Origin of the sequence: Hymenobacter crusticola, from assembly GCF_002154225.1 — a bacterium.
GTDB classification, from domain to species: domain Bacteria; phylum Bacteroidota; class Bacteroidia; order Cytophagales; family Hymenobacteraceae; genus Hymenobacter; species Hymenobacter crusticola.
This window is the reverse complement of record NZ_MTSE01000001.1, coordinates 57,672-519,044: the sequence shown is the minus strand read 5'-3', so window position 1 is coordinate 519,044 and position 461,373 is coordinate 57,672. Positions and strand designations below refer to the sequence as shown.

Here is a 461,373-nt window from a genome sequence, read left to right as displayed (position 1 = left end):
CCAGGTCTTTCAGCAGGTGCTTGTTCACCACCATGAACTCGCCGCTCAGCACGCGCCGCACGTAGATGTTGGAGGTGTAAGGCTCAAACGACTCGTTGTTGCCGAGGATCTGGGCGGTGCTAGCCGTAGGCATAGGTGCCACCAGCAGCGAGTTGCGCACGCCGTGTTCCATCACCTCTTGGCGCAGGCTGTCCCAATCCCAGCGGCCCGAGTCCGGTGTCACGTCCCACAGGTCGAACTGGAATTTGCCTTTGCTCAGCGGTGAGCCTTGGAAGGTTTCGTAGGCGCCGTCCTTCTTAGCTAGGTCCTTCGACGCCGTCATGGCCGCGAAGTAGATCGTCTCGAAGATGTCCTTGTTCAAGCCGCTGGCCTCGTCGCTCTCGAACGGCATGCGCAGCGCGATGAACGTATCGGCCAACCCTTGGATACCTAGCCCAATCGGGCGGTGACGACGGTTCGACTTCTCGGCTTCCGGTACCGGATAGTAGTTGATGTCGATAACCTTGTTCAGGTTCTTCGTCACGTGGTAGGTTACCTCGTAGAGCTTCTGGTGGTCGAACACCAAGCCTTTCGGGCCTTCCGTTACGAAGCGGGGCAGCGCCAACGAAGCTAGGTTACACACCGCAATTTCGTCGCGGTCGGTGTACTCCATAATCTCGGTGCAGAGGTTGGAGCTCTTGATGGTACCTAGGTTCTGCTGGTTTGATTTGCGGTTGGCGGCGTCCTTGAACAGCATGTAGGGCGTGCCGGTCTCGGTCTGGCTTTCCAGGATGGCAAACCACAACTCTTGGGCTTTGATGGTCTTGCGGCCACGGCCTTCGCGCTCGTACTTCAGGTACAGGCGCTCGAACTCCTCACCCCAGGTGTCGCCGAGGCCGGGGCACTCGTTGGGGCACATCAGCGTCCAGCTGCCATTCTCTTCCACGCGCTTCATGAACAAGTCGGGCGTCCAGAGGGCGTAGAACAGGTCGCGGGCACGGTTTTCTTCCTTGCCGTGGTTCTTCTTCAGATCCAGGAAGTCGAAGATGTCGGCGTGCCAGGGCTCGATGTAGATGGCGAAGGCACCTTTGCGCTTGCCGCCGCCTTGGTCCACGTAACGGGCCGTGTCGTTGAACACCTTCAGCATCGGGATGATGCCGTTGGAAGTGCCGTTAGTACCCTTGATGTACGAACCGGTAGCGCGCACATTGTGGATGCTCAGGCCAATGCCACCAGCCGACTGCGAAATCTGGGCGCAGTTCTTCAGCGTGTCATAGATGCCCATGATGCTGTCGTCCTTCATCGTGAGCAGGAAGCACGAGGAAAGCTGTGGCTTCGGTGAACCCGCGTTGAAGAGGGTAGGCGTGGCGTGCGTAAACCACCGCTCCGACATCAGGTTGTAGGTCTCTAGTACTGACTCGATGTCGTTCTTGTGGATGCCCACCGCCACGCGCATGATCATGTGCTGGGGGCGCTCCACCACTTTGCCATCCATGCGCAGCAAGTACGAGCGCTCCAGCGTCTTGAAGCCGAAGTAGTCGTAGCTATAGTCGCGGTCATAGATGATGGCCGAGTCGAGGGTATGAGCGTGGTTATGAATAACTTCCCATACATCTTTAGCGATGAGCGAAGCGTTTTCACCCGTCTTGGGATCTTCGTAGGTGTAGAGGCGCTTCATCGTCGAGCTGAACGACTTAGAAGTCACCTTGTGCAGATTGCTCACCGCGATGCGGGCCGCCAGAATGGCGTAATCGGGGTGGCGGGTAGTGAGGGACGCAGCGGTTTCGGCTGCTAGGTTGTCGAGTTCTACGGTCGTAACGCCGTCGTAAATCCCATCAATCACCTTCTTGGCGACTTCAATGGGAGAGACGAACAGCATGTTCAGCCCGTAGCAGAGCTTTTCAATACGGGCAGTTACTTTGTCGAACTTGACCGATTCGCGGCGGCCGTCGCGTTTGATTACCAACATAGGCGTAGCGGGTGAAGGTGTTTGGCGGATACAAAAAAAGGCCGGGGGCTGACGTGGGAAGCACTGGTGAAAGTGGTTGCCATGTCGGCCCCCGGCCGCATTGCTAGCCGGAAAATACCAGGAAGTAGGCTATACTGTTTGGTTCCGCTGACTAAAAATTTTGTTTTCGGCCTCTACGCTATCGTACGCGGCGTTTTAACTCGGCCATGTTTTGGGCGAAAAGCTAGTAAAATTGGGTTGCTAAATTCTGTAGAAATACTATGTTGTATGCAGGGCGGAAACACCGCCGTTTTTGGCCGGGCAACCTAGGTACTCCTGACCCAGAAAGAGCCCTGCATTAATGCAACCGATTTTCCAACGAGTACCGGTCAGCGCATACAATGGCTTTCCGCGTCAGAGACCTTCGTAAGCTTAAGGGGGGAGCCAGCTTGCCTTTTGCAGCTAGCTCAAGCATAAAAAAGCCACCCCCGTACGGAGGTGGCTTTTTCCCTATCTGTCGGATAGCTATAATAATGATAAGCAGATATTACTTCAGCATCTCAGCCGTTTCGCGCAGTACTTCGCGAGCGATGGCTAGGTTGGTGTCGCGGGAGCTTACTACGAGATAGATGAACTTCTTCGCGTCAGCCGACAGCTTGATCAGGTGCAGCTGGTGGGTGAGCGAAATCAGGATATCTTCGATTTTTTCGTCGGTGAGCTTCAGCGCGGCCATGGCCTTGTGCTTCTGCTTTACCACTTCCGTGTTGTAAGCAGCGGCGGTTTCGGGGTTGATGTTAGGCGAGTTAGAGTGCGAAGCCAGGGCCATGCCCGATTGCGCGTCAACGACGGCTACAGCCATAAGGCCAGGTAGTGCGTTGATGATTTCTTGTACTGTTTGACCAGCCGTGGTAGAGGTAGAGTAAGCCATGAGGATTGATGAAAAGGAGATAAGGGAATTATTAGAAAAAGCGGTTATTACTGTCAATGGACCGGAAAAACACAGCGGAGATAATTTGCTCCGCGGAACCTGCCTTGCTGCCCCGTTGATGATACAATGTTATGGCGCCGAAGCAGGCGCTTCCGGGGTTTCTGCTGAATTGCATCTTTTTTGATGTGAGTAGCTGGCTTTTTACAGCGAGTGAAAAACAGCTGGCGCGATTTTCCCTCGAACGTATTTGGCGCCAACTACCTAGCGCCCCAGTCCGCCTAGCGCAGGTGGGAACCCAGCGCTAGGCGGTGTTAGTTGGGGCTGCATTATTCGTTTTCTTGTCCGGCATGCTTTCCACTTCTCTCCCTCTTCAGACTTCCGCCAGTACCGAGATGCGTATCGCGGAATTGGAACAAGCGTTGCGCGAAGCCAACGAGCGTGCCGCCGCCGCTGAGCGTCGGCTGGCGGGGCTAAGGGAGCAGGATGGGCCAGGCATGTTAGTCGTGGGGCCGGAGGGCACTATCCAACGGATCAACGAAGCACTAGGCCAGCTTCTAGGTAGTACCGAGCCATTAGCACACTGGGTGGGGCAGCCTGCGGAGATGCTCTTTGCTCGTGTGCAGCACCTTGTTGTGCAGCCTGCTGCACACGAGCAGCGCTTGCGGGCCCAGCGAGCAGCTCAGGAGGCAGTACAAGGCGAGATAGTAGTGCTGCGCGACGGACGAGTGCTGCTGCAAGATTACGTCCTGCTGCCCGCCGCTAGTGGGGTAGCCCGCTCCGAGCTGTTCACGTTTCGCCTCGTCTCTGGCGGGCGCGATGCTACGGAGCAGGAGTTGCTGCTTCAGCGCTTGCCGGTTGCCGTGGCCACCCATGATCTGCACGGCGTACTACTTTCCTGCAATCTAGCTTTTACCCACCTCATAAATAGGTCCGTTGATCAAGTTGTTGGGCGTCAGCTTGGTGCTTTTTTAGCTGAGGCAGACCAAGCGCAGGTTTTGCCCGCCTATAGCGCGCAGTTTGAGCATGCGCAGCACACCGTGGCTGGGCACCTAGCTTTGCTGCCATCAAATGGACCATTACGGCAGGTGTTTTATCAGGCGCAGCGCCTCGACCCGCCTGGGCAGGAGCCTTATGTGCTGCTCTGTGCCTTCGATATGACGGAGCAGGCGCAAGCTGAGGCCGAACTCAAACGCGGCAAGGAAAAAGCCGAGGCTTCGGCGCGAGCAAAGGAGGCCTTTTTGGCTAACCTAAGCCACGAGATTCGGACGCCGATGAACGGGGTGCTCGGCATGGCGCGCCAACTGACCAAAACCCAGCTCGACCAAGCGCAGCGGGAACTGCTGCGCATTATTCAAACCTCGGGCGAACATCTGTTGTCCGTGCTCAACGAAGTGCTGGACATGACCAAGATCAGCTCGGCCCGGCTGGAACTGGAGCAAATGTCCTTCGACTTGCGTGAGTCGATGGAAGGAGCCCTGCGCCCACTGGCCGTGCAGGCGGTTGAAAAAGGCCTAGCCTTCCACGTGGCGTTGCTGCTTCAAAGCGAGCCGCTTCCCCGGGTGATGGGCGACCCATACCGCCTCAATCAGATTTTGATCAACTTGGTATCCAACGCTATCAAGTTCACGCCCCCGCAAGGCACGGTTTCTATTGGTGGCTATTTGATAAGTCAAAGTGAAACGCACCTCACGGTTGGCTTCCGTATCACGGACACGGGTATCGGCATTCCGGCAGACAAGCTCGATCATATTTTTGAGGACTTTGTACAAGCCGACGTCGATACGGCTCGGTTGTACGGGGGCACGGGCCTTGGGCTAGGTATTGCGCGGGCGCTAGTGGAGCAAATGGGCGGGATCATGCTAGTCGATAGCCAGCTCGGCAACGGTAGCACGTTTCAGTTTACCGTGACGCTGTTGTTAGCGGAGAGCATTGAGATAGCGCCTTGCCCGGTGCTGACGGATACGGAGACGCTACGCAACCGCCGGGTGTTGGTAGTGGAGGACAATGGCATCAACCGCGACGTGGTGCGCCGCGTGCTAGAGGGTTGGGGCGTGCTAGTAGATGAGGCCGAAGATGGCTCTATGGCCCTCGTCCTGCACGCTCAGCACTACTACGACGCCGTGCTGATGGATATTCAGATGCCCGGCATGAGTGGGGTAGAGGCTACTACCCAAATTCGGCTGCACCCCGAGCCGCAACGAGCCCAGGTACCCGTGTTAGCGCTAACTGCCAACGCCTTCCGCGCCGACCTCGACCGTTACCTCAAAGCCGGTATCAACGATTGCTTGACTAAGCCTTTCAAGGAGGAGGAGTTTTTTACCAAGCTGGTCGCGCTAGTAGAAGCTCCCGAGCCCCCACCGTATGACCTAGCTCAGGTGTACGAGTTGGCGGATGGCGAACAAGCCTTCGTCGAGCGGATGATTCGCTCCTTCTTGCTGCACATTCCGCCCACCCTGCAACAGATTCAAAGCGCCGCTGCCGCTGGGCAGTGGGGGCAAGTAGCCAAGCTGGTACACCACATCAAGCCCAACCTTGTGCAGTTTGGGGTAGTGGGCATCGCGCCGCCCTTGCAGTTGCTGATGGAGCCTGCCCGTTCCGAAAACCAAGCTAGCCCCCGTCGGGAAGCGGCCGTACAGCTGCTGGTGCGACAGCTTGAGCGGGCACTAGAGGTATTGCCAAGGCAGTTGCCGGCTGCTCCTTCATAACGGGCTTACAAGGCCTGCAAGCGTTGAACAAGGTCATCCTGATAAGGCCGGCTTACGGGCACCTCATACTGACCTAGCTTTAACATATTGTCTTCCAGGGCTTCTACCCGGTGTAGGTTCACAATATAGGAGCGATGCACGCGCACAAAGTGGCGAAAAGGCAACCGTTCCTCAATGCTTTTGAGCGTGCCGCCTACCACGTGCTTGTGCTTGTTTGTCACTAGCACTACGTAAGTAGATAGCGCCTCGATGAAGAGTACATCTTCGAAATTGATGCGTAGCAGCTTGCCGTTGGTTTTCACAAACAAATCGGTGCCCGTGGCTGAAATATCCACCGGCGCCGCTGGGCTAGACGGTGCAGCCGCTGGCGCTGGCATAGCTGGTTGCTGCTCCGTTACGCGGGCAATGGCCTGGCAAAACCGGGCGTAGCTTACAGGCTTCACCAAGTAATCAAGCACACGAAGCTCAAAGGCATCTACGGCAAAGCTAGCGTGCGTTGTTACTAGAATTACGGCTGGCTTAGGCTCAGGTAACAGCTTTACTAGCTCTAAGCCAGTGATATGAGGCATCTCAATATCGAGCAGCAATACATCGACTTTGCCGCCCGCATGGAGATAAGTTAGCGCCTCCACCGCATCCGGAAAAGAAGCGGCTAGCGTGAGCTGGTCGTGGCGCTGCACGGCGCGCTCTAGGGTGAAGCGGTTAATTTCGTTGTCGTCGATAATGACGCAGGCAAGGGGGGCAGCTGCGGAGGTCATAACGATAGCTTAAAATTGCACCTACGCGGAATGGGTATAGTATCGACACATTTATAAGCTTAGGAACGCTAAACCTTTATAAGACAGAAGAAAATCTTCTTATAAATCCCAATCTCTGTGGAGATAAACCCTGATAAGCGCGATTTAGCATTAGGCATTTATACAAAAGCCCACAACCAGGGTTGTGGGCTTTGGCATTGTGCAGGCTAGCTTCAGCCAAGGGTAAAAGAAAGATGCTCTCACTTGAGGCAGCGCTTGACTTGGCCAATCAATAACGTACTTATTAAAAATCTTCGTCCAACGAGAAGACGTTTTGGTCGCGGTCGGCCATCACACCAGCTTTCTGGTACTCTGCTACGCGCTTTTCAAAGAAGTTGGTTTTGCCTTGCAGCGAAATCATTTCCATGAAGTCGAAGGGGTTTGTGGAGTTGTAGATCTTCGAGTAACCTAGGGCTACTAAGAGGCGGTCAGCCACAAACTCGATGTACTGCGACATAGAAGCCGCATTCATGCCGATGAGGTTCACGGGCAACGCATCGGTCACGAACTCTTGTTCAATCATTACCGCGTCGCGGATAATTTCCTGGACCCTGGCTTCCGGCAACTTGTTGATCAGGTGGTCTTTGTACAGCAGGCAAGCAAAGTCGCAATGTAGTCCTTCGTCGCGCGAAATCAGCTCGTTGGAGAAGGTTAGACCCGGCATCAAGCCGCGCTTCTTCAACCAGAAAATGGAGCAGAACGAACCCGAGAAGAAAATACCTTCCACGGCGGCAAACGCAATCAGGCGCTCAGTGAAGTTGTCGGAGTTGATCCACTTAATGGCCCACTCACCTTTCTTCTTGACGCACGGCACAGTTTCTAACGCGTTGAACAAACGGTCTTTCTCCTGAGGGTTTTTGACGTACGTATCAATCAGGAGCGAATAGGTCTCGCTGTGAATGTTTTCCATCATCACCTGAAAGCCGTAGAAGCAGCGTGCCTCAGCCGATTGAACTTCCTGCATGAAATTCACGGCTAGGTTTTCGTTCACGATGCCATCGGAAGCGGCGAAGAAAGCTAGTACGTGGGAGATAAAGTGCCGCTCGCCGTCGTTGAGCGAATCCCAGTCTTTTTGATCCTGGCCTAGGTCAATTTCTTCGGCCGTCCAGAACGAGGCCTCAGCCTGCTTGTACATCTGCCACATATCGTTGTGCTGGATCGGGAATAGCACAAAACGGTTGGGATTCTCAGTCAGTAGGGGTTCCATACCAGGGAAGTTGAGAGTAAATAACCTGAACAACGGCAGAGCCGGAGGCTTGCAAACCCAAGAAAAAGAGAGATTGTTCGGCGGTTTGCAAAAATAAACTGTCGGGCAGTTTAGTCATCAAAGATAGCCAAGCCTATAGCTAGCACACCCGTAATCGGTCAAAATTTCCGATTAACTTTTCCACAGTCATAATGACTGAAGGTAGCCAAAATGCAGAAAAGCAGCACGCTAAATACACCGTTATGCTCCTTTAAGAGGAAGTTATCCACATTTTGGGTGTGGACAATCGTATTTATCCACAAATTTTGTATTCGCGTACCCGTTGCTGGTTCCCTAGCAATAGGCTGAGCGCCGCCCAATTATTTCTAGAAATAAATATGGTAGGTTCGCTATTCTTTGGGGGAGTTAATGAAGATTAGTGAGTTAGAGTTGGAAATGTAAATTCAAAACCATACTTTTGCCTTCCATTTTTCAGAAACCGCGAAGACGCTGATGTACGCAATCGTCAATATAGCTGGCAAGCAGACGAAAGTCGAAGCCGATAAATTCGTTTATACTCACAAACTGGCAGGTAATGTCGGTGACTCGGTTGAGCTAGGCAACGCACTGCTAACCGATGACAATGGCACTGTCAACATTGGCGTTCCGACGCTGGATGTGAAAGTGACCGGTACCATCTTGGCCCATGTAAAGGCCGACAAAGTTCTGGTGTTCAAGAAGAAGCGTCGTAAGGGCCATCGTAAGCTCAACGGCCACCGTCAGGACTACACCAAAGTAATGATCAACAGTATCGGCTAGTCAAAGGCTGTTAGCTGATGGCCAGTGGCCGTTAGCTTCTGCTTTTTTCGAACCTATTTTCCTCGAACATAAGCTAACAGCCAACAGCTAGTAGCTAAAAGCTCCAAATACAATGGCACACAAGAAAGGCGTCGGCTCTTCTAACAACGGCCGCGAATCGCATTCCAAGCGTCTCGGCGTAAAAATCTTCGGTGGTCAAGGCATCATCGCTGGTAACATTATCGTGCGTCAGCGCGGCACTAAGCACCACCCAGGTCAGAACGTAGGTATTGGCAAAGACCACACCCTGTTCGCTATGGTAGACGGTGTTGTGCAGTTTCGCAAAGGCCGCAACGAGCGTTCGTTCGTATCGGTAGTACCAGTAGGTCAGGCAGAAGCTGCCGCCTAGGTTTTGCTAATTAAGCCTTGAAGGGACCAGTTATAAAACTGGTCCCTTTTCGCGTTTGTACTATTGTGCTAGGTAACTCGCTCAAGCGATAGAGAATAGGCTTGCTCGGGCTGGCATCGAGCACCAAGCTCGTTACCTGCAAGTTGAGCAGGTAAAGGCCGTCAACTACCTCATCCGGAACAAAGATGAGTTCTGTAATGGTAGCCTCTCGCCGTGTAGCGTGTGGGTACTGCCAAAAAGCGTGGTGGGCAAGCAAAGCACCCCCATCTTCCTCACGGTCGACGCTAGGAAGATCAAGCAGGAGGTGCTGAATCTGGTGATCAGCTAGGTAATGCGCTACAGCTGGCTCAAGGTAAGTAGGGTTAGTGCCGGAATACTGACGACTACGCTTAGCTATATCGTTTGGCAGCGTGCGTAGGATAAGCGCTTCCGGAGCTAGGGTAACTTCGTTGGTGAAGGCGCTAAGTGCCTGCTGTATATCCGTCAGCATGACTACCCAGTCGCCATTTGCCTGCTGCCGTGGTAAAACAGAAACTACTTGGCCGACAAAAAGAAAACGGCGCAAACAATGATCTAAGGTAGCGGTGGGCTCGGCGGATATATGCCCGTAGCACTCGGTATGGGTTCCGTTGCCGTGAGGCGTTACATGCACACGTTTGTAGTTGGTGCTACCACCTTCCGCTACGCTGCCCACAAAGCTTCCTACCCGAATAACGTCAAACTGCACCGGCTCAGCCCAGAAGCAGTTGACCTGCTGGTCCCCAGGAGCTAGGGGAAGCGAAATATCGATGGGCGCTGCTGGGGCGAAAGAAAAAGTGCGGCCAGCATAAGGATAGGTTGCGAGCATCCGACTACGGTATAAAATAGAAGTCTTTTAGCTGTTAATCCCACGCCACGACAGAAGCGGCCTGGGGAGTAGCTGTTAGGTCATTAAGGATTTGAGCAATCATAGGTGCGTGGCTCAACACCATAAAGTGACTGCCTCCAGGAATAAGGTAGTCAACCGGAGCAGGACCCGGCGGAAAGACCCGGTCGGCTGTCCCTAGGATTTGCAAGCAGCGGCCCACGCCGGTACTGTCCCAATGGAGCAGCCGGTGAATGGCCCATCGCGTGTAAGTAGGCTCCATATCACGAAGAATTTCTCGGAAGAGTTGATACTCCTCACCATTCTTAATACCAAAATACCATTGCCCAGCGCGGGGGAATAGCTTCAAAAGCTGCGGTGGTACGAGCTTATAAATCCCTGTAGCACGAACCAACCGCAACAAAGGCGGCAAGGACTCGGCATCTGGAATACTCGAAATGAGGACGGCTCGTGCCTGCGCTCGTATCCGGCAGATTTCCAGCGCTATCGTTCCTCCGAACGAGACCCCTACTACCCAGCAAACTTGATCAGTAGGAACCGCCTGGGCCATGCGCTGCGCATAATGGTCGATCTGTTCGTTAGGGTAAGGCGTAAGCCACTGCAACACCACGGCGGTACCCTGCAACAGGGGTTGCAAGTTTCGGAAGATGCGCTCATCGGCACCTAGGCCAGGAATGAGGTAGAAGCTAGGAGCTGGCACAAGAACACGGCACGTTAAGGTTCAAGGCGCATAAACACGCCCTCCAGGTAGAAGATGTTATGGGGCATTGCCTCTTCGTCGGCTTCTTCGCCTTCTTCAGTGGCCGGATACGTGCAAGCTAGCTTCAGGGCAACTCCTGGCAATGGAACGGGAGGATCTTCTTCACTGGCATATTCGAGCAAGCAAGGCCATTCCGTGACGGTAGCCAGCGCATCAGCTACGTCTTCTTGCAGAGCTTCGGCCCGCTCAGCGACAAGGCGCAACAGCAAGTCGAGGGTAGAAAACTGGAGACCTAGGTGGAAGAAGTACAGCTCCCCGTCGAAAATGGTGGTGGCCCACACCGTGACATCGTCGGTGTTGTCGAATACAATGGCGGTAATTTGAACCTGCTCGACAAAGAAATCAGTGTCATCAGCAAGAGCGTCAATCAGGCGTTTCATAGATACAGATTTACGCTGATTTTCTCGATTTTGCTGTGGCTAACAACCAGTAATCTCTAAGCCTCAGAAAGCTAGGGACGTAGAACGAACAGCGCTTCTCGGATCGGAGCGCCGGCGTATCTACTCGGCGTCGGCAGCTTGAAACAACTCCAACGTAATCTGATCTGCCAGCAGCTTGCCGGTATCGGTGAGCACTAGCACTTCCTGGCGTAGCGTGGCCCAGCCATTCTGAGTAAGTTGCTGCAAGTAGTGGGGCTGCTGGGAAGCTAGGTCTAAGCCTAGCGCGTCCCGCAAGTAAGCTAAGTCGCAGCCGCGTGCGGTTCGTAAACTAGTCATGAGGTACTCGTTGGCCCGGTCAGTGGGTGAGAGGACTTCGTAAGTAGCGGGAACCTCTTGGTGCTCCAGCACCGCCGTAACGTATTGCGTGTTGTTGGCTACGGTGTACTGGCGGCTTACCCCATCAAATGAATGCGCACTTGGGCCAAGACCTAGGTAAGGTATCCCTCGCCAATAGTTCGAGTTGTGACGCGACTCACGACCGGACTGGCAGAAGTTTGAAATCTCATATTGCTCGTAGCCATGGACCCGCATTTGCGTTAATAGCAACTCAAACTGCTGGGCTACAAAGTCATCGGGGGGCGCAATGAAAGTTCCCTTGCGCTGGCGCCGCCCAAATACTGTGTCGGGCTCAATCGTCAATGCGTAACAAGATAAGTGCGGTACCTTTAGATCAAAGACCTGCTGCATATCTTGCTCCCAGATACGATGATCGGGCGCAGGTACCCCATAAATTAAGTCTACGGAGATATTCTCGAAGCCGGCGTCCTGGGCGGCACGCACGCCACTGAGCGACTCTGACGCGGAATGAGCTCGATTCATCAAGCGCAGATGCGGCTCGTGAAAACTTTGCAGCCCAATGCTAAGCCGGTTGACGGGCGACGCGGCTAGCTCGCGCAGCTTCGCGGCTGTAAGGTCATCGGGGTTGGCTTCCAGCGTAATCTCGGCCTGCGGTGCTACCTGGAAGTGCTGGTGTATCGCCTCAAAAATCGTGTTGAGCTCCGCTGCAGTGAGCAAAGAAGGAGTACCGCCACCAAAATAAATTGTGTCGAGCGTAGGAGCTGCACCTAAGTAGGCGTGCCGCAAAGCTAGCTCTTGCACAAGTGCTTCTACCAAACGACTCTTAAGCGCCATGGAGGTGCTAAAGTGGAAGTCGCAGTAGTGACAAGCTTGTTTGCAGAAGGGAATATGGAGGTAAAGACCGGGCACGGGAAAGTTGAATAGAAAAGTAGCTAGGTCCGTAACAAGCCGCGACCAGCAATAAGTTTACGCAGACGGGCTAACCCGAACATAGTAGATGATGGAAGCGGCACGCCTTATGTTCCGTAGCTTAGCTGTTGATTTAAAATGAAGTGCGTCGTGCCGACGTTCTTACTGCAAATGTACGTCCGCGTCCCCTTTGTATGTCTGCTGGTGTGGTGCCTAGGTAGCTGGGCGTCGCGGGCGTGGGCACAGATCACCCCACCGGCCGCCTCGCCCTCGCCTAGTCAAGTAACCACGGCTGGCATGCCTGCACCTGCGCCCGCGAAGCGCGATACAATCCGCCGAGTCGTGCGCCGGCTGGTCCATCCGAAAGCACTGCGGCTTCAAACCGAAGCTGCCGACCGGGCTGTACTTCGCCGGTACCGCTACCGCACTACCCTGCCCGATTCGGTGGCGGCCCTGCATGAGGTGCGCGACCTAGTTCTTGCCTTACAAGCCGATGCGTACCTGACGGCCTCCGCCGATACCATGCGCTGGGGCCGCGACACACTGGTGGTGCAGCTGTATGTCGGGGAGAAGTTTCGATGGGCCCGCCTGCGCAACGGCAACCTAGGTGATGGCTTAATGACACGGGCTGGCTACCGCGAAAAATTCTACCGCAACCAGCCATTCCTGCCCACAGAATGGACGCGCTTGCAACAACGTATTGTGGGCGAAGCAGAAACCCAAGGCTATCCGTTCGCGGCAGTGCGGCTCGATTCGGTATCGTTGCGTGGGGCTGAGATTGAAGCGAGGGTTGTGCTCGACCGCGGCCCGGTTATCTTGTTCGACTCCATTCAAATTGTGGGAAGCTCTAAGACAAAAAAACGTTTTCTAACGAAGTACCTCCAGATTTTTCCCAACCAGCCCTACAACCAGCAGCGCGTGGATGCCGCGGCGCAGCTGCTGCGCCAACTACCGTATGTGCAGGTGAAGGGCGACCCAGAGGTGCGATTCTCGCAAGGCAAGGCGCGCGTGTACTTGTTGATTGACGACCGCAACGCCAACCAGTTTGACGCTATCGTGGGGGTTGTGCCAAATTCTAATACGTCGGTGGGGCAGCGCAAACTCCAACTGACAGGCGACGTGACCATTAATCTGCGGAACCTGCGCGGCGGGGGTAAGCAGGTGGGCTTGCAATGGCGGAAAGTAGATATTGCTACGCAGTCGTTGGATGCGCATTATCTGCATCCCAATTTTTTCGGTACACCCCTGGAGCTAGGGGCTAGCTTTAATCTGTATAAGCAAGCCAATGCTTTTTTGACCGTCAGACCTAGGTTGCAAGTAACCTACCCAACGGCGCGGGCCGGGCGACTGACCTTTTTTACGGAACGCCGTAGCTCTCGTTTGCTCGACACGCTGCTAGAAGCGCGCACCACCTTGCCCGATACCATCGACTCACAGTACAACTCCTACGGCGTTGCCTACGAGTGGAACCGATTAGATGACTTGTACTTTCCACGGCAAGGAGTTTTAATTTATTTGCAAGGCGCCGTCGGGACCAAAAGCATCACGAAGAACCCAGAACTGAACGATACACTCTATAGCCGAATCGCCCTGCGTTCGAACCAAATTACCTTGAGTGGACGCATTGAGCAGTATGTGCGTATTGGCAGCAATGGGGTACTCATGGGCCGAGTGCGTGGGGAAGCGCTGTTGAATCAACGGCTATTCTTGAACGACATGTTTCGCATTGGCGGCCTTGCAACTCTACGTGGCTTCAGCGAGAATTACTTTTACACTAATAGCTATGCCGTAGGCACGGCTGAGTTTAGGCAGTTCACGGGCAGCGATGCTTACGTGTTCCTTTTCCTAGATCAAGCCTATCTGCGCCGCGATTTGGTGAACAGTAAGTTTTGGGATGCGCCCACTGGGGTGGGCGCTGGGTTAAGTTTCAGGACTGGCGCCGGCGTCTTTCAGTTTGTGTATTCTATGGGGCAAGCGAAAGGGCAGCGACTAGCGCCTAATGCTTCCAAGATACATTTTGGTATTACGAGCCGTTTTTGAGTAACAAGTGGATGTGTTCGCTAGGTATCTAAAAAATATTCTCTTTGATAATCAAGGTGTAAGCGTGAATTAATGGGTTTTTTGATCTCAAGGTGTTCTTTATTAAATAATGATCGTACATTTGCAGAACCAAACAGTGCGGGGTGGAGCAGTTGGTAGCTCGTTGGGCTCATAACCCAAAGGTCACTGGTTCGAGTCCAGTCCCCGCTACCTAAGAAAGACCGGTTGCCTAGCTAGGCAACCGGTCTTTTGCTTTTAGCCCTAGCTAGTAAGTAGCTTTGCAGGTGCAGATAGGAGAAATCTCCCCGGTAAAATAAGCACAGCTACGCGCTCCTTATAAAGCTTGAGTAGCTGTAAGGATCATAATTCTTCAACCACAAGCTTGCCACGCTACTAAACTTATCAAGAGGGAAGTAGATGAAGGGTTACAACTTTCGCAGAAAATACCCCGCCTTATTGATAAAAACGTCAGTGCTTGTGTACTGCAAACGTTTTCGGGATCCTTTTTTAGTTAAAAAATGAAAATCACTATACTAATTCTTAAGTTTTATCAAAAAAAATAGTGTGTAAAATATTTATATTATTGTAAATCAGATAGTTATTCTTAATATCAAAAACTATTATTCCATTATTGCAACATAATCGACTCAAGTATTCGTATAACTTAGCTGAGTTATGATTTAACTTTACAAAAAAATAATCATAATTCGTATTGATTAAAACATAAACTCGCCTAATTTTAGGACAGTGATTGCCACCGCTCTACTCTCTACTTCCATACCCACCTGGACTGTTGCTAGCTGATTACACACTCTCTGGCTCTATGGAACGCTACACACACTACACTAATTCTTACCGGGTCATTCTACCCGTTCTCGACGTACTAATCATCTTTGGAGCTTTCCGTTTAGCTGGTTACGCGTACCTAGGTAACTGGCAATTTGCGGGTTATTATCCTCTCTTCTACGCAGTCTTTGCGTTATTATGGTGGATACTATCGGTGCAGTATGCCAACGTCTATCGAGCGGGGGAGCTCATTTCCTATCCGGAGCGCTTCCGCAACTTAGCGCGTACTTTCCTCGTGCATGCGGGTCTGCTGCTATCGGGGGCTATGCTGCTGAACGTCTACTGGATGCCCGCACGCTACATTGTCATCGTCTATAGCTTAGTGCTAGTGGGCGTAGTAGCGGGGCGCTTCTTGTTGGCTTTCTTCCGCCGCGCTTACCAGCGTCACCTAGCTCGACCCTACAGCCGCTTTGTTATCGTGGGTACTAGCCCCAGCGGGCAGGAGCTTTATCGGACCCTTACCTCTTACGACCCAGTTGGGAACCAGTTCCACGGCTTCTTCACCGACGAGCCAGTGCCAAGCAATTTGCAGCATTTAGTGAAGGGAGGCATAGCGGAGTTGAAAGAGTTCTGTAAGAATGAGCAAGTAGATGAGATCTACTTCGCAATGCCCCTCGATCATCGCAGCCTAATTCAAGACCTAGCTAAGTTCGCAGACGATCATTTTGTGTCGTTCCGCATTATCCCGGACTTCAAGGGTACTGTTCAGACGGATGTGAACGTGTACTATTACGATCATATGCCCATCCTGACTGTGCGCCAAAATCCGTTGGCTTTCCGCACGAATCAACTGGCCAAGCGTATGTTCGACATTGCCTTCTCTGGCTTTGTGATCTTCGGAATCTTCCCCATCATCATGCCGATTCTGGCGCTGCTAATCAAGTTAGACTCTCCCGGACCTATCTTCTTCAAGCAATTACGCCCAGGTAAGCGCAACCAATTATTCCCTTGCTACAAGCTGCGCACAATGCGCACCGATATGTCGGGACTAGAGTTGCAGGCTACTAAAGGCGATGCTCGCGTAACCCGTATTGGCCGCATTTTGCGCAAAACGAGCCTAGACGAATTACCACAGTTCTTCAATGTGCTGCTAGGCCATATGTCGGTTGTCGGACCACGTCCAAACATGATTTCGCAGCTAGAAGAGTACTCTAAGCATATTCACACATATCCGCTGCGCCATGCTGTTACTCCTGGCATCACGGGATATGCCCAAGTGAATGGCTATCGTGGTGAAACTCGGGCACCGCAAGCCATGGAAAAGCGCGTAGAGTATGACCTGAAATATGTAGAAAACTGGTCGTTCAAGCTAGATATGAAAATCATTGGCCAGACGGTTTGGAACATGGTGAAAGGCGAAAAGAACGCTTACTAGCCTTGGTTTTCCTTAATATATAAAATATTGAATCTTTTGGCGTGATTTTCCGTATAGGCAGCTATCAGCCAAGCGGAATCACCCGGATCTTACTACTACCTAGCAGAAGCTCCATTGTGATTCCGTGACGTACGGGAATGCAATGGAGCTTCTCTAAATCTAATCATTCATGTTGCCTAAAAGACGCGTTCTGGATGCGGGTATTTCAACGGGCTCCCCTTCCGAATTCGTAGATACAATTTTGCAGCTCGGAGCCGCCCGCTCCTCAGCATATGTGTGCTTCGCTAATGTGCACATGCTGGTAGAAGCGCACAAAGATCCGTCGTTCCGCAAGGTACTCGACGAAGCTAACCTCGTGACGCCTGATGGTAGTCCGGTAGCAGCCGCAGTGGGCTGGTTTCACAAAGAAAAGCAGCCCCGGGTCGCTGGCATGGATCTTCTGCCAGTGTTGCTGGTAGAAGCAGCTCGCCGCAACCAGTCGGTGTACTTTTATGGTACCACCAACGAGGTGCTGCAAGCTATTACGAAACGGGCCCAGCAAGAACTACCTAGCTTGCGCATTGTGGGTGCCTATTCGCCGCCCTTCCGTCCGCTTACGCCTGAAGAAGATGCTGCCGATGTAGCTGCCATCAACGCCGCTGACCCCGACTTGCTGTTCGTGGCCCTTGGCTGCCCCCGACAAGAACGTTGGATGGCCAACCACCAGCACCAAATAAAAGCGTGTATGCTAGGCGTCGGACAGGCGTTCTTAGTATATGCCGGCCTGGAGCAGCGCTTGCCTGTATGGGCCCGCAAACTGTGGTTGGAGTGGGCGTATCGATTGTGGCTGGAGCCGCGCCGGTTGTGGCGCCGCTATCTGGTGACCAACTCCCACTTCGTATACCTGATGGCTCGCAAGAAGCTAACCGGCGGAATCGGTAGCTAGGTCCTTGTTCATCGGGGCAACAGAGAACAAAAAGGCTCCCGCTCAAGTTGAGCGGGAGCCTTCTTCGTAGAAGAGAGAAAGCTAGCTATTAGTGCTCAATCATGAGACGCTGGGTGCGTAACTGAAAGCCATCCTGCAACTGCACAATATAGGTGCCCACCGGCAGGTCATTGGTCGCAATTCGCAGGGTTTGGGTGCCTGCTTGTACTTGCTGCTGTTGACGGCTCATTTGGGTGCCTTGTAGCGTCGTAATGGCAATGTCCACAGTGCCGGCCTGCTCGAACGAAGTCGTAAGCGTAAGCTGCTCATTGGCTGGATTAGGATACAAGCTTAGCTCGATGGCATTGGCCATACGGCTCTGTGCGCTGGCACCATCCTGCTGCACTAACTCCACATCGTCGAAGTAAAGCCATTCGCCCGCATTAGCGTCGGAGTAAAAGCCAACCTCGCATGTGCCGTTAGTAACCTGAATGTTGTCGACGATAACTTGCTTCCACTCGCCGTTTACACCGCCGGAGGTTGCTGGAATAGAGGTCGTGATTTGACTGCCACCGTAGTTGCGAATGTACAGCTTGCTTTGATTGCCGCCACTTTTCGTCCAGGCCCGCACGCTGTAGCGCCCATTGGGTAGGTTGGGCATAATCTGGAAGGTATACACCTTATAGCTATTGGGGCGGTAGTGGGTGCCGTGGTACGTGCCGGTGTGGGCACTAGGGTAGGTCTCGGTGTAGTCGGCGTTGGCATCTGCGCCGCGTTCTGCCCACGTCTGCCACCCTTGGGGCTCTTGCACCGGCCCTCGATCAGCCTCAAAGCCGGAGTTACGCACCGAGTTGCTTGACGAAGAAGTAGGAGATGGGGTACTTACCGTGAGCGTTATTGCCGTCGAAGTAGCAGTGGCGCCGCCGTTGTCGGTAGCCCGCGCTGTGAGCGAATAACTACCCGCAGCGGTTGGCGTCCAGCTTAGCTGATAAGGCGCAGAAGAAGCCTCACCTAGCTTGGTGTCGCCGTTGAAAAACTCCACTTTAGTGATACTACCATCGCTGTCAGTCGCGTTGGCTGAAAGCGTGACCGCAACATTAGCGGCAGTAGCAGTAGGAGCGGTGAGGCTTACGCTAGGAGCCGCGTTGGTCGCTGTTGAGGTTTGCTTAACCAGCTCTACATCATCGAAGTAGAGCCACTGACCTGCGGCGGCATTGGTGTAGAAACCTAGCTCGCACTGCCCATTGCTCACGGCAATGTTGCTGATAATAACCTGCTTCCACTCGCCGTTTTCCGCCCCACTAGTGGCCGGGATGGTGAGACTTAGCGGAGTACCACCGTAGTTTTTGACTTGCAACTGGCTCTGCGTACTAGCACTTTTCACCCAAGCTTTAGCTTGGTAAGTACCAACAGCTAAGTTTTTTACGGTTTGGTAAGTGTATATCTCGTAGCTATTAGGGCGGTAGTGGGTGCCGTGGTAGGTACCGGTGTGGGCATTAGGGTAAGTCTCGGTGTAGTCGGCATTGGCAGCTGTACCTTGACCCGTGGTCGTAAGCCAGCCTTGTGGCTCCTGCACTGGTCCTTGGTCGGCCTCAAAGCCTGGATTGATCACTGAACTCTCGGCGGTAGGTGCGGGGCTTGGCGTTGGCGTCGAGCCTTCAACACCAACTGTGATGCCGTTTTGCTGGAGCTTCTGCTGCCATAGTGCCCACTCATTTTGCTCAGTGGCGAGTGTAATAGGGTTGGGTAGGTGGTTGTTACCGGTTCTCGGCATCTGGTTCGACCCGGTGTAGATATCTTGGTCTTGCCGGTTGTCGTAAGGAAAATTAGCGCCTTTCTTTACGTAGCCGATCAAGTTATTCTCGATGCGGTTGTTGAAGAATACCGAAGCTAATACATTGTAACCATTGAAGATAGCTGCTGCGGCGTAGTTGGAGTTGAGGCTAGTACCGTCAGTAAGCACGCCACTAGTAACCATACGGTTGTCGTGGTAGTAGATGTCGTGGCCGGCGGCAATGTTCATGGCCGCGTTGCAGGTGCTCACAAACTGGTTGTTGTACGCTTCTAGGTAGCCTGCGGTGAGGTTGGCAGTTGGGCCGTCTCCGTCGGTGGTCATGCCAGTGCCCGAGTAGTAAGAGGCCGTGGCAGGGTAGGGGTAAGCACCGTACACAATATTGTCATGCACTTTGATCGGGCTGTACGTCGTGCCCGATGAGTTGTAGAAGTTCATGTTGTCTTCCACGGCGCTCTGGTTGGGCAAATTGCGAAACTCATTGTAGCTAACTTCAATGTTGGCTAGGTTCTGCACCGTGTTGAGCTGCACGAAACTGCGGTTCTCCTTGCCTCCGTTGCGGAAACGACCATCACAGTTCAAGCCTTGGTTGTAGCGTACTTTAATGGTCTGTTGGTCTGAGCCATTGCCACTCCAGCGGTTCGCCAAAATACCCGTGGTTTGCTCTAGGTAGTTATGCTCTACGACCAACTGCTTGGCCTGCCAGGCATCCACAAAGCGGCCCCGTGGCCGATTATCTTGGCTAGGAGTGAGACCATAGCCCTTGCTGTTTCGAACGGTTAGGTCGGCCCCGCTCCCAGTCACGATTAGGTCGCCAGCACCTGCGAAGGTGCAGTTCTGAAGGATAACAGGTTCGGTTGTCGCTACGCGTACGCAAGGCGTATTAGAATCGAGGCTGCGATAATTGCCTGTGTATGTACCGCCTCTGGTAATCGTGACTGGGGCTGCGTATGCTAACTCAGGAGCTTGGGCCACCGCCGAGGTTCTCCCAAACGTCAGCAGATTTGCTAACAGGAATCCAAAAACGGCTAGTTGATTAGTGAAAAAACGTACGTAAGGTTTTGGTGTGAAAGCAGGTCTCCCTCTTTGCATTTTTAGGTGTTTTAGGTGTAGAGGTTTAGGCTGTGGTAGAGGTAGGATGGAGATGGGGGAGCAAAGCAGACGACATAAACTATGTTCTATTTCTGCCAGGTAGAGTAAGCGAAGCAGAACTGACAAGAAATGAGCAAGATCCAAAGTGGTCTGCCTTCTTTCTGCGGCAAGAGCTTACTCGTGAGTAAAGCTCATTTAGGCTAAAATTAGGATGTGTTGCCTTTCAATAGCTACAAATGCCTTCGCCTTTGGACAAACCGGATAACGGTTACTTTCCTGGAGAGTAGCGCAGGTTGTTCTTGAGAGCTATCTGTAAGAGCAAACGCGTACTAAATACCTCTATCCAAACTTCTCAGAGCAGTAAGATGGTTGGCCATCTGCTTGAAAAAGTGCTAGTCTAGAAGCTGCTGACTAGTACAAAGGTAAAGAAGAATTCTTTGTTTGGAACAAGTTGAGCGGTACTGCTCTGTAAGGTCTTAATAGTCAAAAATTGTAATATTATTTTATTTACTGCGGAGCTCGTGCTACTGTGCTGTAATGAATTTGTTATAAAATTCAGTTGTGAGTACATGTAGTAAGCAGTAGCTGCGTACCATAGGCCAATAAGTATTTTCAGCCTAGAAAGCAGCAAAAACGCAAAATAAAGGCAGGATTGGGACGCGCTGAATCGGTAGCGTTCCACTATTGCAGTTGAGCGTCAGCGTTGTAATAAAGCTTGTTTGGCAAGGTCATTTCGTCGCCGGAAAGTATCTTCTTGCACTTGGTGCAAGGTGAAAAAATGACCAAATTTTATTACAACTTATTTTGTAAAGTATAGTAGCAGTACGCCTTATTCTACCCATTTAGGGAAGGCATAATCTCCGCTTAATCTAGTTAGGTAGGGCACACTAAGTAGCTACATGACCCCTCAATAAGTATAACTTGAGACTGTATCGGTGAGGTAGTTTGCAGCTGTGTTACGAGCGGGTAGGCTGAGTAGCAGGTGCTATTTTGGAGTGCTTAGCAGGGCCAACAGACCTAGGTCCCACGTAGAGATGCTGGCGGCGCAGTTTCTGCTTCCAAAGTGTAAATTCTTGCTTCTCAGATTGCAAGGTGATAGGGTTGGGCAAATGAGCCGTGTTGGTACACGTGGTACAGTTTCCGGTGCTGAGGTCGTGGCGGTCAGAGTAGGGACTGGCTGAACCCCAGCGCACGTAACCGATGGTGTTGTTGCTCGTGCGGTTGTTAAAAAAGACCGAGCTAGGTTGCTTATAGTAGTTAAATACTGCAGTAGCAGCGTACGTAGCCTTTAGTTTGATGCCAGTAGGTAGTAGCCCACTAGTAATCATGCGATTGTCGTGGTAGTAGATGTCGTGGCCAGCAGCGATGTTCATAGCTGCGTTGCAGGTGCTTACAAACTGGTTGTTGTAGGCTTCTACATATGCAGTGGTAGTAGCGGCGGTGGTAGCGTCCCCGTCGGTGGTCATGCCGGTGCCGGTGAAGTGCTCTGCCGTGGCGGGATAGGGGTAGGCGCCCTGTACGTAATTGTCGTGCACCTTCGCCGGGCTTTCGGCAGTACCCGACGAGTTATAAAAGTTGATATTGTCTTCCACGCCACTTTCATCCGGCAGGTTCTGCACTTCATTGAAGCTAACCTCGATTCCAGCTAGGTTCTGCACGGTGTTCAGGAGCAGAAAGCTGCTATGAGTGCTACCGCTGTTGTCGCGAAAACGACCGTCGATGTTGCGAACCTCGTTGTAACGTACGGTTAAGGTTTGCCGAGGAGAGCCGTCGCCGCTCCAACGGTACACTACAATGCCGGTGGTCTGGGCTAGGTAATTGTGCTCTACCGTCAGGTGTTTGGCCTTGGCAATATCAATAAAGCGGCCACGGGCCTGTTCGTCAACGGAAGGCAAGAGGCCGTAGCCGCGGCAGTTGCGCACAGTTAAATCAGCCCCATCCGTGTGCGCCTGAATCAGGTCGCCAGCACCAGCTAGGATGCAATTCTCTAAGATAACCGGCTCGGTAGTGATGATGCGGATGCACGGCACCGAAGAATCGGAACTGCGATAAGTGCCTGAGTAAGTGCCACCTTTATCGATAACGATGGTGTGGTCGTCCTTCGCCACGCTCGACGTGCAGGCACTGAGCGTCCAGGCCACAAGGCCCGAGAGCAGCCCTCCGGTAAGAGTATCCATGAAGTAAAGAGGTGTGCCTAATGGGTATGGCTTGCTGCGAGTAGGCGCCCGCAAGTTGGGTGCCTAGGTTGTTGGGCTAGCAAGCATCAGTCGGCTACTGACTGCAATGATACCGGTCCGACAGCAATTGGCTATCGGACCGGTAGGCGTTACTTAGTGCAGAAAATACCCTACCACCCGACGTGCATAGCCATTGAGCAGGAAGTAAGGCAAATAAGGCTTCGGGCAGTTTTTCAGCGCGAAGTGTGTAAAGTTGACCATGTTGCCACCGCCGCGAATACCAAACAAATGCTGGTAGTAACCTTTGACGCTGCGTTGTTTGCGGGTCAGGGTTTGGCCGCTCTCGTCGGGGTAGGTGCTGAGGCGCGCGTCGTAGTTGCAGTACACCGGGAAGCCGGCGCGGCGGGCTACGCTGGTGTAGTCGAAGTCGGCTAGGTAGTGTGGCAGGCGCTTCTCGTCGAACAAGCCGATTTTGTCAATCACCTTTTTGGGAATGAGCAAACCACGACCGGGCAGGTAGGTAACTGGATGCAGACCTTTGAACTGTTCGGGCTTCAGTTCCTCCAGCAAGTCGCGGCGCGTGTTGGTGCGGAAGTCGAGCAGCTCGCCACCATAGATAGGCTTACTGGTAGCTACGTCAAGTTCCAAGGCTCCTAGTACGGCCGTCGGGTTGCGGTCGGCGGCAGCTAGCATTTGAGCTACAAAATCGGGGTCAGTCACCACGTCGTTGTTGAGCGTCATGATGCGAGTGGCACCTAGCTCTAGCGCCCGCCGGATGCCGGCATTCACCCCAGCCGTCCAGAACAGGTTCCCATCGCCAGTCACGACTTCAACTTCCGGAAATTCATCGGCCAGCATCTGGTCGGTGCCGTCGGTGGATCCGTCGTCGACTACCACAGTGCGGAAGCGCTGGTCGGTTTGTTTGCGCAAGGAGAGTAAGCACTCGCGGGTGAAGTGCTTCCGGTTGAAAACGGGGATAATAACGTACAACATAGGCGTAAAGCAGGGGCAGCGAAAAGCCCGTGGTTTAGAGTCAGATTTTACCGCAGAACGGAGTAGGAGGTAGATTGAGAGCGGGGAGTAAGAACGGTGGCTTGTGCCGGAACAATTTCGTCGGCGAACTGAAGCAGTCGACTTACGCGTTTGGGCCACGTTTGGGTTATGGCAAATGCGTAACCAGCACGGCCCATGTTTTCGCGCGCTGCCGGGTGGTCATAGAAGTGCTCTACGGCACGGGCTAGAGCCGCAATGGTTTCTTCCGGCGTCGTGACGGGCACTTTCAATCCAGCCGCCGCCGGGATGAAGTCGCGGGCCCCTTGGTGGTTGAGGGTGATAATGGGTAAGCCCGTGGCCATGGCTTCCAGGAACTGCGCGGCAAACGAGTCGCGCAGGCTTGTGAACATGAAGGCGTCGTGTGTGAGGTAAGCGTGGCGTACTTCACTCCATGGCAGCGTACCAAGGCAAGTCACGCGGCCTTCTAAGCCATATTGTTGAATTAAGCCTGGCAGCAGAGACATCATTGGCCCATCGCCCACTATGGTAAGGCGGAACCGCACACGGGGGGCTACTTGCGCCAAAGCAGCCAGTACCACTGGCAATGCCTTGCGACTAATCAGGCGACCTAGCCAAAGCAAGCGCAACTCTGGAGCGGGCTGCCGCTCTGGGAATTGTGCTGGAATAAATGACTCCGGCAAGCCCGAATCGAGGAACAACTCTACGCGCTGCGCACCTAGGTTGCGCGCGAGGGCAGCCGTTTCCTGATTGGTGGCCAGCACCACGGAGGCATGCTGCAAATTTTTGCGCACATTCGAGTCGAACGTGACAAGCAGCCGGCTCATGAGCGTGCGCGGAATTTCAGTCTTGTACCAGTTCGGTAGGTAGTCACGGAAGGCCTTGGGGGCCTGTTGCCCACCCCCCACCGGCCCGAAGATCATGGGCTTACCGAGCCGCCATAGCCAAGAGCCCATTTGCAGGCTGCCATACGTAGCGTGGTGCACTAGGTCGAAAGGTGCGCGCTCATCCAAGCGTTTCGCGGTGCGCCAAGCGAGGTACTGCCATACCAGGTAATGCAGATAAATGCCAAATTGCCAGCGCGCTAGAAAATCAACCCACCTTGGCACGGCTATATACTCGAATTTGAGCCGGCTAGCGGCGCTATCATGCACTTGGTCAGCTAGGTAAGCTTCGATATTGGGGCGGCCAACGGGCCGCGTCAGGCACCAGACGGTGTGGCCTTGCTGAGCAGTTTGCCAAGCCCAGCTGAAGCCAAAGCCTTCCTCACCACCCCGGGTCGGGTCGCAAGCATACGCTGATGTAAGAATTTTCATAATGATAGGGTGTTATCTTCGCTAAGTGCAGGGTTCTTAGGTAGTAAGATAAAGATATAGTTCTTATTGCTAATCAGGTAGCTAGCTTTCGTTAGGTGTAGGTTATCTATTTGTTCTTAAATAACTGCCTAGCTGTCTGATGTGCAAAGAGGTGTAGGGCGTAAGAAGGGGGCGGACTGACCTAGGTTAGCGGCCATATTTCTGATACAATTCGAGGTATTCGTCGGCGATTTTCTGGATGGGAAAGCGGTGCTGTACCACCTCTAGGGCACGCTTCGATATCCTTTGATAGAGTGCCTGATCGGAGAGAAGTTGATGGGTAGCCTCCACAATCTCATGAAGATTGCGCACGTCGACCAGCACACCACCATCTTCTACTACCCACGGAACGGCACCGCTGTACTTACCCGCCACCACCGGCACGCCGTAGCTCATGGCTTCTACTAACACCATCCCAAACGATTCTTCCAGGGAGGTGTGTAGCACCATCGTGCTCTGGGCAATCTTTCGCAGCACCTCATCGTATTGAGTAGGGCCGAAGAAGACGATGTTGGTGATATCATGCTCGCGGCAGAAGTCTACGGCGTGGCCTTCGGGTTCGAAGGCTGTGCCCATGGCCCACAGTACCGCTTGCGGGTGGCGCTTTTGAATTTCTTTGAACGCGAGCAAGGCCATTTTGGAATTCTTGCGGTCGTCCCAGCCATTCACGACGATGCTGATGATGGGCTTGTCCTGTGGGGGCCTAGGTTCTAGGTTTGGGCCGGGTAACACCACGGGGTTAGCTACCACAAACACCTTTTCCCGCGTCCAAGGCTGCACTGACTCGGCCATATAGGGCGAGACGGCCGTGAACCAGCGTCCTTTGCGGAACACGTAGCGCGCCATTAGCAGTAGGAAAAAGCGGTTCAGCGTCCGGACATAGTTGAAAATTACCTGCGCGTTGTCGTGGACGGTAGTGATGGTGTTGGGGGTATACGCTAATGAAGCTAGGGCAAATTCGTAGGTCCAGTGGGCGTGCACTACTTCCGGCTTGTACTGCCGCAGCAAAGCTAGCATCTGCTTGCGCTCGAAGCGGTAGAAGTCGATGTTGCGGCCGATCCGCTTGCCGTTTTGGCGAAAGGTGCGCTTGCGGCAAGGCGCCACCACATACGTCAGCTGCCCTTCCTGGTACACGAAAGGTGGTCTATCGTCGTCCATCTGCTCGTCGATGGTAATAGCCACTACCCGATGCCCGCGCCTAATGTATTCCTTGATGAGATTGCTGATAAGAGGAGCCCCCGCACGCCCTTGCGGGTACGATTTGCCCTGCCAAGCCGCTTCCGGCAGCAGGTCACTCGTTGCGATAGGAGCTACTATGCCAATGAACATAGTTATGTTTTAATATTTATGAATACTACGTTCGTAGCTCTTGCAGGTTGTGTAGAGAGGCCTGCTTGTGTCTTTTAACTTCACTGGTGTCGTTTGCAGCGAGCCGTTCCAGACCAGTTAACGAGGGTACACAAGTAGGTACTGCTACCGCAGTACTGGGCTAGGTTGCTCCGCTGTGGTCTTGGGCTTCGTGGTAGGGCTTTGCAGGTTAGAAGCCACGGGCTTTTGGCCAGCGAAGATGCGGCGCATGATCGCCGATACCCGGCTGCGCAAAAACTCGTTGAAGCGCTTCCGGTCACGCTGCCGATCCTGCCGCACGTAGGCCGGGTGTACCAGCGGGAAAGCTAGGTCGCGGGCAGGCACAGCGCCTAGCATGTCGCCATCGTCGTGGGTGTGGGTGGAATTGTTACCAAAACCGATATTGCCTACTAGGTTCACCGCCGGCACAATGTACAGACCCGAGTTCATGCCAATGGTGTATTCCCACTGATAATCCCACACGTCGGCGGGCTGGGGCAAGCGCAGCACAGCCGCCATCTTTGAGAGACGGTAGCGTTTCTCCAGCGAGCTCGTGAACATGCTGTCGAGCGCACCTGTTTTCACCGCTTCCTGGAAACCTGTGAGGTTATAGTCATAGAGTACCCAAGCGCGGCGCCACGTGGCCCAGCCCCAGCTGTTGCGCTGGGTAGAGAAATAGTAAGAAGGCGCACCTGGCGTAAGGGGCTCTTGGGCTTCCGAGCCGAAGTTGTTGCCGCCGATGTGCATCACGCGGGTATCGTCGCGGTAGCGGGCCAGCAGCTCTTGGCAGTAAGGAAAAAAGCTAGGTGCTGGCACGCAGTCGTCTTCCAGAATGATGCCCTCCGTTTCGTGGCTGAAAAACCAGTTGATGGCCGTGATGGGAGCAATGCCGCAGTTCAAGTTGCGCTCCTGAAAAAGCGTAAACACTTGGCACGGCCAGTCTACTTCCTGCACCACGGCCCGGGTGGCGGCGCACTGCGCTTCGTCAGTTGGACGGTTGGCGCGCGGACCATCGGCCGCTACGTAGAGCCGCGTAGGACGTGCCTGACGGATCGTTTCAAACACCCGGCGTGTAGTATCGGGCCGGTTGAAAACCAAGAGAAGAACCGGAGTCTGGAGGGCCGCCTCGGGTTGCGGTGTGTAGGACTGAGGCATGGGACGACGGAGTTAGCGAAGGAGATATTAAGCGGGCACCAAGGCGGAAGGCTGCGCTTCTAGTTCTGGTAATGGATTCGTGGGGGTATCGAGCGCCATCGGAGCGGGCACAGGTTCAGCCACGGCTGCCATTATCAGGCCGAGCAAGCCAAAGTGATAAGTAGACCAATCGTAGGAAGTGCCGAAAACAATAAGGCTGCCAAAGTAGGCGACAAGTGCCGCCGTATCGGAATCCATGCGCCGCGACTTCAATAGACGCCGCCCCACGCTGATGAACGGTACCAGCAGCACCAGCAGGATACCTAGGATGCCGAAGTAAAAGGCGCGGTCGAGATAGAAGTTGTGGAAGTGGTGACCGGTGTGGTCGGGCCACATGGGTGCGTCGCTGCTAGGGTCATAAAACTGCATCGGCACATCGAAGCCCTCCAGGCGCCAGCCAGCGATGGGGCGCTTCTGGACCAGCGGAATGTACGACTCAATTTGCTTGAGGCGCCAGCTGCCGGTGCCTTGTTTGTCGGCGTTGGCAATGTCGTCGATGCTTTGCTCGAAGCGCGATACCACCTCTGGGTTATCCAGCACAATCATCGTCAGGCCCAGTGAGCCTAGAATGGCGGGCAAGCCGATCAATAAAATCATCTTCGCTGGCGAGAAGCGCGTCGTCTTGGCTAGGCGCAGCAATAGCAGATCGACCGGAACGGCAATGATGGTAGCAATCCAGACAGAGCGGTGCTGCAAGAACACAATCAGTGGCATGCAGACGAAAAAAACCAACAGTGCCGTGAAAGAATTGCGCAGCAAGAAGCGGTTCAGGAAGAACAAAGCCACAATCACCAGCAGATACGCTGAGGAGGAATTGAAGCCTCGCTCATTCTCCACGAAGGCGTTCAAGCTCAGCGAGTCGCGGTGTAAAATCAGAAGGTTGGCCATCAGCACCAGTACCAACACGTTGATCAGCTGCGAGAAGGGCGGCATGCCGTAGCGCCGATGAAAGGCATAGAGGCCGAAGGTGATGAGCAGCACGAAAAACTTGTTGAACACGTGCGGATACACGAGCCACGAGTTCCAACCCGCGTACGATTCCAGCACCAGCCACATAATCACGCAGACCCAGGCAAAAAACCACTTCTTCACGATCGGCTGCATGTAGCGCCAGAAGAGGATAACGCAAGCGAGGCCGCCCCCGAGCAGGGCGTAGTTAAGATACTTTAGCTGCTCCGGCTCTTGGTCGACCATGGAGCCATAAAGGAATTCCCAGAACACTGAGCAGGTGCAAAAGACCGCCAGCATGGGCAAGATTCGGAGAAAGTTTAAGCGAATTTTCATGACACCAGACGCTGTGGAAAGGGCAGCCGTTACTCAAACGCGCTCTTTCGTGGAAAGGGTACCTGGGTAGGTGGGTTGGAGAGAAGGAGCAGTAGTAGCCTGCGACTTGGCCGAAGCGCCACGCCGGGCTAGGTCGAAAAAGGCTAGGGTATCGCGCAGCATTACGGAGGCATCGAAGTGCTTCTCGCCCCGGTTGTGTTGCCGCTGTTGCAACTCTTGCCGCTTTGTGGCCGAGCTCAACAAAATTTGTAGCCGCTCGGCCATCACGCTGGGCGCTGCCGTAGGCAGAACTAAGGCATCGGGCGTATCGGCTAGCAACTCCGGAATGCCACCCACGGCCAGCGCCACAGCTGGGCATTGGGCCGCCATTGCTTCGATCAGGACTAAAGGGCAGTTCTCGCGCAGGGCGGCGTGCACGTACAAGTCAGCAGAACGGAGCAGGGTCATGATGTCGCGGTGATAGCCCAGCAGGAAAACGTGCTTACCTAGGTCGGCATCGGCAATCATCTGGCGGAGTAGCGTTTCGTCTTCGCCCTGACCAACTAACACCAAAGCAAAGTCTGTTTGCTGGCGCTTAAGCTCGGCCGCGGCTTGCACCAGGTAGCGCTGATTCTTGCGCGCCTCCAGTTGTCCCACGTTCAAGATAACCGGACGACCAGCAAACTGCTGGCGAAGGCCGGGTGTGGTGGGAGCCGGCGCCTGAGGCGACTGATTCATGGCTAGGCCATTGTACACTACGGTGTGGCGCGCATCGGGCGCTAGCCACGGCTCGCTGCGCCGCCGCACATAGTCGGATACGCCGATAAAAAACCGGGTACGACCCAGCAAGAAGTTGTACCAGTGATGCAGAAAACGAGCCGTCAGCCCCGTGAAGCCTTGCTGATGAATAAGCTCCTCAGCCGGATGGTCGTTGAAGTGCCCCGTCACGACTACTGGTGCTTGGTCGCGCAGCGCTAAGCGAGCGGCCCAACCACTGCATGGATCTTGGGCATTCACCACATCGTACTGCGCCGAGCGGTCGATGGCAAAGAAGATTTCGGCCGCCTGGGTTAGCTCAATACCGATCTGCTTACCAAACAGCACACCTAGGCTCCGACGGAAAACACCAATCACCCGGCGCACTACCGGGCGCAGGCTGTCCTGCGTCACCAGCGTAACGGTGTGCCCTTGGGTCCGCAGTTGAGAGGCGAGGCGCTCATAATGAACGCGCACCCCCGATGGAGCACTTGGAACAATCAGGGAAGTGAGCAGGATATTCATGAAGGAACAGAGCTAGAAAGCGGATCGAAGGAGAAGAGCAGGCTCTTCCGGCGTTCCAAGAACATTTCGTAGCGAATAAGAAGCGCCTGCCCCGCCGCTGGCATTGCGGAAAGCTGCTGCAGACGTGACAGAAGTTGTTGTAGGGGTGCGCGGAGTTCGGGCGAAGGCCAGCGCAAAACCACCGCTCCTAGTACAACCGCGCCCGTGAACATCTGCACGAGCAGCGTGAGTACCGCGGGAAGGTGCAGCGGGTGAATTAGCAAGGTGACAGCCAAGATGCTGGTGCCTACGGCGGCAGCGTTGATCAAGCCCGGTATATAGATGGCAAACAGGCGGCGATATGGGATACCAATATCGTTGTGGGTGATGCGCATGTAGAGGAAGGTGCGAACCACCTCGCCGGTACCGATAGCCGCTGCAATGCCTGCCAAGCCAAAGCCACGTAGCAGCCCAAATAAGCTAGCTAGCAGCAGCATAAACTCGACGTTGAGGATAATCTTCTGCCGTAGGTTGGCGCGAGCGTCGGCCACTACCCCAGCAAAGAGCGTAGTCATGCTCAGCGGGATAGAAATGCAGAGTACACGCAGTACTGGTACCGAAGCCGCCCAGCGCGGACCTAGTAGCATCTCCACCAGCTCGGGTGCCGCCACGGCTACGCCAGCGCACAGTGGAAGCACTAGTGTGGCTACTAGGGTGCTGCTGGTAAGGTACAGCGAACGTACGCGAACTACATCGTCCTTCACCTTGCTAAAAGCCGGAAAAGCCACCCGGGCTAAGCTGTTGGTCAGAAAGTACATGGGCAGGTACAACAGCATGTACGCACGGTTGTAAATACCCAGCAACACCGGACCTAGCAACCGCCCAATCAGCATCGTATCGAGGTTGCCGTTTATAAATTCTAGAAAGCTGATGATAGAAACTCGGCTGCCGTAGCCAAGCAACTGTTTGTAGGCGTTCCACTGGAAGATGAACTTCATGGAGTGACGCACCACCAAGTAGCTCATCAACGCTACCAAGAGCTGCTGAGCGAGCGTACCAGCAATAAGGCTCCATACGCCGCTGACGGGTATCATGCCTTTGCTGGTTAACCAGGCAAGCGTAACCCCTACGCCACCATATCCTAGGATGTAAGCCGCTACTTCTATTTTGGCGAGTACTTCAAAACGCATCTCGCGGCGCAGAAGGCTCGTAGCCGTCATGCCCAGTCCCACGAAGATGAAGCCCAACGACTGAAAGCGCACCAACGACACCACAGCCTCATTATTCAGAAAGAAGGTGGCCAGGGGCGCCAGCAAACAGGCCAACGCCGTAACGACGGCACCTAGCCCCAGCGAAGCGGTAAAGGAGGCGCGCACGTCATCTTTGCTGATGGTAGACCGCTGCACGATGGCGTGGCCAATGCCCATCTCAGCGAAGTATGTGCCGAAGCGCAACACGACACCTGCCATAGCTACCAAGCCAAACGAGGCCGGGTCGAGCAAACGTGCCATGATGGCCGTATAGCCGATCTGCATGAGCGCAGTGGCTACGGAAGCCGCCGTAGTCCATTGTACGCCGCGGATTGCCGCCGACGCGAGGCTTTTGGGGGTAGTAATAGTACTCATAGAATAGGCAAATAAAACGGCGCAAAAAAGGTGTGTAAGAGCAGCAGAAGCTCCAAACCTGCGCGTGGAAATAAGAGGGTGGCAGGTCCGAAGTAAAACCTAGGTAATCTAAAATTCGCCTGTCATTCCGAGCATCTTCCTTGACGCAGAAAACGCCCGGAATGACAGGTACCCTTTCTTATAAAGTTAATAGATCGAGGATTTGCCCTTGTAACGGTACTCGTAAGTTTGGGCAAAATGCACGTCGTTGATAATCATATAAATCTGCTTCACCTTCTGGTCGCGGTGAAGCTCACTGATCTGGTTCACTAGGCCACGGTCGGTGTAGTTCTGGCGCACCACGTAAATGTTGGCGTCGAGGTAGCGAAGCAGCACAAAGAACTCGGCCACGTAACCCATCGGCGGAATATCGACCAGCACGTAGTCGTAGTCTTCTCGCAGCTGCTGCATCAGGTCGGCCAAGCGGCGGCTTTCCAGCAGTTGCGTAGGGTTCTCCGGAATCGGTCCGCAGCACACAGCATCTAGGTTGGGGACGTCGGTCGCGATGCGGGCTTCCTCCAAGGTGCTGGTGCCCGCCAAGTAGGTGCTCAAGCCATGTGCCCGGCGCGTATCAATGCCGAAGTAGCCAGCCATCGTAGGACGGCGCATGTCGCACTCCAGCAAAATCACGCGACGGCCACCCTGGGCTAGCTCCGCCGCTAGGTTTACGGTGCAGAAGGTCTTGCCTTCACCCGGTACCGACGACGTTACGCCGATAAATCGTTTATCAGGACCTGAAGACAAATACTGCAAGCTCACCCGAATCGAGCGGAATGCTTCCGAAATAGGGCTGCGCGTGTCGTGCAGCATAGCTTGCTTATCGGCACTGGAACCGTGGGGTACTACGCCCAGCAGCGGAATGTTCGTCACTTTCGACAAGTCATCCTTGCTCTGGATGCGGCGGTTGGTTTTGTCGCTCAGTAATACAATGCCCGTCGGAATGGCCAAGGCTGCCAACAGTGCGATCAAGCTCACCAACGCCGGCTTGGGTGCCGACGGGCCTAGGCCACTTTGCTTGGCCGGGTCAACTACTTTCTTGTCGGTGTTGTTGGTAGCTAGGGCAATAGCCGCCTCATTACGCTTTTCTACCAGCAGGTTATAGTTCTTGTCGGTGAAGTCGCTACGGGTTCTGAGAGCCGCTAGACGACGCTCGTTTTCCGGCATCTGGCTGATCTGGGTGCGTACCTGCGCTAGCTGCTGGTTCACATCGCCCAGGCTGATGTTAGCGGTGCGAATCAAGTTAGCCAGGGTTTGAATCAACGATTCCTTTGTGTCGCTGATCTGTTCGTCGAGGCTCACCAGCTGCGGGTTGATAGCTGTGGCATTAAGCGCCACAGACGTACGTTCCGTGTTGAGTTTAGCAAGTTGCTGTACCAGCGCCAAGATAGCAGGGTCTTCGATGCCTGCAGTGCTAGGTGAAGCGGTTTGACCAACCGCCCGGCGGCTGCGCATGTAGCCTAGCATGTTTTGGTAGTATTTCAGATTCGTAGCCAAGCGAGCTTGCGACGATTGTAACTCGCTCTGGCGTTGAATGCCAGCCCCCGATTGAGCGGTAGCATCTACTACGCCTGTCGAAGCGCGGAATGAGCTGACCGCTTCTGCCGCGTTGAGACGAGCCTGCGCAATCTTGTTGATTTCGTTGTCGAGGAAGGCAATTGTTTTTTGGCCGATCTGATTCTTCTGAGTCAGATCTTCCTCCACGTACACCGCCATGAGGGTATTCAGAAACTGCGTTTCCTTGCTAGGTACTGAGCCCTGCGTGGTGAGCTCCAAGATGCGTGATTCGTGCTCAATGGGCTTTACCTTCAGACGGTTCTGATAATCGCCAACCAAGCTAGGCATGTCTTGCAGCTTGAAGAAGAAACGCTCTTTAGTTGGGAGAGCTGGGTAGCTAGGCTCAGGCGCAATGACGGCCGTCAGTAGTGGGCTACGAAGTGTGTCACCTGCGCGCACTGTCTGGTCGAGTTGGGTACCAAGTACTTCGCGTACTAACTCGCCGGAAGCCAACTGGTGAAGCTCGCCTTTCTTGATATCAGCGTGCACCCGGTAGCGCCCATCTTGCTGCGGCTCCACATAAATTGGCACCCCCACGAGCTGGGGCTTATTGGGCACCGGCAGCACCCGAAACGGCACGCCGCCGATGGCTTGCTCGCGCACTTGCAGGTTCTTCACCGAGTTCAGCCACGAGCTAGGCACGGTATAGTAAGACACCGAGAACGGCAAGCGTGAGAGCGTACGGCGCAGCATGTCGGTAGAAGTCAGTAGGCCGATTTCGTCCTCCAGCTTCATGCCTTTGTCTTTAGGATCAAGCAGTTGTAATAGCTCTTGGGCCTGCTTGGAGCCGGTGCTTTGATTACCGATCAGGAGCGTAGAGCGAAAATCGTAGGTAGGGGCTTTGACTTGCAAATACATCCAGGCCGAAAGTCCGGCAATCAGGACTGAAGCAAGGAAAAGAGGCCAGCGTTTGCTGAGCTTGAAGAACAGCTCATGCAAGTCAATTTCATCGGAAGCAGTATGACGCGATTCCATACTAGCGAATTAGAGAGTGAAGAAAGGGTAGCGGAATAGCGGTGGGGTTATTTCTTATCGAGGGCAAAGGTCAGAAGCAGCACTACTGCCGAGATACCCGAAAAGACAAGGGCGAGGTTGGTAACGTTGCCTCGGGCGGCACGCGCCCTGAGAGGTTCTACGTACACCGCATCGTTGGGGCGGAGATAGTAGTAAGGTGATTGGAGCAGCTTAGGATCAGTCAGGTTTAAAAGCACCACTTCCGAGCCTTTGGAGGTTTGGCGGATAAGCTTGATATTCTTGCGGTTACCAAACTCAGTTAAGTCGCCTGCCATACCTAGCCCTTCCAGGATTGTAGCCTGCGGGTTGTAAATAAAGTACCGGCCTGGGGTGCGTACTTCACCTAGCACTGTCACCTTGAAGCTGAGCAGCTTTACTAGCACATTGGCGTCACGTATGTAGCGCGTTACTTGTTGCTGAAGAACACGTTGCGCTTGTTCCAGCGTTAAGTTGCGCACCGAAACCTTACCAACTGTGGGCAGTGTCACGCTACCTGCTTCATCCACGGGGTAGCCAGACAAGTACAAAGTGCCAGGGTCGCCGGAGTAAATAGATTGGGTGCCGTTTAGGTTAAATTGCTCACTAAGTGTAGGTTGGGCGCTCTGCACTCGGATGCTGAGCACATCATTTGGTTGGATGTGGTAAGCTGGCGGGGCATTGTTGATGGTAGTTGGGGTTTCTGTAGAATACTGGCCTCCTTGCAAATACGGTAGTTTGCTTTGGCTTACGCATCCTTCTAGGCTCATCAGCGGCAGTAGCGCGAGCAACAGCTTTAGCCAGGATCTTTGCTCCTTATGAGGAAGACAAGATGCCAGAAAACCAGCTGATTGTGAGCCTGCTAGTGGTGCACGCCGATGCTGCTTCCTAAAGGCCGACAGTAAATTTAGGACTTTCAAATGTAAGTTGTATAGCTTTCTTCTAATTAAAATATTCTGCAATTTACTTGTACTTATTTATAGTATTGTCTAATAGCCTTGTTGATTAATGAAATTTTAACAATGTGCCGAGCTGCAAGGTGTGTGAACATGACGGAGCAAAAAGGAGGATAGAACAAGGAGAAAAGAAGCAGGATGAACCAATAACTGTTGGTGTCAACGACAACCCGTACGAGTAACAACAAAATTAAGTTGAAAAAATTATAAATTAGTATGTATTAATATTTATAACTGATCTGACTACCAGAAAAATAAATTGCCTGGGGCATATGCAGCGTGTAACGATGGTCAACCGGCTACCATCTTATACTGCCACTTAATGCTACACGTAAATACTCCTCCGGGTGGGGTAGCCAACAGAACTAGCGCGCAGAAGTAGCCTTAGAAGCAGTGGGGGCGCCACTAATGAACGTGTGCTTTTAGTGGTAACTACATGCGATAGACGCACATACGCACTAAGCCGGTGGACTGGTTTGTAGGCGGGCCTATTCATTGTGAGCAGGAACAAGGCAACTACACCAGTAATTCTGGAGTGGCTGCGCTCTGAAAAAGCAACCTAGGGTAGTAACTTACCGACATTTAGTAGTACTCATTTTACTCTTGCAACCTAGGTATTGACTTCCACCGTGCCGTCTGTGTTGCCGACTTCATGAAGAACTTTCACTATTCCATATTAGCCGCTATAACTGGAGCTGGCTTCGCGCTTACTGGTTGCGCGAGCACACCTAAAGTTTCTACAAGCACAGCCGTGAGTGCTGTTTCGCCGCCAGCCGCTGTTAACGCCGGACCTGTGCTGAAGGGAGTGGGGCTTGACATGGCCGACCTTGATCGATCCGTATCGCCCTGCGACGATTTCTTTCAATACTCAGGCGGCAATTGGCTGAAAAGCAATCCGGTACCGGCGTATGCCTCGAGCTGGGGACCCCGTAACTTACTCAACGACCGTACGCAAGCGCTGTTGCGGCAAATTCTAGAAGATGCGGCGGCGAATACGAATGCGCCAGCTGGCAGCAACGCGCAGAAAGTAGGCGACTACTACGCCTCCGGCATGGATTCGGTGGCAATTGAACAAGCTGGTCTGAAGCCGCTCACGCCGGAGCTGGACCGCATCAATGCTATTAAAGACCTGAAAACGCTCCAGAAGACGCTCGCGCATGAGCAGACCCTTGGGACGGGCGCTTTCTTTCGGGCGGGCGTAGGGCAAGACCGTAAAAACAGCACCGTGTATGCGGTGAACCTAGGGCAAGACGGCCTCAGCATGCCCGACCGCGACTACTACCTCAAAGACGACGCACGGTCCAAGACGGTACGCACAGCGTACGTGGCCTACATGATGAACATGTTCAAGCTCATGGGCGATGCCGAGGCTACTGCTGCCAAGAAAGCGGCGACCGTGTTGCGACTGGAAACTAGGCTAGCTCAAGCCAGTAAAAACCGGGTAGAATTACGCGACCCGTACGCCAACTACAACAAAATGGCGCTGAAGGATTTCAACGCTCAGTTTCCCGCTGTTGGGTTGCCTGTTATACTCGCCCAAAACGGGCTAGGGGCAGCGCAGGAGGTAATCGTTGGGCAACCAGGCTTCTTCAAAGAACTGAATACGTTGCTAAAGACGGAACCGCTGTCGGACCTCAAAACCTATCTGACGTGGCAATTGGTTAGCTCGGTGGCCCCGGCGTTGCCCAAGGCTTACAGCGACGAAGCCTTTCGGTTTGCGCAAGTGCAGAGCGGTGCAAAGCAGCAGCCCACCCGCTGGAAGCGTATGCTCGCAGCCACTGATAATACCCTTGGGGAGGCCTTTGGGCAGCTTTACGTAGACAAGGCTTTCTCGCCGGAGGCCAAGCAGAAAGCGCTGGATATGCTGAGCAACATTAAGGCGTCGATGGCCGAGCATATCCAAAGCAACACGTGGATGAGCGACGCTACCAAGGCGGAAGCGCTGAAGAAGCTCAACGCGCTACGGGTGAAGATTGGCTACCCCGATAAGTGGAAAGACTATTCGGCCCTCAACATCAGCCGCGAATCGTACCTGAAGAATGTGCTGAGCGCCCGGCAGTGGAGCTATAAGGAGAATGTGCAGAAGTACGGCGGGCCTATCGACCGCAATCAGTGGGGCATGACGCCGCCCACCATCAACGCGTACTACAGCCCGCCTCTCAACGAGATTGTGTTTCCAGCGGGCTACTTGCAGCCGCCGTTCTTCGATCCGAATGCCGACGACGCAGTGAATTACGGCGCCATTGGAGGTGTGATGGGGCATGAAATGACGCACGGCTTCGACGATCAGGGTCGCCAGTATGACGCCGAAGGTAACCTGCGCGATTGGTGGACACCCGCCGATGCCACCGAGTTTACGAAGCGCGCCGATGTAGTTGGGCGCCAGTACGATGCCTTTTCGCCTCTAGATTCGGTGCACGTGAATGGCAAGCTCACGATGGGGGAGAACCTGGCCGATTTCGCCGGGCTCACCATCGTGTATAGTGCGTTGCAGAAGCAGTTGCAGAAGAAATATGGTAATAATCCGCGCCCACTCTACGACGGGTTTACGCCTGAGCAGCGCTTCTTTCTAAGTTGGGCTCAACTCCGCCGGACCAACATCCGGCCGGAGGCGCTGCGCCAACAAATCCTAACCGATCCGCATTCACCGGGGCAGTACCGCACCATCGGACCGCTAATGAACATGCCTGAGTTCTACGAGGCTTTCAACTGCAAAGAAGGGCAGAAAATGGTGCGTACTACTGCCGAGCGGGCCAAGATTTGGTAACCTAGCTTCAAGCTAAGCTAGCACACGACCGTGGCAAACCTAGGTGGTGACTGAAAAATATGCGTATAAAATCGCAGTAAAAACGGCGGCTCGCATGGATAAGGCGGGCCGCCGTTTTATGTTTACAGTTACGACTACGTAGCCGCTGCTTGCGGTAAGCCTGTAGTAGCTCTTTTTTACGTGCTGTGGGCAAGCCGAAAAGCTAGCAAAACGTAGCCCTTAGTCCTGTATCCATTGACTTTGCCGCAGTGTACTTCCACCGCGCAGCGGCAATTAGCTTCCGGCATGAACGTTTACCTGCAAGATATTCTGGCGCATCCGTTGCCTTCGCTCGCTATCGTGGGCAACCTGATCATCATTGAAAGCCTGCTTTCCGTGGATAATGCCGCCGTGCTAGCGACGATGGTGAGCGATTTGCCCCGCGACCAGCGCTATAAAGCGTTGCGCTATGGCATCATCGGAGCGTATTTCTTCCGGGCTGTCTGCATCTTATTTGCCTCGTACCTGATTACGTTCTGGTTTTTGAAACCGCTGGGCGGCTTGTACCTGCTGTATTTGGTATACGATTACTTTAAAGCAGAAAAGAGCGACGACGATGCGCCTGATAAAGGCAAAAGTTGGGTGTACAAATACACCCTAGGTCTGTTCGGGAAGTTCTGGGCCACCGTGGCGCTCATCGAGCTGATGGACCTAGCTTTTTCCATCGACAATGTGTTTGCCGTGGTGGCCTTCACTGATAACCTGATCTTGGTCTGCGTAGGCGTATTCATCGGCATCTTGGCCATGCGTTTGGTGGCCCAGGCCTTCGTGACCCTAATGGGAAAGTATCCTTTTCTGGAAATTGCTGCCTTTCTGGTGATTGGCTTGCTCGGTCTGAAGCTGCTACTCTCGTTGTTCGAACACTTCCAGCCACGGCACCCCCTCAGCCAGTTTCTGGGTAGCCATGCCGCGGATGTAGGGCTGACCATCCTAACGGTGGCCATGTTTTTGGTACCTCTGGCGTGGGCTTATCTATTTCCTCGGCAAGATAATCTGCGCTCCTAGCTATTGCTGGGATGTAGCTTGCCCGCTGCTTGTGGGACTACGGCCTCATTTGGTGCAGCCAGAAAAGTGGGTTGCACAAATAAGTGTTTCACCTCGGGGTGTTGGGCTTGAATGGTCGTACTGAGCTCCTCAACCGCCTTCGTAACCTGAACAGCCGATAACTCTGGGTGAAACTCGGCCCGTAGCACGACGAGGATTTCCTCGGGGCTCAGGTAAGTCGTCATAGGGGGCGCCACGCGGCGAACAGCCGGCGTCGCCTGGGCTAAGAGCGTCAGTTGTTGCAGAAGCGCGGGCTCAGCCGTTTCGCCTAGGAGTAGGCTTTGGCTCTCGCGAATCAGCAGGCCCGCTACAGTCACCAGTATCGCTCCGATGACGAGGGAGGCTACGCCATCGAGGTAAGGGTTCTGCAACTGATGGCTTAGGAAAACGCCCAAAAAGGCCACAATAAGCCCGAGCAAATCCGCAGTATCCTCAAATAGCACCACGAAGGTTGCTGGGTCTTTGCTCCGGCGGAAGGCCGACCAGAATGTTTGCCGTCCGCGCTGGGCATTGAACGTGCGGCGAGCTAATAAAAACGAGGCACCATCGAAGCAAAAAGCTAGGCCTAGCACCACATAATTCCAAGTGGGGTCAGTGATGGGGCTCGGGTTTTTTAGGTGCTCTATCCCTTCGTAGATCGACATGCCGCCACCAATGGCAAAAATGCAGATAGACACCACAAAGGACCAGAAATACAAGTCGCGCCCGTAGCCAAACGGGCGTCGCTCGTCGGCTGGGCGCTGACTGCGCTTCAGACCCAGCAGGAGAAGCCACTCGTTGCCAGTATCCACTACCGAGTGAATGCCCTCTGACAGCATCGCCGAGCTGCCGGTAAAGATGGCCGCCGCAAACTTGATAACGGCAATAGCTAGGTTAGCAGCTAGGGCTCCGAAAATCGCCGTTTTGGACGACGGCTGCGGCGGCGCTGATTGGGTCGGCGAATCGTTCAAGGCGCAAGTAGGCTAAAGGCAGGGAAAGACATTTCTTGCCTACTACGGGGCGCTGCTACTTTCGATAAATATTCCTTCGTTTAAACCGTGGACCTAGGTATATGCTCCGCTGTCCAAGTACTAGAGGTAGGGCCCCCTAGGAATAGATTAACTTCTAGCTAACCAGTTTTTTAAAGCCGTCCTTCAGCACAGCCGCATGCCGGGACCTAGCTAGTTAGATTGCTACCATAAAAGCAATAAGCTGTGATTTCAACCAAATAAGCAGAGAGAAGCTAATCCTACTATGAGTTTGGTTGATACGCGTTCGGCGATGCTTTCATCGCGTGCTTATCGAGTGGTATCGTGCCATTTTTGGGTCCTTCGACAATCGTTTTGTAGGTAGCTTCGATCGTATTAATCGTCACAACTGGGTCGAATCGTTGTGCACTTCGGATGCCAGCTGCTACGGCATCTTTGCGTTCTTCGGCGGTTAAGCCAACTACTTGCTCAAGGGTGCGAGCCCCCTGCTGGGCCCAGGCTTCGACCTTGGCGGCCTCATGCGGCCGGCGCGGAATCAGAAAGCCAGCTCCCCCAGCCACTTCCGTCATGGGCACTTCATCGGTGGTAATGACGGGGCAGCCCGAAGCCATTGCCTCGGCAATAGGCCAGCCAAAGCCTTCTGCCAGCGACGGAAACAGGAAGACAGTAGCTCCAGCGTAAGCTAGCTGCACATAAGTGTCTTCTACGCCCGAAAAGAAATGGATATCATCGCGAAACGCGGAGGCAAGGCGCTTTTCTTGTAGGGCCTGGGAAGGCGTTTCACCGATAAGCAGCAGCGGCAAGCGGCTAGTAGTGGTAGCACGCCAAGCATCGTACAGCTCAACAACACCAAGCCGGTTTTTGTACCAGGCATTACCACCCACGTGCAGCAGATAGCCGCCAGCTAGGTCGAGCTGTAACCTAGCCCCAAGCTGCATTCGGGCCTCTACAGGCTCTTTGGGTTTAAATTTCTGGTTAAGCCCATTATACACCACTTTGGATGTAAGCGGAGCCGGCACAAAAGTCTGCAAGTCTTCCCGGGTCCGGTAAGAAACCGAGATGAAGTGCTTGCCCTGAGCGTAGCCGCGGTGTATGTAGCGCTGATAAACCCGTCCCGACCAGCTAGTGGCATTGTCGGGTATCTCACCTAGCGCGGAGCGTTGCGCCAAAAAGTCGTGGCAATGGACGACATGCGCTTTGTCGGCGACCAACGGCACCCAGGGCCCGAGCGCATGATCCGTAAACACATACAGCGTGTCAGCAGGAGTTTGCTTTAGGCGCTGCCGAACCTTGAAGGGAAACAGAACATACTGATCGACATACCCTAGCCATTTCTTTAGCGAACCGGGGACTGGGAGGCGGGAGCAAATAGGTTGCGGCGCCCAAACCTGCACAGCATGCCCGCGCTCTTGCATTCCATCGGCTAGCATCCGGGTAAACCTAGGCATGCTTTGATGCTCTAGAAAGTCTGGATGAGCAAAGAAAACAATATTCATAAGCGGGGAAATGAGAAGGAAGCTGCCGATGCGTTAGGCTTTGCAAATATATTGATCAAACTCGCTTGTTTTATCTAGCGTGTTTGTTATGCGTTTATTATCAACAGCTTGCACAAGTTTAGCTTTGCCGACGTAGAAATTCGAAGTTGCTTGTGTTTCGGTCGGAGGCCTTCTGTCAAGCTGTACGGGCAAGGACTTTAAGCGAGGTAAAGATCCGTAACCTAGCTTTTCAGCCACGATTGGTCCGAGGAAACCTAAAGAGTGTTGTGTACAAAATTAAATTAGAAGATTTATATTTCCTAATTGTGAATCTACGGGGTTCTGTTTCTTGCTAGCCAAAATGCTGAACGATTCAAAAGCATGTGCTAGCCCGTCGTCTTTTCATATTCGTTGCCCACTCGATCCAGCTTACACGCGCTCTAGTCGCAACATAACCTGAAATTGGTTAGGCTATGACCAGAGTGCACATGACCAGAAAGAGCCAAGGCCGGCCAGCAACTAAATTGCTGGCCGGCCTTGGCTCTTTCTGGTCTGCTGTTTCGCTCGTCTTAGATAATCGTGCTCATTCCCGCTTTGATGTTGTCGCGGTGGAGCTGCGAGGTGGGGAAACCGAGCACGCACTGCGCGATGTGCGTTCCAACCTGCTCCGTCGTCGACGACGAAGTTGGGTTTAGCTCCGGTGTCAACACGTTCTGGGCTAAAGCATCTTGCACGGCGTCCTTCACTACATTGGCCGCTTCTTGCAAACCAAAGTGCTCCAACATCATCGCAATGGATAGGATGGTGGCAATGGGGTTGGCAATGCTCCGGCCTTTCGCCTGCGGGTACGAACCGTGAATGGGCTCAAATAGCGCGGCTTTATCGCCCACCGAAGCGGAGGGCAGCAGACCTAGGGAGCCGGCAATAACTGAAGCCTCGTCCGAGAGAATGTCGCCGAACATGTTTTCCGTGAGCATCACGTCGAACTGCTTGGGGTTCAGGATGAGCTGCATGGCGGCGTTGTCCACGAACAAGTAATCTACGGCCACGTCTGGGTAGGCAGGAGCTAGCTCCTGCACCACTTCGCGCCACAAGCGCGAGGTTTCCAGCACGTTGGCTTTGTCGACCAAGGTCAGCTTCTTGCGGCGGTTCTGGGCCGACTGGAAAGCTAGGTGCGCGATGCGCGTAATCTCGGGGCGTGTGTAGGTGCAGTGGTCGAAGGCGCCATTTTCGGTGCGGCCTTTCTCCCCGAAATAGATACCGCCGGTCAGCTCCCGGTAGATCAGCATGTCGGCGCCGGCAATGCGGTCAGCCTTCAGTGGCGAGTGAGGTAGTAGTATATCATAGGCCGTTACGGGGCGAATGTTAGCGTAGAGACCTAGCTCTTTGCGCAGGCGCAGCAAGCCCTGCTCGGGACGAACCTTAGCGGCGGGGTTGTTATCGTACTTGGGGTCGCCGATGGCGCCGAGCAGGATAGCGTCGGCGGCGCGGCAAGCCGCTAGCGTCGACTCCGGCAACGGGTCGCCGGTGGCATCGATGGCGCAAGCGCCCATCAACTGATAGTCGTAGGTGAAGCGGTGGCCGAAGCGTTCGGCTACGGCGTCGAGTACCTTAATGGCCTCGTGACAGACTTCTGGTCCGATACCATCACCGGCCAGTACGGCAATTTTCTTTCTTAATATGCCCATGCGCGTGTGGTTTCGTAGGCGGCAATAGCCTCCTTTTGGTTGACTAAAAAATCGATGTCGTCGTAGCCGTTAATCAGGCACTCCTTCTTGTAAGGATCGAGGTCGAAATGGATGCTTTCGCCCCAGGCCGGTACCGTCAGGGTTTGCTCTGGCAGGTTCACGACCAGCTCCGTTTGCGGGTTCTGCTCCACTTGGTCGAGCAAGCGTTGGAGCACTTCGTCGGAAACTTGCAGAGGCAACAAGCCCGTATTCAGGGCATTACCACGGAAGATATCAGCAAAGTAGCTCGAAATAACGGCTTTGAAACCGGCATCATATAAGGCCCAAGCGGCGTGCTCGCGGCTAGAGCCACAACCGAAGTTCTTGCCCGCTAGCAAAATCTGGCCGCCGTAGCGCGCGTTGTTCAACGCGAAATCCGCCTTGGGTGTGCCTTCGGAAGTATAGCGCCAGTCGCGGAACAGGTTTTCGCCGAAGCCTTCCCGCGACGTCGCCTTCAGGAAACGCGCCGGGATAATCTGATCCGTATCAATATTCTCGATCGGCAACGGGATGGCCGTGGTGCGAAGGATCTGGAATTTTTCCATATGCTAGAAAGCCGCAGCCCCTAGGTCCTGCTCGCCGGGAGCAACACCTAGGGGCTGTGCGTTAATTAGTTCAGGTACTGCGTAATATCGACAATGCGACCTTCCACGGCCGTAATAGCGGCCACGAGGGGCGAGGCCAATAAGGTGCGGGCGCCGGGGCCCTGTCGGCCTTCGAAGTTGCGGTTGGAGGTAGAAACGCAATACGCGCCCGCCGGAATCTTGTCCTCGTTCATGGCTAAGCACGCGCTACAACCGGGTTCGCGCAACTCAAAGCCAGCTTCCGCCAACACCTTGTCTAACCCCTCGGCAATGGCTTGCTGCTCCACCTGTTTCGAGCCGGGCACGATGATGGCCTCCACGTTTTGGGCTTTGTGCTTGCCTTTCACGTAGCTCGCCACCGTGCGCAAGTCCTCAATGCGGGAGTTGGTGCAGCTGCCGATAAACACGTAGTTGATTTCCTTGCCCAAGAGCGACTCACCCGGCGCAAAGCCCATGTATTTGAGCGAATTCTGAAAGCTCACGGCTTCGCTGCTCGATACTTCCGTCGGAATCAACCCGTTGAGCGCGATGCCCATGCCGGGGTTGGTGCCGTAGGTAATCATCGGGTAGATGTCCTGGGCATCGAAGTGGTACTCCGAGTCGAACGTAGCGTCGGGCTCGGAGTAGAGGGTGCGCCAGTAAGCGAGGGCCTGCTCCCAACGCTCGCCTTGCGGGGCGTAGGGGCGGCCTTCCACGTAGGCAAACGTGGTTTCGTCGGGGGCAATCATGCCGCCGCGGGCGCCCATCTCGATGCTCATGTTGCAGAGCGTCATGCGGCCTTCCATGCTCAGGCCCCGGATGGCGCTGCCAGCGTATTCCACGAAGTAACCCGTAGCACCGCCAGTACCTAGCTTCGAGATGATATAAAGCGGTAAATCTTTGGCCGTTACGCCGCGGTGCAGCTCACCATCTACGATGATGCGCATGCGCTTGGGCTTGCTGATGAGCAAGCACTGCGAGGCCATCACCTGGGCCACTTGGCTCGTGCCAATACCGAAGGCAATAGCCCCAAACGCACCGTGCGTGGACGTGTGGCTGTCGCCGCACACGATGGTCATGCCGGGCTGGGTGAGGCCTAGCTCTGGTCCGATAACGTGCACAATGCCCTGACGCTCATGGCCTAGGCCATACAGCTCCACGTCGAACTTCTCGCAGTTCTCCGTTAGCTTGTTTACCTGCGAGCGGGAGAGGGGCTCCTCGATGGGCAGGTGCTGGTTGCGCGTGGGTACGTTGTGGTCGGCGGTGGCGAGCATCTGGTCTTTGCGAAACAGGGGCAGGCCGCGCGCAGTCAGTTCGTCAAAAGCCTGGGGACTCGTGACTTCGTGAATGAGGTGTTTATCAATATAGACGACGGATAAGTCGCCGAAGGACTTCACAACGTGAGCGTCCCAAATCTTATCAAATAGGGTTTGTGCCATGGGGTGGTGGGGTGTAGCGCGAAGCTCCCGCTTCGCGTACCGCTGAACGACTCAGGCTAAGTCGTCACAACGATGATTATTCAACGAAACGCGAAGTGAGAGCTTCGCGCTACAACTGCTTACAAGCTAGCTTGCTGCAACTAAGTTTTCTTGTTCGACCAGAATGTGCAAATCTTCGTCCACAACTTCCTTTTTGCGGTCGGCTAGCACCAAAAACGATGCGTAGGCCTGATCTAACACGCTCTTGTTGAACGCGTAGCCGATTTTCTGCAACCGGTAGCCTAGGGCAGCGCGGCCTGAGCGGGCCGTCAGCACGATAGACGAATCGGGGGCGCCTACTTCGCGCGGGTCGATGATTTCGTAGGTCTCGCGGTGCTTGATCACGCCATCTTGGTGGATGCCGCTGGAATGCGAGAAAGCATTAGCGCCCACAATGGCTTTGTTGGCTTGCACCGGCATGCCCATCATGTGCGACACCATCGTCGACGTTTCGGTGAGCAGCTTGGTGTTGATGTTCGTGTCGAGGTTCAGGTAGGGGTGCTGGCGCAGAATCATCACGACTTCTTCCAAAGCCGTGTTGCCAGCTCGTTCGCCGACCCCGTTGATGGTGCACTCGATCTGGCGGGCGCCGTGCACTACGCCGGCAATGGAGTTGGCCGTAGCCAGACCTAGGTCGTTGTGGCAGTGAGTGGAAAGCGTCACGTTCTCAATGCCTTTCACGTTCTCCCGCAGGAATCTGATCTTGGCGCCGTACTCCTCGGGAAGGCAGTAGCCAGTGGTGTCGGGGATGTTAAGCACGGTGGCGCCGGCCTTAATGACGGCTTCGCACACGCGAGCTAGGTACACGTTGTCGGTGCGGCCAGCGTCTTCGGCGTAAAACTCCACGTCTTCCACGAAGGATTTAGCTAGCTTCACGGCGGCAATGGCGCGCTCCAATACCAACTCTTGCGTCGAGCAGAGCTTGTGCTTCACGTGCAGCTCGGAGGTGCCGATGCCGGTGTGTATGCGCGGATAACGCGCTAGCTTCAGGGCCTCAGCGGCTACCCGAATATCGTTTTCGACGGCCCTGGTTAGGCCACATACGGTAGCTTCTTTAGTCTGAGCAGCAATGGCATGCACTGCTGCAAAATCGCCGGGACTCGATACGGGGAAACCGGCTTCGATAACATCTACGCCTAGCAGTTCAAGCTGCCGGGCAATAACAAGTTTCTCTTCCCTGTTTAGCTTGCATCCTGGCACTTGTTCCCCATCGCGCAGGGTCGTGTCGAAGATTTGGATTCGTTGAGCCGTCATCGTGTCGTTGCTGTTTGCTTACAGAATTCAGCATGCAACATCTCGGTTAAAACACAGCTATGAAAATGAATTTTAAAAGGCTTTACTATTTCTAATACTTTAATCAATAGCTAAAAACAACTGTTAATCAGAAAGTTGCCCTTTTTTTAAGTACAATGCCTAACGGAAACACAGATCCAGTTTTTAGCTTAGTCAACTCGCTGACGCGCTCCGAAAAGCGCCACTTTCGCCTGTTTTGCAACCGCCAAGGCTCGACGGAGGGCCTGAAGTTCTTGCAGCTCTTCGACGCCCTCGACAACCTAGAGCAGTACGACGAGGAGCGAATTCTCACGCAGGTGCCGTCTATCAAAAAGATTCAGCTGGCGAACCTAAAGGCCAATCTTTACCGGCAGCTCCTGTCGAGTTTGCGGGTATACCAAGCACATCAAAACCCTGATATTCAGCTACACGAGCAGCTCGACTACGCTCGCGTGCTCTACAACAAAGGCTTCTACCAGCAAAGCTTGAAGATGCTGGAGAAAGTGAAAGCCGCCGCCCAGCAAGCCGAAATGCCCCACGTGGCGCTCATTGCCATCGACTTCGAGAAGATGATTGAGTCGCAGTACATCACGCGCAGCTTGCAAGGGCACGCCGAGGTGCTGGCGGCCGAAGCGCAGGATACCGTGGAGCACCTAGGTCAGCAACACGAGCTGTCGAATCTGTCGCTGCGCATGTACGGCTTGTACCTGAAAGTAGGGCACGCCCGGAATGAGGAGGAATATGAGCACGTAACCAACTTTTTCCGGAGCAATCTGAAACCGCTCGACCTGCACCGGGCGGGCTTTTTCGAGAAGCTTTACTACTACCAGGCCTACGTGTGGTACTACACCATTGTGCAGGACTTCAAGGCGTGCTACCGCTATGCTCAAAAGTGGGTGGACCTCTTTGAGGCTATGCCCGATATGAAGCATGCCCAAACCATGCTCTACATCAAGGGCCTGCATAATTTGTTGGCGGTGCTTTATAATATGCTGTATTACAGCAAGTTTATGGAGGTGCTGAAAACCTTGGAAGAGTTTGCCGCCGACCAGGACCGGCGCACCACGCCGAACACGGAGATTCTGCTGTTTCTGCACATCTACCAGCACCGCATCAACGCCTACTTCATGGAAGGGCGCTTCACCGAAGGCCTAGCTATCGTGCCGGAGCTGCTGGAAGACATGCATGAGTATCAGCGCCAGCTCGACCCGCACCGCGTGTTGGTGCTCTACTATAAAATAGCAAGTCTCTACTTCGGTAGTGGCGACAACCGCCGCGCCATTGAGTACCTCGACAAGGTAATTCACCACCGCGAAGGCAGCTTGCGCGAAGACTTGCAGTGCTTTGCGCGCATCTTGCGCCTCATTGCCTACTACGAAGCCGGGGAGGACGACGGCCTCGACTACCAAATCCGGTCGGTGTACCACTTCCTAGGTAAGATGAACAACCAGCAGCAGATGCAGGTGGAAATCTTCCGCTTCCTGCGTAATCTAGGTAACGTGGAGCCGACGCGGGTAAAAGAAGCCTTTATCAACTTGAAGGAGAAGCTAATCAGCATTGCGGACAACCCCTTCGAGCGCCGGCCCTTTCTGTACCTAGATATTATCTCGTGGCTGGAAAGCAAGATTGAAGGAGTGTCCGTGCAGGATGTTATGAAGCGCAAAGTGCTGCAAATGAAGTAGCGCGTCGACTGGGGCGGAAGTGCGTGCTGGTGCCTTCGGACGCAGGTTCTGGTAGCGTGCCAGCGGGTGCAAATCGGGTAAGAATGGGGTACGGATTATTCAAAGTCCATGATCAGGCGGCGGAAGCGCGGATCGGCACCTAGCAGAATGTCCTTCTCTCCCTACCTTGCTAGTCCCTCCGCAAAAGCAAGCTAGCTTTCGTGACCCACTGCACTCACCCACTCACGAACTGAATGAACCTGAAACGTACGCTTCTGCTCAGCAGCGCCTTGCTTGGTCTCGGACACGCTGTCTCAGCCCAAAAAGCTAGCCCCAAACCGACCGACTTCCACCAATGGGCCGCCACGCCGCCGATGGGCTGGAACAGCTGGGACTGCTACGGCCCGACGGTAGTGGAGAAGGAAGTAAAGGCCAATGCCGACTACATGGCCAGCAAGCTCAAAGCCTACGGCTGGGACTACGTGGTGGTGGACATCCGCTGGTACGTGGGCAACGACACAGCCCACGGCTACAACGAGAAGAACCCAGAGTACAACATCGACCAGTATGGCCGCTTCACGCCGGCGCCGAATCGGTTTCCGTCGGCGGCAGGTGGCAAGGGCTTCAAGCCGCTGGCCGATTACATGCACAGCAAAGGGCTGAAATTTGGCATCCATATCATGCGTGGCGTGCCGGTGGAGGCCGTGAAGCGTAAGCTGCCCATCCTAGGTACTAAGGTGACGGCGGCCGACATCCACACCACGGAAGGGCAGTGCAACTGGCTCCACGATATGTACACCATCGTGGCCGGTAAGCCCGGCGCGCAGGAGTACTACAATTCCATTTTCGAGCTGTACGCCAGCTGGGGCGTTGATTTCGTGAAGGTTGACGACTTATCGGAACCCTATCACACGGCCGAAATCGAGATGATTCGCAAGGCCATCGACCGCACGGGGCGCAAGATCGTGCTGAGTATGTCGCCGGGCGAAACGCCCATTGCCGACGCCAAGCACGCCCAGCAGCACGCCAACATGTGGCGCACGGTGGGCGACTTCTGGGACAGCTGGGAGCAGCTGAAAGAGCACTTTGAGGTGTGCGAGCGGTGGGCACCCTTCATCATGCCCGGTTCCTGGCCCGATGCTGATATGCTACCGCTAGGCCGCTTAGGTATCCGGGCGGAGCGCGGCGACGACCGCATGACGCGCTTCACCAAAGACGAGCAATATACGCTCATGACGCTGTGGAGCATCTTCCGCTCCCCGCTCATGTTCGGCGGCGACTTACCTAGCAACGATGCCTTCACCCTGTCGTTGCTGACGAATAAGAACGTGCTGGCCGTCCATCATAACAGCAAGAACAACAAGCAGCTATTTCGCAACAGTGACGCCGTTGGCTGGGTAGCCGACGACCCGCAAACCGGCGACAAATACCTAGCCTTGTTCAACGCCGCCGACCAGAAGCCCGCCGCTGAGCAAGATGCCAAGTGGGTGAGCAGCCAAATCACGCGGCAGAATACCTCTCAAACCGTAGACATCGATATTACCGGGGCCAAGAAGCTGTATCTGTGCGTGCGCGGCGGTACGGACGGCACCGCCTGGGACCACGCCAACTGGCTCAATCCGACCCTCACCAACGGCGACAAGACCTTGCCGCTCACCAGCGTAACCTGGAAAGACGCCTCGGCCGGCTGGGGCAAAACGACGGTGAACAAATCCGTATCCGGGGGGGCGCTGACCGTCGATGGCAAGGTGTACGAAAATGGTATCGGCACCCACGCTAACTCGGTAATAGAATATGACCTGCCGGCTGGCTACACGCGCTTCAAAGCCACGGTAGGGCTCGATAAGGCGGCTGCCGGGCAAAATACCGGCGGCACACTCAAGTTCCTGGTGTTCACCACGAGCCCCATGCAAGCCATGCCCCCCGACTCCGCGCGCGTATCGGTGGCGCTCAAAGACCTAGGTTTGCCGGCCGGCGCTACCGTGCAAGACCTGTGGACGGGCAAAAAAGTGGGCACGTTCACGCAGAATTTCTCGCCGTTCATTCGGCGGCACGGCGCGGGTTTCTACCGAGTTTCGGCTGGTGGCAAAGGCAAGAAAGTGTAGCGTCTCAAGTCCGTCATGCTGAGCTTATCGAAGCATGGCGTGCTTACTTCCATACGCCAGAGAAACAAAGAGGGCTTATCACATGCTTATGTGATAAGCCCTCTTTGTTTCGGTGCCTACTTTTGTAACGCCTTAATCAACAGATTAATGCAGTATAAAAGTTAAGGCTAGCTATGCCGCCCGAGGAAAACGCTGACATACTGGAAAGCCGGCTGGCAACGCTGCAACAAGCTGATGAAGAGGCATTCATGGAGCTGTTGTTTCGCTCGTTCTACCAGCCGCTGGGCAACGTTATCTACCGGGTAGTGCAAGACCGCACCGTTGCCGAAGACTTGGTGCAGGACCTCTTCCTGAAGGTCTGGAACAACCGCGGCACGCTCGTCATCACGACTACGTACAAAGCGTACCTCTACCGCGCCGCCATGAACACGGCCTTGCACCACCTGCAAAAGCACAAGCGGCAGGTGGCCTGGGATGATGCGCGCGTACCCGAACCTAGCCGCAACGCCACCGCCGAATACCTCGATGGCGAGGAAGCCGAACTGGCCGTGGCGGGGGCACTGGAAGCTTTGCCGCCGCAGTGCCGGGCCGTGTTTGTGATGAGCCGGGAAGAAGGGATGAGCTACCGTCAGATTGCCGAAGCCCTGAACGTGGCGCCCAAGACCGTCGAGAACCAGATGGGCAAGGCACTACGGCTGCTACGGGAGCAGCTAAGTGGCTTCCTGTCAGGCATGAGCATGTGTGTGGCGATGGTGTTTGAAAATATTTTTTGAAGGGACGTGGGGGTAGGAGCTAGGTTTTGGGTCCTAGGATCAAATCAGCTTTTCTAACCTAATCACCTTTCCAAGCAATGAAAAAAGTACTGCTCTCTATGCTGCTCCCCATGTTGTTCCTCTCGGCCTGCGACAACGATCTTGTATCACCTAGCGTGCGCGGCGTCGGGCCAACGGAATCGGAAACCCGCACCCTGAATAGCTTCAGCAAGGTTGAGTTGAAGATTAATGCGGAGGTCGTGCTGACCCAAGGCCCCACGCAGGAGGTACGCATCGAAGCCCAGCGCAACATCCTCGACGTGCTGGAAACAGAGCTTTCCGGCGACAAACTCGAAATCGAATATGGGCACTATAATGTGAGAAGCCACGACCCGGTGAAGGTGTACATCACAGTGCCCTCGCTCTCCGAAGTAGAAGTAGCCGGCTCCGGCAAAATCCGAAGTGCCGGGCCTTGGACGGCGAGCAGCTTCCGCACCCATGTGTCCGGCTCAGGCGAGATTATCATGAGCTTCGCGAAGGTGGATGGCCTGCGGACGAACGTATCGGGTTCGGGTGAGGTGCGCTTGAGCGGGGTGGCACAGAGCCACAACACGACTATCAGCGGCTCGGGCAAAATTTACGCCTATGAGCTTGCTAGCCAAGATACTTACGCCTCTATCAGTGGCTCGGGCAAAACCTATGTAGCTGCCGCCCGCACCCTGGAAGTGGACCTGAGCGGCAGCGGTTCGGTGTACTACCGCGGCAATCCGAAAGTCAGTTCCCGCATTTCCGGCTCGGGCAAAGTGCTGGCCGAAGACTAAACTCGTAGCGCGGACTTTGTAGTTCGCGCCATGAACGACCTAGGCGCGGAATACAGAGTCCGCGCTACTACCTCTGCTTCTCTCTACTATGGCCGATTTCTTACCCGAATCCGATGTTCCGTGGGAGCTGCTAGCCAAGCACTTGGCTGGCGAAGCTTCTGCGTCGGAACAGCAGCAGTTGCACCAATGGCTGGCCGCCGAGCCCAGCCGGTTGCAGCTGCTCACCGACGCCACACGGACCTGGGAACGGGGTGGGAGTGCCGCCAAGGTATTTACGGAAGCCGATGTAGAGCCAGCTTGGCAACGCTTCCGCGCTACGGCCGGCCTAGCGCCGGCGTCGCAACCAATCGAAGCTAGCCCGGCGCGGGTTGTACCGATGTGGTCGACGCCAGCCGGAATCATGCGCATGGCGGCGGCACTTGCCTTGCTCGTTGGCGCGTGGGGACTGGTGCGGACGTGGCTGCCCAAGAAGCTAGGTAATCAAGAAATTACCGTGGCTGCCGGACCCAAGATTCAGCTCACCACCTTGCCTGACGGCAGCCGCGTGTGGGTCAACCGCAACTCCACGCTCACCTACGGCGCCGACTTCAACGGCGAGGCCCGCGAGGTGCGTTTGCGAGGCGAGGCATTTTTTGAGGTGAGGAAAGACCACGGCCGGCCCTTCACGGTACTTGCCAACGATACCCGCACCCGCGTGCTCGGCACCTCCTTCAACGTGCGCGCTTACCCCAGCGAAGATTCGGTGGAGGTGGCCGTCGTAACGGGCCGCGTCTCTTTTCAACCTAGCTCCCGCGCAAAACCAACCGCCAACGATTCGTTGCTGCTGCCGGGGCGGCGCGGCGTTATTTACAAGAAAGCGCCGCTTGTAGCCGTGCAACACTCCATCACCGATGCCAACTTTCGAGCATGGCAGCGTCAGGAGTTAGTATTTGATAATCAATCCCTCAGCGAGGTAGCGCACGATTTGACGCGCTACTACGGCGCACCCGTCAAGCTGGCCCGGCCAGCGCTGGGCGAGTGCCGCTTCACAGGCTCTTTCCGGGAAATGACCTTGCCACAGGCGCTGCACATCGTCAGCCTTTCGGCAGGCCTTACCGTGGCGCAGTCTGCCGACGGCTACGTGCTCGATGGCGCGGGCTGCCGCTAGCCTTTCTCCCTTCTATTCAGTCTTTCGTTATGATAAACACTGCGCAAAACCGCGTATGCCTGGTTCTGGCTGCGCTGTTGTTAAGCATACAACAACCCCTCGTCGCGCAAACAAAACCTAGCCCTGTGCTTGAGCGCAACGTGTCGGTAGATTTTCAGAAAGTACCGCTCGAATCGGCGTTGCGCACCTTGCGCCAGCGCTACGGGGTCAATCTTTCCTACAGCAACACTGCCCTAAACTTGCGCCAACCCGTGACGTTGCGCTTGCAAAATCAGCCGCTCCGCACCGTACTCGATAACCTGCTGCGCGATACCAACGTCGGCTACCAACTGGTGGGCAACCAAGTAGTGCTGCACCCGGCACCTACGAAGCCAACCACCATAACCGCTTCGGCTGCTGGTACAACAGCTAGCACGGCCCCGCCCACACGCACCACAGAACCTAGGTTAGGGACAGAAGAGCCGACGGCAGCAAGCAAGCCTGCGTCGCAAACGCCGTCGGCTAAATCGGCAACCGTGCCCGGTAAGGAGGCGAGCAAGCCCGCGCCGCGTAAGCCAACTAGCGCTACAACCGCGCCGAGTGCCAGCAAGAGCACGGCGAGCAACAACTTACCAAGCCGTACAAGCACGCCAAAAAGCGGTGCTACAGAGCCTAGCTCGTCAGACGGCAACGGTGTAACGGCCTCCACGGCGCCAGCTACCGCCGTCCTGAATCAGCCGGCGGCTCCCGACTCAAGTGCTCAGCTCGTCAGCACGCCCGAGGAAAAAACCGATTCCGAGGAAGCAAACCGCGCAACTATCACCAAGCCCGTGCAGGTATCCTTTTTCTGGCCTTTAGGCTCGAACGGGTTCAGTAGCGGCCGTGCCGTTAACAAACTTTCCCTCAATGTATTAGCAGGGTATCAGGCGGGGGTAGACGGCTTTGAGGCAGCTAGCCTACTCAACGTAGACCGCTACGACGTAAAAGGAGCGCAGGTAGCGGGTGTTGGCAACGTTGTCGGGAAGCAACTTACAGGCTTTCAAGGGGCCGGGGTAATGAACGTGCTAGGGGGCGAAGCAAATGGCTGGCAGGCCGCTGGCGTGCTCAACCTCGCTAAGCGCGCCGTGCACGGTGGGCAAGCAGCCGGCGTGTTCAATGCCACGTTAGGGGAAGTACGCGGGGTGCAGGCTGCCGGCGTATTCAACGTAGCGCGCTCGGTGCATGGGGTGCAGCTAGCTGGTGTAGTGAATATTGCTGACTCAGTGGACGGTATTAGCATTGCGCCTTTCAACCTCGTGCGGCACGGCTACCACCGGCTGGAAATTACCAACTCCGAAACCTGGCCGGTGAGTGCTAGCCTGAAGCTAGGTGGCTCGTCGGCGTTCTACACGTTCGTCACCGGCGCTTACGATGACTTCGGCAACGGCCCGCGGCGATGGGCGCTCGGCTACGGGATAGGTACCGAAGCCTGGTCACGCAAGCGGCTGAGCCTTGCCTTAGACGCCGTAGCGATGCACGTAAACGAGGAACAGCGCGGCTGGACCGACGAGCTGAACCTGCACAATCAGGTGCGGTTGCTGCTAGGGTTTGCGCCCTTCAAAGCAGGCGGTCGACTGCGCATTGTGGCCGGGCCCACGGCGAGCGTGCTGGTTACACAGCGCTACGACAGCGGCGAGCAGAAGATTTATTCCAACCTCACCAAAGGCCACAAGCTCTGGCTAAACGAAGGCTCCGCCAGAACGCGGGTATTCGGCTGGTTTGGCTACAGCGCTGGCATCCGGTTCTAACTAGGTTTTGCATGGTGTAGAGACGCGACACTTCGCGTCTCCTCGCGTTGCTGAGGTTGTTTGTCTAGGTTGTGCTAGGTCAGTCGTTCAACGAGGAGACGCGAAGTGTCGCGTCTCTACACCTAGGGCAACACGATTGAAGGGTGCAACCTAGCCGCCAATCGTCGACATCGATTCGAAGCTGAGCTGGTGCAGAGGGCGCTGTTGCTCGGCTTCGAAGCCGTTGGCAGCGCGGAAACGGAAGGCATTGGCAAGCGCCTCTTGCACTTCTAGGTCGGAAGCGCCGCCGCGGAGCAGGGCGCGCACGTCGAGGACGCCTTGGTCGTAGAGGCAGGTCTTGAGGCCGCCTTCAGCGGTGAGGCGGATGCGGTTGCAAGTACCGCAGAAGGTACGGGAATAAGCCGCAATGATGCCCACCCGACCTAGGTGGCCGGGGATGGTATAGTCGGTGGCGGTGGCGCCGGGCTTGGAAGCCACAGGCGTCAGGCCAGGGAAATTTTCGGCAAGGTGCTCTCGAATACGGCGGTGGTCCCAAGGTATGCCGATGGCGGCATGGCTGCCACCGTTGAAGGGCATTTCCTCGATAAAGCGCACATCGACGGGCAACTCGCGGGTGAGTTCGGCCAGCGGCACTAGGTCCTGGGTGTTCTGCCCGTCCATTACCACGGCGTTGATTTTTACCTGAATACCGGCGGCTAGGAGGGCATAAAACGTGTCTAGCACCCGCGGCAGTTCGTCGCGGCGGGTGATGCGGTGGAAGCGGGTGCGGTCAAGCGTATCGAGGCTCAGGTTCACGGCTTTCACCCCGATACGGGCTAGCTCGGGTACGTGCGGCGCCGTGAGAACCCCGTTGGTAGTCAAGCTAATATCTTCGATGCCGGGGATTTCACTCAAGCGGCCGATAAAGGGCACCAAGTCGCGGCGCACGAACGGTTCGCCGCCGGTCAGGCGTGCTTTGCGCACGCCTAGGCCAGCTAGAACGCGCACGGTGCGCTCCATTTCCTCGTAGCTTAATAGCTCGTTCTTAGGTAGATACTCGATGCCCTCAGCCGGCATACAGTAAAAGCAGCGCAAGTTGCAGCGGTCCGTGACGGCCAGGCGCACGTATTCGAGCGGACGACCATGGTTGTCAAATAAAACGGACGGTGTAGCGAAAGCCATAGAGAGCAACAAAAAGCGACCAGTGTGGCGTTGGAAGCGCTACACAAACGAGGGGAATACCCGTAAGGACGAATTCTAAACAAAAAACGTTTAGCTACGCTTTGCAGTTTCTTGCTGCACCGCGTATACGCAACGTTACTGGCTATAAACAAATGAAATTAAAAATTGCCCTTTTCGGCATCACAAAAGAAATCGTCGGCCAGCCGGAGCTAGAGCTAGATGCGCCTACCGAGCAGTCGGTAGCTGGCCTAATGGATCAACTCCGCGAAAAGTATCCGGCTCTGCGTGAGTTGACTAGCTTTGCCGTGGCCGTAAACAGCGACTACGCTGCCGACGACTATCAACTGCACGAGCGCGACGAAATTGCGCTCATCCCACCCGTAAGCGGAGGCTAGGTTGTAGCGCGAAGGAAGACTTCGTGCAGCGTTGCATAACGGTGCCTAGGTCTTCCGTTCAGCGATAAATGTTCAACGACACGTGAAGCTAGCGTTTCACGTTACACATTGCAGCTAATCAAATGCACATAGAACTTACCGGCGAACCTATTGACGTAGCCGCCGTGCTGGCCATGGTAGAAGATGATGGCGCCGGCGCCGTGAATGCCTTCGTGGGCACCGTCCGCAACCAATCGACGGGCAAACGGGTGGTGCGCCTGCACTACGAAGCCTACGATGCCATGGCCGTCGGGCAGATGCGCCGCGTGGCTGAAGAAGCCCAGGAGAAGTGGCCCATGCTGCAAAAAGTAGCCGTGGTGCACCGCAAAGGCACCCTCGAAATTGGCGACGTAGCCGTGGCTATTGCCGTATCCACGCCCCACCGCGCCGAGTCGTTCGCCGCCTGCCAGTACATCATCGACACCATCAAGAAGGTGGTACCCATCTGGAAGAAAGAGGAATACGAAGACGGCGCCGTGTGGGTAGCCGCCCACCCGTAGCGTGGACTTTGTAGCCCGCGCTACGGGTGCCTGGATGCTGAAACCTAGCTAGCTTCTATTAGCTGCACGGCCTTTTCCAGCACTTCATCCCGACCTTCTTTAATACCTCGAATAGTAGGCTTTACTTCCACATCGGGCACAATGCCCACACGCTGGGTTTCGCGCCCATCGGGGTAGTACACACCTAGGCCCGTAATCATGGTGGGGATGTTGCCTGGCAAGATAATCTGTGACACGTTGCCGTCGGCGCCGGCTGTGGTGCTGCCTACCACGGTGGCGTTAGGCGCTGTGCGGAGCGCCATCGTGGTGTATTCAGCCTGGCTTTGGGTCAACTCATTCACCAAGATGACCACCTTGCCTTGGTAGAGCTTGTCCTTACCCGGCCGGACGTACAGCGGACCCAAATTCGTGAACACGCCCGGATACATTGTTGCGGGCTGGCTGAACTTGACGAAAGGAGCCGGCCTTTTTAGCAAGTATTGCGACAGGGCAAACACCACAAATTCAGCGGGGTAGTTGCGAATATCAATTACCAAGCCTTTGGTGTTTTTGGCGGCTTCCATGATGGTTGGCAACTTTTCGAGCTTGATGGTACCCAAGGACAGGTAGCCAACATTGTTGGGCAATAAGCGCCAAGGGTCAAGTAAGGGGCTAGGGGTACCGGTGTTTAGCGCCAAGTTCAGCTTATTGGCCGGGTAACGCGTGACTTGCAAGGGGAGGGTTTGCCCGTTGCGGTTTACTTGGAGCTGTACTTGCTCGGTGTTGCCGCGCAGCAGCAGGTTAGCAATTTTGCGCAGTTGAGTGGGTTCGTTTGAGGCCGGAGAAATAGGCTGGAGTTGCTTCACCAACGCGGGTACCGCTACCCCCTCAACCTTTTCAATGATGTCACCCTTTTGTAAGCCCGATGCTTGCCCTAGGTTATCGTCATAAAAATCAGTCACGACGGCTTTATTCTCGACGAAACGAACCCGAGCAGGGGCGTAGAACCGGCCTTTGTAGTCGGCTAGCACTTTATCCTGGTAGATGTCGGCGTGCGTATCGTTGAGGCGCGCAATCAGGGTGAGCAGCGCTAGGTGGTACTGCTCATTTGTGTTGGCCGCCGCCAGTTTTGGGACGAATTCGGGTAAGACGCGCTGCCAATCTTCCCCAATGGCGTAGCGGTAGGGGAAGAAGTATTGAATCATATTCCAATATCGATAGAGGGCCAGCAAACGCAAACCAGCATCAGGCGTATCGGTAATATCGTAGGGTGCCTCGTGCTCGAAGATAGGGTTGCCTATCTGCGGCGCGGCACTCACGTAGTAATGCGTCCCTTGGTTGCGGTTTTGGCGCAAGTACGTTAGCTGCGTACGGAGCGCTTCGCCGAGTTGCTTTTGGTCGTTGAGCCAAGCTAGGTCCGCCTGCAAGCGCACGGTGCTGGCTGGTAACTCTTTACAAGTCTTACAAGCCGGCACCGCCCCAAATTTGGTAACCCAAGTGCTCAGGAGCTGACTGCGGGTTTTCTCATTAGGAGCGGCCAACACCGAAGGCAGCACCCGAAACAGCTCCGCATCCATGTTGTAGTTGCCAGCCGCCACGGCTGGATGGTAGTATTTCACGAAGCCCCACACCCGACCCAGCACCGCTAGATTCTCAATCTGCTGCTTGTTGAGTTTTTCTGGTATCATTATTCCCGAGTGCCGTTGGAAGGCTGTATCCTGGGCAGCCGCATAGTGCGCCGTCATTTCGGGTGCTTGGTTGGGCGCGGCAGGTTGGGCCAAGGCGGCACTAATGGCGAGTTGCAGCGGCAGCCACAGCGTAATTTTTAACATGGAAGAATAGAATAGGGCGTGTAAAGGATAGAGGCAGAAAGATAAACGAAAGTGGCATTCAGCTAGTGATTTATAACGAAAAAGCGTCAACCTCCACCGCCTGTTGTGCGGTAGCGGTTGACGCTTTTTCGTTGGGGTAAAGCTTCGACGTAAGGAGCGAACCAGCGACGCTAGGCCTTTAACTCCCGTTCTGCCGCTTCGCGCTCCTGCGGCGTGTTCACATTGCGCAGCTCTTCCGGCTTCTGTGGGGTTAGTAGCTCAATATCGGAGTTGATGAGCGCCTTGCGGGGGCAGGAGTACCCTAGGCTCAGGAAACGCAGGAGCACGCCGTAGCTACGCGGTTCCCAGATGCTGGTGAGTGGCTCCGGAAACTCGTTCTCCGGGCTCTGAAACGCCGTGGCAACTTTGCCTGGGTTCCGGTGCTCGGCCAAATACTGTAAAGTCGCCGCGGATAAAAAGGGCAGGTCGCACGGCACCACGAGCCACGCCGAGTTCGGATCGAGCTGAAAGGCCGAGAGAATACCGCCCACGGGCCCTAGGCCCAGGAACCGATCAGGAAGTGGCGTCAGGCCCTCGGGTAGTTCTGTAGCTTGATCGGGGCGACACGACACCAGCACATCGGTGCACACTTCCGCCAACAGCTGCGCAGCATATTGGCGCTGCTCCAGGCCGTGGTAGTTCAGGCGACCTTTATCGGTCTGCATGCGTTGGCTCATGCCGCCGGCTAGCACCAATCCTCGCAGCGGCGGGCGGCTTTCCCTCCACCATTGTTGCACGAAGGCGGCAATAGCAGCTGTATCGGCTAGAGCTAGCACCGGTAGCTGATCTATCTGCGGCAAGTGCGTGCGCAGGTACTCTGGTATTTCCGTGATGCCCTCGGGTAGTAGAACAGCGCGTACGTCCGTCAGGCGGTCGAGCTTGCGGTCGAGGGGCTTGGCCGGGTCGAGAATGATGATTTGCTGTTTCGCGCGAAAGTGATTGCCGTTCACCAACACGATGCTTTGGTTGGCGAGCAACTCCTTCTGCGTGAAAGGATCAAGCGTAAGGTGCTGATCTACGCGGCGAAAGGTGATTTTATCGGTTAGCTCGGCCGCAGCGCCGGCTAGCATAATCGGGCTAGCGCCGCCTGCGGCCGCGTCGTCGCCGGCGGCATGGTCGGCATCCACGTAGGCCACGCTAAGCGCGGGAGCTAGGTGCGGCAGCAAGCGCGCCACCAGCTCTTTGATCTTGCCGCAGGGCGCCCCCAGAATAGCTAGCTCGTGACGGCCAAACTCCCCAAGGTGAGGACGCGCAATTTGGGCGTGCTTGGTGTGCTTCGTGACACCGGCGGTGATGTTAGTCGACATGGTGAAAATCTTGTTTGCCGCCCGTTTTGTCGAGCAAGCGAGTTTCAGCAATAACAATGTCGTGCGAAAGCGCCTTGCACATATCATACACGGTAAGCGCCGCGACAGAAGCACCGGTAAGCGCTTCCATCTCCACGCCGGTCTTGCTGGTCACGGTGGCCGTGCACTCGATGATAACCGAATCGGGCGCGGCTACCTCGATGCGCACTTGGCAGTCGTCGAGGCCGATGGGGTGGCAGAGGGGAATGAGGTCAGCGGTTTTTTTGGCGGCCATCACCCCGGCAATGATGGCTGTTTGAAACACCGGGCCTTTACGCGTGGGCAAATCGCCGGCTTGCACCAGTTGAATAATCTCAGCACCTAGGATAACCCGGCTGCGGGCCCGGGCCACGCGCCGCGTCACGGCTTTGGCGCCCACATCAACCATTGAAGGCTGGCCGGCGTCGTTCAGGTGCGTTAGTTTGGGAGAATCAGACATGAAAAATGGAGTAGAATGTAGCGCAACGTTGGTACTTCGCGTATCGTTGCGGGAGGTGAAGGTGCTGCCTGAAGCTAGGTCGATGAGTAAACAGCGTAGACCCCAGATCGTCTAGCCCGCTTCAGCAGTAAAATCATTGATTATACAACGATACGCGAAGCACCGGCTTTGCGCTACACATTTTCGCTTTATGCTCTCTGTCGAAGAAGCCACGCGCCGCGTGCTGGCCACGGTTCGCCCCCTGCCGCCCGAAACCGTACCGTTCACCGCCGCCCTAGGTCGTGTGCTGCGCCAAGATATTACCGCCGACCGCGACTTTCCTCCCTTCAACCGCGTGGCTATGGATGGTATTGCGCTAGCCTACAGCGCCGTAGCAAGTGGGCAAGTGCGCTTCGTGATAGAGAAAACACAGTTTGCCGGCCAGCCCCCCGCGCCGCTCACCGACCCTAGCGCCGCCATCGAAATCATGACCGGGGCTGCCCTGCCGCCCGGCACCGACGCCGTGGTGCGCTACGAGGATATTCTGATCGAAGAAGATGAAGCGGGCCGTCGCACCGCCACCTTGCAAGTGCCGCCGTTGGCTGTCGGCCACAATGTACACCGCCAAGCTTCCGACCGCCAGCAGGGCGACCTGCTGCTGCCCGCGGGCACCTTGCTAGGCTCGGCCGAAATAGCCGTGGCAGCCACCGTCGGCGCCACCAATTTGCTGGTAGCTAGGCACCCCAAAGTAGCCGTGGTAAGCACCGGCGACGAACTAATAGATATCGGCGAGCAGCCCTTGGCCCACCAGATACGGCGCTCCAACTCCTATATGCTGGCGGCTGCCGTGCAGCAGGCAGGCGGCACCGCCGAAGTCTTCCACTTCAACGACGACCCCGAGGCCCTGCGCAATGGCCTACCTAGCTTGTTGCGCGACTACGACGCGGTGTTGCTCAGCGGAGGCGTATCGAAAGGGAAGGCCGACTTTCTGCCCACGTCGTTGCAAGAAGTTGGCGTTGAGCAATTATTCCATGAGGTGCAGCAGCGGCCGGGCAAGCCCTTCTGGTTTGGGCAGCACCCAAACGGTGCCGTCGTGTTTGCACTGCCTGGCAACCCGGTTTCTACGTTCGTCAATTACTACCGCTATGCTCAGCCGTGGCTTCGAGCTATCCAACTACCCGCCCCTGCTACCGAGCCCACAGCATACGCCGTGCTAGCTACTGATTTTACGTTCCGGCCCCGTATCACGCATTTTTTGCTTGTCAGCCTCGAATCAACTTCAGACGGCCGGGTACTGGCGCACCCGGAACGAGCCCACGGCTCCGGCGACTTAGCTAGCCTACTGCCGAGTGATGGATTTTTGGAGCTGCCCCCCGAGCTAGACTTTTTTCCGGCCGGCACGGTGTTGCCTGCTTGGCGTTTTCGATAGCCATCCGGTCGGACGCCCTAGGCGTCCGACCGGGTGCCAACAGCGCAAGCGTCGTGCGGTTGTTGCAACCCTTACAGGGGGCTTCAAGCCCTGTCAGGGTTTTGGAAGAACGTGCACCTAGCTTTTGTATATTTTGGCAGCCGATAACCGATCGGATGCCTAGGGCGTTGGACCGGCAGGCATTCGTAGCCTAGCCTTTGAACTCGAATCCGCAGTGAAAGCAATGGTAATGCTCCCCACGCAAAGACCAGCTAATCAAGGCAAACACGCGCATCGGAACGTTGGCTGAAGGGTCGAGCACTGGCTCAGTTGAGATGTCGTGAGAACCGCACCGGGGGCAAATGCGCGTCGTGGCTTCGTCTTCAATGGGATTCACACGCATCGGCACCACCTGGTCGAGCAGTACTTTTTGAGCGGCGGCTAGGTCTTGCAGCCGCACGTGCAAGCGCACCCCGCCGGCAATCGGGCCATACGGGCGGTTTTCGTTACTCAAAAAGCACGGAATATTCTCGGCGTCGAGGCGGCTCTTGGCTACGTGCGCTGCAATGTAATTCGGAAAAGATTCGAGCAGCACAATGCGCTCGGCGGCAGAGTCAGCAGACATGGAGGCGTTTTCAACGAAAACAAAAGAGCACCCGGCTCAGTGCCAAGTGCTCTTCGAAGGTACAACCCAAATAGGGTGATTTGTTCTGAATCAATTACTTAAACAGCGCCAGGGCTTTTATAAAAGTTTGTGATACCCCCCAAGCCAGCGGGATGCCGACGAAAAGCCAAGCAAGAACAACCGAGCCGCCCGTAGCGGGCTCGTTGGGGGCGGGGGTAGAAGAAGTGGGTTGAGGACTCATGATTGCCAGAAGATTAAAGAAAACAAAAGCCGCGACCTAGTGGCCGCCAGCTTCAATCGTAACGGGGCCTTTTTCGTAGTAGCGGTCGGCTACGGGCCGCACCAACAAGTCGGCTAGGAGCCCAACGGCAAGTAGTCCGGCCATGGTGTAAAACACGTTTTGGTACGCGGCCGCACCCGTTAGGCCTTTCTGTACGGCGCTTTCGTGCAGGTTATGCACGATCAGCGGACCTAGTACACCAGCCGTGCTCCAAGCCGTGAGCAGACGGCCGTGAATAGCGCCCACTTGGTATTTGCCGAATAAGTCGGAGAGGTAAGCTGGTGCCGTTGCAAAGCCACCGCCATACATACTGATAATTACGCAGGCAACTACCACATACAGCGTAAGTTGTAGGTTATGGCCTAGCGTCGGGATGAGCGCATACAGCAGGATGCCGAGTCCAAAGTAAATAGCATACGCCACCTTGCGCCCTAGCTTATCCGAAGCCGACGACCAGAAGAAGCGCCCTAGCAGGTTGAACAAACTCAACAAGCCCACAAAACCAGCTGCTGCCGCTGCCGTCACGCCCCGGCCACTGCCCATAAATTTATCGGAGAAGGTTTCTTGGATAAGAGGGGAAGCGGTTTCTAGTACACCAATGCCGGCCGTAACGTTGGTAAGCAGCACCACCCACAAAAGCCAAAACTGCGGCGTCTTGATGGCGTTGTCGGCCGACACGTTACCGGTAGTAATGAGGGCGTTGTGCTCCGTGCTAGGTACATAGCCTTTGGGCGCCCAGTTGTCGGCTGGCACCCGAATCGTCCAGACGCCAAACTGCATGAACAGCAAGTAGATGATGCCCATCACGATAAACGTGGGCGTCACTCCTTGCGGAGCGGAGTCTTTAAAGTGGTTCATGAGCGCTACGGCTAGCGGCGAGCCAATCATGGCGCCACCCCCAAAACCCATGATGGCCATGCCCGTCGCTACCCCCTTGCGGTCCGGGAACCACTTGATCAGGGTGCTCACCGGCGAGATGTAGCCAATACCTAGCCCTATCCCACCCACGAAACCGTAGCCAAAGTAGAGGAGTGCTAGGCTGTGCAGATGCACTCCCAGTGAGCCAATTAAAAAGCCGCCTCCAAAGCACAAGGAAGCCGCCATCATAGCCTTGCGCGGCCCAACGCGTTCCAGCCATTTGCCAAAAACAGCGGCCGATAAGCCTAGCAGCACAATGGCAATAGAGAACGTCCAGCCAATTTGTCCCGGCGTCCAGTCCGTCGGTGCGGGGGCATTCGGGTCACCACTGATGAGCGAGCCTAAGGGCTTGTTGAATACACTAAAGGCATACGCTTGGCCGATAGCTAGGTGAATAGCGAGGGCCGCTGGTGGAACGAGCCAACGGTTATAGCCTGGTCCGGCAATGGTGCGGCTGCGGTCCAGGAAAGACGTACTGGCAGGGCTCGTGTCCAGTAGAGAGGTGGTTGCCATGAGGGAAAATGAGGGTGGAGGTGGAAATACGTGTGCCGCCCGTCAATGAAGGATCAGAGACAAGAAATTAGACAAAAACGGTATACGTGTATTTTGGCTAAACAGCTGTCCTCGTCGGAGCTAAGCGAACGTTACTGTTCCGCTGCTTTTTTGGATAGCCAACCTCTTATTCCTCTTTGGCGAGTACGTCGCAAAAACTCTTCTACGCCCTTAGTAAGCTGCTCCGCTACCTGTTGCTGAAACTGCGGATCGATCAGCCGTTTTTCGTCTTCTGCGTTGGAGATGAAAGCCGTTTCGACTAGTGCATTTGGATATTCCGTAGGCCCGTTCAGACCGAAGTTAAAGCTGCCGACGTTACCGAAGCCTTTCAAACCCGTTCGGCGCATGGCCTCATACAGTGCCACGGACAGCGGCCGAAAAGCTAGGTAGCGGTAGTAGGTACTGGTGCCTTGCACGCTCGGGCTGCCCGTCGAGTTGACGTGAATACTGACCAGCAAATCTGGATTAAGCTGGCGCAAACGCAACACCCGGTCGCCATTGTCGACGGTAGTTTCGGTTTCGCGCGTCATCACCACGTGGGCACCACGCTGGGTTAGCTCCTGGCGCAGGCGTTGGGCAATAGCTAGGGTAATATCTTTCTCGTGGGCCCCCGTGGCGCCGGTTGCCCCCACGTTGGTGCCGCCGTGTCCGGCATCAACGGCCACCGTGAGGCCGCGCAGGCGCAGCTTTTCGGGTGGGCGCTTTATCTTAATGGCCAGGGTATTACCTTTGTAGCCTATACGGTAACCCCATGCTTGCTCGTGCCGCAGCTGGAGCACCAGTCGGAATACATCAGGCGCTGTTTGTTCGTAGTGCACGTCACCGAGGGCTTGCAGGCCGTCGCGCTGGGTTATCCAATTGGTGTTGGAAGTTGCCCCGAACACGTCCACTACGAGGCGAGTGGGCTCGGTCAGGAGTTGAGAGCGGTACGGCAAACGCGCATCCAGCGGCACCTGCACATAGTCATACAAGGAGTCGCCGTACACGCTCCAGGAGCCAGTGAGCGAGCTAGGTATAAAGCCACCCGGCGGCAGCAGGCGGACAACCTCCTGGGGTACCCAAGCTGTTTGAGTTGCAGCTAGTTGCACCCGATAAAGATTGCCTACGCGCCCCGTGAGGTGCAAGACTACCAGCGAATCCAAATACCCTAGCTTAGCCCCGCCGAGTCGGTCTTCCCCCAAACCGTAATTCAGATACGCCAAGGTGCCTTTGGTAACGGCAAGTTGGGGCACATCAGGAGTCAGGAAACGAACTGTGTTGCGCGTTGTGGCTGTGTCGCGGGTACTGTCTGGCGCCATAACCTCCACCGTGATGGGGCGGCTGAGCAAGGTGTCGCCGGGCTGCACCACATAAGTGCCTTGGTATACGCCACGTTGTCCTTTGGCTTGCCGAGGGTCTAGTTCTAACAAAGGCTTGCCGCCGAAGAAAGTAGCTTGACAGCCCGGCTGGGCTTGCACGCGCACTTGCAGCCGGTCGCCGGGCTGAAGCCACTGGTCAGCGGCCGGCACCGTTTCTGCTCGTTGGATAAGCCTCTGGCTATAAGCGGTTGCCCCACAAAAGAGAAAGCCAATCAGCAGCCCTAGCTGACGCCAACGGCACGGATACATAGCTCCCATTATGTGGTGAGCTAGCGGCTGGCAGCTGGCTTGTCGCGAATGGCTTCGCGGATGTCTTTCACATCCCGGCCGTTCTCCAACGCCATGTACTCCGCTTGCAAGGCTTTCACGCGTAGGTCGTCGGAAGTCCGAACATCCAAGCGAATAGCCCGCCGCCGTTCGTTCAAGCGCTTAAAGATAACATCGGCGTAGTCCCAGTCGCGTTGCGTCCAAGCGCGGCGCTTAGCTCGCACCTGGCGCATAAACTGCGTGTACGCCGCTGAAACGTTGTCGGGCGTGACGGTACTCAGATCTGCGTAGGTACCTAGGAGTTCCTTGGTGAAGGTAGCTTCTGCCGCCGCGTTTAGGGGTTGCGCCTTGCGGATTCGCGCCGCCGAATCGTATTGCATCGTCCGGCGGCCAGCTACGCGCAGCTTGGTGGCCGCTTTGTCAGCTAGGGTATCGAGTTTGCGAGCTTCCTGCCGCACAATTTCTTGCCGCTCACGCGGCGTGCTGTCGCAGGCAGCAACGAAGCAGGCCACTCCGGTGAGAAGTATCCCTGTCCGGAAGCGCGAAGAATATAATAACCATGATTTCATGGCTACTATATACGCGAAACTATTGGCTCAGGCTAACCTAGGCTATTGCTGTAGCTTAAACGTAAAAGGCATCATGTAGCGCACCGACACTGCTCGGCTACCTATGCGTGGCGCAATCCACTGATTTGGAATGGATTGGCAGGTACGCAGTGCTTCTTGGTCGCAGCCGCCCCCAACCGTCCGGATAACCTTATGGCCTGATGCGTGCCCTAGGGTGTCAATCACAAATGATACGAGCACCTTGCCTTGAATACCCGCTTGCTGCGCGGTTTCTGGGTATCTCATTTGGGCAATGTAGGTGCCGAGTACGCCGATACCGCCAATAAACAATGGGGGCTGGTCTACTTCGCTCATGCTCCATTCGCCCGGGCGCTTTTCTACTTCGTAAGGCACTGTTTCCACAGGCAGATAATACAGCAGCTTATTAGTGGTGTGGTCGTACTTCTGCACCACCATAGGCTCTTCCGTGTTACGGCTATAATTGTAGTACTCCCAAATTCCTACTTTTTTCCCTTTCTCCATCGTGCCCTTTTCAAATTCTGTTTTGTAGAGATGTTGTGCCTGGCTAGCCGCCGGGAGTAGCACGAAGCAAGAGAGAAACGCGAGTAAAGTTGATTTCATAGAACAGGCAACGGGTGGGGTCAGACGTAAGTAGGAATCAAAACAATAGCAAAATGCCGTGTATAATTATTAAGCTAATTTATATAATTATGTAACGTTTATGATTGGCAATAATTTATATAATTATATGATTTTAAAGTAGTTATGTAATTGAAGTAGATATACTTTTTTAAATCAATTTGAGAAATGTGCAAATAGCAAACCACTTTCTCAAACGATTGCACAGGGCTGCAATTTTCCTTGCCAAGCAGCTTGAAAATCTAGTTTGGGCAGCAGCGCCAAACTGCGGCAAGAAACCTATGTAATCAAAGCGGTTCCCGTTGCCAGATGAAGTCTGAAGAAGTAGCCTGCGCAGAAATAAAAAAGGCGAACGAATAGCAACCTAGCTATTCGTTCGCCTTGACAGGTAGCGTAGTGAGCAGCAAAAAAGCTAGCTCTCTAGCTCATCCTCTAAGTCGCGCAGTTGGTTGGCTAAGCCAGGCAAATGCGGGCATATCCGTGCTAACCGTTTGAGTACGTGCAGCGTGCCGCGATGGTCACCTAGCATCCGCAGCATGGTAGCCCAACCGGATAGGGCCCCAAAATGGCGCGGCTCTAAGCGCAGGGTTTCTGCTACGTCGAGCAGAGAAGCTCGATATTCGCCGCGTAGGTAGTAGGCAGTAGCGCGTTTGTTCCAGCCTTCGGAAAAGCTAGGTTGCGCTTCTATCAGGTAGCTAAACTCGTTGATGGCGTGGGTGTAATCGCCGGCGGACATGGCCCGGATGCCAGATTCCAGGTACTTATCTAGGAGTTGGTCGCCGGTGGTAAGCCACCGTTGCCAGATACCGTCCTGCAAAGCTTCTATTTCGGCTGGTGTCGTTGCGACGCGTAGTCGCGCAAACAACTCATCGAGTTCATTCGTCATTGATCAATTAACAATTACCAGTTAGTGGGTTAACGACTAACAGTTGGCTCCCTGGGTAAAACCTAGCGAGAAGTAGCAAAGCCCTATACTCCGGAAGCCGCCTGTATGTTAACGGATAGTTGTTAACTGATCAATGCTTTAGAACAAGGCGGCCGCAATTCGACGGATCGACTCCGATTTGCTCATGGTGTAGTAGTGCAAGCTAGGTACCCCATGCGCCATCAGTTCCTTCGACTGATTGATGCACCACTCAATACCGATTTGCCGGGCTGCTTCATTGTTAGATGCGTGGTGTACGGCCTCCGCCAGCGCCTCCGGAATGTTTAGGTAAAACGAGCGGGGCAGCATGGTAAGCTGGCTCTTGGTGGTGAGCGGCTTCAAGCCCGGAATAATAGGCACCATAATGCCCGCATCGCGGCAGCGCTTTTCGAAGTTGAAAAACTGCTCGTTATCGAAGAACATCTGGGTCACAATATAGTCGGCGCCGCGGTCTACTTTGTGCTTTAGGTAACGGATATCGGCTCCCGAGTTGGGCGACTCAAAGTGCTTCTCGGGGTAGCCGGCCGTGCCAATGCAGAAGTTGGTGGCGGCAGTTTCGTCCTGCTCCTGGTTCAGATACTCGCCTTTGTTCAGGTCATTAACCTGCCCAATCAGATCGCAGGCGTAGGCGTGGCCGTCGGGATGAGGAATAAAGTGCCCCTCCGACTTGATGGGGTCGCCGCGCAAAGCCAGTACCGTATCAATGCCCAGGAAGTGCAGGTCGATGAGCGCGTTTTCGGTTTCTTCCTTTGTGAATCCCCCGCAGATCAGGTGCGGCACGGTGTCTACATCGAAGCGGTTTTTGATGGCAGCGCAAATGCCAACGGTGCCCGGCCTTTTGCGCACCGTTTTCTTCTCCAGCAAGCCGTTCGGATGACGTTGATACATGTACTCCTCGCGGTGGTACGTCACGTCAATAAACGGCGGCTTGAACTCCATCAACGGCTCTATGTTGTTGAAGAGGTTCTGGATGTTTTCGCCCTTACGTGGCGGCAGTACTTCGAAGGAAAAAAGCGTTTTGCCTTGAGCTTGAGCGAGGTGGTCGGTTACTTTCATAAGGAGCGCAGACGTTGTCGTCTGCGTATCGGAGAATCGATAGTTGATATAAGTACCCTTGTAGCGTGGGCGCACGCGAATGGTAACGTCCGCGCTATAGTGCCGTAACCGGTACGGCCGTTGGGCTATAGTTGAGGTTTGGAGAAAGCCACCGCTCGAGGTCTGCCAAGGGCATATTTTTGCGCTGGGCGATATCCTCTACTTGATCCTTGCCAATCTTGCCTAGGCCGAAGTAGCGCGAGTCAGGGTGCGCGTAGTAGAGCCCGCTCACTGAGGAAGCCGGGTACATAGCTAGGTTCTCGGTGAGGTGAATACCCGTTTTATTTTCGGCATCAAGCAGCTCAAACAGCGTGATTTTCTCGGTGTGGTCGGGGCAGCCGGGGTAGCCGGGCGCCGGGCGTACGCCGCGGTACTTCTCCTGAATCAGCTCGTCGCCGCTGAGATTTTCGTTGGGCGAGTACCCCCAGAATTCCTCCCGCACGCGCTGGTGTAGGCGCTCGGCAAAGGCTTCCGCTAAGCGGTCAGCCAAGGCTTTGATCATGATGCTGGAGTAGTCGTCGTGGTCCGCTTCAAACTTCTCCAGCAGCTTCTCAATGCCTAGGCCCGCCGTCACGGCAAAGCCGCCGATGTAGTCTTCGCGGCCGGTTTCTTTCGGCGCCACGAAGTCGGAGAAAGCTAGGTTCGGGATCTTGGGACCTTTCTCGCCTTGCTGACGCAGGGTGAAGAACTCGGTGGCTAGCTGCTCGCGGCTGTCGTCGGCGTAGATTTCGATGGTGTCGTAGCCCACGGTGTTGGCAGGCCAGAAACCCACTACCGCCCGTGCCGTCAGCAGCTTCTCGTCGATGACTTTGCGCAGCATGGCTTGCGCGTCCTCAAACAGCTTAGTTGCCGCCTCGCCCAATGTCTCGTCTTGCAAGATGCGGGGGTAGCGCCCGCGCAGCTCCCACGTGTGGAAGAAGGGCGTCCAGTCGATGTACCGGGCCAGCTCGTCCAGCGGATAATCTTCCAACACCTTCGTACCTAGGAAGCTAGGTTTGGTAATAGGCGTGGTTTCCCAGTCCGATTTGAACTGATTTTCGCGGGCGGCTTCGATGGTGAGGTACTGCTTGTCGCGCTGACGGCCAGCGTGGTCGTCGCGGAGCTGGCGGTATTCTTCCAGCACGGTGCTAGCATACGTATCCTTGCCCGAACCGAGCAGGCCCGCCGCCACGCCCACACTACGGGAAGCATCGTGCACGTGCACCACGGGGCCCGTGTAAGAAGGAGCAATCTTCACAGCGGTGTGCAGACGGGAAGTGGTAGCGCCCCCAATGAGCAGCGGAGTTTTCAGGCCGCGCTTTTCCATTTCGGCTGCCACGTACACCATCTCATCCAGTGAAGGCGTAATTAGGCCGCTCAAGCCGATGATGTCGGCACCTTGCTTCTGGGCTTCGTCTAGGATTTTCTCTAAGGGCACCATTACCCCTAGGTCCACAATATCGAAGTTGTTGCAGGCCAGCACCACGCCCACAATGTTTTTGCCGATGTCGTGCACGTCGCCTTTCACGGTAGCTAGCAGGATCTTACCGGCCGTTTGGCGTTCCGAGCCTTCTTTCTCGGCTTGCAAGAAAGGTTCTAGGTACGCCACCGCTTTCTTCATCACGCGGGCCGATTTCACGACCTGGGGCAGGAACATTTTGCCCGCGCCGAATAGGTCGCCGACCACGTTCATACCAGCCATCAGCGGGCCTTCGATCACGTCGAGCGGCCGGCTTACTTGCTGGCGTACTTCTTCGGTGTCTTCATCAATAAACTCCGTAATGCCTTTCACCAGTGCGTGTTTCAGGCGCTCGGCTACCGGCAGGCTCCGCCATTCGTCGGCAACTACTACGGCCTTGTCTTTCTGCTTTACCGTGTCGGCAAAGGTCACGAGGCGCTCGGTAGCGTCGTCGCGGCGATTGAGCAGTACGTCTTCGCACAGTTCCAGCAAATCCTTCGGCACGTCGTCGTATACCGCTAGCTGGCTGGGGTTTACAATGCCCATATCAAGACCGGCCTGGATGGCGTGGTAGAGGAAAGCGGAGTGCATGGCCTCGCGCACTACATCGTTGCCCCGGTACGAGAAGCTAACGTTGCTCACGCCGCCGCTGGTGCGGGCGCCTGGCAAGTTCTCCTTGATCCAGCGCACGGCGTTGATGAAGTCGACTGCGTAATTGCGGTGCTCGTCGATGCCGGTGCCAACGGTCAGGATATTTGGGTCGAAGATGATGTCGGTAGGCGGGAAGCCAACCTCGTTCACCAGGATATCATAGCTGCGCTTGCAAATTTCGATGCGGCGCTCGTAGCTGTCGGCCTGGCCATCTTCGTCGAAAGCCATAACTACCACGGCGGCACCGTACTGCCGCACCGTGCGGGCGCGTTCTTTGAATGCCTCTTCGCCTTCTTTGAGTGAAATGGAGTTCACAATGCTTTTGCCCTGCACGCACTTCAGGCCTGCTTCCAGCACGCTCCACTTCGAGGAGTCGATCATGATGGGCACGCGGGCGATGTCAGGCTCGGAAGCAATCAGGTTGAGGAAAGTCGTCATGGCCTGCTCCGAGTCAAGCATGCCTTCGTCCATATTCACGTCGATAACCTGTGCACCACCTTCCACTTGGGCACGGGCCACAGCCAAAGCTTCCTCGTAAGCACCGGTGCGAATGAGGCGCGCAAAAGCACGCGAGCCGGTCACGTTGCACCGCTCACCCACGTTCACAAACAGACTGCTATCGTCGAAGCCGAACGGCTCCAAGCCACTCAGGCGCGTAACCGCGGGTATTTCAGGCAGCGGCCTAGGTCTGTACTGATCCACCAGCCTAGCTAGCTCACCGATGTGCTGGGGCGTGGTGCCGCAACAGCCCCCGATGACAGTGATGATGCCGTCTTTCAGGTAATCTTCCACCACGTCGGCAAATTCCTGGGCCGATTCGTCATAGCCCCCGAAGGCATTGGGCAAGCCAGCATTGGGGTAAGCCGAAATGTGCACGTCCGAAATACGGCTGAGCTCCTGCACGTACTGCTTGAGCTGGGCAGCACCAAGGGCGCAGTTCAAGCCTACACTCAGCAGTGGTAAGTGGCTGATAGAGTTCCAGAAAGCTTCTACAGTTTGTCCCGAAAGCGTACGGCCTGAAGCGTCGGTAATAGTACCCGAAATCATGATAGGCACCACACGGCCACCTTCGTCGAAGAACCGCTGCACCGCAAACAGCGCTGCTTTGGCATTCAGGGTGTCGAAGATGGTTTCGATCAAAAGCGCATCGACGCCGCCGTCGATCAGGCCCCGCACTTGCTCGTGGTACGCAGTAGCTAGCTCATCAAAGGTAATGGCGCGGAAACCGGGCCGGTTCACGTCGGGCGAGAGGGAAGCGGTACGGTTGGTTGGGCCGATGGCGCCGGCCACAAACCTAGGTTTGCTCGGGTTCTGGGCCGTGTACTCATCGGCCGCATCACGGGCTAGGCGCGCCGACTCATAGTTCAGCTCATACACGACGTGCTCCAGGCCATAGTCTGCCTGGGCGATGGTAGTACCGCTGAACGTGTTGGTTTCCACCATATCGGCGCCGGCCGCGAAGTACTCGGCGTGAATGCTGCGGATGATATCGGGCCGCGTAAGGCTCAGTAGGTCGTTATTACCACGCAGGGGCTTGGGATGATCCGCGAAGCGTGTGCCCCGAAAATCTTCTTCCGTCAGCGGGTAGCGCTGAATCATAGTGCCCATCGCACCGTCGAGCACGAGGATGCGCTGCTGGAGGATGTTGTAAAGCGGCGAAGCGGGGCTAGCTGTTTTCATGGTTCTCCTTCGGAAAGTCGGCGTACTAGTTGAGCCTATCCAGAAAGAGAAAACTGCGGGTGCAGGTTCCGTACTTATCTTCTTCGGTCGTTTTTTTCGGCCGAATGGGAGTTGGCACCTTGTTTCGCTTAGGTTGCCAAGACGTCGTAGGGCCCAGTCCCTCAGTCTTTCTGGATAAGTATCAGCACAAAGATACGAGGGAAGTGCGGAAAAGTAAGCGCCTGAAATAGCGCGAAGCCTGCGCTTCGTGTATCGTAAAACGACTGGCACCTAGGTCGCCATATCTGTCGTTCAATGTACGCGAAGCGCAGACTGTGGTTGAGCTTTCGTTTTCTAGTCCTTCTTTACGCAGTTCGGGACGGTCTTGCCGTCCTTTTTCTTGGTGCCTTCTTGTTCGTAACCTTTCCAGCACGGATCCTTTTCTTTTTTCGAGGCGGATGCTTTTTTCTCGGCCATGATAAGTGCGATTTAGTAAGTGGGTGGGTAACACAAACTTATTACTGTAAAAAGCTTACGAACTACCTAGCCTACAGTTCAACTTTCAAGCAAAAAGCCAATTTTTTGTAAGCTCACGCCTTCTACAAACGCCGTTTGGTGCCGACTGTAGCACCACTTGGCGGCTAAATCAATAGTTGTTTAAAAACATTAGTGTAGCTACACGGTTTATTGGCAGCCAGATGACAACTAGCTAAATGCATCTGCTTGCCTCAACTCTTATGACCCAGACAACCAAGCTTTTCACGCCCTTTACTATGGGCGCTCTTACGCTGCCCAACCGCTTTGCCATGGCCCCAATGACCCGGAGCCGCGCCAACAACGAGGGAAACGTACCAACCGACTCAACGGTAAAATATTACGAGCAGCGTGCTTCTGCCGGCCTGATCATTACGGAAGGTTCGCAGGTTTCGCAGCAAGCAGTGGGCTACATCTTCACGCCGGGTATCTACTCGGAGGAGCAAGTGGCCGGCTGGAAAAAAGTGACCGACGCCGTACACGCCGCCGGTGGTCGTATCTTCATTCAGTTGTGGCACGTGGGCCGCATTTCGCACCCGTTCTTCCACCAAGGTGAGCTACCTGTAGCCCCCTCGGCTGTGCAGCCAACGGGCGTAAAAGCCTTCACGCTGAATGGACAAGAAGAAATCCCAACTCCCCGCGCCCTAGAGACGCACGAGGTGAAAGCCGTAGTGGAAGACTTCCGCAAAGCCGCTGAAAACGCCAAGAAAGCAGGCTTCGACGGAGCCGAAATTCACGGAGCCAACGGCTACTTAATCGACCAATTTATTCAAGACGGTTCCAACCAGCGCACCGACGAGTACGGTGGTAGCGTGGAAAACCGCGCCCGCTTTGCCTTGGAAGTAGTAAAGGCCGTATCAGACGTGCTCGGTGCCGACCGCACCGGCATTCGCTTGTCGCCCACGGGGGTGATGGGTGGTATCAACGATACCGACCGCCTCGGTACCTTCAGCTACGTGGTGGAGCAACTCAACCAGTTCAACCTAGCGTACTTGCACGTGATTGAGGCACTGCCCGGTCACCCAATGGCGGCTCAGCCTGGTCAGGAGAAAGTAGCGCCGACTCTGCGCAAGATCTTCAATGGTCCTTTTATCCTGAATGGCGGCTACACCCAAGAAACCGCTGAGGCTGCGCTGGAAAACAACGAAGCAGATCTGATTGCCTTCGGCGTGCCGTTCATCTCGAACCCCGATCTAGTGGAGCGCTTTCAGCAAGGCGCGGCCCTCAATGCCCCCGACCAAGCCACCTTCTACGGCGGCGACGACAAAGGCTACATCGATTATCCTTCGCTGGCAGAAGTCGAGCAGGCGACGCAAGACATCGTGGAGAAATAACCAACCCGGCAACAGCTACCTAGGTAGCTGAACTCTTGCTAAGTACTACCAAGGAGAGCCTACTGTTCGCAACGGTAGGCTCTCCTGCTTTTGGTTACGTCGGTGAGGGGCTAGGGCAGTGTGGCTTGCGTCAACGAAGGACGCAGAAGAAGCAAAAGCCACAACTTTTTGGCCTTTGGCCGACCTTATGAAGGGTTCTGCGTACGCCTGCTCAACCAACCACCGCATTGACAATGAACACCGAACAGAACGAACCACGCCCAACCAATAGCGAACTGAACACGGGCTCGATGCCTTACCCCACGAGTCAGGAGGACATGAAGAGCAAGCCGGATTCGGACTTGTCGAATTATAAAGCCGCTGGCAAACTCACTGGTAAAGTGGCGCTCATCACGGGCGGCGATTCCGGTATTGGCCGCGCTGTGGCTATTGCTTTTGCCAAAGAAGGCGCCGACATAGCCGTAATCTACCACGAAAACGCCAGCGACGCCGACGTGACTGGCCAAGCCGTACAGGCCGCCGGCCGGAAGTTCTTGTCCATTCAAGCCGATGTGCGCTCGGCCGACGCGTGCCGCAATGCCGTGCGCCAGACCTACGAGGAGCTAGGTGGCTTCAATATTTTGGTAAATAACGCGGCCTACCAGATGGGGTACGAGAACTTTGAAACCATCCCGGAGGAGAACATTCACCGCACCTTCGATACCAACATCAAGGGCTACATCTTCATGGCTCAGGCGGCTATTCCGTTCCTGAAGGAGGGCGACTCTATCATCAACACGGGTAGCATCGCGGGCATCGTCGGTAACCCGCACCAAGTAGATTACGCTTCGACCAAAGGCGCCATTCACACCTTTACCAAGAGTTTAGCCGCCTACCTAGGCGAGAAAAAGATTCGGGTGAATGCGGTACTGCCCGGCCCCATCTGGACGCCACTCATCCCCGGTACTATGCTGGAAGAAGACCTGAAGAAATTCGGTTCGCAAACCATGCTAGGTCGCCCTGGTCAGCCCGAAGAGCTAGCGCCTTCCTACGTGTACTTTGCCTCGCAAGATGGAAGCTATAGCACGGGCAGCTTGCTCGAAGTAACGGGCGGTATGCCCAAAGAAGGCTAGGCTGCGAAAGCCCCCGTGTTGTCTGTACAACCTAAGCAAAATGCCTCGCTCTTTCTTCGGAAAGGCGAGGCATTTTTATGAAAGCACGTGTACGGTTTTTGGTAGGTAGCACGTTGATAGTGAGTAAGGAAGCAATGGTAGTCCGTAAGGTATAGACTATATGGTTCGTGCGCTACTTCTCGGCTTGATTGGAGGGCTTTTGCTGATAACCACAGCCGCTGCCCAAACGCCCCGCCGCCTGCAACACGGCTTGCAAGCAGCCTATTACCGCGGCACAGATTTCGACGAGCTGATCAGCCGGCGAACCGACGCACAAATCGACTTTACGTGGCGCCAGCAGGAGCCAGTGCCAGGGCTGGCTCCGGAGTATTTCTCGGTGCGCTGGACGGGCTACTTGTTTGCCCCAGTCACCGGCGACTATAGGTTTTACCTCACCCTGGATGATGGGATGCGCCTATGGGTTGGCAACAAGCTGCTTTTCAACGAGTGGGGCGACCACCGCGAGTACACCACCTGGATGCCGATGCACCTGAAGGCGGGTACCTTTTACCCGTTGCGGCTAGAATACAGGCAAGGGCCACTCTGGAACCGGGCGTTACTTGCCTGGGTGCGGCCCGATATGAAGCCAGCGCCGCCATCTACTTCCAACTACCTAGGGTTACAGAAAGTGTATACCCCTGTGACCATTCCGGCGCAGTACTTCTACTCCGATGCGCCACCGCCCAAACAAGCAACACCTGCCTTGCCCGCTGTGCAGCCCGTGGTGCTACTGACTGCGCCCAACGCTGCACCAGCCCGCAAACGAATCTACGTCAATAAGCTGCGTATGGAGAAGCCTGCTTCATTGCGTCGCGAGCCACCTAAAGAGCCAGCCGACCTAGGTTCTGTATCACGTGGCACCGTGGTGGAGTTGCAACACCTGTACTTCGAGCAGAGCAAAGCCCGTTTGCTGCCGTCGTCGCTGCCCGAGATGGAGCGGCTAGCGCTCATGCTACATCAGCAGCCCGCGCTGCGTCTTCAAATTGCGGGGCACACCGATAACGTGGGCGACCCGCGGCTCAACCAGCTGCTGTCGCAACAACGGGCCGAAGCAGTACGCGACTACCTGCTTCGGCAGGGTATCGCGGCCGACCGCCTGGAGGCCATCGGCTACGGCGGCACCCGGCCCGCCAGCGACAACGCCATCGAGCTGGAACGGGCGCGCAACCGGCGAGTAGAAGTAACCATTTTGTAGGGAAGGGGCACGAAGCTTCGACTGCGGAGCTAGGTTCTGCGTAAGCTGAACCATCCAACGTTCTGCTCTTTACACATGACCAACTCCGAAGAATCTACCCCCGAGTTCCGGCCAATGGCCAGCGACATGAAGGCCGAAAAGCTGCCTTACCCCGCCCGGCAGGCCGACATGAAGCAACAACCCGACTCCGACCTAGCTAACTACAAAGCCGCTGGCAAGCTGGCCGGCAAAGTTGCCCTCATCACCGGCGCCGATTCCGGCATTGGGCGCGCCGTAGCCATTGCCTTTGCCAAAGAAGGCGCTGATGTGGCCGTGCTCTACAACGAAAACGACGAAGACGCCGAAAAAACGAAGGCGCTAGTCGAGAAAGAAAACCGCAAGTGTCTGCTGCTCAAGTATGATGTGCGCGAGCCAGAACATTGCCTCAGCGCCGTGCGCCGCACCCGCGACGAGCTAGGTGGCCTGAATGTGCTGGTAAACAACGCCGCGTTCCAAATGGCCCAGGAGAAGTTCGAGGATATTTCGGTCGAGCAAATTCGCCGCACCTTCGATACCAACATCCTAGGGTATATCTGGATGGCGCAGGCGGCCATTCCGCACCTGCAAAAAGGCGACTCCATTATCAACACGGGCAGCATTGTGGGCCTCACCGGCAACCCGATGCTGATTGACTATACCTGCACCAAGTCGGCCATTCACGCCCTTACCAAGTCGTTGGCTACCTACCTAGGGGAGAAGGATATCCGCGTGAACTGCGTGGTGCCGGGCCCCGTCTGGACGCCTAACATTCCCGGCACCATGCCCGCTTCCGAAATTGACAACTACGGCCACGAAGTAGCCCTGAAGCGCCCCGGCCAGCCCGAGGAGCTAGCTCCGGCCTACGTGCTGCTGGCCTCGCAAGACGGCTCCTTCATGACCGGCAGCCTCGTGCACGTGACGGGCGGCAAAATGTCGAGCGACCAGTAAGCTAGCTTTTGGTGCAACAGGATAACAGAACGTCCTGCTGCGCTTGCTAAAATCTCTTTACCACTTCATTCAACGATATGAAAACGCAAGATTTGCGTCTCTTTCGTTGAGCAATTCGCCTAGAGCGCGACCTAGGCACACAACAGCAGCAACGGGTAAGACGTAGCGTATTGCATCTCTACATCGTTCTGGCATTCGCAACGAAACGTGCAGAAATGAAAAGCGGGATTTATTCTGTGCTTTTCCGTTTCTGCACGTTTCGGGCGTACTTAAGCCCATGAACAAACGCTACTTGCTAGGTGGCCTGCTGGGTGTAGTAGCCGCTGGGCTGCTTTCCGCGGCGGTCCCATCTGATGCTGTGCTGAAGAAAGTACGGCAATACCGCCAGCACCACGAACACGATTTACTAACGGAATATCAGCAACTTCTGTCGGTGCCAAGCGTGGCTGCCGACAGCGCTGGTTTGCGCCGCACTGCCACTACCATCGCCGATATGATGCGCAAGCGCGGCATTGCAAATGTGCAGCTGCTGCGCGCCAACACGGCCGGCGTGCCGCCTGCCGTGTACGGCGAAGTAAAGGTGCCCGGTGCCACCCGCACCCTCGTGTTCTACGCTCACTACGACGGCCAACCCGTTAACCCCGCACAGTGGGCGCCGGGCCTGAGCCCTTTCAAGCCGAGCCTAGCCAGCGGCTCCTTGGCCAATGGTGGGCAGTTGCTCCCTATGCCACCGGCCGGCACGCCATTCAACCCCGAGTGGCGCCTGTACGCCCGCGGCAGCTCCGATGATAAGGCCGGCGTGATGACCATCATTACGGGCTACCAAGCCCTGGCGCAGAGCGGAGTGAAGCCTACCGTCAACCTGAAGTTTTTCTTCGAGGGCGAGGAAGAACGCGGCTCTCCGCACCTCGCCGAGCTGCTGCGCCAGCACCGCGACGTGCTCAAATCGGACCTGTGGATAATCTGCGACGGACCAGTGCACCAGTCGGGGCGCAAGCAGGTGGTGTTTGGAGCCCGCGGCGATGTGAACCTAGGTATCACGGTCTATGGGCCAAAGCGCCCGCTGCACAGCGGCCACTACGGCAACTGGGCGCCCAGCCCCGCGCTGGCGCTGGCACAGTTGCTAGGTTCTATGAAGGATAGCACGGGTCGCGTTACGGTTGCGGGCTTCTACGATGATGTCGTGCCGCTGACGGCCACTGAGCAGGAGGCCTTGCGCCGGATTCCTGCCGTCGACGAGGACCTTCGCCGGGAGCTAGGTTTTGCCCGCCCCGATGGGCAGGGCAAGTCGCTGGTAGAGCTGATCAATCAGCCTTCCTTGAATATCAATGGAATGCGTAGCGCTAATGTGGGTGCCCAAGCCGCCAACGTCATCCCCACGATGGCCGAAGCCGTGCTGGACTTGCGCCTGGTGCTCGGCAACGATTACCAGCGGCAGGTAGAAAAAGTGGTGCGCCACATCCAGCGTCAAGGCTTCTTTGTGACGCGGGCCGAGCCCACCGACGCCGAACGGGCGCAGCACCCGCGCATTGCCAAGGTCACGCTCGAAACCGGCTACAATGCCCAGCGCACGCCCATGGATTTGCCGGTGGCCCGTAGCGTCATCAACGCCGTGCAATCGACGGTGACGCAGCCCGTGGTGCTGCTACCCACCTCCGGCGGTAGCCTGCCGCTGTACGTGTTCAAGCAGGAGCTAGGTACCACCACGCTCACGGTGCCCGTAGCCAACTACGACAACAACCAACACGCCGAAAACGAGAACATCCGGCTAGGCAACCTCTGGGAAGGCATCGAGACCATGGCCGCCGTGATGACCATGAAATAAACGGTCAAAATTCTTCCTCTACGCACGGGGCCTGCGACTACGCATAGTCGCAGGCCCGCTGTGTTTTACGGTTGAGCTAGCCCGCGCGCAATGGCCGTAGAAAGGCGCCGCCAACGTTTCTTGAGAAAATAGTTAAATCCAGGGAAGATTTTGTCCGTAAGGAGTTTATACCTCAACAGTAAAGTGCTGTTTCGCTGGTGTGCTCCTGACCTTCCTTTATGTCTGCTCCTTTTTATCCTGAGGGTACGGTGCGTGCCCTCCTGGCAACGGACCTCGTGACCGAAGCCACCCGCACGGCCCTCGCTGCCCGCCTCGACGCGCCGCTGTACGAGCCGCAATTTTTCGATGGGGTTACCTATGAGCTGTTGCGCGCCGTGGCGGCCCGGCTGTTTCCGCAGCCCGATAGAGAGACGCCTATTGAGCTAGCTCATGCCATAGACGAACGACTGCTTAAGGGCGAATCGGATGGATGGCGCTACGAGGCCTTGCCACCCGACCGCGAAGCATACCGGCTAGGGCTTGGCGGCATCAACGAAAGCGCGCAGCTCCTATTCCAGCATCCTTTCTTGTCGCTCAGCCCCGAGCAGCAAGACGCGGTATTGGCAGCCGTGCAGCGTGCCGAGGCGCCCGGTACCACCTGGGAGACCTTGCCGGCCCAACTGTTTTTTGAAGAATTGCTGGCGGAGCTAACCGAGAACTACTATTCCCACCCGATAGCCCAAGAGGAAATCGGCTACGTGGGCATGGCCGACGTGCCCGGCTGGCACCACCTAGGTCTCAACAACTTAGACCCCCGCGAACCAGAGAGTAATTGAGCAGCAAAGTAGCTGAGTCGCTGAGTCGCGGTATGTGTGTGATACTGCTACTCGGTTATCTGCTCATTTTCTACTCAGTTGCTCATTTTACTCAGTTACTCGACTTATGCCGGACGAAGAAGTATTAGAAGAGGGCGTGCTGAACCCGGTGAAACCGGAAATCCAGGACCCCTTGCTGCGTGAGATTATCGACGAAAATCAAAGCAAGCCAGCCGCCTCGCGCGACCCGTTGGAGCAAGCTGCTTTGCTGCCCGAGGTTGAGGAAACCGTTGACTGCGTGGTAATTGGTACCGGGGCGGGCGGCGCGCCCCTGCTAGCTAGGCTCGCTATGGCCGGCTTGAAAGTAGTAGCGCTGGAAGCCGGCGGCTGGCACGACCCAACCAAGGATTTTGCGACCGATGAGAAAGCGCAGGCGTTTCTGTTTTGGAACGACGAGCGCCTATCGGCTGGCAAAGACCCGGTAGCGTTTGGGCGCAACAACTCCGGTACCGGTGTGGGCGGCTCCACGCTGCACTACACCGCCTACACCCCCCGCGCCCAAGACGACGACTTCCACCTGCACCGCGACTTCGGCGCGGGCGTCGACTGGCCGTTTGGCTACAACGAGCTGGAGCCGTACTACGAGGAGCTAGAGCACTTCCTGGGCATTTCAGGCCCCGAAAATTACCCGTGGGGAAAGGCCCGCAAGCGGAGCTACCCACTGGCGCCGCTGCCGCTCAACGGAGCTGCGCAGCTCATGCAGCGCGGGTGCGCGGAGCTAGGTATTCGCACCTCGCCGGCGGCCAACGCGGCCTTATCAGCGCGTTATTACCAGGAAGGCGTGGGCTGGCGCGAGGCATGCACCAACCGCGGCTTCTGCCAGGCCGGCTGCAACAACGGCGCGAAGGCGAGCATGGACGTTACATTTCTGCCCTTGGCCGCGGCCCACGGCGCCGACATTCGGCCCAATAGCTACGTCACCGAAATCGAGCGCAACAGTAGCGGCCACGTCACGGGCGTGGTGTATACCCAAAACGGCATTCAGCAGCGAATCAAATGTCGCAACTTATTTCTGTGTGCGGGCGCTATCGAAACACCTAGGTTGTTGTTGCTCAACGAGCTAGCTCTTACCAGCGGGCAGGTAGGTCGTAACTTCATGGCGCACACGGGCATTCAGGTGTGGGGCACCTTTGCGGAAGACATTCGCCCCTACAAAGGCATTCCAGGGTCATTGATTTCTGAGGATACGCACCGGCCTAAAGATGCCGACTTCGCAGGAGGATATCTGCTGCAAAGTATTGGTGTCATGCCTGTTACGTTTGCAAGCCAAGCGGCGCGGGCCCGCGGGCTGTGGGGCCAAGCCGGGCGCGACTACATGCGCGACTACAACCACATTGCCGGCATCAACATCCTGGGCGACTGTCTGCCGCACGCCGATAACTTCCTGGAGCTAGCCGAAGAAAAAGATGCCCGTGGGGTAGCTAAGCCCCGGGTGCACTTCACGGCGCAGCCCAACGAACAGCGCATCACGGCGCACGCCGAGAAGGTGATGCGGCAAATTTGGGAGGCGGCCGGCGCCACCGATATCTGGGCTTTCCCGCGGTACGCCCACACCATTGGCACGGCCCGCATGGGACTAAGCGGCGACGATGCCGTGGTGGATGCCAACGGCCGCGCCTTCGATGTGCCTAACCTGTATATCTGCGACAACTCAGTGTTTCCGAGTGCTTTGGCGGTCAACCCGGCCCTGACCATCATGGCCGTGAGCTTGCGTACGGCTGACAAGTTTCTAGAAAAGGAACGGCGGCGCGACCAGTAGTGCGAAGCTCCAGCTCCGCACATCGTTGAACAACCTAGGCCGGTTGGTGCTAACGATAGATGTTTAACGATGCCCAAAGCTGGAGCTTCGGGCTTTCCTCTGCAAATGGCTAAGAATTTTTTAAGTCACATCAAAAAGAAGTTCGGCGACAGTGGCTACGAAGGCGACGAGTTCGGCGGGGCTGCGGGCCACAACGGCAACGGGTTGCCCACCGGAAACCCCGGCAACTTTATGTTCGCCACGGGCATCGAATGCTCGTACCCAACCATCGACCACGGCAAAACTCGCCGCGACCTGCTCGCCGAAACCGACCACTACAACCGCTACAAGGAAGACCTAGGTTTGGTGAAGGAAATGGGGTTGAAGGTGTTACGCTACAATCTGCCTTATTACCAGATTCAGAAAGCCCCCGGCAAGTATGATTGGGACTTTGCTGATGCGGCCATGAAGGAAATCAAGCGCCTCGGCATCACGCCCATCTTGGATCTGATGCACTTCGGCGTGCCCGATTGGATCGGCAACTTCCAGAACCCGGAACTGCCCGTGCACTTCGCCGAATACGCCGGAGCTGTGGCCAAACGCTACCCGTGGGTGCGATTTTATACGCCTGTCAATGAGGTGTATGTAACAGCCCGGGCCAGTGCCCGCGACGGTATCTGGAACGAGCAGTTGAAGTCGGACCGGGCCTTTATCACGGCCATGAAGCATTGCGCGGCGGCCAGCATCATGGGCAACCACCAGATTGCCAAGCACCGCCCCGACTGCGTGATTGTGCAGAGCGAATCGGCCGAGTACATCCACGAGATGCGCACCGTGGAGAGCGACGAAACGCGCATCTCCAACAAGCTCCGCTTCCTCTCGCTCGACTTGCTCTACGCTCACCCGCTGGATGCCGAAGTGCTGCTGTTTTGCCTCGATAATGGCATGACGCGCGAGGAGCTGAAGTGGTTTATGGCCGGCGAGCCGCCCGGTTACCAAATCATGGGCAACGACTACTACGGTCGGAATGAGCGTATTATCAAGCCCAACGGCGACTGGTGCTCGGCCGAGGACGTGCTAGGTTGGTACACCATGACACGCCAGTACTACGAGCGCTACCGCAAGCCGGTGATGCACACCGAAACCAACACCTTCAAAGCCGAAGATGCCGAGTGCTGGCTCTGGAAGCAGTGGGTGAACGTGACGCGTATTCGCAAAGATGGCGTGCCCGTGCTAGGCTTCACGTGGTATTCCCTGCTCGATCAAATCGATTGGGATATTTCGCTGGCCGAAAAGCGCGGCACTATCAACCCCTGTGGCCTCTTCGACCTCGACCGCAAAATCCGGCCCGTAGGAGAGTCGTATAAGATGATGCTTCAGGAGTTTGGCCAGATTACCATGGTCCCCCACGGCGAGCTATTCGAAATTACTTCGCGTCCTGCGGAGCTGAAGGTAGAGGTATAGGGCATTTGGCGTAGTCCGATTGATCAGGAGTGCCTTTGATCTTGGACCGGTGCTTCAAGCCAAAGTCCACCAAAGCATTAATCACGGGTTGGATTTCGATAGCATGGGGCGTGAGGGCGTACGAAACCGTGACGGGTTTGGTATTATTGACCGTGCGAGTAATGAGCTGGTTTTCCTCTAGGTCCTGCAATTCCTTCGACAGCACCTTAGGCGTAATACCCACCGAGGATTCTTGTAAGTCTTTGAAGCGCAAGGTGCCATAGTTGTATAGGTTGAGCAGGATGCAGAATTTCCACTTTCCACTCAATAGCTCGATGGCGTCTTTTAGCGCCAATATTTTCTCTTTATGGAGCGCCGGTGTTTGTTCGCAGGTTACGGTCATAAATAGTCGCTTTCCTAAAGGTAACGGATAGCAAAAGTATAGTAACTACCCCAGACTTTTGGCTTGTTCTTAAACACAACGAAATGAACAAGACCATTTTTATTACCGGTGCCTCGTCTGGCATCGGTAAAGCGGCCGCTAAGCTATTCGCGGCCAAAGGCTGGAATGTGATTGCCACCATGCGCAAGCCCGAAAATGAAACCGAGCTCAACCTGCTAGACAATGTGAAACTGTTGCCCTTGGATGTAACCAATGTGCAGCAGATTCAAGATATCACGCAAGAAACGCTGGCCCTAGGCCCCGTGGATGTAGTGTTCAACAATGCTGGTTACAGCTTATTAGGGCCTCTGGAGGCTACTGCCGATGAGCAGCTGGTGCGCCAGATGGAAACTAATTTCTTGGGCGTGGTGCGTGTTACGCAAGCCTTTATTCCGGCTTTCAGGGCCAGAAAGGCTGGCCTATTCATTACTACCAGTTCCTCGGCTGGGTTGATGGCTTTTCCGGTGAGCTCGATGTACGATGCCAGCAAATGGGCGCTGGAAGGTTGGAGCGAAAGCTTGTCGTTTGAGTTACGCCAGTTCGGGATTGGCATCAAAAACATTGAGCCAGGTTTGGTGGCGACGGAGATAGGGGATAAAGGGGTCATCGTTTCGCACCCAGAGTACGAGGAGTTGGCAAATAAATTCTTCGCGGCCATCAGCGACCCTAATAGCGTAGTCTCTACCTCGGAGCAAATTGCGGAGGTGGTGTACGAAGCTGCTACCGATGGCACCGATACCTTGCGGTATGTGTGCGGAGAAGATGCGAAAGCCTGGTATGCCCAACGCCTTGCTGTAGGGGATGAAGCATTCAGAAAGGGAATTGATCAACTAATTGCGGGGTAGCTCAGTACCTAACCTAGGTGCTTTTCAACTAAGACCTGTTCGGTGATCTTGCGTTAGGCACCCTAGGTGCTTCGACTAAAAGTGAAAAGCCAGCCCCGATGGGCTGGCTTTTCTTGCAAAATAGGTCGTGCAAAAGAGCAAAGAACTTAAGCAGTTACAGCCGCTGCGGCGTGTTGGGCAGGCATTTCTACATCCACCCCTAGGCCTTTGGCAATGGCCATACCCAGGCGGATATCGGCGCGGAACCAGTGGCACAGCTGACGCTGAACGATAAGATCTTTCTTGGGGCCATCAATGCCGCTCATCGAACCTACGACGTTGTTCACCAGGTTGGATTGCGCTTCTGGCGACAAAAGTCGGAATAAGTTACCGGGCTGGGTGTAGTGGTCATCCTCGCCGGGAGCGTTGCGGTCGTAGCGGTCGGCGATGTTCGAGTCGAGGGGCAGCGGGGGCTCACCTTGGCTCTTGTCTTCCACAGGGCCGTCGAAACTGTTGGGGAAGTAGTTCGGACCAGGGCCGCCGTTGTCGCCAAGGGCCATTTGGCCGTCGCGCTGGTAGTTCGAGAAGCCGAAGGGGCATGCGTTGACGGGCAAGTGCTCGTAGTTGGCACCTAGGCGGTAGCGCTGGGCATCGGGGTAGCTCAGGATACGGCCTTGCAGCATCTTGTCGGGTGAGTAGCTGATGCCGTCGACTACGTGAGCTGGCGCAAAAGCCGCTTGCTCGACGTGAGCATGGTAATTGACGGGTACTTCGTTCAGCTCCAATACGCCTACTTCGATCAGCGGGAACTCACCCTGGGGCCACACCTTCGTGATATCGAAGGGGTTCCAGCGGAACGTACGTGCTTGGGCCTCAGTCATCACCTGAATGAACATCTTCCAGCGGGGGAAGTTGCCGTTGTCGATGGCGTCTACGAGGTCGTGCTGGGCGAAGTCAGCGTCTTCGGCCTTCATCAGGCGGGCTTCCTCGTCGGAGAAGTTCTTCACGCCCTGCTCGGTGCGGAAGTGAAATTTCACCCAGGTGCGCTCGTTCTGCGCGTTGATCAGGGAGAAGGTGTGCGAGCCGTAGCCGTGCATGTGGCGGTAGCCGTAGGGCGTGCCGCGGTCCGACATCAGGATGGTGACCTGGTGCAGGCTCTCGGGGTTTAGGCTCCAGAAGTCCCACATCATCGTGGGCGACTTGCGGTTGGAGCGGGCTTCGCGCTTCTGGGTGTGGATGAAGTCAGGAAACTTCACGGCGTCTTTCACGAAGAACACCGGCGTGTTGTTGCCCACGATGTCCCAGTTGCCGTCTTCAGTATAGAAGCGCAGGGCAAAGCCGCGGGGGTCGCGCTCCGTGTCGGCCGAGCCTTTCTCACCGCCTACCGTGCTGAAGCGCAGGAAGGTACGCACTTGGTTGCCTACTTGGCTGAACAGCTTGGCACGGGTGTACTTCGTAATGTCGTGGGTCACGGTGAACGTGCCGTAAGCCCCTGAGCCTTTGGCGTGCACTACGCGCTCCGGAATCCGCTCGCGGTTGAAGTGGGCTAGCTTCTCTTGCAGGAAGTAGTCTTGCAACAACAGCGGCCCGCGCGGACCAGCCGAAATCGAGTTTTGATTGTCGAAAATAGGACGACCCGAAGCGGTAGTCAGCTTCTTCGGTTGAGTTGATTCTTCCATGCGAGGTATAAGGACGAAAGTGTAAAGCGGAGGGCGCGGCAGCCGTAGCCGCTCGTCGACAGTACAAAGGTTGAGCTTGCGGATGTATAATGAAAATTGATATTTTTTATCTTGGTATAGCTAGTAGTTATATTTGTGCATGAATTTGCAGCAACTCGAATACATTGTGGCCCTCGACACGCACCGGCAGTTTGTGCTGGCCGCCGAGAAGTGCTTCGTGACCCAGCCCACGCTCAGCATGCAGGTGCAAAAGCTGGAAGAAGAGCTAGGTGTGCTGCTTTTTGACCGCAAGAAAAAAGGCGTAGAGCCGACCGTAGTAGGCGCGAAAGTGGTGCAGCAAGCCCGGCAGGTATTGCGCGAAACTCAACAGCTCCGCGAGCTGGTACAGGTGGAAAAAGGCGAGCTGGTCGGCGACCTGCGGCTAGGTATCATCCCGACCCTCGCGCCGTACCTAGTGCCATTGTTTCTGCTGGACTTGGTAGAGCGGCACCCACAGTTGCGGGTGCGGGTGGAAGAGCTGCAAAGTGATGTTATCACGCAGCGGCTCAAGGACAACCAGCTGGATGTAGGCCTGCTCGTGACGCCGCTGGAGGACCGCGCTTTGCGCGAAGTGCCGGTGCTAGAAGAGCCGTTTCTGGCGTACGTGGCCGAAGGGCATCCGCTCTACGACCAAGCTACCGTGCAGCCCGCCGACCTAGCTGCCCACGAGATGTGGCTGTTGCAGCAAGGCCACTGCTTTCGCCATCAGGTGCTGAATATCTGCACGCCCGCTGCCCATGCGCTGCCGCGCACGTTTAGCTACGAAAGCGGCTCCATTGAAACGCTGAAAGAGTTGGTGCGCCACAACCATGGCTACACGCTGGTGCCCGAGTTGTCGGTGTTGCAGGAACTCGGCAACCCTATGCTCAAACGCTTCACGGCCCCCGAACCAGTGCGCGAAGTAAGCCTAGTGGTGCACCACAGCTTCGTGCGCACGCCGCTGCTGACCACGTTGCGCGAAATTATTCTGAGCAAGGTGCCTGAGCGGCTACGCGCCAGCCAAGCCGGCCAGAAAATCCGGTGGCGGTAAGAAGCCACTGGAGCCGTTTCGCGCACTACCTAGGTCAAGCCTAATGATTGAGCACGACGCGAAGATTTCTCTCGCTGGTTGTGAGGATCTTTAGTGAGGTAATTGCCTAGCGCAACGCACGATGCACGTCACGTCTCCAACGATTGCGCCGTAAAGCAATGAGCTGCTACACCGCCCGTGCAGAGTCAAGTAGACTCGCCGCTTAAATCTGCGTAGGGGAGCGTATACCCCACGTCTCCACTCATGCCCAGCCCCGACCGCTTTTTGACCAACCCCGTTTTCGTTTGCCTGCACTATTGGGCTGGTGCCGGCCGTGAGTGGGACCAGGTAGCAGCGGAGTTAGCGCCCGCCTTCACGTGCCTTACTCCCGACCTAGGTGGTTTTGGGGGCGCACTGGCGCCAAAAGGGGGCCACAGTGTGGCAGCTTACACCGATTCGGTTGCCGCCCTGATTGCGGAAAAGCAGCTAACCGACTTCATCTTGGTGGGCCACAGCATGGGCGGCAAAATTGCCCTCGACTTGGCGGCTCGGCAACTAGCAGGCATGCGGGGCTTGGTGTTGCTGTCGCCTTCGCCACCCACCCCCGAACCTATGACCGATGAGGACCGCACCAACTCGCTCCGGGCCCACGGCAGCAAGCTGGCAGCCCTAGGTACTTTCAACCGCATCACGGCTCGGCCGGTTAGTGACCAACTAAAGGCGCAAATTATTGAAGACAACCTGCGTAGCACGCGCGAGGCCTGGGACGCATGGCTCCTACGCGGCAGCCGGGAAAACATTACCAGCCGCCTCTGCGACATTACAGTGCCCTGTACCATTCTCGTCGGGGATGCGGATGCCGTCATGTCGCCTTCGGTGCACGGGCTCGAAACGCTGCCATACTTGCCCGAGGGCACCCACCTCGAAATTATTGGCGGGGCGGGACACTTGCTGCCCTACGAAGCTCCACAGGAAGTAGCTGCGCTGCTGCGAAAGTTCGCCGCTGGTTTGCATCACTGAACCTCGGTCGCGTATTGACCAACGCGCCATTACTACGTGAGTGTATGCAAATTAACTTTGGGCAACGGTTGCGCGCGGGGTGGCGCCAAAACTGGCCGCACTACCTCACGGAAGCCGCAGGAGCAGCTCTGTTCCTGATCGTGGCTAGCCTAACAACGATAGTAGTGAAGCACCCGGCCTCGCCCTTGCACGCTTGGGTGGGCGACAGCCCATACCTAGGTCGCACGATAGTCGGCCTCGTGATAGGCGTTTTGATCGTGCTCATGGTGTACAGTCCGTGGGGGCGCCGCTCGGGCGCGCACTTCAACCCGGCCGTTACGCTGGCTTTTTGGCAGCTCGGTAAAGTACACCGCATCGATGCCGTATGGTACGTGCTGTTTCAGCTGCTAGGTGCCGTGACCGGAGCCCAACTGGTTAAGTTACTGCTAGGTACTTGGTATGCCCATCCGCAGGTAAACTACGTGGTGACGAAGCCCGGCGAAGACGGCCTGCTAGTAGCGCTAGGGGCAGAATTTGTTATTTCGCTGGTACTCATGCTAGTGCTGCTGCTCACGTTACACTCCAAGCCGTTGCACAACAAAGCGGGTTGGCTGTTGGGCACTTTGCTGGCCGTGTACATCATCTTCGAAGAGCCCTACTCCGGCATGAGTACCAACCCGGCTCGCTCACTGGCTTCGGCGGTGGCGGCGGGCCACTACGCGAGTCTGTGGCTTTACTTGGTGGCGCCGGTGCTCGGAATGTGGCTGGCTACCTTGATGTTTAAGCTACTGTACCATGGACAGAAGTTGCCCCTCGCTATTCTGGCGGGCTCCGATGCCACCACTGGCACCACAGAGCAGCAACCACCGCAGTATCCCGATCCGGATGCTGCTGACAACTAAGCTAGGTTGGCTCTTACTCCAACGATCGGCTATGAAATAGCAAAAAACCGATGTGCCCAAATACGCCCCAGCGCTTAGCCGAGTCGTCGTAGTGAATGAGGTGGAGGGCCAGCGGACCTAGGCGGGTGAAATACACAAAACCCGAGCTGGCCGTCAGGCGGGGACGGTCGAAGCCTTTGCGCGTAATGGCTTGTTGGTTAAGACCTTCTGCCAACGGTTGATAAGCAAGATGCACGAAGGCCTCTGAGCGCCATTCCAGGCTGCCGAGCACCGTGTGCGAAAAGCGCAACCCTGCGGCAGCGTAGCGCGGCGCCCGGTAGCTGTTCAGAAATAGCGTGCGAGAATCAACGAGCGGGGCAAAGACGGGCGCGGTCGTGAGCGAAGAACGGTAATTGACGAAGCGCCCCTGCCCACTCACCACCACCTCCCCAAAGTAGCCCCACACCTGCTTGTGGTTAGCAGCCGGAAAGTACTGCTCCGTAGTGGCCGAGAATTGCAGCCAGTGGTGAGCGTCGGCATAAGTTTGAGTGCGCACCGACGTGGAGCCTGGTGTGTAGCGCTCCGTACCCTGCACCCCCCGAATGCTAATGGCTGCGCGCCGCCCTCCGGTTGGGTACTGCTTGCGGTTCAGTGAGTTGCGGGTGAAGCGCAGCGCCGCCGTGAGCCCCCGAAACCGAGTGCGGTCGAGCGTGTCGCCCGATGAGACGGTGCGCACGTTGGCGTAATCATCCTGGTTGCTGAAATAGCCCATTTCCAGGGTCACGCGGCTCCGGTAGTTCGGGCTGATGCCGCCCTGTACGGTAGCGCTCAGGTCGCTTTGCTCAATGAGCGTGTTCTGAATGTCACGCCCGAGTAAGCCGCCCGTTTTTTGGTAGCTCCAGCTGTTATACGTAAGGGTCGGCTCGATGTAGAAAGGCAGCTTCTCGGGAATGGTGATGCGGAAGCGCCCCTGCCCGGCGTTGTAAAATCGACCGAGGCTCACGTTGGCCGCCGTGGTATACAAGAATTTTTTCAGGTACCGGAATTCAAGCCCTAGGTAGATGTTGTCAACGGGCCGGGTAGCCAGCACGAAACCTAGCTCCGCCGATAGGTTGTTGTTCTTGCTGGCATCCACACTGAACGTGTAGCCTCCCTGCGCTTGATCGTAGCGGATGCGCGGGTACACGCCCCGGAAGAAGTCGTCGGACGCTAGGCGGTAGTAGCCTTCCTCAATGTCGTCGATGGTGTAGGTGCGGCCTTGACGCTGAAAAAAGCGGCGTACGTAGGCGTTCTGGTTGTCTTTCAGGCCCTGCACCGTGATGCGGGAAAAGACCGGCGCTGGTGCCTGGTTCTGAAAGTCTGTGCGGCGTGCCGCCAACGCCAGTGTATCGGCGCGGCGCTCAATGCGCCGCAGCATCAGCGGCAGCTTGGCTTGGGCAGCTTTGGTACCTAGGTCGATCAGCTCGCGCACCTTATCAAAATCTGTGGAGCCATAGCCCTCTAGGTCAGGCTGAATGAACACACCGTTGGGTCCCACAGCCAGCGTATCGGCTACGCTGGCTCCCAAAAACACCAGGGTGCCCGCCAGCAGTTCATCGTCTTTCTGAAACGGGTACTTTTTGTACGCTACGTCGCCCACATTCACCCCAATGATGATGTCGGGCTTAAATTCGGCCTTCATCACGTCGGTGGGAAAGTTGTTGTAGATGCCGCCGTCGAACAGGTAGCGCCCATCGGGGTTGCGGATGGGGCGGAACACCAGCGGCACGGCCATGGAATTGCGCACCGCATCCGACAGCGAACCGTCGCGCTGAATAACCTGGTTGCGGGTAAACACTTCGGCAGCCAAGCAGCGGAACGGCACAAACAGGCTATCGAAGTCGTAGTTGGCTTGCGCGCCTGCCGGCGCGAGCAGCTTGGCCAGCACAAAGTTCAGGTTGACGTCGTTGATCAAGTTGGGGGTGATGCGCGTCCGCAACGACGAATCGACGGCTACTCCCACCCGCAGGGCGGCCGGCGAGGCGTCGGAGTTTAGGTAGTTGAAGGTCTTGCTTTCGAGCTGCCGGCCCGACACCCAATTCTGGAACTCCGGGTTCGTGACGATCTTCTCAATTGCAGCGGGTGAGTAGCCGGCCGCGTACATAGCTCCCACCACCGAGCCCATGCTCGTGCCGATGATGTAATCGATAGGAATGCCATTCTTTTCCAGCACTTTCAGCACACCTACGTGCGCTAGCCCTTTGGCGCCGCCACCACTTAGCACGAGCCCTACTTTCTGGGCTTGCACTGCCCGACACCATCCGAAAAACAGAAGCAACCCAGTCAGAAAAACGGAACGTTTCAGCATAAAGGAGGCAAGTAGGAAAGCCGTCGGTGGCAGGCAGCTAGGCCACAAATTATGCTAAGATAACCTAGCCTTCTGCAAACCCACGAACCCTAATCAGGCGCCCAGCATGAACGCTGCAAGCTACAACCTAGCTGCCAACGGCCGCGCTACATTGCTGGCGGCATCCTTGGGTGCTTTTTGCGTACAAGGCTTCCATGATTGTAAATTACACTTCCGAAGGCTGGCAAATAATCTATCAGCAAGCGCACGCCCTGCTTGCCACGCAACTTGCCTGGCACTGGCCACCCTTTGGCCCCACCGACCGCTGGGTAGGCCTGCTCGCCGCCACCGCCCAGCACGACGATGAGCAGCAGCACTGGGATGGCCACTACGGCCTAACGTCCGCCGGTGCGCCGGCCAATTTTACTATGAAGGATTTCTCGCTGGAGCAGGCCACGGGCGTGCTGCACGCGGCTAGGTTCCAGGGCCAGTGGCGCAGCTTGCTCACCAGCATGCACCTGAGCTTTCTGTATGAAGCGCTACGTGGGCAGCACAAGGAGCTAGCTGCTTTCCTGGATGAGCAGCTGGCTAGCCAAGAGCGCTGGCGCAAAGCTTTAGAAATAAATAAGAAAGAGGCGCAGCAAGCCTACGACCTCATGCAGTGGTGCGACCGGCTCTCGCTTATTCTCTGCCGCCACGAGCTACCTGAAATGGGCCGCATACTCGAAATCAGCAGCGGCCCCGACGGCCGCCGCTACGACGTAGCGCAGCCTACTGCCAAGGGGCCGCTGGTTGTGGTTCCTTGGCCCTTCACAGCAGAGCAGTTCACGGTGAGCGTGGAAGCTAGCACCCTGAGCCAACTTCAGTTCAAAGACGACGCGGAACTGGCAGCCGCCCTGCGCATTGCTCCCGTGCAGACGCTCACTTGGACGTTGCAGAAAGGGTAGCGCGTACCGACCTAGGGTAGGCTACTACCAATAACATTCGAACGCAAGCGGCTTGATGCCGTACTAACTACCACACGATCTGTATTATCGCTTTCCATACCTGCACGCTTATGGCGCATTACCGCTTCTCTGATATTGTCACTATCCTGAAAGCTTCGGCCTCTGAATTCAGCAACAATAATTCGTTCCGACATTCGGCGGCCTTGTCGTACTACACCATCTTCTCGCTGCCGCCGCTGCTGCTTATTGTTATTACAATTGCAAGTGCCTTTTATGGCAGCGAAGCTGTAACGGGACAAGTGTATGGGCAGCTAAAAGGCTTTGTTGGCGCTGAGTCAGCGAAATTTATGCAAGACAGCATTGCCAAGTTCACCTTACAAGAGCGTGGTGGCTTAGCCACCGCCATTGGAGTAGGTACGTTGATCTTTACAGCCACCACCTTTTTTGTGACGCTGCAGGAAAGTATCAATGACATCTGGAATTTGAAAGCCAAGCCTCGCAACGGCATTGTGCAATTCCTGCGCGACCGGGTGCTCTCTTTTGGACTTATCCTAAGTGTCGCACTTTTGTTGCTTATCTCATTTGTAATCAGCGCAATGCTGAATTTCTTCACGGGTTATTTAGAGCAAGTTTGGCCAGACGCTGGCGTGTTGGCGGTAAAGCTGGTTGACTTCTCTATCTCCCTAGCCGTCACTACCACCTTGTTTGCCATGATCTACCGCTTCCTGCCTGACGCCATTATCCGGTGGCGCGATGTGTGGATTGGGGCGCTGATTACGGCTGCATTGTTTGTGATAGGTAAATACTTAATTGCTTTCTATATCTCTTACGCCAATCCGGGCTCCGCATTCGGCGCAGCAGGATCGGCCATTGTGCTGCTCGTATGGGTTAACTATTCTTCGCTCATCATCTTTTTTGGAGCAGAATTTACCCAAGAATTTGCCGATGCTTTTGGGCAGAAAGTGCAGCCCAAGGCTCACGCTGTACGCATTGAAACGCGCGAGGTGCCCGAAGGTGAATCGAAGGAGGAAATTACCACTGGTCGGCCGCGCGCTACCGGGCGGTGGCGCGGATAGTAAGTGGATTGTATGGCAGCTGCATTAGCAAGGCCTAATATTTGGATAGAGTTTTCTTTATGAAGAAAACTCTATCCATTTTTTTGTTAGCAGCCGGCCTAAGTATCTCGTGTGTAAAGCAAGCCGCTGCTCAAACCACAGCCGCTGATACTACGGGCGAGCATCGCATGATTCAGGATATCAGCGCCGACCTGTGTCGCCAGATAGAAGAGGAAAGCAAAAAGGCACCTCTGACTAATCTTTCGCAAGAAGAAGCGACACAGCTATTTGCGCGGCTGATGCTTGTTAGCGCCGGCAACAACGCCACGTTTACGAAACTGATACTAACCCATAAGAGCGACGCGAATGCGTACGGAGGGCAGCTAGGGAAAAGAATTGCTTTCCGAATGGTGAAAGAATGCCCTGCGAGCGTACCCTTATTTATGAAAGTAGGTTATCAGGAGCTTCGTAAGCAGCATCCGATGAGCGAGCAGGAAGTGAAGGTGCTTACGCCTGTAGCCGCTGGTGTTTGCCAGGGTATAGAGGCCCGCCAAAAAAAGCAGGACCTAGCTGCAATGTCGGCACAAGAACGCATGCAAGTGGTAGAAGAAGTGATGCAAGCCGCCATGAAGCCGCACGCCAAAGCCCTAAGCCAGTTATATGGAGCTGATCTTTTCCTAGATCAGAAAAAAATGGAGCAAGTAGGGGTAAAAATCGCCGTTTTGATGGGCGACCAGTGCCCGGCTATCCTGACGTTTTTCGCCACTGCCGGTCAGAGTGCTCAACCTGCGAAATAGTGAACAGACTACCTAAGTAGATGGACCGTGTCGGGTACGTATGTGCGCCTCTATTACGCTTTATTTCAGTCGATTACAATAGTGCTTTTGGTGTAATATATGTGATGTAATAGTCGGGGAGAAAAGCTAGGTTTAGGCCTCTCTATTCTCGCCTACTATCATGATAAAAAAGCTACCTGTTGCCTGGGCGTGCCTCGTGCTTCTCTCAAGTATAAAAGCGCAGGCACAGTCTACAAACTCAACTACCCGCCCACTGGTTGTTAGCCCGATCGTTGGGGAAGTTATTGATCTGGAGGAGAAGAAAATCTACGGCCTCTTTCAGTACTACAGCGCCGATGATTTTCGGGAAGCACGCTTTGTGCAGTTTACTAACGCTGACAGCACTAGTAGTACTGTTCTGCAAACCACGCTGCGCAATGGAGAAGTAAAAACTCGGCCTTTCTCGGAGGCCGAGTTTGAAGGCGTGCGGCGCATGATTGAGACCCGCGACCTAGAACTGAAGCGCTACAGCCGGACTATGCAAAACGCCACGGCCGGTGACTCCATCGGTTCAACGTACTCCGTAGAGCTGTTGTCGGGCAATAGCTTCATTGGCGTGTTGGTAGCTCGGCGCGATAAGGAACTGGAATTTTCGACCAAAGACCTAGGTCGTGTTACTATTCAAAAGGACAACATTAAGCGGCTGCAGCAGCTCTCGGCGGTCCAGGCTAGCCGCGGCTGGGAAGTGCTGGGCAACGGAACCCGTATCTTCTTCGCGCCTACGGCTCGTCCGCTGCGTAAGGGAGAGGGCTACGTGCAAGACATTGATATCTTCTTTCTAGGAGCGAACTATGGCATCACCGACAATATTTCAGCCGGAGTACTTATTCCTGTATTGCCGGGGGTAGGCCTCAATGTGTTTGCCTTCACGCCCAAAGTTGGTTTTCAGGTCAGGGAGAAGCTACACGTGGGTGGCGGCCTACTCTACTTGCGTGCCTTCGGCGAAGGAGGCGGCATCGGCTACGGGGTAGCCACCTACGGTTCCGCCGACAACAACATCACGATCGGTGCGGGCTATGGCTTTGCCTCCGGAGATATAAGCCAGTCGCCGGTAGTAGTGCTCGGAGGAGCTACACGTATCTCACGGCGCATTTCACTGCTCGACGAAACGTATATTTTCAACGGTGGCGTAGCAGGGCTTTTGGGCTTACGAGTGGCCGCTGCTCGCTTAAGTGGTAGCCTAGGTATTCTGTATGCGACAGGCGCTGGGGGCATTTACCCGGCTTATGTCGAGGTGGCTTATCGGTTCGGTAAAACGCGGTAATATGTCTTGTTAAAAATTTGACTGCAAATACTTTATATAGCGTATGTTTTTTACTAAATAGCTATAATACTTCAGAGAATTATAACTTTTTATGCGCTACCAACTGATTAGCTTTCTAAGACTAGGGCTAGTATTCCTCATTTGTTTGCTGAGTGAGGCAGTCTATGCGCAGCAGAACCTGAGTAGGATAGTCATCGTGCATCCGGTGGTTGGCAAGATCATCAACCAGCAGGAAAAATTTGCATTTGGTTTGTTCCCCAAATACCGACTGGAAGACTTTCAGGAGGCTAGTTTCTGGCGTTTCGCGAGTCTTGACAGTACACGCGGGTCTATCCTGCTGCAGGTCACGCTCCGTGACGGCAACGTGCGCACCCAGTCTTACTCCGAGCGCGATTTTCAGCGGGTGAGAAACTCTATTGAACGGCAGTGCCGCGCTACGTTAGCAGATCAGAAATACAAAGAAGATCTAGCAGAACATGAACGAAAGAGACTGGAAAGGCGGCGGCTATACAATAATAGATTACGGTAGCAACTCCTAGGTATTGGTGCGGAGGCACGGGAGCTACTCATCACCATCACAACTCGGTTAATCGTCCTTATATCTAAGATAGAGCCACTCTACTTAGCGGTAGGCTATACAATCAAACCAAAACTAGCGCATCAGGAAGAGGTTCGGTACAGTCGTCAGGCTGGTAATTCGAGTAATATATAGGCGGAATCAACGTACGTTATCTACTTACACTGCATTTAGCGCTCGGAACGCAACTACTACTAAATAAGAACCTCGTCCCTCTGTTCTTCAAATGGGGTAAGCCTCACGGGGGCGTAGATGTCGGACTGAGCTACATATTCGGCAATAAGAGAGTTGCGCCCACAGTTAAGGAATAACTACCCCAACAAAAAGCCCGGCCGTTGATCAACGGCCGGGCTTTTTGTTGAGGGAAAGGGGCTAGGCCACTACGGCTGGCTTTTCCTTCACGGCAAGCTGTCCGCAAGCCGCATCGATGTCTTTGCCGCGGGAGCGGCGCACGTTGGTTTGCACGCCGCGGTCGGCCAGGTACTTATGGAAGGCTACTAGCTTGTCGTCGCCGGTGTTGCGGTAGTCGGCGTTTTCGATAGGGTTGTATTCGATCAAGTTGACTTTGCAAGGCAGCCACTTCGTAATCTGGAACAGCTCCTCGGCGTCTTGCAGTGTGTCGTTGAAGTTCTCGAACACGATGTATTCGTACGTTACTTTGCGGCCCGTTACCTGGTGGTAATACTGCAAAGCGTCTTTCAGTGCTGCCAGCGAGTTAGCCTCGTTGATGGGCATGATTTCGTTGCGCTTGGCGTCGTTCGGCGCGTGCAGGCTGAGGGCTAGGTTGGCCTTTACATCGTCGTCGGCTAACTTCTTGATCATCTTGGCAATGCCGGCCGTGCTGATCGTGATGCGGCGCGGCGCCATGTTCAAGCCATCGGGAGCGGTGATGCGCTCCACGCTCTTTACCACGTTGGCATAGTTCAAGAGCGGCTCACCCATGCCCATGTACACGATGTTGGTGAGCGGCGTGCCGTACTGAGACTCGCACTGCTCCCGGATCCGCACGACTTGGTCGTAAATTTCAGCCGCGTCGAGGTTGCGCTTGCGCTCCATGTAACCGGTAGCGCAGAACTTACAGGTGAGTGAGCAACCTACCTGCGAGCTAATGCAAGCCGTCATGCGTGTATCGTGTGGGATGAGCACGCCTTCCACAATGTTACCATCGTACAGCCGGAAGGCCGACTTGATGGTGCCATCGTTGGAGAGCTGCTGATTCTGCACTTTCACGCCATTAATGGCAAAGTGTTGATCCAGCAACTGCCGCGTGCTCAGCGAGATATTGTTCATCTCCTCAAACGACGAAGCCGTGTTTTTCCACAGCCACTCCAGCACCTGCTTGGCGCGGAACGGTTTTTCGCCGTGCTCCACCATAAAGGCTTTGAGCTCGTCGGGGGTGAGTTTGCGGATGTCGCGCTTCGTGAGTACGGGTAAGGATATCATAGCTGCAAAGATACAACCTAGCAAGCAGTTGGGTTCCCTCGGGGGCAGGATTAATAGGAGAAGTGCAATGGTTAGGTTTTGCCGTTGAGCAACCTAGGTGCATGCTACTTAGCTTGTGCAGGTGGCAATGAGAAGCGCTTTGGCCGAATACCCTAGGCATCCAACCAAAGCGCTTACTAAAATCTAGGTTGCGGAGGTGAGCAAGCTACTAGCAGCAACTCTGCACCACAATTGCCTTCCGCTGGCTAGGAGAGTACACCAATCGGCGGCCATTTTCTTCGCCGATGTTGTAGAAGAAGCCGGGCAAGCCGGTTTGTTTGGCTTCTTCCCAGGCCTGTTTATTCGCGGTATAGTTCGTGTCAAACTTGTCGGTTGCTTTTACCGCTTGGGTCAGGAAACTGTCTTCCACGAAGAACTCCTTCATGCGCTTCTGAATGTAGGCGGTGCGTTGCGCATCCGTCGGGTTGTCGCCGGCGTACGTGTCGAAGCCATAATCCAGAAGATAGGTAGCAGGAAACTGGTCGCTCCACAGCGTCTCGCCGTCGGCCGATACAATGCTCAGGTTCACCGTACCCGTCAGGGCGTCCTTCCCCGTTAGCTGAAGCCGGAACTGATCTGGCTTGCTCCGATTAGAAAAAAAGTGCTTCCCCGTTACTTCTTGTAGCACCATAGGTTGAGCAGCCGGCGCGGCAACCGCCGCAGTAGCCGTAGCCGCTGTTTCCTCGGACGATGTAGCATTGGAAGCAGAGCAGCTGAATAGCAAAAATACTAGGCAATAAGAGCTGATTTTCATAGTAGTTAAGATTGAAAGGAACAGTCTAGGAGCAGAAGGATTGACTGACGGTTGGGCCGTCTTGTGTGGTATAGAGTAGGAGGGGCTAGGCAGTGCGCGATTGTCTTCGGTAAGGTAGAAGACCTTCGGATACTACACAATTTTATTTGCTTAGGTAAAATAAATCCACTTACCTTGGCCGCATAAACTTTAGGGGTGTTCCGCCGCGCGGGACTGAGAAATACCCTTGGAACCTGATCCAGGTAATGCTGGCGAAGGGAAAAGTGAGAAGCGAGAGCCTGCGGGCAGGGGCGTGCACCTACTGAAGTTTATTGTATTGACAATCAACCAGCTAAACCTAGCTCAATGGTTTTCTACGTCAACAATAAACCGCACGAAGCCACCGTGGAACCCACGCTGGCCGCTGCTCTTACGGAGCTACAGCTCGCCGACCAACGAGGCGTAGCCGTGGCCGTGAACGACCGGGTCGTACCCCGCACGGATTGGGCTAGCTATGCCCTTCAAGCCCAAGACCGCATTACCGTCATCCGCGCAACGCAGGGCGGCTAGGCCGCGCATTTCCCTCTCCTTCTTTCCTACGATGAAAAAAGACCAAGCTCCCCAGCAGACGCTGGTGGAACGCGCGCCCCTGACTGGCTCGCGCAAAATCTACGTGCCCGGCCAGCTCTACGACATCTGGGTGGCCATGCGCGAAATCGTCCTGGCGGACACCCAGCGCAAGTTCGATTTCACCAACCCCACGGAGCAGAACCCGCCGGTGACGGTGTACGACACCAGCGGACCCTACACCGACCCCGACGTGGAAATCGACCTGAAAAAAGGGCTGCCGCGCTTGCGTGAAGAGTGGATCGTGGGCCGTGGCGACGTGGAAGAACTACCCGGCGTTTCGTCGGAGTACGGGCAGCTGCGCGCTGACGACGAGAAGCTAGACCACCTGCGCTTCGAGCACATCCGGCGGCCATACCGGGCCAAGTCGGGCCACAACGTGACGCAGCTGCACTACGCCAAGCAAGGCATCATCACGCCCGAAATGGAGTACATCGCCATCCGGGAAAACCAGCGCATCGACCAGATAGCCAACGATGACGCGCTGAAAACGCAGCACGAGGGCTACAGCTTTGGGGCGAACACGCCGCAGGGCCGCATCACGCCCGAGTTTGTGCGCGACGAAGTAGCGGCCGGCCGGGCCATTATTCCTTCCAACATCAACCACCCTGAGAGCGAGCCGATGATTATCGGGCGCAACTTCTTGGTGAAGATTAACACCAACATCGGCAACTCGGCCGTGACCTCAAGCATTGAGGAAGAGGTAGATAAGGCTGTGTGGAGCTGCCGTTGGGGCGGTGATACGCTCATGGACTTGAGCACGGGCAAGAACATCCACGAAACGCGCGAGTGGATTATCCGCAACTGCCCCGTGCCGGTGGGCACCGTCCCGATTTACCAAGCGCTGGAAAAAGTGAACGGCAAAGCCGAGGATCTGACCTGGGAGCTGTTTCGCGATACGCTCATCGAGCAGGCCGAGCAAGGCGTTGACTACTTTACCATCCACGCCGGCGTGCGCCTAGCCTATATTCCCTTGACGGCCAAGCGGGTAACAGGTATTGTGTCACGCGGCGGCTCCATTATGGCGAAGTGGTGCCTAGCGCACCATAAGGAAAGCTTCCTTTACACGCACTTTGAGGAGATTTGCGAAATCATGAAGGCCTACGACGTGGCGTTTTCGCTCGGCGACGGTCTGCGCCCCGGCTCCATTGCCGATGCCAACGACGCGGCGCAATTTGCGGAGCTGGAAACCCTTGGTGAGCTGACCAAAATTGCCTGGAAGCACGACATCCAGGTGATGATTGAAGGCCCCGGCCACGTGCCCATGCACCTGATTAAGCAGAACATGGACAAGCAGTTGAAGGAGTGCCACGAGGCGCCGTTCTACACCCTAGGTCCGCTCACCACCGACATTGCGCCCGGCTACGACCATATCACGTCGGCCATCGGCGCCGCCATGATTGGCTGGTTCGGCACGGCCATGCTGTGCTACGTGACGCCGAAGGAGCACCTAGGTCTGCCGAACAAAAAGGACGTGAAGGACGGCGTAATTACCTACAAAATCGCCGCCCACGCCGCCGACCTCGCCAAAGGCCACCCCGGCGCGCAGTACCGTGATAATGCTCTGAGCAAAGCTAGGTTCGAGTTCCGGTGGGAAGATCAGTTCAACCTCTCGCTCGACCCCGACACCGCCCGCGAGTACCACGACGAAACCCTGCCGGCCGAAGGCGCGAAAGTGGCGCACTTCTGCTCAATGTGCGGCCCGCATTTCTGCTCGATGAAAATCACGCAGGAAGTGCGCGACTTCGCCGCTCAGCAAGACGTGGCGACGGATGATGCCTTAGCGAAAGGCCTAGCTGAAAAGGCGCGGGAGTTCGTGGAGAAAGGCAGCGAGATTTATCTGTGACCCATATAGACCAGACCGTCATGCTGAGCTTGCCGAAGCATCTCTCCCGCAATGGTAATTATCTACTTTGGCGGTAGAGATGCTTCGGCAAGCTCAGCATGACGGACGGTCTAATTAAAAGCTGCTAAATGCTCGCTTCTCGCCCGTATGCCCTCAGCATTGCCGGCTTCGACCCTAGCGGCGGGGCCGGCTTGCTGGCCGACTGCAAGACCATGGAGGCCAACGGCGTCTACGGCCTAGGTGTGTGTACGGCCCTGACGGTGCAGAACGACGTACAGTTTGAGCAGGTGAGCTGGGTGCCGGCGGCTACCATCCTAGATCAAGCCCGGCTGCTTTTCGCCCGCTTCCCGATTAGGTGGGTCAAGATCGGTTTGTTCGAAAGCTTCGCGCAACTCCCTGAACTGCTAACGTGGTTGCGGGCGCAACAGCCTCAGATACAAGTCATTTGGGACCCGGTGCTGAAAGCCAGCGCCGGCTACGAGTTTCACGGTCAACCTAGCCTCAACCTCGTGCAGCAGGTGTGCGAGCAACTCGCCTTGCTCACGCCCAATCGCCCTGAGATGCTGCGCTTGTGGCCCGCTGCCAGTGCCGAGGAAGCGGCCGTGGCGGTTAGTGCTTTTTGCCCGGTGCTGCTGAAGGGCGGCCACGCGGATGGCACTGTTGCTACCGACGTGCTTTTCGTGGAGGGTGAGCAACATGCTTTCACTACACCGCGCCTGCCGCACGGCGAGAAACACGGCAGCGGTTGCGTGTTGTCGGCGGCTATCCTGGCGAGCTTGGCGAAAGGCAATTTGTTGGTAGAAGCTTGTAGCGAAGGCAAGAGTTACACCACCACTTTCTTGGCCAGCAACGACACGCTGCTGGGCTACCACGCTGCAGCGCGGACTCTGTAGTCCGCGCCTGGAAGAATAGATGCGAACGGAAGCAAGCGTGGACTACAGAGTCCGCGCTACAAAGTAAAACCACATGCAAATCAGTCCACTTCATTATATCACCGACTCGCCCGCACTGGCCGACCTAGCTTGCCAAGGCGGAGTCGATTGGGTGCAGCTGCGGGTGAAGAACCTAGCTTACGACGCTTGGGAACAGCTAGCCCGCGAGATGCAGCAGGTGTGTCGCCAGCACGGTGCCAAGCTCATTATCAACGACAACCCGCAAATAGCGCAAGCCATCGGGGCCGATGGGGTGCACCTAGGCAAGCAAGATATGCCGCCGCAGGAAGCCCGTGCCATTCTCGGCCCCGGCTACATCGTAGGCGGCACGGCCAACACCTTCGCCGATATTGAAGGCTTGGTAGCGGCCGGTGTGGACTACATCGGGCTAGGTCCCTTCCGCTTCACCACTACCAAGCAGAACCTGAGCCCGATCCTTGGGTTGGAAGGCTACCAAACGCTGCTGGCGCAATGCCGCGCCGCCGGTTTCACGGTGCCGATTATTGGCATTGGCGGCATTATTCTGTCTGACGTAGAGGCGCTACGCGCCACGGGCTTGCACGGCATTGCGGTATCCGGGGCAGTGTCGGGCACGGCAGATCCGGCGACGGCAGCGGCCCAATTTTTAACTGCTCTCACGAGTTTACCCGCCGCCGTATGACGCCTCAGCCACTTTGTATTGCCGGCCGCACGTTTTCCTCGCGCCTGTTTACCGGCACCGGTAAGTTTAGCTCGGCGGAGTTGATGGAGGAAGCGCTGCTTGCCTCTGGCTCGGAGCTCGTGACGGTCGCCCTGAAGCGCGTAGATGTAGCCGATACCCAAGACGACATCTTGCGTCACCTAGCTCATCCCCAGTTCAACTTGCTGCCCAATACCTCGGGCGTACGCACGGCTCGTGAAGCTGTTTTTGCCGCCCAGCTCGCCCGCGAAGCGCTGGAAACGAACTGGATCAAGCTCGAAATTCATCCCGACCCCAAGTACTTGCTCCCTGACCCAGTGGAGACGCTGAGGGCCGCCGAGGAACTGGCGAAGCTAGGTTTTGTGGTGCTGCCCTACATCCACGCTGATCCAGTGCTGTGCAAGCGTTTGGAGGAAGTAGGTGTAGCCGCCGTGATGCCCCTAGGTTCACCTATTGGTTCTAATAAAGGCTTGCTGACCAAAGAGTTCTTGGAAATCATTATCGGTCAAAGTCGGGTGCCAGTGGTTGTTGATGCGGGTATTGGGGCGCCTTCGCACGCGGCCGCTGCACTCGAAATGGGTGCCGATGCGGTGCTAGTGAATACGGCTATTGCGGTGGCAGGTCAGCCGGTGCAAATGGCGCAGGCCTTCCGGCTAGCCGTGGAGGCCGGGCGAATGGCGTATGAGGCGCGCCTAGCGGCACCCGTGGCGCATGCAGAAGCTAGCTCCCCGCTCACGGCGTTTTTAGACTAGAAATACCTAAAAAGACCGTCATGCTGAGCTTGTGGAAGCATCTCTCCTGCTTCGTTGAACGATTGGGGTTAGCACTGCAGGAGAGATGCTTCGACAAGCTCAGCATGACGGACTACCTTACATTCTGTTTACCATGAGTTTCCGCCCGATCTTCGACGCTCACCTCTGGGACGATGTCAAAGCCAGCATCTACGCCAAAACGGCCGCGGATGTGGAGTTCGCCTTACGCGCTCCGAAGCGCACGTTGGAAGACTTCAAAGCGCTGATTTCGCCCGCCGCCGCGCCCTATTTGGAACAGATGGCTCAACTCAGCCACCAGCTCACGCGCAAGCGCTTCGGCAACACGGTGCAGCTGTATGTGCCTCTTTATCTGTCGAATGAATGCCAGAACATCTGCACGTACTGCGGCTTTAGCCTTGATAACAAGATTCGGCGGCGCACACTCAGCGGGGTGGAAATGCTGCAAGAGGCGGCAGTGCTCAAGGATTGGGGCTATGAGCACGTGCTCTTGGTAACGGGCGAGGCGAACCAAACAGTGGGCGTGGACTACTTGCGCAAAGCCATTCAGGTGCTGCGCGTGCACTTTGCCCAGATTTCCATGGAGGTGCAGCCGCTCGATGAGCCTGATTATGAGCTGTTAATAGCAGAAGGCTTGCACGCGGTATTGGTCTACCAAGAGACCTACCATCAGCAGGATTACAAAAAGCATCACCCGAAAGGTAAGAAGTCGAACTTCTACTACCGCCTCGAAACGCCGGACCGGCTCGGCCAAGCGGGCGTGCACAAGATGGGGCTAGGGGTGCTGTTTGGATTGGAGGATTGGCGCACCGATAGCTTCTTTACCGCCCTGCACCTCGACTACCTAGAGCGCACCTACTGGCAAACCAAGTACAGCCTGTCGTTTCCGCGCTTGCGCCCAGCCGAGGGCCTGCTCCAGCCCAAAGTCGAAATGACCGACCGCGAGTTGGTGCAATTAATTTGCGCCTATCGCTTGCTCAACGAAGAAGTTGAGCTGTCCATCTCGACTCGCGAGACGCCCACTTTCCGCGACCATATTGTGCGGCTGGGCATCACCTCCGTCAGCGCAGGCTCCAAGACCAACCCCGGCGGCTACATCGTGGAGCCGGAGTCGTTGGAGCAATTCGAGATTTCCGACGAGCGCAGCCCCCAGGAAATTGCCGCCATGCTGCGCCGCCAAGGGTATGAGCCCGTGTGGAAAGATTGGGACGCGGCCCTTACGGCTTTGTCGCGCTAATTTTCAATGGCATAGGTAGTTGCGCTACGAATGGCTGAGCGGGGTAGAGACGCGACACTTCGCGTCTCCTCATTGAACAATTGGAGCTGTCCAACCTAGCTAAACAATATCCGCAACGATGAGACGCGAAGTGTCGCGTCTCTACCCCCGTTCTAAATGAAACGTTTTTTGCTATGACTACCGCCGAACTGCGTCGCTACGACCGCCACATTCGCCTGCCAGAAATCGGCTTGGAGGGGCAGCAGAAGCTGAAAGCCGCCAGCGTGCTGGTGGTAGGGTGCGGCGGCCTAGGCTGCCCGGTACTCCAATACTTAGCCGCCGCCGGCGTGGGTACCCTAGGTCTGCTCGACTTCGACACGGTAGACGAAACCAACTTGCAGCGTCAGGTCCTTTATGCCACAGCCGATGTAGGACGGCCGAAAGTGGAAGTCGCGGCGGAAAAGCTGCGGGCGCAAAATCCATTCATCAGCGTGCAGCCCCACCTAGCTCGGGTAACCGCTTCCAACGCCCGTACGTTGCTGACTGACTACGACATCGTAGTCGATTGCTCCGACAACTTTGCCACACGCTACTTGCTCAATGATGCCTGCGTGCTGCTTGGTAAGCCGCTGGTGTTCGGCGCCATTTTCAAGTTTGAAGGGCAAGTAACCGTCTTCAATTACCAAGGTGGCCCCACGTACCGCTGCCTGTTTCCCGAGCCACCGGACGAATCGCCCAACTGCTCCGAAATTGGGGTGCTAGGTGTGTTGCCAGGCATAGTGGGCACGCTCCAAGCCAACGAGGTGATTAAGCTAATCACCGGCGTGGGAGAGGTGCTCAGCGGCCGGTTGCTCATCTTAGATGCCCTGAACCTAGCTTTCTCTACCATCTCCTTTGAGGTAGTGCCCATCAATCAAGTACCTAAGGAGCTAGTTGATTATGAGAGCGTTTGCGAACCAGACGCAGTGCCTGAAGTCACGGCCGATGAGCTGAAGCAGCGGCTTATAGGGCAAGCAAACCTAGTGCTGCTCGACGTGCGTGAGGAGCATGAATATGCCGCGCGCAACATCGGTGGGCGCTTGATTCCGCTAGGGCAACTCGCGGCGGCGCTGCCGTCATTGACGCGCGACCACCCTATTGTGGTACACTGTGCCAGCGGCCGCCGTAGTCAGCAAGCCGTGCGGCTACTCCAGGCAAACGGCTTCGAGCAAGTCGCCTCCTTGCGCAACGGCCTAGCTGATTTTTGATTTGATGGCTTGGAAAGCAGTTACCGGATCAGGCGCTTGCCAAACCGCGCCGAGCACCGCCGCACCCGCAAAGCCTACCTTCTGAGCGGCACCTATCGTATCGACTGTAATGCCACCTAGGGCAATAACCTGCGGTGCGCAGTCCGCCCGGCGCTGTAACTTGCCCAATGCTTTTTGCAAAGCACCTAGGTTGAAAGCGCTGCTGTAGCCCGCCTTGCTGACGCTGTCGAAAATGGGGCTGAGCGTTACGTAATCGTAGCGGCGACGGTGCTGCTGCACTTCGGCTAGCGTATGAAAGGACGTTGATAAGGATTGACCCGCCGGCAGCAAGCTAGGTCGCCAAGTGAGGCGGCTCCGCGCGGGTAGGTGCAGGCCATGCAGCGCATACTGTTGAGCCAGTGCATAATGTGAGTGCAACACGATGCGCGAGTGCAACTCTGCCGGTACTGCCCGTAGGTAGTCGGCTAGCTGCGCCTCGGTCCACTCAGGTTTGCGCAGGTGAAACAACCCTAGCCCCGCTTCAAAGAGCTGAACCAGCGTCGGGATTTCAGTCGGATTTTCTTCGGGTGGCGAAATCAGTAGAAGCGTAAAACGCATAGCAGCAAGTGTTTACTTGTGCTCCGGCAAGCCAGTTATTACCCCCGTTGGTAAGGAGCGAAGCTTGCGGGTATTGTAGTCGAAGCACAGCATGCCGGTTTTGGCCCGCGCAATTTCGCGGTCATCTTGCGCCTTCACCCAATACACTACGTCGAAGCCGTACTTGTTTAAGTCGGTGGCGGCTAGCTGAATGTGAAGCACGTCGCCGTGGAACCCTTCGCCCTTGTATTCAATGGCCACATCGGCCATGATGAGGCCTAGCTGGGTTTCGGGCTCGAACTCCGGGATGCCGATGTGCTGCAGAAACTGCACCCGCGCTTCGTGCAAAATGCTGAGCAGCGCGTCGTTGCCGAGGTGGGCGCCATAGTTAAGATCCGTAATCCGCACGGGAATCTTGACCGTGAGTAGAAAAGCATCGGGAAGGTCTACTTTTACGCGAGCCATAGATGTGGTTGTTTTTAGTGTTTTGTCATGCTGAGCCTGCCGAAGCATCTCTACTGCAATAGTATATCATTTACTATTGCAGTAGAGATGCTTGGCTGACGCCTTCCTCCGGTTCGGCAGGCTCAGCATGACGTTCTAATTGAAAAACCAGATGCACCTCGAAGTTCGAACCACCGAAGATGGCTCCAGTACGCTCTACGTGCCGGCCTTGAATGAGCATTACCATTCCACGCACGGCGCCGTGCAGGAAGCCATGCACGTGTACCTAGGTGCCGCCTTAGAACCCGCTTTGGCGTCTGGTAAAAGTCCCGTGCGGGTGCTGGAAATAGGTTTCGGTACGGGCCTAAACGCATTGCTGACGTTGCAGCGCGGCCTCACTACGTCGGTAGCGGTTGCCTACGACACGATAGAGAAGTACCCGCTGTCGGGGGAGGTAATTGCCAGCCTGCAAGCCGAGCGCTACCTGCTCAACCCGGAGCTGCTGGAGTTATACGAACAGCTCCATGCCGCCGCCTGGGATGAAGCCGTGCCGTTGCTGCCCCGTTTTCTGCTGCGCAAAATCACGGGTGCTTTGCAGGAGACGCACCTAGCAGCCAACCACTACGACGTCATTTATTTCGACGCCTTCGCGCCGGAGAAGCAGCCGGATATGTGGACCGATGAAGTGTTTGCCCAACTTTACGAAGCTGCCGCGCCAGGTTGTCTGCTCACCAGCTACTGCGCTAAAGGCAGCTTCCGCCGCAGTTTGAAAGCAGCCGGTTGGCTCATTGAAAAGCTGCCCGGCCCGGCCGGAAAGCGGGAGATGACGCGGGCGAGCAAATAAGGGTTGGCTTGAGAAAAGAAGAAGTTTAGCAACGCACTCACAAATAGCCAGGATACCACAAATGACCAACGTAGCCGATAACCAGCCAGAGCAACCCTCGCCCATCATCAAGCCCGAAGAACTGCTCGGCCTCAAAGGCACGCCGGAGCTAGTCCTCATCGATGTGCGGACGGGACCGAATGTGCAAGCTAGGTATGCTGCCGCTCATCTAGATGGCGCTCTGTGGGTAGATCTGGAAGATGAGCTAGCCCGCAAAGCCGCCACACCCGCCGAGGGTGGGAGGCACCCGCTCCCAAGTGCCCACACCTTCGCGGAACTGCTCGGCTACCTAGGTATCAGCCCGACCTCACACGTGGTGGTGTACGACGACAAGAACGGCGCGAATGCCGCCGCTCGGTTTTGGTGGATGCTGAAGGCGCTGGGGCATCCGGTCGTGCAAGTGTTGGATGGGGGCCTAGACGCGGCACTTGCGGCCGGCTTTCCTGTTAGCTCCAACGCACCGCAGCCCGTAGCGGCGCCGGCTTATCCGCGCAACAGTTGGCAGCTGCCGCTCGCCTCGGTGGAGGAGGTAGAGCAAGCCGCGCAGTCGCCCGACCAGCTGGTAATCGATGTGCGCGATGCGATTCGCTACCGGGGTGAGCAGGAGCCGATTGATTTGATTGCCGGCCATATTCCGGGCGCGGCCAATATTCCGTTTACCAGTAACCTAGACGCCAACGGCTTTTTCCTGGCGCCTGAAGTACTCCGGGAGAAGTACAGGGAAGCACTTCGTAACTATCAGCCGGAAAAGGTGGTTGTACATTGCGGCTCTGGCGTTACGGCGTGTCATACGCTCCTAGCTATGGCCTACGCCAGCCTACCAATTCCGAAGCTATATGTAGGCTCGTGGAGTGAGTGGTCCAACAGCGGCCGCGCCGTTGCAACGGAAGTATAAAATGTAAGTAGAACTACTAACGATCAATAAAGCATGTCGATAGCCTCGGAAAGTGATTTGCTTGGAATGCAAAAAATCAGCGAAGCAGTAGGCTTGACGCTGAAGCACATGCGGGAGTATGCCCAACCAGGCATGACGGCCCAGCAGCTGGATGAGTACGGCGGCAAGCTCCTGCAAGAGCTAGGTGCCAAGTCGGCGCCCCGCCTCACGTATGGCTTTCCGGGCTGGACGTGTATCAGCGTGAACCAGGAAGTGGCACACGGCATTCCGTCCGAGCATAAAGTCTTGAAGGAAGGTGACTTAATCAACATCGACGTGTCGGCGGAGCTAGATGGCTTTTGGTCCGACAATGGCGGCTCCTTTGTGCTAGGTCAGGACCATCATGCGCATCAGCCGCTCGTTGATGCTTCGAAGCGCATTCTTCAGAAGGCTATTTCCCAAATCAGAGGAGGCGTGAAGATTGCCGAAATCGGTCGGCTGATCGAAAATGAGGCGCGCAAATCAGGCTACAAGGTGATTCGCAACCTAGCAGGCCATGGCATCGGACGGGGTTTGCACGAAGCACCCCACGAAATCTTGAACTGCTACGATGGAAGCAACCGCACCCGCTTCAAGAAGAACTCCGTGGTGGCTGTCGAAACGTTCATTTCCACCGCTTCCAGCTATGCCGAAGAGCAGCAAGATGGCTGGACGCTGGTGGGCAACCGCGGCGGCTTCGTGGCGCAACACGAACATACGCTGGTCGTTACCGATGGCAAACCCATCATCCTGACGACCGCAAATGGTATCTGGGAGTAGCAGTACGTAGCAGCGATACGTAGTTGCCAGCCACAATGCGCTGGCGAGTCACTTCACCCTAGCTTCACCTTGCTGCATTCTGCGTATGTTGCAGGAGCTATGAGTCGTAAATTTCTCGAAACAGAAAGCCCAAAATGGGTAGAGCAGGGCATTATCAATGCCGAGCAGCAGCAAAAGTTGCTAGGACTCTATCCACCCGATGAAAAAGCTATCGGCTTGCTGCCGTTGCTCGGTAGCTTGCTGGTAGGGCTAAGTGTGCTCAGCCTGGTTGCGGCCAATTGGCAAGGATTGCCCGAAACGCTACGGCTAGGTATTCTGCTGAGTTCCTTGGCTGGCAGCTACGCCGCGGGTGAGCATTTTTTGCGGCGCGGCAACCACTCCCTAGGTATTGGCTTGGTAGGCCTAGGTCTGATTTTGTTCGGGGCGGCCATCATCCTGGTAAGCCAGATGTACCAGCTCATTGGCTACGACGTAACGGGGCTTGTAGCCTGGGCCGTGGCCGCTACCGCCCTGACGTACTTGTACCAGAGCCGGGCACTGTTCATCATGACGGTGGTTATCAGCTGCATTGTGCAGGGCTACAACACCGGTCAGCTCGGTGCGTTTAGCTACGCCACAGCGGCCTTTACGGCATTTACCCTAGGCTATTACTGGTGGCGCCACCCCGATGCCCTGCTCGGCACGGTACTATCGGTGGGGCTGCTCTGGCAAGCAGGCTTGCTGGTGAGCTTTCTGCACATCAAAATCACGTGGTTCTTTGTGGGCGCCATGCTGATTTATACCCTCGGCGACTGGCAAACCGATCGGCCCGCGGGCCGCGCGATGCAGGGCCCGCCCATCGCGGCAGCCTTCCTGTTTATGCTAGGCCTAGCTATTTTCGGCGAAGCCGGCAGCTACACGGATATGCTGCGCCCGCCGCTGCTGGCGTATCTGGCTGCCCTCGGAGGCGTATTTGCGCTGTCGTTGGTAGCAAAGCGCAAGCGCGGCCGCCTCGGTGGCGCCACCGATTGGCTGCTTTTGCTCCCCGGTTTTTACCTGCCGGGCGGGCTGCCATTAGCTATTGCCGCGCTGGTAGTGCTCTATGCCTATACGGGCACGCTGCTCTGGCGCGCCCACCAAGAGCAAAACCCCGACCGTGTTACCCTCGGAACGGTGCTGTTCATCCTGACCACGGCCGTAGCCTACTTCAAGCTAACGTGGGGCTTCATGGATAAATCGTTGTTCTTCCTGCTGGGTGGCGTGTTGCTGCTCGGACTCAGCTGGTATTTGCAACGCCGCGCCGCTCAGACCCTAGCTTCTGAGGCAACCGACAAACCTAGGTCCTGATTGCGCATGGCTACTCCGCTTCCCTCAAACCATAGGCGTTGGGTGCTGCTGCTGGTTGCAGCCCAAATGCTGTTTATCCTGGCCGTAGCTGCGGCCGGGTACGCCACCACCGTGTACGGCCGAGTCGTCACGCTACGCACGCTGCCCGTCGACCCGCGCGACTTGCTCTACGGCGACTACGTGCGGCTGAATTATACCATTAGTCAAGTGCCAATTGCGCTGTGGCAGGAAATATCGTTGCCCCGTCGGAGGCAGGCCGTGTACGTGGTGCTGCGCCCCGCGGGGGAAATGTATGAGGCCGTACGCGTCTTTGCGCAGGAGCCCATGGAAGTCCCCGCCGACCAGATTGTATTGCGTGGTTGGATTGCGGATCGGTACCGTCGCAGCCTGCACATCCGCTACAACCTAGAGCGCTACTATGTGCCCGAAGGCAAAGGCAAGGAACTGGAGCGGAAAGGCCGCCGGCACACGATGCTGGTGCGCGTGAGCATCGCGCCGTGGGGCCAAGCAAGGATTACGGAAGCGCAGGTGCAGCCGTAAGGGCTGATATATAAAAGAGCGCCCCGCCAGCATTATGTGCTGGCGGGGCGCTCTTTTAAGCTCTTTGTACGCTATAAGCCATTATGCTTCAGTAACTCCCGATCCATCCGGTTTAAGTCGACAAGCGCATATTTCTTCTGATTGGTAATGCTCATTTCATCCAAGGCGTCCACCAGGTTCTGGTAGCTCGCCTCAGCGCTCGACTTGATGAGCACAACCGAGCCTGGCTGCTGCCGTTGCCGCTCCAGCAAGATCTGCCGCAGCCCTTCGGACGCAAACGTGGTGGTGTGCAGCGTTGGCTGTGCCGTAGCATCGTTCACACCGTAGAAGTAATGCACTTGGTTGTGCTTACCTAGGATGAGCGTGAGGGCTTTACTGGCTTTCACTGGGGTATCTGCTTCGCCTATGGGCATGTTCAATTCCATCACGGTCGGTTTGCTGAACGTGGTGGTGAGCATGAAGAAGGTGAGCAGCAAAAAAGCTAGGTCCACCATCGGCGTCATGTCGAGGCGGAAGCCCGTTTTGCGGGCGCGGGATTTGCCGTCTTTCGCGGCGGAAGCGGAAGGCTGAATTTCGGCCATACAAGTGAGTTGGTTGAGGTGATTGGTAATCAACCAACGCCACAGGTCGCAGCCATATTGTTATTGTTCGATATTTGTGCTTGGTAGCTGCAATGGCTTAGCTTCTACATAGCTATATGCAGTAGCTAATACCATTTATGCACGCATGAAGCCGAAACAGCATCGATACACACTCACGTTACTTGCCGTTCTGCTCGTCACACTCTACTTGTTTCATGTGCTATTTGGTATAGAAAAGCTAGCTTCTGAGTCGCTTGAGGTTCAGACGCACAACACCTATTTCGTTTTCACACCGTGGCAGTTGTGTGCTGTATTGTATGTGATGATTACCCTCCCTGTAAGTCTGTTGTTTCTTGGGCTAAACAGCTGCAATCTGATAGCAAACGTTGCTACCGTAATTGCCACAGCGGGGCTTGTGGGTGGCTGCACCGCCGCTCTTGATAACCTGCATTCTTTTAGTCGCTTCCAGCCCCAAGTGACGCCCTGCGGTACGTTAACGGGTACAGCGGCAACTCAACAAGCACAAATACACTTCCTGCAGAGCTTGGTGCAGGTTGTTTACGTGTTGCAAGTCTTTTGTATTCTTCTGCTGGTCGTCAGTGGTATATCAGTAGGAAGACGTATGAGAACAAGCAGCGGAAGAACTCACTGAAACCGCCATACCCGCTCTGGCGTGATGCACGCGTGTAGCGGCACATCACCTATCCACGCATCTGCAATACGCTCGATGGGTGGCTCCAAGCTCAAGCCAATGCGTAGCACATCGGGCCGGCATTCCAGCAGAAATCGGTCGTAAAACCCTTTACCGTAGCCTACTCGGTGACCTAGCTCATCGAAAGCTAGTAGTGGAAGCAACACGGCATCAAAGGCGTCCAAGGCCACTTCTGAAGCACCTATTGGCTCCGGAATGTGCCATCGATTCTCAACGAGCAGTGTATCAGGCGTAAGGTGATAGTGGCGTAAGTGCACGCCATCTAGTTGCACCACCGGCACAGCAACCTGCACATTCGGGTGTTCGCGCCAGAGCTGGTGAATAATCGGCCACGTGTCAGGCTCCCGCTGGCGCGCAACCGGCAAATACACATGCAGCCAACGCCACCTAGCTACTTCAAAGGCCTGAAATAGCTGCTTACCTAGCAACAAGCTGCGCCGAGCTAGCTCGCCGGCGGGGAGGGCACGACGCCGAGCTAGCATCTGCCGACGCAGGTCAGCTTTCAGCACCTATTCTTCCTCTAAGATTGCAAACTGCAACGCCAGTGGCTCAAACGCCTCCTGCAACTGCGCCACGAACTGTGGATTGTTAATCAGGATGGACAACACATTGTCTTCGCGCTCCTGCAAACTGCCGTTGGGGAAGAGCTTGTCTTTCAACGCGGTGAGTTGCGAGTACGCCGTTTCGTGCTTGGCTTCGGCCGCTTTACTCAAGCGCTTTTCCAGCCCTGCTACTCCACCGGCCACTTTCTGAGCCTCGGCGGCGACGGTCTTCACCAGCGTCGGGTCGAGGCGTTGGGCTAGGTCGGATATCTCCTTAAAGGCCGCAGCAAGCGCCTGTTGCTGGGCTGCCAGGCTCACTTCCTCTTGGCCTAGGGTGGCGCCCACTTGCTTCTTTAGCTCCGGCAGCGGCTTAAACAAGTCTGCGGGCGTTAGGCCAAGCTTACGAAGTTTGCCCGCGTTAGCACGGCCTAGGTACAAGGCCGAGTTGCGCGGCAGCAAAATCGGGAAAGGAACAGCATTGTCGGCAAATACCTGCTTGAGCTGGAACCAGTACGCTACTTCCGCGCCGCCACCCACATAGCAAAGGTTTGGCAGTAGTATCTCCTGGTACAAAGGCCGCAGCACCACGTTCGGGCTGAACTGCTCTGGGTGCTGCTGAGCTAGGGTCAAGAGTTCGTCTTGGTTGTAACACAGGCTGGTATTGCGCACAGCAATACAGTCACCTTCAGGCTCTAATCGCTCGCGCTTGCCTTCCTCCGTAATAAAGAACAAGTTGAAGGGTCGTGAGTATACCTGCGGCTTATAGCCCGCCGCTTCTAGCTGAGCATTTGTGGCCTGCACTGCTTGGTTGGAGGCTTGCTCCCGTATCTCGCGTTCCAGCACCGGTACGAAGGCTTGCTTTAGCGTTGGGCTGTCGCCATCGAGGCTTACCAGCCCAAGTTCGCCAAATAGCGCATGCGTGAGCTGACGCGTTGCCTCAGTCAGCGTTGCTGCTTCACGGTAGGCTTGGTGGAACAAAGCGGGCACATCAGCGGGCAACTGATCCAAGATAGCCTCAGCCAAGCCGTCTAGCTGCAAGCGACCTACTGGTCCGCCCACCTCGGCCGCCGTCCACTCGTAGCGCTTGCCAAATAGGTTGAAATGGTTGATTTCGGCGAAGTCGTGGTCTTCCGTAGCCATCCAGTACACCGGCACGAAGTCATACTGTGGGTGCTGCTCCTTCAACTGCTGGCACAGTTTAATAGCCGTCACGATCTTATAAACGAAATACAGTGGCCCAGTAAGCAAGTTCAATTGATGCCCAGTTACCACAGTGAAAGTGGTGTCCTTTTCGAGCAAACCTAGGTTCGCGGCCACACTCGGGTGAATGTCAGCTAGGTCGGCATACTGCTCCCGCAGGGCTTGCACCAGGCGTTGACGAGCCTCGGGTGTGTACGCTTGTTTTTTCTCTTCTATCTGAGCTGCAAAGCTCTCCATCGCTGGGAAGCGGTGATAATAAGGTTGTAGCTCCGGGCGCTGGGCTAGGTAATCGGTAAGTAGCGAGGAAAAAGCGCCGGTTGTTTTATAGTCGAGGTGATGAAGAGGCATGACGAACGTCAGAGGGTGCAGGTGCAAAGGTCCACAAAAAAAAAGCAGACCCACGATGAGTCTGCATTTGCAGCGGGTTCCAAGCAGAACCCGCCAAGCTCGTAAATGTTGTTGCGCCGTGTAGCACGGAACTTCGTCGTCTGTGCTACACGCTAGCTATACCAGCGTGCCGTACAAGTCAAAATCCGACGCGTCGTTGATCTGCACCGTTGCGAAGTCGCCAATACGCACGTACGTATCAGGCGTAGCAGGTACAAGTACTTCGTTGTCGACTTCGGGCGAGTCGTACTGCGTGCGGCCTACAAAGTAGCCGCTTTCTTTGCGGTCAAACAGGACTTTGTAGGTCTGGCCTACTTTTTCTTCGTTCATTTCCAGCGAGATACCTTGCTGAAGCTCCATGATCTGGTCGGCGCGCTCCTGCTTCACTTCGGTGGGCACGTTGTCTTCCAACGTATAGGAATGCGTGCTTTCCTCGTGCGAGTAGGTGAAGATGCCGAGGCGGTCGAAGCGCGTCCGCTCCACGAAATCATACAGCTCTTCGAAGTCCTGCTGCGTTTCGCCGGGGTGGCCGGCAATCAGCGTAGTGCGCAGGGCAATATCGGGTACGCGCTGCCGAATAGTATCTACTAGCTCAATCGTGCGGCGCTTGCTAATGCCCCGGCGCATGGTTTTCAGCATGTTATCCGAAACGTGCTGCAAGGGCATATCCAAGTACTTGCAGATGTTTTCGCGCTCAGCCATTACATCCAAGGCATCCAGCGGGAATTGCGACGGATACGCGTACTGCAACCGGATCCAGTCGATGCCAGGCACGTCGGAGAGGTGGCGCATCAGGTCAGCTAGCTTCCGCTCGCCGTAGTGTTGCAAACCGTAATAGGTCAAGTCTTGGGCAATGAGAATCAACTCCTTCGTGCCCATGCTGGCGAGGCGTTTGGCTTCCTTCACTAAGTCTTCGATTGGCCGATCGACGTGCTTGCCGCGCATCAGCGGAATAGCACAGAACGAGCAGGGCCGGTTGCAGCCCTCCGCAATCTTGAAGTAAGCGTAGTGCTTGGGGGTCGTAATGAGTCGTTCACCTACCAGCTCGTGCTTGTAGTCAGCATTCAGTACCTTCAGCATCTGCGGCAATTCCAGCGTGCCGAAGTACGCATCCACCTGCGGAATCTCTATCTCAAGATCGTCTTTGTAGCGCTGCGACAGGCAACCCGTCACATAGAGCTTTTCTAGGCGGCCGGCTTCCTTCTCATCCGCGTAGCGCAGGATAGTATCAATGCTTTCCTGCTTGGCATTGTCGATGAAGCCGCAGGTGTTGATAATAACAATGTTAGCGTCGGACTGCTCGGCTTCGTGGGTTACGTCAAACTGATTAGCCTTGAGCTGCCCCATGAGCACCTCCGAGTCGACTACGTTCTTCGAGCAGCCTAGGGTAATGACGTTTACTTTATTCGCCTGCTGGCTTCTGACTTTCACAGTACTACTTGTTTATATGATTTGAGCTAAGGCTAAGAATAGAAAACTAGTTCCCTCCTTGCGTAAGGCGAGAACTAGTTTTAGGGTATAGCAGTAGCCTTCTACTTCTTGGAAAACAATGAGTTGACGAACGTGCGGCGATCGAAGAGCTGCAAGTCTGTCATTTTCTCGCCCACCCCAATGTAGCGCACCGGAATGTTGAACTGGTCGGAGATGCCAATAACCACGCCGCCCTTGGCAGTGCCATCAAGCTTGGTAATCGCTAGGGCCGAAACTTCGGTTGCGCGGGTAAATTCCTTGGCCTGTAAAAAGGCGTTCTGGCCGGTGCTGCCATCAAGTACGAGCAGAACTTCGTGCGGCGCATCCGGAATTACCTTCTGCATTACACGCTTGATCTTGGACAGCTCATTCATGAGGTTCACTTTGTTGTGCAAGCGGCCTGCGGTGTCAATGATTACCACATCTGCTTGCATATCAACACCTTTCTGAACGGCATCGTAGGCTACGGAGGCCGGGTCGGTGTTCATCCCGTGTGAGATTACGGGTACTCCTACGCGCTGCCCCCAGATAATGAGCTGGTCGACAGCGGCGGCACGGAACGTATCGGCAGCCCCTAGCACTACCTTTTTACCCGCTGAGTGGAAGCGGTGAGCTAGCTTACCAATCGTCGTGGTTTTGCCCACGCCGTTTACGCCTACCACCATAATTACAAAGGGAGAGCCTGCATTATCGGGGCGCTCCAGCACGGCGGTAGAGCCAGAGTTGTTATCGGATAGGAGGTCAGCAATTTCCTCACGCAAGATGCGGTCTAGCTCGCCGGTGCTCACGTACTTGTCGCGGGCTACCCGGTCTTCAATGCGCTTGATCACCTTCACAGTGGTATCAATACCCACGTCGGCATGCACCAGCAGACCTTCCAAGTCGTCGAGTACTTCCTCGTCGACCTTCGATTTGCCGACGACGGCTTTACTGAGCTGGTTGAAAAAGTTGGTCTTAGTCTTTTCCAGACCTTTATCCAGCGACTCCTGCTGCTCCTTGCTCTCCTTGTCCTTCTTAAAAAAGTCGAAAAGTCCCATGTAGTTCGGGGTAGCGCGAAGCTCCAGCTTCGCGTGTCGTTGCTGAGGGTGAACGACCAGTATAACAGCTAGGTCAAGCTGTTCGACGAGGCGCGAAGCTGGAGCTTCGCGCTACAACGCAAAAAAGTCCCACGCTGGCGGGACTTCTTCACTTCAGATAAAACGCCATCAGGCGAAGCTTACTTGGTCCCGGAGGCCAAGAACTCCTGCACTTTATCAACGGGCACCATTTCCTCGCGGAACGTATAGGCACCAGTCTTTTCGGATTTCACGGCGCGAATGACTTTTGCCCAGTCTTTGCCCGTAGCTGTTTTCAGGGTTGCTACTACTTTCTTAGCCATTGCTCAGCTTACTTGATTTCCTTGTGAACGGTCATCTTCTTGAGCACGGGGTTGAATTTCTTCAATTCAATGCGCTCAGGCGTATTCTTACGATTCTTCGTGGTAATGTAGCGCGAGGTACCCGGCTGTCCCGAGTTCTTGTGCTCGGTGCACTCGAGGATTACCTGCACCCGGTTTCCTTTCTTAGCCATCTCGACTGGGTTTTTTGGATTAAGGACTGCAAAGGTACGGCGATTTTTGAAATTATCAAATGGCCATTCGACTATGTACTTTATTTACAAGTCGCTGGTGCCAAAAAACGCCTAGGATAGGCACCAACCAGGTGAGGCAAGTGCCATAAAAAGCGGCAACGAAACGAGCAGCTCCATCAGAAGGATGCGGGCTTGTTTCGTTGCCGGTATAAGGAGCAGGAGAACACAGCGGCGACGGAGAGAAATCTCTCTGCGCTGCCAACTCCCGGCAAAAGCTAGTAGACGATGAAGCCTTGCTCTTTAGCCTTCTTCAGGACCGACATGATGCCGTTCTTGTTGATGGTACGGATGGTAGAGGCAGCAACTTTCAGCGTTACCCAAGCATCCTCTTCGGGGATGTAAAACCGCTTCTTTTGCAGGTTCGGGTAAAATTTACGCTTGGTTTTGTTGTTGGCGTGCGAAACGTTGTTGCCTACGCGGGTACGCTTGCCGGTCAGATCACAAACTCGGGCCATGATATTTAGAGACTTAGAGGTTTCAATGCTGGAAAAAGGGACGCAAATATCGGTAAAAGTATGATAAGACCAAATAGGAGAGCTGAAAAATAGCAGGTTAGCTAAATTAAGCTCCTGGTGAAATGGTCCTTTTCTCTTTTCGAAAGCCCCACGGGCAATGTCGACAGCCGCTTTGGCAACAGTAGCCACGTCGCAGATGATATTGTTCAGTAAATACCATATAGCCTTCGGGCGTGAGATAATAATCGCCGGGCTGGAGGGGTTGGGGAGTAGCTTTGGGCATGGGATAAGGCTGCAAAGTACGGCCTTGAAAAGCTTGGTAATGCTATTTGGACAGAAATAAGTAGCTAATAGCTATTGTTCCTAAACAAGTTCTACCTGTAAATCAGTCAGGTAGCTGTATGGTTGAATTTGTATTCACAAGCGCTGTTATTCTATCTGCAAGTATAGACTGCTCAACTCAGCAATACTTGGTTGACAAGCCCACGGCAACGGCTAAGGCAGTCGAAGTATCGAAACTAGCAGAAAAGCTTCAGCTAAGAAAACAACTCGACGCCGTTATTGCCGCCCCGATTAGCAAAGCGTGTCATCCGCTGCATCACATCAAGCAACGCGACCACACTGGCCTTCGGGAAGGCGAACGTCTGATCCTGACGGCGTGCATCTTTGACGAGAGCGGGGTGTTCGAGCTGGTGTTTGCGGAGGAGGAATGGATGAATACTTCTACAACGGTTGTAATCACCAGTGATCTGGATATGGTGCGGGCACACCGGAAAGGTTAAGCCATTACATTCTCCGAGAAACACGTGCTGGCTTGGGTTATCCTCAGCTTGGACGGTTCTCAAGAAGGTAATTTTGTGGGCTGGCAGCCCGCTAGCCTTCACTAAGTAGGAAGCTAGGTTGTCCTGTTACTTCGGGATGTTCTTCAGATCTTGAATGCTACCGCTGCTCTGAAATTTCACTTTGCTGTCCTTCGGGTTTTGCTTGCCCGCTGCCACCGTGATTGTGCCGGTCAGGGTGTAAGGTGTCTTCTTAGCTTTGAACAAGGTTTTGAAAGCTACTTTTGGTAGGGCTTTGGGCTCAAACTTGACGTGGATAGGCATAAGTTGCGTACCACGTTTGCGGAAGGATACATCTTTGGTTTCCATGCCTTTCACTTGCATATCGTCGCTGATGCGGAAGTCGTAGGCGACGTTCTTCACCGTGAAGGGGAACGGGTTGTAATTGGTGACTTTGATGGTAATGGTGGCGCTACCATTTTTCAGACCTAGGTGGGTTACATCGATATCCGCAATTTCAAAGTGCGGAAGCTTGGGCACATAGATGCGTTTGCTAGCCCGGATGGGAATGCGCTCGGTACCTAGTAGCGGCAGGTGAGCGTACGCATCCATCGTAATGGCCACGTCGACGCAGTCTCGCTGGATGGTCTTGATCTTGTGGGCCACCTTGCTCAAATCCATGTTCACGGGAATGGATAAGGTGCTAACGCCGCTGCTTTCTACCGTCGTTGGCCGGTCCTTGGCCCCACGGCTGATGGCGGTGCCATCGATGTAGGTTACGTAGCGGAAGCTATCCACCGTCATGGTGAGCGGGACGTGATTGCGCAGCTGCACCCGTATTTGGGCCTTAAGCGAATCGGGGGTGATGTTGCCGGTGCTCATGCTGACGTTTTCTAGCGTCGGCAGAAGGTCTTTGCCGCGGTTGGTGGCGAAATAGCCAATAACGCCCGCCGCGACTAGCAGTAAAAGCAAAACTAAAAGAGCGGTCAGGATGGGGTGACGCTTGTTGGAAGATCGAGAAGCCATACAAAGAGGGATAGACCAACCTAGCGTCGAGCTAAAACGGCCGAATTATATACAGTTGAGCATCAATTATTTGGTAAGAAGTACGAGGTAGGTAGTGTGCTAGGTTGCCGTTGGGCTCGTTTAAATAAACCGACTGACCTAGCCTTGCCTTTTTGTGTAAGTTTGAACAGTTCTGTTGTTTGTAGGCTTTCCCACCTGTTCACCATCTGTATATGGAAGCGACTTCTGCCACCACCCACCATAGTCAAGAATTTATAGAGCTCGAAGAGCGTTATGGTGCTCACAACTACCATCCACTGCCCGTGGTACTTAGCCGCGGCGAAGGTGTACACCTCTGGGACGTGGAAGGAAAACGTTATTACGACTTTCTGTCGGCCTACTCGGCTGTTAATCAAGGGCATTGCCACCCACGCATTATCGGGGCGCTGACGGAGCAGGCGCAGAAGCTCACGCTTACGTCACGGGCTTTCTTCAATGATCAGCTTGGAGATGCCGAAAAGCAGTTGTGCGAGCTGTTTCACTACGACAAAGCGTTGCTCATGAATTCCGGCGCCGAGGCTGTCGAAACGGCTCTGAAGCTAGCCCGCAAGTGGGGCTACCAGGAGAAATGGATTGCTCCTAACAAAGCGCGAATCGTGGTGGCAGAACATAACTTCCACGGACGCACGACCGGCATCATCTCCTTCAGCACCGATCCTGACAGCACTGGCGGGTTCGGTCCTTATAATCCTGGTTATCAAGTAGTCCCTTACGACGACTTGGAGGCGCTGGAAGAAGCCGTGAAAGATCCGCACGTGTGCGCTTTCCTCGTGGAGCCGATTCAGGGCGAAGCAGGCGTGGTAGTGCCTTCCGAGGGATACCTAGCTAAAGCGTATGACATCTGCCAAGCCCACAAGGTGCTGTTTATCGCCGACGAGATTCAGACGGGCCTAGGCCGCACGGGCAAGCTGCTAGCTGTAGACCACGAAAGCGTGCACGCAGACATATTGGTGCTGGGCAAAGCGCTTTCGGGCGGTGTGCTGCCCGTATCGGCCGTACTGGCCCGCGACGAGATTATGCTCACCATTCAGCCGGGACAGCACGGCTCCACGTTTGGCGGTAATCCGCTGGCGTGCGCTGTGTTGCGGGCCGCGCTCGATGTGGTGCAGGAAGAAAAGCTAGCTAATAATGCCGCTACGCTAGGTGAGGTTTTCCGCGAGCGGATGCGCCAAGTGAAGGCCAAGCGCCCTGGCGTGGTAGAAGAAGTACGCGGCAAAGGCTTGCTCAACGCTGTGGTAATTATCCCAACCGAGGATGGCCGCACTGCTTGGGACGTATGCATCATGTTGATGGAGCGGGGCGTACTTGCTAAGCCTACCCACGGCGACATTATTCGGTTTGCGCCGCCACTAGTTATCAATCAAGCACAGCTCCACGAAGTCTGTGATATCATCGAGCAGGTACTGCTAGCTTTCTAATGCTCTGGAGCGCCCTAGTGCGGTCGTCGTTGATGGTAAGTTTAAAAACTGTTTCCGACGAACGCACTAGGGCGCGCTTTTCCTGTCCATACCCTCCCGTAGCACCCGCATGATTTTTTGTACACCGAAGCATCTTTTTGCCTTTCTTCTTTTGGTCGGCCTCGCAAGCTGCCGTAGCGAGCAGCTGGTATTCCGAGCGGCCGTGCCGCCTGCGCAGTACGTGGTTTCGGTTAGCGAGCCGTCAATAGTAACAGATAAGATTACTACTGGTAAGGCAGATGATCATCCTAGCTCGTTGGTAAAGCCACCCCGGGTGGTTAGGTCAAGTAAAGTATTGAAAGCTAGGCACCACCAGATGGTAACACCAATAGTTGCCGCAGCTAAGCACACGATACAGACGCGGCTCATGACCAAACCGAATACGGCTGCGGTACAGGAAGAAGGTGAGGGGAAACCCGCTTTGCTAGTGCTAGGTATTCTGCTGGTACTAGCAGGCGTAGTGGGTGGCTTTTGGATAGGAGGCGGAATCGGCTTTTTTGTCGGGCTCCCAATCGGCTTGCTTGGGTATTACTTCTTCATGAAAGGGTTGCTCGGCCCTAATGCTTGGATAGAAGTAGCCAACGAGTTATTTCAACTGTAAGAAGCTCGGAGTAGCCACTGTGCCTACTTAAAATTATCGAACACGGTAACCTTCCCTTTGTCCTCGTTGTTCTCCCCGGTTGAATCTTCTGAATATAGTATGGCTATTATCCCCACGCACCGGCCGCGGCGCAATCGTAAGTCACAGGTAATTCGCGACTTAGTACAGGAAACCACACTTTCTGTTCACGACTTTATCTATCCGCTCTTCATGATTGAGGGCCAGAATAAAGTTATTGAAGTGAAATCGATGCCAGGCATCAATCGCTTCTCGCCCGACCGTCTTATCGACGAAATCGGGGCCTGCGTCGAGCTAGGTATCAAATCGTTTGCTCCTTTCCCCGGCTTGGAAGACAGCGTGAAAGACCGTTTGGCCCGCGAAAGCGCGAATCCTGACGGCCTGTATCTGCGCACCATTGCCGAAATCAAGCGCCAGTTTCCGGAAGTAGTGCTCATGACCGACGTGGCCATGGACCCCTACTCCAGCGACGGCCACGACGGCGTTGTCGACCCTGAATCCGGTGAAATCCTGAACGATGCCACGCTGGAAGTGCTCGGACAGATGTCGTTGGCCCAAGCCCGGGCCGGCGCCGACGTTATTGCTCCCAGCGATATGATGGACGGCCGCGTGGCTTTCATCCGGGATGTGCTGGATAGCAACGGTTTCAGCAACGTGAGCATCATGAGCTATACGGCCAAGTATGCTTCTGCCTTCTATGGCCCCTTCCGCGACGCCCTCGACTCGGCGCCGAAAAAAGGCGACAAGAAAACGTACCAGATGAACTACGCCAACCGCCGCGAGGCCTTGCGCGAGCTAGTGCTCGACGAGCAGGAAGGCGCGGACATGGTGATGATAAAACCGGCCTTGAGCTACCTTGATATCATTCGCGAAGTGCGCAATGCTACCACGCTGCCCGTCACGGCGTACAACGTGAGTGGCGAATACGCTGTGATAAAAGCTGCCGCCCAAAATGGCTGGGTTGATGGCGAAAAAACCATGATGGAAGTGCTGATGAGCATCAAGCGGGCCGGTGCCGATGCCATCCTGACCTATTTTGCGAAAGAGGCTGCCGCTGTCCTGAAGCGCGGCTAGGTTCTCACAAGAAAGTAGCGCGAGGCGCTGGCTTCGGGTAGCAGTGAACGGCAATCGTTTGCTAGGTTGCAATGCAAATTGCTCACCGCTACCTGAAGCCAGCGCCTCGCGCTACACTTTTTATGACGCTCGCCATTCGTCGCGCTACTACCGCCGACATACCCGCTATCCTCACGTTGGTTCGCCGCGTGGTGCCACTGATGAATACTGCCGGCAACTATCAGTGGTCAGCTGACTACCCGAACGAAGCTGTTTTTCAGCAGGATATCATTCAGCAGCACTTGTGGGTGGCTGAGCTGGACGGCCAGCTGGTGGGCCTAGCAGCGCTAACCAATGACCAGGATGCAGAGTATGCCCAAGCCGATTGGGATGTAAGCGAAAAAGCCGTCGTGACGCACCGCTTAGCGGTCGAGCCGGCGGCGCAGGGGCAGGGTGTAGCTGCCGCTTTACTGCAAAAAGCCGAGGACCTAGCTCGTGTGCAAGGCCTTCATGTGCTGCGCGTCGACACAAACTCTGAAAACCAGGCTACTCAACGACTTTTCCCGAAGCTAGGGTACCGTTTCGCGGGCGAAATCACGCTAGCGTTTCGGCCTGGGCTGCGGTTCTTTTGCTACGAGAAACGATTGAGCTAGTGCTTTTGGCGCTTACTCTGGTACCGCAAATTGCTGCAACGCTGCTAGCTCTTGCTGAATAGTCTTTTCCCAACGGGCTTGCTTGGCAGCTAGGGTGCCGTACTGCGTCTCGACGCCGTAGCGCTGTCGGCGTTTGGCCGCCGCCGCCACGATGCGCTCCTCCGGGCTAGGCGACTTGGGCGTGCCCGCAACGGTAGTAGGGGTAGCAGTGGCCTGACGCAGCTGGCGCGCATAAATTTCCATGATGTCGAACAGCGTTTGCTGAAAGCGCAACTGCTCGGGTAGGTGTTGATTTGGGTTGATACTAGAAGCCGAGCGTACCATGTTGTTGCGCACAATAATCCGCTTTTGGTGCGTATAGATGTTGGTGCGCTTCTCGGTGGCTAGCTGAAACTCGGCCTTGCCCACATTGCCTTTCTTAAGTTTTACGCCGAAATCACCGACCGTGAGGCGGTGCTTCGCGCTCCAGGGTACCAAGTCTGTGGTGGCCGTTTGAGCTCGGCTCGAAATCGTGATAAAGCTAAGTAGCAGAGCTAGAACGCTTACAGATATTCTCATGCAGGATAACTAGTAAAATGGCTGCGAGAAGATACGCGCTGCGCCCTTATGCTGTCTAACTTTTGCTAGCCTTACCGTGCTCCTAGCCGCGGCCGGGCCGCACGCGCCGCCGTTATTGCGCAAAAGGCCAGCGCTTTTGCTGCCGGCTCCACAGCAGAAAAGCCACAACGCCTGCCCCAATGACGGCTAGGCCAGAGAGCATAAAGGTGGGGCCCGTACTCCAAAAGACGCCGAGCCACACAACCACTGCAACGATTACCGGCAACGGGTAAAGAGGCATCCGGAAGGGTAAGTCGGCTGTGCCGCGGCGGTGTCGGAGCAGCACCAGCCCAATCGCCTGTCCCACAAACTGCACCAAGATGCGCATGGCTAGAATGGCACTGATTACCTCCCCTAGGCGGAATAACAAGCTGAACACAAAGCCTACGCCACCTAGGATCAGGAGCGAAACGTGAGGGAAACGCTTGGTGGGATGCACTTTGGCGAACAGCGGTAGAAACTCGCCATCGGCGGCGGCGGCGTACGGGATGCGCGAGTACCCTAGCAAGACCGCAAACAGCGAGGCAAACGCTACCCACAGCACTAGGCCCGTAGCAAGCTTAGCGGCTGTGGGACCGTAGATCTTCTCTACAAATGTGCTGACGATAAACTCCGAATGCTGCGCTTCCTGCCATGGAATGACCGTGCCTACGCTCCAATTGAGCAGCAGGTACAAGGCCATAATGCCGAGGATACTCAGAAAAATACTTCGCGGGATGAGCTTGTGCGGGTTCTTTACTTCGGCGCCTAAGTGGCACACGTTGTAGTACCCTAGGTAGCTGTAGATGGTCTTGACGGCCGCTTGCCCCATGGCCGCCGACAGCAAGATGCCAGGAATCGCCGAGAACCCCCCGGCGGGCAGCCAAGCCACCGAGTATTCGGCGTGCGTAACGCCCCCAAAAATCAGCCACCCCATGAGCCCCAGCACGCCAAGCCACAGCATAACGCCCAAGCGGCCAATATCTTCAATGCGTCGGTAGAGCAAGGCAATCAGAGCCAGTACTGTGATGCCGGACACGAGTTTGGGTTGCCACCATGCCGTGAGTGGGACCAAGTAGCCAAAGTATTGGGCGAAGCCAATGGCTCCGGACGCTACTACTAGCGGCGCTTGTACCAGCGTTTGCCACACGTACAGAAATGACATCAAGCGGCCCCACTTGTGTTCTCCATAGGCGAGCTTCAGAAAGCGATACGAGCCGCCCGCCTCGGGGTGAGCTGCACCAAGCTCCGACCAAATCAGGCCATCCACAATGGCTAGGCCCGCCCCCACCAGCCACGCCAGCAGGAAATACGGCCCCATAAAGCCCATCACCAGCGGCAGCGTCACGAAGGGACCGATGCCGACCATGTCAATCATGTTTAGGGCCGTGGCCTGCAACAGACCTAGGTTGCGGCGTAGGGTAGGAGTGGCAGGGTCAACGTGAGCCATAGGCAAAAGCTGGAAAAGGAGGGCGTCCGGTTAGGCAACGGGATTTAAAAGCCCAAGAACGCCGAAATGTTCAAGGGCAGCAACGAAGGCTCTTTCAACTTGGCGAGCTATCAGCGCAGAAAACTGAGCAAGCCAGCAATCAGTTGGAAAAAGCAAGGCAGAAAGGCTATCCGGAAATCAAGCATATCTTGGTCGAAACGAGCTCCTTCCCAACGCACGCCTAGCCTTGCCGTTCTAACCTGGGGCTGCTAGTGTGCGTAGAGCAGCGGTATAACCACATTCTATGTCCGGACACTCTTCCTCTAAGTTTGCCATTTACGGGGCCATCGGGGCCAATGTCGCCATTGCCATCAGCAAGTTTGTGGCGGCGTATTTCACCGGGAGTTCGGCCATGTTGTCGGAGGGCATCCACTCGTTTGTCGACAGCGGCAACGGCTTTCTGATCCTGCTCGGCGTAAAGCAAAGCGAGAAGCCCGCTACCACGCAGCACCCTTTTGGCCGCAGCAAAGAGCTATATTTCTGGGCCCTGATTGTGGCCGTGCTGGTATTCTCGGTTGGGGGTGGTATGTCGTTCTACGAAGGCATCGAGCACCTACGTCACCCGGCGCCCATCACCGACCCCACCTGGAACTACGTCGTGCTCGGGTTGTCCATTCTCTTTGAAGGCATCTCGTGCACTCTCGCGCTGAAAGCCTTCAACCAGGACCGCGGCAGCATGGGCTTCTGGGAAACATTGCGCCGTAGCAAAGATCCCTCGGTATTTGCTATTCTGATGGAAGACATTGCCGCCTTGGTAGGGCTGACGTTTGCCCTCGCAGGCGTGTACCTAGGTCATGCCCTCAATAACCCTTACTTCGATGGCGCGGCGTCTATTCTAATTGGGTTGCTGCTTGTGACGGTTGCTATCTTCTTGATCTACAAAACGAAAGGTTTGCTAATTGGCGAAGGCGTCGACGAAGAAACCCTCGCTTCGCTGCAAATTATTGCCCGTGCTCAACCAGGTGTTGAGAATGTGCGTCCCCCGCTCACGTCCTACCTAGGGCCGCAAGATGTGGTGCTCGCCTTAGATGTACAATTTGAACGTAACTTGTCGGCCGCGCAAGTGGAACAAGCCATTGATGGCCTGCAAGACGCCATCCGGGCTAAGTATCCTGAATTTAAGCGCATCTTTATTGAGGCCAAATCCATTGGCCAGAAAGAACGTATGGCATCGGCCGCCCATTAGTACGAACGTAAGTTGTTTGTGCTTGCGTACCTCTTCAGCTAATCCCGACCTCCGGGTTGGGAGCAGCTTTGTCTAACCCTTTTTCTCTACCATGCCCTCCAAACACACCGTAGCCCCCAACTTTGGCCCTTCTCCGTTTCAATCTTTTTGGATGGGAGGGTACGAGTGTACCGATCAGCTGAATGCTTTCGGCAACCGCGTAGATTTTCTGAACGTGACTAACCATTTGGAGCTGCTTCATGAAGACTACCAAGATCTTAAGCCTTTTGGCATCGCAACGGTTCGGGAAGGCATTCGCTGGAGCTTTGTGGAGAAAACACCCTACCAATACGACTGGAGCACCGTGCAAGTACTGCTCGAGGGTGGCCAGCGGCAGGGCGTACAGCAGGTGTGGGACCTCTGCCACTTTGGCTACCCCGACGACCTAACACCTTTGCACCCCATGTTTGCGCGCCGGTTTGCGGCCTTGTGCCGCGCTTTCGTGGACTTTTATCGTAGCCAGCGCCCCGACGATACGCTCATTGTCACCCCGATCAATGAGGTAAGCTTTATGTCGTGGCTGGGTGGAGATGTACGCGGCACGTCGCCGTACTGCGTAGGGCAGGGCTGGGAAGTGAAGCGCGGCCTGATGCGCGCGTATGTTGAGGGCGTAGCCGCCCTGCGCGAAGCTGACCCTAGCATCCGGATTATGACCACCGAGCCGCTCATTAGCATTGTTCCCCCTCCTAATGCTGATGCTGCGCACCGGCAGCGCATTGCCGAGTACCACGACCACCAGTTTCAGTCCATCGACATGCTCTCAGGGCGGCTGTGCCCCGAGCTAGGTGGCAAACCAGAATACATTGATATCCTAGGTTTTAACTTCTACTACGATAATCAGTGGCAGCTCGACCCATACCAGCGTATTCCGTGGGCGGAAGAGCCCGCTGATCCGCGGTGGCGCCCGCTAAATGAACTGCTGATGGAAGCCCACAAGCGCTACAACACGCCGGTTGTCCTTACCGAAACCAGTCATCCGGGTGTCGATCGGCCCAAGTGGGTTCGCATGATTGCCGAGGAGTGCGCTCAGGCCCTGCGCAAGGGGGTGCCGTTGTGGGGGGTGTGCCTGTACCCCATCATCGACCGGCCCGACTGGGACCATCTCACGCCCTGGCACCAGTCGGGCCTGTGGGATGCGGAGCTGCGCACCGACGGTCAGCCGCATCACCGGGTATTGTACGAGCCGTATGCTACCGCCCTGCGCGCTGCCCAAGCCAAAGTGGCGGCGGCCGGCCCAACGGCAAAAGCTAGCCCGGCTTCCGCTTCTCTTTCCCTGTCTTAAAGCGCCTATGAAGCCATCCGATGCTACTACGAAGTTGCTGGCGCGCTTCCGACAGGCTTTTGCCGACTCTACCTTATCGGCCGAGGAAGCGCGCGATTTGCGGGAGCGACTCGCCGCGCATGGGCTGCAGGGGCAGGAGCTAGAAGGGCTACGGCACCAACTCTTTGCCATGGCGGAGGAGCGCTTCAACACGTTTAAAGACAAGAAAACAGTGGAATGGCTGGAAGCAGCCAGTGCGCTGCTCCTGGCGCCAGGAGCAGCGCAGCCTTCCCAGGCCGAAGTTTTCTTTAGCCCAGGCACCGAATGCCTAGATGCTATTCTGCGCTTCATCAACCAAGCGGCGCACCGCCTCGATGTGTGCGTGTTTACGATCTCCGACGACCGTATTGCGGAAGCTTTATTAGCAGCACACCGCCGCGGTACGGTCATTCGGCTACTCACCGACAACGACAAGCTCCACGACCAGGGCTCCGACATCAAACCGCTGCAAGCGGCTGGGCTGTCGGTGCGCATCGACCGCACGCCCAACCACATGCACCACAAGTTTGCCATCGCCGACGAACGAGTGGCGCTGACTGGAAGCTACAACTGGACGCGCTCAGCGGCGCTTTCCAACCTGGAAAACCTGCTCATCACCGATGATGCAGCCGTGGTGCAACGCTATAGCCAAGAGTTTGAACGCCTCTGGCAAGACATGCAGACTTACGAAGGCCACTAGTCAAACGCACCTGCTTATCAGATCTTTGCGGCGAAAGTAGTTACTTGCTGTATGCAAACTGCTACTGCTACATCCTTAGCCGTCGCCTACCTAGCTTCACCGGTAGGCCTTCTGGAGCTGCGTGGTACGGAGGCAGGCTTGTCGGCCGTTCTCTTTCGCGAGGACAGCCACACCGCTCCCACGCCGCGCGAACTGTTGCCAACGTGCCTACGCGCGGCTGAGCAGCAGTTGCGGGCTTACTTTGGCCGCGAACTACGCACTTTCGACCTCGCGTATGACTTGCAGCAAGGAACTGACTTTCAAAGACGTGTGTGGGCCGCACTACCTGGCATTGGCTATGGTCGGACGGCTTCTTACCTTGACCTAGCTCGCCAGCTCGGCGACCCGAAAGCGGTGCGAGCTGTGGGCGCCGCCAACGGTCAGAATCCGTTGGCTATCGTTTGTCCGTGTCATCGGGTTATTGGCGCAGGTGGGCAGCTTACTGGTTACGCAGGGGGCCTAGCACGCAAAAAGTGGCTACTAACGTTCGAGAACCCGCCCGCGCAAGGAGAGCTGTTTTAGCGAGGGCTACTGATTTCGCAATAGTAATTCATGCTATGTAACAACAGATCAATAAGTTTCGCGTTCTACCTAGCTTGTTGTCAGTACTTACTCCTTATGGCTATGCGCTCCACTTTTGCTACTTTACTCTTCTTGGTACTACTGGGGTTTGGGACCAGTGCTTCGGCGCAAACAGCGCCCACTTCAGCCTCGACCGAGCCAACTACCAAAACTACCCGCCAAGCTAACCGCAAGGCTATCAAGTATAAAAGCCCGGTAGTAGTTGAGAATACTGAGGAGCTAGGCCGCAAGATTCAGCGCGTTAGTCGCCCGGATAACCACCCCGTACCAATACAGCCAAAGAAGAAGTAGCTTTCAGCCTCCGTATAGCTGCTTTTGCTACGGTAGATGTTTTTGAGCACCACAAGGGTTAGGTAGGCGGCCAATACTTGCTATAACTTGTAGAGCATTTTTACCCCTTCTTGCAGCGGCGTCGGTTGGCGTCCCAACAGCGTTTCTAAATCGTGGCTTACTTCGGCTTCCTGTCCGTGTGCAATATCCGTCATGAATCCAATGGTGCGCTCAATGGCGAGTTCTGGCACGCCGCGCTTTTGCATGCCAGCTGCAAAGGCGGCTTTCTCGACGGGCGTGTACGCCACTTTCTTTCCTGAAGCCGCTGTTAGAGCCGCCGCTACATCGTCGAAAGAGTAGGCCGTGCGGCCGGTAAGGTGGTAGATGCAGCTAGCGTAGCTAGGCTTCAGCAGCACGTTCGCAATGGCCTCGCCCATTTCGCTACGTAGCGCATACGCCACCTTTCCCTGACCGGCCGGCAGGTTGATGCCTGTTTCCAGCACCTGAGGACCCGTAAATAACGGCAGCACATCCATGTACAGAATGTTGCGAAAAATGAGATACGACAAGCCGCTGGCCTGGATGTATGCCTCCGTTTGAAAATGGCGCACCATGAGCTGGTTGGCTAGGGTGCTAGGATCTTTCAGGGCTCGGCTCGTGTAGGCTAGGCACCGGACCCCCGCTCTTTTGGCGGCATCTACCACCTGCTGGTGCTGTTGCAGTGCGTCCTCTTCGCCGCCACCCGAAATAAGAAGCACCTTTTCGATGCCCTGCATGGCTTGCTCCAACGAAGCGGAGTCTTCGTAGCTGCCTAGGCGCAGGCTTACGCCCTGCGCTTTCAATTCGGCGGCTTTTTGCTCGTCGCGCACGAAGGCGGCTAGCTGCGCGGCATCAGTCTTACGCAAGAGCGTTTGCAGCACGGCAGTGCCTAGGTGTCCGGTAGCTCCAGTTACTAAAATCATACGAAGAAGTTTTGCGTGAATGCCTGAATTGCTGCTGTTGGGGCCCACTAGAGAAAGCGCACGCCAACAGCGCACAATCGACTAATACAGCTGCAAAGTTCTTCGCTTAGGCAAGCCAGCGGAATGGCTGAATGGTGGCAAGATGTGGCCAAAAGGCGGTAAACGTGCTTAGCCCGCGAGCCGGTAGGCGGTTGGTGATAAGCCAGTCGTCTTTTTGAAGAATCGGCTGAACGCAAACTGATCGGCAAAATGCAGGCTTGCCGCTACCTGATAGATCGTGACGGCCTGGTTCTGCAACAAGGCTTTGGCTTCTACCACCACCGCCTCGGCTATCCAGTCGCTCGCGGTGCGGCCGGTAGCTTCTTTCACCAGTTCCGTGAGATACTTCGGGCTAATGCACAAAGCGGCGGCGTAGAACTTTACGCTGCGCACGGAAACGCAATGCGCCTGAACCAGCTGCCGGAAAGCGCTGGTCAGCAGCTGGCTCCTGAACTGACGCGTTGGCGGTGCGGCTGGCTGTTGGTCGTATAGTTCGCCTATCTCATACAACAGGCTGTTGATAATGTTCTTTAAAATGTTATCACGCTGTGCGTTAGGGGTATTGTACTTCTGTTGTAGAAAGCGAAAAGAGGATGCGATGTTGGCAGCCTGAGCCGCGGAAAGCTGAAGCACGTACGTGGGAGGCGCCACGAAAAAGCGAAGCTTATCTGTGGCAGCGTTATTGGCCGTGATGAAGTCTTTGGTAAAAAAGACGGACAACGTTTCGTAGTCGTCAGTGATGTGCCCCCACTGCTTGAGCACATCCGGCGTTGCTAGGATCAGGCAGTTGGGCGCAACGACGTACGTTTCCTGGTTCGCTTTAAGCTCGGCGGTGCCACGCAGGCAAAGGCTGATCTTGTAATAATCGCCCCGATAAGGCAAGTGCAACGGAATCTTCGGCTTCGGCGCTGCGTAATCGGGAAAGAACACCGCTAGGGTATTCTCCTTATCCTCAGCAAACGCTTGCAGCTGATAGGTGGGAGTAAGTGTGCTCATCGGCAAGGCAGTTAGTATGGCCTGAGGTAAGCGTGCAGCAACCTAGGTGCCCCAAGCAAGTTACTACGCACGGCTTCAACGCAGAGCGAGCCCTAAAGCTATAATTGACTCGGCAAAGTAGGCCGCTAAGCTAACTGGATACAACATGACTCGAGCGCCCGCAGCAGGAGCTAGCTTCTGCTGCGGGCGCCCGGTATTATGCGCAGTAGACTGACCACCGAAACTGCGTTGTTAGCGCAGCGGTTTGTGCGTCAGTACGTTGAAGAGACTCTTGGCAAACTTTGCGTTGAACGGTGAGCTTGGTAGCGTATCGACGGCAAGTTTGGCACTTTTCAGGCCGTGAATCACGCCACCCCCCGAAAAGCCTCGTATGACTTCTTCGCGGGCGTTGCTGAGCACGATGAGGTGCGGCCACTTGTTGGTGAGGTGCTTTACCTTCGTCAGGCGCTCCGAAACGGTCAAGGTAGTGAATTGGGGCGTGAGCAACGCCGCTAACAGGCCATCCATCAGCACTTTCAGCGGCTTGAACCAGTAATGAAACACGTAGTGGTTGCTGGCCAACAGCTTCGTTTTGGTGGGTAGCACCAAGGAGAAGGCTACCTGCTCGGTTACTAGCCATTTTCCATTACGGTACAGCGTGTCGAGCGTGGCGCATACGTCGGGTAGTAGGCTAGCTACTTCCTCTGTTAGGCCCAGCACGCCCGAATTCCACATGAACTGCGTTTTCTGGAACTGGTGTTGCCGCGAACCAATCTGAAATGGATGTGAGTCGATGTAGTCAACGGCTTTCTGAATGCCCTGTACTTCTTCGGAAGAAACGCCTTTGGTAACTGAGTCAACGTAGCGAGCCTCGCGCATATGCATCAGGCTCACACCGGGTTGCATCAGGCCAAGCAGCTCGTCGGATGAAGCCACGAAGAAGGTGTCCGAATCGCAGAATAGTACACGATCGGTAGGATAGTCGCGGAAAAGCTGGTCGATGATAACTGCCTTAGCCCGGTGAATGTAGCGTTGCGGACCGTACATTTCCTCTAAGCTAGCAGGCGTCAACAATTTGTATTCAATTGGTAAGCCCTCGAGGTAAGGAGCAAAGGCCGCCGGCTGATCAGTGTACACTACGGTCTTGATAGTGCTCCTATCTCCGGTGTACCACGACCAGAAACTGAGGATGGCAAAGATAGCGCGTTGGTGTTCGGTGGACCGTCCGTAAGAAAGGATAATGTGGCGCGTCATAGGGTGGGGAGTAGTAGGAGATAGAGCAGAACGTGGTTTCGTAAAGGTAAGATTAACCATAAATCTTATGGAAATTGTTCAAAATTACAAAAATAAAATAGTAAGATGCTATATAATTGTTGCCCTATAGATGATATTCTGTGCAACATGCTGCCTATTAGCCTATAACCTGTGAGACTTCCTCGGAACTCGAACCGGAGGATGTATGTCTTGCACGGAGCTACCCCAGCCAAGCTCGCTAGGCAACAGGGTATGACCCTGGCACGGGACACAACTTGCTTTCGAGTGGTAGATGATCGGAAGGCACCTAGGGCTTTGCGAAACGCTCCTACTAGTAGTACTTTGCTGAGAAGTTTATACCCGTTTTTTTACGCGCACCTCCCATGAAGAAATTAGTGTGGTTGGCAGTATTGCTCCTATGGGCAGTGGCTGCTCCTACCCAAGCTCAACGAAAAGTTAAAATTAAGACCAAGCCAGGAACAGCGGCTCCCCTAGACAAAGCGAGCCGATTGCTGCCGCTTTTCGGAGGCGCCTCGCCGGCACAGGCCGAGCAAGTTGTGGGAGCTGCTTTTCTGACCGACGTAGGCCGGAGCTTTGCTTCGCGCACCGAAGCCAGCAAGTTCTTTTCCGGTAAAGGCTATGAATACTTGGTTGAAAACCACATAGATACTGCCGTGTATCGGTTTAACCTAGCCTGGCTGCTCGATCAGAAGAACGCAGATGCTTACCGGGGCCTTGGCGTAATAGCTAGTCAGCGCGCCAACAACGACGAGGCCATCAGCTTGCTGACGCAGGCGCTAGCCATCACGCCCACCGATGCGCAACTCATGGCCGACCTAGGTGCTAGCTATTTGATTCAATACGACAAGGATAAGAAGAAAAAGAGCCTGACACAGAGCATGGACTACCTACAAAAAGCCGTGGCCACCGATCCGAAGAATGCCGGCGCCTGGCAGCAGCTAGCCCGCGGCTACTACTTGCAGGAAAACTACGCCAAAGCTTGGGAGGCCGTACATACTGGCCAGAATGTGAACATGACAAGCCTTGATTTTCAATTAATTGGCGATCTGATAGCCAAGATGCCTGATCCGGAAGGGAAGTTCAAATAAATCGGGAAACATAGCGTTAACAAACCAGGGGCCGGGCGAAGTCGTATGTCCGGCCCCGCTCTTTTTCTCACCAAGCGTTTTTACTCGTGAATTACCGTCCGCTGCTTTTAAGCGCACTTCTGCTTATTACCTTCCTGCCGCGCATGGGAGCGGCACAAAGCGGTCCTGAGCGCCGACGTCGCTATTACAACAGCCAAGCGCGGCCCTACCACCGGGGGCCAGTGCGCCTCACCGCTGGCCTTGGGGCGGGCTTTTACAACGGCGACCTAACAAGCAGCCTCGGCAACAATTTTCCTGGCATTAGCGGAAGCTTGGGCGTACTGTATCAATTGTGGCCGCACTTGCTGATTGGCAGTGAGTTGTCCGCTTTTCAAATCGGCGCCAAAGACGACCTGCCGGAGCGGAACCTAGCTTTTCGGGCCCGAAACGGATCGGGGGAGGTGTTCTTCCGCTACGAGCCTTTCCATGATGAAGCCGAGTACGCCGATCCGCGCGGCCCTGGTGCTATTGTGAAGCCCTATCTAAAAGCAGGGGTCGGCTTGCTGCTCTATAACCCTAAGAGCTACTACGGCACCACACGCCCCGAAACGTACACCACCTTCTTGCAGCCAGAACGCAATGATTATCCCGCCATGGCCATTGTGGCGCCCGTAGGCCTAGGTGTTACGGTACGTTTGACGCGTACACTCAACGCTACGGCGGAAGCAGCCTACTACTTTACTACCACTGACCACCTCGACGATGTTAGCGCCCGCGCCAACTCCGCGGCCAACGATGGCTACGCCCGCGCCGAGCTAAAGCTGGAGTATGCATTTTGGTAGCAAGTAGCGCGAAACGCCTGCTTCGCGCTTCGTTGCATGCCTGCACCTAGGTCAGCGTGCTAACTTCATGGCGCAACGATGTACGAAGCAGTGATTCACAACTAAAAAGGCCCGTCGCAAGACGGGCCTTTTTAGTTAGGTAGTTGGTAGTGGCGGAGCCGATTATTGCTTTACAAAGCGCTGACGGAACTCCTTCTGCCCGTCGCTGACGCTGATGGTATAAAGACCGTTTGCTAGGTTGGCGACGTTCAACTGGCTATTGCCCTCGTAGGTAACGCCCTTCACCGCTGCGCCTCGTGCGTCGAATATGTGTACCGCTTTCACGGTCGCGTTGTCGGGCAGCGAGAGGCGCAGTACGTCGGTGGCTGGGTTAGGGTATACCTCAAACTGACGGACGGGAGCTTGGCTGAGCGATTCTCCTGTGGTCGTCGTCAGACCCGCAACACCCGTGTTATCGAAGGTGCCGCCGCTGACAGTAACCGAGTAATCTTCCGTTTCGCCGTAGCTGTACGTGCCGCAGCTGGTCGCCGTGGAGTTGTAGCTCAGCACCACGCGCAGCCGGGTTTTGCCGGTTTTGGCAGTGGTAGGTACCGTGAAGGTAGAGGATATCGTGGCTGCGCTAGCCGACGAACCAGAAACAATGGTCTCGCCTGAGTCGGTGAAGTCACCATCCTGGTTCCAGTCGATGTAGATTCTCCAGTATTCCGTGTAAGCGGAAGAGGCAAAGCCTGCGCTGAAGTACAACGTCTGCGAAGAGCCGGCGGCTACGCTCGTGGCGGTAGCCGTACCGTCGTAATAGCCGCCATCGGCACCCGACGTGCGGTTGAGGGTACCTCCTAGCTTCACTAAGTCAATCCACTCATACGTAGAGGTACCTTTCGAGCTGCAATAGGCGGTGCTAGTCGTAGGCGGCGGTGTAGTGGTGCCGCCGCTGTTGTAAGCCGCACCCACGCCCACCGCGTACCAAGCATTCGTGGTGGCAATTACCTGCGCCGAACCCGCGCCATATAAGTCGGTAGCGGCTTGAATGGCGGCCGTGCGGGCGCTAGCGTAGTTGGCAGAAGACGTCAAATACACATCCTCCGCCCGGAAAGCAATCTTGGCCGCGACGTCAATACCCGTTCCCGTCACCGAGTAGCTGCTGCCGATGTCGTTGGTGCCGCTGCCACCTTGGCTGAGCAGGTAAAACCAGTAGTTGAGCACGCCCGAGTTGGTGTGCACGCCACCGTTGTCCGACGAACCAGCGTACCAGTAAGTGCCTTTGTAGGTATCCGGCTGCTGGTATTGGTTGGGGTTGCTCATGGAGCGCAGGGCGCCACCAGCTTTCATAATTTCTTCGCCGATGAGCCACGTGCTTTTACCTGTGAGGCCGTAGGTGCTCACGGCGCGCGCTTCCACGCAGGCACCCCAGATGTCGGAGAAGCCTTCGTTCATGGCTCCCGACTCGTACGAGTACGTTAGGTTAGCGGTGTTTTCGCACACGGCGTGGCCAATTTCGTGGCCGCATACGTCCATGGCCGTGAGGGGTTTGAAGGTACTAGCGCCGTCGCCGTAGGTCATGCGCGTACCATCCCAGAAGGCATTTTCGTAGCCGGCGCCACCAGGCGCATCATCGAAGTGCACGTAGCTCTTGATTTTGGCACCCGCGTTGTCGAACGAGTTGCGGCCGTGCACAGCCTTCCAGTAGTCGTAAGTGGCCTGGGCGCCAAAGTGTGCATCGCCAGCCACGTTGTCGTAGTTGGTGTTGTTGTACTCGGTGGCCGTCCAGTTGTTATCGGCGTCTACGAAGTCGGTAGCAGCGGTGTAGCTATTGCCTTTTTTGCAGTTGTAGGTCTCAATACCTAGGCCGCGGGTGTACTCGCGCAAGCGGTAGCCACCGGTGGTCGTTTCGTCGGCAAAGGAGCGGGTGCCGCTGTACGCGGTGGCAAACGTGCCGGTAGCGCCGGCGTGCTTGATGATATCGTCCTTCATCACGACCCGGCCCGTTTGGGCATCCACGTAGATGTAGGCGCGGCTCACGGGCTGCTGGGCATACACGTTGAACTTCCACGCCAGCACAGGCTGGTTCGCAGTCGTTTGTGCGTCTTGGTCTGCGCTCGGCGGCGTCACGATAACAAGCTCGCCTGCTGGCTTGTAGGTAGCAGCTAGGTCTTTTTGATCTTGCTTAAGATTGGCTTCTTCCGTCGCATCTTGCCACATGTATTTCTTGGCGCCCACGTAGTCGAGGGCGCGCTGCAATGCGGCGCTGGCCGTCAGCGACGGAGTTACATTCAGCTCCTTAATAGAAGCAAAGTGCCCACTGATGCTCTCGATGGTACCCTGACGGGCGTGCACGCTGTAGGAAGCATGCTCTACCTTGATGCCACGGTAATATTGGTCAAATCGTTCGTGCACAAAGCCAAGCTGGTCGGTCTGTGCTTTGGTTTGTAACACTTGGTCATTTTTGGTTAGCTGTAGCTGCTCGGTGAGAGCTTTGTGGGCTTCGCTGAGGCTGTAAGCTTGGCTACCGGGCTTGAACTGCACGAAAGCAGGCGTGCCGTCTTCGGCGACTAACTTGCGCTGCACTCGGCTGAGGTCCTGCGCTTGGGCATTGGCGTGAAGAAGGCCACCGAAAAGTAGTAAGGCAGCAGAGTACTTGTAGGGCATAAAGTGGGGTTTAGATTGTGTAGAAAGAATGGAGCGAGTTGGATTTGCAGATAGGAGGCTTCTAACTTAATCAGATTTTAATCCTGTTACCTTCGCATGTCACAATCATAGCGGTATTGTCCATAATCGTCTTTCTATGAGCGAGGCAACGTGTTCATAGCCAAAGCAGTTAGCTAGGTATCTGTGCGTGATGCTGGCTTTTGGCGCAGGAATTTTTTGCCAAAGAAGACCTTGACAATCCTGTCCACGTAGAGCTTTCTGTTTTTCTTCTCTTGTATGACTTCTCCCAACGCCGCTTTGCTTACTAATCGCTGGAACCTAGCCGGCCGTACGGCTCTCGTCACCGGAGCGTCCAAAGGAATCGGGGCGGCCATTGCCACTGAGCTGCTGCAATTTGGCGCTACCGTGCTAGCGGTTGCCCGTCAGCCCGAAACCCTGGAAGCGCAAGTAGCCGAATGGCGCGGCCAAGGCCTCGACGCCCACGCCTTGGCCGCCGACGTAAGCAGCGCCGCCGGTCGGGCCGCATTACTCGGAGCGGTGCGACAGCACACGCCCACGCTCGACATTCTAGTGAATAACGTGGGCACCAACATTCGCAAGAAGACGGTAGCCTACAGCTCGGAAGAATACCAGCACATCATGGCCACAAACTTGGAGTCGACGTTTGAGCTGTGCCGCGGTGCTTACCCACTGTTGCAGGCAGCCAGTGGCAGCAGCATTGTGAATATTTCCTCCGTTTCGGGGTTGTTACACCTGCGCACCGGCGCCATCTACGGCATGACCAAAGCAGCCATGATTCAGCTCACGCGCAACCTAGCCGTGGAGTGGGCCGCCGATAAGATTCGGGTGAACGTGGTAGCGCCCTGGTACATCCAGACCCCGTTAGCGGCCGGCGTGCTCAGCAACGAGGACTACCGCAATGAAGTGCTGAGCCGAACCCCCATGCAACGCATCGGTGAGCCAGAAGAGGTAGCTGCGGCTGTGGCTTTCCTGTGTTTGCCCGCTGCCAGCTACATCACCGGCCAATGCTTAAGCGTCGACGGCGGCTTCACAATCAATGGTTTCTAGACCACAGATTCGACGGATTTTTCGGATTCCGCGGATTTTGTGAGCGATTAACGACCTAGGTGCTAATTACCAAAAAAGCCTTTCCATTGCTGGGAAGGCTTTTCTTTTTTCCGAATAGATCAGGCGGGAAACTGAGATGTGCAGAAGCAATCCGTTTACAAAATCCGCGGAATCCGAAAAATCCGTCGAATCCGTGGTCTAGGTTACTTTTTCAACGCTAGGTAGTCGGCGGCCAGTGTAGCCAGTGTCTTGACACCTAGGGTAAAGCCGCTTTCATCGAGCATAAAGCCGGGTGTGTGGTGCGGAGCCGTGGTAGCGGGGTCGGTGCCCTTGCTCATGCCGCCCACAAAAACGAACAAGCCTGGTACTTTCTCCTGGAAATAAGCAAAGTCTTCGGCGCCGGTAACGGCCTTCTGCATGCTCACTTTATCGGCGCCCGCCGCAGTACGCAAGGAAGGCAGCATCAGCTCCGTAAGTTGGGGGTTGTTGTACGTTACGGGCGCGTAGTTCTGGATGGATACCTCGGCCGTAGCGCCGGCGCTTTCGGCAATGTGAGTGGCCGTGCGGCGAATAGCGGCCCAGATCTTCTGCTGCATGTCCTTGTCGAGCGTGCGGATGGTACCAGTGAGCTCCACTTGCTCCGGAATGATGTTGTTGCGCACGCCGCCGTGTACCATGCCCACCGTAATCACCGCCGCATCCGACGTCAACTCCGTTTGGCGGCTCACGATGGTTTGGAGACCCATGATGATTTGCGCGGCCGTCACGACCGGGTCCACGGCCAGCCAGGGATACGCACCGTGCGCCGATTTGCCTTTCACCACAATGTTGAACACATCGGAGCTAGCCATTTCGCCGCCGGGCCGGTACGAGAGCTTCCCAACTTCTGTTTGGGCCTGAATGTGCACGCCGAAAATGGCATCAACCTTCGGGTTTTCGAGGGCGCCTTCTTTTACCATCAGTTTGGCGCCGCCCTCCTCGCCGGGCAGCGAGCCTTCTTCGGCGGGCTGAAAGATAAACTTCACGGTACCTGGCAAGTCTTTCCGAACTTGGCTCAGCACCTCGGCCGCGCCCATCAGCATGGCAACGTGCGAGTCGTGCCCACAGGCATGCATCACGCCTACTTCCTGGCCATTGTAGTTAGCCTTGGCCTTCGAGACAAACGGCAGGCTGTTGCTTTCCGTCACGGGTAAGCCATCCATGTCAGCACGCAAGGCCACGACTGGGCCAGGCTTGCCGCCTTTTAGAATTCCGATAACGCCTGTGCGAGCCACACCCGTTTTCACTTCAATACCGAGGCTTTTGAGGTGAGCCGCAACGATGCCGGCCGTGCGCGTTTCGTGGTTACCTAGCTCAGGATGCTCATGGATGTCGCGGCGCCAGGCAATAACTTTCGCTTCTTCTTGGGCAGCGAGCTTAGCAATACGCGCATCTAGGGCAGCATTGGACGCAGGCGGCGCCGCCGCAACACTCGTTAGCAGGGTTGTGGCAAGCAGCGCGTAAACAATCTTCATACGGGATAAGGCAAGAGGCTGAAAAACGGCTCGTAAGGTACAATGCGGTTGCCATTCAGCCATAACCGATTCGGCTAGCTATTTTTGTCTCTTCAACGGCCCCTATGGTCGCTGCAGGATGAAGCTAAATGTTTAGTACAAAAAGAGAGGAGCCCGTAGTGGTGGCTCCCTTGCCGCGTAAAGGCGCAAGCAGTTGGGCGTGGGCGTGGAATGACCCCAGTTTTCGGTGGCAGTTGGGCCTAGGTCTGCTACTCGGCATTTGTCTGGCCTTCGGAATGCCGCATTACTTCGCCTTCATTGAGGCTAGGCACGGACGGGTGCTCGCGGACCCGCTGCTGGCGCGGCTGCCGGCCTTCGACACTTCCTGGATAACCTTCACGATTATCTACCTGAGTATTCTGGTGGCGCTGATTCACTTAGGGCAGCGGCCACTGGCGTTTGTGCAGGTGCTGTGGTCCTATTGCCTTATGCACCTGATTCGGATCGGCACGCTTTGGCTAGCGCCTCTCGACCCGCCTATTGGCCTCGTACTTCTACATGACCCTATTGTGGATACGTTGTTTTACCCGACTAATCCTATTACAAAGGATCTGTTTTTCTCGGGCCATACAGCCACCCTTATGCTCTTGTCACTGGGCGTGCGGAGTCTGTGGCTCCGGCGTTTGTTGCTGGTTGCCACTGCTGCTGTTGGTTTTCTGGTGCTGGTGCAGCACGCGCACTACACCTCCGATGTGCTAGCCGCTCCGTTTTTCGCAGGTCTGAGCTTTTGGCTGGCCGGTAAGTTGTTCGGAAAGCGTCCGGCTATTTAGGACCTAGCTAAAGTATTTCTCCTGCTTCGTTGCCCAGTGTATAGGTGCAACACGTTGTGTCTTGCCGTTGCTGCTCACCTAGGTTATGTTAGGAAGGACTGTTCAACGTAGCGACGCAAACTATTGCATCCACCGGCTACTTCAGATGTTTCTCGTAAAGGCCAGCCGCAATTTTCTCCGTCACGGCTTTCGGCACAAAGCTCGTTAGGGTCGCTGAAATCTTGTTCAAGGCCCCCGGAATAACTTCGGCTTCGCCCGCTAGCATGGCCGTGATACCGATACGCGCGACGTCTTCTGGCGTCATGCCGAATTTGTTGGCGGTAGCTTGCAAGTCGGCATTCATGCCGGCCCGGTTGGGGAAATCGGTGTTGGTGGCGCCAGGGCTGAGGCATGTCACCGAAACAGGCGTACCACGCAGTTCGTAGCGCAGGCCGCGGCTGAAGGTGAGCAAGAACGCCTTGCTGGCCGCATACAACGAAAGCGTAGGAACGGCTTGGTAAGCTGCCGTGCTAGCCACGTTCAGCACGTAGGCCTTGGGTTGTTGCCGCAGCAACGGCAATAAGTGGTGCGTCAGCTCGACGGGTACTAGCATATTGAGCTGCAGCATATTCTGCTGGTCGGTGAGTGGCAACTCCTCGAAGCGGCCCCACAGACCATAGCCCGCATTATTGATCACGACGGCCAGATCGGAAGCCTGCGAGCTAGCCCATTCGGCCACGCGCCCGGCAGCTCCTGGCTCGGCTAGGTCGGTGCCTAACACCTGTGCCTGCACTTTATGAGCCGCACTTAGCTCGGTGGCTAGTTGCGCAAGGACATCTGCCGAGCGTGCCACCAGCAGCAAGTTGTAGCCCCGTTGGGCTAGCTCCGTGGCTAGCGCCCGGCCAATTCCGCGCGAAGCACCAGTAACAAGGGCAGTTTTCAAAGTAGTAGTTGGGCGAAGTGAAGGATAGCGTAATGAAGTAATTAAATAGCGGAGGACCTGAGTACATCATGAACGACATTACTCAGATACTCCGCTATTCAGTTACTTCTAAAGTTTACTTAACCAAGTGCAAGAAGCGCAGGTAGAAAGGTGTGGCACTGTTGGCATCTTTGGGGTCGTACTTGCCAGCAATGATCGGAATGTACATCACGCGGCGACGCGAAGCTTCCCCTATCAGCGGCGACTGGGCCACGCGGTGCCACATCCGGCCATCGTGCACGGTGAGGTCGCCGGGCTCAGTTTCCACGGCCACTTCGTTGTCGTCGGAGCTTACGTCTTTGTAGTACTTCTTGCGGAAGAGCATGTCGCGCAGGCCTTGGCGGTGCGTGCCCGTAAGCAGGCGCAAGCCGCCGTTGGTGGCCGGGGTGCCATCAAGGTGCACGCCCACGTTGAGCATCGGCCCAATGCGCTTGCCGTAGAATACGTCGCGCAGCGAATCGGTGTGCCAGCCCATTTGCGAGAACTCGCTGCCCGTTACGTTCACGTAGTGGTTAATCACCAACCCATTTTTCTCGTTTTCACCTACGCGGCCACCCTGCGTTTCGAGCAGCGGAAACAAAGCCTGGAAACGCGGATCTTGCAGAAAGTCGTGTAGAACGGGGCTGTAGTGCGAGGCAAAAGCAAAACGCTGCACGATGGGCGAACCATCCACATCCTTGCCGTACTTAATGGGTACGCCGTTCACTTTCTTAATGCCTTCCTCTAGCCACTGCTGCTGCACCTGCTGCGAGGCGTGCAGTAATTCCTGCACTCTATCACGAGAAATAAAAGGTCGAAAATGAAGAAAACCATTCTCTCTAAAAAACGCCAACTGCTCTGCTGTGAGGCTATTACCTAGGACAAAGCGGGGATAGTCTTGTATTGCTGACATAAGAAAGCGGCGACATAACCGGCGCCTGGTAGCTGCAAAGATACAACACGTGCGGCCGTCTGAAATAAGTTGAGGTTAAACTGTCTAACTCCGGCCGCATGGTGCAAGCGGCAAAAATTGTTCTAGTCCTGTGAAGAAAACGTGAATCAACTGTTAAGAAGCCTTTTCTGTTTTGAGAAGTTGCTGTTATCTTCCGGTCTTTCCCGCTCTATCTTCACACCTATCTTCATGAAACTTTTCTTGACACTACTCGTGCTGGCGAGTGAATTTGTCGGTGCCCAACACTTACCCCCAACTCTGGTGCCATTTCGGCGCGGCGACAAATGGGGCTACGCCGATCAGCACCAGCGCCTAGTGCTTCCACTGCAATATGACGAAGCTGGTCCATTTATCGAGGGCGTGGCGTGGGTGCGGCAAGGTAAACTGTTTGGGTACATTAACGCCACGGGCAGCTTGGTGACGCCGCTGCACTTCGCCAAAGCTAGCAATGTGCAACACGGCCGCGCTACTGTAGTACTCGGCGACGAAACCTTCGATATCGACCCGAGTGGGCAGCGCTTGAGTACGCCTCCGGCTCCCGCACCCGAAATTGATGTGCTTAGCCAGGGCCACATCACCCACCAAAATGGCAAGCTAGGGTATCGCTTCACCGTTGGCGATGCTGTTGTGCCGGCCGAGTACGACGAAATTAAAGAAAACGCCAACGGCCTATTGCTGGTCCGGCAAGGGCAAAAGTGGGGCGCCATCAACGACAAAGGCAAGTTGGTGCTGCCGGTGGCATACGATGCTATCCGGTCGGATCCTGCTGATGAATCGGCCTTTCTCATCGTTGAGCAGGAGGGCCAATTTGGTTACCTAGCTGCCGATGGACGTTTGCTGGTGAAGCCGAGGTACCGCGCCGCCGCGCCCTTCCAGGAAGGTGTTGCACGCGTGGTTACCGATGCCGGGCAAGTCGGCTACATCGATGCGCGCGGGGAAGAGTATTTCAAAGAGTAGGCGGCGAGTTCTGAGAAGTAGGATAGGGTATATCATTTTCTGAATGATAAGCGTTTAGCGGTTTGTGTCTGATCCTACAACCAACTGACTATGCGCTACTCCTGTCCTGCTATTTCCTTCTCGTACTTCAAACGTTTTCTGCTCACCCTGCTGGTAGGTGGGGGGCTAGGTATGCTCAGCCACAGCGCACAAGCACAAAACCAGCTTCCGCAGGACGCTGAGTCTCCTTTTCGCTTGCTGCCCAACTACGAGAAGGTATACACCTATGTGGAACGGATGCCGGTCTTTAAGAACGGAGGAAATGAAGGCTTGATGGCGTTTATCAAAAAGAATCGGCCGACGCTACCGGCTGGTGCGAAGGGGCTGTTCATGGACTTTGTGGTAGACAAAAGTGGCAAGCCAACGCAAGCCAAATTGATCACCGTGCCTAGCGGCATAACTATTCCAACTAGCACCTATCAGGAGGTAGGGCGTCTGCTAAAGGAAATGGAATTCGTGCCTGGTCAACAGGGCGGTAGGGCAGCTAGTGTCTCGTTTACGGTTCCGCTGGCTCGTAGTAAGTAGACGTTGTTGGCAATATGCTCCCGCTGCCCATCCTCAATGTGCACCTCAGGCCCTGCGACGCCGACTGGCAGCAGATGACGCCTACCGCCGAAGGTCGCCACTGCGCCCACTGCGACCGGGTGGTGCACGACTTCACCAGCGCCTCCACCGCCGACCTAGCACAAGCCCGCGCTGCTTCGCCCGATGGCCGCCTGTGTGGCCGATTTCGCCGCGAGCAGCTAGCACCTAGGCCGCAGTTGCGCTTGAAGCTGCGGCGGTTCCTGGTGGCGCTGGTGCTGGTGTGCGGGCTAGGCTTGACGAGCGGCGAGGCGTGGGCACAGGTGAAGAAGCCAACTACCAAGGCTTCTGCTGCTAAATCCGATGACCAGTTTTTAGGGTTGTATGTCGAGCAAATGCCGATATATCCGGGTGGGGACAAAGCATTGTTGCGATTCATACAGACGCACCTACGCTATCCACATGGGCAGGTCAAAAGCGGCAAAGTGTTCGTCGGTTTTATCGTTACAAAAACCGGGAACGTGCGTGATGCTAAAGTTTTGAAAGGTATAGGGGAGCCTTTTGATTCTGAAGCTAGGCGCGTAGTAAGTTCATTAGGCAAATGGACACCCGCCCAGCAGAACAGCAGATCAGTAGATGTCAGCTTCACAGTGCCAGTCACTTTCTCGCCACCAAGCTCAAGTTCGGAATAGCCATGAAGCGTTTTGCGATGGTGCTAGCATTGCTCTGTTACCTAGGTCTGACGAGTACTGAAGTGTGGGCGCAGGTAAAAGGTGCCCACACTCGCAATAAATCTGACTCTGCTCTCAACACCGACATTGATATGACTGGGCTAGCTGTGAAGGACGAACCCGAACTGAGGGAATCACCAGTATATAATCAATGTTTCATGTCCTTACCCGTTTACAAAAAAGGAGGTACAGCAGGAATGATCAGATTTATAAAGAAAAACATCCATTACCCTGAGAATAAAACAATTCAAGGCAAAGTGTTAGTATCGTTTGTTATCGACAAGACAGGTAAAGTACGTGCCCCAAAGATCACTCAGGGGTTGGAGCCTAGCTTTGACGCTGAAGCCTTGCGTGTAGTACAACTACTTGGTGACTTTACCTCTACCCAAAACGATATTCTTTATACTGTACCTATCACTTTCAGCTTAAAGTAAGTTGTAAGCTAGGTGCTACTTCCCCAGCACCGTACTCCCTTCCCGCACCTTCGCCACCTTCGCCTGAATTTCCTCCAGACCTAGGTTGTGCACGCTACCTAGGTGCGTGGTATGAAAGTCTTTGTGTGGCACGTAGCTGCCGTCGTTCACGGCCCGACCTACCTGCTGATACGCTTCGCGGAACGGCGTGCCCGACTGGATCAACTGGTTGATGTTCTCCACCGAGAAGATGCCGTCGTACTTGTCCTGGTCTACCAAGTTCGACTTAATCTTCAGCTCCGGCAGCGCGAAGAGCAGCATATCCAGAATGTCGCGGAACTGCATCATTGGCTCGAAGAGGATTTCCTTGAGCAGCTGAAAGTCGCGGTGGTAGCCGCTGGGTAAGTTATTGGTGGCTAAGATGATGGTATTGGGCAACGCCTGGAGGGTGTTGCAGCGGCCCCGGATCAGCTCGAACACATCCGGGTTCTTTTTGTGGGGCATGATGCTGGAGCCCGTCGTGAAGGCGGCCGGCAGCTCCACGAAAGCTAGGTCTTGGCTGTTGTAGAGCACGAGGTCGTAGGCTAGCTTCGAGAGGGTACCCGCAATGCCGGCAATGGCAAAGGCTACCGTTTTCTCCGTCTTGCCGCGCAGCATCTGCGCGCCGACGGAACTCACGGCTAGGTTGCCGAAGTGCATTTCCTGGGTCGTCAGCTTGCGGTCGATGGGGAAGCTACTGCCGAAGCCGGCGCCCGAACCTAGGGGGTTTTGGTCAGCTACGGTGTGGGCGGCTTCAAATAGGGCAATATCCAGCAGCAGGTGCTCGGCGTAGGCCGAAAACCACAGCCCAAAGCTGCTCGGCATGGCGGCCTGGAAGTGCGTATAGCCTGGCATCAGGTCGGCTTTGTGGGCCTCTGCTTTTTGCAGCAGCACCTCTACTAGCGCCATGATCTGCGCGGCAGTTTGCTCGGTGTAGTCTTTCAGAAACAGCTGAATAGCCGTCAGCACTTGGTCGTTGCGGGAGCGGGCGGTGTGGATTTTCTTACCTGCGTCGCCGAACTTCTCGGTCAGGTAATACTCAATCTTGGAGTGCACGTCCTCGAAGCTGTCTTCGATGGTGAAGCTGCCGTCGGCTAGCTGCGCTTCCAGTTCCCCTAGGCCTTGCTGAAGCTGCTGATTTTCCTCCTCAGAAAGCAGACCTATTTTTGCCAACATCTTGGCTTGTGCCTTCGAGGCTAGCACGTCGAACTTCGCTAGGTAGAGGTCTAGCTCCCGGTCTTTTCCAACGGTGAACTGTTCAATCTTCTCATCGACGGCAATGCCTTTCTCCCAGATTTTCATGTCTATAGAATGTCGCGCGAACTGTAGGAAAGCATAAGCAAACTTCCGTTTCGCGCCCTCGTTTTTACGTTTTTTCTTACCAGAGCCGGAAGGTACAGGTCGTGGGCTAGCCTGTCGCAATCGGCCCCTTCTTTTGTCGCTTTCGCCCACTACGCTAGGTGTGCCAGTAGAGTAGTTTTGGTGTATTCCCAACCAAGCGCAAGCGCCATGCAAAAGATAACCACCTTCCTGACTTTCAACGATAAAGCTGAAGAGGCTGCAACGTTGTACACTAGCCTTTTCAAAGATTCACGCATCACCAAGGTAACGCGGTACCCCGAAGGCACCCCCATGCCGGCCGGCACTGTGATGACAGTGGAGTTTGAATTAGCCGGACAAAAATACGTAGCGCTGAACGGAGGACCACACTTCACCTTCACCGAAGGCTTTTCGCTGTCCGTTGGCTGCGCTGACCAAGCCGAAATCGACTACCTGTGGGAGCACCTCACGGCCAATGGTGGCGCGCCGGGCGACTGTGGTTGGTTGAAAGACCCATTCGGTGTATCCTGGCAAATCAACCCCGTCAACATGAGCCAACTACTATCCGGCACCGATCCGGCCCAGTCGCAACGCAAAATGGCCGCCATGATGCAGATGCATAAGATTGACATTGCGGCCTTGGAGCAAGCCTAGGCTTGCGTAGAGCTGGTCAACAACCAACCCATGCAAATACCTTGGAACGTCATGCTGAGCTTGCCGAAGCATCTCTACCGCAGTGGTAATATCATTTACTTTGGCGGTAGAGATGCTTCGGCAAGCTCAGCATGACACCATGACTTTTGTCAAACCGTTTCATAAGAGCCTAGGGCTACAACGTTAGCTCATCCAGCAACTTAATGTAGTCGTTGATCCCGCTACGAATCTCGCTCAGGTAGATGTATTCATCTGGCGTGTGCGAGCGGGCCGAGTCGCCGGGGCCGATTTTCACCGTCGGGAAGCTCATCATCGACTGATCCGAAAGCGTAGCCGAGCCGAAGGTATTTTTCCCTAGCTGTATACCTTTCTGCACAAATGGATGCTCCAGCGCGATGCGCGACGAGTTCAGGTGCGTCGAGCGCGGCGTCACGTCCGACTGCACGTTTTCGCGCACGAGCTGCACTACCTCTTCGTTCGAGTAGAACTCGTTGGTGCGCACATCCACCACAAACTGGCAACGGTCGGGCACCACGTTGTGCTGGGTGCCAGCCTGAATTTGGGTCACCGTCATCTTCACCGGACCTAGCATCGGCGAGACTTCCGGAAACTGGTACTGCTGAATCCACTGAATATCCGCAACGGCTTTATACAAAGCATTTTCGCCTTCGTTGCGGGCGGCGTGGCCGGTTTTGCCGTGGGCCACGCAGTCGAGCACGACTAGGCCTTTCTCGGCAATAGCTAGGTCCATTTGGGTCGGCTCGCCTACGATGCCTAGGTCAATCTTTGGCAGCAACGGTAGTAAGCGCCGAATGCCATTCGCCCCCGAAACTTCCTCCTCCGCCGTGATGGCGCAGATCAGGTTGAAGGCTTGCGGGTATTGCTCAAAGTATAGGAACGTCGCGAGCAAGCTTACCGCCGAAGCACCTGCATCGTTGCTACCTAGGCCGGTGAGCTTGTCGTCTTCCAGCGTGGCCCCGAACGGGTCATAAGTCCAGCTAGCGCCGGGCTTCACCGTGTCGTGGTGGGAGTTGAGCAAGATGGTCGGGCGACCTTCAACCCAATTCTTCGACACGGCCCACACGTTGTTCGCATCGCGGAAAACGTTGGCTTGGTGGCTTTGCAGAAAGTTGTAGATCAGCGTTGCCGTTTGGTCTTCCTCTCGGGAGAAAGACTGCGTCTTAATTAGCTGAACGAGAAGCTGAATAGCTTCTTCCGAAAGCTGCGAAGCTAGCTCCGACATAGCACCGTTTTGATAGGCTCGTTGATCTTCATGGCGTGCTCAATCACCACGCGCTCCACGCCAGCTTCCAGCGCGGCAAAAGCATTTTCCATCTTCGGCAACATACCGGCGGCAATGACGCCATTCGCCTTTAGCTCTTGATACTGCGTAGGCGTAATCTGCGGAATCACCGATTGATCGTCCTGCACATCGGCTAGCACGCCGTTTTTTTCAAAGCAGAAATGCAGCTCCACTTCATATTGTGAAGCTAGGGCCTTCGCCACGGAGCTAGCGATGGTATCGGCGTTGGTGTTGAGTAACTGGCCTTGGCCGTCGTGGGTGATGGCGCAGAAGACGGGCGTGAGGTCTTGTTGCAGCAGTTGGTGAAGTAGATTGGCGTCGACGCTTTGGTCGTTCAGGTCGCCGGCGAAGCCATAGTCAACTTCCCGCACCGGGCGCTTGGTAGCCCGAATCACGTTGCCATCGGCGCCCGACAAACCTAGGGCATTCACCTGCTGCTGTTGCAGCAATGCCACAATCTGCTTGTTCGTCTTGCCGGCGTAGAACATTGTCACGATGTCGAGGGTAGCGGCGTCGGTGATGCGGCGACCGTTGATCATACGTGGCTCGATGCCAAGGATTTGCAGCATGTCGCTGGCGCCTTTGCCGCCGCCGTGCACCAGGATCTTTTTGCCCGCTATTTTCGAAAGCTCTATTACAAACTGACCTAGCTGCGCGCTGTCGTCAATGATGCCGCCGCCAATCTTGAATACTTTCAGAAGTTCTCTCATCAACTAGTTATATGTTCCGCACGCTGTAGAGACGCAACATTTTGCGTCTCGTCGTTGCTGATGTTGTTTAGGCTGCTACTGTATTGTTCAGCACCAAGCCGTTCAACAAAGAGACGCAAAATATTGCGTCTCTACACGTCAGAATTCAGCTCATAATTGAACTGTAGCCGCAGAAATGTGTTTGGATAGTGCAAAGGTCTTATACCTATAATAAGATCAAACCCCGAATAATGTAAGCACCCGCACAAAGACGCTTGTACGACAGTTTGGACAGTGATTTGCACGTAATCGAGACGTGTAAAACCTAGATACACTAGGCTGATCGGCAGCGGCGGAAGCAACACTGCACCATACGCCACGTAAAGCCAAGGGGTAGCGACGTTTATCCACCCGACGCAAACGGCGCCGCAGTTACCAAATCGTGACGAATAACACTTTTTCAATCAACCACCCTGTTGATAATCAGTTGGTTGAATAGTGTCGGCACGTAACTTGCCCCTCACGGAAGCTTGCAATATCCCCCAAGGTTTCTATGTTTGCAAAAAATATCCGCATGTGGACTGCCCGTATTGGTCAGTCGCTGCGCAAAAGATCCAAACGGACAATGACTCGACGACGGGTGTAGACGCTATAAATCTGCTGGTAATGGCACTGGTGCCTAGCCGGCCCGGCCATCTTTTCGCCGGATTTAAGCCTCTGCCGGACCCTAGGCCACTCGCCTCGCCCCGGCTGCCACACATGCTTCGAGAGAAGCGGCTCACCGTTCCCGCAATTCCTTTGCTTTTCGAGACAACTGCCTACCCGGTAGGCACTTCTATTGCCGTCCCCATGACTTTACGTGTCGCCACTTTCGCCGACATTCAATATGTCGACACCCTGTGCCAATGGTATGTGGAATCAGCCAAAGCACGTGGTACGGGTATCGCCAAGCGCGACCCCAACTATCTAATCAAGAAGATTCAGAATGGCGACGCCATCATTGCTTTCGTCGATGATGAGCTAGCGGGCTTTTGCTACATCGAGACCTTCGAGGACAACAAGTTCGTGGTGAACTCGGGCCTCATCGTGAGCACCGAAGTTCGCAAGGAAGGCCTCGGCCGCGCCATTAAAAACGAAGTCTTCAAGCTTTCCCGCACCAAGTACCCCGCCGCCAAGATTTTCGGCATCACGACCAGCGCAGCCGTGATGAAGATCAACTCGGAGCTAGGCTACCGCCCTGTAACCTTCCCGGAGCTGACGCAGAGCGACGACTTCTGGAAGGGCTGCATGAGCTGCAAGAACTATCACATTCTGCAAGAGAATGAGCGCAGAATGTGCCTGTGCACCGGCATGGTGTACGACAACCTGAACGACAAGTACGCGCAGCAACCCCAAGCAACCATCAATTTCATCGAAGAACCCCAAAAGCACTAATGAAAAAGGTAGTTCTCGCCTACAGTGGCGGATTGGATACATCCTATTGTGTCGTGTATCTGACGAAAGAACTGGGCCTGGAAGTCCATACGGTTATCGTCAACTCGGGCGGCTTTTCGGAAGAAGAGCTAGCCGCTATTGAAAAACGTGCATACGAGCTAGGCTCGGCGCGACATGAAGTAATCGACGTTACCGAGCGCTTCTATCAAGAGTGCTTACGCTACTTGCTGGCGGGGAATATTTTGAAAAATGACACGTACCCGCTGAGCGTCAGCGCCGAGCGCATGTTCCAGTCGTTGGCGCTGGCCGAGTACGCCCGCGAAAACAACGCCGACTACATCGCCCACGGTAGCACCGGCGCCGGCAACGACCAAGTGCGTTTCGACGTGGCTTTCTCGGTGATTTCGCCGAACACCGAAATCATCACGCCCATCCGTGACCTAGGTCTCTCGCGCCAAGCCGAGATTGAGTACCTGCAAAAGAACGGCGTGGAGATGAGCTGGGAAAAGGCCAAGTACTCCATCAACAAGGGTATTTGGGGCACCAGCGTAGGCGGCGTCGAAACGCTGACTTCCAACAAAGGTCTGCCCGAAACGGCGTGGCCAACTCAGCTAAGCGAATCGGAACCGCAGGACATTGAAATTACCTTCGAGAAAGGTGAGCCCGTGGCCCTAAACGGCGAGCAGATGAACCCAGTAGCCCTCATTCAAGCGCTGAACGACTTAGCTGGCAAGTACGCCATCGGCCGCGACACGCACGTGGGTGACACCATCCTAGGTATCAAAGGCCGCGTGGGCTTCGAAGCGCCCGCGCCGTTGATTCTGATCAAGGGGCACCACTTGCTAGAGAAGCACACGTCGTCGCGCTGGCAGTTGCTGCACAAAGACTACATCGCCAACTGGTACGGCACGTTGCTGCACGAGGCCCAGTACCTCGACCCCGTGATGCGCGACATGGAAGCTTTCCTTGCGTCGTCGCAGGAGCGTGTGTCGGGTACGGTGTACGTGACCTTGAAACCCTATCGTTTTGAGCTGCAAGGTATTTCGTCCCCTTACGACATGATGCAGTCGAAAGTGGCCACCTACGGCGAGGAGAACAACGCCTGGGATTCGCGCGACGCCAAAGGCTTCATCAAAATTTTCAGCAACCAACTTCGGATTCACGGCAGCTTCGATGGACAAAATTAAGGTCGGTATTGTCGGCGGCGCGGGCTATACAGCCGGCGAGCTGATCCGCATCTTGTTGCACCATCCGAGCGCTGAAATCACCTCTATCGTTAGCTCCTCGAACGCCGGCAACCCGGTGTTCCAGGTGCACGACGACCTAGTGGGCGAAACTGACCTAGCTTTCAGCTCGGAGCTAAGCGGCGCGGAAGATGTGGTGTTCCTCTGCCTAGGGCACGGCAACTCGAAGGCGTTCTTAGAGAAAACCAACCTGTCGGAGTCGGCCAAAGTCATTGACTTAAGCAACGACTTCCGTCTGAACGCTGATAAGCAGTTCGGCGGCCGTGCCTTCGTGTACGGTTTGCCGGAGCTGAACAAAGCGAAAATCCAGCAGGCGCAGAACATCGCCAACCCTGGGTGCTTCGCCTCGGCCATTCAGTTAGCCTTGCTACCACTAGCGGCGGCCGGCAAGCTCACGAATGACGTACACATCTCGGCCATTACCGGCTCAACGGGCGCTGGTCGAGAACTGACGGAAACGACGGGCTTTACCTGGCGCACCAACAACATTTCCATCTATAAGCCCTTCAAGCACCAGCACTTGGGCGAAATAGGGGAGAGCCTCGAACAGCTACACCCTAGCTCCGATATTGAGGTGAACTTCATCCCGTACCGCGGAAATTTCACGCGTGGTATTTTCGCCTCAGTGTACACCAAGGCTGACCTGACCCAGGACGAAGCCCGGCAGCTGTATAAAGACTACTACGCCGCGGCGCCATTCACCACAGTGTCGGACAAGGAGATACACTTAAAGCAGGTGGTGAATACTAACAAGTGCCTGCTACACGTGCAAAAGTTTGGTTCGCAAGTGCTTATCACGTCGGCCATTGATAACTTGGTAAAGGGAGCCTCGGGCCAAGCCATTCAAAACATGAACCTGCTGTTCGGCCGGCCCGAGCAGGAAGGGCTAGGGTTGAAGGCTGCTAGCTTCTAGCTGCCAGCTATTGGCTACGTTCAATACTGTTTTGCAAAGTCTCATAAAAGCTACTAGCCAACAGCCAGTAGCTAACCGCTAAGAAAAATGGAGCTTTTCAACGTTTATCCGCTCAACGACATCACCCCGGTGCGGGCCCTAGGTGCGCAGCTGTGGGATGATAAGGGTCAGCAATACTTGGACTTCTACGGCGGCCACGCCGTGATTTCCATCGGGCACAGCCACCCGCATTACGTGCAGCGCCTTACGGAGCAGGTGCAGAAAATCGGATTCTACTCCAACTCGGTGCACATCCCGATTCAGCGCGAGCTGGCGCAGAAGCTAGGGGAGGTGTCGGGCTACCCCGACTACACGTTGTTTCTGTGCAACTCGGGTGCGGAGGCCAATGAGAATGCACTGAAGCTAGCTTCGTTCCACACCGGCAAGAGCCACGTTATTGCGTTCAAAGGTTCTTTCCACGGCCGTACCTCCGGCGCGGTAGCCGCTACCGACAATCCGAAAATTGTAGCGCCGTTCAACGCAAATCACTCTATTTCCTTCCTGCCGTACGATTTGGAGGAAGTGGAGCGCGTGCTACAGGAGAAGCTGACGTGCGCCGTTATCATCGAGCCGATTCAAGGCGTGGGCGGCATCATCATGCCGTCGGATAAGTTTCTGCAAGGGCTGGATGAGCTGTGCCGCGCCAATGGCGTGGTGCTGATTGCCGATGAAGTGCAGTGCGGCTACGGCCGTAGCGGCAAGTTCTTCGCGCATCAACACGCGAGTATTAAGCCGGGCATCATCTCGGTGGCGAAGGGTATGGGTAATGGCTTCCCCATCGGTGGCATCCTGATTTCACCGGAATTCAAAGCATCGTACGGATTGCTCGGCACTACCTTCGGCGGCAACCACCTAGCTTGCGCGGCGGCGCTGGCGGTGCTGGAAGTCATTGAGCAGGAAAACCTGTTGGAGCACGCTCGCCAAATGGGCGAGTACCTGAAAACGGAGCTGTTAGCCAACGGCGACGCCCAGGAAGTACGCGGCCGCGGCCTGATGGTCGGGTTGAAGTATGACTTCCCCATCAAGAATGTGCGCGACCAACTGCTGACAGAGCACCACATTTTCGTGGGCAATGCTTCTGACCCGACGGTACTGCGTTTGCTGCCGCCACTCAACATTAAGCAGGAAGAAGTTAATCAGTTTTTGCAGGCGCTTTACGCTTTAATTGCCATAGAAGCAGAAGCTAAACCAGCATAAAACAATAACTCCCTTCCTTTTCCGAGGAAGGGAGTTATTGTTTTATGCCCTAGCTTTGTGGCGCTAATTTTTGCAAGCAACGACCACGGGGAACCTCCCCAATTCAGCCAATATAACATTGACTAAGCAAGTGAAGCTAGTGCTGGAAGACGGCACCGAAATCCAGGGTAAATCCTTTGGGGCTTTCACCTCGGCCGCGGGCGAAGTGGTATTTAGCACGGCCATGACCGGCTACCCCGAAAACCTCACAGATCCTTCCTTTAAGGGCCAGATCCTAGTGCTGACCTACCCCATGGTAGGCAACTACGGCGTGCCCGGCGAGGAGCTCTACGAGTACGTGTCGAAGGTGTTTGAATCGGATAAGATTCACATCAGCGGCCTGGTAATCAATTACTACTCCGAGGAGCACAGCCACTGGAACTCTGCCAAGAGCCTAGGTGACTGGCTGGCCGAGTACAACATCCCCGGCATCTACGACGTCGACACGCGCTTGCTGACCAAGAAACTGCGTGAGAAGGGCGCTATGCTCGGCAAAATTGTAGCCGCCGATGACATTGAGATGCATGACCCCAACCAAGACAACTTGGTAGACGCCGTGAGCATCCCCGAGGTACAACGCTACGGCACCGGCAAGCATAAAATTGTGCTCGTCGACTGCGGCACGAAGTCGAACATCATTCGCTGCCTGCTCCAGCGCGACGTGGAACTTATCCGCGTGCCATGGGATTACGACTTCAACAGCATCGACTACGACGGCCTGTTCCTGAGCAACGGCCCCGGCGACCCGAAAACCTGCGAGCCCACCATCAGCCACCTGAAAACGGCGTACGGCACCGAGAAGCCCATCTTCGGTATTTGCCTAGGTAACCAGCTCATGGGCCTAGCGGCCGGCGGCGATACTTTCAAGCTGAAGTACGGCCACCGCAGCCACAACCAGCCAGTATTGCTTTCGGGTACCAAGCAGTGCTACATCACCTCCCAAAACCACGGCTTCGCGCTGGACACGAAAGGCTTGCCCGAAGAGTGGGAAATGCTATTCGAGAACCTGAACGACGGAACTTGCGAAGGCATCAAGCACAAATCGAAGCCGTTCTTCTCCGTGCAGTTCCACCCCGAAGCCGCTGGCGGCCCTGAGGACACGGAGTTTCTATTCGATCAGTTCTTAGACTTAGTAGAGAAGCACAAGGCTGAGCAAGGCAGCTAGGTCTTAGCCCGTCAACACCTCTGACCGTCATGCTGAGCTTGCCGAAGCATCTCTACCGCTTCGTATGAACGTTAAAATTTGCTTTATCCATGAACGACAGTGCATTTGATGCGCTTGTAAGCTTTCTGGCTCAGATACCAGCTGTTGAAGATAGCTTCGGCAAAGGAGCAGACGAGGCAGGTTTGTGGTGGGTAAAGTTCAGAATTGACGTTCAGCATCCTTTGGCTTGGCAAGTGGTGCAAGAGCTAGGTCACGTCGTTAATTGCTTGTCGTTAGATGAGCGTTTACCGACTAGCTTTTACCCAGTTTCACCTCCTCCTTACATGAATGGTGGCCCACGAGAATTTCTATCTTGGGTAATAGAGACAAAGCATAAGGATTTCACCCCTGACGATTTGAAGACGTGGCTTGAAGGCAGATTGCCCCGACCCGTAAATGATGAGTTAGGGTGGTTAGTTGACGACGAAAATTAACATATCCTACGAGCAGCAACAAAGCAGTAAAGATGCTTCGGCAAGCTCAGCATGACGTGCTAACTTTGGCCACTCCAACGCAACGCTCTTATGCCCGCAAAAAGTAGAAGTTTGCAAAACTGGTGGGTGCTACTATTCGGCGCTCTGGCTTTTGCGACGTTCTACTTTGTCAAGAACATGGGCCAGCGGACGCTCATGAAAGCGGTGCTAGGTGAGCCTGCTGACTTGATTACTGCTGCGATGAGTTCGGCTAGAGTTTCGCCTAGGATAACTAGCCGCACCGGAAAGATAACCGCCCGAAATTTCAAGGTGGAGAACCTGAGTGCCAAAAAAGATTCGCTTGTCTTCCGGTTTCTCTTGGAAGGCGAGCGGTCTACCGCCACCATCAAGCTCTGGATGTCTATGCTGCCATCTGGCGAATGGAAAATAGTGAAAAGCGACACCCTCTTTACCAAGTAGAAAACCTTAAAACTGCCCACGTACGCAATAGGCTGTAGCCAACCTGGCGCGGCTGCTTTTTAACACGACCACCGTGCTGGTCTGTTACTCAACCACAAGAATGAACAAACCCAACAAAGTTCTGGTCCTTGGCTCTGGCGCCCTCAAAATCGGCGAGGCCGGCGAGTTCGATTATTCTGGTTCGCAGGCGCTAAAGGCGCTGAAGGAAGAAGGCATCCGCACCATCCTGATCAACCCGAACATTGCCACCGTGCAGACGTCGGATGACATTGCCGACGACGTGTATTTCCTGCCAGTGACGCCTTACTTCGTGGAGCGCGTCATTCAGAAGGAAAAGCCCGACGGCATCTTCGTTGCGTTTGGCGGCCAAACGGCCCTGAACTGCGCCGTGGCCTTGTACCGCGACGGTATCTTCGAGAAGTACGGCGTGAAGGTGCTCGGGACGCCCGTGCAGTCCATCATCGACACGGAGGACCGCGACATCTTCAAGGCGAAGCTCGACCAGATCGGTGTGCTCACTGCTCGCAGCGAAGCTGTAACCAGCATTGAAGATGCGCTGGCGGCCGGCAACCGTATCGGCTTTCCGCTGATTATCCGCTCGGCCTTTGCGCTCGGCGGCCTAGGTAGCGGCTTTGCCTACAACGAGGACGAGCTACGCGCGCTAGCTGCGAAGGCTTTCTCGACTTCCGACCAGATCTTGGTGGAAGAGTCGTTGAAGGGTTGGAAGGAAGTGGAGTATGAAGTGGTGCGGGATGCGTTTGATAACTGCATCACCGTCTGCAACATGGAGAACTTCGACCCCATCGGTATCCACACCGGGGAGAGCATCGTGGTGGCTCCGTCGCAGACATTGAGCAACCGTGAGTATCATAAGCTGCGCAGCATCGGCATCAAGACCATCCGCCACCTAGGTATTGTGGGCGAGTGCAACATCCAGTACGCCCTCGACCCGCACTCCGAGGAGTACCGCGTGATTGAGGTGAATGCACGTCTGTCACGCTCCTCGGCGCTGGCGTCGAAGGCGACGGGTTACCCGTTGGCTTTCGTGGCCGCCAAGCTCAGCCTCGGCTACTCGCTGGCTGAGCTGAAGAACAGCGTAACCCAGACGACTTCGGCCTACTTTGAGCCGGCCCTAGACTACCTCGTGGTGAAGCTGCCGCGCTGGGACCTCGGTAAGTTTTCGGGCGTGCAGCGGCAGATTGGCTCGGCTATGAAGAGCGTGGGCGAGGTGATGGCCATTGGTAAGTCGTTCGAGGAAGCCATTCAGAAAGGCCTGCGTATGCTGGACACCGGCAAGCGCGGCTTCGTGGGCAACGAGACGGAGCAGCTCGACAACGATACCATCGACCATCTACTGAGCGAACCGAACGAGGAGCGCATCTTCGCCATCAACCTAGCTTTTGAGGCCGGCTACGACATCGAGCGGGTGCACGAGCTGACGCGCATCGATCGGTGGTTCTTGCAGCGCCTCTACTCCATTTATGAGCTGAGCAACCAGCTAGGGGAGAAGCGCAACAACGGCGGCCTAGATGCCCTCGATACCGAGACGTTGCGCGAAGCCAAGAAAATGGGCTTCTCCGACCAACAACTAGCCGTGAAGCTGCTCGGCCAGGGCGACGTAAAAACCAATGAGCTAACGGTGCGCGCCCGCCGCAAGGCCCTCGGTGTGCTGCCCGTAGTAAAGCAGATTGACACACTCGCGGCCGAATTCCCGGCCCAGACCAACTATCTGTACACCACGTACCACGGCACCGAAAACGACCTAGAGCCTGAAACCGATAAGTCGGTGGTGGTGCTGGGCTCGGGCGTGTACCGCATTGGCTCATCGGTTGAGTTCGACTGGTGCGGCGTGAATGCCGTGCAAACCGTGGCGGAAGAAGGTTACAAGTCCATCATTATCAACTACAACCCCGAAACTGTTTCGACGGACTATGACGTGAGCGACCGGCTCTACTTCGAAGAATTGTCGTACGAGCGGGTGATGGACATCCTGGAGTTTGAGGACCCGACTGGCGTTATTCTCTCCACCGGCGGCCAAATTCCGAATAACCTCGCCACGCGCTTGGAACAAGCGCAAGTGCCCATCCTAGGTACCGCCGCCGCCCAGATCGACGAGGCCGAAAACCGCCATAAGTTCTCCAGCATCATGGACGAGCTAGGTATTGCGCAGCCGCGTTGGAACGAGCTGACCACGATGGAGGCCATCTACGACTTCGTAAAAGAAGTCAACTTTCCGGTCCTGATCCGCCCCTCGTACGTGCTGTCGGGCGCGGCCATGAACGTGGTGTCGAATCCGCAGGAGTTGGAGGAATACCTGAAGCTAGCCGTCGCCGTTAGCGCCGAGTATCCGGTGGTGGTGTCGGAGTTTATCCAGGAAGCCAAGGAAATCGAGCTGGATGCAGTGGCCGACAAGGGCGACATCGTGTCGTACGCCATTTCCGAGCACGTGGAGTTTGCCGGCGTGCACTCCGGCGACGCTACCATGTACTACCCGCCGCAGCGCGTATACGTGGGCACGGTGCGCAAGCTCAAGGTCATTGCCGAGAAGATTGCCAAGCGCTTCCAGATCAGCGGGCCGTTCAACATTCAGTTCCTGGAGAAAAACGGCGAAATCCGCGTCATCGAGTGTAACCTGCGCGCCTCGCGTAGCTTCCCATTCGTGTCCAAGGTGTCGGGCAACAACCTGATCAAGAAAGCCACGAAAGTGTTGCTTGGCCTGCACGTGGAGCGCGACGCGAGCGAGCTGGTGTACGACCTGCCCTTCGTGGGCGTGAAGGCCTCCCAATTCTCCTTTACCCGTCTGCAAGGCGCCGACCCGGTGCTACGTGTGGATATGACCTCGACCGGCGAAGTGGGCTGCCTAGGCGACACGGCCGAGGAGGCGCTACTCAAGTCGTTGCTATCGGTAGGCTACCGCATCCCGAAGAAGTCGGTGCTGATTTCTAGCGGCCCCATCATCTCCAAGGTAGCCTTGCTCGGTGCCGCCCGGCTGTTGGTGCAGAATGATTATACTCTCTACGCCACCCATGGCACGCACCTCTTCTTCACTGAAAATGGTGTGCCTAGCACCCTGGTCTACTGGCCCGACGAACTCCAGGAGCCCAACGCCCTGACCTACCTGCGCGAGCGGAAAATCGACTTGGTCATCAATATCCCGAAGAACCTGACCAAGGGCGAGTTGGATAACGACTACAAAATCCGCCGCACTGCCGTCGACTTCAACATCCCGCTCATCACCAACGCCCGCCTGGCTAAAGCCTTTATCAAGGCCTTCTGCACGCTGAAGATGGAAGATCTGAGCATCAAGAGCTGGAAGGAGTTTAAAGCGCAAGCAGTGAGTGTCGAGGCGTAGTAGAACGCTAGCTAGCACGTCCTAAGAAAGACCGTCATGCTGAGCTTGCCGAAGCATCTCTACCGCAGTGGTAACTTCCTTTTAACTAGGGTTAACATTGCGGTAGAGATGCTTCCACAAGCTCAACATGACGGTCTTATTTTCTTCGCAACGTAGCAGCATGTACGTCTACATCCTGACTAACCCAACTCAAACTGTGCTCTACATCGGCGTCACTAATGACCTCGTACGTCGGCTTTATGAACACAGCAATGGCCGCGGTGATGTAGGCAAATTCACCGGTCGCTACCAAGCGGATTTGCTGGTGTACTTCGAGCAGTGTCCAGATGCAGAGCAAGCTATTGCGCGAGAAAAGCAGCTAAAAGGCTGGACACGCAAGAAGAAGGATGCGTTAATTACTGCATTCAATCCGACGTGGCAGCCAATTGATTTGCAGACTTGGGCAGGCTAAATGCAACGAAGCGGTAGAGATGCTTCGGCAAGCTCAGCATGACGGTCTTTTAATATATGCTAGCTCTTTAGACAGTACCTATTTGAATCAAAGAAAAGTAGCAACGAATACATGAGGACGTTACCAGAAAAAGAGGCTGTACAAGCCATGTGTTTTGTGGAAAAGTTGGTTGTATGCCTTGATCAAATAGGTAGCACATACCAAGACAATAAAGCAGAGCAAGCAGCGGCGTTGTCGTATATGTTTGAGGCGAACAAAGTATTCAAGGAAGCTTCTGTTGTTCGTATGATTCTTAGCAACATGTTCTCTTATGAACTAGAGGGTGAAGAAGACCAAAGTGAAGTAGAAAAGTTGTGCGCTGATATTGCGTACTACAAGCTTCCTAGCCCAGAAGAATTGACTGAATGGTTATCAAATAAGTAAACTCAGCTGTACTACAGGTTCAGCCATATTCCATGAAAAAATTCACCTCGTTCGCCGACGTTCCCGACTACAAAGCTCTGCTAAGCAAGGCGCTAGAGATTAAGCAGAACCCTTACGGCTACCAGCACCTAGGCAAGAACAAGACCGTCGGGCTGATCTTCTTCAATCCTAGCTTGCGCACACGTTTGAGCTCCATCAAGGCCGCTTACAACCTAGGTGCCCAAGCCTGGGTGCTTAACGCCGGTGCGGATTCTTGGACCCTAGAAATGAACGATGGCGCCGTGATGAACGGCTCCACGCAGGAGCACATCAAGGAAGCCATTGCCGTGATGAGCCAGTACTGCGACGTGCTAGGCGTGCGCACCTTCCCAGGCCTGAAAGACCGAGACGAAGACTACAATGAGGTAACGTTCAATAAGATTCTGAAGTACGCCACGGTGCCCGTTATCAGCTTGGAAAGCGCGACGCTACACCCGCTACAGTCGTTCGCTGACCTAATTACGGTTGCCGAAACCAAGCAAACCGAGCGCGTGAAAGTGGTCCTGACCTGGGCTCCGCACGTGCGCGCCTTGCCCCAGTGCGTGCCCAACTCCTTCGCTGACTGGTTCTCAGAAGTCGATTGGGTAGACTTTGTTATCACCCACCCTGAAGGTTACGAGCTAGCCGAGCAGTTCACCAAAGGCGCCCGCATCGAGTACGACCAGAAGAAAGCTCTGGAAGGCGCTGACTACGTGTACGCCAAGAACTGGAGCAGCTACCGCGACTATGGCCAAGTAATCAGCCAAGACCCGAGCTGGATGGTAGATGCGCAGCACATGGCCCTCACCAACAACGGCAAGTTCATTCACTGCCTACCTGTGCGCCGCAATGTGGAAGTTGGCGATGCTGTGCTGGATTCGCTCAACTCGCTGGTGGTGCAAGAAGCTGGCAACCGCGTCTTCTCCATGCAGACGGTGTTGCACGAGATGCTAAAGTAGAACCTAGGTCTTCTGACAAATAAAAAGGCGCTCAAACCTAGGTTTGAGCGCCTTTTTATTTGTAGTTGATTCGATAATTACAACGGATCAGCTGTCACTTTGAAGCGGGAGTCGGAGCGGATGGTTATATCCTTGCTGATGAGCTTGGCAACGCTTGCCTTGGTGGTGAGCGTGTAGCTGCTGGCCTTGATATAGCTGTCAAGCTTAGCGCCGGTGGCTTTTAGCGTGATGGTCTGCACGCCTTTAGGAATGTCGCTCAGGGAAGCTAGCAAAATCTGGTCGCTCGAATTCGTGCTGATGTAGATTTCAATACTGTTCAGAAAGTCGAAATTCTCCGTGTTGGGGTCTGCAATGGCAAGCGTGAGCTTGTTGAGGCTGACATCCTTCACCAAATCGGCGCTCGTATTGTTATTTGCAAACTTTTGGCTCGACTGCGTCGGTACCGCTACAGGAGAAAGCATGTTGAGGCCTAGGGGCGAGCTAGCGGCCACCTTGATGTTCTGCGTGTCCTCGATGTAAAAAGTGAGCAGTTGGTCAATTTTCTTGCAGCTTGCCGCTAGCAGCAAGGCGACAACAGAAGTGAGTAACAGTATTTTTTTCATATAGGTGGATTTTAGAGATGTACGAAGCTCGTCAACCAAATAGTTTGCCGAGTTGTCGGACTACTCTAAAATCCATCCTGTTGCACTGCAAGGAGCCAGGCTCCTTAATCCATCATATCAGCCGAGCGTGGTGGGTCTAGTACAAAGTCGGGATTCCAACTCATTGCATATCGCTCATCGAGGTAAGGCAGCGCCGCTTCCGTCAGATATAAAGGCCGGAACGTATCGACCATCACGGCTAGCTCGTGCGTCTCCTTTTTGCCGAGGCTAGCTTCCACCGTACCGGGGTGCGGGCCATGCGGAATGCCGCTTGGGTGCACTGTGAACGAAGCTAGGTCCACGCCGCGCCGCGACATGAAGTTGCCGGCTACGTAGTACAACACCTCATCAGAGTCGACGTTGGAATGGTTGTAGGGTGCCGGAATGCTCAGTGGGTGATAGTCAAACAGCCGCGGCACGAAGGAGCAAATGACGAAGTTGTGCCCTTCAAACGTCTGGTGCACGGGTGGCGGCTGGTGCAAGCGGCCCGTAATCGGCTCAAAATCGTGGATGCTGAATGTATACGGGTAAAAATATCCGTCCCAACCTACCACGTCAAACGGCGAGTGGCCGTAGGTGAGCTGATGCAAGTAGCCTTCCTTCTTGACCTTGAGCAAGTATTCGCCCGAGGCTTGCTCATCGTCGGTTACTAATTCGTGCGGTGGGCGCAAATCTCGTTCGCAATACGGCGAATGTTCCAGCAGCTGCCCAAAGTGGTTGCGGTAGCGTCGGCACGTTTCTACCGGGCTGAACGACTCAATGATCAGCAGCCGCACTGGCCCTTCCTCGAAGTGCAACTGATGGATGATCGTGCGCGGAATCACGATGTAGTCGCCGGGTTCGAAGCTGACTTTGCCGAGTTGGCTCCATAGTTCACCGCGGCCTTCGTGCACGAAAATCACTTCGTCGGCCAAGGCGTTTTTGTAGTAATATGTCATCTGCTTTTCCGAAGGATTGCAGATGCTCATGGTCACATCGGCGTTGGCAATCAAGGTCTGACGCGCTTGGAGGTAGTCGCCGCCGGTGGTGGTTTGGGCTAGGGTGCGCAGGTGGCTAGGTTGCAGCGGCCGGTCGCGCAGCAGCTTCGGGCCATATGGAATAGGCTCTCCCACGGCCTTGATCTGGGTGGGTGGGTGCCGGTGGTAGAGCAGCGACGATACACCGTGAAAACCTAGGGTGCCAACCAATTGCTCCGAGTACAAGGAGCCGTCGGGTTGTCGGAACTGGGTGTGCCGCTTGCGCGGAATCTGGCCGAGGCGGTGGTAGTACGACATGGGGGTGGGTAGTAAGGGTGGGTGTATGTAAAGATTTGCTTCTCAGCTGAATGTTCCTAGCGCTTGCATCCGTAACGACTAGCTTATTTAGATGACCTTTTGCCGCTTACAGCCGTACCTTTGACTGTCGCTTAGAATTCCCTGTGGGAACGAGCCTGTTGGCGATATCGGGTGCAGACGGTCTCCCTGATTGAGACAGGCGAAATCAAACCCCTCGCTCATGCAAACACCTTCCTGGTTTTTACGCCAAGCCCCTCGGCGGGCAATGGCTAGCTTGTGCTTGGCCGGCAGCCTATTAGGTTCAGCGGCGCAGGCTCAACGTCAGAGTTCTCCACCGCCTGCCACGCGCGCTTTTGCTTTCGAGTACACGGCCACCGTGCATGATATACCTGCTGGCGCGAAGGAAGCAAACCTGTGGCTTCCAGTGCCACACGCTGATAAGTCGCAGGATATCAAAGCTCTGAAAATTACGTCTCCTTACCCGTATGAGGTAGTAACAGGAGAATACGGCAACCAGATCCTGCATCTGAAGGTGAGTAATCCGCCGCAAACGCCCATTGCCGTAACGATGCATTTCGATGCTGTGCGCCGTGAGCACAAGAACCCCATGCTCAGTGGTAAGAAAAATCAAAAGCTAGCCTCAGAAGACCAAGACCCCAACATGCAGCGCTGGCTAGCCGCCGACCGCCTCGTGCCGCTCGATGCTAAAGTGAAGCAATGGGCCACGGAAGTAGTAACCAAAGCCAATGCTAAAACCGATCTGGAGAAAGCGCAGGCGGTTTACAACCACGTTGTATCAACGGTGAAGTACGACAAAACCGGCCAGGGCTGGGGCCGCGGCGACATCTACTACGCCTGCGACGCCCGCCGCGGTAACTGCACCGATTTCCACGCCATTTTCATTGGCTACTGCCGGAGCTTAGGTATTCCGGCTCGCTTCAGTATCGGCTTTCCCCTGCCACCCGAGCGCGGCGCCGGTGAAATCAAAGGCTATCATTGCTGGGCCGAGTTCTATACGAAAGAGACCGGTTGGGTACCCATTGACGCCTCCGAAGCAGCAAAAAACCCGGATAAGCGCACCTACTTCTTCGGTGCCCACGATGAAAACCGCGTCGAGTTTAGCCGCGGCCGTGACTTGGTGCTCAGCCCGCCGCAGAAAGGCGAACCGCTGAACTACTTCATCTATCCGTATGCGGAAGTAGATGGGCAGCCTTTCACGAATGTTGACAAGAAGTTTACGTATAAAGATGCTGATAAACAGGCAGTAGGCCTGCGCTAAACAGCTGTAAATAAAAAGCACTAGGCTCCTGACGATTTATCGTCAGGAGCCTAGTGCTTTTAACAGTAGTGCTAGCTCCTACTTTTGCCCGAGGGCTAGCAGGCTATTCGTATTCGACAGCGCATTCAGGGCCTGCTGCATTTCTTTGTCCTGATCGTTTAGTACAGTATAGTAAGCGGCTTTGCCGTAGGCACTCCGCGCAATATAAGCTTTAAGTTGCGTGCGCAGGAGCGGTGCTGCCCGGCGCATGCCCACAGCATCAAGCTTAACTCCGTCCTTCTGCGCGCGTGCGCTCAACGCTTGTAGCTGAAGGTCGGAGATGCGGAAGGTCGCGTTGAACTGCTCAAAACGCAAGCCTTCCAGTTCTGCTTTGTGTTCCTGGTAGAAATTTAGTGCAAACTCGCGTACTAAGTTGTGGCTCTGCAAGCGTGTGAAGTAAGCTGAATACGCCGACGTATCACGGGCCACGAAAAGGTCTGGCATGATGCCGCCGCCGCCGTATACCGTGCGGCCATGGTCGGTGCGGAAGCGGAGCGAATCGGCGAAGTGGATGCTATCAGCGTGAAAGAACTCACCGTGGCGCTGGCGACTGCTCAGCTCGTGCTCATACGCCTCGTAGCCACCTTTGTATGACTTCTGAATGCAACGGCCCGAAGGCGTATAATAACGCGCAATCGTCAGACGCAGCTCTGAGCCATCGTTCAAGGTAATCGGTTGCTGTACCAGGCCTTTGCCAAAGGTGCGCCGGCCGACAACCAAGGCGCGGTCGTGGTCTTGTAGCGCACCCGCAATAACTTCGGAAGCGGAAGCGCTGCCTTCGTCTACCATCACGACGAGCGGGCCTTCTTCAAACTCGCCGGCTACCCGCGAGAAAGTTTGGGTGTCATACTGGTCGCCTTTGCCGTCGGTGTACACGATTTTGCGTGTGCCGCCGATAAATTCGTCTGCAATTTTGGTTGCCCGATCTAGGTAGCCGCCAGGGTTGCCGCGCAGATCTAATACCAAGCGGCTCATACCCTGCCGATGTAAGTCGCCGAGGGCGCTTTTAAACTCGTCGTACGTGCCCGTGGCAAAGCGGCTGATCTTGATATAACCTGTCTGGTTGTCAACCATGTAGGCTACATCCACCGAATTATTCGGGATGCGGTTGCGGGTGACAGCCACGTTCAGCGGCTTGCTCTGGCCGCGCCGACGCACTACTAATTGTGCGATGCTGCCACGCGGGCCGCGCATCTTCGTGGCCATCCGCTCAATCGTTAGTTGCACGCCAGACACCCGCTCGCCATTGAGGCGCAGGATCTGGTCGCCGGGCTGCAAGCCGGCCTGTTCGCCGGGGCCGCCACCTAGGGGGGATACGACCGTCACAGTATCATGGAACATATTGAACTCCACCCCTACACCGTCGAAATCACTTTGCAGAAAAGCGGAAGCTTGCTGCTGTTGCTTAGCCGGGATAAACGTCGAGTGCGGATCTAAACGCTCCAGCATACGGCCAATAGCATAATCGGAAAGTGCTTCGGCATCAACGGTGTCCACGTAGTCGCGGTCGACGTAGCTCAGAATTTCCTTGAACTTCAGGTAGCCCCGGGCCGTGCCGTCGGGATTTTGATTGGAAGGCCGAAAAGGGTTGGCGCCTAGCAACACACCACAAGCTAGGGCTAGCGCCAGCAGCAACGGTTGACGCACCTGCGTCCGTGAATTCCGAATCGGGGATGCAGGTTCGACGGTGGATGGTGATGGTGGAGCAGTCTGGTCGGCTTTCATAGGCCTAGGAAGAGTAACGATCGGAGCGACAGAAGGAGCTTACAGAAAGGAAGTTATAATCAAATATATTGAAACTTTTCCAAGATAACGGGTTAGTATATTTGAGTAGAGTCTATTTCATACTAAAGTGAAATATATTATCTAATAAGGCCAAAAAATGGATGATTTAATCGAAATAATCATAGGTTGTGGGCAGGTTTTACAGCCTTGATTTACTTGTTTTTTATATAACAAAAACAATAAACATTATTCTGGTTAGGTTAGTCTAAACTATGAGCAGGCGAGGTCGTTGATCTCATCAGTAATAAAAATCGGGCATCCGCTTTCTACCTAGGTCCCGTATCTTTGCAATGTGATAAGCACGTCTGTTGGACATGCTTACAGATTCTCTCAGCTTTTTTGTAGCATAAAGTAATGGGCCGCATTCTCGCCATCGATTACGGCAACAAGCGTGTGGGGCTAGCCATTACCGACCCGCTACAGCTCATTGCCACACCGCTCGAAACTATTCACAGTCAAGATGTATTGACGTACGTGAAGACGTATCATGCGCGCGAACCACTTGCTGCACTCGTAGTAGGAATGCCTCGAACATTACTGAATGAACCCACTGATGTAACGAGTGCCGTCGTTGGCTTAGTACGTCGTCTGCGGCGCGAACTACCCGATGTCCCAGTGCACGAAATTGATGAGCGCTACACGTCGCGCATGGCGCACCAGGCCATGCTAGCTGGTGGCCTTTCTAAGAAAGACCGCCGCGACAAAGCCACCGTAGACCGCGTGAGTGCTACTCTGATCTTGCAATCTTTTCTTAATTCCCGATGATTTACCCCATTGTTGCTTTCGGCGATCCGGTGCTGAAAACTCCCGCCAAAGCGGTTCCCGCTGACTTCCCGGCCGATGAGCTACAACAGCTTGTCGCAGATATGTTTGCTACTATGTATTCGGCGCATGGCGTGGGCTTAGCTGCGCCACAGATTGCAAAAAGCTTGCGTTTGTTTGTTATTGACTCGGGGCCGATGATTGACGACGAAGACGAGGAAACTGGCGAAAAAGTGCAGCTAGCTCCGACGGCCATGGCGGTGAAGCGTGCCTTTATCAACCCCGAAATTATAGACGAAATTGGCGAGGAGTGGGGCTTTGAAGAAGGGTGCCTGAGCATTCCGGGCGTGCGCGAAACGGTGTACCGACCCGAAACCATCGTGCTGCGCTACGAGGATGAAAACCGCGTGCAACACGAAGATACCTTCTCCGGCATGACCGCCCGCGTGATTCAGCACGAGTACGACCACTTAGACGGAGTCCTGTTTACTGACCACTTATCCGGCTTCAAGAAACAGCTGATCAAAGGTAAGCTCAGCCGTATCAGCAAAGGTGACGTAAGTGCGGACTATCGGATGAAATTTCCCGTACCAGCGGGCCGGCGCTAGGCGCCAAACCTAGGTTTTTTCAACGCGTCTGTTTTGCCGAACTAGGCAAAGCAGACGCGTTTTTATTGTATAGTTCTTGCACGGAGACAAAGGGTAGGCTGGCGCCAGCTAGGTCAGCTGTTGTATCTTTTATTCCTATTGTTCTCTGTTGAAAAAGTTATTCACCTTATTCTTATGTATTGCCTTGTGGGTCGTGCCGCGTCAGCCGCAGGCGTGGGGCTTCTTTGGGCATCGGCTCATCAATCGCTTGGCTGTGTTCACGTTGCCACCGGAAATGATCGGGTTTTACAAGGCCAACATCACGTATCTAACGGATAATGCTACGCGGCCCGATCAGCGCCGTAGTGTGGTGCCGGGTGAGGCGGCGCGGCACTTCATCGACGCCGACGTGTATGGTCCTAACGCGTTGTCGCAGCTGCCGCGCAGTTACGCCGACGCGGTGGCCGAGCATGGCGAAGATTCCTTGCTGCGCCATGGCATCGTGCCCTGGCAGGTGACGCGTATGAAGTACCAGCTTACCGAAGCTTTCCGCGTGCACGACACCGACCGGATTCTGCATCTCTCAGCCGACCTAGGTCATTACGTGGCCGACGCCTGCGTGCCGCTGCACACCACCCGCAACTACAACGGTCAGCTCAGCGGCCAGCGCGGGATACATGGGCTTTGGGAAAGCCGGTTGCCTGAGTTATTGAGTAATAACTACGACTTTTTTACTGGGCCTGCGCCTTACCTGGATAATCCGACAAAGACCATCTGGCAAGCCGTGGCACGGTCCCACGCGGCCGTCGATTCGGTGTTGTGCTTCGAGGAAGAGTTGACAGCTAGTTTTCCAGAAGACCGGAAGTTTGGCTTCGAGGAGCGTAACAACCAAACCGTGCGCACCTATAGTCGCGACTTTAGTCGCGCGTATCACGCGCGCTTGCACGGGCAAGTAGAGCGCCAAATGCGGCGAGCCATGCAATTGGTCGGCGCTATCTGGTACACCTGCTGGGTAGACGCCGGTCAGCCCGACCTAGACATCATGCCGAAGACTTTATCGGAAGAGGAAAAGCAACGCCTGAAGGCGGAGGAAACCCAGTTGCAGAACGCGCCGCACACGGCCAGCACTGGGCACGATGAGTAAGCATGAACATGGAACGTCCGTCTGCGCCGGCTAGAGCATCTTTACCGCCAACGTAATTTGATTACTGCTGTGGTCGAGATACTTTGGCCGGCGCAGACGGACGTTCTCCTGCTAACGTAGTGCTTCTTACTAATGATGCGCCAAGGCAGCGTGCTGCACTTCCGATTGCGCCAACTGCAAGTGGGCGAGCATATCGTCGGTCATCTTATGCAAATCGTAGCTAGGTTGCCACTGCCAATCCTGGCGGGCTTGCGCATCATTGATGCTAGCGGGCCAAGAGTCAGCAATCTGCTGGCGCGAGTCAGACTTGTAGGTGATGCTGAAATCGGGGATGTGGCGCTTGATGCTGGCGGCTATTTCGGCGGGTGAGAAGCTCATGGCACTCACGTTGTATGACGAGCGCACAGTAATCTGGTCGGCTGGGGCGTGCATGAGGTCTAGCGTTGCCTTCAGCGCATCGGGCATGTACATCATCGGCAAATACGTGTCTTCCTTCAGGAAGCATTCGTAAGTGCGATTTGCCAGGGCCTGGTGATAAATGTCGACGGCGTAATCCGTGGTGCCACCGCCGGGCAGCGACTTATAGCCGATCAGACCGGGGTAACGCAGGGAGCGAACATCAAGGCCATATTTCTGATGGTACCACTCGCACCATTGCTCACCCGCTAGCTTGCTAATACCATACACCGTGTTGGGGTTCATCACGGTGAGCTGGGGCGTCTGATGGCGGGGTGTGGCCGGCCCAAAAACCGCAATGGAACTAGGCCAGTATACTTGCGCCACCTGGTACGCCACTGCCGCATCAAGCACATTAAGCAGGCCATCCATGTTCAGGCGCCAGCCAAGCTGCGGGTTTTTTTCGGCCGTAGCAGAGAGCAGCGCCGCCAAGTGATAAATCTGCCGCGGGCGGTACTGCTGCATGAGAGCTTCTAGCCGCGGACGGTCGAGCACATCGAGTAGTTCGAAGGGGCCTGCGTCGCGCAATTCGGCTTGTTGGGGGAGGCGTACGTCGGCGGCGATAACCCGGCTAGCGCCGTAGCGTTGCCGCAATTCATACGTCAGCTCGATGCCTAGCTGGCCACAGGCGCCAATAACGAGAACGGTGTCGCTGGGGGTGACACCAGAAGTAGTCTGCATACTATATCAACAACAAGCGGGTGGACTGCAAAGATACCGGGTTGCATTGATTTGGGCCGGTCAACAGTCATGCCCGAAATGGACGTAACTTTCGCCGAGCAGAAATAGGAGCAATAAACACCGCCGTCAGAAATCAGTTGCGTTTGCTTAAGTTTGGCTATGAGCTATTCCAGCTTCGTGCGGTGTTTTGCTTCTGGCCTGGTTGTCAGCTTACTGAACTTGCCGGTGCAGGCGCAGTCGGTACCTAGGCCCTACCGAAACCTAGTGATGGAGGGTGGTGGCATTCGCGGCATAGCGTACGGTGGGGCATTGCAGGAACTAGAAAAACGGGGGGTGCTGGCGGGTATTCAGCGAGTGGGTGGCACTTCGGCGGGCGCTATTCAGGCAGCGCTGTTAGCGGTAGGGTATTCGCCGGCTGAAATTATTGAAGTGGTAAACCACACCCCCGTGCAGCGACTCAATGATGGGCGGTTGATTTTCGTTGGCGGCAGCACGCGCTTACTCAAGCAATACGGGTGGTACCGTGGCGACCAGTTTACTAAGTATATGAGTGAGCTAGTGGGCCACAAAACCGGTAACCCTAATCTGACGCTAGCTCAGCTGCACCAACTTGCCCGAGAGGGCCGTGCCCGCGACCTGTACGTGACTGGTACCAACCTAACTACCCAGCGCGTAGAGATCTTCAGTCACGAAACCCACCCGCAATTCCGCGTTGCTGATGCTGTGCGTATCTCCATGAGCATCCCGTTGTATTTCCGGGCAGTGTTGCTCGATGAGCAAGGAAATATTGTGTTGAAGCCTAAGAAGGAACAGAAGGTCAGTGTGTTAGTTGATGGGGGCTTATTGGCTAACTACCCCGTTGATTTGTTTGATAAGGCGAACTACTTGCCTACCCAAGCTTTGACATATCAACAAGAAAGCGGACACATCTTCAATCCTGAGACCCTCGGTTTGCGCCTCGACCGCGCTGAGCAGATTGCATTTGACACCGTCCGGGCCGGGCGGCGGCAGCTTGCTCCTTACCCAATTCGTAACTTTGGCAGCTACATTGGGGCGCTGTACACCCTTGCCATCGAAAACCTGAACCCGGCCCAACCCGATGATTGGAAACGTACAGTTAGTATCAGCACCCTAGGTTTCAATCCGAAGATCAAGCGGGTTTCGGAAGACCAAAAACAGCAGCTCGTAGAAAGTGGCCGAAAAGGCGTACAAGATTTCTTCGCAAAAGTGCCCATCAAAAATTGAGCGGCTCTACCCATTCAATACGCAGCATTCAACACTCAAAAATTTTATGTATACCACCCTCCAACCCGACCTCGAAAAACAGCTTCAGGAGATAAAAGACGCTGGCCTTTACAAGAAAGAGCGCATTATCACGAGCCCACAAGGTGCCCAAATCGAAACTACCGAAGCCGGTGAAGTACTGAACTTCTGCGCTAATAATTACCTAGGTCTTTCTTCTCACCCTGAGGTAGTTAAAGCTGCTAAGGAAGCCATTGATACGCACGGCTACGGCATGTCGTCGGTGCGCTTTATTTGCGGCACCCAGGATATCCACAAGCAACTGGAGCAGAAGCTAGCTGAGTTCTTAGGCACCGAAGATACCATCCTCTACGCCGCGGCTTTCGACGCGAACGGGGGCGTATTCGAGCCCTTGTTCAATGAGCAGGACGCCATCATTTCCGACGCGCTAAACCACGCCAGCATCATCGACGGCGTGCGCCTGTGCAAAGCCCAGCGCTACCGCTACACCCACAACGACATGGCCGACCTGGAGAAGCAACTCCAGGATGCCACCGCCAAAGGCACGCGCCACCGCATCATCGTCACCGACGGCTCGTTTTCCATGGACGGCACCATCGCCCAGCTCGATAAAATTTGTGACCTAGCCGAGCAGTACCAGGCCTTGGTAATGATTGATGAGTGCCACAGCATGGGCTTCCTGGGCAAAACGGGCCGCGGCACTCACGAATACCGCAACGTGATGGGCCGCGTCGATATCATCACCGGTACCCTAGGCAAAGCGCTCGGCGGCGCAATGGGCGGCTTCACGTCGGGCCGCAAAGAAGTGATTGAGATGCTGCGGCAGCGTAGCCGCCCGTATCTATTCTCGAACACCCTCGCGCCGGCTATCGTGGGGGCTAGCTTACGCGTGCTGGAACTGCTGACGGAAAGCACCAAACTGCGCGACCAGCTGGAAGAAAACACCAAGTATTTCCGCCAGAAAATGACGGAAGCTGGTTTCGATATCAAGCCCGGCGAGCACCCCATTGTGCCCGTCATGCTCTACGATGCCAAGCTCAGCCAGGAGTTTGCGGCCAAGATGCTGGAGAAAGGTATCTATGTTATCGGCTTCTACTACCCGGTGGTACCACAAGGCCAGGCGCGTATCCGCGTGCAGCTCTCGGCTGCTCACACGCGCGAACATCTGGATAAATCCATTCAGGCGTTCATCGAAGTAGGGCAGGAGCTAGGTACGCTGAAAGACCGCTCTGCGGCGCGGCCCGAAGCGGGCCAAGTTGTGACGAATACGCCGTAACCGGCAGTACAATAGCACGATACGAGATTTGTCAAACGCCCAAGCTGAAGCCAACAGCTTGGGCGTTTGTGCTGGTAAGTGATGAGCGAAATGCTTAGGTTTTTGCTTCTGGCTTAGCGGTATTGCCGGAGAAAAAAGACGAACTCGTGAATAAGCGACTAAGCAAGGGGAGCAGAGTGACAAAAGCCGTTAAGAACTGCTGCGCTTGGGTCATGACGGCACGTTGCGTGACGAAGATGAATAACGCTCCGGAGGTGAGCAGCAGCAGCAAAGGCAAATGCACTGCCGACCATGTGCTTTCCTGTGGGTCTTCTTGCTCGAAGCGTAGGGCTTGCCGGTTCTTAACTGAGGAAAGAATATAGGATCGGAAGCTGCGGTTGAAGATCTGTAAGCGACCATACCGGTTTACCTGCACATAGCCTTTTTGTAAAAGCGTATCCAGCGCCAACACGCTGCGCGGGTTTACTAAACCATCTTGGGCGAGGTCGAAAAGTAGAAACTGCTCCTGCGGCCCTAGCATCCGCCAAAGGCTACGATAATAGAACTGCGCCATACGCTGCACCGCTAACACAATATTGTCCGAATCGAGGCGCTGCCCGGTTAGCCATCGTTGTTGTAGGGAACGACACAGAGCTGGGTACAAGCGGCGCAGAAAAGGTAAACTACTGCACTCTTCCCGTAAGAGCGTACGTGAGCCGAGGTGCCACTCCCGCCAGACATGGTAGGGGGCAGTTCTGGCGGTATAGGACTGAAGCGGCAGGTATTCAATTTGAAAGTATGCCAAGGAGTCGAGCAGGGCGTTTCCGGCTTCCCGTATCCGCTTGTGGCCTGGCGCCTGACAATCACGTTCCAGCGAGTGACCACAGTCGGCAAAAGCTGCCGGGTGCACGCGCGACAGAATTAGGACGCGCTTGCCTTGGCTGATCAGCAACTCAATGGTAGCCCGCTTCCGCTCAGTGCGGTCTGCATTAAGCGGTTCACATTCAAACTGCTCCAACGCTACCAGCATGGCGGTGCTGCTTACGTGGGTTTTAAGCCAATTGGGAAGCGAAGCCGCCGCAGCGGTGGGTATAGTTTGGCAGTCAAGAATTGCTAGGGCTGGCTGGAGCGGTAGCGTCTGGCATAGTGGTTTGGGCAGCCCAGCTAGGGTGCTGGCGGCAGGCGTGAGCAAGAAGCGGTGTAGCGCGGGCTGAGCGTGCGCACTAGGTTGTAGCGGCAAGTCGAGGTCACGGTGCGTGAATACTGTAGGAGCAAAAATCCAGCGGGTCGAGTAGCGGATCAGCCGGTAGAGCAGATAGAGTAGGCCTGGCAGAAGCAATAGCCAAGAGGATTGTAGCCATTTATTGACGGAGTGTACCGGGCCTAGAAGCCACTGTAACGTTGGATGCGCATCCGTTTCAGAAACTAGCCAATGACGGTAGCGCATGTTATTGCGGCTAGCATACAGGGCCGGTTTCCGGGCTACCCGCCACAAGCTCAGCTGCACAGAGTCATCGGCATAAACCGGTAGGGCCTGACGGGTGCCAATAGCATTGGTAGAGAAGCTGTGGTGAAGCAGCCCATAAAACCGACGGTTGGGGATAATCGTGTAGCCTTGCTTAGCCCAGGTTAGCGACTGCTCGCTGGGCAACCTAGGAGGGTTGTCACTAATAGCCGTTCCGAAAAAGAAGCTAGCGTATTCGTTGGGTTTTTGAGCAGACGGTTTTTTACTAGGCAGACTTACTTGAAATCTAAGGAAAGGTGTCCCTAGTGGCCACGCTAAAGACTTTAGAGTAACTAGTTGATCGGTGAGAAACACATCAAATAGCTTCTCACGTAGCTCCAAGTCTACAAAGCGAGTTGGCCCTAGCTGCTGTAGTAAGCTCAAATGTGCGTACCGGATTTGATACATGCGCTCCACTCCGTTAGCAATCTGATAGCAACAGAAAGAAGGCACAATGCCGAGCAGTAGCACCCAGCCTAGTAGCATGCTGCTATAGTAGAATCGGTAGGTAAGCCGAGGAAAGCGCGAGTGATAAGGAATCCTTTTGCGCAGCCGCTGTGGCCACTCTGATGCTATAGGCATGAGTAGCAGCACTAGAACGATTTGAAAGGCTACCCCGATACTTAGCTGTCGTAGTCCAAGTAGCTGGCCAAAGTATAGGTTAAGCACTAGCAGCGCCGCCACGAGGGTCACCTTCCAGACTATAATCTGACGTGGAGTTTCTCTCTCCATCGGTAACAACTTGTACGCAAGCCAATACAGATACAACGGGGTGGCTAACAGCACGAATAGTTGCGTCAGAGGAGGAACGAACAACACCGTTATAGTAATCCCTAGGAGTGCTAGCAGCAGAGCTGCTGTCAGACGGGCGTAGCGGTTGGCATAGTTACGGCGTGGCCATAAGCGCTGGAAGCTCTGGTGCACGGGCAGTATATCCCGAGCGCGGGGCGCCGTCACTCGTAACAAAGCGGCAAACAAGGCTAGCAGAAGCCAAAACACTGTAAGTAAGCCTGCCGCCTCCGACAAGGTCTGCAACTGCCAAGCCTGCACCACATCTAGGTCCGCAACAGTGACCAAGTAACGGTTGGTAATTGGCAAGGGCTGTAGGTAGAGTAAGCTGTTGCGCCCCTGATAATCGCCTTTCGTAAAGGTGATATCGTGGGCAAATATAGCGGCTTGCAACTCTGCGGAAGGCCCTGCGTCCTTCAAGAGATTCTCACTCAAGGTCAGGCGTTCATCTGAATGAAAGAGCACCTCGCCTTTCTCGTCGATGAGGCAAAAGCTGTAACCAGGAGGCAGCACCGGGCGGCTGAGGCAGCGTAGATCGGTGGTGAGAATACACGCCCCCGGCAGCACATTGGTTCCGTTGCTTTTCAAGCTAGGCCAACGGCTAGCTCGCGCCACTACCGCCGTGACTCCTGCATCTTTATAAGAAATGATAGAGCTGAAGTAATAGGGCTCCTGAGAGGTGCTATCCGGGTAGGTAAGTTGCTGAACGGCTTGAAAGTAGAGCCGGCTCCGCAGGTTAGTGAGGTAGTCGGGAAGTTGCTCTTTGGTCTGACCTAGCGCTAAGCGGCTTTCACCCTGAGCGTCAATCCATAAGAATAAGTCGCTGGAGCCTCGCCTTTGCTTTGGCCGGAACTGCTGTGTTGCAGACAACGTGTCTTCTAAGATACCTGGTAACGTATCCGTTACATGCCACATTGGAAGCTTCCGCTCCAAGCAGGCATCGGCAAGCTGCAAGGTGGTATCTAATTCGGCCAGTTCTTGGGCTAGGTTACTCTTTACCGCGTTACTCAGCGTGCGTAGCTGACCTTCTAAGGCGTTGCGCTCCAGCCAGTGGCGCATCACAAACGACTGCATGCCCAATACAATCAGGCCCGAACCTAGCACTAGCGAAGCCGCACAGAGAAACACGTCGAGGCGGTTAAGACGCTCGTGAGCACTCATGAAGGCTAGCTTCAGAAAAGGCATTGCCAACAGACCGAGCAACAGCAGGCTGAGGGAAACCTCAAGGGTTGAGGAAGAAACGGAGTAACGCTCCTGATTAAATTGGGCGATGGGCACCGCACCACATAATAGCCAGTCGGTGCCAGTAGCTAGGCGTAGCGGCTGCGCGAACAAGTGAAATGCCTGACCTTGAATGGTAATTTCGGCCGTCTTACCCGTGCGCAGGCCTGTTGTGTCGCGCAGCCAGGCAGGCGGTTTAGCTGTAAGATTGCCAAGTAATAGCCCAGGTTTGCTGCTGTAAAGGAGCTGCTGGGTAGCCGGGTTGCACACGAAGAAATACTCGAATACATCGGGGCGTCGCAACTGCCTTATCAACGAATCTAAGGGTAGACTGCATACTAGGTCGGCCGGCTCAGCATGGAATAAGGGATGCAAGGGCTGGTGAAATAGCAAGCGCCCACTTGAGTCGCTGGCTGGCTCTACCGTTGGCTGCGCTAGAGTTTGGTTGGATACAAGAACATGCAGGCGCTCAAACCCTAGCCCTGGGGTCTCCCGGTTAAGTGTGTCCCAACTGGTAATAATACGGGCCTCGGCGGCCCTTCTTGTTTGATCACGTGCGATTTGGCCGGGTTGCAAAATCCTTTGGTGGTGCAAACGCCAGACAATCCCTTCATCTACTTTGTGTTGTGCTGTTATCTTATGCTGAAGGTTCAGACCGATACGCTCTAATACCCGAAAGTAGCGGCCGTTCAGTGCCGTCGTTTTCTCGGGCACATATTGCAAAACATAATAAGCTACCCCAGTAGCGATAAGTACGCTTAAGCCGATGATGCCAAGGTTGCGCCGTAAACTTTCGGTAAAAGAACTCATCGGGTTTGCTTGAAACCGTGAATACCCACAAGCCGCTGCTCATCCGGTTTCTCACCCGTGCACTTCTACATGTAAGTCAGCCTTCATATAGCCTGGCTTCATGCCGCCGGGCCATTCTAGCTCGACTACTGGTGCCGTGTGCAATCGTGCTTTCTCTGCATCCAGCTCACGCGACTGTTGCACCACGCGTACTTTCTCAGCGCGTAGCTTTTTGTAGCCACTCCAATCAAAATTCAGCAGAAACTCTACCGCACCGCGCACGCCCACGGCAAACAGCTCCAGCTTATCCGCGTCCGACATTTGGAAATCAAGCCAGTTGAAGCCGTCTACATTTAGGCAGTGCACCAAGTGGCGGTAGTCGGAGTTGCGGTGAATGAAGTCGAAATCGTATTGGGTGCGGGCCGCGTCGAAGATGGCACCTAGGTATTGCGGCAGCGAATTGGTGGTGCGACTCGCGGCGCGGTCGACCCCTAGCTTGATGCCGAACGTAGGTGCGGCCGGTACCTGCGTGTTGTCGTGAAATAGGTCGATGGGGAAGTTGGACATGATGCCGCCATCCACAAATAGCACCGACTCGGGAATTTCACCCATGTAGCCCAAAGCATTCCACGCAGCTTCATAAAGCGCGCTGTCAGTCGATCCTTTGCGCCCGGGCAGTCCAGACACGGTATAGGGTTGGAAAAACAGCGGCACCGACATGGAAGCCCGTACCAAGCTTGCTGGATGGATATTTTTCCAGTCTTTCCAGTACAGAGGTGCCATCTCGGGGAAAACCACCTTTGTCTGAGTCGTAATATCCGCCGTGACCAGGGCTATGCGCGATAAGTCGGCGGGGTTGTATGCTTCCGGCTCGGGGCGTTGGTATTCTGGGGCGGCGCGGCGCTGAAGACCTTGTGCAGGCACTTGCTGTCGGAGCTCCAGGAGCTGGCTGATGGACCTGATGCCTTTCTGGTTGAGTAGTTTTTGCAGCCATTGGCGAAACACGTCGCCCGAGTGCAAGCCTTTGTCTTCGCGCATGTTGTCAATGACTTGCAGCGCGTCGTTGAAAAGCTTTGCCTTGCCTCGTAAGCCGTGAAGAAACCCGCCTAGCCCATGATGGTTCTCTTCCGGTTGTAGTAAGTCAGCCGTGAAAGCGCGCGCATCTGCGTCGCCATCCACGAATTCATAGAAGTTTTGGTTGGCAAGCTGCTCAATGATCCACTGGGTAGAAGCTTCTTGCCGTGGGCCAGCCGCCGCCATCAAGAGTGCATTGATAGAACCCGCCGAGGTACCTCCCAAACGTAAAAAACGAATACCAGCTTGTTCCAGCGCATACACGTAGCCCACTAGCGCAATGCCGAGCATGCCGCCGCCTTCCATTACTAAGTCTACGTATTGGTGTTGCGGCTGACCATCGGCCGGCAAGTCAACCACATCGGAGACAGACCAGTTGGGCTGCTTGGCTAGGTAGTCGCGCATTTGTTGGATGGCGCCGCGTACGCTGGCATGTTCGGTGAAATCGGCGGAAGAGAGTGGCATAGTCGTGCGGAGTGGAAGTGAGGAATGGATCAGATCAATCAACGAATGCAGAAGCAGGCACGCGACCACGCGCAACTACCGCTATGAGATAAGCATAGGAAGCCAGACTGCTAGGCACTTAGGCCGCAGCATAGGGAGCACAGAAGCGTGCTAAAGCAGGAGAATAGAAAGGGGTGAGGGGTGTGTGCCTCACCGGTAGTATGGGCAAAACAGAAACGGCCGCCCGCGCGGATAATGGCCGGCAAAACTAGCGGCGCTTATTCTAATGATCGGAATGAATGTATAAAAACTACCTGAAATAGTGGTACGAAAACCAGATATTTTTTCTGGTTAACCCCTTGGGGATGAGCTAGGTTGAACTGTAGGCCACGCAGAATACCTAGGAGCGGTGCTGCGTGGCCGCTCCAGTGATTTTATCTGGCTAAAGACTGAAAAGCTTTGAGGCTAGGCAGCCACCGTTTTCTCGGTGCCCGCAGTATTTGAGGACGTTTTGGGCCGCACGTCATACAACATCTCGTTGAGCCGCGCGCGCAAGTCGGCAGGGGCTAGGTTGCGGAATACTTCGCCGCCCCGCACGAGCGAAATCTGGCCCGTCTCTTCGCTCACCACCAGCACCACGCTGTCGGTCACTTCCGTCAGGCCAATGGCGGCACGGTGGCGCAGGCCCATAGAAGCGGGCACGTCGGGGTTCTCGCTCACCGGCAGAATGCAGCGCGCCGCCTGGATGCGGTTGTTGGCGATGATAACGGCGCCGTCGTGCAGCGGGCTAGTCTTGTTGAAGATGCTCATGATGAGACGCTTGCTCACCACGGCGTCGATGTTGTCCCCGGAGTTGGCATAGAACTTCAGGTCCGAAGCCATGGTGAAGGCGATGAGCGCACCAATGTTCTTACCAGCTAGGCTCTTGGCCGCCTCAATGAAGGGCGTCACGCTCATGCGGGTAGGCTCCTCGCGGCGCCACGGAAAAACGCGCACACGGTCTAGGGCCGTTGCCTTGCCCACATTCAGCAGAAACCGGCGAATTTCCTGCTGAAACAAAATAATGCCTGCTAGCACACCCACGCTCATGAATTGCCCCAGAATCGAGGTAAGCAGCTCCATGCCAGCGGCTTTCACCACCAAATAAAACAGGTACACCGACATGAAGCCCAAAAAGATCTTTAGGGCGACACTGCCGGTCAGCAGCTTATAGAGCTGGTAGAACAGGACTGTGACCAATAGCACGTCCACGATGTCGATCCAGCCGATGCGCAGGAAGCCGATAGCGAAGGTGCCAATCACGGAGTAGGAGAAGGATAAGTTTGGGAAACGAGCTGCACAGTTTGTACGGCCTCGGCTACATCATGTACGCGCAGCAATTTGGCGCCGTTGAGCAAGGCAATGGCGTTGAGTGCTATCGTACCTGGTAGTGCCTCTTCGGGCGTTAAACCTAGGGATTTGTATACCATCCCTTTGCGCGAAAGTCCTGCCAATACAGGCAAGCCGAGTACTTGCAGCTCTCCTAGGCGCCGCAACAATGCATAGCTCTGCGCTGGTGTCTTGGCAAACCCAAAGCCTGGGTCGAGCACCACGTCCACGATGCCAGCCGCCCGTATGGCTACCAGCTTATCGCGAAAATAGCGCACCAACTCCACCACCATATCGTTTGCGTAGTCAGTGTGCTGCGTCATGGTTTGGGGGGTGCCGCGCATGTGCATGAGCACATAGGGTACCCGCAGGCGCCCAACCGTCGCGAACATAGCCTCGTCGAGGGTGCCGCCGCTGATGTCGTTGATGATGTCGGCACCAGCTGCTACGGCCTCCGCTGCAACACTAGCACGGAATGTATCAACGGAAATGAAGGCTTCCGGAAAGGTTTCCCGCAAAGAGATTAGGGCGGGCAACAGGCGGCGCTGTTCTTCTTCCGCGCTGATGTCTTCGGCACCAGGGCGGGAGGAATAAGCACCTAGGTCGAGCACGCCAGCGCCGGCCTTGAGCATGGCTTCGGCCCGGCGGAGCAGATCGGTGTGGTTGGCGTGGCTAGCGACGCGACTATCAGCGAAAAAGGAGTCGGGTGTGAGGTTCAGAATACCCATCACCTGCGGCTGGCGCAGATCCAAGAGGCGACCACCGGGGCAACATAGGGTTTGCCTCGGGGAAAAACATGTATCTTTCGCGGCGGTCTGGATCATGGGAATTTGGAAGCGCAAGGACTTAGTGGGTGGGCAAAAGTCGCTTTGATTCCGGGCACTAGCAAGCATGCTAGCGCCCGCATCGGGCGGGGAAGCTGCTGCCACGCGGCGAAGCAAACTAGTGCACAATCCCTTGTACGCTGCTTGAAAAGCAAACCCAAGTTCCCAAGCTCCCAAGTTCCTAAATCTAGCCTTATTATCTTGCAAAGCCAAACACAGCACGAGTACGACCAAGTAATCAGCCACTGTCGGGCGCTATTCTTGGCCAAAGCGCACGACTACGGCACGGCGTGGCGCATCATGCGGCTGCCTTCCGTAACGGACCAGATTTACATCAAAGCGCAACGCATCCGCTCCATCCAGGAGAAAGGCAAACAGCTGGTAGCCGACGGCATCGATGAAGAGTTCGTGGCCATCATCAACTACTGCGTCATTGCACTCATCCAGCTGCACTTGCCTCCCGACGCGCCCTTGGACCTAGACCCCGAGCGGGTGGCCGATGCCTACGACGAAGAGGTGGGCATCAACAGCCAGTTGCTGTTCGCCAAAAACCACGACTACGGCGAAGCCTGGCGGCAGATGCGCGTAGAAAGCATCACCGATATCATTCTGATGAAGCTGCATCGTACCAAGCAGATTGAAGACCTAGGTGGTAACACGTATGTATCGGAAGGAGTAGAGGCCAACTACCGGGATATGCTGAATTACGCAGTGTTCGCGCTCATCAAACGAGGGCATATAGAGCAACTGCGTGACTGAGTAACTAAGTAATCCGTAGTGGGACCTACCTTTGCGTGCTAACCGTGGTCTAGCTTCATCGCCGCAAGTTCTTTGGGCTACTTTCCGGTAAAACCTAGGTTGCTGCCTGGCTTTTACTCCGTTACGCAATTATTCCGTTACTCGATGCCGTTCATGAAACTCGTTACGCGTATTTGCTGGGTGCTGCTTGGCGGCCTGTTTATCTTCTCTGGCCTTATCAAACTCAACGACCCCATTGGCACGGCGTTGAAGCTGGAGGAATACTTTGAAGTGTTTGCGGAGGACTTCGGCTCGTTCTTCCTGAATTTTCGCAGCTTTGCCCGCACACTTTCCCTCGTACTAAGCTCGCTGGAAGTAGTGCTTGGAGTGGCTTTGCTGTTACGCTGGCAAATGCGCCAGATAATGTGGGCGCTGCTTGGCTTGCTGGTCTTCTTTGCCTTTCTCACCTTCTACTCGGCAGCCTTCAACAAGGTAACTGACTGCGGTTGCTTTGGCGACTTTATCAAGCTCACGCCCTGGGCTTCCTTCACGAAAGACTTGTTCTTGCTTGGGTTATGGGCTGTGGTGCACTACAATCAACGCTATCTGCGGCGCACCTTTGCCCGGGGCACGCTTGGGGTGATGTACATCACGGTGGCCACGGCCGTGGCCGTTGGCATTGGGGTGCGGGCCCTGGGTCACTTGCCGTATTTCGACTTTCTGCCCTACAAAGTGGGCAATGACATCGGAAAGCTGATGAAGCCTTCCGCTCAACTGCGCTACAAGTACATCATGACGCGCAACGGGGAAACCAAGGATTTCACCGATTACCCGACGGATACTACTTGGAAATTCAAGCAGATGGTGCCGTTGAACCCGGAAGCTGGACCCAAAATCACCGACTTCAAAGTGTGGAACGACGAGGGCGACTTTACCCAACAGCTTCTGGAGGGTAACCGCCTAATTCTTATTGTGCAAAGCACCGAAAGCGCCGACCGCGACCGTTTCCAACAGTTCAACGAACTGTTTGCGGGGCTAGCCAAGTCGCGCAAGCATATTTCCACCCTAGTTGTTACCAGCAGCAGCCCGGCCGAGTTTGATGCTTTCCGCCACGACGTAAACCTAGCCGTGCCTTTCTACTACGCCGACGCTACGGTGCTCAAATCGATGATCCGGTCGAACCCTGGGCTGATCTTGCTTCAAAATGGTGTGGTAAAAGGTAAATACCACTACCACGACATCCCCGACGCCGGAAAGCTAGAGGAACTATTATAGCTTGGGGCTTAGCGTTTAGTGCTCGATAGTGAGCATTGAGTTTGGTAATAGGCTTGCGCATCTTCTGGCTAGCTCTAAAAACGAAGCACTAGGCACCAAGCATTAAATCATGATTTCTTTCATTCTTCGTCGGTTAGGGCAAGGCATCCTGATATTGCTAGGCGTCGCGCTGACAGTCTTCTTCCTGTTTACCGTATTGCCCGGCGACCCAGTAGCGCTGTTAGCTGGCCAGCGTTCCGACCCCGCTACCCGCGCCGCCATTGCCGCCGACCTAGGTCTGGACCAGCCCGTACCAGCGCAACTCGCGAGCTACCTCAACGACGTGTCGCCCGTAGGCGTGCACCCACGCGATTCGGCGGGAGTAGCTAAGTACGGTGGCGTGACGCTACTGCCCCTAGGTAAGAAGGCCTTAGTGTTGAAGAAACCCTACCTGCGGCGCTCTTTTCAGAGCAACAAAGAAGTGCTGAGCATCTTGCTCGACCACTTTACGGGCACGGTGTGGCTCGCTTTGGCGGCCATGTTGCTGGCTGCTGTGCTTGGTATTCTGTTTGGCGTACTAGCTGCTCTGAAAGCTCACACCTGGCTCGACCGCTCGCTCATCACGGTGTCCGTGCTTGGCATTTCAGTACCGTCATTTGTGGCGGGCATTCTCATCGCCATGACGTTTGGTTTCTACTGGAGCCGCTGGACGGGCCTCAACTTGACGGGGCAACTCTACGAGACAGACCCCTTTACGGGCACCCATTTGGTACTGCGCAACCTACTGCTGCCGGCGGTGGCCCTCGGTATTCGCCCACTGGCGGTTATCACGCAGCTCACTCGCAGTTCCATGCTCGATGTACTTAGCCAAGACTACATCCGCACGGCCAGGGCGAAAGGCCTTTCTGGCTACCATACGGTGGTGGGCCACGCGCTACGCAACGCCCTGAACCCAGTTATTACGGCTGTCTCGGGGTGGCTCGCTTCGCTTATGGCTGGCGCTTTTTTCATTGAGTATATCTTCAACTGGAAAGGCCTAGGTACCGTCACTTTGCGTGCCGTAGAAAACCTAGATTTCCCCATCGTGATGGGGGCCACCATCTTTATTGCTTTCCTGTTTGTGCTCATCAATATCGTGGTCGATGTGCTCTACGCCGCGCTAGATCCGCGTGTGAAGCTAAGTTAACAACCAGCGCCACCGAGTCTGGCTCTGACGTGCGTGTAAGAAGCCAGCTGTTACACATAGTGTCCCTAAGCAGACTGCGGCTGGATGATCAAGGTGACGCTCGCTCATGGCTAATCACTCATTCTTCATTGCAAACAACAGATGCGTCTTCACCTCATTGGCATGCCGGGGGCCGGTAAAACTACCCTAGGTCGCGGCTTGGCCACTTTTTACGGCACTCCCTTCTGCGATTTGGATGAGGAAATCGTTCGACGGGAAGGGCGTAGCATTGCTACCCTATTTGAGCAGGAAGGTGAGGCGTATTTTCGCGAACGAGAGGCCGCAACTTTGCAAGCTGTGCTGGCTGAACATGAGCGCCTCGTGCTAGCTACTGGTGGGGGAACGCCCTGCTTTCACCAAAATCTGGATCTGCTGCTAGCTACTGGGCTGACGCTTTACTTAGAAGTGCCTGTCGAAGAACTAGTACGTCGCCTGGTGCGCGCTGCTGCCGCACGACCTCTTTTAGCTAACCTACCTGATCCGCAGGCGCTGGAAACTCGCCTGCGCGAAACCTTAGCCACGCGCGAGCGGTTCTACTCCCGTGCCCACTTACGCTGCACCGGCACTTACTCGGTAGAGAGCATTCAGCGGTTGATTATGCACTATCAAACTACTGGGTGAGCCAGCCATTTGCGTAAGCATTGGTGCACGATTTGTGCGCTACTGCGTATTTTTGCCCCGTATACCAGCCATTTATCTGTATGAATACTGCCTCCGCCGCTCCTGAGCCCGATGTGAAGCCAACGCCCACAACGACACCTGGCGCAATTAAGCCCAAGCAGAAAGGCTCCGCTCAACTGTTTAAGAACCCCGTACTAGAGCGTTTAACCCACACGCATATTGCCGGTCCGCTCACCATCTTTTTCAGTGTAGCGGCTGTTAGTCTCTACTATGGTCTTAGCCGCGGTTTGCTTACAGGGCTATCCGCTTTCGGGCTGTTCTTAGCAGGTTGGTTTCTCTTTACGCTAGTTGAATACCTAGTGCACCGGTATGTGTATCATATCGAGGCCTCCTCGCCAGGACGGGCAAAGTTTCAGTACACCATGCACGGCGTGCACCACGAATTTCCGAAAGATAAGACCCGCCTGGCTATGCCTCCCATCTTGACGGTGTTTGTGGCCTCGCTACTCTTCTTCATTTTCCGCTTCACCTTCGGCAATGCTGGCTTCGGCATTTTGGCTGGCTTTGTATTTGGCTACGCGCTGTATCTATTTGTGCACTACGCCATTCACGTGTACGCACCGCCGAAAAATTTCTTGAAAGTATGGTGGCATCACCATGCCCAACATCATTACCGACAAGATGAGGTAGCCTTTGGAGTGTCGAGCACTCTGTGGGACCATATCATCGGCACCATGCCGGACAAGAAAAAATAGTAATAGCAGCAAAAATTTAGAAAGGGCCTTCGGGCCCTTTTTTATTGCCCGCCCAAATAGCTAGGCTGATTATATAGCGTTGGACTCATGAGTTAAATGCAATGATAGCAGGGGTGTATTAATAAATATTATAGATATCTAATTATAGGCCGAATTTTTGAGTCGTTGGCGCACGCTGCTGTCTGCTTTAGCAGATGAATTAACTATTCAGCAACCCAAGTGCGCCTTTCTTCTCGCCTTTTTCTCCGCTTTATGACGAATTTTTACCGGTATTGGCTACTGCTAGTTGCTTTTATAAGCCTTGGTGCGCTGCCAAGCCAAGCGCAGTACACGTGGTCAAACGCAACAAACTTCGCGCCCTACACACAGAACTTCAATACTTTAGCTGGAACGGTTACGTTTGCTAACAATTCCACGTTGACAGGGGTCTATGCGCAAGCCGAATTCCCTGGTAATCCTAACCCATTCATTGCTCAGTTCAATCCTACTGCTATCCAGGCTAATGATGGCTCTAATACTGCTGCGCAATACTATCACTTTGGGACCTCTGGAAACACTGATCGCGCTTTTGGCGGTATTGCTTCTACCGATTATTCGAATGGTACAGGGCATGTCGGTATTCGCCTGAAAAACAGTAGTACTACTACCATTCGTACGCTAGATATTGTATACGCTATGGAGCACTGGTACAATTCGGGACGGGTAGATGGTGCTCGAGTAGATGTATCCTATCAAAAGTCTGCTGTGGGGGGTACAATTACAACCTTGTTCAACACATCAGGCACCTGGATTTCCATTCCTGACTTGGGAGTGAATGCACCTTCCACCGCAACTGTTATTGCGAGCCGTGACGGCAATTCCTCTGCTAATCGCCGAGTGCGCCAAGCTACTCTGAGCAGTATTGATTTGGCTCCTAACCAAGAAATTATGATTCGGTGGAGCTACGTTTTGAACAATACAACAAACGGCAACGGTCTTTCCATTGATGATGTCACTATTGCAGCTTTCAGCAATATCTTCTACTCAAAAACTGACGGCGACTTAGATAAAACTAGTACGTGGAGTTCATCAGCGGATGGTAAAGATGCGTTGCCGACTGGATTCAGCTTCTCGCTTCCAAACGCCGTGTATTACGTTCAGGGAAATACATCAGGGTCTAACTCTGCTAGTCTTAGCCGTATCAACGGAACTAATAACGCTAGCACCACAAGCGCCTGGACCGTGGATGGAGCAAATTCAAGAATAGTTGTCGGAGTGCCTGGAGCTACTGTTGCTACACGTTTGTACCTCCACGACAACGATAATATCAACGGCCGGATAGATGTAGAGAATAATGCAACGCTGGCTATTCAGCAGCCAAACTACACATTCAGTCTAGGTCAGCTAGATAACGCAAGTACGGTAGAGTATACCAATCCTGCTAACATGAACATACAAGTAGCTGCTTACGGCAACCTACAGCTATCAGGGGCGGGTACTAGAAATCTTCTGGGTAGCACCTTGGTAAACGGGAATTTGATATTCAATCCAACAGCGGCTCTTACGATGGTATTAGGTGAGAGCAATCTGACTATCCAACGTGGGGGGCAGATTCAAGGTGCTAGCAACGCTGCATTTGTGGTGACAAATGGTAAGGGGCAACTTCGTCAGAGCGTAACCAACAATGGTATGGACGTACCGTTTCCAGTAGGTAGCTCTGCTACTAGCTATACGCCAGCTTTTCTGCAACAACCTAGCAGCACTACGGCACGCAATGAAGACGTATTCTCCGTGCGGGTGGCCGATGGTATGTATGCTCGCTATGATGCCACGGAAAGCGGCACAGGTACTGCCGTCACCAATCAGAACGTGAAAAAAACCTGGTTTGTGAGCGAGGAAGTGATGGGCAACTCTAACATCACGATGGGGCTGCAGTGGAACAACGCAGACGAAGTAACGGGTTTCACACGCAACAGCGCCTACGTATCACACTACCTCGCTACTAGATCATCCGCCTACTTCGATAAACCTAGCGAGTTGGGTGGTATCGCGGCTGGTACGGTAGCCAACAGCTACCGTGTAAATCGTAACAGTATCACAAGCTTCTCGCCATTCAGCGTTTCGTCGCGGCCAGATATGCCTTTGCCTGTAGAGTTGTCTGCTTTCTCGGCACGGCGCCTAGGTACTGCTGTTGTTTGTCGCTGGACAACGGCCAGTGAAAAGAATAGTGCTAAATTCATCATCGAGCGCAGTGCTGATGGGCGTGATTTTCAGGCCATCGGAACAGTGGCGGCCGCTGGTACTAGTACGGCCATGCATACCTACTCCTTTACGGACCAGCAACCACTAGCTGGTGTAGCTTATTACCGGTTGCGTCAAGTTGATGAAGATGCTACCGAAAGCTTCTCGCCAGTGGTAACGGTAGCTGGCTGCGCCCAATGCCTCGCCGACAATGTGTTGATAACGCCAAACCCAAGCTCCGGCTTGTTTGAGCTATATACTAATCTCGAATCAATAATAGTAAGCGGCACCGTTCGTAACGCAATTGGTAAGACCATAGTGACGCTAGATCAACAAGTGCCCGTTGGGCCGCAGCGTCTCTTACTTGATCTGACGCAGCAGCCCGCTGGCGTGTATCTCATGCAACTACAAACGAGCAGCGGCAGTTTCGTGCGTAAGATTGTAAAACAGTAACCATCTGACTGTTCTTCAACAGAAAAGGCGCTCATAATTGAGCGCCTTTTCTGTTGAAGAGGGTAGCACAGATCTAGCCCCGCATTCTGCGTACTAAAAACCAGATGAGCAGTACTACCAAGAAGATACCAACGACAGCCGTCCAGGCGCCTGCCTTGAAAATGTCACCAATCGCTTCGCAGCTGCTAAGTGAAAAGGTGAGGAGTATGAGCGTAAAAGCGAAGAGAAAACGAAAATCTTTCATGACAGGTCGGTAGGGGAAATAGAGGGAGAGAAGTTATAACGGCTTGCAGCGTTTCAGATTGATACTGACCAATGGGCGAAAAGGTTGAGCAGCCAGCCTAACTTCCTGTACCCTTTTGCTACTATTAGGGCGGCTAACCATGCCGACGAGCATTCGTCTTCCGAAAAGCGCTACTCCTACACCTGCTATTTGCCCCGAACCTACCTAGGTATGCACTAGCCTATTAAGTTTCTGTATCAGCATAAGGGCATGATTATCAGCTTAACAGTACGCTTGTTTTTGTTTCTGCGAGTGGTCAAAGCAAGCACTTTTTTGGTATCGCCTGCGTATGAAAAGGAACAGTTTCTGTCAACGACTAATCCATTTACTGATATGGCACGCTTTATCTTTCCGAGCTTGTTTGTTGTAGTTGCTCTTAGCAGCCACCTAGCCCTAGCACAGCAGCGGCCTGCTTCGTCAGCACCGCAGGCCGCTGATCCTGCTACTACTTCCACTAAACCCGATAATCCAGCCACGCCCGCATCGTCGTGGACCACCCCTGCCACGGGCAAGGAGTCTTCTGATGATGCTGCTTCACGGATAGAAGGGGCGCACATTGCGCCAGGCTTTACCGCTGCTCCAGCAATGCGCGTGCGTTACGATTACCGGGGCCGTCCGATGGGGGCGCCATTTCGCCGACCTACTGTAAACTCTTCGGCACCGGCGCTCTCGCCTACTCCTGCTGTCCAGAACAGTGCTGCTGGTTCGGCGGCTAACAGATCGGCGGGTGCTGCACCCGCTGAAGCAACACCAGCGGCGGAACCTGTAGCGCCCGTTGCAAATAGCTTGAAATCGTCGGCACCTGCGCCTGCAAAGCCAGCGCCAGCGAAAAAGGTGGCACCGAAGAAAAAGCAATCGGACGGTTGGGGTACTGGCACTAGTGGCTGGTAGCAGCCATAATAGATAAGAACGGCTGAGTAGGTATAGATTTACTATCAGCTTACATCTAGCTAATTTTAAAACAAAGAGGCCCGTCATTGCTGACGGGCCTCTTTGTTTTGGCGCTCCCTCCTGGGCTCGAACCAGGGACCCTCTGATTAACAGTCAGATGCTCTAACCGGCTGAGCTAAGGAAGCGGTTATGGCGGCTTTTAGTAGCCGTTGCGGGTGCAATATTAATATGCTGTTTCTCTTTTTGCAAGAGGTTAACGCAATTTTATTTAGTGAAAAATAACTAATTACTGATAGTAAGTAAGTTACCGCTCAAAGAAGTGGCATATTGGCGCAACGCATAACGGGAAGGCCCACCCTGCACCTGCCCCTGCAAGCTAAATTGAGAAGTACAGCAAGTATCGCGAAAGAATAGGCGTGAAGGATCAATGCTCACCGTCGCGCAAGCGCTAGTGGGCTGATACGGACAGGTTCGGTCGAAAGCTAGGTAAGAGCCTGCTTTTTGCCGAACTACAATCAGTCCTTTGGTGCCTTTGACACCACCGTCAACGTATTGCACGCCATTGTCGAAGCGCAAGGCGGTATTTTGCTGATCGAGCAAGCTGATGGTGGTTGTAAAAGCAATGATAGGAACCTGCGGCTGTACCTCCGAGGCAGAGTCGCCACCGCAGGCTAGTACACCTAACGCACCGATAAGTAAAGTGGCTGCACTGATGAAGCGTAAGCCGCTGGTGGTGAGCATAATTTCTGGTTTTGCTTTTTATAAGATCACCGTGTCTGCTGGGTGACAACAGGGAATAAGCTATTGCCACCCAGCATCCATTAGCCTAGCTGTACCCCTTCAAATTGCCGGAGGAAGCGCATGTCGTTCTCTGTAAACAAACGCAAATCCTTGATCTGATATTTCAGCATGGCAATACGTTCGATGCCCATACCCCAAGCATAGCCTGAGTATTGCTCCGGGTCGATACCGGACTGTTGGAGTACATTGGGGTCAACCATACCACAACCACCAATCTCAACCCAGCCGGTTTGCTTGCAGATATTACAGCCTTTGCCCTTGCAGATCAGGCAAGTGATATCAATTTCGGCGCTAGGTTCGGTGAAGGGAAAAAAGGACGGTCGGAAGCGGATTTGAATATCTTGCCCAAACATCTCTTGTACGAAGTAGTATACCGTCTGCTTCAGGTCAGCAAAGCTCACGCCTTCATCCACAAAGAGGCCTTCCACTTGGTGGAACATCATGTGCGCACGGGCCGAAATAGCTTCGTTGCGATACACCCGACCAGGCATGATGCTACGAATAGGAGGCTTCTGGCTTTCCATGACGCGCACCTGCACGTTGCTGGTATGCGTGCGCAAAAGCCAGTCGTTGGTTTGTCCTGGCTCGCGGTGCACGAAGAACGTGTCCTGCATATCGCGCGCCGGGTGGTTTTCGGGGAAGTTTAGCGCGGTGAAGTTGTGCCAATCGTCTTCGATTTCGGGGCCTTCAGCTACGTTGAAACCAATGCGTGAGAAAATGCGCACCATCTCCTCGCGCACTAAGTTCAGCGGATGCCGGGTACCTAGGGCATTGGGCGCTGAAGGCAAGGTATAATCGAAGGTAGCATCGGCGGGTGCATTTTGGGCTGCTGCTTCTAGCTCCTGCTGCCGCTGCGTAAATTTCTCAAGAGCTAGCTGCTTAAGCTGGTTGAGCTCCTGACCCACGGCGCGGCGCTGCTCCTGCGGCACAGTCTTGAGCTGGTCAAACAGGTCGGCCAGCTGACCTTTGCGACCCGTGAAGGCAATGCGAAATTGCTCCAGTTGTTCGGGAGCCGTAAGATCGTAAGCTTCGATTTCGGCGCGTAGCCGATTGATATTCTCCTGCATAATAGTACAAAGGTACATCGTTGCTGACAACTGATACTAGCCTCAGCATAGGTTGAATTTGGGACTTTGTGTTGCCAAATGAAGAATCAGTTGGCCTGTGGCTAGTCACATAAGTAAGGTCGAGTAGGAGAATTTTATGATTTGGTATGATTGATGCAATACGACAAGTACCTGCAAGGTCGTTACTGGCGAAAGTCGCCTGCCTGCATTGGCCTTGTACTGGCGTGTTTCCTACCCTCTCCACCTCTTTCTCATTTGATTGCCATGCCACGCTTTTTGCTTCCCGCTTTTCTTTTATTCGCAGTGTTGGGCGTTGCTAGTGCGCCCGTTCAGGCTCAGTCTACTACCCAACCTAGCACTGTCACTTCCGATCCGTGGGCTACGTCTGACGTCGTGACTGATGCCCCACAATACGCAACGGGTTGGAGCAGTGCCCCAGGCATGAGCCTCAGTTTGCACCAGCGCCCGACAACGGACTACCGGGGTCGGCCGCTAAAGCAGCAGCCTAAACCCAAGCGGGTAGCAGCAGAAGACCTAGCTATTGCTGAGGCCAACGACGACCCCATGATGCATAGCTCCGGCGTTATGATTGCCCCAGGCATGAATACGGCTCCTTACCGCGGCGTTAGCACCGACTATAATGGCCGGCCGCTACGCAAATCGTCGCATAACAACTCTACTATAGGAGCCAAGGTTGCGAAAGCAGCACCGGTAGCTGCCGTGCGTTCGACGAGCTGGTAGGCGAGTTCAGAGTCGGCATTATTATCGTAGGAACGGAGGTGTCCACTCTTCGCTTCTGTTTATGCGCCTCTCCTTTCTATTTCTCGCTTTCGCCGCACTGGTTGGTGCGCCCGCCGTAGCCCAGCAGGTCCGTCGTACGGCTAATGGTTATCATCACACCCGTAATACAAAAGCCAAAGCTCGTTCGGGGGCCTATGCTCGCTACGATCGTTCGGCTCGGCGCAACGAAGACAATTTGAAGCTAGCTCCTGGCTTGCGGTTGAACATGCCTAGTCCGCCTACTACTGATTATATGGGGCGGCCGCTGAAGAAGAAAGCTGCTCCCGCTACGGCGGGGGCTACTAGTCTTTCGGCAGAAAAGTCGCCTGCTAAAGCAAGCTCTACGGCTGCACCAGCAACGAAGCGCCGCACCCGATAAAATGTAGCTAGGTATCAAATGATCGGGGCAGAAATTTCTTCGTAGAAAGTCAATAACTCTTGGCTGTACCGCTATGCTACGAACGACCTTCCTTCTGTTACTAACCCTAAGTGCCGTCTTGCTGACCGGTACTCCTGCCTCGGCGCAAGCCCGTGCCAATGCACCCGCCGGCAAAAAGGCAGGCACTAGCGGGAAAATTTACTCGGCCCAGCCCGCTCGTACATCTACCAAGCCCACAGCCGACGATGGAGGCAAAACGCCGTCACCTAGCAAGGACCCTAAAATGGAACCGCTAATGGAAAGCCAAGGTGAGTCGGTGGCGCCTAGCATGAGTGGAGCACCACCCACACGGGTAACAACTGATTATGAAGGCCGGCCAATAAGAAAGACTACGAATAGTTCTACGCTGTCGTCGCAGCCGAAAAACCCGACTTCACCGCGAAAAACACAATGATTTCGTGCTGCTGTTCACGCTAAAAGAGCCCACTGGTTAGCTACCAGTGGGCTCTTTTAACATAAAATATTGTCTATCTACTCAGCTTCTGCGTCAAGCGTTGCTAGTTCGGGGACAGATTTTTTGGGCTGCGCGCGGTAGTAGAGCGTGCTACTATTCTCAGGACGCAGCACTTCTTGCGCAGCAGCCAATACAGCGGCTGGCGTAACAGCTTGCACACGGGTGCTTTCTTGATTAACCAAATTGGCGTCGCCCATGAGTTTGCTGTAAGCTAGGTTCATAGCTCGGTTCAACAACTCGATTTCTCCGAACACAATGCTGGCTTCGGCTTGATTCTTCACCTTTTCTAGTTCTTCGGCAGATACTTCCGCGGTACGTAGCTCCGAAAGAATTTCTTCGACGGCCGCATCTGCTTCTTCCGGCGTTACACCAGCATTAAGCTTGCCGCTGATGATGAGCAAGCCAGGCTCTAGAGAACCCGTGCAGGAGGCCGAAACATTGTTGAACAGCGGCTTTTCTTTTACCAACCGCTGGTACAAGCGCGACGATTTGCCCCGGCCAAGTATGTCGCCGAGCAAGTCGACGGGATAGTATGCTGCGTCGGCGCGGCCGGGCATATGATACACTTTATAGAAGGCGGTTACTGGTACGTCAGCCGATACATCGAGGTGGCGGGCTTCCGTTTGGCGCGGTTCCAGGGGCAAGTTGCGGTCGTAGCGCGTACCGCTCGGAATCGGTTCGAACCACTTCTCCGCCAAGCGTTTCACTTCGGACACCGGTACAGCACCTGCTACCACCAAAATGGCATTGGCGGGCGAATAGTGCTTGGCAAAGAATGCGCGCACGTCGTCCATCACGGCATTTTCAATATGGCTTACTTCCTTGCCGATGGTAGCCCAGTTATATGGGTGCACTTGGTAGGCTAGGGGGCGTAGCTTCAGCCATACGTCGCCGTAGGGCTGGTTGAGGTAGTTCTGCTTAAACTCTTCCACGACCACCTTACGCTGCACCTCTAGGCCCTGCTCCGAAAAAGCTAGGTTCAGCATCCGGTCTGATTCGAGCCAAAAGCCCGTTTCGATGTTGGCAGCCGGCACAGTGAGGTAGTAATTAGTAATATCGGGCGAGGTAAAGGCGTTGTTTTCGCCGCCTACGCGCTGCAAAGGTTCGTCGTAGTTGGGAATGTTGACGGAACCCGAAAACATCAGGTGTTCAAACAAATGCGCGAAGCCAGTGTGTTGCGGGTCCTCGTCGCGCGAACCAACGTTATAGAGAATGTTGAGCACTGCCATCGGCGTGGTATGGTCCTCATGGACGATGCAGCGCAAGCCGTTGGCTAGGGTGAATTCTTCGAAATGAATCATGCGCGGGGTAAGAGGGTGTTTCGGGGAATATTACAGAGGTAACCAGCCGCCTACGTTGATAGTTTCGGCCACTAATTCGGCAAGTACGGAAGATGTGTGCAAGCTGCCAACGAGGGCCCTTACAAAGTAGCACGGACGCCGAGCAGAACGGTACGCGCCATCAGATATGCATCTAGGCTACGACCTCCAATATAAGTAGCAGCGTCGCCGCTACTTATATTGGAGGTCGTAGCCTACGTGACTAGAACCCCTAGCGTATCAGCTGCTTAGGCATAAATAGTAGCAGAGAAGAAAAGAGGTGGAAAGAGCGATACTAAGTCGAATCATAGACGATAAAGGCGCCATTCGCAGCTACAAGTGCATTAATGAATAGCCCAAAGCCGTGCTAGCAATTTTCCTTCCTTTCTAAACCCGTACTTTTGAGGTTGCTAGCCTTATCCTTCGCCTACGTATGCAGTTCGACCGCAAAGAGTACTCCAACGAACAACTTTTGACCCTGTATCGCGCCCTGCTCAGGCCGCGCCTGATCGAAGAAAAGATGCTCATTCTGCTCCGCCAAGGCAAAGTGAGCAAGTGGTTTTCGGGGGTGGGGCAGGAGGCCATTGCCGTGGGCAGCACATTAGCCCTCAACCCAGATGAGTACATTTTGCCCTTGCACCGCAACCTAGGGGTGTTCACGGCCCGGCAGGTGCCTCTTACGCGTCTCTTCGCGCAGTGGCAAGGAAAGCTCGATGGCTTCACCAAGGGTCGTGACCGGAGCTTTCACTTCGGCAGCAATGAGCACCATATTGTCGGTATGATCTCGCACCTAGGTCCACAGCTCGCCGTGGCCGATGGCATTGCTTTGGCGGATATGCTGGATCAGCAAAAGCGCGTGACGTTAGTGTATAGTGGCGACGGCGGCGCTTCGGAAGGCGATTTTCACGAGGCGTTGAACGTAGCTGCCGTGTGGCAACTGCCTGTTATTTTCCTTGTCGAGAACAACGGCTACGGGCTCTCGACGCCCAGCAATGAGCAGTTTCGCTGCCGCTCCTTTATCGACAAAGGACCCGCCTACGGAATGGAAGCGGTGCAGGTAGATGGCAACAACATCCTGGAAGTGTATGGTGCCATTCAACAGCTCGCCCAGGACATGCGTCAGAAGCCGCGTCCGGTGTTGGTCGAAGCTATTACGTTCCGGATGCGTGGGCACGAAGAGGCGAGTGGCACCAAGTACGTGCCACAAGACTTACTAACCGAATGGGCGGCCAAAGACCCCGTAACCAACTACGAGCAGTGGTTGCTGGCCGAAGGGCTAGTAAGCGAAACCGGCCGGCATCGCACCCGCGAGCAGATCAAACAGGAAATAGACGAGGCCCTGCAAGCCGCTGATGCGCTGCCGGCACCCACCGCCGACGACGCTGTTGAGCTAGCCGACATGTATCAGCCCTTCGAAGCACCTGCGCAAACGCCTGCCGACGACGCACCCAGCTCCGATAAACGCTACGTAGATGCCATCGCCGATGCCCTCCGCCAGAGCATGGAACGTTATCCTGAGTTGGTGCTCATGGGCCAGGATATTGCCGAGTACGGCGGAGTATTTAAAGTCACGGAAGGGTTTGTAGCGCAGTTTGGCAAGGCACGAGTACGCAATACGCCCCTGTGCGAATCGGCTATTTTGGGGGCTAGCCTAGGCCTGAGCATTCGCCAGAAAAAGTCGATGGTGGAAATGCAGTTTGCTGACTTCGTAACCTGCGGTTTCAACCAGATCGTGAACAATCTGGCAAAGAGTCACTACCGCTGGGGCCAAAACGCCGATGTCGTTGTGCGTATGCCCACAGGGGCCGGCACGGCTGCTGGGCCCTTCCACTCCCAGAGCAATGAAGCGTGGTTTGTGCACACGCCAGGCCTAAAAGTGGTGTACCCCAGCAGCCCCGAAGACGCGAAAGGCTTACTCAATGCCGCCATTGAAGACCCCAATCCGGTGCTGTATTTCGAGCATAAGCTGCTCTATCGCTCCATAACGGGCCCTGTCCCGGATGGCTATTACACCACGCCTATTGGCAAAGCTAGGCTCGTGCGCGAAGGCGACAACCTGAGCATTATTACCTACGGGCTAGGTGTGCACTGGGCCACGCAACTCGCTGAGGAGCTAAGCCTTGATTGCGACATTCTGGACCTTCGTACGCTACTACCCTGGGACGAAGATGCGGTGCGCCAAACCGTAATGAAAACCGGCCGGGTACTGCTCCTGCACGAAGACACGCTCACAGGTGGCATCGGGGGCGAAATTTCGGCTTGGATTGCAGAGCACTGCTTTGAGTACCTCGATGGGCCGGTGCAACGCGTGGCTTCCCTTGATACCGCCGTTCCTTTTGCGCCGGCGCTGGAAAAAGCCTTCCTGCCACAACAGCGTCTGCGTGAGCGAATTGAAAAGTTACTGGCGTATTAGCTTGTTGGTTAAGGCACGGGTTTTGGTGATTGAGTACCTGAGTAACAACCCGAACCAGATACGTGACCAAATACTCGGTTACTTCGTGCGAAGCCACTCAGTCACTCTAACGAAGTTACTCCTCTAGGCCCTATGATTACCTGCTTTTTACGTAGCGCGCGGCCAGCCGTGTGGTTGTTGGCGCTGAGCTGCTTGCTAACCACGGCTTGCCACTCTTACCGAATTCCTAGCCCTACCGGGCCGCCACAGGCGAAGGTGAAAGCAGCGAAGGGGAAGGAAGCCGACGCGACCGAAGCTGCTGATGGCTCGACCACCGCCGCGGCACCCAAACCGCAGCGCAATAGCTACGACAAAAACGGGCTCCTCAAAAAGCCTAAGTACGAGCGGCGACGGGTGAAGCGCAAAGTAGGGCAGCGCAAGTTCTTAGGTATTATCCTACCCTTCTAATTAGCTTGGCTGCGCGCCCATATTTTACGTAAAAGTACCTAGCTCGAAAGCTCATGTCAACCAGCTCTGAGCGACGTTTCTTTTCACGCTTTAGGGAGCCGGGATTTATTCTCAAGCACTTCTTATCTAGCTGCTTATGTATCGGATTGTAGTACTCGTCTTCTTCATGTTTGCTGCGGGCTATGCGCGGTCGGCTGCGGCCCAGATTAAGGAAACGAGTCCGGCGAAGCTACGCGCCGCCAACCGGCGCTCTTTGCGCGAATCGCGGCAGTATCCGGCCCCGGCAGCCTATAAAGATTCGCACCTAGCTGTGAGCCGTACCGACTTGCGCCGCGGCGAAGGTGGACAAGCGGGACAACCCCACGATGGCCGCGACAGTTATAAATTCGACAAGACGGGCACGGCACGTGTGAGCGAACCAATTGCTCCCGGTCTGCGTCCTCGCAAGAAGAAAAAGGAATAACCCATTAAATCACCCAACCCATGGCTCCCTGGCAACCGCTTACGCAAGCTGAACAACTCACCGATATCGTCCGCGAATCGCACGAGCAGCCTGTTCTCATTTTCAAGCATAGTACCTCCTGCTCAATCAGCGCAGCTGCCAAGAGCAAGTTAGAGCGCCAATGGAACGACGCAGGCCTGGAAAATGCCAAAATCTACTATTTAGATTTGCTACGCTACCGGCCTATTTCCACCCAAGTTGCCGAGCAGTTTGGCGTGCGCCACGAGTCTCCCCAACTGCTGCTTATTCAGGATGGCGAGTGCCGCTACGATGCCTCGCATATGGGTATTCGCCTGAGCGACGTAAAGAGCAGCATCAGCGCGTAGCATGAATAGCTAGGTGCTAGCTTGGTAGCGGATTGTTAGCTTGTCGGATAAGACTTTACTAGCTGAACGCTAGACGTCAACAATAAAATGTGCGTCTGACCGATTAAGTAATATGCACCACCAAGCAAGCACCTAGCTCTGCTTCGCTACAGACTGTAGTTGAACTGAACCTCTTGCCGAATTTCCGGGTTCAAACTCAGGGCAACCGGACAGGTACGCGCTGCATTTTCGAGGATGGTACGCTCCTTTGGCGACAAAGCAGCAGGCAACTGGAAATGCACATCAATTTGTCCAATCCGCCGCGGGTCAGCCACCATGTGTTTTGTTACGTTAAAGGTAGTGCCGGCTAGGTTGATTTGGCTTCGCTCCGCCACGATGCCCATAATGGTCATCATGCACGAACCAAGCGCCGCACTGACAAGATCGGTAGGGGAAAAAGCTTCGCCCCGGCCGTGGTTGTCAACAGGTGCGTCGGTGACGATGCAATTGCCGGAAGCGGTGTGCGTGGCTTCGGTTCGTAGTTGGCCGGAATAGCGGGCGGTGGCGGTGCTCATATATCAACAAAGAAGGTAAGACAATGCGTGTAAATTTACGTACTTTCGGTAAGTCTGCTGCCCAGCGACAGTTCTCGGCCTCTATTGTTTCATTTCCAGCGCTTCCGCCATCCGTGCGTAATCTACCTGTACTCGGCTGTTTTGTACTTGCCACGCTAGCTTTGACGCCCGCTGCTCGCGCGCAAAGCCAGAAGGCAAGCCAGAATGTAAGTGCTACTGATGAACCTTCTTATCGCAAGGAGTTCATTTATGGCATCAACTTCAATACGCGGGGTGGGCTCATCGGGGGCGCCTCGGTGCGCTCGACCAAAACGTTGTCGCAAGATTGGTCGCGCTTTTGGGGAATTGAAGCCGTTGAGGTGAAGCACCCCAAAGAGCAGCGCGTAACCAACATCAACACAGGCGGTACCTTTGTACTGGGCAAAAGCAACTACTTATTCGTCATTCGACCTACGTATGGCGTGCAGCGGGTAATTTTCCGCAAAGCACCCGAATCGGGGGTGCAGATAAATGCTTTGCTAGGTGCCGGCCCTTCTATTGGGCTGCTCATGCCGTACTACATCTCCTACGATCTGACGGAAAAGCAGCCTAATGGTCAGCCAAGGCCAAATACACAGCAAACAATCGTAAATCAGCAGTACGATCCAAATGTCAATACCGAGGCCGGCCGCATTATCGACCGAGCCCCATTGTTTGCAGGCATCAGCGAAACCAAGCCTAACATCGGAGCGCACTTACGTGGCGCCCTCAGCTTTGAGTATGGCCGTTACCGCGATGCGGTAGCCGGTATTGAAGCAGGTTTTTTGGTCGAAGCGTACACAAAGAAGCTGACCATCTTGAGCGTACAATCGGCTAGCAGCACCAAGGCACTAAATGAGCAATTTTATCCATCCGTATACCTAACCATTTATCTAGGGCACCGGAGCTAAGAAGCAAGCAACATCTAAGTCTTGCTACCACCGAATAGCCGGCAAGCTTGCTCACGCAGGCGGCCAGCTATTTGATTTTGAACTTGTTTATGGGCTAGGGGTTGTACCTTTAGCTTAGCAGTCTGTCTAATCACGTCAGACGGCTGCTTAGTAGCCCACATAACTGTCATTTGACCTTACCTTTGCAGCATGGATGAATTGTTGCTGACCCTGCCGATCATACAACCCCAGCCCGCCGCGCCTGCTAAGCCGCGCAAGCCTGATTGGCTGCGTGTAAAGCTGCCCGTGGGCCCCGAATACGCTAAAGTTCGCCGGTTGGTGGACGAGCACAAGCTGCACACCATCTGCGAGAGCGGCAATTGCCCGAACATGGGCGAGTGTTGGGGTGCGGGTACCGCTACGTTCATGATCCTGGGCAACGTTTGCACGCGCTCCTGCTCGTTTTGCGCGGTAGCAACCGGCCGCCCCAACGAATATGACCTAGATGAGCCACGCCGCGTGGCCGAAGCCATTCAGCTGATGGGCGTGAAGCACGCCGTGCTTACCTCCGTAAACCGCGATGAGCTTAAGGACCGGGGTGCTAGCGTCTGGTACGAAACAGTGGTTCAAACCAAGCAGCTCTCGCCTACGACGACCATCGAGACGCTCATTCCTGACGTGAAAGCCAACTGGGCTGCGCTGGATACCATGATTGCTGGGGGCCAGGAAGTGGTGTCGCACAACATGGAAACCGTAGGTAGCCTTTACCGCCTGGTGCGGCCACAAGCCAAGTATGACCGCTCGCTGGAGCAGATCCGGCGCACGAAAGAAGCTGGCAAGCGCACCAAGTCAGGCATTATGCTAGGGCTAGGTGAGCAAAAGGCAGAAGTGTACAAAGCCATGGACGACCTAGTAGAGAATGGCCTTGACATCCTGACCCTAGGTCAGTACCTGCAACCCACGAAGCGCCACATTGAAGTCGCCGAGTTTATTCACCCTGACCTATTCGCGCACTACCGTGAGGAAGGACTGCGCCGTGGCCTCAAGTACGTAGAGTCAGGGCCACTGGTGCGCAGCAGCTACCACGCCGAGCGCCACGTAAATGTGCCGATCTAGTCAACTCAATTGTAAACAAAAAGCAAAAAGGACAAGCTAGCTTGTCCTTTTTGCTTTTTAAACGATGCCGATTATTGCGGAGCTTGATAAGCAGGTGCTGCGCGAAGCTCCGCATGACGTTCTGCTGGCAAACAGGATGGTACAGGGTAGCTAGCAGCACAGGAGGGTGTATGTTCGCTGCTCTATTCTGAACTCTTGCCACACCGTTTCCGCCATGCGCCGCAAACTACTTTTTCTGCTTACCTATCTTTCGCTGCTGTGCACCAGCGGTTTGCGTGCTCAGTCGGACACGCGCAAACAGGTGCAGTATCTCTCCGGCACCGATAACAACCACACGGCCACCTGGGATTTCTACTGTACGGGTGGGCGAAAAAGCGGCTACTGGACTACCATTCAGGTGCCGTCGTGCTGGGAGCAGCAGGGCTTTGGTAGCTACAACTACGGCCGCGACTACAAAACCTACGGGAAGAACTTCCGCTTTGCCGACGAAAAAGGCATGTACAAGCGGCAGTTTCAGGTGCCAGCTAGCTGGAAGGGCAAGCAGGTATACTTGGTATTCGAAGGCGCAATGACCGACACCGAGGTGAAAGTCAACGGTCAGCTCGCCGGGCCGATCCACCAAGGCGCTTTCTACCGCTTCAAATATGACATCACCGATAAGCTGCAAGCCGATAAAGCTAACCTACTGGAAATAACGGTGAGCAAAATGTCGGCGGAAGCCTCGGTGAACAATGCCGAGCGCCTCGCTGACTATTGGATCTTCGGTGGCATCTTCCGGCCCGTATACCTGGAAGCGTATCCGAAGCAATTCATTGCCCGTACTGCTGTTGCCGCGAAGGCCGATGGCACGTTTGCCATGAATGTATTTCTGAAGGGCCAAACGCAAGCAGGCGAAGTGCAAGCCGATATTCTGGATGCGACCGGCAAAGTTGTAGGAACGGCAAAAGGCACCGCAAGCGCGCAAGACACCGTCGTGACGCTTCGTACTAAAGTGAACAAGCCGTTGCAGTGGACTTCGGAAACACCGAACCTGTACCGCGCCAATGTGACGCTGAAAACCAACGGTAACCTAGCTTTCCAGACGTCGGAGAAGTTTGGCTTCCGCACCATCGAGATTCGGCGTGGCAAAGGCATTTACGTGAACGGCACGCAGGTGAAGATGAAGGGCATCAACCGGCACAGCTGGTGGCCCGAAACCGGCCGTACTCTCAACGACTCCATTCACCTCGGCGACGTGAAGCTCATGAAGGAGATGAACATGAACGCCGTGCGCCTCTCGCATTACCCGCCCGACGCCAAGTTTCTGGAAATCTGCGATTCGCTGGGCTTGTACGTGCTCGATGAGCTAGCCGGTTGGCAGAAGGCTTACAGCACCAAAGCTGGCGAGAAACTGGTGAAGGAAATGGTCGAAAAGGACGTGAACCACCCAAGCATTATCTTCTGGAGCAACGGCAACGAAGGCGGCACCAACAAGGAGCTGGATGATGACTTTGGCAAGTACGATCTTTCCAACCGTCCTGTCATTCACGCCCACCACCGCCCCGGCAATGCCTTCAACGGCATCGACACAAACCACTATGAAGACTACTACAGCACCCAAAAGATCCTCAGCGACTCACTTATCTACATGCCCACCGAGTTTCTGCACGCCCAAGACGATGGTGGCGCGGCCGTGGGCCTAGGTGATTTCTGGGAACTGCACTGGAAGTCGCAGCGCTCGGGTGGGGGCTTCATCTGGGCGCTGGTAGATGAAGGCATTGTGCGTACCGATCTGAACAACATCATCGACGTAAACGGCGTGAACGCGCCCGACGGTGTCGTGGGGCCGCACCGCGAGAAGGAGGGCAGCTTCTATGCCATCCGCGAAATATTCTCGCCGGTGCACATCACCCTCAAAGAGCTGCCTAGCTCCTTTAAAGGGGTGGTGCCAGTGGAGAACCGTTACCATTTCACTAACCTCAATCAGTGCTATTTTCAGTGGGAGCTGGTGAAATACCGCAAGCCAGGCGAAGCTTTCTCGGGGTACACTACCATGAAAAAGAGCCGCATGGCTAGCCCCAATGTGGCACCCCTCGCCAGCGGCAAGCTCGACCTGAAGCTGCCCAAGGATTGGAAAACGTACGACGCGCTACTACTTTCTGCCTACGACCCCGCGAAGAACTTAGTGTACAAATGGTCGTGGAAAACCGTTGCCAACGATAAGCTGCTCGACGGTATTCTGACCTTACAAGACAAGCAGCCTCAACCAGTGGAAGTAACGGAGAGCGACACTACGCTTACCTTGAAAGCTAGCGACATCACCGTAGCCTTCAACAAACGCAGTGGCAAGCTGACGGGCGTAAAAGGAAATAGCGGCGATAAGCTGTCCTTCGGCAATGGGCCCGTGCTCGTGAGTGGCAACGCGACCTTCACCGGCCTCACGCACCGCAAGGAGAATGACGGGGAAGTGGTGGAAGCTAGCTATACCGGCGACCTGAAGTCCGTGCGCTGGAAGATGTACAGCACGGGCTGGCTCAGCCTCAGCTATGAATACGCCCTTAGCGGTGATTTTCCCTTTACTGGAGTGAGCTTCACGTATCCGGAAAATTTTGTGCTAAGCGCTAAGTGGCTCGGCAAGGGGCCGTACCGCGTGTGGAAGAACCGCCTGCAAGGAGTGACCGACAACGTGTGGGAGAATGCCTACAACAACACCCAAACTGGCGCTGCGCCCTGGATTTACCCCGAATTCAAGGGTTACTTTGCCGATATTACTTGGCTGGAAATGAACACAGTAGAAGGTAAATTTCTGGTGGCCAGCCCCGATAAAGGGCTGTACGTACGCATGCTCGACTTCTACGGCCTCTCTGGCGTGAAGCCGCATCCAGCGTTGCCCATCGGCAACTTGTCTTTCCTGGATGCTATTCCGCCCATCGGCACCAAGCTCGCCTTGAATATTGATTCGAACCCGCAAAAGCTAGGTCCGAATAGTGAGCCAAACCACGTAAGTGGCAGCACGAAACGTACTCTGTACTTCTTTTTCGGCTTGCCAAAGACCAGTGGGGAGCAACAGCCGTACACCGTGCCCGCTAAGAATGATCTGTTCTAACAGCTACGTGTCAGCTCTTTAGTAGAAAACGACAATAACGGTAGCTCCAGTGTTGGTGCTGAGTTGACTGCACGCCGTTAGTCAGATTTGCATCGCCGCAGTAACAGAAGCTAGCCAAGCGCATAGCCTCGACTACATCTTGCTTGAACGCTTGGTCTACGCGCATTTTGCACGTAGACCAAGCGTTCAAGTTCTAGATAGGCCTACCTAGGTGGTACGTTTAGGCACCGCTTCAAAACAGGGCTTGCTAGACATCACCTTGGGTGTCTGGCTTTGATTACACGAGAACTACATTGAATTCTCGGTAACGGAGGCGACTACGCCAAAGATGAACGTTCGACAGAAGAGGAAGGCAGAGTCTGCGGATGCTGATGAAGCAAACGCAGACTCTGCCTTCCGGCGGAAGTCTAGAATAGCACTCAAGATACCGAACCTAGCTTAAGCAAGCTGCTGATACTGTACGGCTTGCTTGGCTTCTTTGATTACCTTGCCCTATTCTCTGGCTAGGCTCAAATAACTCATAATGAAAATAGTAGTGGCGTCGGGTAAATCATTATGGCTAACCGAGCCAGCTTATAAAAGAACAGCTCCGGGTTCGCGCTTCCTACTAAGTACGCTCGTGCTGCTAGCGGTGGTCAGCATCGGGCAAGGGCAACCCAGTAACCCCAGCAGTACTGGCGCAGCCAAAACCGTAACGGTGTTGGTAGACGACACAAAAACCTACCAAACCATCGACAACTTTAGCGCGTCGGATGCGTGGGCGTGTCAGTTTGTGGGACAATGGCCTGCGGCTAAGAAGGAAGCCATAGCTGACTTGCTGTTCAGCACGGACGCCAAAGCCGGTGGTCAGCCCAAGGGTATCGGCTTGTCGATGTGGCGCTTCAACATTGGGGCAGGTAGCGCGCAGCAGGGCGAGCAAAGCGGCATCCGCGACGAGTGGCACCGCGCCGAGTCGTTTATGCTGCCCGATGGCCGCTACGACTGGACCCGGCAGGCCGGGCAAGTCTGGTTTCTGCAAGCGGCCAAGAAGCGGGGCGTTCAGCAGTTCCTAGGGTTTCTGAACAGCCCGCCGGTGCAGTACACCATCACTGGCCGTGCCTTCGCCGAGGGCGGCAAAACTAACCTAGCTCCGGCCAACTACGAGCCCTTTGCCACGTTCATGGCCAAGGTGGTGCAAGGCGTGAAAAAGACCACCGGCATCACCTTCGATTACGTGAGCCCAGTGAATGAGCCACAGTGGGATTGGAGCGACCCTAAACAAGAAGGCAGCCCCTTCCGCAACGAGGAAATGGCCGGCGTAACCAAGGCTCTGAACGCCGCACTACTTGCTCAACAGCTGCCCACCAAAATTCTACTCACCGAGGCCGGCAAGATTAACTATCTCTTTGCTACGGCAGATAAGCCCGACCGCGGCGACCAGATCAGCGCCTTTTTTAGTCCGACGGCGTCCACGTATGTTGGTGACCTGCCGCGAGTAGCCCGCACCGTTGCCGCCCACAGTTACTTCACTACTTCGCCCTACAGCCAAGCCGTGGCAACGCGCCAGCAGCTAGCGGCCAAAGTAGCAACAGTTAACAAGCTTACCTTCTGGCAATCAGAATACTGCATCTTGGGTGATAATGCCGGCGAAATCAATGGCAACAAGCGCGACCTAGGGATGGATGCGGCACTATACCTAGCTCGCACCATTCATATGGACCTAGCTACGGCAAATGCTGCGGCTTGGCAGTGGTGGCTGGCCATCTCTCCCTACGATTACAAAGATGGCCTGATCTACATCGACAAAACCAAAGAAGATGGTACTTATCAGGTAAGTAAGATGCTGTGGGCGCTGGGCAACTATAGCCGTTATATCCGCCCCGGCGCCGTTCGGGTCGAGGCTAGCCTTGCGCAAAACCTAGGTATGGACAGCCAATTGCTCGTCTCTGCTTATAAAAGTGCTGCCGGCAAGCAGCTGATAACGGTCGTCGTTAATTCGGCCGCTACGCCAACCGATTTGCGCCTGACGCTGAGCGGAAAAAAGCTAGGTTCGGTGCGCACTTTCACCACTTCCGCTACCACCGATCTGCAACCCGGCCCTGTCGTGAAGGACCAACTCGTGCACCTGGTCCCACGCTCCATCACGACGCTAGTGAGCGACATTCGCTAAAGACCTGCTCCCACCAACTCGCCTACTCCGTGAAAACTGCCTTACTACTCTTGCTTGCCCTGGTTTGCTGTTTGTTTTCAAGCGGTGCTCAGGCCCAGGCACCTCGCCAACAGGTGCTGTTCAACGCCGATTGGAAGTTTCACAAAGGCGACGTAACCGCGGGCGAAAAGGCTGACTTCAACGACACCAACTGGCGCCGCTTGGCGCTGCCCCACGATTGGAGCATTGAAGGGCCTTTTAGTCAGGAATGGGCCAGTGCCACGGGCTTCTTGCCGGGCGGCATTGGTTGGTACCGCAAAACCTTCGATGTGCCCGCCGGCTTTCGGGGCAAGAAGGTATTTGTGTATTTCGATGGCGTGTACAAGAACAGTGAGGTGTGGCTCAACGGCCACTACCTAGGGAAGCGGCCCAGCGGTTTTGCCTCCTTTCAATACGAACTGACCTCGTACCTGAAAGCCAGCGGCCAGAATGTGTTGGCCGTGAAAGCCGACCACACCGAGTTTGCCGATTCGCGCTGGTATACGGGCTCGGGCATCTACCGCAATGTGTACTTGCTAGCGACTGAACCTGTGCACATTGGCTTGTGGGGCATTGGCTTCACCACGCCCGACGTATCAGCTAGCGCCGCCACGGGGAAGGTAACGGTAGCCGTCAATAACATGACGGCTGCCGCCGCCAGCGTCCTGGTAAAAAGTACGCTCGTGGACCCGCAAGGACAAGTAGTTGCCACCGCTCAGCAGCAAATACAGGCCAAACCAAACACGGATACGCCAGCCGCCATGACCTTGAAAATCGGCAAACCTAGCTTGTGGTCGGTGGAAAAACCTAGCCTCTACAAGTTACGGGTAGCGCTGTCGGTGCAAGGTAAGCTGACCGACGAAGTAGTGGAAGAAGTAGGTGTGCGCACCATCCGCTTCGACGCCAACCAGGGCTTTTTTCTGAACGGCAAAAGCCTGGAGCTTAAAGGTGTCTGCCTGCACGACGACGCGGGTGCGCTGGGTGTAGCCGTGCCGCAAGCGGTATGGGAGCGGCGGCTAAAGACGCTAAAGGAAGGTGGCTGCAACTCCATCCGGATGAGCCATAACCCGCACGCCGACTACTTCTATGCGTTGTGCGACAAGCTAGGTTTTCTGGTGATGGATGAGGCTTTCGACGAGTGGGAAGAGGGAAAAAACAAGTGGGTGGAAGGCTGGAATGTGGGTACACCCGCCAAGTTTGGGGCGCACCAATACTTCAAGGAATGGGCCGACCGCGATTTGCGCGATATGATCCTGCGTAACCGCAACCGCCCGTCCATCATCATGTGGAGCATTGGCAATGAGATAGATTACCCCAACGACCCTTATTCGCACGAGGTCCTGAACACGGGCCGCAACCCGCAGATCTACGGCAAAGGCTACCTGCCTGATCACCCGGCCGCCAGCCGCTTGGGCGAAATCTCCCAGCACTTGGTGGCCGTGGCCAAAAAGTACGATACCTCTCGGCCTATCACGGCGGCGCTGGCCGGCGTGGTGATGTCCAACTTCACGGATTATCCTGCATCGCTCGACGTGGTGGGCTACAACTACCAGGAATTTCGCTACCCCGAAGATCACCAGAAGTACCCCAGCCGAATTATCTACGGTAGTGAGAATGGCATGGCTGCAAGTGCCTGGGCGGCCGTCGATTCCAACGCTTACATCTCGGCTCAGTATCTCTGGACTGGTATCGACTACCTAGGAGAAGCCGGCAAGTGGCCCCAACGTAGCAACGGCGCCGGCCTGCTCGATTTAGCTGGCTTCCCCAAGCCAGAGTTTTACTTTCGCCAAAGCCTGTGGTCCGAGAAGCCGATGGTGTACTTAGGTGCCATGGAAGCCTCGAAAGATCAGCAAAGCCGCGGCCATCGGCGCCTGAACACCGCTTGGAACTGGAACGCCGGCGACCAAGTGCGCGTCGTGAGCTTCACGAATGGTGATGCGGTGGAGCTGTTTCTCAATGGGAAATCCTTGGGTAAAAAGCAGGGTCGGGAGGTTGCCTGGGACGTAGCCTATCAGCCCGGCGAGCTGCTAGCCAAAAGCTATAAGAAGGACCAAGAAGTAAGCTGTACGGTGTTGAAGACGGTTGAGGCACCCGCCGCCATCCAGGCCACCGCCGACCGGACTACCTTGTCTAGCAAAGCCCACAACCTAGCTCAGATCGAAGTAAGAGTAGTTGACCAGCAGGGAAATCCAGTGAATACGGCCACCAATGAAGTTACCGTGGCCGTGGAAGGCCCGGCCAAGCTGCTCGGCATTGAAAGCGGCGACCTAGCCAGCCACGAGGACTACAAAGGCTCGAAACGGCAGGCGTATCAAGGTCGGCTGTTGGTGTACGTGCAGGCCACGGCAGCCGGCGCCGTAAAAGTGTTGCTACAGTCGCCAGGGCTAGCGGCGAAAACGGTGAACTTGCAGGTAGCGTTGTAGAAGCGGCCAATAAGTGACCCTAGGTCAGGCCAAGAGCTTTGAGCACCCGTTCGTGGTCAGAGAAGTCTCCTACGAGCCGTCGGACCAAGCCGGGGCGTTTTTTGAGGAGCATCGGTACGCCCAGGATTTCCTCCTGACTCGCCCGCTCTGGCTGCTGGTAAAGGTCGACGACAACGAGCGTATGGCGTCCTGGTAAGTACTGCTCGCAAATCGTGCGAATATTTTGCAACGCTTGCGTCGATTTAGGGCTGTTTCCGGCCAGGAAGAGTTCTAGCTCATACTCTGGTTCTGGCAGGATGGAAGAAGACAGCATAGGCAGGCGACGCGAGCAGGAGGCACAAACAACCGCTTTAGCGCACTGCTCGAACGAGCAATGGGGCGGTCATTCGTGGAAACAAAGGTTGAACCAAGACTAGCAAACGCAAGATTCTTATGTCTTTTTTACCGGTTAGGCCCAACTTTTCTTTAGTACAGAGAAAGTGCATGACGGTCTCAAGCAAGTACGTTGTGGGGCCGAATGGATAAGTATTTTGCTGGCGTTTGGTAATCTTACTGTGGTACTAGCACTGTGGTAATGGGCTGTAGAAAGGCGCAACCGCACGCCGGTTACTTTAAATATGCAAAAAGAAACAGCCACCCTGTAGAGGGGTGGCTGTTTCGGGCTATTAAAGCACGTGGGTGCTAGGGTTACTTGAGCAGCGCAGCTCCTTCGCGGAGCACTTCGCGGGCAATAGCGAGGTTCGTATCGCGAGAATTCACGACGAGGTAGATAAACTTCTTGCCATCTTCCGAGAGCTTAATGAGGTGCAGCTGGTGGCTGAGCGTCATCAGAATATCTTCGATTTTTTCGTCGGTGAGCTTCAGAGCAGCCATGGCTTTTTGCTTCTGCTTTACCACTTCCGTGTTGTAAGCAGCAGCGGTTTCGGGGTTTAGGCTAGGCGAGTTAGAGTGCGAAGCCAGGGCCATGCCCGATTGCGCGTCTACCACAGCCACAGCCATGAGGCCAGGCAGTGCGTTAATGATTTCTTGGATGCTTTGACCAGCGATTGTAGAAGTAGAATAAGCCATAATACAGTAGAGGAAGGAAGAAGGAAGAAAAGAGACGTTGGGGATAAGTTGTTGAGTAGCTCGGTGAAGGCCTTTGTGCTACCCCGTTGCTGTTACAAGATTAGGGTACCTAGGTCCGAGCTGCTTACATTTCTGCTGAATAGGTGCTTTTCTGCTGTGAATGGGCCCTTTTTTCCAGTGAAGTTTTCTCCCAAGCTCAAAAAACGCTTCAAGATGAGTTTCTTCGTTCATCCTGTTTTGATAAAGCACACACAAGCCTAGCTGGCACGCCTGCCCAGGCCTAATCCAATACAAACCGCTCTTATAGTCATGACGAAGTTCACGTTTCGCGTGCAGCGTTGCTTCCCAGAAAGTATGGCCCAGGCCTGGGGCCAACTGGTTACGCAGTTTCAAGTGGAAAACCCAGGGGCACGGATCAACGCCATCCAGCATCAAACGACCCCCATCGGTGATTCACTGCATCCAGAAATTTTGTTGTCGTTGGTGATTACCTATGAGGAGTGAGGCCTGGTGTCCTCCAAATAGCTGCGACTACCGCAGCAACTACAAACAAAAAGCCCTTCTCCGTAAAAGGAGAAGGGCTTTTCAAAGCTAGCTCGAAAGCTTAGCGACGAGCGTTAGTATCCTGGGGCGGATACGTACCAAGAATGCTACCGACGATGCGGTAGGTTTCCTGCTCGGAGATGGTTTGCTGATCTAGCTGCGCTTGGCCCGTACCGCGCCAAGCTAGCTCTTTGCGGTGCGCATCAACGAAGTCTATGATAACCGTACCGGCTTTGTATTCGGTTACGGGCGTGTAGCCGTAGCCGCGGCCGTAGAAGCCACCGTAGCCATAATACGGATAGCCGAGGCCATTATAATAAGGAGATACGCTTTGCTTCTCTTCCACTTTGGCCGAGTAAGCAATGTATAGGTCAGGGTTTGTCTCCGAATAGGTGAGGCCCTTCTTCTGCATTTCGGTTTCTACAGCAGCACGCATACGCTTATCGAGGAACGACTCGTAGCCTTTGGCTGGGCCGCCTTCGGTGTCAGGCTGCTGTTGCGGATACCAAGCCCAGGTTTTGTAAGCGCGGAAATTGACAGAATGGTCGAAGTCGGAAGAAACGCCTACGCGCGATGAGGTAGCGCAGCTAGTAGCTCCCAACAGTAAAGAGATACCGACAAGAGCCAACGCGGCCGGTCGGACAAAAAAGCGGGTGATGCGGTTCATATGGTTGCTAATGCGGTGTAGTTTGGGAGGAAATGAACTTGCCTCAAGATAACTGAAAGTCCTTTTCCCTTCTTGTTTTCTCAACATTCAGGTAGGGGCCAACGTTCCAAGATAGTAGGCTTGCCGAGTAGATTATATACGACTTTCAGAGCGGGATATTGTTTGGCAAGAAATTTTCTATAAGTGGCTAAATACTATATACCTATGAAAAAACTCATACCCTGCTTATTCGCTCTTGTTTCCTTCGCTTCTTGCAGCACAGCCGAGGTTGGTAGCAACGCGCACGCTAGTCACGCCCCTGTCGCACACGACAGCGTTGTGGAATGCGGCCTCTATAACGGCATGACCAAAGAATCAACAGTGCTTGCTACGCTGAGCTCTGGCACGCAGGTGCAGGTCACGGATACCGTAGATCAGTACTTCGTGAAGGCCCGCCTAACGAAAGACGGAAAAACGCTCAGCGGCTACATGTACCGCACCTGCTTCGCTAGCAAATAACTTACCGCATGACCCACCCAATTCCGTGCAAAAGGGGCCGTAATCAGTGATTACGGCCCCTTTTGCATGTTGGCTAGCGGAGTAGCGCAGAACGGCTTTCCGCGCTACTTGCCTTCTAGTACGATGGTCCCTGGTCTGTTGGTACCAGCTGTTCTTCCTGATCGGCGTACTCTTCAATAGAAGTGCACGAGCAAATCAGGTTCCGGTCGCCGTAAGCGGAGTCGATGCGGCTAACGCTAGGCCAGAACTTGGCGGCGCGGGTGTACTCAGCTGGGTACACAGCTTGCTCCCGCGAGTAAGGCCGGGTCCAGTTGTGGATCAGTACGGCGGCCGCGGTGTGTGGCGCGTGCTTGAGTACGTTGTCTTTGGCATCGGCGCGGCCTTCCTCTACCTCACGAATTTCGGCCCGAATCGAAATCATGGCTTCGCAGAAGCGGTCGAGCTCTTCTTTACTTTCGCTCTCGGTGGGCTCTACCATCAGCGTGCCGGCTACTGGGAAAGAAACGGTGGGAGCATGGTAGCCATAGTCCATTAGGCGCTTGGCAATGTCTTCTACTTCAATACCAGCCTTTTTGAACTGACGGCAGTCTAGGATCATTTCGTGGGCGCAACGACCATTAGCGCCAGTGTACAGCACAGGGTAGTGCTCTTCTAGGCGGGCCTTAATGTAGTTGGCGTTCAAAATGGCTATTTCCGTCGCGCGCTTCAACCCTTCGCCGCCCATCATCGAGATATAAGCGTACGAAATAGGTAAAATGCTTGCCGAGCCCCACGGCGCAGCCGATACAGCACCCGCCTTACGGCCATCGGCATTCACAACTACGTGGCCGGGGAGGAAGGAAGCTAGGTCCGATACCACACCAATGGGGCCAACGCCGGGGCCACCACCACCGTGCGGAATGCAGAAAGTTTTATGGAGGTTTAAGTGGCATACGTCGGCGCCGATGGTGGCGGGCGACGTAAGGCCTACTTGGGCATTCATGTTGGCGCCGTCCATGTACACGCGGCCGCCGTGCTCGTGAATGGTTTGGCAGATATCAATGATGGTTTCCTCATACACGCCGTGCGTGCTAGGGTAGGTTACCATCAGGCACGAAAGGTTGTCGGCATACTTAGCGGCTTTCTCTTTCAAGTCAGCCACGTCGATGTTGCCTTCTTCCGTGCTTTTCACCACCACTACCTGCATCCCCGCCATCACAGCCGAAGCCGGGTTAGTGCCGTGGGCTGAAGCCGGAATCAGGGCAATGTTGCGGTGGCCCTGGTCGTGGGCTTCGTGGTAAGCCCGAATCACGAGCAGGCCCGCATATTCACCTTGGGCGCCAGAATTCGGCTGCAAGCTCACGGCTGCAAAGCCCGTGACTTCGCACAGCCACTTCTCTAGGTCGTGGAAGATTTCGGCGTAGCCTTGCGCCTGGTCGCGTGGGGCGAAGGGGTGGAGGCTGCCGATTTCGGGCCACGTCACCGGAATCATTTCGGCCGTAGCATTGAGCTTCATGGTGCACGAACCTAGCGGAATCATGGAATGAGCTAGGCTCAAGTCCTTGTTTTCGAGGTGCTTCATGTAGCGCAGCATCTCGTGCTCGGAGTGGTGCGTGTTGAAGATGGGGTGCGTGAGGTAGCTGCTCTGACGAACTAGGCTAGCAGGCCACTTCAGCTCGATATCGGTAGGCAACAAGGCCTCTGTCGCGTTTTCTTTGCCGAATACCCGCGCAAAGAGTCCCACGATTTCGGCTACGTCGGCGGCTTCCGTGTTTTGGTGCAGCGAAATGCCCACGTTGGTTTCTCCGAAGTAGCGGAAGTTCACGCCACGGCCTTCGGCTTCGTGCTTGAGCACATCGCGTAGCTCCTTGCTTTCCAGCTTCAGCTGAAGTGTGTCGAAGTAATTTTCGTTCAGCTGCTCGATACCTAGGCTAGCTAGCTCCTGCGCCAGCACTTGCGTGAGAGCGTGGATATTGACCGCAAATTGTTTGATACGCTGCGGACCGTGGTACACGGCGTACATGCCGGCTAACACGCTCAAGAGCACCTGCGCAGTGCAGATGTTGCTGGTTGCCTTTTCGCGACGAATATGCTGCTCGCGGGTTTGCAGAGCCATGCGGTACGCTTTGTTACCGGCTGCATCCACGCTTTGGCCAATGATACGGCCCGGAATGATACGCTTAAAGGCATCCTTCGTGGCGAAGAAGCCAGCGTGCGGTCCACCGTAGCCCATCGGTACGCCGAAGCGCTGGGAGTTGCCCACGCAAGCGTCGGCGCCCATCTCGCCGGGCGAGGTGAGTAGCGTCAGGGAAAGCAAGTCGGCGGCCACCACCACGAACAAGCCGCTTTGGTGCGCCTGACTGATAAAATCAGTGTAGTCGAACACCTCGCCATCAGCACCAGGGTATTGCAGGATAGCCCCGAACAAGCCTTCCATAGCTAGGTCGATGGTGCGATGATCGCCTACCACTAGCTCAATGCCGAGAGGTGTGGCGCGGGTACGCAGCACGTCAATAGTTTGGGGCAATACTTGTTCCGAGACAAAGAACTTATCGGCGTTCTTTTTCTTGGTTTGGCTGTGGAACATATGCAGCGCCTCGGCCGCAGCCGTGCCCTCATCGAGTAGGGAAGCGTTGGCGATTTCCATTCCGGTCAGGTCCATCACCACCGTTTGGTAGTTGATGAGCGCTTCTAGGCGGCCCTGCGCGATTTCAGCCTGGTAGGGCGTGTAGGCCGTGTACCAGCCGGGGTTTTCGAGAATATTGCGCTGAATGACAGCGGGCAGGGCTGTGTCGTGGTAGCCGAGGCCGATGTAGTTTTTGTATACTTTATTTTGCCCGGCTATCTCCTTGAATTTAGCCAAAAAAGCCCGCTCCGTAAGGGCCGCGGGCAGGTTCAGTGAGTGTTTGAGGCGAATAGCTGCCGGCACCGTTTCGTCGATGAGCTGCTCAACCGAGTCCACGCCGATGGTGCGTAGCATCTGAGCAATAGCAGCCTCGTCGGGACCGTTATGACGGTCTACGAATAGGTCGGCAGGCTTGGGGTGAAGAGTCATATAGTAGAAGTGAGTTGTGACACAGGGTGGGTGCCCGAAACAGAGCTAGGCAATAGACACGGGTAAAAGCGCAAAAGCCGCATAGTTGTTCTTGCGTAGTTCACTTTCAGGCAATACAAAGGTAAGGTGAAAACCAACGCTACGGTGAGCCAGAACCCGTAGCTTTACTTACCACCCACAAACCACACGAGTATGCGTAACGTTTCCCTTGGCCTCATCCGCGAAGGCAAAAATCCGCCCGACCGCCGCGTGGCCCTCACGCCCAAAAAATGCGCGGAGGCGCTCAGTAGCTTCCCCAGCTTGCGCCTAGTCGTGCAGGAAAGTGCCGTGCGCAGCTACGCCGACCAAGAGTATCGCGACCTAGGCATCGAGGTGCAAGCCGACGTGTCGGATTGCGATATCCTGCTGGGTGTGAAGGAGGTACCAGTGGAACAGCTCATTCCGAACAAAACGTATCTGTTCTTCTCGCACACCGTGAAAAAGCAGCCACGCAACCGCGAGCTGCTACGGCAGGTTCTCGCCAAGAACATCACGCTCATCGACTATGAGATGCTGACGAACGCGCAAGGCGAGCGAATCGTGGCTTTCGGACGCTATGCCGGCATTGTGGGGGCTTACAACGGCCTGCTGATTTATGGGCGCAAGCACAAGCTGTATAACCTAAAGCCAGCCTACCAGTGCGTCGACATGGACGACATGCAGGAGGAATTTTTTAAAGTGAAAAAGTTGCCTCCCATCAAAATAGCCGTGACGGGAAGCGGCCGGGTGGCGCAGGGGGCTTTGGAGGTGCTCACGCGCATGGGCATCCGGCGGGTAAGCGTGTATGATTACCTATACCTAGCTTTCAACGAGCCGGTATACACGCAACTGCGCTCCTCAGATTATAACGCTCGCCGCGACGGTCGGGTGTGGGATACGCCCGACTTTCACCGCAACCCGCAGGCGTATACATCGACTTTTGATAAGTTTTTGCCTGTCACGGATTTGCTAATTGCCTGCGCCTACTGGGACCCCGCAGCCCCTCGGCTCTTTACCGAAGCGGAAACGCAGCAACCTAGCTTTCGCATCAACACCATCGCCGACGTGACCTGCGATGTAGACGGCTCCATCCCGTGCACCAAACGTAGCACCAGCATCACGGAGCCAGCCTATGATTATAACCCCGCTACCGGCGCGCTGGAGCCGCCCTGCTCACGGCCCGAAAATATTACCATCATGGCCGTGGACAACTTACCTTGCGAGCTGCCGCGCAACGCCTCCCGCGACTTTGGTCGGCAACTGCTCGATGCCGTATTTCCGCACCTGCTGAACGAGGCATCGGATGATATTATCGAGCGCGCCACCATCACGCGCAATGGCCAACTTACGGCACGTTATCAGTACTTGCACGACTACGTAGCCGCTCCAAACGCAGCCCCCGCGCCGAAGACCTAGGCAGGTGCAACGACGCGGGGGCTGATAAGCAACCATGAACTAATGGGTTATACCTGCAGCATAGGGAAGCGGGCGCGTACAATCTGGTAAACACCGTACGCCATCAGCCCGAGGGCAACGATGCCGAGCACGGCCGGTCCCATGGAGCTGAGCAAGTCGAAGGCGCCTTCCGTGCCTTGCACTTCCTGCGAGTTAGAGTTGAGCGCCGCTTGCAGCAAGAAGTAACCGAGAATGCCGAGCACAATGCCCCGCGCCGTGTAGCCGGCTTGTCCGGTGCGCTCCACAAGTTGTTTTTGTTCGCTGGAGAGTGAACTAGAGTCGACGTCCTTCTTGAACTTGCCCGCGTAGGCCCGGTAGATCTGGTAGAGGCCGATACCAATGGTGAGCAAAGCCGCCGCACCTACTAGCCACTCACCGAGGGGGAACTCCAGCACTTTCGCTACTAGCGTTTGCCGGCCGTTGCCGCTGCTGCTCGGCGGCGCGCCCTGCACCGCGGCCCGACCTGCGTAGAGTGCTAGCGCCGCGTAGAGGGCTCCGCTTCCAGCGTAGCCTAGGCGCTTAGCCAAGCCCATTGGTTTGGTGCCTTTGTGCTCTGTGTCGCGCACGGCCTGCACGAAGCGCCAAATAACGTAGCCGAATAAGCCTAACGCCACCAACCCAAGCAGCCAACGGCCCATAGGAAGCTCTTGAAGCGTCAAAACCGCTTTTTCTTTGTCGGCCGTTTGGCCACCTTTCATGCCGGTCGCCGCTAGCAACGCTAGGCCACCCAACAAGAAGTAAACAATACCTTTCGCCGCAAACCCAAAGCGGGCCAGTGTGCGAATTCCCTCGGAAGGAGAGGGCAGAGCCGGAGAAACAGAAAGTGCCATATCGTGTAGGGAGAGAGGAGTTTATACCGCTACTCTTACGTGCATGGCGCCGCCAACGGTTACTTGCTTCGCTGGTTAGGTACTTTTAGTGCGGGCCTAGCTAGGTGGCTAGTCCACTTTTTTAGCCGTGGGTGGGGCAAGATTAACATTCCTTGCCAAACAGATCACTGGGCTGGTAAATGGTCGCGCCGTTGCGAATAAGCGCTTCGTTCTCAGGTAGATCGAGTGTAACGACCGGCTTGCCGGCGGCTATTTTACTTTGAAATAGCTGCTCTATGTTACCGTCGGGCGCCATGTACGGGACAAAGAAATTGTCGGCTAGGTCGAGCACGAGCAAGTTTCGGATGTCGACGGTTTCTTGCGTGGTAGAAGTCACCTTTGGCTCGAATGGCGTGACGAAAAGCAGGTGCCCGGCTTGTATTTCAGCTTCGTACTCGAGCGTGAGCCCCATTTGTATGCCCCGACCTAGGGCGTATACAATAGGGTAGTGCCGGGCGAGCAAGTAACGAAATATGCTTTGCTCCAGCTGCGAATGAAAGCCAGAAAGCAGGCAATGTCCGCGCCGCCGTTGCTCCAGCACCCATAAATAGGTGGTGCGCTCAATGGCTGGTGGGTAATTGCGAGAACAGAAGAAAGCTGTCTTAATCAACTGAAGCAAGTTGATGTTCCCGAGCGTATGTAGTTCATCTGGGGCAATGGACATGGTGAAATAATCGGATTGTTTCTACAGCGCTTGCACGTGCGGCGGTGGCAGAAAGCTTTCTCGCAAATGGGTGATACAGAAAGAACCCCGCTCCAACGAATTAGTTGAAACGGGGTTCTTTCTAAACTATGGTTCTAGACTAAATATTGCCTAGAAATTTCGGTGAAACCAATCTTTGATTTCGTCGATTGTATGTCCGGTTTTTTGCTGAAGCCGACCAAACCATTCATCTTGCTGGCCTTCTTGGTAGTCAAGGTCGTCGTCGGTGAGGTTGCCCCACTGTTGCTTCGCCTTGCCTTTTACTTCGTTCCAGCCGCCGCGGGCGCGCAGCTCGGTGCTGTCGTCCACGTTGTTGTTATTTACGTCCATGGTGGGTGGGAGATTAGGTGAATACTGCTCAGCTATACGTGAGCTCAACAGTAAAGTTGAAGAAGGTACCTATTTAGTTGAAAGTAAATGCTAGCTGAAGTTGCGGAAAAGCACCGCAAGAATGATGGCTTGCACTACCACTAAGGTGCCCACACCCGCCCCAAATCCACCGACAACGCTACCGATTTTCTTTTTATGCGCCTGCTGCTGATAGCCTGCCATATAATCGGCGTTGTGTAGAAGCGTAGCCTCGGGCACAACAAAGTTTTGGGCTTTCGGCTTGGTCGTGCCCACCACTACCCCCGTAACGACGCCGCCATAACCCACGCCAACTACAGTGGAAGCATAAGTGCCCCAGAAGGCACTGGGCGCTCTGTAAAATTTACGAGCATCTAAGCGCCCGCGTGTGTAAGCTTCTTCTTTGGACATAACCGGTTCGGTAGGAGCCGCCGAATTGCGCAGTACCTCCTTGGTGCCATTGGCGTAGCGAATTAGAAAAACAGTACTGCTAGCTAGGTGGAGCGTGTCGGAACGCCCCTCGGCCGCACTGACGTAAGTGATTTGGTCAGGCGTGATGGTGATTACTTTTCCTGTTATTTCCTCGCCGTCGGATTTCAGAATAACATCTTGGGCAAACGACTGATAAGCAGTTGGCAAAAGGGCGCAAAGTAGTAGCAGCTGGCGCATAAATAAGGGGTGAAAAGGGTGTTAGCGTTTGCGAGAATTGAAGCCGAAAAGCAGGCTAAAGCGGGCGCCCCCGTTGCCGGGTACCACCGCAAAATTGACCGGGAAGTTGACTCCGTTGGCGCGGAAGGAAGTACCAATTGCCAAGGCTATGTTGGCACTGATCGGCGTTAGGTTAGGGCCTAGGCCAAACTCAAAGCCTTTCGGTCCACGGATGCCAATCAACGCATTCACGCTCGGGATAAACTTGCCTTGCTCCAAACCCCCGACCAGGGGCACAACTTCGACCAGCCCCGAGGTACCGTTGGGCATCCGAAAAATGCGGGTTTCAAACTGCCAGCCAAACTGCGTCAGGAAAGGGTTCAGGTTGAGGCGGTCGTCGGCTTTGCGGGCTACGCCGCCCGTGAGTACCGTCATGCCCAAGCGCGGCCCGCTGAGGTGAACTTCTTGGTAAACGGGTTCTGCGTCATCTGGTACTACAAGGTTGCTCGGGGCGGCTGGCTGCGGCCCAGTAGCCGAATAGGGGCTAGGTGGCGGGCCCGCTTGCACTACTTCTTTGGTACCATTGGCATACCGAATCATGAACACGTCGTTGCGGCGCACTTTGATCAGTGGGCCATCGAGGTTGTCGGCACGCTTATAGCTCACTTCTGTGGGTGTGATTTCCAGCACTTTCACCAAGAGCTCTTCTCCATTTGTCTTGGTAAGAAGGTCCTGCGCCTGAGCTGAAAGGCTCCAAAAGAACAAGGCAAATAGGGCAAGTACTAAACGGCGCATATAATAGGCTAAAATGTGGGAGATGACAGGAGAAAGATGCATCCTAGCCTAGCAAAAGCGGCAACGAGTTTTTATAAATAATAGACTTTTATAATTGACTAAACATGGAGGCAAAATACTGAAATACAGTTAGTTGTTGTCTGTATAATCAGACTTCTTCTTGTCTGGATAAATGATTGTTTTGCTTAGCTTATTCCCGATCTTAACCGCATGGATGACCTGCGTACTACTCTCGCTACTTTCTCACCCGACGACCGTAAGGATTTTGCCCGGTTCATTCAGCGGCAGCGAAAGAAAACCAAAGGTCGCCTCGACGCGCGGCTCTACGAGCTACTGCTCCACCAGCGGGCCTATTCCACGGAAGACCTCGTGCACCAGCTGTACCCGGAGGAACCTAACCCTGTGGCCTACTACGCGTTGCGCAAGCGCCTCATGCGCCATCTCACCGACTTTCTGCTGCTACGGCAGCGCCAGCAAGATGCCACTGCCGCCGCTCCGGTGCGTGGGCAACTTACCTTGGCGCAGTACCTGTTCGAGGTCGGGGTGCCACGCCTAGCCTGGACGACCCTGCGCAAAGCCGAAAAGCTAGCCCGCCAGAACGAACAATACGAGCTGCTCAATACCGTCTACAACTTACAGATTGCCAATGCTGATACTGCGCCGGCTGGCGAAGAGCTAGCCGACATCATTCGGCGCCGCAACCTGAATAAGAAGGCTGCCGACGAAGAGGAGCGGGCCAGCATTGCCAACAGCCTGATTCGGCAACGGCTGCGTGAGGCCCGCACCCGCGGCCGGGGCAGCGAGGCGTTCGACACCATTATGCAAGAGGTGTTGCGTGAGTACGAGTTGCAGGAGGCCTTCGCCCGCCGGCCTTCGCTGCTGTACCGGCTGCTGTCTATTGCTCGCAGCGCCATGCTGGTGCGGCGCGATTTTGTGTCGTTTGTGCCCTTCGTGATTCGCTGCTACCATCTGATGGAGAAGCGCCACGGGTTTGCGCCAGCTCACCGCTACTATCAGCTAGGTTTGCTCTACATGATTGCCCACGCCCTGTATCGCACCCGGCGCTTTGCCGAGTCGGTGGCCTACCTAGAGCAGTTGCGTTGCGCCTTGTACTCTGGGTCGCGCAGTCATTACACCGATTTTCTGCCCAAGTACACCTTTCTACTAGCTGCTAATTACGCCTTTTTACGCCGAAACGCAGAAAGTATCAGATTGGTAGAAGCTCTGTTGCAGAATGCAGAAATCGTACTTTCCTCCCGAGACCAGCTCACGGCTAAGCTAGGGTTAAGCTTTCATTATTTTGCTGAAAGCCAGTTTCATAAAACCAATCAAATCCTTATCAGTATTGGTCGCTCCGATCATTGGTGCGAGCAGCAGATGGGGCTGGAGTGGGTGTTCAACAAAAACCTAGGGGAGATGCTAACCCAGCTGGAAATGGGCAATGCCGACCTAGCCCTCAACCGGCTGCGCGCTATTGAGCGCATGGTGCGCGAGCGATGCCCCAGCGGCAGCACGTACCACTACGTACTGAGCTTCCTGGCGCTGGTGCGCGAACTCATCGACGATCCGACCGTTGCTGCGCATGCCACCTTCGCCGAACAAGTAGGAAAAATACCCACGTTTTTACCGTTGGAGCGCGAAGATCTGCAGGCACTAAGCTTCTATTGTTGGTTGCGGGCGCGCATCGTAGGAAAGCCTTACTACGAAGTGCTCCTTGAGTTGGCCGGCGAGGCCCCGGCCCTCCACCTTTTGCCATAAAAAAGACCGCCCACCCTAGGTACCTAGGGTGGGCGGTCTTTTTTATGGCAAGGAGGAAGCTATTAATGCTTTTCAGCAGCGCGCATTTCCGACTTGGCATCGGCGGCGGCCTTGTCCATTTTCGCGTCGGCTTCAGCGGCGGCTTCTTTGGTTTCGGCTTTCGCCTTATCAGCTGCGTTGTCAATGGAGGCGCCTGCTTTATCAATAGCATTGCCAGCGTCGTTGGCGGCTTTGTCCATGGCATCACCAGCCTTGTTGGCGGCGTTATCCATCTTATCGCCAGCTTCGTTGGCGGCATTATCTATAGCGTTGCCAGCGTTGTTGGCTTCGGCAGCGGCAGCATCACCGGTGTTTTCGGCGGCGGCTTCTATGTGTTCGCCAGCAGCGTCCGCCTTTTTCTCGCCTTCCTGGGTGCAAGAAGTAACCGTGAACATGGCGAAAATAGCGGCAGTAGCGAACGTTCTGAAGGTGGTTTTCATCAGTAGGTGAGGAATTAAGTGAAAAAGAGAAGTGCTTTTAATCAAGCACAACCGGAAAGGTAACCCAACGGCTCAAGTAGCTCTTTTCAACTTTTTCCGCCTACCAGCAGTATAGCTTTAGGCATCTAACTACTACTGCTATGGATTCGACCACGCCCACGCCCCAAACACCCCTCGTGCCATCTGTTCCGCTCGACGTAACCGATCAGCAAACGACTGCCTTGCTCGACGATACCGTTGCACTCCTCAACGATGGGGTGCCCGATAAAGAAACCAAGCGGGGCCTAGCCGAGGTAGAGCGCTGGGAAGCCGTGCTGGCAGCCTCGGAGCGGCCAGGCCTGGCTAAGATTATTCAAGAGCTAGCTACCCTACGTGAGCAAATTGGCGCACCCGGCACCCAGGCTCACGAAATTGCCGAAACCCTCGCCACCCTAGGTGCCGAAACCAACAAAGTGGCCGATGAAGCCAGCAATGGCTACACGGGGCCTCTCACGCAGCTAGGCAAACTGTTGATAAAAATGAGCAACGCGCTTTCGCGCTAAGATTGAGTTTCCTTTAACGCAAGAAGCCCCGCTCTTCCGAGAGCGGGGCTTCTTTGTTGGTGGTAGCGCTTATGTCGGCTTACTGGTTGCAGCTAAGTGACTAGTAATCAGGTGCGAGGTCTAGGTTAGATTACGTTCGAGTGAGTACTTCAGGCTAGCACCTTACTTTTGCGCTTTCATCTGTGTTGTTCTGCTCTTATGTCGGTTCCTGCTCACCTCAAGTTATACGATCCATTAGAAGGCATGCGCTTCGGCCCAGAGCATTGCTTTCTGTGCGGTGCACCCACCGAGCCTCCTATTGATTCGGTGCCAGTGTTTGCTTACTGGCTTATGGACCGCTACGACCTAGCTGATCGGCAGATTCAACTGCTCGATCAAAGTATCGTGACGTACCGTGACCTACGGATTCCTTGCTGTCAGCATTGCCGCACGCAGCACGTGGAGCCGTTAGAGGCACAGGCTCAGCAGGCAGCCGAACTAGGATTGGAAGGGTGGCGCGCTTTGCCAGACAAAACACTGTTTTTGTGGCTTGGCAAAATGTTTTACGGCGTCTTTATCACCGAACTGCTCACCGAACTGAACCCATTGGTGATGCCTAGGTATCCGCTGGCCGAAAATGCTCAGATGTTTCGCCGCTTCCACGCCTTCTTCCAAACGTTCCAAGCGTTGCGGGTGCCTATTGAGTTTGAAGATTTTACCCCTGCCTCGCTTTTTATCCTAGAAGTGGATCAGCGAGAAGATACTATCCCGTTTGAGTACGATGATGACCTAACGACTATGGGGTTCAGCATCAAGCTAGGTAACACGGTGCTAATGACTTGCCTAGCTGATAATGGCATCGTGCGTGATGCTATGCGACGCGTGGTAACCGACACAGAGCGGCCTTTGCATCCTATCCAAATAGCAGAATTCAAAGCGCGAGTGTACTATGGCGCGTACTTGTTCAACGTGGTGCCCGATTACTTTGCGCGTCCACTCAAACCAAGTGACGACCATCTAGTGTACGATACCCTGATCGACGACATTACAAGCGCAGTTTTCAACCCATGGGAAAACTCGGCTTACGGTCAATCGTTGCAAGAAATGTGGAAGCGTTGGAATATTCCTTACACGACGATCATGCGTGATCCGTCGCAACCCTTAAGCTTTTTGTATGACGAGCATAGCCAGCCGCGCCTGATCGAAACGTACGAAGCGCCTAATTAAGGAAGAGAAAGCCGAAGTTTTTCGGTCTAGTTACAAGGGAAGCAGGACCTAGCTAGCCGTCCAAGTTGGCGTAGCGTCCTCTTCTACTTTGCTGATACTCACTTGGTCCCACTTACCATAGATGCGTTCGTGCCGACCTACGAGCAGGTCAATAGTGCGGTGCAGACGGCGATTCATCGTGTCGTGGATGACGTAAGTGCCATCTAACTCGGCCGAAATGCCTTGCACTCGCACCGAATCACCGAAGTCAAATTTGCCACCCCAATCCTTGAGCATGTCGCGGGAAAGGGCCATCCAACGGTGCTTGCTGTTGTGGTGCCTAGAAATCCGGGAGTTGTCGGCCGTCACAAGAGGTTCTTTGTCTGTCTGGCGGGCTTCCGCCGAATACACAGTGGCCGTTACTTGGTAGCTAGGTAATGTCCTAGGAGGCAATGCCGCAAGCGTTTTGGGCATAAAGAGCACAGCTTGTCGTGGGCTCAGATGGGCAACTGTGGAGGGGAGCGCTGCAGTCGTGGGAAAGACGCGGGGGGGAAAGAGCAGCGTGAGAACTAATAACGCAATAGACATGGTAGTTGATTTGGTGGACTCTTCTTTCGTCCGAAGAGAAAGGACTACTCATCCTCAAAAAAGTGGCTGAGAACGAAAATGGTTTGCTAAGAAATGTTGCAACCCAAGGAAGCCATTTTGGCTTTGAGGCGGCAAGTTAATAAAAAAAATACTGATGGATAGTTCAAGAGTACTATTACGCTGCCTTCGCCACAACTTTACACGTTGCAGTTGCTAATAAAATTAGTAAATCCGAGTGGAATAGAGCAGCATCATTGATGAAAGACAAACATGGTTGAGAGCCCCGCGTACATATAAAACCCAGCTCTATTAGCTGTATGCACTTCTCCAACCCAAACTCCTATGTCTTTCACCCTTCTCCTACCCAAGCTAGGTATAGCTAACTTAGCGCTTGCTAGTATGTTAGCATTCGCTAGCTGCTCTTCACCTTCTTCGTCGGCAAAAGAAGATACAACCACAACAGCAACCAGTACTGATTCGACGGCTACCGGCTCGCCGCTGCAAGTAGTGACTCAACTTAAAGGGCCACAGTTTGTAGGCGTGGCTGTGTTGCCCGATGGTCGTACGTTCATAGACTTTCCCCGCTGGGACTATAACCCAGTCATGCCCGTTGCTCAGCTTGGTAGTGATGGCTCGCTGAAGCCTTACCCAGATGCGAACTGGTGCGTCTGGAATGAAACTGTGCGCAATGAACCGCAGAAGCACTGGATTTGTCCGCAGAGCGTCTATGCTGACCCGAGCGGTATGTTGTGGGTGCTCGATCCAGCTGCACCAGGTTTGAAAGCCACAGTACCCGGTGGACCTAAGCTGGTCAAGATTGATCCGAAGACAAATAAAGTAGTACAAAATATCAGCTTCCCCGAAAGCGTAGCCCCCCGGAAATCCTACCTAAATGACGTCCGCGTCGATACGCAACGCAACTATGCCTATATCACGGAGTCAGGTATGGGCAGCTTGGTAGTTGTGGATTTAAAATCTGGGAAAGCGCGCCAAGTTCTGGCGAAGCACCCCTCTATGCTCGGTGATAGCACCCTAGGTATTAAGGCAGAAGGCCAAACGCTAATCGACGCCACTGGGAAAAAGATGCAGTTCAATGCTGATGGAATTGCGTTGAGCCACGACTTCCAATACTTGTACTGGAAGCCGCTTACTAGCTATAAGCTTTACCGAATTAAGACAGAGGCACTGCGCAATGCTAGCCTTTCGGACGCCCAATTAGCCCAGCAAATAGAAGAGTTAGGCAAAGTGCCTGCCTGCGACGGAATGGAAATTGATGCTGCTAACAACTTATATATGACAGCCTTCGAGACCAACTCTATCGTCCGCCGAGCACCTGATGGCCAAGTGAAAACCATCGCGAAAGACAAACGTTTGCAGTGGCCGGACACATTTAGCTTTACTGCTGATGGTACGTTGTATGTCACAAACTCCGCTATTCACAAAACGCCAACTTGGAATAAAGGAATAAGTCAAGTAGATCAGCCTTTTCATATTTTCAAGATGAGTCTTCCTAAATAACCTAGCTTTAACGTTTTAGGAAAAGCCTTTCTATCTTTAGAAAGGCTTTTTTGCGTTATTTTCTATAGATTGGCAGGAACAATTGTTGTTTAAGACAAGTACCTACAAAAGGATTACGCTTGATTATAAGGTTTATTCGCACATGCGAATATGAGTTTTCACCTTGTGTTTAAGCTTTTTACTTTTGCTCTTGACTCACCCAGCTCCTCACTTATGGAAGCTTACTCTTATATCGCCAACGCCCATGGCGACTACATCGAACAGCTGTACCAAGCGTACAAGCAAAACCCGGAATCAGTGGATTTCGGTTGGCGCAAATTCTTTGAAGGCTTCGACTTTTCACAGCAGTATCCGGCTGAAGGTCAAGCTGCTGACGGAGGCGGAGTAGCGCAACCTGCTGCGAGGCCGGCGGCTAGCAACGGCGCGGCTACACTCAGCGCTACTGTAGAGCAGAAGCCTGACTATGGGGTACTGAACACCTTGGCCTCTACTAACAATGCGGGTGAAGCGGCTCAGCCAACCGATGCAGCAGCGACTGATAAGGAAACTGCTGTGCGCAACCTCATCTACGCTTACCGTAGCCGTGGGCACTTACTCGCGCAGACCAATCCAGTTCGGGCCCGTAAGGATCGCAAAGCGCGGCTAAACCTAGCTGATTTTGGCTTATCGGAAGCTGATCTGGATACGCCATTCCGCAATGGCGACGTGCTGGGCCTAGGTACCACCACAAAGCTGCGCGACATTATAGCGGCCTTGGATAAAGTGTACACACGCGGCATTGGCTTCGAGTACATGTATATTCGCGACCCCCAAACTTTGGATTGGTTTCGCGAGAAAGTTGAGAAAGACTCGCTCAGCTTTAATCCCGGTATCGAGTATAAGAAGCGGATTCTGAAGAAGTTGAATGAGGCCGTTGTCTTCGAAAACTTCCTGCATACCAAGTTTCTAGGACAGAAACGCTTTTCCCTAGAAGGTGGCGAAACAACTATTCCGGCCCTTGACGCTATCATTAACAAGGCGTCGGAACTAGGAGTGAAAGAAGTGATGATCGGGATGGCGCACCGCGGCCGTCTAAACGTACTGGCCAACATCATGGGCAAGACGTACGAGCAGATTTTCTCGGAATTCGAGGGCACGGCCGTACCAGACTTGACGATGGGTGATGGTGACGTGAAGTACCACATGGGCTATAGCTCCGATGTGGAAGCAGAGAACGGCCAAAAAGTAAACTTGAAGCTGGCGCCTAACCCTTCCCACTTAGAAGCGGTAAACCCTGTGGTGGAAGGTTTTGTACGGGCAAAAATTGAGCACCAGTACAACGACGATTACCACCAAATCTTACCCATTCTCATCCACGGCGATGCTGCATTGGCTGGGCAGGGCATTGGCTACGAGTTGACGCAGATGTCGCAGCTGGAAGGCTACAAAACGGGCGGCACGATTCACTTTGTTATTAACAACCAAGTAGGTTTCACCACCGACTTCGAAGACGCTCGTTCCTCTATTTACAGCACGGACCTAGCAAAGATCATCGATGCGCCTGTGTTGCACGTGAACGGCGACGACCCCGAGGCCGTAGTATTCGCCGTGCGGCTAGCTACCGAATATCGGCAGCAGTTCCACGCTGATATCTTTATTGATATGGTGTGCTACCGTCGCCACGGCCACAACGAGTCAGACGAGCCAAAGTTCACGCAGCCTACGCTGTATAACATTATCTCGAAGCATCCAAACCCCCGCGAAGTGTACAACACGATGCTGGTGAACCGGGGTGACGTAGATGCGGAGCTAGCAAATCAGATGGACCGCGAATTCCGCGACTTGCTGCAAGCCCGCCTCGACATGGTAAAACAGAAGCCGTTGCCTTACAACTACCAAGTTCTTGAAAACGAATGGCGCAGCCTAGGTCGTGCTAAAAACGAAGACTTCGAAAAGTCGCCGGAAACGGGAATAAGCGAGGAGGTAGTACAAAAGGTAGCGAAAGCGCTAACAACTATTCCAGAAGGTTTCAAGCCTATTAAGCAGATTGATAACCTGCTTAAGGAGCGTCGTAAGATGTTCTTCGAAACCCGTACCCTGAACTGGGCCGCTGGCGAATTGCTTGCCTATGGTTCTTTGCTTCAAGAAAACCACATTGTGCGGGTGAGCGGCCAAGATGTGCAGCGTGGTACGTTCTCGCACCGGCATGCCGTGTTGCACGATGCCGAGACCTCGGCACCGTACAACTCACTGAACCACATGGATGGTGAGCACGAGAAGCTAAGCATTTACAACTCGCTATTGAGCGAATATGCAGTGTTAGGTTTCGAGTTTGGCTATGCCATGGCTAATCCTACGGCATTGGTGATTTGGGAAGCGCAGTTCGGTGATTTCGCCAACGGGGCTCAAACCATGATCGACCAATTTGTGGTATCATCGGAAAGCAAATGGCAGCGCATGAATGGCATCGTGTTGCAACTGCCGCACGGCTACGAAGGCCAAGGCCCGGAGCACTCCAATGCTCGCCCCGAGCGCTTCTTGCAGCTAGCCGCCGAGAATAACATCATCGTGGCCAACATGACCACACCAGCCAACTTCTTCCACGCCTTGCGCCGTCAGCTGACGTGGAACTTTAGGAAGCCGCTAGTTGTGATGTCGCCCAAATCGATGCTGCGCCACCCGCTATGCGTGTCACCAGTAGAGGAATTCACCAGCGGCAACTTCCGCGAAGTGCTCGGCGATGTATACGCCGACGCTAAAAAGGTGAAGCGTGTGCTGCTATGCTCAGGCAAAGTGTACTTCGATTTGCTAGAGGAGCAACAAAAGTCGCAGCGCAAAGACGTGGCCCTTGTGCGGGTTGAACAACTGCATCCTTTCCCGAAAAAGCAACTCGATGAAGAGCTAGCTAAGTACCCGAAAGCTAAGCTGTACTGGGTGCAAGAGGAACCAGAAAATATGGGTTACTGGAACTACCTGCTGCGCTTCATGCGTCGCGAGTTAGAAGACGTTATTGCCCGTAAGCCTAGTGCTTCGCCTGCAACTGGCTATAACAAAGTGCACGTAAAAGAGCAGAAAGATTTGGTAGCTCGCGCTTTCGAGACGGCCAACCCGGCCATTGAGAACGTAAAAGCAACCGTAGAGGAAGCCGCTAAACGCGTAGACGCATAAATGCTGTTTGGTAACCGCCCAACCATTCTCACTAACAGCTAGCGGCGGTGGCCGGGCCTATAAGAGGCTCGGCTAGCCCTACTTTTTACTCCTGAAATCTCTCAACCTACTCCCACGTATGGGTCTGGAAATCAAAATCCCCGCCGTTGGCGAATCAATCACTGAAGTTACCATTGCCAAGTGGCTTAAGAAAGATGGTGAAACCGTCAAGCGCGACGAAGTTATCGCCGAGCTAGAGTCTGATAAAGCTACCTTCGAGCTACCCGCCGAAGCAGATGGCGCCCTACAGATTCGTGTGGCTGAAGGCGAAACCATTGGTATCGGGACCATCATCGCGGAAATTGGCACCCCCGGCCAAGCTGCAGATGCCCCCGCCCCAGCGGCGGCTCCACAATCTACTGCACCAGCTGCTCCTGTTGCTGATCCTATCAGCCAAGGCGAACAAAACCCAAGCGCCAGTGATCAGTCAGGCTACGGCGGATCACAGTCAGGTTCAGCGGATACACCTACGAATGCCGCTCCAGCTGCCGCCCCTAGCGCTAGTGGAGCGACAAAGGAAATGAAGATTCCGCCAGTAGGCGAATCGATTACGGAGGTAACGGTATCAAAGTGGCTCAAACCTGACGGTGCTCAAGTGGCCCAAGACGAAGTCATTGCTGAGCTAGAGTCTGACAAAGCTACCTTTGAACTCCCTGCCGAAGCTGCTGGCACATTGCGCCATGCTGTAGAAGAGGGCCAAACTATTTCTATTGGTACTGTTGTCGCCCGCATTGAAGGTGGTAGTGGTGCTGCCCCAGCAGCGGCTGCGGCACCTACTGCAACAAGCACTGCACCTGCTCCTCAACCTGCCGCAGCGGCTAGCGCTAACAGCTATGCCACAGGCACTCCTTCTCCCGCAGCTGGTAAAATACTGGGCGAAAGAGGTGTTGCTGCTAGCGATGTAACTGGCACCGGGCGTGATGGACGTATTACGAAGGATGACGCCTTAAACGCACAAGCCAAGCCTGCCGCTCCCGCGCCGCAACCAACGGCTCCTGCCGCACCCGCTGCGCAGCCAGTAGCTGCCAGCAGTTCGGCAACCAGCGACAACCGCACTCAGCGCCGTGAACGGATGAGTAACCTGCGCAAGACGGTTGCTCGCCGCCTGGTAGCGGTGAAAAATGAAACGGCTATGCTGACCACTTTCAATGAAGTGGATATGCAGCCAATTATGGAGTTACGCAGCAAATTCAAAGATAAGTTCAAGGAGAAGCACCAAGTAGGCCTAGGCTTTATGTCGTTCTTCACCAAAGCTTGCTGTGTAGCTTTGCAGGAATTCCCGTCAGTAAATGCTCAGATCGACGGTGGTGACATCGTGTTCAACGATTTCTGCGACGTCAGCATTGCTGTATCCGCACCGAAAGGTCTAGTTGTGCCTGTTATCCGCAATGCCGAGAAGCTATCGTTTGATGGTATTGAGAAAGAAGTGGTACGCTTGGCCACGAAAGCCCGGGATAATAAGCTGACTATTGAGGAAATGACTGGCGGTACATTCACCATTACCAATGGTGGTATCTTCGGTTCTATGATGAGTACGCCTATCATCAACGCTCCACAATCAGCTATCTTAGGTATGCACAACATTGTGCAGCGCCCGATTGCTGTCAATGGCCAGGTAGTTATTCGCCCTATGATGTACCTCGCACTCAGCTACGATCACCGTATTATCGATGGTCGTGAGTCAGTGAGCTTCTTGGTGCGCGTGAAAGAGCTACTCGAAGACCCTACTCGCTTGCTATTGGGCGTTTAAAGCGTTGCGTAGATGAAATGAGAAGAAGGGCAGTTCCAGTGTGGAGCTGCCCTTCTTCTTTATATACGAGTTATATCAGATAACTAAGCCACAAGAGACTGCAAAAGAAGTGTTGATCATGTGCCTAGGTAGATTCGGCAAGTCATTTGAACACTACTGCGTCTTTACTAATAGTAGCTATGATGGTTGGCAGCTATTAGTTATCCAATGCCTCCTTGTGACTACCGATGAAGTTGTTGCCTTTATACTATGTAATACAGAATAGTACTTAATGAAACACCAATCTTTAGCGTTAACCGCTTTATCCACACCTACTTGTTCTTCCTGTCACGGGGGTAGGTGCGCACCTTTTATCTACTGTCAACCTGAGGAGTTGGAGGTGATAGCAAGTAGCAAGGTGTGCCAGAAATACAGAAAGGGACAGATAATCTATCAGGAAGGCAATCCCGCCCTGGGATTATATTGTGTTCACAGCGGGAAGATCAAGGTTATCAAAGTAGGCGGCGACTACAAAGAACAGATTGTCCACCTAGGCAAAGAAGGAGAGGTTTTAGGGTTAGCAGCCTTGATTGCTAGCTCTTCTTATTCGACCTCGGCAGTAGCACTAGATGATTGTGTTGTCTGCTTTGTTCCTCGCATTAGTTTCTTACACTTACTTAGTAGCAACTCTCAGTTCTGCACGTCGCTGCTCAAAGTACTCGCCGACTCCTTGCATAAAGCGGAGCAAGGAATGGTGCACCTAGCTTATAAGCCGGTCCGTGAACGATTAGCCGATGCCCTTCTACTATTACTCCGCACTTACCAGTTGACGAACCAAACCCAGTTTAGTATAGCAATTTCACGCGATGACCTAGCTGCTTTGGTAGGAACTGCGAAGGAAACTACCATTCGGTTACTATCAGAGTTCAAAGACGAAGGTATTATTACCAGCAAAGGGAGCCAAATCACGATTTTAAAGCCTGAAAGCTTGGCTGAAATAGCTGCTCTCTATACATGAGTGCTCTAAGACGGAGAATTTTTATTCAAAAGAAGTTTTGTTTCAGCCTCTTTTTAGGTGTTTCTCGCTTTACACATCATGCAGTTGATACCCTTTCTCAAAATAAGTCTGGTTCTCTAATAGAGAACAGACAGCTTGTTGCATTTCCTGATTTGAAGCTGCGATTTATTAAGAAGTTGAATTTTTGGACTATTTATATATAATATTGATTTTATGGGTAGTTTTATTATCTGATTAATGTAGGAATAATTATAAAATAAAGTATAAGGATCGTTTGTGTTTATAGAAATGACTGATGAGGCGTTCTAGTTTTGGGAATAAATGCTAAGGTGTTTTTTTGTAAAAAAGATATCTATTCATTATCATATAAGTTATTGAATTATAGAATATTAAATTTAAGTTCAGTGTCTTTTGAGGTGAATATTGTATGCTGTATAAGCTATAGGTTGGTTATATGCATGTGACCAATATCATCGGCAAAAGTGACTTTTATCATTTTTATAGTCGTACAAAAGATGAAAATTTGGTACATCAATTGTACGGTCTATAATAGAACAATGCAATTACGGAGTTTAGTAGACTTAGGTTTCAGATTATATAAAAATAGCATAATGAAGCTTCGTTGTATAAGCTCACAAGATGGTAGCTAAAGTGCTCCTTTGTAGTGTTTATAAATTAGAAACAGTACTTGAATTTTAACAGTGCCTAGCTTGAGCAAGCAATTGCCTACCGAAGGTTACTAACTTATAAGAGAAACTAAATTTCAACCTTTCCTACCCCTTATTATTCCAATGGCTTACTCTGTAAACACTCCCGCCGGTAAAGTTGTACAAGGCATCATTTCTGACTTGCCAGGCCTGATGGCTGTCGCTGTTGTTGATACAGGTTCAGGTATGAGCCTGGCCTCGCACTCTAATGCACCAGGCATCAACCCTGATACAGCTGCTGCTTATAATACAGAAGTCGTTAAGCAAAAGCAGAAAGCTATGACTGCACTGAAACTGACGGATGAGACTATCGAGGATATTCTAATTTCACTTAGCTCTCAGATTCACCTCATCAAGCTAAACAGCAGCGGTACTAAGTTTATCTATTTGGTAGTGAGTATCAAAGATACAAACCTAGCGATTGCCCGCGAAGTGTTGCGTAACCACGTTGATACGATTAACTAGTCTGATAGCCTCTCGTTAGGTAGCCTTCGCTACTAAGAGAGGTAATAGTAAGAGCAGAATAAGCTTGAATTACCCTTAAGATGATTGAGGGCTTAGATATAGCAGCAATCAGATAATAAATAGCTCCCAAGCAACTGTATATCTATACAGGTAGCCTCGGTTGAAGTCACGTCGTCTCTCGGTGCATAAAAGCCTACATGACGAGTTTGGATGAATCTGTATGAACCTGAATTTTTTGAAGCGCCTGCCTTTTGGTTCCAGTAACGACGCTCACAAGATTATTTCGTCCGCAACTGGTCCTGAGAGGATTAAAGCAGAAAGCTTACTCCAGCACATGCTAAATGGACTACCAGAATTAGTCGCTGCGGCCGTTGTGGATGTAGCGTCAGGGCGAGCACTAGCAACTTACACAAGTGCTCACGAATTCAATCCGAACAAAGTAGTTGGCTTCAACGCCGAAGTAGTAAAACAAACATACGGCTTGTTGCAAGCTTTAGCGCTCGGAGATGAGCAGATTGAAGACATTCTGATAACCCTACGCAACCAGCTGCACTTGCTGCGGCTGCTGCCCGATGGAGAACAGTTGCTGTATGTGGTCGTGGATTGCCGGGATACGAACCTAGCCCTAGCCCGTACCGTGATGCAGTCATCTGTGCAAGCAGAGTCATAAAACAAGCGGCTGTGGCCGCATAATATTCCATAGTACACGCCCTTTCCTTCCTTTTTCCTTCCTTCCTCTTACTCTTTTATCCACTCTTCCATGAAATTAACTGCTTCTCCATTCGATCCAACTACGGGTGATTTACTTCCTGTATATCGCGACGCTTATTTGCGCGGAGACTTGGCCCGGACCCAAACGAAAGCTGTAGATGAGTACCTGCGGCGCAACTCGCAGCAAGGAACAGATGCTCTGCACCGCTTGCATAACATGGCCACAGAAGGTGAAGACGTGCAGCCAGTAGGGTGGGTACAGCGCCAAATCGACCTGATGCGTACTGAGCCTGAGCGCTTCCGTCGTCGCGCAGCTTCAATTGTTACTGGTGCTGCACTTATAGGTGGCACCGTATTCGCAGGTACTAACCTGCCCAAAAGCAACCTGCCCTTCGAGCACGCAGCCATGACCGAAGCTGCTAGCTCCTTGCGTATGGTAGCTGTGCGCGGCCGTATCCTCAACGAGGAAGGCAAGCCACTGGTAGGTGCCACTGTACTGCACAAGGGTAGCAGCCGCGGCGTGAGCACGAATGCAAATGGTGAGTATGTGCTATTTGTGCCAGCTACAGCTAGCAAGACAACTTCGTTACAGTACGGCTACGGTGGTTATGTTGAAGAAGAAGTATCCGTTGCTACGGCTGCCGCTAGCAAAGCCCACAATGTAACCTTAGTACCACAAACCGAGCAGGTAAAGAAGCACCGCCGCTGGTTGCTCTTTTAATCTTCACGGAAGCAGTAACCATATCGCTGCTTACCAAACTATCCTAGAGTGAAACCAAAATCTTATCGAAAAAGAGCATCTAAGCGAAAAATTGCTCCTGCAACGTCTGTTAGCTCGGCTCAGCTTGAGGCTGCCGACACGATTGTACGAGGCATAAGAGCAGATCTGCCAAGCCTAATGGCAGTGGCTGTAGTCGATGTTGGTTCGGGCAAGACGTTGGCCTCACATTCTAACTCCGTCAGCATCAATCCAGAAATTGCGGCTACTTACAATACGGAAGTAGTGCGGCAGAAGCAAAAGGCGTTGACCGCGCTGGCGCTCGAAGAAGAACAGATTGATGAAATTCTAATAAGTCTGCGTCATCAGCTGCACCTTATTAAGCTGATGGATGCTGGGCACACCTTCGTATATCTGGTAGTAAAGTCAAGCGAGACGAGTTTGGCTGTGGCCCGAGAAGTAGTACGCAGTCAAACTCTCTTGCTTAGCGAAGCACGCTAAGGATAAAGAGTATACTACATGCTGGAGAGTGCAGCTATAAAACCCTGCGTTGGATGGTTCTGGTTGGAGCCGTCCGATGCGGGGTTTTGTGTTTGAATGGCAGTAGCAAGTCAGGGTGTATTCATGCTGATTAAAGATTTAAGTGAGGACTTGAAGGGACAACGGCTCCATGAACAAGAAAGCAAGTTTCTCCGCTACCTTCGTGAGGGGCTACTAAACTGCCATTCGCTCAGGGAGGTATGCGCCGCTTATTAGAATTTACTAGTTATGTTCAGCATGAAGAAATCAGCCAGCCGAGTTGCCATCCTAGGTAGTGGCAATATTGGTATTGCTTTAGCTAAAGGCCTGGTGAAAGCCGGCATCTTTGAGCCAGCCCAAATTACGCTCACTCGCCGTAATAGTGCGGCACTCGCCACACTAGCTCAAGAAGGCTATACGACGGGTAGTGACAACCCAGCAGCTGTAGAGCAAGCCGACATCCTCGTATTGGCTGTATTGCCACAACAGCTAAACAAGGTGCTAGAAGGCATCAAGCCTAGTATTGAACCTCACAAACACTTAATTATCTCCGTTATATCGGGAGTGAGCTGCGCTGATATTCGGCAAGAGCTAGGAGTGGAGGTACCCGTTGTACGGGCTATGCCGAACACGGCAATTAGCATTGGTCATTCCATGACATGCGTAGCCAGCGACTGTGCTTCCGAGGAACAACTGGCGCTCGTAGAAGCACTGTTCGACACGGTAGGCAGTACCATTCGCATCAACGAGGAATTGATGACTTCTGCTACTGCGCTGTGCGCGTGTGGTATTGCATTCTTTCTGCGTTCTATTCGGGCCGCGTCGCAGGGCGGTACCGAAATTGGCTTCCATGCCCACGATGCCTTGAAGATGGCGGCTCAAACGGCCAAAGGAGCAGCTGATTTACTGCTTCAACTCGCTTCACACCCAGAGCAGGAAATCGACAAGGTGACTTCGCCAAAGGGCTGCACCATTGCCGGGCTCAATGAAATGGAGCACAACGGATTTAGCTCAGCCATGATTAAAGGTATCAAGCTGTCGGCGGAGAAGGCTGGTACTTTATATAAAGAAAACTAACCAACGCCCGCAGGTAGAGGTGTAGCATATTCATGCCTCTACTTGCGGACGTTGTGCTGGTACGGAGAACTTCTTTGCACGGCCACCAAGCACCACTAACCCAACTGCCGCTACAATCAACGCTGCTCCACCTAGCATTTGTATGTTCAAGGGTTCATCGGCGAAGGCCCAACCGAGAATGATAGCTACCACTGGGTTTACGAAAGCATTGGTGCCTGCTAGTGCGGGCTCGACGGCGCGTAACAGCCAGATGTAGGCGGAAAAAGCCAGAATAGAGCCGAATACCACTAAGTAGCCAAAGGCCAACCACGACTTAGTTGTGATAGTCGTCGGGGTGAAGTTTGCGGCTTCGCCGTGCGCTAGCGCTGCTACTAGCATCACGAGGCCACCACAAATCATCTGCATGCTACCTGCCAAAAAGGGCGAGGAAGAGGGCTGCTTTTTCTTGGCGTAAAGCGAGCCAATGCTCCAAAGCAATGCTGCCGTAAGCACGCAGGCAATGCCTATGGCCTCATGGCCTGGAATAGCTACCTGCCCCGCTTCCGATGTGCTAGCCAGCAAATAGACCCCTGCCAACCCTAGCCCTAAACCTAGCATGACACCTAGCTTGGGCCGCGCTGATATGCCACTTAGCCAGCCAAATAGCGTTAAAAACATGGGCACAGTCGCGGCTAGCAACGCCGCGAGGCCAGAGGAGATATATTGCTCGCCGAGGGTTACGCCACCATTGCCGATCGTGAGCAGACAAATACCAATAATAAGAGCGACACCCCAGCCGTGTACCGTTGGTTTGGGAGTACCGCGCACACGCATAAAGCCGTAGAGCAACAAGCCTGCAAGCAAGTGTCGGGCGCCGGCCATGAGCAGCGGGGGAATGCTCTCGATGGCAAAACGTATCCCTAGGTACGTAGACCCCCAAACCACATAGACTACTGCAAACGCGAAAAGGAGAGCTGCTTTGGAAGGCGAAGTAGGCGAAGCAGACATGAGAGTAAGAAGAATAAAGTAAGCAGGGGAAAGCGTCCGGCTTAGCGAGTATATTGTAGTCGGTACTGCTGAGGCGTCAGTACAAAGCTGGACTTAAATAGACGCCCAAATGAGCTAGGTGATTCGAAGCCAACTTGGTTGCTGATAGCCTGCACACTCAGGGCTGATTGGGTGAGCAGTATTTTGGCTTGCTCTAGGCGTACGGCGGTGGCGTATTGATGGGGCGAGTAGCCAAACAGCTGCCGAAAGTAGCGCAGCAGATGGTTTTTGGAAAGCATGCTAGCGCGAGCAATATGATCGAGCGTGAGAGCTTGGCTTGCCTGTTCATCAATAAACTCCTTAGCTAGGTGCAGACGCCGATAGATCTCCAGGCGAGTAGAGCGCTTCACTGCCGAAAGGTGGGTGCAACTACGGTGGACTTGCCGCCGGTAGGTTTGTAACAGTTCTCCTAAAATGCCGTGCAGATGTTCTTCCAACGCTAGCTCCGACAACGGCTGCTGCTCCATGACTTGCTTCAGCAGCACGAGTTGGCGCCGTAAGGGCACCGTAGCGGCATAAAACTGCTCAAAAAACCACATGGTTTGGTCGCTACGCAGGTAGGGGTTAGCGAGCAAAACCTCGTCGGGGGAGAAGCACGCCGCTGCGAGGGTGCTCACCAGCTCAGCATCAAAGTAAATGGCAAATGAGTGCACCCATTCCGCCGACCGAATGCTGCTCGCGTGGGCTTGGTGAGCATTTACTACCAAGAGCTGATCGTGCTGCACCATCAGCTTACGGTGCTGCAAATAGTACGTTTCGGCACCCGTAAAGGCGAATTTTAGCGACAGTTGGTCTGTATGCGGGGGCCAGTTGCAGTACCTGCACCATGAGTTGATAACTGTGTTGCGGCTGGTGCGCTGCTTGAACAGTGCGAAATTTTGCAGCGACTCTTCCTCGTTAGTAACTACTGATTGGATGTACATAAAGTCAGCGAGTTATCCTTATGGGAGCAAAAGACGCAGATAGTGAGGATAAGGGCTATGCAGATAACACTTTTTTGTGGGAGCTAGCTTCGATGCTCGCACGCGCAACCAGATTGCCATAATCGTGTCCGGTAAAAACGAGTACCTTTTCGCGTTTGTCACTAAGCTTTTCATCATGTTCAGAGCGCTTCTCTGCGTTGCTTCCCTGCTCTTGTTGCCCTTCCTTGGTCAGGCGCAGGCCACTACTCCCACCATCTCCCGCGCCGATTCGCTACGCGGTGCCCTCACACCACTACGCACCTGCTACGATATAAACTACTACCACCTCGATGTGAGGTTGAACATTGACCAGCAGGCTATTACTGGCTCCAACCTATTCCGCTTCACGGCCACACAGGATTTCACGCGGCTACAGTTTGATTTGTTCGCCAACCTAGCCGTAGATAAGGTGCTGTACAAAGGGCAGTCAGTGCCATTTACCCGCGAAGCCAACGCGGTATTTGTCACCTTCCCGCAGCCCATTCGCAAGGGCACACGGGACGAGTTTACGGTGCAGTACTCCGGTAAGCCAACCGTTGCCAAGAAAGCGCCCTGGGACGGAGGCTTGGTGTTCACGCAGGATGCCCAGGGCAAACCGTGGGTGGCATCGGCGTGCCAAGGCGTGGGCGCTAGCATCTGGTGGCCGACCAAAGACCACCAAGCCGACGAAGTTGACAGCATGCTCATCAGCGTGACAGTACCGAAGGGGCTGAAGGACGTGTCGAATGGGCGGCTGCGCAAGACTACGGCGCTACCCGACGGTTCTACGCGCTTCGATTGGGCCGTGCGCAACCCCATCAATAACTACGACGTGGCCCTGAACGTGGGCGACTACCAGCACTTCGGCGACACCTACCAAGGCGAAAACGGCAAACTAACCCTCGATTATTGGGTGCTGCCGGAGAATGTGGAGAAAGCTAAAAAGCAATTCGGTGCCAACGTGAAACCCATGCTGAAAGCGCTGGAGCATTGGTTTGGGCCTTATCCGTTTTATGAAGACGGGTATAAGCTGGTGGAGGCTCCGCACCTAGGTATGGAACATCAGAGTGCTGTGGCCTACGGCAACCACTACCAGAACGGCTACCTAGGTCACGACCGCTCCGGCACGGGCTGGGGCATGAAGTGGGACTTTATCATCATTCACGAAAGCGGACACGAGTGGTTCGGCAACAATATTACCAGCAAGGACATTGCCGACATGTGGGTGCACGAGGGCTTCACTACCTATTCGGAAAGCTTGTTCGTGGAAAGCTTATTCGGCAAGCAGGCGGCGCAAGAGTACATCTATGGGCAGCGCAAGAACATCCAAAACGATAAGCCCATCATCGGGCCGTACAATGTGAACCAGGAGGGCTCCAGCGACATGTACGACGAGGGCAGCGTGCTGCTGAACATGGTCCGGACCATCCTCAATGATGATGAGAAGTGGCGCCAGATCTTGCGGGGCCTAGGTAAGACATTCTACCACCAGACCGTCACGGCGGAGCAAATTGTGGGCTACATCAACCAGCAGAGCGGCAAGGACCTAACTAAGGTTTTCGACCAGTACCTGCGCTATACGACGCTCCCTACGCTCGAAGTGCGCTTTCAGAAAGGCAAAGCGGAGTGCCGTTGGATGGCTGATGTGCAAGGCTTCAACATGCCTGTGCGGGTGCGCACCAAGGGCGGCGCGTATCGCTTCGTTACGCCCACTACGCAGTGGCAGCCGCTAACTCTGCCGAAAGTCACGCAGGAAAATCTGGAAGTAGACACATTTGACTACTACATCAAAGTAGCTGTGCTGTAACCTCGGTTGGAACTGCCGTTTGTTAGGCTGCTGAGCGGGTATTTGCCCCTAGCTTTATTCCCCGAAACAGCTTCTGCTAACTGGCTAATCCCCACCAACCTGTTAGGTGCTAAAGTTTGTTCCTTAACTTTAGCCCCAATGATTCTCACAGCATACATTTTATCATGAATCAATACGACGTCACCGTCATCGGCTCCGGACCAGGAGGCTACGTGGCGGCCATTCGCTGCGCGCAGCTAGGCCTAAAAACTGCCATTATCGAGAAGTACCCCACGCTAGGTGGTACCTGCTTGAATGTAGGCTGCATTCCTAGCAAAGCGCTGCTCGATAGCACCGAACATTATCATAACGCGCATACGACCTTCAAGGAGCACGGCATTGAGCTGAGCGACTTGCAGATCAACATGAACCAGCTCATCGACCGCAAGAATGGGGTTGTGAAAGCAAACGTCGATGGGATTTCTTTCTTGATGAAGAAGAACAAGATCGACGTGCTGCAAGGTGTGGGTTCGTTTGTCGACAAGAACCATATTAAGATTACGCCCACTGGCGGCGGCGAAGAGCAGCAGATCGAGACCAAAAACGTCATCATCGCCACGGGTTCTAAGCCCACGGTGTTGCCCTTCATCCAGCAAGACAAGCAGCGCATCATCACCAGCACGGAGGCCCTGAACATTCGCGAAGTGCCTAAGCACATGATCGTGATTGGCGGTGGCGTTATCGGCCTGGAAATGGCGTCCGTGTATGCCCGCCTAGGTGCCAAAGTATCCGTTATCGAGTTCATGGATTCGCTTATTCCCACCATGGACCGCGCCCTCGGCAAAGAGCTGAAGCGCATCCTGGGGAAGATCGGCATCGAGTTTTTCCTGAGCCACAAAGTGACCGGCGCTACCCGGGAGGGCGAAACCGTGACGGTAACGGCGACCAACCCGAAAGGCGAGGAAGTGAAGTTTGAAGGTGATTACTGCCTCGTAGCTGTGGGCCGCGTGCCGTACACCCAAGGCCTCAACCTGGAAGCTGCCGGTGTGCAAATGGAAGAGCGCGGCCGCATCAAGGTCGATGAGCACCTGCAAACCAGCGTGCCCGGCATTTATGCCATCGGCGACGTGATTCGCGGGGCTATGCTCGCTCACAAAGCCGAAGAAGAAGGCGTATATGTGGCCGAAACCATCGTGGGCCAGAAGCCGCATATCAATTACCTGCTCATCCCCGGCGTGGTGTACACCTGGCCCGAAGTCGCTGGCGTAGGCTACACTGAAGAGCAGCTGAAGGAAACCGGCCGCGCCTACAAAGTAGGTTCGTTCCCGTTCCGGGCTTCGGGCCGTGCCCGCGCTTCGATGGACCTCGACGGCTTCGTGAAAGTGCTGGCCGATAAGCAAACCGACGAAATCCTAGGTATGCATATGATTGGTCCGCGCATCGCCGACCTCATTGCCGAGGGAGTAACGGCCATGGAATTCCGGGCTTCTGCTGAAGACGTGGCCCGCATGAGCCACGCTCACCCAACCTACGCCGAAGCCGTGAAGGAAGCTTGCCTCGCCGCTACTGAGAACCGCGCGATTCATATGTAATTCGGTATTCGCATCAAAGCCAAAAGAGGCTGAAGCTAGGGTAGCTTCAGCCTCTTTTGGCTTCTGTCATTTAGCAAATGTTAAAGCGAAAGTATTAGCAGACAATTGCTTAAGTTGCCGCAGTAGCATCTAAATCGTTTCTGTTCCGATGAAACCAGCTTGGCTAGCCCTGCCCCTAGGTTGTACCCTTTTCTCACCCATTGCATTCGCTCAAACGCCTGCCGACAGCGGTACCTTCTTGCTGCACAAGTTTGAGCAGCGCATTGGTAAAGAAACCTACCGCATGACTTCATCAGCTCAGGCGCTGACCTACGACGTGCGCTTCCGCTTCGTGGACCGCGGAATGCCGGTGCCGCTGCGGGCCAACATCACCGTAACGCCTGGCGGAGAGCCACTGAGCCTAGGAGTATCCGGCAATACTTCGCGCTTCTCCACGATTAAGGATTCCGTTCAGCTGCTAGCTGGTGGCAGTAACGTCTGGGTGAAGGTTGGCGACCAAGAGGCGCGTTCGTTGAAGCTCAATCCAGCTACTCCGCACTTCCCAGTAGCGGGCTACTCGCCGGCAACGGGGCAAATGCTGCTGCTGCGCTACTGGCGGCAGCACAAAGAACCGGCTAGCCTAGACTTGCTGCCCAGCGGCAAGGTACGCATTCGCCGCGACGGCCAGGATACGCTCACCTTCCAGAACAAGCCCCTGGTGCTCCAACGCTACGTGCTCAAAGGCTTGGTGTGGGGCAACGAGCTGCTCTGGACCGATCAGCAAGACCGCCTCGTGTGCATCATCACCAACGACGCCGAAGGTGACAAAATCGAGATGCTAGCCCAGCCCTACGAGGCCTTGCTTCCCACGCTCATCGGCCGGGCGGCGACCCACGGTATGCGCCTGTTCACGGCAGAAGTTGGTGCCGAAGCAAAGGTCAAAGCGGCCACCAAGCCGCAGCAGCTAGCTTTTGTGGGCGGCACCGTGGTGGATGTGGTGCAGGGGCGTACCATTCCGAACGCGGTGGTGCTGGTGGACGGCGGTAAAATCACGCAAGTGGGGCCGGCTGCGAAGGTGAAGGTGCCCAAGCAGGCTCAAGTCATTCGGGCGGAGGGCAAAACCATCGTGCCGGGGCTGTGGGATATGCACGCCCACTTCCAGCAAGCCGAGTGGGGCCCCGCCTACCTAGCTGCCGGCGTGACCACCGTGCGCGACTGTGGCAACGAGTTCAGCTACATCAACGCCGTGCAGCAAGCCATCGACGCCGGGCGGGGTGTGGGGCCGCGCATCCTCAAAGCCGGCATCATCGACGGCGACGGTCCACGGGCCCTAGGTATTGTGCGCGTCAATACGCCCGCCGAAGCGGCCCAGGTAGTGCAGCGCTACCAAGACAGCGGCTTTGTGCAGATTAAGCTGTACAGCTCCCTAAAGCCAGACATTGTGCGCGCTATTTGTGAGGAAGCTCACAAACGGGGCCTCACCGTGACGGGCCACATCCCGGAAGGCATGACGCTGCTGCAAGGCGTGGCCGCGGGCATGGACCAGGTGAATCACCTTCCGTACGTAGCCGAAGTACTCACGCGCAACCCCGACCGTTCGGTGGTGGTGCCCGACACGACCAGTGCCCGCGTCTTTCGCTTTCTGAAGGAACACCACACCGTCGTCGATCCGACTCTAGGCGTGTATGAGATGACAGCCCGCTCCCTGAAAGATGATCTAACGCCCATTGAGCCAGCCTTTGCCTCGTTGCCCCAAGCCTTGCAGGCGTTGTTTCTGACGATGGGCACCACGCCTGAGCGGTCGGCCGGCGCCAAGCCCATCATGGAGAGCTTCTACCACCTCGTCAAGCAGCTCTACGACAATGGCATCCCCATCGTGGCCGGTACCGATATGATGTTTCCCGGCACCAGCCTAGCTCGCGAGCTGGAGCTGTACGTGCAGGCCGGCCTCACGCCCATGCAAGCCCTACAAACCGCCACCATCACGCCCGCGCGCGTGATGAAGCTAGCCCAGCGCACCGGCTCCCTCGACCCCGGCAAGCAAGCCGACCTGCTCCTCATCGACAGTAACCCCTTGCAGCAAATCCGCGACATCCGCCGGGTGCAACTGGTGGTGAAAGATGGCCAGCTTTATGAACCCGCCCGCATGCGGCAGCTGGCCGATTTTCAGAAGTAAAAGTTAGAAACTAGCAAGCGTGCCTCCTGCTTTTAAGGGGGCATGCTTGCTAGTTCCTAACTTTTACTATCCTAGGTATAATGATAAGTTCTACTAAGTATTGATCTAACTACTCGTCGCGCTCCGGCACGTACTTCAGCACCACTATTCCGCAGTCGAAAGTGGTGGCTTGTAGTAAGGCTAGGTGTTGCTTGTGTTCGAGTGCTTGGAAGATCGGCATGCCTTTGCCAATTGCTACCGGATTGATATACAGATGGTATTCATCAAGTAAGCCGTGCTGAATGAGTGCCGATACGAAGGTGGCCCCGCCGTAGGCAATGAGGTCTTTGCCGGGTTGTTGCTTGAGGTGGTTGATTTCTTCCACCAAGTCGCCCGTCGCCAAAACTGTGTTGGCCCACTCCGATTGCGTGAGGGTTTTGGTGAAAACAACCTTAGGCGTATCCGTGAATTTCCGACCGGCCGCAAGTTCTGGGTTGTCCGTGGTGGCGGCCACGTTGGCCCAGTGTGGGATGAAGCCTTGCGCAAGTTTGCGCCCCAGCACAATGCCGTCGACGGATGCCGTCAGCTCTTCCGTGTACTGCTTAAGCGCGTCGTCCCAGTCAAACGTGAGCCAATCCATTTCCCCATTCGGCCCGGCAATGTAGCCATCGAGGGTCATCTGCACTTGCAGCTTTAGCTTTCTCATTGTCTCGTATTTCGATTATTTCTAGCACTGTAATGACACTGCATTGGTAAGCTGGCCATTGCAGTAAATCAATAGCCTAGCCACCTAGGTAAATAGGCAAGTCTGCCGGTCATTTCGACCAGCGGGAGAAATCTCGCGTGCTGATATTGTAGCGGTAACTTCCTGACGACCAGCACGCGAGATTTCTCTCGCTGGTCGGAATGACTCTTAGGAATCAGGCAGATTATATCGCCACGGCTGTTGCGGGCTGCTCTTGCTGCACGGCGGCGGGGTCCATATAGAGTACTTCCCAGTGGTGCCCATCTAGGTCTTCAAAATTGCGGGCGTACATGAGTTCTGGGTTCTGTATTTCCTTGAGAGGCTGACCACCCGCTGCCAGCGCTTTGTCGACGAGTGTGTCCACTGTTTCCCGGTTGTCGACCGATAGGGTGATAATCACCTCCGTGCTGCGTGTGGCATCGATCATAGCTTTTGTGGTGAAGCCCTGAAAGAAAGGCTCTACCAGCAACATCACGTAGATCGTATCGCTCACAACCATGCAGGTGGCGTTTTCATCCGTGAACTGTTGATTGAACTGAAAACCTAGCTTCGTGAAGAATTCGATGGAAGCGTTGAGGTCCTTAACGGGTAGATTAACAAAGATTTGCGTAGCCATGGCCTTTGGTTTTGAGTGTGTTGATATGCCAAAGGTATTAGCAAACGAAAACTAAAAAAGTGTGCAAATGCGACAAACTACAGGGGCATTTGCGCCAGCCAGACTCACAAAAAAGGCTACCGTTTCGGATAGCCTTTTTTGTGAGTACGTGGAGCCTAGCTTACTCTTTTACGAGTCGTTGGGTGATCTTCTGCTGACCTTTCGTGACGATTAGGAGCGTGTACACGCCCCCGCGCAGCGAGGCTACATTGAGCTCATTGCCTTTGAGCATGCCGCTGGCTTTCACCACTCCGTAGGCATCCAGTATCTGGTACTGACTGCCAGACAAAGCTAGGTCGGTGGTTAAATACAGCTTGTCTGTAACAGGGTTGGGGTAAAGCTGTACAGTGGGCTCGTTGCTCGTGGTAGCCGTAGCCTTGGCGGCAGTGCTGCCGGCTTTGCTGATGCGAATCCAATTGAGATTCCAGCCGCCGGTTTGGGCAAACACGCCGAAGCTGTAGGTGCCGGCCGTCACGCTGACGGTTTGCGATACATTGGTCCAGGTTTGCCAGCCGCCGGTGGCCGGAATGGTTACTTTGCCGAGCTGCGTCGTGCCCGAGTTCAGGTCCGACGATAAGGCGCCGCCGCTGGGGCTCGCCACGCGGTACTCCACGGTGTAGGTGCCGGTAGTGGGGAAGGTGATGTTGCTGTAGGCCATCCAGTCGCCCGCGTCGATGTAGCCCACGTTCAGGCCCCCGCCCGTATCGGTCGTGGTCTGGGTTTGCACCCCCGACATGCTGCTGTAGTTCTCCGCCTCTAGGTTGATGGTAGTGGCAGTAGGCGCGGCCGGGCCGTACACCTCCACTTCGTAGATGGAGTAGCCGTAGGTGGTGGCGCGGCGCGTGCCGTAGATGCGCAAGTAGCGTCCCCGACCCGATAAGCCGGTAATATCGTCTACGCCACCGTCGCCGTTAATAACCGATTGGATCGACGTCCAGGAAGCACCGTCGGCGGAGGTTTGCAGCTGGTAGTCTTTGCCGTAGGCGCCTTCCCAGGTGATTTTGACCCGCGAAATATCCTTCACCGTACCTAGGTCGAGTTGCAAATACTGCGGGTCAGCGAAGGCGCTGCTCCAGCGCGAGGTCAGGTTGCCATCAATGGCCTTGGCCGCCGCAGTGCCGCTGTTTTCACTCGACGAGGCCGTGGCGGCTACGGGCGTCAGGCGGGTAGTGGTGGGCGTGGTGGTGCTGCCGCCGGAGGGTAAGCTCACGTACAGCTGACCTAGCTCCGTGAGCTGCCCTGAGTTGGCACCGAGCAGGTTGATGTTAGGTATCTCGCTATTTCGGCCCGAAAACCAGGCGTAGCGAAACACGGCGGGTTCGTTCTCCAAGTAGTTCACGGCAGCTGTTAGGTAGCGCTTCTGCACATCGAGCGTGATTTGGTCGTGGGGCATGTCGCCGCACGAAAACTCAGTGAGCCAAATCGGTTTGCCGTACTTTTTCAGCTCCCCAATCTTGTCGCGCAGCCACTGCTCCTCGCACACGTAGGTGTGCACGGCAATGTAATCGACCTGGCAGCTCGGGCAGGCGGCAAAAAAGGCGTCGAGGTACTGGGTGGGCGAGTAGTAGGTGGTGCCATTTTCTGAGACACAGTCGCCGCAGTAGTTCACGGCTGGCGACACCAGTTTGAGGTTTTTGCGGCGGGCTACTTCTTGCAGCGTCGGCCACAGCGCCGCGGCTTGGGTGGGCGTGAGGTTGGCTTGGCTGCGGAAGTTCGGCTCGTTGAAGCCGAGCAGGTACTTGGCGCCCGCCGGAATGTTGGCCGCCAGCCGATCAGCGGTGAAGGGCGAGCCGTCGAGGTCCCGGCCCCACTGCATGGGCACGTAGTCAATGCCTAGGCCCGCATAGACGCTGGCGGCGCCAGCTTCGGGCTTGGAGTACCAATTGTACCACCAACTGATGCCGGGTGCCAGCACCTGCATATCAGCCGCCGAGTGGTAGCCGTAGGCGATGCCGCGCTTGGGGCTCTTGGTTTGAGCGGTGGCTTGTTGGGGCCAGCAACCGAGCAAGGTTGCCGCGCCGAGCAGCCAGCCGGTGGCGTGTCGGCGCAACGTGGTAGAAAGTTGGTTCATGAAAAGAATAGTGAATAGGTTAGGTAGGGCGCTTGCTACCAACGGATTAGAGTTGGTGGTTTTCAAAGATAGTTGTAAAAAAGAAAGACCACCGGCAAGGGTGGTCTTTTTTAATAAAAAGGAAACAGGTGCGTGTTTGAGAGTACCGCACTTGGAGCACTAGACGTAAATCACTGATTGCCTAGGCTAGCTCTTACTGCGTTGCCCACCGCTTTTCGCGCCACGCCTGCTGCTGCTCGGCGGTCAGATACGTCCAGGCCACGATGCGGCTGACTTTCTGCCCCTGGGCCATCGGGATGGTGCGCACGTCGACGGCACCTAGCTTTTGCAGCGACTTATACAGCCCTGGCAGCGTTTCTTTCTTGGATACCAGGGCCGTAAACCACAGCACCTCGTTGCGGAACAACACGCTTTCTTCCGCCATGCGCCACAAGAAGGTGGCCTCGCCGCCGGGATACCACAATTCGCCTGGCTTACCCCCAAAGTTTGGGGTAGGCTCGGGGCCTTTGCTGGTACCTAGGTTGTGCTCTTTGCGGCGGGTGCTGGCTTCGGCCTCGGCTTGGGAGCCGTGAAACGGCGGATTACACATCGTGAGGTCGAACACCTCTTTGGGCTTGGTGATGCCGACGAAGATGTTGGTAGACGAGGGTTGCAGCCGCAAGTCCACGGCACCAGTCAGCACGGTGTTGCTGGCCACAATCTGCTTGGCTACCCGAATGGCCACGGGGTCGACATCGGTGCCAATGAAGCGCCAACCATACGCGCGGTGCCCGATGATGGGGTAGATGCAGTTGGCACCCACCCCGACATCGAGCACCCGGACGCGCTTGCCGGTAGGCACTGCCCCGTCGTTCACGGAGCCGAGCAGATCGGCCAGATAGTGTACATAATCGGCGCGGCCGGGGATGGGCGGGGCTAAGTAGCCTGCCGGAATATCCCAAAGCTGAATGCCGTAGAACTGCTTGAGCAAGGCCTTGTTCAGGGCTTTCACCGCGTCCGGATTCGCAAAATCGATGCTGGCCTCACCGTGGGCATTCTCAGCCACAAACGAACCTAGCTCGGGTACGCTTTGCGTGAGTTGCGCAAAATCGTAGCGCCCGCGGTGCCGATTGCGCGGGTGCATGCTCTCTTTTTCGGCGGAATCGTTGGGTGGCTGAGACATGAGGTAAGGCGACTAATGGAAAATAGAAAGTCGCCAAAGCTAGCGAGAGTTGAACTGTAATCGAGAAGCACGCGCGGCTAACATGCAACGAGTGCCTCGCACCCTCATCAGAGTGGTTCTCCGGAAAGCTAGCTCAAGCCACGGCAACTTGCTGGCCTACTGCTACTCTTCAAAGTTCAGGTTGACAGGCGCTTCGGGAGTCTTGCTCTTGGCCGTGGTAGGCACACTGGCGTCTACTATTTCAAAGTTCAGATTGTCGAACCAAACCTGACCTGTTTTGTCGAGCAAAGCGCCGTAGGCAATGTTGGTAGCTTGGGCAGGCACATCCAGCACGATTTCATATTTCTTCCAGTCGGTGGTGCCTTTCACGGCCCGACTCTGCATGTTGTCGAAAGCCAGCAGCTTGTACGGGCTCGTTTGGTCAACACGCAACCAGAGTCCGGCCCAGCCTGTCACATCTTTCGACTTCATATAGCCCGTCAGCCGAATGCGCTTACCTAGGTATTTCCCCGGCGCGCTGTTCTGCATGAGCGTACCAAAGCCATCGGCGCCGGCGTCGATTGATTTGATAGTTGCGGCATTCTTGCCAGCCTGTCCCGCGCCTTTGTCAACGCCCATCTCATACTGCTTGGGCTGACTGCCGGCAATGAACCAGCCAGTGGGCACGTCATAAGAGGATAGAGTCAAGACGGCGCCGATCAGCAGCCCGCCTTTCAACATTGCTGTTTTCATAAGTGCATTCGATAATGGTGGAGAATAATAATGGGCGCTCAACCTAACCGGGCTAGCCAGGCTAGGTGCCCTAATGGCTAAGAGCACCAATAAGTTAAACGATAAACAGGCTTGAATAGTACAAGCGGTGCATATTAATAGGGAGCTACCTAGGTCACTGGCACACGCTGCCTTGCAGAGGCAAAAAAGTGACTAAATCTCTCACAGTGCCTCAGCCGCTAAGTGTGCCGTTGTTAGCTTTTGCACCGACGCCTGTTTCAGCGCTTCCGCTTTCGGCACCAGCACGGAAGTGGCTAGCTGCGGTTACTTGATGGAGTCATACAGCCTAGCCATTTCGATCAGTGGGTTGTGACCTAGGTAGTCGCGGCAGGGCGTGTTGTATTGGGTGCTGGGCTTGCGCTTCACATCTTCGGGTTTGCCACCCAAGGGGTTATAGAATTCCCAAATGGTACCGGTGCGCTTGAACTGCTTGGCTGAGTCGTCCAAGGCTTTTTCCAGAATGATCTTGGCGGCATCTTTTCGGCCGTAGTTGAGGCAGCCGCGGGCGGCCCAATACGCCATGCTGTTCCAGGCCGGCCCGCGCCACATGCGCAGCTCAAACTTCGGGTCGCGCCGTCCAACGGTGGCAATCGGGTGGTCGGTTAGGAAAACCGTTTTGTTTAGTAAGTAGCTATCAATGTAGCGGTTGGCTTGCTCCGGCGTGGCGGCGCCCATCACGAGCGGCCACATGCTTTCGAAGGGTAGGTTGCGCAGCGCGGGGTTTTTCACGGCCCAGATGTCGTAGAACATGCCATCGGCCGGCACATACAAGCCCGTCTGGATAAACGTGCGCAGTTCGTTGGTGCGCTTCTCGTAATAGCTTGCCTCTAGCCCTAGCTGCCGCGCCCACCGCGCCGCAATTTGGTAGAGCGCATATACGTGGCTAGTGGCGTCGACGCAGGCTAGGGGGCCTTTCGCTACTTCATCGAAACGGATACCCTCGTCGACGCCGCTCTCCCACTTCTTCAGCAGAATGTCGTTGTAGAAAAAACCCTCACCCTCTGCCTTGCGGTTGTTCTCAAACCACGCTATCTGCCGAACCAGCGGTGTGTAGAAGGTCCGGATAACGGCGCTATCGTTGGTTTGCTTGACATAGTCTTGCACCGCCAAGGGCCAGAGCGGCGGGTGGCCTTGCGTGTTCTTGTTCCACGTCACCGAGTCGCGCCCCGACATACCGCCGGGCATGTAGATGGAGCCGGGCAGCAGTCCGCTGGGCTCCTGGTTCTTGATGTCATTCAGGAGCTGGTGCAGCGCGTGCTCGGGGTAGGAGGGAAGCACGTCGAGCGTTTCGTGCACCACATCCCAGTGCCCGAACGCGTTGCCGTACACGTAGCCGGGGCCTAGGTCTTCCCATTCGTAGTCGAAGGGCCAGGCGGCGGGGTGCGTGCCCTGCTGGTGCAAGTGCGCCACGTACGTGAGCATAGGGCGCCACGCCGGTTTGCCGGTTCGGGACGCGTCGGTGGCGAGCTGCTGCCAGCTGCCCTTTGTGAGGGCGTGAGCTGTGGCCGCTGGCCGCGTTTGGGCTCTTGCCCTAGGGCAAGCCGCAAGGGCAAGGAAACTAAAAGCTAGGTAAGGGAGCCAGGTACGCGGTTTCACAACGTCGGGGGTGGGGTAGAGGTGCTGGGGGATGGCTACGCGAGCAATTGCGGCGGCGCAACAGAACCCGTTGTAGCCAGTGAAAATAAGTGGCTGGCACGAAGATGTTTGCTGGTTAGGCGTGTTTTTAACACGCAAACGCTCCCGCCGACTTCGCGTAGAGTAGGTTCGCAACCAAAAAGCCTTGTTATTGCCCCTATGTTGTCCGAACCTTCGTATTTGGCGGCCCGCATGGTCGCTCCTATGGTTGAAGCGCATTTCGCTCGGCACCGGGCCGCGGCCAAGCCGCAGGAGGAACCGTTTCTGGCGCTGAAACCGGAGCCTTACCTGGTAGAAGCCGTTATTGATGCGGCCTTCTGGGCTAGCCTGCGCCGGGAAGAAGGGCACCCGCCCAAGATTTCGCTGGCTTTGTTGCCGCCCGATGGCGCGCAGTACCCGCTGTTATTCGGCCAGCGCCGACGCCTCACGCCCTACAACTTACTGAAGCTAGCCCCGGCCGTTGAGCAGCCCGGCATCCACCTAGGTGTGTGGCACGATGAGGAAGGCCTCTACGTGTGGGGTACCGCTACCAATATCCCGCCCCTGTGCTTCGTGCTGGAAGTGGTAGAGCCTGGTCTGCTCGTGATCAAGCACCGCCGCTCCGATGGGTTTGGTAAGTTCGTCAACGTTGCCATCCTCCGCGGAGATCAGCTGCAAATGGTAGACGCCGAAAACGCTGCCGTAAACGACTGCCCCGCCCTGCAAGCATTTCTGCCCGACCGCGGCCTGCTCACTTCCACGGGCGAAACCAATACGGTGCTCGTGGAGCTGGCGGCCGTCATGCGCGCCCACGGCCGGGGCGGCTTGGTGCTCGTGGTGCCGCCCGGCAGCAACCGTTGGAAAGAATCTATTGTGCAGCCCATGGTGTACCCCGTAGTGCCCGCCTACACCGGCATTGCCGACGTGCAGCAGCAAGACCAGAGCCGGCGCAAATGGCAAGATAAACTCCAGCATACCATCACCATTGTGGGAGGCTTTACGGCCGTCGATGGGGCCACCGTGATTACGCAGGAGTATGACTTGCTGGCTTTCGGGGCGAAAGTTACCCGCGCCGAAGCAAGCACACCGGTCGACAGAATGGTGTTGTCGGAGCCGGTGGTGGGCAGCATTGCCAAGCGGATGCACCCGGCCCAAAACGGCGGCACACGGCACCTAGCCGCCGCCCAGTTTGTGCACGATCAGCGCGATTCGATAGCGCTGGTGGCCTCCCAAGATGGCTACTTCACCGTCTTTGCCTGGTCGGCGACGCTCGACATGGTACATGCCCACCGCATCGACGTGCTGCTCTTGTAGCAGAAGGGCGCCGCAAAAGCGAGGGGTGTAGCTGGCAGAGCGTTTGGGAATTAGTGCCGAAAAGCCTCCGCCGTACCCAGGAGGCTAGCCCCATACTGCGTAGCCTGACCTAGCCGCCGTTAGGCACTAGCCGGTTCCACAATTTGTGCCACACAAACCGGAATTCGGATAGCTGCGCAAGCGGTCCGGTCGTCGAATTTTGCCCTGTAGAATGCCTAGTAGGGCAAAATTCACTATATACACGACCGCACTCATGGACAACGCATTGTCTGCAAAAAACACGTTTTTATTAGGAGGCGACTTATCCATCAATCGGCTCGGCTTTGGCGCGATGCGCATTACGAAGCAGCCCGCCTGGGGGCAACCCGCCGACCGGCCCGCCATACATGCGCTGTTGCGCCGGGTGGTGGAGCTAGGCATAACTTTCATTGATACGGCCGATATGTACGGCCCCTTCGTGTCGGAGGAACTGATTGCCGAAGCTCTGCACCCCTACGCCGCCGAGTTGGTAATTGGCACCAAGGGCGGATGCGTGAGCTTTGGCCCGCCGCCGGAGGGGGTGTTGCTCGATGGCACGCCGCAGCATCTACACGATGCCCTGCACGGTAGCCTGCGTCGCCTCAAGCTCGAGCGCCTCGACCTCTACCAGTTGCACCGCCTCGATCCTAGGGTGCCCGCCGAGCGCACGTTCACGTTTCTAGCCGAAGCCCAGCGCCAAGGCTTGGTGCGGCACCTAGGTTTGTCGGAAGTGTCCGTTGAGGATATTCAGCTGGCCCAGCAGTTCTTTCCGGTGGTTTCGGTCCAGAACCGCTACAGCCTCTTCGACCGCGCTGCGGAGCCCGTGCTAGCCTACTGCCGCGAGCAGGGCATTGCTTTTATTCCGTGGTTTCCCCTGGGCGGCGGGATGGCGCACGCAATGGACGTCGTCGACCAAGTGGCTGCGCGGCACCAGGTTTCGGCGCGCCAAATTGCCCTGAGCTGGCTGCTGCACCATGCGCCGAACATCTTGCCGATTCCGGGTACCGGCAGCATTGCTCACCTAGAAGATAACATGCGAGCGGCTTCCCTGGAACTCACGGCGCAAGATATGCAGCAGCTAGAGGCACTCGGTTAGGATTCGACAACAACCGAAAACGCCATACGGAGCTAGTTGAAGCTTCTCTACCGCTTTGTTATGCCTCAGCCTAGGCTCTCTCCAAAAGAGAGGAACTTGGAGTAGCATCGCGGTAGAGAAGCCCAACTAGCCCCGTATGGCGTTGTGTTTCTCTATTAGAAGCTTACCAGGGGCTGATGCCCGTCTCTGGCCCATTATCCTCGCTGAAGAACTGGCTAGTTGGGCCATCCGGACCTAGCACGGCTGCTTTTACCACGCGGGCGGCGGCATCTTGCACGCTGCCGGGGCCGCTGTGATGGTTGAAATCGGTGGCCGTATAGCCAGGGTCGACGGCGTTGACTTTGAAGGGCGTATCACGCAGCTCGTAGGCCAACATAATCGTGTAGGCGTTCAAAGCAGCTTTAGACGGCTGATAGGCGGCGCCTTTCACGGGGTAATACTTCCAGGAAGGATCGTTGTGCAGCGTGAGCGAACCTAGCCCCGACGTGACGTTGACGATGCGCGGCTCGGGCGACTCCCGCAGCAAGTCGATAAAGGCTTGCGTTACTTCGATCACGCCGAACACGTTGGTATCAAACACTTCTTTGATCATGCTAACGCTACTGGTTAGCGCCGGCTGCGACGGAGCACCGAGAATGCCGGCGTTGTTGATGAGCACGTCGAGCACCTGCGTTTTCTGCCCTAGGGTTTCGCGAGCAGCGGCGATGGAGGCGCTATCGGCTACATCGATCTGGATGGGCTCCACCTCCGAAAGGCCTTCCGCTTTCAGTTGGTCAACGGCTTGTTGGCCTTTTGCTAGGTCGCGGCTACCTAGGTACACGTAATAACCCTGCTGGAGCAACTGACGGGCCGTTTCAAAGCCGATACTTTTGTTGGCGCCGGTAATAAGTACTGTCTTCATTTGGGATGGTGGTCAACTGGTTGATGAGTGAACAGTACAAAATTACTGGGCGCCACTGGCGCGGCTGGTACCCATTCTGCGGTATTACTGGTACATTTTGCGGATGGTAGTGCGGAACTCGGCCGGGGTGATGCCGGTTTCACGCTTGAAGAAGCGGTTGAAGTAGGACGCATCCGAAAAACCGAGGTCGAAGGCGAGTTCCTTGAGCGAAAGCGGCGTGTAAAGCAGCAGGCGCTTGGCTTCGAGTACCAGGCGTTCGTGCAGGTGTTTGATGGCCGGTCGGCCGCTTTGGGCTTTCACCACTTCGCTCAGATGCCCCGCCGAAATGTGCAACAGCGCCGCATACGCGCCCACCTCGTGCAGCTCGCGAAAGCACTCCTCTACCTTGGCCCGATAGGTTCTCAGCAAACGCTGGTCGGCCGAGGGCTCGTTGCCCGGAAACTGCTCCGTGTAGAGCCGGCTCAGGTACGTGAGCAGCACTGTGAGGTAGGCGGTGAGCATGCGGTGTTGCCACTCGCCGGGGCGGTTGTGCTCAACCTCAATTCTGGTCAGCAGCTCCTCCGCAAAGCTCATATCGGCAGCCGTGAGTAGCAGCTCGTGCCCGTTGTGCGGATTCTGAATCAGCGGTAGCTCCCGCAAGGCCGCATTTTGCTGCAAGGCCAGAAACTCGTTTGTGAACGTCAGGTAGGTGCCCCAAAAGGGCGTGGCAGCCTCTTTGACCAAAATTTGGTGGGGAGCTGTGAAGTAAAGCGCGTTGTCTTTGCGCTCGTAAGCGGTCATATCCACCCAATGACGGCCGCGGTTATGCTTCACAAATACCAGCATGTAATGCGCCTTGCGGTGCGGAATCAGCAGGTTTTCTTCATAAACCAACGCGCCTTCCGAGTGCACGATCGAAAACGAATTATTCCCAGTGGCATTGTTCTGCTCGAGCGGGTAAACCGGTACCGGCTGCTTGCTGTTAAGCGTATACATGGCCTGAAATGCTAACTTTTTCACAAAGTACGAATGCGTACTGGTCTGGTGCCCATGAGGGCCGCAAGTAGATGCGCCTTGGTGGAAGTAAGTTGATAGCTAGTAGTTCGTTCTGTTCAGAGCAACAACAAGGTCTACCCCAACAACAAGAGCTAGCTGCCCCTAGCTTGTAGCGAACTGCTCATTCCTAACGCCCACATGAAAGCTCAAACGGCCTCCTTTGCCGTCCTGAATACGGTAGCCGACTTTACGCGGCATTACGGCTTTGCCCCGCCCGCGCATTCGCTCGTGACGGTCATCGACCTAGCTCAGTACCCCGTCTCCGATTTCCCGGCCAAACCCGCCCTGCGCCACCTCTACCTGATCGTCTTGAAGCGGCACTTCGATGGGCAACTCCCCTACGGGCAGCAGGCGTACGATTACCGGCAGGGGGTGCTAGGTTTTTACGCGCCCGGCCAGCCCGTGCAGTTTTGCCCACCGGGCGGGGCGCCCGCGCAGGCGCCGCAGGGCTGGATGGTCGTGTTTCACCCAGATTTGCTGACGCGCCGACCAACAGGACCGTTTCCGGGCAACTATCCGTTTTTTGCCTACCGCGTACAGCAGGCCCTCGCGTTGGCCGAGAGCGAGGAACAACTGCTGAACTACGCCGTTGCGGGTTTGCGGCAGGAAAGCGAACAGCCCAACGACGCATTCAGCCAAGAGCTGTTGAGTACCCAGCTCGATGTGCTTCTGCAATACGCCCACCGGTTTTACCACCGGCAATTTCCGGTTGAGCCAACCAACGGGCCCGACCTGCTCAGCCGGTTCGAAGCCCTGCTCGCCACCTACCTCGACACTGCCGCCGAGCAGCCGCTGCCCACAGTGCAGCACTTTGCCGAGGCCCTGCACGTATCACCGGCCTACCTAGGCGACGTGCTGCGCACGCACACGGGTCAGAATGCCCAGCAATACATTCACTACGCCCTCCTGGAAAAAGCCAAACGCTTGTTGCTGAGTACTTCCTGGAGCGTCCGCCAGACAGCTTTCTCCTTGGGTTTCGAAAATCCGTCGTACTTCAGCCGCCTGTTCAAGCAGAAAATAGGCCTGACTCCAGCCGAGTTTAGGCAGTCGGCCTAACCTAGGTGGGGTACTGTACCTCGCCGCTTAGCACACGCAAAGAGGCAGCAACGTCGAAAGTTGCTGCCTCTTTGCGTGTGCTAGCAGAGCGTAGAGGTTTAAGCCTCTAGTTTTACATTAAAAGCGCTAGGCCCTTTAGGTCCCATCTCAATCTCAAAGTTCACTTTGTCGTTCTCCTTGATCGGGTTTACCAGCTTGTTCACGTGCACGAAGATGCTCTCCTGCGTCTGCAAATCCTTGATAAAACCGTAGCCTTTCGACTCGTTGAAGAACGTAACGGTGCCTTTATGAATGGGATCTTCCTGCTCCATATCCTCCTGCTTCAGAGTCACGATACGGATCGTCTCGGGGTCAATTTCTTTCTTCTTCTTCGGATCCGGCGGCGTCGCAGAAATGTTACCGTTCTCGTCCACGTAAGCGAGCATATCGTCTAGGCTCTGGCCCTTCTTCGCATTTGCTTGGCGCTCTTCCTTCTTTTCCGCCTTTTCGTTGCGCTTCTGTAACCGTTTCTTCTCGTTTTCCTTCTTGCCGAAGGTGGCTTGTGATCTGCCCATGCTTGTCTTTATAGATGTAAGGTGCCCGATGGCACCAGATGTGAAACGGTTGTATCGTTGAAAACAGATGTTACAGCACTATAGTTCATGCAGTAACAGAAGCGTCGTAGCGGCTCGCATTGGCGAGCGTAGTACCTGGGAAAAGCAGCGCTAGCTACTTACTTCTTCGCGCTCAGGGAGTACAAAGCTAGCAACTTCCTGCACGCTACCCGGCGGCAGGTCGTGCAGGTGAATGTCGCCGATGCGTACGCGCACCAGGCGCAGGGTTGGGAAGCCCACGGCCGCCGTCATTTTACGGATCTGCCGAAACTTGCCTTCCGTCAGGGTAATGGACACCCAACTGGTAGGGCCATGCCGGTCGTCGCGGATCTTTCGGGTGCGGGGAGCAAAGCCAGGGGGCGTTTCCAGGCGGAAGGCGGTACAGGGGGCCGTGTGGTACTTCACGTCGCGGAGGCCGATTTCTACGCCTTGTTGCAGCTGGGTAATGGCCTCATCCGTTATCAGCCCATCGACCTGCGCGTAGTATTCTTTCTCAACGCCTTTGCTGCGGATGGCTTCGCTTACGCGGCCGTCGGTAGTTAGGAGTAGCAGGCCTTCGCTGTGCTCATCGAGGCGGCCAATGGCCATAGTGCCCGTCGGAAAATCATGCAGCTCGCCCAACAATTTCTTCTTTTTTAGCTCGCACACAAACTGGCTGAGGTAGCCAAACGGCTTGTGAATGAGGAAATGACGATGCGTCATATGCTAAAAAGAAGGAACATTTCGGGGTGAAACTGACCTGCGCATGGGCCCGGCCCGGTGCGCGAACGTTGCAGTTCGGTCAGTGAGAATGCTACAAAATTACAAAAGCTAGCGTCTCTTTTTGCGAAGCTAGCTTTTGTTGCCTTCTTCGGCCATGAAAATATTGCTATTGACCCTAGGCCTGCTTGCCGGCCTAGGGTTGTCAACGTCGTTGGCGCAAGCCAAGTTAACGCCCGCGCAGTACCGCCAAGACTTTGACTATCTCTGGGAAACCATACGCGACAACTACGCCTACTTCGATAAAAAGCAGACCGACTGGGACAAGGTTCGCCAACTCTACCAACCCCAGGCCGACACCGTCCGTTCGCGGCGCGCCTTTGTCCGGCTACTCGAAAACGTGTTTGTGGAGCTCTACGACAACCATGCTTCCCTGACCACCAATCAGTTCGATTCGCAGCGCCTGGTTCCCTCGGGCAGTGATCTGTATGCCGAGTTTGTGGCTGGCAAAGCCACGGTGCTCGATGTACGCCAGCACCTAGGTGCCGAGCAGGTCGGGATTCGGCCGGGAATGGAAATTGTGGCCATCGGCGGCGTGCCTGTCGAGCAGGCTATTCGTTCCTTCGTGGGCAAGTCGTTGCGCGCTGTAGATGCGGAAGTGCGCACCTACGCCTTAAACCTAGCCTTGGCCGGAGCGCATAACGTGCCGCGCAAGCTATCGGTGCGCACGGCGCGTGGCGTGGTAGAGTACCAACCCGATCGGCCTGCCATGCTCCAGGAGAACGTACACTACCCGCGCAACCTAGATGCTCGCATAAGGGACGGAGTAGGCTACATCAAGATAAACAACTGCTTGTTTGATAACGGCTTAATTCAAGCCTTCGACAGCGCGCTTACAACTATGTTGCCTACTAAGGCGCTTATTCTTGACCTGCGTGAAACGCCCAACGGCGGCAACACTACCGTGGCCAGGGCTATATTGGGGCGTTTCATTACGACGGAGCAAGCCTACCAAGAGCACGAGCTAGTGAGCGAGGAAAAAACCTACGGTGTGAAGCGCAAGTGGCGGGAATTGGTGGCGCCGCGCCCGGCGCCATACACCCGTCCCGTGGTAGTGCTCGTCAATCACTGGACGGCAAGCATGGGCGAGGGCATCACCATCGCCTTCGACGCCATGCAGCGCGCCACGGTGGTGGGAACTGAGCTAGCTCGGCTCAACGGCTCCATCTATTCGTATAGAATGCCCAACTCAGGTATCGGGTTCAACTTCCCGGCCGAGAAGCTCTACCACCTCAACGGCACGCCCCGCGAGAAGTACCGCCCGAAGGTGCTCGTGGATATGCGCAAAGCCACTGACGGCGCGCAGCAGGACTTGCTGATGGAAACGGCGCTGCGTCTCCTTAAGTGAAGAAGCCTACCCTAGCCCCGCAAACGTCAGAACGCCTGAACTGTTTTAGCTCAGGCGTTCTGACGTTTGCGGGGCTAGCAGCAACGCGGGCACCAACCTTAGTGAGAAGCGTTTTGCCGAGCCAGCTTATCTTCCTTGATCGTAACCGCGTACGACATGGCGAGGGTATCTACCTCCTGCCGAATGCTGTGCATTTCAGTATCCTTGGGCGCCGTAAAATCGACGTAGTACCGCTCACCCGTGAGCTTGCCACACGCCCGAATACGAAAGCTAGGCATGTGCATCTTAAACCGCTTGCGAATCACGCTCTGCAAGCCCTTGTTATCGGGTGGCACGGTTGAGAACACGACGCGAACGACAGTGCCGGCGTTTAGTAAATTATTGGAGGATGAGTCGATTAGTGTAAGCATACAACTAAAAGCAGGCTGCCAAGCGGAAGGAAATAAGCCTAGCCTGCCCGACAGCGAAAAACAGATTCTGATTAGTTTTCTAGCAATTAGGGTTGTAGTAGCAAAAAGCAGGCGCAAATTAGAAGGCAGAGCCCGTGAGCGCGCAAAAAGCCTGTTTTTCGGCCTAAGATGTTGGCCTAATAAAGAGTATCTACCCGCGTCTCCGCGCAAAGAGGCTAACTCCTAGCTAGCCTCGTGCTCAGTTGGTACGGCGTGAGGCACTGTTGCACTGACTGTGGCGCTATCAAAGGGCAGCTTGGGGCGGCAGTTGTTATAGATGCGCTCCAAGCTCTGCCGGAGGTGCGCCAAATCATCATCGCCAAGGCCTGTGAGTGCCACGGCCCGGTTGCTAAGCACCACCGGCTGCACAGCCACCAACACATCGTGGCCGAGCGGCGACACGCGCAGCTGGCTACGACGCCCGTCTTGCGGCAGGCGCTCAGCTTTTAGCAGCCCCCGCTTGAGCAGCAAGGCGATGATGCGCGCCACTGAGGCTTGATCCTTGAACACCCGGTCGGCCATTTCCGCTTGGGTCAGGTCGTCGAATTCTTCTATCACGCGTAGCACCAGCCACTGGTCGATGGTGATGTCAATGCCGGCGCGGTCGATGTTAGCTTGGGCAAACTTGCGGTATTGTCGGATGGCCTTATCGAGGGAATAGAATATTATTTCTGAGAGCATGAAGGCCAGGGTAAAGAGTGACAAACGACAATAGCAGGTGAAAGGTAGAAAGAAGCGCGTATCCTGCTACTACCGACGAGGTTAATTAAGCTAATAAGGCGCGTACTTCCGCCAGCCGTGCTTGTTTGGCTGCCTCGCGGCGGGCTGTGGCGGTGGTAGTCCAATAGTGGTGGGTGCTGAGAAATTTCTCTTGCCCTAAGTTCCAGGTATGATCGTCCACGGCGGAGCCATGCACCTCTAGCTCTTTGCGTAGCGTTTGGCTGATCGGCCAAAAGTCATCAGGGCGACCCAGGTAGTCGAGGTCGGCGTCGCAGAGAATCTTGGCCAGCAAGGAGTCGCCGGGGCTTTGGGGCAGGCGCGTGGCCATGATGAGGTCACAAATCAGCTCAATCTGTGCAGGCGTATACTCCAGATCCGGTAATACACGCCGCGCTAGGTCGCAGCCCGCCGCTTCGTGGCCCTGGTAAGTGGTCATGAAGCCGGAGTCGTGGTAGTAGGCCGCCGTGCGCAGCAGGGCCAGCAGCTCCGAATCGGTGATGCCCTCGCCTTCCGCCAGGGCCTGTGCCTGTTGCACCACATCGAGCGTGTGGTGCAAGCCGTGGTAGTAGAGGGTAGGCGAGAGGTGCGCACGCAACTCCCGCAGCACATACGTTTCGGCGCGGTGGCAATCCATGACAAGCAGCGGGAAAGGATAGGTGCTCTAACTTAAAAGGAAAATTCGGATACTGTGCGCGGCTAGGCACCTATCTTGCACTTTCTATTGGTACGGCTAGGTATTCCCTTTTTCTCTGGCATGACATTACTTGAACGCTGGCAGCAACTGGTTGGCATCCGCCCAGACGAAGGGCGTACAGTTGGGCTGTTCTTTCTACATAACTTTTTGCTCGGCATCGGGACCATCTTGGTGTACGTGTCGGCCAACGTGATTCTGCTCGAAAACAACCCGGAGCGTAATCTGCCCCTAGCCTACGGCGTGGCCGCTTTGGCCATGATGGGCGCCAGCAAAATCTACGGGCACTACGAGCACCACCTGCCGCTCCAAAACCTAGCCATGCGCGTGTTGCTGGCGGTGGTCGTAGTCACGGGCGTACTGGGCGTGCTGATTACGTTTGGGCACTCGGTGGCGGCGGCCGTGGCCATTATGGCGGGCTACCGCGTAATTTACCTGCTGACCAACCTGGAATTTTGGGGTGTGTCGGCGGTGGTGTTCGATGTGCGGCAAGGCCGCCGGCTATTTAGCGTGATTAGCTCCGGCGACATGCCCGCCAAAGCCCTCGGTGCGGTGCTGGCCATCCTGATTCATCATCACTCCGACTTGCTGTGGCTGCTGCTCACGGCTTTCGGGGCTTACCTAGGAGCTTTGCTCACGTTGCAAGCCACGGGCCGCCTGCACGACGTGGCGGTGAAAGCCGCCGCCCGCGCCGCCCGCACGCAAGCCGTGGCGCCGGGGCTGCGCAAGTGGTTCGGCGACAGCCGGTTGGTGCTTACGCTGTGCCTGAGCCTGACCGCTATTGCCGCCGTCACGACGGGTGTGGAGTACTCGTTTTTTGTGAATGTGAAGCACAAGTTTCACGACCAAGCCAGCGTGATGCAGTACGTGGGAAGCGTGCTGGTGCTCACGTACTTGCTGGCGTCGCTCTTCAAGTTGCTCTTTTCGCACGCGTTGCTGAGCAAGCTAGGTATCCGTTGGATGCTCATTGCGTTGCCTATCGTAGTGTTGGCCAGCTTGCTGCTATTTGGGGGCTTGTGGCTGGAGCAAGTGGGCGAAAGTGTGCTGCTGCTGTATTTCTGTGGACTCTATTTGGTGCTGGAAGTGCTGCGCCGGGCCGTCTTCGATCCGGTGTTTCTTGTGCTATTTCAGCCGATGTCAGCGCCGGAGCGGTTGCAAGCGCACACGCTCGTGAAAGGCTTCTACGAGCCATTGGGTATGGCTCTTGGTGGCGTGCTGCTATTTGCCTTGCACTGGGTGCCAACGCTCAGCCAGTGGGCGCCCTTCGCCTGGATGGCGCTGTTCATGGTAGGGGCCGTTTACTTTTTACATCGCACCTACGGGCATTACTTAAGCGAACTACATCACGCGCTAAGCCGCCGCTTTACCACCGATACCGAAGTGATTGGTCAGAGCTGGTCGGAAGCCCTAGGTGCCCGACAAAACGGTACGGCCACCCTAGCAAATGGGCAAGAAACAAAGCAGCTTATTGCGGCGCTCACGGATAAAAACCTGCGCCACGCGGCGGCCGATCAACTGGTGCAGCTGGGCGAAGCGGCGATGCCCGAGCTAGCTGCCGTCTTGCAAACCAGCCCAGACGAAACGCTTGTGCGGCGCGTGGCCTTGGTGTGCGGCCAACTTCGGGTGCCTGCTAGTCGCCAGGCCTTGCTGGGGCTGGTGCAGCAGCCGAACCTGGCGCGGCGAGAAGTGGCCTTACGTGCGCTGCGCAGTTTTGGGCCGTCAGCTGCGGAGGCGCCGCTGTTTGAGGGCCTAGTGCTAGCTGAAATGAAGCTAGCCCAAGTGCTACTGCATGGGCAGGCCACTACCACCGATGAAATTCTCACTTGGGCACTCGATTACGAGCTCACCAAAGTGCAGCAGCGCATTTTTGGGTTGCTGTTCCAGCTGTACGCGCCCCAGCTGATTGCCGATGCCCAACGCGGCGTCATGCACGCCGCCCGCGAGCGGCAGGCCAATGCGCTGGAAATGCTGGATAACGTGATTGCGCGTCCTATCTATCTGGCGCTTCAAACGTTGTTTGAGGTAGCACCCGTTCGGCAGAAAGAACGGACTTTCACCAGTTTGGTCGGGCCGCTAGAGAAGGAGGAATCTATTTTGGATACCATCATTCGGCGCGGCGAGTCCACGTTTTCCGACTGGACGATTAGCGCGGCCCTGAGCCAGTGGCAGCCCACCGCCGCTACCATTGCCGAGCTGCTGCCGCACCTAGAGAGCCAAAATATTCTGATTCAGGAAAGCGCCTTCGCAGTGCTGGATCGGCTCGTCGAACAAGCACCTGCTCTTTACCAGCCGTTGCTGGCTGCTCACCCCACGCTTACGTCTTCGCGCATGAGTCATCACGCCACCGCTTCCCGCATCTCCGCCAGCGAGCGGGTTGCGGTTTTGAAAAACACGGCCCTCTTTGCGGCCACGCCCGAGAATGTGCTTAGCAGCATTGTGCCCATCATGAAAGAAGTAACGTTTCAGGCTGAGCAGCAAGTATTTGCCAAGGGCGACCTAGGTTCCTCCCTGTTTATCATTTACGAGGGAGAAGTCGGCATCTTCAGTGGCGCGCAGCACCTAGCCACGTTCCGCAAGGGCGACTTTTTCGGTGAGCTAGCCCTGCTCGATGCGGAGCCGCGCTCTGCCACGGCCGTGGCAAAAAGCAACGTGGTGGCTTTCCGCCTCGATCAGGAAGACTTCTACGACGTGATGGAGGAACGCAGCGAAGTGCTCCGCAACATCATGCGGGTGCTGTGCCAGCGCCTGCGCCGGCAGAACGAAAAAACGATGGCAGTGCCCCCTAGCTCTGTTGCGGAAGGGTAGCACTAGCGAACAGCACGGCGCCCAAACCGCCTAAAGCGGAATAGGCAAAGAGCTGACCTAGGCTACTACCTCGTAAGTCATCACCGGCAGCGACTTGTTTTTTAGGGTGGCCTCGCCCACGGGATTGCACTGGAACGACTCCTTCACCTGCTCGTAAATGGCTTCGGTAATGATGATCTGCCCCGGCTTGGCGGCCGATTGCAGGCGCTGACTCACGTTTACGTTGTCGCCGATAACGGTGTAGTCCAGGCGTTTGAGCGAAGCCGAACCAATGTTGCCCGACACCATTTCGCCGGTGTTGATGCCGATGCTCACCTGCGGGCGATACGGCTTGCCGTCGGGTAGGGTATCCTCGTTGGCTTGAATCACCGTGCGCACCGACAGCGCCGCGTCGATGGCGCGGTCGAGGTGGTAGTCGCCGCGGAACACGGCCATCACGGCGTCGCCCATGAACTTGTCGATGTAGCCGCCCTGGGCAATTACTTCCTGCACCATCTGGTCGAAGTACTTGTTGAGCAAGCCCACCACGTTGGCCGGCGGCAGCACTTCCGAAAGAGCCGTGAAGCCGCAGATGTCCATGAAAACCACAGTCGCATCTACCGTTTCGCTCACCATCAGCTTGTTCTCGAAGCCAGGTTGGCCCATCACGTTGAGCACCGTCTCATCCACGTACATCTTCAGAATATTATTCTCCTGAATAGCTCGCAGCGTTTCGCGCGTTTGCTGGACGTGCGACGCTGTTTTGTCCATGGTCAACTCTAGATCGGTGAAATCTACCGGCTTGGTCACGAAGTCGAAGGCACCGCGGTTCATGGCTGTGCGGATGTTTTCCATGTCACCGTAGGCCGACACCATCACCGTTTTCACGACGGGGTTAGCTTCTGACATCTTGCTCAGCAGCGTCAGGCCGTCCATCACTGGCATGTTAATGTCGCTTAGCACAATGTCGAGGTCCGGTGTATCGTGCACACGAGTTAGGGCCTCTTGGCCGTTGCTGGCAAACAGGAACTCGTAGACATTCTCGCGGATTTTACGGCGAAACTTCTGTTTGATAAGTAGTTCCAAATCCGCTTCATCGTCTACCACCAGAATTTTAGTTTTCATGATTTTCCAGGGAGATGAGCTTTGATTTCAACGCGGCAAAATCAACAGGTTTGGTCAGGAAGTCGTTGGCACCTAGCTGCATGGCTTGTTGGCGGCTGGTGTCATCGCCGTAGGCTGTTATCATCATGACCTGCGGGGTTGGCGGCACCGGCGGACCAGGGTACTCCTCCCGAATATGCCGCAGCAGCTCTAGGCCGCTCATGCCCGGCATGTTGATGTCGGAGAGAATTAGGACCACTTCCGAGACGTGCTCGTGCAGATAATTTAGGGCTTCTTCGCCTGAGTACGCAAAGGAAAAAGAGAATTCTCCGCTCCGAATTTCCCGCCGAAAGCGCTGTTCAAACAGCACGCGCACGTCCACCTCGTCGTCTACAACCAGTATTTTCATCGTCAGCGAAGATAGTATAATCGGGAGGTAAGTTAGGCTTTAAATAGGGAGCGTAATGATAAATTCGGTGCCTTGTCCCGCTTCACTTTCCACCGCCAGCGTGCCGCCGTGACCTTTGGTAATGATGTCGTAGCTCAACGATAAACCTAGCCCCGTGCCTTCCCCCGTAGGCTTGGTGGTGAAAAAGGGCTGGAAGATCTTCTCGCGTACAGCGTCGCGAATGCCAGTGCCGTTGTCCGCCACGCGGATTTGCACTTGCTGGTTGAGCTGTTTGGTGCTCACCGTGATAGTGGGTTGATAGCCGGGCTCACCTTGTTTCTGGCGGAGCTGCACGGCATAGAAGGCGTTGTTGAACAGGTTCAGCAGCACCCGACCTAGGTCCTGGCTCACGGCTTCGACCAGGGGCAGGCCAGGGGCAAAGTTAGTTTTGAGTTCGGCGTTAAAACTTTTGTCCTTCGCCCGAAGGCCATGGTAGGCGAGGCGCAGGTACTCGTCGGCTAAAGTATTCAGATCGGTGGGTTGCCGCTCGCCGGTGCTAGCGCGGCTGTGTTCGAGCATGCCGCGCACGATACTGCTGGCCCGCTGCCCGTGCTGGTGAATCTTGCCTAGGTTCTGCCCTAGGTCCTCGGCCAAGGCCACCACTTCTTCCGTGTCGCCGGCGGCTTGGGCTTCTTTTAGTTCGGCTACCAACTCAGCCGACACGTCAGCAAAGTTGTTGACGAAGTTTAAGGGGTTCTGAATCTCGTGGGCGATGCCAGCCGTGAGCTCGCCCAGACTGGCCATCTTCTCCTTCTGAATGAGCTGTGCTTGGGTGGCGCGCAGATCGGTGAGGGCCTGTGTGGTCTGGTCACGCTGAACTTGCAGCTCGGCCTTTTGCTGTTCTAACAGCAAGTTAGCCCGTTGCTTTAGGCGATTATTGCGGGCCAGCACGAAAACCAAACCGCCAATTAGAGTTAATACCGCGAGGGCAGCCAGCAGCAACAAACGTTGCCGCCGGGCGGCCTCGGCTTGCAACTGCTGGTTTCTGGTGAGCAGTGCAATCTGGCCTTTTTGTCGGGCTAGGTCCTGGGTGAAGCGAATGGCCGTGACCTGGCGGGCCGTTTGCTCGTTACTGAGGGTATCTTTAAGTCCAAGGTAGCGGTTTTGGTAGGCGTAGGCCTGTGCGTAGTCTTTCTGTTGAGCGTAAGCTTGGGCCATCAGTTGCAGCGCATCGCGTAGAGGCTCTTTTGCGGTACTCGCCTGCGCCATGTGCAAGGCATAGCGGCTATAGTACACCGCGCTGTCGGCTTGGCGGGTGCGTAAGTAGTAGCGCCCGAGCGTCAGACAGACTTGGCTGCGGGTACGCCACAACTGCTCCGCGTATGGGGGTTGTTGCAGTTCTTGCATCAGTTGGCGAGCATAGGCCAGCGCCTTCGGGTTTCGCTGCCGCTCGTAGACATCAGCTAGTCCCCTTCTCCTCTGCATAATCGTACTGGCTTGATCCGCGAAGGGCAATGCCCGTTGATAAGCCACCTGCGCTTGGGCGTAGTGCCCCATCAGCAGATTACACTCGCCCAGGTCGTAGAGGAGCCAGCCCTTTTGGTAACGTGCCTGCGGTGAAGGCGCTAGGGTCTTCGCTTTGCCAAGCGCTTGCTGCAAGTAGAGGAGGGCTTGAGGGTAATCGTTGACGGCCATATAGCGCTCAGCAACATCCCCCAGGGCATCCACTTCCTCTACCGGCATATGCGTTTGTTGCGCGACCGGCAGTTCTTGCAGCGTGGCTTGCAGCGCCAGGTAGTTATTGCCCTCAATGTTGGCAAAGTAATCTGCTTGATTCTGATAGCTCCGCTTTAATAAGACCGGACTGCCCAGCGCACGGGCAACCGCAATGGCACGTTGACTATAGCCTAGGCCCTGCTTCTCCGAGAAGAAGGCTAGCAAAGACAGGATCCGAATCAGCAGCGGTTTATTGCCGCTGCGCTCGGCCAAGGGCAGCGCTTGCAACAGCTTCGCCTGCACCTGCTTCTTGAGGGCATAGTCTGAGCTAGTCGCCAGGTTATAGCAGGCATAAGCTTGCCCATAGAAATCATCCAAGCGCTGAGCGAGCTGTAAGGCCTGCACAGCCAGCGAGTCGCGGCGGGCAAAAGAGATGCTACCTTTATGGATGTCGTAATCAGCTAGCTTATTGAGCAGGTTTACACGGCTAGTATCGGCCTGCGGATGGTGGCGTAGCTGTTGCCATAGCTGCTGCGTTGTGGAGTCTGATTGAGCACAGGCGATTTGGCAGAGGAGCCACAAACCGGCTAACAGGAGGAGATGCAAGCGGTTCATGGTGGTAGCCGTAAGAAGCTAGCTTTTAGTTGTCTAGGCCGGTAAGCTAATGATAAATTCAGTGCCTTTCCCTTCCTGGCTTTCCACCGCTAGTGTGCCGCCGTGACCTTTGGTAATGATGTCGTAGCTCAACGATAAACCTAGCCCTGTGCCCTCACCGGTAGGCTTAGTGGTGAAGAAGGGCTGGAAGATCTTTTGGCGCACTTCCTCCGGGATGCCCGTGCCGTTGTCGCGCACCCGAATCTCAACTTTTTGGGGGAGCTGCTTGGTGCTCACCGTCACGGTGGGCTGGTAGCCGGGTTCACCGTTTTTCTGGCGCTGCTGCACGGCATAGAAGGCGTTGTTGAACAAGTTCAGCAGCACCCGACCTAGGTCTTGCGGCAGCACTTCCACTTCCTTCACCGCCTCGTCGAAGGTGGTGTTCAGCGTGGCGTTGAATGTCTTATCCTTAGCGCGCAAGCCATGGTAGGCTAGGCGCAGGTACTCGTCGGCGAGGCCGTTGAGGTCGGTGGGCTGCCGTTCGCCGGTGCTGGCGCGGCTGTGCTGCAACATGCCCCGCACAATGCTGCTGGCCCGCTGTCCGTGCTGATTAATCTTAAGTTGGTTGTGACTCAGGTCGCTTAGGATTTCTAGCAGGTAGTCTTTGTCGGCTTCGGCTAGCTCCACTTTCTCTACTTCCTCGCGCAACTCCTGGCAAAGCTCCACGCTCACCTCCGCGAAGTTGTTGACGAAGTTTAAGGGGTTTTGAATCTCGTGGGCAATGCCGGCAGTGAGTTCCCCGAGGCTTGCCATCTTCTCAGCCTGAATGAGTTGGGCCTGCGTAGTGCGTAGCTCCGTCAGGGCCGACTGTAGGGCGTCGGCTTGCCGGGTGAGGGCCGCCGTGCGCTCCGCCACCATGCGTTCCAGCTCCGTGTTTTGGGTAGCAATGCGCCTTTTCTCCTGCTCCTCCTGCTCCCGTTGCAGCAGGTCGACTTCCAGGCTGCGTTTCTGATTGCGCGCAATGAAGGCAAAGGTGATCATCCAGATAACGGAGAAGCCCTGCCACGAGTCAAACGTGTCGTCGTATTCTTTGATGAAGTCGGTAGCTACCACATTCAGCAGTAGTTCAAAAAACGAGTACAACGCAAAAGGTGCTAGCGCCAGCAGCAGCGTCCGGGCAGGCTTGTAATTTTTGAGCCGGACAAAGAGCCCAATAAACAGGAGGTAGACGAACAGCAAATAGAATTCGTCCAGCAGTTTGGTTTGAAGTTGAAACAAAGCCGCAAACCCCACGAACACCAAGCCAGGTATCCATATTTTATCGAGAACCCGGTCCCAGCGTGGCGCCCGTTTGGGAGTATCCAGAAACTTCTTGACTAGTCGGGCAAACCCGATAGCGATGGGAATACTGAATAAGAGAGAGGTGTAATCGAAGCGCATACGGGAAGTCTGTTCGGGGTGAAGCATGATCAGCGCGCAGCAGACCAAGTGATAAGGGACTGAAGCTAGCGCGTGCGCTACGGGGTGTCGCGCCCAAAATTGCGCTCAAGCCAGCGCCCCGGAGCATTGGGCACATCCAGAATCAGGACGGGGTTGCTGGTACGCGAGCGTTTTTGCTTGAATAGGTTTTGGCGCTTATCCTTCGAAAATAAGGCGCCTACGTACTCGCTGGCCACGCCCACCACCGTCGGAAGCGCCACGCGTACCTGAACCGACTCTGCTTCCGGCGTGGGTGGCGTCTTGGGTCGTGCTTGTGCCCAGCCGGCACGGCTAGCTAACGTAAGAAAAATCAGCAGGATAAGTAACCTAATAACCCTCATGGTACGGGTAAAGCAACAAGCCGAACGGCCGCGTAGAAAGCCGTAGCGCTAACGGAGACAACACAAGTAAAATACAAGAGTCATGCAGCCGCAGCTAGCTTATCTGCTCCGAGTTAGAAAGACGGGGGCAGAATTACAATAAACGCAGGCATTTCCGCGCGCTACTGACCAGTAAGTCTTGTTCTTGCCAGATGCTGAACGTGGCTTCTCAGTTGCCTCAGCCACAAAGAAACAGCCGACCGCAAGGCCGGCTGAAGTAGAAAGGAAGTGGTAAGCTCACCCCAAAAGGCTATAAGCTCATCATCTCCCGGAATAGCACCGACTGCTTGCGCGATACTTCCACCTCGGGCCCGTCTTTCAGCTTGATCTTGAGTGTGTTGCTAAACCACGGCTCGATGCTGTCGATCCACTTCAGGTTAATGATCTGCTGGCGGTTGGCCCGAAAAAATACCTTGGGGTCGAGGCGAGCCTCCAGGTGCTGCAAGGTGCGCGGAATCAGCGGGCGGTGCTGCTCGAAGTAGATCTGGGTGTAACTGCCGTTGATTTCGAACAGCTTAATGGTTTCCAGCCGCACAAACCAGCACCGTTCGCCATCCTTCACGAACACCTGATCGGAGGCGGCGAGGGGTGGGCCTATTTCTGCGGACGGCGAAACGGGAGCCGCCGACCTAGCTAGCACCTGCTGCCGTGCTTTGGCGACGGCCGCGGCCAGGCGTGCTTCCTGAATGGGCTTGAGCAGATAATCGAGGGCGTTGACTTCGAACGCCTGCAACGCATAATCGAGGTAAGCTGTGGTGAAGATGACGTGCGGCGCCGCCTCCAGCGACTCCAGCAAGTCGAAGCCATTGCCACCGGGCATCTGAATATCTAAGAACAACAGATCGGGCTGGTGCTGCGCGAGTTGGGCGCGAGCTTCGACTATATTTTTGGCTTCGCCCACAACGGTTACGTCGGGAAAGCTCTGGAGCAAGTGGCGCAGCTCAATGCGCGCTAAGCGCGAATCATCAACCAGCAAGGCGTTCATGCGGTCGGGAAGGGAAAAGTGGAAGAGGAAGTTGACGTATAGCTAGGGTCCGCCGACACGGGCTGAGCTTGCGACGTGAGCGGCAGGTGCAATTCGGCCAGCACCGTAGCCGGCAGCACGGGGTCGTTGCCGATGGAGAAGTGCGCGTGCTTGCCATACAGCAGTTGTAGGCGCTCCTGGGCATTGCGCAGCCCAACGCCCTCGTGGCCGGGTGTGGGTGCGTAGTGGCCCGTGTTGCGGACCGTAATGTGCAGCGCTTGGGTGCCTAGGTCGGCGCGGGCGGTGAGGGCGGTGAGGGCGATAGAACCGCCATCGGGCCGGGGCGCAATGCCGTGCTTAATGGCGTTCTCAACCAGCAGTTGCAGCGTCATGGGCGGAATAAGCGTGGGCATGGCGGCTTGGTCGACCTCCAGCGAGTAGGTGAGGCGCTCCTCTAGCTGCACGGCCTCTAGCTCCAGGTAGTGCTCCACAATTTCCAGCTCGCGAGCTAGGGGTACTTGCTCAGTGCTGTTAAGCTGAATGGAATAGCGCAGCAAATCAGATAGATGCGTAATCATGTGGCGGGCGCGGCTCGGGTCTTCCATCACCAGCGCCCGGATGTTGTTCAATCCATTGAACATGAAGTGCGGATTGATCTGCGCTTTGAGCGTGCGCATTTCGGCTTCGCGCACGGCGGCAGCTAGCTTCCATTTGTCAACTTCGGCCTGCTTGTAGCCGCGCAGGTAATGCCAGCCAAAATATAGCGCCGACCACATCCACATCACGGAAAACACATTCAACCCGTAGCCAATGTATTGCTTCCACGGAAACCCGCCCCCAGTGAGCTGGTGCGTGACCACAAGCAGCAGTACTACGCAAAAACCAATAATCATCTGGCTAAGCACCGCAATGAGCACATTGGTTACAAACAAGCGAGCTAGCAGCGTACCAAGTGAGAGTTGCACCCAAGCATGGCGTTGCACATGACGGCGTAGTAAGTGGCTGAGCAATAGCATCACAGCTGCCACAATGGCCTGTACGGCAACAACGAAGAAGGAGAACTTGCCGAAGACGGATGCCAGCACAGTGCCAAACGCACCGTATACCGTCCAACCGGCTATTTGCAGGATCCAGTACAGACGGTTAGGAGTAGCGGCACGGGAAGAAGGCATAGCGCTGGAAGTAACGAAGTAATGTCTGATTCGGGCTTAGGCAGGGTGTAGCCTTGTTTGCGCGTAGGCTTTTTGGTTCTGTCGGTAAGAAACGAAAAGCAACCCGACCAAAAGCAGCATCGCACCCGCGATAAAGACGGGCACCAAGTACAAGTGGTCGGCCGAAACGCGCGTACCGATCAGTAAGCAGCCCAACGGAATAAGGCCCGCCATGATGGCAAACGGCTTGGAATTGTAGAACCAGGCATACGGGAAAAAATGCGCCCCCGTGATAATGCCGTAGGTCATGACGAAGTACTGAGGATACTTGCTATAAATGAAAATAAGGAATGGAAAATAGAACAGCTGCGCAAAGTTCAACCACAGCCCTAGGGGTTGAAGTGGGTTATGCGGCAGCTTCCAAGTAGTGCGGAACACTTTTGACAGCAGCCAAGCAAGGGGTAGCATGGCGCCGCCCACAAAAAACGTAATGAAACTATTGTGGGCCGGTGAGTTAGGCAGCGTCCAGACGAACGCAATAACGGCCCAAATGATGCTAGCCGCCATGATGAAGTCGATGCCGTTCTTGGCTTTTACCGACAACTCAAGCTTTAGCTCCGCAAATTCCTGTTCGGATACCATGACAAACGAAGTAGAGGTGTAGTGAATCGTAGAGAAGCTTTCGTAAAAGAGGATGCTAGCTTCTTGGCTGGCAGCGCGAGTTGCTCCGCTGCCGATCAGCAGTGGCTGCTCGAAATATAGGCTACTTCTTCGCTACACTGTTCTGCTTCAGAAAAGCATCTGCCTGGGCGAAAAACCACTGGGTATCGTCCCACATTAGGAAGTGCTTACCGGCTTCCGACATTTCGATGTGGTGCTGAGGTAGCTTCGTGTATTGTTGCTCAAAGATGGCGCGGGTGCTTTCTTTGGTGGAGCCGTAGTCCTTATAGGCAGCCCAAGAGCCCAGCACCAAGGTAGGCTGCTGAATACGAGCAATGTCCTGGCGTAAATCGGTGGTGCTCATATCGTACATGGCTTGGCCGACGGTAGCGGGGTCAGAAGCTATGCTCCAGCGCGTTGCCTGGCTGATGCGGGCCGTATCGATCATCAGGTTGGCCGACATCTGACGAGCCATAGCAACCGTCCTTTTGCGTTGCGTCATTTGCTGGCGTATGCCTTCCGCCATGGGCTTGGCTTGCTCTGCGGTGAGGCTAGGGTTCTGCACGGCCGATAGGAAAGGCAATGAGTCCACAATCACCAGCGGACCAACGGCGGTTGGCTCCGTTGTGCTTAGCCACAGAGCTATAAAACCACCTAGGCTATGGCCTACTACCACGGGTTTTGCCAGCTTCTGCGTGTGCATGTAGGCTAGCAGTTGGTCGCGTACATCTTGCAGGAAGTGTTCCGACACGGGTGTTTGGGCTGGCTGCCCGCCGAAGCCCGCCAAGGAAATGACGTGGCACTGGTACTGCTTCTGGTAGTGCGCCACGGTCTCGTCCCACACCGCACCAGGGCACGTCAGGCCCGGAATCAAGAGCATCGGTTTGCCCTTGCCAACTACCTGCACCGTGAAGCTAGGGTGAGCCGCGGCCCGATCGGCAAATGCAGTAGCGGAGGCACTACGTACTTGGCTGAAAAATAGAAGCACCACGAGTAGCGCATGGAGGGTAGCAAGAAGTTTCATTGGACCAGACGTTTAGGTGATTGATAGTCCAAACCTAGCCTTTGCAATTAGGTCGAGAAACGAGCTTTGGGCGAACGGTAGATTGGGCAGCCAAATGAGCGCAAACGCCGGCGAGTGGTAAAGGTGCTAGCCCGAGTAGCAGGGCTCAAAAGCAAGAAAGCCGCCCTGTGGGCGGCTTTCTGAACAAGAAGCTAGCTAGGTTGACTAGCGCTTCGCCTTGGTTGTAGTAGCCGTAGGCGCTACGGTAATGTTGGGCTCGTACTTCACCCAGTCTAGTTGGCCAGGAGTACCACCTTCTTTCTTGCGTAGGAAATACACTTTATCGTCGTCTTGGCGGCGGCCGAAGGTCACGGAGCCAAAGCAGTCATCACATTTGATGTCGCAGTACTTAAACTTATCCTGCGCCACGCGGCTAGTCAGGCGCAAGTTTACGGAGCCACACAAGCCACACGCCGGCACATCGGGGAAGCTGAGCTTTTCGTGTTCCGTGAGCAACTCATGTAAGTCGGTGCCAGTAGCGTTGAAGTGGTAGCTGCGGTTACCGATCTTCTTGGTAATCATCATTTCCAACATGTGAGTAGGGATTATATAGTGAACTAAGAGAACACACGGAATGGCTTTTTCGAGCCATAAATTACTAAAAATATTCGCTGATATGCTAAATATATAAGCAAATAATGTATCCCTTTTTTGTTAGTCAATATGTAGTTGTCAGTCAGATGTTTACCTGCTTATCGGAAGGTTCCCACGCTGTTGAGAGAGTTGTTGGCGAAACGACCAGCTGGCTTCTATCGCCGACCTGGGTACCTATACTGAATAGAGGATATTATTTTTATAAATTTCTTGTGAGTGGCTTATCTAGGAGAAGCTGGTGAATTTTTTGCCAGGGCGTCGTTGTATCCTTATTAGAGAGATATTAAGCGACGCTATGGAGCCCGAAGAAACCTTTTTAGAGAATGCCGCTACGATGGTAAAATATGGTAAAATGGAGTTGCAACAATTCCTGGAGTGGACGGATTGCCGCAAACCGTACGGCATCAGGGCCAAAGCACTTGTCAAGCGATTGGAGGAGCTAGCAGCAGAGATGAAAATGCTGCAAAAAGAATATAAAGCCCGGTAGACACTACCTAACGTCGTAGACCTTAGTCACATGAAAAGCCAAAAGCCGGATAACGTCCGGCTTTTGGCTTTTGTAGGCAGATATACCGCTGCATAGCGTACGGCATAGAGCGTTTAGTCACTTCTTCCTTTTAGGCTCAAACGCAAACGCCTCTCTTGAGCAGAGAGGCGTGAGAAAATAAAAACGGATTCAGAGAACTAGTGTTGTTTCAGTCGGTGGCGGCTTAGCGTAGCCAGGTAAGCAGGCGACGGTACCGGATCATCGGCTCCCATGCGAGCTAGGTCCTCAATCTGGACTTCGCCGTTGATGTAAGCCTGAAGATTTTCTATAACGGCAGGAGCAGGCGGAGTGCCGCCCATGGTAGCAACGGACAGGCCCCACTCAGCATAACGCTGGCGTTGGCGGCGGGCGGTAAGTTCATCCGGCGGCAGGTCCGACGGGAAAGCGGTAAAGTATGACTTGGGCATAAGCTACGAATATATTTGTATTATCCGAGGCGCGTTGTACAAATCATGTGCCGCTTCCTGAGATGAATAGCTATACTTATATTTTGTTCATTACTGCCCGGTAATCAAGGAGTTTAGGTGCTAAGCAACCACGCAACCGCTTGCGACTCCGTGTCGAAATAGCGGTAAGTCATTGGCAAATCGCGCACGGCCGTCACAACGGTTGCTGTGGCAAGCCGGGCAAATACATCCTGCGCCAAGACAACAGCTCCGAAGCGGTAGCCACCTTCTAGAACCATGAGGGGCAGCCATTCTTGTGCCACCAAGCGCTGCTCGTCGGGCGTGAAGGGCAGCATGAGGCGCTGATCAATTAGCAAGCGCCCATGGCCGCGGCGAGCAATCAGGCGGGTTGTGTGGCCAAGCAGGGCCCGAAGCTCCTCTACTTTGCGGGAGCCATGATAATAGGTTAGCCGGGCAAACCCCAGAGCGTCCTCGCTGGAGCGCCCTACCTGGTTTTCGTAGTAAATACGCAAGGGAAAGAAGGGAGGATAAGTGTGCCTCCTACGTAAGAAAGTGCAAAAACGGAGCCATCAACTGCTTGTCAGGCAAGCTTCTACAACCCAAAAGCTAGCGTAAGCTAATATAGGCTAGCTCGCTAGAATGGTTTGCGCCGGCTAATGTATAACGAGATTTTTAAGCAGCATTCCCATACGAATTCCATTGGTGCCTCGCGTTGTGGGGTTAGCTGGTAAAAGTTGGGCCGCTTTGCTGGAAGAGTAGCCCAACTGCCACTGCGGGCGAAGTGCCGGGCGTGTGGTGGCTACCTCTCCCGTTTTATTTCCGCTACCTTTGTCGGGAGTAAAGGTGGCTGCTCCGAGTACATCGGCGCCAGCCTGAAAAGGGAATCCGGTGCGAATCCGGAACAGTCTCCGCTGCTGTAACCCCAGATCCACTCGGCCGACACGACTAGGCCACTGCTTCCGCACGGAAGCGGGAAGGCCGTCGGCAGAGGGGGAAGTCAGAAGACCTGCCTTTGCCACAGCCCGTTACAGCTTTCGGCAGAAAGGCTTGTCAACTATGAAGAACTTTTGCGCCCGCCAATTGTCCGGCGGCTTCTCTCTTGTATTCCCTGCTCGTTGGCGATGGGTAGGTGTTCGCCTAGCTGTGCTCAGCGCAAGCCTGTTGGGAAGCTGCTCGCCGGCCACACCCGAAACGGGCGCACCGCCAGCCGCTACCCCGCGAGCGCAAGCCGTTGGTGCACCACCGAAAACGACTGTTAAGTACGCCAAAGGCTTTAGCATCCAGTATGTTGGCAACTACAAGGTAGTCAAGATTCTAAACCCCTTCAAGGACCACACCGATACGGCGCGTTACGTGCTGGTGCCGCGCGGTCAGGCACACCCGGCGGGCTACGGCAGCAGCCCAGTTATTGAAATCCCGATCCGAACCTTGGTGAGTACCTCGTCGATGCACGTAGCATTGGCGGACTTCCTGAATGCTGATGAGGTGCTGGTGGGGCTAGGTAGTCTGCGCTACGCGTCGGCGCCTGCGGTGCGCAAGCGCATTGCCGAGGGCAAGATCAAAGCATTTGGCGAAAACACGCTGAACGAAGAGCAGCTTATCGCCCGGCACCCCGATCTGGTGATGACGATGGGAAGCCCTGGGGCACCGGTGGAGCGCTTTCGTACGCTAGCTGAAGCCGGCGTGCCGGTGCTGGTAAACTCGGAGTGGGTAGAAATAACACCCCTAGCCCGCGCCGAATGGGTAAAGCTGCTGGCCGCATTGCTCGACAAAGAGGCGGTTGCCAATCAGAAGTTTGCGGCGGTAGAAGCAGAATATCAGCGCCTTGCGGCCCTAACGCGCCCAGTAGCTACACGGCCGCAGGTACTCACGGGGTTGCCGTTTAAGGACACTTGGTACATGCCCGACGGGGAAAGCTATACGGCGCAGTTTTTCCGCGACGCTGGTGGTGCTTACCATTGGGACAAAGAACGAGCAGCCGGCAGCCTCGCGTTGGCCTTCGAGGCTGTGTACCCCGTGGCGCTCACCGCTGACTGCTGGGTGAATACCGGCACGGCCACCACCAAAGCCGAGATCCTGGCCCAAGATGCCCGCTACGCCGATTTTCAGCCCTTCAAGACGGGCGCGGTGTACAATAACAACAAGCGCACCGACGCGCAAGGCTCCAACGACTACTGGGAGTCGGGCGCGGTGCATCCGGAGGTTATTCTGGCCGACCTCATCAAGATTCTACACCCGGAACTCTTGCCGCGGCACGAGCTGGTGTACTATAAGCAACTCAAGTAATGAATACAGTGACGGCTGAGCCGGTGGCGCAGGAGCGCAGCATTGCGCGGCGGCGCTTGCTGTTAGTAGGATTGGTGGGGGTAGTAGGGCTAGCGTTCATGCTGGATATTGCCCTTGGTTCGGTGCGCATCCCGCTGCCGGCGGTGGCCGATGTACTGCTTGGCAAAAGCAGCGGCACCGTAGCCTGGGATTTTATCATCTCTCGCATTCGGGTTCCCAAGGCCATCACGGCCGTGCTGGTTGGTTGTGGCTTAGCGGTCAGTGGGTTACAGATGCAGACGTTGTTTCGCAACCCGCTGGCGGGACCGTCGGTGCTAGGCATCACAGCAGGGGCGGGGCTCGGGGTGGCGCTCGTGATGCTATCGGCGGGCAGTGCAGCTAGCCTCTACGCCATCCAGCAGCTTGGCCTGGGCGGGAGTTGGCTTATTGTGCTGGCTGCTACCCTAGGTGCTGCCCTAGTGCTACTGCTGGTGCTGGCCATCTCGGCCCGTGTGCGCGACAATGTGGTGATGCTTATTGTGGGGGTGATGATCGGCAACATCACCTTATCCATTGTCAGTATTTGGCAATACTTCAGTGCTCCGGAGCAGATTCAGGAGTATTTGCTATGGACGTTTGGCTCGCTGGGCGGCGTCACGGGGCCACACTTGGCCGTGTTGGCGGGGGTAGTGGTGGTCGGCCTAGGGCTAGCTTTTGCTTCGTCCAAACCGTTGAACGCCTTGCTGCTGGGTGAAAATTATGCCCGCAGTATGGGCCTGACCGTGGGCCGCGCTCGGCTGCTCATCATTGCCAGTACGAGTCTGCTAGCAGGCAGCATTACGGCCTTTTGCGGACCAATTGGTTTCGTAGGGATTGCCGTACCCCACCTGACCCGGGCCCTGCTCAACACCGCCGACCACCGCTGGCTGATTCCGGGCGCCTGCCTCGTAGGCGCCGGCCTGACGTTGCTGTGCGACTGCTTAGCGCAGCTGCCGGGCAGCTCCACGCCCTTGCCCATCAACATTATTACGGCTCTGGTCGGAGCGCCGGTAGTTATCTGGGTTACGCTGCGCCGGACCCTCGTACGCTCTTCTTTCTCATGATGATGGCATCTACTCCGCTGTTAGAAACGCAGGCGCTGGTTATTGGCTACACGCTGGGGCGGGCAGAGCAGCGGCACGTAGCCGGACCACTAAACCTAGCCTTGCACCCGGGCGACCTGGTATGTTTGCTGGGGCCGAATGGGGCTGGCAAATCGACGCTGATGCGTACGCTGGCGGGTTTGCAGCCGCCCTTGAGCGGCCACGTGCAAATCGAGCAAGTTGATACGCAGCGCGTGACGGCCGCCGAGCTAGCCCGCAAGCTCAGCATTGTGCTGACCGACCGCGTGGAAGCCGGCAACCTAACGGTGCAAGAGCTAGTAACCCTAGGTCGCTACCCGCACACAGGCTGGCTTGGCAACCTGAATGCGCACGACCAAACCGTGGTGCAAGAAGCTTTGCGAGCCACCAACACGGCCCAGTTTGCCGCTCGCCGGGTGGCAACGCTCAGCGATGGAGAGCGGCAGAAGGTAATGCTCGCGCGTGCCCTAGCCCAGGACACGCCTGTCATTCTGCTCGATGAGCCCACTGCGCACCTCGACCTGCCAAACCGGGTGCAACTCATGCGCTTGTTGCACCAGCTAGCTCGCCAAACGCAGAAAGCCATTCTGCTCTCCACCCACGAGCTCGACCTCGCGTTGCAGGCCGCCGACCAAGTATGGCTCATGCATGGGCAGGGCCAATGGCACACTGGCGTGCCAGAAGACTTGGTGCTTAGCGGCACGTTTGAAGCAGCCTTCGCCCGCGACGGCCTAGCTTTCGACCAGGCCACGGGCACGTTCGTTATCCACGAAGCAGGCACGCGCGCGGTGCACCTAGAAGGCAGCGGCCCGCTTGCTTTCTGGACGCGCCGGGCCCTGCAGCGCGAAGGCTTCAAGCTGACAACCGAACCGGATGCTGCATTACGCATAGCGCTGCGTGAGCAAGCTGGCGCCGACCGCTGGGTTAGCTACACCGCCGGCCAAGCGCGGGCCCACCACTCCATTGCCGACTTGTTGGCTTACTTGCGTTCTGTCCCAGGCCTAGAAGCTCCGCAGGGCTAGCCTTTTTGGGAGAAGAAGCTAGGGGTGGCGTTTCGGCAACGTTTGCATAAAGAAATAGCCTAGGTAAGCGGACACCTAGCCGGGTTTTTCGGTAGTATCAACCCTGTATTGGCCGAGAGTAGGCCTATTACAGATTACTTCCTTCAAAACCACCCGCTTTATGTCTTCCCTTTTCACTTCCTCCACGACTACTAATCGGAGCCGTCGGCAATGGGCTGCGTGGTTGAGTGTAGCGCTTGCGTCGTTTGGCTCGCCCGTGGTGGCGCAGCAGCTAGCTTTCCCGGGGGCCGAAGGGGCGGGGCGCTTCACTACCGGCGGGCGTGGCACGAGCGCCGTTCCCACCACCGTGCTCGAAGTCACGAATCTAAATGATGACACCAACCCCGGCAGTTTCCGCTACGCTGTAAGCCAGAAATCGTCGATTACGCACCGCACGGTGGTTTTTCGGGTGTCGGGTACCATTCATCTGAACTCGCCGCTGACGATTTCGAAGTCCAACATCACCATCGCGGGGCAAACTGCGCCCGGCGACGGAATTTGCCTCGCCGACTACCCGGTGAATATCCACGCCAACAACGTGATTGTGCGCTACATCCGTTTTCGGATGGGCGACAAGAACCAGAACAAGGGCATGGTAGACGGCGCCGGCGGCGACGATGCTTTCGGGGGCACACGCAACAACCGGCTTATCGTGGATCATTGCACCATGAGCTGGAGCACCGACGAGACATTTTCGGTGTATGAGGGCGACAGCACCACGTTGCAGTGGAACCTGATGAGCGAGCCGCTTAACTATTCCTACCACTTCGAAGAGGGCGATAAAGACTTTGAGCACCACGGTTTTGGCGGGATCTGGGGTGGGCAGCACTCCTCAATGCACCACAACCTGTTTGCCCACTGCAACAACCGCACGCCGCGCTGGAATGGCAGCCGCTACACGCACCCCGCGGGGTTTGAGAACTGTGACTTCCGCAACAATGTCATCTACGATTGGGGCCAGAACAACGTGTACGCGGGCGAAGGCGGCAACTACAACATCGTTAACAACTACTACAAGCCTGGCCCTTCCACCAATGAAAAGGTGAAAGCGCAGATTTTGAACCCCTACAAGCTTACTACGGGCAAAAACCCGCTACCGTACGGCAAATTCTACCTGACGGGCAACTACGTGGATGGCTCGCCCGCCGTGAGTCGCCGCAACTGGTCGGGGGTGGTGATGAATGCCGGCGCGCCCGCCGACACGGCACTGTCGAAGGTGGAAACGCCGTTTGAGTTAGGGGCTGTAACCACGCAGAGCGCCACGGAAGCTTACGAAGCCGTGCTGCAAGGCGTGGGAGCTAGCCTGCCAAAGCGCGACGCCGTAGATCAGCGCATCATCAACGACGTACGCAACCGCACGGGCGGCCTCATCGACGTGCAAGGTGGTTTTCCGCACGGCACGCCCTACAGCCAGTCGCAGAAGGCGTGGCCGGTGCTAAACTCCCAGCCCGCACCCGTCGATACCGACCACGACGGCATGCCCGACGCTTGGGAAACTGCGCACAAGCTCAACTCCAAAGATGCCGCCGACCGCAGCAAGCTAGGAGCAGACGGCTACACGATGCTGGAAGCTTACCTGAATAGCTTGGCTACGCCGAGCGCAGGGGCGCCAAAAGCCCAACCAGCTACCAAGCGGCGCGGCTAGGTGCGCCTGCTAGTACGGCAGCCAAGCAGCTAACTGAAAGTGTATTAGGAATCAAGAAGGCCGCTCTCAAAGCGGCCCTTTTTATTCCTTGCAACTGGTAAATGCTAGTTGGTGACTGAAAATCAGCTTTGTGGAGTATGGCCCGAGCTGTGCGCGTCCCGCGTGTTTCTTTGCACGGCAATAGCAGCAAACAGGCTAAGCAGGAAAGACATACCGTAGCATTCTTTTTCGCTGAGCGTAAGCGTAGCATTCCATTCGGTCGCGCACGCTTTTTTGCACCGAAACGGCCGAGAACAGCCCGTACATCAACACGGTAAAATAGTAGCCTTTCTTGTTCAGGGGCATTTGCGCGTTCCACAGGCGTACGTTGTAGCTCACAGCGCCCGCAAGCAAGGCTACCCAAGATGCGGCGATAAACACGCCAGACGGTTGCTGATTCGTAAGGATTTGAGCCGGCAAAAGCCCCTGTATTAGTTTGTGGTAATGTTAGCAAATCCGCCGAACTCAAGGATTATTTTCTTTTGGCAATGCTAGCTTATCGTGAAAGCTAGGTCTGATTGACTTCGCGGCAGAAACCATCTGCCTAGCTCCACCGTAGAGCGGCCTCAACGACCACAAGTTGTTTTTTGCTTCCCAACGAACCGGATGTAAGATGAAAAAGACTTTGTTGCTTTCCTGTGCTGCTGGCTTGTTATTCGCCTCCTGCTCCCAGGACAAACCCGCCGCCACAACAACGGAAACCCAGCCAGCTACCGCGCCCGCTACCACCGACCCAACGGCGGCGGAAGTGAAGGACGTGATGGATTCGACGTACCGCGTGGAAGCTGACCGCATTGCCGCGCAAATAGCCTCCGACGCTAACCTGACCGATACTGCTGCGGTAGCCCGCGTGCGGGAAGCGCACTATGAGCGCGCCCGTCAGCTCGCTGCCGCCCGCAAGCAGTACGCCACCGACACGACAGGGCAATACGCGGCGTTGCGCACCATCAACGACAACACGGCCGCGCAGGTGAAAACGGCTCTGAATAACTCGCAGCAATACGGCGCCTACGAATCGAACCGCGGCACGTACTACGACGGGCCGTACACGGCTGGTGCCGCTAGCACCGCCTCTGGCGCTGCGCCTCGGCGCCGTGGACCTGCCATCGATAAGGTATCCGATGACGGCCGTAAGATTAAGTATGCGAATGGGGCCAAGATCAAGCGCGACGAAGACCACCCGAACGAAGTGAAGATCAAGCGTGCCGATGGGACGAAGATCAAGATCGACGAAGACGGCAACCGCACCGTGAAGAAGTAGCCTTTTCAAGCTAAGAAAACCAAACGCCCCAGCCCACTTCCGAACGGAGGTGCGCGGGGGCGTTGTAGTTAGCCGCAATACCGTGTGCCAGCACCACGTAAGGCCGAAAAGCTAGGTCGGTTCTTTGAGACGCCACACCATTCCGACCATCATGGCGCCCAGCACCGACATCAGCCCCAGTGACCAACGTAGGTTGGCGGCCTCCGCCACGAAGCCTACCACCGGCGGCACAATGAGAAAACCGAAGTAGCCCACTGTAGACACGGCCGCAATAGCCGAGCCGCTCCCGAGCTTCGATGACTTGCCGGCCATGCCAAACACCAACGGAACCACGCAGGACACACCCAGGCCAACCATCACGAACCCTAGCCCCGCGGGCACCGCCTGGGGGAGCAACGCCGCCAGCAGAAGGCCTAGGCTCATGAGGAACCCGCTGTAGCGCAGCATATTTTTGATGCCGAGCCGACTCACGAGCCAGTCGCCGGAGAAGCGCCCGGTGGTCATGGCCACCATGTAGGCCGTGTAGCCCGCCGTCACGATTTCCTTGGGCGCGTGTACGGCCTTGGCGAAGTAGATGCTGCTCCAGTCGTACATCGTGCCCTCGCAGGCCATGGAGGTGAAGGCAATAGCACCGAAGCGCAGCAGCGTTTTGTCGGGCAAGGTGAAGCCGGTCTTTTGCGCCTGCGGTTTCGGCTGCAACGCTAGGGTGCCTGAAAAGAAGCTGAACGCCACCGCCGTGAGCAGGACGCTGACTAGCACCATGTGGTAAGGCAACGACACGTTGGCCGGAATCAGTAGCGCGCTTAGGCCCGCAGCCGCAAACCCCGCCACGCTCCATACGCCGTGAAAGGTGGCCAAGATGGGCCGGCTATAGAGGCCTTGCACCCCCACCGATTGCGCATTCACGGAGATATTCAGCAGGTTACGCGAGCAACCAAAGCAAAACAGCACCAGCACGAGCTGCCACGTATGTTCCACAAACCCTAGGCTGCCCAGCATCAGGTTGTACAAAACAGCTCCCACCAGCATGATGTTGCGGCTGCTGTGGCGCTGAAGCAGCACGCCCGTGACCGGAAGCGTGAGCATAAGTCCGGCCGGCAAGGCCAATAGCACTCCGCCGAGCTGGGCTTCATTGAGGCCTAGGTGCTGCTGAATGGTAGGAATGCGCGAGGCCCAGGTAGAAAACCCAAAGCCCGATACAAAGAAGAAAACGGCCGTGGCAATTCGGGCGCGGCGCGGGGAAGCGCTGGAAACAACTACTGACATGAAAGCAGACAGACGGAATAAGCAGCAAGATGCACCAACGCTTGGAGAATGAATAGCTAGGACGCTAGCCTAATTGGCTACCAGTCCTACTACCCGCAGCAAGATCCTACTCCGGCATCCTGTCGATAACGTTCCCGGCAACGATTGCAGTAATAAATAAGCTATAGCGCTATCCTAGCTTGTTAGATTTCGTTACGATTCATAATCGTACTCTTTTTGGGGAGCTGGTTAGCCAGCGGCTCGCACACGCAAGTGTCTTATTCAACCCACCCAAACGCCCTTTTATGTTAAAAACTACTACGCCTACCCCGCAGTCCACCAAGTTCTTAAAGCTTCTACTACTCAGTAGCACAATGGCTATGATGGGCTGGAGCACACCCGCACATGCCCAGCGCCTGATTGCCTTTCCGGGGGCAGAAGGAGCGGGCAAGTACACCTCGGGCGGGCGCGGAACCCGGGCGGTGCCCACAACGGTGTACGAAGTCACGAACTTGAACGACGACACCAACCCCGGCAGCCTGCGCTACGCCGTGACGCAGAACTCCGCGGCCACGTACCGCACCGTGGTATTTCGGGTGTCGGGCACTATTCACTTGCTTTCCCCCTTGAGCTTCAACCGTGCAAACACCACCGTGGCGGGCCAAACCGCACCGGGCGATGGGATTTGCCTCGCCGACTACCCCGTGAGTATCGGCGCTAACAACGTGATTGTGCGCTACATCCGCTTCCGGATGGGCGACAAGAACCAGAACAAGGGCATGGTAGACGGCAGCGGCAGCGACGATGCTTTCGGGGCGCTCAGCCGGACGAGCCTGATGGTGGATCATTGCACCATGAGTTGGTCGAGCGACGAGGCCTGCACGGTGTACCGCGGCGACAGCACCACCTTACAATGGAACATTATCAGTGAGCCGCTGAACTACTCTTACCACTTCGAAACTGGTGATACCGACTTTGAGCGCCACGGCTACGGAGGTATTTGGGGCGGACGCCACGCTTCCTTCCACCACAATTTGCTCGCGCATTGCCAGGGCCGCGTGCCGCGCTTCGATGGGAGCCGAAACCTAGCTCCTAACACCGCTGGCCAGGAAAATGCCGATTTTCGCAACAACGTGCTCTACAACTGGGGTGCTTACAACACGAACGGGGGCGAAGGCGGCAACTACAACATCGTCAATAACTACTACAAATACGGCCCTTCCACCTCCACCGGGAGCTCCGGGGGCGTGAGTATCCGCTACGAGGTGTTGAACCCGTACAAGCAGACTTCCTCGCCGGTGTTGCCGTATGGCAAGTACTACCTGACGGGCAACTACGTGGATGGCTCGCCGGCCGTAACCAAGCAAAACTGGCTAGGGGCCGTAATGAACGGCGGCACGCGGGCCGACACGAGCCTAGCTAGAGTCACGACGCCTTTCACCATCCTCGACTTTCCCACGCAGAGCGCTACCGTCGCGTACGAGGCCGTGTTGCAAGGTGCGGGAGCTACCCTGCCGAAGCGCGACCTTTTAGATCAGCGCATTGTAAACGACGTGCGCAACCGCACCGGGGCCATCATCGACGTGCAAGGCGGCTTCCCCCACGGCACACCCTACGCCCAAACGGTGGGCGCTTGGCCCGTGCTGAACTCCGCCCCGGCTCCCACCGATACCGACCACGACGGCATGCCCGACGAGTGGGAACTCAGTCAGCAGCTCAACCCCAACGACCCGGCTGACCGCAACGTGCGAGGGGCTAGCGGTTATACCATGCTAGAAAACTACCTCAATGGCATTGGCGCGGTGGTGACTGGTGTGGCTGCGACTACCACGCGAATCGGCGCCTTGGTGGCGTATCCTAACCCAGCTAGCGCGCAGCTCACGGTGGCTCACCCGGTAGCGGTGCGCGGAGCGAAGGTGTTCGTCTACAGTTTCGACGGCAAAAAGGTAGCAGAGTTTGCTAGCGAAGTAGGAGCAGAGCAAACAGTTGTTTCACTCCAAAGCCTGGTGCGCGGCAACTACCTGCTAGTATACACGGGCGGCTCCGAGCGCCTCACTACCAAAATAGTAAAGCAATAAGCTAGGTAGCCCAAAAAACGGTCAGCCTCAAACAATTGTCTGTGGGTTAGTGAGCTATGTGTTAGCATGTCAGTCGTGGGGCGGGCTGGTAAGTTGTGCCCTACAAGTCCCGTGGCGGCTGGCCAGATGCCCAAGGGGTTCGGCTGGCTGTTGCTTGTAGCCAGCGCCAAGCGAGAAGAGCTGCGCTAAGCGTAGGCTGCCCGAACTGCCACGGGAGCCGCTACCGTGAATAAGATTTTAGCATCTGCTGCAAAGCCAGCACAGTACAGTACAGCCGCCGCGAAGGGCTTTACTTCTTTGAGTACGAATCGCATCCTCCAAATTCCTACCCATACCATGACCAGAACTTTTTACTCATTACCCCGCCTGCGACCGGAAAAGTGGCCGGCCAATCAGCCCCAAAAACGAGCCGGAATGGCGGCCAAATTATGGGCTGGCCTAGCTTTAGGAGCTAGCTTTTTTGTTGCCGCGGCGCCCGCGGTGCAAGCGCAGAAGTACATGGAACGGCTCAACCGCGGCGTGGTGGCCGTGCGCACCAGCGCCAACCAAGTGTACGTTGGTTGGCGCTTGTTCGGTACTGATCCGGCCGGCATTTCCTTCAACGTGTACCGGGGCAATACGAAACTGAACACCACGCCGATCAGCGGCTCCACCAACTTCGTAGATGACGCGGGCACCGCCGCCACAGCTTACAGCGTGCGCGCCATCGTCAACGGCGTGGAGCAGTCGACCACGGAAGTGGCCAACGTGTGGGGCAAGCAGTTCATGAGCATCCCGATTCAGGCGCCCGCCGGTGGCACCACCCCCGATGGCGTGGCCTATACCTACAGCGCCAACGACGCCAGCGTGGGCGACCTCGACGGCGACGGGCAGTACGAAATTGTGCTCAAGTGGGACCCCTCTAACGCCAAAGACAACTCGCAATCGGGCTACACCGGCAACGTGTACCTAGATGCGTACGAGCTGGACGGCACCCGCTTATGGCGCATCGACCTAGGGAAGAACATCCGTGCAGGTGCCCACTACACCCAATTTATTGTGTATGATCTGGATAGCGACGGCAAAGCGGAGCTAGCCTGCCGCACCGCCGATGGTACCATTGACGGCAAAGGCGTGCTCATTGGCAGCGCTACGGCCGACTACCGCAACACCAGCGGCTACATACTGAGCGGCCCTGAGTTCCTGACCATCTTTAACGGGCAGACCGGTGCCGCCATGGCTACTACTGATTTTATACCGGAGCGCGGCACCGTAACGAGCTGGGGCGACAACTACGGCAACCGCGTCGACCGCTTCGTGTCGACGGTGGCGTACGTAGATGGCAAGCGTCCTAGTCTCATCATGGGCCGGGGCTACTACACGCGCATGGTGCGCGTAGCCTGGGATTGGCGCCAGGGGCAACTCACGCGCCGCTGGGTGTTCGACAGCAACAACACTGGCAACGGTGCCTACGCTGGGCAAGGCAACCACCAGCTGACTGTCGGCGACGTGAACGGCGATGGTAAGGACGAAATCATTAACGGTGCCAGCGCCATCAGCAGCGAAGGCACGGGCTACTACGTGAACGGCCTAGGGCACGGCGACGCGTTGCACATGAGCGACATGGACCCCGATACGCCCGAGCAGGAAGTGTGGCAACCCCACGAAACTCCTTCGCAGTATGGGCAATATGCTCTGGAGTTTCGTAACGCCAAAACGGGCCAGCCCATCTGGGGAGTGCCCGGTACCGGCGACATTGGCCGCGGGCTAGCCGCCGACATCGACCCGCGCTACAAAGGCTACGAATGCTGGGGCTCAACGGGCGGGCTCTACACGTGCAAAGGTGTGCAAATCGGAACGACGCGGCCCACGATCAACTTTGCCGTGTGGTGGGATGGCGACCTGTCGCGCGAGTTGCTGGATGCTGGCTACAACGCCACAACCAACGTGAGCACCGTGCGCCTGGAAAAGTGGAACCCTGCCACCAATTCGCTCACGCGCTTGCTTACTCCTAGCTTGCCCGAAAGCGGCGACGCCCAAACGAACAACACCACGAAGGCTAACCCCTGCGTGACGGCCGACATCTTGGGCGACTGGCGCGAAGAAATCTTGCTGCGCAGCCGCGACAACACCCAGCTGCTGCTGTACACCACCACTGACCTGACCGACAAGCGCATCTACACGCTCATGCACGATCCGCAATATCGGGTGGCGGTGGCCCACGAAAACTCGGCCTATAACCAGCCGCCGCATCCTAGCTTCTACCTAGGTACCGATATGGCCGCGGCGCCCACGCCCAACATCATCTTGGCGGGCGACATCGTAACGGGCACCCGGTCGGCCACGAAAGCTGGCTCGCTCATCAGCGTGTTCCCGAACCCCACTTCGGGTGCCATGCGCATCAAGACGCCGGGCGCTTTCACCTACCGCATCTTCGACCAGGTTGGGAAGGAAGTGGAAAGCGGCACCGCGCGTGATGAGTACGCGGCTGGCAGCAAGCTCAAAGCCGGCATTTACCTGATCAAGGTAGAAGCCGCTGGCACCACCGAAACGTTCAAAGTAATTAAGCACTAGCGCTGTCGCTAGGTTGCTAGTCTGAAAGCCGGCTGGAGCACATTGCTCCGGCCGGCTTTCGTATTTACACCCAAGTCACTCACTGGTCGGTCACCTAGGCCGCCCACTACCTAGCTGCCCAATCTGTACAACATTGTGGCTAGCTTGTGCTTGAGGTAGGTGTTGATTCATGGTGCTGTATATCAGGGATATATGGCTTGTTCGCTTAGCTGACAGGAGAGTCAGTCTAGGTTGCTGAACCATAACCCTATACCCGGTAACTCGTTTTACAAGCAACCTACATTACCTACCTGCTATGGAAAACAAACCGACTTCTCTGCCCCCACAGGCCCAAGATCAACAGCCTGGAATTGAGAAAGAAATGACGCCCCAACCGGAGTTTATCCGGGCTAATTATAAAGGCAGCGAGAAGCTGCAAGACAAAGTAGCCCTCATTACGGGCGGTGACTCTGGGATCGGGCGGGCAGTAGCCATCCACTTTGCCCGCGAAGGTGCCGATGTGGCCATCACTTACAAGCCTGAAGAAGAACAAGACGCCTACGATACCCGCCAACTGGTGGAAGCCGAAGGCCGCCGCTGCCTCACCATCGCCGGCGATTTGCGCGATAAGCAATTCTGCGAGGACATTGTGGAGCGCACGGTTACGGAGCTAGGTAAGCTCAACATCGTCGTGAGCAATGCCGCCGAGCAGTTTGTAAGCACAGACGTGTCGGAGCTGCCCGATGAGCAGTTCGAGGATACGTTTAAGGTGAACTTCTTCCCGATGGTGTACGTGGTGAAAGCCGCCCTAAAGCACATGAGCGAGGGCGACTCGATCATTGCTACCTCGTCGGTAAACGCGTACAAAGGCAACCAGCAGCTGGTAGACTACACCGCCACAAAAGGTGCCATCACGGCCTACATTCGTTCTATTGCGCAGCAGCTAGCCGAGAAGAAAATCCGCGCAAACAGCGTGGCGCCCGGTCCCATCTGGACGCCGCTCATTCCCGCTAGTTTCCCCCCCGATAAGGTTGCCGAGTTCGGTAAGGATGTGCCCATGAAGCGCCCTGGTCAGCCCTCAGAAGTGGCCCCAGCTTACGTATTCTTAGCCTCGGAAGATGCTTCTTACATTAGCGGACAGGCCATTCACCCCAACGGTGGCTCGGTGCTGAATACCTAGGTTTGGCATTCGTTTTCAAGTAAAAAGGCGCCGATTCGTGAGAATTGGCGCCTTTTGCGTACTTAGTTTTGAAGCAGCCACCATGGTAACCGCGCTATTCAGCTGCGCCTACCGTGGTGGCTGCTTCAATAATGACGGCGGCCACCTTGTCGGGCTGGGCGAGCATGGCCACGTGGCTAGTAGGCAAAGTAATGGTAGTAGCCTTCATCTTTTTGGCCAATGTGCGCTCCAGATCCGGGTTAATCATGCGGTCATGGGCAGCCACGATGTACCAGCTGGGCTTGGTTTTCCAGGCAGCCTGTGTCACTTTCTCTTTTAGGGCGGTGAAGGCCTGCGGACCTTGCGTAGCAATGAGCAGTTGCTGCTCGACCTTGGGCAGATCTTGGGCAAAATCCTCCATGATGCCTTTAGGCGACATACTCACGTAGCCGTACGAATCGGGGCGAATTTCGTCGTTGCCGGGCGTAGCAGGCGCAGTCTGCACCAGTTCCAGGAACGATTGGCCTTCCTCGGGCGCCGCGGCAGCTACGTACACCAGGCCCGCTACTTTGGGGTCGTTGCCAGCTTCCGTAATAACCACGCCGCCCCACGAATGGCCCACCAGTAGGGTAGGGCCGTCTTGCAGCGCAAGGGCGCGTTTAGTAGAGGCCACGTCATCGGCCAAGGAGGTAAGCGGATTTTGTACCGCCGTCACGTGGTAGCCTTTGGCGTGCAGCAGCGGAATGACTTTCGCCCAACTGGAGCCATCGGCCCAGGTGCCGTGCACGAGCACGATGTTTTTGACTCCGGTGGCGGGCTGGGTTGGGGTTAGGTCGCTCATAATGGAAGTAGCCATCAACAGGTTGGGGAGGATGTTCAGCTCGGAAGTGCCGCGAGAGCCGCGTAGCACCGTTGCAAACCTAGGTCACCTGCTCCTGCGGCCGGCGGTACAAAGCGCGGATTCTGCGGTACTTTGCGCGCAATTCAACTCCCTAATAAGTTGTACTTTGGGCGACTAGGTGCTACTTCGCCTCCCGTATAATGTCACATCGCTTGCTCGGTACGCTGCTGTTGCTCTGGTGCTTAGCGGCTAGCTTCGCTAGTTCAGCCGAGGCCATTCATCCGCGGCTAAGCAAAGCTGCCTTCGACAGCCTGCTGGCGCAACTACCCCGCAGCCGCCCCGATACAAATCGGGTGCAGCTTCTGCTGCGGATAACCGACGACCTACTCCTCCAAAACGACGACCTAGGCACCGACTTACAGCCGGCCCTAGCGTACGTCCAACAGGCAGCGACGCTGAGCGACCGGCTACATTTCGCGGCTGGACGCGTGGGTAGCTTACTCCTGCTGGGCCAGGTGCACGAGTACCTGGAGCAAGATACGCTAGGCAAGGTCCTTATTCGGCGGGGCATAGCGCAAAGCCAGCAAGAGCACTTGCCGCGCCTTGAGGCCCTGGGCTGGGTTTATCTAGGAGAAAGTTATGGTTCGAGCCCTGCGGAGCTAGCTGCTAAGCTCTCCTGCTACCAGCGGAGCAACGCTTTGTTTCGGCAGCTAGGTGCCAAAGAGAAGGAAGCCTATACTCTGAAGTGCGTGGCTGATGTGCATTTGCAGCAAGGCCATTCCGCGCAAGCTGTTCGAGAGCTGCTGGCGGTAGAAGCCCTCTACCGAGCCGCGGGCAACCGCCGCATGCACTACACCTACGACCTACTGCACGCCACTTACCGCCAAATGGGCGACTATAAAGAGGCCCTGCGCTACGGGCTGGCGGCCGTGGAGAGTGCCCAAGCCACGCAGGATACCATCATCCTCGCGGGGTTGTGGAACCGGTTGGCCGTGGCCTGCCATGAGCTGAAGAAATACCCGGAGTCGATGGCATACTATCAGAAGGCACTCGAAAACTATCAGCACAACGGCAACACCATCAATGTAATATCCATGGTGGGCCACATCGTCCGAATTATGGTGCTGCAAGGGCGTGCTCAGGAAGGGCTAGCTTTTCTGACCAAAGCCACCAAGCCCTATGCTAAAGCCCCGCCCCGAATCATGGAGCGCATTGCTGACTATAATGTGCAGGTGCATTCGGCGCTCAGACACTATGCCGTCGCTGAACGTTACGCCAACCAGCTCGTGTCTTTCCTGCAATCAGGGACAGCAGATGATGGTGAAAAGACGGCTGTCTGCCTAACGCTCGGTCGGTTCTACCTGCTCACCAAGCGCTACGACGAAGCCCGGCAGTACCTGCAACAGGTGTTGGCCTTGAACCAGCACAGTGGCCCTGTGTTGCGCCGGGCCGATATTCATTTGCTGCTGTTTAAAGCCGATTCTGCCCAGGGGCGTTTCCCGACAGCCATTGCCCACTACCAGCGCTACAAGCTGCTGAACGATTCGGTGTTCAATGAAGCTAAAAACAAGCAGCTTGCTAGCCTCGAAATTCAGTACGACACCCGCAAAAAGGAGCAAAACATTGCCCTGCTCACCAAGCAAAACCAGGTGCAGCAGGCGCGCATTCGGCAGCGCGAAGTGCAGCGCAACGCCACGCTGGCCGGCGCAGTGATGCTGGTGCTACTGCTGGGGCTCGGCTACAACCGCTACCGCCTAAAGCAGCGCAGCAACCAGCTCCTGGAAGCCAAGCAAACCGAAATCAACCAGCAAAATAAGTCGTTGGCGCGGGTGCTAGGGGAGAAGAGCGAGTTGCTGGCCGAAAAGGAGTGGATGCTCAAAGAGATTCACCACCGCGTGAAAAACAACTTGCAGATCGTCAGTAGCTTGCTAGCTACCCAATCTGATTACCTGCTGGATCCGCAGGCGGTGGCTGCTATTCGGGAAAGTCAGAACCGGGTGCAAGCCATGGCCCTACTACACCAGAAGCTCTACCAAGCCGATAGCCTAGCCCGCGTGAACATGGCCGAATACTGCCAGGAAATAGTAGAGAACCTGCTACACTCCTTCGATTGCCAAGATGCGGTGCAGCCACGCTTCACCCTCGATGCCGTCGAGCTGGATGTGGTGCTGGCTACCCCGGTTGGCTTGATTATCAACGAAGTAGTAACCAATGCCCTGAAGCATGCTTTCCCGCCGCCGCGCCGTGGTACGCTCGGCGTTGAGCTGATTCGTGTAGGTGCACAGCGCTACCAGCTCACCATTGCCGACGACGGCGTAGGCCTGCCGCCGAGCTTTGATGTAGAGCGCAGCCGCAGCCTAGGTCTCACCATCATCCGCGGCCTGAGCCGGCAGATCGACGGCGTGCTCGACATCTCCCAGGCCGACGGGGTGCGCGTATCCTTGCAGTTTGAAACGACCAAAAAACCATCCCGCGTCTTGGCAGCCTAGGTGGGCAGCCGGCGGAAAGCAGCTACCGCACCAAGCTGATACCAAGCTTCTTCATGCGCGCATCCAGCGTTGTTGGCTTCAAGCCGAGCAGTTCGGCCGCGCCGCCCCGCCCCCGGATGCGGTTATTGGATTGGGCGAGGGCTGCCAGAATCGTGGCGCGCATGGCGTCGTGCATGGGGCGCACCGCCGCCAGCGAGGGGTCAGCGCCGGTTGGGAAAGCACTACTGTCAGCGTTCGGCGTTAGCGGTTCGGGGAGTTCCAGCGTGGGCGGCGAGGAGAGAATGGCGGCGCGCTCCAGCACGTGCTCTAGCTCGCGCACGTTGCCAGGCCACGCGTACTGCCGCAGCTGTTGCATCGAGGCATTGGCAATGCCCGTGAAGCGCTTGCCGAGTTGTTTTCCCAGCTTAAGCAAAAAGTGCGTCGCCAGCGGCAAAACGTCCTCGAGCCGCTCGCGCAGGGGCGGCACCCGCAGCGGAAACACATTGAGGCGGTAGTACAAGTCGGCGCGGAAACGGCCAGCAGCTACTTCTTCCTGCAAATTGCGGTTGGTAGCCGCCACGATGCGCACATCAACGGCAATAGTACTTTTGCCCCCGAGGCGCTCTATCTCTTTCTCCTGAATGACGCGCAGCAACTTAGCTTGCATTTCTAAGGGTAGCTCCCCAATTTCATCAAGGAAAATGGTGCTGCCGTGGGCTAGCTCAAACTTGCCAATGCGGCGGTCATAAGCGCCAGTGAAGCTACCGCGCTCATGACCAAACAACTCCGACTCAATAAGTTGGGGCGGCAAGGCAGCGCAGTTTACCTTCACCATCGTGCGAGTCTTGCGCTTCGAGAGGTTGTGCACGGCGCGTGCTATAAGCTCCTTGCCGGTACCGGTTTCGCCCAAAATCAAGACCGTAGCCTCGGTGGGTGCCACCTGGCCGATGCTCTTGAACACCGCCAGTAAGGCCGGGCTCGTCCCGATGATTTCCTCGAAGTTGTGGCTGGTTTTAATTTCCTCAATGAGGTAAGTTTTTTCCTGCTCTAGCTGCTCGCTCAGTGTTTTGATGCGCTCAAAGGCCAGCAGGTTTTCCAAAGCTAGCCCCAGTGGCCGGCTTAGCTCTTGCAACATCAGCAAGTCCTTGTTGGTGAAGGCATAAGCCGTGCGGCTCGCTATTACCAAGGCGCCCATCGTGCGGCCTTTGATGGCAATGGGCACATACATCGACGACTGCAAACCTAGGTACTCGCCGTAGCGCTGTGCTACCAGGTTCTGGGCGCGGCGCTGCCTGCCGTCCTCACCCACGTTGAGGGCCGGTTGCTGCATCAGTGGCTCCAGGGCGGCGAGGGCCTGCGGCCACTGCTGACGCGCATCAGCATCCGAGGGGGGCACCACCTCATCGAGCTGCAAAAGCTGAAACTGGTCGCCAATGCGTTGTACGCTAGTATCGTCTTGCGTCGTGCCAAATACCTGTCCTACCCGGTAGAAGGTGAGCAAATCGAGGGGTAGCAGCTGGTGCAGAGCCTGAGCCACCGTAGGCGCAATTTCGGTTAAGTCGCGGCCGTTTTGGAAGGCACTGACCATCGCCAACTCCACGCTTTTGAGCTTGCGGCGTGCGTCTATCTCCTCACATACCAGTAAGTTATCGAGGGCTAGGGCAATCTGCGGAATGATCAGCCGAATGGCCTCATAATCCTCGAACGTAAAGCCGCTGGCGTCCTTGGTAGCAAGTTGCAGGCTGGTGAAAGAGCGTTGCTTGAGCAGCACCGGAAACAGCGCCATCGCCTGCACGCCAAATGCCGTGCGGCTGGCCCGCGCCGTGGGGTAGCGCTGGCACAACGCCTCGAACGCCGCCCCGCTGAAAATACCCGTTTCCTCGCCTAGCTGGTCGGGGGCTTGCTGCTTCAGGGTAGCCAGCAGGTCCTGGGGCGCATCACGACCTAGCAGCGCCGGTAAGTGGATGCGCTCGAAGGTGCCCAGGGCGGTTTTGCGCAGCATCACCCAGTAAAAAGAGTCCTCCTCGGGCAAGCCAATGCGCAGATTGAGCAGGTTGAATGGCACCAACTCGTTGATTTGGGCGGCAATAGCAAGCGACAGTTGGTCTCGGTCGCGAATGCGGATGATGGCATTGTTGACGGCTATCTGCGCCTGTTGTTGCTGCCGCAACCGCGCTTCTTGGCTGTGGGCGTGGCGGTAACGGGCAATTTCCAACGTAGCCAGCACGTCTTTTTCCCGGAAAGGCTTGTTCAGGAACCCGAAGGGCTCCGTTACTTTCGCGGCCTCCAACACACCGTCGGTGAGGTTGGCGGAGAGATAGACAAACGGAATGTGCTGCCGCCCGAGCCACTGAGCTAGGTCGATACCCGTTTCCTCACCTTTCAGAAAAATATCCAGCAAGACAATCGTGGGCATCGCTTCTGCCACGAGGGCCCGCGCTTCCGCCGCCGACTCCGCCAGCCCAAGCACCTGATAGCCGGCTTTTTCCAAAATGCGCCGCAGGTCGTTGGCAATCAAGAACTCATCTTCGACAATGAGAACTACCACTGGGCTAGGGTCAGAATAAGGATTTGGCTGCATAAGGTGTTGGCAAAAAGGGAGGTAATAAGGCAATCTAGCGACGAGAGAAACCGCTATTTCAGGCCCTCTGCGGTGAGGGCGGCAGTCACGACACAAGACGAGTTGATGCACAATGGAGGCTCCAAAAATACCTACCATATATTGGAGGCTCTACTATGTTGGAGGGGGAATTACAAATCAAAGTTAGGTGAGTGAGTGAGTAATATACTTATATACAGCGTGTTGCCTGTATTTGAAGCTGAAAAAGAAAGCCGATAATTCACTGGCACTCGATTGGTTACTCTCTCGCTGAACCAACGGCGATGCTACACCTATGAAATGCCACATCCAACACGAACCTTTGGTGCTGGAAGAGTTTGAAGCAACCGCCTGGACCAACCTTCGGCCTTCGCGCAACTACTTCGAAATCATTCGTATCCGCAGTGGGTATGGCGAGTACAGCGTTAATGAGCAGCACCTCGCTTACCGGGCCCACAACCTATTTCTGCTAGGTCCCGCCGACGCCTACTCCTTTACCATTAAAGAACCCACGCGCTTTGCCGTGCTCCGGTTCACGGAAGACTACCTTGCTAAACTCACAGCCACCGGCATTCATACGGGCGCTTGGCAGCAGCTGCGCGACTCCACGTTGCACGCGTCGCTGGGGCTGGTCGGCAACTTGCAGCTGAGTGCCGTTGAGCAGCAGCAGCTAGATGCGCTGCTCGCCATCCTGTTTGCCGAAGCGGATAACAGCGGCAAGCCCTTCAACGACACGCTGGCCGAGTCGCTGATGGGCGCGGTACTTAGTTTCGTGGGGCGCCGTTTGGCTGGCTATGCAGCGCCAGAGCATCAGGCATCCTCGTACGCAGCTAGGTTTATTCAGCGTCTGCTTGCTTACATTCGGCGGCACATCACGGAGCCCGACTGCCTGCGGGTAGAGCGACTGGCGGCGGAATTTGCTTATTCGCCTAGCCACTTGAGCGCGTTGTTTAAGCAGCAAACCGGGGAGTCGTTACACCAGTACATCGTGCGTTATAAGCTGAAGCTAGTAGAGGCTCGCTTGCAACTGAGCACCCTCACAGTGTCGCAAATTGCGGACGAGCTAGCTTTCACAGATGTGTGCCACCTGAACAAGCTGTTCAAGAAGTACTACCAAGCTACACCTTCTGACTACCGCCGGCAGCTTGCCGCCCTAGCCTTGGCCAACGCATGAGAACGGCCCTGAATTTTCAACGCAGCGAGGCCCCATCGTTCGACCTGAGCTCCTTGACCTGGGTGCGCCAGCAAGCCGGTGGTCCGTCGGCGGCCGGGGCGCAGTGGCCCCACTACGCGGTGGTGTTCGTAGAAGAAACATTGCAGGCAGGCGGCGCGGCGGCCGAAAAGCTAGGTGCTGCCGAGTTGTATTTTGTGGCCCCAGGGCAACCCGCCTGGAGCGCAGCCCCCGAGTGGACCGAAGGGCAAGTGCTGCGCTTCACCGATGAGTTTGCCGACTTAGCCGACCACGACCGGGACCTGTTGCTGTTTCGGCTGTTTCGCGGCCCGGCCGGGGAGGGGCCCGTGCAAGTACCGCGCGACCAAGCCGCCGAGCTAGGCTGTTTGCTGGCCAGCATGAAGCGGCAAGCCGCTGGCGTTTCGTTGTTGCGCGATGACCTGCTGCGCGCCTACCTCAAAACGCTGCTGCTCCACTGCGCCCGCCTGCGCCAGCAGCAGTTCGGTGGGGCTAGCTCGCCGGTACCGTCGGGTTTGTTGGGGCGGTTTCAGCAGTTGTTGGAAGCGAATTATACCCGGTGGAAATCGGTGGCCGAGTACGCTCATCAGCTGCGCGTGACGCCAAACCACCTGAGCGTTAGGGTACGGCAGGAAACCGGCCAGCCGGCCAGCGACCATATCCGGCGGCGCATTATGCTGGAAGCCCAGCGCTTAGCAGGTCACACCGACGCCTCGCTGAAGCAAGTGGCCTACCAACTTGGTTTCGACGATGTGGCACATTTTAGCAAGCTCTTTAAGCGCTGCACGGGGGTTACGTTTTCGCACTTCCGGGAGCAGGCCCGCGTTCAGTACCGCTTCCCCGAGCCCAACCTCATGGTAGCCTGAGTCGCCCTAGTACCTCGCTGATCGGGTGCTGACAAACAGCTTGCGCAAGCTAGCAAGTAGCGGAAGGGATACAGGCGGCTGTGTATTGGAGTTACGCATTCAGTCGTAAGGCGCTTACGGCAAAGAAACTACGACCGACCCGCGGGTGGGAAAGCGCGGAGGTAGGGCTCCGGCGCGGGCACACTGAGGTGCAGAGTTGCCGCCGCGTGCAAAGGAAAGTAAGGGTCACGCAGCAGCTCGCGGGCCAGCATCACCAGGTCGGCTTGCCCGCTGCTAATGATGGTGTTGGCCTGCTCGGGCGTGGTGATAAGCCCCACGGCACCCGTGAGCACGCCCGTGGCTGCCTTGATCTGCTCAGCGTAAGGTACCTGGTAAAGCGGCACCACTTTCGTTTTGTCAGGCGCGCTGAAGCCGCCTGCCGACGCCGTGACAACGTCGACGCCGTGCTGCTGCAACAAGGTGACTAGGTGCACGGAGTCAGCTAGGCTCCAGGCGTCTTCTTCCTCGGAGAAGTCGACGGAGGAGAGGCGAACGAGCAACGGCATTTCGGTGGGAATAACCGCCCGGATAGCATCCACAGTTTCGAGCAGTAGCCGAACGCGGTTTTCGAAGCTGCCACCGTAGTCATCCTGGCGTTGGTTGACTAAAGCCGAGTAGAACTGATGGAACAGGTAGCCATGCCCGGCGTGCAGCTCAATAGCGTCGAAGCCGGCCTGCACAGCCCGCCGCGCGCTTGCAGCAAACTCGGAGACTAAGCTAGCTATTTCCGCCGCCGTCAGTTGCTGGGCTGTGTGTTGCCGGTCGAGCGAAACCGCCGAGGCGCTTTTCGTCACCCAGCCGCCGTCGGCCGGTGGCAAATAGTGAAAGCCCGCGGCCGGGTGGGCGTGGCTACCCTTGCCGCCCGCGTGCCAGAGCTGCACGGCAATTTTGGCGCCTTGCGCCTGCACAAACTCCACAATGGGTTTCCAGGCCGCTACTTGAGCCTCGTTCCACAAGCCAGTATCGAAGAGCGTGTTTCGGCCTTCGGGCGCTACCGCAGTTGCTTCCGTAATAACCAACCCCATCCCACCCACGGCGCGGCTACCTAGGTGCACCAAGTGCCATGGCCCCGCCAAGCCGTCGGTGCTGCGATACTGCTGCATGGGCGACATCACCAGCCGGTTTTTGAGGGCTAGGCTGCGAATTTGGAGAGGCGAGAACAAGTTAACGTCCATAAAACGAAGGGTTATCGGGTCGCTCAAAGGTCTTGGCCCTAGCGCTGCAGTTCCATAGTTGAATCCTGCAATCGGAGGTATATTTCATCGGGCGTCTTCGGTAGCATTTTCGGCATTCAAGTACGGGCTAGGTGGTAATAGCCCCGATTTCTACCTCGGAATGCAGCATTCTGCCATCGTTAGAGAGAAAGATAAAGTCGTCCTTTGTACTTCGTTAGCAGGACTTTTTTGTTTTGGTTGTATGCACCAAGAACCCATTCGCACCGCCGGGCAGCCGCTCGGCACGGCCTCGAAGGCCCTGATTACGCTGCACGGCCGGGGCGGCAGCGCCGCCGATATTCTCTCGTTGGGCCGCCACCTGCACGTCAGTTCGTATGCCTTACTTGCCCCCCAGGCTAGCCAGCACACCTGGTACCCGCAGTCTTTTCTGGCGCCGCCCGCCCAAAACGAACCGTGGCTCTCCGATGCGTTAGCCGCCGTGGAGCGCGCAGTAGCCGAAGCCGAGCGCAACGGCATCGGCAAAGAGAACATCTACTTCATGGGCTTTTCGCAGGGCGCTTGCCTCACGCTGGAATATGTGGCCCGGCATGCCACGCGCTACGGTGGCGTAGTCGCTTTCACAGGCGGCCTGATTGGCGACCAGCTACTAGAAGCCAACTACTCGGGCAACTTTGAGGGCACGCCCATCTTTATCGGCACCAGCGACCCAGATTTTCACGTGCCCGTAGAGCGTGTGCGGGCCTCCACGGCGCTGCTTACCAAGCTAGGTGCCCACGTCACGGAAAAGATCTACCCGAACATGGGCCACACCATCACCCAGGAGGAAATAGACTTAGCTAATAAACTGATCTTTATGAGTTAAGCACGGCCATTTGGTAAGCGATGGAAGAGCGTTGAAAACTTCCCGCCTACGCGGCTCGGCGCCCAACGCTCAAGTCTCCTCGCTACCGTACCTAGCCCTCCCGCTCTATTCACCCGATTCTTCTCCAATCCACTTGCTCCTTATGGAACCTCGCATCCTCGGCCTCCACCACGTGACGGCCATTGCCGGCAACGCCCAGCGCAACTACGATTTTTACACCAAGGTGCTCGGGTTGCGCTTCGTGAAAAAGACCGTCAACTTCGACGACCCCGGCACCTATCACTTTTACTTTGGCGACGAAACCGGCTCGGCCGGCACCATTCTCACCTTTTTCCCGTGGGAGCACATCACGCCCGGCCGCCGCGGCACCGGCCAGGCCACGGAGATAGGCTACTCGGTTCCTGCCGGTAGCTTCGATTTCTGGATGAAGCGCTTCGAGGCGCACGGCGTGACCTACAACAAGCCCAGCGAGAAATTTGGGGAGCAGTACCTTACCTTCCTCGACCCCGACGGCTTAAAGCTAGAACTCATCGTGTCGAAAACGGAGGATACGCGCACGCCCTGGACGACCGCCGAAGTGGGCGCCGATGTTGCTACCAAAGGCTTCCACACCGTCACGCTCACCCTAGCAAGCATCAAGGCCACCGCCGAAATCCTGACCGACGTATTTGGCTACACGCTGCTGGAAAGCCATGTGAACCGCTACCGCTACGTGACCGACACCGTGCAGGGCGCGGCGTACATCGACTTGGTGGAAGTGCCCGGCGAAGCACGCAGCGTAACGGCTGGCGGCTCGGTGCACCACATTGCCTTCCGCGTAAAAGATGACGAGGCCGAGCTGTACTTCCGCAAGAAGCTGATCGAGAAGGGCATGCAGCCTACCCCGCAGATCGACCGTGATTATTTCCACTCCGTGTATTTCCGCGAACCGGGCGGGGTGCTCTTCGAAATTGCCACCGAGAATCCCGGCTTCACCGTCGATGAACCGCTGGCTGAGCTAGGTACCCACCTGATGCTGCCCCAGCAGCACGAACGTCTACGCTCCCGCCTAGAGGCTAGCCTGCCGCCGATTGGCTAGATAAATCGCCTAAAACAAGAAGGCCATGCTGAGCTAAGCTCGGCATGGCCTTCTTGTTTTAGGCGATAAAGGAGCGCTACGGCTTGAATTTGAAAATCCGGTACGGCTCAGTGCGCTGCGAGCGGGGGATGTGCAACTGCGAAGTCGTCACGTAAAGGAACCCATCGGAACCCACGGCGTAGCTATCAGGCCACTTCAGCTGAGTGCTTTGCGATACAATCTGCGTCTGGTTGTTGGGCGTGATGCGCGTCACGGCATTTAGTTGAATGGTCGTCAAATACAGGTTACCGGCGGGGTCGAACTCCATTCCGTCGGTTGGCTCCGTCTGACCTAGGTTCTCCACCTTCTGGGCAAGTTGCGGACCGGGCAGCGTAGCATCTTGCAAGTACTGCGTGCCAATGCGGTAGAGCGTACGACCGGTGAGAGCGTGGTAGTAGATATAGTTGCGGTCGGGCGAAAGCGCTAGCCCATCAGAGTCGATGGAAGGTAGCTCTCCCGACTGGTTGCGCCACACGCGGCCTTCTACCGTGATAATCAAGTTCTCTGACTTAGTTGAGGGATGGTTGCCCAATAAGCGGCGGCTCTCGCCCGTCGCTAGGTTCACTACGATGATGGCACCAAGATTAGAGTCGGTGATGTAGGCAAACTTCTTCTGCGTGTCTACTCGCACGTCGTTGAGGTAGCTAGCAGGGTACACCACCGTCTGGGGGAAGTCGATGCGTTGTACAAGCTGCTTGGTGCCGATGTCGAACTTGAGCAGCTTGGCGCCATTTTGCACCACACCGCGCATTTGAGGCGAAGCCGCGTCGAGCACCCACAAGAAATTCTGGTCGTCAACAATTACGCTTTGCACGCACACAAAGCGGTTCTGTGCGGGCAATGAAGAATTCCACGTGTTCCATTCGGCATTAGGGAATGGCGTGGCTTGGTTGCCGCTCACCTCCGCCACCGAGTAGGGGATGGTGTCGGTTTCCATGCGGGGGAAGTTGGCGAAAATGCGGCCTTCCTTAGACACGCCCACACCCGTCCACTGCACGGTGGAAGTAGCCACTTGGGCTAGCGGTACACCCAACGAAATAGGGGTATCGGGCAGGTTGGTGTCGTCGTCGCAGCTAGCCAGCAGACCTAGGCTGGTAAAGCCGATGAGCAAGGGTAAAAAGAGTCGTTTCATACTGGGTGCAGGTAACGGAGGAGGTGGAAAAGGTTGTGTGGGTTGGCGCAGGGCCAAAGCCACTTACGGTCATTTCGTTAGGCACGATGAGGCGAGTAGTAAGTAGCCGAACTGTTTTCCGTACTAATACGGATGATAAGATTTGGTGCATCAGCGTTTGGAGGTGTGCCCTCGCTTCCGTGGGGCCTTTATAGCCATACCCGAATTTTTCACGTATGCAGGGGGCACACTCACCTTTTGCTCATCTATGTCTGGTAGCCGCTCTCTCCTGTTCCTAGCCTTGCTCACCTCCCTCACCTTTGGCTGTGCCCGCCGTCGCCGAGCCGACATTCCGGAAGCGCGCACGTCGGTAGCGGTTGCGCCGGCCCCGGCGCCTGCTGTGGCGCCCACCGCCGCCCGCGACCTAACCGATGTGATGACGGACGAGTTGAATTTGACGTCTGCCCAACAAACCAAAGTGCGTGCTATCCTGAACGGCACCGTCGAGCAGGTAAATGGCGCGCGCCAGCAATACGGCAGCAACCAAACCGCCCTCATGACCGAGCTACGTCGCATCAATGCCTCTTCCGAAGCCCAGTTGAAAGCGGCTCTCACCCCCACCCAGTACAAGCAGTACGTCGCCAAAAAGCGGCAAATGCAGGCTCAAATGCAAGCTCGCAAAGCGGGTAACTAACTAGCTTTCTTGCCTACACCCGTCGGGGCAGCCACCTAGCGTAGCTGCCCCGACGGGTTTGTTGTTTTAGTGAAACAGGTAATAGACAATAAATTGGTAAGCAATTGCTACTAGAAAGTAGAATTATCGTCTAGATTTGAAGAAATGAGCCTGTCGCTAAAAACTAGTTCCTTGATTTCTCTTGTTCTTCTATGATTAAGCTGGAAGGTATTCGCAAAAGCTATGCGGTAGGCGCCAGCAAGTTACCAGTGCTCAAAGGAATTGATATGCACGTGCGCGAAGGCGAGCTAGTAAGCATCATGGGTTCCTCGGGCTCGGGCAAAAGTACCTTGCTCAACATCCTTGGCATTCTGGATGATTTTGACGCGGGCACCTACGACCTAGCCGGCACCCGCATCGACCGCAACCTTTCGCAAGCTAGGGCGGCCCATTACCGCAACAAGTTTCTTGGGTTTGTTTTCCAGTCGTTTAACCTGCTGAGCTTCAAGAATGCCATGGAAAACGTGGCGCTGCCGCTCTATTACCAGAAAGTGAGTCGGCGCGAACGGAATCGGTTAGCCCTAGAATACCTCGACCGCGTGGGTCTACGCGAGCGGGCCGACCACTTGCCCAGCGAGTTGTCGGGCGGGCAGAAGCAACGGGTGGCCATTGCCCGTGCCCTCATCAGTCAGCCCAAGCTCATCTTGGCCGACGAACCTACCGGCGCCCTCGACACCCAAACCACGCAGGAGGTAATGGATATCTTCAAGGACGTGAACCGGCAGGGCATGACCGTGGTCATCGTGACCCACGAAACCGACATTGCTGACCAAACCCAGCGCCTCATTCGCATGCGCGACGGGATTATTGTCAATGAGTAGCCTCGCCGGGGTAACTGGTTAACTGAGTAGTATTCAACAATTTTACTTAGCTATTCAGTTGCTCTAGCGAAGCTGCTTAGTTACTCAACGGAGGATGTTCGACTTAGATAAATGGCAGGAAATTCTGGGCACGATGCGCCGCAACAAGCTGCGCACCTTCCTGACGGCCTTCGGGGTATTCTGGGGTATTTTCATGCTGGTGCTGCTGCTAGGTGCTGGTAAGGGACTGGAAAATGGCGTTCTGAAGAACTTTGGTAGTGCCCCCAATAGCTTGTTCATAAGCGGAGGGAAAGTCTCGTTGCCGTGGCAGGGCCTACAGCCCGGCCGCGAAGTGCGGCTCACCAACGACGACATGAAAGCCATCCGCCGGCAGATCGGCGACGTGGAACTGATGGCCCCACGCAACCGTCTGACGGGCGAGTACACCATTGTGCGCGGCGACAAAAACGGCTCTTATCAAGTGTTTGGTGCCGACGCCGATTTCTTCCGCCTCAACGGCGAAAAGCTAGCTGCCGGCCGCCTAATCAGTCCGCTGGACCTGCTGGAGCGTCGGAAGGTGATTATCCTAGGTGAGCGGGTGCGCAAGGTACTATTTGGCGATGAGGATGCTCTTGGGCAGTACGTGAAGGTGCGCGGCGTGTCATTTCGGGTAGTAGGCATTTTCACCACCACCCAAAACAACGGCCGCAACGAGGAACGTGCCTACACGCCGTTCAGCACATTTCAAGCTACGTTCAACCAGTACAACCAAGTGCAGCTGCTAGTCCTCAGCACCCGCGACGGAGTGCCAGTGCAAGTGCTGTCCGACAAAGTGCGCGTGTTGCTAGCCGGTCAGCACCATTTTAATCCCGACGATGCCCAGGCCATACAGCTAGAAAACACCGAAGAGCAGCGCAAGCGCTTCCTGGGGCTGTTCACGGGTATTCGTCTGTTTGTGTCGGTTATTGGCGTGCTCACGTTGGTGGCAGGCGTGGTAGGCGTAAGCAATATCATGCTCATCATTGTGCAGGAGCGCACCCGCGAAATTGGCGTACGCAAGGCCCTAGGTGCTACCCCATGGAGCATTGTGAGCCTGATCTTGCAAGAAGCTATTGTGATTACCGGCTTCTCCGGTGGCCTAGGTCTGCTGGCCAGTGTGGGGCTCATTGCGGCCGCCCGCTACGGCATCGACAAAACGGGCGCCGAGCTTCCCTATTTCGACCGGCCTGAGGTGAACCCCAGCGTAGCCGTTACGGCCGTGGTGCTGCTGGTAATAGCCGGTGCCGTTGCCGGCTTGATTCCGGCACTGAAGGCAGCAAACATCAAACCCATCGAAGCCCTCCGAGCTGACTAACGCCATGGACTCGAAAGCTAGCTTTACTTATTCAGCCTCTACTTCGATCGTTGCCCATGTTTGACCTAGATAAATGGCGGGAGATCTGGGCTACCGTGCGACGCCACAAGCTGCGCACTGGCCTAACGGCGTTTGGCGTGTTTTGGGGCATTTTCATGCTGGTGGTGTTGCTGGGTGCGGGCAAAGGCTTGCGCAACGGTGTTGAGCGGCAGTTTAACGTAGCCAAGAATGCCGTGTTTGTGTGGTCGCAGCGCACCAGTATTCCGTATGCCGGCCTGAAAGTGGGGCGCTTCGTGCAATTCACCAATGATGACGTGGTGGCCTTGCAGCGCGGCGTGCCCGAGGCGGCGCTGGTGCTGCCACGCAACACCCTGGATGGGGACTTTTCCATCCAATACGGCACCAAAAGCTCCACATTTTCGGTGAAGGGCGAGTATCCAGCATTTCCGGCCGTGCGCCCCGTCAACCTAACCGAAGGTCGTTTTATCAACCAGCCCGATATCAAAGAGCGGCGCAAAATCGCCGTCATCGGCGAGCGGGTGGTAGAAGTGTTGTTCGGCGACGAAAACCCCATTGGGCAGGAGATTCGCATCAAGGGAATCTACTTCCGGGTGGTGGGCGTGTTCAAGGGCAGCGGCGAAGCCGAAGAGGCGCAGGAGGATGCCCAAACGATATACATTCCGCTTACGGCGTTGCAGAACACCTTTAATAAGCCCAACCAAGTCGGCTTCTTTGCCTTTATCCCTAAAGTAGGCGTACCGGCCAAAGAAGTGGAAATCAAGGTGAAGCAGGTGCTAGCCCGGCAGCACAAAGTGGCTCCCACAGATGAGCGGGCTTTTGGCTCGGCCAATGTGGAGGAAGAATATGCGCGGGTGCAGGGCCTGTTCCTTGGTATTTCTAGCTTCAGCTGGCTCGTGAGCATCGGGACGATCTTGGCCGGTATCATCGGCGTGAGCAACATCATGCTGATCGTGGTGAAGGAGCGCACCAAGGAAATTGGCATCCGCAAAGCGCTGGGCGCTACGCCGTGGAGCATCGTCAGCCTGATTGTGCAGGAAAGCATCGTGATTACGGCCGTAGCCGGGATGCTAGGTCTGCTGCTCGGCACGGCGCTGATGGCAGGCATCAACTCGATGATTGCGGGCCAAGAAATCGGGTTTTTCGCCAACCCGCAGGTAGACGTCAGTGTGGCCCTAACGGCCGTGGCGCTGCTCGTGGTGGCAGGTGCCGTGGCGGGGCTAGTGCCTGCGGCTAAGGCAGCTCAGGTGCAGCCAGTTATTGCCTTAAAAGACGAATAATCTTGGTTTTTTGAAGTAAGTTGCTGCTTCAGATGGATTGATGATTCTCTTCTGAGCGCCAAGGGTTGCATGATACCATCCGCTGTAAGATCTTAACAAGTTCCTGTTCGGAATACTATAGTACATCAATGAAACGAGTCTTTCTGGGGCTTTTGCTCCTGCTGGTGCTGGCAGGGTTTGGGTGGTTGGGCTATTACTTTTACCGGCAGGCACATACCGATCCGGTGACGTACGAAACAGAAGCCCCCTTCACAACCGACATTGTGAAGAAAACGGTAGCTACTGGCAGCATCGTGCCCCGCCGCGAGGTAGAAATTAAGCCGCAGGTGTCGGGCATCGTGGAAGAGCTGTACGTAGAAGCGGGGCAACCCGTGAAACAAGGCCAACTGATTGCCCGCATCCGCACCGTAGCTAGCGCCGCCAACGTGAACACGGCCCAAACGCAGATTCAAGCGGCACGCATCGAGCTGGAGACAAGCAAAATGGAACTAGACCGGCAGCAAGCGCTCTACGATCAAAAGGTCATTGCCCAGCAAGAGTACAACCGCTACGCAGCCGACTACAAAGCCAAAAAGCAGCAACTGGAAGCGGCGCAGAGCAACCTCCAGATTGCCCAGCGAGGCGCGTCGCGCAACACCGGTGGCTCGCTGAACCTGGTGCGCTCCACCATCACCGGCCTACTGCTGGACGTGCCAGTGAAAGTAGGCTCGTCGGTGATTGAGCGCAACAACTTCAACGAAGGCACCACCATCGCCTCCGTCGCCGACATGCAAAGCCTGATTTTTGAGGGCAAAATTGATGAAAGTGAAGTTGGTAAAGTACGTGAAGGCATGGATATCGCCCTGAGCGTGGGCGCTTTGGAAAACCAGACGTTCCCAGCTACACTCGAATACATTGCCCCAAAAGGAGTGCTGGAAGATGGTGCCATCAAGTTTTTGGTGCGAGCCAAAGTGAAGCTGAAACCCGGTGAGTTTCTGCGGGCTAACTACTCGGCCAACGGCGATATTGTGCTGGACCGGCGCACACAGGTGCTGGCCGTACGAGAAAGCCTGCTGCAATTTGGTAAGCTGAACAAAGACAGCGTGTTTGTGGAAGTAGAGACCGGACCGCAGCAGTTTCAGAAGCGGCTAGTAAAAACCGGTTTATCGGATGGCATTAACGTGGAAGTGGTGTCAGGCATTGGCAAGAAGGACAAGGTGAAAGTAACCGGTCCGCCTGCCGAGAAGAAGAGTTAAGAGAGACAAGGCTAGCCAGTAAAAAGAGGACGTTGTTCAGCTTGGCTCAAACGGGTCTGCTACATTCGCGTATTAACCTTCCGACCTAGCTTTTCTGCCTATGCCTGCTTTGCCTCAGTCGCCGGAAACCATGCACCGCATCCATTTCCAGGATTGCGACCCGTTTGGGCATCTCAACAACGCCCGCTACCTCGATTATTTTCTCAACGCACGCGAAGACCACGTCCTGACGCATTATGCGCTCAACCTCACCCAGCTAGCCAGCCAGTCGGGGGCAGGGTGGGTGGTCACGAAGCACCACCTAGCGTACTTGCGTCCCGCCAACCACGGCGAAAACGTGCTGATTCGCAGCCAGATTATTCACTTTGATAACTCCACCCTTGTGGTAGAGATGCAGATGCGCAACGCAGAAGGGAGCCGTTTGAAAGCTCTCTTGTGGTCGGAAATGGCGTTTGTGAACCTAGCCAGCGCCACCCGCACCGACCACTCAGACCGGCTAATGGAACTGCTAGACAACCTCGACGTGGAGGAAATCAGCTACGACCCCGACGGCTTCGATGAGCGCGTGCGCCGCCTGCGGAAAGAACTGAAGCGCGAACGCGCCGAGTGATACCCCGAATCATGTACTAACTGTCGCGGTTCGGCCGCGTTAAAGAAAAGCCGAAGCACCTAGGTGCTTCGGCTTTTTTGGCGACCTAGGTCACCGTTTTACCACCCACACCACCTGCAAAACATACAGTTATGAGTCTCTTTGGAAGTGATAAACTGAAAGGAAAAAAGATTGCCATCGTCGCTACCGACGGCTTTGAGCAAGTAGAGCTGACCAAACCCAAAAAGTACCTCGAAGACGAAGGCGCCGAGGTCGACGTGATTTCCCTGAAAAGCGGTTATATCAAAGGCTGGGACATGACCGACTGGGGCGATAAAGTAGACGTCGATAAAACCATTGACGAGGTAAGCGCCGCCGACTATGACGCGCTGGTGTTGCCCGGCGGCCAGATCAACCCTGATAAACTGCGCGTAGAACAATCAGTGGTGAATTTTGCCAGCGAGTTTATGCGCTCGGGCAAAGTAGTAGCTGCTATCTGCCACGGTCCCTGGACGCTGATCGAGACGGGCTTGGTACATGGCAAAACCATGACCAGCTGGCCTAGCCTCAAAACCGACCTTAAAAACGCCGGTGCCCATTGGGTAGACGAGGAAGTAGTCGTTGATAAAGGCTTGATCACTAGCCGCAAGCCCGATGATATTCCGGCCTTCAACAAGAAGATTGTAGAAGAAATATTGGAAGGCCAGCACGCACCCCGTTCGTAAGAACGAGCCCATCCGTCTGAAACGCAAAGCCCCGCTAGTAGTACTGGCGGGGCTTTGCGTTTCAGACGGACGGTGAACCTAGCTCGGCAAAGGGGGTAAGAAACCTAGCAGATCGTTAGCAAACGGATGGTAGCGCACGTAAAGGCCTAGATCAAAAAGGAACAGAAAACCACCTTGCAACCAGAGCGACTGGCCAAACCCCAGCAGCCGCTCGGGCCGTTGGTACACAGAAACTGCACGAGCTCGGAGCCAGCTGCCACAGGCTAGATACGCCACGTCGAGGCCCACGTTGAGCAGCAGAATTTTCTCCGTAGTGAACTGCTCGGTGAGGCTGGTAGCTAGGTCGAGGCCAGCAACTTGGTTGGGGTGCGCCCGCAGAATACCCGCCACGGCCAGCACTGCGTTGACGAAATTCCAACCAATGTTCATTTGGTGGAAATAGTGTTTGGGCGTACGCGCATCGGTGCGGGTGACGAGGAAACCACTCACCAGTAGGTTCAACAAGGCCCACGCGCCTAGCAGCCCCATGCTATGCTCCAGCAGCAGCTCGCGACTATGGTTGATAGCGGTTAGGGTTTGGGTACTGGCGCTAAGGGCTTGGTAACTAAGCATAAAAGCAGCGGAGTCTGATGCTAGGTAAAGATTAAAAAAGGAAGCCTACGCGCACGTAAACTTCCTTTTCGGCTGAAGCAGCTATTTATATGAACTTATCGCGAGAAGCCCAGGCCTAGGTACACCTGCACGGCTTGGTTGTAGAGCTTATCGCCCATCGGCATGGCCGAAGCTTTCCGGATTTTAGCTAAGCCTAGGTCGTAGCGGGCCCCAATGCGGGCGGGCCCCACTCGCGCTTCGAGGCCCCCAACGGCGCCGTAATCGAGGCTGTGAAAACCGGCTTGGCTGATGCTGGTATCTAGGGTTGAGTTTTTGGCGTTGATCAGCAGTGCCGCCTGCGGACCTATGTGCACGCTTACGTTATCGAGGAAGTTGTACACAAATAGTACTGGCACTTGCAGGTAGTCTAGTTGCGTTTTGCGCGTGTACGTGGCCGGGGCGCCGCTGGCTGGGTCGGCCTCATAACCCTTGCGGGAGTACAAAAACTCTGGCTGGATGGAGAACTTATCGTTGAGGGCGAACTGTGCGTAAATGCCTGCCAGGAAGCTGTTGAGGTTGTCGCGGTTGGCGAGCGAGCTTTTGTTGTCGCCCCGCACGCCCGACAGATTCCAGCCCCCTTTCACCCCGAAGCCGTTGTTGCGCGAATCGTTGGTGCCAGTGCCGTAGTCTGTAGAGGAGCGAATGCCAGAAGGACCTTCCTGCGCCCAAACGGAAGCAGTAGCGAAGCAAAGGGCGGAGCAAAGAAGAAGCTTTTTCATAGACGACGGGTGGTATCAGCTAGCACATAAAGCGTTTGTGTATCGCTATACTTACGCCTACCAAGAAAGTTGCGGCAGCTCCCCGCGGAAATAGTTGAAATATTTTTGCGAAAGCCGTTTTAAATGTCGTTCAAACCTATATCTTTACTGCCTTCCGGCCGCCGCCAGATGGCTTTTGGGGTGTTAGCTCAGTTGGTTCAGAGCGCTACCTTGACAGGGTAGAGGTCACTGGTTCGAGCCCAGTACGCCTCACAAGAAAGCCAGGAGTCCGAAAGTAACCGCCCCTGCCTGGCGGTTATTTTTGTTTTCAGGCCTACCAATTGCTGCCTACATCGTCGTAAAAAGAGGCTCTGTGCTTCTTTAGTACCTAGGTTGGCTAGTGCTTTTACTGCCCTTAAGAGTTTATTCATAACAACTTATGCTTTCCATTGCATGGGCGCCTTGCTACGCTCATCCGCTGCCTGCTGGGCACCGCTTTCCGATGCTCAAGTACGAACTGCTGCCCGAGCAATTACTACGAGAAGGCATCGTGACGGAAGCTGATTTCTTCCTGCCAGCGCCTCCGCCTGAAGCGGAAATTCTACGCACGCACACGGCCGATTACTACCACCGACTGCAACATGGGCAGCTCACCCGCCAGGAGGAGCGCGCAACGGGCTTCCCATGGTCGGAGGAGTTGTTTGTTAGGGAAGTAACCATTTTGGGAGGCACCATTGAATGTGCTCGGCGGGCGTTGCACAACGGCATTGCGCTCAACGTGGCGGGCGGCACGCACCACGCCTTTGCCGACCGGGGCGAAGGATTTTGCTTGCTCAATGATCAGGCAGCGGCTGCTAATTACTTGCTGGCGCACGAACCGCGTATCCAAAAGATTTTGATTGTGGACCTGGATGTGCACCAAGGCAACGGCACGGCGGCTATTTTCCAACAAGAGCCGCGCGTATTCACGTTCTCCATGCACGGCGCCCGCAACTATCCGCACCGCAAAGAGCAGTCTGACCTCGATCTGCCCTTGGCCGACGGTACCGATGATGCAGCGTACCTAGGCTTGTTGCGCGATACACTGCCTCACCTAGTCGAGGAAGTAGCTCCCGATTTTGTCTTCTACCTAGCGGGCGTCGATGTCCTTGCCACTGACAAGCTAGGCCACCTTGCCCTGACCCGGGCTGGCTGTCAGCAGCGTGACCAGTTCGTGCTCGAACTATGCCACCAGCATCAACTCCCGGTAGTGGTGTGCATGGGCGGCGGCTACTCCGAGCGGCTCATTGACATTGTTGAAGCTCACGTAAACACCTTCCGCACCGCCGCCGCACTGTTCAGCTGAGTACTTAAGTATTGAAGTATTGGAAGGAAAACAGCCCGATAAGGTACGAGAATGATTAGTCAGCTACTTAGTCACTCCATAGGATGACTTGCCAGCGAAAAGCCCAGCACCAGCGCAAGCGGTAGTTTGTGATGTCGGCTTGTTGCAATAGCCGCTGCCAGTCGTGGCGCGTGAAAGCCCGTGCTACGGAGAGCGGTGCATCATTCTGCACTAGGTAGGAGCCACGGAACAGCCGCGTAAGCCACCTGATGCTGTGGTATGCTAGCCAGTGCCGATGCAGATCGTTGATAATCACGCAGCGGCGTGCTTGTTGCTGCCAAGTGCGCAAGAACGTGACGAGTTGGGCGTCGGGAAAGTGGTGGCAAAACAAACTCGCCGTAATAACGTCGTACTGCTGCGCCTGAAAGGGGGCGCCAAACACATCCGCTTGCTCGTACCGAATTTCGGGGTACTCCCGACTGCGGGCCGCGGCATAGTCTAGCATGAAAGGGTTGGCGTCAATGCCAACGAGTGCTAGCTTTTCGCCCCGGCGTCGGCCCCACTCCGCAATGCGCCGTAGTGTGTCGCCGCCCCCGCACCCTAGGTCTGCTATGTGCAGCGGAGTTGTCTGGAGCCCAGCTTTTCGCAAAGCGTTGAAGGCCTGTAGAACTGGTTTGTAGCCACCTAGCCACGTATTGATGGTCTCAAGCTCCTCTAGGTTTTGACGGAGGTCGTCAGAAGCTAGGGTCAGGTTGTCCATCAATTCCTCTTCCGTGGCGCGCTGACGAAGATCCATTAGTGTTACTAGCCTTGTTCTGCTGCGCTACTCACTACGCTGCCTACTGCCGCGCATTGGCAATACGCCACCGTCAGCAACATGGCCTCTAAAGTCAGGCCTGGCCCGAACGCAAAGCTCAGAACAGGATCTTGGTTGTTGTCGGGAGTAAGGCTTTGCAGCAATTCATGCAAAACAAACAGCACGGTGGCCGACGACATGTTCCCGTATTCGCGCAGCACTTGGTAGGCAAAACGGTTGTCGTGAGCAGTAAGACCTAGCTCTTGCTCAATGGTTTCCAAGATCTTGCGTCCGCCGGGGTGAATGGCAAACGCCCGGATATCAGCCAGCTCCACGGGCAACTTTGCCAGCAAGCCATCGGTTAATTGCCGAATACCACGCTGAATCATGCGCGGCACGTAGGACGACAAAGTCATTTCAAAGCCGAAGTCGTTGATGTGCCACGCCATATCCTTGTGGCCGTCCGGTTCTATTTCGCAATGAAAGGCTGCAAGTGCCAAGCTAGGTCCTTGCGCGACGGGCCGGCTCCGGACCAAAGCCGCCGCCGAACCATCGCCGAATAGCGCGTTCGACACGAGGTGGTCCTCCTCATTGTTTTTCTGAAAGTGGATTGTGCAGAGTTCTGTGCATACAATCAGTACGCAGGCCGTCGGGTCGGCTAGGCAGAAAGCATCCGCTAGCTTCAGCGCATTGAATGCCGCATAACATCCCATAAAGTTGACACAAGTGCGGCGTACTGCTGTTGAGAGACCTAGGGTCGTCACCAACTCGATATCCAGACCGGGTGCATACATCCCCGTGCAGCTTACGGTTATCAGGTGCGTAATGTCGCGCGGCTCAACCTCTGGCACTTGGCGCAAGCAGTCCTCTACGGCCGCCACTGACAGTGGCAAGGCATGCTGCCGGTACACCCCCATGCGTTGGCCGACCGTCGGAAAGGGCTCTAAATCAGGAGTGTTCGGAAAGAAAGTAAAGTCGCCATTCGTGCGTCCGTAATCAGGCAGCACGGAATAGCGCTGACCAATACCCGATACGCGGTACAGGGCTTGCAGCTTGCGCGTATCAGGTGCGTCGAGTTGCAGCGCCGCCGCCATAAAGTCGGCAATCTGAGGCTGAGGAATGAGGTGCGGAGGGGTTGCCGTGCCGATGGCACATAGGAACGTGGTCATTAATCGCAGTATACGCAATTTAACTGGGCAGTGGTCAGAACGCCGGCCCGGTAAAATTTGGTGCTAGAATGGTTGCCCGTGCGTGCGCCGCATGATGGCTTGTACGGCAGCTGGCCAGTGCCGTAAGCCACCCACCACGGCCTCGCTTAGCGTCGGTTGCCCAAACAAGCGTTGCACCAAGCGACCTACGCGCAGCCGCGTGGCAAATTGTTGGTGCCAGTCGTGACGGTAATGCGCCTCCATCGCTACCCGACCTAGGTGGCCCGCCAAAAAGGCGTGGGCGTGATGTGCCACGAGCTGCGCCCCATGAATGGCCATTGCCATACCGTTGCCGCAGAGTGGTGTGATCAGCCCAGCTGCGTCACCGCACATCAACACGTGATTTTCGACGCAAGTCTTTGGCGCGAAGGATATTTCGTTTATCACTTCCGGCTGCGTGTACAAAAACTCTGCTTCTTGCAGAATATGGCGCAGCAGCGGATTACGAGCTAGCACTCGCTCTTCCATCGCCGGTATGGTCCCGTGCGCTTTAAGATTTTGCCGCGTCGTGAGGTAACAGAAGCAAAGCTTGTCGTCTTCGATAGCAGAGATGCCCGCGTAACCATTGGCGAAGTTATGCAGCGCAATCACATCACGTGGGTAGGCTAACCGCAGGTGGTATTTCACTCCTAAGTAAGGTGAGCGTTGTTGAAAAAAAGTGCGCTGAAGCTGCCGGTCTAAGTTGGCGCGCTTGCCATAAGCGCCGAGCACCACGCGCGCCGTAAGCTGGTGCCCGTCGGCTAATTGCACCTGGTGCTGATCTGCAGCAGCCTCAAATGTCACGTCTGTCACGGTCGCCGCCTGATGAAACTGTACCCCGCGCGCTACCGCAAGCTGGTAGAGGTAGTGATCCAGCGAATAGCGGCTCACGCCGAAGCCCCCTAGGTCGAGCGAGGCCGTGAGGGTGCGGCCTCCTGGTGAGCTAAGCAGGAAGCGTGTGAGCTGTGCTGGTGCTAATACGGCGGGGTCGGCGCCAAGTCGCTGCAAGTAGGGGAGCACCTCGTTCGAGACGTACTCGCCACATACCTTGTGAAACGGGAATTTTTTGCGTTCTACTACTGCCACCTGGTGGCCGCGCGCCGCTAAGTCCAAGGCGGCTGTTAGGCCACCTAGGCCCCCGCCGATAATGAGAACGTCCAACTTACGCAAGGTCTTGAAGTAGATAACGGAGTGAATACAAGGAAAAAGCGTCAACTTTCCCAAAGAAGAGTTATATTCAGGAGATTTAATGAATGATTCTCTCTACCTTTGTAAACCTAATTAAGCGGCAGACGTTAAGAACCGTATTCTGCGCGCACTTCTTTACCCTCGCGTATTGCTATGATGAAACGATTACATTTTTTTTGTTTACTTACCGTGTTAACCCTAGGGGCAACACGTAGCAGCGCTCCTGCTGCGCTGGCGCAACCCGTGACCGAAAGGGTCGTGGCTGCTCCGCGGGCGAGCGATGATAAATCAATGCTGGTTTATCCTAACCCAAGCACGGGCATTGTCCATGTAGCTATCAATGGGTTCGAAGGCCGCCGTTTAGAACTCCAAATTCTTAACGTTATTGGCTCGGTTATCTACCGCGAAAACTTAAGCGAGCTAAACGACCGCTATACCAAAACGTTGGATTTGACGAAGTTTTCAGGTGGCTTGTACTATATTAAGATAGCCTCCGATAATACCAGCGAAATGCGTAAGCTAGTTATTCGCTAGGTCGTCTTATCGTCTCAAATTAGAAAGCAGCCAACGGCTGCTTTTTTTATGGGCTATAGTCAAGAAATTAATCAGACCTAGCTGGCTAAAAACAACAGCGCCTTCCGTTGGGAAGGCGCTGTTGAGAAAAAGATATTAACCCTTACTTAGCCATTGTTGGCACGTACCGGCTGAGGCGTCAGCATTGCTTTGATATTATCAACGGTATTGATGGCAAGGAGAGCAGTAGCGACAATCAGTCCAAGGAAAATCAAAAGAGACATCGGAGTAGGTATTAGGAGAAATGAAAAGCCAGCCTCGCTAGCAACCGTGAAGATGACTACAAGATACTGACTACTTTGATAGATTAACTCTGGAAAGAGCAAATGAGTTTAGTATAATTATGTTCTTTTCCAAAAACAGACGCTTATTCGTAGGTACACGCACCAAGCCACACCTACTTAGCTCGGAAACTCCTCCTGCAACTGAGTAATTACTTGCGAAGTGACCTCTCGGATTTTTGCTACGTTATTCTCTACGGTTGCTAGGTCAGCGGGAACCGATTTGCACGCCTCTAGCTGACGAATAGTATCGTGAAGCGGTCGGATCTGCAGGCCGTCGAGGGAGCTTTTCAGATGATGAGCAGCAGCACTTAGCGCTTCCCATTGCTTGCTGGCCAGATGCCTCTCCAGATCCAGCACACAGGGCGGCGTAGTTTGGATGAAAAGTGTTACCAACCGTCGCACAAACGCTTCGTTATTGTGCGTCAAGCGACGAACGCTACTTAAGTCGTACAAAGGTTCTGTTGGTTCCTGCATTGGCGCGTCGGCTTGAGGTTGTATCACTGGCGGACGCTCGTGCAAGGCCGTTGCAATAACCCGGAACAGTTCTTCTTCGCGGAATGGCTTGGACAAATAGCCGTCTAGGCCCGCTGCGCGGTACCGCTCGTTTTCGCCGGGCATCGCATGGGCCGTAAGAGCAATGACTGGCGTAGCGGCCCGTTCGGGGTCGGGGTGCTGGCGCAGTAGGTTAGTCGTTGCAACCCCATCTAGCCCTGGCATCTGGATATCCATAAGCACAACGTCGTAGCTGTGTTGCTGAAATAAGGCAATGGCCTCTTGTCCGGTACTGGCGGTATCCACCTGCAAGCCCCAGTTCCGAAGGATTACTTCTACCAGCATCTGGTTGATGCGGTTATCCTCGGTGAGAAGGACGCGACGGGCCCCTAGGCTTTGGTAGTGCGGCTCCGGCAAAGAAGAGGCCGCGGGCGGCGCATCAGCCGAAGCACGAGCGAAGGGCAAATTGAAGCGGAAGGTACTCCCTTCATTCGGGGTGCTTTCTGCTGTAATCGCGCCACCTAGCAGTTCTACTAAGCCACGCGAGATACTTAAGCCCAGACCGGAGCCGCCATATTCACGAGCGGTGCTCTCGGAAGCTTGTGTGAAGGCTTCAAATACATTTTTGAGTTGATGCGCCGGAATGCCAATGCCCGTATCCCGCACGCTGAACTCAAAGTGCATTTCCTCTTCCGATTCGGTCAGTAAGCGGCTAGTAAGCCACACGGCGCCTTCATTGGTGAATTTGACGGCATTGCTGAGCAAGTTGAGCAAAATCTGTCGTAGCCGGTAAGGGTCTCCTATCACCAATGTTGGTACGTGCGCAGGAGGCTCTTCTAATTGGAGGCTAATTCCTTTCTCGGTAGCACGGGGTTGTAGCGAGTGTAAGCTAGCTTGCAGCACCTCCCGTAGGTCGAACTGCGTTGCTTCCGGCTGAATTTTACCTGCGCCGAGTTGTGCCATCGCCAAGATATCATTGATGACTACCAACAAGTTCTCGGCGGAATGGCGAATATGGTCGAGGTATTGGCTTTGCTGTTCGTTGAGAGTTGTTTTGGCTAAGAGCGAAGCTAGGCCTAACACCCCGTTCATGGGCGTGCGAATTTCGTGGCTCATATTGGCCAAAAAAGCCTGCTTGGCATTCGCATTTTCCTCAGCAGCTTCCTTTGCTTCTTGTAGTGCCGTCTGGGCCTGCTTTAGCTCAGTGATGTTGCTGGAAACACCGAGTACCTGAACCGTTCCATCGGCTAGCTCAAAGGGCCTCCTAATGCTATAAAACCACATCACTTCCCCATTGGGACGAGTGAAGCTTTCCTCGCGCACCACCTCGTCGCCTGTTGTAATCACCTGCCGGTCATATTGCAAGTGATGGGCGGCCTGCTCCGGATCGATAGGAAGCTGCGACGGATTCGTTCGGATAATTTCGGCCGTAGTCAAACCAAATAGATCCGCAGTGGCGCGGTTGGCGAGCAAATAGTTGCCTTGTTCATCCTTCAGATAAACTAAGTGAGGCGTTGTGTCAATCACCTGCCGAAACAGGTGGTTTTGTTCCGCTAAGCGCCGGTTGGCGGCGCGGCGCTGTTCGTCGGCCGTTTTCCACTTAGTTATATCCTCTGCAACCCCAATTACTTGCTGTACCACGCCATGGTCATCGCGTTCAAACGGAGAATGCGTCAATCGTATCCACCGCACAAAGCCACTCCGGTGGATGATATAAACTTCAATAGTGAGAATCTCGCCGTCGGCTAGCTTGTGCAGCTCCCGCATGTGCCGCTCAATTCGTCGTACCTCCGACGCCGGAAACAACTGCGCCAGCATGCTCGGGCCCATTCGCTGAAGCTCGTTTTCCGTGTAGCCAAACAGACTATAGGCTTGTCGGTTGCTGTACACCATGCTGAACGTATTCAGGTCGTAGATGTAGATCATGTTGGGTGCCGTGTTGGCAATCCGCTCTACAAACAAACGACTCTGGCGCAAGGCTAGCTCGGTAGTACGCTGCTGGGTTATATCTTGGGCACTAGCTACAATTTGTTTCACCCGGCCATCCGGATGGCGAGTGAACACAGTGCTCATAGAGCGAAACCATTTGTGCGTCCCGTCGCGGTGCCGGAGCCGGTACTCCACCGTCACTATCTGACTGTCCGAAAGGTGCGTTAGCTCAACAGATTGTTGAGGCAGCAGATGACGGTCTTCCACCACCACGAGTTGCACTAGGGCAACAGAGTCCATTGCCATTAGCTCAGACTCCGAGTAGCCAAGCAGATGATAACATTGCTGATTGGCATAAGTAATACGCTGCTCCTCTAGGTCGTACAAGAGTACCAGAATTGGAACAGTATCATTGATGCGAGCGACAAATAGTTGGCTGCGCAGTAAGTCTGCCTCCGCGTTTCGCCGTGCAGTAATATCCGTTAGGTACACGTTCGCACTTTCTTGCAGCGGTACAACCGTCCAGAGATAAAAGCGGCTTGCTAATTGGCGCTCTGAGGTGCGTGGCTGCCGATCGGCTAAGGCCTGCGCTATTTCCCGCAGCAAATGTTCTTGACAAGCCGCCTCCGCTGGGTCAGCTAGGTCGGCCAGAACACTCTCGGCGGCTGGGTTGGCGTATAGTGCTTGCCCAGTTCGGTTGAAATGAACGATTGGATAAGGGCTTTGCTCGGCTAAACGCGAAAGCTCCTGAACCCGTTGTTGCGTTTGCTGCTGCTGCGTTACGTTCTCAAAGCTCCATAAGTGCAGCGTTGTTTGTCCGTCTTGTACAACCGGCAAGTAGTCACACTGCAGCACTTTGCCGTCCGAGAGCGTGGCAATCATCCCAGTCATTCTGGTTTGATTATAAACGGCAGATTGTAGCTGCGCCCGCACTTTCCGGGCATCACAGAATTTAATAGTTGTTTGGTCAAAAAGCGCGTTGTACGGTTCGCCTACGTAGCGTTCTGGGCGCTCAGTTAAGCCAAATAAGCTGCACAAACGTTCGTTTACCAGCGCTACAGTGTAGTGCTGCGTAAGTGCTATCACGGCTGTACTCATCGTCTGGAACAAGGCCGATGCCTGACGAGCCGCCGCTACATTCTGCTCATGTATTTGTTCGCGTAGCCCGCGTAGCTCATCTTTCGCCGCTGCTTGCGCTCGGCGTGCCCATTGCAGTTGCCTCTGCAGATGTCGTATAGCGATAGAACTCATCTCGTGGTACGGAAGACTGGATGATCAGCGAATGCGGACCTCGTTGTTTTGTACCATACGGTAAATAGTGGACTTGCCGATCTGCAACTTGGCCGCTACTTGTAAGATATTTCCCTTGTGCGCATCGAGGTAACGCTGGACAATATTCGCGGTTTGTGCCCGAAGCGACTCATCCTGTGGCGTATCTTCAGTGCCGTTAGGAGTAGCCGCAGTATTCTGCCTTCGTAATGAAAGGCTCTGCGGGTAAATAACATCACCCTCCGTCAGTACCGCAGCTAATTCAACTACCGCTTTCAGTTCGCGGATGTTACCGGGAAAGGGATACTGGAGTAAGAGTTTCTTCGACTCGTCTGCTAGCTTGCAAGCCACCAGGTTATTCTGCGCGCAAAAATCTTGTAGAAAAGACTCTGCAAGCAGTAGCACATCATGCCCGCGCTCACGCAGGGGGGGGAGTATAATGGGCAAGCCTAATAGCCTGTAATACAAATCTTCGCGGAATCGCCCTTGCTGTACTTCCTGTGCTAAATCCCGGTGCGTTGCGACCATCAGGCGGGCATCGAACGGCACAGGCGCAGTACCGCCTACACGACTAACTTCGCGTTCTTGTATCACACGCAACAGTTTAGCCTGGAGGCTCAAATCAAGCTCAGCAATTTCATCTAAGAAGAGCGTACCTTTATGGGCTTCCTCAAACCGGCCAATTCGCCGGTTGACGGCCCCTGTAAAAGCACCCTTTTCATGGCCAAAAAGCTCGCTCTCCAATAACTCGCGCGGAATAGCGGCTACGTTAACAGCTACAAAAGCATAGTCGCGCCGCTCCGATTGGAAGTGGATTGCTTTGGCCACCAATTCTTTCCCAGTGCCAGTCTCTCCGCTTATTGAAACAGTGATATTGGTGCGTGCTGCTTTCTCGATTAGAGAAGCCAAGTGCCGCATTTGCGGGCTGTTACCCAGAATAGCGTGTTTTGGGTCGTATTTACGGCCGATTTGCTCACGTAAACGAGCATTCTCTTGGCGTAAGGCTAGCTGCTTACGAACGTTTCCGACGGCGTTCCAGAGCCGGTCAGCTGTCTCCTCATCCTTAACCAGGTAGTCGTAGGCCCCTTGCCGCAATAAGCCAATGGCGGTGGTAATATCTTCCTGACCAGAAATAATGATAACTGCAACTTCTGGCAATCGCTCTTTAATCTGCCGGAAAACCTGGTCGCCTTTACCATCAGGGAGGGAATAGTCAAGCGTAATCAGATCAGGCTGATCCCCTAGGTTGGCTAAGCACTCTTTCGCCGTTGTGAAACGCCGAATGGTGTAATCTGGGTTCTGAGCTAGTTTGTACTCCAGCAATTCACCGTACCAAGGGTTATCCTCGACGATGAATATAGTGATAGGTAAATAATTAGTCATACAATAACAACAAGCCAGTAGAAGATATCCTATTCAGGTAACTACGAGAGCTGGCGGAGTGCCGCCTCGCAGAATAGTACTACTTCTGCTGAGAGTAAGCAATAGGGTGTGAGAAGGCGTAAAAGAAGAGCGTTTCTATGCGAGTATAAGAGGGAAAAACTGGCTTACCAAACTTTCCCAAAATAGCACTGATAGTCCAAGAATGGGATGGTTTTTATGACGTGGTGTAATTATAACATCTTGATATTAAAACATATAAGTTGATTTTTTGCATGTGGTAAGGCAATTGTACTTATGCCAGAAAATAGTTTTCCAATGTAAAATACGTTTGATCCTAATGTCTTGCCCCGCCCGCTTCTACTTAGTGACCTTGCGTCACCTCACCTGTCTGTTGATCCTTCTGTTTTGTAATTACAAAACTAGCGCTCAAAACCCTGACGTTATCTACGCCACAAAGGTAGTGAGTGTAGATGAAAGAAAGTGCGGTGCTATCTTCTGTAGCGATGGTTTCGAGAATGCAGCTGCGCTAGCTACCCTTGATAAAGGCGATTATACTACACTATATCCATCCGCTGCAGGCGCTTCTACTAAGGTAAGGGTACAGCTTTCGAGCATTGTGCCAACTGGTTCGCGGGCCGGATTTGTACTGAGCAACAACAACAAAAGTCTTATTGACCTTTCCGTCCTCAATGGTTTCGTTGTTAGAACTTATGATCAGGGGGGAAGTGGAAGCGCGGCAGTCAAACAATATGTTACGAATAGCAGCTTGGTACGGGCTCAGGCGTTTGGTAATGATCCGAGCCGCATGGAGTTTATTGCAACTCAGCCATTTCAAGAAATGGAAATTGAGTTTGTGGGTCTACTCACAGTGGCTACGCAATTCCGGCTTTATTACGCTTTCGGATTTCGGGACAACAACTCGACTCTACAATACAACGGTGTGCTGACCAAGATAGCTGCGCCACTTTCGACTGACTACAGCACCCAAAGCCGGAACTCTAGCACACTGGAGGTCTGCGTAAACTCAGGAGTGCTAAATCCAGAAAGAGCCGTCGATAATACGCTAGACAACTATGCTACTTTCGGTAGTCTAGCTGGAGTGGCTTGCCCAGCTACCTTGAATACTCGCCTAGCTAGCCCTGCTGGTACTAATTACCAAGCTGGCTTCGTAGTTGGAAATGGAGGCTTGTTAGACCTCAATGTGCTTAAGTCGCTTAAGATTACAACGTACCTAGGTAACGTAGCACAGGAGAGCTCATTAAATGGGAACCTATTAGAGGTTAACGTGCTGCCAGATGGCAAGTACCAGATTAGCTTCCCCGCTACCAAGCCCTTCGATCGAGTCGAACTGCAACAAACCGATTTGGTGAAAGCCCTATCTAACCTGAACGTGTATTATGGCTTTGGCATTGAGCAGCGGGCATTCCGCGACGACACGCCGGTGCTATCGAAGTTTGAGGACCCTGCTGGGAAATTTGAAACCGGAAGTACCACTGTACTATGCGTAAACTGTTCCCCTAAAGACGTAATTAACCCTGGCCTGGCCGTTGATAATCTGAATGACAATTACGCCGAGATAAACTCTCTCCTGAATATAGGAGGAACAACAAGCTTAAAACTGAAGCTAAACAATCAGTATGCTTCGGGTAAAGCGGGCAACCGTGCTGGAATGGTACTGAATTATGGTAATGGGTTACTTAACAATGATTTACTAAAGAATATTACGCTAAAAACTTATGCTGGTGCTGACGGCAGTAAGTTGGTTGAAACGGCTAGTGGCGCTGCTTTACTGGACCTAGGTCTGCTGAATAATGGGAAAAGCGAAGTCTCTTTCCTTACAACCCAGGATTTCGATTGGGTAGAAATCCAACTGAGCAATGTTGCTTCACTAGCCGAAAGAACGCAGATCTATCAAGCCTTTGCCGAAGATGCTCGTATCGGCTTTCCTACAAACTTAGCCGCTCCAGCTGCTCCATTGCCAGTCGAGTTGCTATCGTTCAAAGGCAAAATCGTAGGTACTGCCGTGCAGTTGACTTGGGCAACAGCTTCGGAGCGCGATAACGATTATTTCGTAATAGAGCGAGCTACTACCGCTAGCTCAAGTTTTACCCCGATTGGGCGAGTAGCAGGTGCTGGCAATAACACTAATGGGCAAGCCTACAGCTTCCGGGATACGGAAGCAGCTTCGACGAACGCAACGAGCTATTACCGTTTGCGACAAGTAGATGTGGATGGCCGAGAAACTCTCTCGCCTGTAGTAGCCGTGATATGGGGAAAAGTACCCGTATCAGCTAAAATCGACCTATATCCAAATCCGGCCACAACAGCGCAGCCTGTACAACTACGGCTGCCAGTAACGCAAGCACACGGACAAGTAGTGATGGTATACAGTGCAAACGGACAGGTAGTGAGACAATACCCAGTGTCAGTAGGAGAATTTACCCTGCCCACCACCAAGCTTTCCGCTGGTTTGTATCACGTTGTTCTGCTCGATGCTGCCGGCCAACACTTAGCTACCCAGCGACTACTTCTAACTAGCAACTAAACTTATCTATAGCTATCCTACGTGTTTATCCTTTGTGAATGAGAAAGCCCCGTTGTGCAGGTCAACGGGGCTTTTCGCATTATACCTAGGTTGGAAAGAGAGGCAGACCTGAGCAAGCAATAAGGCTGATTCGACTAATGCTCGGTTGCTGGAAGACCGACAGTACCCTCTTCTGTAACGGGGGTATTGTTCATATAAGAGCGAAAGCTGAGGGCAACTTCACTAGCTAGAGAGTTAGCTTGCGCTGTCACCCGTCGTGCATTGTGCGTCTTCGGGTCATTGTGATCGGCAGTGAGTTGAGTGATATATTCTTCCAAAGACTTTGTCTCTACTGTTTTGCCGGTTGTGGTTACTATTTTGAAGTTGGTGACTCGGTAATCGTATCCTTGTGAAGTAGTCTTGAAAATAAAATCAAAGTAAACCACCATCGGTTGCTCCTTGCCACTTACAGTTACTGGCGTAACCTTGCTTGTACCAGTTACGCGTACTTCATGTGCGCTAGCATCCGGTTTGAAAGCAGTTTTCGGCAGTTTGGTGAAATGATTTTCAGCCCAGTCAAGCGCCCGTAAGTACAAAGTGGCTGTTGTATTGTCGTTGCTGACCTGCTCGATAGATTCAATAGACGCTACTGGTTCGCTCTGGCCATGAGCTGGGGCCGTTAGTGCTAATAAGCCGCCAAATAAGAATCCTAGTACTACTTTCTTCATACGCCTGTTAATGTGGTGTTTGGCTCTGAGCTAAACGAAACGAAATTACTAGTGGTACTTTATTGACTATTAACAAGTGCGTTATGCTTTTTATAATAAATAAGAAGCGCTTGATATCGGTCACTAGTAGAAGAATATATTAATTTAGATAGGATATAAAAGAATAGTAGGTACTGTGTGATAGTGTGTGGACGTTGATTTTATGTACTATTCTTATGGGATATATTTCATGATGTATAATATAGCTAGCGTAGTCTGCAAATTAATTATGATAAGGTGTATAACATAACGCCTTTATTAATTCTCTTGACTTATGCAATTATTTAGCAATCAGTAATATATGTTATAGAACGCTCAACGCTACTAATTGACAACAACAAATAGGCTGCCAAACCGGATTGACGATTCGCTAACATAAAATTAACACCCCATGTTACCGAATTGTAAATTAGTCAGTACCTTTGCGCCATGCTTCAGCTAATTAACCAACATGCAATGAAGCGCGGGGCGTTGAGAAACACTGTCTTGCGAGAAGACCGGAAGGTCTTTTTCCCCGTTGGTTCTTCTGTTTTTTCGGCTTCTGTTCCGTTTACCGCTTCGGGTTCCGTAGCGGTTTTTTTGTGTCCGGCCGAATCGGTCGCGGCGAGTTCCTAGTGCTTTCAATCTTCATTTATCACCAGGCCAACCCAACCGATATGATGCAAGACAACGCCAGACTCGCTCAACAAATTTTGGTTGCTGCTCTCGCTGCTGTTCGTAATGTGGACCTAAGCGCGAATCCTTGCCGCATGACCATCATCAAAGGATGGGGTGCCATGTTCCGCGGTGCTCGCAAGCACGTGGAAGCGGAAAGTTTTGTGGCTATCCACAACATGCCCCGCATCGTAGGGGTAACGGGTGCCTGCGAAAACACGGGCATCCTCTAAGTTGCTGACTACAAAAGCGCCCAGTGAAAGCCGGGCGTTCTTGCTTTTTAAGAGAGTGTCATTTCATCCCTACTCACCTAGTCTTTAGACGAGAGAGAACAAAGGCTAGGGTTAGAAATTCAAACTGTTTACGCTATGCAACTGGGAACACGCATTTTACAGAACCCCATCTGCCTGGCAGCCGCGTCGTGGCAGCTTGATGGGACGGGGTATGAGCAATTGGGCGCCATCTTCACGCGCACCGTTACCATGGAGCCCAAGCCGGGGCTCTACGAAGAAGGTATTTGGCAAGTAGCCGACCAAACGCTGCTGAACGCCACTAACATGCGCACCGAAAGCGCAGAGATATTGGTGAATGAGCATTTGCCAAACCTGTGCCGCTACGGCGTACCAGTGTTAGTGAGCATCACGGCGCCCGGCATTCCGGGGTTTCGCAAAATCGCGCGCTTCCTGAAGCGTGAAGCCGGCGACCAAATTGCCGGGGTGGAAGTTTACATCACCACCCACGACACAAGCAAAGGCTACGAATTGAACGCCAAGTTCGTGCGGGAAGCGACGCAGGCCGTGCGCAACGAGCTAGGTCGCGATGCCGCGGTGGTCGTGAAACTGCCCCCGTGGCCGGAGCATATCCGCAGCCTAGCTATCGGTGCCCAAGAAGGCGGTGCTTCGGCGCTGGCTGCCACCAACACCCTAAAAGCCTTGCACCTACCCGACGATGCTACGGGCGATGTACTAGCAGGCGGCTTATCGGGAGAGGCGCTGCGGCCGGTGGCGCTTCGCTGCGTGTACGAGCTAGCCCACGACGAACGGGTGGCCTTGCCTATTTTTGGGACGGGCGGTATCTTCACGGCGGGGCATGTTACCGATTACCTGCGGGTAGGTGCCAGCGCGGTGCAAATTGCCAGCGGCGAATGGCTGGAGCCCGGCTTGTCGGCTCGCCTCGCCTCGGAGTGCGCTCACTTAAAGCCTAGCGCAGTAAAGTTGTAAATTCAGAAGTACGGCCTTCGCGCCGCTTGAGTAACTCTGTTAACTGTCGCCCAGCGACACGCAAAACCTAGGTTTTGCTTACCACCCAAGTTCTATGGAAAAACTCATTCAACGTGTTCAGCAAGCCGACTCCTTGGTTTGTGTGGGCTTGGACCCCATCGGAGCGGACGACCAGGTGCTAGCGCGCCTGCACGAAGTAATCGACCAAACAGCCCCGTACGTAGCGGCTTTCAAGCCCAACCTAGCTTTTTTCCTGTCGCGGCCCGATGGCGTGAACTTGCTGCGCATTGTGATTGATCGGGTGCCGAAGGATATACCCGTGATTTTGGATGGTAAGTTCGGCGACATCGCCAATACGGCCGAGCACTACGCCCGCTTTGCCTACGAAGTGGTAGGAGCGGATGCCGTAACGGTGAACCCGTACATGGGCGACGATGCCATCGTACCGTTTGCTCAGCCGGGCAAGATGGTGTTCGTTTTGGCGAAGACCTCCAACAAACCAACCCATTCCTTGCAAGACGTGGCCCTGACCCGTGGCGGCTACCTCAGCGACCTAGCCGCCGGTGTGGCCAAGGAGCTAGACAATCAGCACCACAACATTGGGCTGGTAGTAGGCGCTACGAACCCCGAGGCCCTTGCCCGCGTGCGTCAAGCCTGCCCCGACCAGTGGTTCCTGATACCCGGCATCGGGGCCCAAGGCGGCGACCTAGCTTCTACACTCCAAGCTGGATTGCGGCCTGATGGGCTCGGTGTTCTTATCAATTCTTCGCGGGCTATTTGGCAGGCGGCTGATGCCGGTGCTGCCGCCCGCGAACTACAGCAACAAATCAATTCGTATCGTCCTGCCGTCATCAATGCCTAACTCTCAAGTCGAAGCAAATTCTTTGGAAAGCCAACTGGTGCAGGAAGACGCCCTGCTACGCGGGCATTTCCGCCTTTCTTCTGGTCTGCACTCCGATACTTACGTGCAGTGTGCCCGCTTCCTGCGTCGCCCCGACCTAGCTGCTCCGGCAGCCGCTACGCTGGCCGCGCAGATCCGCGAAGCCGGCTTGCAGCCCGATACGGTGGTGGGCCCAGCCATGGGTGGCGTCGTGATTGGGTATGAGCTAGCTCGGCAGCTCGGCGTGCCCGGCATCTTCACCGAACGCGACGATACGGGGCAGATGACCCTACGCCGTGGCTTCACGGTGCAGCCCGGCGAGCGAATTATTATTGCCGAAGACGTGGTGACTACGGGCAAGAGTACCAACGAAGTAGCGCGGTTGCTGACGAGCCTCGGGGCGGAAATTTTGGCCGTTGCAAGTTTAATTGACCGCACGGGTGGGAAAGCTGAGCTAAGTTTTCCGAACTTTGCACTGCTGCCGGTCACGGCGGCCACCTACGCACCCGATGATTGCCCGCTGTGTCGGGCAGGTATTCCGGTGGTGAAACCCGGCAGTCGGCCGGAGAAAGCGTTTTCTTAAACCTACCTAGCTTGTCGGTTAGGCAAGGCATTCTTGGTCCTGTTCCCGCGCCATATATATATAAGGAGTGGGAAACGAGCTGGGAAATAGCAAACCTTACATCTTTTCCTTTTGGAAAACATACTTCGTTCTATTCAGCTACTGCTCAAACCCGGCGTTCACGACGGGGAAGGCCAGCGAGTAGCTGAGGCGGCTCGCCGCCATTTGGGTCTGCGCACCGGCCGGGTGCAAAGCACGGCCGTGTACTCAGTGCGCTACCCCGTCACGGACCAACAGCTGCACGATTTTGCCACGCGCTGCCTCCAAGACCCTGTGCTACACGACGTAGCCTTGGATGAACTACGACACGAACCCGCGTTCAAGAGTTACATTCTGGTGGCTAAACTGCCCGGCGTAACCGACGACGAGGGCATATCGGCGCAGAACGCCCTAGGCGACTTCCTCAACCAGCCGCTCGACACGCACACCCAGCATATCTTTAGTAAGCGCCTGTACTTTCTGGAGCAAGAACTGCCGGAAAGTAGTCTGCGCCGCCTCGCCGAGGAACTGCTAGGCAACAAGCTGATCAACCGATTCGAAGTCGGCCCCATTTCCCAGATCCGCGACTACACGCCGCGCCCGGGTGGTGGGGCCGAGTCTATTACGAATCTAGTGTCGCTGACGGGCCTTTCCGATGAGGCGCTTGTGCAGCTCTCGAAAGAAAATCTGTACGCGCTGAACCTAGAGGAAATGCAGGCGGTGCGTGCCTACTATGCCGCGCCCGAAACGCAGCAAGAGCGTCAAGCCGCCGGCCTGCCCATCGACCCGACTGACTGTGAGTTGGAAATCGTGGCGCAGACGTGGTCGGAGCACTGCAAGCACAAGGAGTTCAGCGCCGTTATCAAGTACAAGGACCTAGGTACGGGCGAGGAGAAGGAAATTGACTCCTTGTTTAAGACTTACATTAAGAACGCCACCGCCGAAGTTGACCGCCAACTCCGCGCCAACGGCAACGACTGGTTGATCAAGGTGTTCAGCGACAACGCGGGCGCCGTGCGCATCAACCCTGAGTCGTTGTTTGTGTGGAAGGTCGAGACGCACAACTCGCCTTCCGCCATCGACCCATACGGCGGGGCCATTACCGGCATCCTAGGCAATAACCGCGACCCGCTGGCTACCGGCATCGGCGGCGCGCAACTCCTATTTAATACGAACGTGCTGTGTTTCGGCAACCCCGAGTTCAATGGCACGCTGCTCACGAACCAGTTGCACCCGCGCCGCATCTTCGAAGGGGTGCGCAAGGGTATTGAAGACGGCGGTAACAAGTCGGGTATCCCGACGGTGAACGGCGCCATCATTTTCGATGACCGCTACGCCGGCAAGCCGCTGGTGTACTGTGGCACCGGCGCCGTGATGCCCATGCAACTGGCCGGACTAGACTCGTGGGAAAAGAAGATTGACGCTGAGGACCGTATCATCATGGCTGGGGGCCGGGTGGGCAAAGATGGCATCCACGGCGCCACGTTTTCTTCCATTGAGCTTGACGAAACCTCACCGGCTACGGCCGTGCAGATCGGTTCGCCGATTACGCAGAAGCTAGCCATGGACTTCCTGATGATTGCCACGCGCCGCGGCCTCATTAAGTGCAGCACCGACAATGGCGCGGGCGGCTTGTCGTCGTCTATCGGCGAGCTAGCTACCATCAGCGGCGGCGCCGTAGTAGAGCTGGAGAAAGTACCGCTCAAATACCCAGGGCTGCGGCCGTGGGAAATCTTTGTTTCGGAGTCGCAAGAGCGCTTTTCGTTGGCCGTGGAGCCGAGCAAGCTTGAAGAGCTGCTAGCCCTAGGTCGCGAGATGGAAGTGGAACTGACCGACATCGGCTACTTCACCGCAGACGGCTTCCTCGACGTACGTTTCGACGGCGCACCGGTGGCTCACCTGAACATGGATTTCCTCCACGACGGCGTGCCGCGCAAAACGCTCGAAGCCGAGTGGCAAGCGCCACAAGCGCAAGAGCCGCAACTGGCTGCTGACCTCGACTACACCGACGTGCTAACGCGTCTGCTCGGCAGCCTGAATATTTGCTCCCGCGAGTCGGTCATTCGCCAGTACGACCACGAGGTGAAAGGCCGCACGATCATCAAGCCGTTGATGGGCGCAACCGGACAGGCGCCGCAAGATGCCGCCGTGGTGCGCTTCAACTTCGAGAGCTGGGAAGGCGTGGCCGTGAGCAACGGCATTCTGCCCCGCTTCGGCGACCTAGATGCCTACCACATGTCAGCCGGCGCTTTTGATGAGGCGGTGCGACAGATCATTTCGGTGGGAGGGAAGCTGCCGAACCTAGCCCCTGGCGACAATATCTTCTGGTCGGTGAACGACAACTTCTGCGTTCCTGACTCGGTGTATGACGCTGCTAGCAACCCCGATGGTAAGCAGAAGCTAGCCAAGCTGGTGCGCATGTGCGAAGCCCTGCGCGACGCTACGGCCGCTTACTGCATTCCGCTCACCAGCGGCAAGGACAGCATGAAGAACGACTTCAAGGCCGACGGCGTGAAAATATCGGTGCCCCCCACGGTGCTGTATTCCATGACCGCCAAGATTGAGGACGTGCGCCACACCATTACCTCCGACTTCAAGCAAGCCGACGATGTGGTGTATCTGCTGGGCGAAACCTACGACGAGCTAGGTGGCTCTGAGTTCTACCAGCTGTTCGGCGAGCTAGGTGCCAATGTGCCCCAAGTGCGTTTCGAGCAAGCCAAGGAACTCTACACCCTCATCGGTCAAGCCAACGACCAAGCCCTCATCCAATCGTGCCACGACCTAAGCGACGGCGGCCTAGCCGTGGCGCTAGCGGAGGCTACGTTTGGTTACGGTTTCGGGGCTGAGGTGGAGCTGAAAGGCGAATTGAGCCTAGCGACGCAACTGTTCTCGGAGTCGCATTCGCGCTTCGTGGCCACAGTAGCGCCGGAAGATGTGGTGGCGTTTGAGCAACACTTCGGCGCTCGGGCTACCCGCCTCGGTGTGGTAACGGCTGATGGCCAGCTGACGGTGAAGCAAGCCGGGCAGACAGTTATTTCGGCCGCTACTGCTGACCTGCGGCACACGTGGAGCAATGGCCCAGTGAACCAAGTGATTGGCTTGGGGCATGATGCTTTGCGCAACACGAACGAAAGCTCAACGGGAGGTCTAGGCTAAAACGTACAAACAGCGCACAAGCCTAGCTTAGCGCTTCGGAAACTATGGTGCAAGCACTCATTTTAACAGGTTTCGGCATCAACTGCGAAGAGGAATTCGCGGCGGCCTACCGCTTGGCGGGCGCTGAGGCGACGATCGTGCACCTGAACCAGGTGCTGCTCGGTCACGTCAGCATCCACGATTACGACATTCTGAACTTCCCCGGCGGCTTCAGCTTCGGCGACGACCTAGGTTCGGGCGTGGTGCTGGCCAATAAGCTGCGCTACCGTCAAACGCCTAGTGGCCGCACCCTGCTCGACGACATCAAGGAGTTCATCGCCAATGGCAAGTTCGTGATGGGCATTTGCAACGGCTTCCAGGTACTCGTGAAGCTAGGTCTGCTCCCAAATTTGAGCGGCAATGTGACGCCCGAAGTGACGCTCACGCACAACGCCTCAGGTCGTTACGAAGACCGTTGGGTGCGCCTGAAGGTAAACCCGAACGCGCATACGCCCTTCCTGAAAGGCATCGACACGATGGAAGTGCCGGTGCGCCACGGCGAAGGCCGCTTGGTTATCTCGGGCGCCGACACCCTAGCCCAGATTCAAGACAAAGCCCTGAACTGCCTCACTTACATCGGCTACGACGACTCGCCCACCGACGTGTACCCGCACAACCCCAACGGTGCCGACCTGAACTGCGCCGGCCTGACCGACCCAACCGGCCAGGTATTCGGACTGATGCCGCACCCGGAGGCGTTCCTTTCCTTGTACAACCACCCCGATTGGGCTCGGCGCAAACGCCTAAACCGTGGCATCAGCGAGGAAGGCGACGGCCTAAAGCTGTTCCGCAACATCGTGGAGCACGTGCAAGGCCAGCGCGCCGAAGCTGTACCCCAAGAAGCAAGTCAGTTTTTATCGTAACACCCCTGTAACCCGCCGGCACAACTCCGACTGACTACCGCCCCTATGAACACCCTCAACCAGTTCGACACCCCTCAGCTCCAGCTTCTGCACCGAGGCAAAGTGCGCGATTCGCTTCGCGCCCCCAACGGCGAGCGTCTCATCGTCGTGACCGACCGTCTGTCGGCTTTCGACTCGGTGCTGGAAACGCCGATAGCTTACAAAGGTGCCGTGCTCAATGGCTTAGCTAATTTCTGGTTTGAGAAAACCAAGCACATCATCCCCAACCATGTGATTGAGTTGGTGGATGCCAACGCCATGCTGGTGAAAGAAGCCGAGCCGATTCGAGTGGAAATGGTGGTGCGGGCTTACCTCACCGGCTCGATGTGGCGCGGCTACCAAGCCGGGCAACGCACCTTCTCCGGCGTAACCGTGCCCGATGGGATGACCAAGCACCAGCCCTTCCCTGAATTCATCCTGACGCCCACCACCAAAGAGGAATCGGACCGCGAAATCACGCCCGAAAACCTGGTGAGCGAAGGTTGGGTAAGCCAAGAGCTGTACGACCAAATGGCTGAGAAAGCCCTAGCCCTCTTCAAAGTAGGCTCGGACCTGCTGAAGGAGAAAGGCATCATCCTGGTAGACACCAAGTATGAGTTTGGCCTGCTCAACGGCGAGCTGATCCTGATTGACGAAATCCACACACCGGATTCGTCCCGCTTTTGGTCGGCCGAAGACTACGCCAAGAACCCCGAGACGGCCGAGCAGATGGACAAGGAGTACGTGCGGCAGTGGCTGATTGCCAACAAGCAAGACGGCAAATACCCTCGCGCCCTTACGCCGGAAGTTTCGGCCGAAGCTAGCCGCCGCTACCTCGATATCTACGAGCGAATCGTAGGCAGCCCGCTCCCGGCCAGTTCTGAACTGACACCTGACGGTGACGTAACCGCTCGCCTCGTGGGCAATCTGGTGCGTGCTGGCTTGATGACGCCGAGCTAGCCATGAACCTGAACTCGTCAGTAACTATGCAGAGCGGCACGCCCAGCTAGCCGCCGTTCGCTCCGATAACGTCGCCCAAGCCATTTAGATCTAAGTGTAGTTAAGATGCTTAACTGGAAAGAGACACTGCGCTTTAGTGAATTCGAAGGACTAACGGCCACTGTGCTGTTAGACTTTCTTCGTAGAAAAGAGCCTGTGAGCATCTCTTTTGGTGAGTACGGCGACATGACAGAACTCACTTCTGAGGCCGAAGCCGCTACAGAAATCTTACTGCAACGACTCCCGGACTTAGAACAGATCGTTGCCAGCACTGCATTTGAACACTATCAAAATGTGAGTAGAGAATTCAAACGCATCTATGGCGAGAAAGTAGAAATTCCTTTTGCAGCAGACGCTGCGGCATTGTTACCATTCTATCAACTTCAAAGGATCTATTTACCGGAAGACTCAGAAGAAGGCCGATTTGGGCTTGGGTTCGAGTGCGAATGGGAAATAGAACACGGGTTTGGTATCCAGTTCCGCAACTGGAAAATCGTAGAGGTAGGCGGCGATGCGGAAGCCTTTTCTTTCTATGACTAACACAGTTGTTGCTTGCTGACTTATTAAAACAAAACATTGACCATTACCAAAAATATCGTCCTCCTAGGCTCTGGTGCCCGCGAACACGCCCTAGCTTGCAAGCTGACGCGCGACGGCGGCACCGTGCACGTGCTACCCGGCAACGCGGGCATTCCAGGCAGCAACCCTAGCATCAGCGCCACCGACTTCCCAGCCATTCAGCAGTTTTGCGAAGCCAACGACGTGAAGCTGATCGTCGTGGGGCCAGAAGCACCGCTGGCGGCTGGTGTTGTCGATTTCTTCGCCGGCTCCGACATTAAAGTGTTTGGGCCCGATAAGCAAGGAGCCATATTAGAGAGCTCCAAGATTTGGTCGAAGGAATTTATGCGTCGGCACGGCGTAGCTACGGCGCAAGCCTGGCAGTACCGCAGCGACCAAATGGAAGAGGCGCAAGCCAAAGCCACCGAGCTAGGTGGGCACGTAGTGGTGAAGTACGACGGCTTAGCGGCGGGCAAAGGCGTGTACGTCTGCTCGTCGGTGGAGGAAGCGGAAGAGGCCTTGCGCGACTTACAGGCCCAGCACACCGGCTGGTTTTCGTTTCTACTGGAAGAAAAGCTCACGGGACCTGAAATCAGCATCATCGGCATTACTGATAGTGTAGCGATTCGGCTGCTAGCGCCTTCGCAGGATCACAAGCAGCTGCTGGCCGGCGACCTAGGCCCGAACACCGGTGGCATGGGCGCCTACTGCCCCGTGCCCTTCGCTGACGACAACGTGCTGGCTGCCATCCGCACCAACATCGTAGATCCTACCCTGCGTGGCCTTCAGAATGAGCCTTTTGACTTCAAAGGGTTCATCTACTTCGGTATTATGCTCACGCCAAACGGGCCGAAGCTGCTGGAATACAACGTCCGTCTCGGTGACCCGGAAGCGGAAGTGCTGTTACCGGCTATGGCGAGCAGCCTGTTAGAGTTGATTGAAGCAACCTTAGATGGTACCCTCAACCAAACAGTAGTTCGGCAAAAGCCCGGCTATTTCGTGGGGGTGGTGCTAGCTTCGGGTGGGTACCCAGCGTCGGGTTTCCCGACGGGCTTTACCATCAAAGGCTTAAATGAGCTGCACCCAGCTACGCTGGTGTATCATGGGGCCACACGGCACCAAGACGGCCAGTTGGTAACGAACGGCGGACGCGTGATGGTGCTGGCGGCGCATGGCACCAGCCTAGAAGCGGCTATCCAGCACGTGTACGACGAGTGCGCCGTGGTTTCTTTCCAAGACATGTACTACCGCACGGACATTGGCCGTCGGCCAACACCTAGCCTTGCCAATGCCTACTAATGCTCCCGTAAGTCGCAAGCAGCGCCTGGCTATTCTGCTGTCGGGCCGGGGCTCCAACATGGTGGCTTTGGTCAACGCCGTACAAAATGGCGTGCTGCGCGAACTTGCGGAGGTGGCCGTGGTGTTCAGCAACCATCCGGAGGCGCCGGGCCTTGCCACGGCGGCGAGCCTAGGTTGCCCTACGGCTAGCTTGTCGTCGCAAGGGCGCAAGCGGGCGGAGTTTGATGCAGAGGTGGTCGAATTATTGCGGGGCTATCAGCCTGATTACCTGATACTCGCCGGGTATATGCGTATCTTGTCTTCTGTCTTCATTCGGGCGTTTGCTGGGCGGATTCTCAATATTCATCCGGCCGATACACACCAGCACCAAGGCTTACACGCGTACGAGTGGGCTTTTGAAAACCAATTGCCCGAAACCAAAATAACCGTTCATCTCGTGGATGAAGGTCTCGACACCGGTCCGGTGCTGGCCCAGCGTCCCGTTGATTTGCGCGGTGCGAATACCCTGGCGGAAGTAGAGCGACGCGGCCTAGCCGTGGAGCACGAACTATACGCCGACACTTTGGCCCGTCTGATAACGGGTCAGCTTCCTTCTCAAACAACTCCCGGCCACCAGGTACCTGTAGCGGAGAACTGGCAACCGGCAACTGATAACTGATATGTGCGGAATTGTTGGTTTCTACGGTCCTGATGACGTCGTCCACGATATCGTGTTCGGCCTCACCGCCCTACAACACCGTGGGCAGGATGCTGCCGGCATTGCCACCTTCAACGGTAACTTCCACTTGCACAAAGGCAACGGACTCATCAACGATGTGTTCAAGCCCAAGCATGTAAAGAAGCTAAAAGGAAACATCGGAATTGGCCACGCGCGCTACACCACGCAGGGCTCCAACGATGCCGACCTAGCCCAGCCCTTCACCACGAGCTACCCGTTTGGCCTAGCCATGGTGCACAACGGCAACGTCATCAACTTCCGCGACGCGGCCAAGCGTCTGCATGATAAGTACCACGTATTGCCCAAAACGAGCAACGACCTGGAGCTGATCATGTACACCTTCGCCTCGGAGCTACGCATCAAAGACCTCGACCACCTCTCGGTAATCGATATTTTTGATGCCGTTGAGACGACGCAAGAGTTGGTAAAAGGAGCTTACGCGACCATCACCATGATTGCCGGGCACGGCCTACTGGCCTTCAACGACCCCTTGGGTATTCGCCCACTAGTACTCGGCCGCCGCGATACGCCTGACGGCCCGATCTACGCGTTTTCCTCCGAGTCCACGTGCTTCGACTACCTAGGTTTCGAGTTTATCAAGAACGTGGGGCCGGGACAGGCGGTGTTCATTGATAAGAACTTCCAGGTTCACTACAAGAACCCGTACAATCTGCCGAAAGCCTTCTGCGTATTCGAGCATATCTACTTCGCCCGCGAAGACTCGACCATCCACGGTCGGTTGGTGGCCCGCGAACGGGTGCGCCTAGGTAAGCTACTGGCGCGCAGAGTGATGGAAGCGGGTCTGGAGCCTGATATGGTAATTGACGTGCCTTCGTCGGGCTACTTTGCTGCCTCCGGCCTGGCCGAAGCCATTGGCGTCCCGTACCGGCGTGCTCTCGTGAAAAATAACCACATGGGCCGCTCGTTTATCGTGAGCAGCCAGGCGGGCCGGGAAGATGTGGTGAAGAAAAAACTCAACCCTATCCGGGCGTTTGTGGAAGGCAAGAAGATTGCCGTGGTCGACGACAGCATTGTGCGGGGCACTACCTCGCGCCGCATCGTGCGCATCTTGCGCGAGGCCGGGGCCAAGGAGGTATACTTCATCTCGTCGGCACCACCCATCGTGAGCCCGTGCATCTACGGAATCGATATGGCCATGAGCACGGAGTTGATTGCGGCTAACCACACGGAAGAAGAAATCTGCCGCTACATTGAGGCCGACCGCGTGATCTATCAGTCGCTGGAAGATTTGCAGGAGCTTTTCAGTGAAGATCGGGGCCACGGTGGTAGCTGCTTTGCTTGCTTCTCGGGCAAGTACCCAACGGGCGACGTGAGCCGTTACCTGCGCCATATTCAGGAGGAGCGCCAAAGCCACCGCGGCAAGAAAAACCGTGCAGAGGCTACTACGTCGGTAAGCGCCAAGGCTCCTGCTGCCACGGAACACTAAGTAAAGAAGCTAAGAGTCGGAAGCTAGGAGCTAGAAGTCCTTTTTACTGACGTAAGTGTCTTACACTCTTAGCTTCTTGCCGTTCTCTCCTAGCTCCTAGTGCTTAACTACTAGTTCTTTTTTGCATGTCCTCCTCAGAAAAACCCGCCGGCTACGACATCGACCTCGGCAACGAATGTTCGCGTAATGCCTACGCTTGGTCCAAGAAAACCTTCGCTAACCGTGCCGGTAAGCCTGGTGAGCCAGCGCAGGACCTCGACGGCGGCTTCGCAAACGAAATCCGCTTCGGTAACGCCCGTCTTGGTATCAGCTCCGACGGTATTGGCACCAAAATCGAAGTGGCCGAGCGCGTGGGCAAGTACGACACCCTAGGCTATGACCTAGTGGCCATGACCGCCGACGACCTCATCGTGGGGGGCTTCGTGCCTACCAACCTCTCCAACATCATCGACGTGAACACGCTCGACTACGGCGTCATTGACGAGCTGATGCATGGTCTGCACGACGCCTGCAACTTCTCGGGTATTGCCATTACCGGCGGTGAAATAGCGGAGCTAGGTAACCGCATTGGTGGCTGGCACGGGGCGCGCATGAACTTCAACTGGTGCTCGACGGCTATTGGCAGCTTGCACCCTAGCTTGGAGAAACCGCTCAGCGGCGCAACCGTGCAAGCGGGCCAAGCGGTGGTTGCGCTCCGTTCGCCATCGTTCCGTTCCAATGGCTTCTCGCTGGCGCGCCGCACGTTGCAAAACCTCTTCGGCGATGCGTGGCACCAAGCTAGCTACGACGGCGCCGATGCCACCGAAATGGGTCACACCTGGGGCGAAGCGCTGCTCGCGCCGTCGCTCATTTACTCGCCCGGCGTAACCGGCGTACTCGATGCAGGTTTGCCGCTGCATGCCGCCGCGCACATCACCGGCGGAGGCATTGCCGATAACTTCAAACGTGTGTTGAAAAACGGCGTAGGGGCAGAATTAGATAACCTGTTCGAGCCGCTGCCCGCCATGCAGCGCCTCACCGAGCTAGCTGGCATCACGCCTGCCGACGCGTACCTCTATTGGAACATGGGCAACGGCATGCTGCTCGTAACCGACGAAGCCGCCGCAGATGCTGTTGTGGCGAAGCTGCAAGAAGGTGGCTACCAGGCGCAAGTAGCGGGCCGCATCACCGCCGAGTCGGGCATTCGGCTAAAGGTGGGGGCTGGCGAATTGAGCTACGAGTAGGTATCAAGCGCACGAAACGAAAAGCGTCTGTCATCCTCCGGGACGACAGACGCTTTTTCTTTATGAGCTAGGTTAAGCCTGAGCCGGCTCTATATCAAATCCGGCTTGCGAAACCGCTTTCATGATCAGCTCAGGAATAGGGTTCTCGCCCTCCACAGTCAGGATCTTGTTTGGATTGTTGGTGTCGACGTTCCACTTGTCGATGCTAGCTTCGGCGTCGAGGAAAGGTGTTACGGCGCGCAGGCAGTTAGCGCAGTTGATGCTGGTTTTGAATTGTAGGGTAGACATGGAAAGGAGGTAGTTGAGCCGCTGGAAGCTGAAAAGCTAGCAGCTAGTGAGTTGCTGGTATAACAACGAACGGGTATCAAAAGTATCGGCAGTCTCCTTGCAAAGCGGCATAAGCTTTGGCTGATAGAGTACAACGTTTTGGCATACCTATCAAATAGTATAAGCAATGGGAATGGATAAGAAAGAATTCTGGCGGTTAATAGACTCAACTCACAAAGATTCTGCAGGCGACCAAGACCTTCAGGAAGCCATGCTAATTAGTCGTCTCGAAAAGTATACACCCGAGGAGATAATAGAATTTGAGTGTATAATGAGAGAGTACCTGATAGAGGCAGATGACTTTACGATGATGGCCGCGCAAAAAATTATTGAAGGCTGGGTAACCGACGATCCTTATCTGTATTTCCGTTGCTGGCTAATTGGGCAAGGTGAAAGCACGTTCACAGAAGCCCTGCGTAATCCAGATGTACTAGCTGACCTGGTTGAAGATGACGTTGAATACCTAGACTTTGAACCTCTGCTCTATGTTGCCACCCAGACATATGAACAGCGCACCGGCCAGCAGGAAGACGATGACGATAACAACAGCTTTCCTAGGAATGCTGCGAGTGAACGTGGTTTGAGTTATGACTTTGGCTCGATAACGAAAGGAGAAGACTGGACGGAAGAACAGCTACCCACACTGTTGCCTAGGCTCTGGGCAAAGTTCAACACATAAAATCTCGCTCTACGCTGGCCGCTGTGGGCGCTTCTCCAAAATCAGGTTTGTGCGGAACGTATTCAAGCCTTCTTCCAAACCCACAGGATACGTGTGCGGATTCAGGAAGCGGCGAATGCTAGGGTCGAGCGAGTTGATTTCGCGCTGCACTCGCTCGCGGCTTTCTTGCAAGCTAGGTAGCGTCATGATGAGCTTGCCTTGGCGGAATACCGGCTCTAGTAGCTCCCGGAAGGTGGTAGAGCGTACGGGGCGCCGGCGCGTGGGGTCAAGTGGGTCAATGATGGTGAGGTTTTCTGGGAGCGGCTCGGCGATGTTGTAGAGCATGTCGGCGCGGGCCTGGCCTTTCTCGGTTTCGAAGCGGCGCACTTGCAGGATGCCGGGGATGCTCGTTTTGGCGAGTTGCTCCGAAATTTTGACGGTGAAGTCCCAGCCATTGTCGTCGGCATGACGCAGGGCAGCTAGCTTGTACACGCCTCCGAGCGCCGGCTGGTCGTAGGCCGTCACGAGCTTGGTACCCACGCCCCACGTATCGATGCGGGCACCCTGAAGCTTGAGGCTGGTAATGAGGCTTTCGTCGAGGTCGTTGCTGGCGACGATGCGCGTTTTGGGGAAACCGGCTTCGTCTAGCAACGCGCGTGCTTCGCGGCTGAGATAAGCTAGGTCACCCGAGTCGAGGCGGATGCCGGCTAGCTCGTGGCCTCGCTCGCGCATTTGACGCGCTACTGCAATGGCGTGGCGCACGCCCTCTAGGGTGTCGTACGTATCCACGAGAAATACGGAATCGTCGGGGAAGGCTTCTGCGTAAGCAGTGAAGGCCTCTTCCTCGTCCTCAAATGACATGACCCAACTGTGGGCGTGGGTGCCCTTCACGGGGATGCCGAAACGCTGACCCGCTAGCACATTAGAGGTAGCATCGGCGCCACCTAGGTAGGCCGCGCGGCTGGCTGACAAGCCACCGTCAAACCCTTGGGCTCGGCGCAAGCCAAACTCCAACACTTGGTCGGAGCCGGCGGCCTCGCGGATGCGGGCGGTTTTGGTCGCAATCAGCGTTTGAAAGTTGATGAGCGTGAGCAGGGCCGTCTCGACTAGCTGCGCCTGAATGAGCGGGCCTTGCACCCGCACTAGGGGTTCATTGGCAAACACGACCGTGCCTTCCGCAATAGCGTCGACGTCGCAAGTGAATTTCAGGTCGCGCAGGTAGTCGAGGAAGCCTTGCTCAAACATCGGCGTGCCCTTCGAGCCTTTTAAGCCAGCTAGGTACGTAATATCATCCTCCGAAAAACCTAGGTTTTGAAGCCAATCGGCGGCGTACGCTAAGCCGGCACACACGGCGTAACCGCCGCTAAATGGTGGCTTGCGGAAGTAAAGATGAAAAACCGCCTCGCGGTCTTGCAGCCCTTTTTTCCAGTAGCCATACGCCATGGTGAGCTGATACAAATCGGTAACGAGGCTAAGCGAGGGCGCGTACAGGCCGGAGAGCGGAGCAGGGTTCATGCAGAAACGGTTGGCAACAGACCGGCAACATACGCAATTCGTCGCGCTTAGAAGCTACGCTGCAAAAGTCCCGGTTTATTCGCCAAGTTTGAATGCTCACTCGTTGCTGCCCTTATGCCTAACTCTCGCTCGTCTTTCCGCCTGCTTCACCACCTAGGCTCAGTATCAACGCGGTTTCGCTTGGTGGTTGGGCTAGGTCTTGGTTTGTGCGCTTACGCGATGGCGCCCCGCGATTTGCACCCAATTACCCGGTTTATTGCTGGTTGGGATGGATTTGCGGGTGCCAACCTGGGAATGTTCTGGAGCAGCATTGTTGTCAGTGATGTGCACCGGATTCGCGGCGTAGCTACCGCCGAAGATCCTGGTCGCGTCCCGTCTTTCGTGCTGGTGTTGGTCGGAGCTATAGCCAGCGTGCTGGCAGTAGTCGTGCTGCTCGGCATTATGCATGCTGCTCCCGGCCATGTGATGCGCACGCAAGTGGTGTTATCCGTGGCGGCAGTAGCTAGCTCCTGGCTGCTGCTGCATACTATCTTCACGCTGCGCTACGCCCACCTCTACTACGACCCTGAGGTAGACGGCAGCGAAGGCGGCCTGGAGTTTCCTGGTTCGGAGAAAGAGCCGGATTATCTGGATTTTGCTTACTTCTCCTTCGTCATCGGCATGACGGCCCAAACCGCTGATATTGGTATTAGCGGCCGTGTGCTGCGGCGGTGGGCGCTGCTACATGGGGTGCTTTCTTATGGCTTCAATACGGCTATCATTGCACTCAGTATCAGTAGTCTAGCTAGCCTCTTGTAGCATTTGCGAAGCTAGCTTCCGTAGGGCTGCTGGCTCCGCGTTACCTCTCTCCCGAACGGAACAGCCCAGTACGTTTGGCGCTGGGCATGATAGAGTTGGTCGGCATCGAGCAAGGTGGGCACAATGGTCGGCGGCGTGGTTGGGCAAGCGTCCAAAAGTGCCTGTTCGATGCCGGGCTCCAGGTGACACAGAACCAACTGAATGCCACGCTGCGCATACTGCTGATGGTAGTGCAGCAAGATCTGGCAGGTGCGCGCGCTGAGCTGGTGCAGCTCGCTACAGTCAACCCACACGCTAGGTTTGCCACTATGGCCCGCCGCGTATAAGGCCTGCGCCAGCGGTACGCTGCCAAGCGTGTGTCGCTCAGGGGCCAGAATCAGCAGATAACTTTGTGGGAGAATTTCCCGGTACACTTCCCTCATGATCGATCTAGAACAGAGAATAAGGGGTGAAGGATGCAAACGGCGTACGCTAAAGACCTTGCTGATCGGGCCCGCTGTAGGCTTCGGCGGGCAGCAGCGTGAGCAACGAAGCTAGCCCCGACGAGTCGAGGCGCTCCTGCACGGCTGGTTGCAGGCCACACAACAGTAGTTTGGTACCCATCGCATCAAATTGAGGCAGAAATTGCAGCAGAACCCGTAAGCCCCGGTAATCCATGTGCGTGAGCTGGCGGCAATCGAGCCATACGCGGTGGGCACCACACTGAGCCGCTTCTAAGAGTAAGCTAGCGAGCTTGCTCACGTTTTCATCCCCCAAGCACGCGCCCCGCAAGCGTAGCAGGAACTGGTCAGATTTCACTAGCTTGTCGAAATCCATGATGCTCAGTATTAGCGGTGGAAGCCTGGCTTTCGGCGTAGTATCTACCTGAACAGCCTATTACAAAGATAGATAGGGCTTTTGGGCGGGCATAGGCGTAAAATACTGGTTTTTGATCTAGTTGCCTGAGAATGAATACGTATAAACAACCACTCAGCAAAGTTCAGCTGCGCAGGCTATGTGCAAGCAGCAAGGCCCCACGCTCACCGAATCAGGGTGTGCGTGGGGCCTTGCTGTATGGGTTGTAAGTAAGTGCCTAGCTTTGGTCCACAGCGGCTAGATCCTCATTGCTGGGGCCATTGAGTAAATGACCATAAGCGTCGAAGCGCGAGCCATGGCACGGGCAGTCCCAGCTGCTTTCCACGCCATTCCAGTGCACTACGCATCCTAGGTGCGGGCAGATGGCCGAGCACGTATGCGTTTGGCCTTGCGGGTCGCGGTACACGGCTACTTTCGTAAGCCCCCGGCGCAACACGGCTCCGCTTCCGGGCTCAATTTCTTCCTCCTTCGATACGTCTCCGCCGGTTAGCAGGTCAGTATACTCCGCGGCCACGTTCGCATTTTCGCGGGCAAATTCTTTGATCGACGAGGGGCGTAGAGTCACGCGGCCTGGATCATAGAGTTTTTCCCAGGGCGTTTGGCGACCTTGGATGAGGTCGGCTACCAGCATCGCCCCGAGGGTGCCGTGGGTCATGCCGTGGCCCGAGTCGCCGGTGATGATGTACACGTTGTCGGCATCCAGCGGATTACGGCCCGCGTAGCCTAGGCCGTCGTTGGGCTCCAAGACCTGGCCCGACCAGCGGTAGTCAATGCTTTCCATCATCGGAAAGTGCTCCCGCATCCATTCTTCCAGGCGGCGGAAGCTTTCGGCTGGGGCTCCCTGGCCCACCTTGTGGTCTTCGCCACCCACGATGAGCAGGTCGTGTGAAACGCCATCGGGTTCGCCGGGCACCTCTTCTAGCCGGATATAATGGTAGGGGTCGGGCGTATCCCAGTACAAGGCCTTGGTTACGGAGCCGTGCGGGATGCGGGCGGCAATGGCGTAGGTGCGGTAAGCGCCCTGCTTGGTGTGCATCACCACGCGGTCGTTTACGGGGGTATTGGTAGCTAGGAGCACGGCTTTGGCCGTTACGGTAGCGCCGTTGGCTGTCGTTACGCTGGCCTTTTTGCCGCCTTGCACCTCACTCACGTGGGAGTGGGTAAAGATCCGGCCACCGCGTCGCGTGATGGCTTCTACCAATCCGTGCAGGTACTTAACGATGTGAAACTGCCCCTGATTCGGAAATTCCAGGCATTCACCCGTCTGAAAGCCCTTGGTGGGGGAGTTGGCGAGCCGCCGAACTCCCGTTAGGCCCGCGCGGTGGGCAGCGGCTAGCTCCTCGTCTAGCTCTTTGGGGTCGCCATCCTGGGGCAAAAATAGGTAGCCATTGACGCGGGAAAAATCGCAGGCAATATGCTCTTCCCGCACAATATCATTGATCAGGTCGATGGCGCCACCGTGGCTCTGGGCGGCAATACGGGCTCCTTCTTTCCCAAACAGTTCCTCCAAGGTTGTATACCGGTCGTCGAGGGCGTTGGAGAGGTGAGCCGTAGTGCGGGCGGTTTCGCCGCTACCTAGGTTGCCGCTTTCCAGCACTACTACGTTGCGGCCCTCACGCGTGAGCAGGTAAGCGGTGGTAAGGCCCGCAATACCAGCTCCCACCACCACTACGTCAGTCGTTATGTTCTGCGTGAGGGGCGGAAACTCGGGCAGAGCAGGGGCGGTATGCAGCCACGAAGGCTGCGTAGAAGCGGAAGTTTCTTTCATAGCATAGGAAGTTGAAAATCGGTCGGCTAGGTTGTGTACGCCCCGGCCGCTGCCTGGTTCTGCGCTAGTGCGTGACTGCGTGATCGAAGGAAAAAGCTGGGCAAGGTATGAGAACGATTACTCCGCCACTCCGCTACTCACTGGTGCAGCTGTGGGGTAAGCTGAAGGGTGTACCGCTCGCCCGGAGAAAGGAAGTGGATTTTTAAGTCGCGGATATAGAACGGGGTATCGGGCTCGATGTCGTAGATGTTGGTAGCTGTGTCTTCGCGGGCTTCTAGAATAGTAGCCAAGCCGCTACCAATAACTTCCAGCTCGCGCCCATCGTGCACCACCACGGCCGTGTCTTCTTCGAGGCCGATGCCTACGCAGGAAAGATTAGTGGCCAGAATTTGGGCCATGCGCACAATGCGACCCCGCGCAACGAAGTGGGTATCGATGGCCACGTCGCGCATAAACTGTAGACCAGTAGTTATGGCAATTTCCCCTTTGCGGAAGCCTGCGTTGTTGGTGCCTTCGTAAATCATGGGCGTGGACAAGGCCGTAGCGCCGGCGCTGGTGCCGCCTATCACGATGCGCTCGTACGTGTAGCGTTCCTTTAGGCGTTGCAAAATGGCCGTGCCGCCCAAGATACTGGTGAGGCGGAGTTGGTCGCCGCCCGTAAACCAGATGCCGGCTGCTTCCTCTACCAACGCTAGGTGTTCTGGCCGGAGCGTATCGGCGCGGTTGCGTATATCGAGCACTTCAATGCGCCCACGCCCTAGCTCGGAGAAAACACGTCGGTAGTCGGCCGCCGATTCGTCGGGTTCTCCCGAGGCGGTAGGCACTACCACAATCAGTGGGTCATTGCCCACCAGCTCGTCGCAGAAGCGTTTGAGGATAGTTTCGGGGGCAAAATTGTTGTTTTTGTCTTGGTTCGACCCACGCTCGGCGGCTTCGCCTTTGTTCTCGTGGCCTCCTACAGCAATCAGGAGACCCTTTGGTAGTGGGCAAGTTGATTCGTGTGCGGTGGTATGTTTGCGAGTAGCCATAAGTAGTAAAGAATACTACATTAGCTAAGGGTGGGTTGTGGCCACCTAAATGGGCTTTTCTGAAGCAGAACAGCCTTCTTGAGGAGCTTGTAGCAAATAGTGAGGGGGATAGTAGCGATAAGTAGTTAATTATACGGATAAATCTATAGCCTATCTACGTACTTATTCCAAAGTCTTTGGCAATAATACGTACTAAACACCTCTTAATTAAGTACCTTTAATTCAGTATCTGCCACCTAGCATATAGGCGATTAGTTGGTGAACTTGAACTATTCAAGTAGTTCTACTGCTACTAGCTGAACTATCCAACTTCGCACTTATACAGCCTCGTGCTGCTGACTTTTTCATGCTATGAAGACAGCCTATTTCGCGATGCCCAGTTCGTTAGGACGGCGGCTGAAGTAGGCCATTTCCACGTGAGCGCAGCGCATAAGCAAAACTCGTTGCGACGCTTCTTTGCGCGACGCGCATGCTGCTCCCGGTTTGCTAAGAGCCTTACGCTGTGCTCGGCTCACCTGTGATAGTTAATTGCTCCCTCTACTTTCCCCTCTGTCAACGCAAACATACCATGCGGCCTATCTATTCCCAACCTTACTGTTGCAATCCGCCAGCCGACCTCACCCTCACCAATCATCGACATGCCGACCCCGCGTGTAGCTTCGTTCTGAGCCGTTGCCTAGGCTCTTCGTCGTACTACGGCTTATGGCTTCTAGAAGGTGCCTACGTACTTGATCACTGGGTAGTATTGGCCGACGGCACCCGGGGCTTGCATCAGCCCACCATCTTCTTGCTTCAGTCGGCCAGCCGGCTGCTGCCGGCGGCGCACTACGACGAAGGACCTTGTCAAATTGTGCCGCTGCACCTCCATGACGGCAACAATCAGTCGAATACAACAGTCCGCCAAGCCCTCATTGAGGGCTGCTTGACCCTGCACCTCGATGGCCAGCACATGCAGGGAAGCTACTTGCTTCAGCGGGTAGGAGCAGGCCGGGGGCACACCTGGCAACTGATGCAGATAAGCCAAGCAGCCCTGCAAAAGCTAGGTTGAGCTTCCTCCGTAGTATGTAGGGTTACTAATTACGCACTACGGGTTAAGGTTTGTGCGCGTGCCAAGCGGTAAGCCAACAATGGGTGGCTCTTGGTTTTGCTTTTGGATGATGGGGAAAGGTTCTTTGCCCTTGATGCTGGTGCTGGCACCAGTGCCGTGGGTTAGCCTATCTACCAAGCGCAGCCCGATCTCGGTGCACAAGAAAAGAACATTCTGGTGCACCGTATGAATCGCGTGAACAATCTCCCGGAGTGGCGAACTTTTTAGGGCATAGCCAAGGGCGCCCGCTTCGAGGGCCCGCGCTGCATAATACTCATGATCGAGCATGGAAAGTACTAGCACCCGTACCTGCGGAAACTGCTGCCGAATAAAGCGAATAGCCGTGAGGCCATCCATTGCCGGCATATGTAAGTCGAGTACTACTACATCCGTGGGGGTTTCGGCTAGCACTTCCAGCAAAAGCAGGCCATTGCTAGCTTGGCCTACTATCTCTATGCCTGCTTCGCGCGCGAGCAAGCTTCGGATTTCATCTCGCAAAATGGTGTGGTCATCGGCCAAAACTACCCGAATCATAGGCGCAGTGTAAGTAAGCTAGCTAGTAACCCTAGAAGGGGCAAACTGTTTCTTCAATAAAGAAGCCAAATATCCTATCGTTCAGTTTGTTACGATTAAATTGGCTTCCAGCGCTAGCCGCCGATACGCTCAAAACGACAGAAATACGTACTCCCAAAATCAGTGTTTAATCGGTGTTAAAATGAAGGAGAGCGAGCTAGCTTTGCGGAAAAATTGGAGCAGGGCTTCATGAGTACACCCTATCTTCTTCAGGTGCTGACACCCAACGAATTGGCCGGTGGCAACACTGTAAAGTCAAAGAACTAAAGAACTCGTAGGGTGCCTCACTAAGCGATACAGTCAATGGGTAAGCTTGTTAGCCACGGTGCGGCGTTGAAACCAAGCTCCGCTTCTTCTGGTTTGCTCACGGTAAATAAACCGTTAGCTACCGAACCAAAATAGCCATAACTCAATTTACATCGTACAATTCATGTAATGCCATAGAGTTGTAGAAACTCTGGTAGTTAATTATTTAACTCAGTATTACTACTGACTTCACTTTTGGTAGCAAAAGCTGCCTCGCCTAGCATTCCAATATTTTTACAAAGTAGGGCTTACAAAACCGCTGCTTCATCCTGAGAGGTGAAACCCACGCATTGTTCTGGCTGTTACTTGCGCTTTTGCTCCGTTATTTTTCCTTGTACATCATATGATTCGCGTTGTTCTGACTGATGACCATGCTATTATCCGCGACGGGATCAACTCGTTGTTGCGTGATGAGTCTGGTTTGGAGGTAGTTGGGGAGGCTGGCAATGGGCAGCAGTTGCTGGATTTTCTTGAAACGACACCCGTTGATGTAGTCCTGCTGGATTTGAATATGCCCATCATGGATGGGTTTACCACCATTGGACACCTGCGGCGACTATACCCGCATATCAAGGTGCTGGTGCTTTCTATGCTCGATCATGAGCGCTACGTAGCGCAGGCGCTCGAAGCCGGCGCTCTGGGCTACACGCTCAAGAGTACTGGCCGCGCCGAGCTCGTGTATGCCATCACAACGGTTGCGGCGGGCCAATCTTTTCTGTGCACAGCTATTGGCATGGCCTTGTTGCGACGGTTGCAGAGCCCGGAGGCTAGCGTGGGCGAGGCGCCCAAAACGAGCAGCCTTTCCAAGCGCGAACTAGAGGTGCTGCGGCTCATCGCGGAGGGCATGACCAACGCCGAAATTGCCGATAAGCTCTTCACCAGCAAGCGCACCATCGAAACCCACCGGCAAAATATCATTGAAAAAACGCAAGCCAAAAACACCGCTGCGCTAATCAAATTTGCAGCTAGCAACGGCATGCTCAGCGAATAATAAGCTAGCTTTTTGACGCTAAAAAGCCCTCTTCGCACCAGGCGAAGAGGGCTTTTGCTTTTCACTACCGCACTATTTGCGTGTCGCGGTAACCGGATCAGCTTTGCTCGCCGACGACCTAGGGGTGGGAGCTACCTGGCCTGTTGGGGCCGTCAGGGGCGTGCCTTCCCCTAGGTAGAAGCTAGGGTGAGGCGGCTGGTTGTAGCCGACGTTTTCGCGCGCCACTCCCAGGCGGTAAGCCGGGTCCTGCATCAGCGTAACGAAGCGATGCTCGGTGGGAATAGTAGTGGTGAAAATGAGCAGTTCCTGGTTATTGGTGTTGCGCCAAATAACCTCTTCGCGCCAGTCGCCGAAGAGGTCGGCGCTCAAGCAAGGAGTGGCTTTGGTGCCGTTGTTGGAAGCCGCGCCCAGTGGTCCGCCATCAAGCAAGTGGTCGAGCTTGCCATTCTGGTAATCCCACTTATCCACGTAGGTACGGTCGAGCAGCTCGCGCAGTAGGTCGCCATCCCACCAAATGCCAAAGTTGATGGAGCGGGGTGCATCGCCGATGCGCTGGCCTTTGATGGTGCGTAGGCCCGTTTCGGGCGAACTGGCCCACACCTCGGCACCTAGGTAGCGCGGGTCGATGTCGGCGGCCATGCCCCGGCCCGCATCTTGGCCCTGGTCTGTCGACCACAGTACTTTACCGGCCCCAGCATCGTAAAGTGCCGCACCCGGACCTAGCTCGTGGCCCGGAATGGGTTCTTCGTTTTCGTGCACACCCCAGGCTTCCAGCCCCGGCGTAGTGGGGTCGAAGTCACTGACATGCAGGGCGTCGCCGTGCCGCAAACCCGTCGAAAACAGCCCTTTGCCGTTGTCATCAACCACCATTGAGCCGTACACGATTTCATCTTTGCCGTCGAAATCCACATCGTTCACGCTCAAGCCGTGGTTGCCCATGCCCGAAAACGGATTACCGGCATTCTGCGAGTCGAATACCCAGCGTGAGGTGAGTTTGCCCTGGCGCCAATCCCAGGCAGCTAGCACCGTACGGCCGTAGTAGCCCCGACACATTACCACGCTTGGGTGCACGCCGTCGAGGTAGGCCACGCAGGCCAGCATCCGGTCGCTGCGGTTGCCTGTGGCGTCGTTGCCCCCGTTGCCCCCAATGCCACCCCAACCGTTGAGCGGGTCACGGCCGGGCACGTAGGCGGTAGTAGCCAGTGCTGCCCCCGTCAAGCCATTGAACACCGTGAAATACTCCGGCCCCGCCATGATCTTGCCGTAGCGACCATCGCGGGGGCCAGGCACCTGCACGCCATCGGTGGGCACCGTGAGGGAGCGGTAATCTTTGCTAGCGTCGCCAATGACTTTGCCCTTACCGTCGAGGGTGCCATCGGCGGTTTTGCAGGCTAGCTCCGCTTTGCCGTCGCCATCAAGGTCGTAGGCCATAAACTGGGTGTAGTGCGCTCCTGCCCGGATGTTCTTCCCTAGGTTGATGCGCCAAAGCCGGGTGCCATCGAGCTTGTACGCGTCTAAGATTACCGGCCCAGTAATGCCCGCTGAGCCGTTGTCGCGGGCATTGGTAGGCTCCCATTTTAAGATCAGCTCATAATTACCGTCGCCATCAAGGTCGGCAGTTGAGGCGTCGTTGGCTGTATAGGTGTAGGTGCTCACATCAGCCCCGCTGCTGACGGTGCCGCCTTCGAGTTGTTGGAGCGGCACGCGCAGAAAGTTCTGATTCCATACGGGGGCGGTTTCAGGGCTAGCTTGTGCTCCCTTCGCCCCAACGAGCTGCACCGAATAGGAAACCGGCTGGTCGCTGCTTTTTACTTTGTCCAACTTGTCGAGCCAGTTGGTAGTGCTTGTAACGGGCTGGCTATTCAGCTTAATGGTGGTACCACCGGCCGTTTTGCGAAACACGTTGAAGCCTGCCTTGGCTGGGTCGGAGTTGAGCAGCCGCCAGCTAACAAACACGCCCGTACCTGGCTGCGCCACCGCCACCACACCCCGACCTAGCTTTTCCATCTGTCGGGCATTAGGAGCCGGCCCGGCAGCAGTCGGTTTGGCGCCCGCCACGATGAGCGTGCCGCACGTGAACAACATATAAGCTAGGCGGCGTGAGGTGCTTGCGCGTTGGGGCACGGGGGGCAAGGAGGGGCTCATAACGAACAAGAGAAAGTAAGAACACACGGTAACAACGCATGATAAAGCCAGACTTTATCGGAAAACCTGCCTACATCAAGCGGGCACTTGCTCAGCACTAGAAATGAAAATGGCCCGCTGTGATAGGGCCATTTTCATTTTGCTCAAGCAAGGACTTCGTTTCGGTAGTAGCTAGCAAACAACGCTGTTCACTAAGCTAGATTATCGCGACGATACTGATTCTGCGGATGCTTGCAACTCTGGCTTGGCCTTAGCGGGCGTCGTGGCAGCTTCACTTTGGTCAGAACCTAGGTAGTTGCCGTAGCCCACAATCACGGTGGAGAGCACCACCGTTAGGATGCCCAACGACACGGTGCGCATAGTAGCGCGATTGGCGCCTCGCCACTCGTGCAAATACAGGCCCCACATCGAACTGAAGGCAATAATGAAGGCCATGTGCAGCGTCCAGCCCGAGAAGCGGTAAACACCTAGCTTGGTGTCGCCCATGCCGTAGAAGAAGAACTGGAAGTACCACAGCGTGCCCGCCATGGCGCAAAACAGGATGTTTCGCAGGGCTGGGTACGAAGGATTGAGGTAGTCGGTGTACGTGCGATTCTTGAGGTTCAGGTACAGGCACCATATTGCGTTGGTGGTCAAGCCCCCGAGCAGAATCACCACTAAGATGGCGTTGTTCTTATACAGCGGGTCGGCGCCCTGCTGCACGGCTAGGTCTGCGATTTTCTGCCCGGCCTCCAAGCCGAAGGCGAAGCAGGCGCTCATAATGCCCGAAAAGACGGCTACCATCAAGCCTTTTCTCAGGTCGTATTCGGCAATCGACTCATTTTTTTGCTCAGCCGACAGCGACTTTTCCTTCATGATACCGGCCCGGCTGCAAATCAGAATGCCCACTAGGCACACCAGCAGCCCTAGCAGCGTCACCTGCCCAGAGGCGGTACTCAGCAGCTGAACGATGGTGCCGCCCCAAATAGGTGGCACCAGCGTACCGACCAACGCACACAGCCCCATAATCACGGCCATGCCCAACGACAGACCTAGGTAGCGCATGCCTAGTCCAAACGTCAGGCCCCCGAAGCCCCAGAGCACGCCCCAGAAATACACCCAGAAGAGAGTAGTGTTGTCGGTCTGGCGCAGGACCGTCGTCAGGTTGGGAATAGTTGCCATACCTAGGATCCACGGAACCAGCAGCCACGATACAATGCCGCCCACTAGCCAATAGCTTTCCCAAGACCAGCCCTTTACCTTTTTATAAGGTAGATAGAAACTGCCGGAGGCAAAGCCGCCTAAGGCGTGAAAAATAACTCCCCAAATTACAGCCATAGTGGTAGGATTTTCAACAAACTTGCTTTACTCATTGCCTTGTACCGTCCTGTGCTCTCCTGACTTCAAAAAGTACAGCTTTCGGCGGAATATTGCCGAGCAGGGCGGGCTGGGTAACAGTATCTTCATTCGGGAAGCAGGAGAGTGCAGGAGGTTAGGCCCGCAAGAATACATGTCCTTTGTTGTAAAGGACATCAAAAGCCTAGTTATTGTCTCTGGAACATCAACAGCAGCACACGCATATGAATCAAACGTCAACCTTTCAGCACGTCAGCTACTTGTGGGACGAGGCTAAGGCGGCTGAACTGGCCGGCGATGAGGTAGCCCTCTTTATCTACCGCTCCAACCTGCTCGGCGCCGACCTGCGCCTCACCAACTACGCGGGAGGTAACACTTCGTGCAAAGTCACCGAAAAAGATCCGTTGACGGGCCAGCCCACGGAAGTAATGTGGGTGAAAGGTTCGGGCGGCGACATTGGTACGCTCACCAAAGCCGGCTGCGCCACCCTCTACGTCGAGAAGCTGCACGCCCTGAAGAACCGCTACCGCGGCCTCGAATTTGAGGACGAGATGGTGGAGCTTTTCAACCACTGCTTATTCGATCCAAAATCGGCCGCGCCTAGCATCGACACGCCGCTGCATGGCTTGCTGCCCTTCAAGCACATCGACCACCTGCACCCCGACGCGCTGATTGCCATTGCGGCCAGCAAAGACGGCGAGCAGATCATGAAAGAAATCTGGGGTGACACCATGGGCTGGTTGCCCTGGCAGCGCCCTGGCTTCGACCTAGGTCTGAAGCTAGAGAAGATTGTACAGGAAAACCCAAACCTGCGCGGCGTCATCTTGGGCGGCCACGGCCTGTTCACTTGGGGCGACACCAGCTACGATTCGTACATGAACACGCTGGAAGTCATTGAGATGGCTGCCACGTACTTGGAAGCCAACTACGGCAAAAAGAGCCCCGTGTTCGGTGGCGTGAAGCTGGAGAACGGCCCGAGCGAAACCGAGCGCCGCAAGCTCGCCGCCGAGGTAATGCCCATCCTGCGTGGCCTCGCTTCGAGCAAGCGCCGCATGCTCGGTCATTATACCGATGATGCGCGCGTGCTGGAGTACGTAAACTCCAACGACCTGCCCCGCCTCGCCCAGAAAGGCACCAGCTGCCCCGACCACTTCCTGCGCACCAAGATTCGTCCGCTCGTGCTCGATGCCGAAACGATGAAAGGTGACGCCGCCAGCGTACAAACCTACCTGGAAAGCCAGTTTGAGGCCTACCGCCAAGACTACGTGGCGTACTACGAGCGCAGCAAGCACGCCAACTCCCCGGCCGTTCGCGACGCTAACCCCGTCATCATCTTGTGGCCCGGCGTAGGCATGTTCAGCTTCGCCAAAGACAAGCAGACCGCCCGCGTAGCCGCCGAGTTCTACACCAACGCCATCAACGTGATGAAGGGTGCAGAAGCCGTGTCGGAATACCTAGGTCTGCCCGAGCAGGAAGCCTTCGACATTGAATACTGGCTGCTCGAAGAAGCCAAGCTTCAGCGCATGCCCAAGCCCAAGTCGTTGTCGGGCCAGATTGCCTACGTAACGGGCGGCACCGGCGGCATCGGCAAAGCCATCTGCGAAGTGCTGCTGCAAAACGGCGCCTGCGTGGTAGCCGTCGACCGCGACCGGCTGGAGGAAACTCAAACCGAGCTGCGCCAAAAGTATGGCAAAGACAGCGCGCTATCGGCTCGCATCGACGTGACGGATGCCGAGAGCATTGCGGAGTCGCTGCGTCAGAGCGTGTTGCAATTCGGTGGCGTGGACATTGTGGTGAACTGCGCTGGCTTGTCGATCAGCAAGCCCCTGCAAGACACCACCCAAGCCGACTGGGACATCCTGAACGACGTGCTCGTGAAAGGCCAGTTCCTCGTAAGCCAAGAGGCCGTCATCATCCAGCGCAAGCAAAAGCTAGGTGGCGACATCGTGAACATCGCCAGTAAAAACGGCTTGGTAGCCGGCCCGAACAACGTGGCCTACGGTACCGCCAAAGCCGCCCAGCTGCACATGTCGCGCCTGCTGGCCGCCGAGCTAGGTCCTGATAAGATCCGCGTGAACACCGTGAACCCCGATGCCGTGCTGCGTGGCAGCAAAATCTGGGAAAGCGGTTGGGCCGAGGGTCGCGCCAAGGCATATGGTGTGAAGGTAGAAGACCTGCCCCAGCACTATGCTAAGCGTACGCTGCTCGGCGAAGAAGTACTGGCCGAAGACATTGCTAAGGCAGTGCTCGTGTTCGTAGATGGCTCGCTGTCCAAATCGACGGGTAACGTACTGAACGTTGACGGTGGTGTAGCTATGGCATTCGTGCGCTAGGCAAGCAACCATTTATTTTGAAAGGGCGACTATGCACGGCATGGTCGCCCTTTTTTTGTGTTCTTGGAAGAATTAAATTTATTTCTGTTTTGGCCTGAGTGCCTTTAGCTCTGTGCGAAAAGGCCCTTTTACGAACTAGAAAGAACAACACCGCATTCTCGTCTACTAAAAGAGCTTATATGGCAACGTTCCCGGAAACGATTACTGGATTTATTCCCTTATTCATTTTTAAATGTGCACCCCTTTCGGTAAGTTTTGTGACGGTTTGCTAACGCGTCAGTTCTGTCAAACTAGGTACTGACTTAGAAAAACTCTATAAGCACCATGGTTCGTAAGTTGATTTCTCCTACCGGAGTAAGGGGCCATTTCCTAGTTTCACCCAACTTATGCAATCGTTTTCACTGGTATGTACAAGCTGCAATTTAAGCCGTTCGATAAAACACCTAAGTATAAGCAGATTGTCCAGTCTGTTATTACGGATATCGAGCGTGGCATCCTGAAAAAAGGAGATCAGCTGCCTTCTATTAGTGAGTTAAGCTCGGAGTACTACCTAGCCCGCGATACGGTGGAAAAGGCGTACCGAGAGTTGCGCGAGCGGGGCTTTTCCACTTCCGTGCAAGGTAAAGGCTACTACGTGCAAGCCGACGACGCCGTGAAGTTGAAGGTGTTGCTGATTTTCAATAAGCTGAGTTCTTATAAAAAGATCATCTACTACGCGTTCATCAAGGCACTTGGTGAGCGGGCAAGCGTTGATCTGCAGATTCATCACTACAATGCCCGCTTGTTCGAGGAAATTATCGACAAGAACCTAGGTAAGTACAACTACTACGTAGTGATGCCGCACTTCACGCAAGACCTAGATAAGGCCGATTTTCGTAAGGTGCTGGAGCGAATTCCGAATGACGAACTAGTACTACTAGACAAGGATATTCCGGAAATTAAGCGCGAGCACCTGAGCGTGTACCAGGATTTCGACAAGGATATCTTTGGGGCGCTGGAGGGCTTACAGGATCTGCTTGCTAAGTATCACCGCCTTGTGCTGGTGCTGCCAAGCGACGGAAATTATCCGGTGGAAATCGCCTGGGGCTTCCGTACGTTTTGTATCAACTACAAGAAAGAATTTGCGGTCAAGGAAAGCGCCATGAACGAGGTGCTGCAAGCTGGCACGGCTTACGTGCTGGTGGAAATCAGTGACTTAGCTGAACTTATCAAAAAGGTGCGCCAAACCAGCTACTTACTCGGGCGTGAGATTGGCGTCATTTCCTTTAACGAAACAACGCTAAAAGAAGTGATGGGCATCACGGTCATCACGACAGATTTTGAGGCAATGGGCCGCACAGCCGCTGAAAAGCTGCTGGCAAAAGAGCACTGCAAAGTCAAAAACCCCTTTTACACCATCCGGCGCGGTTCGCTCTAACGAGTGGCTTCGCACTGAGTGACTGCGTGGACGTTGAATGCTGGATTGGTCCTTTACCATCTGCAGTCACTCCGCTACTCAGTCACTCCGTGCGAAGCCACTCAGTTGTAACAGGCAGGAGAGTTCAGAACAGTTTGGGAAGGTGGCGGCCCTATTTTGCTTAACGAAACTTTGATTTTGTCGAAGCTGCGGCTGCCACTCCGGAGCTTTTACTCCACTCTCATCTGCACCCCATGATACCCGATCAGCGAATCCACGACCTCAACCAATCGTTGCTGGACAACCACCAATTCCAGCTCAACTACGTTACCGACCTGCTAGGTCGCCGCCAGATCGATGCCCAGGATGTCATCCGGCAGATCGTTGATTTTCAAGTGGCAATTCCAAGTTGGGCCCTCGGTACGGGTGGCACACGCTTCGGCCGTTATCCTGCGGGCGGTGAGCCGCGCAGCTTAGAAGAAAAGATTGAGGACGTAGGCTTGCTGCACAAGCTGAACGGCTCGTCGAACTCCATTTCCTTGCATATTCCGTGGGATATCCCGCAAGATATTGCGGCTCTGGAGCAGTTGCTGCGCGAGCAGAAACTGGTGATAGATTCGGTAAACTCCAACACCTTCCAGGACCAAAAAGACCAGCCGTATTCCTATAAGTTTGGCTCGCTGCTCAACACGGAAGAGGCGATACGTCAACAAGCCATTCAGCACAACATCGACTGCATCGGTTACGGTAAGCAGCTAGGTGCCAAGACGCTGACAGTGTGGCTCGCCGACGGTTCTAATTTCCCCGGTCAGCAGCACTTCCGCCAGGCTTACCAGCGCACCGCCGATTCGCTAGCTTCCATCTACGAGGCTATGCCGTCGGATTGGACCATGCTGATCGAGTACAAACCCTACGAGCCGCACTTCTACTCGATGGTAATTCCCGACTGGGGCACGTCGTACGCGCTGTGCCAGGCTACGGGCAAAAACGCGCAGGTGCTTGTCGACCTAGGTCACCACTTGCCCAACACCAACATTGAGCAGATTGTGGCGCGTCTGCTGCATTTCGGACGCCTCGGCGGCTTCCACTTCAACGGCTCTAGCTACGGCGACGACGACCTGACCACAGGCAGCAGCAAGCCTTTCCAACTCTTCTTGATCTTCAACGAGCTGGTAGACGGCAAGCTAGACCAACTGGTGAACAACCCCGCTGTGGCTTACATGATCGATGCCAGCCACAACACCAAAGACCCACTGGAAGATTTGCTGCAGTCGGTTGATAACATCTTAACTACGTACGCGAAAGCCTTAATCGTTGACCGCGCTACCTTGCGCGAGGCGCAGCAGAACAACGACGTAGTAAAAGCTGAAGAAACCCTGCGCGACGCTTTCCTAACGGATGTGCGGCCGCTGGTAGCGGAAGCCTACCGCCAGAGTGGTGGTGCTCTGCAACCGATTGCCGCCTACCGGGCCGAGCGCGTCCGCGAGCAACTGATTCAGCGCCGGGGCAAACTGAGTGTTTCGACCGGGCTATGATGAAGAAAAAATCGATCTACGCCGTCTTCGATGTTGGCAAGACCAACAAGAAGGTCATCCTCTTCGACGAAGACCGGCAAATCATTGAGGAGAAGCAGCACATCTGTCAGGAGGCCATCGATGATGATGGGTTTGCCTGCGAAAGTCTTACGCGCCTGACGCAGTGGGTACAGACGCACTGGACTGAGCTACGTGACAACCCGCATTACTCACTCAAGGGGGTTAACTTCACTTCCTACGGCGCCAGCTTCGTGCACCTAGGTAAGGATAATAAGCCGGTGTTGCCGCTCTATAACTATCTGAAGCCGATGCCTGAAGACTGCGCCGCGCAATTCTACGCGTCGCTGGGGCAGTCGCCGGAGGAGTTTGCGGCTGACACCTGTTCGCCGCGGCTCGGCATGCTCAACTCAGGTTTGCAGCTCTACTGGCTGAAGTACGCCAAGCCGGAGTTGTATGCTCAGATTCAAACGTCCTTGCACTTGCCGCAATACTTGTCGTACCTGATTTCGGGCGAGAAGTACAGCGATTATACCTCCGTAGGGTGTCACACGGCGCTTTGGGACTTCCGCAACAACCGCTACCATGACTGGGTGCACCGCGAGGGCATCGATGAAAAGCTAGCTCCACTGATCAAGGATTCGGTGGCGTCGGTGGTCGATGGCATCTTGGTAGGCGTGGGGCTGCACGACAGCTCGGCGGCGGTGCTGCCCTACTTGCAGCAGCAAAGTGAGCCCTTCTTGCTCGTTTCCACCGGCACGTGGTCTGTGACGCTCAACCCTTTCAACCGGGAGACGCTCACACCGGAGCTGCTAGAGCGTGACTGCCTGAGCTACTTGTCGCCGCAAGGGCAGATGACCAAGGCCTCGCGGGTATTCTTCGGGCGCGAACACGACTACCAAGTGGCGCGCATTGCGGAGTACTTCCACGTGAAGCCGGACTTCTTTCACTCGTGGGTGCTGGCCCGGCCGTATGATGCGGCTTCGCACAACTTTAAGCCGGCTTGCATGGCGGGCACGGGGCCCTTCCCGAAGCAACCGGCTGAAGAGTGGGACCTCTCAGGCTTCCACACGGCCGGTGATGCGTACCAGCACCTCATCCATGGATTGCTCGATATTCTGACGACTTCCATCAACTTAATTCGGCAGGATGAGAAAACGATTTACGTGGATGGCGGTTTTGCTCGTAACCCGCTGTTTATGCAAGTGCTAGGGTGGAACTTCCCCGACGTGAAAATTCAGACGTTAGAGGTTCCGCAGGCTACTGCGATGGGCGCCCTGATCAACCTAGAACAAGGCGAAGCTTGGAAGAAAACGCAGTTGATGTTTTCGTAGGAATACTGTTTGAAATAGAACACCATACTGAGCCCTGCGGAATATCTGGCGTGCAGTAGTGACTCTGAGTAATGGAGTTACTATTGGGCACAAGATGATTCGCAGGGCTTAGCGTGACTCATGTTTTTTGACGGCTTCAGAAGCCAAAAGCGAATGAAAGTAGGGCTGTTTATTCCTTGTTACGTCGATCAGTTTTATCCGCAGGTGGGCATTGCGACCCTTCAATTGCTGGAAAAGTTAGGCGTGAAGGCTGATTTTCCCAAGCAGCAAACCTGCTGTGGCCAGCCAATGGCTAACAGCGGTTGCGAGCAAGATGCCATTCCGGTGTACCACAATTTCGTCGATACCTTCCAGGACTACGACTATGTGGTAGGCCCTGCGGGTAGCTGCGTGTACCACGTGCGCAAGCACTTCAACATCATCGAGCAAACCCCAAAAGTGGAACACGTGCGCGAGAACACGCGCGAATTGTTCGACTTCATTATCAACGTGCTAGGTATCACCGAGATTCCGGGCTCGTTTCCGCACAAAGTGGGCTTGCACCTGAGCTGTCACGGGCAGCGCGGCTTGCATCAGGCCAACGAGTCGGAGATGACGCCCGTGCGCGACGGCCAGCTGAAGCGCTTATTGACCTCGATGAAAGGCCTAGAATTTACCGAACTCGACCGTAACGACGAGTGTTGCGGATTTGGCGGCACGTTCTGTGTATCCGAAGCTGGCATTTCGGCCCGCATGGGGCAGGATCGGGTGAAGGACCATGTGCGCAACGGTACGCAGGTGCTTACCGGCGGCGATATGTCGTGCCTGATGCACTTGGAGGGCGTGATTCGCCGCGGAAAGCTGCCGATCAAAGTGATGCACGCGGCCGAAATCCTAAACGGAGCAATCCTATAAAGTTGAGTTCTGAGTGTCGAAGGTCGGATGAAGAATAGCGGATGGTCCTGATTCGGGATTCGCCACTAGAAGTTCATTCAATCCGCAACAGTCAATCCTCAAACACGCAACACTTCCACCATGAGCCATTCCCAACGTTCCGATATCTTTCTGCTCGATGCCGACCGTACTACGTGGCACGACGAAACGCTCTGGTTTGTGCGTCAGAAGCGCGACAAAGCGGTGTACGCCTTGCCCGAGTTTCAGGACTTGCGCGAGCTAGCTTCGCAGATCAAAAACCACACGCTCAGTAAATTGGACTTCTATCTCGCACAATTCGAGGAAGCCGCCAAGCGCAACGGCGTGCAGGTGCACTGGGCCGCCGATGCTGCTGAGCATAATAGCATTGTGCTTGGGCTCATCAAAAAGCATGGCGCTACCCGCGTGGTAAAAAGCAAGTCGATGCTGACGGAAGAGTGCCACTTGAACCCGCATCTGATCAAGAACGGGATTGAGGTGATTGACACTGACCTAGGCGAGCGGATCATTCAGATGCGGGAGGAAGCACCTAGCCACGTGGTGTTGCCCGCTATTCACCTGAAGAAGGAAGATGTGGGCGACACGTTTCACATTCACCTAGGTACCGCCAAGGGCAACAACGACCCACAACAGCTCACGGAAGCGGCTCGTCAACACTTACGCGAGAAATTTCTGGCTGGGGAAGTCGCTATTTCGGGCGTCAACTTTGCCATTGCCGAAACCGGAAGCGTTGTGGTATGCACCAATGAAGGCAACGCGGACCTAGGGGTAAACCTAGCCAAAGTGCACATTGCCTGCATGGGCATGGAAAAGTTGATTCCGCGCCTGTCGGACCTCAGCGTGTTCACGCGCGTGCTTACGCGCAGCGCTACCGGTCAGCCGGTTACCACGTACACGTCGCACTTCACTAAGCCCGCGCCAGGCAAAGAAATGCACATTGTGATTGTGGATAACGGCCGCACCAAGCAACTAGGTCGCCCTGATTTCCGGGCTTCGCTGAAGTGCATTCGGTGCGGGGCCTGTATGAATACCTGCCCGGTGTACCGGCGCAGCGGCGGCCACAGCTACGACTTCACCATCCCTGGCCCAATTGGCGCCATCTTGTCGCCTAATATCGACATGCGCAAGCACGCGTCGCTGCCGTTTGCCTCCACGTTGTGTGGCTCTTGCACAGACGTGTGCCCCGTGAAGATTGACATTCACACGCAACTGTATAAGTGGCGGCAAGTGCTGGCTGCGGAAGGAGAGATACCGGCGAGCAAGAAGTGGAGCATGCGCCTGCTAAGCAGCGTTTTATCTAGGCCCGGAATGTACGGGCTAGGTGGAAAAGTGGCGCGCCAAGGCTTGCGCTTCCTGCCACACGGCCTCACTCACGCCAAAGGCTATAATCCTTGGGCTATTGCCCGCGAATTGCCCGAGCCACCGAAGCAGAGCTTCCGTGAGTGGTACGCCCAACAACAGAAAAACAGTTAGGTATGAGTTCGCGCGAAAAAATAATGGCTGCGGTGAAGGCTAATCAGCCAGAAGAAGTACCGTTGCCCGATGTACCTGCCTTCACTGGCGACGGCTCGCTGGAGAAGTTTATCACGATTCTGGAAGGTATTGGCGGTAAGGTAGTACCTATTCGTGGCGTCACCCACTTGGAGGTAGTGGTGCAGGAGCTCTTTCCAACCGACTATCGTATTGCCTCCACGATGATGGCGTCGAATGTTCCTGTAGATTCTCAAACACCCATCGAAGTGTTAGCGGCCGTCGACCTAGCCGTGCTGCGCGGTGAGTTCGGCGTGGCAGAAAACGGCACAATCTGGCTGCCGGAAGTGAACATGCTGAACCGCGCCTTACCGATGATTACGCAACACCTCGTGCTGGTGCTCGACCATGAACAGATTGTGCCGACCATGCACCAAGCGTATGCAAGGCTAGGTTCGGTGGGCGACTACGGTATTTTCCTCGCCGGGCCATCCAAGACGGCCGACATTGAACAATCACTGGTGATTGGCGCCCATGGTGCCCGTAGTCTCACGGTGCTGTTGGTGTAGTCCTTAGCTTATGACCTCATCCTACACAAGCACAGGATGAAGTCATAAGCCTGTTAACCAAAAAGGAGAAGCTACTCTACTATAGAGCAGCTTCTCCTTTTTTGGTTAACAGGCTTGTCACTATTGTTTTATGTCTTTGCTGTTCTGGACTTCTAAAGCCGCTTGGTCAGCAGCTTTGATATTTACATTCTTAAGTGTCCAATCCTTGGCATAGCTGATGCTACCGGCTTTGGCAGCAGCTATAGCTAGGTCTTCGAAAGTAAAGTTTTCAAGGATAGAGTTCTCTAACCCAGCTGCTCGAATACCTGCTTTGGCATTTTGAACTTTCAGGCGTGCGACGCGCACGTTGCGGTAGTGAGGCAGGCCACGCTCAGGCTCCACTTTCATCAGCATGGCTTTCCAGTGGGCAGGCAACGTCTCTTGGGTGTAGCCAGCGGGTAGCTCCGAGTAGCTGTAGCTAGGATTCCAGTTCATTTCTATGGCTACAGCTGAGCCGACCCCGTCCATTTCCACATCTTCAAATGCAATGTCCTCCACAGTGCCGCCACGCGTGAGCGCCGACTTGATGCGCAAACCGGCTGAGGTACCTTTGGCTTTGAGGTTATGAGCGAAGACGTGGCGAATACCGCCTGAGGTTTCGCTGCCGCAGGTCAGAAGGCCGGCACCGGCTCCCGCCACACAGTCGCGGATAACCACGTATTCGGTGGGGCGGTTCACGCGCAAGCCGTCCCAGTCGCGGCCCGCTTTCAGGCAGAAGTTGTCGTCGTTGCAGTCAATGTCGCAGTTCTGCACCAACACATAAGAGCTAGAGTCGATATCGATGCCATCGGTGCTAGGTCCGTGGCCGCCAATGTTGTTACGGATGGTGAGCCCGTCGGCCGTCACGTTTTTGGAGTAGAGGATGTGCACGGTCCAGAAGCCGGAGCGCTGCAGGGTAATGCCTTTTAACGTTACGTTGCTGGCATTGGACACTAGCAGGGTGCGGGGGCGCTTGGCATCATAGTCTACAATCCAGCGCAAGCCTTTGGCTTCGTACTGTTTGCGCAAGGCCCAGTAGGAATCCCAGAATACCTTCCCTTGTCCATCGACGGTGCCTTGGCCAGTAATAGCCACATTGTCCTGGTCCAGGACGTTGAGTAAGGCGGCGGGCCACTTCATTTCGATTCCTGCTACGCGGGTCTGTATTTCGGGATAGTCTTTCAGGTCTTGGCTGCCTAGGAGCGTGACGCCTTTGTCGAGCTGAAGCGTAACGCCCTTTTTCAAGAACAGCGAACCAGTGACGTACTGGCCTGGGGCGAATGTGACGACGCCTCCCTTTTTGGCAGCAGCGTCAATGGCCTCCTGAATAGCTTTCGTGTTCAGCGTTTTGCCGTCGCCGACGGCCTTGTACTTGGCCACTGGGAAGGTAGTCTTAACGGCCGGGGTGGTTTTGGCGCCTACTTGTTTTATCCAAGCCGGCGCATCAGTGGGCTGAGCGAAGGTGCTGAGCCAGGTGAGGAAGGAGAGCAAAAAGGAAAAAAGCAGAGACATGAATCGGATGGCTGAAAAGAGAAAACGAACGGGCAGTTCCTGGAACTGCCCGTTAAATGGCATGCGCAAGCTGTGCTATGGTTTATGTTGTAAGCTCACTACCTAAGGCTTTGGCGCCGTGCGGTTAAATAAGTATGCCCTAAAAGCAACGGACAGCTTCTAGAAGCTGTCCGTTGTTGATTTAATAATTGTTAGTTATAGCCAGGGTTCTGTTCCCAGAAGCCTGGATTGATGCGTAGCTCTTGCAACGGAATGGGGAAGAGCAGATCATGTTCATCCAGCTTTCTGATAGAAATGCCCTCGAGTGCCTTGATGTTCTGAATAGTCTCCAGCGCACGACCAGTGCGGACGAGGTCGAACCAACGCTGGCCCTCGGCGGCAAACTCCCAGCGGCGCTCCTGCAACATAGCAGCTTGGAATGCTTCCTTGTTCATCGGACCTAGGGCTGGCAACGGGGCCGATGGTGGCGTCGCACCATTCACGCCAGCACGGGTGTGAATGCGGTTCAGAAGGGTCAAGGCCATAGCCGGAGCTGGGGCTCCAGCGCCCACTTCTTCATTGAGTACTTCCGCATACATCAGGACCACGTCCTCGAAGCGAATGATTGGAAAGTTATTGGAGTAGTCGCGGTTGTTCGTCGGGGCTGTTGTGCCTTTTTCCAGGAACTTAGTGAACTGCGGACGACCTGTTCGAGCACCCGTCGTAGGGTTTACAATCACGGAATCGTAGGTAGCGGCTTTGCGGGCATCGCGCTTCGGCCACCCGGCTCCCATCAGATCGGGGCTAACTAGCACGTCGTTGCCGGCGGCGGCGTACGGCGACCAGAAGGCGGGGAAGTTGTTGCCTTGTTCAAAAGGAATGGGGCTACCTAGGGTACCGCCAGACACGTACTGCACCTCAAAAACACTGTACTTATTGTCGTTGATTGTCTTGAACAAGTCGCCGTAGATAGGAGCAATAGCGCCGGCGGAACCTTCTCGGGCGTACACATCAGCTAGCTGTTGCTTGGCTTTGGGCAGGGCAGAGGCGTCTTTCAGCGGATAGCCATACATGGTCAGATATACCTTGCCCAGCAGCGCCTTGGCGGCCCACTTGGTAGCGCGTCCTCTTTCGGCGGCGGCATAAGTTTCTGGCAGGTTGTCCGCGGCGAAAGAGAGGTCGTCGACGATAAATTTGTAGACGTCAGCAATTGGGGAACGAGGAACCTTCTTCGCTTCCTCGACGCCATACACCTTATCGACAATAGGAAGGGCACCCCAGTAACGAACGGCGTCGAAATAAGCGAGGGCGCGCAAGAAGCGCGCTTCTGCCTTGAACTGGTTCACGCGGGTAAACGAGAAAGGTTGAATTTTCTCCAGCAGGATGTTGGACCGGTACACGATCTGAAACAGGTCGGTCCAGGTAGACTGAATCTGGCTGGTCTGAGAGCTAGCTGCGAAGTTGCTGACGTCGCTATAGTCGCGCTGTATGGCCAGAATACCAATCTGAATATTGTCGGAACGGGTTTCCGACATGTACCAGTTGGAGGTTACGGGCAACGACATGATGCCGTTGTAAATGGCAATTACGCCTTGGTTGACATCTGTTTCATCTTTGTAGAAGCTGTCGCTGGTATTATTGGCAACAGGATCAATATCGAGAATGTCTTCTTTGCAAGAGGCAGTAAGTAAGCTGCCTAGGCCCAGTACGGCAGCGTATGCGAGAAGCTTAAATGATTTCATTGGGAGTGCTAATTAGGAAGTTGCGCCGGAGGCTCACAGGGTCAGGTTGAAGCCAATGGTGTAGGTACGCGCCTGCGGATACCCACCATAGTCACCGCCGTCAGTGTTCACTGCCTCAGGCGTAAAGCCACCCGTATAGTTGTGCCAGATGTAGGCATTCTCTACCGACAAGTACACGCGGGCCCGATCATAGAAACCTGCTCTAGGCAGATTGTAGCCCAGCTGGATATTCTTGATACGGATGTAGTTGGAGCTATACAGCCAGCGCGTGTTGTAGTAAGCTCCTGAGGAAGTAAGGCCAGGCGTCATACCGTCGCCGGGGTCCTCTTCCGACTTCCAGCGGTGCTCCCATTTCGCGAGCTTGTTGTAGAGGTAGCCCATACCGCCCGTATCGATAGAGCGACCGATCAAGGAATATACTTGACCACCGGCCTGCGCGTTGGTCAGGATATTCAGATCGAAGTTTCCGAAGGTGAAGTTGTTGGTGATACCGAAGATGAATTTCGGCTGTGGGTTGCCCATCAACGTACGGTCGTCGCTGGTAATAACTCCGTCGCCGTTCACGTCCCGGTACCGGCTGTCGCCCACTTTGCTGGTAGACATTTTCGGAATAGTCGGGTCGTCAATCTCAGCTTGCGTTTTGTACACTCCGATTGCATCATAAAGCAGGAAGGAATACAAGGGCTGACCTACCTGAAGGATTTGGGTCTGGCTTTGGAAACCTGCTGGAACCGGCGTGTTGTCGATACCGAGTCGTAGTACCTTGTTTCGGTTATAGGAAGCATTGAACGAGGTGCTCCACTTAAGGCGTCCGACCAGGTTTTGCGTGTTCAAACCAAGCTCAACGCCTTGGTTGCGAAGGTCACCTAGGTTCTGAAGGCTGTTGCTGAAGCCTGTGATGGCCAATACGGGCACCGTGTAAAGCAAGTCGGTAGTCTTCTTATCGTAGGCATCAGCTGTTACCTGAATGCGACCATTCAGCACACTGAAGTCGAAGCCCACGTTGAAGCTTTTCGTCTGTTCCCACCCGAGGAGAGGGTTGGGGAAGTTGCCAGGAGCATAGCCATTTACGGGCGCGCCTGTGATGCCTAGGGGGTAGTTGCTAGGCGTTAGGGTTGAGTATTGAGCATTGTCACCGATGCGGTTATTACCCGTCACACCCCAGCTGCCGCGCAGTTTCAGGTCGGAGATAAAGGTCACCCCTTGCATGAAGTTCTCACCCGATACACGCCAGCCTGCCGAGAAGGCGGGGAAGTAACCAAACTGCCGGTCCCGACCGAACTTCGATGAGCCATCACGCCGTAGGCTGGCTGCAAACAGATATTTCTCTTTGTAGTCGTACTGAACGCGGCCAAAGTACGAGAGCAAAACCGTCTTGTTAGGAGCCGTAACGTTGGAGCGGGTTACGTTGGAGTTAGCAAAGTCAAACAAGTAAGTCCAGTCGTTTGGGAGCTTGTTGTTTTGCTGTGCAGACCGCTTTTCCTGCGTCTGTTCGACGGAGTAACCTAGGATGGCGTTAATGTTATGATCGCCAAACTTTCTAGCGTAGTTGAAAACGCCTTGGAAAAGATAGCGCGTACCGAACGTCTGGTTGACACTAGAGGTGCTGCCTGCCCCCGGTGCATAGCTAGCCCAGTCCCGAATGCTGTTGGTGGGGTAGTACTGCTGATCGAGGTAGTAGTTGTTGTCCATCGCGCCTAGCAGCTGGAGCTGTAGGTTCTTCACGAGGTCGATGTTCAGACCCATGTTGGCGTTCAGGCGGGTGCGTGTGCCATCCACCTGGCTGCGCTCCATCACGGCGATGGGGCTAACGTAACGGCCCGACCAAGCATACGGGTTGTAGGGTTGGGCACCAACCAAGATGCCAGCCTTCAGAGGCGCAACTGGCGGCATCTGAATGGCATTCATGGCTTGGTTGTCCTTGCCATCTACCCGGCCTAGGCCCGACCATTCCATGGAAGGGGCCAGCGTCATGGTCAGCTTAACGCCTTTCCGAATCTTGGCGTCGAAGTTGGCGCGCATGGTAGCCCGCTGGATGCCCGTGCCGACGAAGATGCCCTTCTGATCGAGATAAGAGGCATTCACGTTGTAGTTGAAGTCGTCGGTTCCACCCGAAACTCCTACCTGGTACTGCTGGATGATAGCTTTCCGCAACGCCTCCTTTTGCCAGTCAATGTAGGCTAGGCTGTCGGACCCGTACTGCCATAGCGGGTCATACATGTAGGTGGTATTAGGGTTGCTCAGCGTGGTACCTAGCTCTGAGGCCCGGTAGCTCATGGGGTCAGAGGCTTTGTAGGGCTTGTTGACCCCCGTGCCTTTGCCGCGGTTTACCCACGCCTCGTCGATGCCTTCCTTGCGCTGCTGAATCCACTGCTCCGGTGACATCACATCGATGCGCCGCTCTACTGTTTGCAAACCGGTAAAGCCGGAGAACTGCAATTTGGCTTTGCCTTTCTTGCCACGCTTGGTCGTCACGATAACAACGCCGTTGGAACCGCGCGAACCATAGATAGCCGCAGAGGCAGCATCTTTTAGTACCTCAATGTTAGCAACGTCGGTGGGGTTGATGCCGCGCAGGTTATCCACGGGCACACCATCTACCACGTACAGCGGCTCGTTGGAGGCGTTGATGGAGCCTGTGCCCCGCACCCGGATCTGGAGGTCCTGGCCAGGCTCACCCGATTGCGTTTGCACGTACACGCCCGGCATTTGGCCTGCAAGAGCATTCTCAATGCGGTTTACGGGGCGCTCCTCTATTTCCTTGGCTGTTACGCCAGTAATGGCACCGGTTACGTTGCCCGCTTTTTGGGTGCCGTAGCCTACTACCACTACTTCGTCCAAGGCTTTGGTGTCGGCACCTAGGGTGACGTTTATCTCAGATTTGCCGTTGATCGGCACTTCTTTCGTGAGATAACCCACAAACGAGAACACCAGCGTGCCAGTACGATTGGGTATGTCTAGGGTGAAGGTGCCGTCGGGACCAGTGCCGGCCCCAACGGTAGTACCTTTCAGCACGACGGTCACGCCAGGCAAGCCGTCCTTCGAGTCAGCAGCCGTTACTTTGCCGGTAACTGCTTGCGCTAACACAGCCTGAGCCGACAGCAGAAAAGTTGCTGCCAGCACCGTCGGCCGAGTTAGATTAAGTACAGTTTGTTCCATATCTAAAAAGTGTGTTTTAAATTATTTATTTCGTGGTGGGACAATGCCAACGTTTTCGGATGATGTTGCAGAATATTCGCAAACGTTTGCAAGCTGAAGCTTAAAAAAACACTCAAGTCAAAAGATCATATAAGGAAGAAGCAGGAAGGTAAATAGACACCGCGTCAGGCAGATAAGCGGAGCAGGTGTGCATTGGCAGAAAGGAAGTTAAGTACTAAATCGTTTAATAATTTATTAAATATAAGATAGGACACATCCCAGGGCCTTCCCGCACCCTCCTGCCTTCTTAATAATATTAGCTTAGCTATATAGATGGGCGCTGGCTAGCTAGTATTTGGGGCGAAAGACCATCGAGTATAGACATACAAAAAAGGCTGAGCCACTTTTCGTAGCTCAGCCTTTTATTGCAAAATAATACTAGCTAATTGCCTAGTAGCCGGGGTTCTGCTCGGCTTGGCGTTCGTCAGAGGTTAAGGGCTTACCATCCCGGAATACGCGCTCCAAGTGCTGCTGCGGAATAGGCCGTAGCTTGTGAAACGGCTGGATGTTCTTCGCATCGGGGTTGTGGTAAGGCGCGCGAAGCAGCACGGTTTCGGTGCGCACTAGGTCTTCCCAGCGGTACAGCTCCCCGAGTAGCTCGCGGGTGCGCTCGTTCAGGATGAAGTGGATGAAGCGGTCCTTTTCAGAGCTTACCGACGCTGGATACATCTCGGCCGGGTCGTTGGTGCTGAACTTGGCCGTGGTTATCTGCAAGGCTGGGTAGGTGCTGCCGGCGTCGTTCTTGTTGCCGCCTTCCACTTTCCAGAACTGCGAAGGTTTGGCCTCCCCAGCTTTGTAGGCCGCGCGTTGGCGCAGGGTGTTGATGTACGTCACGGCCTTGGCGTAGTCGCCTTTGCGGCCGTAGGCTTCGGCTGCAATCAGGTAGGTTTCACCTAGGCGAGCTAGGATACCATCACGCGTGCCGCGGGTTTCGTTCACGTTCGCCCGGAATGGGTCGAGGAACTTGACGAGCGAGGGGAAACGGCTACGTACGCCTACGTCGCCGGTAGGCGAGTAGTAAGAAGCCAGCGCCCCCGAAGCCGTACGGTAGTAGCGCGCCGCAATCAAATAGCGCGACTTAGTAATCTGAGCATTCGTCAAAGCCGTCTGGGGCGTGTTCACGATGATGTACATCGCTGTGTCACCAATAGCGAACTTGGGCTGACCAACCTGCGCGGGCGTTGGAGCATCGGCAGCGGTCCACTTCGGAATGCTGGAGGCCGTATTGGAGTAGTACGCCGTTTTGATGCTCTTGTAGAAGCGCGAGTCGTTCTTCCGGTCGAAGATGTCCATGGCGTAGTTCGTGGGCATCAAGCGGCGATAAGGACGGCCACCGGCTACGTCGCGGGTCATGCCGGGCACGTTCACGTCGTACTGAATCGAGTAGTACAGGTGCATGGTGTTGCCGAGCGAGCCAGCTAGGGTTAGCACGTTGTTGAACTGCGAGGCAAAGATGATTTCCTTGCTGGTCTGCGCGGCGCGGCTGTTGCTGTAGTTGCTGATGTCCCAGAGCTTGCCGAAGTCGGTTTCCAGCTGAAACGTACCCGCGTTAATCACTTGGTCAGCATAGTAAGCGGCACTGTCTATGTCGGTAGGCTGCTGGCCGCGTACGTCGGTCACGGCGCTACCACGAGTGAGGTACACTTTCGCTAAAAAGTGCTGGGCCGCGCCGCGTGTAGCCCGGCCAAACTCAGTGTTGGTCGGCGTTAGGTTAGCGGCGGCAAAACGTAAGTCGGAGACGATCGTGCGGTAGATGGTTGGTACGTCGGTGCGCGGAAACTCCAGCTGCACGCCTTCACTCGACTTCAGCACCAGTGGAATAGCGCCGAACTGTTGCACCAACTGAAAGTAATAAAGCCCACGTAGGAAGCGCAGCTCCGCCATGCGCTGCGTTTTTTGCACGTCCGTGGCTAGGGTGGTCGTGCCGGCTATTTTCGGAATGAGCTCCAGGCCGGTGTTGCAGCGGTTAATGCCCTGGTAGCACCGCGACCAGAAGTCATTCTCGAAGTTGTCGATGCCGTTGTTTGGGTTCAGGCGGGCGTCGTAGGTGTTGTAGTACACGAAGTTGACTTGGTCGCCGTGCGTGAATTCGTCGGTGCCGAAGTTGAACAGCGTGTAGCCCTGCTCGCCCTCAAACTTGGCCCGAGTGGGTTCGTAAGCTGATTTTACGAGGTCTTGTAAGCCTTGCTCGGTGTTGTAGTAGTCGTAGGTAAGCGTCGAAACGAGCTCCTCGTTCAGGTAATCTTTGCAAGCCGAAAGGCCTAGGCCTGCTAGCGTAAATAGCGCCGCCAGCCAGGTTTTTGTATGTCTTTTCATCATGATTGCTGGAAGAAAAAGCGAGCCTTATGATCAGAATCCAACGCGCAAGCCTACTACTAGGCTTTTCACACTGAGGCTGTTATCAGAAACGGTACGCGTGTTTGGGTCCGTGATTTCCGGATCGAAATTCTTGACCTTGGTGAAGAGGAAGGGGTTCACCACGTTCACGTAGGCGCTCAGGTTCTGGCCTTTGAATTTCTCAACGATGGCCTTCGGGAAAGTGTAGTTCAGGGAGATGCTACGCACCTTCACGAAGCTAGCCGAGATGAAGCGGCGGGCATCCCCATAGAGGGCAATGTCGGCGCTCTTATCAGGACGAGGGTAGTCGTTGCTGGGATTAGAAAGCGTCCAGTAATTCACGTCGTTGGCCTGATAGCGGCCACCGAGGCCGGGGCGGAAGTTCAGGTTCGTCATCTGGCCCACCCGCGCATACACCAGGAACGACAGGTCGAAGCCGGCGTAGGAGAAGGTGTTGTTCACACTGCCCGACCACTTCGGCACCGTCGAACCTAAGATGGTCTGGTCCTGCGCGTTGATCTTACCATCGTTGTTGATGTCAGCCACCTTGATCTGGCCCGGCTTCTGACCGTAGCTCGTAGCGAGGTCGGCTTCGTTCGTTTGCCAGATGCCCTGGAACTTGTAGTTGTAGTACACGTTGATCGGCTGCCCGATAAACCAGCGGTTCCCCACGTCATCTTGCGCGCCCGACGACAGCTTCACGAACTCTTCCTTGTTCTTGGTGAAAATGAAATCGGTGCCCCAGCGGAACTTCGAGCTTTCGATGTTGCGGGTCGACAGGGCTACTTCGATACCCGTATTGCGGGTGTCGCCGATGTTCTGCAGGATGGTGCCAAAGCCCGAAGAAGTTGGGATGGCGCGAGGCAGCAGCAAGTCAAACGTGTGGGCGCGGTACACATCTACCGAGCCGCTAATGCGGTTTTGGAAGAAGCCGAAGTCAACACCTAGGTTAACAGTCGAGGTCTTTTCCCAGCTCAGATCAGGGTTCTTCAAAGCCGTAGGAGCATAGCCGTAGGCGGGCGTTTCGTCCCACACGTAAGCTGTCTGACCTAGGTTACCACCCGTCAGGTACGGGTCAACCGACGACTGGCCCACTACGCCGTAGCCGGCGCGCAGCTTCAGCTCCGTAAGTTGGTTAACATCTTTCAGGAAGGATTCTTCCTGAAGCTTCCAGGCTAGGGCAAACGAGGGAAAGAATGCCCACTTGTTGCCGGGCGCCAACACCGACGAACCGTCGTAGCGGCCCGAGGCGGTCAGCACGTAACGGTCTTTGAAGCTGTAGTTGATGCGACCCATCCACGATTGTAAGCGGCGCTTAGAAAAGGAACTGCCGAACGTTTCGGGGCTGCTGTTGTAGCTCGAACCTAGGTTGTACCACTTCTGGCTGTCGTAGGGTAGGTTTGATGCGGTGATGAAGGATCGTTCGCTGCGGTCCTGCTGAGCGCTTTCCAGCACCGTAACGCCTAGGCTGTGGTTGCCAAACTGCTTGTCGTAAAAGAGCAGGTTTTCCACTACATAGGTGAAGTTCTGGTTCTGGTCGTTGCGACCCCACGAGGTGCCACCCTGCCGGTTCGACGACCGCGCTGCCTGGAACTCGCCACTCCGTCTGTTGCGGAAGTCAGGTCCTACGTTGATGCGGAAGCGCAAGCCGGGGGCTAGCTTCGCCTCGGCGTAGAAGCTGCCAAAGAAGCGTGTCGTGCGTCGCTCATCAAATACCAACTCAGGATCCAGAATGGGGTTCACAATGTTCACGTCGGCGCCGGGCAGGAAAATGGGGTTGCCGCTGGGGTCGTAGGGCACCGAGATGGGCAGCTGGTTGACCATCTTACCATAATAGTCGGTGCCGAAGTTCTGTAGGTTCAGGTTGGCGTTGGTCGAGCCGCCCACCGAAATGATGTTATTGACCTTGTAGTCGAGGGTCATACGGGCCGTGTAGCGCGAGAAATCCTGGCTGATCTGCACGCCCCGCTGTTTGAGGTAGCCAATCGAGATGGAGGCCCGCAGCTTGTCGGTGCCGCCGCTGGCGCTGATCTGGTGGCTTTGCGTGATGCCCGTGCGCAACGCTAGGTCGCCCCAGTTGGTCGTGCGCACTTTGCTGTTGTCGTAAACCGGAATTTCGGTAACGTTGGCGCCATAGAGAGCCTTTTCCTCATCCGTGGTCGGACGCGTAGCTACTACCCGGTTCGCACGGTCGGTCCAGGTATAAGCGTCGGCAATGCCTTCCCAGGTATAAGGATCGGTGCCGAAGATGGCGTAGTCGGTTACTGGGTTAGGGTAAAGGGTAGGGTAGGAGCCTGAGGTGCGGTTGGCTTCGCGACGATACTCGGCAAACTGCGGTCCGGTAAGCACATCGGCTTTCACCAACGGCTTGTCGAAGCTCATGTACGTATTGTAGTTGATCGTGAACTTGCCTTCCTTGCCGCGGTTGGTCGTGATCAGCACCACGCCGTTTGCGCCGCGTGAGCCGTAAATGGCCGTGGCTGAAGCATCTTTCAGCACCTCTATCGAGGCAATATCCTGGGGGTTGAAGTCATTCAAACCCGTGCCTTCCGCCAGCGGAATACCGTCTACCACGTACAGCGGGTCGTTGGAAGCCTGCACCGAGCGGTTGCCGCGGATGCGAATGGCAGGCGATTCACCGGGCCGGAAACTGCCCCCGCTAATATCAACCCCCGACGCCCGGCCTTGCAGGGCCTGGGTGATGTTGGTCGTCGGCACCTGCTGCAACTGCTCCGCCGACACCGAAGCGAGGGAGCCGGTTACGTCGCTCTTCTTCTGCGTGCCATAGCCCACCACTACCACTTCATCCAAGGCCTTGGTATCCTGTCCAAGGGCTACATCCACCGTACTCTTGCCATCAATGGCCACTTCCTTCGTGACATAGCCTACAAAGGAAAAGACCAGCGTGCCAGTGCGGTTGGGTACCTCCAGCGAAAAGCTACCGTCAGCATTTGTGCCTGTTCCGTTGCTGGTGCCTTTTACCACCACTGTTACGCCGGGCAGGGGCTCTTTGGTCTCGCTCGTGGTTACTCTGCCAGTAACCGTCTGGGCCCAGACCTGCTGCGTAAATAGCAGCACGGCGGTTAGGGCCAAGCACTGCCGCCATACATGGGTAATACTGTTCCTCATAGAAAAATAAGTTAGGGTGAGATGAAGACGGTGAGTGCGCTTCGCAAACGATTGCGCCTCGTGCGGAATGAAAGAGCGAAAAAGGCAATTGAGTTAGGACTCGCATGACCAATAGCCACTTATCGGTCATGCGAGAACAAAAGCCTCAGTAAATGCTCCTCAAATAGCAGCAAAGCAAGAGTGCCCTCCTTCCCGTACTCTCCTGCACCTAAAAAACTTGTTATTAATCATATACAAAAACAGCCCGGCAATTGCCGGGCTGTTACGCAAAGGTTTGCGGAAAGCTAGGGTTACTATGTTGTTAATCTGCGTGAAAAACGGCTTCTAGTGTGGTCGAAACCGGCGAATTATCAGGATTGGTTTCCATGATGTCGGCCATATAAGCCCACCATTTTTTCATAATTGGCAAGCTAGGTAGTTGGTCGATGGTATGGCCTTCCGCGCGCTTCTGTACGGCAAACAGAGTACCGCTGGCACGGTCCAGATAAATAGAATAGTCGCGAATGCCAGCTTCGGTCAGGGTTTGCGAGAGTTCGGGCCAGATTTCGTCGTGGCGGCGTTTGTACTCGGCTTCAAAGCCGGGCTTGAGCTTCATTGTGAAGGCTACTTCTTCCATAGGGCTGGGGTAATGCGTGGAACTGTGCTGGTGCCGAAATAAAAGATATTTCAGCGATGAGTAACTAGATAAAAGTTATTATACCACTGATCAACAGGGTGTAAGCTACCGAGGGTAGCTAGGTTGTTTTTGAATGAATTTAAGCTGGTATGTTTTTGGGAAAGGACCAAGCTCAACATTTACCCGTGCCCAATGAAGCTTGTGCTCCTCCGCATCGCCTTGCTACTATACCTGTTCACCCTCTCCTTTACCGTAGGCAGAATTAGTGCGCTTTTGCGGCTACCGTCGCCCTTGGCTACGCTGGCTGCTGAACGCATAGCTGCTCTCAGAGGTGTTGAAGCCAAGCAGTTGGTTGTGCGGCCTAGGTAATTGCTGCTAGGCAGCGTAGGCCCTACAACTTGCCTTGGGTAGGCGTGCGCCACGTATCAGTGCGGAAAGGAGTAGCCGGCAAGCCGGCAGCGTTATAGAAGTTCGGCTTTGGCACTTCGCGCCAGGCAAAGCGTACGGCCACAGGCTGTTTCACCCGGTCGCTCCACACCACCACCGATTTGCCCTCAATTTTGGCTTGGGCAGGCACGAACACGCTATCAGCGCCAGCAATGGTGAACTGCTTCAGCTCGCTTCCACCTTGCGCTACCAAGCCGCCGGCCATATAGTCGAAAGTCAGGCGAGCCTTACCCTTTTCCATTTTCATATCGTGGTAGACGGGGCCGGAATAAGCTAGGTTTTTCTGGCCGTACTCTTTCGCCAAGGCCCACAAAGCCAAGCGGTGACCAACTACTTCCTTGTTGCGCGGGTGGATGTCGAGTGAATCGCCAGCGTCGGTGATGACGGCCATGCCGGTGTGCGGCACGGTTTGCATGGTGAGGAGTTGGGCTTCGCGTAGCTCCGGGTTGCCGGTGCGGTGCGGTGCAATTTGCACGAAGTAGAAGGGGAGGCTAGGTTGCTGCCACTCGGCGCGCCAACTGGCAATCATAGCCGGGAATAGCTTGCGGTACTGGTAAGCGTGCTCCACATTGCTCTCACCCTGGTACCAGATAACGCCCTTCAGCGTGTAGGGTATCAGCGGGTGAATCATGGCGTTGTAGAGCTTGTAGGGCGACTTGTTGCTGGTGGGGCCTATCAGCTCGCGCGGGGCGGTGAGCGGCGTTTTAGGGTCGGCGACCTTGGCTTGCTTGTAGGCTTCCAGTTGCGTTTTGTAGTCGGCCAGCTTCTGGTCGTAGTTCTGCAACCCTAACTCGTAGCGGGCCAAAATAGGCTGAAGCTCTGGGGCCTTTTCGAGCACGTCCTTGCGCGTCCACGACTCGGCTGGCGTGCCGCCCCAGGTGGAGTTGATGAGCCCAATGGGGTAGTGCGTTTTCTCAAATACTTCTTTGCCAAAGAAATACGCCACGGCCGAAAACTCGCCTACCGTCTGCGGGCTGCACACGGCCCAACTGCCTTGCACGTCCTTTTGCGGTGTGTCGCCCACTTTGTTTTTCACCGTGAACATGCGGATGTTGGGGTAGTTGGCCTTCGGTATGACCTCTTCGGCGTTGATGATGCCGGTGTAGGAGCCGCTGTTCGGCCGCTTGGTCACGGGAAAAACCATGTTCGACTGGCCCGAGCACAGCCACACTTCCCCCAGTAGTACATTGTTGACGGTCAGCTTATTCTTGCCCTCAAAGGTAAGCGTATAGGGTCCGCCGGCCTTTGCGGTGGGCACCCGCACAAGCCAGTTGCCTTGCGCATCAGCGGTGGCTTTGACCGGCGCTTTAGTCCAGCTAGCCGTAACCGTTACGGTTTCGCTCGGGTCGGCCCAGCCCCACAGCGCCACCTCCGATTTCTGCTGAAGCACCATGTTGTCGGTAATCAGCGCGGGCAGCGTGACGTTGGCGAGGGTAGATTGGGCACAACCTAGCAGGCCCAAGAAAAGCAGCTTATGAAAAGAACCTAGGTGCTTCATGAAGAGGGGAAGACGAAGAACGATGTTATTTCTGCAAAGTAGACCGTCATGCTGAGCTGGTCGAAGTATCTCTACCGCAATGGTAATCAAGTTACTTTGACGGTAGAGATGCTTCGACCAGCTCAGCATGACGGTCTGGATTGAAAGCGAAGCTATTGGACCTGTGCGCCGCTTGTAGCGGGCGTCAGGGTTACAGGGCCTAGCAAGCCCGACTCACGTGGCGCCCACTTCTCGGCGGTGAAATTGCCGTCGGCGCCGCGGTTTTGAGGCAAGCGAGCCGACATATTAATGTTGTAGAACTTCTTCCACTCCACGTGATTCTTGTCCATGTCGGCAATGCGGTTAGCCATGGCATTCGACACGCTGATGGTGAGCGTATTGGTGAATTTGAGCTGATTTTTAGGGATGTACACCTGATACACGGGCCCGATCAGGGTGCCCACCTCCTGGCCATTGACCTGCACGCGGGCACTTTCGGCTACTTTACCTAGGTCCAGAACAAAGCCCTCATCCGAGCCGGTGGGCATGGGGAAAGAGGTGGTGTACGTGGCCGTGCCGGAGAACTTCTTCACCGCGTCGCCGCTGAGGTTGGTCCACGAACCTAGGTCTTTAGTCTGCACTTTGGCGGGCAGCTCGGGGCCGCCTTTCACGAAGTTGATGTCCCAGGTGCCCGTGATGGGCTGAGCTGCGCCGGCCGTTTTCAGGTAGGCGTACACGGGGCCGGTTACGGCGGCCGTGTTGGTTTCCAAGATGCACGATTCGCCGGGGGCTAGTTGCACGTACACCTCCGGCGTATTGCCAGCGTTGCGCAGGGCTGCCATGCCTAGCTTTTCGGTCATGGGGTTGTAGAGCGCCACCGATTTGCCGGGCGTTTGGAGCTTCACCCAGCCCTCCACAGCCTTCTCGCCGCGGTTGACCATAAAGTAATAATGGCCTTTCTCGTGGCTGCGGCGCACGTACTGAACGCCTTGGTCGACCATGGTCTCGCGCTTCACGCCAGCGGCGGCGAGTAGCTGGTCTACATCTTTACCAACCAGAATCTTGCCTTTGCCGAGGCTAGCTTGCTGCACACCTTTGCCACCGTCGGCGAATTTCAGCGGGGCCAAAAGCTTCTTCAGCGTCGCGCGGCGAGCCTCCAGATTACCGAGGCCAGGCACGTCCGTGGGAAGTTGGTTTTGCACCACAATGGTGGCGCCGTTCTGAGCTAGGTCCAGCACCCGCTGCAACGTTGCGAGCGGAACCAGGCGCGCGTCGGGCAGCAGGATGGTCTGGTACGTCACGCCGCCGGTGTGCAGGTCGCGGCCCGCACCGGTCACACGTTGGAGCTGCTTGTCGGAAATGAAGTCGAAGCCGTAGCCTTTCTTCAGCATGTCCTCAGTGGTGTTTTCCACCGGCATCCCCTTGAAGCCGTGGTCAATACCGTCGTAGTGCTGAAGCAGAACCTTGCCGCTCGGGTTCGAGAACGAATCGTACATGGGCAGGTATACCAGCACGTCGTTGTTGGGCTTGCCTTGCTGCAAGAAGGATTGGCAGTGCGCCACGTAGGTATTCAGCTTGCCGAAATCCGTCCAGAACGTATTGTTTGGGTTGAAGTGCACGGCCGCGTAAAACAGCCAGCCCGGCCAGGGCGCCGACGCCGGCGAGTAGTTGGTGCCGTGGTAAAACGTGTGGTTCACGCCACCGAGCAGGTAGCGGTCCATCGACAGTTTTACGTCGCTGAGCTTGGAGAGAAAGTGCTCGTTCTCCCACGTCGCCGACTCCGACGAAGCTAGCTTTTTACCAGTCACGTTGGCCGCCGAGGAGGCAAACTTGATGCGCAGCAAGTCGGTGCCTTCCGTCTCGGGGATGTCGGTAACGGCGTACAGGTCAAGGATGTTGGCCGGTGAGCCGTGGGCTTGGTTGCGGATGAGGGCGCCTTGCGTTTTGGCCCAATCGCTCCATACCTTGGTGTAGTTTTCCAGCAGCAGCTCCGAAATCGTTTCGCGGTAGTCGCAGAGCACGCGGTGGTTTTTGTCGTCGGTGTCTTTGCCAAACAGCGCCGGCAAATGCTTGCGCAAGTCGTAGCCGCGGCGCTTCTGAAACTCCGTGAACATGGCCGGGGTCCAGTTGGCCTCGCCCTGGGCGTCGTCTACTTCGTAGGAGTCGTTGAAAAATGCCCGTAGCGCCTTGATGTCGTAGCCTTTGAAAGCCTCATCGAAGCGCTGCAAGTAGTGTTGGGTGGCCGTTTTGGAGAGGTGGTCGACTACGTCGCCCTCACCGCCGGGGCCAGCCCGTTCTACTTGCTTGCCGTGCCACCCCTGGAACACGGCGTACAAGGTCCAGTTGCCAGCCGGCGCGGTCCAGTTCAGCTTGCCATTGGCGTCTACTTTGAGGGTCAAGTCTTGTGTCTCGCCCTTATCGGAGTAGGCCATCAGGGTTTGCAAGGGCAAGGGCTTCTCAAACCGCACCTGGTCCAGGGCTAGGGTCTGCAAGTCCTTGTTCTTCGCCACTGGGTCGACCAGCGTTTTGATGTCAACTTGGTGATTGACAGCCCGAATGACCGGCTTTTGCATGAACGTCACAGCATCTTTGAGCTGCTCGCCACCCTTCACCGAGTAGGTTTCGTAGGCCACGTATTTGCAGGCATCCGTCGGCGTCACCCACGGCCCGCCGAACGGCCAACCCGACGCCTGCGCCATGTCCACACCCATGTCGAGCCGACCCGCTTCTTTCAGCGTGTGCGTGAGCATGCCCATCCACTTCGGCGACAGAAAGTCAATGAATTGATTTTCTGCGCCGTGCACGCCGTATATCGCCGTAATTTCTACGCCACCTAGGCCTGCCTTATTGTATTGCTCCAGCAGGCTGGTCAGGTCTTTCTGATTCACGGCGCTGCCTTCCCACCACCAGCGCGTCCAGGGCTTGGCTTGCTGGGTGATGGTCGGCCACTTCGGCGCTTGCGCCCAGCTAGAGGTGTGGGCGGTAGCGAAACCTAGCAGGATGGGTAGGAGTAGGGTTGATTTTTTCATGTTCTAGTTAATAGTGCCTTCCAAAAGGCCGTCATGCTGAGCTTGCCGAATCATCTCTACCGTTGCGAACCTAGAACGGTGTAGAGACGCAATATTTTGCGTCTTATCGTTGAACGACCTAGGTCGCGCTGTGCATAACAAACAACATCAGCAACGATAAGACGCAAGATATTGCGTCTCTACACTGGGCAATGCAACGGTAAAGATGCGTCGACCAGCTCAGCATGACGTTCTGAAGTGTTACTTCAGCTTATATAACTCACTGCCAGCCAGCAAGAAGCAACCTAGGCCGTAGTCTTGAAAATCGGGCATGTGGTCGTAGCTCACGGGTTGGCCGTCTTTGGGTTCTTTGCCGGTGCCTTGCACGTAGCCAAGGGCGCCGTCGGGGTGCACGCACTCTTTGGCCATGGCGTTCCAGGCTTTCACCACGATGGGTTTGTAGGCATTCTTGTCGAGCAGGCCGTTATTCATGCCCCAGGTCATGCCGTACACGAATAGCGCTGTGCCGCTCAGCTCTTTACCGCCGAAGTGAGTGGGGTCGACGAGGCTCACGTTCCAGTAGCCGTCCTCGCGCTGCAAGGGCGGCAGGGCTTTCATCATGGCCATGTACATCTGCTCGTACTCCTCGCGGTGGGGAGCACCTTTCGGTAGGATTTCTAGGGTGCGCACCATGGCGGCTACCACCCAGCCGTTGCCGCGGCTCCAGTAGCAGTCGTCGCCGTTGGGCTCTTTATAGGGCGGTACGAAGTCTTTGTCGCGCCACCAGAGCTGGTCTTGCGGGTTGTAGAGGCCGCTGCCGCCGTGCGCCGTTTTCGAGTAGTTGTAGATCTGGTACATCTTCTCGAAGTACTTGTCGTCCTTGTACATCACCCCTAGCTTGGCGTACACGGGCATCGCCATTTGCAAGGCGTCAATCCACCACCAATCGTCGATTTTGTCGCTGGTCACCATCAGGTCGATGCTGGCTTTGATGTCGTGGATGCGCTCGGGCTTGGGGTCGATCTGGTAGAGGTCGATGTAGGTTTGACCGGCGCACTGGTCGTCGGCGTTGCGCGTCTCGATGCCTTTGCGCAGGCCCCACTTGTGCTTCTCGCCCCACTCCACAGCGTAGTCGTAGTAGCGCTTCTGCTTGTCGGTTTTGTAGAGCGCCATCAGGCCTTCATAGTACACGCCGCGGGTCCAGATGTTGCTGGGGCGGGCAATGTTGGTCACGATTTCCTTGCCTGGGTCCGGCCACATCTTCATGAAGTAGGCGTTGGTCTTGGTCATCGTTTTGAGGATGGCCTTCGGCTTAGGGAGTTTTTGGGCCTGCGTAGTGACGGCACCTAGGGCCAGGGCGAGTGCCAGGGCGCCGGTGCGAGCGGCTTGGCGGACAAGGAGAGAGCTACTCTTCATTATGGGACTTTGGTGATGAGTGAAATAGTCAGTTAAGGATTGGTGTGCCCCAGCGCACCTAGGCTTGGGCGTGGTTTCTCGTACACTTCGGCCTCCACAATACCGAGGGTGCCGGCCGGACCGGGCTGGTCGGTGGCGGCCGTGGGGTTATTGGGGGCGGCTTTCTGTTCGGCGAGTTCCGTGATGTTGTAGGCGTCTTGGTTGCTGCCCGCGCCCACTAGCTCGATGCGCAGACGCTGGCCAGTTTGCGGGGCAAAGATGGCAGTGTAGTAGCCGAGGTTGCGTTCGGTGGTACCGCGGAAGACTTCTTTGTCATCGATCAAGATGCGAATGGGATACGTGCGCGAACGCCAGCCACTGAGCTTCAAGGCCACTTCGCTCACGGCGGCGGGGCGGGCTAGGTCGTACTGAATCCAGGTGCCCGGCTGCTTCTCGCTGATCCACTCCGATAGCTCGTTATCGTCGTAGCTGAAGGCGGCGTTGCCTTGGTTCGAGCTGGCGGTTACCTGCTTGATGGGCACTGCCGTGCGCGAGATGTGGAAGGAAGGCCCGGCTGGGGTTGGCCCACGCTTCAGGCTAGGAGCTAGGTCGGCGCCGGGCAGTTGCAGGGCTAGGCCATCGGTAACGGCAACCGGCTTGGAAGCTAGGCTCACCGAAGCCGACTTCAGTCCCTCCGACACAGCTTGCAAGCTAATCTTGCCGGCTTGGGTGGTCGTGCGGATAAGTACGCGGTTCACGCCGCCTTCCACCGGCAGGGTTTGAGCTAGGATGTAGTTATCAGGGCCTTGGGCTAGGCCGCCGCGCCAGGTGGCCGTGCCTTTCAGGGTGAAGTTGATCATGTTCAGGGCCGTGGGGCAGCGCAGGCCGTTGGCATCCACTACTTCCACTTGCACCAAGGCTAGGTCGGCGCCGTTGGCTTGCAGGCCGTTGGGGCTCATCATTGGGGTTAGGCGTAAGGCAACGGGCGCACCAGCGGTTTGGTGTGCGGCCTCGCTTACTTTCTTGCCGCCCGCATCGTAGCTCACCGCCTTCAGGGTGCCGGGCTGCCACGCTACGTTCTTGAAAGTGAACAAGAACCGGTGGCTTTGTTCGCTCTGGCCCAGCGACTTACCATTCAGAAACAGCTCCACCTTCTCGCCATTCGACACCACGGTCACGTCTTTCTTCACGCCCTCCTTGTAGTTCCAGTGGCCGATGATGTGGGTGCGCTGCTTCTCAGTATCTACCCAACCATCCCACATCACTTGGTGGGCAAAAAAGCCGTCTTTCGGGATGCGCATGGCGTCGGCCTCGCCACTGCGGCGGTAGTTTTCGCCGCCGCGGTAGTGGGTGTTCGAGTCGGTAAAAACAATGTTCACGCCACCCGAACTCACGCGCTGACCGGTGCCGGGACGCTCGTGCCAGTAGTCGTACCACCGCATCACGTCCTCGCGGGCGTGGGTGCCCTGGTTGCGGTTGTACTCGGCGGCGCTGGCCCCCTTGTACAAGGGGCCGTCGCCTTCTTTGTGGTAGGGCGGCGAGAGTTCGTCCCAGTACTTGCGCAGGCCTTCGTCGCGGGAGTATTCCATGGCCCACATCGGGTGCTTCGCGCTCTTATTAATGTAGAGCATCTCGCCCCCATACTCGGCCAGTTTGCTGTCCAGCATTTCGCGCGAGCCTATGGCGCGGCCGCCGTTGGGGTCGTACTGGTCGCGAATGGCCTTCATCTCGGCCATGTGCTCTTCGCTGATGCTCTCGTTGCCGCACTCGTAGAACACGATGCTGGGGTTGTTGCGGTTGTAGATGATGGCGTCGCGCATGAGCTCGGTGCGCTGGCCCCAGCGGCGACCGGTCACATCTTTCTCAGCGTCACCGGCGGGCATAGCTTGGAGCAAACCCACTCGGTCGCACGATTCGATGTCTTGTTTCCAAGGCGTGATGTGCATCCAGCGCACTAGGTTGCCGTTGCTTTCTACCATCAGGCCATTGCTGAAGTCTGATAGCCAAGCTGGCACCGAGAGACCTACGGCGGGCCATTCGTTGCTGGTGCGCTGGGCGTAGCCGTGCATTTGCAGCACCCGGTCGTTGAGCTTCACCATGCCGTTGCCAAACTCCGTTTTGCGGAAGCCAGTGCGCGTTTTTACCACGTCCACGGGCTTGCCGTCCACTTTCAAGGTAGTGTACACGGTGTATAAGTAGCCGTAGCCCCAGCTCCAAAAATTTAGCCCCTCAACCGGGCCGCTGGCGCTGACGATCTTGGTTTCGCCGGGCTGCAACGTGGTTTTGCCGCCGCTCAGCTTCTTGATTTCCTTGCCAGCTAAGTCTTCCAAAGTGGCTTCGTACTCGAAGGTGCGCGCGGTGGGGTACTCGTTCTTCACCTGCGCCTCGGCCGTGACGGTCGCCTTGCGGGCGGCCACGTCGAAGTTCTTAGCGTAGATGTACACGCCCGTGGTACCTAGGTTGGAATAGAGCGGCAGGGTTTGGTACAGCGGCTCCGCCACGTGCAAAAACACGTTTTTGGAAAGCCCGCCGTAGTTAGCGTTGAAGTTTCGGTCGCTCCACTGGTACTTCTGGTCGGTGGCTTTCTCCTTGTAATCCCAGTCGTTGTTGGTGCGCACCGCCAGCACGTTTTCCTGGGGCGCGGGCTTCAGCAGCTTCGTCACGTCGAAGCCGAAGGCCATGGCGCCGTTTTCGTGGCGGCCAATAAATTCGCCGTTCAGGTAAAACTCGCCCACTTGCCGCACGCCTTCAAACTCCAGGAACACCTTCTTGCCCGCATCTGCTTTCGGCAAACGGAAGTATTTGCGGTACCACGCAATGCCGGTCGACAAGTCTTTGATGTCTTTCTTAAAGGCCTCGTCTTCGTTCCAGGCCCACGGCAGCGTCACGGGTTTCCACTTCGCGTCGTCGAAGCTAGGTGTCTCGGCACCCGCAGCATCGCCCACGTACACCCGCCAGCCTGGGTTGAAGTTGTACTTCACGCGCGGGTTAGGGGGCGAAGCAGCTTTTATGTTAGGCGTTAGGCCTAACAGTAGCGCTATGCTGAGGAAAGTGATGAAGTGGGTGCGGGGCATGGAATTTTGTTCTTGTGGGGGCCTCACCCCCTAGCCCCCTCTCCGAAAAGGAGAGGGAGAACTAGTTCTAGTAGTAGAATTACAGTTTGTTGAAAAGCCAGGGATAAAAAGCTAGAGGTTAGTTCCCCGCAAATGCTTTATGCGCATTACCTTTTCGGAGAGGGGCTAGGGGTGAGGCGACTACTGACCGGCTTTGCCCAAGCTGCCTTTCAAGCTCGCTGGCGCTAACTCCACAGCGTACACTTCCTCCTCGCCTTCAAAATTGGCGCGGAAGATCAGCCACTTGCCATCGGGCGAAAAGTGAATGTTGGGTTCTAGCTTGTAGCCGTGGGCCTTCATGTTCACCAACTTCTCGGAGCGGAACTTGTCGCCTTCGGGGTGGAAGAGGTAGATCCACTGGCCATTCGGGGCTTTGGCTACCTGGCCAGGGTCGCCACCATCGCCGGCGAAAAGCTTCTGGTCGGCGGAAGTGGTGAAGTGAATCGACCACTCATCGCGGGTCATTTGGTACTTCTTCTCCTGGCCGGTTTGCAGGTTTGTGCCGGTTAGGTAGAACGTGGCGCCGCGGGGCAATTGGTTGTCAAACCAGATGGTTTTGCCATCGGGGCTGAAGAACTCGTGGCCAGCAATTTCCATGTCCATCGTGCGCTTGTGCACGAGCTTCACGGCCTTCGTTTTGGTGTTGATGGTCCAGATGCGGTCGACTTTGTGCCAGGGACCTTCGTGGCAGAACATCAGCAGGTTCGGGTCGGTGGGCGAGTACTGCACGTGATTGAGCCAGGCGCTGTCGGTGAACAGCTTATTGAGTTGCGCAGTCTTCACGTTCACGCTGAAGAGTGTGCGCGGCAGCTTGGCCTCGTAGATGCGCGTGAAGTAGTCGTGCTTCTCCGGGTACTTTTTCGAAATCTCCTTCTCCGCGTCCGTCGACCAAGCGCCCCCTAGCTCGGTCTCGTCGGCGTTGAGGGTGGTGATGCTGGCCTTGAAATCCTTCGGAAACACAAAGACCCGGCGCGTTTTCTTGGTGTCGATGTTGGTGGCGTACACCGTATCCTGGGTCTGGTAAAATACCTGCCGGCTTTTGGGTGCCACAATTTCGCCGCTCACTTGCGCGAAAGCCCGCGTCAGGGGCTGGGCCTGATAGGTTTTTAGGTTGAGCGTATAAATCTGCTTGCCGGCGGGGCTGGTGTGATAGAACACCATCAAGTCGCCCTCGCTGCCGCGCTGCTTGATGAAGGGGTTATTGTGGAAGTAAAAGCTCGCGTTGCCGCCGTCGAGGCGCGTGAGGCGCACTACTTTGTGGCCCGTATCCTGGTCGATCCACTCGGTGGGCATCGGCTTTTTGGACCCGGTTTCGAGCTTGGCTTGGGCCTGCGCTGTGGCTCCGACGAGCGACAGACCTAGCAGGAGTTGATAAGAGAGCGTGTTCATAGCAGGTGGAGTTTGGGTTGAGGGGAAGGGCGAGGCTAGTTGGCGGATAAGCGGAGCTGATGGGCAGCCTTCACGTCGAGATACTTGGCGAGGTCGCGCAGGGCAATGACCTTGTAGTGGTTGTCGTGGAGGTACTTGAGGTATTCTTCGAACAAGGCCGGCGGGGTCGTCACCCAGTCGTGGGCGTAATCGGGCACGCCGTGAATGGTGAGCACCAGGATGTTGCCGTTCTTGGCCTGCTGCAAGGCTTCCATGATTTGCTGCTTGTTGCCGGTCTTGGTCGTGAAGCTAGGTATCAGGTAGGGGTGGTCGACGGTGGGGTTGTAGAGCCGGTCACCGCCAGTGCGCGCAAACTGGTAGCCTTTCTCCCGCAGCACTTCAAACGCCGTTGGGCTGGTGTCGTAGGCCGGGTAAGCGAAGTTCACCGGCCGCGGAATGCCGTAGGTGTTGCAGCGCTGCTCCAAGGAATCGAGCTCGGCTGTGAGCTGCGCTTTCGTCAGCTTGTTCACGTGCTTGTGCGTGAGCGTGTGGCTAGCCACCTCGAAGCCCATTTTGTCGAGCTGCTTCATCTGCGCCCAACTCATGTACTTGGTTTTATCGGCAAAATCGGGCGGAAACTCGCACACGAAGAAGGTGCCGCCGAAGCCGTACTTTTTCAGCAGCGGGGCCACGAAGGTGGCGTGCGTCACGGGGCCGTCGTCGAAGGTGAGCACCACCAGCTTATCGGGTATCGGGCGGCGTACTACTTGGGCGGTAGCACCGGCGACACCTAGCCACAAAAAGATCAGCAGCAGTACTCGGTTCATGCGGTGGGAAGGCCAGAATGGCATCGACATGGGGTGGGAAGCAATCCAAGAACGTAGCTAGGTAGCACGAAACCCTCCTGTACTGTTCGGGTCAGATGCGACCAACTAAGCGGCGCCTGCGTACAGAGTGGCTTGGCTAACGCCTTCCTCCGGTTTGCGCTACTTTCTCGCTACCGCTTACAAAACAGAGTAGATCATGCAACTTTTCGTGTATTCAGCCTTCAGCGAAGCTAGCCAGCGGCGTTTGCAGCAAGCGCTACCGGCCGACGTGACTATCACCTTCCGCACCAATCTGCCGGAAGAGCAGCAACGGCCTTTGTTCGAGCAAGCGGATGTACTCTTCGGCAACCCGCCGGCCGCTTGGCTGACGGATGCGGCCCCAGCTTTGCAGTTTTGGCAAATCGACTCGGCCGGCTTCGAACGCTACGCGCAGTTGCACCTAGGTGCTGCGGTGGCCAACCTAGGCGACTTTTTTGCCTGGCCTTGCGCCGAAACCATCGTGGCGGGTATCCTGGCCTGGTACCGGCACATTCCGGAGCTGGCGGTGTTGCAGGTTCAAAAAAAGTGGGTAGGCTCGCCCGTGCGCCTCAAGCTCGGGCTGCTGCGCGGCAAGCGCGTCGTTATTCTTGGGGCCGGGGCTATTGGGCAGGCCGTGGCGCAGCAACTTTCCGGCTTCCAATGCGAGGTGAAGTTTCTGGCCCGCACCAACCCCCAAGCGCAGCTGCGTTCGGTCGAGGAGCTGAAAGCCGCTCTGCCGCAGACGGATCTGGTCGTCAACTGCTTGCCTGGCAGCGCCGACAAGTTCTTCTCCGCTGAGCTAATCGAGGCCATGCCGCCCGGCAGCCTGTATGCCAGCGTGGGCCGCGGCAACACCACCGACGAGGCCGCGCTGCTGGCCGCGCTTCAAGCCGATAAGCTAGGCGGCGCCGTGCTCGACGTCACGGCCCAAGAGCCGTTGCCCGTTGATAATCCCTTGTGGAGCCTGCCCCAAGTGCTGCTCACGCAACACACCGCCGGCGGCCAGCCCGGTGAGGAAGATGGCCGCATCGATCAGTTTCTGGCCAATCTGCGGCGCTTTCAGCAAGGCGAGCCGCTGGAAAACCCCATCGATTTGTCGAAAGGATATTAGGCTTTCGGGCGACTCAAAATTACAATCGGCTGTTCCTTATAGATAGTGCGCGCTTGTTCTTGGTAGCCGAATTTGTGGGCCACGCGCAGCGAGGGTGCGTTATCCGGATCGATAATGCACACGGTACGCTTTTGCGTAAAATTTGCGTCGCCCCAGGCAATGGCTGCCCGCACGGCTTCGGTGGCGTAGCTTAGGCCGTGCACGCGCGGCGCCAGCACCCACCCAATCTCCGGAATGCCTTTGATAGAAGGGGTAAGGTCGCGGTGGTAATCCGAGAAGCCCACGTTGCCGATAAAGCGGCCGGTGCTTTTCTCCTCCACGGCCCAGTAGCCGTACCCCATCAGGACCCAATGGCCCGGCAAGCCCATCAAGCGGCGCCACGCATCTTCCTCCGATTGAGGCTTGCCGCCCAAAAACCGGTAAAAATTAGGGTCGGTCCACATGGCGGCAAACTCGGATAAGTCAGCAAGTTGGTAGCCGCGTAACCGCAGGCGCTCAGTTTCGAGCAGGGGGATTTGGGTCAGGGAAGACATGACTGTAAGGACTACTTTATATAATGCAACTTATTAGCCTAGTTGATTGATGACTTACAAGTAAGTTTAATTATTAAATGCGTCCAAACTAGCGCGTTCTGTGAAGCCAGCACTATAGCGGTAAAGTTGCGGCGCGCAGTGAATTCATCAGAGGATTCGTGTCTCAACTTCAGCGATTCTATTTCATGTGATGTAAAATAAAATCTGCTATACGCTCAGGTAGAGTAACGGAGGCCTGTTAAGGTAGATAGGTGCAGTATGGTATAACTGCAAATAATGCATTACAGTGAAGGATGGAGTACTAGTTTATCGCTGGGCTGCTTCAGTAGGAGTTGTTTTCTGAGCCGGGCGTTTAATGGTTTCTCGAGATAGTAATACAAGAAACTGCTCAATACAATGACAACGGATAACAACGAAAAAAACAAAATATATTTATAGTGTGGTACGTGCTGTTGGATTAGGATTCTTTCAAGCCGAGGTGAGATACTCATTACGAACACAAAATGCAATAAGTATAAAGAGAAAGAAATTTCTCCTAAAAAATAAATCGGTTTTGTTGAAAATATCTTGCTCAACAAAGAATTGCCTCTAGTAAGGCCAATTAGCATAAATGGTATTAACAGGATAAAGGTTACGTTTGCTAACAGGCTAGCTGAAAATAGCAAAGCCAATTGAACAATGAATAGCAAGTAAAAGAATGAATTGGGGACCAACTTAAGCCGGCCGCTATCCAATAAACTAAAGGTTGCTATTCCTAGTAGATAAGAAGCAAGACCCCGCAGAACAGGATAATAGCCTGTAGTGATAATCGAAACGTAGTTTTGATTTATTAAAAATACGTTATTGAGCAGGAATCTATGATTTTGATAAAAATGATGATTTAAGCTCTTGGTAATAAAAAGTATAATGCCTATAGATAGTAGATATAAGGTAAACGCTCTTATATAGGCTTTGCTTATCTTGCTAAATAAAATAAACATGACTGGTAATAAAAAATAGATGGCCCACTCAACAGACAAAGACCAGGCTAATGGGTTGATGTTTTTAATGTCAAACAGGCTTTGAAATAATGTAAGATTAGCTATAATTGTTAGAATACTGGTCTTGTGTTGTGTGAACAATATTTCTGCTAGGAAATAGCAAAGCGTAAGGGCAATGTAGATGGGGTATACTCTGCAGAACCTTTTGATGATAAAGTTATAGTAATTTGTCTTTTTTATGCCGTCTTTGAATTCATTATACGAAGTGATACTTAGCAGGAATCCACTTAAAATAAAGAATAAATCGACGCTCCAGTTTCCATGAGTAAATAGTACTGTTAAATAATATTTACTTAATGGGTTTAATACGTTGCTAGTTAATAAGAAATAATGCCAATGATGGAATACTACAAAGAGAGCCGCAATTCCTCTGACTCCCGTTAATGACTTTATTTCTACTTTGTTCATCGTATTTTACTGAAACTCCTCCAAATGATTTCGTAGCCGTGTGTGCCTATATACAGTTGAAGGCGTTTTCGTCAAGTGGCTCGTGCTAGAGGAACTGAGGGAACGTCTTAAACAGGCAGGCTACTTATCCTCCCTAGGCAAGCGCCTGCCGAGGAGTAGTAGAAGTAATGCCACAAGACCACGGCTACGGTAGACAAGCTACTGGCTGCTCACAATTAGTTTGAGGATATAAAACTATACTAATTTCTAATAGTATTTATATAATACGCTTCAATACTATTCAAGTGGTCTAGCCAAGATAGACACAATTGGGCCGGCTTCTGTTAAGTAAATTTCCGTTTCAGCTCGGCTGCTCAACAGCTACCGTTGTTATAACACATAGGTAGATTAAGCGCAGTGTATAAGGATCAGTTAGAGGTCTTTTCTTGTCCTGTGCGCATAACCTCCTCGAACTGTTCCCGCTACCTCGCGCTTGTACCATTTGCATCCGGATGAGAGCAAGCGCAATGCTTAGCAGCAGGCCAACGGGATTTTCCAAGACGCATTAGCAAACAAGTACGCCGCTAGCCGCAACCGAAAGCACTGGTTTATGGGGCAGTTCCTTGAAAAGGATAGGCCGACTTTGGGTTCTTGGCGTATACATTTACCCAAGCAAAGCACTCAGGTGCCCTTGTTTTTCGCCCCCCAACCACTCCCAATACTTCTATGCAGTACCGCAAACTCGGCAAAACCGGCTTCTCTATTTCTGAAATCAGCCTAGGTACCTGGCAGGTAGGCGGCAAATGGGGCGACCCATTCAGCCACGAAAACGCCGATCAGATCCTGAACGCGGCCGTCGATTCTGGCATCAACTTCATTGATACCGCCGATGTGTACGGCGACGGTGAAAGCGAAAAAGCTGTAGGCCGCCTCGTGCGCAACCGCTCCGAACGCATCTATGTGGCTACCAAGTGCGGGCGCCAGCTTCAGCCCCACGTGAACGAGGCCTACACGCCCGAGGCCATGCGCCGGTTTGTGGAAGCTAGCTTGCGCAACATGCAGCTCGAGACCCTCGACCTGATTCAGCTGCACTGCCCGCCCACCGAGGTGTACTACCGCCCCGAGGTTTTTGAGGTGTTCGACCGGCTCAAAGAAGAAGGCAAAATACAGAATCTAGGGGTGAGCGTGGAAAAAGTGGAAGAAGGGTTGAAAGCCTTAGAGTTTCCTAATGTTACTACCATTCAGCTCATCTTCAATATGTTCCGGGAGCGTCCATCGGAGTTGCTGTTCAAGGAAGCGCAGCGCCGCGACGTGGGCCTGATTGTGCGGGTGCCGCTGGCCAGTGGCTTGCTGACGGGTAAGTTCTCGCCCAATACTCAGTTTTCTGCCGACGACCACCGCAACTTCAACCGAAATGGTGAGGCCTTTGACAAAGGCGAAACCTTCTCCGGCGTTGACTACAATACCGGCCTCGAAGCGGTGGAAGAGCTCAAACGCGTGTTCCCCGACCAGCCTAACCTAGCCCCAGTAGCCTTGCGTTGGGTGTTGATGTTCGACGAGGTAAGCTGCGTGATTCCGGGGGCTTCCAAACCCGAGCAACTCACCTCCAACCTGCACGCCGCCGAGCTGCCGCCGCTATCGGCCGAGCAAATGCAGCAGGTGAAGGCCATTTATGACAAAAAGATTCGTCCGTTGGTGCACCAGATTTGGTAATCCTACGCTTTGGCGTGAGTGGAGCTAGCTACTTACGGCTTCGCTCATGCCAAGACTGGCTCTGGTAAACGAGCTAGGGCACCACAGCTCACAGGCGTGGCTACGCCTGTGAGCTGTGGTGCCCTAGCTCGTTTTAGCTCAGTGCTTACTTGATCAAAGGTTGAAATTCCTTCTTCAGCAAATAGGCTAGCATTGGGGGAACGAGTAATTGCAGGAAGAGCCGACCTAGGTACGTGAGGCGTGAGCCGGCAAACACGAGTATGCGTTGCAAGAGCACATGCAGGAAAAAGGGAACTAGGTAAAGGAGCGTGGCAGAGGGTGAAGCTTCAGGCGGCGTTCAGCAGAGCGGGCTTCGGGGCGGCCGGTGCTTTAGCGCGTAGGCGCTGGTGCAGCGGATGTTCTATCCATTTATAAAGCGCGACGGAGAGCAGCGTATAGGCGCCCAAGCGTATAAACCAGTTGTCGGTAAGGTAGCGGCTGAAAAACGTATCGACAACCCCTAAATGAATCAGGTAGAACACGTAAGAGCTTTTACCTAGCAAGTCGAAGGTCTTGGAAGCCAGGAGCTGCTGCAGCCAGGTACGTTCCCGAATTAATCCCCAGAGCAACAGCGCAATCGGGAGAGGAAGTAAGACGTTATTTACCAGATAATATAAGTAGACTTGAGTGAGGGGTTGCGACGGTAGCTGCTCCATAGCGGCCAGCACAACGACGACCGCTAGGATACCTAGCCCTCCCAGTAAAGTAGCTTTTTTCAATAAAACCGGTTGGGCGCTTGGCTGCCGGCGCATCCATAAGGCAAGCCCCATTCCGACGAAGAACTCTACGCAACGCCCGAAGAACGTCTGGCTCAACATGTAGTCAATGCTAGGCATCAGGCTGGCGGTGGGCAGCAGCTGCGAGCATACTGCTACTATGACAGTTCCCAACAGCAAGAGCATCAGGGGGTAAGCGTACAGTCGCCGAAAGTTGTGCTTGAGCCCGAGTAACAGCAGCGGGGCGCAGAGGTAAAAGGTTTCTTCTACCGTCAGCGTCCAGGCAGTGGGCACACCTAGGTAGATCATGCTCTGGAAGTAGGCGCGAGTAAGCGTAAGATTCAATAAAATGATTACGGCTCTTTTGGCCGCTCCAAAAGCCGCAGGCCACGCATACCACTCGTGCGTAGGACTCACCAGCATCACCGCAAAAGTGAGCAGCGTCAGGAGGAAGTAGATGGGGTAAATGCGGGCAAAGCGGTTTTGCAGGTAGCGCCGAAACCAAGGCCCGGTTAGCTCAACGCTACCAGCGTAGCGAGTAGTAATAAGAAAGCCGCTGAGCACGAAGAATATAGGTACACCAATATGCCCTTGATGCGCGCACAGAATAAGCCACTTAAAAACAAAAGGCTGGTTAGTAGCCGGGATATGCAGGACATAGTGGTAGAAGAAAACCAGAAAGGCTGCAATGGCCCGAATGCCTGTGAGAGCCGGAAAATACGTTTTCAAGCTGCCTGATAATTAACTAGTGGCGAGAAGGAGTTAGGCTATTCATCTATGTGCATGTTCCTGTTGCTTCTTTGAACAGCCGTTGCGTAGCCTGAATAGCACTTGGTGAAAGATAAGGTATTTAGTTATTTTTATGATTTTAATTATAAATAATAGTAAAATATTATAAACGTGAGATGGGCCGGCTTTTCTACAGAACGTAAGTGTGTGTTCCCCGACCAGCCGAACTTAGCCCAGGTAAGAAAAGCCCTTGAACGCACGGCGCCAACTAACCGCCCAAACAAGTTCCCACGCTTGCCGGGGGGCCGCTTTCACGACAAAATGCTCATCTGCGAATGCTATGGCAGTCACTTCTCCCCTAAAGAAAGCGAGTTGCCATACAGAGCATTTTGGTTGGCGCCGTACGTTGCTGAGCATCAGCTTGCCATAACGCAGTAAGGAGCTGATAGAAAAAAGTAGTGAGGAGATAGTGTAAAAGAAATTTCGGGATTAAGGTTGTTTGTGAGCTAGTTACGTGCGCGAAACTTGGGCTACGAGGTGCGTTGAATGCTTAAGCGGCCCTAGGTGCCGCGCTATCAATTGCTCCACCTTCCGGCCCTAGAGCTGCCCTTGGCGGACGGCGTTGGGGAAGTGGATACCGCCGTAGAAGCGCGACACGGCAGCTTCCGTCGCCGCTTGTTGGAAAGAACTGAAGTGCCTAGGCTTTAAGGCTCGCCAAAGCCGAGCAGGCCGAGTCGCTTGGGGCTAGCACCTCGTTGCCCGCCAGCAGCGCGTACGCGAAAAACCGAGCCGCCAGGGGTGGGTAAGTCACATCGTGCATCATCAGCTCGTTCATCTCATCCACCACCCACCCAAGCCGGTTCGCCGTGGGCTCGTAGTCGGCGGGCACCAGGCGCCGGCACGAGGGCCCGCTCGCGCTGGCAACCAACAGCAACATGCTCAGCAGAAATCGACTTAAGGGCAGTGACATAGACTAAAACGGCGTGAACTTGCTAAAGGCGTGAAAGCTAGGTTATTCAACCTTGCGGGTCTTGGCCGCCTGAATATCCTGGGCGACTTGCTCGCGGTACTTGTCGAAGGTGTCATTGGCGAAGGTGATGGTCGGGATGGGTCGCTGGCTAGCCGACACCGGCCGGGGTTTGCTGAAGCCATACTCGTGCACGCCCGTGCTGCCCGAGCCGGGGGCGGGGGTGCTCAGGTGGTTGTAGCTATCCACGTAGGTGTAGAAGCCGGCCGGGTACTGTGAGTAGCGCGGCACTTGGGTCAGGGGGAACACGCTCATGAGGGCGTCGTAGTGCATTTCGGCGATGGGCAGCACGCCGGGGTGGCGCTGAGCTAGGTCGGCTACCAAGCGGCGCGTGCCCTCGTACATGTCGGCTTTAGGGTTGTTTTCCCAGAGCCCGGCAATGTCCATGAAGTACGAATCGACGTGGTAGTCCTTGATAACCTTGTCGATCCGGTCGCGCAGGTAGTTGCGCCACGAAGCCACGCCGATGTTCATCACCGGCATCCAGCCGTCGCCGTGCCGGTCGTTGTCCCAGTCCACCCAGTTCAGGTCCCAGTTGTCGCCGTCGGTGTGCTGGGTAACGGCATCGGCAAACTTCTTGAATACCGAAAGCTCGCGGTTGGCCGAGTTGGTGCCGAACATGGCCGAGAAGTGAAAACCTAGCTTGTGGCCTTCGTCGATGAGTTGCCGAAAGCCCTTGTCGCCGCCCATGCGCGGGTCGGTTTGGTAGAGCGGGTAGTTCCAGTAGTAACGCCCATCCCAGCCGGGCAGAAACACGAGCACCTGCTTGGGGTCAATCTGGGTGGCTATCCAGCGCAGAATGGTGAGCTGTTTGGCGTAGTCGTTGAAGATGAACCCCGTCCAATGGGCGCCGTGCAGGGCCACCACCAGCTTGGTGTCGCGCAGCCAGGCGGGCACATCGGGGCGGGTGGTGTAGGCCGGAATGCGGTAGGCCTGCGCAACGTGGGCAAAGAACGGCTTGGCAATAGCCTCGTATGTGGGGGCCGCCCCAATGCGCCACAGAAAACTTTGCACCCGATTGCGCTTATCCCAGCCCGCTTGCTCATAAATCAGCTCAGCACGGTAGCTATTCGGGCCAGGCTGGAGAAAGAACCTAGCGGGGCGCACCTCCGTTTGCCGGGCCGAAAGCTCGAAAAACCCGCCCTGTGGTTTCTTGATGACAATGAGTGGCGTGGAAAGCTGGCCAAAGAGTTGCGGGTACTCAAACGTGTTTTCGTCGTCGTGCGGGTCCATGAAGTTGCCACCTGCCAACGACAGCTCGCCCCGCGGAATGCCCCGCACGACGGTGCTAATGGACTTGATCGGCTGGTTCATTTGGGCCGAGACGCGCCACTCCACGCTGCCGTCGGGGTTGCGCTGAAACTCCGCCGTAAGCTCACCGGCCGCTTTTTCCTGCCCGCCGGCCCAGGTAAAGCCCTGGCACAGGTAGCGCAGCCGGTCGGCGGAGCGCTCCAGCCGCGTGCGGGTCGGGTCGATGGCGTAGGCATTCTCGAACGTCTGGACGCGGAAGCTGAACTGGAAGCCCGCAAACTCCGCCGACGGCTCCGGCCACGCGAAGCTGAACTTCATTTCGCCCTTGCCCTTGGCTGGTGTATACACCTCATCGAGGGAAGTGAGCGGCAACAGATCATTTTGCGCTTTTGCCTGTTCTACGAACACTCCCAACCACCCTAGGGTAGCCATTAAAAACCAGTGTGTACGACTGCGCATACTGCTTGGTAAAAGCATGATTAGTAGAACGGTTTGTTAGCAGAGCGACTACGCGCTGCCGGGCAACACTTTTTTGTAAGGAACTGTAACTGCTCCAAGGAATGCACTTCAGGGAATGCTTATTTGAGCGTGATAAGTTGAATGCCCGCGTGCGTGGGTTTTACCGGACGAATGCTGCCATCGGGGTTAAACTCCAGCTTATCGAGGCACACCTCGCGGTTGAAGCCTGCCGCCTGCCCCATCTTGATGCCCTGCGGATATGTGAAGCGGTGATACACCAAATACCACTCATCGCGGCCGGGCACTTGAATGGTGGAGTTGTGGCCAGTGCCGTAAATCCCAGCCGCCGCATCGGAGCTAACGACCAGGTTATTGGCTGGCGCCACAATGGGACCTAGGGGCATGGTAGCGGTGCCATAGCGAACCCGATAGGTAGGGTCGCGGGTGTCATTTTCGCTCCACATGAAGTAGTAAGTGCCGTTGCGATAGAACACGTGGGCGCCTTCGCGAAACGTAGCATCGGGCGTGAGTACGCGGGTGGTGCCCGGCTTCAGCGACACGAGGTCGTCGTTTAGCTCGGCCCCAGCCATGTAGCCGTTGCCCCAATAGAGGTACAGCTTGCCGGATTTTGGGTCGCGGAACACAGCTGGGTCAATCTGCTGGCCGCCTTTCACGCCTTCCGGGAGCTGGTCGAGTAGCGGCTTACCGGTATCCTTGAAGGGGCCGGTGGGGCTGTCGGCTAGGGCTACCCCGATCTTGGCGTTCGCGCAGAAGTAGTAGGCGTAACGGTAGCCCGTAGCGGTTTTTTGCTCAATGATGCACGGTGCCCAGGCGTTTTTCTTCGCCCAACTCACGTCGCGGGGCAAGTCCAGAATCACGCCCTCGTCCCGCCAATTCACTAGATCCGGCGACGAGAAGGTTTTGAAATACGTGCCCGACCACCCCGTAAAACCGTCGCTGGTGGGGTAGAGGTAAAATTTACCGGTTTTCTCGGCGTACAGGATGGCGGGGTCGGCGTAGTAGCCGCCCAGGGCGGGATTGTGCGTTTCCGTTACGCTAACCGCAACGGTTCGCTTAGTGGCGCCTTGGCTCACAGTGTAGGTCACAGGGCCTTTGCTGAAATTCTGCGCACCGCTTGGTGTCACAGCCAGACCAAAACCGGTGAATTTTGGGTCAAACGCCTGAACATTGGTGCTCGGCATAACCAGGAAAGATACTTTGCTGGCGGCGGAATCGACGGCCGTATTTTGCTTTCGGATGGAGGGGTTTTGGGCAGTTGCCAGCACATCGGTGGGGGCTAGCCAACGGGTCGCTAAGCGCGTAGCCTCGGCCGCCGTGATGGGCATCACGGTTCCGTGCCGGGGATGAAAGTTCATGCTGATGTCCTGATCTACCACCGTGAACTGCTGCAAGTCGCGGGTGCGGGTAAACTGGTACTTGCCCTTGGTGTAGAGGTCGTACATGAGAATGTAGTCCTCGGAATTGTTGAGCTTGAAAGTGCCTGCGCCCTCCACGGGGTCCTTGGTTTGCTGCACGTATTGGTCACGCAGCACATAGCCCCCCGTCAGCTTATCGGATACTGCTATCTTGATACCGTTGCCCTGGCCTTCGGTCTTGAAAAACAGGTAGTTCTTTCCATCCTTCTGCACAATGTCACCGTCGATGCACGAGCCGTTGGTGGGGCTAACAAACAGCTGCTTGGGCTCACCCTCTAGGTCAGTGAAATCCTTGTTGGCGTAGGCGTAGTAAATCTTGTCGGGGTCGGAGCCATGCTGCATGGAGAAGTAGACCATGTACTTCTTAGCCTTCGCATCATAGATGGTTTGCGGGGCCCACACCCGCTTCAGGTTTTCCTGGTTGGGGTATTTCTTCTGAATGTTCACGATGCTAGACTTCCAGGTGATCAGGTCGGTGGAGCGCAGCAGCACCATGGCACGGTTGGAGCTCCAGCCCTTAGCCGACACCATATCCGTGGCCACCATGTAGAACGTCTTGCCGTCGGCCCCGCGCAATATGTGGGGGTCGCGCACGCCGCCCGTCTCGCTGATGGCAGCCGAGCTAACCACGGGCCGGTTCCCGTTCAGAGCGGTGAAGTGGTAGCCGTCGGGGCTGAGGGCAAAACGGATAGCTTCTTCCTTGATATCGTTGCCCGTAAAGTACGCGAAGAGGTAGGCGCTGTAGGGCGTAGGTTTCGGGGCCTCGGGCCTAGCTAGCTCGGACCTAGCTGGGCTAGCTAGAGCACCTAGAGTACACCACAAGAGAAGAAGCAGGTAGTAAGAACGTTTCATCAAGCTGACTTAGGAGTGGGTGGCGCTAATACTGGCGCGGGCCACAATCCTTTGTATTAGAGTTTAATAGTCGTTTTTTGGCCGGCGTATTTCACTTCTTTGGCCGGGGCGTCGTCCTGGCCTAGACCGGTGCCGTGCTGCTCATCAACCAGCACTACGCGGAAGGTGCGCGCTGCTTGCATGCCCGGAAAGCTACCGGCGCGGCTGTCGAAGGTAAGCTGCCGGGCTTTGTCGTCCCAGCGCATGCGGATGGTGGCGTAGGCGCCCTTTTCGTAGTTGTACGTATCGTTCTCGTCTTCGTAAAGCGTGAACTCGCCATTGGCTCCCGGATACACCCGAATTTCGAGCGGGGCGCCGTCCTTCTCGCCGGTGTACTGCTGGCGCGGCGCTAGGGGCAGCACCGAACCAGCGCGCACGTACAGCGGCAGCACATCGATTGGGGTTTCGCGCGACACAGTCTGGCCACCGGTCTGGCGGCGACCGGTCCAGAAATCAACCCAACTGGCACCGGCCGGCAGGTATACGTCGGTGGTTTTGGTCTTCGTGAAATCGGTGGTGCCCAGCACGTTCTTGTCTGCCCGCGTCACGTACTGCGACTCCGTGACGGGCCGCACCAGAAAGGCCGGCCCGAAGAGATATTCCGAACCTAGGTCCGCCACTTTGGGGTCCTGGGGGAAGTCCATGGGCAAGGCCCGCATCAGCGTGCCGGCGGCGTGCGTCACGCCCCACATAATGGAGTAGAGGTACGGGAGCAGGCGGTAGCGCAGGTTGATGTACTTCTCCTGCGAGTCGAAGGCCCAGGTGCCCCGCTCGCCAAACTGGTAAATCTCGCGGGGCGTGGCTTCGCCGTGGGCGCGCATCATGGGTGTGAAGGCGGCAAACTGCTGCCAGCGCGTAAAGAGCTCCTGAAACGCAGGATCTTTGACGCCTTTGGGGTACTGCCCGTTGGGGAAAAAGCCGCCGATGTCGCTGTTCCAATAGGGCACGCCCGCCAGCGACAGGTTCAGCGCGGCCGGGAGCTGCTTGGCCAGCACATCCCAACTCGACTGCACGTCGCCCGACCACGTCATGGTGGCGTTGCGCTGCTGACCCGCGAAGGCCGAGCGTGTCAGGATGAACACGCGCTTGTCGGTGGTGGTCTGGCGCTGGTGCTGGTACACGCCGGTGGTGGTCAGCAGCGGGAAGGCGTTGCGCACCCGCCGAAACGAGCCTAGGGCCGTCTGGTTTTCGTCGTCGCTCGACAGCGGGTGGATCTGGTCGGGCTCGGTCGCGTCGAGCCACCATCCATCCATGCCCAGGGCGAAAATGTTCTTGTTGAGGTAACTCCAGTACAAGTCGCGCGCCGCCGGATTGAAGGCGTCGTACACCTGCACGTGGTGCGTAGGCGGCCAGGTAATGAAGTCGTAGAGCATATTACGCTGCTTCAACTCCTGGAACACCTTGGTTTTGTTGCCAAACGAAGGCCACACCGAAATGATCTGATGAGCATGCAGGGCGTGCACCTTATCCACCATGCCCTTGGGATCGGGAAAGCGCGGGTTGCCAAACTCGGTGGAATTCCAATAATCGTTGTCCTCGCCCCAGTACTGCCAGTCCTGCACGATGCCGTCGAGCGGCACCCCAAGGCTGCGGTATTTCTCCACCACCTCTAGCAGCTCCTGCTGACTTTTGTAACGCTCCTTGCTCTGCCAAAAACCTAGGGTCCAGCGCGGAAACAGCGGCGCCTGTCCCGTCAGGGTGCGGTAGCGGGCTACTACGCCATCGGCCGAGCCCTGCCCGTTGAGCAGGTAGTAATCGGCGCAGTCGCCCACCTCCGAGTCGAACGTAGTGCCCTTATCATCGTCGGTAAATTGGGTGGACGAGTAGTTATCCCAGAACAGACCGTAGCCCTTGCTTGAGTGCAGCACCGGCACGGCGATGTCCAGGTTTTGCTGGCGAAGGCGCGTTTTGTGGCCACGGTAGTTAAGCCAACCATCTTGGTGCTGCCCTAGCCCATAGATGGCTTCGCCGGGGGTGAGCCGGAACGTTTGCCGTACTTGGTAAGTGGGCTCACCTAGGTCCGTTTTGGGCGTGAAGCGCAGCCCCGCCGCCAGTTCGCTCACCAGCGGCTGGCCCTTGCTCGTGAAAAAGCTCACCTGCCCAGTCTGCGGATTTAGGCGTGCCTGCGTGGTAGCGCTGCTGACGGTGAGCAGGTTGCCTTGTTTGCCATAGCGTAGCTTACCCGGCGCGGGCGCGAGCACTACTACTAGGCTCTGCTTGTTCTTGCTATGGCCCTTCGGCTGCTTGAAGACCCGCACAATATCGGGCGAGTAGAACTGCACATCCACCGTCACCGAGTCGGTCGTGAGCGTCAGGCCGGTGCTGGTTTGCTGGGATTGTTGGGCCAAAGTCACCGTCGGTAGCAGACCTAGGCTAACCGTCGTGAGCAGAAGAGAGAGTCGTTGAGGCAAAATAGAACTGCTTATAGTCAACTTGCTTGTTTTGAAGGGCGTACGCTGGCAACGCCTGGCTAGTGTGCCTCACTACCAACACCCAGACTACCTGAGTAAGACTGCGGGCATACTGCCTGTGCAAACTGGCTTGCTCCTGCACCGTAACCTAGGGGCAACAGCATGAGCAACAGGCTAGCGGCAATAGGAAACGGACGCCTGAAAAGCACAAAGAGCGGAAGAAATTAAAAACAATAGCCGCCAGCATAGGCGCGGCCAAAGCAGCTTACCCGAAACCTCAAAAGCGCGGAGCTCGCCCAAGAATGAGTTGCTCCGCGCTTCGAGTAGCAGCTAGGTTAGTAGCCAGGGTTTTGTTTCAAGTTAGCATTGGTATTAAGTACGTTCTGCGGAATCGGCATCAGGGTGCGGTAGTCGCCATTGGGTACGTGCGAGAGCCATGACTTTTTGGTGTACACCCCAAAGCGAATCATGTCCTGGCGGCGGTGCCCTTCGGCGGTGAACTCCCACCCTAGCTCGTCTAAGAATCGGCCGTATTGAATATCGGCGCCGCCTTCTACCGGGCTGACCACGTTGTTGCGTGCGGGGCCGTATTGGTAGGTGCTGCCTTTCAGGAGGTCGGCGGCCGTCACGGTGGCTTTCGCTGGGTTGGTGATGAAGTTGCGCTGACGAACCTGCGTTACCAACGTAGCTGCTGGCCCCGATTGCCCTAGGCGTAACTGCGATTCGGCTTTCATCATCAGGATGTCGGCGTAGCGGAACAGCGGGAAGTCGTTGCTGAGGTCAATGCGCACGCCTTGCTTGAATTCAAACTTGCCCACGCGCAATCCGTCTGTCTCCAGGGAGCTCTCGATACCGGGCAGCGTGTTAGTGAATACCAGGGGCTTTCCCGTCGTAACGCCGAACACGCCCACCAGCGGCGTGCCCGACGAAGAGTACTGCTGCCCCTGAATCCAGTTCTGCTTCAAGCGGTTATCATCTGGGTCGTACGTGCTGATAAACTGAGGAATCGCACAGATGCCTCCGCCCCACATGCTGCCTTGCGCATTGTACGTCTGCTGGTTTTGCGGCTGTAAGGTTTGCATGTGAATTCGGAACCCAGTGGCATACACCTCATCAAACGGAATGGCAAAGATGATTTCCTTGGAGCCTTCATTTTGCGTCTTGAATACGTTGGCCTGAATAGGTTCCAGAGAGTATTTGCCGGAGTTGATGACAGCGTCGCAGGCAGCAATGCACTTCACCCACTCGGCTTGTCCAGTGTATACCTGCGCATTGAGGTATACTTTGGCTAGTAAGGCTTGAGCCGCCCACTTATTGCTAAAGCGCCCGTAGGTAGTCGCGTCGGCTACGTCGCCGAGCAGGGGTAAGGACTCCGTTACTTCCTTGACAACGAAGTCATATACCTGTTTGCGGGTGTTCTGCTCGGGCAAGAAGCCCGCTGGCACATCGAAGCGGTCTACAATCGGCACGTTGCCGAACAGATCGCACAACATGTAGTAGTACGAGGCCCGTAGCACGCGCAGCTCGGCCACAAGCTGCTCTTTGCCGGTCGGTACGGGCACTTGGCCCGATTCGATCTGGTAGAGCACGCGGTTGCAGTTGGTAATGCCGGCGAATGACTGCGTCCAGGCGTCGCGTGGGGTGGCGTCGAGGGCCGTCCACTTGTGCTCGTGCAGGCGTCGGTACGAGCCATCGTCTACCCAGCCGTTGGGCCGGCCCGGCGTTACGGTTTCATCCGTCGAGGTTTCGTTGATGCGGTAAACCCCATTGAATTCCAGGAACAGTGGGCGCCACGTGCTGTAAGCAGGACCAATGAGCGCCTGCAAATCTTGGGACGTGGGCGTAAACTGACTTGTGACAATCTGGTTGTAGCTCTCGTCGTCGAGCTTGGTGCAGGCATTGAATAGACCTAGCGTAGTAGCCGCCAGTAAGCTAACACGCAATGACTTAGCAGTGATTTTCATGATAAGAAAGGGCGAGTTAGAAGGTTAGGTTAGCACCAAGGGTGAAAGTGCGCACTGTCGGGTATCTGTCGCGCTCATCATTGCCGGGAGCTAGGCCGACGCGATTCACCTCAGGGTCGATGCCCGAGTAGCCGGTGATGGTAAAGGTGTTAAGCGTGGACACGTACACGCGCATGTTCTTGATGTACTTCACCAAATTCGGCTTAAAGTTGTAGCCCAAGGTGATGTTATCCACCTTCCAGAAGTCGCCGTCTTCGATGTAGTAGCTGTTGTATTCCAGCGGCATGCTGGTGCTCAGCACGGCTTTATCGAACACTTTATCATAGGCGGTGCGGAGCTGGTTATACTGCGTCACACCGGTGTTCTCGTAGTACATGCGCTGGAAGTTCAGAATCTGGTAGCCAAAGGCCCCGCGCATCGTGATACCTAGGTCGAGGCGCTTGTACTGAAAGTTATTGTTCCAGCCGGCGTAGTACTTCGGCAGGCCATTGCCTAGCACTTGCTTATCGTCTTCGCTGTGCGTGAACTGGTTGTAGGGGAGCCGCTCGCCCGTTTTGGTTTCGTAGATCCACTGCCCATCATCCGTCACATCGACCACCTTGTAGCCGTAGAAGTTACCTAGCTTTTTGCCGACTTCCACTCGGTGGGTGTAAGTCTGAATTGGCTCGCCCGTGTACCCCGTATTGAAGAAGTTGTTGGTGAGGGTATAGAGGTCGTTAGTGAGCGAAACGAGCTTGTTCTTGTTGTTGGAAAAGTTAAAGCTCGAGTTCCAGACAAAGCTTTTGGTTTGTACCGGTATCAAGTTGAGCAACACCTCAATGCCTTTGTTTTCCATGGACCCTACGTTAGCCGTAGTGGTGGTGAACAAGTTGGGTGGGGAAGGTACTTGGTAGTCATAGAGCAGGCCGTTGGTGCGCCGGATATAGTAATCCACGGTGCCTCCGATGCGGCCTTTAAAGAAGGAGTAGTCAAGGCCTACGTTGGTTTCGTGCTTCTCCTCCCAGCGCAGCGAAGGGTTGGGGTTGCTCACAGGACTCAAGGTCTGCACCCAGGTGCCGTTCGAGAGGAAATAGCCCGTGTAGCCGAGGCGGGCGACGCCCAAGAAGGATGCATTGGGCGCCGTACCTGTCACGCCGTATCCAGCTCGGAGCTTTAAATCATCAAGGAAGTCTACGCCTTGTAGGAAGTTCTCTTGGTTGATACGCCAGCCCGCCGACACGGCTGGGAAAGTGCCCCAGGGCTGCTCGGCACCTAGAAAACGTGATGAAGCCTCGCGGCGCACACTAGCTAGTAATAAGTACTTCTCCTTGTAGTTGTAGGTTACACGGCCGAAAAAGCCTACCAAGTTCCATTGGTTTTTATCGCTGTACATCGGCGCGCGGCCTAAGCGCAGGGCATTGCCAATGCCAATGTTGTTATAAGTAAACAGATCGGTGGGGAAATCCCAGTTTGACTGGTAATAGTTCTCTGACGTGTTCTGCTGATAACTATAGCCACCTAGCACTGAGAAACGATGTTCACCGAAACTGCGGTTGTAGGAAGCCGTTAGCTCAGCCAATTTCTCCACTACCTGGGTCGTGCCGCGAGAAGCATAGCCATTCAGGCCATCGCGTAGCGTGGATGGGTGTTGCTTGGTCTCAGAGTACCCCCGTACTTGGTTGTAGCGAGTATTGGAAACCAATGCTTTCAGCTGCAAGTTGTCAACTGGTTCCCACACAACGCTTCCATTCAAGCGTGTGTTCTGATACGTATTCAGACCATCTGACTCGTATAAGCGCGAAAGTGGGTTTTCGTAGTTAAACAGCGATAGCTGTTGCGCATAGGTTCCATCCGGATTGTAAATGGGTGCCGTAGGATTCCGAATAACGGCTTGCCGGTAAGTATAGCCATTGAAGGCGCGTCCCTCGCCAAAATTACCACCGTCAGGAATGCCAAAATTACCACCATCTACAGTAGCCGTGTAGCGGTTGTTGCTATTCAGGATACCTAGGTTGATCTTCACCCGCCCATTAAACATGGAGTGGTTGACGTCAGCGCGGCCTGTAAACGTGCGGTTGTCTGACTTCTGGAAGATGCCCTCGAAACCGCGGAAGTTACCGTTGATGAGGTAGTTGGTTTGCGCGTTGCCACCCTTGAAGGTTAGGTTGTGCACGTGAATCAGCGGTTTCTGGCTGATTTCCTTGATCCAGTCGGTGCTGGCTCCTTGGTCGGTGAAGGCCACGCCACTGGCTAGCTTCTCCCGGTACTGGCTGGCGGTCAGCATCTCGGGGCGGCGCGCAATGCGCTGGGTGCTCACGTAGCCGCTGTATTCAATGGTGGGCTCGATATTGCCTTTCGGGCGGCGGGTGGTGATGAGGATAACCCCGTTGGTGCCCCGCGTGCCGTAAATAGCCGCGGCTGAGCCGTCCTTCAGCACATCAATCGACTCAATATCTTCCGGGGCTACCGTGTTCAGCGTGCCCGGAATACCGTCGATTAGCACGAGCGGCTGGGTGCTGGAGTTTAGGGTAGCCGTACCGCGCAACAAGATCTGGCTGTTGGCAGTGGGGTCGCCGCTGGGCGTGCTCACCGTGAGGCCCGCCACTTTGCCTTGCAGCAGTTGGCCTGCGTCTTTGGTGGCACCTTTAATAAAGTTTTCTTCCTTTACGCTCGCTACGGAACTAGTCAGGTCGGCGCGGCGCTGGGTGCCGTAACCCACTACCACCACGTCGCCGAGGGCTTTGGTGTCGGGTTGCAGTGTCACGTTGATGACGGACCGGCCACCAATGGCCACTTCTTGCGCGGTAGAGCCCACAAAGCTGAACACCAACACCGCGTTGTCGGGGGCGGTAAGTGAGTAGTTGCCGTCGGCGTCGGTTTGGGCGCCATTGGTTGTACCCTTCACCACTACGTTCACACCAGGTAGGGCTGAGCCTTTGTTGTCAATCACCCGGCCTTTGATGGGGCCGTCCGCCTGGAACATGGGCCTGATCAGCCGGGTAGCCGCCAAGCTTCCACTGGGCATTGCCACCGACATTCCGCAGAGAGAAGCCGCCAGCACTAAGCTATTAGCATGAGGTAAGGGAATTTTCATACGCAAAGCATTAAGGGGAAAAGGATGAAAGACAAGGCGATAGTTTGCCTGTTGAATACACAATCGATTGTGCAGTCGAGAAGCGTAAGGAGCAAGCACAACCAAGCAAGAGGGAGAAGCTAGGTGCTGGTCTGTAACAGCACAGTACCTAGCTCCCAAGGGCTATTTTTATTTGTTGACTACCGCTTCGGTGATAGGCTGACTGATGATATCAACGTCGGTCACGCGCTGGGGAAACCACACGGTCATTTCGCCTTTGCCGCGGTTAGCCCAGGCATAATAGGGAATAGCCGTCATGGTTTGCTGCACGGTGCTGATGGAGTTGTTGGCGGCATCCACCTTCACGGTGGGCACGGTGGCGGTTAGCTCCATCACGCCGTTGAGCACATCGGGCTTGTAGGTAGTGGCAAAGGCAGTGGTGGCGGGCACAATGAGGTTGCTGGTCTTGCCACTATTATCTTTCCACTCAGCGCAGTAGATAACCGGGCCGCGCTGCAAGGCTACTTTGTCTAGGTCATCTTTTACCTTTGAGTTAGCTACCACTTGGCGCACTTCCATGGGGAGCGTTACTTCTACCACGTCGTTTTTGCGCCACTTTTTGGCAAGCACCGCGTAGCCCTTCTGCACGGTGTAGGTCACGGGCTTGCCGTTGATCTTGATGGCTACTTTCTCCTGCGAAGGCGCCGCGAAGGTGTACAAATCCGACGGCATGGCCTCGTTGCGGGCCCAGCCGGGGATGCGCACCAGCAGATTGAAGTCGGAAGTAGCGGCTGGGTTTACCGTGAATTTCAAACCGCCGTCCCAGGGGTAGTTATTCTGCTGGGTGAGCTGCACCTTCTTCTTGTTGACAAGCAAATCGGTGCTGCCGCTCACAAACAGGTTGACGTACACGTCATTACCTTTTTGGGCATACACGTAGCCGGGCAACGAAGGGAACAAGCGGGCTAGGTTGGTGGGGCAGCACGAGCATTCAAACCAACCCGCACGCGCCGGTTCGGTCTGGGCGAAGCTGAAGCTGTTCTTGATCTGCATGGCGTTGGAGTAGAAGAAGGACTTGCCATCCAAACCTACCCCCGACAGAAGCCCGTTGTAGAGCACCTTCTCCATGATGTCGGCGTACTTGGCGTCGCCGTGCAGCTGGAACATGCGCTGGTTCCAGTAGATATCGGCTACCGAGGCGCACGTTTCGTTGTAGGCAGTCGTGTTGGGTAGCTCGTAGTTGCCCCCAAATCGTTCGCCGCCGGGCACGGCACCCGTGCCACCCGTTACGTAGAACTTCTTGGTTACCATGTTGTTCCAGATGCTGTCTACAGAAGCTAGCATCCGCTTATCGCCGGTGAGGGCGGCGACGTCGGCCATGGCCGAGTAGAGGTATTCGGCGCGCACGGCGTGGCCGATGGCTTCGCGCTGGTCGTACACCGACTCGTGGTCCTGCCAGTAGGAACCGTTCTTCCACACGTCCTTGCTCTTGGGGTCGTAGCCTTTGTATTGGCCGCGTGCTTCCAGGAAAAACTTGGCGGTGTTCAGATACTCGGGCTTGCCCGTCACGCGGTAGAGCTTCACGAGGCCCATTTCCACAATTTCGTGGCCAGGCGCCACGCTGCGCTTGCCAGGGCCGAACACGGAGCACACCAAGTCAGCGTTCTTGAGGGCGATGTTGAGCAGGTTTTTCTTGCCAGTAGCCTGATAATGAGCCACGGCCGCTTCGTAGAGGTGGCCCGAATTGTAAAGCTCATGGCTTAGCTCACGCTCTCTCTCCCAACGCTCTTTGCCGGCCCACGCGTGTGGGTGTGCCGGATCGATAGTGCGGGCCGTATAGAGGTAGCCGTCAGGCTCTTGCGCGGCGGCTACTTTCGCAATTAGGGCATCCACGTAAGCACCTAGCTTCTCGTCCGGGTACAAGCTCATGGAGTACGACGCACCCTCGATGGTCTTGTAGATGTCGGTGTCGTCGAAGGGGAAGGTGGTGGCGAACTTGCCTTGCTTCGCGGCGGCCATTTCGAAGTTTTTCACCCGATTAGTGGCCTCACAACGCTGAAATGACGCCGGAATGGTCACATCGGTGTTCGTTTTGAGGCGCGGCAGCCAGAAGTTATCCGTCAACTTGACTTTCGTGAACGATACCGCCTGAATGGGGTAGTCGGTGTGCTGAGCCAAGGCGGCAGTCGTCAAACCCAACGCTAGGGTTGTAAGAACGAGCTTACTCATGCGTGCAAAAGCGAAAAATGAGAAATGATGTAGGGGCCAGCTACAAGCGGCAAAGGGGCAGTAGGCAAGTAGGGCCGGAGCTGAAGCCGTTCTAGTAGAAGCACGGCTATTCTTTGGCAGGGTCTTGTACAAACATATCAGTTAATAATACATTGCGCAAACGATTGAGCAAAAAATTTAGGAAACGATTGTGGTAGGGCGCTAACCGAGTATTTAGCTTAACAAACGATTGAGTAATTCAAGCTCAACAGAGAAGTTTGGCCATCTAATAGGACGCTATTAGTATTTGATCATGCCTGCCTAGCTAATACCAGCCTAGCTAAATATTACTTAGGTTTACTTAGGGAGATGTTACTATGCTTTCTCCTGCTGAACAATACAATAGGTTTTATCTTGGGCAAAGAGAAAGAGTCGAAGCCAACTTCGATAACAGATTTAGCAAAGCAACTAGGGTTATCGGTATCTGGCGTTTCGCGGGCGCTGAACAATGATCCGCGCATTAGTGCGGCTACCAAGCAACGGGTGCAAACGCTAGCTCGGCAGCTGAACTACCAGCCCAACCACCTAGCGGCTGGGCTGCGCAAAGGCAAAAGCAAGTTATTGGGCGTGATCGTACCCTACATCGATGGACGCTTTTTCGCCGTCGTTATTAAGGGCATTGAGTTGGCGGCTAGCCAGGCTGGCTTCAACGTTATTATCTGCCAATCAAACGAGGACGTAGCGCACGAGCGGCAGAACATCGAAACGCTGCTCAGCGCGCAGGTAGAAGGCATTTTGGTGTCGTTGTCGCGCACTACCCACGATTTTGCGCACTTCGAAAAGGTGCAGCAGCGTGGCGTCCCGCTGGTGTTCTTCGACCGGATTCTGCTGGGTACGGAGGTCAACGCGGTGCTGCTCGACGACTATGCGGGCGGCTTTCTTTCCACCGAGCACCTCATTGAGCAAGGCTGTCGACGCATCGGGCACTTCGCCGGACCCCAGCATCTAGGCATCTATAAGCACCGCCGCCAGGGCTACCTCGATGCGCTGCAAAAGCATGGTTTGCCAGTAGCGGAGGAGTTGATTGTGTACTGCGATACCATGACAGTGGAAACGGGTCGGCAGGCCATGCAGCAACTCCTACCAGCGCGCCCCGACGCCATTTTCTCCTCCAGCGATGCCGCCGTGGCCGGGGCGCTGCAAGTGTTGGAAGAACAAGGTTCACGCGTGCCGGAAGACGTGGCCTTGACTGGCTTCAGCAACGAAATGTTCACCTCCCTAACCAAGCCTAGGCTCACGTCCGTGGATCAGCGGTGCGAGCAGATGGGCGAAGCGGCTGTGCGCTTGTTTTTGCAGCTGCGCCAAGAAAGAGGCAATGCCCCACCCCAACATGTGGTGTTGGAGCCGGAGCTACGCGTGCGGGCCTCCTCCCTGCGGACCTAGCCCGTTCACGCAGCTATTGTTAGTCGATCAGCACGCCGATATAGTAGTTGAAGGTATCGACCTCTAGGTTGTCTTTGGTGAGGCCCGCAATGCCGAGCGGCTTGAAGGCGTTGGTGGGCGTCACGAAGCGGTATTCGCCGCCCTTTTGCCGCACCCGCACGGGCATGGCAAACCCCGGCACGTCGGCCACCCACCGACCTAGGGCCTCGCCCTTCTCGAAGCGCACTTCCAGGGTCGGGATGTTGGGGTGGCGCAGGTATTGGTCGTAGATTTTGGTGAAATCCTGGCCGCTTTGCTGGCTGATGTAGTTGACCACCTGCGTGCCCGTAACGGTTTGGTGGTAGAAGGTTTTGTTGAGGCCGCGCAGAATCTGGCGCCACTTCTCGTCGTCGTTGATGATGGTGCGAGTCATGTTCAGCAGGTTGCCGCCCTTGGGGTACATGTCGCCGGAGCCTTTGTTGTTGAGGTTAAACTCGCCGATGATCGGTCCGTCGTTGACGATGCCGAGGCGGGTACCGTGCACGTACTCCTGGCCGGCTTGCTTGCCGTACTGATTTTCCACGAACAGGCTTTCCGAGTAGTTAGTGAAGCTCTCGTGCACCCACATATCAGCTAGGTCCTTGCTGGTAATGTTGTTACCGAACCACTCGTGCCCGCTTTCGTGGATGATGATGAAGTCCCACTTCGAGCCCCAGCCCGTGCCCGACAAGTCGCGGCCCCGGTAGCCGTTGCCGAAGCTGTTGCCGTAGGCCACGGCGCTCTGGTGCTCCATGCCTAGGTGCGGCGACTCAACCAACTTGTAGCCATCTTCATAGAATGCGTACGGCCCAAACCAATGCTCCATGGATTTGAGCATGGGCTTCACGTTGGCGGTGAACTGCTGCTTGGCCTTGGCTAGGTTCTCCGGCAATACCCAATAATCCAGCGTCAGCTTGCCGTTTTCGCCTTGGTAGGTGTCGCCGAAGTGCTGATAGTCGCCCACGTTTAGGGCCACGCAGTAGTTGTTGATGGGGTTGCTCACAAACCAATCGAAGCGGGTGTCGCCACCTTTCAGCTTGGTGGTTTTGCGCAGCCGCCCGTTCGACACGTCTTTCAAGCCCTGCGGTACTGTCACGCTGATGAGCATGCTGTCGACTTCGTCGGCTTGATGATCTTTGGTCGGCCACCAAATGCTGGCCCCAATGCCCTGGCAGGCCGAAACAACCCACGGCTTGCCCTGCTTGTCTTGGCTGTACACGAGGCCGCCGTCCCAGGGCGCCCGTTTGGCTTCGGTGGGGTTGCCGGAATATTGGACCGTAAACTCATCCTGCGTGCCCTTGCGAATAGGTTGCGGAAACGTGACAAACACCGCATTCGCCTCGCGCGTGAACGGCACCGATTTGCCCTTGTACAGCACTTTATCCACAGCTAGGTTGGCAAACAGATCAAACTGCAACCGCGTGAAATCCTCCGTGGCCGTGAAGCGGAACAGGTTGGAACCGCTGATAAACTTGCGGGCCGGGTCGAGCTTCACGTCGAGGTGGTAGTAGTGCAAGTCGTAGCAGGTGCGCAGGGGCGTGAGGGCACCGCGCAACGTATCGGCCCGGGTGAAGGTGAGCGGGGCCGGTGTTTGGGCGGCAGCCTTGCCCAGTATTCCGGCGCAAGCCAGCAGTAGGAAAGCCTTTTTCAAGGACATAGAGTCGTTTTTGGTTGTTGGTTTTGCAGATAAGCTAGGGGTAGAGACACCTACTTGTGTCTTGTCGTTGCTGATGTTGTTTAGCTAGGCTGCTCTGGGCCATGTTGTTCAGCGCCGGGTTGTTCAATGCAAGGTCGTTCAACGATGAGACGCGAAGTGTCGCGTCTCTACACCTAGGCCATGACTACTGCCGCACGTTGCGGATGCCGTACACGGGGCCGGCGCTGTTTTTAGGTTTGGCTTGGAAGGTCACTTTCACTTGCTGCTTGCCTTTGGTCAGGGCGGGCGGAATGGGGTAGGAGACGTCGTAGAAGCGGCTTTCCTTGTACTTGTTGAGGTCTTCGGTGGCAATGGGCTGCCCATCGACGAGCACATCGAAGATGCGGCCGCGGTTGTCCATGCCCCAGTAAGTAAGCAGGAGGGTGTTGGGCGCGTCGGGGGATACTTTCAGGGTGAAGGCCATGGAGCCGCCTTCGTTGACCATGCGCCACTTGCGGCCGTGCTCTTCGCCGGTTTCGGCTTTTTCGCTGATGGTGAAGGTGTGGTCGCGCTCAGGCTGCATCTCGCCCACGCGCAGCACGTCCACGGTGCGGGCCTCTAGCTCCTGCTGCTGCTTGCGGGCGGCTTCGTACACGCGCTGCTGGGTAGCCCACTTTTCGGGTGTAAAGACGTCCCAGTACACGGTGTAGTACTCATCGCCGGTTTGGTTGAACGGCATCAGCGGCACATCATGCGGGGTACCTAGGCCCGCCGTTTGAAAACGGAGCTGCGCCGCATCGGTGACTTTCACCCACTGGTTGGGGTTATTGTTGGCCGTCACGAGCACGGGCACGCCGGTTACGGGCTCGGGTTCGGTGTTGCCGAGCACCCCGGCCAGCAATGTCGGGCCGTAGAACATGGCGCGGCGGTCGGGGTTATCGGGTAGGGCTTCGGTGTAGAAATCGGCGGGCAACGTTATCTCCACGCGGTCCTTATCTTTCCATTTGCGGTCGAGCACCAGGTAGCCTTCCGCGTCGGGCGTCACTTGCTCTAGCTTGCCGTTCACGCGCACTTGCGGGTTTTTGGTCCACTTGGGCTGGCGCAGGCGCAGCTTGAAGGCGCGGGGCTTGGTGGCCGTTAAGGTGAACGTCACTTGGTCTTTAGCCGGCAGCTGACTTTCCTGGCGCAGCGTTAGGCCCTTCTCCTTCCAGGCTAGCTCGGAGGGGATAAACAGGTTCACGTACAGGCTGCCGTCCGCGCCCTGGAAGTAGATGTTCTCGGCGTACTTCACGTGGTTTTCCATGCCCGAGCCCACGCAGCAAGTGAAGGTGTTGAACTCGTCGCTATAGGTTTTGCGCCCACCCATGCGCAGCGGCACGAAGTAGGTCGTCATGCCGGTGGCGTGATTTTGCGAGGCTAGGATGTGGTTGTAGAGGCCCTTTTCGTAGTAGTCCATCAGCTTGGCCGAGGGCTGCTGGGCAAACAAATGCTGGGTGAGCTTCAGCATGTTGTAGGTGTTGCAGGTCTCGGTGGTGTTCTCGCTGAGCTTGTCGTTGAGCTTACGCGGCTCCCCTAGGTACTCGTAGTTGCTGTTGCCGCCGGTGGCGTAGGAGTGGTTGTCGGTCACGGTTTGCCAGAAAAACTGAGCAATGGCGGCGTCTTTTTGGTCGCCGGTCAGCTCGTACCGGCGGGCGCTGGCAATGGCCTTCGGAATCTGGGTGTTGGAGTGCTTGCCGGGCAAAATATCGGTGCGGGCGGCCAATGGGTCGAGCACTTTCTTGTCGTAGAAGCGGTACGAAAGGTCGAGGTACTTTTTGTCGCCGCTCAGGGCGTAGGTGTTGGCTAGGGTTTCGGCCATGCCGCCGTACTCGCACACCATCATTTCCTGCATCTTGGCGTCGTCGAGGCCTTTGATGGTGTTGCCCGTCCAGTCGGCAATGCCTTGGTTGACGGTGAGGGCGGTTTTGTTGCCTGTGTACAAGTACGCGTCGAGCAGACCGGCCATGATCTTGTGCACCGTGTACCACGGCGACCAGGCCCCATTCAGGTCAAAGCCGCGCGAGCGAATGTTGCCGCTGGCTACTTCCGTCCACAGCTTGTCTTCGTTCGGAATGGCACCCACGTAGCCCGTTTTGCGCGCTTTCTGGCACTCATCCAACTGGGCCACTATGTAGTCGACGCGCTGCTTAAACTCGGCATTGCCCGTCGAAGCATAGGCTAGCGCGCACGCCGACAAGTAGTGCCCCAGTGTGTGCCCCGCCAATCCCGACGATTCCCAGCCGCCGTAACGCTTGCCTTTGGCCTGCAAGCCGCTGTGCTCCCGGAAATCAGCCAATAGCCGGTCAGGCTCAATTTTCAGCAGGTACTTCGCGTCGGCTTGCTCGGCTACTTTGAACGGGCTGTCGAGCAGCTTCACCTGGGCTAGGTCGAAGGCATAGGCTTTCACCGGCACCTGAGGCTGCACTTTCATGCGCGCGTCCTTGGGCGTGGGCAAGTACGTTTGGGCTAGGGTGCTGGTGCTCAGCAAGCCAAGCAAGGCAGGCACAAGGCAGGAGCGTTTCAGGAGAGGGTGCATGGCGTAGTAGCGGGGGTGGGACGTTGGAGTGAGAAACTGAAGTGGCGCCTGCCGGTCCGCCGCCCTCGGCGTCCGACCGGTTATTGTGAAAACGAGGCATTAAAACGGTGGTCGGATACCTAGCTTGTGCAGGCAGCAACCGGTCGGACGCCTAGGGCGTCGGACTGGCAGGTGTATTCTTATGGATCAAGGTGTGGGCAGCTCGCTCCACTCGGGCGGGGTTTGGTGGAGCAGGTGGCGCACGAAAAAGTCGCGGCGCTTCCGTTCGCCAAACTCGCCGCCGGTGGTGTGACCTAGGTTGGGCAGCATCACGAGCTCGAAGTCTTTGTTGGCTTTGATGAGGGCATCGGCGAACTGGTAGGTAGAGGAAGGGTCCACGTTGTCATCCATTTCGCCCACCATGAGCAGCAGGCGGCCGCGCAGTTGGGCGGCGTGGGTTACGTTGGAGCACTCGGCGTACTGCGGCCCGATGGGGTAGCCCATCCACTGCTCGTTCCACCACATCTTGTCCATGCGGTTGTCGTGGCAGCCGCACGAGGAAACGGCCACTTTGTAGAACTCGGGGTGAAACAGCATGGCGCCCGCTGCGCTTTGCCCGCCCGCCGATGTGCCGTAGATGCCTACCCGCGTCAGGTCGAGGGCGGGGTAGCGGCGGCTGGCGGCTTCCAACCACTTGATGCGGTCAGGGAAGCCGGCATCCTTGATATTCTTCCAGCACACATCGTGGAAGGCCTTGGAGCGGTTGGAGGTGCCCATGCCGTCGATCTGAACTACCACAAAACCTAGCTCCGCCAGCTCGTGCATGCCCGTGATGTTGTGCATGAACGACTTCGGCACGAAGGAGTCGTGCGGCCCGGCGTAGATGTTTTCAATGATCGGGTACTTGCGCGCCGGATCGAAGTTGGTGGGCCGCACGATAATGCCCCAAATGTCGGTCTGCCCATCGCGACCCTTGGCGCTGAATACCTCCGGCGTTTGCCAATGCGCTTGTTGCCAGGCAGTGAGGTCGGCGCGTTCCAGGGTTTGCAACACGTTGCCGGTAGCGGCGTCGCGCAGCACCGTTATCGGGGGCAAATCGACGCGCGAGTACACATCCACGAAACGCTGGTAGTCAGGCGAAAACGTGGCAGCGTGGTTGGCGTTTTCGGGGGTGAGGGCCGTGAGGTGGGTCCCGTCGAAGTTGATGCGGTAGTAGTGCAGCAAGTAGGGGTCTTGGCCGGCGTCGCGGCCGCTGGCGGCAAACAGAATCGTGCGCTTTGCCTCATCCACGTGCACCACTTGGCGCACCACCCACGGCCCCTTCGTTATCTGGTTCTTGACTTTGCCCGTGCGGCCATCGTAGCGGTACAGGTGGTTCCAGCCGTCGCGCTCCGACATCCAGATAACTTCCTTGCCATCGGCTACGTCGTGGCGAAACAGCTTGCCGCTGTAGGAGATGAACGTGGGGCTGCGCTCCTCAATCAGCGTCCGAACGTGGCCGGTGGCGGCGTCGGCTTCCAGCACCCGGTACAGCTGGTGCCCACGTTCGTTGTACTCAAAGGTGAAGGCGTGGCTATCCTTACGCCAGGTTGGGCGGGAGAGGTTGTATTGCTGGGCAAACAGCGTGAGCGGCAGCGGGATCTGCTTTTTCTCGGCCACCAAAAACAAGCTAGGTTGGTGCAAAGGCAGCGCATCGCCCGGCTTGAGGTAGGGGCGGGTTTCGAGCTTGGGTTGCAGCTGATCGGTGGGCGACGAGCGGACCAGGTACAAGGTGTGGGGCGTGTTGCGCCGGATGCGCACGCCTACTAGCTTCTTCGAGTCGGGTGCCCACCGTAAGTCGCTGCCGTAGTAGTCGCCCGCCGAGCCGTCGAAGCTGAGGGGCGTTTCCTGCTTCGTCTTGACCGAGCGCAGGTACACGTTGTAGTCTTTCGTGAAGGCCACCCACAGGCTATCCGGCGAATACACCAGCTTGCCCGCCTCATCTTGGTCGTCGCGCTGGTTCCAGTACCTCGCCTCCGGGAGCTTGCGCGCTTGGCGCAGCGTGGTGGTAGCGGGGGCGTATTCCCATTCTGCCGGCCCGGCCGTGAAGCTGAGCAGCAGGCCCGCCGCATTCGTGCTGAACTTTAGGTTGCTGATCGGCAGCTGGTACGGCGTTACGGGTTGCTTCAGCGCGGCGCTGAGCTTGGCAGCCAAAGGGCTAGGGTCGAAGGCAGGCTGCGGGGCGGGTCGCGCGCCGTCGGCCTGCCAAAACTCCTGGCCTTGCGGCGTGTACATGGCGTAGTACACGGCCTTGCCGTCGGGTTGCCAGCTTACTTGCGTCGGAATGTGGTAGGCGGTGTGATAGAGCTGCTTATGCAAGGCCGTACTCCGCTGGTAGTCGGCCAGCTGCCCGCCCTGGCCTGCGCTAGGTTCGGCGTGCAACACGCTTAGTGTCAGAGGGAATAAGTAGGCTGCACGGGCAAGCGTAGAAAAGGCCATAAGCAGAGGAAAGCGGTATGTCTTTTAGAACTTAGCTTCTATCAAAATTTGCAGACGACAACCTCTGGAAGTGTTGCCGCTCTTGGTTGTCATGCTGAGCTTGCCGAAGCATCTCTACCGCCAAAGTAGATGATTACCATTGCGGTAGAGATGCTTCGACAGGCTCAGCATGACGGTCTAGGGTTGTGGCCCCGACCTAGCTTACTTCACCATCCATTCGTGAATGCCGGTGGCGTTGTCGGTGGGGAGCTGCACTTCCAGCTTGAGGGCGGTGGTGCGCACCGGCTCAAACTGCACCGTGTTGTATTGGTCTTTGGCAATGGCGTAGGGCGTTGTGTTTTTCACGGGTACCCACTGGCCATCTTTCTGATAATAAACCTTGTAGCTGGCCGGAATGCGGCACCCACCCCAGGGCCCATCATCAAACCAATACACCTTCGATTCCGACACGGTAGCGGGCTCGGCAAAGTCGTACTGCACAAACTCAGTCGTGTTCTTTTTGGGCCACCAGTGCAGGTAGGGGTAGTTGGCGTCCTTCGAGTCGATGGGGTCGTACTGGTCGGAGAGGGCCTTGAGGGTCTTCGTGCTTTTCAGCGACGAGCTAGCCGTGCTGCGCGACGCCACCGTGGGGGCAGGCTGGGGCTTGGAGGCCGAGGCTTCGTAGGGTACCCACACGGTCATGTCGCTGGGGCCGCGGTTGGCCCAAGCGTAGTACGGAATGGCCTTCACGGCCTGCGGCGTGGTCAGGAGCTGGTCGGAGTTGAGCTGGCGGCGGGTGCTTACGCCGTTGGTGGTCAACACGTCGATGCCGTTGAGCATTGCATCTTGGTACACCACATCCACCGGGGCTTTTTGGTCGACGGTGATGTTCTGCACGAGGCCGTTGGCGTTGTCGGGGCCTTCGAGGCAGTACACGATGGGGCCGCGCTGGAGGGCAAACTTGCCTTGGTCGTCCTTCACCTGGGTGCTAGCCACCACCTTTTCGGTCGTCATGGGCAAGGATAGGGTCACATGGTCGCCTTTCTGCCAGCGCCGTTTCAGCACCGCGTAGCCGTGGTCGAGGGTGTACTGCACCGGCTTGCCATTGAGGCTCAGGGTAATCGGCTGAGGCGCCGCATCCATGAACTTATACAGGTTGCCAGGGCTAGGTTGCTGCTGGGCCCAGCCCGGAATGCGCACGCGCAAGGCGAAATCCTGACGCTTCTGCGGGTTCACGGCTAGGTCGAGCTGGCCGTCCCAGGGGTAGTTGGTTTTCTGCTCGATGTTGACCTTGCCCGAGGGCAGCTGCACGTCGCTGGTGCTGGTCATGAACAGGTTCACGTACAAGTTGTCGGCGTTTTGGGCGTACACGTAGCCCGGCACCGAGGCCATGAAGCGTGTCATGTTGGAAATGCAGCAAGCGCACGCAAACCACGACCCCCGCTGGTGCTGGCCCATGGAAGCCAGCGGATTAGGGTAGAAAAAATGGTCGCCACTCAACGACACGCCCGCAATCAGGCCGTTGTACAAGGTGCGCTCCAGTACGTCGATGTACTTGGCGTCGCCGTGCAGCAAAAACATGCGGTTGTTCCAGTACACGTTGGCAATGGAAGCGCAGGTTTCAGCGTAGGCCGACATATTAGGCAGTTCAAACGGCTTCCCGAAGGCTTCGCCGTTGCCGGTGGCCCCGATGCCACCCGTGATGTAGAGCTTGTGGTTCACCACGTCTTCCCAAATAGCGTCGATGGCTTTCAGGTAGCTAGGGTCGCCGGTGAGGGCAGCCACGTCGGCCATGGCCGAATACATGTAGGTAGCCCGCACGGCGTGGCCCACAGCCGCATCTTGGTCGACTACGCGCTTGGCGGCTTGGTTGTAATCGTTGCCCTTGGGGCCGCGCACGTCCAGGAAAAACTTGGCTAAGTCGAGGTACTGCTGCTTGCCCGTAACGCGGTAGAGCTTCGCCAACCCAATTTCGACTACCTGGTGGCCGGGGTACACTTCTATCTTGCCGGGGCCTAGGTCGCGCACCAGCAGGTCGGCGTTTTTGGTGGCAATGTCGAGCAGGGTTTTCTTGCCGGTGGCCTGGTAGTGCGCCACGGCCGCTTCGTAGAGGTGACCCGAATTGTAGAGTTCGTGGCTGAGGTCTTCCTCCTTCTCCCAGCGCTTCTTGCCAATCCACTCGTGGGGCTTGGCCGCCTTCACCGTGCGGAAGGTGTAGAGGTAACCATCCGGCTCCTGCGCCTTGCCGATAAGCGTAATGAGCGAATCGACGTAGGCACCTAGCTTCGGATTGCTCTTCACCTGCATGGCGTACGACGCGCCCTCGATTACCTTGTAAATGTCGGTGTCGTCGAAGGGGAATTGGGTGAGCTTGTCGCCCGGCAGCTCGCCCGCCGCCCGCCGGAAGTTGTCGATGTGGCCATCCTGCCGGCATTGCTGCAAGGTGTGCGGAATGGTCACGTCGGCGTTGGTCTGCATCTTCGGCGCCCAAAACTTGTCGTGCACGTGCACCTGCGTAAACGCCACCGGTTGAATGGGGTAGTCGCGGGGCAGCGCCTTCTGGGCGCTGGCGGCACTGGCAAAACCTAGGTACAACAAGCTGAACAAGAAGGGCGGGCGCATGGCAGAAGAGTTTGGAGGTCGGGGTGGGTGGGGGTAGCGCGGACTCTGTAGTCCGCGTCGGCACTGGTTCAAGCGCGGACTACAAAGTCCGCGCTACTCGCTTTTACAACGTTCTAGCTATACCGGTCGGGCGAGAAGGCATCCATGAGCAGGCTGGTTTTCTTGTCGCGCAGCTGCTCGGCGAGGAGCTTGCCGGTGCCGGGCGCTAGGCTGATGCCCATCATGCTGTGGCCGGTGCCGAACAGCACATTGCGCCACTTCTCCGTCGGGCCAATGTAGGGTAGGCCGTCGGGAGAGCAGGGGCGCAGGCCGCTCCACACGGTTTGCGGGTCGGGCGCGACGGGCGTAAAATCGCCGTAGTAGCGCTGAATCGATTCGAAAATGCCCTGCACCCGCTTGCGGTTGATGCTCACGTCGGTGTCGGTGATTTCCATGGTGCCTCCAAACCGTACTTGCCCGCCGAAGGGCGTCACGGCCACTTTCTGCTCGGTGAGAATGGCAGGTATGCGGATGGCGGGCTGGTTGTTTTGCATGAAGCTGTAGCCCTTGCCCGACAGCATGGGCAGGCGCACACCCAGTTGGCGCGCCACCTTCCCCGACCACGCCCCGGCGCACACAATGAGGTCGTCGCAGGCGAAGTCGCCCTGCGTGGTCACGACGTGCGTGATGGTGTCGCTCGTGTGGTCGAAGCGCAGCACTTCGGCTTGCGAAATGAGCTGCACGCCGCGAGCTTGTAGGTGGCCTTTTAGGAAGTTGTAGAGCTTGGAGGGGTCGAGGTGGGCGTCGCCGGTGAAGTGCACAGCCCCGCGCACGTCGAGGTTGGTATCAGGCTCCAGGGCCCGCACTTCGTCGCGCGACAACACGTTGGCCTCAATACCAACCGTGTTCGAGAGCTGCGCCATTTCCACCTCTTCGTGTTCGATGGCGGCCGTTTTGTAAAGCATCAGCAAGCCCTTCTCTTCCAAACCTAGCTTGGCCTCGGGGTGCTGCTGGGCTAGCTCGAAGTACAGGCTCTTGCTCAGCAAACTCAGGTTTTTGAGGTACGGAATGCTGCGGTCGACGTGCTTGGGCGTGGCCGAGCGGTAAAACAGCAGGCACCACTCCACCAGCCGGCGGTCGAGGCGGGGGTGAATGTAGAAGGGGCTTTTGGAAGAAAACATCCACTTGATGCCCTTGCCGATCATGCCGGGCGAGGCCAGCGGCACAAAGTGGCTCGGCACGATCATGCCCGCGTTGCCAGTGGAGCAGCCCTGGGCTAGGTCGCCTTGGTCGAGCACGGTCACGGCGAAGCCGGCTTCCTCTAGGTAATAGGCTGTAAATAAGCCAATAATGCCGCCCCCGACAATTACTACGTTGCGCATACCTTAGAGAACTTGAAAACCGTGAACGTAAGGATCTTCGTCGTCGAAGAAGATGGTGTTGTGGCCCGTGATAATCGCCCAGCCCTCGATGCCAGGCCGGATGGCCGGCCGTCCCGCCACGGTGGTTTCTTCCTCGATGGTGCCCTTGAAAATGGACCCAATAATGCTTTCGTGGATGAACTCCTGGCCCGGCTTCAGCTTACCCTTGGCGTACCATTGCGCCATGCGCGCCGAGGTGCCCGTGCCGCACGGCGACCGGTCGATGGCTTTGTCGCCGTAGAACACCGCGTTGCGGGCCGTGGAGCTAGGGTCGAGCGTATCGCCCGCCCACAGAATGTGCGAGAGGCCCTGAATGGTCGGGTTTTCGGGGTGCACGAAGGTGTAGAGCTCGTTGAGGCGCTGGCGCAGCACCCGGCTCCAACTGATGAGCTTGTCGGCGGGGTAAGCTTGCAGACCTTGGAAGTTTTCCTGAGGGTCGACGATGGCGTAGAAGTTGCCGCCGTAGGCCACATCTACCCGCAGCGGACCTAGCTCCGGGCACTCCACGGCTAGGTTTTCGGAGTCGAGGTAAGCGGGTATGTTCGTCAGCTTCACCGATTTGATCTTTTGGCCTTCTTGCCGGTACGACACCAGCACCAAGCCGGCGGGCGTTTCGAGACGGAGCTGGCCCGGTACTTTGGGGATAACCAGCCCTTCCTCCAAGGCAATCGTCACGGTGCCGATGGTGCCGTGGCCACACATGGGGAGGCAGCCGCTGGTTTCGATGTAGAGCACGGCCACATCGTTGGCGGGGTCTTGGGGTGGATACAGGATGCTGCCCGACATCATGTCGTGGCCGCGCGGCTCAAACATCAGCCCTTTGCGAATCCAGTCGTACTCGCGCAGAAAGTGCTGGCGCTTCTCGCTCATGTTGGCGCCGTGCAGCTCGGGGCCGCCGCCCGCTACCAGCCGTACCGGGTTGCCGCAGGTGTGGGCATCAATGCAGAAAAATGTTTTACGAGCCATAAAGTGGCTAAAGGTGTAGCGCGGACCTTGCAGTCCGCGCTGGTACGACATCAGGCGCCGACGACAAAGTCCGCGCTAATACTGAGCTAAAGACTGCGTTGCGTTACTTCCCCGTCGATCATCCGCCAGATACCCGTTGGGTTCTCATTGCGCAGTTCCGGTGGCAGCAGCTCCGGCGGCGCCGACTGGAATGTGACCGGCCGAGCGAAGCGCTTGATGGCATAAGAGCCCACCGAGGTGCTGCGCGGGTCCGTGGTGGCTGGGAAAGGTCCGCCGTGGGTCATGGCGTGGCTGACTTCCACGCCCGTGGGCACGCCGGCAAACAACAAACGGCCGCACTTCTCGCGGAGCGCGTCGGTCACGGCTTCGGCTTGGGCTAGCTCCTGCGGGGTGCCCCACAGCGTGCAGGTTAGTTGGCCTTGCAGCGCGTCGATGGAAGCTAGCAGCTCAGTTTCATCCTGGTAGGTAACCACCAGTGTGAACGGGCCGAAGACCTCTTCCTGCAAGGCGGCGTTCTGAATCCACTGCGCGGCAACGGTGCGGGCCAGCGCGGCACGACCTTCCAGCACGTGGGTTTCGGGCTGCACGAGGGTTTCCACGTGGGCTGCTTGCAGAATGGCCGACAGGTTCTGGTAATAGTTGTCGGCAATGCCCGCGTGGAGCATATGCGCGGCTGAAGCGCTGCTTAGCGTTTCGCCGAGGCTGTCGACAAAAGCTTCTGTCGCCTCGCCCGCGGGCACAAATACCAGCCCTGGGCAGGTGCAGAACTGCCCCGAACCGAGCAGCACCGACTGCGCCGCTTGGTGGGCGAGGATGACTGGATCAGAAGCTAGCTTTTCCGGCAGGATCACCAGCGGGTTCACGCTGCCCATTTCGGCGTACACCGGAATCGGAACCTCGCGCCGCATGGCTAAGTCAAAAATCGATTTGCCGGCACCATAAGAGCCCGTGAAGGCTACGGCCTTCACGCCCGGGTGCTGCACCAGCTCCGTTCCGACTTCCGAGCCGCCTTCCACGTGCTGAAACACGGCCGCTGGTAAGTTGCACGCCGCTGCGGCCTTGGCAATGGCGCCCGCCACCAGTGCCGAGGTGCGGGGGTGGGCGGGGTGTGCTTTATACACCACTGTGCAACCCGAAGCCAGCGCCGAAGCCGTGTCGCCGCCGGCGGTAGAAAACGCCAGCGGGAAGTTGCTAGCCCCAAACACCACCACCGGCCCCAGTGGCAGCAGCAGCCGGCGCAAATCCGGGCGGGGGAGGGGCTGACGATCGGGCAGGGCCGTGTCGATGGTGGCTTCGGCCCAATAGCCGTCTTCCACAAGGTCGGCAAACAGGCGCAGTTGGCCTTGGGTGCGGCCCCGCTCACCAGTGATGCGGGCCAGGGGTAAGTGGCTTTCGGTGCTGGCGGTTTGCAGCAACTCGTCACCTAGGTCGCCGATGGCCGTGGCAATGGCGCGCAGAAATGCTGCGCGCTCCGCGCCGGTGGTTTTTTTGTACGTGGCAAAAGCGGCCGTTGCGTCGGCGAGCAGAGCGTTAAACGGCATGAGCAGCGGCGGTCGTCGTGAAGGTGGGGAGCGTGGGGCGGTTGTCGATGCCGTGCTGGATGAGGGCCATGATGCGGGTGCGCTCTTCGCCGATCAAGGTGAGGCGCGGCGCCCGCACGTACTCAGTGCCGATGCCGGTCATTTGCTCGGCGAGCTTGATGTATTGCACCAGCTTGGCGTGAATATCCAGCTCTAGCAGGGGCAGGAACCAGCGGTAAATCGTACGCGCTTCCTCCATGCGGCCCGCTTGCACGAGGTTATAAATCGCCACGGTTTCTTCGGGGAAGGCGCACACGAGGCCGGCTACCCAGCCGTGGGCACCCATCAGCAACGCTTCCAGAGCTAGGGTGTCCACGCCGCCCATGATCCGCAGCCGGTCGCCGTAGCGAGTCACCATGCGCGTCACGTTCGATACGTCGCGCGTCGATTCTTTCACGGCCTCCACGTTGGGGCACGCGTCGAGCAGCTTATCGAAGATTTCCAGCGTGACGTAGGTCTTGTAGTCGACTGGGTTGTTGTAGATCATGATGGGCAGCTCCGTACTCTGCGCCACCGATGTGAAATAGGCGAGGGTTTCGCGGGCGTCGGTGGGGTAGCGCATGGCTGGCAGCAGCATCAGGCCGGCGGCACCTAGCTCTTCGGCTTCCTCGGCCCGCAGGATGGCTTCCTGCGTCGAGCCTTCGGCAATGTTCATCACCACGGGCACGCGGCCGGCCACGTAGTCGATGGTGCGCTGGGTTAGCTCATATTTCTCCTCGGTGCGCAGTACGCTCGACTCGCCGAGGGTGCCACCTAGGATGATGCCGTGCACGCCCGCCGCAAGCTGCGCGTCGATGTTCTTGAAAAACGTGTCGAAATCCAGGCTGCCGTCCTGGTGAAATTTCGTCGTGACTGCCGGGAATACGCCTTGCCAGTTGATCATAGTTTGTATCGCTTTTTTACAAAGCTATCCGCCCTGGCAGGCTAAGTCCCGCACGGAATTAGTAAGAGATAGTACTATATTGACAATTACAGCTTGATAACCGCCCGAGTTTATTAATATAGTACCGTCATGAAGGTTATCTCGTTCAAGATCCCGAAGTCGACTAAGGACTTTATCCGCTACCAAGTCGACGACCAGCCGTATTTCTACGACAAGCTGCACCAGCACCCCGAAATCCAGCTGAGCTACGTGCTCGAAGGCGAGGGCAAGCTGATCGGCGGCGACTACATTGGCCTGTACCGGCCCGGCGACTTATTCCTGCTCGGCCACGATGTGCCCCATGTGTTTCGCAGCAACAAGGAGTACTACAGCGCTGCCAGCAATTTGCGCAGCCACGCCGTGCTCTTGTTCTTCGACTCCGAGGTATTTACCAGCGGCTTCTACAGCATCGAGGAGTTACAAGGCGTCAAGAAATTCTTTGAGCAGCTCACCGGCTGTTACCGCATCCACGGTGCTGCCCAAGAAGCTATTGCCCGGCACATGCTAGCCTTGCCCCAAACGAGCAACCTAGAGCGGGTGCTGATGGTGCTCCAAATTGTGCAGCTGCTCATGCAGCCTGGGGCACTGCAATGCTTGAACGTGACCGACCAGATGCACAACCTCAATGAGCGCGAGGGCAAACGCATGGAGCAGGTGCTGCATTTCCTGATGGAGCAAAGCCACCGCCCCATCACGCTTGGAGAGGTAGCCTCGGTGGCAAACATGAGCCGGGAGGCGTTTTGCCGCTTTTTTAAAGAGCGCACCCGCAAAACCTACGTGCACTACCTAAATGAATTGCGGGTCACCAACGTCTGTCAGCTGCTGCTGCACACCGAGCAGACCATTGCTAGTGCCGCCTATGCGTGCGGATTTGCGAACCTCTCGTATTTCAACCGTGTCTTTTTTGGCATTATGGGCAAAACGCCCCGAGAATACCGCGAGAATCAGGTAACAGTTCGGGGGTGATTAAAAAATTATAATCCTATACACTAACTACATAAGTAATCTGTGATATAATATAAATACTCGTGGATAAGACCGGCCTTGTGTTTGAGCCGTAAGGTTGATTTTCAAGTCTTTATCCCACCTGTATGAACAAAGATTTTATCAAGCCTCTGGCTCCTGCACGCACCTCTATTTCCCGGCAGGCTACTATTGCGTGGCGCCGCGTGCTGAGCGGTTTGCTGCTAGTGGGAGCACTAGTTGGCACTAACGCCTGTACCGACGACGGCATCTTCAATTTTCCGACCCCAGTTGTCATCCAACCCCAAGGGCCTAAGCCCGAATGGGGACCTAGCATCAAGCCAGAGATGCAAGCGGTAATTGAAAAGCTCGATAGCCTGACCAAAGGAGTGCCCTTGTATACCCTCACGCCGCAGCAAGCTCGCAAAGCGCCCTCGTTTAAGGATGCCCTGCTCGCGGTGATGAGTAAGTACAACATCGCCCTGCCCAACCAAAACGTGGATACCACGGGGCGGGCAATACCCGTAGCCAACGGTACCATCCGGATACGCGTGTATACGCCCCGCCTCACCTCGCCTACCATGCCGGGTATTGTGTATTACCACGGCGGCGGTTGGGTAATTGCCACCAATGACACCTACGATTTCTCGGCCCGTGCCCTCGCCGCCAAAACTGGCTCTGTGGTAGTAGCCGTGGAATACCGCAAAGGACCAGAGTTCCGGTTCCCGACGGCCCACAACGACGCTTTTGCCGCTTACCGCTGGGTGCGTGACAACGCGTCGTTGTTGAAAATAGACGCAAACCGGATTGCGGTGGCTGGCGAAAGCGCCGGCGGCAACCTAGCGGCTACTGTGTGCCTGATGGCTCGCGACGCTGGCGTGCCTCTACCCAAGCACCAGCTGCTGGTGTACCCCATTGCTCGCTACGACATGAACACGCCTTCGTACCAGCAATTTGCCAACGCTAAGCCCCTGAACAAGCCCTCGATGCAGTGGTTTTTCTCGTACTACCTGAACAGCCCTGCGGATGGTGCTAGCCCACTTATCTCTTTGGTAAACAACCAGAATCTGCAAGGCTTGCCCCCCGCTACCGTAATCAACGCGGAAATAGACCCGCTGCAAAGCGAAGGACAGCAGTACGCTGCTCAGCTGAAAGCCGCTGGTGTCTCGGTCACGTCGAAAGTGTATGTGGGCGTCACCCACGAGTTCTTTGGAATGGCGCCGGTGGTGCCCGAAGCGAAAGACGCACAAACGCTGGCCGCTACTGAGCTGATCAAAAGCTTAAATTTGTAGAAACCTAGCTTTCTGCTTCTCAAACCGCCTCTCCGCGCTACGTGGAGAGGCGGTTTTCTTTGGTAGCTAGGTCACTAGCCAGCTACTAGCAGAAAGCACCGACAGATCGTTAGTGGGAAAATTGCCGGGCATTCTTGCCAGCACATACCCCCGTATGGCGGGGGCGGTATTGCTTTAATGTACATGGTATATCATTGAATTTCACATGTTTATGTGATTTACCTGCGTATTGGTATTGTCTACTTTGGCCAGAGTAAACTAAACACCATACAATCATGAGTGCCTTGCAATTTGATATGGCCAAGCTAGGCCAACAGCTAACCGGATGGGACGCAAAAGACGGTAGCGCAGCTGAATACACTAGCGCCGGGAGCAACTACCGCACCTATAAACCTAGTGTGTCGCCGACGCCATCGGGTGGTCTGTTCATTTCAACCAAGCTCGATCATATTCGGGGCATGGCCGCCGACGACCATGCGCAGGTAGAAATGGAATTTGCCGCTAACGGGGTAATTATATCCTCGCGGGTCGCCATGACGATTCAGGGACATAACACCTTGGATACGGGCCTGATTGCGGGGGCTGCCGGCGCGGGAGGGACTGTGTTCGGCGGTCCGGCAGTAGGCGCCGCTGCCACGGCCATTGCCGAGTTGTCGGCCAAGATCGTGAACAGCCTTACCAAGTTTATCACCAACCTCAGCGAAACAGGCGGCCGCGCCAATTTCCCGGCGGTGGTGCGCCTGAACATGAACTGCATTTTTGCCTCGCTGATTATGCCAACTCCCTTCTCAGTTGGGGGCGCTATTGGTAGCAAGTGGGCAGCGCTAGGCGGGGCTGCTTCTTTCCTCGGCCAACCTACTACCAATGAGCTGTCAACACCCGATGGGGTGGGGCGCTTCAACCACTTTCAAGGCGGATCTATTTACTGGACTCCCCAGCTAGGTGCCCACGAAATACACGGATCTATTCGCGACAAGTGGGCCTCCATCGGGTGGGAGCGTTCGGGGCTAGGTTATCCAATCACAGACGAGACAACGACACCCGACAAAATAGGGCGTTTCAACCACTTTCAGGGCGGCTCCATCTATTGGAGCCCGCAAACTGGAGCCCACCTCATTTATGGCGCCATCCGCGACAAATGGGCGTCGCTGGGCTGGGAGCGTTCGGCCTTAGGCTATCCTACTTCCGATGAGCTGGATAACCCGGGCGGTGGCCGGGTCAATCAATTTCAGCGCGGCCGGATCGTCTGGACGCCGGCCGGCGGGGCCGTAGTGCAATAAAGAAAACAAAGGAGGGCTGGCGCGGGCAAATTGAAAATGAGCTAGCTCGGGTATTTTTAACAACTGCCTTGCACAACCAAAACTGCCTCGCCGACCTAGGTTAGCGAGGCAGTTTTATGTGGTCCTGGCCGGCAAGGCGCGCACGGCTCAGACCTATTCTGCTACTGGTCGGGCCCTACGCGAGTTCCGGGAAGTCAAAGGCTACGGAGCTAGTTTTGCGGCGCCAAAAGGTAAAAAAGGCGACCTAGTGAAACAGTGCTAAACAGCCGGGCCCGCTTGGTAGATACGGCCAGCGGCCAGGCGGCGGTCCGTTAGGGCCTGGGTGCGGGCCTGCACGGCGCGCAGCACCTCAGCCGGGGCTGTTGCCGGCGAGCCAGCTGAAAAGATTGGATGTGGATCGTAGGCAATATCGAGCTGAATTTCTTGCGCTACAGTATCACCCCGGAGCAGCGCCGCTACTTGCAGCGCCCCGTCGATACCTGCCGTTATACCGCCCGTGGTAATAAGGGAGCCATCTACCACCACCCGCTCCGTGCTCACCGTTGCGCCATAATAAGGCAGTACATCCAACGCTGCCCAGTGGGTAGTTGCCCGGCGACCTTGCAACAAGCCGGCGGCCCCACACAGCAAGGCTCCCGTGCACACCGAAAAGACATAGCTAGCCCCCGCTGCCTGCTGTCGAATGAAGGAAATGACTACCTCGTCCGTCATCAAGCCTTCCTGACCTTTTCCTCCTGGCACCAGCAATACATCGAGTTGCGGTGCCTCCCGTAGCGTTGTATCGGGTAGCAGGCGCAGGCCATTCAGGTCCGTTACGGGTTCCAACTCTTTCCACAGCGTCAGAAAGCGAGAATTAGGTACTCGCGAAAGTGCAGTAAAGGGGCCAGTAAAATCGCATTGGTCCAGGCCAGGGAAAATTAAGCCCCCGATAGTAAGTTGGCGTTCTGTGGTAGTAGCTGGCATACGTTTTGAATTTTTTGAACTAGGACAAAAAAATGAACGTAATAAGACAAATATACTTTTCCATCCGTTATGCTCCAAGAGACATCGTTAGCAGCGCTATTGGCCCTGCCACCAGGTAGCCGCAAGAGCGCCGATATCTACCGCGCTGTAGAGCAGGCCGTCAGTACGGGTGCACTCGCAGCTGGCACGCAATTGCCCACGGTGCGAGACCTAGCTACTAGCCTAGGTGTCAATAAGAATACGATTGCAACAGCGTATAAAGCTCTGTTCGAAAACGGAATTATTATCACTGATGGCCGGCGGGGGTCAGTTGTTGCTCGCCGCCATCGCGAGCAACCTGCTTTTGCGTTTCAGGCTGCACCGGTCAGTGGTGTGGTTGCGCTGCACGACGGGAATCCCGATCCGGCTTTTCTACCGACGCGGGCGGAGCTAGCGTCTGCCTTCACGGCGCTCGACCTAGCTACTCCCCGGCTCTACGGCGAGGCGCACAACGTGCCCGCGCTGCTGGAATGGTCTCAGGAAGCCTTTGCCGCCGACGGCCTGCATGGGGAAAGCATCTTCGTGTCGGCTGGTGCACTCGATGCCTTGGAGCGGGCTTTGCGCGCGCAGCTCAAGCCAGGTGATAAAGTAGCTGTCGAGGACCCCGGTTATTTCACCGTACTGGCTTTAGTGCGGTCCTTGGGTCTGCGCCCCGTGCCACTGGTCAGCGATGCTGAGGGCATTTTGCCGGCTAGCCTTACGGCCGCTCTAGCGGGTGGGTGCCGGGCGACTGTTTTTAGCACGCGCGCCCAAAACCCGACCGGGGCAGTCACTACGACGCAACGGGCCCAAGCACTACGTGCGCTACTGCCCCACTACCCCGAGGTGCTTTTCCTCGACGACGACCATTCCAGTTTGCTGCAACTTGCCCCGTACATGCCCTGGCACAACCACGCCGCGCGCTGGCTGACAGTGCGTTCCTTTTCCAAGTTTTTGGGCCCCGACCTGCGCGTGGCCGTGAGCACCGGCGATGCGGCCACGCTAGCCAAGCTTGATTATGCCCAGGCTACGAGCATGGGTTGGGTAAGCTCCCTGTTGCAAGGATTAGTGGTCAATCTACTCCATACGTCATCGGTGCGCGAACGTCTTGTAGCAGCCGGAGTGGCCTACCAGGCCCGATTTAATCACTTGCAAACAGGTTTAGCCGCCCTGGGCTTACCCACTCCTGGCCAAGCCGGCTTGAACCTATGGCTGCCCCTGCCGGATGCGGCCACGGCAGCGCAGGGGCTACTAGCTAAAGGCTGGCTGGTACGGTCCGGCGCCGATTTCTGCCTCCAAAGTCCCCCCGGCCTCCGTCTGACGACGGCGCGTCTGCAACCAGGCCAGACCGAACAATTGCTTGCTGCGCTTGGCGACCTACGCCAGCCCTCGGCTCGCACGGCACTAGCTTGAGGGCACACGGCGCGCAAGTAGCTAGCTTAGCTTACTGTGGCATATGGCTTTTGGCGCTAACTAGTACTTGGCGGGCATGAGCCACTTCCCTTGCCGCTGGTAGCGTTGGCAGTCGCAGAGAAGCAGGAAAAATATTACTCAAATCAAAAGGTAGTTGACTACGTTTGTGACTACGTAACTTAATTAACTCCTGTTGCCATGCGTCCAGCGCTTACCATTACCCCTCTCTTCAATGACAGTTCTCAGCAGATACTGGACTTGATATTACCCATCCAGCAAATTGAATTCAATGTGCCTATAACGCTGGAAGGCCAACCCGATTTGCTAAATGTGGAAGCGTTCTACCACCAAACAGGGGGTGGATTCTGGGGAGCAAAATCAAACGATGAATTGGTTGGTACCATCGCCATGATTGCTACCGGGCACCAAGCCTGTGCTGTGCGAAAGATGTTCGTTAAAAAAGAGTACCGAGGCAAAGAGATGGGTACTGCCGAGCTCTTGTTGAATACGTTGCTAAATGACTGTCGCGCGAAGGGCATCACGGACGTGTATCTAAGCACTGTGGACATGCTCAAAGCCGCGCACCGGTTTTATGAGCGCAACGGCTTCGAGCGCCGAAAAAGCGAGGAAATGCCGGCCTATTTTCCGCGTATGACGCCTGATAATGTGTATTATCACCTGCATCTAAGCGCTTAACGGCAAACCGGAATGAGCCTCCTTGACGAATCAGGACCCTTAGCTATTGCGACTAGGTTGCTACGCCTCAGCGAACAGCTGCGCAGAGACAGCTTTTTATTGTTCAAAGAACTCGGGATAGATTTTCAGCCGAAGTGGTTTCCGGTGCTCTACATCTTGCATCACAAACCCGTTTTGAGCGTGCTGGAGCTAGCAGCGGAAATCGGCTACACGCATCCCTCCACCATCACGCTGTTGAAAGAGCTGGAAAAGGAAAAGCTCGTGCGGTCCAAAAAGGATAAGCAGGATGAACGGAAGCGACTGATACAGCTCTCCGCGAAGGGCGAGGCGCTGGTACTGCAAATGCAGCCGGTTTGGCAACTTGTTGCCGCTGCCGCCACCGAGCTGCTAGATACGCCCCATAAGCTTCTGGAAGCCGTTACAGAAGTAGAGCACCAGCTGAAAGAAAAGAGCTTCCTGGCTCGGGCCAAAGCTTTTCTGCCCGGAGAGAGTGCCGCTGAATCGACCTAGACACTTCTAGGTCTATTAGTTAGAACATCTACTTCCAAGCATGCTCCCTTGCCGGGCGAGGTCCGCTCGTACGGCCTACTCAAAGCCAATTCGACGACGAACTATTTTCCACCTTTTTGCCTGCATGTTTGCCGTTTCTGAACCCTACATCCGCCAGCAGGCGGCCCTCTCAGATGCGGAGGTGGAATGGCTGCGCGCTCGCAGCACGGTACGCAAGCTGCGCAAATGGCAGTCCCTTTTGCATGAGGGCGAGGTCTGGCGGCTCCAGTGCTTTATTGCCAGCGGCTGTTGCCGGCTCTACCGATTCAGCGAAGACGGCACGAACCGTACGTTGCGGTTTGCCGTGGAGAACTGGTGGGTGACTGACCACCAAAGCTACCGCACCGAAACCCCCTCGGTGTACAACATAGAAGCGCTGGCGGCAACAACGGTCCTCACTTGGACCAAGGCGGACTGGGACGAATTGCTCCTGGCGATTCCAACGCTCAAAACGTGCTATGAGCAGCTGCAGGCTCGTAGCTACGAGGCCAGCCAGCGCCGCATCTTTTCCCTCATCAGTGCTTCTGCCGAGGCAAAATACCTAGAGTTCCAGCAAACCTACCCCCTGGTGTTTAACCGGGTACCCTTGCACATGGTCGCTTCCTACCTAGGCATGTCGCGGGAAACGCTAAGTCGACTGCGCCGATAAGACTGCACCTAGGGCTGCTACAATAAAAACCCTCTCCAAACAACTTGAAGAGAGTTTTATTGCCATGTGGCTTGGGGCTTTAGCTGAAGCATAGCCGCTGAATGCGCTGATTAGCTAGGTGGGTGGCGGGCACCGTCTGGCCGTTGATGATGAACTCCGTCTTTCCGTGCTCATGGGCGGGAATGGGCAGCACGGGACAAAGTAGCGCATCGTAGCGCTGAAAGTAGGCGGCGAAACCGTCGCGCAGCCGCTCCGCGGCTTGCTCAGCCAAAATGTAGGCCTGCATCGCCGTATCGGGCGTAGCTAGCATGGCTTTCGAAATGGTGAACATGTCGGCTTCGTGGCCCGCTGTTGCTTCCCTAAACGCGGGCTTCAACTCCATCACGTGCAGTTAATTAAACAGCTGAAGGGCATTCTCCTGCTCGAGCGCCGGGAGACGCACTGGCTCTACCACGCAGCCGGCTCCGTGCAGCGCCTCAGCCGCCGCTTGCATCGTGGCCGCCACTTCCACGTCAATCGGTCCGAAGCCGGGCTCAACTAGCCACCCCACCCGCAGCGGCCACTAGTCTGCGTGGCTCACCCTTTGTTCTGGTGGAGCTAATAAAACAACAGATTCCGCTAGGTCCCCTGGTTTCGCTCTACAGCAAGCCACCACTTATAGCATGCAGCATACCTGGTTCCAGTGAGGAGATTGAGCAAGCCAGGCTTCGAGGTTTTGCAAAAGCTATTAATGGCCTAGCTCTCTATTGCTCCTATCTGGCTCTGAGTTGGTCGAGGACTGATGCTGCAAACAGACAACGTTGAACAAGCGTCGCCGCTAGCTTCCAGCGCAGAATATGCCCCTACGGCTAAGGGCCAAGACCGAGTGAGCGTGACGTTCCGGCTCCCACACGTGGAAGCCCTGGGAGCTTACGTTGCCCCCTGGATATATTATTAAAACAAGAATTTATAGGCTTAATGGAAACAATCTATACCTTGCTCCCGTCCTACTGTACTGATTACCTGCAATAACCGATTCACGCCATCTTTCCTTATGCTGCTACCTTATACGCTTGGTGCCTGCCGAATTTTTTTGGTGGGTAGAGTTTTGCTGCTCTGCGCATCACCCCACTCGTCTTCCTGACAGGCACCCTGTAAGCCCAGGCGCCAATAATTACCAACTTCTTGCCCGCCCGCAACGTTTGTTCTGCGCCGCGCACGCCGGATGTGGCCGTGAGCTTCAGCCAAACCTTGAGCAACAACACGGCTACCCAAGAAGCGCCTCAGGTCTTTAGTCAACAGGCAGGCGGTGAGAAGGCACGGCTACGGTGAACGCAACACACGCAGCTCCAATCCAGCACAGATTTTAGAGCCGAGGATTAGCAACAGATACTCCACCGTGAGCCTGCCATGGCCCACCTAGGCATACTGCAGTACCGCCGCCAACGAGTGGCGCGACCATTTGACACCATACTTCCTTTCTTCTATGCAGATTACTACTCTTATTCCGGCTGGCTTGCTGCCGGCTATCAAGAAGGCGGCGTCTAGCCTACGCTTAGGGGCCATAGGCTTGCTGCTAGCAAACACACCTAGCCTAGCGCAAGCCATTACACCAAGTAGTGGCTTTTTCAGCGGCGGCTTCGATCCTAGCGTGGAGACTACTCCGCAGCGTGTGGTGCTAGGTGATGTAGATAAGGACGGTGACCTCGACCTATTTACGCTGGGTGGTAGCACCGTGAGCGTGCGCCTGAACACCGGCACGAGCCCCAACTTTAGCACCGGGTTTGAGGTGCCGGTAGGAACCAGCGCCCAGGGGCTAGCCGTGGGCGACTTAGATGGGGATGGGGACCTAGACCTGGCCATTGCCAACAACATCAGTGCTGCTGGCCTGGGGTTTACGCTAAAGCTCAATAACGGGAATAACACCTTTATCACCAGTCCAAGCGGCGTGATGAACCCGAGCTTAAACAGCGTGGCGGTGGGGGATGTGGACGGCGATGGGGACCTGGACCTCGCCGTCGGTGGCACCGAGACGAGCGGCGTCAGTGTTTGGCTGAATAATGGCCGGGCTACTTTTAGCGGCCCGCTCAACACTACCACGGTGTATGGCAACCAGGAAGTAACGCTGGGTGATGTGGACAAGGACGGCGACCTCGACTTGCTCGTGGCGACATCTACCAACGGCAGCCGCACGGTGAGCGTGCGCCTGAACACGAACGGAACGTTCGGCGGCGGCCAGAACGTAGGCGTAGGACGTGATCCGCGCAGTGTGGCCGTGGGCGACCTAGATGGCGACGGGGACCTAGACTTTGTAGCGGCCAACGGTAACGATAATTCGGTGAGCGTGCGCCTGAACAACGGCAGTGCGACCTTCAGCGCCAGCCAGGAAGTAGGCGTCGGGAGCACGCCAAATAGTGTAGCGGTAGGCGACGTAGACGGCGATGGGGACCTAGATTTTGTAGCAGCCAACTCTGGCGGCGCTACCGTGAGCGTATGCTTAAATAATGGCAGCGGCCGCTTCGTTTACGCCAACAACCAGCAGGTGGCAACCGGCACTCGGCCTTACAGCATTGCCCTCGGTGACGTAGACGGCGACGGCGACCTAGACTTAGCAACCGCTAACAGTAGCAACGCAACGGCTAGCATACGCCTGAATCAGAATCAAGCCCTGCCTTTGCCTACCATCACCAGCCTGTCGCCGACCAGCAGCGCAGTGGGAAGTAGCGTGGTGATTACGGGTACCAACTTTTTAAACGTCAAAGAAGTAACCTTCAACGGCGTTTCGGTGCCAGCGGCTAGCATAGTGCCTAATTCGCTGACGCAGCTAACGGTCGTGGTGCCCCAAGGGGCTAGCACGGGGCCGGTTGTCGTCGTGACCACGGCGGGAGCTAGCAACGGGGCGGTATTAACGGTTAGTGCCTCGGCACAGGTAACCGCCGTGCTGCCCACTCGCAATGCGCCGGCAGCGCCCCGCACTACGTCTGTTGCTGCGACTTTCGACCAGCCCCTGAGCACGGCGGCCGCTACGCTCGGGGCCATCCGGGTGTTCGGCTCGCAGGCCGGCGGCAAAAAGGCCGGTAACGCCACGGTGAGCGGCAATACCTTGACGTTTGATCCGAGCACGGACTTCAAGCCGGGCGAGAAGGTACAAGCGACCATCACGGCTCAAGTGCAAAGCACCACTGGAGCCGTGGCCAAACCCCATGTATTTGAATTTACGGCCGCTACTAGTCCTTCCACTGGGGTGTTTGGTGGCGGCTCGGAGGTTAGCACGCCTGCTGGTGCTACAAGCACCGCGGTTGGCGATATAGACGGGGACGGCGACTTAGATCTAGTGGCACCTGTTAGTTCTATTCCAGATAGAGTCAGTGTGCGCCTGAATGATGGCAGCGGCAGCTTCAGCGGCAGTCAAGAAGTGGCTGTTGGTTCTGCTGCTTCCAGTGTCGCCTTGGGCGACGTAGATGGGGATGGCGACCTAGACTTGGTGACGGGCAACGCCAGCACAGCGAGTGTACGCCTCAACAATGGCAGTGGCGTGTTCGCCGGCGGGCAAGAAGTAACTATCAATGGCACGGGCAGTAAGGCAAGCCTAGGCGACATGGACGGCGACGGTGACCTCGACCTCGTGGCTAGCGACGGCGTGCACTTCAATAATGGGAGTGGCACGTTCAGCGGCCAGAATATTGTGGCAAACAGCATCACTAGCTTAGCCCTTGGGGATGTGGACAGCGACGGCGACCTCGATGTAGTGAGCGTGCTGTACGGGACCACTGGTCTGGCCAGCATAGCAGTGAGTGTGCAGCTAAACAATGGCGCCGGTGGCTTGAGTGCCGGACAGGTGCTGCCCGAAGGAACAGGCACGTACACCGACATTGCCCTAGGTGACGTAGATGGCGACGGCGATGTGGACGTACTGACCATTGCGGGCTTTAGCAGAGCGGTGAGTGTGCGTTTGAACAACGGCAGCGGCACGTTCGGTGATAGCCAGCAAGTTACCTTGGCCTCGCAACCCCAAGATATCGAAGTCAGTGATGTGGATGGGGACGGTGACCTGGACCTCCTAGCGTCTCCCTTCAACGGTACCACCGTGAGCGTACGCCTCAACAATGGTATGGGCCTCTTTGGCAATGGACAAGAGCTAATCTTTGCCTCTGCACTCCAGAGTTTAACCACGGGCGACGTCAACGGCGATGGCGCCCCAGACCTGATCGTTGCTAACTTAACTGCCTTTCGTACGCCGGGCCGCATAAGTATACGGCTGAATCAACCTACCACTAGTCCGCTCATCATCACGGCGCTAGCCCCCGTGCGCAATAGCCTAGGTGCGCCGCGTACCGGCCCCGTAACCGCTACCTTCAGCCAGTCGCTCAGCACTAGCGCCGCGACCCTAGGGGCGCTGAAAGTATTTAGTGCCCAAGCAGGCGGGCAGAAAGCTGGCGCGGCCACGGTGAGCGGCAACACGCTCACCTTCACACCAACCACGGGCTTCAAGGCTGGCGAGACGGTTTTTGCCACCGTGACGACGGCTGCACAAGGTAGTGGCGGTCAAACCCTAGGTACCGGACACGTCTATCAGTTCACCACAGCCACGAGCCGCAGCCAAGGGCCGGGTTATTTCTCCGGCTTTTACAACGGCACCGACCTCGCTGCGGGCGTTACGGATGCGGGTGTCGTTGTGGCCGGCGTCGTGGCCGGCGATGTGGACGGCGACCAAGACCTAGACCTCGTATCGGCGAAGGGCGTGCAACTCAATGATGGCGCTGCTGGCTTCGTGCCAGGACCCGCCCTCACCATCAACGGCATTCCGCGCGGCCTTGTCTTAGGCGACGTAGATGGCGATGGCGACCTGGATGTGGTGGTAGCCGCCAACACGGGAGTAGGCGTTGCGCAAGTGCGCCTTAACAACGGGCAAGGTAGCTTTTCGGGCACCCAACAAGTAAGCGTGGGCTTCGATCCATCGGCGGTGGCGCTAGTAGACGTGGATGCCGACGGTGACCTAGACCTGCTCACGGCTAACTACAGCAGCAACTCGGTGAGCGTACGCCTAAACAACGGCCAGGGCAGCTTCAGCGGCGGCTCAGAAGTAGCAGTGGGTGCGCAGCCCGTGAGCCTAGCCGTCGGCGACGTGGATAATGACGGCGACCTGGACCTACTCACGCCGTCGTTCAGCGGCACCACCGTGAGTGTGCGCCTGAACAATGGCACGGGTACCTTCAGTGGCAACGGAGAGGTGAGCGTGGGCTTCAACCCCCACAGCGTCGTTCTCGGCGACCTTGATGGCGATGGTGACCTCGACCTAGTAACGGCTAATTACAACGACTATACGCCCAATACCCTCAACAGCAGCACCGTGAGCGTGCGTCTGAACACGGGCAGCGGCACCTTCAGTGGTACCCAAAACCAGCTGGTGCCCTGGCGTGGAGCGGTCAGCGTTGCGTTAGGCGACGTCGATGGGGATGGTGACCTTGACCTAGCCATTGCCAACGAGAATAACTATGGCACTGAGAATAGCACCGCGGTCATCCGCCTCAATACCACCGGCACCTTCTCCTTCTGGCAGAATGTTACCGTCGGGCGAGGCGTTGGAAGCCTTGCCTTCGGAGATGTGGATGGCGACGGCGACGTAGACCTAATCACAAGCAACGGCGCCGACGGTACGGCTAGTGTGCGCCTAAATCGGTTGTCTTCCGAGCGGAATGCAGCTGTGCTCCGCACTACTCCGAATGCCAGCACCGCCGCCCTGAGCCTCTACCCGAACCCCAGCGCCGGCCGCTTCACCCTGAACTGCTCAGCCACCCAGTCGCAAGCCGCCACGCTCACGCTCACCGACCGCCTGGGCCGGGTAGTGCTGCAGCAAAGCCTCACCTTGCAGGTGGGGGTGAACTCCTTCCCGGTAGAGGCACCTGCCGCTGCCGCGGGCCTCTACCAACTCACCCTTCGCACGACCGATGGACATGCCCAACAGCAGAAAATAGTTATTCAACCCTAGGCTTCTGCATCGGTTCATGTCGTACAGGTCGCGGGTAATTCAACTATAAGGTATTGCGCTCTAGTTTGTTAGTAGAGCAAAGCTACTTTTCTAGCAGGCTAGGGCGTATTGGCCGTACAGCTGCAGTGGCGGTAGTGTACAGTTTTATTTACGTGCTGCCTTCCGTTACCAAGATGCAGAAGTCAAGCACGAGATGAATGCTGATCGTATGTAATGCAAAAGGAACGTTGGATGCTATCAGCTTTTACCTAGGTAACCTAGCAGATCCTGGCTTAATCTACCTGGGACAAGAAAGTTGTTTTGCCCGGTGAACCCGGTACACTAGCTGCACTGGGTTTGATGAAAAAGGTCCGCACCGTCGTTCGACGGTGCGGGCCTTTCGCTTTCTTGAAGGGCCTGCTAGCAACTAGATTGGGTTGGCTAGCTCATTAAGCCTAGCTCTCGAAAGTGGGGCCTGTACCCGTAAGCGTACCCCTGAAAAGCAGAAACCGCATCTACAGGCTGTAAACGCGGTTCTATGTGGCCCCGGCGAGAATCGAACTCACATCTAAAGTTTAGGAAACCCTTATTCTATCCGTTGAACTACGGGGCCATGTGGGAAACTGCCTAGCGCAAAGGTAACGCGAAAGCATCACCCTTGCCAAACTGCAAGGCTAGGCATTGCGTAAAGGCAAGTAACTTTACGCAGCAACCCCCTCACCAGTTCAGTTACCGTTTTTATTCGCATGGGCTTACTGGACGATTTGCATGCTGCCCGCCGCGCTGCCGGAGGTCGTATGGCTACGGGCCGCAACGGGGCCCAACCAGCGCTCCTTTTTATCCCGGATATCAGTGGGTTCACACGCTTCATTCAGGAAACCGGCGACGACCTAGCCCAGTGGCTGGTGGCTGACCTACTCGAAATCCTGATTGAGGCGAACACGCTCGGCATGGGGGTGAGCGAAATTCAGGGTGACGCCATCTTGTTTTACCGCTTAGGTCCACCTCCCGCTATTCAGGATCTGGTGGCCCAGTGCCGCCGTATCTTCCTCGACTTCCAGAATTACCTCCGCTTGGTGGAGCGCGATACGGGGTCGACCTTAAGTGCCGCGCTGCGCAACAATGACCTCACGCTCAAGATAATCGTGCACTACGGCCACGTAAATGTGGCACAGATCCGCAACTTCACCAAGCTCATGGGGCGCGACCTAATTGTGGTGCATCGCCTGCTGAAAAACAACGTGATGGGCAGCGAGTACTTGCTGCTCTCCGACGACTACCTCGATACGCAGAAGCCCGCTGATATCGCCCGGAGCTTTTCTTGGACGCGGCTCTTGCGCGGGACCTGCACCTACGACTACCTAGGTCAGATTTGCTACCAGTATGCCCACCTCACGCCCCTGCGCCTCCTGCTGGACGAGCAAGTGGCGCCTGGTCAGCCCAGCAGCACCCAAAACAACGCGCTGAAAGTGCGTCGTTTACTACCGTTGCCGGCGCGCGACGTGCTGCGCATCGTCAGCAACTTTCGGCTGCGCCCGCGCTGGATGGCAGGCGCCACCAAAGTGCACTACGACGTAACCAAAGTAGGGCGCCTAGGTACTTCCTACAAAGTGGACATCAATAATGGCCAGATTGACTTCCAGGCGGTGCAACACTTTGTAGATGAGGACCGGATTGAGTATGTGGAGAAAATATCTCACTTCCGCCTCTTTCCTAACTCACTGCTGTTCTTCTTCATTGAGCCCGTCACCAACGACACGGCCCTGCTCACGTTGGAGTTTCGCTACGGCCATGTAGCTAGCCCTAGCTCCTTGATTCGCTTCGGCCAACTCCGCCGTATGCACCGCTTCTTAGGCGAGTCGATCAAGCGCCTAGCAGCTATTAGGAGTAACGGAGTAACGGAGTGACGGAAAGAAAACAGCCCAGCAAGGTGACAACAAGTACTCAGCTACTCCAGCACTTTCTGCGCGGCTGCTTAAACCTTGTAGAGCAGTACAATACCAAATGACAAGGCTGTCAGGATCAGGCCGACCATGAAAATGGTGTAGCTAACGCGCAGCAGGCGGTACTTCTTCGCTAGCACGTCGCCGAGGTAGTAGATGTCGGTGACCATGTTCGTGTAAAGCGACTCTTTCTGGCGCATGAGCTCGGTCATGCCGCCTTGAAAGTCGTCGAGGTTGAGCTTGGTGAAGTTGCCGAAGAAGAGTAGGTTGACGCGGCGGTTGTTGGCTACCTGCGGGCTTTTCTTCAACCACTTAAAGCTGGTCACGTCGGGCTGGGCCGATAGGATAGCCGACACCACCGACCCCAGCGCCGTGATAAGCAAAAGGCCCATGGGCACCATCAGCAAGGGGTTGCGGGTAAAGGCCGGGCTCAGCACCGCCGACTTGCCCCCGATCTTGGTACCTAGGTACGTCACAATCACCGAGATGAGCACCGCGTTCAGCTGAATCATCATGCTCGCCTTCTTATCGGCCATGTCCGAGAGCTTCATGTGGTTGCCGTACATGGTGCGAAACATGGTCTCGATGCCCCGCTTGGGTTCGGCAAACGTCTCAGTTTTCTCCTTGTCCTTCTTTTTCTTCTTCTTCTCGATCTTTTTGAGCAGGTCGCGCTGCTCCTTGATGTTGGCTTTGAACTGGCTTTGATACCGCTCCTTGGCTACATCGGTGTAGTACTTGGCCATGAGCAAAAAATCGAGCTGGTTCTCGGCCCACTCCACATTCGAGTACGTTTTGCCGATGGTGGTTTCCCACTCGGCGCGCAGCAGCTCGGCCCCGGCAATAAAATCTTCGCTACCTAGGTTGCTCATGTCGGCATCCACCAGCAGCTGTTGCAGCTCCGTTTCGCGCCGCTCGTTGCGGTGTGTGGCCCGGATGGTATCTTTCACCAGCGCAATGCGGTCGGCGGGGTAGCCTTGCTGCGTGAGCCATTGCTCGGCTAGCTCCATGCTACGGTACTCGTGCCCGTCGTATACTTCGAGGTAGCCTGCATCATGAAACCAGGCGGCTAGTACGAGTACTTCGAGGTCACTATCGCTCAGGCCCGCGGCTTTGCCTAGGGCCTGCGCCTCCCGCACCGTCGTCTGCGTATGCTTCAAGCTGTGGTACACGAGCTGGCCCGGTAGCTTTTTTTCGAAGAGCGCCGTGATGTAAGCGTCAGCTTGGGTGATAATCTCGGATTTGGCTTCCTTAAGTATCTCGGTAGTTTCCATGCAGTAGGGAGAAAGGCGTTGCCGGGGAGAGCAGCAGTGAACCAAGGTAAAACGCGAATATTGCGTTCGGGTTTTTCGTTATCTGACCTAAACTGTAGCTAGCCAGTTTTCGTAGGGCAGGCCACACAGCTCCATAACAAATAAGCAGCGGCTTAATTTCTAAGTTTACTGCCTTTTCTGCTAACCCTAATTATTCGTACTTGGTTTACGTTGTCGGGTTAGTGCCTACCTACATTACGCTCACGCCTTCCGTATGAGAAGAATTTTTCCTGTCTACTGTCTTTTACTAGCTTTCACGGGTTGGATGTTGCCCAGTGCTTACGCACAAAAGAAAACGCAAACCCCGCACACGGTCCGGCCCAACTACCACCATGGTGGCGAAAACTGGCAAAGCAAAACGCCTCCCGATAGCACCCACATTCGCTACACCATTTTCCTGATCGGCGACGTGGGCAAGCCCATTCCGAAAGCCGAGGGGGGCGAACCGTCGCTGAATTATTTGCGCAAGCAAATTATGAAGGAGGGCGCCAAGAGCACCACCGTGTTCTTGGGCGACAATGTGTACGAGTACGGGCTACCGCCCGAAAATGCGCCCGACCGCAAGGAGTCGGAGCGGCGGCTGACCGACCAGCTCGATGTCCTACGCAATTATCAGGGTGAGAAGTACATGGTGCCTGGCAACCACGATTGGCGCCAAGGCCTAGCCGGTGGCCTCGACCAGGTTGTGCGGCAGCAGACGTTCATCGAAGAATATATGACGAAGGACTCGGCGCAGTTCAACTACACCGGCGACTTCCTGATTCCGCGCGATGGTTGCCCCGGCCCGTTTGAGGTGCGCGTGCAAGACGACATCGTGCTGATCATGCTCAACTCGCAGTGGTTTTTGCAGACCCAAGCTACCGAGAAGCCGTACGGCGCCAACAGTGGCTGCGGCGTGGCCAACGAAACCGACTTTTTTACGCAGCTAGAAGATGTAATCTCCCGCAACAAGGACAAGAACATCATGGTCATCGCCCACCACCCGATCCAGTCGGATGGTATTCACGGCGGCTTTTTTACCCTAGGTGACCATATTTTCCCACTGTCTATCGTCTTCAAGTACGCCTTCCTCCCCTTGCCGGTGATTGGCTCCATTTATCCCTTCGCACGCAAGTACGGCGGGGTAACGCAGGACATTGCGCACCCGCTTTACCAGACGTATAAGAAAGGCCTGGAAGATATTTTCTCGCGCTACCCCAACGTCGTGTACGTGTCAGGGCACGAGCACAACTTGCAGTATTTCAAAACGCCTACGTATCACCAGATCATCAGCGGGGCGGGCTGCAAAACCCAGCACGTGAAGCCCGGCAACGGGGCCGATGCCATGTTCTCGGACAAGGAGAAGGGCATTGCCAGGGTGAACTACTACGACAACGGCGAGGTCTGGACCGAGTTCTTCGTACCAGCTGATAGCGGCGAGGTAGCCCGGCGCGTGTTCCGGACGCCACTTTATGCCAAACAAACCAAGTTAGTGGAGCAGGCCGCTGTGCAGCAGCAAGCGCCCGCGCCTTCGTTCAAGGATAGCACCATCACGATAGCGGCTAACAAGCGCTACAGCGACCGCGGCAAGTTTCACAAGTTCCTGTTTGGGGAACACTATCGTAAGGAGTGGGCAACCCCCGTAACGATGCCGGTGCTGGACCTAGCTACCGAAAAAGGCGGACTGTCGCCCTACAAAGTGGGCGGAGGTAAGCAGACGGCTTCGCTGAAAGTGCGCAACGAAGAGGGCCGCAACTACACCCTGCGCGGGCTGAACAAGGACCCCTCGGCGGTGTTGCCGGAAGCCTTGCGTGCGGGCGCAGCCAAGGATATTTTGCAGGACCAGATTTCGGCCCAACACCCGTATGGCGCCCTGCCCATTCCGCCGCTGGCGTCGGCCGCGGGCATTCTGCACACCAACCCCGAGTTGCGCTACATTCCGCAAGACCCTAGGTTGGAGCAGTACTACGAGCGGTTTTCGAACACCCCGGTTTTCCTGGAAGAAGATGCCAAGGACGATCAAAGCAATGTAGAGTCGCTGGGCAACGCCAAAAACTTGGTGGGGACCGATAAGGTGCTGGAGCGCTTAGAGGAAGACAACGACAACCGCGTTGATGAAAAAGCCTTTGCCCGCTCCCGCCTCTTTGATATGTGGATCGGCGACTGGGACCGGCACGAGGACCAGTGGCGCTGGGCTGAGCGCAAGGACAAGGACGGCGACCGGAAGTTTACGGCTGTGCCCGAAGACCGCGACATCGCCTTCTTCAAGGGCGACGGGCTGTTTCCGTACCTAGCTTCGCGCAAGTGGGCCATCCGCAACTTTCAGAACTTTGGCTATGACTACGCCGACTGGAAGGGCTTGAACCTAACGGCCCTTGCTAACGACCGGGTGTTCCTGGCTTCCATCACGAAGGAAGATTGGGTGAAAACGGCCGAGGACTTGAAGAAGCGCCTCACCGACGCCGAAATCGACAACGCCCTGCGTCAGCGCTGGCCCAAGAAAATCTACGAGGAGCACGGCCCCGAAATTGCGGCCAAGCTCAAGAGCCGCCGCGACTTGCTGCCTCAGCTCGCCGCCGACTACTACACCATGGTGTCGAAGATTACGGAAGTGAAGGGTAGCTCCAAGAACGAGAAGTTCGTGGTGGAACGCCTGGAAGGCAACAAAACCCGCGTGACGGTCCAGAAGATCAACAAGGATGGCAAGCTGACTAAGGTCCTGTTCGACCGCACCTTTGATAATAAAGTCACCAAAGACATTCGTCTCTACGGCTTTGCCGGTAATGACGTCTACGACGTTCGCGGCGACGTGAAGAAGGGCACCAACGTGCGCATCATCGCCGGTACCGACCGCGACTCCATCGTGGACCGCTCGCACGTGCGTGGCCTCGGCAACTACACCCAGGTGTACGACGCCGACTCGGGGAACGTGATTGTGCCGGGCCGCACCACCCGCTTGCGCCTGGAACCCAACACCGACGTAAACCGCTACGACTACCCGAACCGCACCGACCGCAAAGACTACCAGCTCGACTACGTAGGGCCAGCGGCGTACTTCGGCTACAACGTCGACGACCGTATCTTCGTCGGGGGTGGGGTTACCTACCGGCACTATGGCTTCCGCCGCAAGCCTTTTGCCTCGGAGCAGTCGTTGGTGGCCAACTATGCTTTCTCGCAGAGCGCCTACAACGTGCGCTACCGCGGGCAGTTCACGGATGTGTTCGGCAAGCTTGATTTGAACGTCAACAGCCAGCTCTACGGTCCACAGCTGTTGTACAACTACTTCGGCCTAGGCAACGACACAAAAAACGAAGCGCCCAAGGACGACGGCCGCGTGCGCTTGCGTGATATCAACAGCACCTATCGCATCCGCTTCTCGCGCTTCTACGTGGCGCCCATGCTGGAGAAAGACATCTTCAGCTTCCTGAAGCTAGGGTTCGGCCCGCAGTACGACCAGTTCCGCGTCGACCGGGATAACCTAGGTAGCAAGATTGTCGAAGGCCTCGGCACTGGTAATAATGACCGCACCGGCGCCGCCATTGGTGTCCGCGACTCCGATTTTGGCCTGAACCGCTACCTAGGGGGTAAAGTGTACTTGAACCTCGATGCCAGCAGCTCACCCAAGAATCCGCGCATCGGTATTCGGTGGTACAACAGTGCCGAGTACAACTACCAACTCAACGGCGAAAAGCTGCGCTACGGGCGCTTAGCGTCGGAAGTGCGCTTCTATGTGAGCCCCAACTTCCCCTTCCAGCTTACTTGGGCTGGCCGCCTCGGCGTGGCTCGCAACCTCGGCGACTACCGCTTCTACCAAGCTAATACCCTAGGCGGCACCACCAACCTGCGTGGCTACCGTCGTACGCGCTACGCTGGTCGCAGCTCGTTCTACGCCAATGGCGAAGTGCGCATTCAGCTGTTCACCTTCAACGCCTACTTGTTGCCCGGCAAGTTTGGTATCCTAGGCCTAGCCGATGCCGCCCGCGTATACAGCCCCTACGACGTAAAAACGGGCTTTGATGCGCTGCACTCGGCCTTCGGTGGCGGCGTGTGGGTTGATATCCTCAAGCAAGCCGTCGTGAACGTGACGTACTCCGTGGGTGAGGAGCGACTGATATTCTTAGGATTCGACTTCCTGTTTTAAGGCTAAATGGTGTAGTTGCTAAATGGTTCGTTGTTTGAGGGTTGTGTAGTGGAGTTTCATTGCTCCGTTACATCATCCGCTGGGCACTCAGCCATTTAGCAATTTAACCTGCCGGCGATTCATCCTTTTTTCACGAAAAGACGTTAAGGCGAAAGCCTAACGTCTTTTTTGCTTTTATCAGACCCGCCCTTTTGTCTGTATGCTAGCCTCTTTTACCCTTTGGCGCGGACCACTGCGTGCCAGCTTTGCCGCGGTTGTTTTGCTGTTGACGCACGCTGCGCGGGCCCAAGAAACCCCGCCGCGTACGCCCGTATTTCCGCTGCCAGCACCCTTACCGGGGGACACTGCCGTTGCCAACCAAGTTGGAAACTCCCAGGAGTTTGCCACGCCCTCCGTGGTGGGGCAAGGACCTAGCAAAGGTGTTGTGGCCCACCTGGAACGCTTGACGGACTTCTCCATTAAGTCCAAGCTGAACGATAAAGACGGCAAATCAATCACCAATAGTTCGACCGTCACGAAGAACAGCCGGGCCTTTATCAAAGGCTACATTCCGGCCTGGAACCGCCCGCACCTGAAAGTTATTCTGGGCTTCAACTACGACCGAGAAGAGTTTCAATTTAACAGGCCCGACAACTCGGTCTTGTATCGCAACCTGGAAGACAAAGGCCTCAAAGTGCTCGGCGCGCAGCTAGCTGTCATTCGGCCCATTGATGATGTGCACTGGTACATTGCCCGCGTGAAGGGTGAGCTAAACGGCGACTATACAGCCAGCGAGCTAGATGTGAATGACTACCTAAAGATGTCGGGGGAGTTTATCTACGGCTGGAAGCGCACCAAGTACTTTGCCTGGGGCGTGGGCTTGCAACTGAGCTACACATTTGGGCGTCAGAGCGTTTACCCCGTTATTTTATACAACCGCACCTTCAACGAGCACTGGGGCGTCGAGGCGTTGTTTCCGGCCCGCGTGAGCTTTCGCTACAACGTGTCAGACAAAACGTTGCTCTTTGGGGGCTACACCGTCGATGGCCTGAACTACAACGTGAAGCTACGCGAGCCGCTACCAAACGGGCTGCAAACCCTGATCTTACGCGAAACCGAATTCAAGCCGCGCCTGCGCCTGGAGCGTGAGATTTATGACTTCATCTGGTTTGGGCTCGAGGCTGGCTACCGCTACAACGCTTCCTTTAATGCCTTCGATGATGCCGGCAACTCGGGCTTTAGCTTGTTCCGGAAGGGTACCCGCCCACGCATCGTCGATAATACCTTGGGTGGCGCCCCTTACGCCAGCATCGAGCTTTTCCTAGTGCCGCCTCGCAAGTTCCTGCGCAAAACGGCTGGCAAATAAAGCTAGGTAACAACGAAGCGCCCCTCCTTACAAAAGGAGGGGCGCTTCGTTGTTACCTAGCTTTTAGCTTGCGCCTTGTGTTAGCGCTTTGCCACCGCTGGTTTTTTCTTCTTGCTTAGGCTTTTCAAATAATCATAGGTGGCAAACTGCGCCCGTATTTTGGGGGCGCTCGGGTCTTCCTGGCCGAGGAAGTGGTTGTGCCAGTCACGCGACTTTACGTTGTCCTGGCGTTGCAGATCGAGCAGATAGCGCACTTCACTTTTCACAGCCGGATCGAGGATGGGGAAGGCAACCTCCACGCGACGGTCGAGGTTGCGGGCCATCCAGTCGGCGGAGGAAACGTACACTTTCTCCTCGCCGTTGTTGCCAAACACGTATAGTCGCGCGTGCTCTAGGTAGCGGTCGACCATGCCGCGCTGCTGAATATGCTCACTCTGGCCCGGCTCCCCCGGAATTAGGCAGGAGATGCCCCGGATCAGTAGCTCGATGCGTACGCCGGCCTGGTTGGCTTCGTAAAGCTTCAGGATCATGCGCTCATCTTGCAAGGCATTCAGCTTCAGAATGATGTAAGCCTCTTTGCCGGCTTTGGCTAGCTTTATCTCGCGGTCGATTAAGGCATTCAGTTTGTCGCGCAGCTCGAAGGGGGCTACCAACAAATACTCGAACGACCTAGGTTGTCGGTCGAGAAAGTACCCGAACACTTGTCCCACTTCCTTGGTCAGGTGAGGGTTAGCGGTGAACAAGCCGTGGTCGGCGTAAATTTGGCTCGTTACTTCATTGAAGTTGCCGGTGCTCAGATACGCGTACAAGCGGTTTTGCCCTGCCTCGGTCCGGGCTACGAGGGCTAGCTTGCTGTGCACTTTCAGCTCCGGAATACCGAAGATGACGTTAGCACCTGCCTTTTGCAGCTTCTCGGCCCAGTGAATATTCGATTCCTCATCGAAGCGGGCTTTCAGCTCCACGACAACCGTCACCTGCTTGCCATTCTTGGTGGCTTTGAGCAGAGCTTTCGCAACTTCGCTTTTCTGCGCCACCCGGTAAAGCGTGACGCTGATGCTCGTTACGAGCGGATCGGCGGCCGCCTCGTTCAGGAAGCGCGTCACGTAGTCGAACGACTGGTAGGGTAAATTCAAGAGGTGGTCGCGCTCGGCAATGGCGTCCAGCATCTTACCGGCCGTGCGGGGCAAAGTAGGGTGCGGCAGCGGCGGAAAGTCCGGGTACTTCAGCTCCGGCTGACCTAGCCCCGGAAACCCGAAAAAGTCGCGGAAGTTATGGTAGCGGCTGCCCTCTACTAGTTCTTCTTTGCCAATGCCGGTTTTCTGCATGATGGCTTTGAGCACCTGCTTAGGCATGGCCGGGTCGTAGAGCAAGCGGGCCGGGTAACCGGTTTCGCGCTTCTGTAAGCTGCTCTTAATCTTGGCCATCAGGTTGCCCGATACCTCTTCCTGGATATCCAACTCCGCGTCGCGGGAGAGCTTGATGGCATTCACCTGCACTCGCTGGTAGTTCGGGAACAGCATCCGTACGCAGCACCGAATTACGTCGTCGAGGAACATTACGTAGTGCTCTTCCCCTTCGTCGGGCAGTTGCACAAAGCGACTTCCGTGGCGCTTGGAGGGCAGCTCCAACACAATAACGCGTTCCTCGTCCTCGTGCTTCTTCTGCTTCACCGGCTCGCTCAGCAGCAGCGTGAGGTACACGCTCTGGTCTTTGAGGAAGAGGTGGTGCAGGTTGTCGTCCAGAATGATGGGGGAGAGCAAATCCTGCACGTTGTGCTGGAAATAATCGTGCACCCACTCCCGCTGCGCATCCGTCAGATCGTGCTCCGACACCAAATGGATGTGCTGGCGGCGCAGCTCGGGCATGATCTGGTTGCGAAACGTTTCGCCGAATGCCTGTTGCTGCCGCCCAACTTCCTGCAGCAGGTCATGGAGCTGCTGGGTGGGGTCTTCCCCTAGCTTGGCGCGGGTTTTCTTTTTTAGCTTCTCCAGCCGTCGTAACGTGGCCACCCGCACCTTGAAGTATTCATCGAGGTTGGAAGAGAAAATAGCCATGAACTTGATCCGTTCCAGCAAGGGCACGTCTGGGTTCTGAGCTTCCTGCAACACCCGTTCGTTGAACGTTAGCCAGCTGAGCTCACGGTTCAATAGGGTAGGGTGAGGATTCTTGGTTGATTCCACTAGCGCAAAGTTGAAGGGTGAGAGTGACTGCGTGACTGAAGGAAATAGGCGGGTAAGGTACGGGAACCTAAGCACTCAGCTGCTTAGTCACTCGACACAGTCAGTTACTGTTTCTTGGGATAATCGTAGAAGTAGAACTCCGCGTTGGCGCGGTCGACTTCGGCCCAATGTGCGCAGCTAAACTTCAGGCACACAATAGCGGCCGTGGGCAGTTCATTGAGCTGGCTAGGCGAAAGTAAGTTCGCAAAATCGGTGAGCGTGTTGTTGTGGCCCACTAGCAGCACGGAGTCGGCTGGGTCGGGGAGGCTGCGCACGATGTCCAACATATCCAGCACTTCGGCCCGGTAGATGCGCTCCACCACTTCAATCTGGTTCGGCGGATAATTCACCTCGTGGGCCACCAACGCGGCCGTGCTCATAGCCCGCACCGCCGGCGAGCTCACCAGCAGGTCTAGGTGAATGGTACGCTTGGCCAAGGCCTGACCCATCAGCGGGGCGTCTTCGCGGCCTCGGTTGTTGAGGGGGCGTTCCTTGTCCGTGAGGTCGTCGAAGTCCCAACTGGACTTGGCATGACGCATTAAATACAACGTTTTCATGGGGGAAGAGAGTAAGGCAATAGGGTACGTTTCTTTACTGCCGACCCTAGCAAATGGTTATGCGGAACAGGCCGTGGCGAAGATTAGGCCAGGTACAAAAAAGCCCCGCCAACTGGGCGGGGCTAGGTTTGCATAGCACTACAAAGCTCGGCTACTTACTCCACATCTTGCGGCTGCTGATTGGGGTAACGCTTATAATGAATTGCCGCTACATGGCGTGTCAGCAAAGCCCGCAGCTCATCAATATTTTCGCGCTCCTGCGCCGAAATAAAGATCACCGGGTCGTGCATCTTGGCCATGTAAGTAGCTTTGAGCTGTTCCAGCGTCGGGCGTGGCTGGTGGTCTTCCTCGGGGTTCATGCCCTCGAAGCCCTCGTGGCTGCCAGTATGCGCCTCAGGATTGTAAAGGTCGATTTTGTTGAACACCAGCAGCATTGGTTTGTCGGCGGCTTCGATGTCCTTGAGCGTGTCGTTTACTACCTCTATCTGCTCCTCAAAGCCAGGGTGCGAGATGTCTACCACGTGCACCAGTAAGTCGGCTTCCCGCACCTCGTCGAGGGTGCTCTTAAAGCTCTCAATTAGGCGCGTGGGGAGCTTCCGGATAAACCCTACCGTATCGGCGAGCAGGAACGGGATGTTGTCTAGCACCACCTTGCGCACCGTCGAGTCGACGGTGGCGAAGAGCTTGTTTTCGGCAAACACGTCGGAGCGGCTCAGCATGTTCATGATGGTGCTTTTGCCCACGTTGGTGTAGCCGACCAGCGCCACGCGCACCACGCCCTCGCGCGACTTGCGCTGGGTGTTGCTCTGCTTGTCGAGGTCTTTGAGCTTGTCCTTTAAGAAGGCTATCCGGTCGCGCACTACGCGCCGGTCCGTCTCAATTTCCGTTTCCCCCGGACCCCGCTGGGATACACCCCCACCTCGCTGCCGGCTTAAGTGCGTCCACAGACCGGTGAGGCGGGGCAGAAGGTATTGGTACTGGGCTAGCTCCACCTGCGTGCGCGCCGTGGCCGACTTCGCCCGCTGGGCGAAAATATCAATAATCAGCAGCGAGCGGTCCACGATTTTTACCTGCAGCTCAGCTTCCAGGTTGCGCAGCTGCGAAGGCGAGAGGTCGTCGTCGAAGATGACCATGCTCGTCTTATTGTGCTTCACGAAAGCTTTGATTTCTTCCAGTTTGCCTTCCCCCACGAAGGTGCGCAAGTCGGGCTTTTCGAGGCGCTGCACAAAGCGCTTAGTGACCTGCGCCCCCGCAGTTTCGGCCAGAAAAGCTAGCTCGTCGAGGTACTCCTGCGTTTTCTCGTCGGCCTGGCGCTTTTCGGGCACGGCCACCAGCACGGCAGTTTCCTGCTCGAAGCCAGTTTCGTAAGTGCCATCGGCGTTACGCTTGAGTTGCGGGGTTTTATTTTTGCTATCGTCCTGGTTAGGGTGGCGGGCGCCACTGCTGTTGAAGCTCCAGTCCTTATTCTTTGCCATGTAGTTATGGTTCTAAATGCGAAACGCTCATTAAGCTGTGAATTGCGTTGACTGTCAAGGCCTAACGCAGCGTCATCGAATACGTCACTACCTGTTCGATTTCCTCATCGGTGAGGGTAGCTTTGAAGGCCGGCATCTTGCCCAAGCCGTTCTTTACTATATACACGCGCCCCGTGATGGTAAGGTTGCTCTTGGTCAAATCGTGGGCTCCGTTAGCGCCGAGCTTGCCGTTGTTGCCGTGGCAAACGGTACAGTTCTGCTGGTACAAGGCTTTGCCGGCCGCCAGCGCGTCGTTTTCCAGAGTGTTCATAATGGCGCTTTGCGCAGCACCCATGGAAGATTCGGTGGTGGGCGCGGCCGATTCAGTGCGCTTTGTATCCACGGAGCTACAGCTCAGCAGCAGCGCCGAGGCTGCGAGGCTACCTAGCCAACCAAAATGAGAAGAGAGAAAACAGTACTTCATATTCTTAGATAGAACATCTAATCGAGCCGCAAAGTAACCAAAGTGCCTAATCGTTTTGGATTTCTTTAGGCCTCATCGCGTCAGGATGGTGCAGGAAGCGCGCATATCCCTTTCTTTGGCAGTTGCCTAGCCCGATCCACTTCTCATTCATGCGCTACCTAAGAGCCTTTCTTTTAGCCAACTACCTGCTAGTTGGTCTGGCATTCACTAGCCTCGCCCAAACCGACATGACGCTTTGGTATCAACAGCCCGCCAAGGTTTGGACGGAAGCGCTGCCGCTTGGTAATGGCCGCATAGGTGCCATGGTATTTGGGCGGGTAGAGGAAGAGCTGATTCAGCTCAACGAGCAAAGTCTGTGGTCGGGTGGGCCGGCCAACCTGAACCCCAACCCGGAGGCACCCAAGTATTTACCTCAAATTCGGGAAGCACTTTTTGCCGAAGACTACCAGAAAGCCGAGCAGCTCTGCCGCAAGCTACAGGGGCTTTACACCGAATCGTACTTGCCCCTAGGTGACCTCCGGCTCAAGCAACACTTTGCCGGCGAACCTACTGACTACTACCGCGACCTGAATATCGCCAACGCTACTTCGCTCACTCGCTTCAAAGTAGGTGATGTTGAATACAGCCGGGAGCTCTTGGTGTCGGCGCCCGACCAAGTGCTTGTTATCAGGCTGAAAGCAAGCAAAAAAGGTCAGCTTACCTTCGATGCTTCGACCAAAAGCCAGCTCCGGTACAAGCTAGCTTCAGCGGGCTCGAATGAGCTGGTGATGAGTGGTGAAGCCCCCTCGCACGCCGATCCTAACTACGTTGGCTACAACCCCAAGCCCATTCTCTACGACTCCACCGACGCTTGCCGCGGCATGCGCTACGAGCTGCGAATGAAAGCCAGCACCAAAGGAGGGCAAGTGACGGCCGATGCCAGCGGCTTGCACGTGCGCAACGCCACAGAGGTCGTGCTGTACGTATCGGCCGCTACTAGCTTCAACGGCTTCGATAAGTGCCCCGATAAAGACGGCAAAGACCAAGCGAAGCTAGCGAGCGGGTACTTGGAGAAGGCATTCGGCAAAAGCTTCGAGGCCATCAAGAAGAGTCACATAAAGGATTATCAGGGCTATTTCAACCGCGTGAGTTTGTCGCTGAACGGCAACCCGGCGGTAAACCTGTCCACCTTGGAGCGGCTCAAACGCTACGCCGACGGGGCCACCGACCCGGCGCTGGAGGCGTTGTATTTCCAATTTGGGCGCTACCTGCTTATTTCCTGCTCGCGGCCTGGTGGCCTGCCGGCCAATCTGCAAGGCATCTGGAACGATAATCTGCGGCCGCCGTGGAGTAGCAACTTCACCACGAATATCAACACGCAGATGAACTACTGGCCGGCCGAAATGGTGAACCTATCGGAGCTGCACCAGCCGCTGTTAGACTTCATCAAGACGACGGCCGCAACGGGCCAGCAAACGGCCCAAAATTTCTACAACGCCCGCGGCTGGGCCGTGCACCACAACTCCGACATCTGGGCCACCTCAAACCCCGTCGGCGACCTAGGCAAGGGCAGCCCAAGTTGGGCCAACTGGAGCCTGGGCAGCCCGTGGCTGAGCCAGCACCTCTACGAGCACTACCGTTTCACCAACGACCTAGGCTATCTGCGCAGCACCGCGTACCCGCTGATGAAAGGCGCCGCTGAGTTCTGCCTCGACTGGCTCGTAGACGACGGGAAGGGCCACCTCGTCACGGCGCCAGCATCTTCGCCGGAAAACGTGTTTATCACCGAAAAGGGCGACAAGGGCAGCATTTCGGTGGCTTCTACGATGGACATGTCTATCATCTGGGACCTATTTACCAACGTGATAGAAGCCTCCGAAAAGCTAGGTGCCGATGCCGCTTTCCGACAATTGCTCCTAGAAAAGCGCGCCAAGCTCTTCCCTATGCAGATTGGCGCGCGGGGTCAGTTGCAGGAGTGGTACAAAGACTGGCGCGAGGAAGACCCGCAGCACCGTCATGTGTCGCACCTGTTTGGCTTGCACCCTGGGCGGCAGATTTCGCCACTTACAACGCCTGAGCTAGCTGCCGCTGCCCGCCGCACACTCGAACTCCGCGGCGACGCGGGCACGGGCTGGAGTATTGCCTGGAAAATCAACTTCTGGGCCCGCCTCCACGACGGCGACCACGCCTACAAGCTCCTTCGTAACTTGCTGCACCTCACCGGCGTGGAAGGCACCCAATACAGCAAAGGTGGTGGCACGTACCCCAACCTGTTCTGCGCGCACCCACCGTTTCAGATCGACGGCAACTTTGGGGGCACGTCGGGCATCGGCGAGATGCTGTTGCAAAGTCAGGAAGATGCCATTCAGTTGCTGCCGGCGCTGCCCGCGGCTTGGCAAGAAGGGAACGTAACTGGCTTGCGTGCCCGCGGCGGCTACGAGGTAGACCTAGCTTGGCAGAAGGGTAAACTGCAAGCCGTCACTATTCGCAGCCTAGCGGGTGCCACCTGTAAAGTTCGCTACGCTGATAAAGTCATTGATTTACAGCTGCAACCGGGTCAAACGCGCAAGCTAGACGGGAACCTGAAGTAACAACCGCCTGCCTACGGCTACCGCCAGGGCACTGTTGCAAGGGCCTAAATATTCTCCAAAAAATACCTAGATATAGGTATTTCGCACGGCGGCTAGGTAGCCTAATATTGCTACAGAAAAAAGCAGGATCATTAGCCTACACTGCGACTTCAATCAAGAAATGACAGCTGTTTCACTTGAACAGCGTTACCAAATTTTACCCCTTATTATTGCACGTATTGACGTCTGTTTATAAGCTATTCTAACACGCTGGTTCTGATTCGTGTGTATTGTTATAGAGCCTGCTAGCTGTCTTATCCCAGCTAGCAGGTGTTTTATTTTATAGGGGCTGGCAGAGGTTACGAGCTTGCGTTCCTGTCCAGGTACAGCCTACTTGCTTTTGAACTGCTGAATAGCGTGGCGCGTAAATTCCGACAGCACCAGCCGTCCGCTGATGGCGGCACGCTCCACGAGTAGTGTGTCCCAATGAGCAGTGCCTTCCCAAAATACTTGTTTCAAAGCCGTTAAAGCTTCCGGATTGTAGCAGGCTAGCTTTTCGGCAAAAGCCTGCACGGCCGTATCTAGCTCGGCTGCCGTGTCGAATAGCTCAGCGTATAGGCCGCGGTCCTTGGCCCAAGTAGCGGGCCGAAACTCGGCCGCATCTAGTGCTAGCTGCGCGTACGCTGCGGGCCCAATCTTGCGTTCGACTGCCGGGCCCACTACGAAGGGGCCAATGCCAACTACTAACTCGCTGAGCTTCACAGCAGCTTGGCTGGAGGCGAAGCAATAATCCGTTGCTGCTGCCACGCCTACACCGCCGCCAATGGCTTTGCCCTGCACCCGCCCAACGATAATTTTGGGGCAGGTGCGGCAAGCGTTAATCACCTTGGCGAAGCCGGAGAAAAAAGCGAGGCCTTGGGCTTCGTCCTGGATGGCCATGAGCTCGTCGAAGCTAGCGCCAGCGCAAAACGTCCGCTCGCCCTCGCTACGCAACACGATAACTTTGGTGTTTTCCTGCTGACCTGCGGCCGTGATGCTATCAGCTAGCTCGGTCAGAAGGCTGCTGGGCAAGGAGTTGTGCGCCGGATGAAAAAACGAAACGGTGGTGATTCCTAGGCCGTCGGTCTGGGTTTCTACTTTGGGGGTCATGGAGTGCAATTGATTGGTTCCCGCGGAAGCCGCCGTGTTCGCGCAGAAGGCGCTGAGACTTGTCGAACGACTACTGTGTCTTCTGCGCGAACACGGCGGCTTCTGCGGGCTACTATTCCTGGTTCTTTTTCTTCACCATGGTCAAAATAGTAGCCACGGCCACTGTTTCGCCGATTTCGTCGGATACATCTACAAGCCAGCGTACGATGCCTTTCGCTACATCTTCTTCGGAGCGCTTCTCTTGGGCAACTTTTTCCTTCACCGTCAGCTTCACGCCGATGGTCATGCCAGGGTACACGGGCTTGGTGAAGCGGCATTCGTCGAGGCCATAGTTCAGCAGCACGGGTCCTTTGCGCGGGTCCACGAACATACCAGCCGCCTTGGAAAGAATGTAGTAGCCGTGCGCCACGCGCCCCGTAAACAGCGTGCCCTCCAGGGAAGTAGCATCCACGTGGGCGTAAAAATTGTCGCCGGACACTTGCGCAAAGTTGGTGATGTCGGCCTCCGTGACGGTGTGGCGGTGCGTGGTGTAGGTTTGCCCGATTTCTAGCTCCTCGAAGTGGTGCTGAAAGGGATGCTTGTCGCGCTCGAACTGCTTAGCGCCCTGCTGATACACGTCGGTGATGGCCGTCAGCATGGTGGGCGACCCTTGCACGGCCACGCGTTGCATGAAATGCTCCACGCCGCGCATGCCGCCCATTTCCTGTCCACCGCCGGCCCGGCCCGGCCCGCCGTGGATGAGCAGCGGCAGTGGCGAGCCGTGGCCGGTGCTTTCCTTGGCCACTTCCTGGTTGAGTACCAAAATGCGGCCGTGGTGCGTGGCGGCACCTAGCACAAACTCCTGCGCCACCTGTGGGTTGTTGGTCGCTACCGAACACACGAGCGAGCCTTTGCCCATGTTTGCGAGCTTGATTGCTTCGTCTAGGGTTTTGTACGGCATGAGCGTGCTCACCGGCCCGAAAGCTTCTACCTCGTGCGAGTCGGTGAAGCGGAACGGCTCCGAATTCAGCAGCAGAATGGGAGAGATGAACGCACCCGTTTTGCAATCGGCCCCGATGACCTGCACGTTGTCGAGGTCGCCGTACACGATGGGCGTGTTTTGGGCTAGCTGCTGCACTTTCTCGCGTAGGCGCTTTACTTGGTCTAGGCCGGCCAGCGCGCCCATGCGCACCCCCTCCGCCAAGGGGTGACCAATGGTGGTTTGCGCCAGGGCTTTGCCCAAGGCAATCTGCACGTCTTCCAGCAGGTTTTCCGGCACGATAGCCCGGCGAATGGCCGTACATTTCTGCCCAGCCTTCGCCGTCATCTCTTTGCGCACTTCCTTGATAAACAACTCAAACTCTGGCGTGCCCGGTACGGCATCGGGGCCTAGCACGGCGGCATTGAGCGAGTCCGCCTCCAGGTTGAAGGGTACTGCCTCGGCAATGATGCGGGGATGCGCCTTGAGCTTACGCCCGGTTTCGGCCGAGCCGGTGAAGGTGACGACATCCTGGTAGTTCACGTGGTCAAGAATGCCTTGGCCCGAGCCCACGACCAGTTGCAGGGCGCCCGCGGGCAGAATGCCGGAGGCAATTATTTCGCGCACCACCGCTTCGGTCAGATAAGCGGTAGGCACGGCCGGCTTCACGATGGCGGGCATGCCCGCGAGCAGGTTCACGGCTATCTTCTCCAGCATGCCCCAAATGGGGAAGTTGTAGGCGTTGATATGCACCGCTACGCCTTCGCGCGGCACCATCAGGTGCTGGGCCATAAACGAGCCGCCCTTCGACAGACCGATTGGGTCGCCATCTACGTAGAACGGTTTATCCGGAAACTTGCGGCGTAGTGAGGCGTTGGCAAACAGGTTGCCGATGCCGCCTTCAATGTCAATCCAGGAGTCGGCACGGGTGGCGCCCGAGCGGTAGCTGAGCGTGTAGAACTGCTCCTTGCGCTCGGTTAGGTACAAGGCAAGGGCCTTGATCATGCGGCCGCGCTCATGAAACGTCATTCGGCGCAGGGCGGGGTTGCCCACCCGACGTCCGTAGTCGAGCATCGCGGCAAAATCCAGACCTTCGCCATCAGCCAGCGCAATGACTTCGCCGGTGGAAGCGTCGTAAAGCTCTTGCGTTTGGCCTGAGCCGGGCATCCAGCGGCCCAGGGCATAGTTTTCGAGAATGGCAGGCATCGTGAGTGGGGTGGGAGTGGGAGCCTTAGCTAGCGGTTCGCTAAGGCTTCTTGCGGAAAGAACGTTTGCTCGGCCCGCACCATGCGGCGCAGCAAGGCGCTGGCGCGGTAGCGGTCTTCGCGGTAATCGTCGTAGAGCTGGTCCAGCGTAGCTAGCACGTTTGGCAACCCTAACTCGTCGGCCCAAGTCAGCAGGCCTTTCGGGTAATTCACGCCCTTGGTCATGGCTAGCTCTAGATCGTCACGAGAGGCAACTTGGAAGGCCAAGGCATCCGCAGCTTCGTTGATGAGCATAGCTAGGATGCGGTGAAGAATGGTGCGACCTAGCTCCGCGTCGCGCACCGGTTCGGGCGGTGGCGCGCCTTCTTGGTAATTATAAAACCCGCGGCCCGACTTACGACCTAGGTAGCCAGCTTCTAGCAGCCGCTTCTGGGTGAATGAGGGCTTGTAGCGCGGGTCATAGAAAAAGGAGGTAAACACCGACTCCGTGACGCGGTAGTTCACGTCGTGGCCGATGAAGTCCATGAGGGCAAACGGCCCCATGCGGAAGCCACCTAGCTCGGTCGTGGCCCAATCAATGGTCGCGGCATCGGCCAGACCTTCTTCTAGTAGGCGAATGGCTTCGCCGTAGAAGGGCCGCGCCACGCGGTTCACGATGAAGCCAGGCGTGTCTTGAGCCAGCACGGGCACCTTGCCCCAGGCGTGTAGCAGTTGCTTGATTTCGTTAGCGAGCCCAGGCCGCGTCTGCACGGCCGGAATCACTTCCACCAACTGCATTAGCGGGGCTGGGTTGAAGAAGTGAATGCCGATAAATCGCTCGGGGTGCTGGCAAGCTGCCGCCAGCGACGTGATTGACAACGACGATGTGTTGCTGGCCAGCACGCATTCGGCACTCACAGTGCTTTCTATTTGCCTGAAAAGCTGCTGCTTGGCGTCCAGATTTTCTACAATGGCTTCTAGGACCAAGCCGCAGTCGGAGAAGTCTAAATAGTCTCTGGTGGGCTGCACCCTAGCTACGGCCGCCTCAACGGCTGCTCCGGTTAGTTTGCCTTTCTCGGCTAGCTTGCGGAGGTTCGCTTGAATGCTCTGCTGGGCGCGCGCCAGGGCTGCCTCGGTCTGGTCGAGTAGGCGCACGGTGTGGCCCGCCGTAGCGGCTACTTGCGCAATGCCCGCGCCCATAGCGCCGCTGCCGATAATTCCGATAATCATTGGCCAGTGAAGCTAGGTTGACGCTTTTCCAGAAAAGCCGCCACGCCCTCGCGGTAGTCGGCCGTGTGGCCCGCCCGAAGCTGGTAGTCACCTTCGGCGCGAAGCTGTTGCTCCAGGTCGTTGCCGAAGGTGCCGTTCAGGAGCTGTTTGGTGTAGGCGAGGCCTTTGGTGGGCATCTGGGCTAGCTTTTTGGTCAGCGCTGCTACTTCACCGTCGAAGGCATCATCGGAAAAGGCTTTATAGATCATGCCCATCTGCACGGCTTCAGTGGCGCTTACCTTGTCGCCGGTGAGCATGAGGGCGGAGGCGCGTTGCAGGCCAATTAGGCGGGGCAAAAAGTACGTGCCGCCGCTGTCGGGAATCAGCCCAATCTTGCTGAATGCCTGAATAAAAGCGGCGGATTCCTTGGCCACCACGATGTCGCAAGCGAGGGCAATGTTAGCGCCCGCACCAGCTGCCACGCCGTTCACGGCCGCTAGTACGGGTTTCTCTAAGTCTCTGATTAACTTGATGATGGGGTTATAATGCCTCTCCACAATCTCCGAAACCTCGGGACTATCGGGGCCGGTTATCTCCGCCAAGTCCTGCCCGGCGCAGAACGCCTTGCCCGTTCCCGTAAGCACAACGGCCCGCACCGCAGCGTCTTGCTGGCACTCGCGCAAGTGCTGTTGCAAGGCCAGCGCCAGCGGCTTATTGACGCTGTTGAAGACTTCCGGCCGGTTGAGGCGCAGCGTGGCGACGCCAGCGTCGAGGGAGAAAAGGAGAGCAGTTTCAGGCATAGTGGAAATTCAAGAAGGGATAAGGGCGCGTTATGCTGAGCTAGCCGAAGCATCTCTACTGCTTTGTTGAGCTAGCATCGGAGCTAGCACTGCGGGAAAAATGCTTCGGCCAGCTCAATATGAGCGTCTACTTAGTGACATTTGAAATAGTCGAACGGCTCATGGCAGTCGTTGCACTGGTAAAGTGCTTTGCAAGCTGTAGAGCCAAACTGGCTGACTAAGTGCGTATTGTCTGATTGGCAAAGTGGGCAGGCCACGGTAGGATCTTGTCCGAAAAGCTTCAGCACGTGGCCCGTGGTGGTATCGTTCTGCGGAGGCGCAATGCCGTAGGCGGCTAGCTTTTCGCGGCCGGCTTGTGAGAGCCACGCCGTCGTCCAGGCCGGGCTGAGCTGGTGATGAATGGAGAGCTTGGTAACGCCCTCGGTCAGCAGCCGCAGTCGGATTTCGGTGGCAATGGTGTTCATAGCCGGGCAGCCCGAGTACGTAGGCGTGATGGTGATGTGCACTTCGTCGCCATCCATCCGTACGCCCCGCACGATACCTAGGTCTAGGATACTCAGCACTGGCACCTCGGGGTCCGACACTTCCTCTAGCAGTTGCCAGATTTGTTGTTCCGTTGGCGTGAGCGTCGGGGTTACCATTTCATGCCGGGGTAAGTGCGCTGCATGTACTGAAGCTCCGCCAGGATGTAGCCTAGGTGTTCGGAATGACGGCCCTGTTTGCCACCAAGTTGCGGTGGCACGTTCTGCGGTATAAGCAAAGTTGCCTCCGCAAACACTTGCGCTAAGTAAGCATCTACGCTAGGTTGGAGGGCGATGTAGTCGGGAACAAGACCTAGCTTTTGTAGCGCTTGCTCGGTAGGGGTGGGCATCATTAGCTCGGCGGCGTAGCGCCACAGTTTGCTGATGGCCTTTTCAATGCGCTGCCGGCTCTCCTCGGTGCCGTCGCCCAAACGGACAACCCACTCGGCGCTCCACTTGAGGTGATAAGCCGCTTCCTTCACCGACTTCTCGGCTATGGCGGCTAAGTGCTGGTCGGGGCTAGCTTGGAGTTGCTGTAGGAAATGATAGTGAAAATTGTCGAATAGGAACTGCCGCACTACCGTGTGGGCGAAGTCGCCGTTGGGCTGCTCGACCAGCAGCGGGTTACGATAATCGGTGGCGACGCGCAGAAAAGCTAGGTCGTCTTCGCTACGGTGGCGCCCTTCCAATGCAGCAGCGTATTGGTAGAGGCTGCGCGTCTCCCCGAGCAAGTCGAGGGCGATGTTGGCCATGGCAAGATCTTGCTCCAAGATGGGCCCGTGCCCGCACCACTCCGACAGCCGGTGGCCGAGCAGCAGGCTGGTATCGGCGAGCTGCAACACGTAGTTGAACAGCAGTTGCCGCACCTCGGGCGAATACGTGGAAAGAGCGGACGCGTCGGCGGTAGCTTGCATGGTTTCAGGCCTACATGTGTTTGATAGAATCCGGAACCTCGTAGAACGTAGGGTGCCGGTACACTTTATCATTGGCGGGGTCAAAGAAAGCGGCCGCGTCGTCGGGGTTCGAGGCGTGGATGTGCCGCGACTCCACCACCCATATGCTAACGCCTTCCATACGCCGCGTGTACACGTCGCGGGCGTTCTGGATGGCCATGGCCGCATCGGCCGCGTGCAGACTTCCCACGTGCTTATGATCGAGCCCTTGCTTGCTGCGGATAAAAACTTCCCACAGTGGCCATTCTTTCTGATCCATAGCGAATAATGTCTCGACGCAATAGCTTGCGCCTTGACGTTGCTGATATTATTTATTTAGGTTGTTCTTGGCTAGTTATTCAACAATGAGCCTCTAGCTATTGCATTTCTACACGCGGGCGGCGCGTTTTTTGGCGTGAGCTAGCGCGGCTTCGCGCACCCAAGCGCCTTCTTCCCAAGCGTCTACCCGGGCCTGGAGGCGGTCGTGGTTGCAGAGGCCATTACCGTTCACCACCTGCCAAAATTCCTCCCAGTTCACATCACCGAAGTCGTAGCCTTTCTTGGTCTCGTTCCACTTCGCTTTGGCGTCGGGCACCGTGAGGCCTAGAAATTCTGCTTGTGGCACCATCATGTCCACAAATTTCTGGCGCAGCTCATCGTTGGTGAAGCGCTTGATGCGCCACTGCATAGACCTAGCCGTGTTCGGTGATTCATCGTCTTTGGGGCCAAACATCATCAGCGTGGGCCACCACCAGCGGTTCAGGGCTTCCTGGGCCATGGCTTTTTGTTCGGGCGCACCTTCGCACAGGGTTTGCATAATCTCGAAGCCCTGGCGCTGATGGAAGCTCTCTTCCTTGCACACGCGCACCATGGCGCGGGCATACGGCCCGTAGGAAGTGCGGCACAGCGGCACCTGGTTCAGGATGGCGGCGCCATCTACGAGCCAGCCCACGCAGCCAATGTCGGCCCAACTCAGCGTGGGGTAGTTGAAAATGCTGCTGTATTTGGCTTTACCCGCGTGCAGGTCGGCCAGCATTTGGTCGCGAGAAGCACCTAGGGTCTCGGCGGCGCTGTAGAGGTAAAGGCCATGACCGGCTTCGTCCTGCACTTTGGCCAGCAAGATGGATTTGCGCTTGAGCGAAGGAGCCCGCGTAATCCAGTTGCCTTCCGGCAACATACCCACGATTTCGGAGTGCGCGTGCTGTGAAATCTGCCGAATCAGCGTCTTGCGATACGCCTCGGGCATCCAATCCTTGGGCTCAATGCGCTGGTCAGCATCAATGCGTTGCTGAAATAGCTCTTCCTGAGTGAGTTCTGCCGTTTCCATGTTGTGTTAACGAAGTTTAGCTAACGAACGTTAGTTAAAGGTAAGGAAAAGTTCTTCTGTGCGGCTTCAGCTTCTAGCTCTGTCTTCTAAAGAAAGAGACGGGGGCGGTTCTTAATTATTGATCAAAGTCCACAACGACTTTCTCCGACACTGGCCTTGCTTGGCAGGTTAGCACGTAGCCTTTCGCCACTTCGGCGTCCGATAAGGAGTAATTCACGTCCATCTCTATCTGGCCTGCCGTGACGCGGGCGCGGCAGGTGCTGCACATGCCGTTCTTGCAAGAGTAAGGTGCATCGGTGCCAGTTTCAAGCAACGCATCCAGAATAGTGTCGCCGTAATACGACATTTCCAGCACGCGTGTGCTGCCGTCGAGCTGCACAGTCACTTGGCTGTGCTTATCGTCGTGGGCGGTGGGGCGTTGCGCTTGGCGAGCGGCTGTGCGTTGCGTCGCGTTCGACGAAGTAAACAGCTCGAAATGAATCTTGTCTGACGCCACACCAGCTTCGGTCAAGGCATCTTTCACCTCAAAAATCATTTCCTCGGGTCCGCAAAGAAAGGCTTCGTCAATTTCAGCAGCCGGAATGATCTTCTCGAGAAATAACCTAGCTTTTTGTTTGTCGAGGCGGCCAAACAGCAGATCGGTGTCGCCTTGCTCGCGGCTCAGCACATGATGCACGCTCAGGCGAGCCAGAAACTTGTTCTTCAAACCTTCCAGCGCTTCTTTGAAGATGATCGAGTTACGGCCACGGTTACCATATACCAGCGTCACGCGGCTATTGGGCTCGGTGAGTAGCACCGTTTTGATGATGGAGAACACCGGCGTGATGCCGCTCCCGGCCGCAAATGCCACGTAATGCTTGGCTTGTTCCGGATGCAGCTCGGTGTAGAAACGACCGGCGGGTGGCATCACCTCTAGCTCTTCGCCAATACGCAAGTGGTTCAGCGCCAGCGCGGAGAAACGGCCTTTGGGTACCTGCTTGATGGCTACCTGCCACTCACTGTCCAATGGGCTGCTGCAAATGGAGTAGGAACGGCGTAGCTCTTCGCCTTCGTGCTGGCGGCGGAAGGTAAGGTACTGGCCCTGCGTAAACCGAAACGTGTCGCGCAGTTCGGTGGGCACGTCGAGAGCGAGAGTTACGCAGTCGGGCGTTTCCTTCGTAATGCGCTTGATCTTAAGCTTGTAGAAGCGGCTCATGTAGTGTAAGGCTTGTGCCTAGTGCTTCAGTAGGGTGGGGCGTGAGGACAAAGAAGCACTACCTCGCTAGGCCATTTAGCAGAATGGTCATGATATTTTCTTCCAGTTCTTCTGGTGAAACGCCGCGTCCGGGCCGGTACCACAGCTCCACCCAGCGCACCGCCGACAGAATGGTGAACAGCGCCACTGACACGTTTACGGGCTGAAACTCACCCGCCGCAATGCCCTCCTCAATAAGCGTCGCAAAGCCACGCTCGTAGCGTTTGCGAGCTTCTTTGAACTCAGCTAGCTTGTTGCCGGTGAGGTATTTCCAGTCGTTGTTGCCCACTGATACGGCCGCACCGTCTTCTACCATCAGCCGGATGTGCAGCCGGATCAGAGCTTTAATCTTGTCGACGTACGAGTCTGCCGTGTTTTCAATTTCGGTGAGATGCGAAATGTAGGTGTTCGACACGTAGAAGCAGATCGTCTCCAGAATCTCGTCCTTGGAGTTGATGTGATTGTACATGCTGGCTGCTTCCATACCCACCTGCGCCCCTAGGTCGCGCATGGAAGTTCCGGCGAAGCCCCGCTCTTTGAATAACTTAGCAGCCTCGTCCAGAATGAGTTGGCGCTTGTTTGTCTTAACCTTTTTGATCATCACAGCGGAATTGCGCACCTACGTTTCGCTCCAGCGCTATGCTACTTCATTTGTTAAAGCGCTCAGGAGCGCAGCAAGTAGCAGCGTGCTCAAAGCAAGCGGCGAAAAGAAAGCTAAATGTATTGGGCTTTTACGGTACTAACAAACATTCGTTATTGCCAATTAGGTCATATATCTATCATGAAAAGCTTAGAGAGCAGGTAACCTGCGCTTTTATCGCGCCTGGCTGTAACTGAGCATCTTACCACCAAGCTAGCTCAGCTATTCTTAACTTTTTTCTAGCAAACACGAGTTATTACTAGCAGAAAAGGGGTAATTGTGAAATAAATGCAATTAATTTGCTGTATAATATAAATATAGGCAAATGGATGTTGCACCAAACGAAGCAATAGTTTTCGTTTTTGTGCTGCTTGTCTTACTTGGTTTAGGTAGTGGGAGGCGCGGCCTCCAGCCTAACGCACACGCCTATCGGTAACCTAGCTTTTTTACGTATTGAGAAAAGTAGGACGAGGCGCGGGAGTGAAGATGGTAATGTCCGCTTGTTTGTTCATACACTGGGCGAATCAACATACAGCATGAAAAATATATTAGCCATTGGCCTAACGATAGTTGCGTGGCTACTAGCAGCTCACTTGGTGCAGCAACTGTCGATGATGTGGTTTGGGTGGGTCCTGGCAGGGCGGCATGGAATGGCCTTCTGGGGGCGGTTCTTTGTGCTCATCGTACCGCATGCACTGGCTTTCTTTTCCACAGCTTTCATCTCTTTAACCGTGGCTGTTGCTAGCCCCGACTCCCGCAAGACACTGCAGATTCTGTGCTTGCTGAACTTCGTGTTCATGCTCAAGTGCCTGTTCATCGACCCAAAAGTCTGGCAAACTTGGCTGGCTATGGGCTCTTTCCTAGCTGCTACAGTAACGTGCGCAGGATTGCTGCAGGTAGTAACACCCAACAGAGAACACTCGGAGTCGTAAGGACACTGCCTCAGAAAGCTAGCTTCCATCTCGTACGCCTTTGTGTGCACCATAAAAAAGCCGCCCGATACTACAGTATCAGGCGGCTTTTGTCTGTTTACAACAAGTTGAAATAGAGTATTTTACTCAACAAAGCTAGATGCTAGGCTTGCTGCATATGCTTGTTGATTTTGTAGCCGCTCAGGCCGAAGTACAGCACCACCACAAAGCACACCAGCGGCACCACGTAGCCGGCCTGCGTGGCGTCGCCCTGCATGTCGATGACGGTGCCCATGATGTAGGGGATGATGGCGCCGCCCACAATCGACATCACGAGCCAGGAAGAGCCGGGCTTGGTGTCGTCGCCGAGGCCGGCAATGCCGAGCGAGAAGATGGTGGGGAACATGATGGACATGAAGAAGCCCAGGCCGCCGAGGGCATAAATCACGTAGGCGCCGTCGCCGAACACCGCTACGGCGCACAGCGCAATGGCTGCCACCGCATAGATGGAAAGCAGCTTCTGCGACGATACGTATTTCAGCAGCGCCGTGCCCACGAAGCGCCCAGCCATGAACAGCAAGCCGTAGATACCTAGGTAGTAACCCGCGGTTTTCTCATCAACGCTCGCGCCTTGCTTGGCCATACGGATAAAGAAGCTGGTGACGCACACCTGGGCGCCCACGTAGAAGAACTGCGCAATGACGCCCCAGAGTAAGTGCTTGTGTTTCAGTACCGCAAAGAAGCCGCCACCCTGCGAGGGCTCTTGCTCCTCAGCTTTCACCTCGGGAAGCGAAATGAAATAGAACAGCGCGGCCACCAGCAGCAAGATACAACCTAGCACGAAGTAGGGCATCTTCACGGCTGCGGCTTCTTGGGTCAAGTAAGCGTTACGCGCCGTTTCCGACATGGCCGCTAGGGCTTGCTCGCTGTACTCCTTACCCGACAAAATCAGGTTGGTGCCGATGATGGGTGCTACCATCGCGGCTAGGCCGTTGAACGAAGCCGCTAGGTTCAGGCGCTGGGTCGATTTGGCTGGGTCGCCGAGGATGGCCGCGTAGGGGTTGGCCGTGGTTTCCAGAATAGTAAGGCCGCAGCCAATGATGAACAGCGCTAGCAGAAATAAGCCGTACGAACGTGCGCTAGCCGCAGGCAAGAACAAGAAAGCGCCCGCCGCAAACGTCACCAAGCCCACGATGATGCTGACCTTGTAGCCTAGCCT

The 461,373-nt window shown here is 55.6% G+C and carries 381 protein-coding genes, 4 tRNA genes, 1 pseudogene and 3 riboswitches (2 of these 389 running past the window's edge); of the genes and pseudogenes, 193 read left to right on the top strand and 193 right to left on the bottom strand.

Translation table 11 applies throughout. The features are described 5' to 3' along the window. Positions 1-1,948, bottom strand: the 5' portion of a protein-coding gene (locus tag BXP70_RS02115; RefSeq protein ID WP_086592346.1) for a ribonucleoside-diphosphate reductase subunit alpha. The gene continues 431 nt to the left of window position 1, outside the view; the window shows 1,948 of its 2,379 coding nt (coding positions 1-1,948); it begins with the start codon at positions 1,946-1,948; its stop codon lies off the left edge, out of view. A 526-nt stretch (positions 1,949-2,474) separates the two neighbouring features. Continuing rightward, entirely contained in the window at positions 2,475-2,855 is a 381-nt protein-coding gene (locus BXP70_RS02110) for a hypothetical protein (protein ID WP_086592345.1), read from the bottom strand. On the opposite strand from BXP70_RS02110, the gene BXP70_RS02105 reads away from it, so the two are divergent. Together BXP70_RS02105 and BXP70_RS02100 are read left to right on the top strand one after the other, a co-directional pair. Then, the gene (locus BXP70_RS02105; protein WP_086592344.1) at positions 2,854-3,039 is read left to right on the top strand and encodes a hypothetical protein; all 186 of its coding nucleotides are present in this window, start codon (positions 2,854-2,856) and stop codon (positions 3,037-3,039) included. The two genes, BXP70_RS02110 and BXP70_RS02105, sit on opposite strands and share 2 nt — an antisense overlap. A 208-nt stretch (positions 3,040-3,247) precedes the next feature. After that, a complete protein-coding gene (locus tag BXP70_RS02100) occupies positions 3,248-5,560 on the top strand; it encodes a hybrid sensor histidine kinase/response regulator (RefSeq protein ID WP_218779722.1) in 2,313 nt (770 codons plus the stop codon). Positions 5,561-5,565: 5 nt separating this feature from the next. On the opposite strand, the gene BXP70_RS02095 is transcribed toward BXP70_RS02100, so the two are convergent. Beyond that, the gene (locus BXP70_RS02095; protein WP_086592342.1) at positions 5,566-6,318 is read right to left on the bottom strand and encodes a LytR/AlgR family response regulator transcription factor; all 753 of its coding nucleotides are present in this window, start codon (positions 6,316-6,318) and stop codon (positions 5,566-5,568) included. A gap of 283 nt (positions 6,319-6,601) precedes the next feature. Continuing rightward, the gene (locus BXP70_RS02090; protein ID WP_086592341.1) at positions 6,602-7,564 is read right to left on the bottom strand and encodes a ribonucleoside-diphosphate reductase small subunit; all 963 of its coding nucleotides are present in this window, start codon (positions 7,562-7,564) and stop codon (positions 6,602-6,604) included. A gap of 492 nt (positions 7,565-8,056) precedes the next feature. Here BXP70_RS02090 and rplU point away from each other — a divergent pair, with 492 nt between their 5' ends. Both rplU and rpmA read left to right on the top strand, forming a co-directional pair. Then, a complete protein-coding gene (gene rplU, locus BXP70_RS02085) occupies positions 8,057-8,362 on the top strand; it encodes a 50S ribosomal protein L21 (RefSeq protein ID WP_086592340.1) in 306 nt (101 codons plus the stop codon). 112 nt (positions 8,363-8,474) lie between these two features. Continuing rightward, positions 8,475-8,750: a 50S ribosomal protein L27 gene (gene rpmA, locus BXP70_RS02080; RefSeq protein WP_086592339.1), complete on the top strand. Its 276-nt coding sequence runs from the start codon at positions 8,475-8,477 to the stop codon at positions 8,748-8,750. A gap of 10 nt (positions 8,751-8,760) precedes the next feature. On the opposite strand, the gene BXP70_RS02075 is transcribed toward rpmA, so the two are convergent. The 4 genes from BXP70_RS02075 to hemW all read right to left on the bottom strand — a co-directional run bounded on the left by BXP70_RS02075 (position 8,761) and on the right by hemW (position 12,021). After that, positions 8,761-9,597: a cyclase family protein gene (locus BXP70_RS02075; protein WP_086592338.1), complete on the bottom strand. Its 837-nt coding sequence runs from the start codon at positions 9,595-9,597 to the stop codon at positions 8,761-8,763. 34 nt (positions 9,598-9,631) lie between these two features. After that, positions 9,632-10,315 carry an alpha/beta fold hydrolase gene (locus BXP70_RS02070; protein WP_086592337.1) on the bottom strand — a complete coding sequence of 228 codons (684 nt, stop codon included), beginning with the start codon at positions 10,313-10,315 and terminating at the stop codon, positions 9,632-9,634. 14 nt (positions 10,316-10,329) lie between these two features. Continuing rightward, the gene (locus BXP70_RS02065; protein WP_086592336.1) at positions 10,330-10,755 is read right to left on the bottom strand and encodes a hypothetical protein; all 426 of its coding nucleotides are present in this window, start codon (positions 10,753-10,755) and stop codon (positions 10,330-10,332) included. A 120-nt stretch (positions 10,756-10,875) separates the two neighbouring features. After that, the gene (gene hemW / locus BXP70_RS02060; protein ID WP_086592335.1) at positions 10,876-12,021 is read right to left on the bottom strand and encodes a radical SAM family heme chaperone HemW; all 1,146 of its coding nucleotides are present in this window, start codon (positions 12,019-12,021) and stop codon (positions 10,876-10,878) included. Between the two features lie 171 nt (positions 12,022-12,192). Here hemW and BXP70_RS02055 point away from each other — a divergent pair, with 171 nt between their 5' ends. The 4 genes from BXP70_RS02055 to BXP70_RS02040 all read left to right on the top strand — a co-directional run bounded on the left by BXP70_RS02055 (position 12,193) and on the right by BXP70_RS02040 (position 17,207). Beyond that, a complete protein-coding gene (locus BXP70_RS02055) occupies positions 12,193-14,061 on the top strand; it encodes a BamA/TamA family outer membrane protein (RefSeq protein ID WP_179197550.1) in 1,869 nt (622 codons plus the stop codon). Between the two features lie 137 nt (positions 14,062-14,198). After that, positions 14,199-14,271 (top strand) — tRNA-Met (locus tag BXP70_RS02050). A gap of 613 nt (positions 14,272-14,884) precedes the next feature. Next, entirely contained in the window at positions 14,885-16,282 is a 1,398-nt protein-coding gene (locus BXP70_RS02045; protein WP_086592333.1) for an undecaprenyl-phosphate glucose phosphotransferase, read from the top strand. Positions 16,283-16,451: 169 nt separating this feature from the next. After that, the gene (locus BXP70_RS02040; protein ID WP_086592332.1) at positions 16,452-17,207 is read left to right on the top strand and encodes a WecB/TagA/CpsF family glycosyltransferase; all 756 of its coding nucleotides are present in this window, start codon (positions 16,452-16,454) and stop codon (positions 17,205-17,207) included. 88 nt (positions 17,208-17,295) lie between these two features. On the opposite strand, the gene BXP70_RS02035 is transcribed toward BXP70_RS02040, so the two are convergent. The 11 genes from BXP70_RS02035 to BXP70_RS01985 form a co-directional block, all read right to left on the bottom strand. Then, complete coding sequence (locus tag BXP70_RS02035; RefSeq protein ID WP_179197549.1) at positions 17,296-20,070, bottom strand: Ig-like domain-containing protein; 2,775 nt, start codon at positions 20,068-20,070, stop codon at positions 17,296-17,298. Positions 20,071-21,026: 956 nt separating this feature from the next. Next, on the bottom strand, positions 21,027-22,247 hold the full coding sequence (locus BXP70_RS02030) for a hypothetical protein (RefSeq protein WP_086592330.1): 1,221 nt from the start codon (positions 22,245-22,247) through the stop codon (positions 21,027-21,029). Positions 22,248-22,400: 153 nt separating this feature from the next. Beyond that, on the bottom strand, positions 22,401-23,240 hold the full coding sequence (locus BXP70_RS02025; protein WP_086592329.1) for a glycosyltransferase family 2 protein: 840 nt from the start codon (positions 23,238-23,240) through the stop codon (positions 22,401-22,403). Between the two features lie 47 nt (positions 23,241-23,287). Next, positions 23,288-24,574 carry a glycosyltransferase family 4 protein gene (locus BXP70_RS02020; RefSeq protein WP_086592328.1) on the bottom strand — a complete coding sequence of 429 codons (1,287 nt, stop codon included), beginning with the start codon at positions 24,572-24,574 and terminating at the stop codon, positions 23,288-23,290. 186 nt (positions 24,575-24,760) lie between these two features. Further along, entirely contained in the window at positions 24,761-25,942 is a 1,182-nt protein-coding gene (locus tag BXP70_RS02015) for a glycosyltransferase family 4 protein (RefSeq protein ID WP_086592327.1), read from the bottom strand. A 144-nt stretch (positions 25,943-26,086) separates the two neighbouring features. Further along, positions 26,087-27,115, bottom strand: a complete 1,029-nt coding sequence (locus BXP70_RS02010) for a nucleotide-diphospho-sugar transferase (RefSeq protein ID WP_179197548.1) — start codon at positions 27,113-27,115, stop codon at positions 26,087-26,089. A 27-nt stretch (positions 27,116-27,142) separates the two neighbouring features. Beyond that, positions 27,143-28,438: an O-antigen ligase family protein gene (locus BXP70_RS02005; RefSeq protein WP_086592326.1), complete on the bottom strand. Its 1,296-nt coding sequence runs from the start codon at positions 28,436-28,438 to the stop codon at positions 27,143-27,145. Between the two features lie 33 nt (positions 28,439-28,471). Next, the gene (locus BXP70_RS02000) at positions 28,472-29,698 is read right to left on the bottom strand and encodes a glycosyltransferase family 4 protein (protein WP_086592325.1); all 1,227 of its coding nucleotides are present in this window, start codon (positions 29,696-29,698) and stop codon (positions 28,472-28,474) included. Next, positions 29,695-31,302 (bottom strand): lipopolysaccharide biosynthesis protein, encoded by a 1,608-nt coding sequence (locus BXP70_RS01995; protein WP_086592324.1) that lies wholly within the window; start codon positions 31,300-31,302, stop codon positions 29,695-29,697. The genes BXP70_RS02000 and BXP70_RS01995 overlap by 4 nt, the downstream gene beginning before the upstream one ends. 186 nt (positions 31,303-31,488) lie before the next feature. Continuing rightward, the gene (locus BXP70_RS01990; RefSeq protein WP_086592323.1) at positions 31,489-33,870 is read right to left on the bottom strand and encodes a GumC family protein; all 2,382 of its coding nucleotides are present in this window, start codon (positions 33,868-33,870) and stop codon (positions 31,489-31,491) included. Between the two features lie 47 nt (positions 33,871-33,917). Beyond that, positions 33,918-34,655 carry a polysaccharide biosynthesis/export family protein gene (locus BXP70_RS01985; protein WP_143436337.1) on the bottom strand — a complete coding sequence of 246 codons (738 nt, stop codon included), beginning with the start codon at positions 34,653-34,655 and terminating at the stop codon, positions 33,918-33,920. A gap of 937 nt (positions 34,656-35,592) precedes the next feature. Here BXP70_RS01985 and BXP70_RS01980 point away from each other — a divergent pair. Together BXP70_RS01980 and BXP70_RS01975 are read left to right on the top strand one after the other, a co-directional pair. Beyond that, complete coding sequence (locus BXP70_RS01980; protein WP_245849431.1) at positions 35,593-37,608, top strand: M13 family metallopeptidase; 2,016 nt, start codon at positions 35,593-35,595, stop codon at positions 37,606-37,608. Positions 37,609-37,893: 285 nt separating this feature from the next. After that, a complete protein-coding gene (locus BXP70_RS01975; RefSeq protein WP_086592585.1) occupies positions 37,894-38,652 on the top strand; it encodes a TerC family protein in 759 nt (252 codons plus the stop codon). Here BXP70_RS01975 and BXP70_RS01970 read toward each other — a convergent pair. The 6 genes from BXP70_RS01970 to BXP70_RS01945 form a co-directional block, all read right to left on the bottom strand. Then, positions 38,649-39,641, bottom strand: a complete 993-nt coding sequence (locus BXP70_RS01970) for a cation diffusion facilitator family transporter (RefSeq protein ID WP_086592320.1) — start codon at positions 39,639-39,641, stop codon at positions 38,649-38,651. The two genes, BXP70_RS01975 and BXP70_RS01970, sit on opposite strands and share 4 nt — an antisense overlap. A 281-nt stretch (positions 39,642-39,922) precedes the next feature. Next, positions 39,923-41,155 (bottom strand): glycosyltransferase, encoded by a 1,233-nt coding sequence (locus BXP70_RS01965; protein ID WP_086592319.1) that lies wholly within the window; start codon positions 41,153-41,155, stop codon positions 39,923-39,925. 548 nt (positions 41,156-41,703) lie between these two features. Beyond that, positions 41,704-42,822, bottom strand: coding sequence for a 3-isopropylmalate dehydrogenase (gene leuB / locus BXP70_RS01960; protein WP_086592318.1), 1,119 nt, complete (start codon positions 42,820-42,822; stop codon positions 41,704-41,706). Continuing rightward, complete coding sequence (leuD, locus tag BXP70_RS01955) at positions 42,810-43,406, bottom strand: 3-isopropylmalate dehydratase small subunit (RefSeq protein WP_086592317.1); 597 nt, start codon at positions 43,404-43,406, stop codon at positions 42,810-42,812. The genes leuB and leuD overlap by 13 nt, the downstream gene beginning before the upstream one ends. 65 nt (positions 43,407-43,471) lie before the next feature. Further along, positions 43,472-44,863 (bottom strand): 3-isopropylmalate dehydratase large subunit, encoded by a 1,392-nt coding sequence (leuC, locus tag BXP70_RS01950; protein ID WP_086592316.1) that lies wholly within the window; start codon positions 44,861-44,863, stop codon positions 43,472-43,474. Positions 44,864-44,989: 126 nt separating this feature from the next. Next, positions 44,990-46,156 carry a 2-isopropylmalate synthase gene (locus BXP70_RS01945; RefSeq protein WP_086592315.1) on the bottom strand — a complete coding sequence of 389 codons (1,167 nt, stop codon included), beginning with the start codon at positions 46,154-46,156 and terminating at the stop codon, positions 44,990-44,992. Positions 46,157-46,311: 155 nt separating this feature from the next. Between BXP70_RS01945 and BXP70_RS01940 the strand changes: the two genes are divergently transcribed. The 6 genes from BXP70_RS01940 (at position 46,312) to BXP70_RS01915 (ending at position 54,426) form a co-directional block, all read left to right on the top strand. Beyond that, positions 46,312-47,856: a hypothetical protein gene (locus BXP70_RS01940; protein ID WP_086592314.1), complete on the top strand. Its 1,545-nt coding sequence runs from the start codon at positions 46,312-46,314 to the stop codon at positions 47,854-47,856. Between the two features lie 233 nt (positions 47,857-48,089). After that, positions 48,090-49,940, top strand: a complete 1,851-nt coding sequence (locus BXP70_RS01935) for an NPCBM/NEW2 domain-containing protein (RefSeq protein ID WP_086592313.1) — start codon at positions 48,090-48,092, stop codon at positions 49,938-49,940. 173 nt (positions 49,941-50,113) lie between these two features. Beyond that, positions 50,114-50,713 carry an RNA polymerase sigma-70 factor gene (locus tag BXP70_RS01930; RefSeq protein WP_086592312.1) on the top strand — a complete coding sequence of 200 codons (600 nt, stop codon included), beginning with the start codon at positions 50,114-50,116 and terminating at the stop codon, positions 50,711-50,713. Between the two features lie 77 nt (positions 50,714-50,790). Beyond that, positions 50,791-51,513, top strand: coding sequence for a head GIN domain-containing protein (locus BXP70_RS01925; protein WP_086592311.1), 723 nt, complete (start codon positions 50,791-50,793; stop codon positions 51,511-51,513). 88 nt (positions 51,514-51,601) lie between these two features. After that, the gene (locus tag BXP70_RS01920) at positions 51,602-52,660 is read left to right on the top strand and encodes a FecR family protein (RefSeq protein WP_086592310.1); all 1,059 of its coding nucleotides are present in this window, start codon (positions 51,602-51,604) and stop codon (positions 52,658-52,660) included. Positions 52,661-52,689: 29 nt separating this feature from the next. Beyond that, complete coding sequence (locus BXP70_RS01915) at positions 52,690-54,426, top strand: DUF4974 domain-containing protein (RefSeq protein WP_086592309.1); 1,737 nt, start codon at positions 52,690-52,692, stop codon at positions 54,424-54,426. Between the two features lie 150 nt (positions 54,427-54,576). Here the strand turns inward: BXP70_RS01915 and moaA are convergent, their stop codons facing one another. Then, positions 54,577-55,587 (bottom strand): GTP 3',8-cyclase MoaA, encoded by a 1,011-nt coding sequence (moaA, locus tag BXP70_RS01910; protein ID WP_086592308.1) that lies wholly within the window; start codon positions 55,585-55,587, stop codon positions 54,577-54,579. 152 nt (positions 55,588-55,739) lie between these two features. Between moaA and moaD the strand changes: the two genes are divergently transcribed. Together moaD and BXP70_RS01900 are read left to right on the top strand one after the other, a co-directional pair. Then, positions 55,740-55,982, top strand: coding sequence for a molybdopterin converting factor subunit 1 (gene moaD, locus BXP70_RS01905; RefSeq protein ID WP_086592307.1), 243 nt, complete (start codon positions 55,740-55,742; stop codon positions 55,980-55,982). Between the two features lie 122 nt (positions 55,983-56,104). Further along, positions 56,105-56,521: a molybdenum cofactor biosynthesis protein MoaE gene (locus tag BXP70_RS01900; protein WP_086592306.1), complete on the top strand. Its 417-nt coding sequence runs from the start codon at positions 56,105-56,107 to the stop codon at positions 56,519-56,521. 44 nt (positions 56,522-56,565) lie between these two features. Here BXP70_RS01900 and BXP70_RS01895 read toward each other — a convergent pair whose 3' ends face one another. From BXP70_RS01895 to moaC, 3 genes are all read right to left on the bottom strand, one after another. Beyond that, positions 56,566-58,332 carry a S41 family peptidase gene (locus BXP70_RS01895; protein WP_086592305.1) on the bottom strand — a complete coding sequence of 589 codons (1,767 nt, stop codon included), beginning with the start codon at positions 58,330-58,332 and terminating at the stop codon, positions 56,566-56,568. Between the two features lie 170 nt (positions 58,333-58,502). Beyond that, the gene (locus BXP70_RS01890; protein WP_218779721.1) at positions 58,503-59,678 is read right to left on the bottom strand and encodes an NTP transferase domain-containing protein; all 1,176 of its coding nucleotides are present in this window, start codon (positions 59,676-59,678) and stop codon (positions 58,503-58,505) included. After that, positions 59,668-60,156, bottom strand: a complete 489-nt coding sequence (moaC, locus tag BXP70_RS01885) for a cyclic pyranopterin monophosphate synthase MoaC (RefSeq protein WP_086592304.1) — start codon at positions 60,154-60,156, stop codon at positions 59,668-59,670. Before moaC ends, BXP70_RS01890 begins: the two co-directional genes overlap by 11 nt. Before the next feature lie 190 nt (positions 60,157-60,346). Between moaC and BXP70_RS01880 the strand changes: the two genes are divergently transcribed. Continuing rightward, positions 60,347-61,564: a molybdopterin molybdotransferase MoeA gene (locus BXP70_RS01880; RefSeq protein WP_086592303.1), complete on the top strand. Its 1,218-nt coding sequence runs from the start codon at positions 60,347-60,349 to the stop codon at positions 61,562-61,564. Between the two features lie 190 nt (positions 61,565-61,754). Here BXP70_RS01880 and BXP70_RS01875 read toward each other — a convergent pair whose 3' ends face one another. From BXP70_RS01875 to BXP70_RS30780, 10 genes are all read right to left on the bottom strand, one after another. Further along, positions 61,755-62,168, bottom strand: a complete 414-nt coding sequence (locus BXP70_RS01875; protein ID WP_086592302.1) for a putative signal transducing protein — start codon at positions 62,166-62,168, stop codon at positions 61,755-61,757. A 94-nt stretch (positions 62,169-62,262) separates the two neighbouring features. Next, on the bottom strand, positions 62,263-62,409 hold the full coding sequence (locus BXP70_RS29820) for an MFS transporter small subunit (protein ID WP_179197547.1): 147 nt from the start codon (positions 62,407-62,409) through the stop codon (positions 62,263-62,265). 36 nt (positions 62,410-62,445) lie between these two features. After that, a complete protein-coding gene (locus tag BXP70_RS01870; protein ID WP_179197546.1) occupies positions 62,446-63,879 on the bottom strand; it encodes an OFA family MFS transporter in 1,434 nt (477 codons plus the stop codon). A gap of 131 nt (positions 63,880-64,010) precedes the next feature. Next, positions 64,011-65,534: an N-acetylmuramoyl-L-alanine amidase gene (locus tag BXP70_RS01865; protein WP_086592301.1), complete on the bottom strand. Its 1,524-nt coding sequence runs from the start codon at positions 65,532-65,534 to the stop codon at positions 64,011-64,013. Positions 65,535-65,545: 11 nt separating this feature from the next. Continuing rightward, positions 65,546-66,112: a hypothetical protein gene (locus BXP70_RS01860; protein ID WP_143436336.1), complete on the bottom strand. Its 567-nt coding sequence runs from the start codon at positions 66,110-66,112 to the stop codon at positions 65,546-65,548. 42 nt (positions 66,113-66,154) lie between these two features. Beyond that, entirely contained in the window at positions 66,155-66,733 is a 579-nt protein-coding gene (locus BXP70_RS01855; RefSeq protein WP_086592299.1) for an energy transducer TonB, read from the bottom strand. 430 nt (positions 66,734-67,163) lie between these two features. Further along, positions 67,164-67,637 carry a tetratricopeptide repeat protein gene (locus BXP70_RS01850; RefSeq protein ID WP_086592298.1) on the bottom strand — a complete coding sequence of 158 codons (474 nt, stop codon included), beginning with the start codon at positions 67,635-67,637 and terminating at the stop codon, positions 67,164-67,166. Between the two features lie 138 nt (positions 67,638-67,775). Further along, complete coding sequence (metF, locus tag BXP70_RS01845; RefSeq protein ID WP_086592297.1) at positions 67,776-68,732, bottom strand: methylenetetrahydrofolate reductase [NAD(P)H]; 957 nt, start codon at positions 68,730-68,732, stop codon at positions 67,776-67,778. 94 nt (positions 68,733-68,826) lie between these two features. Continuing rightward, positions 68,827-72,540 carry a methionine synthase gene (gene metH / locus BXP70_RS01840; RefSeq protein WP_086592296.1) on the bottom strand — a complete coding sequence of 1,238 codons (3,714 nt, stop codon included), beginning with the start codon at positions 72,538-72,540 and terminating at the stop codon, positions 68,827-68,829. Between the two features lie 71 nt (positions 72,541-72,611). Further along, positions 72,612-72,721, bottom strand: a riboswitch (SAM riboswitch). A 152-nt stretch (positions 72,722-72,873) separates the two neighbouring features. Continuing rightward, positions 72,874-72,996 (bottom strand): hypothetical protein, encoded by a 123-nt coding sequence (locus tag BXP70_RS30780; protein ID WP_262490749.1) that lies wholly within the window; start codon positions 72,994-72,996, stop codon positions 72,874-72,876. Positions 72,997-73,256: 260 nt separating this feature from the next. On the opposite strand from BXP70_RS30780, the gene BXP70_RS01835 reads away from it, so the two are divergent. The 8 genes from BXP70_RS01835 (at position 73,257) to BXP70_RS01800 (ending at position 83,580) form a co-directional block, all read left to right on the top strand. Next, positions 73,257-74,387, top strand: coding sequence for an alkene reductase (locus BXP70_RS01835; RefSeq protein ID WP_086592295.1), 1,131 nt, complete (start codon positions 73,257-73,259; stop codon positions 74,385-74,387). 233 nt (positions 74,388-74,620) lie between these two features. Beyond that, positions 74,621-75,499, top strand: a complete 879-nt coding sequence (locus BXP70_RS01830) for an SDR family oxidoreductase (protein WP_086592294.1) — start codon at positions 74,621-74,623, stop codon at positions 75,497-75,499. A gap of 160 nt (positions 75,500-75,659) precedes the next feature. Beyond that, positions 75,660-76,733 (top strand): OmpA family protein, encoded by a 1,074-nt coding sequence (locus tag BXP70_RS01825; RefSeq protein WP_086592293.1) that lies wholly within the window; start codon positions 75,660-75,662, stop codon positions 76,731-76,733. A 75-nt stretch (positions 76,734-76,808) separates the two neighbouring features. Then, the gene (locus BXP70_RS01820; protein ID WP_086592292.1) at positions 76,809-77,699 is read left to right on the top strand and encodes an SDR family oxidoreductase; all 891 of its coding nucleotides are present in this window, start codon (positions 76,809-76,811) and stop codon (positions 77,697-77,699) included. Between the two features lie 277 nt (positions 77,700-77,976). Further along, positions 77,977-79,524: a M20/M25/M40 family metallo-hydrolase gene (locus tag BXP70_RS01815; protein WP_086592291.1), complete on the top strand. Its 1,548-nt coding sequence runs from the start codon at positions 77,977-77,979 to the stop codon at positions 79,522-79,524. 218 nt (positions 79,525-79,742) lie between these two features. Then, entirely contained in the window at positions 79,743-80,339 is a 597-nt protein-coding gene (locus tag BXP70_RS01810) for a gluconate 2-dehydrogenase subunit 3 family protein (RefSeq protein WP_086592290.1), read from the top strand. A gap of 106 nt (positions 80,340-80,445) precedes the next feature. Further along, positions 80,446-82,137, top strand: coding sequence for a GMC family oxidoreductase (locus tag BXP70_RS01805; protein WP_086592289.1), 1,692 nt, complete (start codon positions 80,446-80,448; stop codon positions 82,135-82,137). Positions 82,138-82,242: 105 nt separating this feature from the next. After that, positions 82,243-83,580 (top strand): family 1 glycosylhydrolase, encoded by a 1,338-nt coding sequence (locus BXP70_RS01800; protein ID WP_086592583.1) that lies wholly within the window; start codon positions 82,243-82,245, stop codon positions 83,578-83,580. Here the strand turns inward: BXP70_RS01800 and BXP70_RS01795 are convergent. After that, complete coding sequence (locus tag BXP70_RS01795; protein WP_086592288.1) at positions 83,543-83,962, bottom strand: winged helix-turn-helix transcriptional regulator; 420 nt, start codon at positions 83,960-83,962, stop codon at positions 83,543-83,545. The two genes, BXP70_RS01800 and BXP70_RS01795, sit on opposite strands and share 38 nt — an antisense overlap. A gap of 83 nt (positions 83,963-84,045) precedes the next feature. On the opposite strand from BXP70_RS01795, the gene BXP70_RS01790 reads away from it, so the two are divergent. Beyond that, on the top strand, positions 84,046-84,846 hold the full coding sequence (locus BXP70_RS01790; protein WP_086592287.1) for an SDR family oxidoreductase: 801 nt from the start codon (positions 84,046-84,048) through the stop codon (positions 84,844-84,846). Positions 84,847-84,992: 146 nt separating this feature from the next. Here BXP70_RS01790 and BXP70_RS01785 read toward each other — a convergent pair whose 3' ends face one another. Beyond that, the gene (locus BXP70_RS01785) at positions 84,993-86,504 is read right to left on the bottom strand and encodes a catalase (RefSeq protein WP_086592286.1); all 1,512 of its coding nucleotides are present in this window, start codon (positions 86,502-86,504) and stop codon (positions 84,993-84,995) included. 139 nt (positions 86,505-86,643) lie between these two features. Between BXP70_RS01785 and BXP70_RS01780 the strand changes: the two genes are divergently transcribed. The 3 genes from BXP70_RS01780 (at position 86,644) to BXP70_RS01770 (ending at position 89,453) form a co-directional block, all read left to right on the top strand. Beyond that, positions 86,644-87,573, top strand: coding sequence for a LysR substrate-binding domain-containing protein (locus BXP70_RS01780; protein ID WP_086592285.1), 930 nt, complete (start codon positions 86,644-86,646; stop codon positions 87,571-87,573). Between the two features lie 243 nt (positions 87,574-87,816). Beyond that, positions 87,817-88,572, top strand: a complete 756-nt coding sequence (locus BXP70_RS01775; RefSeq protein WP_086592284.1) for an alpha/beta fold hydrolase — start codon at positions 87,817-87,819, stop codon at positions 88,570-88,572. A gap of 44 nt (positions 88,573-88,616) precedes the next feature. Further along, complete coding sequence (locus BXP70_RS01770; protein WP_086592283.1) at positions 88,617-89,453, top strand: MIP/aquaporin family protein; 837 nt, start codon at positions 88,617-88,619, stop codon at positions 89,451-89,453. Positions 89,454-89,466: 13 nt separating this feature from the next. On the opposite strand, the gene BXP70_RS01765 is transcribed toward BXP70_RS01770, so the two are convergent. Continuing rightward, entirely contained in the window at positions 89,467-91,779 is a 2,313-nt protein-coding gene (locus BXP70_RS01765) for a patatin-like phospholipase family protein (protein ID WP_086592282.1), read from the bottom strand. Between the two features lie 194 nt (positions 91,780-91,973). Here BXP70_RS01765 and BXP70_RS01760 point away from each other — a divergent pair, with 194 nt between their 5' ends. The 5 genes from BXP70_RS01760 to BXP70_RS01740 all read left to right on the top strand — a co-directional run bounded on the left by BXP70_RS01760 (position 91,974) and on the right by BXP70_RS01740 (position 96,389). Further along, the gene (locus BXP70_RS01760) at positions 91,974-92,705 is read left to right on the top strand and encodes a DUF3891 family protein (protein WP_086592582.1); all 732 of its coding nucleotides are present in this window, start codon (positions 91,974-91,976) and stop codon (positions 92,703-92,705) included. A 110-nt stretch (positions 92,706-92,815) separates the two neighbouring features. Further along, a complete protein-coding gene (locus tag BXP70_RS01755; protein WP_086592281.1) occupies positions 92,816-93,781 on the top strand; it encodes a YihY/virulence factor BrkB family protein in 966 nt (321 codons plus the stop codon). A 59-nt stretch (positions 93,782-93,840) separates the two neighbouring features. Next, positions 93,841-94,557 (top strand): hypothetical protein, encoded by a 717-nt coding sequence (locus BXP70_RS01750; protein WP_086592280.1) that lies wholly within the window; start codon positions 93,841-93,843, stop codon positions 94,555-94,557. A gap of 160 nt (positions 94,558-94,717) precedes the next feature. Continuing rightward, positions 94,718-95,860: a hypothetical protein gene (locus tag BXP70_RS01745; protein ID WP_086592279.1), complete on the top strand. Its 1,143-nt coding sequence runs from the start codon at positions 94,718-94,720 to the stop codon at positions 95,858-95,860. 91 nt (positions 95,861-95,951) lie between these two features. Then, a complete protein-coding gene (locus BXP70_RS01740; protein WP_086592278.1) occupies positions 95,952-96,389 on the top strand; it encodes a hypothetical protein in 438 nt (145 codons plus the stop codon). A 420-nt stretch (positions 96,390-96,809) separates the two neighbouring features. Here the strand turns inward: BXP70_RS01740 and rlmN are convergent, their stop codons facing one another. Together rlmN and BXP70_RS01730 are read right to left on the bottom strand one after the other, a co-directional pair. Continuing rightward, on the bottom strand, positions 96,810-97,880 hold the full coding sequence (gene rlmN, locus BXP70_RS01735; protein ID WP_086592277.1) for a 23S rRNA (adenine(2503)-C(2))-methyltransferase RlmN: 1,071 nt from the start codon (positions 97,878-97,880) through the stop codon (positions 96,810-96,812). Between the two features lie 208 nt (positions 97,881-98,088). Continuing rightward, positions 98,089-98,673, bottom strand: coding sequence for a hypothetical protein (locus tag BXP70_RS01730; protein WP_086592276.1), 585 nt, complete (start codon positions 98,671-98,673; stop codon positions 98,089-98,091). A gap of 181 nt (positions 98,674-98,854) precedes the next feature. Beyond that, positions 98,855-98,950, top strand: a riboswitch (TPP riboswitch). Between the two features lie 68 nt (positions 98,951-99,018). On the opposite strand from BXP70_RS01730, the gene thiS reads away from it, so the two are divergent. The 7 genes from thiS (at position 99,019) to moeB (ending at position 105,969) form a co-directional block, all read left to right on the top strand. Beyond that, positions 99,019-99,222 (top strand): sulfur carrier protein ThiS, encoded by a 204-nt coding sequence (gene thiS, locus BXP70_RS01725; RefSeq protein WP_086592275.1) that lies wholly within the window; start codon positions 99,019-99,021, stop codon positions 99,220-99,222. Positions 99,223-99,253: 31 nt separating this feature from the next. After that, the gene (gene thiC, locus BXP70_RS01720) at positions 99,254-101,125 is read left to right on the top strand and encodes a phosphomethylpyrimidine synthase ThiC (protein ID WP_086592274.1); all 1,872 of its coding nucleotides are present in this window, start codon (positions 99,254-99,256) and stop codon (positions 101,123-101,125) included. A 128-nt stretch (positions 101,126-101,253) separates the two neighbouring features. Next, the gene (locus BXP70_RS01715) at positions 101,254-102,018 is read left to right on the top strand and encodes a hydroxymethylpyrimidine/phosphomethylpyrimidine kinase (protein ID WP_086592273.1); all 765 of its coding nucleotides are present in this window, start codon (positions 101,254-101,256) and stop codon (positions 102,016-102,018) included. Positions 102,019-102,091: 73 nt separating this feature from the next. Continuing rightward, positions 102,092-102,718: a thiamine phosphate synthase gene (locus tag BXP70_RS01710; protein ID WP_086592272.1), complete on the top strand. Its 627-nt coding sequence runs from the start codon at positions 102,092-102,094 to the stop codon at positions 102,716-102,718. Continuing rightward, positions 102,715-103,488, top strand: coding sequence for a thiazole synthase (locus BXP70_RS01705; RefSeq protein WP_086592271.1), 774 nt, complete (start codon positions 102,715-102,717; stop codon positions 103,486-103,488). Before BXP70_RS01710 ends, BXP70_RS01705 begins: the two co-directional genes overlap by 4 nt. Before the next feature lie 133 nt (positions 103,489-103,621). Beyond that, a complete protein-coding gene (gene thiH, locus BXP70_RS01700; RefSeq protein ID WP_086592270.1) occupies positions 103,622-104,743 on the top strand; it encodes a 2-iminoacetate synthase ThiH in 1,122 nt (373 codons plus the stop codon). A gap of 173 nt (positions 104,744-104,916) precedes the next feature. Beyond that, positions 104,917-105,969 carry a molybdopterin-synthase adenylyltransferase MoeB gene (moeB, locus tag BXP70_RS01695; protein WP_086592269.1) on the top strand — a complete coding sequence of 351 codons (1,053 nt, stop codon included), beginning with the start codon at positions 104,917-104,919 and terminating at the stop codon, positions 105,967-105,969. Here moeB and BXP70_RS01690 read toward each other — a convergent pair. Together BXP70_RS01690 and BXP70_RS01685 are read right to left on the bottom strand one after the other, a co-directional pair. Further along, the gene (locus BXP70_RS01690; RefSeq protein ID WP_086592268.1) at positions 105,955-106,566 is read right to left on the bottom strand and encodes a thiamine phosphate synthase; all 612 of its coding nucleotides are present in this window, start codon (positions 106,564-106,566) and stop codon (positions 105,955-105,957) included. The genes moeB and BXP70_RS01690 overlap by 15 nt on opposite strands. 12 nt (positions 106,567-106,578) lie before the next feature. Further along, positions 106,579-107,010, bottom strand: coding sequence for a thioesterase family protein (locus BXP70_RS01685; RefSeq protein ID WP_086592267.1), 432 nt, complete (start codon positions 107,008-107,010; stop codon positions 106,579-106,581). Positions 107,011-107,161: 151 nt separating this feature from the next. On the opposite strand from BXP70_RS01685, the gene mnmD reads away from it, so the two are divergent. The 5 genes from mnmD (at position 107,162) to BXP70_RS01660 (ending at position 111,431) form a co-directional block, all read left to right on the top strand. Continuing rightward, complete coding sequence (gene mnmD, locus BXP70_RS01680; RefSeq protein ID WP_086592266.1) at positions 107,162-107,833, top strand: tRNA (5-methylaminomethyl-2-thiouridine)(34)-methyltransferase MnmD; 672 nt, start codon at positions 107,162-107,164, stop codon at positions 107,831-107,833. A 61-nt stretch (positions 107,834-107,894) separates the two neighbouring features. Next, positions 107,895-108,767: a sulfurtransferase gene (locus BXP70_RS01675; RefSeq protein ID WP_086592265.1), complete on the top strand. Its 873-nt coding sequence runs from the start codon at positions 107,895-107,897 to the stop codon at positions 108,765-108,767. Positions 108,768-108,800: 33 nt separating this feature from the next. Then, on the top strand, positions 108,801-109,565 hold the full coding sequence (gene map / locus BXP70_RS01670; protein WP_086592264.1) for a type I methionyl aminopeptidase: 765 nt from the start codon (positions 108,801-108,803) through the stop codon (positions 109,563-109,565). Positions 109,566-109,664: 99 nt separating this feature from the next. Continuing rightward, a complete protein-coding gene (locus tag BXP70_RS01665; protein ID WP_086592263.1) occupies positions 109,665-110,891 on the top strand; it encodes a DUF2157 domain-containing protein in 1,227 nt (408 codons plus the stop codon). 6 nt (positions 110,892-110,897) lie between these two features. Further along, positions 110,898-111,431, top strand: a complete 534-nt coding sequence (locus BXP70_RS01660; protein ID WP_143436335.1) for a GDYXXLXY domain-containing protein — start codon at positions 110,898-110,900, stop codon at positions 111,429-111,431. Between the two features lie 71 nt (positions 111,432-111,502). Here BXP70_RS01660 and BXP70_RS01655 read toward each other — a convergent pair whose 3' ends face one another. Further along, the gene (locus BXP70_RS01655; protein WP_086592261.1) at positions 111,503-112,012 is read right to left on the bottom strand and encodes an ExbD/TolR family protein; all 510 of its coding nucleotides are present in this window, start codon (positions 112,010-112,012) and stop codon (positions 111,503-111,505) included. A 145-nt stretch (positions 112,013-112,157) separates the two neighbouring features. On the opposite strand from BXP70_RS01655, the gene BXP70_RS01650 reads away from it, so the two are divergent. Then, on the top strand, positions 112,158-112,664 hold the full coding sequence (locus tag BXP70_RS01650) for a hypothetical protein (RefSeq protein ID WP_086592260.1): 507 nt from the start codon (positions 112,158-112,160) through the stop codon (positions 112,662-112,664). On the opposite strand, the gene BXP70_RS01645 is transcribed toward BXP70_RS01650, so the two are convergent. From BXP70_RS01645 to BXP70_RS29815, 8 genes are all read right to left on the bottom strand, one after another. Continuing rightward, positions 112,658-113,233 (bottom strand): 5-formyltetrahydrofolate cyclo-ligase, encoded by a 576-nt coding sequence (locus tag BXP70_RS01645; RefSeq protein WP_086592259.1) that lies wholly within the window; start codon positions 113,231-113,233, stop codon positions 112,658-112,660. The genes BXP70_RS01650 and BXP70_RS01645 overlap by 7 nt on opposite strands. Further along, a complete protein-coding gene (gene bshC / locus BXP70_RS01640) occupies positions 113,234-114,814 on the bottom strand; it encodes a bacillithiol biosynthesis cysteine-adding enzyme BshC (protein ID WP_086592258.1) in 1,581 nt (526 codons plus the stop codon). A gap of 156 nt (positions 114,815-114,970) precedes the next feature. Then, the gene (rimO, locus tag BXP70_RS01635; RefSeq protein WP_086592257.1) at positions 114,971-116,284 is read right to left on the bottom strand and encodes a 30S ribosomal protein S12 methylthiotransferase RimO; all 1,314 of its coding nucleotides are present in this window, start codon (positions 116,282-116,284) and stop codon (positions 114,971-114,973) included. Between the two features lie 101 nt (positions 116,285-116,385). Beyond that, on the bottom strand, positions 116,386-117,360 hold the full coding sequence (ftsY, locus tag BXP70_RS01630) for a signal recognition particle-docking protein FtsY (RefSeq protein ID WP_086592256.1): 975 nt from the start codon (positions 117,358-117,360) through the stop codon (positions 116,386-116,388). 179 nt (positions 117,361-117,539) lie between these two features. Further along, positions 117,540-117,701 carry a DUF4295 domain-containing protein gene (locus tag BXP70_RS01625; RefSeq protein WP_086592255.1) on the bottom strand — a complete coding sequence of 54 codons (162 nt, stop codon included), beginning with the start codon at positions 117,699-117,701 and terminating at the stop codon, positions 117,540-117,542. Positions 117,702-117,709: 8 nt separating this feature from the next. Then, complete coding sequence (gene rpmG / locus BXP70_RS01620; RefSeq protein ID WP_045689232.1) at positions 117,710-117,892, bottom strand: 50S ribosomal protein L33; 183 nt, start codon at positions 117,890-117,892, stop codon at positions 117,710-117,712. Between the two features lie 275 nt (positions 117,893-118,167). Continuing rightward, entirely contained in the window at positions 118,168-118,407 is a 240-nt protein-coding gene (gene rpmB, locus BXP70_RS01615; RefSeq protein WP_045689230.1) for a 50S ribosomal protein L28, read from the bottom strand. 106 nt (positions 118,408-118,513) lie between these two features. Beyond that, a complete protein-coding gene (locus BXP70_RS29815) occupies positions 118,514-118,690 on the bottom strand; it encodes a DUF5522 domain-containing protein (RefSeq protein ID WP_179197543.1) in 177 nt (58 codons plus the stop codon). 118 nt (positions 118,691-118,808) lie between these two features. Here BXP70_RS29815 and BXP70_RS01610 point away from each other — a divergent pair, with 118 nt between their 5' ends. Next, positions 118,809-119,189, top strand: a complete 381-nt coding sequence (locus BXP70_RS01610; RefSeq protein ID WP_086592254.1) for a hypothetical protein — start codon at positions 118,809-118,811, stop codon at positions 119,187-119,189. 126 nt (positions 119,190-119,315) lie between these two features. Here the strand turns inward: BXP70_RS01610 and BXP70_RS01605 are convergent, their stop codons facing one another. Then, on the bottom strand, positions 119,316-120,212 hold the full coding sequence (locus BXP70_RS01605; protein WP_086592253.1) for an LEA type 2 family protein: 897 nt from the start codon (positions 120,210-120,212) through the stop codon (positions 119,316-119,318). 212 nt (positions 120,213-120,424) lie between these two features. Here BXP70_RS01605 and rocD point away from each other — a divergent pair, with 212 nt between their 5' ends. The 4 genes from rocD to BXP70_RS01585 all read left to right on the top strand — a co-directional run bounded on the left by rocD (position 120,425) and on the right by BXP70_RS01585 (position 124,033). Beyond that, positions 120,425-121,669 (top strand): ornithine--oxo-acid transaminase, encoded by a 1,245-nt coding sequence (gene rocD, locus BXP70_RS01600; RefSeq protein ID WP_086592252.1) that lies wholly within the window; start codon positions 120,425-120,427, stop codon positions 121,667-121,669. A 406-nt stretch (positions 121,670-122,075) separates the two neighbouring features. Next, positions 122,076-122,309: a hypothetical protein gene (locus BXP70_RS29330; protein ID WP_143436334.1), complete on the top strand. Its 234-nt coding sequence runs from the start codon at positions 122,076-122,078 to the stop codon at positions 122,307-122,309. Positions 122,310-122,408: 99 nt separating this feature from the next. Next, positions 122,409-123,401, top strand: a complete 993-nt coding sequence (hemB, locus tag BXP70_RS01590; protein WP_179197542.1) for a porphobilinogen synthase — start codon at positions 122,409-122,411, stop codon at positions 123,399-123,401. Positions 123,402-123,523: 122 nt separating this feature from the next. Next, positions 123,524-124,033, top strand: a complete 510-nt coding sequence (locus BXP70_RS01585) for a GNAT family N-acetyltransferase (RefSeq protein WP_086592580.1) — start codon at positions 123,524-123,526, stop codon at positions 124,031-124,033. 12 nt (positions 124,034-124,045) lie between these two features. Here the strand turns inward: BXP70_RS01585 and BXP70_RS01580 are convergent, their stop codons facing one another. Together BXP70_RS01580 and BXP70_RS01575 are read right to left on the bottom strand one after the other, a co-directional pair. Then, a complete protein-coding gene (locus tag BXP70_RS01580; RefSeq protein WP_143436333.1) occupies positions 124,046-124,591 on the bottom strand; it encodes a hypothetical protein in 546 nt (181 codons plus the stop codon). A 112-nt stretch (positions 124,592-124,703) separates the two neighbouring features. Beyond that, positions 124,704-126,059: an APC family permease gene (locus BXP70_RS01575; protein WP_086592249.1), complete on the bottom strand. Its 1,356-nt coding sequence runs from the start codon at positions 126,057-126,059 to the stop codon at positions 124,704-124,706. A gap of 283 nt (positions 126,060-126,342) precedes the next feature. Between BXP70_RS01575 and BXP70_RS01570 the strand changes: the two genes are divergently transcribed. The 5 genes from BXP70_RS01570 (at position 126,343) to BXP70_RS01550 (ending at position 130,235) form a co-directional block, all read left to right on the top strand. Continuing rightward, complete coding sequence (locus tag BXP70_RS01570) at positions 126,343-127,284, top strand: cation diffusion facilitator family transporter (protein WP_086592248.1); 942 nt, start codon at positions 126,343-126,345, stop codon at positions 127,282-127,284. A 91-nt stretch (positions 127,285-127,375) separates the two neighbouring features. After that, positions 127,376-128,605 (top strand): glycoside hydrolase family 1 protein, encoded by a 1,230-nt coding sequence (locus tag BXP70_RS01565; protein ID WP_086592247.1) that lies wholly within the window; start codon positions 127,376-127,378, stop codon positions 128,603-128,605. A gap of 7 nt (positions 128,606-128,612) precedes the next feature. Beyond that, the gene (locus BXP70_RS01560) at positions 128,613-129,323 is read left to right on the top strand and encodes a phospholipase D-like domain-containing protein (RefSeq protein WP_179197541.1); all 711 of its coding nucleotides are present in this window, start codon (positions 128,613-128,615) and stop codon (positions 129,321-129,323) included. Between the two features lie 51 nt (positions 129,324-129,374). Further along, positions 129,375-129,884: a methylated-DNA--[protein]-cysteine S-methyltransferase gene (locus tag BXP70_RS01555; protein ID WP_086592245.1), complete on the top strand. Its 510-nt coding sequence runs from the start codon at positions 129,375-129,377 to the stop codon at positions 129,882-129,884. Positions 129,885-129,986: 102 nt separating this feature from the next. After that, positions 129,987-130,235, top strand: coding sequence for a hypothetical protein (locus BXP70_RS01550; RefSeq protein WP_143436332.1), 249 nt, complete (start codon positions 129,987-129,989; stop codon positions 130,233-130,235). An 80-nt stretch (positions 130,236-130,315) separates the two neighbouring features. Here the strand turns inward: BXP70_RS01550 and BXP70_RS01545 are convergent, their stop codons facing one another. The 3 genes from BXP70_RS01545 to BXP70_RS01535 form a co-directional block, all read right to left on the bottom strand. Further along, on the bottom strand, positions 130,316-131,176 hold the full coding sequence (locus BXP70_RS01545) for an SDR family oxidoreductase (RefSeq protein ID WP_086592243.1): 861 nt from the start codon (positions 131,174-131,176) through the stop codon (positions 130,316-130,318). A 168-nt stretch (positions 131,177-131,344) separates the two neighbouring features. Next, positions 131,345-132,211, bottom strand: coding sequence for an AraC family transcriptional regulator (locus BXP70_RS01540; protein WP_086592242.1), 867 nt, complete (start codon positions 132,209-132,211; stop codon positions 131,345-131,347). A 231-nt stretch (positions 132,212-132,442) separates the two neighbouring features. After that, positions 132,443-133,444: a hypothetical protein gene (locus tag BXP70_RS01535; protein ID WP_086592241.1), complete on the bottom strand. Its 1,002-nt coding sequence runs from the start codon at positions 133,442-133,444 to the stop codon at positions 132,443-132,445. Between the two features lie 383 nt (positions 133,445-133,827). On the opposite strand from BXP70_RS01535, the gene BXP70_RS01530 reads away from it, so the two are divergent. Further along, the gene (locus tag BXP70_RS01530) at positions 133,828-134,553 is read left to right on the top strand and encodes a tetratricopeptide repeat protein (RefSeq protein WP_086592240.1); all 726 of its coding nucleotides are present in this window, start codon (positions 133,828-133,830) and stop codon (positions 134,551-134,553) included. Between the two features lie 86 nt (positions 134,554-134,639). Then, positions 134,640-135,374, top strand: coding sequence for a hypothetical protein (locus tag BXP70_RS01525; protein WP_086592239.1), 735 nt, complete (start codon positions 134,640-134,642; stop codon positions 135,372-135,374). 162 nt (positions 135,375-135,536) lie between these two features. On the opposite strand, the gene BXP70_RS01520 is transcribed toward BXP70_RS01525, so the two are convergent. Then, positions 135,537-138,020, bottom strand: coding sequence for a M4 family metallopeptidase (locus BXP70_RS01520; RefSeq protein ID WP_086592238.1), 2,484 nt, complete (start codon positions 138,018-138,020; stop codon positions 135,537-135,539). 276 nt (positions 138,021-138,296) lie between these two features. Here BXP70_RS01520 and BXP70_RS01515 point away from each other — a divergent pair, with 276 nt between their 5' ends. After that, positions 138,297-139,088 (top strand): SDR family oxidoreductase, encoded by a 792-nt coding sequence (locus tag BXP70_RS01515; protein WP_086592237.1) that lies wholly within the window; start codon positions 138,297-138,299, stop codon positions 139,086-139,088. Between the two features lie 203 nt (positions 139,089-139,291). Here BXP70_RS01515 and BXP70_RS01510 read toward each other — a convergent pair whose 3' ends face one another. Next, positions 139,292-140,602, bottom strand: coding sequence for an amidohydrolase (locus BXP70_RS01510; RefSeq protein WP_086592236.1), 1,311 nt, complete (start codon positions 140,600-140,602; stop codon positions 139,292-139,294). A gap of 128 nt (positions 140,603-140,730) precedes the next feature. On the opposite strand from BXP70_RS01510, the gene BXP70_RS01505 reads away from it, so the two are divergent. Continuing rightward, positions 140,731-141,411 (top strand): phosphatase PAP2-related protein, encoded by a 681-nt coding sequence (locus BXP70_RS01505; RefSeq protein ID WP_086592235.1) that lies wholly within the window; start codon positions 140,731-140,733, stop codon positions 141,409-141,411. A 136-nt stretch (positions 141,412-141,547) separates the two neighbouring features. Here BXP70_RS01505 and BXP70_RS01500 read toward each other — a convergent pair whose 3' ends face one another. Together BXP70_RS01500 and BXP70_RS01495 are read right to left on the bottom strand one after the other, a co-directional pair. After that, positions 141,548-142,333: an SDR family NAD(P)-dependent oxidoreductase gene (locus BXP70_RS01500; protein ID WP_086592234.1), complete on the bottom strand. Its 786-nt coding sequence runs from the start codon at positions 142,331-142,333 to the stop codon at positions 141,548-141,550. 115 nt (positions 142,334-142,448) lie between these two features. Further along, on the bottom strand, positions 142,449-143,264 hold the full coding sequence (locus BXP70_RS01495; protein ID WP_086592233.1) for a phytanoyl-CoA dioxygenase family protein: 816 nt from the start codon (positions 143,262-143,264) through the stop codon (positions 142,449-142,451). 228 nt (positions 143,265-143,492) lie between these two features. Here BXP70_RS01495 and BXP70_RS01490 point away from each other — a divergent pair, with 228 nt between their 5' ends. The 4 genes from BXP70_RS01490 (at position 143,493) to BXP70_RS01475 (ending at position 145,986) form a co-directional block, all read left to right on the top strand. After that, positions 143,493-144,260 (top strand): WG repeat-containing protein, encoded by a 768-nt coding sequence (locus BXP70_RS01490; protein ID WP_086592232.1) that lies wholly within the window; start codon positions 143,493-143,495, stop codon positions 144,258-144,260. A 90-nt stretch (positions 144,261-144,350) separates the two neighbouring features. After that, positions 144,351-144,824 (top strand): hypothetical protein, encoded by a 474-nt coding sequence (locus BXP70_RS01485; protein WP_086592231.1) that lies wholly within the window; start codon positions 144,351-144,353, stop codon positions 144,822-144,824. Positions 144,825-144,838: 14 nt separating this feature from the next. After that, positions 144,839-145,513, top strand: coding sequence for an energy transducer TonB (locus BXP70_RS01480; RefSeq protein ID WP_086592230.1), 675 nt, complete (start codon positions 144,839-144,841; stop codon positions 145,511-145,513). 2 nt (positions 145,514-145,515) lie between these two features. Then, on the top strand, positions 145,516-145,986 hold the full coding sequence (locus BXP70_RS01475) for a TonB family protein (RefSeq protein ID WP_179197540.1): 471 nt from the start codon (positions 145,516-145,518) through the stop codon (positions 145,984-145,986). A gap of 15 nt (positions 145,987-146,001) precedes the next feature. Here BXP70_RS01475 and argH read toward each other — a convergent pair whose 3' ends face one another. After that, positions 146,002-147,306 (bottom strand): argininosuccinate lyase, encoded by a 1,305-nt coding sequence (gene argH, locus BXP70_RS01470; RefSeq protein WP_086592228.1) that lies wholly within the window; start codon positions 147,304-147,306, stop codon positions 146,002-146,004. 207 nt (positions 147,307-147,513) lie between these two features. Here argH and BXP70_RS01465 point away from each other — a divergent pair, with 207 nt between their 5' ends. After that, entirely contained in the window at positions 147,514-147,978 is a 465-nt protein-coding gene (locus tag BXP70_RS01465; RefSeq protein WP_086592227.1) for a VOC family protein, read from the top strand. Positions 147,979-148,153: 175 nt separating this feature from the next. Here BXP70_RS01465 and BXP70_RS01460 read toward each other — a convergent pair whose 3' ends face one another. Together BXP70_RS01460 and argB are read right to left on the bottom strand one after the other, a co-directional pair. After that, positions 148,154-149,221 carry a M20 family metallo-hydrolase gene (locus tag BXP70_RS01460; RefSeq protein ID WP_086592226.1) on the bottom strand — a complete coding sequence of 356 codons (1,068 nt, stop codon included), beginning with the start codon at positions 149,219-149,221 and terminating at the stop codon, positions 148,154-148,156. Beyond that, complete coding sequence (gene argB / locus BXP70_RS01455; protein ID WP_086592225.1) at positions 149,209-149,991, bottom strand: acetylglutamate kinase; 783 nt, start codon at positions 149,989-149,991, stop codon at positions 149,209-149,211. Before argB ends, BXP70_RS01460 begins: the two co-directional genes overlap by 13 nt. A gap of 828 nt (positions 149,992-150,819) precedes the next feature. Between argB and BXP70_RS01450 the strand changes: the two genes are divergently transcribed. The 11 genes from BXP70_RS01450 to BXP70_RS01400 all read left to right on the top strand — a co-directional run bounded on the left by BXP70_RS01450 (position 150,820) and on the right by BXP70_RS01400 (position 162,136). Next, on the top strand, positions 150,820-151,404 hold the full coding sequence (locus tag BXP70_RS01450) for a GNAT family N-acetyltransferase (RefSeq protein ID WP_086592224.1): 585 nt from the start codon (positions 150,820-150,822) through the stop codon (positions 151,402-151,404). Continuing rightward, positions 151,404-152,591 (top strand): argininosuccinate synthase, encoded by a 1,188-nt coding sequence (argG, locus tag BXP70_RS01445; protein ID WP_086592223.1) that lies wholly within the window; start codon positions 151,404-151,406, stop codon positions 152,589-152,591. The genes BXP70_RS01450 and argG overlap by 1 nt, the downstream gene beginning before the upstream one ends. Continuing rightward, positions 152,578-153,561: an N-acetyl-gamma-glutamyl-phosphate reductase gene (argC, locus tag BXP70_RS01440; protein WP_086592222.1), complete on the top strand. Its 984-nt coding sequence runs from the start codon at positions 152,578-152,580 to the stop codon at positions 153,559-153,561. Before argG ends, argC begins: the two co-directional genes overlap by 14 nt. Positions 153,562-153,648: 87 nt before the next feature. After that, a complete protein-coding gene (locus BXP70_RS01435; protein WP_086592221.1) occupies positions 153,649-154,797 on the top strand; it encodes an aspartate aminotransferase family protein in 1,149 nt (382 codons plus the stop codon). 118 nt (positions 154,798-154,915) lie between these two features. Next, entirely contained in the window at positions 154,916-156,001 is a 1,086-nt protein-coding gene (gene carA, locus BXP70_RS01430) for a glutamine-hydrolyzing carbamoyl-phosphate synthase small subunit (RefSeq protein ID WP_086592579.1), read from the top strand. A gap of 89 nt (positions 156,002-156,090) precedes the next feature. Then, the gene (locus BXP70_RS01425; protein ID WP_086592220.1) at positions 156,091-156,474 is read left to right on the top strand and encodes a hypothetical protein; all 384 of its coding nucleotides are present in this window, start codon (positions 156,091-156,093) and stop codon (positions 156,472-156,474) included. A 90-nt stretch (positions 156,475-156,564) separates the two neighbouring features. Continuing rightward, entirely contained in the window at positions 156,565-156,933 is a 369-nt protein-coding gene (locus tag BXP70_RS01420) for a hypothetical protein (protein ID WP_086592219.1), read from the top strand. Between the two features lie 100 nt (positions 156,934-157,033). Continuing rightward, on the top strand, positions 157,034-160,285 hold the full coding sequence (carB, locus tag BXP70_RS01415) for a carbamoyl-phosphate synthase (glutamine-hydrolyzing) large subunit (RefSeq protein WP_086592218.1): 3,252 nt from the start codon (positions 157,034-157,036) through the stop codon (positions 160,283-160,285). Between the two features lie 127 nt (positions 160,286-160,412). After that, complete coding sequence (locus tag BXP70_RS01410) at positions 160,413-160,736, top strand: GIY-YIG nuclease family protein (RefSeq protein ID WP_086592217.1); 324 nt, start codon at positions 160,413-160,415, stop codon at positions 160,734-160,736. A gap of 111 nt (positions 160,737-160,847) precedes the next feature. Beyond that, on the top strand, positions 160,848-161,159 hold the full coding sequence (locus tag BXP70_RS01405) for a hypothetical protein (protein WP_086592216.1): 312 nt from the start codon (positions 160,848-160,850) through the stop codon (positions 161,157-161,159). A gap of 32 nt (positions 161,160-161,191) precedes the next feature. Further along, positions 161,192-162,136, top strand: coding sequence for an N-acetylornithine carbamoyltransferase (locus BXP70_RS01400; protein WP_086592215.1), 945 nt, complete (start codon positions 161,192-161,194; stop codon positions 162,134-162,136). Between the two features lie 77 nt (positions 162,137-162,213). On the opposite strand, the gene BXP70_RS01395 is transcribed toward BXP70_RS01400, so the two are convergent. Continuing rightward, the gene (locus BXP70_RS01395; protein ID WP_086592214.1) at positions 162,214-162,738 is read right to left on the bottom strand and encodes a hypothetical protein; all 525 of its coding nucleotides are present in this window, start codon (positions 162,736-162,738) and stop codon (positions 162,214-162,216) included. Positions 162,739-162,842: 104 nt separating this feature from the next. Next, entirely contained in the window at positions 162,843-164,051 is a 1,209-nt protein-coding gene (locus BXP70_RS01390) for a homogentisate 1,2-dioxygenase (RefSeq protein WP_086592213.1), read from the bottom strand. A gap of 220 nt (positions 164,052-164,271) precedes the next feature. On the opposite strand from BXP70_RS01390, the gene BXP70_RS01385 reads away from it, so the two are divergent. Continuing rightward, positions 164,272-165,330 (top strand): transglutaminase-like domain-containing protein, encoded by a 1,059-nt coding sequence (locus tag BXP70_RS01385; protein ID WP_245849430.1) that lies wholly within the window; start codon positions 164,272-164,274, stop codon positions 165,328-165,330. Positions 165,331-165,408: 78 nt separating this feature from the next. Here the strand turns inward: BXP70_RS01385 and BXP70_RS01380 are convergent, their stop codons facing one another. Continuing rightward, complete coding sequence (locus BXP70_RS01380; RefSeq protein ID WP_086592211.1) at positions 165,409-167,094, bottom strand: S41 family peptidase; 1,686 nt, start codon at positions 167,092-167,094, stop codon at positions 165,409-165,411. A 414-nt stretch (positions 167,095-167,508) separates the two neighbouring features. Between BXP70_RS01380 and ruvX the strand changes: the two genes are divergently transcribed. The 3 genes from ruvX to BXP70_RS01365 all read left to right on the top strand — a co-directional run bounded on the left by ruvX (position 167,509) and on the right by BXP70_RS01365 (position 169,647). Next, positions 167,509-167,919, top strand: coding sequence for a Holliday junction resolvase RuvX (gene ruvX, locus BXP70_RS01375; protein ID WP_086592210.1), 411 nt, complete (start codon positions 167,509-167,511; stop codon positions 167,917-167,919). Next, positions 167,916-168,524, top strand: a complete 609-nt coding sequence (gene def / locus BXP70_RS01370) for a peptide deformylase (protein WP_086592209.1) — start codon at positions 167,916-167,918, stop codon at positions 168,522-168,524. Before ruvX ends, def begins: the two co-directional genes overlap by 4 nt. Positions 168,525-168,672: 148 nt before the next feature. Continuing rightward, positions 168,673-169,647: a zinc dependent phospholipase C family protein gene (locus BXP70_RS01365; protein WP_245849428.1), complete on the top strand. Its 975-nt coding sequence runs from the start codon at positions 168,673-168,675 to the stop codon at positions 169,645-169,647. Positions 169,648-169,776: 129 nt separating this feature from the next. Here the strand turns inward: BXP70_RS01365 and BXP70_RS01360 are convergent, their stop codons facing one another. Further along, the gene (locus BXP70_RS01360; protein WP_086592208.1) at positions 169,777-170,784 is read right to left on the bottom strand and encodes an NAD-dependent epimerase/dehydratase family protein; all 1,008 of its coding nucleotides are present in this window, start codon (positions 170,782-170,784) and stop codon (positions 169,777-169,779) included. Between the two features lie 159 nt (positions 170,785-170,943). Here BXP70_RS01360 and BXP70_RS01355 point away from each other — a divergent pair, with 159 nt between their 5' ends. Together BXP70_RS01355 and kbl are read left to right on the top strand one after the other, a co-directional pair. Next, a complete protein-coding gene (locus tag BXP70_RS01355) occupies positions 170,944-172,029 on the top strand; it encodes a patatin-like phospholipase family protein (RefSeq protein WP_143436331.1) in 1,086 nt (361 codons plus the stop codon). 46 nt (positions 172,030-172,075) lie between these two features. Next, positions 172,076-173,323 (top strand): glycine C-acetyltransferase, encoded by a 1,248-nt coding sequence (kbl, locus tag BXP70_RS01350; protein ID WP_086592206.1) that lies wholly within the window; start codon positions 172,076-172,078, stop codon positions 173,321-173,323. Between the two features lie 94 nt (positions 173,324-173,417). Here the strand turns inward: kbl and BXP70_RS01345 are convergent, their stop codons facing one another. The 4 genes from BXP70_RS01345 to folP all read right to left on the bottom strand — a co-directional run bounded on the left by BXP70_RS01345 (position 173,418) and on the right by folP (position 181,315). Beyond that, the gene (locus BXP70_RS01345) at positions 173,418-177,626 is read right to left on the bottom strand and encodes a cache domain-containing protein (protein WP_086592205.1); all 4,209 of its coding nucleotides are present in this window, start codon (positions 177,624-177,626) and stop codon (positions 173,418-173,420) included. Between the two features lie 51 nt (positions 177,627-177,677). Continuing rightward, entirely contained in the window at positions 177,678-179,144 is a 1,467-nt protein-coding gene (locus BXP70_RS01340; RefSeq protein ID WP_086592204.1) for a patatin-like phospholipase family protein, read from the bottom strand. A 444-nt stretch (positions 179,145-179,588) separates the two neighbouring features. Beyond that, positions 179,589-180,425 (bottom strand): diadenylate cyclase CdaA, encoded by an 837-nt coding sequence (cdaA, locus tag BXP70_RS01335; RefSeq protein WP_086592203.1) that lies wholly within the window; start codon positions 180,423-180,425, stop codon positions 179,589-179,591. Further along, positions 180,422-181,315, bottom strand: coding sequence for a dihydropteroate synthase (gene folP / locus BXP70_RS01330; RefSeq protein WP_086592577.1), 894 nt, complete (start codon positions 181,313-181,315; stop codon positions 180,422-180,424). The genes cdaA and folP overlap by 4 nt, the downstream gene beginning before the upstream one ends. 201 nt (positions 181,316-181,516) lie before the next feature. Here folP and BXP70_RS01325 point away from each other — a divergent pair, with 201 nt between their 5' ends. The 6 genes from BXP70_RS01325 to BXP70_RS01300 all read left to right on the top strand — a co-directional run bounded on the left by BXP70_RS01325 (position 181,517) and on the right by BXP70_RS01300 (position 188,581). Further along, on the top strand, positions 181,517-182,074 hold the full coding sequence (locus tag BXP70_RS01325) for a DUF1599 domain-containing protein (RefSeq protein WP_086592576.1): 558 nt from the start codon (positions 181,517-181,519) through the stop codon (positions 182,072-182,074). 153 nt (positions 182,075-182,227) lie between these two features. Further along, positions 182,228-183,328 (top strand): BT_3928 family protein, encoded by a 1,101-nt coding sequence (locus BXP70_RS01320; RefSeq protein ID WP_086592575.1) that lies wholly within the window; start codon positions 182,228-182,230, stop codon positions 183,326-183,328. Positions 183,329-183,437: 109 nt separating this feature from the next. Further along, positions 183,438-184,493, top strand: a complete 1,056-nt coding sequence (locus BXP70_RS01315; protein WP_086592202.1) for an ABC transporter permease — start codon at positions 183,438-183,440, stop codon at positions 184,491-184,493. A gap of 141 nt (positions 184,494-184,634) precedes the next feature. After that, positions 184,635-185,153 carry a shikimate kinase gene (locus BXP70_RS01310; protein ID WP_086592201.1) on the top strand — a complete coding sequence of 173 codons (519 nt, stop codon included), beginning with the start codon at positions 184,635-184,637 and terminating at the stop codon, positions 185,151-185,153. An 80-nt stretch (positions 185,154-185,233) separates the two neighbouring features. Beyond that, positions 185,234-185,908, top strand: a complete 675-nt coding sequence (locus tag BXP70_RS01305) for a sterol desaturase family protein (protein WP_086592200.1) — start codon at positions 185,234-185,236, stop codon at positions 185,906-185,908. A gap of 252 nt (positions 185,909-186,160) precedes the next feature. Then, on the top strand, positions 186,161-188,581 hold the full coding sequence (locus tag BXP70_RS01300; RefSeq protein WP_086592199.1) for a T9SS type A sorting domain-containing protein: 2,421 nt from the start codon (positions 186,161-186,163) through the stop codon (positions 188,579-188,581). A 73-nt stretch (positions 188,582-188,654) separates the two neighbouring features. On the opposite strand, the gene BXP70_RS29810 is transcribed toward BXP70_RS01300, so the two are convergent. Beyond that, the gene (locus tag BXP70_RS29810; RefSeq protein WP_179197539.1) at positions 188,655-188,825 is read right to left on the bottom strand and encodes a hypothetical protein; all 171 of its coding nucleotides are present in this window, start codon (positions 188,823-188,825) and stop codon (positions 188,655-188,657) included. Between the two features lie 372 nt (positions 188,826-189,197). Between BXP70_RS29810 and BXP70_RS29325 the strand changes: the two genes are divergently transcribed. Further along, a complete protein-coding gene (locus BXP70_RS29325) occupies positions 189,198-189,755 on the top strand; it encodes a hypothetical protein (RefSeq protein WP_143436330.1) in 558 nt (185 codons plus the stop codon). Between the two features lie 108 nt (positions 189,756-189,863). On the opposite strand, the gene BXP70_RS01290 is transcribed toward BXP70_RS29325, so the two are convergent. The 3 genes from BXP70_RS01290 to pheS all read right to left on the bottom strand — a co-directional run bounded on the left by BXP70_RS01290 (position 189,864) and on the right by pheS (position 191,623). Then, positions 189,864-189,940, bottom strand: a tRNA-Asn gene (locus tag BXP70_RS01290). Between the two features lie 97 nt (positions 189,941-190,037). Next, a complete protein-coding gene (locus tag BXP70_RS01285) occupies positions 190,038-190,496 on the bottom strand; it encodes a Rieske (2Fe-2S) protein (protein WP_086592197.1) in 459 nt (152 codons plus the stop codon). A gap of 80 nt (positions 190,497-190,576) precedes the next feature. After that, complete coding sequence (gene pheS, locus BXP70_RS01280; protein ID WP_086592574.1) at positions 190,577-191,623, bottom strand: phenylalanine--tRNA ligase subunit alpha; 1,047 nt, start codon at positions 191,621-191,623, stop codon at positions 190,577-190,579. A gap of 264 nt (positions 191,624-191,887) precedes the next feature. On the opposite strand from pheS, the gene BXP70_RS01275 reads away from it, so the two are divergent. From BXP70_RS01275 to BXP70_RS29320, 3 genes are all read left to right on the top strand, one after another. Beyond that, positions 191,888-192,364 carry a hypothetical protein gene (locus BXP70_RS01275; RefSeq protein ID WP_143436329.1) on the top strand — a complete coding sequence of 159 codons (477 nt, stop codon included), beginning with the start codon at positions 191,888-191,890 and terminating at the stop codon, positions 192,362-192,364. A gap of 61 nt (positions 192,365-192,425) precedes the next feature. Beyond that, positions 192,426-192,782: a hypothetical protein gene (locus BXP70_RS01270; RefSeq protein ID WP_086592195.1), complete on the top strand. Its 357-nt coding sequence runs from the start codon at positions 192,426-192,428 to the stop codon at positions 192,780-192,782. 73 nt (positions 192,783-192,855) lie between these two features. Next, a complete protein-coding gene (locus tag BXP70_RS29320) occupies positions 192,856-193,236 on the top strand; it encodes a hypothetical protein (protein ID WP_143436328.1) in 381 nt (126 codons plus the stop codon). Positions 193,237-193,313: 77 nt separating this feature from the next. On the opposite strand, the gene BXP70_RS01265 is transcribed toward BXP70_RS29320, so the two are convergent. Then, positions 193,314-194,597 carry a M16 family metallopeptidase gene (locus BXP70_RS01265; RefSeq protein WP_086592194.1) on the bottom strand — a complete coding sequence of 428 codons (1,284 nt, stop codon included), beginning with the start codon at positions 194,595-194,597 and terminating at the stop codon, positions 193,314-193,316. Between the two features lie 451 nt (positions 194,598-195,048). Between BXP70_RS01265 and BXP70_RS01260 the strand changes: the two genes are divergently transcribed. From BXP70_RS01260 to ytxJ, 4 genes are all read left to right on the top strand, one after another. Then, positions 195,049-197,028, top strand: a complete 1,980-nt coding sequence (locus BXP70_RS01260; protein WP_086592193.1) for an alpha-ketoacid dehydrogenase subunit alpha/beta — start codon at positions 195,049-195,051, stop codon at positions 197,026-197,028. A 132-nt stretch (positions 197,029-197,160) separates the two neighbouring features. Continuing rightward, positions 197,161-197,475: a hypothetical protein gene (locus BXP70_RS01255; protein ID WP_086592192.1), complete on the top strand. Its 315-nt coding sequence runs from the start codon at positions 197,161-197,163 to the stop codon at positions 197,473-197,475. A 136-nt stretch (positions 197,476-197,611) separates the two neighbouring features. After that, a complete protein-coding gene (locus tag BXP70_RS01250) occupies positions 197,612-197,938 on the top strand; it encodes a hypothetical protein (RefSeq protein WP_086592191.1) in 327 nt (108 codons plus the stop codon). 20 nt (positions 197,939-197,958) lie between these two features. Next, entirely contained in the window at positions 197,959-198,303 is a 345-nt protein-coding gene (ytxJ, locus tag BXP70_RS01245) for a bacillithiol system redox-active protein YtxJ (protein ID WP_086592190.1), read from the top strand. A 146-nt stretch (positions 198,304-198,449) separates the two neighbouring features. Here the strand turns inward: ytxJ and BXP70_RS01240 are convergent, their stop codons facing one another. Beyond that, positions 198,450-198,857 (bottom strand): OsmC family protein, encoded by a 408-nt coding sequence (locus BXP70_RS01240; RefSeq protein WP_086592189.1) that lies wholly within the window; start codon positions 198,855-198,857, stop codon positions 198,450-198,452. A gap of 113 nt (positions 198,858-198,970) precedes the next feature. On the opposite strand from BXP70_RS01240, the gene BXP70_RS01235 reads away from it, so the two are divergent. The 5 genes from BXP70_RS01235 (at position 198,971) to BXP70_RS01215 (ending at position 208,556) form a co-directional block, all read left to right on the top strand. Continuing rightward, positions 198,971-199,786, top strand: a complete 816-nt coding sequence (locus BXP70_RS01235) for a hypothetical protein (protein ID WP_143436327.1) — start codon at positions 198,971-198,973, stop codon at positions 199,784-199,786. A 201-nt stretch (positions 199,787-199,987) separates the two neighbouring features. Beyond that, positions 199,988-200,881, top strand: coding sequence for a lipoyl synthase (lipA, locus tag BXP70_RS01230; RefSeq protein WP_394334973.1), 894 nt, complete (start codon positions 199,988-199,990; stop codon positions 200,879-200,881). Between the two features lie 214 nt (positions 200,882-201,095). After that, positions 201,096-203,966: a glycoside hydrolase family 2 protein gene (locus tag BXP70_RS01225; protein ID WP_086592187.1), complete on the top strand. Its 2,871-nt coding sequence runs from the start codon at positions 201,096-201,098 to the stop codon at positions 203,964-203,966. Between the two features lie 523 nt (positions 203,967-204,489). Beyond that, positions 204,490-206,115, top strand: a complete 1,626-nt coding sequence (locus tag BXP70_RS01220) for a glycoside hydrolase (RefSeq protein WP_086592186.1) — start codon at positions 204,490-204,492, stop codon at positions 206,113-206,115. A gap of 29 nt (positions 206,116-206,144) precedes the next feature. Next, positions 206,145-208,556, top strand: a complete 2,412-nt coding sequence (locus BXP70_RS01215; RefSeq protein ID WP_086592185.1) for a sugar-binding domain-containing protein — start codon at positions 206,145-206,147, stop codon at positions 208,554-208,556. A gap of 19 nt (positions 208,557-208,575) precedes the next feature. Here the strand turns inward: BXP70_RS01215 and BXP70_RS01210 are convergent, their stop codons facing one another. Next, positions 208,576-208,869, bottom strand: coding sequence for a circadian clock KaiB family protein (locus BXP70_RS01210; protein ID WP_086592184.1), 294 nt, complete (start codon positions 208,867-208,869; stop codon positions 208,576-208,578). Positions 208,870-209,243: 374 nt separating this feature from the next. Next, positions 209,244-209,624: a hypothetical protein gene (locus BXP70_RS01205; protein WP_086592183.1), complete on the bottom strand. Its 381-nt coding sequence runs from the start codon at positions 209,622-209,624 to the stop codon at positions 209,244-209,246. Positions 209,625-209,933: 309 nt separating this feature from the next. On the opposite strand from BXP70_RS01205, the gene BXP70_RS01200 reads away from it, so the two are divergent. Then, the gene (locus BXP70_RS01200; RefSeq protein ID WP_086592182.1) at positions 209,934-210,128 is read left to right on the top strand and encodes a hypothetical protein; all 195 of its coding nucleotides are present in this window, start codon (positions 209,934-209,936) and stop codon (positions 210,126-210,128) included. Positions 210,129-210,228: 100 nt separating this feature from the next. Here BXP70_RS01200 and BXP70_RS01195 read toward each other — a convergent pair whose 3' ends face one another. Next, complete coding sequence (locus BXP70_RS01195; RefSeq protein WP_179197538.1) at positions 210,229-210,834, bottom strand: DUF4136 domain-containing protein; 606 nt, start codon at positions 210,832-210,834, stop codon at positions 210,229-210,231. Between the two features lie 204 nt (positions 210,835-211,038). On the opposite strand from BXP70_RS01195, the gene BXP70_RS29315 reads away from it, so the two are divergent. After that, on the top strand, positions 211,039-211,332 hold the full coding sequence (locus BXP70_RS29315) for an SH3 domain-containing protein (RefSeq protein WP_143436326.1): 294 nt from the start codon (positions 211,039-211,041) through the stop codon (positions 211,330-211,332). A gap of 115 nt (positions 211,333-211,447) precedes the next feature. Here BXP70_RS29315 and gcvP read toward each other — a convergent pair whose 3' ends face one another. After that, on the bottom strand, positions 211,448-214,366 hold the full coding sequence (gene gcvP, locus BXP70_RS01190) for an aminomethyl-transferring glycine dehydrogenase (protein ID WP_086592180.1): 2,919 nt from the start codon (positions 214,364-214,366) through the stop codon (positions 211,448-211,450). Positions 214,367-214,558: 192 nt separating this feature from the next. Between gcvP and BXP70_RS01185 the strand changes: the two genes are divergently transcribed. Further along, entirely contained in the window at positions 214,559-215,800 is a 1,242-nt protein-coding gene (locus tag BXP70_RS01185) for an NAD(P)-dependent oxidoreductase (RefSeq protein ID WP_086592179.1), read from the top strand. Positions 215,801-215,847: 47 nt separating this feature from the next. Here BXP70_RS01185 and BXP70_RS01180 read toward each other — a convergent pair whose 3' ends face one another. The 5 genes from BXP70_RS01180 to BXP70_RS01160 all read right to left on the bottom strand — a co-directional run bounded on the left by BXP70_RS01180 (position 215,848) and on the right by BXP70_RS01160 (position 219,202). Next, positions 215,848-216,669 (bottom strand): DUF1206 domain-containing protein, encoded by an 822-nt coding sequence (locus BXP70_RS01180; protein WP_086592178.1) that lies wholly within the window; start codon positions 216,667-216,669, stop codon positions 215,848-215,850. A gap of 142 nt (positions 216,670-216,811) precedes the next feature. Beyond that, positions 216,812-217,372: a hypothetical protein gene (locus tag BXP70_RS01175; RefSeq protein WP_086592177.1), complete on the bottom strand. Its 561-nt coding sequence runs from the start codon at positions 217,370-217,372 to the stop codon at positions 216,812-216,814. 150 nt (positions 217,373-217,522) lie between these two features. Then, positions 217,523-217,741 carry a CsbD family protein gene (locus tag BXP70_RS01170; RefSeq protein WP_086592176.1) on the bottom strand — a complete coding sequence of 73 codons (219 nt, stop codon included), beginning with the start codon at positions 217,739-217,741 and terminating at the stop codon, positions 217,523-217,525. Positions 217,742-217,831: 90 nt separating this feature from the next. Further along, a complete protein-coding gene (locus BXP70_RS01165; RefSeq protein ID WP_086592175.1) occupies positions 217,832-218,428 on the bottom strand; it encodes a hypothetical protein in 597 nt (198 codons plus the stop codon). A gap of 21 nt (positions 218,429-218,449) precedes the next feature. Beyond that, positions 218,450-219,202, bottom strand: coding sequence for a hypothetical protein (locus BXP70_RS01160; RefSeq protein WP_086592174.1), 753 nt, complete (start codon positions 219,200-219,202; stop codon positions 218,450-218,452). 210 nt (positions 219,203-219,412) lie between these two features. On the opposite strand from BXP70_RS01160, the gene BXP70_RS01155 reads away from it, so the two are divergent. After that, the gene (locus BXP70_RS01155) at positions 219,413-220,960 is read left to right on the top strand and encodes a hypothetical protein (RefSeq protein ID WP_086592173.1); all 1,548 of its coding nucleotides are present in this window, start codon (positions 219,413-219,415) and stop codon (positions 220,958-220,960) included. Positions 220,961-221,022: 62 nt separating this feature from the next. Here BXP70_RS01155 and BXP70_RS01150 read toward each other — a convergent pair whose 3' ends face one another. Continuing rightward, positions 221,023-221,439, bottom strand: coding sequence for a hypothetical protein (locus BXP70_RS01150; RefSeq protein WP_086592172.1), 417 nt, complete (start codon positions 221,437-221,439; stop codon positions 221,023-221,025). Between the two features lie 140 nt (positions 221,440-221,579). Between BXP70_RS01150 and BXP70_RS01145 the strand changes: the two genes are divergently transcribed. Further along, a complete protein-coding gene (locus BXP70_RS01145; protein WP_086592171.1) occupies positions 221,580-221,981 on the top strand; it encodes a hypothetical protein in 402 nt (133 codons plus the stop codon). 198 nt (positions 221,982-222,179) lie between these two features. Then, positions 222,180-223,187, top strand: coding sequence for a hypothetical protein (locus BXP70_RS01140; RefSeq protein WP_086592170.1), 1,008 nt, complete (start codon positions 222,180-222,182; stop codon positions 223,185-223,187). Between the two features lie 48 nt (positions 223,188-223,235). Here the strand turns inward: BXP70_RS01140 and BXP70_RS01135 are convergent, their stop codons facing one another. Then, positions 223,236-223,640 (bottom strand): RlpA-like double-psi beta-barrel domain-containing protein, encoded by a 405-nt coding sequence (locus BXP70_RS01135; RefSeq protein WP_086592169.1) that lies wholly within the window; start codon positions 223,638-223,640, stop codon positions 223,236-223,238. A gap of 456 nt (positions 223,641-224,096) precedes the next feature. On the opposite strand from BXP70_RS01135, the gene BXP70_RS01130 reads away from it, so the two are divergent. The 9 genes from BXP70_RS01130 to proC all read left to right on the top strand — a co-directional run bounded on the left by BXP70_RS01130 (position 224,097) and on the right by proC (position 235,402). Continuing rightward, entirely contained in the window at positions 224,097-225,272 is a 1,176-nt protein-coding gene (locus BXP70_RS01130; RefSeq protein WP_086592168.1) for an SMP-30/gluconolactonase/LRE family protein, read from the top strand. A gap of 213 nt (positions 225,273-225,485) precedes the next feature. Then, positions 225,486-228,419 carry a 2-oxoglutarate dehydrogenase E1 component gene (locus tag BXP70_RS01125; protein ID WP_086592167.1) on the top strand — a complete coding sequence of 978 codons (2,934 nt, stop codon included), beginning with the start codon at positions 225,486-225,488 and terminating at the stop codon, positions 228,417-228,419. A 118-nt stretch (positions 228,420-228,537) separates the two neighbouring features. Continuing rightward, positions 228,538-230,208 carry a 2-oxoglutarate dehydrogenase complex dihydrolipoyllysine-residue succinyltransferase gene (gene odhB / locus BXP70_RS01120; protein ID WP_086592166.1) on the top strand — a complete coding sequence of 557 codons (1,671 nt, stop codon included), beginning with the start codon at positions 228,538-228,540 and terminating at the stop codon, positions 230,206-230,208. A 271-nt stretch (positions 230,209-230,479) separates the two neighbouring features. Further along, positions 230,480-231,205 (top strand): Crp/Fnr family transcriptional regulator, encoded by a 726-nt coding sequence (locus BXP70_RS01115; protein WP_086592165.1) that lies wholly within the window; start codon positions 230,480-230,482, stop codon positions 231,203-231,205. Positions 231,206-231,996: 791 nt separating this feature from the next. Then, positions 231,997-232,377, top strand: a complete 381-nt coding sequence (locus BXP70_RS01110) for a hypothetical protein (protein WP_086592164.1) — start codon at positions 231,997-231,999, stop codon at positions 232,375-232,377. A 334-nt stretch (positions 232,378-232,711) separates the two neighbouring features. After that, positions 232,712-233,047 carry a hypothetical protein gene (locus tag BXP70_RS01105; RefSeq protein ID WP_143436325.1) on the top strand — a complete coding sequence of 112 codons (336 nt, stop codon included), beginning with the start codon at positions 232,712-232,714 and terminating at the stop codon, positions 233,045-233,047. A gap of 90 nt (positions 233,048-233,137) precedes the next feature. Then, complete coding sequence (locus BXP70_RS01100) at positions 233,138-233,809, top strand: carboxypeptidase-like regulatory domain-containing protein (RefSeq protein WP_086592162.1); 672 nt, start codon at positions 233,138-233,140, stop codon at positions 233,807-233,809. Between the two features lie 48 nt (positions 233,810-233,857). Then, a complete protein-coding gene (locus BXP70_RS01095) occupies positions 233,858-234,307 on the top strand; it encodes a hypothetical protein (RefSeq protein WP_245849423.1) in 450 nt (149 codons plus the stop codon). Positions 234,308-234,583: 276 nt separating this feature from the next. Next, on the top strand, positions 234,584-235,402 hold the full coding sequence (gene proC / locus BXP70_RS01090) for a pyrroline-5-carboxylate reductase (protein WP_086592571.1): 819 nt from the start codon (positions 234,584-234,586) through the stop codon (positions 235,400-235,402). Between the two features lie 30 nt (positions 235,403-235,432). Here the strand turns inward: proC and BXP70_RS01085 are convergent, their stop codons facing one another. Together BXP70_RS01085 and BXP70_RS01080 are read right to left on the bottom strand one after the other, a co-directional pair. Further along, positions 235,433-236,389, bottom strand: a complete 957-nt coding sequence (locus tag BXP70_RS01085) for an EamA family transporter (protein ID WP_086592161.1) — start codon at positions 236,387-236,389, stop codon at positions 235,433-235,435. 41 nt (positions 236,390-236,430) lie between these two features. Beyond that, positions 236,431-237,351 carry a helix-turn-helix domain-containing protein gene (locus BXP70_RS01080; protein WP_086592160.1) on the bottom strand — a complete coding sequence of 307 codons (921 nt, stop codon included), beginning with the start codon at positions 237,349-237,351 and terminating at the stop codon, positions 236,431-236,433. Positions 237,352-237,526: 175 nt separating this feature from the next. Here BXP70_RS01080 and BXP70_RS01075 point away from each other — a divergent pair, with 175 nt between their 5' ends. The 3 genes from BXP70_RS01075 (at position 237,527) to BXP70_RS01065 (ending at position 242,902) form a co-directional block, all read left to right on the top strand. Further along, a complete protein-coding gene (locus BXP70_RS01075) occupies positions 237,527-239,176 on the top strand; it encodes a M1 family metallopeptidase (protein WP_086592570.1) in 1,650 nt (549 codons plus the stop codon). A gap of 164 nt (positions 239,177-239,340) precedes the next feature. Next, entirely contained in the window at positions 239,341-240,747 is a 1,407-nt protein-coding gene (lpdA, locus tag BXP70_RS01070; protein WP_086592159.1) for a dihydrolipoyl dehydrogenase, read from the top strand. A 148-nt stretch (positions 240,748-240,895) separates the two neighbouring features. Next, entirely contained in the window at positions 240,896-242,902 is a 2,007-nt protein-coding gene (locus BXP70_RS01065; protein ID WP_086592158.1) for an amidohydrolase family protein, read from the top strand. Between the two features lie 109 nt (positions 242,903-243,011). Here BXP70_RS01065 and BXP70_RS01060 read toward each other — a convergent pair whose 3' ends face one another. From BXP70_RS01060 to BXP70_RS01030, 6 genes are all read right to left on the bottom strand, one after another. Continuing rightward, a complete protein-coding gene (locus tag BXP70_RS01060) occupies positions 243,012-243,587 on the bottom strand; it encodes a dihydrofolate reductase family protein (RefSeq protein WP_086592157.1) in 576 nt (191 codons plus the stop codon). Positions 243,588-243,810: 223 nt separating this feature from the next. Further along, positions 243,811-244,242, bottom strand: coding sequence for a VOC family protein (locus BXP70_RS01055; RefSeq protein WP_086592156.1), 432 nt, complete (start codon positions 244,240-244,242; stop codon positions 243,811-243,813). A 160-nt stretch (positions 244,243-244,402) separates the two neighbouring features. Further along, entirely contained in the window at positions 244,403-246,352 is a 1,950-nt protein-coding gene (locus tag BXP70_RS01045) for a glycosyl hydrolase (RefSeq protein ID WP_218779720.1), read from the bottom strand. Positions 246,353-246,545: 193 nt separating this feature from the next. Continuing rightward, entirely contained in the window at positions 246,546-247,514 is a 969-nt protein-coding gene (gene rlmF / locus BXP70_RS01040) for a 23S rRNA (adenine(1618)-N(6))-methyltransferase RlmF (RefSeq protein ID WP_086592155.1), read from the bottom strand. Positions 247,515-247,676: 162 nt separating this feature from the next. Continuing rightward, a complete protein-coding gene (locus tag BXP70_RS01035) occupies positions 247,677-248,246 on the bottom strand; it encodes a hypothetical protein (protein WP_143436324.1) in 570 nt (189 codons plus the stop codon). A gap of 303 nt (positions 248,247-248,549) precedes the next feature. Then, positions 248,550-249,881, bottom strand: coding sequence for an MGH1-like glycoside hydrolase domain-containing protein (locus BXP70_RS01030; RefSeq protein WP_179197537.1), 1,332 nt, complete (start codon positions 249,879-249,881; stop codon positions 248,550-248,552). Positions 249,882-250,079: 198 nt separating this feature from the next. Between BXP70_RS01030 and BXP70_RS01025 the strand changes: the two genes are divergently transcribed. Together BXP70_RS01025 and BXP70_RS01020 are read left to right on the top strand one after the other, a co-directional pair. Further along, the gene (locus tag BXP70_RS01025) at positions 250,080-251,213 is read left to right on the top strand and encodes a putative sensor domain DACNV-containing protein (protein WP_086592152.1); all 1,134 of its coding nucleotides are present in this window, start codon (positions 250,080-250,082) and stop codon (positions 251,211-251,213) included. A gap of 253 nt (positions 251,214-251,466) precedes the next feature. Next, on the top strand, positions 251,467-252,327 hold the full coding sequence (locus BXP70_RS01020; protein WP_086592151.1) for an aldo/keto reductase: 861 nt from the start codon (positions 251,467-251,469) through the stop codon (positions 252,325-252,327). Between the two features lie 163 nt (positions 252,328-252,490). Here the strand turns inward: BXP70_RS01020 and BXP70_RS01015 are convergent, their stop codons facing one another. Both BXP70_RS01015 and BXP70_RS01010 read right to left on the bottom strand, forming a co-directional pair. Next, complete coding sequence (locus BXP70_RS01015) at positions 252,491-253,228, bottom strand: SDR family oxidoreductase (protein ID WP_086592150.1); 738 nt, start codon at positions 253,226-253,228, stop codon at positions 252,491-252,493. An 84-nt stretch (positions 253,229-253,312) separates the two neighbouring features. Next, the gene (locus tag BXP70_RS01010) at positions 253,313-254,227 is read right to left on the bottom strand and encodes an AraC family transcriptional regulator (protein WP_245849421.1); all 915 of its coding nucleotides are present in this window, start codon (positions 254,225-254,227) and stop codon (positions 253,313-253,315) included. A gap of 174 nt (positions 254,228-254,401) precedes the next feature. Here BXP70_RS01010 and BXP70_RS01005 point away from each other — a divergent pair, with 174 nt between their 5' ends. After that, positions 254,402-255,319, top strand: a complete 918-nt coding sequence (locus tag BXP70_RS01005; protein ID WP_086592148.1) for a helix-turn-helix domain-containing protein — start codon at positions 254,402-254,404, stop codon at positions 255,317-255,319. Positions 255,320-255,417: 98 nt separating this feature from the next. Here BXP70_RS01005 and BXP70_RS01000 read toward each other — a convergent pair whose 3' ends face one another. Next, a complete protein-coding gene (locus BXP70_RS01000; protein ID WP_086592147.1) occupies positions 255,418-255,873 on the bottom strand; it encodes a cold-shock protein in 456 nt (151 codons plus the stop codon). A 150-nt stretch (positions 255,874-256,023) separates the two neighbouring features. Continuing rightward, positions 256,024-256,614: a pseudouridine synthase gene (locus BXP70_RS00995; protein WP_086592146.1), complete on the bottom strand. Its 591-nt coding sequence runs from the start codon at positions 256,612-256,614 to the stop codon at positions 256,024-256,026. A 154-nt stretch (positions 256,615-256,768) separates the two neighbouring features. Here BXP70_RS00995 and BXP70_RS00990 point away from each other — a divergent pair, with 154 nt between their 5' ends. Then, a complete protein-coding gene (locus BXP70_RS00990) occupies positions 256,769-258,019 on the top strand; it encodes a S41 family peptidase (protein ID WP_086592145.1) in 1,251 nt (416 codons plus the stop codon). 98 nt (positions 258,020-258,117) lie between these two features. On the opposite strand, the gene BXP70_RS00985 is transcribed toward BXP70_RS00990, so the two are convergent. From BXP70_RS00985 to BXP70_RS00975, 3 genes are all read right to left on the bottom strand, one after another. Continuing rightward, on the bottom strand, positions 258,118-258,429 hold the full coding sequence (locus tag BXP70_RS00985; protein ID WP_143436323.1) for a hypothetical protein: 312 nt from the start codon (positions 258,427-258,429) through the stop codon (positions 258,118-258,120). Positions 258,430-258,651: 222 nt separating this feature from the next. Further along, entirely contained in the window at positions 258,652-259,149 is a 498-nt protein-coding gene (locus tag BXP70_RS00980; RefSeq protein WP_086592569.1) for a MarR family winged helix-turn-helix transcriptional regulator, read from the bottom strand. A gap of 85 nt (positions 259,150-259,234) precedes the next feature. Then, positions 259,235-259,822, bottom strand: coding sequence for an HD domain-containing protein (locus BXP70_RS00975; protein WP_086592143.1), 588 nt, complete (start codon positions 259,820-259,822; stop codon positions 259,235-259,237). A gap of 120 nt (positions 259,823-259,942) precedes the next feature. Here BXP70_RS00975 and BXP70_RS00970 point away from each other — a divergent pair, with 120 nt between their 5' ends. Then, a complete protein-coding gene (locus tag BXP70_RS00970) occupies positions 259,943-262,684 on the top strand; it encodes a cyclic nucleotide-binding domain-containing protein (protein WP_086592568.1) in 2,742 nt (913 codons plus the stop codon). Between the two features lie 57 nt (positions 262,685-262,741). On the opposite strand, the gene BXP70_RS00965 is transcribed toward BXP70_RS00970, so the two are convergent. The 10 genes from BXP70_RS00965 to BXP70_RS00920 all read right to left on the bottom strand — a co-directional run bounded on the left by BXP70_RS00965 (position 262,742) and on the right by BXP70_RS00920 (position 272,687). Then, complete coding sequence (locus tag BXP70_RS00965) at positions 262,742-263,788, bottom strand: adenylate/guanylate cyclase domain-containing protein (protein WP_086592142.1); 1,047 nt, start codon at positions 263,786-263,788, stop codon at positions 262,742-262,744. Further along, positions 263,778-264,176 carry a response regulator gene (locus BXP70_RS00960; RefSeq protein ID WP_086592141.1) on the bottom strand — a complete coding sequence of 133 codons (399 nt, stop codon included), beginning with the start codon at positions 264,174-264,176 and terminating at the stop codon, positions 263,778-263,780. The genes BXP70_RS00965 and BXP70_RS00960 overlap by 11 nt, the downstream gene beginning before the upstream one ends. 39 nt (positions 264,177-264,215) lie before the next feature. Beyond that, a complete protein-coding gene (locus tag BXP70_RS00955) occupies positions 264,216-266,486 on the bottom strand; it encodes an ATP-binding protein (RefSeq protein WP_245849420.1) in 2,271 nt (756 codons plus the stop codon). 33 nt (positions 266,487-266,519) lie between these two features. Next, on the bottom strand, positions 266,520-267,932 hold the full coding sequence (locus tag BXP70_RS00950; RefSeq protein ID WP_245849415.1) for an ATP-binding protein: 1,413 nt from the start codon (positions 267,930-267,932) through the stop codon (positions 266,520-266,522). Positions 267,933-267,982: 50 nt separating this feature from the next. Further along, complete coding sequence (locus BXP70_RS00945; RefSeq protein WP_086592139.1) at positions 267,983-268,285, bottom strand: hypothetical protein; 303 nt, start codon at positions 268,283-268,285, stop codon at positions 267,983-267,985. Positions 268,286-268,574: 289 nt separating this feature from the next. Next, positions 268,575-269,309, bottom strand: coding sequence for a LytR/AlgR family response regulator transcription factor (locus tag BXP70_RS00940; protein ID WP_086592138.1), 735 nt, complete (start codon positions 269,307-269,309; stop codon positions 268,575-268,577). Beyond that, complete coding sequence (locus BXP70_RS00935; protein WP_086592137.1) at positions 269,306-270,460, bottom strand: sensor histidine kinase; 1,155 nt, start codon at positions 270,458-270,460, stop codon at positions 269,306-269,308. The genes BXP70_RS00940 and BXP70_RS00935 overlap by 4 nt, the downstream gene beginning before the upstream one ends. Positions 270,461-270,496: 36 nt before the next feature. Beyond that, complete coding sequence (locus tag BXP70_RS00930) at positions 270,497-271,081, bottom strand: DUF7010 family protein (RefSeq protein WP_086592136.1); 585 nt, start codon at positions 271,079-271,081, stop codon at positions 270,497-270,499. Positions 271,082-271,202: 121 nt separating this feature from the next. Then, complete coding sequence (locus BXP70_RS00925; protein ID WP_086592135.1) at positions 271,203-272,123, bottom strand: alpha/beta fold hydrolase; 921 nt, start codon at positions 272,121-272,123, stop codon at positions 271,203-271,205. Positions 272,124-272,327: 204 nt separating this feature from the next. Further along, positions 272,328-272,687, bottom strand: coding sequence for a hypothetical protein (locus BXP70_RS00920; RefSeq protein ID WP_143436322.1), 360 nt, complete (start codon positions 272,685-272,687; stop codon positions 272,328-272,330). 364 nt (positions 272,688-273,051) lie between these two features. Here BXP70_RS00920 and BXP70_RS00915 point away from each other — a divergent pair, with 364 nt between their 5' ends. Next, positions 273,052-273,243 (top strand): hypothetical protein, encoded by a 192-nt coding sequence (locus tag BXP70_RS00915; protein ID WP_086592133.1) that lies wholly within the window; start codon positions 273,052-273,054, stop codon positions 273,241-273,243. 197 nt (positions 273,244-273,440) lie between these two features. On the opposite strand, the gene BXP70_RS00910 is transcribed toward BXP70_RS00915, so the two are convergent. Both BXP70_RS00910 and BXP70_RS00905 read right to left on the bottom strand, forming a co-directional pair. Beyond that, the gene (locus tag BXP70_RS00910) at positions 273,441-273,710 is read right to left on the bottom strand and encodes a hypothetical protein (protein WP_086592132.1); all 270 of its coding nucleotides are present in this window, start codon (positions 273,708-273,710) and stop codon (positions 273,441-273,443) included. A 113-nt stretch (positions 273,711-273,823) separates the two neighbouring features. Further along, on the bottom strand, positions 273,824-274,222 hold the full coding sequence (locus tag BXP70_RS00905; RefSeq protein WP_086592131.1) for a hypothetical protein: 399 nt from the start codon (positions 274,220-274,222) through the stop codon (positions 273,824-273,826). 312 nt (positions 274,223-274,534) lie between these two features. Then, positions 274,535-274,738: riboswitch (cobalamin riboswitch) on the top strand. 28 nt (positions 274,739-274,766) lie between these two features. On the opposite strand from BXP70_RS00905, the gene BXP70_RS00900 reads away from it, so the two are divergent. The 4 genes from BXP70_RS00900 to BXP70_RS00885 all read left to right on the top strand — a co-directional run bounded on the left by BXP70_RS00900 (position 274,767) and on the right by BXP70_RS00885 (position 279,802). Beyond that, positions 274,767-275,996: an ABC transporter substrate-binding protein gene (locus BXP70_RS00900; RefSeq protein WP_086592566.1), complete on the top strand. Its 1,230-nt coding sequence runs from the start codon at positions 274,767-274,769 to the stop codon at positions 275,994-275,996. After that, positions 275,996-277,078: an iron ABC transporter permease gene (locus BXP70_RS00895; RefSeq protein ID WP_086592130.1), complete on the top strand. Its 1,083-nt coding sequence runs from the start codon at positions 275,996-275,998 to the stop codon at positions 277,076-277,078. Before BXP70_RS00900 ends, BXP70_RS00895 begins: the two co-directional genes overlap by 1 nt. Then, on the top strand, positions 277,075-278,118 hold the full coding sequence (locus BXP70_RS00890) for an ABC transporter ATP-binding protein (protein WP_245849412.1): 1,044 nt from the start codon (positions 277,075-277,077) through the stop codon (positions 278,116-278,118). Before BXP70_RS00895 ends, BXP70_RS00890 begins: the two co-directional genes overlap by 4 nt. Positions 278,119-278,278: 160 nt before the next feature. Next, positions 278,279-279,802, top strand: coding sequence for a pectate lyase family protein (locus BXP70_RS00885; RefSeq protein ID WP_245849409.1), 1,524 nt, complete (start codon positions 278,279-278,281; stop codon positions 279,800-279,802). 122 nt (positions 279,803-279,924) lie between these two features. Here BXP70_RS00885 and BXP70_RS00880 read toward each other — a convergent pair. Then, a pseudogene (locus BXP70_RS00880) lies at positions 279,925-280,249 on the bottom strand (YiaA/YiaB family inner membrane protein). 205 nt (positions 280,250-280,454) lie between these two features. Between BXP70_RS00880 and BXP70_RS00875 the strand changes: the two are divergent. Beyond that, a complete protein-coding gene (locus BXP70_RS00875) occupies positions 280,455-281,102 on the top strand; it encodes a hypothetical protein (RefSeq protein WP_086592127.1) in 648 nt (215 codons plus the stop codon). Between the two features lie 111 nt (positions 281,103-281,213). Here BXP70_RS00875 and BXP70_RS00870 read toward each other — a convergent pair whose 3' ends face one another. Then, on the bottom strand, positions 281,214-282,368 hold the full coding sequence (locus BXP70_RS00870) for an MFS transporter (protein WP_086592126.1): 1,155 nt from the start codon (positions 282,366-282,368) through the stop codon (positions 281,214-281,216). A 284-nt stretch (positions 282,369-282,652) separates the two neighbouring features. On the opposite strand from BXP70_RS00870, the gene BXP70_RS00865 reads away from it, so the two are divergent. The 3 genes from BXP70_RS00865 to BXP70_RS00855 all read left to right on the top strand — a co-directional run bounded on the left by BXP70_RS00865 (position 282,653) and on the right by BXP70_RS00855 (position 288,137). Continuing rightward, on the top strand, positions 282,653-284,425 hold the full coding sequence (locus tag BXP70_RS00865; RefSeq protein WP_086592125.1) for a T9SS type A sorting domain-containing protein: 1,773 nt from the start codon (positions 282,653-282,655) through the stop codon (positions 284,423-284,425). Between the two features lie 336 nt (positions 284,426-284,761). Further along, on the top strand, positions 284,762-286,978 hold the full coding sequence (locus BXP70_RS00860; protein ID WP_218779719.1) for a rhamnogalacturonan lyase family protein: 2,217 nt from the start codon (positions 284,762-284,764) through the stop codon (positions 286,976-286,978). 295 nt (positions 286,979-287,273) lie between these two features. Further along, the gene (locus tag BXP70_RS00855) at positions 287,274-288,137 is read left to right on the top strand and encodes an SDR family oxidoreductase (RefSeq protein ID WP_086592123.1); all 864 of its coding nucleotides are present in this window, start codon (positions 287,274-287,276) and stop codon (positions 288,135-288,137) included. 94 nt (positions 288,138-288,231) lie between these two features. Here the strand turns inward: BXP70_RS00855 and BXP70_RS00850 are convergent, their stop codons facing one another. Further along, positions 288,232-289,026 (bottom strand): alpha/beta fold hydrolase, encoded by a 795-nt coding sequence (locus BXP70_RS00850; protein ID WP_245849408.1) that lies wholly within the window; start codon positions 289,024-289,026, stop codon positions 288,232-288,234. 131 nt (positions 289,027-289,157) lie between these two features. Here BXP70_RS00850 and BXP70_RS00845 point away from each other — a divergent pair, with 131 nt between their 5' ends. Beyond that, the gene (locus tag BXP70_RS00845; RefSeq protein ID WP_086592122.1) at positions 289,158-291,446 is read left to right on the top strand and encodes a sensor histidine kinase; all 2,289 of its coding nucleotides are present in this window, start codon (positions 289,158-289,160) and stop codon (positions 291,444-291,446) included. 22 nt (positions 291,447-291,468) lie between these two features. Here the strand turns inward: BXP70_RS00845 and BXP70_RS00840 are convergent, their stop codons facing one another. Then, complete coding sequence (locus BXP70_RS00840; protein ID WP_086592121.1) at positions 291,469-294,006, bottom strand: sigma 54-interacting transcriptional regulator; 2,538 nt, start codon at positions 294,004-294,006, stop codon at positions 291,469-291,471. A gap of 313 nt (positions 294,007-294,319) precedes the next feature. Here BXP70_RS00840 and BXP70_RS00835 point away from each other — a divergent pair, with 313 nt between their 5' ends. Both BXP70_RS00835 and BXP70_RS00830 read left to right on the top strand, forming a co-directional pair. Next, positions 294,320-295,198, top strand: a complete 879-nt coding sequence (locus BXP70_RS00835) for an AraC family transcriptional regulator (RefSeq protein ID WP_086592120.1) — start codon at positions 294,320-294,322, stop codon at positions 295,196-295,198. Further along, positions 295,195-296,079, top strand: a complete 885-nt coding sequence (locus tag BXP70_RS00830) for a helix-turn-helix domain-containing protein (protein WP_086592119.1) — start codon at positions 295,195-295,197, stop codon at positions 296,077-296,079. The genes BXP70_RS00835 and BXP70_RS00830 overlap by 4 nt, the downstream gene beginning before the upstream one ends. 128 nt (positions 296,080-296,207) lie before the next feature. Here the strand turns inward: BXP70_RS00830 and BXP70_RS00825 are convergent, their stop codons facing one another. After that, complete coding sequence (locus tag BXP70_RS00825; protein ID WP_086592118.1) at positions 296,208-297,293, bottom strand: NADH:flavin oxidoreductase/NADH oxidase; 1,086 nt, start codon at positions 297,291-297,293, stop codon at positions 296,208-296,210. 241 nt (positions 297,294-297,534) lie between these two features. Here BXP70_RS00825 and BXP70_RS00820 point away from each other — a divergent pair, with 241 nt between their 5' ends. Together BXP70_RS00820 and BXP70_RS00815 are read left to right on the top strand one after the other, a co-directional pair. Continuing rightward, entirely contained in the window at positions 297,535-298,155 is a 621-nt protein-coding gene (locus tag BXP70_RS00820) for an alpha/beta hydrolase (protein WP_086592117.1), read from the top strand. 142 nt (positions 298,156-298,297) lie between these two features. Continuing rightward, entirely contained in the window at positions 298,298-299,233 is a 936-nt protein-coding gene (locus BXP70_RS00815) for a ring-cleaving dioxygenase (protein WP_086592116.1), read from the top strand. Between the two features lie 76 nt (positions 299,234-299,309). On the opposite strand, the gene BXP70_RS00810 is transcribed toward BXP70_RS00815, so the two are convergent. Further along, positions 299,310-300,404, bottom strand: coding sequence for an L-dopachrome tautomerase-related protein (locus tag BXP70_RS00810; protein ID WP_086592115.1), 1,095 nt, complete (start codon positions 300,402-300,404; stop codon positions 299,310-299,312). Positions 300,405-300,651: 247 nt separating this feature from the next. Here BXP70_RS00810 and BXP70_RS00805 point away from each other — a divergent pair, with 247 nt between their 5' ends. The 7 genes from BXP70_RS00805 (at position 300,652) to BXP70_RS00775 (ending at position 307,117) form a co-directional block, all read left to right on the top strand. After that, positions 300,652-301,077: a hypothetical protein gene (locus BXP70_RS00805; RefSeq protein WP_086592114.1), complete on the top strand. Its 426-nt coding sequence runs from the start codon at positions 300,652-300,654 to the stop codon at positions 301,075-301,077. 191 nt (positions 301,078-301,268) lie between these two features. Continuing rightward, positions 301,269-301,937 carry an ABC transporter ATP-binding protein gene (locus BXP70_RS00800; protein WP_086592113.1) on the top strand — a complete coding sequence of 223 codons (669 nt, stop codon included), beginning with the start codon at positions 301,269-301,271 and terminating at the stop codon, positions 301,935-301,937. 94 nt (positions 301,938-302,031) lie between these two features. Then, positions 302,032-303,270, top strand: a complete 1,239-nt coding sequence (locus BXP70_RS00795) for an ABC transporter permease (RefSeq protein ID WP_086592112.1) — start codon at positions 302,032-302,034, stop codon at positions 303,268-303,270. Positions 303,271-303,326: 56 nt separating this feature from the next. Next, the gene (locus BXP70_RS00790; protein ID WP_086592111.1) at positions 303,327-304,568 is read left to right on the top strand and encodes an ABC transporter permease; all 1,242 of its coding nucleotides are present in this window, start codon (positions 303,327-303,329) and stop codon (positions 304,566-304,568) included. A 128-nt stretch (positions 304,569-304,696) separates the two neighbouring features. Then, positions 304,697-305,803, top strand: coding sequence for an efflux RND transporter periplasmic adaptor subunit (locus tag BXP70_RS00785; protein ID WP_086592110.1), 1,107 nt, complete (start codon positions 304,697-304,699; stop codon positions 305,801-305,803). Positions 305,804-305,903: 100 nt separating this feature from the next. Next, the gene (locus tag BXP70_RS00780; protein WP_086592109.1) at positions 305,904-306,413 is read left to right on the top strand and encodes an acyl-CoA thioesterase; all 510 of its coding nucleotides are present in this window, start codon (positions 305,904-305,906) and stop codon (positions 306,411-306,413) included. 131 nt (positions 306,414-306,544) lie between these two features. Further along, positions 306,545-307,117: a type 1 glutamine amidotransferase domain-containing protein gene (locus BXP70_RS00775; protein WP_086592108.1), complete on the top strand. Its 573-nt coding sequence runs from the start codon at positions 306,545-306,547 to the stop codon at positions 307,115-307,117. A 78-nt stretch (positions 307,118-307,195) separates the two neighbouring features. Here BXP70_RS00775 and BXP70_RS00770 read toward each other — a convergent pair whose 3' ends face one another. Both BXP70_RS00770 and BXP70_RS00765 read right to left on the bottom strand, forming a co-directional pair. Further along, positions 307,196-307,729: a DUF6992 family protein gene (locus tag BXP70_RS00770; protein ID WP_086592107.1), complete on the bottom strand. Its 534-nt coding sequence runs from the start codon at positions 307,727-307,729 to the stop codon at positions 307,196-307,198. Positions 307,730-307,824: 95 nt separating this feature from the next. Further along, positions 307,825-308,487: a porin family protein gene (locus tag BXP70_RS00765; RefSeq protein ID WP_086592106.1), complete on the bottom strand. Its 663-nt coding sequence runs from the start codon at positions 308,485-308,487 to the stop codon at positions 307,825-307,827. 177 nt (positions 308,488-308,664) lie between these two features. Here BXP70_RS00765 and BXP70_RS00760 point away from each other — a divergent pair. Beyond that, a tRNA-Val gene (locus tag BXP70_RS00760) sits at positions 308,665-308,739 on the top strand. A gap of 166 nt (positions 308,740-308,905) precedes the next feature. Beyond that, a complete protein-coding gene (locus BXP70_RS00755; protein ID WP_086592105.1) occupies positions 308,906-309,811 on the top strand; it encodes a histone deacetylase family protein in 906 nt (301 codons plus the stop codon). Positions 309,812-309,878: 67 nt separating this feature from the next. Here the strand turns inward: BXP70_RS00755 and BXP70_RS00750 are convergent, their stop codons facing one another. From BXP70_RS00750 to BXP70_RS00740, 3 genes are all read right to left on the bottom strand, one after another. Next, positions 309,879-310,586: a methyltransferase domain-containing protein gene (locus BXP70_RS00750; protein ID WP_245849404.1), complete on the bottom strand. Its 708-nt coding sequence runs from the start codon at positions 310,584-310,586 to the stop codon at positions 309,879-309,881. A gap of 8 nt (positions 310,587-310,594) precedes the next feature. Further along, complete coding sequence (locus BXP70_RS00745) at positions 310,595-311,755, bottom strand: type III polyketide synthase (RefSeq protein ID WP_086592104.1); 1,161 nt, start codon at positions 311,753-311,755, stop codon at positions 310,595-310,597. Between the two features lie 63 nt (positions 311,756-311,818). Further along, complete coding sequence (locus BXP70_RS00740; protein WP_317044436.1) at positions 311,819-312,943, bottom strand: NAD(P)/FAD-dependent oxidoreductase; 1,125 nt, start codon at positions 312,941-312,943, stop codon at positions 311,819-311,821. A gap of 171 nt (positions 312,944-313,114) precedes the next feature. On the opposite strand from BXP70_RS00740, the gene BXP70_RS00735 reads away from it, so the two are divergent. Then, a complete protein-coding gene (locus tag BXP70_RS00735) occupies positions 313,115-313,495 on the top strand; it encodes a T9SS type A sorting domain-containing protein (protein WP_086592103.1) in 381 nt (126 codons plus the stop codon). Positions 313,496-313,935: 440 nt separating this feature from the next. Here the strand turns inward: BXP70_RS00735 and BXP70_RS00725 are convergent, their stop codons facing one another. Continuing rightward, entirely contained in the window at positions 313,936-317,490 is a 3,555-nt protein-coding gene (locus tag BXP70_RS00725) for a PAS domain S-box protein (RefSeq protein ID WP_086592101.1), read from the bottom strand. Between the two features lie 24 nt (positions 317,491-317,514). After that, positions 317,515-318,891 (bottom strand): sigma-54-dependent transcriptional regulator, encoded by a 1,377-nt coding sequence (locus tag BXP70_RS00720; RefSeq protein WP_086592100.1) that lies wholly within the window; start codon positions 318,889-318,891, stop codon positions 317,515-317,517. Positions 318,892-319,729: 838 nt separating this feature from the next. Between BXP70_RS00720 and BXP70_RS00715 the strand changes: the two genes are divergently transcribed. After that, a complete protein-coding gene (locus tag BXP70_RS00715; protein ID WP_179197536.1) occupies positions 319,730-321,436 on the top strand; it encodes a T9SS type A sorting domain-containing protein in 1,707 nt (568 codons plus the stop codon). Between the two features lie 134 nt (positions 321,437-321,570). Here BXP70_RS00715 and BXP70_RS00710 read toward each other — a convergent pair whose 3' ends face one another. Further along, entirely contained in the window at positions 321,571-322,143 is a 573-nt protein-coding gene (locus BXP70_RS00710; RefSeq protein ID WP_086592098.1) for a DUF4468 domain-containing protein, read from the bottom strand. A 620-nt stretch (positions 322,144-322,763) separates the two neighbouring features. Between BXP70_RS00710 and BXP70_RS00705 the strand changes: the two genes are divergently transcribed. From BXP70_RS00705 to BXP70_RS00650, 12 genes are all read left to right on the top strand, one after another. Beyond that, on the top strand, positions 322,764-323,069 hold the full coding sequence (locus BXP70_RS00705; protein ID WP_086592097.1) for a hypothetical protein: 306 nt from the start codon (positions 322,764-322,766) through the stop codon (positions 323,067-323,069). Between the two features lie 135 nt (positions 323,070-323,204). Continuing rightward, on the top strand, positions 323,205-324,056 hold the full coding sequence (locus BXP70_RS00700) for a dihydroorotate dehydrogenase (protein WP_086592096.1): 852 nt from the start codon (positions 323,205-323,207) through the stop codon (positions 324,054-324,056). Between the two features lie 94 nt (positions 324,057-324,150). Further along, positions 324,151-324,918, top strand: a complete 768-nt coding sequence (gene pyrF / locus BXP70_RS00695) for an orotidine-5'-phosphate decarboxylase (RefSeq protein WP_086592095.1) — start codon at positions 324,151-324,153, stop codon at positions 324,916-324,918. After that, positions 324,911-325,519 carry an orotate phosphoribosyltransferase gene (gene pyrE, locus BXP70_RS00690; protein WP_086592094.1) on the top strand — a complete coding sequence of 203 codons (609 nt, stop codon included), beginning with the start codon at positions 324,911-324,913 and terminating at the stop codon, positions 325,517-325,519. The genes pyrF and pyrE overlap by 8 nt, the downstream gene beginning before the upstream one ends. A 111-nt stretch (positions 325,520-325,630) precedes the next feature. Then, positions 325,631-328,693 (top strand): phosphoribosylformylglycinamidine synthase subunit PurL, encoded by a 3,063-nt coding sequence (locus BXP70_RS00685; protein ID WP_086592093.1) that lies wholly within the window; start codon positions 325,631-325,633, stop codon positions 328,691-328,693. 44 nt (positions 328,694-328,737) lie between these two features. After that, entirely contained in the window at positions 328,738-329,595 is an 858-nt protein-coding gene (locus BXP70_RS00680; protein ID WP_086592092.1) for a phosphoribosylformylglycinamidine synthase subunit PurQ, read from the top strand. A 45-nt stretch (positions 329,596-329,640) separates the two neighbouring features. Further along, positions 329,641-330,573, top strand: a complete 933-nt coding sequence (gene purC / locus BXP70_RS00675) for a phosphoribosylaminoimidazolesuccinocarboxamide synthase (protein WP_086592091.1) — start codon at positions 329,641-329,643, stop codon at positions 330,571-330,573. A 105-nt stretch (positions 330,574-330,678) separates the two neighbouring features. Further along, the gene (locus BXP70_RS00670) at positions 330,679-331,152 is read left to right on the top strand and encodes a DUF6985 domain-containing protein (protein WP_086592090.1); all 474 of its coding nucleotides are present in this window, start codon (positions 330,679-330,681) and stop codon (positions 331,150-331,152) included. 36 nt (positions 331,153-331,188) lie between these two features. Beyond that, a complete protein-coding gene (gene purD, locus BXP70_RS00665; RefSeq protein WP_218779718.1) occupies positions 331,189-332,469 on the top strand; it encodes a phosphoribosylamine--glycine ligase in 1,281 nt (426 codons plus the stop codon). After that, positions 332,459-333,127: a phosphoribosylglycinamide formyltransferase gene (gene purN, locus BXP70_RS00660; protein ID WP_086592089.1), complete on the top strand. Its 669-nt coding sequence runs from the start codon at positions 332,459-332,461 to the stop codon at positions 333,125-333,127. The genes purD and purN overlap by 11 nt, the downstream gene beginning before the upstream one ends. 1 nt (position 333,128) lies before the next feature. Continuing rightward, positions 333,129-334,634 (top strand): amidophosphoribosyltransferase, encoded by a 1,506-nt coding sequence (purF, locus tag BXP70_RS00655; protein ID WP_086592088.1) that lies wholly within the window; start codon positions 333,129-333,131, stop codon positions 334,632-334,634. A gap of 125 nt (positions 334,635-334,759) precedes the next feature. Then, positions 334,760-335,857 (top strand): AIR synthase-related protein, encoded by a 1,098-nt coding sequence (locus BXP70_RS00650; RefSeq protein WP_086592087.1) that lies wholly within the window; start codon positions 334,760-334,762, stop codon positions 335,855-335,857. Between the two features lie 72 nt (positions 335,858-335,929). On the opposite strand, the gene BXP70_RS00645 is transcribed toward BXP70_RS00650, so the two are convergent. Then, entirely contained in the window at positions 335,930-336,145 is a 216-nt protein-coding gene (locus tag BXP70_RS00645; protein WP_086592086.1) for a heavy-metal-associated domain-containing protein, read from the bottom strand. Between the two features lie 172 nt (positions 336,146-336,317). On the opposite strand from BXP70_RS00645, the gene BXP70_RS00640 reads away from it, so the two are divergent. Then, complete coding sequence (locus tag BXP70_RS00640; protein WP_179197535.1) at positions 336,318-336,863, top strand: DUF4240 domain-containing protein; 546 nt, start codon at positions 336,318-336,320, stop codon at positions 336,861-336,863. Positions 336,864-336,872: 9 nt separating this feature from the next. On the opposite strand, the gene BXP70_RS00635 is transcribed toward BXP70_RS00640, so the two are convergent. Beyond that, positions 336,873-338,357: a nicotinate phosphoribosyltransferase gene (locus BXP70_RS00635; RefSeq protein WP_086592084.1), complete on the bottom strand. Its 1,485-nt coding sequence runs from the start codon at positions 338,355-338,357 to the stop codon at positions 336,873-336,875. A gap of 114 nt (positions 338,358-338,471) precedes the next feature. On the opposite strand from BXP70_RS00635, the gene BXP70_RS00630 reads away from it, so the two are divergent. Beyond that, positions 338,472-339,155, top strand: coding sequence for a DUF1345 domain-containing protein (locus tag BXP70_RS00630; protein WP_086592083.1), 684 nt, complete (start codon positions 338,472-338,474; stop codon positions 339,153-339,155). A gap of 11 nt (positions 339,156-339,166) precedes the next feature. On the opposite strand, the gene BXP70_RS00625 is transcribed toward BXP70_RS00630, so the two are convergent. From BXP70_RS00625 to BXP70_RS00610, 4 genes are all read right to left on the bottom strand, one after another. After that, positions 339,167-339,577, bottom strand: a complete 411-nt coding sequence (locus BXP70_RS00625) for an STAS domain-containing protein (protein ID WP_086592082.1) — start codon at positions 339,575-339,577, stop codon at positions 339,167-339,169. A gap of 49 nt (positions 339,578-339,626) precedes the next feature. Then, entirely contained in the window at positions 339,627-339,971 is a 345-nt protein-coding gene (locus tag BXP70_RS00620) for an STAS domain-containing protein (RefSeq protein ID WP_086592081.1), read from the bottom strand. Between the two features lie 256 nt (positions 339,972-340,227). Further along, complete coding sequence (locus BXP70_RS00615; RefSeq protein ID WP_086592080.1) at positions 340,228-341,778, bottom strand: FAD-dependent oxidoreductase; 1,551 nt, start codon at positions 341,776-341,778, stop codon at positions 340,228-340,230. 137 nt (positions 341,779-341,915) lie between these two features. Continuing rightward, positions 341,916-342,806: a cyanophycinase gene (locus BXP70_RS00610; protein WP_086592079.1), complete on the bottom strand. Its 891-nt coding sequence runs from the start codon at positions 342,804-342,806 to the stop codon at positions 341,916-341,918. 568 nt (positions 342,807-343,374) lie between these two features. On the opposite strand from BXP70_RS00610, the gene BXP70_RS29310 reads away from it, so the two are divergent. Next, on the top strand, positions 343,375-343,854 hold the full coding sequence (locus BXP70_RS29310) for a hypothetical protein (RefSeq protein WP_143436320.1): 480 nt from the start codon (positions 343,375-343,377) through the stop codon (positions 343,852-343,854). 36 nt (positions 343,855-343,890) lie between these two features. Here the strand turns inward: BXP70_RS29310 and BXP70_RS00600 are convergent, their stop codons facing one another. Beyond that, entirely contained in the window at positions 343,891-344,427 is a 537-nt protein-coding gene (locus BXP70_RS00600) for a response regulator (RefSeq protein WP_086592077.1), read from the bottom strand. A 688-nt stretch (positions 344,428-345,115) separates the two neighbouring features. On the opposite strand from BXP70_RS00600, the gene BXP70_RS00595 reads away from it, so the two are divergent. Beyond that, positions 345,116-345,763, top strand: a complete 648-nt coding sequence (locus BXP70_RS00595) for a response regulator (protein WP_086592076.1) — start codon at positions 345,116-345,118, stop codon at positions 345,761-345,763. Positions 345,764-345,835: 72 nt separating this feature from the next. Here the strand turns inward: BXP70_RS00595 and BXP70_RS00590 are convergent, their stop codons facing one another. Then, positions 345,836-347,908: a rhamnogalacturonan lyase gene (locus BXP70_RS00590; RefSeq protein ID WP_245849401.1), complete on the bottom strand. Its 2,073-nt coding sequence runs from the start codon at positions 347,906-347,908 to the stop codon at positions 345,836-345,838. A gap of 201 nt (positions 347,909-348,109) precedes the next feature. Further along, complete coding sequence (rhaT, locus tag BXP70_RS00585; RefSeq protein ID WP_086592075.1) at positions 348,110-349,225, bottom strand: L-rhamnose/proton symporter RhaT; 1,116 nt, start codon at positions 349,223-349,225, stop codon at positions 348,110-348,112. A 242-nt stretch (positions 349,226-349,467) separates the two neighbouring features. Between rhaT and BXP70_RS00580 the strand changes: the two genes are divergently transcribed. The 7 genes from BXP70_RS00580 to BXP70_RS00550 all read left to right on the top strand — a co-directional run bounded on the left by BXP70_RS00580 (position 349,468) and on the right by BXP70_RS00550 (position 358,789). Continuing rightward, positions 349,468-351,576, top strand: a complete 2,109-nt coding sequence (locus BXP70_RS00580) for a bifunctional aldolase/short-chain dehydrogenase (protein ID WP_086592074.1) — start codon at positions 349,468-349,470, stop codon at positions 351,574-351,576. Positions 351,577-351,982: 406 nt separating this feature from the next. Beyond that, positions 351,983-352,993, top strand: a complete 1,011-nt coding sequence (locus BXP70_RS00575) for a GntR family transcriptional regulator (RefSeq protein WP_086592073.1) — start codon at positions 351,983-351,985, stop codon at positions 352,991-352,993. 233 nt (positions 352,994-353,226) lie between these two features. Next, the gene (locus BXP70_RS00570; protein ID WP_086592072.1) at positions 353,227-354,507 is read left to right on the top strand and encodes a TIM barrel protein; all 1,281 of its coding nucleotides are present in this window, start codon (positions 353,227-353,229) and stop codon (positions 354,505-354,507) included. Continuing rightward, complete coding sequence (locus BXP70_RS00565) at positions 354,504-355,838, top strand: FGGY-family carbohydrate kinase (protein ID WP_086592071.1); 1,335 nt, start codon at positions 354,504-354,506, stop codon at positions 355,836-355,838. Before BXP70_RS00570 ends, BXP70_RS00565 begins: the two co-directional genes overlap by 4 nt. Before the next feature lie 153 nt (positions 355,839-355,991). Beyond that, positions 355,992-356,732 (top strand): (Fe-S)-binding protein, encoded by a 741-nt coding sequence (locus BXP70_RS00560; protein WP_086592070.1) that lies wholly within the window; start codon positions 355,992-355,994, stop codon positions 356,730-356,732. A gap of 120 nt (positions 356,733-356,852) precedes the next feature. Further along, positions 356,853-358,223 carry a lactate utilization protein B gene (locus BXP70_RS00555; protein WP_086592069.1) on the top strand — a complete coding sequence of 457 codons (1,371 nt, stop codon included), beginning with the start codon at positions 356,853-356,855 and terminating at the stop codon, positions 358,221-358,223. 2 nt (positions 358,224-358,225) lie between these two features. Beyond that, positions 358,226-358,789, top strand: coding sequence for a LutC/YkgG family protein (locus BXP70_RS00550; protein ID WP_086592068.1), 564 nt, complete (start codon positions 358,226-358,228; stop codon positions 358,787-358,789). Between the two features lie 120 nt (positions 358,790-358,909). On the opposite strand, the gene BXP70_RS00545 is transcribed toward BXP70_RS00550, so the two are convergent. From BXP70_RS00545 to BXP70_RS00485, 12 genes are all read right to left on the bottom strand, one after another. Continuing rightward, entirely contained in the window at positions 358,910-360,319 is a 1,410-nt protein-coding gene (locus BXP70_RS00545) for a glycoside hydrolase family 28 protein (protein ID WP_086592561.1), read from the bottom strand. Positions 360,320-360,510: 191 nt separating this feature from the next. Further along, positions 360,511-362,040 (bottom strand): RagB/SusD family nutrient uptake outer membrane protein, encoded by a 1,530-nt coding sequence (locus tag BXP70_RS00540; RefSeq protein ID WP_086592067.1) that lies wholly within the window; start codon positions 362,038-362,040, stop codon positions 360,511-360,513. A 33-nt stretch (positions 362,041-362,073) separates the two neighbouring features. Further along, a complete protein-coding gene (locus BXP70_RS00535; protein WP_086592066.1) occupies positions 362,074-365,199 on the bottom strand; it encodes a SusC/RagA family TonB-linked outer membrane protein in 3,126 nt (1,041 codons plus the stop codon). A 429-nt stretch (positions 365,200-365,628) separates the two neighbouring features. After that, positions 365,629-367,557, bottom strand: coding sequence for a RagB/SusD family nutrient uptake outer membrane protein (locus BXP70_RS00530; RefSeq protein WP_086592065.1), 1,929 nt, complete (start codon positions 367,555-367,557; stop codon positions 365,629-365,631). 30 nt (positions 367,558-367,587) lie between these two features. Beyond that, on the bottom strand, positions 367,588-370,704 hold the full coding sequence (locus BXP70_RS00525; protein WP_086592064.1) for a SusC/RagA family TonB-linked outer membrane protein: 3,117 nt from the start codon (positions 370,702-370,704) through the stop codon (positions 367,588-367,590). A gap of 301 nt (positions 370,705-371,005) precedes the next feature. Next, complete coding sequence (gene rhaM, locus BXP70_RS00520; RefSeq protein WP_086592063.1) at positions 371,006-371,320, bottom strand: L-rhamnose mutarotase; 315 nt, start codon at positions 371,318-371,320, stop codon at positions 371,006-371,008. Between the two features lie 391 nt (positions 371,321-371,711). Beyond that, the gene (locus tag BXP70_RS00510; RefSeq protein ID WP_086592061.1) at positions 371,712-373,265 is read right to left on the bottom strand and encodes a sialate O-acetylesterase; all 1,554 of its coding nucleotides are present in this window, start codon (positions 373,263-373,265) and stop codon (positions 371,712-371,714) included. 152 nt (positions 373,266-373,417) lie between these two features. After that, positions 373,418-376,273: a glycosyl hydrolase gene (locus BXP70_RS00505; RefSeq protein ID WP_086592060.1), complete on the bottom strand. Its 2,856-nt coding sequence runs from the start codon at positions 376,271-376,273 to the stop codon at positions 373,418-373,420. Positions 376,274-376,513: 240 nt separating this feature from the next. Next, positions 376,514-377,668, bottom strand: a complete 1,155-nt coding sequence (locus BXP70_RS00500; protein ID WP_086592059.1) for a glycoside hydrolase family 88/105 protein — start codon at positions 377,666-377,668, stop codon at positions 376,514-376,516. A gap of 32 nt (positions 377,669-377,700) precedes the next feature. After that, entirely contained in the window at positions 377,701-380,721 is a 3,021-nt protein-coding gene (locus tag BXP70_RS00495; protein ID WP_086592058.1) for a DUF4982 domain-containing protein, read from the bottom strand. A gap of 180 nt (positions 380,722-380,901) precedes the next feature. Continuing rightward, complete coding sequence (locus BXP70_RS00490) at positions 380,902-382,149, bottom strand: oligogalacturonate lyase family protein (protein ID WP_086592057.1); 1,248 nt, start codon at positions 382,147-382,149, stop codon at positions 380,902-380,904. A 35-nt stretch (positions 382,150-382,184) separates the two neighbouring features. Next, positions 382,185-382,955 carry a polysaccharide deacetylase family protein gene (locus BXP70_RS00485; RefSeq protein WP_086592560.1) on the bottom strand — a complete coding sequence of 257 codons (771 nt, stop codon included), beginning with the start codon at positions 382,953-382,955 and terminating at the stop codon, positions 382,185-382,187. A gap of 196 nt (positions 382,956-383,151) precedes the next feature. On the opposite strand from BXP70_RS00485, the gene BXP70_RS00480 reads away from it, so the two are divergent. Continuing rightward, on the top strand, positions 383,152-384,084 hold the full coding sequence (locus BXP70_RS00480; protein ID WP_086592056.1) for a D-2-hydroxyacid dehydrogenase: 933 nt from the start codon (positions 383,152-383,154) through the stop codon (positions 384,082-384,084). Here the strand turns inward: BXP70_RS00480 and BXP70_RS00475 are convergent. Both BXP70_RS00475 and BXP70_RS30995 read right to left on the bottom strand, forming a co-directional pair. After that, on the bottom strand, positions 384,081-384,617 hold the full coding sequence (locus BXP70_RS00475; protein WP_086592055.1) for a GNAT family N-acetyltransferase: 537 nt from the start codon (positions 384,615-384,617) through the stop codon (positions 384,081-384,083). The two genes, BXP70_RS00480 and BXP70_RS00475, sit on opposite strands and share 4 nt — an antisense overlap. A gap of 281 nt (positions 384,618-384,898) precedes the next feature. Further along, on the bottom strand, positions 384,899-386,065 hold the full coding sequence (locus tag BXP70_RS30995) for an acyltransferase family protein (RefSeq protein WP_086592054.1): 1,167 nt from the start codon (positions 386,063-386,065) through the stop codon (positions 384,899-384,901). Positions 386,066-386,770: 705 nt separating this feature from the next. On the opposite strand from BXP70_RS30995, the gene BXP70_RS00465 reads away from it, so the two are divergent. Then, positions 386,771-387,757 (top strand): aldo/keto reductase, encoded by a 987-nt coding sequence (locus BXP70_RS00465; RefSeq protein WP_086592053.1) that lies wholly within the window; start codon positions 386,771-386,773, stop codon positions 387,755-387,757. A gap of 145 nt (positions 387,758-387,902) precedes the next feature. Here BXP70_RS00465 and BXP70_RS30775 read toward each other — a convergent pair whose 3' ends face one another. The 9 genes from BXP70_RS30775 to BXP70_RS00425 form a co-directional block, all read right to left on the bottom strand. Then, positions 387,903-388,028, bottom strand: a complete 126-nt coding sequence (locus tag BXP70_RS30775) for a hypothetical protein (RefSeq protein WP_262490748.1) — start codon at positions 388,026-388,028, stop codon at positions 387,903-387,905. A 55-nt stretch (positions 388,029-388,083) separates the two neighbouring features. Next, complete coding sequence (locus tag BXP70_RS00460) at positions 388,084-389,241, bottom strand: acyltransferase family protein (RefSeq protein WP_086592052.1); 1,158 nt, start codon at positions 389,239-389,241, stop codon at positions 388,084-388,086. Positions 389,242-389,938: 697 nt separating this feature from the next. Next, positions 389,939-390,211, bottom strand: a complete 273-nt coding sequence (locus BXP70_RS00455; protein WP_143436319.1) for a hypothetical protein — start codon at positions 390,209-390,211, stop codon at positions 389,939-389,941. Positions 390,212-390,253: 42 nt separating this feature from the next. After that, the gene (locus tag BXP70_RS00450) at positions 390,254-391,978 is read right to left on the bottom strand and encodes an alpha-amylase family protein (protein WP_218779717.1); all 1,725 of its coding nucleotides are present in this window, start codon (positions 391,976-391,978) and stop codon (positions 390,254-390,256) included. 119 nt (positions 391,979-392,097) lie between these two features. After that, a complete protein-coding gene (locus tag BXP70_RS30465; RefSeq protein ID WP_086592050.1) occupies positions 392,098-394,266 on the bottom strand; it encodes a family 43 glycosylhydrolase in 2,169 nt (722 codons plus the stop codon). A 56-nt stretch (positions 394,267-394,322) separates the two neighbouring features. Beyond that, positions 394,323-396,716, bottom strand: coding sequence for a glycoside hydrolase family 31 protein (locus BXP70_RS00440; RefSeq protein ID WP_218779716.1), 2,394 nt, complete (start codon positions 396,714-396,716; stop codon positions 394,323-394,325). Between the two features lie 335 nt (positions 396,717-397,051). Continuing rightward, a complete protein-coding gene (locus BXP70_RS00435) occupies positions 397,052-398,680 on the bottom strand; it encodes a RagB/SusD family nutrient uptake outer membrane protein (protein ID WP_086592049.1) in 1,629 nt (542 codons plus the stop codon). A gap of 16 nt (positions 398,681-398,696) precedes the next feature. Continuing rightward, a complete protein-coding gene (locus BXP70_RS00430; protein WP_086592048.1) occupies positions 398,697-401,753 on the bottom strand; it encodes a SusC/RagA family TonB-linked outer membrane protein in 3,057 nt (1,018 codons plus the stop codon). A gap of 168 nt (positions 401,754-401,921) precedes the next feature. Further along, positions 401,922-403,961: a glycoside hydrolase family 127 protein gene (locus BXP70_RS00425; RefSeq protein ID WP_086592047.1), complete on the bottom strand. Its 2,040-nt coding sequence runs from the start codon at positions 403,959-403,961 to the stop codon at positions 401,922-401,924. Positions 403,962-404,354: 393 nt separating this feature from the next. Here BXP70_RS00425 and BXP70_RS00420 point away from each other — a divergent pair, with 393 nt between their 5' ends. Continuing rightward, positions 404,355-405,383 (top strand): LacI family DNA-binding transcriptional regulator, encoded by a 1,029-nt coding sequence (locus BXP70_RS00420; RefSeq protein WP_245849399.1) that lies wholly within the window; start codon positions 404,355-404,357, stop codon positions 405,381-405,383. Between the two features lie 19 nt (positions 405,384-405,402). On the opposite strand, the gene BXP70_RS00415 is transcribed toward BXP70_RS00420, so the two are convergent. From BXP70_RS00415 to BXP70_RS00380, 8 genes are all read right to left on the bottom strand, one after another. Next, positions 405,403-407,058, bottom strand: coding sequence for a M1 family metallopeptidase (locus tag BXP70_RS00415; RefSeq protein ID WP_086592045.1), 1,656 nt, complete (start codon positions 407,056-407,058; stop codon positions 405,403-405,405). A 184-nt stretch (positions 407,059-407,242) separates the two neighbouring features. Then, positions 407,243-409,612 (bottom strand): glycoside hydrolase family 127 protein, encoded by a 2,370-nt coding sequence (locus BXP70_RS00410; protein ID WP_086592044.1) that lies wholly within the window; start codon positions 409,610-409,612, stop codon positions 407,243-407,245. A gap of 186 nt (positions 409,613-409,798) precedes the next feature. Next, the gene (locus BXP70_RS00405; RefSeq protein WP_086592043.1) at positions 409,799-412,069 is read right to left on the bottom strand and encodes a S9 family peptidase; all 2,271 of its coding nucleotides are present in this window, start codon (positions 412,067-412,069) and stop codon (positions 409,799-409,801) included. A 201-nt stretch (positions 412,070-412,270) separates the two neighbouring features. Next, positions 412,271-414,670, bottom strand: a complete 2,400-nt coding sequence (locus BXP70_RS00400) for a glycoside hydrolase family 127 protein (protein WP_086592042.1) — start codon at positions 414,668-414,670, stop codon at positions 412,271-412,273. A 113-nt stretch (positions 414,671-414,783) separates the two neighbouring features. Continuing rightward, a complete protein-coding gene (locus BXP70_RS00395; protein WP_086592041.1) occupies positions 414,784-416,031 on the bottom strand; it encodes an NAD(P)/FAD-dependent oxidoreductase in 1,248 nt (415 codons plus the stop codon). A gap of 3 nt (positions 416,032-416,034) precedes the next feature. Further along, entirely contained in the window at positions 416,035-417,036 is a 1,002-nt protein-coding gene (locus BXP70_RS00390) for a 4-hydroxyproline epimerase (protein ID WP_086592557.1), read from the bottom strand. An 86-nt stretch (positions 417,037-417,122) separates the two neighbouring features. Continuing rightward, positions 417,123-418,577, bottom strand: a complete 1,455-nt coding sequence (locus BXP70_RS00385; RefSeq protein WP_086592040.1) for an aldehyde dehydrogenase (NADP(+)) — start codon at positions 418,575-418,577, stop codon at positions 417,123-417,125. Then, positions 418,567-419,496, bottom strand: a complete 930-nt coding sequence (locus BXP70_RS00380) for a dihydrodipicolinate synthase family protein (protein WP_086592556.1) — start codon at positions 419,494-419,496, stop codon at positions 418,567-418,569. Before BXP70_RS00380 ends, BXP70_RS00385 begins: the two co-directional genes overlap by 11 nt. A 132-nt stretch (positions 419,497-419,628) precedes the next feature. Here BXP70_RS00380 and BXP70_RS00375 point away from each other — a divergent pair, with 132 nt between their 5' ends. The 3 genes from BXP70_RS00375 to BXP70_RS00365 all read left to right on the top strand — a co-directional run bounded on the left by BXP70_RS00375 (position 419,629) and on the right by BXP70_RS00365 (position 423,073). Beyond that, the gene (locus tag BXP70_RS00375; RefSeq protein WP_086592039.1) at positions 419,629-420,504 is read left to right on the top strand and encodes a helix-turn-helix domain-containing protein; all 876 of its coding nucleotides are present in this window, start codon (positions 419,629-419,631) and stop codon (positions 420,502-420,504) included. A 125-nt stretch (positions 420,505-420,629) separates the two neighbouring features. Continuing rightward, entirely contained in the window at positions 420,630-421,793 is a 1,164-nt protein-coding gene (locus BXP70_RS00370) for an alpha/beta hydrolase (RefSeq protein ID WP_086592038.1), read from the top strand. Between the two features lie 275 nt (positions 421,794-422,068). Continuing rightward, on the top strand, positions 422,069-423,073 hold the full coding sequence (locus BXP70_RS00365; RefSeq protein ID WP_086592037.1) for an LGFP repeat-containing protein: 1,005 nt from the start codon (positions 422,069-422,071) through the stop codon (positions 423,071-423,073). Between the two features lie 258 nt (positions 423,074-423,331). Here BXP70_RS00365 and BXP70_RS00360 read toward each other — a convergent pair whose 3' ends face one another. Beyond that, entirely contained in the window at positions 423,332-424,036 is a 705-nt protein-coding gene (locus BXP70_RS00360) for a DJ-1/PfpI family protein (protein ID WP_086592036.1), read from the bottom strand. 69 nt (positions 424,037-424,105) lie between these two features. On the opposite strand from BXP70_RS00360, the gene BXP70_RS00355 reads away from it, so the two are divergent. From BXP70_RS00355 to BXP70_RS00340, 4 genes are all read left to right on the top strand, one after another. Further along, on the top strand, positions 424,106-425,467 hold the full coding sequence (locus tag BXP70_RS00355; protein WP_086592035.1) for an aminotransferase class I/II-fold pyridoxal phosphate-dependent enzyme: 1,362 nt from the start codon (positions 424,106-424,108) through the stop codon (positions 425,465-425,467). 198 nt (positions 425,468-425,665) lie between these two features. Further along, complete coding sequence (locus BXP70_RS00350; protein ID WP_086592034.1) at positions 425,666-426,163, top strand: GNAT family N-acetyltransferase; 498 nt, start codon at positions 425,666-425,668, stop codon at positions 426,161-426,163. Positions 426,164-426,175: 12 nt separating this feature from the next. After that, the gene (locus BXP70_RS00345; protein WP_086592033.1) at positions 426,176-426,673 is read left to right on the top strand and encodes a MarR family winged helix-turn-helix transcriptional regulator; all 498 of its coding nucleotides are present in this window, start codon (positions 426,176-426,178) and stop codon (positions 426,671-426,673) included. A gap of 124 nt (positions 426,674-426,797) precedes the next feature. Continuing rightward, positions 426,798-427,361 carry a Crp/Fnr family transcriptional regulator gene (locus BXP70_RS00340; RefSeq protein WP_086592032.1) on the top strand — a complete coding sequence of 188 codons (564 nt, stop codon included), beginning with the start codon at positions 426,798-426,800 and terminating at the stop codon, positions 427,359-427,361. Between the two features lie 79 nt (positions 427,362-427,440). Here BXP70_RS00340 and BXP70_RS00335 read toward each other — a convergent pair whose 3' ends face one another. Further along, entirely contained in the window at positions 427,441-427,743 is a 303-nt protein-coding gene (locus tag BXP70_RS00335) for an amidase family protein (protein ID WP_218779715.1), read from the bottom strand. Between the two features lie 3 nt (positions 427,744-427,746). Between BXP70_RS00335 and BXP70_RS30290 the strand changes: the two genes are divergently transcribed. The 3 genes from BXP70_RS30290 to BXP70_RS00325 all read left to right on the top strand — a co-directional run bounded on the left by BXP70_RS30290 (position 427,747) and on the right by BXP70_RS00325 (position 433,329). Continuing rightward, positions 427,747-427,902: a hypothetical protein gene (locus tag BXP70_RS30290; RefSeq protein ID WP_218779714.1), complete on the top strand. Its 156-nt coding sequence runs from the start codon at positions 427,747-427,749 to the stop codon at positions 427,900-427,902. Positions 427,903-428,525: 623 nt separating this feature from the next. Next, complete coding sequence (locus BXP70_RS29805) at positions 428,526-428,672, top strand: hypothetical protein (protein ID WP_179197534.1); 147 nt, start codon at positions 428,526-428,528, stop codon at positions 428,670-428,672. Positions 428,673-428,826: 154 nt separating this feature from the next. Beyond that, entirely contained in the window at positions 428,827-433,329 is a 4,503-nt protein-coding gene (locus BXP70_RS00325; RefSeq protein ID WP_086592030.1) for an FG-GAP-like repeat-containing protein, read from the top strand. 520 nt (positions 433,330-433,849) lie between these two features. Here the strand turns inward: BXP70_RS00325 and BXP70_RS00320 are convergent. Then, positions 433,850-433,921, bottom strand: a tRNA-Arg gene (locus BXP70_RS00320). Positions 433,922-434,054: 133 nt separating this feature from the next. Here BXP70_RS00320 and BXP70_RS00315 point away from each other — a divergent pair. Next, a complete protein-coding gene (locus BXP70_RS00315; RefSeq protein ID WP_086592029.1) occupies positions 434,055-435,215 on the top strand; it encodes a DUF2652 domain-containing protein in 1,161 nt (386 codons plus the stop codon). Between the two features lie 68 nt (positions 435,216-435,283). Here BXP70_RS00315 and BXP70_RS00310 read toward each other — a convergent pair whose 3' ends face one another. Further along, a complete protein-coding gene (locus BXP70_RS00310; RefSeq protein WP_086592028.1) occupies positions 435,284-436,522 on the bottom strand; it encodes a Pycsar system effector family protein in 1,239 nt (412 codons plus the stop codon). Between the two features lie 253 nt (positions 436,523-436,775). On the opposite strand from BXP70_RS00310, the gene BXP70_RS00305 reads away from it, so the two are divergent. Further along, entirely contained in the window at positions 436,776-440,681 is a 3,906-nt protein-coding gene (locus BXP70_RS00305; RefSeq protein WP_245849397.1) for a metallophosphoesterase, read from the top strand. 199 nt (positions 440,682-440,880) lie between these two features. Further along, a complete protein-coding gene (locus BXP70_RS00300) occupies positions 440,881-442,026 on the top strand; it encodes a DUF6268 family outer membrane beta-barrel protein (protein WP_086592026.1) in 1,146 nt (381 codons plus the stop codon). A gap of 80 nt (positions 442,027-442,106) precedes the next feature. Here BXP70_RS00300 and ppk1 read toward each other — a convergent pair whose 3' ends face one another. The 4 genes from ppk1 to BXP70_RS00280 all read right to left on the bottom strand — a co-directional run bounded on the left by ppk1 (position 442,107) and on the right by BXP70_RS00280 (position 446,740). Then, positions 442,107-444,206, bottom strand: coding sequence for a polyphosphate kinase 1 (gene ppk1 / locus BXP70_RS00295; protein WP_086592025.1), 2,100 nt, complete (start codon positions 444,204-444,206; stop codon positions 442,107-442,109). A 104-nt stretch (positions 444,207-444,310) separates the two neighbouring features. Continuing rightward, positions 444,311-444,802, bottom strand: a complete 492-nt coding sequence (locus BXP70_RS00290) for a SixA phosphatase family protein (protein WP_086592024.1) — start codon at positions 444,800-444,802, stop codon at positions 444,311-444,313. Positions 444,803-444,957: 155 nt separating this feature from the next. Then, positions 444,958-446,277, bottom strand: a complete 1,320-nt coding sequence (hflX, locus tag BXP70_RS00285; RefSeq protein ID WP_086592023.1) for a GTPase HflX — start codon at positions 446,275-446,277, stop codon at positions 444,958-444,960. Between the two features lie 61 nt (positions 446,278-446,338). Then, complete coding sequence (locus tag BXP70_RS00280) at positions 446,339-446,740, bottom strand: c-type cytochrome (RefSeq protein ID WP_086592022.1); 402 nt, start codon at positions 446,738-446,740, stop codon at positions 446,339-446,341. 149 nt (positions 446,741-446,889) lie between these two features. Here BXP70_RS00280 and BXP70_RS00275 point away from each other — a divergent pair, with 149 nt between their 5' ends. Beyond that, positions 446,890-449,310, top strand: a complete 2,421-nt coding sequence (locus BXP70_RS00275) for a glycoside hydrolase family 95 protein (protein ID WP_086592021.1) — start codon at positions 446,890-446,892, stop codon at positions 449,308-449,310. A 369-nt stretch (positions 449,311-449,679) separates the two neighbouring features. Here the strand turns inward: BXP70_RS00275 and BXP70_RS00270 are convergent, their stop codons facing one another. The 10 genes from BXP70_RS00270 to BXP70_RS00225 all read right to left on the bottom strand — a co-directional run bounded on the left by BXP70_RS00270 (position 449,680) and on the right by BXP70_RS00225 (position 459,204). Continuing rightward, on the bottom strand, positions 449,680-450,438 hold the full coding sequence (locus BXP70_RS00270; RefSeq protein WP_086592020.1) for an enoyl-CoA hydratase/isomerase family protein: 759 nt from the start codon (positions 450,436-450,438) through the stop codon (positions 449,680-449,682). Between the two features lie 112 nt (positions 450,439-450,550). Next, positions 450,551-452,602, bottom strand: a complete 2,052-nt coding sequence (paaZ, locus tag BXP70_RS00265) for a phenylacetic acid degradation bifunctional protein PaaZ (RefSeq protein WP_086592019.1) — start codon at positions 452,600-452,602, stop codon at positions 450,551-450,553. A 29-nt stretch (positions 452,603-452,631) separates the two neighbouring features. Next, a complete protein-coding gene (locus BXP70_RS00260; RefSeq protein WP_086592018.1) occupies positions 452,632-453,810 on the bottom strand; it encodes a 3-hydroxyacyl-CoA dehydrogenase NAD-binding domain-containing protein in 1,179 nt (392 codons plus the stop codon). Beyond that, positions 453,807-454,589 (bottom strand): enoyl-CoA hydratase-related protein, encoded by a 783-nt coding sequence (locus tag BXP70_RS00255; RefSeq protein ID WP_086592017.1) that lies wholly within the window; start codon positions 454,587-454,589, stop codon positions 453,807-453,809. The genes BXP70_RS00260 and BXP70_RS00255 overlap by 4 nt, the downstream gene beginning before the upstream one ends. 131 nt (positions 454,590-454,720) lie before the next feature. Next, positions 454,721-455,230 (bottom strand): 1,2-phenylacetyl-CoA epoxidase subunit PaaD, encoded by a 510-nt coding sequence (gene paaD, locus BXP70_RS00250; protein ID WP_086592016.1) that lies wholly within the window; start codon positions 455,228-455,230, stop codon positions 454,721-454,723. After that, positions 455,224-456,024, bottom strand: a complete 801-nt coding sequence (paaC, locus tag BXP70_RS00245) for a 1,2-phenylacetyl-CoA epoxidase subunit PaaC (RefSeq protein WP_086592015.1) — start codon at positions 456,022-456,024, stop codon at positions 455,224-455,226. Before paaC ends, paaD begins: the two co-directional genes overlap by 7 nt. Before the next feature lie 10 nt (positions 456,025-456,034). After that, positions 456,035-456,322 carry a 1,2-phenylacetyl-CoA epoxidase subunit PaaB gene (gene paaB / locus BXP70_RS00240; protein WP_086592014.1) on the bottom strand — a complete coding sequence of 96 codons (288 nt, stop codon included), beginning with the start codon at positions 456,320-456,322 and terminating at the stop codon, positions 456,035-456,037. Positions 456,323-456,430: 108 nt separating this feature from the next. Further along, positions 456,431-457,369 carry a 1,2-phenylacetyl-CoA epoxidase subunit PaaA gene (gene paaA, locus BXP70_RS00235; RefSeq protein WP_086592013.1) on the bottom strand — a complete coding sequence of 313 codons (939 nt, stop codon included), beginning with the start codon at positions 457,367-457,369 and terminating at the stop codon, positions 456,431-456,433. Positions 457,370-457,484: 115 nt separating this feature from the next. Beyond that, entirely contained in the window at positions 457,485-458,564 is a 1,080-nt protein-coding gene (gene paaE / locus BXP70_RS00230) for a 1,2-phenylacetyl-CoA epoxidase subunit PaaE (RefSeq protein ID WP_086592012.1), read from the bottom strand. A 58-nt stretch (positions 458,565-458,622) separates the two neighbouring features. Beyond that, positions 458,623-459,204, bottom strand: a complete 582-nt coding sequence (locus BXP70_RS00225; protein WP_086592011.1) for a TetR/AcrR family transcriptional regulator — start codon at positions 459,202-459,204, stop codon at positions 458,623-458,625. A gap of 575 nt (positions 459,205-459,779) precedes the next feature. On the opposite strand from BXP70_RS00225, the gene BXP70_RS00220 reads away from it, so the two are divergent. After that, positions 459,780-460,175 (top strand): hypothetical protein, encoded by a 396-nt coding sequence (locus tag BXP70_RS00220; RefSeq protein WP_086592010.1) that lies wholly within the window; start codon positions 459,780-459,782, stop codon positions 460,173-460,175. Between the two features lie 142 nt (positions 460,176-460,317). On the opposite strand, the gene fucP is transcribed toward BXP70_RS00220, so the two are convergent. Beyond that, positions 460,318-461,373, bottom strand: partial view of an L-fucose:H+ symporter permease gene (gene fucP / locus BXP70_RS00215; protein ID WP_086592009.1) — the 3' portion only. Its footprint extends 252 nt past the window's final position; 1,056 of the gene's 1,308 nt are visible here — the last part of the coding sequence; the start codon falls outside the window, past its right edge — the gene reads right to left on this strand; it ends in the stop codon at positions 460,318-460,320.

Bases quoted from the DNA above. Each gene is read 5' to 3' on its own strand.
- BXP70_RS02105 (WP_086592344.1), top strand. From the start codon at position 2,854: ATGAGGATTGATGAAAAGGAGATAAGGGAATTATTAGAAAAAGCGGTT.
- BXP70_RS02110 (WP_086592345.1), bottom strand. From the start codon at position 2,855: ATGGCTTACTCTACCTCTACCACGGCTGGTCAAACAGTACAAGAAATC.
- BXP70_RS02100 (WP_218779722.1), top strand. From the start codon at position 3,248: ATGCGTATCGCGGAATTGGAACAAGCGTTGCGCGAAGCCAACGAGCGT.
- BXP70_RS02095 (WP_086592342.1), bottom strand. From the start codon at position 6,318: ATGACCTCCGCAGCTGCCCCCCTTGCCTGCGTCATTATCGACGACAAC.
- BXP70_RS02090 (WP_086592341.1), bottom strand. From the start codon at position 7,564: ATGGAACCCCTACTGACTGAGAATCCCAACCGTTTTGTGCTATTCCCG.
- rplU (WP_086592340.1), top strand. From the start codon at position 8,057: ATGTACGCAATCGTCAATATAGCTGGCAAGCAGACGAAAGTCGAAGCC.
- rpmA (WP_086592339.1), top strand. From the start codon at position 8,475: ATGGCACACAAGAAAGGCGTCGGCTCTTCTAACAACGGCCGCGAATCG.
- BXP70_RS02075 (WP_086592338.1), bottom strand. From the start codon at position 9,597: ATGCTCGCAACCTATCCTTATGCTGGCCGCACTTTTTCTTTCGCCCCA.
- BXP70_RS02065 (WP_086592336.1), bottom strand. From the start codon at position 10,755: ATGAAACGCCTGATTGACGCTCTTGCTGATGACACTGATTTCTTTGTC.
- BXP70_RS02055 (WP_179197550.1), top strand. From the start codon at position 12,193: ATGTACGTCCGCGTCCCCTTTGTATGTCTGCTGGTGTGGTGCCTAGGT.
- BXP70_RS02045 (WP_086592333.1), top strand. From the start codon at position 14,885: ATGGAACGCTACACACACTACACTAATTCTTACCGGGTCATTCTACCC.
- BXP70_RS02040 (WP_086592332.1), top strand. From the start codon at position 16,452: ATGTTGCCTAAAAGACGCGTTCTGGATGCGGGTATTTCAACGGGCTCC.
- BXP70_RS02035 (WP_179197549.1), bottom strand. From the start codon at position 20,070: ATGCAAAGAGGGAGACCTGCTTTCACACCAAAACCTTACGTACGTTTT.
- BXP70_RS02030 (WP_086592330.1), bottom strand. From the start codon at position 22,247: ATGGATACTCTTACCGGAGGGCTGCTCTCGGGCCTTGTGGCCTGGACG.
- BXP70_RS02025 (WP_086592329.1), bottom strand. From the start codon at position 23,240: ATGTTGTACGTTATTATCCCCGTTTTCAACCGGAAGCACTTCACCCGC.
- BXP70_RS02020 (WP_086592328.1), bottom strand. From the start codon at position 24,574: ATGAAAATTCTTACATCAGCGTATGCTTGCGACCCGACCCGGGGTGGT.
- BXP70_RS02015 (WP_086592327.1), bottom strand. From the start codon at position 25,942: ATGTTCATTGGCATAGTAGCTCCTATCGCAACGAGTGACCTGCTGCCG.
- BXP70_RS02010 (WP_179197548.1), bottom strand. From the start codon at position 27,115: ATGCCTCAGTCCTACACACCGCAACCCGAGGCGGCCCTCCAGACTCCG.
- BXP70_RS02005 (WP_086592326.1), bottom strand. From the start codon at position 28,438: ATGAAAATTCGCTTAAACTTTCTCCGAATCTTGCCCATGCTGGCGGTC.
- BXP70_RS02000 (WP_086592325.1), bottom strand. From the start codon at position 29,698: ATGAATATCCTGCTCACTTCCCTGATTGTTCCAAGTGCTCCATCGGGG.
- BXP70_RS01995 (WP_086592324.1), bottom strand. From the start codon at position 31,302: ATGAGTACTATTACTACCCCCAAAAGCCTCGCGTCGGCGGCAATCCGC.
- BXP70_RS01990 (WP_086592323.1), bottom strand. From the start codon at position 33,870: ATGGAATCGCGTCATACTGCTTCCGATGAAATTGACTTGCATGAGCTG.
- BXP70_RS01985 (WP_143436337.1), bottom strand. From the start codon at position 34,655: ATGAGCCTAGAAGGATGCGTAAGCCAAAGCAAACTACCGTATTTGCAA.
- BXP70_RS01975 (WP_086592585.1), top strand. From the start codon at position 37,894: ATGAACGTTTACCTGCAAGATATTCTGGCGCATCCGTTGCCTTCGCTC.
- BXP70_RS01965 (WP_086592319.1), bottom strand. From the start codon at position 41,155: ATGAATATTGTTTTCTTTGCTCATCCAGACTTTCTAGAGCATCAAAGC.
- leuB (WP_086592318.1), bottom strand. From the start codon at position 42,822: ATGGGCATATTAAGAAAGAAAATTGCCGTACTGGCCGGTGATGGTATC.
- leuD (WP_086592317.1), bottom strand. From the start codon at position 43,406: ATGGAAAAATTCCAGATCCTTCGCACCACGGCCATCCCGTTGCCGATC.
- leuC (WP_086592316.1), bottom strand. From the start codon at position 44,863: ATGGCACAAACCCTATTTGATAAGATTTGGGACGCTCACGTTGTGAAG.
- BXP70_RS01945 (WP_086592315.1), bottom strand. From the start codon at position 46,156: ATGACGGCTCAACGAATCCAAATCTTCGACACGACCCTGCGCGATGGG.
- BXP70_RS01940 (WP_086592314.1), top strand. From the start codon at position 46,312: ATGCCTAACGGAAACACAGATCCAGTTTTTAGCTTAGTCAACTCGCTG.
- BXP70_RS01935 (WP_086592313.1), top strand. From the start codon at position 48,090: ATGAACCTGAAACGTACGCTTCTGCTCAGCAGCGCCTTGCTTGGTCTC.
- BXP70_RS01930 (WP_086592312.1), top strand. From the start codon at position 50,114: ATGCCGCCCGAGGAAAACGCTGACATACTGGAAAGCCGGCTGGCAACG.
- BXP70_RS01925 (WP_086592311.1), top strand. From the start codon at position 50,791: ATGAAAAAAGTACTGCTCTCTATGCTGCTCCCCATGTTGTTCCTCTCG.
- BXP70_RS01920 (WP_086592310.1), top strand. From the start codon at position 51,602: ATGGCCGATTTCTTACCCGAATCCGATGTTCCGTGGGAGCTGCTAGCC.
- BXP70_RS01915 (WP_086592309.1), top strand. From the start codon at position 52,690: ATGATAAACACTGCGCAAAACCGCGTATGCCTGGTTCTGGCTGCGCTG.
- moaA (WP_086592308.1), bottom strand. From the start codon at position 55,587: ATGGCTTTCGCTACACCGTCCGTTTTATTTGACAACCATGGTCGTCCG.
- moaD (WP_086592307.1), top strand. From the start codon at position 55,740: ATGAAATTAAAAATTGCCCTTTTCGGCATCACAAAAGAAATCGTCGGC.
- BXP70_RS01900 (WP_086592306.1), top strand. From the start codon at position 56,105: ATGCACATAGAACTTACCGGCGAACCTATTGACGTAGCCGCCGTGCTG.
- BXP70_RS01895 (WP_086592305.1), bottom strand. From the start codon at position 58,332: ATGTTAAAAATTACGCTGTGGCTGCCGCTGCAACTCGCCATTAGTGCC.
- BXP70_RS01890 (WP_218779721.1), bottom strand. From the start codon at position 59,678: ATGTCGACTAACATCACCGCCGGTGTCACGAAGCACACCAAGCACGCC.
- moaC (WP_086592304.1), bottom strand. From the start codon at position 60,156: ATGTCTGATTCTCCCAAACTAACGCACCTGAACGACGCCGGCCAGCCT.
- BXP70_RS01880 (WP_086592303.1), top strand. From the start codon at position 60,347: ATGCTCTCTGTCGAAGAAGCCACGCGCCGCGTGCTGGCCACGGTTCGC.
- BXP70_RS01875 (WP_086592302.1), bottom strand. From the start codon at position 62,168: ATGTCTGCTGACTCTGCCGCCGAGCGCATTGTGCTGCTCGAATCTTTT.
- BXP70_RS29820 (WP_179197547.1), bottom strand. From the start codon at position 62,409: ATGAGTCCTCAACCCACTTCTTCTACCCCCGCCCCCAACGAGCCCGCT.
- BXP70_RS01870 (WP_179197546.1), bottom strand. From the start codon at position 63,879: ATGGCAACCACCTCTCTACTGGACACGAGCCCTGCCAGTACGTCTTTC.
- BXP70_RS01865 (WP_086592301.1), bottom strand. From the start codon at position 65,534: ATGGGAGCTATGTATCCGTGCCGTTGGCGTCAGCTAGGGCTGCTGATT.
- BXP70_RS01860 (WP_143436336.1), bottom strand. From the start codon at position 66,112: ATGAAATCATGGTTATTATATTCTTCGCGCTTCCGGACAGGGATACTT.
- BXP70_RS01855 (WP_086592299.1), bottom strand. From the start codon at position 66,733: ATGAAATCAACTTTACTCGCGTTTCTCTCTTGCTTCGTGCTACTCCCG.
- BXP70_RS01850 (WP_086592298.1), bottom strand. From the start codon at position 67,637: ATGACGAATGAACTCGATGAGTTGTTTGCGCGACTACGCGTCGCAACG.
- metF (WP_086592297.1), bottom strand. From the start codon at position 68,732: ATGAAAGTAACCGACCACCTCGCTCAAGCTCAAGGCAAAACGCTTTTT.
- metH (WP_086592296.1), bottom strand. From the start codon at position 72,540: ATGAAAACAGCTAGCCCCGCTTCGCCGCTTTACAACATCCTCCAGCAG.
- BXP70_RS30780 (WP_262490749.1), bottom strand. From the start codon at position 72,996: ATGGCCGAGAAAAAAGCATCCGCCTCGAAAAAAGAAAAGGATCCGTGC.
- BXP70_RS01835 (WP_086592295.1), top strand. From the start codon at position 73,257: ATGACCCAGACAACCAAGCTTTTCACGCCCTTTACTATGGGCGCTCTT.
- BXP70_RS01830 (WP_086592294.1), top strand. From the start codon at position 74,621: ATGAACACCGAACAGAACGAACCACGCCCAACCAATAGCGAACTGAAC.
- BXP70_RS01825 (WP_086592293.1), top strand. From the start codon at position 75,660: ATGGTTCGTGCGCTACTTCTCGGCTTGATTGGAGGGCTTTTGCTGATA.
- BXP70_RS01820 (WP_086592292.1), top strand. From the start codon at position 76,809: ATGACCAACTCCGAAGAATCTACCCCCGAGTTCCGGCCAATGGCCAGC.
- BXP70_RS01815 (WP_086592291.1), top strand. From the start codon at position 77,977: ATGAACAAACGCTACTTGCTAGGTGGCCTGCTGGGTGTAGTAGCCGCT.
- BXP70_RS01810 (WP_086592290.1), top strand. From the start codon at position 79,743: ATGTCTGCTCCTTTTTATCCTGAGGGTACGGTGCGTGCCCTCCTGGCA.
- BXP70_RS01805 (WP_086592289.1), top strand. From the start codon at position 80,446: ATGCCGGACGAAGAAGTATTAGAAGAGGGCGTGCTGAACCCGGTGAAA.
- BXP70_RS01800 (WP_086592583.1), top strand. From the start codon at position 82,243: ATGGCTAAGAATTTTTTAAGTCACATCAAAAAGAAGTTCGGCGACAGT.
- BXP70_RS01795 (WP_086592288.1), bottom strand. From the start codon at position 83,962: ATGACCGTAACCTGCGAACAAACACCGGCGCTCCATAAAGAGAAAATA.
- BXP70_RS01790 (WP_086592287.1), top strand. From the start codon at position 84,046: ATGAACAAGACCATTTTTATTACCGGTGCCTCGTCTGGCATCGGTAAA.
- BXP70_RS01785 (WP_086592286.1), bottom strand. From the start codon at position 86,504: ATGGAAGAATCAACTCAACCGAAGAAGCTGACTACCGCTTCGGGTCGT.
- BXP70_RS01780 (WP_086592285.1), top strand. From the start codon at position 86,644: ATGAATTTGCAGCAACTCGAATACATTGTGGCCCTCGACACGCACCGG.
- BXP70_RS01775 (WP_086592284.1), top strand. From the start codon at position 87,817: ATGCCCAGCCCCGACCGCTTTTTGACCAACCCCGTTTTCGTTTGCCTG.
- BXP70_RS01770 (WP_086592283.1), top strand. From the start codon at position 88,617: ATGCAAATTAACTTTGGGCAACGGTTGCGCGCGGGGTGGCGCCAAAAC.
- BXP70_RS01765 (WP_086592282.1), bottom strand. From the start codon at position 91,779: ATGCTGAAACGTTCCGTTTTTCTGACTGGGTTGCTTCTGTTTTTCGGA.
- BXP70_RS01760 (WP_086592582.1), top strand. From the start codon at position 91,974: ATGATTGTAAATTACACTTCCGAAGGCTGGCAAATAATCTATCAGCAA.
- BXP70_RS01755 (WP_086592281.1), top strand. From the start codon at position 92,816: ATGGCGCATTACCGCTTCTCTGATATTGTCACTATCCTGAAAGCTTCG.
- BXP70_RS01750 (WP_086592280.1), top strand. From the start codon at position 93,841: ATGAAGAAAACTCTATCCATTTTTTTGTTAGCAGCCGGCCTAAGTATC.
- BXP70_RS01745 (WP_086592279.1), top strand. From the start codon at position 94,718: ATGATAAAAAAGCTACCTGTTGCCTGGGCGTGCCTCGTGCTTCTCTCA.
- BXP70_RS01740 (WP_086592278.1), top strand. From the start codon at position 95,952: ATGCGCTACCAACTGATTAGCTTTCTAAGACTAGGGCTAGTATTCCTC.
- rlmN (WP_086592277.1), bottom strand. From the start codon at position 97,880: ATGATATCCTTACCCGTACTCACGAAGCGCGACATCCGCAAACTCACC.
- BXP70_RS01730 (WP_086592276.1), bottom strand. From the start codon at position 98,673: ATGAAAATCAGCTCTTATTGCCTAGTATTTTTGCTATTCAGCTGCTCT.
- thiS (WP_086592275.1), top strand. From the start codon at position 99,019: ATGGTTTTCTACGTCAACAATAAACCGCACGAAGCCACCGTGGAACCC.
- thiC (WP_086592274.1), top strand. From the start codon at position 99,254: ATGAAAAAAGACCAAGCTCCCCAGCAGACGCTGGTGGAACGCGCGCCC.
- BXP70_RS01715 (WP_086592273.1), top strand. From the start codon at position 101,254: ATGCTCGCTTCTCGCCCGTATGCCCTCAGCATTGCCGGCTTCGACCCT.
- BXP70_RS01710 (WP_086592272.1), top strand. From the start codon at position 102,092: ATGCAAATCAGTCCACTTCATTATATCACCGACTCGCCCGCACTGGCC.
- BXP70_RS01705 (WP_086592271.1), top strand. From the start codon at position 102,715: ATGACGCCTCAGCCACTTTGTATTGCCGGCCGCACGTTTTCCTCGCGC.
- thiH (WP_086592270.1), top strand. From the start codon at position 103,622: ATGAGTTTCCGCCCGATCTTCGACGCTCACCTCTGGGACGATGTCAAA.
- moeB (WP_086592269.1), top strand. From the start codon at position 104,917: ATGACTACCGCCGAACTGCGTCGCTACGACCGCCACATTCGCCTGCCA.
- BXP70_RS01690 (WP_086592268.1), bottom strand. From the start codon at position 106,566: ATGCGTTTTACGCTTCTACTGATTTCGCCACCCGAAGAAAATCCGACT.
- BXP70_RS01685 (WP_086592267.1), bottom strand. From the start codon at position 107,010: ATGGCTCGCGTAAAAGTAGACCTTCCCGATGCTTTTCTACTCACGGTC.
- mnmD (WP_086592266.1), top strand. From the start codon at position 107,162: ATGCACCTCGAAGTTCGAACCACCGAAGATGGCTCCAGTACGCTCTAC.
- BXP70_RS01675 (WP_086592265.1), top strand. From the start codon at position 107,895: ATGACCAACGTAGCCGATAACCAGCCAGAGCAACCCTCGCCCATCATC.
- map (WP_086592264.1), top strand. From the start codon at position 108,801: ATGTCGATAGCCTCGGAAAGTGATTTGCTTGGAATGCAAAAAATCAGC.
- BXP70_RS01665 (WP_086592263.1), top strand. From the start codon at position 109,665: ATGAGTCGTAAATTTCTCGAAACAGAAAGCCCAAAATGGGTAGAGCAG.
- BXP70_RS01660 (WP_143436335.1), top strand. From the start codon at position 110,898: ATGGCTACTCCGCTTCCCTCAAACCATAGGCGTTGGGTGCTGCTGCTG.
- BXP70_RS01655 (WP_086592261.1), bottom strand. From the start codon at position 112,012: ATGGCCGAAATTCAGCCTTCCGCTTCCGCCGCGAAAGACGGCAAATCC.
- BXP70_RS01650 (WP_086592260.1), top strand. From the start codon at position 112,158: ATGAAGCCGAAACAGCATCGATACACACTCACGTTACTTGCCGTTCTG.
- bshC (WP_086592258.1), bottom strand. From the start codon at position 114,814: ATGCCTCTTCATCACCTCGACTATAAAACAACCGGCGCTTTTTCCTCG.
- ftsY (WP_086592256.1), bottom strand. From the start codon at position 117,360: ATGGGACTTTTCGACTTTTTTAAGAAGGACAAGGAGAGCAAGGAGCAG.
- BXP70_RS01625 (WP_086592255.1), bottom strand. From the start codon at position 117,701: ATGGCTAAGAAAGTAGTAGCAACCCTGAAAACAGCTACGGGCAAAGAC.
- rpmG (WP_045689232.1), bottom strand. From the start codon at position 117,892: ATGGCTAAGAAAGGAAACCGGGTGCAGGTAATCCTCGAGTGCACCGAG.
- rpmB (WP_045689230.1), bottom strand. From the start codon at position 118,407: ATGGCCCGAGTTTGTGATCTGACCGGCAAGCGTACCCGCGTAGGCAAC.
- BXP70_RS29815 (WP_179197543.1), bottom strand. From the start codon at position 118,690: ATGCCCAAAGCTACTCCCCAACCCCTCCAGCCCGGCGATTATTATCTC.
- BXP70_RS01610 (WP_086592254.1), top strand. From the start codon at position 118,809: ATGGTTGAATTTGTATTCACAAGCGCTGTTATTCTATCTGCAAGTATA.
- BXP70_RS01605 (WP_086592253.1), bottom strand. From the start codon at position 120,212: ATGGCTTCTCGATCTTCCAACAAGCGTCACCCCATCCTGACCGCTCTT.
- rocD (WP_086592252.1), top strand. From the start codon at position 120,425: ATGGAAGCGACTTCTGCCACCACCCACCATAGTCAAGAATTTATAGAG.
- BXP70_RS29330 (WP_143436334.1), top strand. From the start codon at position 122,076: ATGACCAAACCGAATACGGCTGCGGTACAGGAAGAAGGTGAGGGGAAA.
- hemB (WP_179197542.1), top strand. From the start codon at position 122,409: ATGGCTATTATCCCCACGCACCGGCCGCGGCGCAATCGTAAGTCACAG.
- BXP70_RS01585 (WP_086592580.1), top strand. From the start codon at position 123,524: ATGACGCTCGCCATTCGTCGCGCTACTACCGCCGACATACCCGCTATC.
- BXP70_RS01580 (WP_143436333.1), bottom strand. From the start codon at position 124,591: ATGAGAATATCTGTAAGCGTTCTAGCTCTGCTACTTAGCTTTATCACG.
- BXP70_RS01575 (WP_086592249.1), bottom strand. From the start codon at position 126,059: ATGGCTCACGTTGACCCTGCCACTCCTACCCTACGCCGCAACCTAGGT.
- BXP70_RS01570 (WP_086592248.1), top strand. From the start codon at position 126,343: ATGTCCGGACACTCTTCCTCTAAGTTTGCCATTTACGGGGCCATCGGG.
- BXP70_RS01565 (WP_086592247.1), top strand. From the start codon at position 127,376: ATGCCCTCCAAACACACCGTAGCCCCCAACTTTGGCCCTTCTCCGTTT.
- BXP70_RS01560 (WP_179197541.1), top strand. From the start codon at position 128,613: ATGAAGCCATCCGATGCTACTACGAAGTTGCTGGCGCGCTTCCGACAG.
- BXP70_RS01555 (WP_086592245.1), top strand. From the start codon at position 129,375: ATGCAAACTGCTACTGCTACATCCTTAGCCGTCGCCTACCTAGCTTCA.
- BXP70_RS01550 (WP_143436332.1), top strand. From the start codon at position 129,987: ATGCGCTCCACTTTTGCTACTTTACTCTTCTTGGTACTACTGGGGTTT.
- BXP70_RS01545 (WP_086592243.1), bottom strand. From the start codon at position 131,176: ATGATTTTAGTAACTGGAGCTACCGGACACCTAGGCACTGCCGTGCTG.
- BXP70_RS01540 (WP_086592242.1), bottom strand. From the start codon at position 132,211: ATGAGCACACTTACTCCCACCTATCAGCTGCAAGCGTTTGCTGAGGAT.
- BXP70_RS01535 (WP_086592241.1), bottom strand. From the start codon at position 133,444: ATGACGCGCCACATTATCCTTTCTTACGGACGGTCCACCGAACACCAA.
- BXP70_RS01530 (WP_086592240.1), top strand. From the start codon at position 133,828: ATGAAGAAATTAGTGTGGTTGGCAGTATTGCTCCTATGGGCAGTGGCT.
- BXP70_RS01520 (WP_086592238.1), bottom strand. From the start codon at position 138,020: ATGCCCTACAAGTACTCTGCTGCCTTACTACTTTTCGGTGGCCTTCTT.
- BXP70_RS01515 (WP_086592237.1), top strand. From the start codon at position 138,297: ATGACTTCTCCCAACGCCGCTTTGCTTACTAATCGCTGGAACCTAGCC.
- BXP70_RS01510 (WP_086592236.1), bottom strand. From the start codon at position 140,602: ATGAAGATTGTTTACGCGCTGCTTGCCACAACCCTGCTAACGAGTGTT.
- BXP70_RS01505 (WP_086592235.1), top strand. From the start codon at position 140,731: ATGTTTAGTACAAAAAGAGAGGAGCCCGTAGTGGTGGCTCCCTTGCCG.
- BXP70_RS01495 (WP_086592233.1), bottom strand. From the start codon at position 143,264: ATGTCAGCAATACAAGACTATCCCCGCTTTGTCCTAGGTAATAGCCTC.
- BXP70_RS01490 (WP_086592232.1), top strand. From the start codon at position 143,493: ATGAAACTTTTCTTGACACTACTCGTGCTGGCGAGTGAATTTGTCGGT.
- BXP70_RS01485 (WP_086592231.1), top strand. From the start codon at position 144,351: ATGCGCTACTCCTGTCCTGCTATTTCCTTCTCGTACTTCAAACGTTTT.
- BXP70_RS01480 (WP_086592230.1), top strand. From the start codon at position 144,839: ATGCTCCCGCTGCCCATCCTCAATGTGCACCTCAGGCCCTGCGACGCC.
- BXP70_RS01475 (WP_179197540.1), top strand. From the start codon at position 145,516: ATGAAGCGTTTTGCGATGGTGCTAGCATTGCTCTGTTACCTAGGTCTG.
- argH (WP_086592228.1), bottom strand. From the start codon at position 147,306: ATGAAAATCTGGGAGAAAGGCATTGCCGTCGATGAGAAGATTGAACAG.
- BXP70_RS01465 (WP_086592227.1), top strand. From the start codon at position 147,514: ATGCAAAAGATAACCACCTTCCTGACTTTCAACGATAAAGCTGAAGAG.
- BXP70_RS01460 (WP_086592226.1), bottom strand. From the start codon at position 149,221: ATGTCGGAGCTAGCTTCGCAGCTTTCGGAAGAAGCTATTCAGCTTCTC.
- argB (WP_086592225.1), bottom strand. From the start codon at position 149,991: ATGAGAGAACTTCTGAAAGTATTCAAGATTGGCGGCGGCATCATTGAC.
- BXP70_RS01450 (WP_086592224.1), top strand. From the start codon at position 150,820: ATGACTTTACGTGTCGCCACTTTCGCCGACATTCAATATGTCGACACC.
- argG (WP_086592223.1), top strand. From the start codon at position 151,404: ATGAAAAAGGTAGTTCTCGCCTACAGTGGCGGATTGGATACATCCTAT.
- argC (WP_086592222.1), top strand. From the start codon at position 152,578: ATGGACAAAATTAAGGTCGGTATTGTCGGCGGCGCGGGCTATACAGCC.
- BXP70_RS01435 (WP_086592221.1), top strand. From the start codon at position 153,649: ATGGAGCTTTTCAACGTTTATCCGCTCAACGACATCACCCCGGTGCGG.
- BXP70_RS01425 (WP_086592220.1), top strand. From the start codon at position 156,091: ATGAACGACAGTGCATTTGATGCGCTTGTAAGCTTTCTGGCTCAGATA.
- BXP70_RS01420 (WP_086592219.1), top strand. From the start codon at position 156,565: ATGCCCGCAAAAAGTAGAAGTTTGCAAAACTGGTGGGTGCTACTATTC.
- carB (WP_086592218.1), top strand. From the start codon at position 157,034: ATGAACAAACCCAACAAAGTTCTGGTCCTTGGCTCTGGCGCCCTCAAA.
- BXP70_RS01410 (WP_086592217.1), top strand. From the start codon at position 160,413: ATGACGGTCTTATTTTCTTCGCAACGTAGCAGCATGTACGTCTACATC.
- BXP70_RS01405 (WP_086592216.1), top strand. From the start codon at position 160,848: ATGAGGACGTTACCAGAAAAAGAGGCTGTACAAGCCATGTGTTTTGTG.
- BXP70_RS01400 (WP_086592215.1), top strand. From the start codon at position 161,192: ATGAAAAAATTCACCTCGTTCGCCGACGTTCCCGACTACAAAGCTCTG.
- BXP70_RS01395 (WP_086592214.1), bottom strand. From the start codon at position 162,738: ATGAAAAAAATACTGTTACTCACTTCTGTTGTCGCCTTGCTGCTAGCG.
- BXP70_RS01390 (WP_086592213.1), bottom strand. From the start codon at position 164,051: ATGTCGTACTACCACCGCCTCGGCCAGATTCCGCGCAAGCGGCACACC.
- BXP70_RS01385 (WP_245849430.1), top strand. From the start codon at position 164,272: ATGCAAACACCTTCCTGGTTTTTACGCCAAGCCCCTCGGCGGGCAATG.
- BXP70_RS01380 (WP_086592211.1), bottom strand. From the start codon at position 167,094: ATGAAAGCCGACCAGACTGCTCCACCATCACCATCCACCGTCGAACCT.
- ruvX (WP_086592210.1), top strand. From the start codon at position 167,509: ATGGGCCGCATTCTCGCCATCGATTACGGCAACAAGCGTGTGGGGCTA.
- def (WP_086592209.1), top strand. From the start codon at position 167,916: ATGATTTACCCCATTGTTGCTTTCGGCGATCCGGTGCTGAAAACTCCC.
- BXP70_RS01360 (WP_086592208.1), bottom strand. From the start codon at position 170,784: ATGCAGACTACTTCTGGTGTCACCCCCAGCGACACCGTTCTCGTTATT.
- BXP70_RS01355 (WP_143436331.1), top strand. From the start codon at position 170,944: ATGAGCTATTCCAGCTTCGTGCGGTGTTTTGCTTCTGGCCTGGTTGTC.
- kbl (WP_086592206.1), top strand. From the start codon at position 172,076: ATGTATACCACCCTCCAACCCGACCTCGAAAAACAGCTTCAGGAGATA.
- BXP70_RS01345 (WP_086592205.1), bottom strand. From the start codon at position 177,626: ATGAGTTCTTTTACCGAAAGTTTACGGCGCAACCTTGGCATCATCGGC.
- BXP70_RS01340 (WP_086592204.1), bottom strand. From the start codon at position 179,144: ATGCCACTCTCTTCCGCCGATTTCACCGAACATGCCAGCGTACGCGGC.
- folP (WP_086592577.1), bottom strand. From the start codon at position 181,315: ATGATCCAGACCGCCGCGAAAGATACATGTTTTTCCCCGAGGCAAACC.
- BXP70_RS01320 (WP_086592575.1), top strand. From the start codon at position 182,228: ATGAAACTCGTTACGCGTATTTGCTGGGTGCTGCTTGGCGGCCTGTTT.
- BXP70_RS01315 (WP_086592202.1), top strand. From the start codon at position 183,438: ATGATTTCTTTCATTCTTCGTCGGTTAGGGCAAGGCATCCTGATATTG.
- BXP70_RS01310 (WP_086592201.1), top strand. From the start codon at position 184,635: ATGCGTCTTCACCTCATTGGCATGCCGGGGGCCGGTAAAACTACCCTA.
- BXP70_RS01305 (WP_086592200.1), top strand. From the start codon at position 185,234: ATGAATACTGCCTCCGCCGCTCCTGAGCCCGATGTGAAGCCAACGCCC.
- BXP70_RS01300 (WP_086592199.1), top strand. From the start codon at position 186,161: ATGACGAATTTTTACCGGTATTGGCTACTGCTAGTTGCTTTTATAAGC.
- BXP70_RS29810 (WP_179197539.1), bottom strand. From the start codon at position 188,825: ATGAAAGATTTTCGTTTTCTCTTCGCTTTTACGCTCATACTCCTCACC.
- BXP70_RS29325 (WP_143436330.1), top strand. From the start codon at position 189,198: ATGGCACGCTTTATCTTTCCGAGCTTGTTTGTTGTAGTTGCTCTTAGC.
- BXP70_RS01285 (WP_086592197.1), bottom strand. From the start codon at position 190,496: ATGCTCACCACCAGCGGCTTACGCTTCATCAGTGCAGCCACTTTACTT.
- pheS (WP_086592574.1), bottom strand. From the start codon at position 191,623: ATGCAGGAGAATATCAATCGGCTACGCGCCGAAATCGAAGCTTACGAT.
- BXP70_RS01275 (WP_143436329.1), top strand. From the start codon at position 191,888: ATGCCACGCTTTTTGCTTCCCGCTTTTCTTTTATTCGCAGTGTTGGGC.
- BXP70_RS01270 (WP_086592195.1), top strand. From the start codon at position 192,426: ATGCGCCTCTCCTTTCTATTTCTCGCTTTCGCCGCACTGGTTGGTGCG.
- BXP70_RS29320 (WP_143436328.1), top strand. From the start codon at position 192,856: ATGCTACGAACGACCTTCCTTCTGTTACTAACCCTAAGTGCCGTCTTG.
- BXP70_RS01265 (WP_086592194.1), bottom strand. From the start codon at position 194,597: ATGATTCATTTCGAAGAATTCACCCTAGCCAACGGCTTGCGCTGCATC.
- BXP70_RS01260 (WP_086592193.1), top strand. From the start codon at position 195,049: ATGCAGTTCGACCGCAAAGAGTACTCCAACGAACAACTTTTGACCCTG.
- BXP70_RS01255 (WP_086592192.1), top strand. From the start codon at position 197,161: ATGATTACCTGCTTTTTACGTAGCGCGCGGCCAGCCGTGTGGTTGTTG.
- BXP70_RS01250 (WP_086592191.1), top strand. From the start codon at position 197,612: ATGTATCGGATTGTAGTACTCGTCTTCTTCATGTTTGCTGCGGGCTAT.
- ytxJ (WP_086592190.1), top strand. From the start codon at position 197,959: ATGGCTCCCTGGCAACCGCTTACGCAAGCTGAACAACTCACCGATATC.
- BXP70_RS01240 (WP_086592189.1), bottom strand. From the start codon at position 198,857: ATGAGCACCGCCACCGCCCGCTATTCCGGCCAACTACGAACCGAAGCC.
- BXP70_RS01225 (WP_086592187.1), top strand. From the start codon at position 201,096: ATGCGCCGCAAACTACTTTTTCTGCTTACCTATCTTTCGCTGCTGTGC.
- BXP70_RS01220 (WP_086592186.1), top strand. From the start codon at position 204,490: ATGAAAATAGTAGTGGCGTCGGGTAAATCATTATGGCTAACCGAGCCA.
- BXP70_RS01210 (WP_086592184.1), bottom strand. From the start codon at position 208,869: ATGCTGTCTTCTTCCATCCTGCCAGAACCAGAGTATGAGCTAGAACTC.
- BXP70_RS01205 (WP_086592183.1), bottom strand. From the start codon at position 209,624: ATGGCTTATTCTACTTCTACAATCGCTGGTCAAAGCATCCAAGAAATC.
- BXP70_RS01200 (WP_086592182.1), top strand. From the start codon at position 209,934: ATGACGAAGTTCACGTTTCGCGTGCAGCGTTGCTTCCCAGAAAGTATG.
- BXP70_RS01195 (WP_179197538.1), bottom strand. From the start codon at position 210,834: ATGAACCGCATCACCCGCTTTTTTGTCCGACCGGCCGCGTTGGCTCTT.
- BXP70_RS29315 (WP_143436326.1), top strand. From the start codon at position 211,039: ATGAAAAAACTCATACCCTGCTTATTCGCTCTTGTTTCCTTCGCTTCT.
- gcvP (WP_086592180.1), bottom strand. From the start codon at position 214,366: ATGACTCTTCACCCCAAGCCTGCCGACCTATTCGTAGACCGTCATAAC.
- BXP70_RS01185 (WP_086592179.1), top strand. From the start codon at position 214,559: ATGCGTAACGTTTCCCTTGGCCTCATCCGCGAAGGCAAAAATCCGCCC.
- BXP70_RS01180 (WP_086592178.1), bottom strand. From the start codon at position 216,669: ATGGCACTTTCTGTTTCTCCGGCTCTGCCCTCTCCTTCCGAGGGAATT.
- BXP70_RS01175 (WP_086592177.1), bottom strand. From the start codon at position 217,372: ATGTCCATTGCCCCAGATGAACTACATACGCTCGGGAACATCAACTTG.
- BXP70_RS01170 (WP_086592176.1), bottom strand. From the start codon at position 217,741: ATGGACGTAAATAACAACAACGTGGACGACAGCACCGAGCTGCGCGCC.
- BXP70_RS01165 (WP_086592175.1), bottom strand. From the start codon at position 218,428: ATGCGCCAGCTGCTACTACTTTGCGCCCTTTTGCCAACTGCTTATCAG.
- BXP70_RS01160 (WP_086592174.1), bottom strand. From the start codon at position 219,202: ATGCGCCGTTTAGTACTTGCCCTATTTGCCTTGTTCTTTTGGAGCCTT.
- BXP70_RS01155 (WP_086592173.1), top strand. From the start codon at position 219,413: ATGGATGACCTGCGTACTACTCTCGCTACTTTCTCACCCGACGACCGT.
- BXP70_RS01150 (WP_086592172.1), bottom strand. From the start codon at position 221,439: ATGAAAACCACCTTCAGAACGTTCGCTACTGCCGCTATTTTCGCCATG.
- BXP70_RS01145 (WP_086592171.1), top strand. From the start codon at position 221,580: ATGGATTCGACCACGCCCACGCCCCAAACACCCCTCGTGCCATCTGTT.
- BXP70_RS01140 (WP_086592170.1), top strand. From the start codon at position 222,180: ATGTCGGTTCCTGCTCACCTCAAGTTATACGATCCATTAGAAGGCATG.
- BXP70_RS01135 (WP_086592169.1), bottom strand. From the start codon at position 223,640: ATGCCCAAAACGCTTGCGGCATTGCCTCCTAGGACATTACCTAGCTAC.
- BXP70_RS01130 (WP_086592168.1), top strand. From the start codon at position 224,097: ATGTCTTTCACCCTTCTCCTACCCAAGCTAGGTATAGCTAACTTAGCG.
- BXP70_RS01125 (WP_086592167.1), top strand. From the start codon at position 225,486: ATGGAAGCTTACTCTTATATCGCCAACGCCCATGGCGACTACATCGAA.
- odhB (WP_086592166.1), top strand. From the start codon at position 228,538: ATGGGTCTGGAAATCAAAATCCCCGCCGTTGGCGAATCAATCACTGAA.
- BXP70_RS01115 (WP_086592165.1), top strand. From the start codon at position 230,480: ATGAAACACCAATCTTTAGCGTTAACCGCTTTATCCACACCTACTTGT.
- BXP70_RS01110 (WP_086592164.1), top strand. From the start codon at position 231,997: ATGGCTTACTCTGTAAACACTCCCGCCGGTAAAGTTGTACAAGGCATC.
- BXP70_RS01105 (WP_143436325.1), top strand. From the start codon at position 232,712: ATGCTAAATGGACTACCAGAATTAGTCGCTGCGGCCGTTGTGGATGTA.
- BXP70_RS01100 (WP_086592162.1), top strand. From the start codon at position 233,138: ATGAAATTAACTGCTTCTCCATTCGATCCAACTACGGGTGATTTACTT.
- proC (WP_086592571.1), top strand. From the start codon at position 234,584: ATGAAGAAATCAGCCAGCCGAGTTGCCATCCTAGGTAGTGGCAATATT.
- BXP70_RS01085 (WP_086592161.1), bottom strand. From the start codon at position 236,389: ATGTCTGCTTCGCCTACTTCGCCTTCCAAAGCAGCTCTCCTTTTCGCG.
- BXP70_RS01080 (WP_086592160.1), bottom strand. From the start codon at position 237,351: ATGTACATCCAATCAGTAGTTACTAACGAGGAAGAGTCGCTGCAAAAT.
- BXP70_RS01075 (WP_086592570.1), top strand. From the start codon at position 237,527: ATGTTCAGAGCGCTTCTCTGCGTTGCTTCCCTGCTCTTGTTGCCCTTC.
- lpdA (WP_086592159.1), top strand. From the start codon at position 239,341: ATGAATCAATACGACGTCACCGTCATCGGCTCCGGACCAGGAGGCTAC.
- BXP70_RS01065 (WP_086592158.1), top strand. From the start codon at position 240,896: ATGAAACCAGCTTGGCTAGCCCTGCCCCTAGGTTGTACCCTTTTCTCA.
- BXP70_RS01060 (WP_086592157.1), bottom strand. From the start codon at position 243,587: ATGAGAAAGCTAAAGCTGCAAGTGCAGATGACCCTCGATGGCTACATT.
- BXP70_RS01055 (WP_086592156.1), bottom strand. From the start codon at position 244,242: ATGGCTACGCAAATCTTTGTTAATCTACCCGTTAAGGACCTCAACGCT.
- BXP70_RS01045 (WP_218779720.1), bottom strand. From the start codon at position 246,352: ATGAACCAACTTTCTACCACGTTGCGCCGACACGCCACCGGCTGGCTG.
- rlmF (WP_086592155.1), bottom strand. From the start codon at position 247,514: ATGTCTCAGCCACCCAACGATTCCGCCGAAAAAGAGAGCATGCACCCG.
- BXP70_RS01035 (WP_143436324.1), bottom strand. From the start codon at position 248,246: ATGAAAACAGCAATGTTGAAAGGCGGGCTGCTGATCGGCGCCGTCTTG.
- BXP70_RS01025 (WP_086592152.1), top strand. From the start codon at position 250,080: ATGTTGTCCGAACCTTCGTATTTGGCGGCCCGCATGGTCGCTCCTATG.
- BXP70_RS01020 (WP_086592151.1), top strand. From the start codon at position 251,467: ATGGACAACGCATTGTCTGCAAAAAACACGTTTTTATTAGGAGGCGAC.
- BXP70_RS01015 (WP_086592150.1), bottom strand. From the start codon at position 253,228: ATGAAGACAGTACTTATTACCGGCGCCAACAAAAGTATCGGCTTTGAA.
- BXP70_RS01005 (WP_086592148.1), top strand. From the start codon at position 254,402: ATGAAAGCTCAAACGGCCTCCTTTGCCGTCCTGAATACGGTAGCCGAC.
- BXP70_RS01000 (WP_086592147.1), bottom strand. From the start codon at position 255,873: ATGGGCAGATCACAAGCCACCTTCGGCAAGAAGGAAAACGAGAAGAAA.
- BXP70_RS00995 (WP_086592146.1), bottom strand. From the start codon at position 256,614: ATGACGCATCGTCATTTCCTCATTCACAAGCCGTTTGGCTACCTCAGC.
- BXP70_RS00990 (WP_086592145.1), top strand. From the start codon at position 256,769: ATGAAAATATTGCTATTGACCCTAGGCCTGCTTGCCGGCCTAGGGTTG.
- BXP70_RS00985 (WP_143436323.1), bottom strand. From the start codon at position 258,429: ATGCTTACACTAATCGACTCATCCTCCAATAATTTACTAAACGCCGGC.
- BXP70_RS00980 (WP_086592569.1), bottom strand. From the start codon at position 259,149: ATGCTCTCAGAAATAATATTCTATTCCCTCGATAAGGCCATCCGACAA.
- BXP70_RS00975 (WP_086592143.1), bottom strand. From the start codon at position 259,822: ATGGATTGCCACCGCGCCGAAACGTATGTGCTGCGGGAGTTGCGTGCG.
- BXP70_RS00970 (WP_086592568.1), top strand. From the start codon at position 259,943: ATGACATTACTTGAACGCTGGCAGCAACTGGTTGGCATCCGCCCAGAC.
- BXP70_RS00965 (WP_086592142.1), bottom strand. From the start codon at position 263,788: ATGAAAACTAAAATTCTGGTGGTAGACGATGAAGCGGATTTGGAACTA.
- BXP70_RS00960 (WP_086592141.1), bottom strand. From the start codon at position 264,176: ATGAAAATACTGGTTGTAGACGACGAGGTGGACGTGCGCGTGCTGTTT.
- BXP70_RS00955 (WP_245849420.1), bottom strand. From the start codon at position 266,486: ATGAACCGCTTGCATCTCCTCCTGTTAGCCGGTTTGTGGCTCCTCTGC.
- BXP70_RS00950 (WP_245849415.1), bottom strand. From the start codon at position 267,932: ATGCTTCACCCCGAACAGACTTCCCGTATGCGCTTCGATTACACCTCT.
- BXP70_RS00945 (WP_086592139.1), bottom strand. From the start codon at position 268,285: ATGAGGGTTATTAGGTTACTTATCCTGCTGATTTTTCTTACGTTAGCT.
- BXP70_RS00940 (WP_086592138.1), bottom strand. From the start codon at position 269,309: ATGAACGCCTTGCTGGTTGATGATTCGCGCTTAGCGCGCATTGAGCTG.
- BXP70_RS00935 (WP_086592137.1), bottom strand. From the start codon at position 270,460: ATGCCTTCTTCCCGTGCCGCTACTCCTAACCGTCTGTACTGGATCCTG.
- BXP70_RS00930 (WP_086592136.1), bottom strand. From the start codon at position 271,081: ATGGTATCCGAACAGGAATTTGCGGAGCTAAAGCTTGAGTTGTCGGTA.
- BXP70_RS00925 (WP_086592135.1), bottom strand. From the start codon at position 272,123: ATGAAACTTCTTGCTACCCTCCATGCGCTACTCGTGGTGCTTCTATTT.
- BXP70_RS00920 (WP_143436322.1), bottom strand. From the start codon at position 272,687: ATGATGATTACCAAGAAGATCGGTAACCGCAGCTACCACTTCAACGCT.
- BXP70_RS00915 (WP_086592133.1), top strand. From the start codon at position 273,052: ATGGAGCCCGAAGAAACCTTTTTAGAGAATGCCGCTACGATGGTAAAA.
- BXP70_RS00910 (WP_086592132.1), bottom strand. From the start codon at position 273,710: ATGCCCAAGTCATACTTTACCGCTTTCCCGTCGGACCTGCCGCCGGAT.
- BXP70_RS00900 (WP_086592566.1), top strand. From the start codon at position 274,767: ATGAAGAACTTTTGCGCCCGCCAATTGTCCGGCGGCTTCTCTCTTGTA.
- BXP70_RS00895 (WP_086592130.1), top strand. From the start codon at position 275,996: ATGAATACAGTGACGGCTGAGCCGGTGGCGCAGGAGCGCAGCATTGCG.
- BXP70_RS00890 (WP_245849412.1), top strand. From the start codon at position 277,075: ATGATGATGGCATCTACTCCGCTGTTAGAAACGCAGGCGCTGGTTATT.
- BXP70_RS00885 (WP_245849409.1), top strand. From the start codon at position 278,279: ATGTCTTCCCTTTTCACTTCCTCCACGACTACTAATCGGAGCCGTCGG.
- BXP70_RS00875 (WP_086592127.1), top strand. From the start codon at position 280,455: ATGAAAAAGACTTTGTTGCTTTCCTGTGCTGCTGGCTTGTTATTCGCC.
- BXP70_RS00870 (WP_086592126.1), bottom strand. From the start codon at position 282,368: ATGTCAGTAGTTGTTTCCAGCGCTTCCCCGCGCCGCGCCCGAATTGCC.
- BXP70_RS00865 (WP_086592125.1), top strand. From the start codon at position 282,653: ATGTTAAAAACTACTACGCCTACCCCGCAGTCCACCAAGTTCTTAAAG.
- BXP70_RS00860 (WP_218779719.1), top strand. From the start codon at position 284,762: ATGACCAGAACTTTTTACTCATTACCCCGCCTGCGACCGGAAAAGTGG.
- BXP70_RS00855 (WP_086592123.1), top strand. From the start codon at position 287,274: ATGGAAAACAAACCGACTTCTCTGCCCCCACAGGCCCAAGATCAACAG.
- BXP70_RS00845 (WP_086592122.1), top strand. From the start codon at position 289,158: ATGTCACATCGCTTGCTCGGTACGCTGCTGTTGCTCTGGTGCTTAGCG.
- BXP70_RS00840 (WP_086592121.1), bottom strand. From the start codon at position 294,006: ATGCAGCCAAATCCTTATTCTGACCCTAGCCCAGTGGTAGTTCTCATT.
- BXP70_RS00835 (WP_086592120.1), top strand. From the start codon at position 294,320: ATGAAATGCCACATCCAACACGAACCTTTGGTGCTGGAAGAGTTTGAA.
- BXP70_RS00830 (WP_086592119.1), top strand. From the start codon at position 295,195: ATGAGAACGGCCCTGAATTTTCAACGCAGCGAGGCCCCATCGTTCGAC.
- BXP70_RS00825 (WP_086592118.1), bottom strand. From the start codon at position 297,293: ATGGACGTTAACTTGTTCTCGCCTCTCCAAATTCGCAGCCTAGCCCTC.
- BXP70_RS00820 (WP_086592117.1), top strand. From the start codon at position 297,535: ATGCACCAAGAACCCATTCGCACCGCCGGGCAGCCGCTCGGCACGGCC.
- BXP70_RS00815 (WP_086592116.1), top strand. From the start codon at position 298,298: ATGGAACCTCGCATCCTCGGCCTCCACCACGTGACGGCCATTGCCGGC.
- BXP70_RS00810 (WP_086592115.1), bottom strand. From the start codon at position 300,404: ATGAAACGACTCTTTTTACCCTTGCTCATCGGCTTTACCAGCCTAGGT.
- BXP70_RS00805 (WP_086592114.1), top strand. From the start codon at position 300,652: ATGTCTGGTAGCCGCTCTCTCCTGTTCCTAGCCTTGCTCACCTCCCTC.
- BXP70_RS00800 (WP_086592113.1), top strand. From the start codon at position 301,269: ATGATTAAGCTGGAAGGTATTCGCAAAAGCTATGCGGTAGGCGCCAGC.
- BXP70_RS00795 (WP_086592112.1), top strand. From the start codon at position 302,032: ATGTTCGACTTAGATAAATGGCAGGAAATTCTGGGCACGATGCGCCGC.
- BXP70_RS00790 (WP_086592111.1), top strand. From the start codon at position 303,327: ATGTTTGACCTAGATAAATGGCGGGAGATCTGGGCTACCGTGCGACGC.
- BXP70_RS00785 (WP_086592110.1), top strand. From the start codon at position 304,697: ATGAAACGAGTCTTTCTGGGGCTTTTGCTCCTGCTGGTGCTGGCAGGG.
- BXP70_RS00780 (WP_086592109.1), top strand. From the start codon at position 305,904: ATGCCTGCTTTGCCTCAGTCGCCGGAAACCATGCACCGCATCCATTTC.
- BXP70_RS00775 (WP_086592108.1), top strand. From the start codon at position 306,545: ATGAGTCTCTTTGGAAGTGATAAACTGAAAGGAAAAAAGATTGCCATC.
- BXP70_RS00770 (WP_086592107.1), bottom strand. From the start codon at position 307,729: ATGCTTAGTTACCAAGCCCTTAGCGCCAGTACCCAAACCCTAACCGCT.
- BXP70_RS00765 (WP_086592106.1), bottom strand. From the start codon at position 308,487: ATGAAAAAGCTTCTTCTTTGCTCCGCCCTTTGCTTCGCTACTGCTTCC.
- BXP70_RS00755 (WP_086592105.1), top strand. From the start codon at position 308,906: ATGCTTTCCATTGCATGGGCGCCTTGCTACGCTCATCCGCTGCCTGCT.
- BXP70_RS00750 (WP_245849404.1), bottom strand. From the start codon at position 310,586: ATGGATCTTCGTCAGCGCGCCACGGAAGAGGAATTGATGGACAACCTG.
- BXP70_RS00745 (WP_086592104.1), bottom strand. From the start codon at position 311,755: ATGACCACGTTCCTATGTGCCATCGGCACGGCAACCCCTCCGCACCTC.
- BXP70_RS00735 (WP_086592103.1), top strand. From the start codon at position 313,115: ATGATGAAACGATTACATTTTTTTTGTTTACTTACCGTGTTAACCCTA.
- BXP70_RS00725 (WP_086592101.1), bottom strand. From the start codon at position 317,490: ATGAGTTCTATCGCTATACGACATCTGCAGAGGCAACTGCAATGGGCA.
- BXP70_RS00720 (WP_086592100.1), bottom strand. From the start codon at position 318,891: ATGACTAATTATTTACCTATCACTATATTCATCGTCGAGGATAACCCT.
- BXP70_RS00715 (WP_179197536.1), top strand. From the start codon at position 319,730: ATGGAAATTGAGTTTGTGGGTCTACTCACAGTGGCTACGCAATTCCGG.
- BXP70_RS00710 (WP_086592098.1), bottom strand. From the start codon at position 322,143: ATGAAGAAAGTAGTACTAGGATTCTTATTTGGCGGCTTATTAGCACTA.
- BXP70_RS00700 (WP_086592096.1), top strand. From the start codon at position 323,205: ATGCAACTGGGAACACGCATTTTACAGAACCCCATCTGCCTGGCAGCC.
- pyrF (WP_086592095.1), top strand. From the start codon at position 324,151: ATGGAAAAACTCATTCAACGTGTTCAGCAAGCCGACTCCTTGGTTTGT.
- pyrE (WP_086592094.1), top strand. From the start codon at position 324,911: ATGCCTAACTCTCAAGTCGAAGCAAATTCTTTGGAAAGCCAACTGGTG.
- BXP70_RS00680 (WP_086592092.1), top strand. From the start codon at position 328,738: ATGGTGCAAGCACTCATTTTAACAGGTTTCGGCATCAACTGCGAAGAG.
- purC (WP_086592091.1), top strand. From the start codon at position 329,641: ATGAACACCCTCAACCAGTTCGACACCCCTCAGCTCCAGCTTCTGCAC.
- BXP70_RS00670 (WP_086592090.1), top strand. From the start codon at position 330,679: ATGCTTAACTGGAAAGAGACACTGCGCTTTAGTGAATTCGAAGGACTA.
- purN (WP_086592089.1), top strand. From the start codon at position 332,459: ATGCCTACTAATGCTCCCGTAAGTCGCAAGCAGCGCCTGGCTATTCTG.
- purF (WP_086592088.1), top strand. From the start codon at position 333,129: ATGTGCGGAATTGTTGGTTTCTACGGTCCTGATGACGTCGTCCACGAT.
- BXP70_RS00650 (WP_086592087.1), top strand. From the start codon at position 334,760: ATGTCCTCCTCAGAAAAACCCGCCGGCTACGACATCGACCTCGGCAAC.
- BXP70_RS00645 (WP_086592086.1), bottom strand. From the start codon at position 336,145: ATGTCTACCCTACAATTCAAAACCAGCATCAACTGCGCTAACTGCCTG.
- BXP70_RS00640 (WP_179197535.1), top strand. From the start codon at position 336,318: ATGGATAAGAAAGAATTCTGGCGGTTAATAGACTCAACTCACAAAGAT.
- BXP70_RS00635 (WP_086592084.1), bottom strand. From the start codon at position 338,357: ATGAACCCTGCTCCGCTCTCCGGCCTGTACGCGCCCTCGCTTAGCCTC.
- BXP70_RS00630 (WP_086592083.1), top strand. From the start codon at position 338,472: ATGCCTAACTCTCGCTCGTCTTTCCGCCTGCTTCACCACCTAGGCTCA.
- BXP70_RS00625 (WP_086592082.1), bottom strand. From the start codon at position 339,577: ATGAGGGAAGTGTACCGGGAAATTCTCCCACAAAGTTATCTGCTGATT.
- BXP70_RS00620 (WP_086592081.1), bottom strand. From the start codon at position 339,971: ATGGATTTCGACAAGCTAGTGAAATCTGACCAGTTCCTGCTACGCTTG.
- BXP70_RS00615 (WP_086592080.1), bottom strand. From the start codon at position 341,778: ATGAAAGAAACTTCCGCTTCTACGCAGCCTTCGTGGCTGCATACCGCC.
- BXP70_RS00610 (WP_086592079.1), bottom strand. From the start codon at position 342,806: ATGGCTACTCGCAAACATACCACCGCACACGAATCAACTTGCCCACTA.
- BXP70_RS29310 (WP_143436320.1), top strand. From the start codon at position 343,375: ATGCGGCCTATCTATTCCCAACCTTACTGTTGCAATCCGCCAGCCGAC.
- BXP70_RS00600 (WP_086592077.1), bottom strand. From the start codon at position 344,427: ATGATTCGGGTAGTTTTGGCCGATGACCACACCATTTTGCGAGATGAA.
- BXP70_RS00595 (WP_086592076.1), top strand. From the start codon at position 345,116: ATGATTCGCGTTGTTCTGACTGATGACCATGCTATTATCCGCGACGGG.
- BXP70_RS00590 (WP_245849401.1), bottom strand. From the start codon at position 347,908: ATGAGCCCCTCCTTGCCCCCCGTGCCCCAACGCGCAAGCACCTCACGC.
- rhaT (WP_086592075.1), bottom strand. From the start codon at position 349,225: ATGGCTGTAATTTGGGGAGTTATTTTTCACGCCTTAGGCGGCTTTGCC.
- BXP70_RS00580 (WP_086592074.1), top strand. From the start codon at position 349,468: ATGAATCAAACGTCAACCTTTCAGCACGTCAGCTACTTGTGGGACGAG.
- BXP70_RS00575 (WP_086592073.1), top strand. From the start codon at position 351,983: ATGTACAAGCTGCAATTTAAGCCGTTCGATAAAACACCTAAGTATAAG.
- BXP70_RS00570 (WP_086592072.1), top strand. From the start codon at position 353,227: ATGATACCCGATCAGCGAATCCACGACCTCAACCAATCGTTGCTGGAC.
- BXP70_RS00565 (WP_086592071.1), top strand. From the start codon at position 354,504: ATGATGAAGAAAAAATCGATCTACGCCGTCTTCGATGTTGGCAAGACC.
- BXP70_RS00560 (WP_086592070.1), top strand. From the start codon at position 355,992: ATGAAAGTAGGGCTGTTTATTCCTTGTTACGTCGATCAGTTTTATCCG.
- BXP70_RS00555 (WP_086592069.1), top strand. From the start codon at position 356,853: ATGAGCCATTCCCAACGTTCCGATATCTTTCTGCTCGATGCCGACCGT.
- BXP70_RS00550 (WP_086592068.1), top strand. From the start codon at position 358,226: ATGAGTTCGCGCGAAAAAATAATGGCTGCGGTGAAGGCTAATCAGCCA.
- BXP70_RS00545 (WP_086592561.1), bottom strand. From the start codon at position 360,319: ATGTCTCTGCTTTTTTCCTTTTTGCTCTCCTTCCTCACCTGGCTCAGC.
- BXP70_RS00540 (WP_086592067.1), bottom strand. From the start codon at position 362,040: ATGAAATCATTTAAGCTTCTCGCATACGCTGCCGTACTGGGCCTAGGC.
- BXP70_RS00535 (WP_086592066.1), bottom strand. From the start codon at position 365,199: ATGGAACAAACTGTACTTAATCTAACTCGGCCGACGGTGCTGGCAGCA.
- BXP70_RS00530 (WP_086592065.1), bottom strand. From the start codon at position 367,557: ATGATGAAAAGACATACAAAAACCTGGCTGGCGGCGCTATTTACGCTA.
- BXP70_RS00525 (WP_086592064.1), bottom strand. From the start codon at position 370,704: ATGAGGAACAGTATTACCCATGTATGGCGGCAGTGCTTGGCCCTAACC.
- rhaM (WP_086592063.1), bottom strand. From the start codon at position 371,320: ATGGAAGAAGTAGCCTTCACAATGAAGCTCAAGCCCGGCTTTGAAGCC.
- BXP70_RS00510 (WP_086592061.1), bottom strand. From the start codon at position 373,265: ATGAAGCACCTAGGTTCTTTTCATAAGCTGCTTTTCTTGGGCCTGCTA.
- BXP70_RS00505 (WP_086592060.1), bottom strand. From the start codon at position 376,273: ATGAAAAAATCAACCCTACTCCTACCCATCCTGCTAGGTTTCGCTACC.
- BXP70_RS00500 (WP_086592059.1), bottom strand. From the start codon at position 377,668: ATGAAGAGTAGCTCTCTCCTTGTCCGCCAAGCCGCTCGCACCGGCGCC.
- BXP70_RS00495 (WP_086592058.1), bottom strand. From the start codon at position 380,721: ATGCCCCGCACCCACTTCATCACTTTCCTCAGCATAGCGCTACTGTTA.
- BXP70_RS00490 (WP_086592057.1), bottom strand. From the start codon at position 382,149: ATGAACACGCTCTCTTATCAACTCCTGCTAGGTCTGTCGCTCGTCGGA.
- BXP70_RS00485 (WP_086592560.1), bottom strand. From the start codon at position 382,955: ATGAACCGAGTACTGCTGCTGATCTTTTTGTGGCTAGGTGTCGCCGGT.
- BXP70_RS00480 (WP_086592056.1), top strand. From the start codon at position 383,152: ATGCAACTTTTCGTGTATTCAGCCTTCAGCGAAGCTAGCCAGCGGCGT.
- BXP70_RS00475 (WP_086592055.1), bottom strand. From the start codon at position 384,617: ATGTCTTCCCTGACCCAAATCCCCCTGCTCGAAACTGAGCGCCTGCGG.
- BXP70_RS30995 (WP_086592054.1), bottom strand. From the start codon at position 386,065: ATGAACAAAGTAGAAATAAAGTCATTAACGGGAGTCAGAGGAATTGCG.
- BXP70_RS00465 (WP_086592053.1), top strand. From the start codon at position 386,771: ATGCAGTACCGCAAACTCGGCAAAACCGGCTTCTCTATTTCTGAAATC.
- BXP70_RS00455 (WP_143436319.1), bottom strand. From the start codon at position 390,211: ATGTCACTGCCCTTAAGTCGATTTCTGCTGAGCATGTTGCTGTTGGTT.
- BXP70_RS00450 (WP_218779717.1), bottom strand. From the start codon at position 391,978: ATGCGCAGTCGTACACACTGGTTTTTAATGGCTACCCTAGGGTGGTTG.
- BXP70_RS30465 (WP_086592050.1), bottom strand. From the start codon at position 394,266: ATGAAACGTTCTTACTACCTGCTTCTTCTCTTGTGGTGTACTCTAGGT.
- BXP70_RS00435 (WP_086592049.1), bottom strand. From the start codon at position 398,680: ATGAAAATCACTGCTAAGTCATTGCGTGTTAGCTTACTGGCGGCTACT.
- BXP70_RS00430 (WP_086592048.1), bottom strand. From the start codon at position 401,753: ATGAAAATTCCCTTACCTCATGCTAATAGCTTAGTGCTGGCGGCTTCT.
- BXP70_RS00425 (WP_086592047.1), bottom strand. From the start codon at position 403,961: ATGAGTAAGCTCGTTCTTACAACCCTAGCGTTGGGTTTGACGACTGCC.
- BXP70_RS00415 (WP_086592045.1), bottom strand. From the start codon at position 407,058: ATGTCCTTGAAAAAGGCTTTCCTACTGCTGGCTTGCGCCGGAATACTG.
- BXP70_RS00410 (WP_086592044.1), bottom strand. From the start codon at position 409,612: ATGCACCCTCTCCTGAAACGCTCCTGCCTTGTGCCTGCCTTGCTTGGC.
- BXP70_RS00405 (WP_086592043.1), bottom strand. From the start codon at position 412,069: ATGGCCTTTTCTACGCTTGCCCGTGCAGCCTACTTATTCCCTCTGACA.
- BXP70_RS00400 (WP_086592042.1), bottom strand. From the start codon at position 414,670: ATGCGCCCGCCCTTCTTGTTCAGCTTGTTGTACCTAGGTTTTGCCAGT.
- BXP70_RS00395 (WP_086592041.1), bottom strand. From the start codon at position 416,031: ATGCGCAACGTAGTAATTGTCGGGGGCGGCATTATTGGCTTATTTACA.
- BXP70_RS00390 (WP_086592557.1), bottom strand. From the start codon at position 417,036: ATGGCTCGTAAAACATTTTTCTGCATTGATGCCCACACCTGCGGCAAC.
- BXP70_RS00385 (WP_086592040.1), bottom strand. From the start codon at position 418,577: ATGCCGTTTAACGCTCTGCTCGCCGACGCAACGGCCGCTTTTGCCACG.
- BXP70_RS00375 (WP_086592039.1), top strand. From the start codon at position 419,629: ATGAAGGTTATCTCGTTCAAGATCCCGAAGTCGACTAAGGACTTTATC.
- BXP70_RS00370 (WP_086592038.1), top strand. From the start codon at position 420,630: ATGAACAAAGATTTTATCAAGCCTCTGGCTCCTGCACGCACCTCTATT.
- BXP70_RS00365 (WP_086592037.1), top strand. From the start codon at position 422,069: ATGAGTGCCTTGCAATTTGATATGGCCAAGCTAGGCCAACAGCTAACC.
- BXP70_RS00360 (WP_086592036.1), bottom strand. From the start codon at position 424,036: ATGCCAGCTACTACCACAGAACGCCAACTTACTATCGGGGGCTTAATT.
- BXP70_RS00355 (WP_086592035.1), top strand. From the start codon at position 424,106: ATGCTCCAAGAGACATCGTTAGCAGCGCTATTGGCCCTGCCACCAGGT.
- BXP70_RS00350 (WP_086592034.1), top strand. From the start codon at position 425,666: ATGCGTCCAGCGCTTACCATTACCCCTCTCTTCAATGACAGTTCTCAG.
- BXP70_RS00345 (WP_086592033.1), top strand. From the start codon at position 426,176: ATGAGCCTCCTTGACGAATCAGGACCCTTAGCTATTGCGACTAGGTTG.
- BXP70_RS00340 (WP_086592032.1), top strand. From the start codon at position 426,798: ATGTTTGCCGTTTCTGAACCCTACATCCGCCAGCAGGCGGCCCTCTCA.
- BXP70_RS00335 (WP_218779715.1), bottom strand. From the start codon at position 427,743: ATGGAGTTGAAGCCCGCGTTTAGGGAAGCAACAGCGGGCCACGAAGCC.
- BXP70_RS00325 (WP_086592030.1), top strand. From the start codon at position 428,827: ATGCAGATTACTACTCTTATTCCGGCTGGCTTGCTGCCGGCTATCAAG.
- BXP70_RS00315 (WP_086592029.1), top strand. From the start codon at position 434,055: ATGGGCTTACTGGACGATTTGCATGCTGCCCGCCGCGCTGCCGGAGGT.
- BXP70_RS00310 (WP_086592028.1), bottom strand. From the start codon at position 436,522: ATGGAAACTACCGAGATACTTAAGGAAGCCAAATCCGAGATTATCACC.
- BXP70_RS00305 (WP_245849397.1), top strand. From the start codon at position 436,776: ATGAGAAGAATTTTTCCTGTCTACTGTCTTTTACTAGCTTTCACGGGT.
- BXP70_RS00300 (WP_086592026.1), top strand. From the start codon at position 440,881: ATGCTAGCCTCTTTTACCCTTTGGCGCGGACCACTGCGTGCCAGCTTT.
- BXP70_RS00290 (WP_086592024.1), bottom strand. From the start codon at position 444,802: ATGAAAACGTTGTATTTAATGCGTCATGCCAAGTCCAGTTGGGACTTC.
- hflX (WP_086592023.1), bottom strand. From the start codon at position 446,277: ATGGCAAAGAATAAGGACTGGAGCTTCAACAGCAGTGGCGCCCGCCAC.
- BXP70_RS00280 (WP_086592022.1), bottom strand. From the start codon at position 446,740: ATGAAGTACTGTTTTCTCTCTTCTCATTTTGGTTGGCTAGGTAGCCTC.
- BXP70_RS00275 (WP_086592021.1), top strand. From the start codon at position 446,890: ATGCGCTACCTAAGAGCCTTTCTTTTAGCCAACTACCTGCTAGTTGGT.
- BXP70_RS00270 (WP_086592020.1), bottom strand. From the start codon at position 450,438: ATGACCCCCAAAGTAGAAACCCAGACCGACGGCCTAGGAATCACCACC.
- paaZ (WP_086592019.1), bottom strand. From the start codon at position 452,602: ATGCCTGCCATTCTCGAAAACTATGCCCTGGGCCGCTGGATGCCCGGC.
- BXP70_RS00260 (WP_086592018.1), bottom strand. From the start codon at position 453,810: ATGATTATCGGAATTATCGGCAGCGGCGCTATGGGCGCGGGCATTGCG.
- BXP70_RS00255 (WP_086592017.1), bottom strand. From the start codon at position 454,589: ATGCCTGAAACTGCTCTCCTTTTCTCCCTCGACGCTGGCGTCGCCACG.
- paaD (WP_086592016.1), bottom strand. From the start codon at position 455,230: ATGGTAACCCCGACGCTCACGCCAACGGAACAACAAATCTGGCAACTG.
- paaC (WP_086592015.1), bottom strand. From the start codon at position 456,024: ATGCAAGCTACCGCCGACGCGTCCGCTCTTTCCACGTATTCGCCCGAG.
- paaB (WP_086592014.1), bottom strand. From the start codon at position 456,322: ATGGATCAGAAAGAATGGCCACTGTGGGAAGTTTTTATCCGCAGCAAG.
- paaA (WP_086592013.1), bottom strand. From the start codon at position 457,369: ATGGAAACGGCAGAACTCACTCAGGAAGAGCTATTTCAGCAACGCATT.
- paaE (WP_086592012.1), bottom strand. From the start codon at position 458,564: ATGAGCCGCTTCTACAAGCTTAAGATCAAGCGCATTACGAAGGAAACG.
- BXP70_RS00225 (WP_086592011.1), bottom strand. From the start codon at position 459,204: ATGATCAAAAAGGTTAAGACAAACAAGCGCCAACTCATTCTGGACGAG.
- BXP70_RS00220 (WP_086592010.1), top strand. From the start codon at position 459,780: ATGAAAAATATATTAGCCATTGGCCTAACGATAGTTGCGTGGCTACTA.